The organism is Weissella halotolerans DSM 20190 (assembly GCF_000420365.1).
GTDB classification, from domain to species: Bacteria; Bacillota; Bacilli; order Lactobacillales; family Lactobacillaceae; genus Weissella; species Weissella halotolerans.
Map to the genome: position 1 here is coordinate 115,344 of NZ_ATUU01000001.1, position 391,482 is coordinate 506,825.

Sequence of the window (391,482 nt, forward strand, 5' to 3'; positions counted from 1 at the left end):
TATTTTAGTAGCCGCCCCATGTTGGCGTGCAATGGTTAGTAGACGACGTAACCCCACTGTTAAATAGGGGAGGTGCATCGACTGAGCATACTGGATGAGGGCTGCTTGATTTAGATGTAGACAGGTTATGACTCTTAAAAAGTCAGCTTCTTCAATGGCTTGTTTGAGTTGTCGAATTAAGAACCCTGTTTTTTTAGCCAGCTGGTTTTGATAAAGACGGGTAAGCTTGGGATTAAGGGCTAGCATCTCTTGTGTATCTGCTGGTTGGCCAGTCCAACCAACTAGCAAGTGCCAATGGCTAGGGAAAGGGATGACATTAATAGCCAATAAGGGCCAGGACTGACTGACTAGGTCGAGTAAGCGACCTTCATTTAGCTGCAGAGCCAACCAATTGGCATCAAAGCGCTGATAGAGAATTAAGCCGCCATAGGCAGCCGCAGCTAAGTCCCCCATTGAGCCAGCATGAAAATGATCAAGGGAAAAGGTAGCCAGTACACCTAACTTATAGGTTTGTTCTGACGTTAGGGCGAGTTGAAAATAGGTATTAAAGGCCTTGATTAAGGCACACACAACAGCTGCCGATGAACCAAGACCTAATTTTTTCCCGTTTTGAACCAATTCACTCTGAATAACGATGGATAGGGATACCATTTCAATTTTTTGGGTTGCTAACCATTTTTTTAATAGGACGAGGGTTTGTTTAACCAATTCAAAATCAGCGGGGGCCGGAGTGGATTCTAAGTCAGACCAGGCAAATGACCAATCACCAGTTTGATCACTATGAATCCTAACGTTAGCCTTGGCTGCTTGGTCAATCATTGATTGATCTTCAAGTTCGACAGTGACGTAACGGTTCATTGCCATAACCAGACTTTGTTGTCCAGCCAGTGTGATGGCATATTCACCAGCTAAAAAAAGTTTGCCGGGTGCTTGTGCTTGAATTTTCATATGGTGTCACCTTCTACAATGTTAATTCCTGGTCCTGGGGTAGCAATTTGTGTTTGCACGTTAGGGAGAATCTGATGAAGTGCTTGCATAATGACCGAAGTATCGTGAGGTTGTGAAATCAGTTTTACATTTGGACCGGCATCCATCGTGGCATAGACTGGAATGCCTTTATTGTTTCGTAATGTTTGTGCTAAGCGGATAACAGCCCAGGATTGAGTGGTCAAATAGGTAAAAGGAGGCGTTGCCGTAGGATTTAAGGCGTGCATGGCTAAAGCATTTTCCTCCGCTAAGCATCCAAGGGTAGCAAGGTCTTGGTTAAAGATGGCAGTTAAGGCCGCACTATTAGCTGCATTTGTATCTGCTACCCACTGCTGATAGCCTGGTGCCGAAGTCTGCGCTAATTGCATCCCAGTTCGTGAACTCACCTTCTTTGGCTGGTCGTTAATGAGCACGGTCACAAGCTGAATGGGCCAAGTGACCTCTTCCATAATTGGCTTGGCAAAAGAGGTTAAGTCACTATGACCACGTTCCCATTGGGCAAAGCCACCAAAAATGGAACGACTAGCTGACCCTGAACCGCGTCGGGCTAGCCGCGAAAGGTCCTGCCGTGAGAGGGTAAGACCACTAGCACGACTGGCAGCCCCAGCTAAGGCAGCAAAAGCGGAGGCAGAAGAAGCTAAGCCAGCTGCGGTTGGCACATGATTATGCGATTCAACATGAGCATAGGAGGTTAGCCCACTTAATTGGCGTACAAGGTTTAATAAATGAACAACCTTGGTACTAGCCTTAGTTGACAGTAAGATTCCATCTAGGACAACCCTATCCTGGTCTAAAGTAGAATCAAACCAAACCGTTGTTTGCGTATAAAACTCATTTAAGGTCAAAGAGATGGAACTCGTTGTTGGAATAATTAACTCTGAATCCGCTTTACCCCAATATTTGAGTAAGGCAATATTCGTATGAGCTTTGGCTGTGTAGTGTTTCATTACGTTTGTTGTCCTTAATTCTTAGGATAGTGCTGGAGCCAGATGCCCCGAGCACCGGCGGCTTCCAATGCTGCCGTGATAGCTGAAACCTGTTCGGGCTGATCTGCAAGGGCAAACATAGCCCCGCCAACGCCACCGCCAGTTAGTTTAGCACCGAGCGCACCGGCTTGCCGAGCGGCTTGAATTAATTCATCAAGTTTAGGATGAGAAACACCCAGAGCGCTTAAATGGGTTTGGGCGGCGTTCATCGTCTTTCCAAGTTGCATGACATTATCACTAGCCAGCGCGATTTTAGCATCGGTGGTCAGGTCGCCTAAGGCTGATAAATGTTCTTGCGTGGCAACTGGTTCTGTTTGAAGTTGCTCACGTACAACTGAAACAGCAAGCCCTGTTTGTCCATGAATCCCTGTATCAGCAATGATGAGCGTTCCATGTAAGGCCATTTCTAAGGGAATGGCCAATTGCTGTTTAACAAACCAAACTGGTAAGTCGTGAGCTGCAGTTGCAACATCAATCCCGGATGGAGAACCGTGGGTAATAGCTTCTTCAACATTGGCCCATTTTTGCAGCATGGCATCGGATAGGGGGGCTTTGAAAAAAGCAAAAAAAGCCCTGGTCAATGCAATTGCTGTGGCGGCTGAGGAGCCCATGCCACGTTCTTGCGGAATGTTGGATGTAATTTTTAAAAGAAAGGGCAAATGAGGTTGATCAAAAAACGTCAGTAAACGATTAATCAGCTGCCGCACACCTTCATAAGCCTCGGTTAGATCATCAAGGGGTCCCTGATAATTTGGTGCTAAAATCATCTGTCCTGCATGACGTTCTTCAATGTGAACCTGCATTGCTAAATCAGGTAGGGGAACAGCAATCGCAGGTTGCCCATAAACGACTGAATGTTCACCAAGTAAAATTAGCTTCGCATGACTGCTACCTTCTGCGTGTCTTTGCATTGGTCATAAACCACCAATCTATTTATTAGTCTTTTTCCATTTGTCTATCATACCAAATATTGAAGCTAGCTTCTAGGGCGTGGTCAGACTGATATATGGTATAATCAAAAGAGAAATATTGACAAAGACTGGGTATGTGCATGAAAAATAAAGATATCTATGCGGTGGTTGACTTGGAAACAACCCGCACTTCTACGGAAACGGGCCACATTATTCAGATTGCCATCGCTTTCGTACAAGATCAAAAAATTATTAACCAATTTTCAACTTTAATTAATCCTGGCGAGACGATTCCCCGTCAGATTACCGAGTTAACAGGGATTACAACAAAGATGGTCCAGCATGCACCACGGTTTGAAGATATTGGGCTAACCGTCCATGCTATGTTGACTGGCACTATCTTTGTTGCGCACAATGTTAACTTTGACTTGCCTTTTTTAAATGCTGAGTTCGAGCGGATTGGCTTAACACCGCTAGCAGGCCCGGCGCTTGACACAGTACCGCTTAGCCAGATTTTATGGCCAACAACGCCGGGCTTTAGCCTTGGAGCTATGGCAAAATTTCTTCAAATTGAACATCGGCATCCCCACCAAGCTGATAGTGATGCGTTAACAACGGCCCGGCTCTTAATAAAGATTCTACATAAGGCTAAGCACCTTCCGATGGTGACCCTACAGGCTTTAGTGAATTTACCAATGACTTTACCTCGGGAGACCCACCGTGTCTTTGAGCAGGCCTTAAAAGAGAACCAACAGGCGCCGGGTCAACTGCCACCGTTTTTAGAGGTGATTGATGGACTAGCCATCCGCCGCTTTTCGAAACCAACGCCACTCAAACAAGCATCAGCGTTTGCTTTTCCTAAAAAGGCTGCACAAAAACGAACCTTGTTAACTGACCCGTTGGTATATCGTGAGCAACAAGGGAAATTGATGAATTTAATTGATAGTCATTATCATCAATTACCGACGGAGTTGCAGCCAGGGCAGGGTGGTCTAGTGCTGGAAGCACCAACTGGAATGGGCAAAACCCTTGGTTACCTGTTGCCCTACGCTTATCTAGCTAATGAAACTGGTAAGCAAGTAGTGGTGTCTGTACCTACCGTTAATTTGCAGCAGACGGTAACAGAAACGGTGGGCGACCAGTTAAATGAGCGCTTACCGTTTGAAGTGCGTGCAGCCAGTTTGAAGGGCCGCCAACATTATCTTAACCTTCAAAGTTTCCGCCGCTCCTTGACCATTGATGAGGGATCCAATGCCTTTCAAATGATCAAGGCCCAGTTACTAGTCTGGTTAACGGAAACATTAACAGGTGATTTGGATGAGGTTAATTTAGTTAACCCACAAGCAGATTTCATGGCCAAGCTGACCCAGATAGCAAATAATCCGGCTGGGTCGCCCTTTAAGGGACATGAATTTTTTGATCGGCAAAAACTAGTGGCGCAACAGGCCCAATTTATCGTGGTTAACCATGCTTATCTTGCTACCTATGCAAAAGAACTGGGGCAGTTAGCTGGTAATAAACCTTATTTAGTCATTGATGAGCCTCAGCATCTACCTGATGCCGTTTTGCATCAAGGACAACATCGCCTTGCATTTCCTAAATGGATAGATGCAGTGGGGGATGCTTTAAACCGCTTGACAAGTCATCATGAAGAAACCATTATTCCCATTTTGCAAAGGATAGGTACAGGGGAGCAGCTAAAATCCGAATTTCAGGCAAACTTAACCCAGTTGCAAGGCCAGTTACCTAAGTTAGTGACCGCATTGTATCGGCAATTTTTATTAGGGCAACATCATCCTAATTTGACGGAGCCTTTTGAAAAAGTATTACCTGAGGATCAGTTGGCTATTTTTTGGCGGGACCAAGCAGACCTCTTGCAAGTCCTTTTGGGGGCTGTATATGGTCTCAACCAGACGTTGGATGCTTTTTTGGCTGCCTTTAGTCAGGTAAAGCATGCTTTTTCATTGACTGAGCGCCAGACCTTAGCCGACTTTAGGCGATCTTTAGGTCAGATTACCCGGGCCCAAAGACAGTTGACACAGTTTCAACAAGATTTATTGGACTACCCAGCGGCAACTGTTTTTTGGCTAACAGAGTTTCCGCAAGCAAAGGGGCAGGCTTTGATGCTAAGTGGCGGATTGTTGCATACGTTTGATTATTTTGCTGATCGCGTTTATCCCTATTTCATGCCACCAACGTTGATTGGAGCCACCCTATTTACATCAAACCGATCAAGTTTTCTCTATGACCGATTAAATTTAGACCGGTCGCAGACAGAAGCGCACCAATTTAAAGATGTGTTTGATTATGCACATCAGGCGGAACTCTTTATGGTAACAGATGGTCCAAGCCCTATGGCCGATGATTATGTTAATTATGTGACTAAAGAGATTGAAGCTATTTTAGCTCAAGTTCAAGAAAATACGTTGATTCTCTTTAACTCCTTAGACATGATTGAACAGGCCTTTACCCGCCTGCAAGAAAATCATAGTGGCAGCCGGCATAATATGACTATTTTGGCTCAGGGGGTAACTGGAACGCGAACCCGTATTCTTAAACGAATGCAGCATGAACAGCGAACGGTGGTCTTAGGGGCCAATAGTTTCTGGGAGGGGATTAATTTACCAAAGGAACAAGTCCGACTAGTCATCATTACCCGTTTGCCCTTTGAGCAGCCTAATTCTGTACCTGCAAAGGCAGAAGAGGCTGTGCTCAAAGCCCAGGGACGACAACCCTTTTACCAAAACACCTTGCCTAAGGCGGTCATGCGTTTAAGGCAGGGCGTGGGCCGACTATTGCGATCTCCTGAAGACTACGGGGCAGTGGTTATCTTAGATTCGCGCATCACTACTAAAAAGTACGGTAAGACCTTAAAGAATATGTTACCTAAGGCCTTACCACAACGGGAGTTAGCTAAAAAGGACTTGCCGTCAGCCATAGCTAACTTCTTCAGGGAACATCGTTAAAGACCTTTTAAGTCAACGCATTATCTGCTAAAGTATTAAATAGCTTTGCTCTTAGTTAAAACAGTCAATGGAATAGAGGAGTCATTCATGGAATTACGGCAGACACCTCAGCTTAAGCGGCGCCAAAAAAAATTTCGGACCACGCTTTTCCTGGGTTTGTGCTTATTAGTGCTAGCAGTTGGGGCCCTTGGGTACGCCCGTGCTGTGCACCCACTTAGTCAGGCACAATCAGAATTAGTGAACCGCGCGCGACGGGCTGGCAAAATTGACCAGGTAGACCAGTTCTATCACGTTGCTAGAGAAAAGACGTTTACAGCGGTTACTGGGCGTAATCATCAGCAAAAACCCGTAGCAGTAATAGCTGAAAGCGGCCGTAAGAAACTCGTAACGGTCCGTTTGGATAAGGGGAAGTCAGCAAAAAGCATCCAACAGCAGGTGCAGGCAGACTACCATCCTAAAAAAATAACGACCTTTGGGTTAGGAATTTATAAAGGGATTGTTGTTTGGGAAGTTACCTTTATTGATCAAGCTGACAATTTAACCTTTTTAGCTTATCAATTTTCAAATGGTGAATTAATTCGTTCGATTCAGAATTTATAAACACAAAGTTGCAACTAGTAGTAAGGAGTTAGGAATTTATGGAAACAATTAGGATTGAGGATGCAAAGCAGCACGTTGGAGAACAAGTTCGTTTGGGGGCTTGGCTACGTAATAAGCGTGGTTCAAATAAAATGCAATTTTTGCAATTACGTGATGGAACGGCCTTTTTTCAAGGTGTTGTTTCCAAGGCTGAAGTGGGGGATGCTATTTTTGCTAAGGTGAAAGCCTTACATCAAGAAAGCAGTATGTATTTGATTGGAACTATCCGTCAAGATGACCGATCACCTTTTGGTTATGAAATGGATGTTGCAGATGTTACCGTGGTAGGTGAGTCAGAGGGATATCCTATCACGCCTAAGGAGCACGGAACCGACTTCTTGATGGACCACCGACACCTCTACCTGCGTCACTTGCAGCCTTTTGCGGTCTTACGGATTCGTAATACCTTGATTACAGCGACTTATGAATTCTTTAATCAAGAAGGCTTTATTAAGTTGGACGCGCCTTTCTTAACTAGTTCAGCGCCAGAAGGCACGACTGAGTTATTCCATACCGAGTATTTTGACACTGATGCCTATCTATCCCAAACCGGGCAACTTTATGCTGAAGCTGGGGCAATGGCTTTTGGTCGGGTCTTCACCTTTGGACCTGCCTTTCGAGCAGAAAAGTCAAAAACCCGTCGTCATTTAGCTGAATTTTGGATGATTGAACCTGAAATGGCTTGGATGCATCAAGAGGAATCTTTGGCCTTGCAAGAGCGTTATATTGCTTACTTGATCCAAGCTGTTTTGGACTGTAATGAGTATGAGTTGGACTTACTTGGCCGGGATAAGGAGCTTTTGGCTAAGTATACGCACTTACCTTATCCTCGAATTTCATATGATGATGCCATTACCTTGTTGCAAGAGAATGGTTTTGATTTGGAATGGGGAGTGGATTTTGGTTCACCTGAAGAGACCTTCTTGGCTAACCATTTTGAAAAGCCTGTCTTTATCGTCAACTTCCCTAAGGCTATTAAGGCTTTTTATATGAAACGGCATCCTAATCGTGATGACGTTGTTATTTCAGCCGATCTTCTTGCTCCTGAAGGGTATGGAGAGATTATTGGTGGTTCGGAACGTGAAACGGATTACGCTTATCTAGAGGACCGTATCAAGGAAATGGGCCTTGACCTAGATGAGTACCAATGGTATCTAGACCTTCGAAAGTATGGATCAGTGCCACATGCTGGCTTTGGTTTGGGCCTAGAGCGTATGGTAACGTGGGTCACGGGTGAAGAACATATTCGTGAGGCTATTCCTTTCCCAAGGACAATGAATCGTTTGCGTCCTTAATCGAAATTAGCCAAAAAACACAGACGCCATGATACGGTGTCTGTGTTTTTATTATTTAACTGTAAGTCAAATGAAAGGAGTACGTTGTCATGTCAGAAAATGAACCGCTGCAGGCTTTTTTTAATGCCCCTCAGGTCGTGATTAATACTTTTTTATTAGCCCATTATCGCCAACTAGGAATGAGTAATGATGAATTTTTGCTACTCCTACAGGTTCAAGGCCAAGTTAACGAGTATGCGGGTGATATCAAAATTCCTGCTTTAAAAGAACGCCTTGGTTGGCCAGAAGACGATATCCGCAAGGGACTGACTCAGCTGCATCACAAGGGCTTCATTAATTTTATCTCGCAGCGCGATGGCCAGGGTAAAGTCATCACCAAGTTTGATTTTTCACCGCTTTATTTAAAGGCGATGCAACTGAATCCTAAGGACTTACCAGCTGTGAGTACGCAAGCCCGGCTTGCCACAGAAGGGGCTCCTACTGCTAGTAGCAATCAAAATGAATTGACCCGTGCTGATATTTTTAATGCTATTGAACGAGAGTTTGGACGCCCCTTAAGTAGTATTGAATTACAAACGATTACTAATTGGTTTGATATTGACCATTTTCAGCCGATATTTATGCAGGCTGCCTTGCAAGAGGCCGTCTTAAATGGTGCCTTGAATTTACGGTACATTGAAACAATCTTAGTCGCCTGGCAAAAGAAGAATTATCATTCCTTACAAGATGTTTATCAAGAAAAAAGACAGCGACAAGGTTATAAGCAGTCAGTTAACCAGACAACAGCAGAGGTGCCCTTAGATGTCGATTTGACCCAGATTGACTTGGATAGTCTTAGTGAAGGAGACTAGACAGTTATGAAATCATTATAAGTAGGTAAGTACCAAGTCGCTTACCTAGTGACTTCTCTGTGTTTGAATAAGTAAACAGGGAGAGTAAGGAGATAGTAAAAAACCCTTGGTTAGTTAAAACTAACCAAGGGTTTTTTACTATCTTATGCGTATGTCCAACTAACGAGACTGTTGTGAATCTGAGGATTGTGGGTGTTGGGAAGGAGGCGTAGTTTGAGTACCTTGTCCCCGCTGTGGCGCTTGCTGATTATTATTATTTTGACCACCAGGGTTAGTTGGTTCTTGCTGGTTGTTAGGTTGAGGCTGTGGTTGGGAAGAAGAACTTCGCAACACGCTTGTTGTACTTGAGCTTCGCAAGGCTGCTGAGCTAGAACTAGTAGCACTTGAACTAAATTCAGAGCTTGGGAACGTTTTATGAAGGGGTGGGTTCTTAAAGCTAGCTCCACGCACTTCATATTCTGTCTTACCATACTTTGTAACTTGCTTAACTGTTTCGGGAACGGTCCAGTCTGAACCGTCGGCATCGCTAAGTCCGCCACCTTGCATAATGTAATCCATTAATGCGCCATACGTTTTAAGCGCTAAGTACTGGTCGCTACCCTTAGCTAAGTAATGCCCTGGCGTGTTAGGTTCATCATAACCAGTCCAAACGGAAATGGTTGCAGACTTAGTTAGGCCAGTAAACCAAGTATCAGAAGCCGCACCATCAGGTACATCAGCATCATCAGCATAACCGGTAACTCCGGTCTTACCAGCCTGCGAGTAGGCATTGGTATCAACCATTTTAGCGTAAGAATCAGTAATAACGGATTCCATCATGTTTGTTAGCATGAAGGCAGTGGAGCTCTTCATGGCTTCCTTACCTTCGGGTGAAAACTTCTTAATATCACCACTTTGTTCTTCCACACTGGAGATATAGTAAGGTTTGTAATACGTTCCGCCATTGCCAAAGGCTGAATAAGCGGCTGCTTCTTGCTCTGAAGAGACATCAATTCCAATGGCATTACTAGTAACCAAATCGCTAGCCTTAACCTTGATACCAAGTTTATCAAGGAAGCCAGCTGCATTTTGATTACCAACATCCACAAAGGTTTTAATAGCAGGAATGTTACGTGATTCCGCTAGTGCTTGACGCATTGTCATCTTACCTTCGAACTTGTGATCCCAATCATAGACCTTAACATTGGTGCCAGGGTAGGTATAAGGTGAGTCATCGACAGTCCGGTAGGTTGGCCAATTAAGATGTTCAACGGCTGGTCCGTAATCGACTAGTGGCTTAGCTGTTGAACCAGAGGAACGACTGGTTTGCTTAGCACGGTTTAAGCCAAAGGTTGTGTCTAACTTTCGACCACCAATTTGGGCCATCACCTTACCATTGTTAGGGTTAGTCACGGTCAGGCCAACTTGGAGGTCATCACTAGGCCAAATCACATATTGATCTGAGTTAGCAATATCATATGCCCGCTTTTGGACTTTACTATTAAGGTTAGTGTGAACCCGGAGGCCATCTTTTGCCGGATCATAACCTAAGCGACGTAATTCCTGCAAGGTAGATGTGATATAGGCATCTGTTTCTTTGGCATCCTTTTCAGCTTTTTCAGTTTCAGGATGGGTTTCTTTTAACCCTTGATTAATAGGTACCTTTACATAGCGATCAGCATCTGCTTTACTAATAACCTTATTTTCTTGCATGGCGCGAATAACGTTGTTTCGCCGGGCTAAGGCTCCCTTTGGATTCGTATAGGGATCATAACCAGAAGGCGACTGAGGTAAGCCAGCAATCAAGGCTATTTGAGGAACTGTTAATTGATCGAGTTCTTTGCCAAAGTAGTAGTTAGCTGCTGTCTTCATCCCGTAGACACCATTACCCATGTATACCTTATTCATATACAAAGTTAAAATCTGATCTTTGGAATACTTTTTTTCCACCTGGGTGGCTAAATAGGCTTCTTGGGCTTTACGTTTTAAGGTTTGGTCTGCGGCTGAGGTAGAAAAAACGGTTAACTTTACTAATTGTTGGGTCAGGGTGGAACCACCTTGCAGACCTAGAGACGAACCAGTAATATTCGCCACGGTAGCCCCAAGAATTCGTCTAGGGTCAACGCCGTGGTGCTTGTAAAACCGGCGATCCTCAATTGAGGTAACAGCCTGCCGTAAAATTTTAGGAATCTCTGCCTGCCGGGCAACTTCTCGAGTTTGGTTACCAGTAGTATAAAATGTTTTGCCAGTACTATCTAACAACTGTGTCTGCGAAGTTCCATGCAGAGCACTATCTGAGATACGGGGCGCAGATGAAGCATAATAAGCAAAGAGGCCCCCACCAGCTACTAGGCCTAAAGCCCCAAGCGTGGCAGCAATAATGGCAACATCGCGCCATAGGTGTTTCTTTTTTGGGCCTCGTTGTCGTCCAGACCGGCTAGCAGTCGCACCAGCGGACCGGTTACGTTGGCTACGTGACATGTCATCTTCTGTCATGATTAACAATTCTCCTTCGTATCTTTTAATTTAATCAACTGATCAACCGCATCTAAATAAGGTAGAGCAAGTTGCAAATTAGCCTTTATGCGTATCCCGTATTCCTTAATAGCTGAATAGGGGATTGATTTACGATCATGCTGCTGGGCATTCCAATACTTAAAAATGAGTTTGGCGTCGACTAAATAAGTCTCACGCAAACGGTTAAACCGTATCAAGAACATAGCTAGTCCAGCCTGGTCACTAACAGCCTTAAGGTGGGCTACCTGGTGTTCATGAATGTTTTTTAAAGGAAAGGAACGTTGATTATTCGTTTCTTTTGCATCAAAGTCAAGATAGTAGCCTTGATAAACCCCATTATAATCTGTTGTTGAAGCCTGTCGAAAGTAGGCCTCAGTAATTTTGGCTGCTGCTCGGGCAGGGTAATCAACATGAACGATTTGAATCGGGGTTGGCTTCTTATGAATGACGGCCTGGCCAAGCGCTAAGTAATAGCGATTGGCTGCATTGATGTCATCTTCTAAATGCATCCCACGGTTACTTTGTGAAGGTCGAGCATAGATCTGCTGGTTCCCAGGGCGCGCCACTTTATGAAAGGGCTGACCATTAGGATAATTAACGACCATTAACTGTCACACCTCCAAGATCAATTACTAGTGGTTATCCAGCTAAAGGTTGACAGTTGGATAACCTGTGATACCAGTAGAACTTGCTTTTTACTACATATCCTAATCATTTTAGCATATTGCGTTTGTAAAATGCGTAAAAGTTGTCAGTCAAGGGGCTCAGTAACCCATTGGTAATGTGAATGTAAAATTAAGGTAAATTAAAGGCGACTGGGTAGGCTACTTAGTGTATTTGCCCAGTCAGTTTAAAATCATTTATGAATAAGCATTCATTTATTAATTATAGATAAAGGCTCTGTACTAGTGGTAAACTGACCATCTGTGATAAGCTAATGCTAGGTCTATTTGGTCTGGGTCAAGCAACTAACAAGTTATTACAATTGAAAAAATGCTATTTTATTAGCTAAGGGGTTCTTAGACGTTTAATAGGAACATACATTGGAAATTGCACTAGGAGGAAAGCGTGAAAAGAATTTGGGTGACGGGCTTTCGTCAATTTGAATTAGGCATTTTTGGAGAAAATGATCCAAAATTAAAGGTGATTAGATACGCCCTTGCTAAGCAACTTAGGCGGGCGATTGACGAAGACGCTGATTGGTTAATTACTGGCGGACAAAGTGGGATAGAACAGTGGGCGATTCAAGAGGCCTTAAGTCTTCGAGAAGACAATCCTCAGTTTCAAACTGCCTTGATGACCCCCTTTGCGGATTTTGGTGCTCAATGGAAGCCAGAACGACAAACACAGTTAGCTGACTTGAAAACAAAGGTCGATTTTTCGGCTGCTGTATCGCAGTTACCTTATCAAAATCCTAGTCAACTTAAGAATTATCAGCAGTTTATGCTTGATCATACAGAAGAGGCATATATCTTTTTTGATGAACAAGCCGATCAGTCACCAGTCCGATATGCTTGGCAGGCTGCTAAACGTTACCAGGAAGGCCACTCTTACGAAGTGCATCAAATTGATTTTGATCGTCTTCAAGAATATGCCGAAGAATATGGTGAAAAACTATCGGAAGCAGGTCATTATGATTAAAACTTAAAGCTAGTTTTTGTCTTTACCTGTAAAAACTGGTAAACTAACCTTACGTATAAAAAACAAGGGAGCCCAACTGATGGAAAACGTTTTACTAACTCGTGATGAAATCTTGAATAAAGATTTTAAAAAAACTCGCATCGGAACTGGCTACGACATGACAGACGTCGATGCCTTCCTAGATGAAATTATGGCTGATTATCAAGCCTATGAGACGAATATCCAAGAATTAACAAAGCAAAATGACAAGTTAAAGGCCCAAGTGGCAGAATTAACGAAACAGGTCGCTGCTGCTCAACAAACGAGTGGTACACCCAATCAAGCAGTAAGTCCAGCGCCAGTGGCTAATACAAATATGGATATTTTAAAGCGCTTGTCTAATTTGGAACGACGTGTTTTTGGAACGGCACGCACAAATGAAAATGCTAGTGCTACAACTACTGGCGTGACGGCTAGTCGGGTTGCTGCTAATGCCCAATCAGTAGAACATGCTGGAGAAAATGAAGAATTTTTAGATAATCAGGCTACTCAAGCTGAAAAATAAGTGTATAATGCTATTTATTGATGTATTAGTGGGTGATTGCGTATGGCAACTGCCATATGAGGAAAGTCCATGCTCGCACTGACTGCGAGGTCAGTAGTGTTCATGCTAGCTGAAAAAATAAGGCTAGGCAGTTAAGGTAACTTAACTGACGGCCAACGAAAATCCTAAGGGTAACTATGGATGAGTAGTTGTGAAGGTGCCACAGTGACGAATCATCAAAGAAATGCGATGAATGGAACGCGGTAAACCCCATGAGCGGGCAACCCAAACTTTGGTAGGGGCGCTTGGCCTAGCGAAATGAAGTGATGGCCGGGGAGACAGAAATGTCTGAGATAGATGATTGCCACCGTGCACGGACTGCCACTTTGTGTACGGAACAAAACATGGCTTACAGCTAATACATCAGGCAGCCGACGTCCCTTGTGGCGTCGGCTTTTATTTTGCGATCAATTGGCAGGCAAGAATTTGCCTGTCCTAAGGAGAAGTAAGGACATGAAAACATTTCAATTAATGGCAACCACGGGAGCTGGCTTAGAAGCGCTAGTAGCTAAAGAATTAAAACAAATGGGGTATGCTACACAGACTGAAAATGGACGGGTACTCTTTGAAGGGACCATGGAGGACATTTATCGGACTAATCTCTGGTTACGAACGGCCGATCGCATTAAGATCATCGTAACGCAGTTTCAAGCTAAGACCTTTGATGAGCTATTTACGCAAACCGCAGGTTATCCATGGGAAGATTTGTTGCCTTATGACGCTCAGTTTCCGGTTAATGGACGTTCTAAAAACGCTATTTTGCATTCCGTGCCTACGATTCAGGCTATTACAAAAAAGGCGGTCGTTAATCGCCTAACAGAAGCTTACCATGCCCGTGGCTTTTTACCTGAAACAGGTAATCGGTTTGTTTTGGAAACGGCAATTGACAAGAACCAGGTTATGATTACATTGGATACAACCGGTGATTCGCTTTTCAAGCGGGGGTACCGAACGGAAAAGGGTGGCGCTCCATTAAAGGAGACGATGGCAGCTGCCTTAGTCATGTTAGCCCATTGGTTTACTGACAATCCCTTCGTTGATCCAGTTACTGGTTCAGGAACTATCCCGATTGAAGCAGCAATGATTGGGCGTAATATCGCACCAGGGCTAAACCGTGAATTTGATATTAGTCACTGGGACTGGTTTGATCCACAAATTAGCCAGCGTTTAAAAACACAAGCACGGCAAATGATTGACTTTACGGTTTCTTTGGATATTAGTGGCTATGATATTGATGGTGATATGATTGCAATTGCCAAGCGTAATGCCCAGGCTGCAGGGGTAGCAGAAGATATTACCTTTAAACAATTAGCGGTTAAGGATTGGACTACGGATAAAATTAATGGCGTCATCGTCGCTAATCCACCTTATGGTGAGCGGTTGGGAGATGAAGCAGCTGCTCGTCAGCTTTATCATGAAATGGGACAACTTTATCAACAATTACCTACCTGGTCTAAATATATTTTGACAGCTGATGAAGGATTTGAAGCAGCCTATGGAGCCCGTGCAACCAAAAAGCGTAAATTGTATAATGGAGCTTTAAAAGTTGACTTATATCAATACTGGGGAAAAAAGATTCGTTAAGATGGATAAATGACGAGAATAGGTAAGAAAGGTGGGACTTCAGGATGAATGAATTACTTGAGGGCATGAACGATAAGCAAGCAGAGGCAGTGGAAACGACTGAAGGCCCACTCTTAATTATGGCCGGTGCGGGATCGGGTAAAACACGGGTGCTGACCCACCGGGTTGCACACTTAATCAAAGATTTGGATGTGATGCCTTGGCGGATTTTAGCGATTACCTTTACTAATAAGGCTGCTCGGGAAATGAAAGAGCGAATTGCACAATTAGTGGATGAAGAAGATGCACAAGCAGTTTGGGTATCAACCTTTCATGCATTAGCTGTTCGTATCTTACGGCGGGATATTGATCAATTAGGGTATCGTCGTGATTTTACCATTTTAGATGCCGGTGCCCAGCGTAGTTTAGTTAAACGGATCATGAAGGACATGAATCTTGATACGGAAAAATTTGCACCCCGGGCTGTTTTGTCAACAATATCAAATGCCAAAAACGCCATGCAAGAGCCTGCTAGTTATGAAAAGGATGCACATGGTCCTTATGAGGAAATGGTAGCTAAAATTTACCAGGCTTACCAACACCAATTAGCCCAGGCACAGTCCTTGGACTTTGATGACTTAATCATGAAAGTGATTGAATTATTAGAGCAAGCACCAGCGGTTTTAGACTACTATCAACAAAAGTTCCTCTATATTCACGTTGACGAGTATCAAGATACCAACGATGCCCAGTACCGCTTGGTATCTCTGCTTGCCCAAGGACACCGGAATCTAGCAGTAGTGGGTGATTCAGACCAATCCATTTATGGTTGGCGGGGTGCTAACATGGAAATTATGCTTAACTTCACGCATGATTATCCAGATGCTAAGACGGTTAAATTAGAGCAAAATTACCGGTCGACTCAAACCATTTTGGATGCAGCCAATGCTGTTATTGCCCATAATGAAACACGCATTCCAAAAAAGCTTTGGACAGATAACGGTTCTGGTAGTCAAATCACCTATTATCGCGCCCAAACAGATCGTGATGAAGCGCTCTTTGCCATTTCTCAAATTCAAAAGGCCTTAAAAGCGGGTGAACATACTTACCGTGACTTTGCCATCTTATATCGGACAAATGCACAGTCACGTGGTTTTGAAGAAGCACTGGTTAAAGCGAATATGCCTTATACGATTGTAGGTGGTTCGAAGTTTTATGATCGTAAAGAAATTCGGGATGTTTTAGCCTATTTGTCTTTGGTGACGAATCCTGCTGACAATGAAAGTTTTTTGCGGGTAGTTAATGAACCTAAGCGGGGAATTGGGGCGACCAGTTTAGAACGGCTACGTCAATTTGCTCTGCAAAATGATTGGTCGCTCTTAGAAGCAGCTAAAAATGCAGTTCTAGTCCCCAAATTAACAGGTCGGGCCAGCAAAGAACTAAATGCATTTACCCGGATGATTGATAATTTGCAAAAGCAGATGACCTTTGACCTTTCAATCACGGACTTAACCAAGCAAATTCTTGAACAATCTGGCTATGAGGCAGAGTTAAAAAAACACCCGACTCCCGAAAATCAAGGCCGATTAGAAAACTTAGCTGAGTTTTTGTCAGTAACAGAAAAGTTTGATCAACAGTATGAGCCTGATGAAGAGTCAGTGTCTAAGTATGTTGATTTTATGAGTGAGTTAGCCTTGGTATCTGACTTAGACAATGTTGATGAGGATGCGACGAATCAGGTAACCTTGATGACCTTGCATGCGGCCAAAGGGCTTGAGTTTCCTGTTGTCTTTTTGGTTGGCATGGAAGAATCCCTGTTCCCTTTGGGAAGTGCTAACGAAAATGAAACCTTGATGGAAGAAGAGCGGCGCTTAGCTTATGTTGGTATTACACGAGCCAAGGAAGAACTATACTTAACAAATGCTTATTCGCGAATGCTCTATGGACGGACGCTAACGAATACGCCGTCACGTTTTATTGAGGAAATTCCAGCTAGTCTGGTGACAAGCCCAACTGGACAGGCGTCCGGAAATGACAACTATCCCTTTGCCCGTCGACAGCAAAAAGTACAACAGACAAGCTTTGCTGGCCGCACGGCAAATCAGCAACAGCAACGTGCCTCGGCAACACTGTTTGCTGGTCAAACGAAGCAAACAGTAGTTTGGCATGATGGTGACCAGGTCCGCCATAAAAAGTGGGGCTTGGGCCGGGTTGTTAAGATTTCTGGTAGTGGTGAAGATCAAGAGCTTGATATTGTTTTTAAAGACCAAGGCGTTAAACGGCTTTTGGCTGCCTTTGCGCCAATCGAACAAGTAACACAAGCATAAAGGAGCAGTCTGATGGTGGAAGAACAACTGGCTCATACTAAGGCTGAAGCAAAAAAAACAGTCGAAAAGCTTGAACAAAGTTTAAAGCAATGGGCTCATGAGTATTATGAACAAGATGCCCCTAGCGTCTTAGATGCGACTTATGACGAGGCCTATCAGCACTTACAAGCACTGGCCGAGCAATATCCCGATCTCATTACAGAAGATTCCATTTTAAAGCAGGTTGGTGGGCAAAGCTTAAAGGCTGATCTACCTAAGGTGAGCCATCCAGTACCTATGTTGTCCTTAGGCGATGTTTTTTCTACTGAAGAACTGATGGACTGGGTTAAAACCACGCAAAAGCAAATTGAAACGCCCTTAGCCTATAATGCTGAATTGAAAATTGATGGACTTGCTATTAGTTTAGTCTATGAAAAAGGGGGGCTTGTACAGGCCTCAACCCGCGGTGATGGGACAATCGGTGAAGATGTTACTCAGAATGTACGTGAGATTAGGGCCATTCCTAAGCAATTAAAAGAACCTCTCTCGCTAGAGGTACGCGGAGAGATTTACATGCCCAAGCAGGCGTTTGTAAAGCTTAATCAACAGCGGGAGAAGGACGGGTTGAAGACGTTTGCGAATCCCCGTAATGCAGCGGCTGGTTCGCTAAGGCAATTAGATGCAACGATTACCAAGCAACGTGAGTTAGCAGCCTTCTTATATCAAGTAGTCGATCCGGTGCAAACCTTAGGTGTCAAAACACAAGCTCAATTGTTGGTGCGGCTAAATCAACTTGGTTTGCCAACAAATCATCAAAATAAAGTTGTGCAAACTAAAGAAGAGTTGACGGCATATATAAATACACAGACTGCTAACCGTGAGCAACTAGCTTATGGAATTGATGGCATTGTAATTAAGGTTAATGAATTGGCACTTCACCCAGTTTTGGGTAATACAGTGAAGGTCCCTCGCTGGGCGATTGCTTATAAGTTTCCGCCTGAGGAAGCTGAGACCGTGGTTAGGTCAATTGAGTGGACAGTGGGCCGAACTGGGGTAGTTACACCAACCGCAGTGATGGATCCGGTTACTTTGGCGGGCACGACGGTCAGTCGGGCTTCCTTACACAATCCGGATTATTTGCTGGCTAAGGATATACGTATCGGTGATACAGTCCTTTTGCATAAGGCAGGAGATATTATCCCTGAAATTAGTCAGGTGGTTTTAGCTAAGCGTCCAATGGATACGTCAACTTATGTCATTCCGACGCAGTGTCCCATTTGTGACCAACCCTTGGTTCATTTAGATGGCGAGGTGGCCTTGCGTTGCCTGAACCCACTTTGCCCAGCTCAAATACAAGAAGCCTTGACTCATTTTGCTTCACGCCAGGCCATGAATATTGATGGTTTGGGTCCAAAAATTGTGCAACAATTATTGGCCCAAAAACTTGTTACCAACGTGGCCGATTTATATCGTTTACGCTTAGATGATTTACAGAACTTGGAAAAATTTGGTCAGGTGTCAGCAACCAATCTGTTAAATGCTATCGCGGCCTCTAAGCAAAATTCCTTGGAAAGGTTACTTTTTGGTCTAGGCATTCGGCATGTCGGTGCTAAAGTTGCGCGTCTGATTGCAGAACACTTTCAAACATTACCCGCGATTCAAGCGGCTAATGGCGAAGATATTGCCGCTATTCCTGGGATTGGCCAAGTAATTGGCGATAATGTTGCCCAGTATTTTGCTAGTCAGCGGGTTCAAGAATTGGTTTTCGATTTAGCTCAGCTTGGGGTTAATCAAGACTATCTGGGATCAAAGACTGCTGATCAGGGGCCACTTGCTGACGAAATAGTTGTTATCACCGGAAAGTTTGATCATTTAACTCGTGATGACATTACGGCATGGTTACAAGCACAAGGAGCAACAGTAACAGGTTCTGTATCTAAAAAAACAACGCACGTCATTGCTGGTGATAAAGCTGGGTCTAAATTAACTAAAGCCCAAGCATTGGGCACACCGGTTTGGTCAGAAAGTCAATTACGTGATATTATGGATAAGTAAATTCTGTCAAATGTGATCGCGCTCATTTTGCTGCATGGGCGTTTTAAAGGAGAAATGATGCAGTTTAATAATAAATGGACAAAATGGCTGTTAACGGGACTTGCGGTTCTAATCTTAGGCGGTGGGTTAATCTTTTTTGGTAATTTTTTTGCTCAAAATGCTGGTCATACAGAACAAAGTGCACCTAGTGGGCATACTAAGAGCAAAAAGAAGGGCTTGCAGATTTCCGCTAGCAATGGGGCTAATTATAAAACCGTCATTAATGATGGTCATTACAAGGTAAGTAAAGCCCGTGGGGTAACGGCTTCAAAAAATGGAAATGAATTTAATATGGTAAGTTTTGAAAATGGCCTGCTTAATTTTTCTAAAGACCATTTCAGTACCGACCGTTATATCTTCCAAGAAGGACAGTATTTGAATAGTGACACGGCTTTGGATTGGCTTGGACGCAAATCAAAGGATAATCCTACTGGGTTGAACCCAGCTGATAACGGTAAAACTGATAGTTCACGGGCGCCTATCTACTTACAAACATTAGAAGAACAAGATTTTATGACGCAAAAGGGAAATGATCTTTCCTTAGCCGGTGTGGTCGTGGGCTTGGCGATGAATACCCAAGACAGTTACCAAAAGGAAAAGTACGGTGCTACTTATCGTCAAAACATTAGTAAGCAAGACTATGAACGTGAGGGTCGTAAAATTGCCCAATCTGTGATTGAACGTTATCGTAAATTGCCCGGAATAAAGCAAAATACGCCAATTATTGTGGCCATGTATGCCCAGGCTCCAGATGATTCATTGGCCGGTGGTAATTTTTATAGTTGGGTCCAGTCAACATCAGGTAGTCAATTATCAAAATGGCATGCGATTGATGATCAGACCGTTGTACTACCCATGGAAGAAGGTACCGCCAATGATAAGTCAGTTGCTAATGAGCTAAATACGAGTTTTAAGAACTTTACGAAGAATGTGCAAAACTTTTTCCCTAACTTATCATCGGTAACTGGTCAAGCAGCCTATCATGACAAACAGTTGGCAGGTTTAAATGTGACGGTTACAACTCAGTTTTATTCTGCTACCGAGATACGTAGCTTTGCTAATTATCTTGCGCAGGTAGCCCCTAATTATTTGCCAGGGGGCGTCCCAGTTCAGATTCGCATTAATGCGGCGACAGGTATGCAGGCGTATGTTACAAAGAGTGCCGATAGTACGAAATATAGTGTGACTATCTTAGGCTCCTACTAAACAGAATATCAAATCTATGTACAGGGCTTGTCGTCAAACGTGACGATGAACCCTGTTCTTGCATTTGTGGGCAATAAAGATGATAATGTTAGTCAAGTAAAATCATGAGGAGGCAGTCAAATGGGCATGCATCAGTACTTATCGGGGCTTAATGAATTAGAAATGATTAGTCGCGCACCCGGTTATTTTAAATATCAACCACATTCAGTGGCCGCACATTCCTGGAAGGTTACGCAGGCTGCACAGTTTTTAGGTGACGTCGAAGAACAGGCTGGTAATGATGTTGACTGGCGGATGTTATATGAGAAGGCTTTAAACCATGATATGGCCGAACGGTTTATCGGCGATATTCGGACCCCAGTTAAGTATGCTTCACAAGAGTTACGACAAATGTTAGCTAATGTTGAAACGAGTTTGTCAGATAGTTTTGTTGAAGCTGAAATTCCGGCTGAGCTACAGGCAGCTTATAAGCGGCGCTTGCATGAAGGTAAAGACGACACCTTAGAAGGACGGATTTTGGCGGTAGCAGATAAAATTGACTTGCTCTATGAAGCGTTTGGCGAATTGCAAAAGGGAAATCCAGAGCCAGTCTTTTTAGACATTTATCGCGAAAGTTTAGAAACGATTTTTGCCTTTCGTGATATGCCTAGTGTGGCCTACTTTATTCGCGAAGTTCTTCCTGAGCTTTTAAACGACCAATTCCCGGGGTCTGAAACCCTGCAGCGGATTTACATTAGTATTTTTAACGCTGAGTAACTGATAACCCCCCTAAACGGCTTAATTCAGTTTAACTTAACAAACTAGGCAAGTCGTGTATAATGGGAGAGGTAAGTCAATTTAAGTCGGCTGGAGGCAAACTATGACCAAACGAGATACAAGTCATCCCTTTGAACTGGTTTCACAATATAAACCAACTGGGGATCAACCAGATGCCATTAAACAACTCGTAAAAGGAGTCAAAGATGGTGTAAAAGAACAGGTATTGTTGGGGGCAACAGGTACTGGTAAAACCTACACCATATCGAATGTTATCGCACAGGTTAATAAGCCCGTTTTGGTCTTGTCCCATAATAAGACCCTGGCTGGGCAGCTCTATGGCGAGTTTAAGCAATTCTTTCCTAACAATCCCGTTGAGTATTTTGTGTCCTATTATGATTATTATCAGCCAGAGGCCTACGTTCCTTCATCAGATACTTACATTGAAAAAGACTCATCGGTAAATGATGAAATTGATAAATTACGTAATTCAGCAACTGCTTCCTTACTGGCCCGCAACGATACCATTGTCGTGGCATCCGTCTCATCTATTTTTGGATTAGGTAGTCCCGAACAGTATCAAGACCACGTTATTAATTTACGTCAAGGTGAAGAAATTGAGCGTAATGACCTAATGCGCCGGTTAGTTGATATTCAATTCCAACGTAATGATATTGACTTTCAACGGGGAACGTTCCGGGTGCGGGGAGATGTGGTTGAGATTTTCCCAGCTTCTTCAGACGCCAAGGCCATCCGTGTTGAGTTTTTTGGGGATGAAATTGACCGGATTCGTGAAATTGATGCTTTAACGGGCGAAATTACGGCCGAAGACGATTTTATTTCTATTTTCCCCGCGACCCACTTTATGACGAATGACAAGATTCGAGAGCGGGCGGTTAAAACCATTAAAGCTGAATTGGCTGAGCAGTTGCAAAAGTTCGAAGCAGAAGGCAAATTATTAGAAGCACAGCGGTTAAAGCAGCGTACCGAATATGATATCGAGATGATTGAGGAAATGGGCTTTACCACTGGCATTGAAAATTACTCACGGCATATGGATGGCCGTAAACCAGGCGAGCCGCCATTTACCTTGCTTGACTTCTTTCCTGATGATTTTTTGATTATTGTTGATGAATCGCATGTGACCATGCCACAAATCAGGGGGATGTATAAAGGCGATCGGGCGCGTAAGGAAACCTTGATTGATTTTGGCTTTCGCCTGCCAAGTGCCTTAGACAATCGACCTTTGCGCTTGGAAGAATTTGAAAAACACGTGCACCAAGTGATTTATATGTCGGCGACCCCAGGTGATTATGAAACAGCCCGGGTACCAGCTGAACACGTCGTGCAACAAGTCATTCGGCCAACTGGTCTTTTGGACCCTGATATTGAGGTAAGACCAGTTATGGGACAGATAGATGATTTGCTAGGCGAAATCAATGAACGAGTTGCCAAGGACGAACGTGTTTTTGTAACGACATTAACGAAGAAGATGGCCGAAGATTTAACGGACTACCTTAAGGATGTCGGCATCAAGGTTAAATACTTACATTCAGATATCAAAACCCTTGAACGAACAGAAATTCTGCGGGACCTACGCTTAGGCAAGTTTGACGTCTTAGTAGGGATTAATTTGTTACGAGAAGGAATTGATGTGCCTGAAGTTTCGTTGGTAGCTATATTGGATGCAGACAAAGAAGGTTTCTTGCGAAATACGCGCTCATTGATTCAAACCATTGGCCGGGCAGCGCGTAATGAAAATGGTCATGTGATTATGTATGCTGATCAGGTAACGGCTTCCATGCAAGCAGCCATTGATGAGACGAGGCGACGGCGGCAAATTCAAATTGATTATAACCAAGCTCACGGAATTACGCCCCATACGATTAAAAAAGCAATTCGTGGAAATATTGCTGTCACCCATGACGTTGATACAAGCAATGAAGAAACGAGTTTCACCCAGGTAGCCTTTCAAGATATGGCTAAGGACGATCAAGAGGCGACCATTGCTAATTTGGAAGATCAAATGCGTGCGGCCGCTAAGCAATTAGACTTTGAAGAGGCAGCCCATCTTCGCGATGCTATTATGGAATTGAAAGCACAAATGAATTAAACTGATTAAAAAAACTAGCTCATTGACGCCATTCAGCGTCAATGAGCTAGTTTTTTAATGCCTTTTCATGGGATTTTGAAGTAAAGTATTGATTTTCGTCATATTTTGATCAATTCGCTTTTTAGCTTCGGCGATCCGCTCCAAATGTGGTTGATTGCGAAAGGTAACTTTATTAACTTCGGTTTCTACTTGTTTACTAACTTTTGAAAATGCTTGCACAGCCGCTTGCAAATTAGATAAAGCCGTCTGAAAATTGGTGAAGCTAACTTTTAATGCTTTTACCCGCATACCAAAGGCTTGGACATGGGCTTTACTGCCCTGCCATAAATTAGAAATAATCCCCATTTTAGTTATTCTCCTTATCGAATTGCCGTGCAATAGTATCTGCGCGGGCTTGATAAACGGCTGGGCTAACCTCATGTGATTGGGTTGGTGCCGGTAAATTAAGTCCGTCATTAGCATAGCGGGGAATAAAATGAATATGTGAATGAAAAACAGATTGTCCAGCCGCCGCACCATTATTAACCAAGATGTTCATCCCAATAATATTGGGATCACTATCTTTGATGGCCCGGGCAATCTTAGGGATTTTGGTTAAGACTCGTTGGGCTAGCTTATCGTCATAGTCATAAATATCAGCCACATGTTGCTTAGGTACCATTAGGGTGTGGCCAGGTGTGGCTTGACTTAAGTCAAGAAAGGCCAATACGTCATCATCTTCATAAACTTTGTAGGCAGGTATTTCACCCTGAATAATTTTGTCAAAAATATACTTGTTTTCTGTTGTCATGACTATCCCTCCATCAATATATGCACATATTTACTTCCTAAGGCTTATTATACCGTAAACTTGAACGCCCTGCCTATTCATCTTAGCTTAGCCTGGTGTACAATAGGAGAGATTTAGTTATTTTTTTAGTAAATGAGGACCTAAAATGGCATTAATTGTTAAGAACTTATCAGGTGGCTATGGTCAAGCACCTGTATTACATGATGTGACCTTTACCGTACCCGACCAATCAGTAACAGCCTTAGTTGGTTTAAATGGGTCGGGCAAGTCAACCACCATTAACCATATTATTGGTTTATTACCGCCAAGAACGGGGACCATTACATTGAATGGGGTCGACCTTATTTCGGACCCCTTTGCGTATAAGCGCCAAATTGCCTATATTCCAGAACAACCAGTTTTATACCAGGAACTGACCCTGCGTGAACATATCGATTTGATGATCCGCATTTATCATCTGGAAGCAAAGCGTACCTGGCAAGAAGCCAATCAGTTATTAGAACGCTTCCGCTTGGCCCATAAATTAGATTGGTTTCCAATTTATTTTTCAAAGGGAATGCGGCAAAAGGTGATGATTGTCTTGGCCTTTATGGCCAAAGCACCATTTTACATCATCGATGAACCCTTTTTGGGGTTAGATGTCTTGGCAGTGGATGATCTCTTAGCCTTGATTGATGAACGGCGGGCTGCAGGCGCCAGCATACTCTTAACTACTCATGTATTGGAAAATATCATGCCACATGCCCAATCTTATGTGTACTTAGCCAAAGGACGAGTCGAAAAGCAAGGGCCTGCTAGCGATTTAGTTAACTTAGAAATGAGTAGGGATTAACATCATGAAAGGATCAAAATTATTTAAGCAACGTTGGCAACGGCAGTGGCAGACTTATGCTAAGTACTTGCCCTATGTCTTTAATGATCATGCAATTTTGGCCTTTGTAATTTTATTTGGAGCAGCATTGCTGGCTTATCGGCAGTTTTTACTGACCTTAACGGTAACGCCATTGACCCTTTTGCTCCTATGGTTAGGGATGGGCTTAACTTTAACCATTTTCAATCGGCCAGCAACCTTTATTCTAGAAGCAGATACGATTTTTTTCCTAGGTGATCAAACAAGCCTTGTTGGCTTGTACCATTATGCAACCCTTTACAGTATGATTATTAATGGCTTCATTGAATTGGTCTTGTTACTGGCCTTATTACCTTTAATGATTGTTTTATTGACTACCAAGGTGTGGCTGTTAGTGCTCCTGATTTGCCTAATGGTGACGTGTAAGGTGATGTGTACGGGTTGGCTTGCCTATCGCTGGGCTCATTTTTCCAATGATTATGGTGCGGTTAGCAATAAGTTGGTCAATTGGCGTCAGTTGGCCCAGGCTGAGACTAACCGGCAGGCAAGAATTCTCGCCTTTTTTAATCTCTTTATCGATGTTCCTGGTCAGACCGCCAAACTCAGTCGACGTCGCTGGGCAACACCGTTAATTCGTCATTGGCCAGGCCAGCAGACAGCCCGGTTAACGTATTTGTATGTGCTAACCTTTTTCCGCCAGGACCAGTACTTTATGACCTGGATGCGGCTAACCCTGTTTGGCTTAGCGGTAGTCGTACTTAGTCAGGGCTGGTTAAGGGTATGTCTCTTAGCTTTGTTGGTCTATCTGTTAATGTTACAGTTAATTCCGCTGGTCACCAGTCATCGACAGATAGTCTTTGATCATTTAATGCCACTATCACTTGCTGATCGTAAAGCCGCCTTTGTTTGGGTAATTAGTCCCTTGCTAGTGGTTACGCAAGTACTTTGGTTAGGCTTAGCCCTTGTACTTGCGCCTAAAGGACAGGAATTGCTTCAAATGGGTTTGCCCCTTGTACTAATGACCTTGGTTTTGGTATTCTGGTATTCAGGAAAAGAAATAGAGACGTTATTTAAAAGGAGAGCATACCGTGCGTTTAAGAAATAAAAAGTGGGCTGGTCCTTGGTTGGCCGCACATCCGGATTTAGTGATTGGTCAAACAAGGGCCACTGAACTAAAGGGGCATTGGGCAGACCTTTTCCCCCGGCAACAACCGATTCAGGTTGAAATTGGAACTGGAAAAGGTCAGTTTATCATTGGCATGGCTAAAGCGTATCCTGATCGTAATTTTATCGGCATGGAAATCCAGGAATCAGCAGTTGCCGTTGCTGCCCGTAAGGCAGACGAAGATGGTCAACCGCTACCAAATTTAAAGTTTTTGTATGGTGATGGAGCTGGGGTAGAGACTTACTTTGAAAAAGGGGAAATTGAAAAACTTTACTTGAATTTTTCTGATCCTTGGCCTAAGCATCGGCATGAAAACCGGCGCTTAACTTCGCCAAACTTTTTAAAAGGTTACCAATCCGTCTTACCAAAGGGTGGCCAATTAGCTTTTAAAACAGATAATCGCGGGTTATTTGAATATTCTTTGTATTCTTTTGCCCAGTTTGGCGTAAACTTTATCCCCGATGGCATCTCATTAGACCTACATGCGGATGAAGATAAAATGGTTGATAATGTGGCCACAGAATATGAAGAAAAGTTCTCAGCTAAAGGTTTTCCCATTTATCAATTTATCGGTCAATTTAATTAAGATCAATTAAAAAAGGTCCTTTCTATTAATTAATAGAAAGGACCTTTACTATAATAAAAACAGCTTAGTGCTCAAGTTGTACAGGGGCTTCAGTCAAAACAGTCATATTGACGACACCCTGACTGACTTCAGGGTTAGCCATCGCTTCAACACCACAGTCTACAAGCTCTTGAATTGCCTGGGCTAAGAACCCACTTTCCAAGGTGAAATTAGCATTAGATCGTTTGGCTAAACGGTCAGCGACAAGGCGACCAGATAATTGCCAGTCAAGTTGTGTTTTACTCTCCTTGACTAAGGTTAAGTCACCAAAGCCGGCCCGCTGGAAGTAATGCTGGATGTCAGTTAATGTGCGTAACGTTTGCCTACGAGCCAAACTTTTCCCGGCCCAGTAAAGGATGCTTTGTTCGTCATCTTGTAATAATTCTGGGAGGAGTTCATCGCGCAATACACTGACTGCGTACGGACTCAATTCCACTGCCTGCCTTTGTTCCACCATGCTGTGTCACTCCTTAACTAATGTTCATAGCTATCAGTATATAGCTATTTTCCAGTATTTGCCAATAAATTACGAAAATGTTACAATTTGACAGGCGAAAGGATGGAGACTAATGGACTTACCTGATAATGCACTTAAACGCACAACGCTTGGCTTAATTAATGCGGATTTAATCGTACAAAACATGTATGCGAGTGGTACCAGAGACTGGCGCGCAGATGGATCATTATCCCTAGCTACCATTGCCGCCCTGTCACGGTCTTATAACTTATATACCATTATGGAACGTTTTGTTAGCTGGTATCGACGGGGTACGTTCACAGCCTTAGGGCAACGGCAGCCAGTTGGACCGGTCACACAAACTGCTATTATGCGTTATATGAAAAATCATGACCCTTTTTCTTCAGGTGTTTTTGAAGGTCAGGATCAGGGGAATGCAGCCCTTTTACGCATTACGCCGATGGTCTTGTACCTACATGCTGAATACGGACCTGAATTTGTTAATAATGATCCAGCCATGTTAAGTCTGCATCAGGTGACAGGTTTAACGCACAATCAACCCCTGGCACTGATGACCAACGGCTTTTATGCCATGCTGGTTAATCAATTGCTTGAAGGGCAGCCTTTACAAGCTAGCTTTGAAACCGCCATTAGTCAAGGCTATGATTACTATGCACATCATCGGTTTTTTGCTGGTCATTTAGCAGCCTTTAATCGTCTTAATTTGCCTGACTTCAAACATACGCCTCAAAAGGATATTACAGCGTCTGATCAAGCATTAGACACGCTTGAAGCGACTATCTGGGTTGCCTTTCATAGTCAAACCTATCAGGATGCCCTGAATTTAACTGGTGAGTTATCCGGGACGCCGGCGCGGGTTTTACCGCTGGTGGGAGCGCTTAGTGCCCTTCTTTTTGACGACCCAGTGGTGATTCCCGACGATTGGCTAGGGCAGGGGGGTCTTAACCAAATTAAGCGTATTTTGATGGTCGCTAACCGGGTAGGGGCCTTTAACCCCGTTAATGTATAGTAGAGCTATCAGCCGTGAGCATGATAGTTTTTTTCTTAAACCAGGGTAGGCAGGCCATCCGATCTGTAGGATAATAAACACTTAATAGCTTCAAGACGAGGGAGGATGGCAGTGGCGCATTCACGTAGAAAAGAAAAGTTGTTGGTTGCACGGACGTGTTTAATTGCAAGTCAAATTCTAATGGAAAATGGATCTGAGATGACCCGAATTTCAGATACAGTCAAATATATTGCGGATACATATAAGCCTGACCTAATTGACTCCTATATCACCAGTTCACTAATTATCATTAGTATTAAAGATGATGAAGTGGCTGGTGATTTGCCAGTAGCCTTGATTGAAAATACTAGTGTAAAATCGATTAACCTAAATAAGGTAGAGGCCGTTAATACCTTATCACGGGCTTATTCTAATCACGAGATGAATATTCGTGAATTAAACAAGGCTTTAAAACGAGTGCGCCAAGCAAATATGACATCGGCCTGGCAAGCCGATATTGGTGGCCTGGTCCTAAGTCTGTCGTTAACATACTTTCTAACCCATGATGTTTTGGCAGCCTGTCTAGCAGGGGGGTTAGGCTTCCTGTGCATGTATTGGGTTGATATTTTCCATCAGTGGTTGAAACGACCTTTCCTCGGTGAACTCCTGGTTTCGGCTTTGATTACCAGTGTCGTTCAGGCTATCATGCTGGTAATGCCCTTACCGCTTGATAATGAAATTATCATTGGGGCTTTATTTCCCATGTTACCCGGGGTTCAATTGACAACAGCCTTAAATGATATCTTAGATGGTAACCTTATCAGTGGGCCCCAACGGTTACTAAGTGCACTCTTGCTGACCTTTACGATGGGCTTAGGCAGTATCATGGCACTAACAGTGTGGAGGTAGGGCAATGATGGACATAGTCACCTTTGTAGCAACAATGTTCTTAGTATTTGCGGCAACGATTGGTTTTGCTCTGGTTGTACAGGCGCCAAGACGAGGGCTGGTGATTACTGGTATAATTGGCGCGACCAGCTATCTTCCATATACGCTCTGTTTATCAACGAGTAAAAACCAATACTACGGCATTTTTTTAGCTACCTTATTAGTTTGTTTTATGGGAATGCTCTTTGCACGAATTAAGCATATTCCAGCTAACATTTTAATTATTCCGAGTTTGGTTTTATATTTTCCAGGACAGCAAGCCTATAAGATGATGGTCAACTTGTTTGATATGGATTTACATGCTTTTATTAGTAATACGGCTGCCTTTGCCAAAATTTCACTGGCTATCTATGCCGGTTTTATTATTGTGAATATCACTTTCCCAGGCTTGTGGCGCTACTGGCTGCAGGTAAAAAGCCGGTGGACCAGTCATCAAGAATGATGGTTCTCGCACTGTCACCGACCAATAAGTTTTAGTTAGCCACAAAGGGCTTGAGCTAGCTGCTCACACTTAATACATTAAGAGCTAGCACGTTGAAGAAAGCAAGGAGAGATAATTAATGGATCGCTTAACACTTAAGCAAGAAAGTAAAACTTTTTTAAATCAACACTTACAGTATTCCCTCTTACTGTTTTTAATTTCGGTATTGACGGCGACTTTCGTTTCTAAAGCGACAAATCGGATTCCCATCCCAATCCAAATGGATCCGCAAGTACAGGTAACCATTAGTCTGGCCGGCCTGGCTAGTATCATCAATTGGATTACATTAACGAGTGCAAAGTTTGTCACATTAGATAATTTAAGGGCTAAGAAGGTGTCGGGCTCACCAATTAGTCAGCAAGTAATGGTTTTCCAAGGTCGTTATTTTTGGGGTACCTTAGGTATTACTCTCCTGAGCGCATTTTATGTCTTTTGTTGGTCCTTATTATTAGTTATTCCTGGTATTATCAAGAGCTACTCTTATATGCAAGCTCTCAACTTATATAAGGACTCGGTGGATGCAGGTCAGCCCTTAGGTATTAATGAAGCCATTACCTTGAGCCGCCAATTGATGGATGGTCAAAAGTTAAACCTATTTGTCTTACAATTGAGCTTTGTGTTTTGGTGGCTTTTATCTATACCAACTTTTGGGCTGTCTGACTTATACGTCATACCTTACTATACTTATGCCTTGCAGCTTTTTTACTTGAACCTTTTGGCCCAACGGGATGGAAAGCCCTTGCATCAAGCCTTAAGCAAAGATTATTTGTCAGATCCAAATGATGAGCTTTGATATTACGCGGTTAAAAATAAAAAGAAGGCTCTAGTGAACAACTAGAGCCTTCTTTTTATTTTTTAGCGGCTTTAAGTAATGTCAGGACAACCTCTTTTTGTTCCTGGTACTCGCTATCAGTTAGCACTGCCTTTTGTTTAAGATCTTCTAAAACAGTTAACTGTTTCAAAAGTTCCTCACGACTAGGTTGGCTAAAACGCAACTTTAGCTGTTGATAAACTTTTGGTGCTAAAGCCGTCGTAGCACCTAATACAAGGGAGGTTAGTTGTCCTTGTGGGACATTGCGAAGGGCAAATTTAGCAGTCGATTTTAAAAATGGTTTCATGTCTTGAATGACCTCTTCAATATAATTGTATCCGCGTAGCTAGGCGTATCATTATATTACCACAATTAAGGACTGGTTCAATCTTCCACTAGTGACTATTACCTGGCACAATGCTATCATAGATATATAAACTAGTATGGTTTGAGAGGAGATTGATTATGGCAATGGACAGGCAGACATATTCTGATATTAAGTGGTTAGGTCCTGAATTTAAAGAGGCCCTAGCTTGGCGACAAGAAAGTCCAGCGAAAGCTTTACGTGCCTTTTTGGTTCAAATGCTTTCATCACGTGGCTATGCGGTCTACGACCAGGTTATTGGTGGTGGGCTAAAAGTGAGTGATCATTTTGGTTGGCTTGATGGTATTTCACTAACTCAGACTGATAACGACCACCAACGTTTTGTGCTAGCCATCCGGATTGACTTGCAAACACCAACGGTGCAAATCGCAGTTGAGCAAAGCCGGGCTGATGCAGATGCAATGCCTGAGACCACCTTTGACATTCAGAATCCAGCAGTTGTTGATCAATTAATTGAAGCGGCACCCTTTATTCGTCCATTGGCTAACAACTAGCTTACTTACCCATACAAACGATTTTTTGGGAATTGGTTTGGAAATTGGATGGGATAGAATAAGGATAGAGGGAAGACGATGAAGAAAAGTAAAAAATGGACCTGGGTCCTAATAGATTTACTATTGGCGTTGGTGTTAACTGCTGTAGCCTTAGAAAAGTATCACTGGCTTCCTAAGCAGGTTAAACGGACGCTGGGAAATCCTAATTTAAGTGCTGTCCAATCATTTTTGGATAATAACTTTTACTGGCAGCAGCTTATGTTCTGGTCAGCCTTGAGTTTGGCTATTATATTTGTCCTAGCTTGTTTAATCACACTCTTTAGGTCAACCCTATTAAAGGGCTATACCTGGCATGACCAACGTAATGAATTGACAATTGATAAAAAAGCTATTGAAGGTTTTATTCGGTCAAGCATTCAAAGCGAACAGGTCTTGGTTGACCCGAAAATTAAGGTTGCTTTGAAACGACGAAAAGTCGTTATTAAGGTTCGCGGTAAAGTTGTTGATCCATTAGCTCTTGTGCCAAGTGAGCAAGAATGGGCACAAAAGCTAAGTGACAATTTACAAGCGCTACTAGGTATTGAGCAGCCCAAGAAGATTATCATGAAAATTGATCGTATTGAAGAAAAATCAGTGCAGCCAAATCGCGGCCATGCTCGGGTTGAGTAAAAGGGAGTTTAGGGATGAAGTCATTTGTACAAGCATATAGGTTACCTCTAATCGGCTTTGGGTTAGGTGTTGTCCTAGCTATTTTGTTCTTAGTGTTCGGTTTTTGGCGAACACTACTCGTTATTTTATTGGCACTCGCTGGGGCTGGTCTTGGTTTTTATATCCAGCAGCACCATTTATTAGATCGTTTCATGCATTAGTGTAAAACACAAGGAGGCATCATAATGACTGAAGGAAAGCAAACAACACAAGCACAAGCTACCGTTAAGGGCTCATTGTCATTTGACGACAAGGTTATCCAAAAAATTATTGGTCTTTCACTTGAACAAATCGATGGACTATTAACAGTTGATGGTGGCTTTTTCTCTAACTTAGCTGATAAGGTTATTAATAATGATGATGTAACGACTGGTATTACAGCAGAGGTAGGCACCAAGCAAGTAGCTGCTGATATGGATATCGTCGTTGAATATGGCAAGGATGCCCATAAATTATATGAAGAAATGAAACAGTTAATTGCTAAGCAAATCCACGATATGACTGGTTTGGAATTGGTTGAATTAAACGTGAAGGTGGTCGATATTAAGACCAAGGAGCAGCATGAAGCTGATAGTGTGACCTTACAAGATCGGGCGGCTAATACTGTACAAGCAGCTAGCAAAACCACGTCTAAGGGTATGGCTAAAGCCAAGAATGCAGCTGGTGATGCCGTAGAAGAGGCAAAGGCCCGCGTTGAATAAATAAGTTGCGGCAATTTGACCGTCAACTAATTAAGATAAATAAGGACAGTTGGCTGCCAGGCTTGTGTAACGGCGTCAACTGTTTTTTACTTATTTACATTCATAAGTGGCTACCTTAATAGTGCAATCAGGGAGTTCAGTATGGAAGCAAGTTTAAAAAACCTATATGATCGTCTTTATACATTAGAGGGTCCACAAGGTTGGTGGCCAGCAACTGACCCAATTGAAATTAGTTTAGGGGCCATTTTAGTACAGAATACAGCATGGGCGAATGTGGAGAAGGCTCTGACAAAGTTTTATTTAAAAACCAACTTTGCACCAAACCTGATTTTAGAACTTGAACTCAGCCAGCTTGAGCGCCTCATTCAAGCGAGTGGCTTTTACAAGACAAAGGCGCTGGCCATTCAAGCGCTGTTAACATTTTATCAGCAGGATGACTTTGATGTAAGCAAACTAAAGCAAAGGTTTGGTGATAACTTGCGAAGGTCCTTGCTCGAGTTACCTGGGATTGGTCCTGAGACAGCTGATGTTCTTTTAGTCTATGTTTTCGACCAGGTCGTTTTTATTCCAGATACGTATACACGGCGGTTACTGAGTATATTATTCAACCAACCCATTGAATCGTATCAGAAAACCCAACAAGCCTTTCCTTTGCCAACTGATTTTACTAGCGACCAAGCAAAGGAGTTCCATGGTTTATTAGATACATTCGGGAAACGCTACTTACAACAACGGCGGCGAACATTAACTGACGAAGAAATCCGTCAATTGTTTACTAACTAAACTTTTAGAAGGGTGGTAATGTTATGCGCATAACGGCAAGTTTGCAATCTCAATTCGATCAAGCCCAACATATTGTGTTTTTAACAGGGGCTGGCGTTTCAACTCCTTCCGGTATCCCAGATTATCGTTCAAAAGGCGGTATTTATGATGGGGTAACAGAACGTCCAGAATACCTATTAAGTGTGGATGCTTTAAACAAGGAACCCGAAAAAATGTATCGCTTTATGATGGATAACATGTATTTCCCCCAAGCTAAACCAAATATTATTCATCAAAAAATGGCCCAATTGACTCAGGCTAATCGAGCCACCATCATCACCCAAAATGTAGACCAATTACATGAAAAGGCGGGGGCAAAAAATGTAATCGATTACCATGGTTCCCTATATAATATTTACGGCCTGCATAGTCACCGGCCAGCCAGCTTTGCCCAGTATCAAAAGAGTATGTACAATGACCAGGGGGAATTATTGCGGCCTGGTATTACGCTCTATGGTGAGATGCCCCCTCATACTGAATTAGCTATCCAAGCGGTTCAGCAGGCTGACTTTGTGGTTATTGTTGGCACTAGCTTTGTCGTTTACCCCTTTGCTTCACTTCTGCAATTTGTGCCGGCACAAGTCCCTATCTTATCGATCAATTTAGAGACCATTCCAGCTCCAGCCCGCGTTGAACAAGTCATTGCTGATGCAAGTGATTTCTTCACACAGTTAAAGCTTTAAGCATACTTATAAAATTAGCTCATCCTAATGGGGATGAGCTTTTATTTGTATATAACTTTTTAAAAAAGGTACCATTAAAACCCAAGCGTGATAAGTGAATGGTCTAGTTACTATCAAAGCGGATCGTCAGTTGGCATATGAAACGGGGCTCCATTAAGAAGTTGACTTTTAGCCATCGTGGTTTATGATAATTACTATGCTTAATTTAGAAAGCGCTTTCCAAATGACAAAGCAATTTAAGCAAATAGACCAGCTATGATTGGTGCTGATTTTAATTTAGCTAAGAAAGGTGAAGACTTAATGCAAAAGACAAAGCTATTTCTTGATATGGACAATGTGCTGGTCGATACGTTACCAGTTCTCAATGAGCTAGCAAAAAAGGATGACAAGGTAAAACACCCTGACCAAGTTCCTGGTGTTTTCAAAGATTTACCACCCATACCTGGTGCAATTAACGGTGTTAATTTGCTTAAAGACAGGTATGACTTATATATTTTATCTACGGCGCCCTGGCTAAACGCTAGTGCCTGGCAAGATAAATTGCTTTGGTTGCAAACCTATTTTGGTCAGTCAAAGACAGACCCTTTTTACAAGAAAGTAGTCTTAACTCATGATAAGGGCTTAGTACACTTTGGTGGGGGTATTTTGCTTGATGATCGCCCTTATCACGGTGCTAGCGCCTGGCTTGATTCTAAGGCTAACAGTACTTGGCTTCAATATGGATATGATGAAGAGTTGACCTGGTCGAACCAGCTGGTTCCTTTTTTACTCACATTAGCCGATGCCCTAAATAGCCATCAGGGGGACTTAATGAAGGCTTTGCCAGAAGCAAACCAAGATAATTTCATATTACATGGTGATCGAACAAACTTTACATCAATGGCTTGGGAAAACTAAAGGAGAACTAAACGATGATCGTAAATAGTACGAATATGGTAAAACAAGCATACAGTCAACATTATGCGATTGCTGCATTTAATGTGAATAATTTAGAGTGGGCAAAGGCCATTCTGTTAGCAGCCCAAGAGGCACAGGCACCGGTGATTTTAGAGGTTACAGCAGGAGCTGCTCACTATATGGGGAGCTTTCGTCTAGCTTATGATTTGATTGTTGATTTGCACCAGGCTTTACATATTACAGTTCCTGTCGCCATTCATTTAGATCATGGCGGTTATACTGATGTGCTGAAAACCCTTGGGGTGGGTTATACGTCAGTCATGTTTGATGGTTCTTCCCTTAAACTAACTGAAAATATTAAATTAACTGATCAGATTGTTAAATTAGCTAAGCCCCAAGCGGTCACTGTTGAAGCCGAAGTGGGTACTATTGGTGGTCAAGAAGACGGTACCATTGCTCAGGGCGAACTAGCGTCTTTAAATGAAGCGATTGCCATGGCTAAAACTGGCGTGGATATGTTAGCGCTCGGTATCGGCAATATTCATGGGCCTTATCCTGATAATTGGGAAGGCTTGAACTTAGCACACCTAAGAACACTGGCAACTGGCATTGAAGATGCCATAAAAGAGCCACTACCATTAGTTTTACATGGGGGGTCTGGAATACCAGATGATCAAATTAAGGCTGCTATTCAATTAGGCATCGCCAAGATTAATGTCAACACAGAAGGTCAATTAGCCTTTCATGAAGCCATGCGCGATTATGTTCTATCAGGACAGGATTTAGTTGGTAAGAACTATGATCCCAGACGTTTTTTGCAACCTGGGCTGACTGCCATTAAAGAGATGTGTTTAGACCGTCTTCGAGTTTTTGGCTCAGCTAATCGCGTTTAAATGAACATCCTAAAAGCTGCTATTAGTTATAACTAATAGCAGCTTTTTTAATGAGTGAAGCTTGCATTTTGTAAATTAAAGTTCATACTGTGTCTTGTGAAGTAAGCGCTTGCAAAAACCCTTGTTTGTGAAAGATAACAAATTAAATAGTTATTAACCTTTAAAATGGGGGCCTATCACTAATAATTACCATGACTTTGTGAATTTATCAATGTAACTTTGTGAATTTTTAAAAGGAGCAAAAACATGACCGAATATATTTTAGCGATTGATGCGGGGACCAGTAGCGCCCGAGCAATTATTTACGATCGACATAATAAGGTAATTGCCAGTGCACATCGTGAAATTAAGATGTTTTACCCAGAACCTGGTTGGGTTGAACAAGATGCTAATGAGATTTGGATTGCTGTTCAAGCTGTGATTGCGATCGCTTTAATTCAGTCAGGCATTAATCCCCATGATATTGCCGGTATAGGAATTACAAATCAGCGTGAAACGACCATTATTTGGGATAAGGAAACCGGATTGCCAATTCATCGGGCGATTGTTTGGCAATCTCGGCAAACAGCGTCAATCGCTGAACAACTCGTTCAAGACGGCTATGCCGATATGGTTCAAGCTAAAACGGGCTTAATCATTGATGCTTATTTTTCGGCTACTAAGATTCGTTATATTCTAGACGCAGTTGATGGGGCACAGGGTCGGGCCGAACGTAATGAACTTTTGTTTGGGACAGTCGATACCTGGCTACTGTGGAAATTAACTGGTGGTGCAGTCCACGCCACAGACTATACCAATGCTTCGCGAACGATGTTGTTTAATATTCAAACCTTAAAATGGGATCCAGAATTATTAAAACTGCTCAACATTCCAGCAAACCTATTACCAGAAGTTAAACCATCTTCTTATATTTTTGGAGAAGCAATTCCAGTTCATTTCTTTGGTGCCCAGGTGCCTATTGCTGGTATCGCTGGCGATCAACAAGCAGCATTGTTTGGTCAATTAGCCCTAGAACCTGGTTCTATAAAAAACACGTATGGGACAGGTTCATTTATTGTCATGAATACTGGAAAAACGCCCACTTTTTCTGAGCATGGTTTGTTAACCACCATTGCATATGGCCTAGATGGAAAAATAACGTATGCTTTAGAAGGTTCAGTATTTATTGCAGGTTCAGCAATGCAGTGGCTACGCGACGGTATGGAAATGATTAAAAAAACGGCAGATAGCGAAAACTTGGCTCTAGCGTCTATCAACGAAAATGAGGTTTATGTCGTACCAGCTTTCACGGGGTTAGGTGCTCCTTACTGGAATCCAAATGCTAGAGGGGCTGTCTTTGGCTTGTCACGTGGAACGACCAAGGCTGACTTTGTGAAGGCTACTTTGCAATCGTTAGCTTATCAAAGTCGGGATGTAGTTGATGCAATGACCGAGGATACTGGGATACCAGTGAAGCGGCTGCATGTTGATGGTGGAGCATCACTAAATAATTATCTCATGCAGTTTCAGGCGGATTTATTGCACACACCGGTTTTAAGAGCAGCTAACGTCGAAACAACTGCTTTAGGAGCAGCCTATTTAGCTGGATTAGCCGTCGGCTTTTGGCAGGATTTGGATGAATTAAAGGCCATGCAAACACCGCCCACAACCTTTACCCCTGAAATGGATGATCAGAAGGCTGAAGCGCTTTATGATGCTTGGCAACTTGCTGTCAAGGTAACGGAACAGTTCAAACCGAAAGGATTGTAAAGATGCAAAAGTTTAGTAGCAAGCAACGGACGGATTATATCACTAGGCTAAACAATACATCTTTTGATGTACTCATCATTGGTGGAGGAATTACCGGAGCCGGGGTAGCCTTACAGGCAGCAGCAGGGTTAAAAACAGCCATCATTGATATGCAAGATTTTGCTGAAGGGACAAGCAGTCGCTCAACAAAACTAGTCCACGGTGGTATCCGTTATCTTAAAACCTTTGATGTTGATGTTGTCGCAGATACAGTAAGGGAACGTGCTCGAATCCAGCACATTGCGCCTCATATTCCGCGTCCTACAATGATGCTGATGCCTTTATATCAGGACCAAGATGCAACCTTTACACCCATGAGTGCAGAAGTGGCCATGACCATTTACGACAAACTGGCTGGCGTTTTACCTCATAGTCCTTTTGTTCATCACCTTTTTCCAAAAGAAGAAGCATTGCAGCAGTTACCACAGTTAAACCAACAAAACTTAGTCGGGTTAGCCACTTATTTAGACTACCTGAATAATGATGCTCGCCTAACGATTGAAAACATTAAACAAGCGGTTGATGATGGGGCGACGGCTGTTAGTCAGCTAAAAGCGATTAAGATTCAAAACGTTGAAGAGGGTAACGTTGTCACTGTTAAAGACAGTATCAATCAGCAGACCTTTGACATTAAGGCCAAGGTAGTCGTAAATGCGGCTGGACCTTGGATTGATCAGTTAAAGGACCTAACGGGTACTAAAAAAACAGCTCATAAAATTCGCCCAACTAAAGGTATTCACTTAGTCATTGATAACCATAAATTGTCTGTAGCAAATACCATCTATTTTGATTCAGGTTACCATGATGGCCGAATGATTTTTGTCATTCCACGCGGCAATAAGACTTATTTTGGTACCACTGATACGGACTATCATGGAGACTATCAACATCCACAGGTGGATCAGAGTGATGTAGATTATTTACTTCAGTCCATTAATGCCCATTTTCCAGATGCCAACCTTAGTCTAGCTGATATAGAAGCTAGTTGGGCGGGGATACGGCCCTTAATTGGCAAAGGGGACTACAATGGTGGACAAGCACCGACTAGCTTGACCGATACCGATTTGAAAACGCTGCAAGCAATGCTAAATCAGTATTTTAATGGTACAAAAAAGCGTAGGGTGGTAGAAACACTGTTAGCCACTTTAACTGGAGATCAGCAGGCCGCATCTAAAGTGTCAAGAGGATTTGAGATTGAGGTGAATCAAGGCATGGTAACGATTGCTGGTGGGAAAATCACTGATTATCGTTTAATGGCAGCTGAGGCTATGAAAGCTATCGCCACCTATTTAGCTAATCACTTTAAACAGTCAGTAACTTTAATTGACTCAACCCAATATCCCGTTTCAGGGGGACACTTTGATTCAACTAAGGTTGACACCGTATTGGCTGTGTATGCTAAGCACTTCATTGATTTAGGACTAAGTGTAACGGAGGCCCAAGCACTTGCTAATTTATATGGGTCCAATAGTCCAGTTGTGGCTAGCTATATTGAAAGTGGTCAGGTGGCACCTGGACTTTCACTAGCAGAGACAAGTATGCTCCACTACGCCCTTGATTATGAAATGGTAAATCGTCCAATTGATTATTTGTTACGACGAACGAATTACGTCTTATTTCAAGCCCAAGACACTGACCGAATCGAACAGGCAGTTATTGATGAGATGGCTCGGCAATTAGTCTGGGATCAAGCAACTAAGCAAACCATGCAAGATGAATACTATCGTTTACGGCGTGAAAGTCAGTTAACGGTGCTTAAAGAAAGGAAGTCACTTGATGACTAGATTACCAATTATTATCGCTAATTGGAAAACTAATAAACAGCTATCTGATGTTTATGCATTCTTAGAGGCATTGACTGGCCATTTGCCATCAAGACAAATCGTCCAAGTTGGAATTGCTGCTCAAGATATTTATCTTCACGAAATGGTTAGGTATTTAAATGAGTATCACGAAACCGTTGATATCATCGCTGAAAATGTTCATTGGGCCGATAACGGCTCATATACTGGCGAAACATCACCAGCAGCGCTAGCAGATATCGGTGTTAAAGGATCCATTATCGGCCATTATGAACGGCGCAAAATGTTTAAAGAAACGAATGGCACTGTGGGGTTAAAGGTGGTGGCCAGTTTACGCAACCGATTAATGCCTGTGATTGCCATTGCCGAAGATACAACACGTTACAATCCAAATGATGTTGATATGGCACCACTATCTGAGATTGCAATTTCCTTGGCTGGGGTTACCCGGGAGCAAGCTGGGAACATCGTTATTGCTTATGAACCTGCGTGGGCCATTGGGGCAGCTGAGGCGCCTTCACTTAAAGAAATTGAACATGCTGCTAGGGTAATTCGCAAATCTTTAGCTATCTTGTTCTCTGATGCAATAGCTCAGCAAATTCGCATTCAATACGGTGGTTCCGTAACACCTGATAACGCACGGGCCATTTTAGGACTCAGCAATATTGATGGTTTATTGATTGGTCGTGCGGCATTGTCAGCAGAAACGTTTATTACGATGACCCAAGATGCAGTTGCTCTAACGGGAGCAACTCCATGAAAATAAAACTGTTTGGTGAAATTGCTGGTACTGCCTTATTGATTTATTTAGGGACGGGCTTACTTATCTTTAACTATCCCTATCAAGATATGTTAGGTCCTTCAATTGGTTGGGGGTTGACCCTGGCTGTTTTGGTTTATATCTTTGGCCCGTTATCCGGTGCCCATTTAAACCCAGCAGTTACCTTGGTTATGTACTTAACCAAGCGTATGTCGGCAAAAGAAGGGTGGCTTTATGTCAGCGCACAAATTGTAGGTGGAATCTTAGGCGAATTCGCTATTCTAGGGACAGTCTGGTCGATTAGTCAGCACAGCACTAACAGCTGGCAATCAATTGTGGAACGGACGGCCTTAGGAGCAACCTTATACCCGCATCTTTCACCACTAGCGGCCTTTTTAACTGAAACTGGTCTAACGAGTATTTTGTGTTTAATAATATTGGTTTTAAACCATGCTAAAACGAATGTTTATGCTGTTCAAAGTCCCATTGCAGTTGGCTTTACTATTTTCACCGCAGTGATGGTAGGCGGTAACCTAACTGGGGCATCTTTAAATCCGATTCGCTCCCTTTTTCCGGCCTTAGCTGCTGGTGGGCCAGCTTTGAATTCCTTAGGGGTCTACTTAGTTGCACCGCTAGCAGGGGCTTGTTTAGCTGCTTTAATCCATCATTACATTCTTAATGATTCAACCACACAAGCAACGGGTCATTAACCTATTTAACTAACATCAACGCCAGCTGATTTTGAGCAACCGTAAGCAATGATGTTAGTTTTTTTATTTACTTATTTTTTGTTAGTGTTATACTAGTAACTAAGAAATACGTTTGTGAAAGAGGGGATTTTTTCTATGAAATATGCTATTATAGGTGCCAATGGTCATTTCGGTCAAGCCGCCGTTAATCATCTTCGACAAAGCATGGCCCAAGATGATCAAATTATTGCACTAGCGCGTAATACAGAGAAAGCAAATGACCTGTTTAAAGACTTCAGCCAGGTTGAAGTTCGACCTGGATCTTATGCTGATAAGGCCGCTTTAGTTCAATCTTTGCAGGATGTTGATCGGCTCTTATTTATTTCATCACAGCCAAATGCAGATTTTCCAAGACTAGAGCAGCATGCTAATATAATTGCCGCTGCCAAAACTGCTGGTATTAAGTACCTTGTTTATACCAGCTTCCCTCAGGCTGACCAAGCCGATAATTTTTTAGCTTCAGATCATCAGGCAACGGAAGGGATGATTAAAGATGCTGGTATTCCACACGCCTTTGCGCGAAACAACTGGTATCTAGAAAATGAAACAGCTATGATTCAGGCGGCCCTCGATCAAGGTTCATTTGTATATGCTGCTGGGTCAGGAAAAGTAGGTTGGGCTTTAGAAAGTGACTATGCAGCCGGTGCTGCTAACTTACTTATCAATGCCCCAGCACAAACCATCTTTGAATTTGCGGGTCCTCAGCATGATTATGCCGACCTAGCTAAAGCCATAGCAGATGTAACAGGACAGCCAGTTGATGCTCAGTTGGTGTCGGATGCTGACTATCGCGCTGATTTACTTGCTAAGGGGACCCCAGAAGCTCAAGTTGCGTTTTCAGCTCAGTTGCAGGCCTTGATTCGCAGAGGTGATTTAAGTTTTGAATCTGATGATTTAGCGCATGTACTTGGGCGGCAACCAGTTTCGTTGCTTGATGGCGTCAAGGAGATTATTGCATCCTTACATTAAGCTGAACGCTATTAAACCCCTAGTTGATGTCAAAAGGAGGTCGTTAAAAAGTGAAAATATTAGTTATTGGTGGTTCAGGTCGGGTAGCGGCATCTTTAGTCACTGACCTGGTCGCGGCCGGGCACGATGTCTATGTAGGTAGCCGCCATGTAGATACACTTCCAAGTGGTGAACATATTCATCCGCTTACACTAGATTTAACTAGTTCTAAAGAAGCGCTTAGTCAAGCCATACCGCAGGTTGATATCATGTACTTTGTAGCTGGTTCTAGGGGGCATGATCTACTTCAGGTCGATGCCTTTGGCCCAGTAAAAATGATGCAAATCGCACAAGCACAGTCAATCAAACGTTTTATTATGCTGAGTTCAGTTTATTCTTTGACTCCTAGTCATTGGGACCAAGTACCAGCATCCCTAGGTGATTATCAGATTGCAAAGTTTTTTGCTGATACTTACTTAATGACTAATACAGATTTGACTTATACTATTTTACAGGCAACCGCATTAACGGAAACTGCTGGGACTGGGAAAATCAGTTTGACTGATCAACGCGGAACACAAAACACTATTTCTGATGTTGCCGCTACTTTAGCTGCCTTACTAGAATATCCAAACACTGAAAATAAGGTGATAACCATGTCAAATGGACAAACGCCGATTAACGAAGCTTTACGCCAGGTATAGCTTCAGTGTATAAGTCAAAAGCAGGAGCAGACAGTTATGTCTGCTCCTGCTTTTTTAATGTTTATCAACTTCGATTAGAATCCGCTCTGCTAGGGCCTCAGTAATCAAAAGGTCAGTGAAAAAATGACCTCGCAGGGCACCTAACGTAGCCTCAGTCTTAAAATTATTATTAACAATACCTAACCGCCGTGGAATCCTCATAATGGCTTCTAGACTAAGCCCAAAGGTTTTATCGTCTTCAGCATTTAAAAAGCGTCCTTGAATATCATAGGGACGGCCAAAGAGCATTCCTACTGTATCGGTTAGCCGAACATCAGGAAATAAGGTAGCTTTATTGTCCCGCCAAATCGGCACCCGCTCAAGCGATGCTAAGGTGCCAGGCGTTGTAATCGCAATATCCATCTGACTTGCTGCCATAAGGGTTGGTTTTAGGGCCAATTCTTCAGCGAGCGTTTGGCGGGTATCATCATCCACGATATATAGGGGAGCCGGCAAGGTTAATGCATTGGCCGAAAATTTTGAAGCTGCTTGCCGAACTAAACGCATCGCACCTACGGCCGAATTAGGTTTCAAATCATCACCAACTATTTGACAGAAGGTGACATCCTCTTGTATCGAGGCGGGCAGTGAATTTAGTAGTTCATACAGGGTGCCACCCCAGGTGACCCCGATAGTTGTTTTGCCCTTAATCAAGGTTTTCAATTGTTGGGCCGCATAATGGACCGTATTTTCTTTCGTTTCCAATGGGTCCATTCGATTGCGAATAATTGTGATATGTGGGATAGCGAAACGTTGCTTAAATTTTCTTTCTAAAGCAAGATTACGGGGGGTAGGAGATGCGATTGAAATTGAAACAATCCCTTTACGGCGAGCATCTTCAAGGTATTTATTTACTAAATAACGACTTAAATGGTATTTTTTAGCCAACTGAGCTAAAGATAATTCTGATAGGTAATAATCCTGGGCTAGATTGGCAAGCAGGGCATGCTCATCTATGTTATCTGACATGTAGGGCTTTCCTTTCTAAACAACTAGCGACAATGCAAGGGTACTTAATGACATTAAGTATACGCACTTTTGCCTTAAAATGCCAGTTCATGAGAAAAGCTGACATAGTCTTGATAACTATTTCTTTAAAATAAGTCCTAAGTCGAATTAATGACTTACAATGTTGCAAATACAACAATATAAGCGTATCTTAGAAACATAAAGGGGGGTAAAGTAAATGGAAAATGTTTTGCGAACTATTGGGACGATTAGTCGCGCCTTAGATTCGATTGCCAATGTAGAATTCAATAAACTTGATTTGGCACGTGGGCAATATCTTTACCTCGTTCGCATCTATGAACAGCCTGGTATCATTCAAGGCCATTTGGCAGAGCTGCTGGCTGTTGACCGGACGACGGCCAATCGCGTTATTACTAAACTAACTGCTGCGCAGCTGATTCAAAAAGAGCCCGATCTACATAACAAAAAAATTCAACACTTAAGGGCCACCCCACGGGGGGCCGAATTAGCAATCTTTATTTTAAGAGAAAATCAGTACTCAACCCAGGTAGCTTTAGCTGGTTTTGCTCCTGAAGAAATCACACAATTAGCAGCTTACCTTAAACGTATGCAAGACAATGTAGAAAGTGATTGGCACCAGGTTAAGCAAGGCCACCACCGGATTTATTAGCTGACTACACTTATTGGAGGAATAATGATGACAAAACACTTTACCGTTGATCCAGCAGTTTGGGCTCTCTTTCCAGAGGCAAGATATTATGTTTTAACCATCGCAGGAGTAGATAATCATTTAACTCCTAACGATGAAAAAGAAGACCGCCAGCGTTTAGCAAAGGCTAGCCAAGCGGCACAAGGTTTTTTGACCAATCCCACTTTTAGTCAAAATGACGTCGTAGCCCAATGGCGTCAAGCTTATCAACAATTTAAAACCAAAAAGGGGGCGCGCTCATCCATTGAGGCCTTGCTTAAACGTGCTAGCCAGAACAAAACCTTTAATCCGATTAATCCGGCAGTCGACTTGTATAATGCCATTTCGTTAACCTATGCCGTTCCGTGTGGAGGGGAGGATATCAATCAGTTGGTTGGCGATTTACATTTAGGCCTGGCCAAAGGCGGCGAGGCCTTCAAACCTTTGGGGGCAGATCATGATGAACCAGCGTTACCTGGTGAGGTGTTTTATTATGACCAAGTGGGAGCCGTTTGCCGCTACTTTAACTGGCGTGAGGCACAACGGACAATGTTAACTGAGACTACAGAAGAAATGACATTTATCATTGAGGACTTAAATGAGGAACAAGACCAACGTAGTAAGGTGGCGGCCCAGGCATTAGAGCATTACATTTATATTAAAGGCAACAAGAGGTGCTGAGTCCTTGATTTAATAGGATTTATTCTCTTGCTGCCAGTAAAAAAAATAGGTTCAATTTTGAACCTGTAATAACTGACAGTGAAGGCCTTCTTGTTCAACAAGGAGGTTTTTTTAGTTTCTAAATACCGACAAGTTCGGTTAATTTTTTAACAGGAACTTCCATTATCGATATTAAAGAGCGAGGAGGTGAGAATTGATGAATTATAAAGACGAGGAAACCTTGGGACAAGCAGTTAAAGCTTGGCGAAAATTTCATCATTACCGGATGGGTGATGCAGCTAGGGCAGCAAATATTCCATATGCAAGTTTTCAACGTATTGAGTATGATCAGGGAAATCCGCGTATTAAAAATTTAGCATTAATTGCACGAGCCCTTGGTATGTCGACGGATGAAGTCATTGCACGTTGGTTTAGTGATGACGAACAAAAAGATCAATAACTGAAGATAACATCTCATCTAGCAAATGACCGATGTTATCAACTGTTATTGATCTTCCAAAACTTAATAAATTACCCTCTGTTGCGATTAGTACGGCAATACTTTTTAAAACAGAAAGTACAAGTATCATTTTCAAAAAATGAAGAAAATGAGCTGGTTTTAGTGCGACATTTTTTAGCACCGAACCTAATGTATACATCAGTATAACATATTATGACATATCATGTGAAGTTATGAATGAAATGAGCGCATATTAAAGGTCATAACCTGGTGTTAAAAGACGTTACTAAGAGCCACAGAGGGGGTATAGTAGCGTTTTTTGACTATATCAAGATGGCTTTAAGCAGTTACAAAATGCGACGTCGTAACTTGTATGAGCAAATAAGGGGTTCGCATCGCCTACACGTCGTCAGAAAGATGCCAGGGAACGTCGTAGCGAACGTTTAAAGTAATGTGGTGTAATTTTGATAACCACTGGTGGTGACAACCAAACAAATGCGTTAAAAGGTCAGGGTGGACGTACTGAAAATGGCGTCACACGGCAGTCACAATTTGGTTCATGGTGCTTAGTTCATAATTCGACCTTTTAACTCGAAATGATGTTGTGATTGTAGCTGGGCAGTGCTGGCTTTAAACGTGTGCCAATTCTTGTAATTGGACGACAAAACAGTGATTTTGATCACTCTGATCGCAATTAGTGTTTTGTTGGAATAGCTCGCTCAAGGGCGAACTCTCCTAACTAACGCTATGCGTTGTTGTTGAGTTGTTAAGCACTGGTCCATTGATTAATAACTACATGAAATAAGGTCGTTTTGTTATCCATTGTTTGGATAGAACGGGAGAAAAATGATGTTAGCAATTGATCAATTAAAAACAATAAATCGTGTGCCGCACGATACAACAAATTATATATATGTAGCGTTTGATGGGACTTTTTCAACCATTAAAGCATTTGCTGAAACACAGGCAGATTTATATAAGCAGGTATTGGCAATGCAAGCACAAAAAGCAGAAATTTTTTGGTTAGGTCGATTATCTAAAAAGGCTTGGTCTGAAATTATAGTGGGGTTACGAGCAGGGAATAGATTACAGGATTTAATTGTAATTGGAACAGTTAGAGAGCGGAGGTAAAGGAGATGGATTTTCAGTACATTGCAGTGGATTGGCAGCGTCAAAATATTTTATTAAGTGCTGATTCAATGGCCGGGTTAAATCGTTTGATTTTGTCCGAGAAAGGGCAATTAGTTATCCAACAACAAGCGGTTTGGATTTATCGAATTGAAGAACAAGTTTTGGTTCAAGTTCAGCAAGAAATTAAGCGGACTGGGGTGCCTTTTAATCAATTAGTACAACCGGATCATTAAACCGTTGTGGGGGTAGTTTATGTGGGAACAATTAGATTTATTTACGCAGCAGATATTGGTTTCAAAGGAACAACATATTTATTTGGCGAAACGATTAACAGAACATGGTTTGAGTGATGTGGGACATTTTGTCAGCTTGCTTGATGAAAGTGAGATACTAACTGGACAGGTAGTGGTAGCAGAAAATACACAACTATTTGTCGTTGAAAAACAGGTTGTTAATGGTCATATTGTGCAACAAAATGACTTGTTACGTGTACAAAAAACACAACAAAATTTGGAACAGTATTTAGCTGCAAAATTGAAAGCTGACTACCCTATCATTCGGACACTTTTTGATGAATAACTGGTTAAGAGGAGGAATTAACAATGCAAACAAATATTCATGTGGGACGACTTTTAAAAGAATTTGAGCTACAAACAGTTGGTGAGCACAAAGATATCAAAATGGTACGTTTGGGGTTAGCAGTTAAACGTTATTTAAGTCAAAAATCGCAAACAGATTTTATTTATTATGTGGCCTTTGGCAAAACGGCAGAGATGCTATCTCAATATGCGAATCAGAAGGGTATGCCGATTGAATTGCACTTTAATATACAAAGTAGCCACTATCAAACGACCGACGGTCAGCCTAAATATCAAACGACGAATGTGATTACTGCATTCATGCCTTGGACGACTGGTAATCATGATAAATCTGTCGCAACTGATGATGAAACGGTGATTGCAAATGATGAATCAGACGAAGATGTTTTACAAGGTTTAGCTGGTTTAGTTGCTGATGATTTAGAGATTAGATAGGAGTTTAAAATGCAGCATGTTAAGGTGAAATACAGTGAGAAACCGCATTTAAAAGAAGGGGCTGGTTGGTTTGGTCGTTGGTGGTATCACAGACAGATTAAGCATGATAATCGACGCTATAATCATTATGATCAACAACGAAAAACCGTGACCTTACGATTGCTAGGTTTACTTGGTATTGCCGCTGCTATTTTGATTTATTCAATGGTAATGCCACGACCATCGAGTACCGTTTCAACTAAGTTAAATCAGACAATGGCGTTTGGTAATCAAGGCACTAATGTCCAGTTAACAAAGAAGGTCTTTAATGATGAAACGGGTTTGTTAGAGTTACATTTTAAGTTTACTGGTAACGCTGATGATACGCTGACAACTGGTATTAATATGAAACGATTTAAGTTGTCATTTGCAGGTGATCGTTATATTCAAAATGGACAATCTGAATATTGGATGTAAGCTGATTCCTGAGACAACTCTTAAGAGAGCGTATAATGAATAAATCGCCTCTCAAAAGGAAGGAATTTTTACATGCCAACTCGTTACGACAAAGAATTCAAACAAAACATCATCAACCTATATAAACAAGGCGAATCAGCCGCCCAACTGGCCAGAGAATATGGCATTGGCTATTCAACCGTTCATAAGTGGATCCAGGGCCAAGCCAAAACTCAATCCGGTAAATCGCCAGACGAAATTAAAGCGATGGAAAAGCGGCTGGCTTCCCTGTCTGAGGAGAACGAAATCCTAAAAAAAGCCCTGGGCTTCCTTGCGCAGAAGTAACCAATATTTTTGATTACATTCACCAAGAAAGCCATAACCACCAGGTAACTAAGATGTGCCGAATCCTCGGTGTTTCCAGAGCTCAGTATTATCGTTATCGATCCCCAAAGCCTTCAAAACGCCGGGCCGAAGATGAGGACTTAAAACAACGGATTCTGCGGATCTTTGCGGAATTCAAGCAGCGATACGGCGTTATGAAGATCCACCATGAATTGAATCTGGAACTTCAACCACTGCAGCGTCGGTGCAGCCCAAGACGGATTTCCCGGCTCATGAAGGAACTGGATATCCACTCCGTTACCGTCAATAAATGGAAAGCGGCTTCGGCTTCCAAAACCAAGGTTGAACAGCGTCTCAACTTGCTTAAGCAGGATTTCTCGACCACTGGTTTAAATCAAAAATGGACCGCTGATATGACCTATATTCAAACGAAGCGTAATGGCTGGTGTTACTTATCAACCATCATGGATCTGCACTCAAGACGAATTATCGGCTATTCATTCTCAAAAAAGATGGATACTGATTTAGTCTTAAAGACCCTGGAAAGCGCGGTTAAAAATCGAACCATTACTGGGGACCTGATTATCCACACAGACTTAGGATCACAGTACACCAGCGATGATTACAACCAACGGTTAACAGAACTACATATCCGCCACTCTTACAGCCGTAAGGGGTGTCCATACGATAATGCACCAATGGAATCTTTTCATGCTTCCCTCAAAAAGGAATGTGTTTATCCAGTGCCGGTCTTTGAGAATTATGAAACTGCCGCTGCTGTCCTTTTTGAATATGTGCATGCTTTCTACAATAGGAAGAGAATTCATAGTTCACTGGGCTACCAGACCCCCTTACAAGTTGAAATCGCAACGCTTACGAGCCAAATGGCCGCCTGATTTAATGCTTTCCATGGTTCAAATAAGTTATTAATCACGATTAATGATTTATTGGAGCTGTGGAAGGTAAACGCGGTTCTGAATGTCTCTTAAAACCTGTCTCAAATATTGACTTCAATCCAAAGAATAAGGATGTTCATTATGATGGCGGCCTCAATCTCTTAGATATTTTTAGTGATATAAATGGAACTAGAAACAACTTACATGAATTAAACATTCCTAACTGCATTGGCTGCTGTATATAAGCTTAGAAAGATGTAGCTATGCGAGCCGGTTTGAAGAGTAAGCACGTCACAGAAGAAGCTATTGTTGCATTATTAAACAGCATTTTCCGGTATTTAGCAGCTTCTGAAACCGTGCAAATCATTGGCTTTGGCACTTTTGAAACACGCGAACGTAGTGCTCATATTGGACGTAACACCGTAACAGGTGAATCAATTACAATATCTGCTAGAACTATGCCTTTATTCAGAACGGGTAAGCCTCATGAGGCTCCAATCAAAGCAAAATCCCAAATCGATTAATCTACGTATGTACTGAAAAAAGAGACCTCCTTTACAGAGGTCTCTTTTTTCTTCAGTAACTTTTTTAAGGCATTTTCTATTAGCGTATACGCACTAACATACTGGATATTACTAGTTATTGTGATAGACAGTATACGCAGAAGTATATTTTTGGCCTAGCACTATCAAATGAAGTATTATAGCATTATATACTATCTTGCATACTAGATGATATGCCTACCCGTATACTTCTAAATATACTATCTAAGGTACTATGCGCTCCTATACCACATTCACCTTAAGTACAATAAGTGATCGTTCATAACAATTTGCACAGAAACTATTATATGAAAACTAACGAAATTAGTGTTTTACCAGCTTAGTTAACGTGAACTAAAGTTTACCTTTGTCAAGTACATGATTCACAAAAATAACTCTATTCTTTTTCATTATTGCATATTATTCAATGAGAAAGAAAGGGCACATAACTTGAAAAGTTCGCAGTCTATCAAGAAATCGACCGCCTTGCTATGTGACAAGACTCGCCTATATAACTTAAGAATGGCTATCGAGCTGTCGGAACACAATACCGAGCAGAATTGGGCTTAAAAAATAGAAGACAAAAGAAAATTAAACTTACCAAAAGGGAAAAGGGGATAGTACTAGCACACTTAGAATCAGGGTGGTCACCAGAACAGATCTTTCATACAAAATTACATGAAAAAATAAGTGTTCATAGCCTATATAATCTTATTAACTATCGACAAATACCAGGTGTTAATCCTCGGTTACATCTTGTTCGTAAACAGAAACCCTTTATAAGACAGCTTAACTGCTCGCTCAAATAACCTAAGAAACAAGACCAGCAAACACTAGCATTGATTAGAAGCACAGCAACACGACATTATAAATATGCCAAGAAAGCATATGCCGAGAAAGCTGAAGGTGGGTTCAATTATTCTAAGATTGCCGATTGATGTGCGGCCAGATATCATTAATTCCAGGCAACAATTCGGTCATTTTGAGATTGACGGTGTCGAATCATCTAAAAGTAAATACATAGTCTTAACACGGCTTGCACATAAAACACTCATGTTATTCGCGATTATCATTCCAAACAAGCTAGCACAGACAGTAGCACGTGCAATAGAATCGTTTGCTATACATCTACAGCGACATTGTTCACTCAATCACAAGTAATAATGGAAAAGAATTCGTTAATCAAACAGTTAACTCTGTCATGGTCAATTACCAGGTAAAACACTACATAGCACACCCATATTCAGCCTATGAAAATGGATTAAACGAGAACTTTAATGGCATCCTCAGACGCCATTTCCCTAAGGGTACAGACTTTTCAAAAGTGTCACAAGAGTTATTTAACGATGCCTGTATGAAAATCAATCAAAAACCACTCATGATGTTTAACTTTAAAACAACTGCAGACCAACAGTTCGAAGCAGCACTAAATAGATTACGTGGACACCGTAATCAAGTTAAGATAAGTAATTCAAAAGAAATTCTTAGCAAACCGACAGAAACTGATTACAAGCAGCAAATCTTTACACATTTGTAATAAAAAGCATGTATGCATTAAAGCAAATACTTTTCTTGTATATATGCTTTTTAAATATCAAGTATTTTTTATTACAATATTAAGAAGCACTTGACAACGGACTGCTTTACCTCTTTGTGTTACTCTTTATAATATATATTATGTAAACTAGTCGATTGCAAACATAAAAACATTTGTCAAGTTCATGTGCAACATTCTCTTTGTAAAAGCCTATCCCCTGCAACAAAAATTCCTCTGTAAACATTATACCATAAGGGTTTACAGAGGAATTTGACATTTTAGGGAAACACTAAGATATCACAGGAATATTTAGAAACTACAATTCAACATAATATTAAACAATCAATGCTTAGTCAGACTGAAGTGATTGCAGAACACATAACTGACTACATGGAATATGGATTTCTTGATCAAAATGGCATTGATACATCTAGCATGAGAGAAGAATTAGAGATACAACTTAAAAAAGGTACTTGAAATTACACAAAAAGTAGTTTTAGATCCCTTGATGAAGAAAAAGCAAATTAAGTTAATTACAAGAAAAGCCTCTTTAATAAAGAGGCTTTTCTTGAAGCTATGTTTTAGAGTTTTGGATCTACTCTCTCCTGCTCAGAAACCAATGGTTGGGTCAATTCCTGGTAACGTTCCTTGCCTAACAACCCCTTTGCATTGAGTCCCTTAAATTGGTTCAAATGCTTTTGATGCTCATCTGAGTAATCATAATATTGATGTTCAGGGTCATAGAACGTTTTACCGTCATAGTCACTAACTGCAATGTTTTCAAGCACCTCATTTAAGAGGCGGTCATCATTGCTCCAATAGTAATCATTCATCAAACCTAACGTATTTTCCATGGCTGGTTCAGGAATATAGAATACACCTGCTCCTGCTTTTAACAAAGGAACATTTGCTGCTAATACGGCTGTCCGTTTATTCGTATCGTTAAAGAGTTGGGCCCTAGATAAGTAGGTAAACAACTTAGTTGCTTTAGTTTCAGGGGTTAATTCATCAGTAGCTAATAAATAATTAACGGTTGTTTTAGCTTCCTTTTCATTAACTGGATCAGGGATAAACGTTCCCTTTTTGGTTTGCACACCGCCCCTTCCAGTTCTTAGCTGACCAGGATTAATCGTATCGTCACGGCCTGTAGTTTCATGCAACTGTTTTAACTTATCAAAGTTAAACGTAGCATAATTCTGTAAAACAAAGTCTGCGCCCTTGTGCATATCATGTACAACTAAAATGTCTTTTGCGGTCAGTCCATTAATGGGTTCATTGTTAATGATTTGTTCAGTTTGCAAGAGCGTAATTGGGAGTCCTTCAAATTGAGCACCGTCATGGACGATATTGGGAACGGCCTTTTTAAAGAGAAGTTCTTCTGTCTTTTTATCAAATTGATATTTTTTTAGGGTAAACGCCATAATAATCTCCATGCTTGTTGAGCTAATTTATACAAGTGTACCACGTTGTTAAAATCTTCTAAACAGGCGTCATATAAACACATTCTCCTGCTTTTTATGAAATTTTGAAGATATATATGTATTTTTTTCAAGTCGTTCGGACAGTACTTTTAATTAGTTTTAACATAAAAATCGGTTAAATTAAACCCTTTCATTTAACAAAATATCAGGTTAAACTGAACGTGTCGACAAGGAAAGAACTAAACGAGCTCGTTTTTTACTCTGAAGTTAGGTTTAACCTAACTAAACTTATTAAAAAGGTGGTTTATTTATGGATCAACAAGTCTTAGATACACAAAAGTGGTTGAACAAAACTTATTCAGGTGTTGCAGGTTATCAACCTGTTAAAGAAAATGGTCTAACTGGGTGGCCAACGATTTATGCTCTACGTGAAGGATTACAACACGAAGTCGGTATCAGTCCCGTTGCTTCAGGCTTTGGTAGTGCAACTGAAGCAGGCGTAAGTAAAGTTGTCGGAAAACTAAAAGTTGGTTATTCAGGAAACTTAGTCCGTTTGGTTCAAGGGGCATTTTGGGCAAAAGGGATTTCGCCCAATGCATTTGACGGTAAATTTACTACATCTACTGAAAATGCAATCAAAGAATTGCAAAGCAATGCTGGATTAAATGCTTCAGGTACCATGACTACAGAGTTAATGAAAGCTTTGTTTGACATGAGTGCTTTTACATTAGTATTTGGTGGTAAGCCGAATATCCGTGCAATGCAACAATACTTAAATGGTCATTATCATAAGTATTTCGGAATTTTACCTTGTGACGGTATCTACCAACGAGATACTAACACAGCTCTCATCTATGCTCTTCAGGTAGAAATTGGCCTCGGTTCTGTGGCGAATGGCTATTATGGGCCTGGAACAATTAACGCCACTCCTACTTTAAATGTTGGGGCATCTGGATCAATCGTTAAAATCTTACAATATGGTCTAATGGTAAATGGTTACTATTCAGGTAATATTGACGGTCAGTTTACGTCAGCAATCGGTAGCGATATTATTGCTTTCCGTAAATTTATGAACCTTCCTCCTTACACGTCTACTGCTGACCTCACGGTTATTAAGGGCTTGCTAACCAGTAATGGTAATGTTAATCGTGATGCATCAGCTATGGATACTTCTAAGCAACTCACTGCTAGCGACGTGAATGCGTTAAAGGCTGGTGGTTATAAAGTAATTGGACGCTATTTGACCGGTTCAGTAGGTACAGGAACAGCCAAACGGAATAAGTATTTGACCCGTTCTGAAATTTCAACTATTACGAATGCTGGAATTCGCATCTTCCCTATTTATCAAGACGGTGGTTGGGATATTAGCTACTTTACCGCTGCACAAGGTGCCGCAGATGCACGTGCTGCCTCGTTAGCAGCTAGTCAGCTTGGTTTCCCTCATGGAACGACGATCTATTTCGCAGCAGATTTAGATATTGAAAATGGGAATATTGCTGGAACGGTTTTCCCTTATATCAAGGCGGTTGCAAGTCATTTATCAGGATATAAGGTTGGTATCTATGGAACTCGTAACGTTTGTTCACGAGCTACAGAAGAAACTGGTGTCGTAACTAGTTCATTTGTGGCAGACATGTCAACAGGATTTTCCGGAAACCTCGGTTTTCCAATGCCTAAGAATTGGGCCTTTGACCAATTCGTCGAATTTACATTATCCGGTATACCAGTAGATAATTTAGGCATGTCAGGTCGTGATACTGGAACGCTAGCATTTAACAAGACGATTTCTCAAAAAGAGGCCATTCGCAAAGTCACCGGAAACTTTGATATGGCATTAGACGGCCCTTCAGTATTAATGGTTAATACCCGTTATCTCACTGTTTCGGCACATGCCTCTAGCAGGATCAATACTGTTGGAGGATCTCATGCGATTAATATTACTAATGGAAAGTTCGATTCTGTTAGCATTGGTAAGGCATTAAATGTTCCAACACCATTGGTAGATGTAGCACTTCATTTCCCTGGTGTTGATTTAACCACGGATATTAGTGAAGGGGAAGTGCATATTGGCTCGATTTCTTTAAGCACTGGTAAGGTAACTATTGAAGTTGTTGTAAAGAGTTTAAAAGATGCTGTTATTGATGCAGAGTTCTCTCTAGTTTTTGACGTCTTTATTGACAAAGAACAAATCAAAACTGACTTCAAAAATGCTGTAATTGGGCTCTCTGAAGGTGCAATATTAACAATTGCTGCTTTGATAATTGTTGGATTAACTGGTTTTGCTGGCCCAGCCGGTACCACAACTGGTGTCGAAGTGGCTGGAACTATTGTAAGCTTGGCATAGCCTATTTCTGCAAATAAAGAGACTGTTTCTAGTCAATTAAAGTGATATAAATCCCATTAGTTTGAGGAAAAACTAATGGGATTTTATTATGTTCTCTAAACAAGTTAAACAAGTTCAATCATCATTTCTAAAGCTACTAATACGCCTACCGTAAGACTAGTTTTTAAGAATGTGTTGACTTCAGTCAATGACATGCTCAGCACTATTTTCTGTTGCGCCATTGTTTGTTTAATACTCTTAGCACTTTCATCATTCTTGAATAATTCCTCAGCTTTCGACAAGACATAATCCAGTGCTTTTAATAACATCTTTAGGTAAAACTTATGTAAGATATTGAAAGCCAGTAGTAACATTATAGGTACAAAGAAACTAGTAATCTTTAAATTTCTTTTTGTTACCACCACAGCTACAATCCAAATGAAAGCTAACCATTTAGTGCTTAAAGCGCCTACGGTTATAAATCTATACTTTAGTCGATCTTGTGGATGTCCCTTTAAAAATTGCTCTATTACATACTTAATAATATTTATACCATATTTTTTTTTAAAGTCTTGAATTCCTAGCCAGATTGGAGTTTTCAAATCAGCATATCCAATTTCACTTCTTTTTTCTTTTAACTGAAATAAGACAGGTACAAAACAAATAACCACTATGATTATTGCTAAATTAATTAATAAGTTTAAAAAATCCTTCATTTGATTTCCCCCGCATTTAAATAAATTCTTGCTTTAATTCGATTACAATTTCTTAAACATCATCACTTAAACAAACAAACAAAAAGAATTTTGCCACTTAACACATTTCTCAACCTGGCAAAATTCTTAATTATTTCAATCTTTGATTTTAGGATAAAATCGTTAAAACAGTTTTTATAAGTATACCACGTTGATAAAATCCCACAAATAGGCGTTATATAAACGCATTCTTCTACAGTTTTAAAGCTTAAATCGTAAGTTGTCCACTTACTGTAGCTCACACCACTGTATATTTGCTAAATCAATCTGAGTATTTTTCTCAAACACAATCTTATCCTCCACATAGCCTAAAACCTTACTTGTCTGAATGGCTGGTGCTATGCCTTGAATATCCCGATACTTTTCTTGGTAGAGCACAATTAGACCGTTTTTATATGCCTTGAATAACTTACTAGAGATGTCTTCCATATCCATTTCAGGCATCACCTTAGTACGCATCTTCTTCTGTCGATCAGTTGAATAAGAATGAACATCTTCGGTTTGATCAGATAAAAAATCTCCTTACCATTTAACCATTTCCCGTTCTTTATAATCATGTTCAAAAAAGTATCGAGTTCGTTCGATTGCCTGTACTTCATCTTCAGTTATTCCCATAATTTTCCACCCCAATAGTATCAATTTCAGATTAAGTTTAACCTAATTAAAGCGTTGTTGCAATAAAAAAGCACTCTTGAGAGAGTGCTCTAATTAATTCGATCATGATAGATTAAATGAAGAGAGTAATCGCTTTTGTTACCCAATCAGCATCTCGTGGCGATAATCCTACACGACGTAAGGCGGAATAAATAATATGATATTCAGTACCCGTAAAATGATCAATCGCCTTTAAAAGACCACTTAATCCGGTATATTGACCAATTTTACGGCGCACGCTAGCTGGTAGCTTCTTCCACACTCTTAATACCGCTTTAGCGACCGTAGTACCCCCAACAAATTCTGTCGTTGGCTTTTGGGCAGAGTTATATAAGTCGATCACTTCTTGATTAGTCATTTGTGCATAATCATAGTCATTAAAACCTGCATATTGCGTTAAAAAGGTTTTAGCTGTTTGTAATTGGGTATCAGAGGCCGTTTGTACCACCTTTGCCGGACTTTCTACCTCATCAGCATGTGCAATAACCACACCAGATGCTGGTACAGCAATACTTGAAGCTAATAACGCTAAAATAGAAAACTTGTTGAATGACTTGATGATATGTGTATACTGCATCTTACTTTCTCCTAATCGTCCTAACTATTCCAACGAATATATAGATAATCTGGCTTACAGACCAATAAAAGAGTGTTAAATAAGAGCAAATAGCAATTAAATCTGTTTTTTTAATGAAAAAGTAAATCACTAGTCCCCCTAGACCAATTACTAAAAGAAGCATATTCAGTATATTTAATGTCATTTCAGCAATACTTTTGTTGGCTGTATTTTTTTGCGTGTTATCTGATTTCATATTCATTGAAACTCCTTGTTTGTTCAGCGCTGAACAAGATCCTAGAATACACGGTCACCCATTAAGGTGCAACCTGTAAGGACATTACCCAATCCAACATTTAAACGTTTAACAAATGATTGTTTTTTGTCGGATTTAAATCGCATAAACTTTCTTCCTCAGCCATTTCCCTTCTAGCTGTGTAGCCTCAAACTCAATCATTTCACTTTTTATAAACTTTTCAAACTCTTCTAGCTGCGTGCTCCCATATCTTTGGCTATTTTTTAGTTCCGGTGAGGCTTAGTCTTCTGATTCTGTTTAGGCGTAATTTCTGTACCTGTCTATGACCCACAAGCCTGGAATGCATATTATCTTGCTGCTTAATGAAGGATACTTGGACACTAGTTTTTTTCGCTAGACTTGAATAACACGTTTTTTAAGTAATTATGCTAAGTAGTTTCTTTACTGCAAGATCATCATGCATCACCTCATTGTACCCTTTAAAGTCTTCTTAACCTTGAACCTTGATAGTAGATCTACTCCCCAGCAGATTCGCGCAGTATAAACATATGCATCTTATCTAACTATTTGTTAGTGGGATATCCAGGTGTTACACTATAAGAATAAAGGCTAAACCGAGCCTTTTTGGAGGTACTAATGGAATATTACACATTACGTGATGGATTACAACTACCCAAGATTGGTTTTGGTACTTATCAGTTAGCCGGCGCCCAAGGTGCACGGGCTGTTTCGTCTGCCATCCAACAGGGTTATCGTTTAATTGACACGGCCTATAATTATGAAAACGAAGGTGCCGTTGGTCAAGGTATCAAGGCCGCCAACATTAACCGTGCTGACCTATTAGTCACATCTAAATTGCCTGGGCGTTATTATCAAAATGGTATTGCCGCCCTTCAGGAATCCTTATATCGGAGCCAGTTAGACTATCTAGACTTGTACCTACTCCACTGGCCAAATCCCAAGCAGGATCACTATGTTGAAGCTTGGCAAACCCTGATTGACGCTCAAAAATTTGGCCTAGTACGTTCGATTGGCGTATGTAACTTTTTACCTGAACACCTAGATCGGCTTTACCAAGAAACTGGCGTACTACCAGTTATTAATCAAATTGAACTACACCCCTACTTTAATCAGGCTAACCAGCGAAGCTATGATCAACAGAAGGGAATTTTAACTGAAGATTGGAGCCCGCTCGGACGAGCTAGTACCATGTTACAGGACTCAACCTTACAAATGCTAGCTGAGAAGTATCATAAGGGGGTTGGTCAGCTCATCTTACGCTGGGAGATTCAATTAGGCACCATACCCATCCCAAAGGCAGCCACCGTACAGAATCAAATCGCCAATTTAGCGGTCTTTGATTTTAATATCAGTGATGAAGACATGCAAATCATTTCATCATTAACACAGGCTAATGGTCGGACCTTCGATCAAGACCCTGCTATTTATGAAGAATTCTAATATGTTAATACCTGCCTGATTACTAAGAAGCTATATATTATTAAAATAGGACCGACTTGCTATGATTAAGCGAGACGGTCCTATTTTTTAGTTGCTAGCCCTTTGCATTCTAACGCTACTGTTTCATCGTAATCTTAGTTTAAATCACACCATTGGATACTGTCCAAGCTCACCTGTCTATTCCTTTCAAAAACAATTTTATCATCAACATATCCCAAAACTTTACTAACTTGAAGGGGTGGCACAGTTCCTTGTATGTCTTGGGTCTTTTCTTGATACAGAACCACTAACTTATTCTTATAGGCCTTAAATAATAAACTAGCCACTTGACCTATTTCCATTTCAGGCATCAATGGCGTCGTCAAGCTAGCCTGTCGTTTAGCTGAATACGCCTGCACATCTTCTGTATGATCGGACAAATAGTAACCCTGCCACTTCACCATGCCCCGGTCCTGATAATCCCGTTCAAAAAAATGTTTCGCTCGTTCAATCGCTATGCGCCTGTCCTTATCTTTCGACACCATAGGCATTACCTCCACTGTGTCCGCCAACTAAGCCTGCCCGTTGAATCATCGTACCACCTAAGGCTAATGACGACGATTTAACCAGCGCTGTAGTTCCAAATTTATGGCGAATCTGATCCACTACCTGATCAAGCATCTGTTTCTTCACATCAATTTCTGGGTCGGTAAACAAGTCTAACTGCGTATGTCCATCTGGCTGTAACTTGCCGGCCCCCACACCAATATGACGAATAGTCTGGCCTTCATAATGCACATCAAATAATTCGTACAGGGCCGCTACAATTTTATCTGATTGATTCGTGACATCAAGTTTGATGTTGGCATGAAAACCCGCCGCTTGTTCATGCATGCTCGTCCCTAGATACAGCGATAATAAACCAGCCTCTTTATGCTGCCCCCTAAGTCTGGCCGCAATTTGCTCACCAATTTCTCGAATAACATTCTTAATTTCAGCCGGTCGATTATAATCCCTTGGTAACACCTGACTATTAGAAATACTAGCCGCTTTAGTATGATATCGTTTAGCCACCACGCTCCGATCAACCCCCCAGGCTAATGCAATCAATTCTCCTCCACGAACACCGAACTTTTCAACTAATTTATAGGGATTATACAAGGCCAAATCTTCCATTGATAAAATACCTAAGCGATTAAGCTTTTTAGCTGTTTTTTTACCGATGCTCCATACCTGGCTCAGTTCGTTCAGCGGCCATAACTTATGCGGCACATTTTCATAATGCCATTCCCCAATCAAGGTCCGATTATGTTTAGCTTCTATATCAAGCGCCAGTTTGGCCATTGTCGGGTTATCACCTATTCCCACCGTTAAATAAAGACCAAAACGTTTTTTAGCCGCTAATTGAATAATCCTAGCTAAGTCGGTCATCGTTAGCGACTGCCCATATTTAAACCGTAAGTAGGTCCAGGACGGTGTAAGGTCTAACAATGATTCATCTATTGAATAAAGATGTAAATCCTCTTCAGCGACAAATTCCCTAAAGAGGTCATTCACTTGCTTATTCATTGCAATATAGTAATTCATGCGTGGCTCAACAATCAATAAGCGAGGATCATCAGGAACATCTCGACTCCGCGTAACATTACTAATCCCTAATTCTTTTTTAGCTCGTGGTGAGGCGGCCAATACTAATCCGCCATTCGTATTTTCTTGACGACTCATGACCACCAACATGGTGGTTAATGGGTTCAACCCACGGGCCGCACATTCACAACTGGCATAAAAACTTTTAGAATCAATCATCATCACTTTTCGCCTTTGTTCATTTATACTGGCAATTTGCATTTTGACACCTCATAAAGTCTCACTTAATAATATTAAGTTTAAACTAATATCAAGCTTTATTCAATCCCTAATCAGATTGACTTATAGTATGTCTTGATTAACTAACTCGCCATGCAGGTCTTGCTCGTGATGCTTATCTTATAACAAAAAAGGAAGCAGTCAAATGACTACTTCCTTCAAGTTTCCAGTATGGGACAGCTTACTTATGATAGAGGAGGTCTTTTTCAATTTCAAAGCAGGCTTACATCTCTTAGCAAGCTTCCAAAAGAACCATCTAATCAGCCTTACCAACATCTTTTCAAAAATCACCTACTCAGGTTGTCTGCTACTTGCTGTTTACTAATGAAGCGCTTTCCTACTAACCAAACAACTAAACCTAACCAGGCTAGCCAATTCAGTAGTAAGAGCCCTTCAAAGAGGTGACCAGGCTGGTAGCTGACTGTTAAGGTATTCTCACCTACTTTGGGGGATACCTTTACTGCACCAATATCAGTTAAGCTGTAATCACCCTGGGACAATTCTCGTCCATTTAACGTTAGCTTAGTATGCCCATACTTTACAACACTAACTAAGTGTGGCTGGGTGTCCTTGCTTGACCAACGGATGATTAAGTGATTATTTTTCACCGTCTTAGTGAAGTGATTGTTTAGTACAATCTCTTTGCCACAGTCTGTATAGGATGACCCTAAAGCAGACATATTGTGTTTACTTGGTAGATAATCAGGCGTTGTCTTCCAGACTGCTTTCAGTGCTTGACCTAAATCAGGTCCTGCAAATTGATCACGCAACTGTTGACCCTGCAATCGATGGCTACCTCCATGGGGATTAGCAAACACCTGTTGACTACCCCAATGGGCTGCTGCCTTCTGCGTTACTCCTAAAGTTTTCAGTCCTGCTAACAGACTAATGATAACTAAAATGATCAACATAACATGAGCTGTATTTTCGCCGGTTACAGTCGGCCAAGGATGGGCCGTCAGTGTCAAGCCAACCCCTAACAACAAAAGTATTATAGCCGGTCCCAAAAAACGATATGGAAATTGAATCAGACCTAACGTAGGTACAAGCTCGAAGATTCGGTTCCAAGGTAGTAATTGAGTCGACAAGATAAAGAAGGCCACCCCAAGAACAGTCACAAGTTGATTAATCAAGGATAGACGGCGTCGATAACAAATAAACATCGCTAATTGACTAACCATCAAAACAGCAAAGGCCATTGATAAACGACCATCTGGTGTTAAAAACGCTACGGTTCCACTATTCATAGGATCAGGATTGAAAAAAGGTGTGATTAATTGATTAGAGCTATAAACCTCTAACATGGCGCCCCAAACATTACTGGTCAATAAAATCGTCAGACCGACTGCCAAGGCTAAGCGCTTTAGTAAAGCTCCTCGATCACTAGAACGCCACCAACCAATCACGAAGAAAATTGCCAAAATAATGACCAAGACTAGTGACGATAGGACGTGAGTTTGAATCATCAAGGTCACACTTAACGCCAATTCTAATACGTTAATTTGGTCCTGTCGTTGGCGCACCATCCGCGTGGCTGCTGCAATTCCAAGCGGCATTATGGCATTGCCCCAAGCTAAAAACTGCTGTCCTGTGACCCAGGTACTGATAGCATATGTCGTAATAAAAATAATTGCTAAGCATATACTATAGCCCCGTTTAACCCTGTTCACCCGTAATAAATAATACATAGACCCAGCCGCTACTAGGTTGATTAACCAGTCACTAACTAGTTGATACTTAAACCATGAGCCCGTTATTAATAAAATAAGGCCATTCAAATAGGCAACATAAGGACCATACAGGGCATTAACAATCCGGCCGGACTGGGAAAAGCCATACATAGAGATGAAATACTGAAAATTACCCTCTTTTATTTGCATCATGGCATCATAAAAACGATTCCAATGAAAGGTTACATCTGCACCTAAAATCAAGGCGTGCTGATTCACTTGGGGCAATAGTAAAATTCCCGAAACAAGTGCTAGTAATAGAATGGGTCCCAATTTTTGCTTAACCTTTGTCATAATTATTTAAACATGTACCTGATGACTATCATCATCACTAGCACAGTTATTCCTCCATGCTCTACCTGATTTATAATATTCTTTTTACATATTAAGGACTGAAGCCCAAAAAGGCAAGGTGCTTGACCTTTACTGAAGAAAAAATATACATTTATCTGTATTTAAACCAAAAAAGGTGGAAGTAAGTTTACTTCCGCCTTTTTCATTACACTATCTTAAACTTAATTAAGTAGACCCTACTTAATAATTTGATGAATCAAAACTGGTGGAGTTGCTTGCCTTGCAACCTCAATATTATCGTAAAGCAAGTCTTTAATTGCCGATACATCGGGCTGGTTAGCATAGATGGTCAGCAAACTTTCCCCAGTTTGTACCGGATCGCCTATCTTTTTATGTAAGGCAATCCCAACCGCATAGTCAATTTCATCTGACTTTGCTTGCCGGCCACCACCTAGCAACATTGCAGCGACTCCAATTTCATCGGCAGTTAACTTAGCAACCACCCCGCTCGTTTTTGCTGGCAACTCAATCTGATACGCCGCTTGTGGCAATAAGGTTGGGTCATCAACAACCCGGGCATCACCGCCCTGGGCAGTGATCAGCTCCTTAAACTTGGCTAAGGCAACCCCATTTTCAATAACGGCTTCTAATTTAGCTCGCGCCTCTCCTAGAGATTCTGCTTGGTGCGCCAAAACAACCATTTGACTACCCAAGGTCAAGACAAGGTCAGTGATATCATCAGGTCCTTTCCCCCTTAGAATATCAATGGACTCCTGAATTTCCAAAGCATTTCCAATCATATTACCCAGGGGTTGATTCATATCAGAAATAAGTGCCATGCATTCTAGTCCAACGTTTTGCCCAATTGAAACTAAGGCCTTAGCCAAACTAGCGGCTTCTTCCTCAGTCTTCATAAAGGCTCCGGTACCCGTTTTAACGTCCAGTACTAAAGCATCCGTACCTGAGGCAATTTTTTTACTCATGATAGAGCCTGCAATCAGGGGGATAGAATCAACCGTATCTGTTACATCCCGTAAAGCATAAATTTTTTTGTCAGCTGGGGCCACATTACCAGTAGCACCGATAATCGCCACCTTGATATCAGCCACTTGTTTTTTAAAGGCCTCCTCCGTCAATTCAACTTGAAAACCAGGAATGGCTTCTAACTTGTCTAGGGTACCACCCGTATGACCTAAGCCACGTCCAGAAATCATTGGTACAGGAATGCCTAAGGCCGCTACCATCGGTGCCAGCGGAATACTTGTTTTGTCTCCCACACCCCCCGTAGAATGCTTATCAACCTTAATTCCAGGAATGGATGACAGGTTAAGTTGATCGCCAGAATTAAGCATCTGCATAGCTAATTCTGACTGTTCTTCATCTGTCATGCCATTAAAGAAAATGGCCATTAATAAGGCACTTGCCTGATAATCAGGTATTGTACCATCTGTGTAGCCACTTACAAACGCATGTAGCTCCGCTTTTGTTAAAGCGCTTCCATTTCTCTTATGATTAATCACATCTACCATTCGCATGGTCTATCCTCCAACCCTTTCGGTTAGCGGGTAACCAAACGTTGTGCGGTTTCTACATCGGTAATCAAACAGTTCGCATACTGACCCGCTAAGGCCCCTTTAATTGCTTCGAACTTCCAACTACCACCAGCAACGAGAATAGACCGTTCCTTTTGCTTTAAGTCGGCTAGATCTATGCCCACCGTTCGATTATTGATTTGTGGAACCGCAATCTGTCCATCACGGTCAAAAAAACGTGAACATATATCACCCACCGCCCTATCTTGAATCTGAGCAATATCCATCTGATCAAAATAACCCGTTTGAAACAAAAGAGCATCGTCCCTAATCGTACCGGCTGTAAAAATCGCAATATTCGCTTGCCTACCCAAGTTTCTTAGTTTTTTAATAAATCGGTCTTGCATCACAATATCGTGTGTCGTTTGAGTTTCAAAAATAACAGGCAGGGGAAATGCATATGGACGCGTATGGAAAGCACTTCCAAATTTCATTAAAACATCCTCATCAAAAACTGGTGTCGGGGTATAAGTCACACTCCCCTTTAGTTCAACCACCCCTACGTTTTCAACTGTTTGTGGTTTCAGCGCCTTTGCTACTTCATACATCGTCTTACCCCAACTGACCCCAATTAAATCACCATTCTTAATGGTATCGGCCAGATATTGTGCAGTAAAGGCACCTAGTTGTTGGGTAACACTTTGATAATCACTACTATCAGCATAAACAACATGGGCCTCGGCCAAACCATAGACTTCCTTTAACCTCTCCTCTAGCTTGCTAACGCTGGAGTAAGGGTCGACAATCTTTATTTGTACAATGTCACTATCCTGGGCAAATTGTAGTAATCGTGAAATAGTCGGTCGTGACAAACCCAGCCGTTTAGCTATTTCTACCTGGCCGAGATGTCCCTCATAGTACATCCGGGCAACTTCTAAACTCTTTATAACCTTTTTTTCGTCTGCTAACTCACTCATATTACCTGCCTGTCCCTACTGAAAGATTGAATTAACCACTAGCTGGGCTACAAACAGTCCCGCTAAGAGATAAAGAAAGGCATGCACATCTCTTCTCTCTCCTGCGGCCACTTTGACAAGCGGATAGGCAATAAAGCCAAAAGCCAAGCCTGTTGAAATCGATCCAGTTAATGGTATTAATACCATTATTAAAAAGGAAGGAAACCAGTCTGTAAAGTCTGCAAAGTCAACCTTAGCTAATTCTTCCATCATGATTGCTCCCGTAATAATCATGACTGGGGCAATCGCTACCTGAGGAACATACTGAAGTAAGGACATTAAAAAGAGAGACAAGGTAAAACCAGTGGCAGCAGTTAAGGCAACAATACCGGTTCGACCACCACTTTCAATTCCGGCCGCACTTTCTGCTGCGGCAACCGTGGGACTGGTGCCCAAGCAACCTGAAAAGAGTGTGGATAAAGAGCTCACCTGAAAGGCCCTTTTAAACTTGGTATCATCTTGTAAGAGACCTTCTAAAATCCCCATTGATTCAAAAACTAAAATCATCGTCATCGAAAAGACTGCCAGCAGAAACTTAGGTGTTAACCCTTGTGAAAAGTCCCCTTGAAAGAGCAACTTAGAATACTGTCCAAGTTGACCTAAGTTAGCGGTCACTGTCGTTTGCTGACCAATCTTTAGGAAATGCGCCACGATGCTTGTTCCAACGATACCAATAATGAAGCTTCCCGCTGTCTTGCGTAAGAAGAGCCATAGGGTCAGACAGAGGCTAAATAAGGCTAGCGCAACTTCTGGGTTAAGCACTGAACCTGCTGCTAACAAAGCCCGTTGCCCCCCACTTTGAACTAAGCCGGCCTTTTCTAGGCCCAAAGTGACGAGAAAGAGACCGATCCCAGCTGTGATACCATTTTTAAGGGTTTGGGGAATCGTAGCCATCAAAAAGTCACTCAGTGGGGTAAAGGCAATCATAATGTAAATGATACTGCTCATTATCGATATAGCGATGGCCTCACGCCAATTTAGCCGCATCCCAACCACGAGGGTATAAGTGAAAAAGGCGTTAACACCCATACCAGGAGTGAGCACAATTGGTGCTTGGGCCCAAATGGCCATCAGCAAACAACCTAGTACCGAGGCAAAGATGGTAGCAAAAACACTTAAATTAGCTGGAATACCCGCATCCGTTAAAATCATCGGGTTGATAATCATGATGTAGGAAATTGCGAAAAAGCTCGTCAATCCAGCTAAAACTTCAGTTTTAAGACTGTCCAAAGGGGTAATAGCGTCACGTTTAATTTTCATTCTCTTCATCAGCCCTTACCACACAAAGAGACCGACAATGGCAGCTGACAGAAGTGAAACTAAAATTCCTGATAACAAGAGATAGCCAACATTCCGCGCAATCAACTCATTCTTTTCACGATTGACTAAGCCTTTAAAACAGCCAATAATCATGCCGATGGTTGAGAAATTCGCAAAGGACGTTAAGAAAACGGTCAACACCGCTTTATAATGTGGCGCAAACGTATTAACAATTTCCGTTACCTTGCCCATAACCACAAATTCATTGGTTACAAGCTTGGTTCCCATGTACTGTGCAAACTGAAAGGCCGTGCCATTATCTAGACCTAGAAGCCAGGCAAAAGGGAACATGACGATTCCTAAGATATGCTCTAGACTTAGCCAAGGATTAACCAGTCCTAATAGCTTATCCACTAGCGCTGCTAAGGCTACAAAGGCAATTACGTTGGCCGTAATAATTAAAATCAATTTTCCAGCATTAATAATTGAATCCCCTAAAAAGGAAAAGAAGGGTTCTTTTCCAGTGGTCTGGTCTTCACGGGTCACTTCCTGGGCAAAGGCTTCAGAACCAGAACCAATATCTTCCGCCCGTGCATCTTGATCAGTCAGTTTAACTATAATGTCTTCGGCTGGAGTAACGCTTACCGGATTCAACATGTTCGTAATCAAAATGGCATTCATGATATTGATTGGAATAGCGGTCAAAACGAATTGACCAGGCATCAGACTAGTATAGGAGCCAATAATCGATGCCGTTACACAACTCATAGACATCATCGCCAGCGTCAAATCACGGGCCGGCTTCATCTGCTTTAATTGAAGCGAGGAGATGGCCAGCGCCTCGGTATTCCCTAGAAACATCATTTCAACTGCAAAAAAAGACTCAAACTTAGGCTGACCAGTTACCACTGAGAGGCCCTTACCAATCCACTTAATAATCCAAGGTAATACCCCAATATAGGTCAAGATATCAAAAAGGGGAATAATCATTAAGATTGGTAATAATGCGCTGGTAACAAAGTTCATGGGCTTAGCTGCTACCCAATCAGGTAAGGCAAAGGCAATTCCTTGATACGCCACTTGAACCAATCCGTTAAAGAGATTGGAGGCTCCACCCACTAAAGTACGGCCAACAGAAAAACTAGTCAAAAACCAAGCGATTACTAAGTTAATAACTAACATGATGCTAATCGACCGCCATTTAATGGCCTGTCGGTCTTTCGAACATAAGAACCCAATGGCTAAAAACACAAATACACCAATGATATTTACTACTAAGTACATGTCACATCGCCTTCTTAACTAATAGCCGTTTCTAAAGCTACGGTAATCATGTCGTTAAATGATTTTTCACGTTCAGCGGCTGAGGTTTCTTCACCAGTCATAATATGGTTGCTAACCGTCAAGACCGCTAAAGCTCGCACGTCATACTTAGCTGCAAGGGTATATAGGGCGGCTGCTTCCATTTCAGACCCTAAAACACCATATTGAATTAACTTTTGACGGTCAATTTCATCATTATAGAAGCGATCTTCAGATAAAATATTGCCGACCTTAACCGGAATCTCTTGGTGTTTAGCAGCTCGATAGGCAGCCAAGAGCAAGTCAAAGTTCCCCGTTGGCGCATAATAGATATCGCGGCCAAATGTATTCCGAATGAAGGACGAATCAGTGCTGGCAGCTTGGGCAATCAACACATCCCGTACCTTAACAGCCGGACTCATTCCCCCACATGTTCCAACCCGCAATAAGGTTTTAGCTCCAAAATCATTAATCAATTCATTAACATAAATTGAAATCGACGGAATACCCATGCCACTGGCCTGAACAGAAACTGGGTGTCCCTTGTAAAATCCGGTATAGCCAAAGGCATTGCGGACCGTGTTATATTGGCTAACATCATCTAAAAAGGTTTCCGCAATATATTTAGCTCGCAGAGGGTCACCTGGTAATAAGACTGCTTCAGCCACTGCCCCCCGTTTTGCTCCAATATGTGTACTCATTTTATTTCTCCTTTACCAAGGTGGCCAAAAAACTTTGTCCCGCGCCATTACCAGTTACCCCAAAGTTATCTAAAATTGTGGCTCCTAAGTCTGCATAGGTTGATCGTGTTCCTAATGACTGACCTTCCTCATTACTTGGCGTATAAGCTAATAAGGGAACATATTCACGAGTATGGTCGGTTCCCTTAAATCCAGGATCGTTACCATGATCAGCCGTAATCATGAGTAAATCATCACCCTTCAGCTGCCCTAATAAGTTCCCTAGGTCTCTATCAAAGGCCATCAAGGCTTCACCATAGCCTTTTGGATCACGCCGGTGCCCATACATCGCATCAAAATCAACCAAGTTAGTAAAACTAAGCCCCGTAAAATCACGTTCAGTATTCGCAATGGTCTCTTCCATCCCATTGGTATTGCTAGTTGTATGCACGCCAGAAGTAATTCCCTGGCCGGAAAAGATGTCATTAATCTTACCAACCGCTAAAACATCATAACCAGCTTGCTTTAACCGATCCAAATCCGTTGCACTAGTTGGTGGTAAAGCATAATCGCGCCGATCTGACGTCCGCTTAAAGTCAGTCGCTTGCTTTCCCTCATAAGGACGGGCAATGATGCGTCCAATGCGATATGGCTGATCAATAGTCAACGAACGAACGTATTCACAAATTCGGTATAGCTCTGCCAAGGGAATGACGGCTGTATTGGCGGCAATTTGTAAAACAGAATCTCCCGAGGTATAGACAATCAAAGCCCCGGTTTTTAGCTGTTCTTCACCATAGTCGCGAATTACCTCTGTACCGGAATAAGGCTTATTCACAATCACTGATCGGCCACTAAAGTCCTCAATTTGATCAATCAAGGCTTGCGGAAAACCATTTGGGAAGAAACCCAGGGGCTCCTTAACTGGCACGCCCATCATCTCCCAATGACCGTCCATACTATCCTTACCTACAGATTGTTCCTGCATCTTGCCATAAAAACCACTGGGTTCTGCTTGTGCGACTACTCCAGGAATGGGTTGCATACTACGAATGTTACCTAATCCCAACCGTTGTAAATTAGGTAAATGTAACTTTCCCTGCCAGGCTTGACCAATGTGACCGAGCGTATCAGCTCCTTCGTCATCAAAGGTGGCGGCATCCTGAGCTGCACCAATGCCAACTGAATCAATGACAATTGTAAATACCCGTTTAAATTGCATGTTACTATCCTCCTAAAAGCCTCAACGTGATTCCATTAACTATTCATAATTTTGACGCCCGAACTAGCTCCCAGTCGCGTTGCCCCCGCATCAATTAAGGCTTCGGCATCAGCCTTACTATGAATACCACCAGAAGCCTTAACTCCTAGTCGATTGCCAACGGTCTGGCGCATGAGCTTAATATCAGCTACCGTGGCCCCAGCTGTTGAAAAACCAGTTGAAGTCTTCACAAAATCAGCTCCCGCTTTTTCTGCTAACTCACAGGCCTGAACCTTTTCTGCATCCGTTAACAAAGCCGTTTCAATAATCACCTTCAATAGCTTGTCGGCCGCATGGGCAGCCTTAGCCACTGCAGCGATATCAGCTTCAACAACCTCATCATGGCCCGCCTTGAGTTCACCAATGTTGATTACCATGTCAACTTCTGTGGCGCCATTTTTAAGAGCATCTTCTGTTTCAAAAACCTTAGTGGCCGTGGTAGTCGCCCCCAAGGGGAAGCCAATAACGGTTACGGTATTAATATCGGTTCCCTGTAGTTGGTTAGCAACGTATCTTACCCAATATGGGTTCACCACCACGGATGCAAAATCGTACTTAATCGCTTCTTGAATAATTTGATTAACTTCTGCCTCTTGTGCGTCAGCTGCTAAAATTGTGTGATCGATATACTTTGCTAATGTCATAGTTTTATCTCCTCAATAATCGGTAGTGTATGTGAGCGCTTACATTTATTGTTAACGCTTACATATTACCGCTTATTTGAATTTTTGTAAACTTAGACTTTGAAAGAATGTAAAATCAGCCAGCAAAAAAGGGCTCATATCAGAAATATGAGCCCTTTTCATCATGTTAATTCAAACGTTCCTTAATCGCATCAATAATTCGTTGAGCTGCTCGCCCGTCCCCATAAGGATTTTTGGCTGCGGCCATGTGCGCATATAGTTGCTGATCCAGCAGTAAGTCTTCCATCGCTGCTTGAACGCCTTGGTAGTCCCTACCAACGAGGCGTAATGTACCTGCTTTAACCCCTTCTGGCCGTTCCGTTTTATCTCGCAAAACTAATACTGGTTTATTTAAGGCAGGTGCCTCTTCTTGCACACCACCTGAATCGGTCATAATAAAGTAACTGCGGGCCATTAAATTATGAAAGTCAACTACATTCAAAGGGGCCGTCAAATGTATTCGGCTTTGCTCATCAAACACTTCATGCGCCACCCTTTGCACGGCAGGATTTAAGTGCACCGGATAAACAACGTGTAAATCTGGATGTCGACTGACAACATTGCGGATAGCCCGGAACACATTTTCCATTGGGTTACCCAGATTTTCCCTTCGATGCATCGTTAGTAAAATAATTCGATCATCGGATGGGATAGTTGATAGGACAGGATGCTGATAGGTTTGCTGTACCGTGTAATTCAACGCATCAATTGCTGTATTACCCGTAACATAGATGTCTTTACTAGCCACATGTTCGTAGAGCAAATTCTCCCGGCTTGAACTTGTCGGCGCAAAATATAAGGAAGCCATTCTATCAGTTAACTGTCGATTTAATTCTTCTGGAAATGGGGCCGTTACATCCCAGGTTCTTAATCCGGCCTCAACATGCCCAAGCGGCACATGCTGGTAAAAAGCCGCTAAGCTAGCTGCTAGGGTTGAAGTCGTATCACCATGCACTAGCACCATGTCGGAGGTTTCCGCTACTATTATGCTTTCTAACCTCTCCAACACTCGGGCAGTAATCGCTGTTAACGTTTGATTTGGTTCCATTACATTTAAGTTATAATCTGCTGTGATTCCAAATATGTCCAATACTGGCGTTAGCATCTCTTTGTGTTGCCCAGTCAGAACAGTAATTTCCTTAATCGTAGGATCTGCCTTGAGCCCCCGTACAATTGGGGCCATCTTAATGGCTTCTGGACGTGTACCAAATACCGTCATAATACGTTTCACTGTGTAATTCCTCCAAATACGGCTAAGGTCGTCAACGTTGCATCATAATAATGATCCGCTTGAATTGGTTTATGAAAGATGTACGATTGGCTTTGAAAAAGACCATCATAGCCACTTTGCTTGTTAGCATCAGCAGCATAAAAAATTGGTGCACTAAAAGCACGAGACTGATACTTCGTTAAGGGTTTCCCTTGCAAACTGTAACCCGCTGTGACATAGCCTTGCCTTTGAAAAAAATGCATCATTTTGGCTACTATTTTTTTAGCCCGTGGATCATTACTTGAAGCCAGCATCATGGGTACCCGACAAGCATTACTCCCATAATAGCCATCCCATGCAGTTGCGACACTATGAGCCTTGGCTGGTCGAACCGACAAACCATCCACCCGCGCAAAGTCAGGGACTAAGCCGCTTTTATGCTGCTGACTCAGTGTTTCTAACTTAGACAGCATACTGTCATTGAGCTTATCCCAACGGTTATCATGACTAGTTACAGCTAGCTTTGTAAAGACCAGCGGCATCACATCAGAAGTACGCATCAGGTGATAAGCTGAGTCATCCGGGGTCGCCCAGGTGCTAACCGTTAGCATATTTTCTCCAGGATTATATTCATATTTTAAAATATCATCTGCTAGGTTTTTAGCTAAGTGCTTATAGAAGCCCTGCCGCTGAGGCCACGTATTGGCCGCTGTTATCAAAGCATCTGCAATGGTTAAATCACCATCGGTAGCACTCTGATTTTCCGAATGCCACTGTCCTTGATGATCACGCCTTTGTCGCCAAGACATTAAGGATGTTTCCCGGTGGTTCACTGTCAGTCGGTGGTCCAAATAATAGTTGACTAAACGATCAAAATCTTTTTTTGAAGCCCAACCTTTTGCACCCGCTTGAGCTACAATTTGCATTCCGTAGCCCTGACCTTCTGATAAGGCTGTCGCCTGATTTACGGGACCCGTATTTACAAATTGCTGATGCGCACTTTGGTCCTTAACATATTCATATCGCCAGGCTTGATAAGTCTGAAATTCAATCATGGTTGGATTGCTAAGGCGAAACATGACTAAAATACCGATGTAAACACCGATGATGACAAAAATAAGTACCCACTTGGTTTTACTAACTTCCAAAAGCGATTCCTCCTATTAATTCAATCTATGAAGCGTTTCGTCTTAACCCAATGAGTCTGGTCACGCTTTAATAGTTTATCCGCTAACATCTGCAAAAGTGCATGTAAAGAAACCACAATAAATAACTGGGAATAAGTAAAGTAAGAAAGTAACGATAACCATATTTGTCCCGTTGTCGCTTGACCATATTGGGTTGCCATGGCGATATTTATTTGTAACATATATAAGATAACCATCAAGACCCAGTTCAGTAAAAGAACCTGCATCATATATATATTTGACTGATCTAAAGCAAATGGTAGTTTAAGTGTTGGGTTAAAAAATGCTAGACACCAACAGGTAAAATTGATTAAAAAAATAAAATTCGACAGAATAATCGCTGCATTAAACCAAAAATAAGTGCACGTATAATAAATGACCTCTAACTTAACCCGCCAATTTGTATGATCAAAAAGATGCTTATCATTCAACAACACAACTTGATAGTTTCCCTTTGCCCATCGTAACCGTTGATAATAGTAATCACGCAAATGCTCCGGTTCCTGTTGAAAAGCCTCCGAATTATAAGCTAATGCAATTAACTTGCCAGTTTGCATAATTTTAAATGAAATATCAGTATCTTCTGTTAACGCCCCTAGCCGCCAGCCGCCAATTTGCTGGACAAAGTCACGTTGAACAATAAAATTTGTTCCTGGAATCCGACCAATTCGAAACATTTCCCAGGTTGCAATGTGTTGAATCCGCTGCGTTACAATAATCTCCTGGTTAATGCAGCGCGTTAAAAAATTTTGCTTAGCATTGCGCGTTTTGTTACGCCCGAATGCTGCCACATACCTTTTTGGATCCTCTAAAATCTTTTTTACTAGGAAATATAGTGCGTTTGCCTCAGGCATTGCATCAGCATCATATACTGCAATATATTCACCGCGGGCAATTTTTAAGGCATCATTTAACACACCCGCCTTTCCACCAGTCCCCTGGCGGTTAATGATTTTCACTTGGCGACTAGCATAAAGGGGGTGACTGACGACTTCTTTCATCACTGCCGTCGTATCATCAGTTGAATTATCTGAATAGAGTAATAGTTCTATTTTGTCACTAGGATAATTAAGTCTTAATAAGGCCTTTACCGTCTCTCCGATAACTAGCGCCTCATTATGAGCTGGAACAACAATAGATACTGTCGGATAGCGGCGTAAAGTCGCTATGCGCACTCTTGTTTGGCTATTTTTCAGCCAAAATTTCACTGCTCCCGCCAAAGTAAACATACCTAGTAAGATTGATAGCCATATGCTCAGTAAAGTGACTGCCATTAATATTTCTGTTGTCATCATTACTGCCTTTTCTCCTGATTGTTTAACTGCCGTTTCGTTTGTTCCGTTCGAAAATATATCAACGCCAAACTAATTAGAAAACCGACTATTAAACAAAAAAAGACAGTGGTTACTACCATGGCAAACTCAAAAAATAATTTAATCAACTGAGCCCTCCTTCATATATTCTACAATAATGTCTGTTTCCATCGCCCGCTTAATTTGCCTAAGGACATGTTCAAAAGTCAAATATTGACTCACATTGTGCCGATCAATATGTACATGTCCCCACTTAAATTGTGGTTGGTAGCCACTTGCTTGTAGAACTGCCAATTCCTGCCCAGTAACCGTATTTAACTGCTGATATACAGACTTTGATAATTCGTAAGAAAGGATAATGAACAGACCGTCTCCCAAATAGTAAATTGATTCCTCAGGTAGCCGATCTTTTTTCAATACCATAGCCATACGCTGTAAGAGTAATTGATAATCCTCAATATTAAATTGTTTGAACTGCTGTTGGTCAACCCACTGAATGCCAGTAACCGTAATGACCATATCGATATCTGGTCGTGTTCTTAAAAAAGTACAAGACTTATCATAAATTTTTTCGGCGTTGTGCCGAGTTTGTAATTTCACTACGTTATCATAATGACTTGCATAAGCTTCGATGCTTGCTCGATTAGCATCTAACCAGCCCAAACCACCTAGAATATAGCGAACAACTAAGGTTAACGAGGCAACAACCGGAAAAACAGCTAATAAAAATAATTTCATTTGAGTATTCATTACCACATAACCAAAAAGCAAAATCCCTGTTCCTACACTAGTAAGACCAATAATTAACCAGGAAATAATAATGCCAGGGATGAGTAAGCCCGTAGCTACCCCTAAACTAATCATCATGGCAACTGCCATGGTGACGTTCGCCGGACTTAATCCGGCCATCCACATCAAGGCAATAATGACAAACTCATATAGCCAGACCAACATTAAACCACTCTCAACAACATGCGTTTTAAACATTCCTCGTCCTTCTAACTTTCTACTTTGACTAAAAATCAATCCACAATAAAAAGCCTTGAAATGGTACCAGATCCATCACAAGGCTTTCTACCAAATATCTTACTTTAGCCTGCAAAACCTCAATAAAAAACACAAAATGACGTGCTTACCACATATCATTTACATTTAATAAGTACAGTCATTCATTATGGTTACTCAGCCAACAAAAAACAATTTATTTTTCGTAGAAAAAAATCGCCCGTTAACAGTATAAATACATATACTAAACATTTATTAAACATTGAAATGTATTACATTTTCCCTATATAAAATTGTCACCCCCTTTTATTAACCAACAAATTCATTTACAAAAAACTAGTAACAATATAGTGAGGCTGATGTTAGAAGTATTTATTTTCACAGGCTTTCAATAGTTACTAAATCCACTAATTCCTCCGCCTAATCACTAGCTAATCACTCATTTATTAGCATCTTAGGCTACCCAATTGCTTTTCCATGCTACTTTAATAGTTCATATTTTAAACTAATAAATTCAGTCCTTGGTTTAGTTTTCACTAAGGCCTATCAGATGCCAACTGTATAAAAAAAGAGCCCCTTTATTAGCAGCTACTAACAAAAGGGCTCTTTTTTATATCTTTATGACATGCAGTTACACTTAACTTCACTCACTGCTTGCGACCGTTTCGCTTCGATTTTCGCAGCCAGCATATCTAAATCTGCCATTGTAAAGTCACCTGTGTCAATCAATTCAGCAACAACATATTTCACATTCATAGCACACGTTTTATCCTGGACCTCATCTTTAAGCTCGCAAATACTTTCTTTTTCAGTCATGAGAGCTGAGTAATGAAACTTATTGCCTTCCTTGTGTGCTACCAACATACCCTTGGTTACTAACCGGCGGAGCAGTGTTTTGGTCGTTGAAGGGGACCAGGCAAATTTAGCTGCTAATATGGCATGCAGTTGAGAACTCGTCAGACCATCTCGCATCCAAATCACCTTCATAACCTGCCATTCAGCATTTGAAATTTGCATTACACCTATCCTTTCTGGTACGACTTTAACGACACCCTACTTAATTTTAAGCGTCATAGCGTTAATGGCCACCACAATCGTCGATAATGACATGAGCACCGCTCCCATTAAAGGACTCAATACAATTCCCCATGGTATTAAAACCCCAGCTGCAAGTGGCAAGGCGATAATATTATAGCCCGCTCCCCACCAGAGATTTTCAATCATCTTAGTCCGTGTATGCAAGGCTAAATGAATAAGCGCTAAAATATCACTCGGCTTGGAGTCAACCAAGACCACGTCTGCAGCGCTGATTGCAACTTGGGTACCCGCACCAATGGCCACCCCGATATTAGCAGCTGCTAAAGCTGGTGAATCATTAACGCCATCACCCACCATCATGACGCCTGCCTTTGCTTCATATTGTTTAACAAAGGTCACTTTATCATTAGGCTTCAGTTCAGCATGGACATGGTCAATGCCCAAAATATGAGCTGCCTTTAAAGCTGCTTTCTCATTATCTCCAGTTAACATCACTGGAACTAGCCCCATCGCTTTCAACTGCTTAATAAAGGCTGGCGTCCCAGGTTTAATTGCGTCACCTTCGGCTACTTGACCAATTACCTGCTTTTCTTTGAGAATAAAGCTCACACTATAACCAGCCTGGGCGGCTTCATTATAGCTCTCTTCATCAAAGGCAATCTGGGCCTGTTTCAGAGCAGCCGCACTTAAGACTGCATAATGTTGGCCATCAATAACCCCTTTCACACCCGCACCAGGGATATTATCGAAGTTTACCACCGTTGGTAATTCCTTCCCAGCAGCGGCTTCTAAGATACCCTTGGCCAGAGGATGGGTGCTCCCTTCTTCTAGGGCAGCAGCCAGGACCAAGAGTTCCTGTTGATTATAGGCTGGATCAAAAGACTTGACCGCCTGTACTTTAAACTTACCCGCCGTCAAAGTTCCTGTCTTATCCATCAGTACATACTTAATCTGCTTAATGTCTTCCAAGGCATTTCGATTTTGGATTAACAAGCCATGTTGAGCAGCTAATCCGGTCATTCGCGCCGTCACCAGTGGAATGGCTAAGCCAAGCGCATGCGGGCAAGCAATCACAAGTACCGTTACCGCAATTGGCAAGGCAAAAGTAAAGCCACGTAGCATAGTCCAAACAATTAACGCAATGATGGCAGTTCCACTAGCAGCGTAAAAAAGCCAACCAGCTACTCGGTCTGCTAAGTTTTCCGTATCCGACTTACTACTTTGAGCCTTCGCCACCATTTGCTGAACCTGAGCTAAAAAGCCCTGGCCAGCTGCCTTAGTTACCTTCATAGTAAAGGAACGATTTAAATTCTGTGATCCACCAACCACGTCATCAGTTGGCTTTTTACTTACCCCAACTGATTCACCAGTCAATAAAGATTCATCTAGCGTGGGCTGCCCACTTACAATCACGCCATCAGCAGGTACCCGTTCGTTTTCTTTAACTAGTACTAAATCGCCCACTTGGAGGTCCTGGATGGGTTTATCAACTATGTGACCATCAGCTTCCTTAACATGGGCATCTTTAGGTACCAAGTTAGCCAAGGCAGTCACAGCAGAACCTGCATTCATGACTGTATTCATTTCTATAATATGCCCTAAAAGCATAATATCAATTAATGAGGCTAGCTCCCAAAAGAAGTCCATCACATGAACCTGGGGACTAATAGCGTTCATGACCGAAGCGTAGAGACTATAAAAATAAGCAACACTAATGCCTAGCGAAATCAGCGTCATCATGGCTGGTTGCTTAGCCCCTAATTCAGCCTTAGCTCCCTTAAAGAACGGTTGTCCACCATAAAAGAAGAGCACTGTTCCCAAAAGTAACACGAGCCAATTTTGGCCTGGTAATCCCGTCACCGTGAAGGGCAGATTCATCCCCATCATCGGTGACAAAATGACAATTGGTACAGTCAATATCAGTGATAGCCAAAAGCGCTTGCGCATGTCCCCCATATCCATCATTTGACCACCATGCATCATCATATGGTGATCGCCTCCCATATCCATGTGCATCTCGTGGTGGGCATGCTGGTCATTACCCATGTCCATGTGCATTTGGTGATGGCCATCTTGGTGCTCCGGCATCTGCATGGCATCACAATCGCCCATTTGCTGCTGGTGATTAGTATGTCCTTCATCAGGCATCGTCATGTTTTTCTGTTTATCTTCCCAACCCGCTTGGTGTTGGGAGTTCTTTTCTTGGCTAAGATCCTTCATTTTTAAGCCCCTTTCAGTCACTAACAGGATTTAACATCTATCACTATACCTTCTTACGTTTACATTTGTCAACAAAAAACAAGCATCCCTGCTTAACTTGATGACTTAACTCCTTAAGCTTCATTTTTCAAGAAAGGCAACGAGTTGCTGGTCAACCTGTGCATTTTCATGCAAGGCACTATGTTGACCAGCAGCCCCCTTAATTTCTAATCCCTGGTATTGACTCATCGGTTGCACTAAATAAGCTAGTGATTGCGATGAAGCGTTCGACACAACCCCATCAGAATCACTACCGTCATTTAAATCACCCCAGATATTAAGCACCTTAATCGGGCTGGTCTCATAGACGGGCCGTACCTTTAATAAGTCCCGGTACCTTTTAGTCGTTGGTCTTGGATACCCATTCGGCTTAATTTTCATTTGATGTAGCTGATCATCAATGCCCAACACACCATTATAGTGGCCACCAATGCTAATCTGTTTGACAACTTGCGGACTAGTTGGACTTAAGCCATAATCCATCAAATAATACTCAATTGCCATATTTCCCATTGAATGGCCGACTAAATTAACCGCTTTAATTGATGCTACCGATTGACTGGCAGTTATAACGTTTCTTAGCCAACGCGCACTTTGATGAAAATGTTCATTATCATTATCCTCGAATTCAACTAAAATGACGGGTTTTTGAATTTTATGCCGCCCGTAGCTCATTGCTTTTAAGTGAACCCGTCCCTTAGCATTCACAGTTGCCTCAATTTTACTATGAGCATAACCAGATCTTAAGAGTGCCCGAGCCATATGCATTTCGGCCGCTCGACTACTATTGCCGCCATGTACAAAAATAGTAGCGGAAGCCTGCTGAACTTGTCGCAACCTACTATCACGTTGGTGGGTAAAACCAGCTACGGTACCTGTAATGACCACCATTGTTGTTACAAAAGCCAATCCTTGTCGCTTGTTCATCTTTACTCGTTTCCTGTTCTTGGATTTGATTTTTCTATATCATACTCCCCTTCCCGCCTTAAAAACTGACTATTTTTAATAAACCTAAAAAAGCCAAGCAATCATTCTATTCGATGATCGCTTGGCTTCTATTTTCCCTAAAGGCTTGTCTTCATATTTGGATCGATTAAGTGCGTTAGTCGTTGAAGGTGAGCTCCGATAATACTAATGACCATTCTGTAAGCTCGAAGGGGGCATAGTTAAGGGCAGTTCGCACAGTTTGCCTTCAATGACTTTTACTGGCTGCCCTTGAACCCAAACAGTCATATCTTCATCAGCAGTTAACCAGATGTGATTAGCTGATAAGCGAATGGAAACTAACTTGCCTTGAAACTGCTGGGTCAAGGACAGCGTTTTCCAGTTAGTCGGCAGGTTTGGCCATAGCTCAAGCCGCCCCTGCTTAAACTTCACCCCAGCAAAATCACGCTCAATGAGGGTAAGCGTTTCCCCCATGACACCCAGGTGTACCCCTTCAGCTGTGGTTCCTCCCTGAATGTCATCATAATCAGAACGTAAAGCTGTGATAAAATCCGCTTGAGCAGTTTGATTCTCTCCTAATATGGCTTTAATCAAGGCAAAAACAGGCCGTGATGTCGTTGAGCCGTGGACCGTCCGCTGTTGATAGTAAGTTAGATTTTTTACCAACCAATCTGTAGCAAGGGGATACCCTAATTGTGCTAAAATTCGTTCAACTTCTCTTACACCCAGATTATAAACTAACATTAAGACATCTGCCTGTTTCGCTACTTGATAATCATCTGGAGACTTGCCCTCTGCTTTCAAAAACCGATCAATCCGGTGAATATCTCCATATTTGACTTGGTAAGCGGCTAAGTCTAATGATTTCAAAGCAAAATAACCTGCAAATTGAGCAAAAACGCCATCAGTATTGAATTCTAATCGTAAGCGATGCCGAACATGATCTGCCTTTTGTAAACTTGTCGAAGTAAAGTTAGCCTGCAACGCAAGAGCGTCAAAATTAGGCAGGTCCTTCTCCAGAGTCAATACCCAATCCAAAGCCCAGGCCAACATCACATTCGTATAAGCATTATTTTTAAAGCCGCCTCTACCCTTAGCTTTAGGGTAGGCCTCATGAAACTCATCCGGCCCCATCACACCCATCAAATCATAACGTCCATCGGGGGCCAACTCTACCTTATTGAGCCAATACTTGACAATCTCTAAAATAACCGTAAGGCCGCCGGTAGACAAAATTGTCTGATCCCCTGTTCTTTGAATATAAGCCCAAAAATCATATATAATCGCCAAGTTAATATGGCGTTGCAGCCGTGAATTATCTGGTTCCCAGGCCTGATTAATTGGATTTAAATGTACTAGCTGGGCTTGTTCATCACCATATTGGGCTGACTGCCACGGATACAATGCACCCTGTTCCCCCTCACGCTCAGCGTTAACCATGGCAGCCGCTAGACGCTGAATTCGGTACCTTAATAGAGCTCGGGCCGTCCGAGGACTGTTTGTCGCATAATAGGGGATGACAAAAAGCTCATCCCAAAAAATGTGTCCACGATAACCCTCTCCTGTTAATCCCCGTGAGCCTACCGAGGCATCTAAATGCTCATTTGCTCGCCATTGCGCCGCTTGCTGTAATTGGAATATATTCAAGCGGACCAACATTTGTAGGTCTGGTTCGTCACTGGTAATCGCTATATCGGCAGTTTGCCAAACTTGTTGCCAATAGCGGTGGTTATGCTCAAGCATGGTCACCCAACTAGTTTGTGCCTGCTGGGCAGCCAAGAAAGATGTCAAGGGCGCCCGTGTTTCAAGCGTTGTCGCCAAGCTAACTTCTCGCGTTAGGGTTACTGGCTGCTGGGCTAAGAGTTTCAACTTCCGGTTGGCATGTAGACCATCTGGCCTAGCAGTTATCTTAAAGGGCCAGTCTAATCCCTGGTAAGTACAGTGACTCTTAACTGCCAAACCAATTAAAATTGCCGACTGCCTGGTTTTAACCAGGACCTGACCAGTCTTAACATCTATCTCTGCAAGGTCAAACTCACGGGTTTGAAAATCACGATAACGCGCAACGTTTTGATTTTCAACTGTCGTATCAACCTGCCAATCAATATCTAGCTGCGCAGAAAAAGTTGCCTGGATGTTGATCTGTAACCCCAGATTATGCCAATCCAAGGGGTCAACTAGCTTAGTGCTGGTTAATGTCATTAACCCTTGCGGAAGACGAAAGGTATACTCTTCACGCAATTCTCCCTGAGCAAAATTAAGCTGTCTTTGACATCGTTCAATTGGATACTCACTAAGCCAATGTCCATCAATTTTGATCAATAGCAATTGTGGATTTGGTAAATTAACCAGGTCTTCATTCACTACTATTCGTTCAGCCAATGGTGTCTGTGTCTGATTAAAAACCCCTGCTAAGTAGAGGCCTGGGTAATGATTGTCCGACTGTTTGGCCCAAACGGGAGCACCGCGCCAACCAATAAAGCCGTTTCCTAAACTTAACAGAGCTTCTTGCCCGTAGCCTGCCTTCCCCTTAGCTTGGTCCTGATAGGTTAATTGCCAGTCTTTTTGCTCTTTCATTATCCTTCCCCCTAACTGATGGCATCTTTGAACAGGTTCTTTTTTTCTGCCCGCTTGGCTGCTTGCACATCGCTATCTTTAAAGCCCCATAGATAAACACAAGTGAAGGAGACAACTAAGGTAATAACAGACGCAATCACAAAGGCCCAAATATTGAAGGGGTTCTTAGCTGAAAAGAAGGATGGAAAACCAATCAATGAACCGGTAAAGCCAAACATATCAATTTTCATTAACCCAGCTGCCAGACCACCTAAGGCACCACCAATATTGGCCATCCAAAATACTCGTCCGTACTTTAAGTTCACCCCATACATAGCTGGTTCGGTAACACCAGCAAAGGCTGATAAGGCACCCGCCATGGAAAGACCTTTTAAGTTAGCCTGTTTTGTTTTTGCCCAAACGGCTAAAGCACCAGCTCCCTGCGCAATCATCGTAAAGTTAATCAAACCGTTTAATACAGAATGCCCAGTAGTGGCGATATCGTTGGATATAATTGGGATTACCATCCAATGCAACCCAAAGATGACCAAACATTGATAAAGCCCGCCAATGATTGCGCCAGCGATTGCTTCATTAAAGGTAACCAAGGCATTGATGCCCGCCGCTAAACCAGCGGACAAGAAGGAAATGATAGGCCCCATTAATACTAAGACGACGGTCACGACAATAAAGAGAGTCAAAAGAGGCTGGAAAATACTCCGCAATGCCAGCGGTAGGTGCTTTTTCAACCAGTTCCCAATTGGCCGGGCCAGCCAAGCCGCGAATATGATTGGAAAAATTGAATACGTATACTGTGGAATATGAATCGGTAGGCCAAAGAATTCAGCATTCAGTGGTACCCCCATTAAGGTAGCCATACCTTTCGTCGGTGCTGACCATAGAGCCACAATAGACGGATGGACCAAGACACCAGCAATGGCTGCCACCGTAATAGGATCGGATTTTAATTGTTTAGCCGCACAATATCCCACCAGGATTGGCAAAAAATAAAAGGCAGAATCAGCCATCGCATTAATGATGACAAATGTTGTTGATGCTGGATCAATCCAATGTAGGTTCTGACTAAAGAGGGTTAAGAATCCCTTTAAAATACCAGACGAAGCCAATAGACCAATAACGGGAATCATAGAACCCGTAATAGTACCAATTAGGAGCCGGAATCCATAGCCGAGCCAACCTAGGGCTGTGGTGGGCTTGCTGACCTTAGCGGGTGCGTCAGCTTGTGCTTGCACTTCTCCACCAGCATAACTAGGCCCCAATTGCGCAATCACTGCATCATAAACATCGGTTACCGCTGGTCCAATGACCACTTGATATTGTCCTAATTGCTTATTATAAAGGGCTCCAGCAACCCCTGGTAGTTCACTTAACACTGCCGTGTTAGCCTGACTTGGATCTTTTAAATAAAAACGTAAGCGGGTAATACAGTGAATTAAAGAAGTAATGTTTTCTTTGCCCCCCACGTTGGCAATAATTTGCCTAGCTAGGGATTGATAATCGGTTGTCATAATGGTTATCTCCTATTTTCTTACGATTCTATGTCAGCGATTGGTTCACTGGTTTCAACACGTTGATGATTGACTAAGTTGACCTTAAAGGGTAGGTCACCTGCGTAAGTTGGTAATAAAACGATTGTCACTGGGTCATAACCCGCCGCTTGAATGGCTGACCAATCGACCGCTACTATGGGTTGCCCAACTTGCACATGGGCTCCCTGTTCAACCAAGGCCGTAAAGGGGCGTCCAGCCAGGGCGACCGTATCAAGACCAATATGAATGAGGACCTCTAAGCCATTCACACCTTTTAACCCGACTGCATGGCCGTCCATTACCGTAATCTCACCACTAAGAGGCGCATTTACTGAGCCAGTTAATGCCTGAATGGCAAAACCCTGTCCCAACATTCCCTGTGCAAAGACGGGATCGGCAAGTTCCGTTAAGGGTAAAACCATTCCACTAACTGGGGCCACCAAATACTTAGTTGACTGTTCTTGATTAGGTACACCTTTTTTCTTTAATCCAAACATCCTTAACCTCCTATAAAGCTAATGCCGACGAGCAAATTCCACGCTTAAAAAGCGATCTGCCCGATGTCTTGACTCAGTATACGATAGCGTTTGACTGTCATTTAAATAGGTCTGACTACGTACTACTACCATTGGCGTATGCACCGGCAATTGCATATATTTACGATCTGCATCAGTCGCCTGCTCAACCGTCAAGGTTTTAACAGCATAATCAATCGTTAACCCTAACCCTTGTTCAAAGTAATGGAATAAAGAATTTTTGGCCTCTGCTAGTGGCAATTCTGGTACAGTAGCAGTTAAGACATAGTCATAATCAATAATGTCAGCTTCACCTTCGACAATCCGCAGGCGCACCAGGCGGTGGGCTAATGCCTGAGGATCACTTGGATGAAAAACGACTGGAATATAACTCTGGCTCAATGAGAGAACATGGTTTTGGGAATCTAAGTGTTCAGCTTGGGTTAATTCGGTATAGCTCATAATTTCAGCAACTGGAAAATGAAATTGGCGTCGATTAATTGCGATTGTGCCCTTACCTCGTAGGCGTTGTACATAACCCTCGTTGGCTAAAAGTGCCATTGCCTTGCGTACCGTTTCACGCGCAACGGTATACTGACGCATTAACTGCTGATCACTTGGTAAAAGTTGCCCCGCTTGATAAGCACCCTGATTCAACCGTTCCTTTAATTCCTGATAAATAATGCGATACTTTTCCATGCTTATTCCCCCTTTGAACACCGTTATCTTACCAATATAAGTAAGCGCTTTCAATAGCGAACTAAGGCCCCCTTTATCAAATGACTAGACAGGTTAGCAAAAGGTTGGACGAGACTCGCTTTTTGCAACCAGACAACTTTTTTATCCCTTAAAGCCAATAAAAAAACGACGGTCATTTTGATCGTCGTTTGCACCATATCTCTATTTCAAAAAGTCTGCCTGTCGATAAGCTGGATTAGGGTAAGAATAGAAGCCTTGCCCCGTTTCAACTCCAAGCTTACCTTCATCAATCATGTGCTTAATCTTTTTGGCCGCTGCTTGATGGGCTTCATCTGGATTAGCTCGATTAATCTCATAAACAGTCTTCATACCCACGGTATCCATAATTCCAAAAGGACCTTGGGGTGAAGCCGTTGCAATCATCCAAGTTTTATCAATTGTCTGCGGGTCTGCTACGCCACGTACCCAAAGATCAGTTCCTGCATCCAAAAACGGTACCAGCAAGGAATTCAAAACATAGCCTGGTTGTTCCTTATTTACCATAATTGGAACCATGCCAATTTCTTTAGATAGTTCTACAAACGTAGCTGGTAAGTCTTTAGCTGTCTTTTGGCCAGGCATAATCTCAGCTGTATTTCCCTGCCAAATAGTGTTTGCAAAATGATAAGCCAAGAATTTATCAGGCCGGCCCGTAGCGTCAGCTAATTTAGTTGGCATCATCGTTGATGAATTCGTAGCAATAACCGTCTTAGGATCTGCTAACTGGGCAAATTGCCTGTAGAAGTCCTGCTTAACCTGTGGATTTTCGGGTAGGGCCTCAATGACCAAGTCTGCCCCTTGCAGGGCTTCCTTTAAGTTAGTCGTATAGGTCAAATGAGCCTTGGCTTCCTCCGCCTTGGCATCCGAACTATGAAAGTAGTCTTGGACAGCTGCCTGCCAACGGGCCACCCGTTTTTTGGCCCGGTCAAGCGATGCTTCAGACCGGCCCCAAATGGTCACTTCTTTACCATGATAAGCAGCCATATAGGCAATTTGCGATCCTAAAGTGCCACCACCAATCAGCGTTATGTTTTGATAGGTCATCATCATATCCTCACCTTTCTTTTTAACCGTTAAAAAGCGGCGCTAATTAAGTTACAAGGACTATTTTACGCGCTTTAGAAAGCGTTTACACTAATTTGTGCCAAAGTTATTAATTACTTGCGCTATTCTTTAAGCACCCGCTCACGATTTAATATTAAAAGCGCCACCCTACAGATTGGTAGATGACGCTTTTATCTTATCTTTTTAGGTTTTGCATTATTGCACTGCCGAGGGACCAAACCAAATCTTAATTTCTCTCTCCGCAGCTTCAACACTATCTGAACTATGGACCACGTTCCGTAAAACACCGTCCGGCCAATCACGACCATAATCCCCACGAATCGTACCAAAGTCTGCCTTATCGGGATTCGTGTTACCTGCCATCCGGCGGAAAACTGGAATCACATTCGTGCCACTGGCGACAATGGCAACCACTGGCCCCTCCTGCATGTACTTGACGATATCATCATAATAGGGTTGGCCAAGTTTATCTGCGTAGTGTTGGCGTAATAAGGCATCAGTTGCTTGGGCGACCCGTAACTGATCAATATGATACCCTTTTCGTTCCAAACGGGTAATGACTTGGCCAATATGACCCTGACTAACACCATCTGGTTTAACTAAAATCAACGTCCGTTCTTCTGGCATGGTTTTGGCCTCCATTTTCTCATTAGAGATAAATCAACTAGCAGCCTAACTGCTGGTTTAAAGTATACTCTTTTTCCAAAGTCAGGGATAGTTTAATAATTCACATTGTGAGTCCTAATGAGCTATGTTAGGCTAACACTAGCTAAGTAAAGCAAATAGAACGTTTTACTCTGGAGGAGTTATCTATGTCTAACAACAATCTACCCCTTATCCGCTGTTCATGGGTCAAAGATGATGACCTCGCCTTACAAACTTATCATGATACTGAGTGGGGACGCCCCTGTTTTAACGATCAAACCCTATTTGAATATCTCTCCTTAGAACTTATGCAAGCCGGCCTTAGCTGGACTACCGTGCTGCATAAACGCCAAGCTTTCCGTGATGCCTTTCATCACTTTGATTACCATCAAGTAGCCACTATGCAAGAAGACGTCCCTAGGCTACTTACTAATCCGGCCCTCATCCGCAATCGTCGTAAATTGAATGCAATTATTCAAAATGCACAAGCTATCCTGTCCTTAGAAGCTAGCGGGACCACCTTTGCAGCCTTTGTCTGGCGCTTTGTCCAAGATAAACCACTTCGGCACCAGGTCGATTTAACCCACCCCGCCCCCAAAACCATTCCGCAAGCCAAAGCCTTAAGTCAAGCCCTCAAGGCAGCAGGATTTACCTTTGTTGGTCCCGTGATTAGCTATTCCTTTATGCAGGCTGGCGGTTTAGTCAATGACCATGCTAAGACTTGCTTTGTCAGTCAATCACCAATCATAGCTAAGTAGTCTAAACTAGCCCTTACAGCTAGCAAATTAGTTTCATTCTAAACTAGAATAGGCGTATAATTAGGTTATCCAAAACAAAAGGGAAGAAGGGAGTTTTATAGATGTCTCAACAACCAATTTATACCGACTACTTTTTTGATGAGCCCGCCTTTAATACCCACGATGGCGGGTATATCCCGCTAGCTGTTAGTGTTGCCCCAGAACAAGCTTTGCAGATTCCTTCCTTATTAGAACCTGACCGGCAAACAGCTACCGACGTTTGGTATACCGTAACGGCCCAGGCTGGTGAAAGTCAATTACTACCCGGTCCTAAGACTAAGACCTGGGGATATAATGCTAATCTACTGGGAAAGACCATTGTCTTTAAGCGTGGTAAGCACTATCACATTACCTTAAAAAATGAACTTCCCGAGTTAACAACCTTTCACTGGCATGGGTTAGACGTATCGGGGCCCTATATTGACGGGGGCTGCCACGCACCGGTTTATCCTGGTGAAGCTAAGGAAATTGAGTTTACCGTGGACCAACCAGCCGCCTCACTTTGGCTACACGCGCACCCTTGTCCCAACACAGGTTACGATGTGTGGCAGGGTCTAGCAACGTCAGTCTTAGTCCAGGATGACGTTGAAGCAGCCTTGCCTTTCCCACGTCACTATGGAGTTGATGATTTGCCACTCGTCCTACAAGACCGCCATTTTCATGAGAATAACCAGTGGGACTATGACGCAGACTATGATCCTGACGGCGTTCAGGGACCCACAGCGCTGATTAATGGTACCGTGAATCCAACTTTTGACGTCACTACCCAACGTCTGCGCTTAAGGCTTTTAGATGGTGCTAATCGGCGTGAGTGGCGTCTTCACTTTAGCGACGACTTAGTCTTTGAACAAATAGGTTCTGACGGAGGCATTTTACCTGAACCAGTTAAGATGACCAAACTGATGCTAACCTGTGCTGAACGTGCTGAAATTATCGTCGACTTTGGTCACTACCAACCGGGGGATGTCGTAACCCTTTATTCAGATGATACCCCACTTGTTAAGTTTAAAATCCATGCCTTCACTCCTGACGATACAAAACTGCCGGACCACTTAGTCGATATTGATGATCCTGCCGTTGACCCTGACGCACCGATTCATAAGGTCGTCATGTCCGGGATGGATGAATCAGTAGAATTGAATGGTAAGAAATTTGGTATGCAACGGATCGATGACCGCCAAGAACTCGGCAAGACTGAGTACTGGGATATTACCAATACGAATGACATGGAGGGTGGTATGGTCCATCCCTACCACACACACGGTGGTCAATTTACAGTGGTTTCACGTAATGGTCATGCTCCTTACCCTAATGAACACGGTTATAAAGACACCATTGGCGTTAACCCCGGTGAAACGGTACGTATCAAAATGACCTTTAATCATCCTGGTATCTTCATGTACCACTGTCATATCATCGAACACGAAGACGGCGGGATGATGGCCCAATTGCAGGTGTACACGCCTGAAGATCCACATAAACACTATCAATTAATGGATATGGACACCTTAATGGCCGCCTTAGCCAAAGAGCGTGGTGTATCAGTGGACCAGTTAAACATTCCAAGTATGAATTCTTATAAAATGATGGGCATGGATATGTGTTAATACATGCATAAAAAGTCCCTTGGCTAGTTTTAGCCAAGGGACTTTTATTTTTGGATGCATGAACTTATCGGTCTGAATCTAATTCAAGGACAACCCCTGCCTAAGCTACCAATAAGCCCGAACACCTTTGCAATCCTTAAAATCACGTCAACCGTCAACTAACCTAGACGCGCTAATCATTTAGGTTATAGCGTAACTTCATATGAGCCGAACCCAAAGTTACCATATCACCAAGTAGTTTTGTTTGTTTAGCCATCGCGATATCTGATAATTCTTGGTTAGCCGCTGCCAATTCAGTTTGAACTGCTTGCGCTGACATACCAGCCACAATCTTAGCATCTGTGGCATGTTGCACCTCTAAGTAAGCCGTCATCGCATCTAGCTCGTAACTATTACGCAGGTCAACATAAAGGTCATAGTCTGTATCACCTAATAAGGCCGTGGTACAGCTTAACCAGTACATCTTATTCAGATCAAAGGTACCATTAGCATCTCGATAAGCCTCGGGTGTATCGTTTACATTGGTATAGAAGGGTACGATCGTATTGAAGGTGTTTGCCCCGTAAGCCACCCATTGAATGGCTGCTAATTCAGCTGGCACTTGGTTACGGACTTGCAAAAGATGCACGTTATGGTTTCGGTTTAAGCCGATTGAACGATAACGCTTCTTTTCTTCTTCAGTCCCATTACCATAGGGATCATAAGGTGTATTTTCAAAATGAGAACTCAAGACGAACTTGACATCTTCTACCGTAATTTTACGATCAGCATAACAAATAAAGGGCAAATCTTGATCGGTAGGTTCGTGTTCTGCTGCTGGACTAAAGTACTTTTGGCCATACCAAACGCGGGGATTATTATATACAGTATCCTTGATTGAGGCGGAACCAAAAATGTGTCGCAAATTATATCCCTTAAAATCAGGATTCAAATCATGCTCATCAATCAATTGTTTCAAATCGGCTGAGGCCATCGTATCCGCTGAATCAAAATCAAAGTTATCAATACTCATTCGATTAGCCGCCACCACATAGGCTGCGTCCGGAATCTTAACCGCTGCCCAGTGATGACCACCAATTGTCTCTAACCACCAAACTTCATCCTGATCAGAAAAGGCAATTCCATTAGGTTCATAAGTTCCATATTCGGCTAATAAATCACCTAGCCGGACTACACCTTCTCTAGCAGAATGAATGTAAGGCAAGACTAAGGTTACCAAATCTTCTTCGCCTAGCCCGCCGTCAACAAAGGGATCCAGTGCTTGAATCCGTGGATTGGTCGTTATCGTTTCAGTTGCCGTCATGGCTACGTTATCTCGATTAATCCCAGCAGCTGGCCAAATACCGTCCTTTAAAATGGCATTTGGCATTGATGTATAAGGCATTGGATCCGCTGGTAGCTTCACCTGTACTCCACTAAGAACGGATTGATAATCACGCGGCTGATCAGCTGGTTGAACCACCACAAACCGTTGTGGATCAAGGGCCTCATGACCGTCATCATTTCGCGCAATCATTGTTGATCCGTCAATTGAGGCCTTCTTTCCCACTAAAATTGTTGTACATGACCCATGAACTCGTTTTGTCATCTTATGTGTGCCTCCCTTGCTAATACACATTCACCTAGTTAACTGACATTAGTTAGTATTATACGCCTTTTAAAAGCCCCTGTAGCAGATAAGGTCTAATTTTATTCACGTTCTAAATACCCTTTAAGGGCCTGACCAGTTAGTGAATTAGGTTGATCAAGTGAGCCTGCTGGCTGACCACTGTACATTACCTGGCCTCCGTACTGACCGGCAGCTGGACCCATGTCAATTAACCAGTCAGCCTGGCTGATTACATCTAAATTGTGCTCAATAATAATTAAGGAATTCCCCTCATCCACTAAGCGTTTGAATAGCTGCAATAAATTAGCCGTATCCTTCATATGTAAACCTGCCGTTGGTTCATCAAAGAAGAAAGTATGCCCCTTACCATCTAATTTAAGCGCTAAGTTTAACCGCTGCAATTCACCACCCGATAGGGTCGTTAATGTTTGATTAAGGCTAATATAGCCTAAACCGACTGTTTCAAGATTAGCTAACTTAGTCTGGATACTAGGTACATCAGCAAAGAAACTAGCCGCCTCAGTAACGGATAACTTCAAAACCTGGGCAATATTTTTATCATGATAGTGATAGGCCAAAACATCTTGTCGGTACCGGTCACCATGACAAAGCTCACACGTTTGCACGACCGCATCCATAAAGGCCATGTTGGTAATGGTGACGCCTTTACCTTTACAACGAGGGCAAGCTCCCTTGCCGTTGTAACTAAAGAGCTGGCTGGAGACACCATTGGCTTTGGCAAATAGCTGCCGAATTTTATCCAAGATATTCAGATAGGTCACTGGTGTTGAGCGAATATTAATGCCCACTGGTCGTTGGGTTAAGTCAACATAATCACTTGCCATATTCGCCTTAATCACCTTAGCCAACGAGCTCTTACCTGATCCGGCAACCCCTGAAAGGACGGTCATAACTCCTAAGGGAATGTCAACAGACACATCCGCTAAATTATTGAGCTTTGCATGTTCAAGGGCCAAGGTCTTTTGTGGTGTTCGCGTTTGAGCAAAATGATGCGCTTTATTTAGCCAATGCCCCGTTACCGTATCTGATGCTAATAATTCCTGATAAGTTCCAGTAAATGTGATTTTGCCACCTTTGGCTCCAGAACCCGGTCCCACCTCAACAGCATAGTCAGCTAAAGCCATCATAGCTGGATGATGGTCCACAATTAGGATCGTATTGCCACCTGCCTTAAGTTTCAGTAAGGCCGCTTTAACCAAGCGAATATCATGGGGATGTAGACCTACACTGGGCTCATCTAAGACATAAAGCATATCAGACAACGCACTCGTCAAATATTTGGCAATTTTAATTCGTTGTGCTTCTCCTCCCGATAGCGTCCCAGTACTTCGATTTAAGGTTAAATAACCAAGGCCAATATCTACCAAGGATTGAATCTTAGTCATCATTTCCCGGACAACTTCTCGCGCCAAAGGTTCTTGAATTGTCTGCAAAAAGTTCAAAACATGCTTAAGATCCATGGCTGAAACATCCGCAATATTTTGACCCTGGATTTGAACCCCTAAGGCCGCCGCTTTCAACCGTTGACCATGGCAAAGGGGGCAGGCTTTGCGGGTAACAATCCGTTCAATTTCCTGCTTATGCCGCTTACCTTCCTTACTATAAATGACTGATCGTTTGATACGGGGAACAACACCTTCGTACTTAGCCGTCTTATACCACTCAGCTGGTGGATTTTTCAATTTTTGCATGGGTGCATGCATTAATAGGTCGAATTCTTCGGGTGTATAATCCTTGACTGGTTTATCATTATCAAAAAGACCACTTAATACATAACGTCGCCAGCGCCAAGTATCAGGACCAAAGCCAACGAACTGAATGGCCCCCTCATTAAGGGACTTATTAGGATCAATTAGTTGTGTTTCATCAATATCATCAATGTAGCCGAGACCCTGACAACGTGGACACATGCCCTGGGGCAAATTAAAGGAAAAATTATCTGAATCACCAATCTTTGGCTGGCCAATTCTAGAAAACAATAACCTTAACAGGGAATAAATACCGGTGTAAGTACTAAGGGTTGACCGCTCGTTTCCACTAATAGGCCGCTGTTCAATTGCGATGGCCACAGGCAAGTGCTCAATCTTTTCTACCTGTGGCTCACCATACTTGGGCAAATATTGTTGCGTAAAGCTGGGAAAGGTTTCATTTAACTCCCGCCGTGACATTGCTGCAATCGTATCAAAGGCCAGGGAAGATTTTCCTGAACCCGAAGGCCCCGTAAACACAGTAATCCGTTGTTTAGGGACCTTTAAATTAATATGTTTTAAGTTATGTTGATGGGCATCCGTTACTTGTATAAAGCCCTGATCAAATATCTCCGTCATGCATCCACCACCTTTTGCTAATCACATTATGTCGGTCACTTTATCTTCTGGTGCTCATTATAAGCCAGGAAATTAAAATAACAACCATGTCACCTTAACAACTAACAGAACCTCCTTTTTGCCCTAGCCGTTAGCCAAAGCGGCTGCCAAGTAGTTTACCGTCAGTGACTTATAAACGTTAATTAAATCGAAATAGCGATCTACTGTTACATACTCATCTACCTGATGGGCACTCCCCGCTTCATCGGCCCCCAGTAAAATAATGGGTAAATCGGGATGTAGCTGCGTAAATACACTAGCATCTGAAGCCAAATTCACTCTTTTAAGCTTAGCTTGACCAGTTCCATACCAAGTTTGGCTCGCTGCCAAGGCTGCTAGTACCAAGGGATTATGTGGTTGCGTCGCCACTGGATAAAAATTATGAACAATCTTTAAGGCTAACTGGGCCGCTTGTTCTTGGTTGACCTTAGCCACCATTGCACCCAGATAGTCTTGTATATCCTCATTTGTGACCCGCTGAGTTGGTCGAGTATTCCCCCACAAGCTGGCCCGGTCAGGCACAATATTAACTTGCTGACCCCCTTCAATCATCGTAATACTGTGTTGGACAGCCCCCAATAAGGGATCTAGGGGTAACTGACCAAGGACTTGATTTTCTAATTGACAAAACGCTAACAAACTCGTTATCGCATTAATCCCTTGATTAGGTGTCGAACTGTGTGCAGCACGGCCATAACTTTCAACCTGATAGTTAAGGCTCCCCGAATGGGCATATACAACATCTCCGTTCGTTGGTTCACCAACGACTAAGCCCACTAAATCCTCAAGGGCCTTTTTAGGAAGCTGGTAGGCCCCTTGGGCCCCCAATTCTTCACCAGCTGTGGCAATGAGCACCATTGCGGTCTGATCTGGCAACTGACCAGCTTGAACTAATTCAATCATCGCAATCACCTGAGCGGCTAGGCCGCTTTTCATATCAGCAGCCCCACGTCCTACTATTTTCCCATCGATCAACTTTCCCTGAAAAGGGGGCTGTTCCCAGGCCTTAGGATTAGAAACTGCTACCGTATCCATGTGACCCGTAAAGCCTAAAGCAGGCCCCTCTTTGGAACCTACACGTAGGTATAGATTTGCCCGTTCATCACCAAGTTCTTGAATCTCCGCCGCCAGATGATAACGGGCAAATAGGTCTTTTAGGTACTTAGCCAGCGCTAATTCATGTCCATTCACAGTTGATAAAGCAATTAATTCTTGCACTATTTGTATTTTTTCGGCTCGTTCCATACACAATTTCTCCTTTTAACCTGTTGGGTGCTAAGTCATCCTTTTCTTATGGCCATTATAGGGCATTCCTCATGATTATTTAATATAATCTTCTAGTTTCTTTCATAATACAAATTTTCAGCCATTTTACTTACCTTTTATCTTGACAGTCACCTCTTTTTTGCCTAAACTACACCGAGTGCTTTTAAATTAATGATGTTCCTACTAGAGCTTTATGCAAATTTTCATTAATCCAACAACACCGAATTTTATTTTATTTAGGAGGCACTCATCATGACAACCGAAACGTTTAGAAAAGGTCAATTAGCCGACCTACCCGCAATTATGGAGGTCTATAAGTCCGCTAAAGCCCACCTTAAGGCTCAGGGGATTAATCAATGGCAAAGTAGCTACCCCAGTGATGCGGATTTGCGTGATGATATTGAAAAAGGCTTCAGTTACGTCTTAGATATCGATGGCGATATTGCTGCCGTCGGTTCCATTATCACCCCACACGATCCCGACTACCTACGGATTGAAGACGGTAGCTGGTTAACAGATACGCATGCCGAACATGCGGCCTTTCATCGGACGGCTGTATCAGATAAGTTCCGTGGACAAGGTTTATCAAAGAAGTTAATGCAAGGTCTGATTACCACTGCCAAAGAGCTTGGCTTTAACGATATGCGCATTGACACCCACGAAGATAACAAAGCCATGCAACATGTCATTACCTCCAATGGGTTTGACTACCGAGGTATTATTTGGACTAAAGAAGACAATGATAAGGCACGGCGTTTTGCCTACCAACTCGTTGCTAACCAAGACTAGTGATTACCTATTTAATTGACCCTAATGTTAAAAATCCCAACCTCGCCTGGTGACGATGTTGGGATTTTTTTATTTAATTAAATGCCCCGCCCAAAAACTAGCACCATGCCAAGACTAATCAGGCCTAAGATAATATAAACGTATAGCGCATCATGATTATGAAAGCGTATTTGAACCACCGCTCTAACTAGACAGATCAAAAAAATAATCACGTTTGCCAACACTAACCAACCGGTATAAGAAGCAAACAGTGTCGCCATCAGAGTTATCATTGCTTTTCCCCTTTTTCTTTGATCACTTCTTCATCTTACCATACTTAGAACTTCATTTCAGACTAAGCAGGCTACTTAGATTAGATTAAAATGAGAATATGGCAAAAATCAAAGGAGCTGTCTATGTCAAATCATTATACTTATCACGCCCAAACCAATTTAACGTCAACTGAGCTTGCCGCCTGCCAAGCCATAGTTCTTCGTTGTCACCAATACGATCATTCAGCTAAGGATCCCTACTTTAGCCAACAATTTAACTTTTTCCCTACTATGCCGACCTTCATCTTAGCCTATTTGGCTGATCAACTTATCGGTTTTGCTGTTCTATACGCAGATAGTGACCCAAAAGACTTAGAACCAGTCGAGGTTACCTTATTAGTTGACCCGTCCTTTCGTCATCAGGGCATCGGGCAATCCCTCCGTCGGCAAGCTGAGCATCTTTTAACGAGCATCGGCTATACAAAGATTTATTTTGTCAGCGAACTAAACTTTCTTAAACGCCAGCCTACCTTCCTAACTAAATGGCAGCTAAAACAAACGGGCCAAGTAGAAGTGCAACTAAGCTTAAATTTAAAGCGCTTTGCACACCAATCAATTAAGTCTATTCCTAGTACCGTTCGCCCAATGAAGGGGACAGATATTCCAACTTTAATTCCTGCTTATTGTGCTATTTTTAATTTCACTGACCATACGGTTGCCATGACTTATCTAACGGCTGCTCATCAAGATGTACGTTGTGCAACCTATGTTTTATTAAATCAAGACCAAGTGCCAATCGGCTATGCTGCTTTGGATCTTAGTCAAACCAACTATTATTATCTCTTTAGCTTTTTTATCGCACCGGGGCACCGTAATCAGGGCTTAGGGAGTGCCTTTTTAAACACCCTTTGGTCCCAATTAGTTGGTCACCATGCAGACATAGTGAAACTCGCCGTAGAACATGACAATCAGTTGGCTCGTCACCTCTACCACAAGGTTGGCTTTAAAGAAGAGACCCAAATTGTCTATCTAAGCACACAATCTATGCATTAAAAAAGCAACCGGTCACCAGCCGGTTGCTTTTAAACATCATCAATCTGTCTGCTTATCTGATTCTTTCCGCCCCAAAACAAAAGCCGCATAGGGCGTTAAGGTTAGCTGGCCTTGCACCGTTGGTTTGCTAGACTCCTGGTTAGATAAGAGCAGCTGATAAAGGTCATCTTGTGGTAATGCTATGCTGATATTCTCTGAGCCTAAGTTAACAACTACAAGCACTGTTTCTTGGTTCAAAGCACGTTGGTAAGCGACAACGTTGGCTGGCAAATTATCTAATGGCAGTAACTCACCATCAATAAAAACTGACTGCCAAGGATCACTTTTTCGTAAATCAGCCAGCAAGCGATAAAAGTGTAAGACTGACTGAGAATTCTCTTCTTCACTAGCAACATCAATTCCTTGACGATCTGTCCCCATAGGTAGCCAGGGCGACACATCAGAAAAGCCACCATTAACATCACTCGTCCATTGCATGGGTACCCGTGCATTATCTCGAGACTTAGCATTGACAATTGATAAAGCCGCCGCCGGAGAATAACCTTCTTTTAAGGCCATCCGGTAATTATTAAGCGAGGAAACATCATTAAAGTCATCAATCCGCTCTCTTTTTGCATTACGCATTCCCAATTCCTGTCCTTGATAAATGAAGGGAACTCCGGGTAAGAAATAATACATTACTGCCAAAGCCTTAGCCGCTAGAGGTGTTTGATCAGCCAACCGCCGAATCAGCTTGGACAAGACCCGTGGTTGATCATGATTTTCAAGCACATTAGCTAACCGACCATCTACCGCTGCAGCTGTTGCTTGACTATGAAAGAGTAAGTCTCTTAGCTCAGCTACAGTCCATTGATTTTGTCCGCGATACCATTCGTTTACATCAATCATGTCTAAGTTCATATAACTAAAGTCAAAGATAGTCGAGAAGTAGCCATCAGGACCAATATAAGCCCCTAAATCCTCATCCGGTACGCCATAAGCTTCACCCACGGTCATGGCCTGCGTAGGTGCAAAGGCCTGGTCCTTTAATTCGGTCAAAAAGCTTTCAATCCCAGGTCGATTTTGCCCCTTTTCAATAACAGTTACCAAGCCATCATCGCCATCCGCAGGCAAACTTTTCCAGTCCAAATCTTTCTTCAAGTGCGTAATTGCATCTACCCGCCAGCCAGCTACACCTTTAGCAGACCACCAGCGAATCATGGCATAAATTGCCTGTCGCACAGTCTCATTTTCCCAATTTAAATCTGGCTGGGCCGAAGCAAAGGTGTGGAAGTAATAGGTACCTGGCTCACCAGGCACTTCAGTCCAAGTTGACCCTCCAAATAAAGAACGCCAATTATTTGGGACCTGACCATCATCTGTCTTTTTAAAAATATAATAATCTCGGTAAGGACTTTTTGGATCAGCCAACGCAGCTTGGAACCAGGCATGTTGATCAGAGGTATGGTTCACAACCAAATCCATCATGATTTTAATTCCGCGTTGCTTAGCCGCAGCCACCAAGTCCTCAAAGTCAGTCATCGTGCCAAATTGAGGGTCAATCGCTTGATAGTCAGCAATATCATAACCCATATCCACCATTGGCGATTGATAAATTGGCGACAGCCAGATCATAGTCACGCCTAAAGAGGCAATGTAATCCAAACGCTGAATAATTCCTTGTAAATCGCCAATCCCATCATGATTGCTATCCTGAAATGAACGGGGATAGATTTGATAGACAATCTCGTCGTGCCACCAATTCTTTGCTTTCATCATGCTACTCCTATTCTGCATCTAATTAATGTTTTCTCTCCTGAGCATAGCATAGTCGCTTCTAAGGGAACAAACATGTTACGCCAAGCTTTTTTAAAAAATGGGTCTAAAAACTCATTTACATCGCGCTTTATCGTCGTGCCACCTTCAACGTGCGCCCTGTATCTTAAAAAGTGCGCACATTCAACTCATACTTGCTACTTGCGTTTGAATTCAACTGTTATAATAATCATATTAATTTATGGAGGGTAAGAGTATGGACATTCACTTTCGTAACCAGCTAACCGCCTTACGCAAAGCACATCACCTATCACAAGAACAACTAGCAGAGCAGTTATCAGTTACACGCCAAACAATCTCTAAGTGGGAGTTAGGCACAGCCACTCCCGATTTAGCACGTATTGAACAAATTGCTCACTATTTTGATGTTCCGGCAGAAGAACTTTTGTTTGGCAAAGGGTCAACTCATACGGTTACTGAAAACCTTAAAAATAAAGTTAACCAATTTTTGACCGAGGATCCAGCTGATAAAGACTGGCACGAGCAACACCGATGGCGTCACTGGTACTACCAACCTATTCACAATGGTTGGGAATTTTTAGCCCGGTATTATTGGATTCTATTTGGTCTAATTGGCATGTTCCTTTGGTTCTTACCTTCAATCATTAAGGCCTTTCGTTAACACTAGTTGGCTCGTTCTCTAGCCTTAATTATTCATCTACATCAAGGGTCCCGTACTAACCATACGGGGCCCTTGTTTATTTTAGAGCTTAAAATATATGATCCATCCGGTTTCACCGTTTAAAAACTGCCGAATGATTATCTAAAACCTGCCAGCTAGCAATGACTTGATCACGATCATCAAACTGACGACCGAGTAGATACTCTTTGGCTTTAATAACTAAAGGTGAAGCATTCGTATCAGTAAGCGCTACTAAAGGAATGCATTCAGCACCTAAAGCATCTTGATCCTCAAATTGCTTAACTGCTTCCTTCAGCAGTCCTGATACTTCTTCAATTTTATAAAAAACAGCAATATGCTGGTTCAACACATAGTCCTGGTACTGCCAAGGATATGTAAAACTAGTCGTTCCAATTTGCCTTTTATGCTTGACTAACAAGCCCGTTTCTTCGGCTATTTCGCGATCAACGGCCTTTGTCAATGACTCCCCCATTTCTAGACTACCACCTGGTAAATCATAGCGGTTGATATAAGGACCACCATTCTTTTTAATGACCACCAGCTGGCCCTGCTTTTCAATAATCCCGTAAACACCGAAGGCTCGGTGAACCTTTTTTACCATCTTAGCACCCTCCTGCTGACCCTATCTTGTTAGCACGCCAAACCTAATGAGGTTGTCATAAGTATTAACCGTTTAAAAGCCGCAAAATAAAAATACGCCATATAATGGGCCTTTACCCTTAAAAAGCCTAAGTTAACTAATCTAATTTTAATTTTATTATAATTAATGTCAATAGATTTCGATTCATTGCCTAAACAAAAAGAGCAACGCTTTGAGTACCCCCCAATTTTGTTGCTCGTTTTTAGTTATTGACCCTGCCAATAGGCACGCATTGCCGATACCGTTAATTGACCAGGGGCACTCCCAGTCGTCTGCGGGTTTAATGCAGCAAAGGTTAGGTCTGACCCATAGCGATAACCATTCAATCGACTAACTTGACCAGCTGGCCCCATCGCCATCGTCACCAAGGGACGCCGTAACTCCTCTTTAGCCCGCTGCGTTGCCAGCAACAACTCCTGAGTTTGAGCGTGATTATCAACCAGCACAGCAAGTTTAAGGTAATCAGCTTTGGTTGCCCCTAGGACCCGTAGTTGATCTAACCAGGCTTTTACCCCGCTAGCTGGTCCAAAGCTATGCCAAGAAAGCATTGTCGTTAGGCCAGCCTGATGGGCTAGTGACAAGAGAGCATCCCCGTAACTCACTGGTAAAGTTGCTTCTAAGTCCAACCAAGTTGCCCCGCCGGGATAGCGACAAAGCACCTTCATCAAAGCCAAATATTGCTTTTGGTTATAACTGCCCCGACCACCTTGTGCCTGTGTCCGGTAAGTCAATAAGATTGGCCAACCAGCAAGGTAGGTCATTGCTTCATGACCTATGTATTGCCAGGTCATGGGAAAACTTGGCGCCAAAGGATCCAGGTCTTCCAAAAAATAGTCTAGCCGCCACTCAACAACTGCCGGTTGGGCCGACTCAACCAACGCTATCCACTGAGGAAAAGCATGCCTACTAGTGGGCATAATCGAAACAGCCAGGGCCACTGGATCTGTTAGAACTGGCTTAAAATAGTGCATATTAACAGCCATTCAAACCGCCTCCCCGTTCTTGTAATTGCTGCAGGTAGGTTTGGATGGCGGCCAGGCTTGCTTGTTCGGCTGGTATTTGACTTAGCGTCATTCTTTCTGTTAATGCCCTTTGTAAACGTTGATTAGCCAGGACTTTTTCCAAAACAACTGGTTGATTTTCTGTGCCCAAATACTGGCTTAATGCCTGAGCAATATCCTCAACTGGTAAGCTGTTGGTATTCACAGTAGTGGTCGCCATTGCCTCATAATAAGGTTGCCGTTTTGCCCACAAACGAGCGAGATCAGCTAAAGTCCGCTCTTTGACTAGTGGTCGTGTTTGGTCATTGATTAAATGAGCCAGCGTTTGCGCAAAGGTTCCCGTTAAAAAAACAACTTCAGCTGAATGGGCTGCTAAGAGCTTACGGTTAGCCGCTGTCTCGACTATCCCGCCACCCGTGGCAATCACCCCCTTAAAGGCCGTTAATTTAACCAAGACTTCGTGTTCTAATGTGCGAAAGGCTTGTTCGCCCCGCTCTGCAAAGATAGTAGCAATAGACTGTTCCTGCTGGTCTTCAATCAGTTGATCCGTATCTACGAAAGGCAAGTTCATGCGCCGGGCAAGCGCTTGTCCAATACTGGTTTTGCCTGCGCCCATGAACCCTACCAAGATAATCGTTTTATTTTCCCTCATCGTATTCTCCTTACTGGCTCTTCAATAAGGACTGTAAGTCAGCTAAAAACGTCGGGTAGGAAATACCAATTGCTTCAGCTTGCTTTAGCAATACCTTTCCCCCCGTTAAAAGAGCCGCTACCGCTAGCATCATGCCCAGTCGATGATCGCCATGTGAATCTAAGACCGTATCTGCTGGTGGGGCCATTAACTCCTGTTGTCCTTTAATGACCATGCCATCTGATTTTTCTTCAATGTGCACCCCAAATTTTTTTAATTCCTGAACAACCGTCTTAATACGATCAGTCTCCTTGAACCTCAATTCCTGAGCATCTCGAATTATCGTTTCCCCTTTGGCCTGGGTGGCTGCAAGCGCAATAATCGGCAGTTCATCAATCGCTAATGCTACTTGAGCACCGGCAATCGTAATTCCCTTTAACGACTGGCTTTTAATCGTCAAGCTCGCTCGTGGCTCGCCATTTAGGGTCTCCAACTGACTCAGACCAATTTTGGCCCCCATTTGCTCTAAAATAGTCAAAAGTCCAGTTCGCGTTGGATTAACGCCAACCGCTGGTAATACAAGATGCGAGCCAGGAATAATTAAGGCCGCCACAATGAAAAAGGCAGCACTAGATAAGTCACCTGGTATATGAATACTCTGGCCCTCAAGTAGAGAGCCGGGCTGCAGGGTGATGACCTTCCCGTGCCGTTCAACGTCCGCACCGAAGGCCCGCAAAAGACGTTCAGTGTGGTCCCGAGTGGGCACAGGTTCAATGATGCTTGTTGCTCCTTGGGCCTGTAAACCTGCCAAAAGAATGGCAGATTTAACTTGGGCAGAAGCAACTGGCAGTTGGTAGGTGATGCCCTTTAAGCTTGAATTTGCATGAATGGATGCCGGTAAGTAATTGTCGGCTCGCAAGTCAATAGTTGCTCCCATCTGTTGCAAGGGATCACAGACCCGCATCAAGGGGCGTTGGCTTAAGGAGGCATCCCCATGTATGGTAAGCGGATAAGGTTGACGACTGAGCATCCCCAGTAACAAACGGGTCGCCGTACCAGCATTACCTAGATCGATTGGTTTTACTGTTGGCGCAAAGGTAAAACGTCCCCGTCCATGCACAACCACCGTTTGTTGGTCGGGATTAACATCAATTTCAGTCCCTAGCTGCGTCAGTGCTGAGCGGGTGTGTAAGACATCATCTGCTAAAAGGCAGCGGTCAATGACCGTGTCGCCCACTGCTAAGGCACCAAGCATTAAAGCCCGGTGCGAAAGTGATTTGTCACCTGGTACGTGTAAAGTACCTACTAAACCCTGTTGTCCCTTCCGTTGGGGTAAGGCAATGGCTGTCATCATAGCTTCCTCCTAACTACCTTTAAAAATGCCGCACTTCCGCTCGATAGGCCGCTACCTGCTCTTGCATCCGGTCAATATTATCAGCATCAAATTTGTCTAGGACCGCCTTAGCTAGTTCAATAGCCACCATTGCTTCTGCTATCACGGCAGCGGCTACGACGGCTGTAGTATCAGACCGCTCAATTGCTGCCCGATGATCCTGATGGGTCGTAATATCCACGGACTGCATAGGCCGATAAAGGGTCGGAATCGGCTTGACCACAGCACGGACCACGATTGGTTCCCCGGTGGTCATACCGCCTTCAAAGCCCCCTAAATGGTTACTCCCGCGATAAAAGCCACGTTCAGCTGACCAATAAATTTCATCCATCAGGTCAGCACCATATTTCTCGGCTGTATCAAAGCCACCGCCAAACTGGACCCCCTTAAAGGCGTTAATACCAACAATTGCTCGCGCAATTTTGGCATCCAGTTTTTCATCTGCTGACACATACGACCCTAGTCCGACAGGTAAACCAGTCGCCATTACCTGAACCTGACCACCGACCGTATTACCAGCTTGCTTGGTTTCATCAATCACTTGCCGCATCGCTGCATCAGCTACAGCATCTAAGGCCCGCGTCGGAAAGTGCTCCGTCACCTGGCGCAAAGCGTCTAAATCAGCATATTGAGTTAACTGACTTAAATCACTTTTGGCTGGGCCAATATTTACCACAAAGCCATGCACATCAACGCCAATGGTTGCCAGCAACCGCTTAGCAACGGCGCCCACAGCCACCCGCATCGTGGTTTCCCGAGCTGACGAACGTTCTAAGACATTGCGCAAGTCCCGGTGGCGGTACTTGATGCCACCAACTAAATCTGCATGCCCTGGTCTTGGACGAATAACCTTACGGAGGGTATTCTCAGCTGTTGCTGGCGTATTTGCTGCCATAATGGTATGCCAATTTTGGTGGTCCCGATTATGCACATTCAAGGCAATTGGTGAGCCCAGTGTCTTTTGATGCCGGACCCCAGCTAAAAAGGTTACCTGATCATGTTCAATTTGCTGACGTGCACCTCGTCCATAAGCCTTTTGCCGGCGGGCTAATTCGCTATCAATATCTGCTTGTCGTAAGGTCAGCCCAGCTGGAATCCCTTCAATAATTGCAATCTCTTCTGGTCCATGGCTTTCACCTGCTGTTGTATACCGCATTACTTGTTTTGAACAGCTTACTCCGCTGTTGCTCCTCCCTCCAAGGTCTGAATCGTTTTAATTATATTAGGGAAAGCAGTAAGCTCCTTTGTCAAAATTCGAGGCTGCCCTGGCTTGGACAAGGCAACTAAATTGATTTTACCGCCCCGTTGTTTTTTATCATTGACTAAATGATCAAAAAAAGCGGGTTTTCCCATTAAGGATGATCTAAGCGGTAAACCAACCGCCATTAACCGTTCTGCTAAAGCTTCCGTTAACCCCGGGGCACTGATCCCCACGTGTTCAAAATAGCGGGTAATCGCAACCATACCAACAGCAACCGCTTCACCATGGCGTAGTTTTCCTTTTGCCTCTAGTTCAATCGCATGCCCAATGGTATGACCGAAATTAAGGACTTGACGTCGGCCGGCCTCTTTTTCATCCGCCATTACCACCTCTGCCTTATAGCCAATACTAGCCACCGTCAAAGCTGCTGCCTGTTGGCGCAGGTCAGCTACTGTTTGAATCTTACCAGTTTGATCAAAAAAATCTCCGCCTGCTAGGGCCGATACTTTAACCACTTCTCCATACCCTTCCACCAAATCACGGTCAGTAAGCGTGTCCAAAAAAGTGGGGTCGATTAAAACAAAATCAGGTTGGTAAAAGGCCCCTAAGACATTTTTTGTCTGAGTCAAATTCACTGCTGTCTTTCCGCCCACAGACGCATCGACTTGCGCCGTTAGAGAAGTGGGCACTTGAATGAAACTAATGCCCCGCATATAAAGCGCTGCTACCAGACCAGCTAAATCGCCAATCACACCACCGCCCAAGGCAACTATACCGTCCGCACGCGTAAAGCCATGCTGGGCTAAGGTCTGACTAACTTGTCCTAGTGTCGTCAGTGACTTGGTTCCTTCGCCAGCCGGCAATGTAAGTACTATCACATTAAACCCAGCTGTTAGCAGACTCGATTTAACCATTTGAGCGTACAAGGGACCTACGTTGGTATCCGTAATCACTGCGACCTGGCGAGGTGACCAAACTCCGGCCACATAAGCACCTAGATTGGCCATCCCCACTGCATCAAATACCAAATCATAAGCCTTAGCAGGCAATTGTATCGTAAGTTTAGTCATCTTGTTCTACCACCTGGTGAATAGCTACTGCCTGACGGGTTAACGTTTGGTATGTTGCAGGGGTAATTGCCTGAGCCCCATCTACCAAAGCGTTGGCAGGATGATCATGCAACTCCGTCATTAGTCCTTGAGCACCAGCCGCCACCGCGGCCAAAGCAACTGGGGTAACAAGCCGTCGGTCACCTGTCGCATGGGAACTATCTGCCAAAATAGGTAAATGTGTTAACCGCTTTAAGACCGGAATAGCGCCTACGTCAAAAGTGTTTCGGGTATAGTGATGGTCAAAGGTTCGAATACCCCTTTCCATTAAGATAACTGCCTGGTTACCACCCGCTAAAATGTATTCGGCAGCATTTAGAAAATCATCAATACTGGCGGACATACCCCGTTTAAGCAAAACGGGCTTTGTTTGCCGACCCAGTGCTTTGAGCAAGGCAAAATTCTGCATATTTCGGGTGCCAACTTGAAAGATATCGGTATATGGATCGATTAATGCTAAATCAGCCGAATCCATAATTTCAGTAACAACGTCCATCTCTAATTGGTCGGCAGCCATTCGTAATGCTTTTAACCCAGCCTCACCACTTCCCTGATAGCTATAGGGAGATGTTCTGGGTTTAAAGGCACCTCCGCGCAAGATCGTGGCGCCTGCTGCTTTAGCTGCTTGTCCCATAGCTAAAACATGCTCTGGACTTTCAATCGCGTCCGGACCAGCCATTAAGGTCAGGTCTGGCCCGCCAATTTCACTATGCGGCGTTTTAATGACCGTGTTTTGGGGATGCAATAAACGTGAAGCACGGACGGCTGTCTGTCTTTTATCTAAAATAGTAGCCCCTGCTTGTTGAAGCAAGGCCAATGACTTAGCTGGTAACTCTTTAATACCAGCTAACGCGAGTCGATCCGCTTGCACATAAACGGGGTGTAAGGGGTCTTTTGGATCCAATTGCCGGGCCAATTGCTGGGCCAATTGCTGGGCTTTTGGTGCATCTGGTGCCTGAATAATCATAAACCTGACCCTCCTTTTCTTTTCTAGCGCCAACTAACTAGTTGGTGCTGGTTCACAGCTCAGTATCTCCCATTATGGCAAATTTTAGCTTAAAAAGCACGATTTAGGAAAGTACTCATAAAAAAGCTGGTTCTTTTAAAAAGAACCAGCTTCAGTACTAATTAACCTGAAATTTTGGTTGTTTTCCTTGATAAGCCAACATGACGTTTTCAGCCACAATCATCCCCATCGCGTCGCGGGCTTCTACAGTAGCATTGCCAAGGTGGGGCGTTAACACTACATTAGACATTGTCTTTAACTGGGCATTCACTTGTGGCTCAAATTCGTATACATCTAAAGCCGCCCCCGCAATCTTTTTAGCTTGTAACGCGTCGACCAGGGCCTGCTCATCAATTAAGGGACCACGAGCCATATTAACAATCACGGCCTGCTTTGACATTTGGGCCAGCACGTTTGCATCAACTAGGTGATGATTGTCAGCAGTTAAGGGCGCGTGCAGACTCACAATATCACTGGCTTGGATTAATTTTTCAAAGGGTACAAAGGTGGCATCCAGGGTTCTTTCTCTATCCGCGGACAATTGATGATGCTGCGTATAAAGAATATGCATGCCAAAGGCACGGGCCCGTTCTGCCACTGCCTGGCCGATATGCCCCATACCGACAATGCCGACTGTCTTATTCTTTAAGTCATGACCCAAAAAGAAGGTTGGCTGCCAGCCTGCAAAACCGGTCGTCCGCATTAGTGCATCACCTTCCACAATGCGGTGATAAAGGGCTAAGTACGTGCCCAAGGTCACTTCAGCTACTGAAGTTGTTGACACACCAGGCGTATTGGTGACGATGATGCCAGCTTTTTTAGCCGCCTGCACATCGATATTATTAAATCCGGCCCCAAAGTTGGCAATCAGTTTTAATCGCTGGGCCTGGGCTAACACATCTGCCCCTACCTGCGTAGAAAGGGTCGTGATGGCATAGTCAGTATCCGTTAATTCCTGTTTCAGTTCACTTTGGCTAATTAACCCGGTTCCCTGATAACTTTCCAACTCAATCTGCGGATTCTGGGCTAATAAGTGTGCCTTTAAGTTATCCGTTACCACTGCCGGCATTTTTGCCGTAATAAAAATTTTGGTCATTATCTTTCCTCCTTGGTGGTCCCACTCCATATAACTCGGCCTTTGGAGCACTGATACCTCACTCCTTATTATAACGCTTTCATAATTTACGAACAGCCACCGTTTTTCGTTATCAAGCTGGTATACTTTAGGTAGTGTTCTTCCTTTTTTCAATCACTTTTTAGCGAGGTATTCCTGATGCAAGATTTAACTGCTCTTTTGGCTGATGTTCGTCAGCACCGCCTAGATTGGACCAGCTGGTTAACCCAAGTTAACCAACGAATCCTTGAGCATGCTAATTTAAATGCCGTGGTTAACTGGCAACCTGATACTTATCGATCTACCCTAGAGCCGACCGCTCCCTTTTTTGGCTATCCCGTGCTCACTAAGGCCCTCGGTCAAGCTAAAGCGGGTTGGCCTAGCACCAGTGCGAGTCGATTATTAGCAGATAACATCGCCCAACAAAGTGATTACTTCATCACTAAATTAGAAGCCGCGGGGATGCAGGTTGTCGGCCAAACTAACAGCCCTGAATTTGGGTTTACCAATATTACCAACTCAGCTCTCTATGGTCCAACTCGCAACCCCTGGAATCCAGCCTACTTCTCTGGCGGCTCTAGTGGTGGTGCTGCAGCGGCGGTGGCAGCAGGCATCGTTCCCCTAGCGACCGCTAGTGATGGTGGCGGGTCAATCCGTATCCCAGCCTCTTTTTGTGGGCTCATCGGTCTTAAACCATCACGAGGTACCATGCCAACCGGACCGAGTGATTGGCGTAACTGGCAGGGGGCGGCCATTAACTTTGGTTTAACGGTTTCCATGCGTGACACCAAACTTCTCTTTAAGGCCTTAAAGCAGACCGGCTCGACCCCCGCTCCTTACCAACCACCCTTAACTAGCCAAACGACAGCCAAAACTAACGCACGGCCCTTAAAAATAGGCTTTATTGTCGACTCACCTGTCCAAACCCCGGTTAGTCAAGAAGCAAAAGCAGCCGTCTTGGACCTTGTCAGCGAACTGGAAAAAATGGGCCATCAGGTTAGCCCTGTTAACTGGCCCTGTGCTGGACAGCCCTTAATGGAAAGTTATTATGCCATGAATGCTGTCGAAACAGATGCCATGCTAACTCAAATTGCTAACTATCGGGACCGCCCCATTCAACCAGATGAGGTCGAGCCCTTAACCTGGACCTTGTACCAATATGGTCGGCACTTACCTGGCCGCACCTACGTAGCTGCCCTTAACTTATGGGATCAAGCAGCAGCTCAGATGGCAGAATTTTTTAAAGCCTATGACCTACTTTTAACGCCTAGCACGGCTGATCATGCGCCAAAAGTCACGCAATCCTTTCAAAATCCAGGTCAATTAACACAAATGCAAGCGGCAGCCGACCTAAACACTTCTCAGTTAGCACAATTAACTTGGGATATGTTTGCTGAGGGGCTGGCTCTTACGCCTTTCACCCAACTAGCTAACTTAACTGGCTTGCCTGCTATTAGTCTCCCCACCCATTTAACAAAAACAGGACTGCCACTTGGTTGTCAATTGATGGCCCCCTTAGGAAGGGAAGATCTACTGTTTGTATTAGGCCAAGCCATCGAAGACCGAGAATTATTTGTGTTGCCATCAGCCTACCAATAACAAAAAAACAGCCTAAGGGCTGTTTTTTTGTTTGACTTACTTCAAGTTTTTCACATCACCTTGGTCATTCTTTTCAACCTTCATATCAGACATCGGCACATATCCTAACTTCTTTGTATCTTTTTCTACCTTCTTAGAGGTCATGAACTTAACAAATTTTTTAGTTGCTTGATCGGGCTTCTTAGTTGTATACATGTGTTCGTAGGCCCAAATCTTCCACTTGTTTGTCGCCACATGCTTATCATTGGGGGTAACCCCATCAACGTTCACCGTCTTTAACCCCTGAGCAGCCTGCCCATCAGTATAAGAAAAGGCCAGGTAAGAAATGGCGCCAGGGGTCTGCTTAACAATCTTTTGCACTGCGCCACTATCATCTTGTTCTTGAGCTGTTTTAGCAGTTTTGCCATCCAACACTTCTTGTTCAAATGTGAAACGAGTCCCTGACCCCTGGGCACGGTTAATCAGGACAATCTTTTCATCCTTGCCACCCACCGCCTGCCAGTTAGTGATCTTGCCAGTAAAAATGTCCTTTAGCTCAGTCATACTTAAATCGTTGACGTTGACATCCTTATTGACGACTGGTGTAATGCCAACGACGGCTACCTTGTGGTCTTTCAATGTGCTAGCATCAACCCCCTTTTTTTGACTAGCAAAAATATCTGAATTACCAATGGTCACCTTGCCCTTGCCAACTTGACTTAACCCAGCTCCGGAACCACCACCTTGAACAGTAACCGTTATCTTAGGGTTCTCTTTTTGAAAACGTTCCGCTCCTTTTTGTGCTAATGGTTGTAATGCTGTCGAACCGACCGCCGTTATCTGCTCATCAGCAGCCTCTACGTTCATAAACATCAAGCCACCTACCGCTAAACTTAATACCAGCGCACCACCAACAACTGCACCCTTCTTATTCATGCTCCCACTCCTTTTTAACTAACTAAAATAAACAACATGATGTCAGGGCTCGACATTGGCTGAAAGTCCTTTGTAGAAGAAGAATTGCGGTACCAAGCTACCTGACAACTCTTAGTATAAGGGAGTAATGTCGCGATAGCGTAAAGGTCAGGTAAGCCTTTGTCACGCTTTTGTAGCCCTTATCCTTACGATCCTTACAAAAAACACAAATAGGCTTCACGTTAGATAACGTAAAGCCTATTTTACTATCACAGATTAAGGACTTAGCTTAACGCGGCTTTAATGGCTGCAAGCGTCACGGCTTGCGTATCTGGAAAGCAAAGTTGGGCCTGGTCGAGACCATCCCCAATTCCCAAAGATATCTCGCCAGCAGCATTAATGGCCTGAATACCCGCTACGGAATCCTCCAAGGCTAAGACCGCGCTAACTGGTAAGTCAATCCCCTGGGCAGCTCGTTCAAAAATTTCAGGATCAGGCTTACCATGGGCCAACAAACTAGGGTCAACGATAAAATCGAAATAGTCACGTAACTTAAGTTGTTCCAAAATAAAAGGCGCATTCTTTGAGGCAGAAGCTACTGCCAAACGATAGCCGGCTGCCTGCAAAGACTTAATAAAGTCTGCCATCCCTGGTAAAATGTCGGCGGGCGTCAACGTTTTAATTAAGTCTTGATAGGCCACATTCTTTTGCTCAGCAAGCGCTTCTTTTTCTGTTTGGGTGTAGTCATCCTGGTGATGCCCGGCTGCTAAAATCATCTCCAAAGAATCCATCCGTGATATGCCCTTTAATTGTTGGGCTAATTCCTCAGTCCAAGGCGTCCCCACTTGATCAGCTAGTGCATGCCAGGCTTGACTATGAAAACGTGCAGTATCTGTAACCACCCCATCTAGGTCAAAGGCAAAGCCCTTAATTTGATTAAATTGATTCATTTATGTTTACCTCGTCTACTTGATAATGAACAGTATAGTTTTTTTCTTGGCCCTTCAAGAGTAAAATATCGCCAAATTCCTGGTGATTAATCGCATCAGGTAGGGTTTGTAATTCAATGGCAACGGCAGTCGGTGGCTGACTAGCCTCCCAAGCAGCATCATGCTGTAAGGCAGCAGGATTCACTGTGAACACCACCACACCATTACGATCGGATTGAATAGTTAAGCGCTGTTTAGTCCTAGGATCCTGTAAGGCTACTACTGGTTCATTGCGAATCCTTGGCTTTAGTAACCAGGCATCATCCAGTTGGTGCTGCGGCAGTTCTGCTAGGGCCGTTCCCAAAGACCTGAAATGACTAAAATCGTAAGCTGAACCAGCCGTCTTCATCAGTTTTCCAGTTGGTAACTTAGCCCCGTCCACGATGAGCCGTTGGTCAGCCGCTAACCTTAACTCTGCTGGTTGTATAGTTTGGTCCTGACCTGAAAGATTAAAATAAACATGGGTCATGGGGTTAAACAAGGTCGTAGCAGTGGTTCGACCGGTAAAGGAAATCGTTACCTGACCTTGATCATCCAATTGATAAGTGACTGTGACCGTCAAAACACCCGGAAATTCATTATTAAAATGATGGGTAAACCTAACCTGGTCAAAACCGGTTCCTTCTTCAACCATGGCCGACCAATTAACTAAATCAAAGCCATTCTGGCCGGAATGCAGCACATGGTCGCCCTCATTGGGACTTAGCCTAAATGACTGCCCTGGTTCAAGTTGATAAGTGTTAGCCGACAAACGTCCCCCCACAGGACCAATTGTATTTCCTAAATGGAGGGGATTGTTTAAGTAGGCCGCTAAATCATCATAGTGCACCACAATATCACGCCCAATTTTGCCATTAGGAATAAAAGACTGCCAGGTTGCACCATATGAAAGGACTGCGACCTGACTACCGCGCCGGTTTTGTAACAGGTACCGATAAACTGGCTCACCCGTTGCTAGGCGACCAAAGACTGTTCGTTTCACTGTCATCGCCCTAACCTCCCCGCTACTTAGGCCAAATGGAGATCTTGTCCATCCAAATCGATGGTCAATGGCTCTCCAGAAATGAGGGCAACTTTAGTACCAGTCTGATCAACCGAAACTTCTAAGACCCGGCCACGGAAAACTAGCCGGAAACTGTACTTAGTCCATTCCTTAGGTAGGAAAGGTGCTAAATGAAGGTGGCCATCACGTACCCGCATGCCAGCAAAACCTTGGACAATCGCTAACCAGGACCCCGTCATCGCCGTAATGTGGAGGCCATCTTCGGTATCATTATTATAATTGTCTAAGTCTAAACGGGCCGCCCGTTGATACATCTCAACGGCCTTTTCTTCCCGGTGAAGGTCCGCTGCTAAGATGGCATGGACCGATGGCGATAAGGATGATTCATGGACCGTTAGTGGCTCATAAAAGTCAAAGTTATTTGCCTTTTCTTCTTCGGTAAAGGCATCTGGAAAGTAGAAGATGGCATGTAAGGTATCCGATTGCTTAATATATGGTGACCGTAAGATACGATCCCATGACCAGTGTTGGTTCAAAGGTAAGTTAGCAGGATCTAAGTCAGCAACTGGAGTCAAATCTTTGTCCAAGAAGGTGTCATGTTGCTCAAAGATTTCCGTTGGCTGCCCATTTAGGGTTACCTCAGCCTTTGGCAAGTACATCTTATCGGCAATCTCCTGCCAGTGGGCCAATTCTTCATCAGTAATGCCTAACTTAGCCTTTTGCTCAGCATCAATCGTAGGATACTGGTCAATACTATATTGCAGCACCCAACGGGCCATGTAGTTCGTGTAAAAGTTATTATTGACATTATTCTCATACTCATTCGGTCCGGTCACCCCATGAATCATATACTGACCCTTACGCGCCGAATAGTGGACCCGGTCCGCCCAGAAACGCGCAATATTGTAAAGGACCTGCGCACCATCACCTTCTAGCCAGGACCGATCACCAGTCATCCGGGTGTAGTTGTAAATGGCATATGCAATCGTGGCATTACGATGAATTTCTTCAAAAGTGATTTCCCATTCATTATGCGATTCAATTCCGTCAAAGGTCACCATTGGGTAAAGAGCCCCTTTGAGGCCTTGTTCCTGGGCATTGTGAAAGGCACCAGGTAATTGGTCAAAACGATATTGTAAGAGGGCCTTCGTTACCTCAGGCTCAGCCACCCCTAGGTAAACTGGGATGGCAAAGGCCTCTGTATCCCAGTAAGTGGCCCCACCATACTTTTCACCAGTAAAGCCTTTGGGTCCAATGTTTAACCGAGGGTCATTTCCATAATAGGTGGAAAATAGTTGGAAGAGATTAAAGCGAATTCCCTGTTGGGCTTCTGGATCTCCCTCAATAACGACATCTCCCTTTTGCCAACGCCGGGCCCATTCGTCAATGTGAGCCTGATAAAGACTGTGGTAGTCTTGGCCTGCCAAGGTAGTTGTCAACTCATCACCCGCCTGCACAAGGCTAGCCTGATCCGCATAGTCACGTGAAGTCGTCACAATGACCCGCTTTTCAAAACTAGTTGAACCCGTTTCGGGCACAGTGAGCTCAAACTGGTCGGTCACCGCTTGGTCGCTGCTCGTCTGTTTAATCCGTTGGCCACCAACAAAGCTTTGCCAGGCTGCAACTGTAAACTGAGGTACCCCAAAGGGGTTTTCAATCGTTTGTGAAACCAGATAAGAAGCAAGCTCACCATTTTGACGGTCTAAAACCTGCCAAAAGCTTTCTTCATAATTAGCATCTTCATTTTTAACCGCTGCATCAATACTTGCATCATAGCGAACGTGATGGAGCTTCCCGTCCCTTGAGGTCAAAGTATAGTGAACATCGGCTAATTCCTTTTGGGCTGCTGAAACAAAACGGGTAATGTCAAAGTGAACACCAAAGACGGTAAAGGAACGCTTTAGAACACCCTTTTGCATATCCAGGGATAAGGTAAAGTCCTGGACCTCATTTTTAGCAAGATCTACCTGCTGCCCATCGACGTAGATATCCGCTTTAAGATAGTTGAGCGCATTAATGGCCTTACCAAAATACAAGGGATACCCATTTTTCCACCAACCAACTCGGGTTTTGTCTGGGAACCAAACACCACCAATATAAATTCCCTGGTGGGTATCGCCAGAGTACTGTTCTTCAAACATACCCCGCATCCCCATATATTCATTACCCAAACTCGTCATTGACTCTTGCAAGCGCTTATTTTCTGGATTTAATTCGTGGGTCGTAACCTGCCAGGGATCAACTTCAAAAACTCGTTGCATGATTCTCTCCTCTATTCTACTTTCTTGTGTGTTAAGGCACTGTTAATCTTAGTTACTTTCTATACAAACGTTTTAGTTACTATTACCATGTGTTTCATGAACCAGAGCAACCGACAAGGCCCCTAGCAACATCAAACCACCCGCTACCAAAATCATGGCTGGGAAACTAGAACCAACCAGTGGGAAAATGGCAAAGCTTAAGACTGAAGCCACAATTTGTGGTAAGCAAATTGACCCATTGAACAGGCCTAAGTAGGTGCCCATGTGATCGCCAGACAACGCATTGGTTACCATAATAAAGGGATAGGCCATCATGCCTGCCCAGGCAATCCCAATTAAGCTATAAGAAATAATCAAAAGATACTGTGAATGAACAAAGTACGTGGACATAAAGCCAAGCGCACCTAAGGTTAGGGAAAGAGCATAACCAAACTTGTTTTTATGGGCTGGAATCTTTGATAGGACCAAGGACCAAATCACTGCCGCGATGGCATAAACCGCTGACATCAAACCAAACCAGTTTCCACCATTTTGGTAACCTGCACTGGCAGGATCCGTTGCATTAAAGACATTTTCAGCAACGGCCCCTGTACCATAGGTCCATAGATATTGAAAGGCCATCCAACAGAAGAACTGGACCACCGTGACCGTCCAGAAGACCTTAGGTGCCCGCTTCAACAAGGTCAAGAAGCCTCCCTGACCATCATTGGGCGTATTTAGAGGCTGACCATGATAACGCTCATAAGTAGCGTCATCATATTCCTTCACATTAAAGACGGCAATTAATGAAAAAACGACTAGAATAGCTGCGCCGGCATAAAATGAAATGGTCACTGAAGCTGGTACTTGCCCCTTAGGTGCTGTATTCGCTACCCCTAAGATGGTCAACAGGAAAGGAAAGACCGTGGCTAGGACGGAACCGGTATTAGACAGAAAACTTTGAATTGAATACGCGTACGACTTTTGTTCTTCATTTACCATGTCGCCAACAACCATCTTAAAGGGTTGCATCGCCACATTTGAACTTAAATCCATGAAAAGAATCGTCGTTGCTCCAAACCAAAGAGCCATGGTCGTTGAAAAACCGAAGTTACCGGCATTTGGCAAAAGACACATGACAATCACCGAAACTGCTGCCCCACCTAAAAGATAAGGCATCCGACGGCCAAAACGCTTGGTCCAGGTCCGATCAGATAGGTACCCCACGATAGGCTGCACGAATAGGCCAACCAGCGGTGGCAAAATAAAGAAGAACCCTAACTTAGTTGGGTCGGCGCCCAAGGTTTGGAAAATTCGACCCATCTGGGAACTTTGTAGCGAAAAGGCCATTTGCACCCCTAAGAAACCAAAGCTCAACATCCAGATTGTCTTAAGTGGTAGATTAGGTAAACCACTACCCCTTTGTTTATTAGTCATCATCAAACACCTCATTTTGTTTATTATTTATTCTGTAAACGTTTACAAAACTGATTATAACTAAACAAAAGTCTTAATGATAGCGTTTTCATTATGTTAACGATAACAGGATCATTGTCGGGTCGTTCCCCGGTATTTTAGTTTTGGTGCCACAAACATTTCCTGGCGTTCCTTTGTTTGGCGCAAGGTTAATAATCCGTCAACCAATCCCCGAGCAATGTCAGCCAAAGGTTGCTGTACCGTTGACAATAGTGGCGAACTTAACTGATCAATAAAGATACCATCAAATCCAATAATCCCAAAGTCAGTTGGAATCGCCTTTTGCTGAGCCTGGAGAGCGCGAATCACCCCCAAGGCCATCCGGTCCGTAGCCACTACAAAGCCCGTATTTGGCCTTAATTCACCTATGTCGTCAATCGCCTTAGCAGCAGCATGTGAATGGTTGGCCACGGATAGGATATGCACCGGCCGCTTTGCCCTTTGCATCACTTCTTCATAACCACGTTTACGATCCTTAGCAAAGGGCATGTCACTAGCCAGGCCCACAAAATAAATGTGTTCATACCCTTCATCAAGCAAGGTCTGCGTCGCTAAGGTTGTTCCGGCTTGATTATCAATATCAATAAAGGACAAGGAAGAGGCGGCTGGTGCACGTCCATATAACATGACCGGTACCGTTAAGGCTTCTAAGGCTGGAATATCCTTTTGACGCCAACCGGTAACAATTAACCCGTCAACATGATCAGTTGCTGCTATCTCCCGCGTAATCTCTAGGGTATAGCCTGCCCCCCGCAGAAGGTCTGCCAGTTGTAGCAACAAAATGGCATAATTTGGTTCCACTGTGGCTACATCCTCTAAGACCACAAAGCGCATGATATAGTTTTGTTGGGTTACCAAGGCCTTAGCCTTAACGTTGGGTTGGTACCCTAGTGCATCAATCGCTGCGGTCACCTCCTGTTTAACGGTTTCAGATACCTGTTCCGGATGATTCAACACCCGACTGACCGTCATTTTCGAAACATGGGCCAGTTTAGCCACATCAGCTAACGTCGCCATCTCTTCTCCTCCTTCTGTTTAGCAATACTAAATGCAAGCGTTTTCTTTTTTCACAAGTATGCCATATTCTTGGGCAAATAAAAAGACTGACCACAGGAATAAAGCGGCCGTCAACCTCACTCTAATATAGGATTATTATGCTTTTAAACAGTTCACTTACCGCCGACATTAAAAAAGCGTTCCCCAGCAGTTTAGCTTGGAAACGCTTTTTACTTAATTAGATTGTACTTAAATTTCGCGGAAGCGCATGGTGCCACCATGTGATTCGGTCACATTCGTCGTAATAATAAAGGCATTTGGATCAATTTGCTTAATTAGTTTTAATAAATGACCATAGTTTTGGCTATCAACAATAACCATCAGCAATTCATTATCACCTTGTTGATAACCACCCCGAATATCAAAAATGGTTACGCTTTGGTTTTCAGCCAGCAATTGATTCTTAATTGCCCCAATGTGGTGCTGACTAATAATACTAACTTGCTGCTTCAAATCCAAACCACTCTCGATGCGTCGCATCACAAAGGAGGTGATAACTAAGGAAAAAGCGGCTAAAAAGAAGGCATTTGTCCCGGCTACAACCAAATTGAAGCAGGTAATTATTAAATCAATCGCTAATAAGGAATAGGCTGGATTAATTTTAAAATATTTTTTTATGATAAGCGGTGGGACCGTTGTCCCTCCTGCAGATGATTCCAGCCGAAAAAGCATGGCCACTCCACAGGCAAAGACCGCGCCCCCAATAATGACTGCCAAAAGACTATCATCGACGACTTGAAAGCTAGGCGTAATATCTAGTAAGACTGGTAACATAAAACTCCCAAAGATGATATTTTTCACGACGTGTCGATCCAAAAAGAACCAGGCCAGGCCAATCATTAAGAGGTTGATTACTAAAACCGTTAGCCCTCGGTTGAGACCCAAGGTGGCGTTTAAAAGAATCGCAATCCCAGTGGCCCCACCGGCTGCTACGTCAATTGGGGCATAAAAAAAGTTGATAGCCAGGGCAATCAACTCTAACCCCACCAGCACCAAACCACCATGTTTGATGCTAGCTAAAATTTTGGTTGTGCTTTGTTGCATAATCCGACTCCTCCAAGTTAACTTCTCTCACTAGTTTAGCAGTTTGAACTAGAAGCAGACATAAAAAAGGGAGAAAAATGAAAACTAGTCCGTGAAATCGAAAAAGTCCTCATCTACCTCAAATAAGGTATAACTGGCCCTCACCTGTACACCAACTTGATAATCCAGCATTAATTTCGTTAATTGCACTCCATCAATTAGCACGATGGACATATGATCCGTTTTTGCTACTAATTAAGAAGTTAAAGTGGATATATCCTGATACTTCTTCCACCATTGTGGTTCTTGATACTCAAGTAAATGTGGCTTTCCATCAGCATCCTTTTGAAATACTCGTTTTTCATCACTCACCGTTCCATCCGGACCTTTGACTTTTGGCGGAACTAAGAAGAAAGTCAATGTTGCGTTATTTGCACCCGAGTTTGCTCCATAAACATGAACTTCATAATATCCATTTACTTGTTTTGGCAAATCAGAGGACTTCACCACAAAATTACCATGCGAGGTAATCCCATTCCAATAACCATTTTTCCTAATTGATGGGAATACCGTTGTCCGATTATTGTAATAATCTTCGGGAGAGTATCCGCCATAAGTAAAGCCAGAATCAACGATTGTTTTGTTAAACGTATCATTTGAAAACTGACCTTCAAATGCTGACAGGTCACCTTTAAGAACTGCAGTATACTTGGCATTTGTCGCTGGTTTTTCTTTCGTGAACACCATTTGATGAGAAACATTTCCATCAGACATCGTGATTGTTATATTTTCTGGCGTTTCATACTCTACAGAAACTTTAAATCCCGAATAACCATCAGACTTCTCCATCAATGATGTCGACTTATATAATTCCCCCACCTTTTGCCACTTAGTTTTAAAGTTTCCCGTAACGTTTCCATCTGATGTTGAGTAGGTAATTTCCCATTTATTTTCTCCTACTGACTGGATATCCGCAGTTTCACCTGATGATGAATAAAAAATTCCAACTAGGCTAATTTCATCACTTTTCTTACTTGAAGTTGTTGATTTGCTTTTTTCTACCGCTGAAGAATCCTTGTCATTATTCTTATCATATTCAACCTTAGCACCACCTACGATAAATAAAACTAACGTGATAAGCATAAGACTGATAGTAATTTTCCTTTTCACTACCCTATCTCCCTACACAAAAAAACTCAACAATCCTGTTTGCTGCTTTCTCGGTTGCAGCATCGATATCCTCTTTCACCCAAATATCTACTAATTCCCAATTTGGTCTACCGATATGCCGGCGCATGCTCATAGCTACCATCGGGATAGACGATATAAATATCGACGGTACCAGATCCACCCTGCTGGACCATAGCCTTACTTCGGACATTTACTCCAAACGTTCCATCCTGACGGGCATAACCGTCATAGAGAACTTGGCTAGTATCTGCACCGCGGTTACGGTCAGCCTGTTCAATCAAGTCTGCTGCCGCCTGTCCATTCTGGATAACAGCAGTTTGGCTACTTGAACTAACCGCATTATCTGATTCAGTTGCGCTCAGCTCACTACTAGCCTTAGTTTGCTCAGGCTCACTAGCCGACTGCCCCTTGTCTTCCTGTGTGGCCTTTTTATCCTTTTGCTTCTCAGCCTTGCTTGATGTAGTTTGCTCAGCCTGCTTTTGTTCTTTGGCTGATTCTTGTTGATGGCTGCCCAACTGCCAGCCTAAACTAAGGCCCAGTCCCACTAACACCACCATAACTAACCCATATTTCCACCATGTCTTCTTCACTTTAGCTACTCCCCTTATCAAACCTATTATATTCACATTAATTTTATCATACTATCGCGGATATACAGCGGAAAGGCCTAGACTTTCCTAGCTAATTAAAAGAGCCCCTCCTAAGAGGGGCTCTTTATTTATTAGTAATCAGTTTTGACAGGAAATAGGCGGGCCAAGGAATCACAGAGGTAAGCCTCCATTTCTTCCCGAGTTAACCAGTCAGGAACGGCCATCCAATAAAACACCGTATCCACCATGGCACTTACAAAAAAAGTGTTTTCAAACCATCGGTGTCGTTCCTGGGTTTGGATACCCAAAATCTGACAAACCGCCTGGGTTAATTGTGCTTTTAACTCTTTCAAAAAGGTCTCATCCCGTTCAGCCAAGGTTAATAAGGCTGTCCGGTAGTTTTCCATAAAGGTAAAGGTTTCATGAATAATGTAGGGGTGATCAAACTTTCCTCGTTCATCATCAGCCCCCGCCTGTAATATCGCCACAATATCCGCAATTAATTCTGCTTCAACTTGCTTTACTAAGTCTTCTACATCCCGATAATAGCGATAGAAAGTCGAACGGCCGACATTGGCCGTCTCTGTAATTTCAGTCACCGAAATATCCTTCATGTCTTGCGCTGCTAATAAGGACAACAGGGCCTGTTTTAGGAGGTCCTTCGTCCGCTCAATTCGCCGATCCATCGTTCACCTAAACTTTCTAGGGCTGATTCATAGTCACCCTTACTTACTTTCTATTTTTTCATTATACCTTATTTCGTCAACTAAACCCTTGCCGTAACAAAACAATCATTAACTTGTGACCTTTATAAAAAAAGGTGTAACCACTATTCATGATTACACCATCTTTTATAAAACTTATTCAGTCAATCCACATCTACCTATGCTTTAACATCATATTCGGCAAAGAACTCAGGCAAAGGCTTTAAATCTTGTCCATCATAGTCAGCAAAGAATTCTGCTACCGACTTAACGGGCTTTTGATCCCCATTTGAGTTGTAACTTGGGTCAACAGTCTCGACAAAGTGGCCGTTTTCTTGCTTCAACTGTAACTCTTCAACTGGCAAACCACGGTCAGCGCTGATCTTAGCATCAATTAAGAAAGGTTGACCAGCATTGGTGACTTCAACTGCCTTGGCAAAGGCGGCTGGTAAGTCGCTTGGCTTAGTTACCGTTACTGAGTCGACGCCCATGCCCTTAGCAATCATGGCAAAGTCCTGACCGGCCAGGTTGATACCTGAATGATGGTCAATTGGCAAATCATCTTGCTCACTCTTGATAAAGTTTAACGTTTCATTTGATGTCACTACATTAATGATGCCAAGACCGTACTTCTTTTCAGTTAACAGGTCTTGCATCACCATTGAAAAGGCGCCATCACCAGCAATATTAAAGACTTGATGGTCTGGGAAGCTTAACTTAGCGGCTATTGCACCTGGAATACCGGATCCCATTGAGGCAAAGAGAGCGGAAATCACCCACTTATTCTTAGGGGTTAACTTTAAGAAGCGGAAACTATTAATAATGTTATCACCAACATCAATGGAGTAAATAGCATCGTCCGTTGAAACAGCATTAATTTCTTTATAGATTGGCGCTACCTGCATAGGAACCTTATCCTGGTTTTCCAGCATCTTTAAGTATTCCTTCCAGTTTTGCATATCAGCCGCTGCTGCTTTGAAGTAAGGAGATGCTGGTACCGCTTCACTCCGGTCTAGCGCCTTTTCAACAAAGGAAGTGGCATCAGACCAAATACCAAGGTCCAAGAAATGATGACGGCCAAACTGTGCCTCATCGACATCGACCTGAACAAACTTAAAGTCATGGGTCTTATAAACTAACTTAGCAAATGGGAAATCGGCCCCAATCACAATGAGCAAATCTGCCACCGCCATAATTTCATCGGCAGCCTTAGAGGCAGCACGATTAGAAGTACCTAAATTACCCTCATAGTCATCTGGAATCAGCCCCTTGGCTAAGCCCGTCATCACCAGTGGAATTTGTAGTTTCTTGGATAACTCTACTAATTTTTCACCACCAGCCTTAATTCCACGGCCCACGTGAATGACCGGTCGCTTAGCTGCCTTAACCATGTCTAGGAATTGATCAACTTAGCATCAGCAGCTGCGGCCAAGGCCCCAACCTGCTCATGACGAATTTGAATATAATCAATCTTATCCTTTTGATTATCCAAGGCCGCCATCGTTGAATTAAAGGAACCACCAGGGTAACCATACACATGGTCAATGCCCCAAGCCTCTAAAACTTTCAACATTGCTACACTAGCTGGTACCGTCTTTTGTGTGTCAGTCATTGTTCTCCACCTTTCACATCTCAACAAATTAATTTTATTTGTTGCCTCGCGTCACTTTACTGGCCCGCGGTAACTTACAGAACATATTATAGCGCCATTTGAAAACGCTTACAATCACAAGGGGGTATTTTTTTGAAAGCGCTTCATAACGGGGGTTGTTAGTCTTGAAAGGAAGCTTTCCTCCTCTTTTTTTCACAAATGGTTACCGATTTCACAAAAAATCGCTATAAGGGGCTAAGGGAACTTAGCCCCTTATGATTAAACACTTCTCTGCCTATTCCATATTTGAATGGGCCGCCTTAGCACTTGCATTTGATGTATGGTCACGTCGGCTTAACTTTAAAGCTAAGACATCTAGGGTAATATGAACCGTTTGGTCAAATAGTGTACTCAAGAGCTGCATAGATTTAACTGAATTCTTAGCTTTGGTTGCTCCAGGGACAATAATGACCGCTGAACTAATTTTGGCCAGGGGCGAATCTCCTGTACTGGTTACCCCAATCACTGCCACCCCATTGTTAGCAGCCTTAGTTGCAGGTTCGACAACGCTACCTGTAGTTCCTGAACCAGAAACTGCGACCAAGACATCGCCGGGTGCAATCGAAGGCGTAATGGTTTCGCCAATGACATAGACAGTGTAGCCAATATGCATTAATCGCATGGCAAAGCCTTTGACCATTAAGCCAGACCTTCCGGCGCCTAAAACAAAAATACGCCGGTCTTTTTGAATAAGCTGTTCTGCTTGGTCTAATTGTTCTTCCTTAACCTTACCCATTACGCCGTTAATTTCGTCCATTACTTCTTGAATTAATGTCATTTCTTTGTTACCTCCTGAAATGTCTTAGCTGCTGCTACTGGATTAGGTTGGCCAACAATCTTACCGCCAACTATTGCCACCTCAGCAATGCCATCCGCCGTTAATTTTTTGACCTGTTCTAAAGTTACGCCACCTGCTACTGCAATATGGCGAATCGTTGGAAATTCTTGATGGAAGGCCTTCACCGCATCGGCCGCTTCAAATTGGCGGGCATTGTCATGGGAATGATGTAACCCAAAGGTTGCGTTAGTAAACGGCAATAATTGCTTAATTTGTTCCTTATTCGTATTGAGAAGATCAATAAAAATTTCCTTATCTGCCTCTTGGGCGACGTCATAGACGGCCTGAATTGTCGCCAAGTCGGCTGTCCCCATGACCGTCAATACATCTGCTTGGGCTGCATAGCCTTGCTTAAATTCATAGACACCTTCATCGATCGTCTTAATATCCATCACCAGTGTGGCATGGTTTAATTGCGCCTTGATGTCAGCTAAAGCAAACAGTCCATAATCTTTGATTAGCGAGGTTCCCAATTCAATGCGATCAACTAGCCCATCTAACTGACTAGCCAAAACTGTTGCCCGGGCTAAATCAACTCGATCAATTGCTACTTGTATTTTCATTATTATTTTTCTCCCATTTCTTCCTGTTCATAAAAGGCTGCTAACTCAGTTGGTGTTGGATAACCGTCATTATCCCCTGGTGTTTGGACTTGCAAGGCGCCAACGGCGTTACCACGAATGATGGCCTGATCTAAGGACGCACCTTCCAACAGGGCAGTAATCACCCCTAGTGCAAAACCATCACCCGCACCAACGGTATCAACTACCTGGTTTACAGTAAAACCAGGTACCGTCTTGACTTGGCCATCCTGCCACTTCACGTAAGCCCCTGCTGGACCCAACTTTACAATAACCGCCTCGGTCTTTGGACTCTGCAAATAGAAATCAGCAATCGTCTCCGGATTATCACTGCCAGTCAAAATCAACCCTTCGTTGATTCCCGGCATAACAATGTTTGCAGTCTGGGCAAAAGTATTAATATCAGTAATCATCCGTTCATCATCTTGCCACAAAGCCGGACGTAAATTTGGATCAAAGGTAATAAAAGTTCCCGCCTCCTGCAGCCGTTTTAAAAAGTGACGAAAGGCCTGGTTAGTCGTGGCCGAAAGGGCTGGAAATATACCCGACATATGTGCAATCTTAACCCCACTAAGATCTACCTGATCAATAAAGGCATCATCTAAGTAGGTGGCAGCCGAACCAGCCCGATAATTAAAGGTAGCCGGATCCCCCTGCGTCACAAGCTGTTTGAGTTGAAAACCAGTCCAGTGCTCAGGATCTTCAGCAATATAGTGGGTACTAACGCCATGCTCTAAAATGGTTTTTTTAGCGAACTGACCAAGTGGATCACTACCTAAGCGGCTAATATATTCAGCCGAATGGCCCAACCGCTGTACACCAATTGCGACGTTTAACTCAGCTCCCCCTAATAATTTAAAATAATCTCGCGTGTCAACCAAACTAGCATCCGGGTTAGTGGACATAAAGGTGACAACAGGCTCACCGATTGTTAAAAACTCACTCATGATTTTACTCCTTTAACTTAAAAGTGAATTAGCAAAACTGCTAACATGACATTAATAATGGATACCACCCACATCACTGGTACTCCTTCTTTCAACAGGGTCCGGCCATCAACCTTCATATACTCCATTCCCCAAACGTTCCAAGACTGGGTCAAATCAGTCGAAACGGCCAATAAACTAGGCACATACATTAGGGGAAGCAAAATGGCATCCGGAAAGAGGCCCGTGCTGGCTAAGACGGCCGCCGTCGCTGCGCCAGCCCCCCATACATGTAAGGGACCACGAAATAGAGCCAAGGGCGCTGCCAAACCTAAAATTAAAGCTAAGAGCCAAATATTATGAGGAATAATCGCCGTGAGTAAGCCTTCAAAACGGCTTGCATTAAGTTGAGCCGCACCGGCAAACATAATTAAGGCCATCAAAAACATAATCAAACCTGCAATATCACTAATCGCTTGTTGGATAGTGTCATTCAAAAAGGTGATAAAAGACTTCCAGTGTCTCATTTTACCAGTGACCAGCATGGCCAATAAGGTGGCTAGCAATAGTGACGGAATCGCATCCCACTTAAAAAGCAAATTAACAAGCACGGGCACCAAGGGAATCGCATAGGCCACGACTGGTAAGTGTGCCAACCCACCACCAATTTCTTGATCATCAGCTCCAATAATGGCTAGATTTTTAGCTGCTTGATGGGCATCAAACTGATGACGGTGGAAATACAAATACCCAATGACTGCCAATGTTTGCACTCCCATTGCCGCCATACCAAATATGAGGTAATCACCACTAAAACTAGCCGCTGGAAAGAACACCTTAATTTGATTGAATAAGACTGGATTTAAGTACATTGCACCACCAATCGTCATCAAAAAAGCAGTTAATGCAACCGGCCGTGGAATTCCTAAGGATAGCAAAATGGGTAATAAAATCACACCTATGGCAATGACTGAGCCAACACCGTAGGCGCTAGTAAAGATAAGAAGTGTTACCAAAACAACAAAGATAGCAGCCAACATGACATTTTTTTGACCCGCTTTGGCGGTACGAGCTGAAATAGCTGGTGCAATTCCGGAGTCAACTAACACCCGGCCAAACCAAGAACCAAAGATGATATACACAATCGTTGGTGCGTAGCCCAGCGCCGGTTCGGTAATGACTTTTTGAATAAAGGTGTCAAACGGTAACAACCCAATTAAGGACCATAAAAGGGCCATGATGAAAAAGCCAATCATCAAATTACCGCTCTTAAAGATGTAGACAATAAAGCCTACAAAAGTCAGCAGTAATAGGAGCGCAATAATAGTATTAAGCATGGCTCTGGTCCTTTCCTTCTGCAGTCAAAACTGCCACTTGTTGCGCCATAACCTCTTGATTAGGCATGGGGAATTCCAATGCAACATCCTTGTCATGTCCTAAAATACGATAAATTTGGCGCCAGTCGAAGAGACCCTGATTTAAATCTGTTGTCACGGCTAAACCAGCTGGTGTTTCTGCAACATTTTTTAAATGAATATAGTCGGTCCAAGGAGCCAACAACTTCGCACTTGCAACTGCATCTCCCTTTGTATAGGCCCAATTACCTAAGTCATAAACATAGCCGATTTTAAGGTCTTCCTTCTGGGCAGCCCGCAAAAAGTTAGCAATCGGCTCAGCCTGCCCACTCGTTGCTGTTTGGTCATTTTCAATATTTAAAGCAATATCATCAGGCCAGTTGGCGAAAGCCGCTACCAAGTCCCCTTTAAAGTGGCTAAAGTCACCTAAGTTGAACTTAGCCTTACTAGCCCCAACCAGCTTAAGTTCAGCGATATAGGTTGGTAGTTCTGGGTTGAGCTGACCATCCACAAATAATTCATCCGGTATACTCATCGCCAGCGCTAACTGGTACTTGTTTGTAGCTTCACGAATTTTTGGCAGCTCTGCTTGTCTATCTTGCAGATACTCACGTCGAATTTCGATTCCACTTGCACCCAAGTGTGCAACCAACGGTACTAGTTCGGCCTGCTGCCTACCAGCTTTTATCTGGTCTAAAAAGACCCATGTATTTAAAAATAATTTAGCCATAATATTTCTCCTAGGTATAATGCCTACTTTTCGTCAAAATTAAAGATTAACCCTCCATATAAGATTACCCAGTTCAGTGCCAAAAATTCCAACCTAGCTCATCCCTTAGGTTGTGTTTTAGGAAAATAAAGGAAAGCGCTTAACCTTTCGTGAAAATAATAACACCTCAGCGAGGTGTTTGTACAGTTATTTTTAACTAAAGGTGGCGGGAATGACAATTTTTTTAGCATCTCCCTGATCACTTACCCCATCAGCAGTCAATTTAGCGACTAACAATTCGGCCGCTGTCGCTCCCATGAGAAAAGGATCTTGTTCAATTAATCGAACATGGGGGTCTAAATCACGGGCTAGTTTAGTATCAGAAAAACCAGTCAGCTGTAAATCTTCACTCAGGGCCTGTTTGCGAACGAAAAAGGGCATGATATCCAACATCAACCGTTCCTTGAAAAAGAAAACCAATGTTTTTTTACCCTGCTGGTGCACATCAGCAACCAGTTGCGTTACTAATAGTTCACTACGTACATGGTTGGCATCAACTTCTAATAAGGTTACGTCTGCATAGACCGATTGAACGCCTGCAAAACGTTCCTTACGGGTTGATACCTTGGCTAACGGTTCTGAAATAACAATGACCGATTCAACGCCATGGGCTTGGTAATATAGGGCTACATCACGCGCAGCCACATAATTATCAGTCACGACGGTATCGTAAATCGTTTCATCTAGATCACGGTCTACCAAGACCACTGGTAAATTACGGGTTAAGGCAGTCTGCATCTGTTGGCTACTGGCCGTGAGTGGCTGCATAATTAAACCGTCAAAGTTCTGGCGACCAATCGTAGTTAACTGCCGCTGTTCATAATCTATATCCGCATTAGCATCAAAGAGCACGCCCGTATAGTGGGCTGTCTCTAAGATTGACACAGCCCCTTTAAAAAATTCAGTCGAAAAGTAATCATCCACATCAGCAGCCATCACTGCGATTAAACCACTATGCTGGGTCATTAATTGCACCGCAGAAGCATTTGGAATGTAGTTCAGCTCTTCAATAATCGCCTGAATACGGGCTGCTGTCTTGTCAGACATTTTTTCTAAATGTCCATGTAAAAAACGTGATACCGTCGCAATGCTTACGCCGGCCCGCTCGGCAATATCATTAATATTCACTTTTTTTGATTCTGCCATCTTGCACTACCCCTTTTTCTGCATCCCATATCACCACGAAGTTATTGGACAATCTCATGTTGTGGATCTCTTAAATTAACCAACCAAGCTAACACTAATACGACGATGACTAAGGCATAAATATGATGGTATGCCTGCAAGACCATTTGCGATAAGAGGGTCTGAACCTGACTAGTGAAATGACCAGCGCCATCCACAAATTGGTTTAACATCGCCAAATGAATTTGCGGATAGTGCTTCACCTGCAAGCCAACTGATAGATTGAAAATCAGCCCGTAGCTCCCCGTTAGAATTGTTTGCCCTAAGGTTCGTCCCAAGGTTAACATCGATGAAGCCATTCCAATTCGCTGATTGCCTACGATTTGTTGTGAAACCACTGTATTAGCTGTAATCACTAACCCGACTCCGGCCCCAGAGATACCGGCAACGAGATAAAAGTACCATATTGGTAACTGTTCTACCAGTGCTAGTGGCAAATATGCAACCATTAAAATAATGATGGCAACCATGCTAATGTACTTGGGGGCAAAACGGCGTAACAAGCCGCCCACTAAAAAGGAACTTACTAACCACATAATGGGGCCTGGAGTTACCACTAAGCCTGCTAAGGCAGCCGGTAAGTGATAAATGGCTTGCAACCAGGCTGGAAAGTAGACCTGAAAACCAAATTGAACCCCACTCAATAATAACGCCGTCAGGATTTGAATACTAAAGGTTTGATTTTTAAAAATTGTTAAGTCAATAATCGGATTAGCAACCTGCCGTTCAACCTGTAAAAAGGACCAGGCACTTAGTATGCAGACCAACAAAAGCAAACTTTCTGCAACCCAATTTACCCTTTGTGCGCCCAATGCTTGAAAGGCTAATAACAAACTAATTAAAAAGAGTGCTAATAAACTGGACCCTTTCAGGTCAAAAACAAAAGTTCCAGCTTGATTAGCCGGTTTCGTTTCCCGATAAAAGCTTAGTATGAGTATTAAAACTACCAGCCCTAGTGGAACATTAATAAAAAAGATCCAGTGCCAATTAAATTGATCAACCAAAAAGCCACCTAACATTGGCCCAACCAAGGCTGAGATTCCCCAAGCGGTATTATTAAAGGCCAACATCTTGGCCCGCTGCTGATTAGAAAACATATCCGCAATTAAGGTATTCGTAATGGGCATAATGGCCCCTGCTCCTAAGCCTTGGACTGTCCGAGCCATAATCAAGGTGATCATGTTTGGTGCTAGACCACATAAAAGTGATCCACCAGTAAAGAAAACTAAACCAGCAATAAAAACCGGCTTTCTTCCCAATTGATCGGCTAACTTACCATAAATTGGGGTTGTAATGGCCGTTGCCAGCAGGTAAGCCGTAAAGACCCAGCTTTGCATAGCAATCCCGTTTAAGTCACCGATAATCGTTGGCAGGGCCGTCGTCACCACCGTAATCTCCACTGATGACATAAACGTCGCCATAAAGATGGCCACTAACACCCATTTTCGCTGCTGCTCAGACATCTCTTGTTCCACACTCCTTTAATCAATTTTGTATATAACTGAATGAACGTTCGTTTATAAATACCGAATTAGGGCTAATGCCGCCATGCCCACTAAAACGACGGCTAGCAAACTTTTAGTCATGACGGCAGTGACAACGGCCGGAAACGTTGCCAAAAGATAATCGACATTCACTGTTGGTACTTGCCCCAGATGCTGAATGAATAAATTATCAAACCATAAGGCTGACATACTGACAATAGGCACAAAACTCAGATACTCCAAGACAATTTTTGGTAACCGTATTTTTTTCAGGACCGCAAAAGGCAAGACCCGTGATAACCAGGTCACCAACCCCGTTCCAAAAATAGTTAAAATCACGCGACTAGTTTCTGACATGTTTTAATAGCACTCCTATTCCACAAGCAAGCAAGGTTACGACTAAGACGACAAAATTTTTTGGAATAAAAATCAGGGCGCCATAAACTAAGACCAAGGTCAGACCAATCATCACCAACTGCAGTCCGTAACCTAATTGGCGATCTGAAATAAGTTGGAGATAAACAAGGCCAATAAACATTGCCACCAAGGCAAAATCTAAGCCCAGTGCTTCTGGATGACGAATTGTTGTACCTAACCAGGCACCCAGCCCGGAAGCCCCCGCCCAAATGCCATACGAAATTAGATTTACCGTATTCAACCACTCAAAGGATAATTGGCCCTGAGTGTAATTGACTTTATTCATTGCTAAAGCATAGCTTTCATCGGTCAGCAAGCTAGCGAGCACGATATTTTTCATGGTACTTTCTTTTTTAAAATATTGAGCAACGGACATACTCATCAAAATGAAACGCGAATTGATCAAAAAAACCGCTAATATGATTGATAAGATGGAGCTTCCACCTGCCAACATACTCACTGCCACAAACTGTGCGGACCCAGCATAGGTGATGAGTGACATTAAGACAACCAACCCTAAGGATAAGCCAGCGGCATGTCCTAGGACACCAAAAGCGATGCCAATCCCAATATAACCAAACACGGTTGGTAATGTTTCACGAAGTGCAACTGATTTAGTTAACGCTGTATTCATCGCCTTCCCCCTTATCATTAATAAAAATACCCAAGGTCCGCCATCTACAGGCGTTTTGGGTATTTGGAACCAGCTGGAACTTATTTAGGTAAAATATCAATAATCTTTTGAACCCGTTCACGACCATAACGATTAAAGATATCGGTCATCTTGATGGTCTCCGCTGACTTGTATTGCTTAGTTTCCTCATCATAACTAGAGAACTCTACGTCCGTCGCATTGTACTTTATTCCAATTTTCTTATTACCATCAAATCCAGATAGCTCCTGCGTATAATGTTGACTATTTTCTTCAGGCTTTAAACTAACCAACCGCAACTTACCATGGAAATTGGCCGTATCAAAACTACCTTGCGTGACATTCAATAAGACCATGGCCGCAGCAACCTTAGGATTCATCTGCATCATAGCCACTGGTTTACGAATATTCACTAAATTCTGGAATTCGCGGAACTTATCCGTGTCACCATACTGTTGGTACAGTTCGACTAGGGAAGCCTTAATTAAATTGATATTACTTTTATCATTTAGACTCTTAAAACTTTGCGTATCATGGCCTAAGAAGACATAAATCGTATTGCCACTAATGGTAGCATACATTTTAGGGCCATAACTTGCATCTAGTCCATAAGTTCGCGTACCTTCAGGTGCATCCGTTACAACCTGATTATTTAGTAGGGTCGCATTAACTGTAGTCACAGCGCCGTCTTGCATGCCACCTGGCAACTGTTGAATGGTATGCAAATTATTCAACAATTCATCAGCAGACTTAGAAGAAATATTCGCAACTGCGGGTTGCAGTAAGGCTAGCGCAATCTTTTGTTGATCATTCAATCGTGCCACCGCCTGAGTTGCCATCTGAGTTGATTGTAATTGCTGCGCATCAGTAGCCGCTTGCTGTTGCTGCACATAATTACTGATACTCCGCTGATGTGATACATAGGCCGTGATAAAAATTCCCAAAATTAAAACAGCGCTCCCTAAAGCTAAAGCTAGTTTCTCACTACTTTTCATTTCTTGATCCCTCTTTAACCATTTATCTTAATCTACTTGGTGTAATGACGCTATTTTTTCAAGGCATAGTTTATAGTCGGCCCAAAAAAGCGTCCAAACAGTCCTAATGTCTAGTATATAACACTTGAACTAACAATGGGTTCATTACCATAGTATGCATACGTATAATTCGCTCCCCATTTCAATCTTCACGCTAAAGTGACTTGTACCATTAAACAGAGAACACCTGTTTTTATCTTTATGCCATTCTCTTCCCGCTATGCGTTATACGCTACTGACCTCTAATATGTCAAATCTCATCATATCTTTAACTAAAATGGACAAGCTCATATTAACATATATGGTTAATAAAATTATCATCTAATAAAGCTTATTGGTCGCTATTCAGCTCTGAAAAATGATATAATGCTAAGAAAATAATTAAAGATTGAAAGGGCTAATTATGGATTGGAAACAAGATAGAATAGGTTCCGCTTTAAAAGGGCGTAACCCAATGGTTATAGCAGAATTAAATCATAGCTTTGTTGCCCTAGGTGACACCCAATTTTTACCCGGTTACTGTGTCTTGCTGCCTAAACATCATGTCAGGTCATTAAACGAACTCACACTACCTGAACGTGCCCATTTCTTAACCGAAATGAGTATTGTTGGTGACGCAATATTAAGTGTTTGCCATCCATTACGAATTAATTATGATATTTTAGGTAATACTGATAACTTCTTACATGCACATATTTTTCCACGTTACGTCAATGAACCGGCCCCAAGACGTATAATGCCTGTTTGGCTATATAGCAAGGACCATTGGACAAATAGTCAGTATGCTTATAGCGATGCAAAACATGCACATTTAAAAAAAGAACTATCCTTAAAAATTCAAGAACTTATCTCCTTAGGCAGGGCTACACCGCCTATCAATTAAATTGTAAATGTGAATTTTGCTCACTTCCTGTACCAACCACGTTTTTAATCGTACAAAAAAGATCCTATCCAACTCATAGATGCTCAATTAAACATAAAAAGGTGATTTAGCCATGACTACAAAGAAAAACCTATTTGAAGCCGTTAAAACAACCATTAACACTCATTACCCCATGAATTGGGGTGGTGCCGCAGGCGTCCTCCTAGCAGACGGATCCATTTTAACTAGCATCTCGCCCGAATTTGAAAACGCAACTTCATCTGTCTGCATGGAGCTGGGGAGTTATTTGGAGGCTGCTAAATTAAAAAAGACAGTTGTAGCGTCTCTATGCCTAATTCGAGAAGAGACTAACGCAGAATACAAGGTGCTTACCCCCTGCGGTGTTTGTCAGGAACGATTGCACTTGTGGGGGGACCAGGTAGAATGCGCCATTACTATTGACCCTTATAAAACTTATACAAAAGGTGAAGAAGTCTCCTACGCCACTTTAAAATCACTAACACCCTATCATTGGTTACATGCTTACCGTTCATAAAGTCGCCCACTCTATTTTCTTGGTTCCATAGGCTTCACATACCGGTAACTTTTTTATTAACTAAATTCACTACCAACAGCCATTCCCAAAGCAAAAACAACCAATAAAATTCCCATTAATGTTATTAGTCTCTGTTTTGTCGTAGCAGTTTGATGCTTTGGTTTAATCGTCACTAAACTATAAATAGTCAGCGCTGTTCCAATGATTGTAAATAATGTTATCCAGCTTCCAATACGCATAAAGCACCTCCAGTCACTCTTTCTAGTGTTTAAATCAATTTTTTGCCCTACTTTCTATCTGAATCGTATAAACAATCCCCATCAGTCTAGATAGTTGTTTATTAAGCGATGATTTAGCCCCCAACAACGGTAATAAGCTTAAAAAGGAAATTAATAAACCTACAATGATGACTGATTTATCAATATTGCCGGCTTGACCACTCATCCAATTCACAATAAATGGAAGCATTGAACTCAGTGTAACTACCGCAGCCAATCCGGAAAAGGCAGTGACAATCACTAGCATTTTATCAGACAACTTCAAATTTACGTTGCTTTGCTGATATCGTATTTCTTCACTAATAAATTGAACTACTGAAATGTCCTCTTTTTTCAGCATGATATATATATTTTCATTGGCTTCGTTAGTTTTTTTTATGAATAACTTCTTGTTTTTTTGCATCTTTTTTAGATTTAAAATGATGGCCAAAATACAGATGATTTCCAATGCTAACCGCCTACCTATCGTGGTTATAGTAGTTATCTTCATTTCATGATTAGAGATAAGCTCTGTAAGTGGACTCGCTAACTGCCAGATATCAAAAAGTGTAAGGACGATTACCATATAACCTAATAGAACTAATGGAAGATACAAGTAAGGTGGTGCTGGACTTTTTATTGTATTGTACTCCGCTAAACAACGATATAGCAATTCACTATATCCCAAGTTGTAGCGCTGATATTTAAATTCTTCAATCTTTTTTGAAAAATATTTTATCTTTAATACCAAGTAATAATACTGTCCATACCACCTACATGTTCTCAACAGCGATGATAGACCGCCTTTACCATCCATTCCAACTTTTTCACTGATTATTTTTTCAAGCTCCGCTCCTATTTTTTTATACTCATATTCATAAGAAGCGCTTTTATTCTTCAGAGTTTTTAACGGTTTATCATTTAAATTTCCCATTTTTAAATCCCCCGTTATTCCCGTCGCCGACAGTATTCTTGGACTTTAGACCCACATCACTGATAACTTTTATTGCTGGATCAAATTCAAGATGAGGTAGGGCTCACCAGGTAACACGACAAGCCTGGTAATGTTTCATTCATTTTACTTCACTTCTATATTTTAGAGCTAAATAAATCCCACTAGCAAAGCAAGCAATACCATACTTTAACATAAAGAATTGATTTACTAAATATTCGCGTGGAAAGATTATGTCACACAAGATAATGGCAATCAACATGACATACGCAGCTTTCAAATTAATTAATAGCGTTCGCTCGTCACTCCGACCAATTTTTAGACAAAAATAAAGCAAAAAAATAATACTAAGAATACAAAAAAAAAAAGTAATACCTATGAGTTGATTGTAATTTCCAATTGATTGTTCAGACCACTCCTTTATTGAATAAAAGAAAGATCCTGGTACACTGCTCAAACTTTTAGTTGTCATTTGCTTTCCCTTCCATTTTATATGAAAAAATGTCTGTTATATCAACATGAAAAAAAGACGCAATCCTAAATGCCAGTAACAGAGTTGGAACATAATTTCCCTTCTCCATCACAAATATCGTTTGTTTAGAAACGCCTACTTTCTCTGCTAATTCCTTTTGTGATAAATGTGCCAAAACTCGAAATTCATATACTTTATTGTCAATCACATCGCCAAAATTCTTTTTCATAGCCTACCCCCTTTTCTAAGTATAACAATATTGTACTTAAAGTAAAGTTTACTTATACGAACAGGCACACAATACCTGCTTAGCCAGTCAACCCCCAAAAATTTTATACCCTAAATTTGGCAAAATTAAAAAACCGCTATCCTAACTGAGGATAACGGAATCACTGTCGTCTTTAACCCATTGATTCAAACGAGCCAACTACATTAAAAACTACACTGGTAAAAACAGCTTATTTTTCTTATTTCACATTACTACCGTAACAGCTAAGAGAATCATAGATGCTACCCCTAAGCTTAACAAGACTAGGCTGCTATAGCGGAGCATCTTATACTCTGTCCTAATGCCTGAACTAGTACTCCAATAGGTTAGCATTGAACTAAAGATAAACAACGACATAGGTAGATATAACCGCGCACTGTTTGTCACCCAACTCCATATACCCAAGAGAACATTCAAGCTCAACAATAAGATGATTGCCCTTTTATTCATATCCCTACCTCTTTAAGCAATACATAGTAAATTGAAAATGCAAGTCATAGCTATAACTAATAGCAGGTCTACTATCTTATAAAGCAATTAGATTATTTTTCATTTCTCATCTGTAAATACTTCTTCACATCTACAATCAATGTAAATGCCCCAGCTACTAAACTAAACAGCACAATAAAGCCAATATTATGGAACAAACTTAACTGGGTAACTATATTTACAACTATTAGTGCAATCACTACGGCTGAAACCTCTTTAAGATACCTGAGTCCCCAAAATTTTGGTCGATGTTTTATTTCTGACCATTCACTTTTTAACACGTTACTCGCCCCTCTATTTAATCCTACAAACTATCGTTTCCTGTCTTTTTGTAAAAGCTGTGTTCTCACTTGGCTTATGGTACATACTGGACCTAGAATCAAAAGGTAAAACACAGTCGTACTCATATCAGTAAAACGGTTAAAGAACACTCCAATAAGGCACATAGTTAGCACCATGACAACCTCACAAATTAGTAGCTGCATTATCCAGTACCTGGGCCGTCGCTTTATTTCTTTCATAATCTTTTTAAACATGCAATGCTTTCTCCCATTCACTATTATTGCTTCTTAATCTCAAGATTACTCAAATTAGCCACCAAGCAAAACTACTTACCGTTTAATTTATGGGCTGCAATAAATGTCACTAGCGCAAAGAAAGCACATACGAGTGTGTTTGAAACTTCTAATTTCATGCTATGACCATCAGCCAGTAATTCAAAATTCAATTCACGGTTTAATACAAAAAAACCAATACTTAAAATTAAAAACATTCCCGAACAAACATATAATATAATCTTTTCCCAATTCATAAACTACTCCTAGATTAAACTACCATTTTCCCCATTTAAATTTTTACTGTTTAATTCCTCTAATGAACGTTTTCATAAAACAAACCATATCAACTAAACAAGCTTACTTACTGAAATAACGTGCCAAAAACGGGTAGTTTTTTCAACGGGGCTAGTATATTGGTAGGTAAACTAATCAATAGAATAAAGACGATAATATTTAAAAGTGAACTGGCTATCGTAGACATACTAGTTACCACTGTTAAGTCTTGCCCATTCGTTAATATCCAGGAAATTGAAATATTCGCTATCAGATAGACGATAAAGGCAACAAGTATCCCCCATTTTGACAGCCCGATGTCCCTAAGTCGTCTAACCGTTAATGTTACCCTAGGAAGCAACAAAATTACATTGACAATCAACATGAACACAAGACTGTAGAAAAGCATATTTATATTGGGTTCACTAGCGGCTGATCCAACAACAATTGACCCCACAACTAAAAAAAACAGCAGGGGTAGACAAGTCACCAAGAAACTAACAACCGTCCCCCAGATAAACCCTGATCGGGTCGTCCGTCCTTTGAAGTCAGCAAACCCGACCCAAAAATCACTGGCAGCTTGTCTAAATCTTGTATAACCAACTTCTTCAATTCTCATAAAAGTACTCCTCCATTATTGTGCTATTATCCGATCCTAGGTCATATTTTTATCGTGAAATTTACTAGCATATGCGAAGATTAATTATATTTCACGGTGACGACTATTAATCGCTACCCACTTCATCTAAAAGGCCAAGAACGACTGTTAAGACACTACAAAAAAGGCCAATCGGTAATAAAAAGCGACATCGTCAAAAAGGGGTACCGCAGTCAATAGGTTAGTCATCAGTACAACTCCCATAAAAGGGATCAACGTAAACCAAAAAGCCCCTATCCAGTGCCAAGGGCGTCCTTTTAATTCCCTCCATAATCTGGCGAACATCATCCTTCCCTCCTTTTTAACCAATGCGATCATTTAGCTAGGTCATCTTCTCAGCGCTCTTACCCACCATATAGTCCTATGGCCTACAAAAGTCCATAAGGATTACATACAACTACCCCAAACTTACCGTTATCATATCATAAACATTACATGACCAAAAGTGCCCCGCTTAACCATTTAATTCCTTATAATAAATACAAAAAAGCAGGCCTCCTTTTAAAAGGTCTGCTCTAACGTGTTAATTTAATTCCTATTTTGTTGCCTTAGCCAATATCAGGGCTAATGCAATAAAGAGCATAAAGGCATGCTGTGAGCCAATAGCTGTTCCCATGGTCATACCGGCAGTACCCTTTTGTGACATGGCCACCACGGCTGCCGCAATGGAAGTACCGGTCGCACCTGCAAATTGTTGGGTTGCGTTTAAGACAGCATTTCCATCTGCATTTTGTTGCCGAGCTAACTGATTCAAACCACTAGTCATCGTATTACCGAAGGCAAAACCGGTTCCAGCCATAAAAATCAAATAGGCTAAACAGATCAACCAATCTGGCAGAGCCCTACCGAACACCGCCAATAAAATCAAGGCCACTAAGGTTAATGTAACCCCCGTCAAAATTGGTTTCCGTGCTCCTAAACGATCTAACATCTGACCACCAAAGGGAGCCAAAATAGCACCGAGCACGGCTCCAGGCAAGACCATCAGTCCAGCCATGGTAGCCGTACTGTGGTTAACCAATTGAATGTAGTTCGGTAGGATGAAAGACAAACCTAAAGCAATCAACTGAAAAATAAAGAAACTCATCACGTGACCCGAAAAGGACCGATTTTTAAAGACGGTTAAATCAATAATTGGGGTTTTACTATGTTGACTGGTCCAGATAAAACCAATGATACCGACGATTCCCAGTGCCAGAGCTACTGCGACCATTACTGCATGCTCAGCTAAACTACTCAAATTACTAAAAGCAATAATAAAACCTGTAAACATTAGCACGATGAAGAAAAAGTTTACCCAGTTAAACTTACTCTTTCTGAGTTCTTCCTTTTGATCTATCGTTTTTAAGCCCATTAGCAAGGCCACCAACAAGAAGGGTAATAGAATAATGAAAATATAACGCCAACCTAGACTATTCACCACGACACCACCAAAAGTTGGACCAACTGCTGGTGCTACAGCAATAATCAGGGTTCCAACCCCCATCATCATCCCAATTTTAGGCAATGGCACCTGGTCTAAGATAATATTAAACATCAATGGTAAGGCAATCCCGGTTCCTATGCCTTGGATCATCCGACCCAATAACAAAGCACCAAAGACTGGGGCACTCGCATCAATCACCACACCCGCAATAAATAACAAGACAGCAGTTAAAAACAAATACCGTGTTTTAAAATTACGCTTCAACCAGGATGAAATAGGTACCACAATCGCCACCATTAAGAGGTAGATGGTCGTCATCCACTGCACAGTTGGTGTTGATACACCAAACTCCTGCATCAATGTGGGAAAGGTAATATTCATTGCCGTTTCAACTACGATGCCGCTAAAGGCCATGATACCGGCTGAGATAATGGCTCCAATCAGCCGTTTTGAAATTTTTGCATCTTGCATAGTTTGATTACTCCTCTGTCTGTCGATAAAACGTTAAAATGCGTTCAAAGATTGCTAATTCACTAGGAGAAAAGGCTGCCCGTAAAGCTGACTCCTCTTTGGACATATATGTACTAATTTCAGCAGTTAAGTCTGCTGCCTTATCTGTCAAAACAACGAGCTTCTGCCGCCCATCGCTTACCATCTTTTGGCGGCGGATGAGTCCCTTAGTCTCCATCCGTTTTAATAAAATGGATGCTGTTGACCGCTGAATCGCAAATTCACGTTCAATTTGGGCCTGACTAACGGCCTGCCTTGGTGAATGCTGTATGTAATCAATCACTGCTAAATCATTGCTGGTCAAGTCATACTGGCGAGCAAAGTCGTCAAAACGTTTTACCATATGATTAGCGGCAATCTTCAGTTGACGTCCAAAGTTCATTTCAGTCATTTACTAGGTAGCTCCTTTCTAGCAAATCGTTAGCAAGCTAACAAATGATTATCATACACGCTTTTAAAGTTGAATGCAAATAGGAGAAAGATTCCCTTTAACTCTTACCATCCCCGACTCCATCAACAGACACTTTGTTAGATTGATCATTTAATGCTGCTACCCCTAAGTACAACGTTAGCGCCTATTCTTTCAAAACAACCATTTTATTTTTTATAACACATGAATATCCTAAACATAAAAAAGTCAATTATTCCAAACAGAATAACCGACTAAGATTAACACATTATATTTTTTTATCTACATACTTCGCTAAAAAACTATTGAACTGAATCACAGCTTGATTACATTATTACCCTTGTAAAAAATTCTGTCGAAATAGTTCCAACCTTAAAATAATCATTTATTTATCAACTTTTTGTTCCTCACAAGCATCACTGTAGTCACAAAAAACTGATAATGTAATATCCACAACCTCTGAACCTAATTCTTCGTACAAATGCTTGTCTCCAATTATATAAAATTCTCTTTTAGCTCTTGTTGCTGCTACATTGATGAGATTAGGCTCTGAAACCGCCCATAAGGCCGCACCCTTTTCTTTGTCACTGGCTCCTAAAACTAGGTATACAATGTCCGTCTCTTTTCCTTGAAAAGTATGAACCGTACCAATATTTGATTTATCAAAACCAACTTTTCCTAGTGATTTCTTTAATTGATTGACCACATTTTTAAATGGAGAAATCACAAAAATATTATCAGATTTTCTATGACTTATTTTTTCTTTCAACCATTTACCTTGTTGCATAACAAATTTATCGTTTGATTCACCACCAATATTAACCCATCTCCCTTTACCAGGTTTCAACATATTCCCTGGAAGTACCATCTGCTTTTGATACGAAAGCTCATTCGAAATGCTAAACATTGGGTTTAAACTACGTCGATGAACCCAAAGCGGAATGCCGACCCATTCTTCTTCTGTTTTCTGATAACCAAATTTACTAGCTTGATCTACTAACGTTTGAACCGAAGAGTAGCCATTTATAATATTTTCTGCCGCGTGATATCTATGAGCAATTAATCCTATAACTCCATTGCTCAATGTTACAACTGGCCTTATCTGCGCAGGGTCTCCAACAGCCATAACTCGACGACCTCTAATCATAGCTCCTACTGCTGATTGAGGAGTTGCCTGACCAGCCTCGTCAATATATATATTCCCAATTGTATTTTCTTCCATAAATTTAAACATTCTTGCAAAACTTGCGAATGTCGTGCCAATAACAGGAATGGCAAAGTTTATCCAATCCCAAGCAATGGAAATTAGGTGCTTTTTGGGAGCAATTGCGTAATCTCCCATATGACTCCAAATTAAGTAACTAGCTTTGAGACTTTTCTGATTTTCATAAAGAAATTGTTTTTTTACAGCTAAAGCTGCCATAAATAATTTTGATTGTTCAACTCGATACTCCTTTGTAAACCATGGATTTGTTTGTTGTAGTTCATCGTAATTCATTGTTAAATCTAAGGGCTCAACTCCTGATTGCGTTATGTCTTTTTGCATATTGCTTACCCTTTGGCTTAAATCCCGTAAAGTGTTTTCTTCTCTTCTCTTCCAAGAAACAAACTTCTTTCTAATTGATTCTACATTATCAATAAGTCTCTTGTATTCTAACTGTAGCTCTTTGAGCCTTTTCATCTTTTGTTCGCAAGCATTCTCGATTTTTTGCTGTTGATCAAGTAGCTGATACAACTTTGTATAAGCTTTTAATGATTTGTGTTTGTATGCCTTGGCAGTCGGATGCTGAATCAATTTTAATAACCAATAAGCTGCTGGCCTTTGATGTTTTATTGCATCTATAGTATCTTTTTCAAGGCTTATTTTGTGAGTATTCATGCTACTATGATTCTCTAGTCCGCTTAAGTTAGTTTTATTTTCTTCAATCAACTTTCTCAAATTGGAAAGTGTAATCTTCTGCTCATCAATTTTCTTTCTGCACTTATCTTCTTCGATAATAAGACGCTGATTATAGGTTTGCGTCCTCTCCTCTAACTCCGTTCTGACTTTCAAAAATTCTTTATATAAATCGGATAGTTTTTGAGCTGCTTGCCTTTTACTTTCTACAAGATGATATTGTTTAATAAAGTCATTATATGCGTTCTCATTTTGTTCAAAGTCATTCAAAAAATCCTCTGACATTTTCTTGATTTTGGTCAGTATTTTCTGAACATTATCTTTTTTGCCCCCCTCAGCTGCAAACAATCCCCAGGTCTGATTATCTGAATCTTCATCGCTTAAATGTGTAAAGTAATCATCTTCCAATACGTCTTGCAAGAATTGTTTGTCTACCTGGCCTATATTGGGTAAGTCAGTAACGATATTTTGAACCGCTCCGTTGTTAGAGCTTGCAACAAGGATATTATTATTCGAAATTTCAGTATCCAATTTTGCAATCTTTCCTTTGGCAAAATATGTTTCTGTAAGACTAAGATGCTTCTTCGGTAAATCAGCGATGATGAATGCTTGACGCACGGTGTGCTCAGCAAATATATCCTTTAAAAGGGTTGTCTTACCAGTCCCCGGAGGACCATTGACTCCACGAACATTTGAAGAATCATTGATGGCAATATTAACAGCTATTTGTTGCATGAGTGATAATCCCCACTCTGGATTGGCGGGAAATCGTCCCAATGGATAATTTTTAGGTTCAAGAATTTTATAAATCTCTTGGCTATTAAACGAGTCGCTTGATTTATTACTATCAAGATTTATCTTTTCTGTAGAAGAACCAAACAAATAGTTAGTTAGATTTTCTGAATAACTTCCCTTAGCAAATTCCAAATCTTCAACATAAAATGAATGTAAAAAAGGATCTAAATTTGTAACATCATCAGTAATTTCATAGTAGTTTTCGCCTGAATCCTGAGTTTTTTGGCCGATTAACTTACTCATTCCCTTATCAAAATCATACTGGAATGTTTCTGCTAAACATTTACTTAGCTGTTCCTGTGCCTCTGTTATATTAGCTGGTAGGTTTCCCTTTCGATGCGCATATCCACTCATAGTATAAAACAGAGAGTTTTCAACCAATTTGAACTGATCACCATCTAACTTAAAAGCGACGCAATATGTATACTTTTTAGCGTTATTATCATCGTGATATTTATCATTTATCTCAAATTTTTTAGTCAACTTGTTTATTAAATCTTTAAAATTAAAAATATCAAAATAAAGAACAAATCCTGGATTACTATGTTTACTGGGCTTAACACCATTCATATACATATCACTTAACTTCCCCCTAAAGAAGTCAGTCCAGTTTTCATGAAATCTTGGCAGTTTCTTATATTTGAAATTGCTACCTTCTCGTAAGTTAATATTTCCCTCTGATAATTTTTCTATAGCTATCCATGCATCTAATATATTTTCCTTGGCATCCATAAAATAATTCTCCTAAAGAATTTAAGCATCTTAATATTTGAATCAGCCTTTTAAAGGTGGTTGAAAATAGCATCATGTCATCTAAGATTAAGAGAACACTAATTGAACTGCTAATAGAAACCAAAATCCGCCGGCCCATTCTTTATCATTTTGATGCTATATACGTAAAGATACTTACGTCAACTATTAAAATCTATGTTTTATTATATCTCTTTTTCTTGTAAATTTAATGATACTTTGATTATAACAAAAAGTCCCCTTTAAAAGAGACCGCCAGTTTAATCACTAATTTATTTCAATAATCTTTCTTAAACATTATTTGGTTCAGTCCCTTCATGGAACCAAACATAGTGGTTACCTTACCATCAATGATTCTTCTCAGTATTTGTTTTTACACTATTATTTCTACTCAATCAAAAAGGAGATATAGGCCTTATATATAAGGCCTATATCTCCTTTTATTTAGACTATTGGACTAAATATTGTATAAATTTTTTAACTATCTTTTCAATAAGGTTGCCGCGCCCATGCCACCGCCAATACACAAGGCTGCTAACCCAAACTCAGCTTGTAAGTCCTGCATCTCGTAAAGCAGGGTCACCAGAATGCGCGCGCCAGAAGCACCAACGGGATGTCCCAAGGCAATCGCACCCCCGTTTGGATTAACCCGCGCTGGGTCCAGTGCTAACAAACGATTAGTTGCCACCGCCTGAGCAGCAAATGCTTCATTTAATTCTAAGACATCAATCTGGTCTAAGTCAGGCGTATTTGGCTTTTTCAAGAGGTCTTCTACCGCATAATAAGGACCTAAGCCCATGAACTTAGGATCCAAGCCTACTAAACTGGCTGCCTGCCACTCTGCTAGTGGGGTTAAGCCGTGGGTCTGCACAACCTCCTCACTAACTAACAGTACGGCTGCGGCTGCGTCATTAATCCCAGAAGCATTACCGGCAGTAACCCGCCCTTCAGGTTTAAAGGCTGGCTTTAATCCTGCTAGTTTAGCTAAACTAGTATCTGGTCGGGGACCCTCATCTTGACTAACGAGGGTTTTTTCTCCACGACGGTCGACTACTGGGACAGGAATGATTTCATCAGTAAAACGACCAGCCTTCTGTGCAGCGACTGCCCGTTGGTGACTTTCTAAAGCAAAAGTATCCATATCCACCCTAGAAACAGCATACCTTTCGGCAATGTTCTCAGCTGTAATCCCCATATGAAAGCCACCGTTTGCATCTTCCAGTGCATCCCTAAGTAGCAGATCAGTTAATTGTCCATCCCCCATTCGGTAGCCAAATCGGGCCCGATCTAAAGCAAAAGGGGCCTGCGACATATTTTCCATGCCCCCGGCAACCACGACCTGTGCCTGTCCACTTTGAATCAAGGAAGCGGCCATATTAATACTCGTCAACCCTGACCCACAAACATCATTTATTGTAACCGCTGGTACCTCATCACCTAATCCTGCAAATTGACTAGCCTGGCGAGCAGGATTTTGTCCTTGTCCAGCTTGTAAGACAGATCCCATTAAAACTTGATCCACCTTTAAATCAGCTGGGCCTTGCAAGAGTGCTCCCTTGATCGCATACCCACCCAGGTCACTAGCCTTTACCGTCGACAAGGCACCACCAAATTTACCAATTGCCGTCCGCTTAGCCCCGACAATATATACTCTCGTCATCTTATTACCCCTATTTCTACTGAGTTCTACCTTGTCATTATACACATTCACCGCTTTGAATAAACTTAACTTGGTATGATTTATCCCAGAAAAAAACAGCCTGGTCTCATCTATACCAGACTGCTTTTTAATTGAACCTCGTCTGCACCTTAAACACCAAAAATGCCAAGGGCAAAACCAGCAATTCCAATCACAAAGATACCAAAGATAATCAAAATAGGCGAAATATTCTTACGTAAGAGCCAGAGTACAGCAAACAGCGCGGCTAATGGCATCAAACCTGGAATCAATTGATTAAAAAGATTCCCCAAGGTCGTGATTTGAAAATGATTAAAGACCTTACCATCCATTAATTGACGGCTAACATTTAAGATATCCTGACCAGATAAGGAATGATTGGCAATTTGTTCATTGATTTTTTCAACATCAATCACCTTTTTAGGATCATTGGTGATTTTTGAAATAACCAAGGGAAAATTCATCGTTGTCCAACGGGGAACCAAAACCCCCATCATAAACATTCCCATCGTTGATGCCCCTTGCGTTACCTTTTGCATCAAGCCATCACCTAAGTTACTTGCAATATTCGTTCCTTGCTCGTAACCAAATTTTTGACCATACCAAAGGGTGGCTAAGCGAATAATATTCCAGCCAAAGAAAAAGATAATTGGTCCAATTAGTGACCCTTGGATGGCAAAGGATGCTGCCAAGGCACCGAGGACAGGCCGCAGGGTACCCCAGAAAAGGGGATCTCCAACACCAGCGACTGGTCCCATCATACCGACTTTAACCGAACTAATGGTTGCATCGTCAATTGGTGCCCCCTTAGCTCGTTGTTCTTCCATGGCCATTGTCACCCCAATAATTGGTGAGGCCAAGTAAGGATGTGTATTAAAGAATTCAAGTTGCCGCACCAACCCAGCAGCCATCTCGGCCCGATTATTAGGGTATAAACGGCGTAGGGTTGGCATCATGATATAGGCAACCCCCATGTTTTGCATCCGCTCATAGTTAAAGGAAGCTAGGATAAAGCCCTGCCGTAAGAAGGTCATAATTTGATCTTTCTTGGTTAGCAAATGCGTATCCACAGCGTCAGCTTCTTCCTCGAGTAACGCTTCATCGGTTTGCGCCGAAGGCATCCTGTCATAACGAGTTAATTGCGTCATAATCAATGCTAGGGCCGCACCGATAATTCCCATCGCTGCCAGATTCAAATCCGTCAAAGCCGACAAGGCAAAACCCAAGAATAAGAATGGCCACAATGATGGTGATGCCATCATATTTACGACCATGGCATAACCCACAATCACAATGAAGCCACCAGCTACTTGCAAACCACCCGTAATAACAGTTGGGATTGAATTAATCGCATTGATGATTGCTTGTGCTGGCAAAGCTAAAATGAGCATGGCTGGAATCGCCACCCGCAGCCCTTGGATCAAGAGCCCAGTAAAGTGCAAAATTTCAATTGGGCGACTCCGTCCTTGTTTAGCAAAGGCATCCGCCATGTGTGAAAATGACACCAAAAGGGTCCGCACAAAAATGGTCAAGACTTGACCAGCGATGGCCAAAGGAATTGCAATCGCAATTCCTTCAGCGACTGATAAATGAGCTGGCCCAGTTACTAAAATAGCTGAAGCTACTGATGCCAATGCCGTATCGGGCGCCATAGCTGCTCCAACGTTCATCCAGCCCAAAGTAATAAGTTGTAACTGGCCACCTAGCATCAATCCTTCAACCGGGTGTCCGGTGACAATCCCAATAAGGGTAGCTGCTAGGATTGGTTGGTGAAATTCCCAAGCATCCAAAACTGATTCCATGCCGGCTAGTAAAGCGACAAAGAAAATTAAAATTGTACTCGCCATGTTGGCCTCCTGCTAAAACATAAATAAGTTCTCCTAGGTTTTTCAACCTAGCCATAACACATGTAATATTGTAACCGTTTTCATATCTATTTTCAAGCCTTTTTGCCAGAAATTCACCACAAAAAAACAGCTAACTACCTTTGTCAGTTAACTGTTTATTAGCCCTTGGGCTGATCTATTGTCATTTTTTGCTCTGCTTCTGGGAACCCACGTACTCGATCTTAGGATGAAAGGTAAAGCCCTTCAAAGACCCTTGAATAATAATTTTTAGTTTGGCCCCTCGATAAAGCACCCCTGGCAGCGTAGCCGCCTTGATAAAATCGAGACCACTATGCCCCAGTGTTTTGATATACTTTAGCAGCGAATGCCGTCGGCGTGAAGTGAGTAATCGATTACGATATTCATAATGGTAACGTGGTAACCGCTCAACCAGGGTTTCACCAACAATATCCCCCGGTTCCGGATTAGTTTTACTTTCATGCACAACCAGGGAATCACGGACAAAATAACCCGGTGCTGCGTGATGGGCGCGTTCTGTAAACTCAATATCATCACCCCAGATAAAATATTCCTTTTGGGGCAACCCAATTTGTTCAATTAAGTTGCGCTTAAAGATGGTTGACACAAAGGTTGCATGCTTAATTGGTACCAACCGCTCTTTTCCATACATAACCGCCGTCTTGCCACCATCCGCTGGAGCTGCCACATTCATCTTGGCCCAGGTCCCATCCTTCCAAATGACTTTGCTAGCGCCAAAACCAGCTGCTGGCTTTTCGTCAAACATGACTAGTAGCTTACGTAAAGCACTCGGTGTTGGCATCGAGTCATCATCCATCACCCAGACAAAATCATCACTGGTTTGCTCATAAAATTGACGAATACCCCAATTAAATCCTCCAGCACCGCCCAAATTCTCAGACAAATTCTCAATAATTAAACGCTCATCCTTTAATGAAGCTAAATAATCAGCCGTGCCATCCGTACTCGCCCCATTTACAATAATTAAATGTTGCAGGGCATCCGTATCTTGTGCTAATACCTTTGCAATTGATTTTTTTAATAGTCCCAAACGATTATAGGTTACAATCACTGCTGAAACACTTGGTGTTGTCATTATTCTACCTCTTCCAACTTATTCAAAAGATGCTGCGTAGCTGATAACGTTTTCTCGTCAGCCGCGACCTGCCAAACTTCATAACCGCCTTGCGTCCTTAGCTTGCTAAAACCAAGTTTAACTAACCAGGCCGCTCGTTCACCTTGCTCTTTCATGATAACCGTCCGCGCGGTGGTCAACAGCATTTGCTGATGCCGACTAAAGGCTGCTTGCCGGATAATCACATAATCAAATCGAATGCCACCCACCATGCGGCGACCAGCTAACCGGGCCGCAGATACCGTCAGTGCTTGTCCAACAATGTCGCGGTTAATAAAGATGCGGCTTACTGCCTGAACGGCATCCACTGCTTTAAAAAATTGTTTACCATACCAACTATCTAACAGGTGCTGTTCAAAGGCGCCGACGCTGACGTCGTAGTCCTGAGCAAGATTCGTTACCAGCTGAGTATCCACCCTTGTAAAGGACTTAGCAGTTAAATCCTCCCCATTGACCAGGACACTGGGTTGCGCATGCTGTGCAGGGGGAAGGGGCTCTTGAATAGCTTTTACTATCCGCTGAGTGGCCTGTCCATCATCTAATTTAACAAAACGCGCATAAAAATCACTATACTGTTGTTGATACTTCGCCTGCCAAGCAACAGGGTTAGTTGCCAATTGTTTTAAGGTATCAATATCACGCGTATACGGGCCTGGTAAGGTCGTTAGAGACAGATACTGCCCCCGCATTTGTTGATAATTTTCTTTACTATCAAAGAAGATTATTGGCCGTTTAGTAACTAAAAAGTCAAAGAAAATAGAAGAGTAGTCTGTGACTAACAAATCCGTCCGCGTTAGGATATCATTGGTTCCTAACTGCTCAGGTAAGCGATAGGGTTGAAAACGCTGATCTGCTTTTACAGCCGCTTTAAAGTATGGATGCGGTCTGAAAAAGACCCGGGTCATCGGTATTTTTGCCAACGCAGTCAACGCTTGATAATAGGTATCTAGTTCCTGGGCTTGGCCATCAATCGTCGTGCCATCACCTGACCAGGTCGGTGCATATAAAATAACTCTTTGTGTTGAGCCAACTTTTAACAGTTCCGCTAAGGTTTTAGCTTGCGGTGCCGGTAAAGGTTTAGCCAAGATATCATTACGCGGATAACCGTTTACCACCATTCTTCCAGGGTAAAGTCCACTCAGCCGATAGTCACGGGCAAAAATATCAGCGGTATAGCGGTTAGGCAGGACCAAATCGTCGGTCATCATCAACATTCGTAACACATTCCAAGATGCCATCACCCCGCCTGGCATGGCATACCCCATCTTTTTTAAGGGCGTTCCATGCCAGGTGTTAATAAAGCGCTGTTGAGCCCGCTTCACGAAAATATCTGAAAAAATCATCGCATTTGAAATAACATAGCCAGCCGTCAATAAAGCCCGCATATGATCCGTTGATAAATAAGGAACTAAGTGAATGCGCTGATCCTGATCCAACTGCCAAAAGTGCAAAACAGACGTCACCTTGTTGCGCTCTGCCTCTTTAACCACAATCACGTGTTGCATCTGTGGTGCTTCTTTCAACCAGTAACGCAGCATCATAAAGGGAGAATCATCAAGTTCCTCTCCATCTCGCATATCATAGAGGGCCACATTTTGATTAACAGGCCACTGATCATAATGTTGATCATAGTAGAGCTTGGCCGGCTGATTATTTTCAGCCCGTCTTGCTTGTACCCACTGGTAATCTGCAAGTAAATAACGGCTTCGCTTCACTAACGCTCTTAGTACCCTTTTCATTATTCTGTTTACCCTTCACTATCATTCAAAAAACGACCATTGACTACCAGCAAATATGACTTAATAGTGCTAGCGACCCCTATGCGCAAATCCGTTCTAGCCGCACCTTGGCAGTGCCCTTCAATTTGCGCTTAAATTAAATCAGCAAAGTAAGCTCGGAACTTCAAGTGCAAATGTGAACCAAGAATCAGCACGCAGAATGTGAATAACCAAAAGGCCAGCATAGGATAGGTGTTTTCCCAGAACCAGGTATGACCAAAGAAGGAATCACGTACCCCACTCACTAAGTAATAAAAAGGGTTCGTTTCAAGTGCTCGTACAATCCGTTCGTGGCCAACTCCAAAACGGTCAGAAATTGAAAACAGTGCCCCTGAAATCCAAAAAACAAAGCGCATCACAGTTTGCATAATCTGCTGATAATCTTGGAAAAGAACAGTCACCGTTGCATTCAAAATACCACAGGCATAAAGAAAGACAAAGATTGCAAAGAGATAATAAAAAAATTGCAACCAATAAACCGTTACGGGCAATCCATAAAAGACCGACATAACAACCCCAATAACTAACATATAAACAAATGCGTTAAAGTTCATCAGCGTCCGCATCATGGGCATAATACTCATTGGAAAACTCATCCGGGCAATTTCCCAAATTTTGGAAGAAATACTCCAAGTCGAGTCCATAAAGGAGGTGTTAATAAAAAGCCAAGTCGCTAAGCCAATAATCAGCCAAGGCATATAAGGAACCCCTTCAACGGGACTTTTTGTGCCAAAGCCAAAACCAAACACAATCCAATAGGTTGCTACCTGCATAAAGGGATTTAAAAATAACCATAAGTTCCCCAAGACATGGTTTTGATAACGGGCCTTCTTTTCGTAATTGGCCAATCGCCACATCACTGGGAAATATTTAAATTGTTCTTTTAGTACTTGCCAAATTTCTTTCACAATCATTTACCCCCACATCGCATACTGATAAATAAAGAAAAGCATGCCAATAAAGCTAAGCCCAAACAGTAACCAAGAGCTTATTGGCATCGCATCACCCACCGCTAAGTGTTGGCTAATGGCTTTCTTTTCATCGTCCACTAGTGCTTGGTCTTGTGCAATATTTTTGGCCAATTGTTCCTCAGAAAAAGCAACTTGCTTTTCCTTTTGCTCTTCTTGATAAGCTTTCTTTTCAGTCCGACTAAGCGTATTAAACCACTTATTCCATGCCTGATAATCATCTGCAATCTCTTTTGTTGAACCAAAGGCTTTTAAATCGCCATATTGAATCCACATCGCTTTGTCAGTAAACTCACGCACTTGAGCTAAGGAGTGCGAAACAAAAAAGATGGTCTTACCCTGAGCCTTGAATTCGTGCATTTTACTCAAGGCTTTTTGGGCAAAGGTTTGATCGCCCACGGATAGGGCTTCATCAATAATTAAGATATCTGGATCCTGATGTACTGCAATCGAGAAACCAAGCTTAGCCTTCATTCCAGATGAATAGTCCTTTACAGGCTGATCGATAAATTCACCTAAATCCGAAAAATCAATGATATCATTCATTTGCGCATCAATTTCTTTATTTGACTTACCCATCATTAACGATTTAAGACGAATATTTTCCCGCCCCGTCAACTGAGCCCGTAGACCGGCACCAACTGCTAACAGCGTTGTTTCTCCGTTGATCGTTAATTCACCTGAGGTTGGTAGCAAAAGTCCACTTAAAATGTTAAGCAAGGTCGACTTTCCAGACCCATTAACACCAACAATCCCAACAACGTCGCCTTCGTAGACTTCAAAGCTAATCCCCTTTAAGGCCCAAAATTTTTGTACCCCTTTACCAACTGGATTAATCATCGCGCGAATTTTCTCGGATTTACTTTTACCTAAATCAAATGTTTTTGTGAGGTACTTGGCAGAAACCTTCACTTTTCGCTCTTCGCTCATGTTTATCATTAGCTCCTTCATTTGTAAAAAAATACTAATCCCAGTCTAATTCGTCATCAAACTAAGCGCTATGCAATCATTTTCATGCCCATCACTCATTAACTGCACTATCTTGAACTTTCATGCTGCCGATAGCGCTGCACAAACTTATAAGCCAAGAAAATAGCCATGCCCAACCAGGCAAAAAGATTAACGGCCATTAAACCATTAAACAACTTGCCAGGTTGGTAGGCAAGCTCCAACTGGTTAAAGCCCGGTTGTGCCTGCACTTTTACTGCACCAATGGGGCTTAAACGATAGTCTTTACTCGTGAGTTTTTTCCCATTTAGCCAAAGTTTAGTATGGCGATATTTCACCACGCTGACAGTCGTTAATTTAGCATTTTGACTGTACCAGGTTACTATGAGTTTCCCCTGGTGAACGCGTTTTTTAAAGTGCCTGTTTTCAGCAATTTCCTGCTGATAGTTGAGATAGGCCTGACTGGTAGCGGATCCACTTGTTTGCATTGGTAGATAATCTGGTGTTGGCTTGTAGGTGTATATTAACGCCTGTCCAAAGTCTGGCGAGGTAAACTTATCCCGCAAGGCCTGTCCCGATAACCGCTGAACCATATTAAAACGACTCTTTAACACATGGTCACTCCCCCAATTTTCCGCAGACTTTTGCACGTCTGCTAATAGGGTAAGTGTACTTAATAGCGTCACAATCGCTAGTGCTAAACGCTTACCGTCAATCTGATTAGGCGCTGGTTCATGCGTATCAGCTAACATTGTCAAACTTAGTCCCAATCCCAACAAGAGTAGGATACTAGCCGGTCCTAACAAGCGGTAAGGAAACTGAAGCATACTCAAGCCCGGTATCCATTTAAAAAAGGTATCCCATGGTAATAAACTAGTCGAGGCAATCAACAAGCTGCCACCCACTATCGTTACCGTCTTGTTAAGAAGAGTCCAACGCTGCCAATTAAACAAGCTTAAAGCAACTTGACAGGTAACTAAAAGCGCCATCCACAAGGACATCTGACTACCATCAGCTGTGAAATTAACGATGCCATTGCTTAATGGAATCGTATTTTTGAAGGGTGCCAGCAAATGGTTAGAGCTATAAAGTTCTAACATAGCTCCCCAGACATTACTCGTTAGTAATAGGGTCAATAGGGCCGACCACATCACCTTTTTTACTAAGTCCACCCGTTTACTAGTCTTAAACCAGGCAATTACAAAGAAAATAGCCAAAATCACGACCAAAAACAGCGTCGATAAGACATGGGTTTGCATCATGGCCGTGACTGCTAATGTTAATTCTAAAACTTTAACCGGTTCTTTAGGCTGACGAATCATTCTGGTGGCTGCCGCAATCCCTAATGGCATCAAAGCGGTCCCCCAAGCTAAAAACTGCTGGTTTAAGGTCCAAGTACTAATACAATACGTTGTCACAAAAAAGAGTGCTAACCACACACTATAATTCTTACGCACCCGATTGGTACGTAACAAATAATACATACTCAGCGCTGCCAAAAGGTTAACCAGCCAGTCTGACACTAACTGGTACTTAAACCAGGAACCTGTTATGAGGAGTAACCAGCCATTAAAATACGCCAGATAGGGTCCGTAGAGAGCATTCACCACCCGTCCTGACTGAAAAAAACCATCTAAGGAGATGAAATACTGATAATCCCCACGTTTAATTTGCATCATCGCATCGTAAAAACGATTTAAATGAAAAGATGAATCCCCACCCAGGATGAGTGCATGTTGGTTCAGCTGTGGTAATAACACAATCGCTGAAAAAATGGCAAAAATGACAATGATCGAGCCATTGCGTTTAAGCTTTTCCATGGTTCTATTCTCCTTTAAAAAGCTGATCAAATTGTTTTAAGGTCAGCTGATTATGTTGAGTTGCATCAAAATCCTTTAAACGGGTATAGCGTCCTGCAGCCATCAATTCAAGACCTGCTAACAAGGCTGCCTCATCATTGCCCTCAGTCAACAAGCCGTAACTTCCGTTAGCTAACAGTTCAATATTAGCCAACACATTAGAGGCCATGATATTTTTCTTCAGTACCATCGCTTCCATCAAAGCAATTGACTGACCCTCCGTATGACTTGGCAACAAGAACACATCAGCCTGGGCGATGGCCGGAAAGGTATTTTCTGCATAACCATAAAAGTGTATATAATCTTGTGCCTGATGTTCCAATACGAGTTCATAAAGTAGCGGTGCATAATGGCCGACATCATTACCAAAGATTTTCAACTCAACTTCTGGATACCGTGCATGCAGCTTGATAAAGGCCAAAATTAAATTATCTAGGTTCTTTTCTGGTGAAAGTCGTGAATTCGTGATAAAGGTCCGAGCTGCCCGACTAGGATCGGGTTGATGGAGACTAGCCACCCGTTTATCCAAATCGATGTGGCCAAAGGTAGCTGCCGTAATATCGGCACTATTCGTCATATCAACCGTTGCTCTTAATTCACTAATATCGAGTGGCTTATAGGTCACCTGAGCCTTAGACAAAGCGATAATATGGTCGGCATCAATAATATTAGTTAATACCCCACTCCGATTAATGTATTTTCCAAGCTTGCGGTCATTAATTTTTCGGGTCCCTTCTGAAACTGACAACGTTTTATCAAAGAGTCGCCAAAAATAGAGATAATGTAAGGTCTTAGGATTCTTGAGCTGACCGTCAATCTTTTTATGTGTTTCTAACCACATATCATTATGCAAGACATTATAGGTCTGTTTGGCATCAGTAGCTGCAATCCACTGGCCGTTATTCATCACATAACTATCAAAATCAATTGCGACATCAAAGGACTGATTACCAACTAACCGGCTCGTATTCAGGGCCGCTTGTTTTTTTGAATATAAGGCATGCATCCAAGGGAAACGACCGTATTTTTCAGCTAAGCTTTTACCAAACAATTTTAACCAACCATATGAACTTTCGCCACGCACAACAAAAACGCGCACCTGGTCCGTCAGCTTATTAAAATTATTGTAAAAGGCAATATCATGGCGGTTATCAGCTGTTAGCAAACTTACATCGTAGCGCTCATAATCTAAATGGTTAACCAAATTAATTAAAGCGGCTGAAATACCATTATTTTGCATCCCACCAGTATAAATTAACACCTTCTTCTTACCTAGCTGGGCTTTAACAATGGCTGGATCATCAGACCGGTCTTGGCTTACTAAGGTCATCAATTTTTCAGTTGTATGCCCATGATCGTGACTCACAAAGCGCTGCTTAAAATCATCATAGTTGGCCTGATACTGGCTAAAGTCACCAGCTTTAACGTACGTTGCCAAATCTGTTAAGTTCGAAAAAGAAGGCCCTGGCAAAGACTCTAGGGGGAAATAATAACCCCGTTCTTTTTGATAAGCCTCAGCGTCCGGATTAAAGAAGATGATTGGCTTATCAGTCAACAAGAAGTCAAAGAAAATGGACGAAAAGTCGGTTACCAAAAGGTCCGTTACGGCTAATAAATCATTGGCATTAATGCCATCATTGACCAAAAAATTAGCTACCGCGTCAATTTTTTTAATTCGGTTATAGACAAAAGGATGCACCTTCATCAAAATATTGTACCGATCACCTAGTTGCTGCCTAACCTGTTCATATGTATTCACATAGTCTAACGCCACTTCCATTGGTCGGCGGCGCAAATCATCTGGTTTCCAAGTCGGCGCATATACTAAGGTTGGTTTATCATTAGCAAATTGATAATGGTTCACCAAATATTGCCGCAAGCGAGCCTGACTAGTCTGATTAAAAAAGACATCATTACGTGGATAACCGACTTCAGCAATTTTACCTGGATACAGCCCATTTAGGCGATAATCGGTCAACAATAGATTCGTCGTATGCTGATTAGGCGAAACAATATAGTCTGCCATCATAAAATTACGCATCACATTCCATGAATCAAAATTACCTTCAGGCATAGCATAACCCATAGACTTTAAGGGCGTGCCATGCCAAGTATTAATGTAGACTTGATCTGTTTTCTTGACAAAAAAGCTTTGTAAAGTTGAATCAGTAATCAGATACTTTGCTGACAATAAGGCTTCAACGTAATCGGCTGTATCACGCTCAACCAGGTGAATTTGTGCCGTTTGTGTCAGGTCAATACCATTTAATTCAAAGGCTAACTTCACTTCTTGTAAATAATCTTTTTGATAAGTAATATAATGCTGCGCTTGCGGTGCTGTTTTTAATAAATAAGTAAGCATTTGCACGGGTGAATCAGTAAAATTCTGACCATCCCGCGTTTCATAAAAATAAGTCTGTTCTCGAACGGCTATCTTGTTATAATGGGCCGCATACATTCGCGAAATTAATTTGAAATTTGACGTTTCACGTACAACCCGTCGTAAACCATTATTGAATTTATTTGCTGTTTTATAGAAAAGTTTATTCATGTTTATTCCTGACTTTTTTATCTTTGACCACTACAATCGTTTTCTCATTTTTGGCGGATATTTTTACCCGGCACACCCACAATAACGGCATAATCAGGAAAACTTTTAGTAACCACCGCATTTGCTCCGGTTGTCGCATGATGGCCAATATGAATTGGACCGATTAAAGTTGACCCAGAACCAAAACTAGCCCGATATTCAATCCGTGGACTGTCTTGACTACCTTGACCAAGATTACCAATCGTCACATTATGCCGAAAAACACTATGCCCACCAACATAAGCATGTGAATTGATAATGACACCATAAGGATGAAAAAACTTGCTCCCCTGGCCAATATATGCACTGGCTGGCAGGTGCGAATTCAATTTACCTTCCGTAACTTTAATATTAAGTTTTAGATAGATTTTTCGCCAAATCTTTTTTCGCACAGAATGGGGCTTGGAATAATACAAGTTAATACGCCCTAGTCGGTAAATAAATACCAACCACTTCGACCAGTATTCTGGCTGTAACCTTACATCCTGCCAGACGTAGTCAGAAAACTGGACGCGCCCATCAAGGCCCATGATAACTTGAACAAGTTTATTTTTTAGTTGTTTACGATTCATGTCGTGTTAACCCTCTTCGAATTTAGTATGATCATCGCATGGCAGGTCCACAACTAGAGTTGACCATGCTCGCCCCGCCTCTAATCATTTTACAGCTTCATGTGCTAGGCTCAAACTTTTAGCCCCAAATCTTAAGACAGAAGTAAAAAATAGTTTCTCTTAGTTCACCCCTACTTATAGATGACAAAAAAGGCCCTATGCTAATCCTTGCTTAAGCAAGTCATTATAACATAACGCCTTTATAGACAACATATTTTGAAGTTGCCAATTCATTTTAAATCTAAGCCACCATGCCTGCCCTTAGTCTATTTCTGTTTGGTCAGTAGCTAAACGTTCTTGACACTGTGGACATAACCCTTTAACCATGACCTCGTAATTTTGAATATGATAGCCTGTTGCTTGACTAGCGGCATTCGGTAACTGGCTAAAGTCAAAATTATTAGCATCTGCAATCCGGCCACAGCGTACACAGATGACGTGGTAATGGGGATGCCCAAAGTAATCATAATGCCGCTTGCCATCCTGTTCACTATCGATGGCTAAAACTAACTGACAGGTTTCCAAAATATCTAAGGTATTGTAAATTGTCGCTAGACTATACTGATGGCCTTGTTTTAATAAGTCCTGGTAAATCATGTCTGCTGTCGGATATTGATCAGTCGAAACAAGGTAGTGCAAAATAGTCTTGCGTGGCGCAGTCAATTTATGACCGGCTTCCTGTAATGTGACCAGGGCTGCTTGATAATCATCTACCATTGTTGGTTGCGCCATCCTTTCTACATTAATCTAGCTAAAGCTAGATAGGTGACTATTCGTTAACATTGTTTGGTATATTTGCTTTGCTAAATCGCTGTTTTGTCGTCCCTTAGAATTAAAATGGTTGCTTAACAAGACGACTGCCCGCTGGCCGGTCTGATCAATATAAATACTTGACTCAAAGCCTAACATAATCCCATGTAAATAGTAAGGGGCCGGCTTGGCTTGACTGTAAAGGCCTCCACTATAACTCTCATTGGGATATGGTTTCGTCATCGTTTTGAACTCGCTAGGTGTTAGGAGTTGTCCCGTTAATTCATCACGTACAAGTTGATATGCCGTCCAATCTGAGCTCATTAAATTACCTGTAGCCACTTCCTGTCGGAAATATTTTGAATCAACATCTAATTTGTGGCCATTACGGTAGCCAATTGCATGCCGATCATTTTTAAAATAACTATCTGCTCCTATTAACCGATACTGACCAAAGGTGGCTTCGCGATTACGTGTGTAAGAATGGCCAGTTAATTGGTACAAGACACCAGCCAATAACTGATAATTTACCGCCTTATAATGCCATTGTTCAGGTTTTCCCTGATATTTAGTATGTTGGGCAACGTAGCGGTAAAACTCTTTTTCAGAAAGCATCTGTTTAGGAAAAGGAACATCTTGATAACCACTCATCATTGTCAAAAGGTCTTTAATGGTAACCGTTTGGCTACCTGCTAATTTTGGATAGAAGCGAGCAAGTTTCGTATCAACTGATAAATGATGTTGTTTCAAAGCCCGTATAACCATCACAGCCGTTAAATTCTTAGTAATCGAAGCCAAGGGATAGACAGAATCAGGCTGATTTTTAATCTGTTTGTCCTGATTAGCCCAACCATACCCCTTATGCAGTACGGGCTTATCATGGTCAATCACTAGGGCTGATCCTGAATAACCAGCCTTTTGTAACTGTTGGTCAACTTGCTTTCCCCAGGTTGTCTGCGGTTGAACAAGGCCTAAAGTCTGCCGTCGACCAGCAATCTTTTCCTGTTGACGGCGCACCTTCAGTCGTCGTTGCCGTTCTTGACCGGCCTGCCACTGCTGATAGTAACCCACGACCTGCCAAGTAATAAAAAGCGTTAACAATAAAATGATTAAGAGCAAGCTAGCTTTAAGCCACTTTCTTGGAACCTTCATAGTTTCTTTCCCCAAATGAATTAATTTCCTTTAATCCCCCGATTAAAAGGTCATGTTAGATTATGCTCTTATTGGTCCTCTTTTGGCAATGCTAATTGCCAATGCTGGTTAAAGAACCGTTTGACTGCCCGATAACTTGCATAAACACTCGCAATCCCCGTAGCTGAAAGGAGCATGAACACCACCACAATTTGATACTTAATCGCTCTAATTGGATCAATCCCGACCATAATTAAACCAGACATCATCCCTGGCAAGGAAACAATACCATACGTTCGTACCGAGTCAATAGTAGGCTGCATCCCTGTCCGAATTGCCTCACGGGCAATATCACCTACCGCTAGACTTGGTTTGGCCCCCAATGCTAATCGTTCCAAAACCATTTGCTGTTGATCATGAAATTGCTGGTTCAGACTCCGATAAACCAATCCCGTAGCCGTCATTGCATTGCCAGCCACCATTCCAGTAATTGGAATCAATTGGAAGGGGGCAAAGGCAATCACCTTGGTCAAAACTAAGATGCCAACCGTTAACGTTGTGGCAATCAAAAGGCCCCACCAAGAAATCCAAAAAGCTCCTGGGATTCCTTGACTACGCCGCTGACCATTACGGGCGGCATTATAGATAATAAAGAGTTCCATAATCATCGTTAAAGCGATATTATCCACTTTAAAGATGAATTTGAGCAAATAACCCACGATAATAAGTTGCACAACTGCCCGGATAACTGAAATGATCGTTTCTTTTTCAATGTGCAATTTCTGCTGGTAGCTAATTCCTAAGGAAACCAACACTAAAGCCAATGAGAGGATTAATGACGTATTACTTATATCGACTGTCTGATTCATGATAATACTCCCCGTCCATCTTCAATTTTCAAGGTCCATTTAGCACTTTTAATTTCTTGCGCATCATGCGTTACTGAAAGAACAGCAAAATGCGCTTTTGCTTGCATATGTTCAACCAGGTGCCAAATAGCCGCTTTGGTGTCAGCGTCCAATCCAGTTGATATTTCATCTAAGAGCAACACATCTGGCGCAAAAATTAAATTCCGCGCAACCCCAACTCGCTGACGCTGCCCACCAGATAAATCATGGATATTTCGATCCAAAAAGTCCGCCGGTAACTCAACCTGTTCTAATAGGGCAACCTGTCGCTTTACATCAGGTTCTTGCTTTCGGACCAAAAATGGTAAGTCCAGGTTATCGCGAACTGTCTCCCCAAATAGCTGTGCCGCCTGCGTAGCATAAGAGACCCGTTGTCGATACTCATCAACTGGATATGTCCACTCTTCTTTATCATTTAGTAAAACAAGTCCCGTACTGGCATCAACCAGGCCCGCAATAATTTTTAAAAGGGTGCTCTTCCCGCTTCCCGATTCACCAATCACCGTTAACCAGTCATCATTGGTTACAGCAAAATTCAAATCAGAAAAAAGAACTTGCTCCCCATAATGTTTTCCAAGATCTTTCACTGCTAAACGCATGTGCCTTCCTCCATCATCGTCAAAAAAGCTCAAAGGATGATTTCCTTTGAGCTTATTTTAACGTTTAATTAGAACGATTACAAATACTACTTGACAATTTCACAGAACTCAATCGTTTCGTGATTAGGTCCTAGAATATTAAAGAACTTAATTCCCTTTTCCCAGAAAGGCAAGTGTTGCACTTCTGTATTTACAAAATTCAAATCAGAACCCTGTAAGGCAGCAAACAGTGCATCTGCATCTGGTGTATCAAGTGATAGATGATTGATGGCCCCTGCTTGGGGGTTAACATTTTCTTCTTCCCAGGTCTCAAGCACAAGCCCCTTGAATTCAAAAAACTTAACCGTTACATCACCATTCATAAACTGTCCCTTTAAATCAAAGCCAAGCTTGGTATAAAAGTCAGTCGTTGCCTGCATGTCCTTGGTTGGAATACCAATATGTTGCAAACCAGTCGCGTACTTATTAACAGCATCTTTAACTGAAGTCATGATTATTCTCCTACATCTAAACGCTGGTGCTTCAAGCTTGGGAATATGTGCTTATCAGCCCAGCCAGTAATTGATCCTTGACATAGGAAAGCAAACAAGGTTCCCAACCCAAAGTTTTTCAGCTTTCCAGTCATAATCCAAGCGACAATCGCCATAATTGTAGGTGGCGTATACGATATCCACATTGCAATTCCAGCCTTACCGTGGAAATACCTAAAGCGCAAGATTTGCATCAAATCATCGGCTGGATGTAACACTAAGTTAACCCGCTGATAAATCGAAATACCGGTTGCAATTAAGGCTACTCCCAAGAAGTTAATCATAATATAAGCGATAATCATCGGCCAACTTGTCGCATCTGGCATCACTTTGTTGAAAAAACCTGCAAATAAATCGATAAAGGCCGAAAAAGGAACCATAAAGACTAGATTACCTAAAATTCGCTTAATATCAAACTTATGCATTAATGCTGCGTTGAGCAAGGAAGTTAACATACCAAAGATTAGAAAAGTCCAAAAGAGACTAATATGCAATGCTTCACCTAAGTTAACCTGCGCAGCCGTCCAATATGCTGATCCCAAAAATTGAGGATGAATATGTGAACTAGTTACAATGGTAAACACATTCCCCAAGGCGTTAATCAACAGTGAAAAGACAAAATACATAATCGATTCAGTCATCGAGATCTTTGTATTGTCGCTGTGTTCTTGAGTCATTAATCCTCACCGTTCACCTTAACAACCGCCTTAGAAACCTGACCCAACTTACCTTCAAGGTAATCCTGAACTTGATCTAAGCCCAATTCAGTTGAAATCAATGGTTCAACATCCAACTTACCTGAAGCTAACAAGGCCAAAGAATCCTCAAAGGCATGCGGATTAATAAATGAACCTTGAATAGTCAATTGCTTCTTGAAGACCTCATAAGTGTTCATTGAGAAGGTTTGGTTAGGCTTACCAACTCCAAACATCATGACTTGGGCACCCTTCCGCGTGGCCTCAATTGCCTGTTCTTGTGTTTGTGGCATACCAACCGCTTCGATTACAACATCGTAGTCAGCTGGAATCTGGTCACCCTTAGCAGTGTTATAGATGTTTGTTACACCAAAGTGTTCCTTATTAAAGTCCAACTTTTCTTGCACAATACCAGCCAAATCTACTTGGTGCACACCATATGCTTGTAGTAACTGAACAAATAGTTCACCCATGAAGCCATCTCCGATAACCAATGCCTTCTGGTAAGGGGTAAACTTCAGTAGTTTCATCCCATGAACAGCACAAGAGATTGGCTCAGTCACCGCTGCGGCACGTAAACTAACATCATCAGGCACATGGTAGACCACCTTCTCGGGAGCAGTGAAGTAATCTTCGAATCCTCCATTCCGGGTAACACCTACGGCTGACAAGTTGTCACATAGTTCAGGACGGCCAGTCCGGCAATAGAAACACGTCTCATCATAGATATTAGGGTCAACCGTTACCCGGTCACCTTCTTTGAACTCCGTTACATTCTTACCAACTTTGGCCACTACTCCTGAGTTTTCATGACCCAAAACAATTGGTGGAACAGCATCTGCCGAACCTGGCAATCCCGCATAAAGCGCACGATCAGTTCCACAAACTCCTGCATAAGCTGTCTTAACTAAGACTTCATCAGGCTTTACTTCAGGCATGTCAATATCTTCAACTTCCATGTCCTTCAAACCATTTAATAATAAGGCCTTCATAATATATTCCTCCATTGTACTAGGTGCGCTAAAATTCCTAACGTTTACAAACCCATTGTAACCCTTTTCAAGAAAAAATCAACGGTTTTTGCAAACGTTTTCAGTTTGTATTACCTATCTAACAAATGCAAATTAAAGTACAATACATTATATATGTCTATAATTGGTCGTGGTTACGGTTACAAACACCGCACTCGCTGCTAACTGCATAAGATATTTTAATCACAAACTACTAGACATTTTTTTATATACCTAAATTTGTTATTAATTAAATAAGTAATTCACAAACATTATTATACCTTATCACATTAAAAGGTCAAGCATTTTATGGAACCGGTTTTCATTTAGAAATAATTATATTAACATTCATTTTAAGTAAAATAGTCTGGTATATATACAGCCGTTCTGCAAATTCAATCTTCTCACAATCAAAAACACTTATTCTGTGCGAGCTCAAAAAGCAAAATAAAGTTTATTTTTTCACATTAAATTCCTTTGTTCTAGTTAGCACATTCTCAGTGCCGTCCCTATTAAAAAAAGCAACCATGCTGGTTGCTTTTTTAGTTCCTACTTAGGCGTAGTCTATATCAATTTGTTTAAAAAGCGCTCTACTACCTGATTGAAAATTCGTGGCTGTTCAGCATGCGGTAAGTGACCACTCTGCTCAATAATAGCGACCTTGCCTAGTTGCTGAGGTACCAAATTAGCTGCTACCTCGGCATGTTGGGGTGACCATAAAGGAGACTGAGCCCCCGCAATCAGTAATGTAGGTACCGTTAGCCTACTTAAAACGTCACGCCAGTCCTGAATTAAGTGATCTCGTAGTAAGCCTTGATTGGCCGCTAAATCAAAGGGAAACTGTGCTTGCAGTGTCCGAATCGCTTCAAATGTTGTATCTGGTAAACGATGTGCTGTCATTTTTATTTTCGGAAAAACTTGCAAAACCGTCGCTAGTTCCTGCCAACCATAGCCGCAAAAACCGTAAGGCCAATTAGTTGAATTCAAACCTTGTGGTGATTGGTCAATCGTGATGATACTCTGAATCCTCTGCGAACCATAGAGGGATAAGTAGGCCCAACCTACTGCTGCCCCCATTGAATGTGCAACCAGCTGCACCGAAGTTAGGTCTAGATAACTGAGCACTTGGTCCAAATCATTCGCTAACTGGCTAATGCGCAACCCATAAGTTACGCGGGCAGACTGTCCATGATTTCGCCAATCTAATAAAATCACCCGGTAGCCTTGCTCAGTAAAAAAAGTTTGCTGAGCTAAAAACTCGGCATGGTTCCCTGAAAAACCATGTAAAAAAATTAAGGTCGGATGTCCTTTCAATCCGTTATCTTCATAAAAAAGCTGTGTTCCATCAGTCGTCTGCATTACCGCCATGTTAGTCTCCTTTGTGTATGACCAATTTGACTCACCGCCAAGTTACTTTTATTATAGGCGTTTTCTTCTCTTGAAGACAGCAAAAAGGCTATCTAGCCCCCCTAGATAGCCTTTCACTATTTTTTATTTTTAGTTTTTAGGTTGTTCCATTAGTCGGCGATAGATAAAGACCGTCAACCCATAGTAAAAAATGTATAGGGACAACATCATCACCAAGGCCCCCCCGAGTCCAGCATAAGGCTCGCTCATCAAATCCTTAAACATCTGTAAACCAAAGCCAACATCTAATAGACCAATGCCCATTGGAATACTAAATAAGATACCTAAGTCAGTCATCATAGCACGCAGGCGTTGTCCCCGCGTTGTGCCTAACATTGTTAGAATCGTATAGCGCTGTCGATCGGTACCAACACTGGCTAGGGTCTTAAACATCAGCGTCGACGCCAACATAATCATAAAGGCAATGCCAAGGAAAAGACTCATAAATTCAAGACCCCCAAAGAGACCTTTCAATGTCTTTAACGTTCCATATGTTCCTGGAATCAAATCAACCTGTTGTGCATGCTCCTGTTCTTGCTGATATAGTTGGTTTAAGACATTCCGATTTGCATCCATCTTTGCGGTTCTCACCATCGAAATTGTCTTCACGGTTCCCTTAGGTAACTGATCTGTTAAGATCACATTGGTCGTATAGGCTTCAGGATTCACATAAATACCTAGCGCAGATAAGGTTGCATTTGCATTAGCATCCTCAATTTGACTTGTTGGCTGCCAAGTTAAACGTGTTTGATTTCTCTGATAAACAGCCGTCGGTACTTTAATTCCCAAATCAGTCCGCAACAGATAAGTCTTATCTCCCTGATTCACATAATGGACGGTCGCCTGATAATCGACCGCTTTTAACTGCGTTAGTGCTTTGTTGTCAGCCTTTGTTGCGATAGTTATGCCACTACTTTGTGCTGCTAGCTTGGGCAACGTGATATAGTAACCCTGTCCAACACTAATTGCCCCTAGGGCCATCCCGAAAACAACCGCAATCATCGTTAACATTCGTTTATATTCAGGTAAACGAAAACGCAATTGACCGTTAACAAAGGCTCTTAATCCCCGCTGGCCAAACCGGCTAGTCTGCAAATAAGCCGTCAATAGATTCAAGGTCTGCCCAATGAAAAGATACGTTCCACCGACATTTAATATCAACGCCAAGATGAGTGCAAAAAGACCACCCGTACTTAGCTGCGTCATCATGCCATAACTTCCTGCTAACAAAAGTAAGCCCAAACTGGCCTTCAACCAACGCCCCTTTGCCTTAACGGGAGTAGCCCCTACCTGGCGGTCAGCCGTCAGTAACGTGAGTGTATCTTGGCGCATTAACCGCCAACGATTATAAAGTCCATTCAAAACGAAAACGATGAGAAAAAACAAAACTGTCACGACAAGCGCTTGTGGCGTCACCACCGCCCAATGGGCTAGCTTAACATCGATGAGCTGCATAAAAAAGTTAGCACTTAAACCGGTCAACCCCATTCCAATTAAAATACCAATGATAGTTGCTAAACTGCCCACCAGCAGGGTCTCTTCCATTAACAGTGTGCCTATTTGTCGCTTTGTCGCTCCTAACATCGAAAAAAGCCCGTATTCTTGCTGCCGTAATTTTAAAAGAAAGTTATTAGCAAAATTCAAGTAAACAAAGGTAATGAGTCCCAACAGTACTTCACCTAACATGAAAACTGGGACAATCAATTTCATGGAAGCGTTCCCCTTTAAAAAGGTATCGTTGGTTGCCATAACTGAAAACATATAAAAGATGGCAACTGCTACGGTGGTACCTAATAAGAGAACTAAATAGTCTCGCCACTGTTGACGAATTGTTTTAGCTGCAATTTTAATTAACATGGCCCGACCTCCTAATCAAAATTGCCCAAAGTTTGGAGAATGTCTTGATAAAAGGCATCTCGTTCTTGGCCATCCCGGGTTAACTGTCCAGAAACTTGACCATCACTTAAGAATAAGATCCGCGAAGCAAAACTAGCTGAAAAAGCATCATGCGTTACCATGAGAATCGAGATATGCTCTTGCTGATTAATTTTCGTTAAGTACTGCATCATCTCACGTGCATTTTCTGAATCCAGTGCTCCAGTTGGTTCATCACCAAAAATAAGTGCGGGCTCATGCACTAAGGCCCGGGCAGCGCCAACCCGTTGTTGCTGACCACCTGATAATTCAGCTGGATATTTTGACAGATAGTCACTAATATTAAGTAACTCTGCCACTAACTGGGTTCGCTCTTGCAAGAGCGGAACTGGTTCTTTTTGTAACATTAAGGGTAAGCCAATATTTTCGGCCACGGTTAAGCTATCAATCAAATTATAATTTTGGAAGATAAAGCCCATATCGTTACCCCTAAAATGAGCTAAATCTCGATCTGACATGTTAAGGATATCACGTCCATTGATTTTAACTGTACCCGCCGTGGGCGTCATTAAAGTTGACAAAATATTTAATAACGTTGACTTACCGGATCCGGAAGGGCCCATAATGGCTAAAAATTCACCGGGTTGTACTTGCAAAGACAGGTCTTTTAATACCTCTTGTTGCACGCCTGCCGAACTCGTATAGACTTGCCGAATATGATTGGCTACAAGAACTGGTTCTACCATATTAGTTAATACTCCTTTACTCTGACGATTCATAAATAACCCGTGTTAGTAGGGTGTTTTTTATTACATCATTCATAGTAGCATACGTCATATAGTACAGCAAGTAGTGTAGCACTATTTTTCGTCTAATTTTTTGAAAAAACTGACCATTCCCGCTAAAGTGGCCTGTGTTTCTGGTAACCATTGCCACATGATAAAATCGTGGACTAAGCCAGGATGAATGTTCACTTTCACTTGATTGTCGGGATTCTTAGCTAACCCAGCAGCAACACGTTCTACATCAGGGACCATAAATTCATTAGCACCGCTATCAATCCGAATCACACCTAAACTCGGCCAAGACCGCTGCTGAGTAAAGCTGAAAGTAGCCATCCCTGCCGCCCCCATGGTTACTGCTTGATAGTCCTTAATCCCCGTTCGATCCAAAACTAAGTCTGCTTGGGCGCGTGCTTTAACATCGGCACTAGCAAACGTTAAATCTGGACAGAGCGAGACTAATTCTAACCCCATCAAGGAGTCGGCAACTTGCTTAGGTGTTAAATCCAAGGCCAAGCGTAAAGCAATATTTGCGCCTGCTGAATCACCAAAGACGATTAAAGGCCCTTCCTGCGTCTGTACCATCTGGTAAGCATCCAAAGCCCATTGTCGTAAAGCTTGTGCTGACACAGTCGGAATCAAAGGATAATCAGCAATGACAACCCGAAAACCCGCTTTGACAAAGTAAAGGGCAACTTCACGAAAAGCATTGCTGGCAGCTAGCACAAAGCCGCCTCCATGAAACATCATAATCGTTTTATGCAATCCATTCGCTGGCTGTGCTAACGTCAAAAGCTGCCCACCCCTTAACCTTTGCCGCTTTTGCTGAATATTGGGTTTAAAACGGTTGGGCTGAATGGCTGAAATTAAATCACTTGCCTTTGGCTGGCTAAAAGCCGCTAATAATTGCTGTCGATAATGGATGGCGTTTAATTTTTCATTTAAATCTTGCGCTTGTTTAGACAAGGCCATGTTCTTTCTCCATTTCATAAAAGATACGTTCAATCTACGGTAACATAAAAAGAACCTGTGCTTGCACAAGTTCTTTTTTATAAACGCTTTAAATATTAATTGGTAGCCCTTCAGCTAATTCAGCAGTGTCCATAATGCCTTCACTCAAGGTTGGATGTGGATGAATCGTTAATGAAATATCAGAAACAGTTAAGCCATTCTCAATTGCCAGGGCCAGTTCGGAAATCAAGTCTGATGCCCCTGCACCCGTAACTTGACCCCCAATAACCGCCTGTGTCTCTTGATCAACCACGAGCCTGATAAAGCCAGCTGTTTCTGCCATAGAAATTGCCCGTCCATTAGCTGCAAAGGGGAATTTAAAGGCTTTCGCATTCAGGCCCTTATCCTTAATCGTAGTTGGCGTCTCACCGACGGAAGCAACCTCAACGTTGGTATAAGCCACACTTGGTAAGGCATAGTGATCATCATGCACATCATCGCCATTAATTGCAGCTGCCGCAATTTTAGCTTCAAAACTAGCCTTGTGGGCAAGAGCCGGACCAGCCACAATGTCACCAATCGCATAAATATGAGGCACACTCGTTTGCTGTTGATCATTAACTTCAATCAAACCACGTTCGCCCATTTTAACATTGGTATTATTTAAGCCAATTTCATCCGTGTTTGGTCGCCGACCAACTGAGACCAAAACGTAAGATCCTGCTACAACCTCTTCATGACCCCCGACTTCGTAAGTTACCTTGACCCCATCTTCAGACTGTTCAACCGACTTTGCCTTAGCTTCAGTCACAATAGTTGCTCCATGTTGCTTCAAGTCATCAATGGCCGGTTTAGTCAATTCTTGGTCAAAGCCACTCAGCAAGCGTGGCAGGCCTTCAAGAATCGTTACCTTGGCACCTAAATTCAGGTAGGCACCCGCTAACTCGGTTCCAATGACCCCACCACCAATCACAATTAAATGTTCAGGTACTTCTGGGAGATTTAAAGCACCGGTAGAGTCAAGAACCCGTCCCTTAAAGGCAAAACCAGGAATCTCAACTGGTCGCGAACCAGTTGCCACAATGGCGTGTCGGAAGGAGTATTGTGAAGCCGAATCTTCAGTGGCAACGCTTACCGTTTGATTATCAACAAAGCGGGCTTCGCCACGCACAATTTGTACATGATGTTTCTTTAATAACATCTCAACTCCACTGGTCAGCGTATGCACTACTGTATTTTGCTTCCAATCTTGGGTTTTAGAAAAGTCTAAACTAACCCCTTGGCTGGCTAGCCCAAAGGGACTACCATTGAGCATGGCCTGGCGGTGGTGACCAGCCGTAATCAAAGCCTTAGAGGGGATGCAGCCAACATTCAAGCAGACACCACCAATGTAATCTCGTTCAACGATGGTCACTTTTTGGCCTAACTCGGCTGCTCGGATAGCCGCAACATAACCACCAGGGCCAGACCCGAGAACCAGGGTATCCACATTTTCAGTTAATGTTCCAACAACCATTCCTATACCTCCATCAGCATTGCTGCTGGATCCGTCAGCATCTTCTTTAAATCATTCATAGCCTCTTGTGCTAAGACCCCATCAATTAACCGGTGATCAAAGCTCAAGGATAGCCGCAACATCTGCCCAACCACAATCTCACCTTCAGCATTCACTGTTGGTGCTTGATGGATTCGACCAACACCCAAAATAGCGGCCTGGTTAGTGTTAAGAATTGGGGTGAAGTAACCACCACCAGCTGAACCGATATTTGAGATGGAAATGGTACCACCACTCATTTCAGCAGGGGCTAATTGATTATTACGAGCCCGCTCAGCCAAATCATTAATTTCAACCGCCATGGTCCGCATAGACTTAGCCTCAGCATGCTGGACAGTTGGCACAATCAGGCCATCTGGAACACTGACTGCAATGCCAACATTAACATGCTCATTAAAGACAATTTCCTGAGTTGCTGAATCCAAGTGTGCATTTAACATCGGGTGCTTCTTAGCAACGGCTGTTAAGGCCTTGGCAATGTAAGGAAGATAAGTCAAATGAATATCATCTGCAGCCAAAATTGGCTTGAAGGTCTTTCGATGATCAACTAACTTAGATACTTCAACCTCATCCATCAAGGTTACATGAGGAACCGTTGTCACTTGCTCAACCATATTCTTGGCGATAATTTTACGCATCGTTGACATAGGCTCACGATACTCACCTTGACCATCTGGAAGTGGTTGTGGAGCAGCGGTTGGCTTAGGCGCTTGGTCAGCCACTGGAGCTGGTGTTGGTGCACCTGCACTTGCCTGTCCGGCAAGCTGCTCTACATCTTGCATCGTGATATGACCATGGCGACCGGTCGCAGGGACTTGCGCTAAATCAACCTGGTGTTGGCGAGCATAGTGACGAACCGCTGGCATAGCAAGAACATACCCATTGACAGCCGTTTTAGCCCCGGTCGTCACTGGCGCTGTCGCCGGTGCTGGACTAACATTAGCTGACTCCCCTGGAGCTGCCGCCGCTTCACTGGTTTCGCTGGCAGCTGGGGCTGATGTATCACCAGCCAAACTACCGCTACCATCACCATCAAACTCAATTAACGGCGCACCTACTTCAACCACAGTCCCAGGTTCCACAAAGAGTTTGGTCACCTTACCACTATAAGGTGAAAGAATTTCCTGCAGCAGTTTGTCATTTTGTACTTCAGCGACTGCATCTTCTTCTTTAACCTCATCCCCAACCTTTACTAACCAGTTGGAAATCTCACCCTCAGCCATGCCTTCGCCAATATCTGGCATTTTAAATATCTCAGTCATATGAAACGACCTCCTTTACCGCTGCAATAATATCATCTGGATTAGGCAACCACTCATTTTCAGCCTGAGCAAATGGATAAATTGAGTCTGGTGCTGCAACACGACCAACAGGGGCATCTAGTTCCAAGACAAACCGTTCGGCAATTTCAGACATCACAGCAGCAGCAATACCAGCCTGCCGTTGAGCTTCTTGCACGACAACGACCCGATGCGTTTTCTTTACTGTTTCGCCAATTGCTTCAATATCTAAGGGACTGACCGTCTGTAAGTCCAACACTTCAACATCGATTCCTTGCTTACTTAATTCTTCAGCCGCCGTCAAAGACTTGCTAACCATGCCACCATAAGCAATCACTGAAACGTCTTTTCCTGAGCGCGCAATGGCTGCCTTATCTAAAGGCGTTGTGTAGTACTCATCGGGCACATCGGCACGCATTGACCGGTATAACTGCAGATTCTCAAGGAAGAGAACAGGATCATTACTCTCAATGGAAGCCAGGAGCAAGCCTTTGGCGTTAACCGGATTTGATGGCATTACTACCCGAATACCTGGTGTTTGTGCAATCAAGCCTTCTAAGGAATCAGCATGCATTTCAGGGGTCTTGGTACCACCACCATAAGGTGAACGGACCGTAATTGGAAAGTTACGGGTCCCATGGAAACGGAAACGATTACGGGCCATCTGACCAGCTAAGGAATCCATCACTTCATAAACGAAACCATAGAATTGAAGTTCCATCACGGGGCGCCAACCAGTGGCTGCTAGCCCAATGGCCAGACCACCAATACCACTTTCAGCTAATGGAGTGTTAAAGACCCGGTCCTTACCATACTTTGCTTGTAAGCCATCAGTTGCTCGGAAGACACCACCATTCTCACCAACATCTTCACCAAAAATCACAACCTTAGGATCATGACCTAGGGCCATATCTTGTGCCTCATTAATTGCTTGAATATAAGTTTTCTTAGACATTAGTTACCCTCCTGACGGAACTTTTCAATTTGTTCCTTTTGCGTGTACGTTGGGACTTCAAATGTTGATTCAATCAAATCAGACACAGCTTGCTTGTGAATGTTATCTGCTTCCTTGACCGCTTGATCAATTTTTTCATTATAATCAGATATTACTGCGGCTTCTTTTTCTTCACTCCAGAGGCCCTGCTGCTCTAAGAAAATCCGCATACGAATCAACGGATCTTTCTTGTGCCACTCGTCAATATCCTCTTGTGTCCGGTAACGAAGTGGATCATCACCTGACATTGAATGTGGGCCAAAACGATTGGTTAACGTTTCAATCAAAACAGGTCCTTTACCTTCAACGGCCCACTGACGAGCTTCCTTAGCTGCTAGATACATGGCAATAGCATCCATTCCATCAACGCTAATGGATGGAATTCCGACTGCCCAACCCTTGGCTGCTAAGTGCTGGGCGGCAGTTTGCACTGGGCGCGGTGTCGAAATCGCATAACCATTGTTTTGAATAAAGAAGACTGCTGGTGCCTTATAGGCTGAGGCAAAATTCATACCTTCATAAGTATCACCTTGCGATGAACCACCATCACCGGTATAGGCATAGGCAACTGCATCCTCACCATTCATCTTCAGGCCCAAGGCAACCCCAGCAGCTTCCACGTACTGGGCACCAATAATGATTTGGGGGAACCAACCGCGGACATCACCAAATTCATTTCCTTCATAATGTCCTCGTGACCAGAGAAAGGCCTTATAAATTGGCCAACCGCGCATAATTAACTCTGGAATATCACGGTAACCTGGCATAATCCAGTCTTGCGGCTTAAAGGCGAAATTCGATGCAATCTGCGATGCCTCTTGACCCATGGTTGGGGCAAAGAAGCCTAACCGACCTTGCTTAGACAGCTTAGTGGAACGATCATTGAGTACGCGGCTTTGCACCATTTCCGTCATCAATTGAACAAGCTCTTCTGATGACAGGTCGGCAGCTTCATAACCAGCCTGATCAATAATCTTTCCTTCGTTATTTAAAACTTCTAAAGTTGGAAATTCGGTATCCTGATTAACTAATTGACCGGCGAAATCTAATATTTTTTTGCTATCTGTCATGTCAATCTCCTATCTACTTGTTGTTGGTAAATAACATTGCAACTTCCTCATCCGTGATACTGCCAAAGTATTGACCATCATGGTGCTTTTGTAAGACGGTTAATACTGCCGTAGGGTCAAAAGATAGGCCAATCAAGTCTTCTTTAATCTCACGCCAGTCGCGCACGCCCAGAAAATCACCCTGAAAATCAATATCGGTAATGTGGCCAGCATGAACATTGGCAAATACATCAATGGCTCCACCTGTATATTTAGCATGATTATGGAAATCAAAATCAGGAGATTTTCCCCAATTCCAATCCCAGGTGGCAAATTTGCTTTTAGCCAAGTCCTTAATCGACTGCTTTTGCTCTGGACTTAATTGATACTCAGGATCGTTACCATGATTCGTCAACTCCTTTAATAATTCTGCCTTAAATGTTTCCATGGTTAAGTCTGGAGCATAATCTTTAATCATCCCTACTCGTGCTCGCACTGATTTGGCTGCTTTGGACATAAACTTCTCATCGGCAACGTTCAGTGCATGAACCATCGCATCGACATCAGAATCAAAGAGTAAGGTACCATGATGAATCAAGTAACAGTTCTGATAACGTTGTGCATTACCTGATATCTTCTTACCTTCAATTACTAAATCATTACGACCCGTCGCTTCAGCTGGAATGCCCATATTATGTAAGGCCTTTACAACTGGTTTAACGAAGGTGGAAAAATCGACTGATCCTGAATTCTCCACTGGTAAAATTAAGGTAAAGCACAGATTGCCTAAATCATGATAGACGGCACCACCACCTGTTACCCGGCGAATTACGGGCAATTGATGCGCTTTCACATAATCTAAATTCACCTCTGCCCAGGTATTCTGGTTTTGACCAACAATTATGGTTGGTGAATTTTGCCACAAAGCCACAACCGGTTCATCAGCATGTAAATTTTCCAACAACCAAGCATCCATGGCTATATTAGTTGCCGGATCTGTTCCAAAATAGTTTATATACTTCATATATGAGCTCCATCCCGTTAAAAAGCACTGACTGGAAATATTTATGTAATCGCTTACATCTTTACTTTATCATAGGTTTAACAATTGTCAATTCTTATTTCAAAGAAAATAAAAAACGCTTTGGCTAGACAGCCAAAACGTTTTAAAAGCTTAATTAATTTCTTGTTGCAAATCCTCTGGTGAGTACAAATGCAAGATCTTTGTTGCTACATAATCAACTACAAAGCCAACTGCAACCGGCACAATAAACCATGTAATCAAGGCTGGAATTAATCCAATTACGTGGTTAACAAAGACCGATTCAGAGCCTTTAACCAACATTGACTGAATTGGTGAAACCATTCCAATCCAACCGAAACCAGCCGACGTTGGTGTTCCTTGGACATTGAACAAGGCAACCGGAATCGCTGATAAGGCCGCCGTAACAAACATTGATAGGAAAATTACCGGCTTCTTAAAGACAGAAGGCATCATTCCCTTCATAGCACCTAAGAAAATGGCAACAGACGTTCCAGTCTTATTAACCTTAACTGAATTAATCAGTAAGATAACGGTTGAGGCGACCACACCAACACCAGCAGCTCCAGCACCAATCCCAGCTAAGGTAATAGCTAAAGCGGTACCAACAGTTGAAACCGGCGTCATGATCAAGAAGGCAAAGGCAATCGCAATCAACATTGACATAGGCAATGGTTGCAAATCAGTAAAGAGCCGGACCACGTCGCCAATTGCTGCCGTAATGGTACCAACATAAGGGGCTAAGTAGAAACCTAGCAGTCCAACACCCCCACCAATCAAGAGGGGACTCAAGATGATGGCTACCGCTCCAAAGCCATTCAGATACTTGGCTACTAACCAAATAACCAAAACAGCAATCGCTGAGACAATCATAGCATTGATGACATCCCCAGCTCCTTGCATCATGTAAACCGTACTTTGAGTCTTAGTAGCAATGCCCGTAATAGGATTAACAAATCCCGAATCTGCAACAGCCCACTTAATTGAACCCGATGAGGCACCCACAGCAATAGCCATCACACCAACATCCAAGGCCCGCATCTTAAACTGCATGGCAACCCCAATTCCAACCAAAATTGGCAAGAATGATGAGAACAAAACAAGGATGGCATTTAAGTCAATTGCCCATTGGACACCGCTACCAATCAACGGCATCAAAATATACTTTAAGACCGCAGATGGCAAGACCGCAATCAAGATACCTTGTGCTGATCCACTCAGCACCTTAAAGAAAAAATCTTTTGGATGGAGCTTATAAGAACCATCAAATACAGAATTATTCATAATCTTCCCTACTCTTTTTTTATTCAAAAATACTAGCTACACTTACAAAACAAAAAGGTTCGACTGTCTACTCAAAACCTAACCTTGATGTTCAAAGAATCGTTTTAACCCCAGTTTAGTACTCAACAGCAATGGCTGGTTGTTCACCTTCAATAAAGGCCAATGCGGCATCCATTGATTGCGTAACCATCTCATAAACTGCCTTCGTTGTGTAGAAGGCAGTGTGAGGCGTAACCAAAACATTTTCACGATCAATCAAGTCAGCGATGCGAGCATCTGGGAATTCTTTGTTTGACCAGTCTTCGTTAAACAAACCAACTTCATCTTCGTAAACATCCATCGCAAAGGCAGCTACCTTACCAGAATCCAATCCGGCAATTACAGCATCTGTATCAACCAAGTTTCCACGGGCGACGTTAACAATGACAACGCCATCCTTCATCTTAGCAATCGCATCAGCATTAATCATCCGATCATTTTCCTTCACCCCAGGAACGTACAATGAGATGGCATCAGCTTGAGCATACAAGTCGTCAAGTGAGTCAACATACAACCCTTGCTTAGCGATTTCTTCATTTTGGAACTTATCATAGGCGATAACCTTAGCACCAAAGCCTTGCAAAATCTTAATGGCTACACGACCAATGTGGCCGGTTCCAATCACACCCACTGTTTGCATCCGCATTTCACGACCAATGGTAGGTGCCCAACGTAGGTCATGCTTTGCAACCTTAGCATCCATGGCCTTAGTTTGACGCAACAACCGTGATAGTTGAATCATAGAATGCTCAGCAATCGCATTTGGTGAGTAAACTGGCACATTTGAAATTTGGAAATCAAACTTACGGGCTGTATCAAAATCGATGTTATCCGTTCCAACATTTCGCAATGACATCTTGTTGATACCAAGGTCATGCAAAGCCGTCAATGTTTCTGGTGTGTAATCCAATTGTTGATAAACATCAACTGCATCAGCACCCTTAGCATACTTAGCCGTTTCAGGGGTCAACAATTCGTCAGTAAAGTCTACTTCAACATTTGGATGCTTTTCCATCCATTCCTTTAATGCGGGTTCCTCATCTTTACGAATTCCATAAGCAAAAATCTTCATGGTTAGAATCTCCTATATACATATGATTTAGTCAGCTACTTAGACTTTCAACACGTCCACCTAAGGCTTACACAGGTTATTATACTCATGATTTGTGAAAAATTCAACAATAAATCACTATTAATCGCTTTCATTATCTTCCTAAAAGGGGGCCGGAATCACTTTCTACCTGTTTCTTCAGTCAATAAACTTACTTGATACCTTTTTGCACAAGCCCTGACAAAAGGAAATAAAAAAAGAATAAGCAACCTAAAAGGCTACTTATTCTATGCATACTATCTGCAATCACTTTCTGCGATCACTTTTTTGGTAGGTAATTTGCCCACTGCCGGCTCAAGAAATCATTATTAATTCGATAATGCGGCTTTGGTTGTGGTTTGGTCAAAAATGGATCGACATAATCATCGACAGCTAACCACCCATTCCACCCCATATGGATTGTGTCCTGCATGAAATAAGGGTGGCCCCCATCCTTTGACAAATCAGCAATATGATTGAAACCCTGTTGTTCCAACTGGTAGCGTATCTTAGCCACCGTTTGCGCATACATATCCTCATTCAAGCCTGTATAGGCCGCCCATTTTTGATTAACAGGTGGAATAATGAAGAGGACATTGGTATTTGTTTTCGCAAACTGATTTAAGACTAGTTGAAAATCTGTGTATTCAGGCGATTGGAGATAGGAAAAATGCACCTGTGAGTTGGCTAATTTTCGCTCATGTCCCTTAATACGCTTTATAAAAAAACTATTTTGAATACTAAAGGGATTCGTATTAGTTTCCTGCCGAGCTAACTTTGTCGCCCGTTGTGTTAAGGCTTCTCGGTTATATGGCTGGGGCAAAGCATCTGCCTTAGGCTTAACCCGCTTAGTAAAATTATCATTGGTCAGCCAAGTGCTAAAGAACGCATCCTCATGTTCGAGCATGTTTAACTGTAGTTGAATTTTTTGCTGATCAAACTGGGTCAAATCCTGTCCTTTAGCGACGCGCTTCATCATTGTCTTGACATTACTTTTGGGCATAACTTGCAAGAAACGACGAGCAGCTACTTTATCTGCCTGACTACCTGTTTGATTTTGCAAAAACTTTAGCCCTTGCGCAGTTCCAAAATAATAGGTAAAAGCATCTGGATTAGCTCCTTGTAGGGTAAACCATTGAGGTGAAATCACAAACACCGCTTGCTTACCCTGCATTTGCTTGGTCATCTGCTGCATACCAAAGAATTGAGTCAGTGACGTGGCCCCTTTTTGGCCTAAAAGGAAGGGGCGGTAAGATCGTTGATAACCCTCTGCCAGTACAGATGGATGCATCTCGTCCATTCGATTCCATTCACTTGAACCAAAAAATGGGACAAAACGGTGCTCTTTATCTGATAGTGCAGCTTGCTTAAGGGTGGCGCTCTTAAATACTTGAAGGGTCAGCGCTGTGGAAGCCGTAAGTTCTTTTTGATAGGACACCGTTGGATGGGCATCATTTAAAAAGACAATTCCAATAATCGCCACAAGAGCAATTATAACTGGCCCCAAGATGAGCCAGAATTTTTTAAGCATTTCGTAATTCCTCAACCCCCGCTACAATTTTGTTTCCCGTATTCCAATCATCTCGTCCCATCTCAGAGACTGGAATCTTAATTGAAAATTTGCTTTCAAGGGCCAACACTAATTCAACAACCGCCATTGAATCTAAGACACCTGCGTCAAATAAATCTTCATCCATCATATCAGAAATATCCTCCATGAAGAGATCTTCAATAATTGCGATTACCTCCCTTTTAACATCCATCATTCTATCCTCCTGTATTTAAAAAATTAGTGAAACCATAGCCGGTCTAGGAAACCGGAGAAAATCAAAAAGCTAAACATTGTAATATTAAAGGTCAAAAAGATTGAAAAGCCAATGGTAAACCAATTACTTGGTAAGGGCGCTTGACCTGCCTTCTTTCGGGCTAAGTTGGTCCGCTTCTTTTTACGTAACCACCAATCATTAATCACCAGCCCAAAGCCATGGAAGAACCCATAGACGATGTAATACCAGGTAATGCCGTGCCAAAAACCCATCAGCCCCATATCTACAATATAGGCTACACTGGACGTGACATTGCGGTTCTTAAAGACCTTATGTTTCATCAAAACAAACACAAAGCGCATAAAGACATAATCTCGGAACCAAAAACTCAACGACATATGCCAACGATTCCAAAATTCCTTTAAGTTACGTGATATAAAGGGCTTATTAAAGTTTTCAGGTGTCTTAACCCCCATCAAATAAGAGATGGCAATCGCAAACAAAGAATACCCAGCAAAGTCAAAGAAAAGATCAAAGCCATAAGCATACATCACCCCGAGGGTCGGCAAATTGAAGACGCCCCCAATGGCTAAGGCTTGCCCTTCAAGTGGCTTTAATAGAATGGTACCAAAAAAATAAGCCAAGATAAATTTGTAGAAGAAGCCAAGCATGATATACCAAACGGCCTTTTGCAACATGGCCATGTAAGCTGCTCGACTGGGCAAATTTTGGTAGTCTTCCTCAAAACGTCGATAGCGATCTATCGGTCCTGACGACAGAGTAGGCATAAAGAGCAAAAAACGAACCACCGGCCACAAAGATAACTCTTTGATGGCACCGTCTCGACTCTCCATAATCATTCCCACTGCCTTAAAGGTTAAATAAGAAATACCCAAAAAGCCTAATAAGGAGGCGTGACCGTTATCAATCGCCGGCGTCACTTTCACAAAGACTAAGGGTAGAATAGATAATCCAACTGCCCCATAAAAAATCCACCGGTTATCTGCCTGCTGTCGATAATGATGATAGGCCAAAACCAACAGCGTTTCCCATATGATATAAGCTACTAAGGCGTAAAATTGTGGCCAATGTGGTCCTGTAAACATCAATAGGATAAAGATAAAGGAAACAGCAGTTTCATATAGGGCGAATCGACGACCAAAGTAAAGGCCCACTACAATGGGCAACAAGGCTAACAACAAGTAGCCAAAATACATGGGATCACCATATGGTTGTAAATTAGGTAACGTTGCTAACCACTGCGTCATGACGCATTCACCTCAGCAATCAAGGCCTTAATATCGACCTTCCCATTAGGTGTCATTGGCAAGTCCTCCCGATAAATAAAGCGTGAGGGCATCATATAAGGCATCATATCGTTGGCTAATTGTTCTTTAATCGCCTTGGTTAGGTCCAAAGGCCGTGCGAAAGTGTCCATGGCTCCAGCCTTGGGCACAATATAGGCTAACAATTGTTGCACCTTATGCTGATCATTATAGCGTGGTACCGCCACCGCATTCTCTACTAAGTCAGCCAGCTTCAAAACATGGGCGACCTCCTCTAGCTCAATCCGGTAACCATTAAACTTAATTTGAAAGTCTAAGCGCCCACCATAATGCAGCAGGCCCTGTTGATCAAAGGAACCTAAATCTCCCGTATGGTAAGCAGGTTGCCCAGCTAATTCGAAAAAGGCAGCTGCAGTTTTTTCAGGATTATTCAAATACCCCTTTGAAACGGCTGGTCCGGCCACCACAATTTCCCCTTCTTGCCCAGCTGCGACTGGCTGCCCTGCTTCATCAATAACTTGGGTCACACTATCTGGCTTAGGGTAACCAATAGGTAGGCGCTCGCCCTTGGCCAGCATTTCATCACTAATTGCCACCGCCGATAGTGCTACTGTGGCCTCCGTTGGTCCATAAGCGTTCACAATTCGTGCATTAGGGAAACGATCACGTAACTTACGCGCTGTATTAACCGTCAATTCCTCTCCATCAAAATAAAAATACTCAAGTTGAGGCATTGTTTTTGCATTAAAATCTTCAGACAACATTGCTAAATCAACAAAGGACGGTGTCGATGTCCATACTTGAATTGGTAAATCAGGCAAAACCTTAAATAACTGTTTAAAGTCCTCAACTACTGGCCGTGGTAAGGCATACAGAGTACCTCCAGCCGCCAAGGTCGGTGCCCAATACATTACTGATAAGTCAAAGGAGTATGGTGGTTGAGCTAACATCTTAGGCGCATTGGGTACTGCAAAGGCAGCATCAGTTAACATCCAATTCGTAAAGGAGAGTAAGTTCGTGTGTGAAATCTGAACACCCTTAGGCTTACCCGTCGTTCCGGAGGTGAAAATAATATAATAATTATCATCCCCAGTAACCATATGATCGCAAGCATACGCTAGGTCTGCCTGCCTTGCCTGCTTAATATCAGCCAAACTAATTACTGGTACACCAGTTAGTTCGAGTGGTAAATCATCCACTGCAATCACGGCCGCTGGCTGAGCAATTTCCATAATTGACAATAGGCGTTCATCAGCCGAATTTAAGTCAACGGGAATATAAGCATGTCCAGCCTTCGTTAGGGCGACAAAGCTCACTAGCATCTCATATTCTTGACCACCGTATACCATCACGGGGGTCTTAGCTCCTAGACCAAGTTGATCAATATAGGCCGCTAGCGCATCTGAATCGTGTTTAAGTTGAGCATACGTATGTTCCTCCCCCAAAACATCATATACTACCCGTGAACCTTGATTTGTACCATAATTATCGATGGTTTCAATCATATTCGTAATCTTTTCCATTTTTGGCCCCCTCTGAATTAAAATTCATTATAGATAAAGCCACCCTGACCATGACCAGAGTAACCGTATAAGTACAATAAAATTAACAAAATAATGAAATAAAACACTGTCTGACCCACAAACCGCCAGAAATTAATATGTTTCATATACTAGCCCCCAGAGTCTTTCTAGCTTTTTTTTATTCAATACATGCAAAACTGCCGCTAATAAATCTGTTTTGCCGGTCATTAACCAGCAATTTTGAATGTCTTGGATATTATAGAGCATAGAATATCCGCCGTCAAAATTATTTTTTTAATTTTCTATTTTTTTTGTAATGGAACTGCTATACCCCATTAACTATCAAGTTCCTGCTCTCTTTAATCTAATTTCCCTACTCCCTTTTTTGCAAGGCACAGACGAAACGACTATAATGGAAAGAATTCCGTTGAACCTTAATTTAAGCTGTGTTCACAAGCAGTCAAACGTTGTTATATTAATCAAGAGAAGAGAACCGTTTTTATGTCCAAAAAGCAAGCCTATATTCGAAATTTTGCCATTATTGCCCACATTGATCATGGTAAGTCTACCTTAGCCGACCGCATCATGGAAATGACTAATACCGTCAGCCAACGTGAAAGTAGTGAACAACTCCTAGATGATATGGCCGTTGAAAAGGCACATGGCGTCACAGTTAAGTCGCGCACTGTTCGTAATTACTACGTTGATCCAGCTGGTCAAGAATATGAATACAATCTTATTGATACACCAGGCCATGTGGACTTTAACTATGAAGTGTCTCGAAGTTTATCAGCTACTGATGGTGCCCTCTTACTAGTCGATGCAACAAAAGGAGTTCAAGCACAAACTGTTGCTAATTATCGTTTAGCTAAGGAAGCTGGTATTGTGCTCGTCCCAATTATCAATAAAGTTGATAACGCAATGGCTGATGTTGATCGCACCATGCTCGAGTTGATGGATCTAGATCCATCGTTTACCCCCGATACTACACTAAAGATTTCTGCTAAAACCGGTCTAGGGGTTAAAGAGGTCCTCTTGGCTGTTCGTGACCGTATCCCGGCTCCCAGTGGTGACCCAACTAAACCACTGAAAGCCCTCGTCTTTGACTCTAAATTTGACCCTTACCAAGGAGTGGTCGTGCAGGCCCGTCTTTTTGATGGTCGCCTAGACTACCGGGACCAACTGACTTTTATGGCCCATCAAATTAGCACCCTCAGTAAAGAAATTGGCTTTTTCGCTCCTCAAGCACAAGCAACCAACGTCTTGAGCGCTGGCGATGTTGGCTATATTGTTACGGGTATCAAGGATCCTCAGGCAGTTCAAGTTGGTGATACTATTACCACAAGTGACCATGGCCTTTTGAGCCCCTTACCCGGTTACCAAACAATTGAACCCATGGTTTATGCTGGAATCTATCCGCGCGGTGGTCAATACCGTGACTTAAAGGTCGCCATTGAAAAACTATCCTTAAACGACGCGGCCTTCCAATATGTACCCGAACAATCCGAGGCTTTGGGGACGGGCTTTCGTGGTGGTTTCTTAGGTATTTTCCATCTCCAAATTATTCGTGAGCGACTAAAAAGTGAATTTGGCCTGGATGTCATTACAACCATGCCTAACGCGACCTTTCGCGTCTGGGTTCAGGGTGAAGATCAACCACGTTATATCGAAAATCCTAACCAATTTCCTGACTATCATCTCATTAAAGAAGTTGATGAACCCTATGTCTTAGCTAAGATTACTGCCCCTAATGAACACTTAAATGCCATTATGCGCTTAGCTGAAGGGCGCCGAGGGGAACTAATTGACTTAGCAACCATTGGTGAGCTACTATCGATTACCTACCGGATGCCCATTTCCGAAATTGCCTATGATTTCTTTAATGAACTAAAATCAGTATCACATGGTTTTGCAACACTTTCTACCAGTCGTGACGACTACGGCCCTTCCGACTTAGTTCGCTTAGATATCGCCATTGACTATGCAAATGTGGATGCCTTAACCTTTGTAATGCACCGCTTACACGTCCAAGATTTTGCCCAAGTTCTGGTCACCAAACTAAAAGACTTAGTTCCTCGTAAACTACAGTCCATGCCAATTCAGGCCAGTGTTGAAGGACGTGTCATTGCCCGCGCAGACATTCCACCGCTCCGTAAAGTTGCCGCTGCAGGAAGCAAACCTTCTAAGAAGCAGCAACAATTACGACGTCAAGGTCAAAAGGCCCATATAGACTTACCGCAAGCCGTCTTTGATGCCATCTTAGATATCAATAGTCACTAAACACCTAGTTAATGAAATGAGGTTTTTTATGAACAACTTACGTACCTTACGTGATTTCTTCCAGTTGCCCCTATTAGAGGTTAGTCAGTCAATGAAGTTAGCACCTGAAGTGTTAACCGCCTTTGAAGATGGGTTAAAAGAACCAAGCATCCACCAATGGCAGCAGTTGGCAGAACTTTATGCCCAATATTTTCATGTAGCAGCTCAACCCGCCAACGAACTGCCAGAACCCATTCACTTCCGACTAAGTATTGATTATCTAATGAACATTGGCTTAACCATGAATGACCTGCTTGCAATGCAATGGTACTTTGCTCAAACGCGCCCTGAAATTGGGCGTTTTGGCATTATGCTTTTAAACCCTAATGACCACCTTGACATTGTACGGGTCACCCTTGATTTAGCTACAGTCCTTACTGAGTATGCCGGCTTTTTACTCTTAAACCATGATGGTAGCCTCAATCAATTTATTGACGAAGCGCATGCTAATCAAGTTAGTGATTGGCGCCTTGTGCTCTATCAAGACAATCAACACTTCTTAGATATTAGTGATCTCTTACTTTATCTGCCAGATTTACCCAATGTTAGTCAATTTCAATAATCCAAAAAAGCAGGCCTTCCAAAGAAGGCCTGCTTTTCCTTTTGTTTATTTAACTAACCAGCCGCCATCAATCGGAATAACCTGTCCTTGTATATAATCGGCCTGAGGGCTGGTCAAAAAAACCGATAAATCAGCTACTTCTTGTGGTTGAGCCCAACGACCAACTGGCGTTGCTTTGGCAACCTCTTTTGCCATTTCACCGCTACCAGCAAAATCAGCGGCATTCATTGGGGTATTAATAGCCCCCGGCGCAATCGCATTAACATGCACCGTTCCTGCATAGTCTAAGGCCAACTGCCGCATAAACCCAACTAGAGCGTGCTTAGAGGTCGTATAGGCAGCGCCTCCACCACCAGCCACTAAACCCGCAATAGATGCCATATAGAGTATCTGGCCTGCTTGTCGCGCCACCATGCCTGTTAAGACAGCGCGCGTTAATACAATGGGCGCTTCTAAATTAATTGCCATCACCTGCCAAAAATCAACCGGTGTCTCCTGTAAAAAGGGAGTAAAGGCATCCAGAATGCCAGCCGTACTTAAAAAGATATCTACTTGGTCCAGCCAGGATTGCTGGTCAGCTATCCACTGCGCCAAAGCCAAGGCGTCACTTAAATCTAAAACAAAGCTAGTTAAGGCTGGATGGTGAATCTGAATGGGTTTTCGGTCTAAGGCATAAACCCTAGCACCTAACTTAAGGTAAGTTGCTAGTTGGGCGGCCCCAATTCCTGATGCCGCTCCCGTCAATAAAACCGTTTTCCCATGATAATCTTTATCTGTCATTACGCTCTCTTTACCTTGCTAAATTAACACGTTTGCCAATGAGGCCAATAATGACGGCCCCAATCACTAAGGCAATAAACTCACCTAAGGCTACCCAGCCATATGTTATCCAAAAAGGAGCCCCCGCATAGAGGTTTAGTTCCAACGCCACTGCCCACATCATCGCAGTATCAATAACAGTACTGATGGCTAGCTTTATCCAAATGTTATGAAAATAACGGGCACTGTAGTAGCTCATAGTCGTCATCACTAAGGTACCTAGCGTCCCAAACACCATGTCAACAATGCCCATAGGGGAAAAAATGTTAACGATAAAGACCCCAATACTCAGGGCAAGGATATACCGTTTATTAAAAACAGCAAGATGATTTAATCCTTCTGAAAGGCGTAGTTGCACAGCTCCATAGGCTAGCGCGGGTAAGGTCATTGTCAAGGCCACATATAAGGCTGCCACTAGACCTACTAAGGCAATGCTGCGAGTACGCTCCTGGTTTGAAACATGTTTCGTCGTCATTATTTACAATCTCCTAGTTTTTTTGTGTGGGATGGTTACGAACCACATACATAATAGTTACTACTTTAAGCGTTATGCCCCGGTTAGGTCAAGTTATTTCAAGTTAATTTGGATGACCTTATCAAGTCGAATCTGAAGGGAGGCTACATCAGTCATATCCTTAATACCAAGCACTTCAATGGTTTCATCATCAATTCTAAATTGGACACTAAAGCCAGTTGGTAACGTAACCTGATAAACTGCTGGACTTTGCTGAACCAATTCATGAAGTGTTAACGGATAATTCATCGTTAAATGCCAGCCATCAGCCAAATCTATGGTATACCATTTTTCAGTCATGCGCTTGCTCCTTTGCTTTTTGATTTCAAATACTATTCCCGCCTAGTGTACCACATTTTTGACCAGTAACTAAAAAAGGAAGCAACATAGTGCTTCCTCCTTTATACATATGCAAAAACTGTTACTTTTTATAATTGGCCCCAAGCATCAGCACTGATCGAAGGGAAAATATGAACTAAACGTTCCATTTGGGCTGGGGTATAACCGAATTCAATGGCAGGTAAGAGGCTATTAATCACATCCTCGGCCTGCTCTGATACTTCGGTTGCGCCGACTAATTGATGTTCCTGATTGAAAATTAAGGTCGTCTTACCCGCTGTCTCATAAAAGACTTGACGATACCAGTCAGCGGCCACTTCATTTTCTACAATGACATATTGGTCAGGATTAGCCTTGGCTTGGTCTACCGTTATACCGGCCTGAGCTATCCGTGGTGATGTGTAAACATTAGTAGCAATTACCGGATAATCAATGGGCGCCTGGCTATCACCACTAAAACGATGCATGAGGTACTTTGATTCGAAGACTGCCGTTGGCGTTAACTTAGGTTGGGTCTTGGCAATCACATCCCCACTGGCATAGATATTAGGCACTGATGTTTGCAAATAGTCATTGACCTTCACCCCAGCTGGCGAGGTTTCTACCCCCACCGTTTCTAGCCCAATGCCTTCAGTGTTGGGCACGCGACCAGTTGCATCCAGTACCCAGTCAGCTAACAAGGTGTCAGCGCTGGTCTCAACCTGAATGCCTTCCGCTGTTGTGTCAAGGCGCTTGGCTTCAGTATCGCGCAGAATTGTCACACCTCGCTCAACTAAGTCAGCTAACATTAACTCAACAAAGGGTTGATGGAAGGCGCGCAAAGCCTGTTGATGGTGCATCACCACGGTCACATCACTACCGGCCGCATTAGCCATGGTTGCTGACTCTAAGGCAATGTAACCACCACCAATAATCACCATCCGGCTAGGCATCTCAGCTAACGCCAAAAAATCAGTTGAGTCATGTAATAATTCCCTTCCAGGAATATTTAAGCGGTGTGGGTGCATGCCAGTTGCAATGACAATCTTGTCGGCAGTATAGGCCGTGCCAGCAACTTGGATGGTGTGGGCATCAACTAACTCACCACGACCAAAAATCATCTTGATACCCTGGCTTTCCATTGCTCCTTCCAAGAAGTTAGGAATCCCATCAATCACGCTATGTTTGTGACTTTGGTTCTTAGCCCAGTCAATTTTACCTGAGCCAGCTACCGTCCCCTGTGTTGCTAAAAGTGCTCTTTGCAAGGCTACTGGTGCATCTAAGGAAATCTTAGCATTACATCCCCAGTTAGGACAGGTTCCACCAACACGATCGGCTTCAATCACCCCAACCTTTACTCCCTTAGCAGCTAGTGGAATAGCCCCGTCGAAAGTACCATGACCACTACCTAAATACAAAACATCAAAATCATATTGTGTCATTTTATATCCTTTCATCTGCCAGCATTGACGGACGAAAAATCGCCCGCTCTGCCATTTTAATTAACGTGTCAATTTCATCCTGTTGAACTGATAAACCGTGCTGCAATCGTGATTCTAATAACCACTCCAAGGGGTATAGCCCTTGCGCTAATAATAAATCAACATTTCCTGTCTGTAAACCATCCGCCTGATAGGCTGCTTTGATTACCGCCATCATTGCTGGCCCAAGTAAACTATCACCACGTTCTTCCCTTGCCGGAAAGTACTCAGGATTCGCTGTCATGGCCGCCAAAAAAGTAACATCGGCCGGATGGGCCAGGAAATTATGAGCATAAGCTTGCATCACCTGGTTAAATTGAGCTTGAATAGGTTGATTTGCAGCTGGACTGGGAACGGCGAAAATCAACCGTTCTTGCACCCGCTGATATAATTTTCCTAACAAATCAGCCTTATTCTCATAATAGATATAGGCCGTGGCAACCGAAACTCCGGCCTGTTTTGCCAGCTTACTAATACTCAACTGACTTAGCCCTTGGTTTTGCACAATTGCTAACGTACTTGCTTCCAATGCCGCTACTTTATTTTCATCACGTCTTCTCATGTTTTCACTGCTTATCAGGTAACCAGTGGACACCTAACAGCGATGGTGGCCCTCCCTTCTTTACTTGTTCACATCATAATGGCCAATACAACGATTAATACGCCAATAATCGCGACAAACATGGGATAGAGATTCTCATTTCCCACCGATTTACGCATCAAGGTTGCTAACGCCATCAAAAGTACACCCAATATAAGCAAAAGTACAAACAAGGTTACCACCTCTTTTACTGATAGACTTCTCACTACTCTGCCTTCATTATACCTGCTTACAGCTATAATGCCTAGAACTTAGCCTCGATACCTAATAAAAAAGATAGTCGGTCCAGCCAAGGGCCCCACTATCCTTTTTGTCCACTACCTACTTAAAGTTAATAGCCTTCGCTTGAGTTTTAAATGATTCAACTAAAGCTGAAGTTAACCTAATGGTAAGTACTGCTTTATCTTGCCAATGTGGTTCTAATTTTTTAATCACTGGGGCTGACTGTAACAAATCCGCAATCGCCTCTTCGCCCGTCGTCACTGTCGCCTCCGCTTGACAAGAAGATACACGCACACCACTTTCATCGCCAAACCAAGTGGTTACGGCAACTTGACGGTGTGCCCTAATATTGACCACCCGCTGAGTTTTAGGATCAGTAACGACATAGAACACATTTTCCGCTTGCTCATCTTGTGCATAAGTCACAATAGAATTCATGACTTGCCCGCTTGGGGTCACCGTTGCTAAGGCTATATAAGGTGGTAATTGCCCCAAGGTTTGACTCAACTCACTTGTTGCCTGCTGCACACCACTCGCTTTTTGACGCGTTGTCATTTTCTTTAGTGTCAACGCGGTTAATGGTACCACTAAGACCAAATAACCTGCTATCAAAGCTAACGTCAAGGGCACCCATTGTTTAACTAGGTCAAAGCCACCCACAAATACTGCTAGGGCAATCATCAGTGAAATGGCATAAACCACAAATAATTCTATAAAGCGTTTAAGGTACATAAGCTCCTCCTAACACGGAAAAAACTGCCGGTGTTGTGTAAAAGCCAGCAGTTTTTTATTGAAACACTATTCTACTTAGAACATTATTCAGCTGCGGCTGATGCTGCGGCGATGGCAACTGAAGAAATATAATTAATTGGTTGATCAAAGTTTGGCTGGAAGAAAAAGTCCGTCATGGACAATTGATCGATGGTGTTTTGATTTTCAATCGCCAATGAAATGACATTAGCCGCCGCCGTCACATCATGAGTGGACATAAATTCACCACCCAAAATACGGCGGGTTTCTGGGTCCCAAGTCAATGAACTTTTAACGGATTCAGTCGTCAACAAGAAGTCAGGTCGATAATCTTCATCCAAGGTGATGGATTGTGACTTAATCCCCTTAGCTGCAGCTGAATCTGCATTTAAGCCAGTTGATGCAAAGGCAATGCCATACAATTCAACTGCTGAAGTAGCTTGCGTGCCCTGATAAGCAACTGTTGGTTCTACAATGTTACGTCCTACCAAAATTCCCTGGCGTACGGCATTCGTAGCCAATGGAATATAATCATAACTTTGGGTTGGGTTGTAATAAACAGCACTAGCATCGCCAGCAGCAAATACGTCAGGGGCGCTGGTCTGCATATACTTATCCGTAATAATGGCCCCATTATCTAACATATCTACTTGACCAGTAAACAAATCAGTTGCTGGCCGGAAACCAATTCCTAAAATAGCAATATCTGCGGTATAGGCTCCGCCAGTTGTCTTAACTGTAATGTCCTCACCATTATCAACAAACTCGGTTACCGTTTCTCCCAAGGCTAAATTAACTCCATGCTCTTGATAAGCTTGTTCGATTACAGCCGAATACTCCGCTGAGGCATTTTTAGCTAAGACCCGGTCTAGCGCATCAACTAAGGTTACCTGAGTGCCATTAAGTGACATTTGCTCAGCCAACTCAGCCCCAATATAGCCGGCTCCAATAACGACTGCCCGCTTAACATCATCAGCTACTTCCTTAAGCCGGTTTGCATCGTCCCAATTCTTAGCCATGTAAACCTTATCACCATCAATACCAGGGATTGGTGGAATCACAGCCTTAGAACCAGTGGTGATGACAATTTTATCATACACGTCTGTCCGTTCTTCATCAGTAACTAAATCTTTGATGGTTAATTGCTTAGCTGCTAAGTCAGCCTGTACGACTTCGGTTCCCATATGCATATTAATCCCTTGATCAATTAGGGACTCCGGTGACTCATAGAACATCCGGGCTGGATCTGAAACATGATTCCCTACCCATAAAGCAATCCCACATGATAAAAATGAAACAGTTTGATTACGTTCGAATACATCAATTTGTGCATCTGGCACTTGAGCCTTAATTTGCTTGGCTGAAAAAACACCCGCATGTGTACTTCCGATAACGGCAACCTTCATGATAAACCTCCACTTTTGTGAACATATTTACTTTCTTAATCCAATAAATTCATATTATCACAAAGTTAATCGCCTTTGCAACAACAGTTACCGTTATTATTATTTGTTCTTGTGAATAACAAAACGGGTTTTTAAAAATAAAACACTTCACAAAGGCAGCTTTCTTACTTACCATATATAAGTTACCAGGTATAAGCATAGCCATCATATTGTTTTTTGAGCAAAAGCTGGACTAGTTAGGCTTACAGTTCTTTTTTTGCTACAATAAAAAAAGGTCTACTAGACCAGTAAGGAGAATATGACATGGATAATGCCAGCATTTATGCAGCAATCAAAGCAGATCCGCAAAATCAAGCCTACACTAAACGGCATATCGACCCGCTCTATTCAGTACATGATGAAGCTAAAATTGTCATCGTAGGACAGGCGCCAGGTACCAAGGCCGAAGCTACCAAAAAATTTTGGAATGATCCCAGCGGCGTGCGCTTGCGCGAATGGATGGGCGTTTCAGATGATACGTTTTACCATGATCCTCGTTTAGCCATTCTTCCCTTGGATTTTTACTTCCCAGGTCGCGGAAAAAGTGGTGATTTACCCCCTCGCAAGGGTTTCGCAGCTAAGTGGCACCCCTTGTTATTGGAAAATATGCCCCAAGTAGAGCTCTTTATTTTGGTCGGTAGTTATGCGCAGAAATTCTACCTAAAACGCGATTTCAAAGGTAGTTTAACCGAAACTACTAAGGAATTTGAGACCTTCTTACCCCGTTATTTTCCCTTAGTCCACCCCTCACCTCGTAATCAGTATTGGCTACAACAACACCCCTGGTTCCAAACGGAGGTGGTTCCTGCTTTACAAAAGCGAGTTGCCAGTCTTCTCTAACGCCTTAATATGAACAAAAAAAAGGTACTGCTTATAAGCAGTACCTTTTTTATTCACCATAATCTAAACGATTACCATGAAGCTTTCTTAACACCAGGAATTTGACCCTTATGTGCTAATTGACGGAAGTTCAAACGTGACATACCAAACTCACGCATGTAAGCGTGTGGCCGGCCATCAATTCGATCCCGATTGTGAGCACGAACAGGGGAAGCGTTACGAGGCAACTTAGACAAACCAACATAATCGCCGGCTGCCTTTAACTCAGCACGCTTGTCAGCATACTTAGCAATGGTTGCTTCAATCTTCTTTTCCTTAGCAATCTTTGACTTCTTAGCCATAATTACTTGACCTCCTTGAACACTGTAACCCGACGCAACTTTGGAGAATACTTCTTAAGCTCCAAACGCTCTGGGGTATTACGACGGTTCTTAGAAGTTAAATAGATACGTTCGCCAGTTTCAGCTGACTCTAACAAAATGTTAATGCGCATTAACAGTAACTCCTCGAAATTTATTTGTGAGGTGCCCCCCACCACTTATTGAACGACAGGTCTAGCTGCATAGGCTAAACCCCAAGCTTGCGCCGCTACAATAGCTAGTAAATTACAATACTTAACTATACACATTTACCGGGCACAATTCAAGATAAAAACCATGTTTTTTTAAATTTTTCTTAATGATTAGTCAGTCAGCGCCACCTTAGCCTAACTAACGTGACCACCGCTGCCAGTAGTACCAGCCTATAAACCCTAACCCAGCTGCTAAACTATCGGTGGCCAACACATCGAAAAATCCTTGTAAGGACCAGCCTATTACTTGCATAATATATGCTAAAACGTGAAAAAGGACAAACAGGATACTAAAAACTAAGAGAACATTAGCCAAACTACTATCACCTTGCTTGCGTAATGGCTGACTGTAGTGATAAAGGGCATAAGCTACCAAGATAATACCTATACTGACCACCCCATTGCGAATTGGTGTGCCTCCCATGGTGGCCATAGCTGGATTTGACAAGGGCCAAAGTAACTGTAATCCCAGCCATAGTACAAGGGCCATAATAAGACCTTGTAAGGCCTTAGAGAGCTTTTCTTGTTTAGCATGTCGATAGTTATTCAATATGGTAAACAAACTAAGCAGGATCAACAAGGCAGCTACCCCGTTCAAAAGCATAAAGCTTAACTGGTAGGGGCTACCATTAGCGGTTAAAACCGCTAATGGATAGGTCGCGACATTATAAACTGGCCATACTAAAGTTGCCAGCACGCTTTGCCCAATCACTAGGCCAGCCCCTAAAATTCCCAGTAGCATCATCAATTTTTTCTGCCACTCTGTTTGCATCCCTTCACACTCCCCATTTTAATAGCTGCCTTTCATTCTAACACGTTTAGGCGCCCTTGCCCAAAACCATTTTACTGCTGAACAAAACACTCTTTTTTTGTGAAGTTAGCTATTACCATAGCCAACTTCACTAACCCGTTCTTTTCTTTCATTGAAAAAAGGACGTGGTGCGCACTCACACCACGTCCTTGCCACAAAAAGCTGCTTTATGAATTAACCTTGTGACTATCCACCTCTTCAAACTCACCATCAAAAACTGTTGTCTGATGATGGTGGTTTCTTGTCTGTGAATAGACCTTTTGATAAGGTGCCATCCGTTCTTGGAAAGAGACGGTTGCCGTTCTAACTAACCGCCTTACAGATACCCAAGCAGCTAGCACAATCAATCCAAACAGTAATAATCCAACCATTAGCACTTCCTCCTTATCTATGCTGATAGACTAAGCCATCAACCATAAACAAATGATAAAGTTCGCCTACTTTGCTTGCTCAGCCTGTAAGCGTTCAACGTCACGGGCAATTTCCAATTCTTCGTTGGTTGGAACTAACAAAACAGCTGCGGAAGAGTCAGGGGTTGAAATGATCCGCTCAACTCCTCGTACATCGTTGGCCTGTTGATCAAGCTTGATGCCCATAAAGTTAAATTGATCAATAATGCGTTGGCGAACTTCAATTGCATTTTCACCAATTCCAGCTGTAAAGGCAATGGCATCCACACCAGCCATCTCCGCAATATACTGACCGATGTATTTAATCACGCGGTCTTCAAAAATTTCAATGGCTAATTTGGCATGGTCATTCGTATTTTCAACATCTTCTAGGTCACGCATATCAGAAGACAAAGTTGAAATACCCAACAGCCCTGACTTATTGTTCAAAATCTTTAACATCTCATCATTCGTGAGCCCTTCACGTTCTTGGATATAGTAAATCAATGAAGGATCAACATCACCAGACCGCGTTGCCATGGTCACACCAGCCAATGGCGTGAAGCCCATTGACGTATCGATTGACTTGCCATGTTCAACAGCCGTAATAGAAGCACCAGCCCCCAAATGAAGGGTAATAATCTTCAAATCAGCTAAAGGCTTACCCAAAATCGCTGCAGTTCGCTCTGCAACATAACGATGAGAAGTACCATGTGCACCGTACTTGCGAGCACCATACTTTGTGTAATACTCATAAGGAAGGGAATACATGTAGTTCTTCTTAGGCATTGTTTGATGGAAGGCTGTATCAAAGACCGCAACAGGTAAGGCGTGGGGCAAAAGTTCCATAAAGGCTCTAATACCTTCCGCATTGGCTGGGTTATGTAGTGGTGCATATGCAGCTAAACGCTCTATTTTATTAAGCACCTCATCAGTAACCACAACAGACTTGTTGAACCATTCACCACCAGCTACGACCCGGTGACCCACACCTGTAATCTCAGCTGGGTCTTTAATGACCTCGTGCTTACGGAATTGGTCTAACACCGTTTCAATTGCTGCCCGGTGATTAGGAAAATCAGCATTAAACTGTGTTTTTTCCCCATTGAACTTCATTGTAAAAATTCCATCAGGTAGACCAATTCGTTCTACTTGGCCCTTGGCAATGACGGTTTCAGCAGGCATATCTAAAAGTTGAAACTTCAATGATGATGACCCTGCGTTAATTGCTAAAATTTTAGACATGCTTTATTCCTCTCAACTACTTAATTAATTTTAAACATCTACTTCTAGTTTACCATAGAAAGCAACCGCTTCCACTGATAAATGCGTCCTTATTGGGCTTGGGCAACATTTAACGCATTGATTTTTAGAATCGTATCAACAGCTTCCTTCATCACCCGGACAGAAATATACTCATAACGACCATGCATATTTTCACCACCGGCAAACATATTTGGAGTTGGCAATCCTAGGAAGGTGATTTTAGATCCATCTGTCCCACCACGAACAGCTTCAATGATTGGCTTAATACCAAGTTCTTCCATCGCCTTTTGGGCCAAATCGACTGGCATCATATTATCCTTTAGAACCTCACCCATATTGTAATATTGGTCATTCAAGGACAAATTAATCCGTTTAACATCAAAGTTAGCATTTAAGTCAGCCACTACCTTTGTTAATAATGCCTTTCGCTCTTCAAACTTGGCGCGATCATGGTCACGAATGATGTAAGTCATCTTAGCACTTTCAGGAGTACCATCCAAAGCTAACAAGTGATAAAAGCCTTCCCGACCGGCAGTATGCTCAGGTCGATCATGTTCTGGTAATGCATTGTGAACATCAATGGCAACCTGCAAAGCATTGACCATGGTGTCCTTAGCTGAACCAGGATGAACATTACGGCCTTGAATCGTGATCACTGCTTGGGCTGCTGAGAAGGTCTCCCATTGTAGCTCGCCCAGTTCTCCGCCATCTACGGTATAAGCAAAGTCAGCCCCAAAAGCAGCTACATCAAAATGATCAGCGCCAATGCCAATCTCTTCATCAGGACCGAAAGCAAAATGCAGATCACCATGTTCAACTTCTGGATGTGCCAACAAGTATTCAGCGGCTGAAATAATCTCAACTACCCCAGCCTTATCATCAGCCCCCAGTAAGGTGGTACCATCCGTTGTAATTAAGGTGTCACCAGCATATTTCTTTAAGCTAGGAAAATCTTTAACAGTTAAACTATATTCGTCGTTTAACAAAATATCTGATTCACCATCATAATCAGCCACGACTTGTGGATCGACATGGTCAGCTGGAAAATCAGCAGTATCAACGTGTGAAATAAAGCCAATGGCTGGCACCTTTTTATCAGTGTTAGCTGGTAAATCAGCGAAAACATACCCATCTGCCATGGTACGTACATTCGCTAGACCCAACGCCTTCAACTCATCAGCTAAAGCGGCTAGAAAGGCAACTTCTTTTTCATCAGAAGGTACCGTCGTCGATTCTTCATTCGACCGGGTATTGATTTTTACATATTGTAAAAACCGATCAACCAAATTTGGATAGACTGCCTGGATAGTTTCTAATTGTGTCATGTAAAGACCTCTTTTCTTAAATATAGGTATAAGGATCTGTGTTAACTCGGGACGGTACAACTGCCGTCAACTGCCAACGTTCTTTGCTTTGCCAAGTTCGAATTAAATCAGCCATCTTTTCCTTAACAATGGCTTCCATATGGTGGTCAGGATCAATCACCACAAAATCATCTGCTAAAACATCGTGACCAGTATGGTAGTAAAGGTCTGCCGTCACCAGGACATCAGCTCCAGCTGCTTGAGCTTGCCGATAATAGCGACCACCGTCACCACCAATCACGGCCACCTGTTCAATTGTTCGATTCAGATCAGGCGTAATAACCCGTAGATGGTCAACACCAAATTGTTGGCGTACAAAGGTCGCATATTCAGCTACGGTCGTTTCCTGCGCTAATCGTCCAATTCGTCCTAAACCTGTTTGCCCATCCGGATTAGCTAAGAGTGGTACCACCTCATGGATGCCAAGTAACTGAGCTAACCAATCGTTCATCCCCCCTGCCGCTGCATCTAAATTGGTATGAGCGGCATAAACGACAATTCCATGTCGAATTAAATCAGCATACATGGCCTTTTGGGGATCTCGAAAGTCCAAATTCTTGGCCGGATGAAACATTACCGGATGATGTGCAAAAATAAAATCCACTCGCTGCTCAATCGCTTCTGCTACAACCTCGGGTCGCAGGTCCAAGGTTGTCATAACACGGTGAATTTCTTGACTAGGATCCCCAATTTGCAATCCCGTCGGATCGTGATCTTCAGCCAAGCTTAGGGGGGCATAGGCTTCAATTGCTTCTATCAAGACCTGTGCTTGCATGTCCAAGTACTCCTTCAATTGCTTTTAATTGACTACAATAATGTTGATAAGCCTGCGTCTGCGCTTGACCCCGCTTACTAAGTGTTTGTTTAAGTTGCCGCAACCGATCAGCCTCTTGCAACCACTTGGCCCGCCAAGTTGGCTGATTTTGCCTGATGTTATAGGGACCAAACTGCAGTTCTTCCTGCGTATAAGTCGCTGCTCCTGGTTGGGCAACCATGATTTCGTAACGATGCCCATCGTCAGCTACAACGTCCTCTGCCGTTAAGCGATAATGATGCTCCATCAACCAAAGCCGCACCAAGGGTTGATCCGTATTTGGTTGCAAAATTAAGCGATCATACCTAGGCTGACCAGCCGTTAAAATTTGCGTAATTAAATGCCCACCCATCCCTGCAATAACAACACAATCAATGGCGTCACTGGGCCTTATTGCAGCTAATCCATCAGCTAACCGTGGCTGTAAACGGTCAGCTAAGTGATGGCGGGTAATCTCCTGCTGTGCATTCGCTAATGGCCCCTGGGCGACTTCACCCGCAATAGCAAAATCAATCTGGCCAGTTAAGAGAAGATGTGCCGGTAGATAGGCATGGTCAGACCCAATATCAGCTAAGCGAGACCGTTTCGGAACATGGTCAGCCAGCGCCTGCAGACGAGGCGATAAATGTAAGGCATCCACGACATCACCAAACCTTTCTAAATTCCTTTTGCAGTATAGCTATATGCTATAGTTTAGCACAGTGCATGGGCACTCCTAAAGCCCAGTCCTCAATCATCTTGCTCAGCTAATAGGTCGTCATAGTTATTGAGCATATCGTAATCTTCTGGTCGTAACTTGACATAGCGTGCAATCGCCTGCAAGGCCAGTTCGCGTTCGCCAATTTTACGGAAGAAATAATACGCCTCCTGTAAGAAATCGGGATCACTTAAGTAGGAAGGTAGTGCCGCCTGCCAATACCGATTAGCAAATTCATCTTGTTCTAGGGCAGTATAACTTCGCGCTAAGTTACGATAGAGACCAGGGTCAATATCGGCCTCTTCATCCGTTAGATAATGATTCAATAGGTCTAAATTATCTTGATCTTTATGTTGACTGACCAACCAATCTGAGTAATCCAAAATCAAGGTTGGATCATCTGGATTGTTCTTTAAGCCCTCGGCAAGGAAATGCCCAGCCTGTGCAGCCTTACCTAAGCGCATACTGACAATGGCCGCCCGTTCATATAGTTTTGGATTAAAGGCATCTTGTGCTAATCCAGCCTGATATGTTCGCAAGGCCTGTTCATTTTGACCTTGTTTTTCGTATAAGGCCCCTAAAGGAATATATAAACTTACATAGGCCGGATCAAGGTCTGCCAAAGCCTCAAAGGTCTTAATTGCCTGATCATAGGTTTCTTCGTCAGCTGCATAAGTTAGGCCGAGTTGGAATTGAACGTCCGGCGTCATATCAGCTGGTTTAATTTGTTCTAAATAACCAAGTGCATTTTTTACATTGCCCGTCAAAGCGTAGGCTACGCCAATGCGAGAGGCTACATCCACACCTGAAAATTTACGCTCACCTTGCTTTAATAAGTCACGGTAGTAGGGAATTGCCTCTTGGTATTGACCACTCGCGTAATAATATTCAGCTAGTGCAAAGGCAATCACTGGTTCTTCGGGAGCTAATTGATAGGCCTCCTTTAACTTAGCCTCGGCTACTTCATAAATTCCTTCCGATTGGTACAAGTCAGCCAGCACCAAGAGTGCTTGTAGGTAAGCCTCGGAATCTGTTTTAATGGCTGCTAGATACTCAATGGCTTGATCAGTCTTGCCTTCATCGATTGCAATATCTGCCAAGTTCGTACGCAACTGATCCTCTTTTGGGTACTTGTCTAAGAGTTGCTGATAGGCACGTTTTGCTTGTTTGGCAAAGCCTAGCGCATAAAGCTCCTCAGCTAATGAATAAATTGTATCGTCATCGTCCTGCTGTAAAGCAGCTGCAAACGACTTTTCTGCTGCATCCAGCTGGCCTTTATCTAGGTCATCTAACATACGTTCTGCATACGACACCATAAGTTACCTACTTTCTTTTTCTGCCTATTTTGCTGGTTTCTGCTTAGCTAACTGCTTAGCTTTAGCTTGTGCTAAAAGTGCCTCTTTGGCTGCAACTTTTTCTTGTTTAGAAACAAAACTTTGCTTGGCTGCTCCCCGGGCAAAATCATTCGACTTTAATGTACCTTTAGTTCCCACGGTTGTTTTCCTTACCTTTTCTATACTTATTAACTATTGTAACCTTTCACTGGTAAAAAGGCACGTTTAAGCCAGTTCTTTGTGTCCACCGTCCAGTCTAGACTATGCTAATATTAAAGGGTGGATTTACTTTTACTGAGGAGGATTGCTACTTATGGTAATGGAAGACTATTTTAAAAATTTACGTGCCAAAATTGGTCATCAAGAGATTATCATGCCTGGTGTCGCTGGCATTTTATTTGATCAAACGCGTTCAAAGGTCCTATTAGAAAAACGAGCTGATGGCGAAACAGGCTGGAGCTTAGTTGGCGGCATGCAAAATCTTGGCGAGAGCGCTATGACTTCGCTCCAACGTGAATTTAAAGAAGAAACAAACCTCGATGTGGTCGTTACTAGTTTAATTGGCGTCGATAGTAATTTTCATCATGTCTTTCCAAATGGTGACCAAGCTCAAATTCCCATGACCCTATTTGAAGTTAGTCCCATTGGCGGTCAGCTACAACCAGATTTGGAAGAAACCGCAGCAGTGGAGTTTGTTTCCCTTGCAAGCCATCCTAAAGTGTACAATCCACAGCATCAATTAGCCATTGATCAACTGATTGCTCAGGTGCCTTATGGTTGGTACTTTTAACTCATCAACCGACCCCTTCTATTTGCTAGCCTACTCACAAAAAAGGATCCTCCTAATGCTAGGAGGATCCTTTTTCATCATCTGCCATCAACTAACACTGAGCGTCGTTTAAGCCAACTGATAACTAATCCGGCTGCGCCCGTTGCCCACTTTTTGTACCTTCACTTGCTGTGGAATTTGTTGCTGCATCGCTGTAACATGAGAAATTACGCCCACTAGGCGACCACTAGCTTCTACCTGAGCCAAAGCCTCCATTGCCTGGTCTAAGGTTGTCGCATCCAAAGAACCAAAGCCCTCATCAATAAAGAGTGCTTCAATCTGAGCCCCACCGGCCCGTAACTGTACAACTTCTGCCATGGCCAATGCAATGGAAAGCGCAGCAATAAATGATTCTCCACCCGACAAGGTGCTGGTTGGTCTAATTTGACCAACATCTTGATCCAAGACGTCAATGTCTAAGCCATTACGATTAGCCCGTCCTGAGCTCGTCGTTGATAACTGGAATTGATAACGGTTATTTGAAAATTGGCCAAGATAATGTTCATTTGCATAATCGAGCACTTCGGCCATAAACTGCCGTAAGATATAAGGCTCCAAACGCAAATTTTCTGGATTATCACCATCAACAACCTTAGCCAGGGTAATCAGTTCCTGCGCTTGCTCATCTGTTTGGGCAATCTTTTCTTGCACGGTCAGTAAGTGCTGATACTGCTGTTCCCTTTGTTGCCAAGTCGCTTGGTCTCTAGCCAGTTGAACTTGTTTTTGGTCGATTTCATCTGCTAACTCCATTAACTGCGTCTGCATCGCTGTCAGATCAGGTTTCACTTGACCTCGTAATTCATCTTTAGCCTGATCAATTTCTCTAGTTAAGGTCGTAACCTGGGTTTCAAACTGTTCAATTTGCGATACCACTTCCGTTAAGCGGTTCGTATTGCGCACGGTTGCTACTAATGCTGGCAAATCGGCTGCCGATACCTCATCAGTCTGAGCAAGCTCAGTACTTAGCTCTTGTCGGGCCGCTTTGACCGCGTTCTGATGCTCATCGCAGGTTGCTTGCAAGCGCTCAATTTGATCCTTTTTGGCGGCTACCTTCGCCTGAGCGTTTGTTTTTATATCCTGAACTTGGTTCCATTTTGTCTGGGCAGCCTGCAGATAGGCCTTCAACTGGTCCAGTTCGACTTGATAAGCTTCAACTGTTGCCAGTTGATCCTGTGTCTCTGTTATGGAGTTGGCCTCCTTTTGCAGGGCGGCCAACTGTTCAGCCAGTCCCCGCGCCTTCTCTGCCAAAACTGCCCTTTCCTGAGCTAAAGCCTGTGCCTGTTCTGCCAACGCCGTTGCGTTTTTTTGAGCTACCCCTAATTGCTCTTGACTCACTTTTAAGGACGCTGCCTGTCCTTTTAAAATCTGTTCGCAATCATCTGCCGTTTGCGGCTGTTCAGACCAGTTAAAACCCGCTTTTAGATAGGCAGTCTGCCAAGCATCTTTCTCCTTTGCAAACGTTGCCTCTTGATTAGTTAATTCATCCGTCTGCTTAGACAAGCTAGTTTTAGCGTGGTCCAACTCCGTTTGATAGCGCGTAACAGTTTGACTAGCCACAATGGTGGCCTGCCTGGCATCCTCGACCTCCTGCATGGCAGCCTGTAATTTGCCCGTATCAGTTTCAACCATGTTTGCCTGATCATGCTCGCTCTGATAGGGCTGTCCACAAACAGGACAAGGTTCACCTGGTCTTAGTTCAGCCTGCAACTGGGCCACCATGGCTGTCCGACGGTGGCTTAATGATTGGCCTTCCACTAATTGGGCCGCTTGCAAAGCTTGCTGTGCTTGCTTTAGTAGCTGCTCTTGGTTAGCCACTTGACGTTTAGCCTGGTCCACCTGTTTAGCACTTTTATCAACGGCCGAAGCGGCTTGCTTTAGGGTGCGTAATTGTTGCCCTAACTCTTCTAAGGCCTCCGTCTGTTTAGTCACCGAAGCCGCCTGATCAAGGACTGGCGTAAGTTCGTTTTGCTGCTGGTCAATCAAGGCTGCCTGGTCCGTAAGTTTGGTAACAGTTTCCTGAACGGCTGCCTGCTTTTTGCTAGCTTGGTTAATTTGTAGCTGTAAGTCTGCTAAACGTTGCGCCTGCGGCAAGTACTCCCCCTGCAAAAGATCAATCCGCGCTTGCTTTTTTGGCCAAGTCTGGTGATCATTTTCTAAAACTGCTAGTTCTGCCTGGGCACTAGCTAAGGCATTCTGTTCTTGTTTTAGCTGTTGCTGGGCCTCAACTAACTGCCCATGCACCTGCCCCAGCAATTGTTCGTTCTGTTCCAGCTGACTTACAATGGTCAAATGATTATGCACCCACTGCAGTTTAGTTCGTTCCCGACCCAGGCCTTTCATTTTAGCCTTATCTTGCTCAAGGATGGCCAATTGTTTTTGCTGGTTCTTTATATAATCAAACTTAGCTTCCAGTGCTTGAGCTTGATTAAAAGCTACCTCCTGCCTTTTCCGGTTAGCTTTAACTTCTGCTAACTGAAGCTCTGCAGTCTGGATACTTTCCTTAGCAGCTTGGTTTAAACGGGCTAAGTACTGAACCTTTTCATGGGGACTTGGTGCCACCTTGGCTATGTCAATCCCATCTGGCCATACTTGCTGGGCCAATAATTGATCCCGTTGTGCCGTCAACGTCACCACCGTCTGCTGAGCATGCTTACTTTGACTTTTCAAGTCATTAGTAAATGCCAAATAAAGTTCACTGCCAAACAAGCTTCTTAAAATGGCCAACTTATCATCACTTTTAGCCGCTAAAAACTCACGAAATTGGTTTTGCGGCAACAAAATAATTTTTTGAAATTGATTTGCCGTCAAGTGTAGCAACCTTTCAATCGTGGTTGTTACCTCTTTTTGCTTGCTAGCTAAAGGGACTAAGGGCTTAGTTAAGGTCGCATCAACTTCGGCTAGTTCAGCCTGACTGGTTTGTTTTTTAGTATCATTTGGCCCCTTAGGTCGGGCTTTTAAGACTTCCTGTTCTGGGCTACGCCAAAGATGATAATAGTGGCCTTGGTGCTCAAACCAAAAGTCTACCCGGGTCAAACCATCACTGGGTGCAAACTCACTACGCATGGCTTTGGGTTCCCGTTCTCCCGTGCCCACACCAAAAAGGCAATACACCATCGCATCAAATAAGGTCGTCTTCCCAGCACCAGTTGGCCCAGCAATTAGGAATAATTGTGATTCCTGAAATTTCGTGAAATCAACCGTTTCTCTTTCATAAGGGCCAAAATAGTGCATGCTTAATTTTAATGGTCGCATCTTATCCTTCCTCCTCTGCTTGCAAACGGGTTAAGGTCTTCTCCGTTATCGCTGCTTGCTGCTTTGTAAGGGGCTTCTTCATGACTGCTTGATAAAAGTCGGCAATCATAGTTTGTGGGTTTTGCTCATTTGCCTTTCCTGTCAGCTGAGTAGCTGACAACTGGGTGCCTTCACGTGGTGGGTACTGAACTTCCACAAGGTCACCATAAATAGAAGCCAACGTTTGCCGTATCTGCCGACCTTTTGGATAATCAGTTAACTTGATACTAAATAAGTTGGCGCCACCACGCGCATACCGTTGATAGACAGTGGGCGACGTTACCTGTGCATAGCTACCTTCAACTAAAATCAAATCTTTTTTTGGATGTAAGGGGACAAATTCAGTTCTAAGTCCTTGGGCATCTAGATCAACAATAAAGACCCCTTTTGTCGTCTGGGCTTCCTTCGTATTAAATTTAATGGGGGAACCAGGGTATTGCATTTTTGCATTCGGGCTAGCCTGTTGTAAATGAAGATGGCCAAGGGCAACATAATCAAAGGCCGTAAATTGTCGTGCATCTAACCCCCGTAACCCACCAACGCGTGAATTCGTTTCACTAGTAAAATCATAGTCACCATTACCTTGCCCCGTTACATAATAATGAGTAACCAGCAAATGCTTTTTATTTGGATCAAATTGGGCAACCATATCTGGAACTACACGCTCCATAACTTGGCCAATCGTTTGCATGGAATGATCAGTCTGATCAACCTGGTAATAAACCCGAGCTGCTAAGGGATCAATGAAGGGCAACATGAAAACTTGAACATCTCCTAGGGTGACTGGTTCAAAAGCTTGGGCCAAGGTCGTTGCTAGATATAGATGATTATACTCTCGCCATTCACGACCAGCGCCTAGCCGGGTGGCCCCATCATGGTTACCTGAAACTGCAAAAATTGGTAACTTAGCTGTTAAGTTAAGTTCCCGTAGCATGCTTTCTAAGACATTGACCGCCTGAGTAGAGGCAATACTGCGGTCATAAAGGTCACCGGCAATGATAACCGCATCGACCTGTCGTTCCTCAGCCACCTTCAGCATTTCCTCAAAGGCCGTTTTTTGCTGCTCAAGCAGTGAATAATCACCCAATTCTTTACCGATATGCCAGTCAGCTGTTTGTAAAAACCGCATTACTCCCCCCTCCTAATATCCAAATAAAAAGTAAACATGGACCCATGTTTACTTTGATTTCCTACTTAAACTTAGCTCATGCAGTGATGACCGCCTTAATCTCCTCAAAGCGTTCTTGGATTAACGCCACGGACTGGGCCAATTGTTGCTCTTCTCCTGGCAATAAATCTAAGTGGGCTTCAGCTAGAATGCCTTGCCGTCCAACTACCGCTGGATAAGAACTATAAACCATTTGTCCTGGTCGCCGATGTGAGACAACCAATTGTGCATGTTCATTGGTTAAAATTGCGGTGGCTAAACGGACCGTGGCCGCAGATATACCATAACTTGTAAAGCCCTTACCTTGCGCTACTTGCATGCCACCAGCAATAACTGCCTGTTCAAGCTTTGTCTGATCAAGCTCTCGTTCTTCCAGCAACCCCTGAATGGGTTGTCCCAGCGCCTTGACCGTTGACCAAGCAACAACCTGTGAATTACCATGTTCGCCAAGCACATAGCCTTGAATGGAACGTGGATCAACTTGAAGCGCCTGTCCCAATAGACGTTGTAGCCGGGCCGTATCCAGTAATGTCCCTGTTCCGATGACCTGATTTGCCGGCAGACCGGTCAAAGATTGGAAAAGCGTGGCAATCACGTCCAAAGGATTCGACACGACAATTAAAGTGCCTTTAAAGCCACTTTGCTTAATCTGATCTGCCACCTGGGCTACCATCTGACTTGTAAACTGTAATTCTGCAAGTCGGTCACCGCTGGTCTGTGATAATTTTATATTACCCAAAGTTGAAATTAAGACATCGGCATCTGCCAAGGCCGACCAGTCGTTCACCCTGATGCTTGCATGATGGGTCAAATTAGCCATGGCATCTTCAAAGTCAAGTTGATTAGCCACCACCTTCTCTTCAGTATGGTCTAAAAAAACATACTCATCTGCCGTACCAGCAACCATCATGGCATGAGCCACGGCACAACCAACATTTCCCATACCGATAATCCCTACTTTTTTTGTCATCTCGTTATCCTCTCTACCAGTCTAAAACTAAGAACACCTTTCACCCTTATTTTATTATACCTTACTTACACTAAAGATATCGCTCGTCCGGTTTGAATACCAAGCTGCCCAGCCCATTGCCAACACTACTACCATAAAGGCAATGTTTTGACCTAGACCAGCTGGTGATTTAGCAAAAGCATGTCCATACCAGATAGGTCCAAGCGCAGCCATTAAGTAACCACCTGCTTGGGCCATGCCGGAGACTGCTGCAGTTTGCGCAGCCGTCTGTGTCTTTTTAACAAACATTGTCATTGTAAAAATAAAGAAAAAGCTTGTCACATAGCCCATAATCAACAGGATGGCCGCCCAATATTGGGGTGTCCCATCTAATTGGAAACAAAGCATCCCTGCCACCAAGAGCCCCAATCCTGTTGAAATCAAAATTAGCAGGTTTAACCATTTAGCTGATAATCTAATCACTAAATTTGGTAAAAACAAGGAGGTTGGCATACCAATCAAGGAATAAAGGGCCATTAACCAGCCAATCGTCACCGGAGGAACCAAGTGCACAGTCATTAAGGCCGGCATCCAGGCAACAGAAACATAATTAATCACGGACTGTCCACCAAATGTCATTAATAAGGCCCATGCACGTGGGTTCGTCCACAATCGTCTCACTGCTTGCGTTACTTCCTTATCCTTATATCCGGATCGCACTGGAAGGGAGACCGTATGCGCCCGTCGACGGGCTAGTAACCAACAGACCAGCGTGAAAATTGGAATAACTACTAAAACCACCATCATCACTTGCCAACTAAAATGGTCTACAACTGGTGCGGTTAAGATATTAAAAAAGGCAACCCCTAGCATAATCATCACCGTATACAATGACGTGTAGGCTCCTACTTGTAAAGGAAAATAGGCTGTAATCAAAGCAGGCATTAATACATTCAGATAGGCAACGCCCATCCCAATTAGGACGGTTCCAACCAGCATCGTGGTCATAAAAGGTAAACAGCGTAAAAGCGAACCTATCACAATCACCGAAACGGCATAGGTTAATGCACGCTTCAATCCTAATACCGCCATGGTTTTAGCCGCCCAATTTGAAATCAATAAAAACATAACTAAGGGAATCGTCGTTAAAATTGCTAAATGCGCTAGAGAAACATGCAGTGTAGCTGCAACTTGGTGCAACATTAAGGGAATCGTGGAGATGGGCGACCGCATCATTAAGCCCATCAAGATAACGGTTAAGGTTAACCAAACACTTTGCTGGCTGCTTTGTTTATTTATCAAAATTGTAAGACTCCTTTTCCATTTTTTGCACTTTAATAAAAGGTTGAATAAGTGTGGCAACCAGGCCACCAATGATTACCTGAGCACTATTAAGCGGCACTTCGACACTAGCAGTTTTAAGCGCACCCAACCAACTAAGCGCTGGGCTGGCTAACCAGAGTAATAATCCCCCTACAAGCCAGTAGCCGATAACCATAATCACTCCTCCTAAAAAGCTATAAACTAAGCGCGAAGTCGGTGTTGGCTTAGCATGGCCGAGGCACCAGCCCTCACTTCCATGAATCAGGGCAGAAAAGATTAACCACTGGGGATAGCCACTAAGCATGTCTAGCAAACCACCTGTTATGGCTCCCACTATGGCACCGGCCTTAGGGCCCCTAAGCCAAGCTGCCAAAAAAATCCCTACTTCAACGAGCGAAATAAATCCCGTCGGCGTAGGCAACTTGATGACATAACTCAACACTAAATTTAATGCCACCAGCATGGCTAATATGGTAAGTGATTTAATCCTTTGCGTTTGTTTCTTCATGTTGACCTCCTAGTCGGCGGGCCGATTGCCAGACCATCCCTAATGTTTGCTGCTGATCCAGGGGCAGACCAGATTGAATGGCCGCATGAACAAATTGTTTGGCATCTGTCACTGCAGTAAAGACCGACTGCTTTAGGGCCAATTGACTAGCGATAGCAGCTGAGAAGGTGCAACCAGCACCATTATTAAAGGGCGTGTTGACTTGGGGCTGGTACATAACGTTAACTTCATCAGTCGTCACTAATACGTCAACCGCTTGCCGACCTGCTAAGCGCTGACCCCCTTTTACGACAACTGCCTTAGGCCCGCTGACTTGAATTTTCTTAGCTGCTGCTATTAAACCTGCCTCATCAGTGATTTGATCCCACGTCAATTGGCTAGCTTCAACTAAATTAGGAGTTACCACAGTTGCTAAGGGAAATAAGGCTTCACTAAGTGTACGCCCCAGTGGACTTAATGTTGGTGCCCCTGCTTCCTTAAAAACCATCACCGGGTCGATAACGATCGGCAAGCCCAGTGGTAGAATGACTGTTTTTAAAAAATGAGCCACCATGGTCACTTGTTCAGGCGACACTAGCAGCCCTGTCTTCACCGCGGCCAACCCATCCAAGGTGGCCATTGTCGCTAACTGCTCCTTCAAGAGATTCGTAGCTAAGGGATGAATATGAAAATCCGCTGAGTCAGCAGTGACGATACTCGTCAGGGCAGACAGGCCTTGAAAACCATACTCGGTAAAAGTGGCCAAGTCTGCCTGAATGCCACCACCTGATAAGCTATCTGACCCACCGATTGTTATAATTCGTTTTTTCATCCTCATCACCTTCCCCTAGCTCATGTTTTCTAGTGTAGCATATAACGATTCTGCCACCATTTTACTTAATTGAAAAAGCTGGTGACCATATACACAAAAAAGGACCAACTCAAATTGAGTTAGCCCCTTTTGGATAAAGCTAATGGTTTACTTCACAGCTTCTTTAAGTGACTTTCCAGGTTTGAAAGCAGGAATCTTTGATGCAGGAATCTCAATTTCTTCCTTAGTCTGTGGGTTACGACCCTTACGAGCAGCCCGTGAACGTACTTCAAAGTTACCAAAACCAATCAATTGAACCTTTTCACCCTTTGCCAAAGTATCTTGGATTGAGGCGAACACAGCATCCACCGCTGCTGTGGCGTCTTTCTTAGTCAAACCAGTTGCAGTTGCAACATCGTTTACCAATTCTTGTTTGTTAGCCATGTGTCTTATCCTCCTAAGGTTACTAAAAAATATTAGTTCTTTAAAATGAAATATAGCCTAAGCCACTTCAATTCGATAACTAGAATAGCATAAATCACCCGGGTAAACAACGTTTTTTAGATTAAAAACGTTGCTATCATGCGGTTTTTGGGGTTTTTGACGGATAAAACCCCATTACTACCTTGAAATCATCCTAGTCCATCCAAACTATACTCACTATTTACGTGCACGTTTAATGACATGGATTGGCGTCCCTTCAAAATCAAAGGCCTTTCGGATTTGATTTTCTAGGAAGCGTTCGTATGAAAAGTGCATTAATTCTGGATCATTGACGAAGACGACAAAGGTTGGTGGCTGGATGGCTACCTGAGTAGCATAGTAAACCCGCAGCCGCTTACCGTTCTTAGTTGGCGTGGGATTCATCGCCAAAGCATCCATAATGACCTCATTTAATACGGCTGATGGAATCCTACGCTTATGATTTTCATCAACCCGCTTAATCAAATCAGGTAACTTATTTAATCGTTGCTTCGTTTTTGCTGATACGAACACAATAGGTGCATATGAAAGGTACTGGAACTCTTCACGAATATGGGCCTCAAACTCATTCATTGTATGAGTATCTTTTTCAATCGTATCCCACTTATTCACGACAATAATGACTCCGCGACCAGCTTCATGAGCATAACCGGCCACGTGTTTATCTTGCTCACGAATCCCCTCTTCAGCAGTGAGTACCATTAATACCACATTAGAATCATCAATAGCCCGCATAGCTCGCATAACCGAATACTTTTCGGTTGATTCATAAACCTTACCCCGTTTACGAATACCGGCTGTATCAACCATTACGAACTCATCACCTTCAGGACTTACAAACTTTGTATCTATTGCATCTCGAGTGGTTCCAGAAACATCTGATACAATAACCCGTTCCTCACCTAGTAAGGCGTTTACAATGGATGATTTACCCACGTTAGGCCGACCAATAATTGAAAAACGAATGGCATCCTGATCCTCTGGGTCACTCTCGGCTGGAAAATCCGCCACTACCTGATCTAAAAGATCCCCTACCCCAGTCCGGTGTGTTCCAGAAATGGGATGTGGTTCTCCAAAACCAAGGGCATAAAATTCATAAATATCTGCCCGTAAGGCTTGATTATCAACCTTATTGACTGCTAGGATTACTGGCTTTTTGGACCGATATAAAATCTTAGCAATATGTTCATCAGCTTCAGTGACCCCTTCTTTAGCCGACACCACAAAAATAATGACATCCGCCTCATCAATGGCAATTTCTGCTTGTTGTGTAATCTGAGTCATGAAAGGTTCATCACGCATATCAATCCCGCCAGTATCAATCAGGCGAAATTCATGGGTTAACCAATCTGCGCGGGTATAAATACGGTCGCGCGTCACCCCTGGGGTATCTTCAACAATTGAAATTCGATCCCCAGCAATTTGGTTAAATAACGTGGATTTGCCGACATTAGGGCGTCCCACAATTGCTACTACTGGTAGTGCCATCACAGCCTCCTTTAGGTTTATTTCTTACCTTGTGGCATGTCGTCATTAGGACTAGTGAATTTAAGTTCACTTATCCTTCCTACTAGCCGGTATGCTTTCCTTATTTTACCACGGTTTGCATACCACAAGTATGATTAAAAAATTAAGCGTGTACCAGGCATTAACCTGGTACACGCTTAATAATTAACTATTTTAAATAGCGTAATTAGTCAAACTTCTTAAAGATATCACCAAAGGCGTCACCTAAAGTAGCTGAACCCTCATCCTCTGAAGTTGAGTAGTTCTTTGGTGCACGGTCTTGACGTGGACGACGTTGACGGCGTGGACGCTCGTCATTGTTGCCTTCTTCACTACGTGCAGGTGCTTCTTCCAAAGCCTTAATTGACAATGATAGACGCTGACGTTCTGGGTTAACATCCAAAACCTTAACTTGTACCTTGTCACCGGCCTTCAAAACGTCGGCTGGGTTATCAACATGCTTGTGTGAAATTTGTGAAACGTGGACCAAACCTTCAACGCCTGGGAATACTTCCACAAAGGCACCAAAGTCTACGACACGCTTAACAGTTCCCTCAAGAACAGCACCTTCAGGAGCATTTTCTTCAATGTTCTCCCATGGTCCTGGTTGAGTAGCCTTGATTGACAATGAAATACGCTCACGTTCTGGATCCAAGCCCAAAATCTTCACCTTAACGTCTTCACCAACAGACAATACATCTGAAGGTTGTGAAACACGCTCATGTGAGATTTCAGAAACGTGAACCAATCCATCAACACCACCAAGGTCAACAAAGGCACCGAAGTTAGTCATCCGCGCAACCTTACCTTCAACGACATCGCCAACTGACAATTCGTTAAAGATGCGCTCCAAAGCTTCTTTACGCTCTTCATTAAGCACTTCACGACGTGACAAGATCAAACGACTCTCAGCTGGATCAATTTCAATAATCTTAGCCCGAATAGTTTGTCCCTTGTACTGGTTCAAATCTTGGACAAAACGGTTTTCAATCATTGATGCAGGGACGAATCCACGTACGCCATCTACATCAACAACCAAGCCACCCTTAACAACTTGTGTTACGGGAACTTCAACAATGTCATCTACGCTATACTTGCTTGCGACTTCCTCCCAAGCACGACGAGCTTCAAGGCGACGCTTTGACAATAGGTATGAGCCACCTTCTTTGTCAGAACCGATAGTTGATACAACCACCAAGTCCAAAACATCTCCAACCTTGACAAGATCATTAACGTCAGCATCACGGTCTGAAGTTAACTCACGCAAAGGAATGACACCTTCAACACCAGCGCCTTCAATACCGACAATAATTTGACGGTTATCATCAATAGCCAAGACTTCACCCTTAACCACATCGCCAACCTTTACTTCGGCTACGCTATTAAGAGCTTCCAATAGCTCGTTGTTCTCTTCGTTCATTACAATATATCCTCCTGGTCACACGACTCTAAAAATCATTATACAAGTAAAGCCTAATAATTACTAGGGTTGGGACCAACTTTCTTTATCTTTTACTTAACTTTTCTGCAATTAAGGCCTTAGCTTTGGCTACAACCTGGTCAATAGTTAAGCCTGTCGTATCTAACTTGACCGCGTCTTGAGCCTGTTTTAACGGTGATAATGCACGATGGGAGTCCAAGTAATCGCGCTCTTTAATGGCCGTCTCCAGTTCTGCAAGGGTTTCAGTTTGATTAATACCCTTAGCTTGGTTTTCTTTATAGCGACGTTCAGCCCGTTCTTTGACGGATGCCACTAAGAAAATCTTCACCTGGGCCTGAGGCAAAACTGTTGTTCCAATATCACGCCCATCCATCACCACGTTCGTACTTTGTGCTAATTCACGCTGCTTGGCCGTCATGACCTGGCGTACCGTTTGATAGGCTGCCACTACTGAAACATGTTCAACTACTGCTTGTGATCGGATAGCTGCCGTCACATTTTGACCATCCAAAAAAACTTCTTGCTGGTCTTCCCCAGGAGCAAACGTGACCACCAACTTAGGTACAAGTTGACTTACCGCTTGCTCATCTTGTGGATCGATTTGGGCCTTTAAAACCGCTAAAGTGGCTGCACGATACATAGCACCAGTATCCACGTAAACATAACCTAAATCCTGAGCGATAATCTTAGCGATTGTTGACTTACCGGCTGATGCTGGCCCGTCAATTGCAATTTGAATTGGTTTCATTTTTTTGTCCTCATCTGTCCTTTTTTTGCCTCAACTGGGCTTAAGTCCATAAAAAAAGCAGTCCCCACTTGGCAACTGCTCACTTTAGCGCTACTTTACCCGTAACTTTTGACCAGCATAAATGTTAGTCAAATTCACACCGGGATTCAATGTTTGTAATTCCTGTTGAGAAATACCGGCATTTGCTGCTACCCGGTAAGCACCTTGCCCGGCTTCAACGGTGGCATATTGCTTATCTTCTTGACTCGAACTACTTGAGCTACTCTCTTGGTCAGTTTCTGAACTAGCCTTGGCCGCTTCTTTTTCACTTTCACGTTTAGCCTCAGCTTCACTGGCCGCCTTCTTTGAACTAGCTTTCGCAGCCCGTTTTGAAGCAGCTCGGGCCGAACTTTCCTTTGCTCGATCGGTCACCTTCGTGTCTGAACTTTCACTAGAAGACGTCGTCCAAGCCGTTTCAGTATTTTCTGGGCGATTTAACGTTTGTAAATAATTATAGACGGGCACAAATGATAAAACGACCACTAACAAAACTAAGATGCCAACTGTCATGCTGACCCGTTTTGACTTACGTCGATGTTCTGACCGCGAGTACTGGCTAGGTTGTTCATCTTTAAAAGATGCCTCCCAAGGCTCATTTTGTTTTTCTTTATCGGTCATATTGGCCTCCCCAAATCTCTTAAATACTAGCTATTACAATACACTGTTTTTTTGTTTCAAACTAGCCCTTTTTTTAATTCCTTAAGCTAATTTAAAAAGTTTTTTTAGCTGATCTGACCAAGGTGTTAACGTCGACTTATGCCGCCCAGTTTGTTTAGCTACCAGTCCAAGCGCCTCAAGTTTCAAGTTTGCTGCACCTGAAGATTCATTTACATCTACACCTTCAGCACTACTTTGATTAAAGTAATGCATCAGTTGTGCCCGTAAATGTTCATTGGCTTGAACATATTGTACCAGCTGATATAAATCAGTTTGGCGTTGGCTACGCCGTTGCCCAAAAAAGGCTTTAACCTGAGGAATTGAATAACCAGCCAGGTCCAAGTAGTAGGTTAGCAAACGTTGTTGGACATCTGCAATACCCGTCCGTTCTCCCTGCTTAGTTGCAAACCGTTCAATCGTTTGCGAACTAGGAATACCCTGATCAATTAAATGCAACTGAAGACGTTCATCACCAGGCACATAAAGCGACACAGCCAGCGCTGGTTGGCCATCCCGGCCGGCGCGGCCAATCTCTTGTAGATAACTTGGTATGTCACTGCTCAAGTGGTAATGAATCACATAGCGAATATCAGCTTTGTCAATTCCCATCCCAAAAGCGGAAGTGGCCGCAATGACATCAATATCACCAGCCATATACTGCTGTTGAATCCGATAACGGGCTACCTGATCTAAGCCACCATGATAGGCAACTACCTGGCGACCAGTCTCAGTTTGCAACCAATTCGCCATCGTCGTTGCCAATTTGCGACTCGAAAAATAAATAATTCCGGGTCCCCTAAGTGTCTGCACCAAGGTCAACAAACGTTGGTCTTTAGCTTTATGGTCAGGTAATTGTTCAGTGTGTAAGTGAATATTTGGCCGATCAACGGACTGAACATAGGTATACCAATCATCGGTGGCCCCAAAAGCTGTTTTGAGCTCTTGGATCATGGTAGGGGTTGCCGTTGCTGTTAGCATTAAGAGCTGTGGTCGACCTAACGCCTGATGTAAAGTCGGTAAAGATAAGTAATCTGGTCGAAAATCCGGGCCCCAACTAACCATCGTATGTGCTTCATCAATCACCAAAAGGTTAAGACGAATGCGTTTAAAAGCTTCTATGACCGCCTTTTGGCCTAACATTTCTGGGGAAATAAAAACAAATTTGTAATGACCCAGCTGCTGCAAGACAGCCTGTTTTGCAGCTCCAGTCAAAGTAGAATTTAACGCTACCACAGCAGATTCGCCCATGTAATTAAGTCGGGCCACCTGATCTTGCATCAAAGATAAAAGCGGGGTCACAATAACTACCGTTCCAGGCCGTAAATACCCCATCATTTGATAAATCAAGGATTTACCAGCACCGGTTGGTAACATGGCTAATGTTTGGCGCCCAGCTAAAAGGGCTGACAGTACTTCCTTTTGACCAGGTTTAAAGCTACTAAATTGAAAATGGTCTGCCAAGACCTGATATAACCGTTGGTCATCCGGCATCATGATCACCTCCCAACTTAGTTTCATGAATTTCATACAGACGAAATAGGAAAAACTCATGGGGATCATCAGTCTGCCGCACCCTAGCAAAGGTCCATTCATCAATGGATCCCACTAACCTTTGCTGAAAGTACGCCCTGATGCGCTCAGTTAAAAACAAGGCGTAGGGAAAATCTGCCAAAGGCAGCCAAATAGCAGCCGTCAGTAAATGCTCACGAATGGTCCCCACTTTTAACCCTCGCTTTTGACTTATCGCACTTAGTGACCATCCAGCTTCCACCGCTGATAAGGTTTGGCGAGCACTTGAACTCAACCCCCTCGGCTGGGCAAAGTGTTGGGCAAAATCTGTTAAAGGCCCCTGTTGTTTGGTCGTTGCTAACCAGACTAATAAGCTAACATACATATCTGTTTGCCAAGCCCAATAATCAAGCTCATCGTAATGGGATGGCAGCTGGACTTGATCATCGTTTAACCCTGCTATCTGGTGACCAGGCCAGGTAGCAATCCACTGATCTGCCTCTTTAGGCGCCAATGTTTTTAAAAAAGCTGCCAATTGATCTGCCCACTCTTGAATTAACTGTGGTGACTTTGCCTGCATAAACCAATGCTTCACTGCAAACATATCAGCAGGTTGAATTTGTAAAGGATAATAGTGGCGGTTATGGTAAGCCCATTCTGACAGCACCTGATTAGCTAGTAAAAACACATCTCGAAAATGACCTACCTGGTATTTCTGCCAGGCACTAAAAAAGCGGGGCTGGTAATGAACTTGTTCAAACTCGCTCCTTTTAGCCTGGCCCATTGTAGTTAATCGGTATTGACCTGGGCTTACCATGCTCAAAGCGCCGGCTTGTTGCCAGGTTGCGACCGCTTGATCAAACTGTTCTTTTTTTAACTGAGGCAAAAAACCCGCTATGGATAGCAATCCGTAGCGGAGTCCCCAATATTCAGTTGATACTGTGGCCTGTTTACGCAAAAGGCCATATAAGACGCGGCTCCGACGGGCTTGCGTCGCTGAAAATAGCGTTAACACATGTGCATCAGCCATCGTCGCCTCCTTTAATCAACTAATTAACCTGTCGTCTTAAACGTAAAATAATATTTTTAAATGGGAAAAGCATGCATCCTACCAGGATGGTTAAGATTAACCCTTCCAAAAGGTTAAAGGGTACCACCATCCATAAAAGATAGTGCTCGAGCCCAATTGTTTTAGCAATATCGAAATTAGCTAAAAGGGCATACAAGGGAATCGCATAAATCCAGTTTAATAGTACCATACTGGCCGTCATAGCTAAAGTTCCAATGGTGCCTCCCTTTACCAGCGCGCTCACTGACCACTCTGCTTTTCGATTCAAGGCCCAAATTAGGGCCGTCAGTAACAGCCCCATCGCCACAATATTCATTGGTAAGCCAATATAACCAGCTGGTCCGCCACCATCAAGCAAGAGTTTAAGAAGTGACCGTAAACATAAAATGCCATAGCCTGCCCTTAAGTCCATTAAAACAGCCCCAAGAAAAATTGGCAGAAAGGAAAGATCTAATTTTAAAAAACTAGCGGTTGGAATCAATACGACTTGCCCAACCAACATTAAAACAAAGGACATCGTCGCCAATAACGCAATGACACTTAAACGTTGGCTATGTTTCATCAGTTACCTCCAATACACAAAAAAGCCTTTTCTAGATCCAGGGCGACCTAAAAAAGACAGTCATGTCTATTACTAAGTTCTTCTGCATACCAGACTATACTGTCGGTCATGGATTTACACCATGTCAACCAGTTACCGTTTAGATAACTGGGTCGCGGACTCACTTTCGCTTACCGCCGGTCGGGAATCTCACCCTGCCCTGAAGAGTTTTGATTAACTTTGATTAAATTATCAAAATTATCCTGTCCGCGGGTCAAGCGTTTTAAAGCCGGCCAGCCGATTTACGGAAAGTCTTCCCTTGTTTCAAGGCTTGAACTTCCTCACGTCGCAAAGGTCGATATTCACCTGGTGCTAATGAGGTAAGGTCTAGGATGCCATATCGCTCACGGGTTAACTTCAATACCGGATGGCCAACTGCCTTCAACATTTCTTTGACTTGATGATAACGACCTTCATGGATGGTTAAACGGACAATTGCTGTTTGCTTTTGCTTATCAGCACCAATAATTTCAGCCTTAGCAGGCGCCGCATGGAAGGTTTCATGGCGGTGATTGACAATGGTGTGCACTGTGACCCCCTGCCGTAGGGTCTTTAATTCGTCATTACTAGGGATGCCCTTCACCTTTGCGACGTAGACCTTCTCCATTTGGAAACGTGGATGCATCAACTGGTTAGCTAACTCACCATCATTAGTCATTAATAGGGCACCGGTTGTGTCGTAATCCAGGCGACCCACTGGGTAAATACGCTCTTTTACATCGGCTACAATGTCCATCACCGTTAACCGATCTTTATCATCATTAACCGTTGTCACCACCTCACGTGGTTTATTTAACAAGTAATAGACTAACCGTTCGCGTCCTTCCAGGGGTGCACCATCAACTTCAATATGATCATGCGGTTCAACTTTCGTCCCTAATGTCCTGACCACCTGACCATTAACTGTCACGCGACCTTGGGTAATTAAATCTTCTGAAGCCCGCCGTGAAGCGACCCCCGCCTGTGCCATTACTTTTTGTAAACGTTCAGCCATGTGATTCTCCTTTATCTATATCCATTATCTCTTGGTCGAGCTTGAATTGAGAGCTATTAACTTGCGGCATCAAGGGGACTGTCTCCTCTTTTTGCGCTTGGAGTGCATTTAAAGCATCAGCCGTGACCAACGGTGGTAAATCAGTCAAGGTGGTCAAGCCAAAGTAATTCAGAAAATAATCCGTTGTGACGTAGAGATAAGGGCGACCGGGTTCGTCTGCTCGTCCCTTGGTTTCAATTAAATTATGCAAAACTAATCGTTGAATGGTCGCCGCTGAATGGACACCCCTTATTTCATCTACTGCAATCCTGGTCACCGGCTGCTTATACGCAATAATGGCTAGCACCTCAAGGGAGGCTTGCGACAGGGCTGTCGTCAAGGGAGCCGTAAAGTAGCGATGGATGACCGAAGCAATGTTAGCCTTAGTTACCAGGCGATAACGCTCATCCGTTTGCATCAAGGCCAGACTAGAACTTGGATCATGATCATACTTTTGGGCTAAGTCTTCTAGTAAACCTTGCACGGCTGGCTTATCAAAATCAGTGGCCGCGGCAATTTCAGCCACCGAAATACCTTCATCACCAGCAACAAATAATAAACCTTCGACCTGTTCCAAACTATCCATTCTCGTTTTTATCCTCACTAAAATCAATTGTTTCATAGGGTCGTGGCCCACTTTGCACGTTAATTGTCCCAAAGGCATCCGCTTGTTCAATCAGCAAACATTGATGCCGCACGAGTTCTAACATACCCAAAAAAGTTGTTACCATTTTCTCCCGATTATCTTGGGGATCAAAAAAATCAGCAAACGTCATCCTGCCACGTTCCCTAACCTTTTGCATAATGTCCCCCATTTGTACTTGTAAGGACCATTGCTCGGCTACCATTGTTCGCGCCGCAGGCTCCGTCAATTGTCGACGCCGAATCATCTTAGCAAAGGCTGTTTGTAAATCACTGAGGGCTACTCCTGCAGGTAAAGGTGCCTTTTCTATATCAGCTGGCGGACTCATTGGCAAGCGAGAAAATTGTAACTGACGCTCCTCCTCACGTTCTCGCAACTCAGCGGCCGCCTGTTGATACTTTTGATACTCTAACAATTGGTTAACCAAATCAACCCGTGGGTCTGGCTCATCAACATAGTCAGCCAAGTCTTCATCAAGGTCTACGTTATCATTTTTTGGAATAAGATAAGTCGCTTTAATTGACATTAAGGTTGCAGCCATCACTAAAAATTCACCCGCAATGTCCAAGTTACGTTCTTGCTCTGCTTGTAAAAAAGCTAAATACTGCTGGGTGATTAAGACAATCGGAATATCAAAAATATCCACCTCACTAGTCTTTATCAGGTGTAGTAGTAAGTCTAGGGGGCCGTCAAAGTCTGCTAAATGATAGGTTACTGTACTAGCCATGGTCTTGTTGTCGCCACCTTGTGATCATCTTTTGTGTCGTCATTGTTCCCATTATCACCTGGTTTGGGTATTGCTGTTGCAAGGCGTCCAATACCACCTGGCGGACCGCTCGCCGACGATTTCTAGGGACTTCAGCGCCAACCACAATTAAACGCACGACGATGGTATGATAAGCTTCTTCAATCCCCACTAAAGCAGTCATATGATGGGTCGCCTCATCCTGCCAAAGTAATAAGTCACGCTTTGAATCTGCCTGATACCAGGCGTATTCTTGTTGAGCTGCCGCAAACTTATGAAAGGCTGGTAAATAAGACAGTAGCCCAATCGCAATTTTAGGCTGATCTTTTTTTACATTAACTAACATACTCTCTCCTCTCATTAAGCTCGCGGATGCGTGCGCTTATAAACTTCAGTCAGCCGCTTATCTGATATATGGGTGTAAATTTGGGTTGTTGAAATATCCGCATGCCCCAATAATTCTTGAACAATCCGTAAATCTGCTCCGTTTTCTAAGATATGGGTTGCAAAGGAATGGCGTAGGGTATGGGGGGAGACGGTCTTATCAATTCCAGCTTTTTTAACCCAACTCTTAATCAACTTCCAGATGCCTTGCCGGGTTAATCGATGCCCATGTTGATTCAAAAAAACGACATGGGCATCCTGCTCTTTGCCTAATAAAGGACGTCCCTCTGCTAGATAGCGTTGTAACCAGTCAGCAGCAATATCACCAATCGGTATCAAACGCTCTTTATCCCCTTTACCAAGAATCTTTAACAGTCCTAAATCTAAATGCAAATCATCCAAGCTGAGATTAACGAGCTCAGAGACCCGTAGCCCCGTTGCATAAAGCACCTCCAAAATAGTCCGATTGCGAATGCCAACCGGGGTTGTGGTATCCGGGACCGCCAACAGGGCGTCTACCTCATCCACTGTCAAAACGGCTGGTAAATGCTGACCAGCTTTGGGGGTGTCTACTTGATCCATCGGGTTACGCTGAATCCAGCCTTGTTCAAGGGCAAATACAAAAAACTGACGCAAGGTAGAAACCATATGCACAACGGTACTCTTCGCTTTTTTTGTATCAGTAAGATAACGTAAAAAGGCCATGATGTCGTAACGATCAACCTTTTCCAGCGCTAAAGGGGACTTTTGATCAAGCTGATAACTAAAAAATTCACGCAAATCTTGCTCATAAGATAACCGTGTATTCAAAGATAAACCACGTTCAACGGCTAGGTAATGAACAAAATCAGCAACTTTGTCAGTTACTGGTTGAGGTAGCCCTAGTCTAGTCATGCTTGGTCGTCATCTCCACTAATCACCAAATGGATGCCATCACCATCTTGGCGAATTAAACGCTGCTTATATAAATGCCCAACGGCCCGTTTAAACTGACTTTTTGACATACCAAAATAACGTTTGATGGCTGCTGCATCTGACTTATCCGTATAAGGCAGGCAGTGATCACCCTTTTTTTCAAGCAAAGTTAAAATCATCTGGGCATCATCGTCAATCGCTTCGTAGGCCCGAGGACGTAGTGAGAGGTTTACATTTCCATCATCACGAACCCCAATCACTCGTGCCTCCAATACTTCGCCCAGTCGAGGTTCTCGTAGGCGTTCACTTGGATGGATAAAACCAAAGTGATAATCCTGTGTTATCACTAAAGTGCCAGCCATCTTTAAACGATAGACAGTTGCTTTTACATTTTTATTGCGCAGACTAGGTTTGGCAGGAATACGGACAGCTTGCAACAATTCCGGTGTGATTAATTCACCCCACAACCGTTCTTTCTGATCAACTCGTAAGGTAATCATGAGCCGATCTCCACGTTGGGGCCACAACTCTTTAATCGTTGGTAACTCATCCAAAGAAACCACCACGTCCTTATTAGGCAGACCAATATCAACAAACACCCCTAAATCCCGCCGAATATCTGTCACCTTTCCCCAAGCATAATGACCTAGGCGTACATCTGGAATGTGTTTGGTTAATTGTAAGCGATGGGCGTCATTTTCATAAGCAAAACCAGTTACTAAGCCACCAATATGTAATGGTTTTTCCAGTTCTTTCTTATCAATTTCATATGTTAGGCCGTCCACTTGTCCGAAATAATGATCATCATTTTCATCGGTTACCTTAGCCGTGAGTATGTCACCAACCCGTTTTGTCATCTCATTGACCCCCTGTCAATTTCACCTATTACCAAGTGGCAATAAATCTTTCATATCATCTAAGTGTACCAGATATCCCCTTTAAATGCAGGTTCGTAGGCTAATTTTATCGAATAAAAAAACAGCCTCGTCGGCTGTTAAACGCTTCACTTTAATTGTTTACTGGTACTCGTTTCAACAATGGACGCAACATAATAGGGGCAATAATCGTTGAAACGATAATAACCACGACAAAACTTGCAAATTCGTCAGCGGTTAGAATATTGGCCTGTAGACCAATCTGAACCACTACCAGCGCCATTTCACCACGCGATACCATTCCAGCACCAATTGCCCGACTAGCTGCTGGTTGAATGCCCGTCAAACGTGCACCAAAACTAGCACCGTAATATTTCGTCAAGACAGCGAGAATTGTAAGCACAATCAACATGGGTAACTCAGCCCCAAAATGATCTAAATTAACTGCTAGTCCAATGGAACCAAAGAAAATAGGGAACAGAGTCCAATCTCCAATGAGTTGACTATAGTGCAAAAGTTGCCCAGAACGAGACCACTTTCGTGTTAACAAACCAAGCGCAAACAGAACTAAGGGCAAAAGAGCACTGACACCAATGCCTGAACCTCCTAGTAGCAAGGCATAGGTGCTAACCAAGAGTAATGCTAAGACATCATCAATCACTGCCGCCCCTAAAACAACTGAACCCACCAGGGTCTTTAATTTACCCTGCTCGCTTAAGACAGCAATTGTAATCGAAATCGATGTTGCAGCGAAGACAATTCCCCAAAATATTGCCACCTGCAAGCGGTCTCCAAAACAAAGGGCCGCTATTGGAAAGACAATTAACGGAACCAAAACACCCATTACAGCCACTGACGTTGCGGACTTAAAATTATTTTTCAACTCCTGGGCATCCGTTTCTAACCCGGCGTTAAACATCAGCAAAAGGACTCCAATTTCACCGATTTCATGAATGGTAGCACTATTGGGCACCCAGCCTAATAATGCGGGACCTACAATGACCCCAGCGACGAGCTGGCCGACGACCATTGATAAGCCAATTTTTGTTCCCAACCAGCCAAGTAACAATGCACTAACTAAAACTACTCCTATCATCACTATCTCCATCGTTTACCCCCTAAAAAAAAACACTTCAAAACCAACTAGTCCCCCAACTAGTTCGTCTTGAAGCATTAGCCCAACCGACAATATATTAATATGTAGACCTAACTACTTACCTTCAAATAAATGATCAAATGGTGATTGACCAGTATTAGCCACCTGCGTTAAGAAAATCTTAATTGCTGTTTGTGTTGTCAAACCTTGTGACTTGAAGATTTCATCAGCCCGATCTTTCACTGTGTCTTCAACTCGCAATTGAATTAACTTTTCTGCCATCTTGCTCTCCCCTTTTTATAACTTTCTATGATTTCAGTAGTATACCATAGTTTTGCCTTGGTACCTACTGGTACTTTCCTTAGCACTTACCCAGATTTTCATAAAAACTAGATAGAGAAATTATAATATCATTTATGGTTACTGTCAAAAACAATCGTCACTGGCCCATCATTCACTAGTTCAACTGTCATATCAGCACCAAACGCCCCCTGTTCGACTACTAAACCACTTTCACTTGCTAAGCGCTGATTAAAGCAATCATACATCTGCTTAGCAAAGGTTGGTTCACCAGCCTGAGTAAAACTAGGCCGATTCCCTCTACGTGTATCAGCAAAGAGGGTGAATTGTGAAATTGATAGGATAGCTCCTTTCACATCCTGAATGCTTAAGTTCATTTTACCCATTGAATCATCAAAAATCCTTAAATGACTAATCTTACGTACAAGATAGTCAATATCAGCATCCGTATCGGCATCCCTAATCGCTACTAGCAAGAGGTATCCCTGTCCAATGCGCCCTAAAATAGTACCATCTACACTAACCTGTGCCCTTTTAACCCGTTGTAAGACAATTTTCATTACTTAAATGCTCGCTTTACTTCATAAACATCCTGAATATTACGAATACTATCTATAATATGCTGTAATTGCTCCAGATTATGAACACCAACGGTCAATGTTATTTTGACACTATTACCATGATCTAACCGGCCATTAACTGAATTCAAGGATTTGGTGGTATTATTTACTGTCCTAATCACGTCATTTAATAACTTTCCACGATTATTTGCTAATACCAGCAAATCGGCTTCATACTCAGCCTGCTTAAGTTCTGCTGCTTGCCCCCAATTAACATCAATTAAAGGCTGTCCTTCACGCTCAATTGCTTTTAGGTTAGGACAGTTGACCCGATGTACGGAAACACCACGTCCCTTGGTCACATAGCCAGTGATAGCATCACCAGGTACCGGAGTACAACAGTGACCCAGTCGAATCAAAAGGTTGTCAGCCCCTTCAACTACGACGCTCCCCTTAGCATTACGCTTAGTTGGTAACTTCTTGCCCCCCTTTTCTAGGGTCGCATGCTCTTCTAAAATAGCGCGTTGTTGTTCAGCCTGACGGGCTTCTTCTTCAGCTTGACGCTTGGCCTCAGTCATTTTATTGACCACCCCATGGACATTCAAATCACCAAACCCAATGGAGGCATACATATCATCAACTGATTGAACATGACTTTTTTCAACCGCATGTTGTTCATTATCAACCGTCATGATTTCATCCGGATCGTAACCAGCGGCTTGAACAGCTATCATCACCATGTGGCGACCAGCTTGAATATTTTCACTTTTGTCCTGTTGACGGAAATAACGCCGAATTTTATTCCGGGCACGACGAGTTGCAACTAACTGTAACCAATCTCGGTTGGGCTTAGCATTGGGCGACGTGATAATTTCAACGATATCCCCCGTTTTAATCTCATAATCTAAGGGGACCATCCGGTCATTTACTTTAGCCCCGGTGGTATGATTTCCCACAGTCGTATGAATGCCATAGGCCATATCTAAAGGCCCAGATCCCTGCGGTAATTCGATTACATCACCTTTGGGGGTAAATGCAAAGGTCCGATCAGAAAAGAGATCGCCTTTTACCGATTCCATAAAGTCATCGGCATCCTTAGCTTCATCCTTTAACTCTAAAATGCCTTGAATAACGGTTAACTTTTGCTGGTCATCGCTCTTTACATCCGCTCCGTCTACTCGGCCTTCCTTGTAAGCCCAATGGGCCGCTACACCAAACTCAGCTACCTCATGCATCTGGTGAGTTCTAATTTGAACCTCCATTGGCCGCCCACCTGGTCCAACCACTGTCGTATGCAAGGACTGATACCCATTGGCCTTAGGCAAGGCAATATAATCCTTAAATCGACCCGGCATTGGCGTCCAGCGGGCATGAATCATCCCCAAAACTGCATAGGTGTCTGGAACCGTATCGACAATCACACGCACAGCTGATAAATCATAAATATCTTCAAAGGCCTTATGCTTATCCACCATCTTGCGATAAATAGAATAAATATGTTTAGGCCGGCCATAAACATTCACATGGGATAATCCTAGGTCACTAATCGCCGCTTTAATTTCTTCAACTGCAGTTTGCACGATGGCTAAGCGTTCTTTACGCCGTAACTTCATCTTTTTGGCAATATCATGGTAGCTATCTGAATCTAAATACCGTAAGGATAAATCCTCCAGTTCCCACTTAATCGTCATGATTCCCAGTCGATCAGCTAAAGGCGCATAGATTTCCTGGGTCTCAGCTGCAATTCGCCGCTGCTTTTCAGGACGCAAGGCTTCTAGGGTCCGCATGTTATGTAGCCGATCAGCTAATTTTACAATAATAACCCGAATATCCTTTGACATCGCCAACAATAACTTACGATGATTTTCCGCTAGTTGCTCGCGTGAGGACTTGTACTTAATTTTGGATAATTTAGAAACACCATCTACAATAATGGCCACATTATGACCAAACCTTGCCTCTAAATCCGGCAAAGTGGCATCTGTATCTTCAATAACATCATGTAGGTAGCCTGCAATGACCGTATCGGGGTCCATTTTTAAATCCGCCAAAATACCAGCCACTTGGATGGGATGCATAATATAAGGCTCACCAGATTGGCGCCGTTGATCCTGGTGCAACGCCTTGGCAAAATCATAAGCCCGGTCAATCTCAGCTACATGTTGCGGACTCATATAAGATGCCACTGACTGATGCACATCAGCTGCTGTTAAAACCTTTGCTTCTACCATAACTTATCTTCCTTCACTTCGCGAACTTGCTTGCATATTCCTGCCAACAAATGGCAGCTATAATTAGTTTACATTGTACCGCATGTGCTGACTGACTTATAGGGGCGGCACAAATCTTTTTATTTAACCCCACGTTTAGTGACTTGGCTGCTCTTTTAATACAACATTATCAGCACCTAACAATTCTACTAAGGCCTGATGAGTAGCTTGCCCTTCATTTAGCCACTCTGTCTGCGGTAATAAGACACTTCGGTCTTGATCAGCATAAACAACGACAACTGGTATGGTACCAGGATGCTGTGCAATAAGCTCAGCCAAGACTTTTTCTTGGCCCGCCTGAACAACCTGGTCGGATAACCGTAAATACCAACGTTTAGCCGCCTGGTCTTGCTTAGGTGGTAGGCTAATCCTATTAGCGACCAGTTGGATTCCCTCACCATGCCGCGCTTGCTCGACCTTACCCGTGACCATCAAAATCTGATGTGGCGCTAATATGGATGCACTCTGTTGGTAAAGGCGTGAAAAAACAGTGACTGATAAGCGACCCGTCAAATCACTCACGTCTATAAACGCCATTTGGTCACCCTTCTTGGTGCGAATCACCTTCACTTGATCCACAAAAACCAGTAACGTAACCGATGCCATATCGACCATCAAATTAGCAATCGACTGGTGGGGCAAAGATTGGAAAGCCTCTAAGGGATGTCCACTTAGGTACACTCCCAGGTAGTCCTCCTCAAACGCCAATTGTTCACTTTGACTGTATGGTGCAACCTGACGTGGTTTGGGAACGACCGCTTCAAACAAGGACATCGACTCACCTGCCAACCCAACCGCATCAATATACCCCTGCAAGGAGGCCAAAAGTTGCTTGCGGTTAGCATCAAATTCATCCAAGGCTCCGGTTACCACTAGTGGTTCCAATAATTCTACCTTACGAAACTTATTTGGCAATCGACCAATGAATGCCATCAAATTGGGATACGGTCCTTTTGCTAACCGATCCGCAAGCAAGGCCTGCCGGAAGTCCTTCCGTAAACCTTTAATCGATGCCAAGCCCATTTGTAATTGACCCTTTTGATTAACCGTATAGCCTTGAAAGCTTTGATTGATGTTGGGTCCCACAAGCTGAACATGCGCTTGCCGTGCTTCAGCCAAGTACGTCCGTACCTTAACATGATCCATGATGGCATCATTTAAAACCGCCTTATAAAAGGCTAGCGGATAATGGGCTTTTAAATAAGCTAATTGAAAGGCTAATTTAGAATATGCCACTGAATGCGATCGATTAAAACCATATTGGGCAAAAGTTTCAATATAACCATAGACTTGTTCAGCTAATGCTTTCGAATGGCCCTTTGCTTTAGCACCCGCTAAAAAGTCGGTTTTAACCGTGGCTAATTTAGCCGCATCTTTTTTTGACATGGCGCGCCGTAATAGGTCGGCTGCCCCTAGACTAAAGCCAGCAAAACGTTCTGCAACTCGCATCACTTGTTCTTGATAGACAATAATGCCATAGGTCGGAGCCAAAATGTCTGCCACACTCGAATCTAAGACCACAGCCTCTTCTTTGCCATGCTTACGCGCAATAAAATGGCCGATATTTTGACTTGGACCTGGTCGAAATAAAGCATTGGCTGCCACAATATCTTCAAAACAATCTGGTTTTAGCTGGCGTAACATGTTTTTCATGCCAGCTGATTCAAATTGGAAAATACCATTTGTTTGGCCAGCTTGAAACAAGGCTAAGGTAGCTGGATCGTTTAAGTCAATCTCAGCCAAGTTAAAGTGTGGATCTGTTTTAGCTACTTGGCGCAAAGCCGTATCCAAAATGTTTAAATTTGAGAGGGCTAAAAAATCCATTTTTAACAAGCCTAAGCGTTCAACTGGTCCCTTTGTTAACTGCGTAACCAAGCGACCATCTTCACCTTCTTGAACGGGGATAACATCTACGATAGGGTCAGCTGAAAGCACCACTCCCGCTGCATGAAGGGAACTATTACGTGGTAAACCTTCTAGCTTCTTAGCCGTTTCAAAAAGCAACTTCCCGTCAACAGGTAGGTCTAAGAGTGCATTCCGAAAGGCTTGTGACTGTTCGTAGGCTGCCGCTAAGGTAATATTTAGTTGGCGTGGAATTGTTTTGGCCAATTGGTCTATCTGATTGGGATTTAAGCCAAAAGTACGGGCCACATCGCGAATAACTGCCCGCGTACTCATTGTTGAAAAGGTAATAATTTGGGCTACACGCTTATGCCCGTATTTCTGATGTAAATAGTCCAAGACCTCTTCCCGTCGGTCATCGGGGATATCAATATCAATATCAGGCATTTGGGCCCGCTCCGGGTTTAAAAAGCGCTCAAATAGCAAGTCGTAGGTTAGCGGATCAACATCCGTAATGGCTAAGGCATAGGCGACTAAGGAGCCAGCTGCCGAACCACGTCCAGGACCAGTCCGAATTGCTGCCTCATGGGCAAAGCGAATCACATCCCAAACAATTAAAAAATAATCATTAAACCCTAATTCATTGATAATTCCCAACTCTTTTTGCAAACGCTCTTGATAGCTAGCCTGAGCGGCTCTTTGTTGACCAAGGCGCTTATTTAACCCTGCCTGGGCTAAATCATATAAATAACTAGCCGCGGTTTTACCCGTAGGTAAGCCAATTGATGGTAAGGTGTTTGTTGTTTTTTCGAGGGTAAAACGGCTATGTTCCGCAATCCAATCAGTTGTTAAAACTGCATCTTGCAAATCATAATCGGCAAACTGTTTTTTCCAGTCATCTGGCGCTGGTAAAAAGGCAGTGGGTGTTTGTCGACGTGCTAAAGCGACATTGGCAAAGGTCTCCCCCTGCCCAATTTTTTTCACCACTTGCGCTGCAAACTGATCCTCTGGATTAGCATACTCTACCGGATCCATGGCTACCAAACGCATTTGATACTGGGCGGCCAATTGCTTTATCCGCGGCAAAGTCGGCCCAAGCATCATTGTAGACACCCCTAAAAACAAATGGTCCTTTGGAATGTAGGTTAACAAATTAGTTAACAGGTCTTCACTTTGCTGTTGATCGTCCATCTGTAAGAGAACCGTCAGTTCACTTACACTTGGCACCACTACAAAAAGACCAGGTAACAAGTCGGCTACCTGCTCCAAAGTCAATTGCCCCCTTGGCTGACTTGCTAAACGACTACTCAAAGCCAACAGATGCTGGTAACCGAGTTGATTTTCCACCAACAATACCAGTGGGTAGGCTTGGTTTAAAACCACCCCTCTAAGCTGGGCAGTTAAGCCCAAAATTGGTTGAATATCGGCTGCCTGAGCAGCTTGGTAAAAGTTATCGAGACCATAGAGGATATTTTCATCCGTTAAGGCCACCGCCGAATAGCCCTTTGCCTTAGCATCTTGTACTAAAACACTTGGCAACATGGGACTTTTTAATAATGAAAAAGCTGACTTTGTTTGCAAAGGGACCATCAGGAACTCCTTTCTAAGGGGTAATGAACAAAAAACTAGCCTCGTGAGGCTAGTTTTTAATCGTCACTCTAAATTATGCTTGCTCACTGTGCTTTTGTTCAGGCCAAGCTGACTTTGAAAGGGCCGGAATAGCGATTGCCCCTATCGTGCCAACGATTGCAGCAAAAAGTGATGTTTTCGTTGCATCATAAGGAAGTCCTAACAGTGCACTTCCTAGATAACCCATCACCTCACCTAGAATGAACATCCACACAAAGACATTAATATATTTCATGCTAGCTCCTTCATTTCTTATGGTTAAACTACCCTTAGTTTAACGCTGACCATCTAAAAAGTCACTGCCTTTTTAACGGCGTTGATAATCCATAATTTGATAAGCGTAATCATTGTGCCGGTCTTTTGAACCATGCGCTAATTCACGGCCTAGCCATTGGGTCTTATCAACTGGCGCCATATGCGTATCCCCATTAAAATCAGTGTCCAAGTAGGTCACATAGAGATGGTCGGCTAAAGGCAGATAGGTTTCATAGATGGCCTTCCCCCCAATCACCGCTAAATCACATCCTAATGCTTGGGCTCGCTTAAGGGCTTCTTCAGGTTGCATAATTCGCTCAAAGCCCGCCGGTAAAGTCAACTGTTCATCATGTGTCAACACTAAATTTAGCCGGTCTGGTAAAGGCCGACCATGTAAACTAGCCATCGTATGGCGCCCCATCACGACAACTTGATGCAGGGTGGCTTTCTTAAAGAAACGCATATCAGTGCTTTGGTGCCAAGGAATGGCTTGTTCTAGAGCAATGGTTCCATTATTAGTTTGTGCCCAAATTAACTTTACTTCTGTCATCTTTTTATCCTTCTACACGTTCTGATAAAGCTTCCCAACGTGCCATTTTAGTCTCTAAATCCTGGTTGGCCTGATCCAAATCAGTTTGTAAGTTGGCTAGGGCTACAAAGTCTGCACTCTGCTCAACCATAGCCTGTTCAATGGTCTGAACCTTTTCCTCTAGCTCAGCAATATCATCTTCAATTGTTTCCCACTCTTTCTTTTCGGCCCAGGTTAATTTTTTCTTGGTCGGTTTTGTCTCTTCAGACGTTGCCTTTCCTGGGGCTGGCTGAGTGAGCTGCTGCTTGTCAGCGGTAGTTACTTGGGTTGACGGCGCACCAAAAGCAGCTAAATAGTCTGAGAATTTACCAATATACCGACTAATTTTACCACTACCCTGTAAAATGACTAAATGATCAGCCACCTGATCCAAAAAGTAGCGATCATGGGATACGGTGATGACGGTCCCCGCAAAGGTTTCCAAGTAATCCTCTAGCACCTCTAAGGTACCAATATCCAGATCATTGGTTGGCTCATCTAGTAACAACACATTTGGCTCTTGCATGAGTAACTTTAATAAATAAAGACGACGCTTTTCACCACCCGATAATTTACTAATTAAGGTGCCATGCATAAAGCTAGGAAACAAAAACTGTTCTAGAAGATCAGATACAGATACCTGATTACCTTCACGATCAGTCACTGTTGTTGCCACATCCGCTAAGTATTCAAATACACGTTTATCCTCTGGAATTGGTTCCGTCATTTGTGTATAGAAGGCTAAACGAACAGTCTCACCAATCTCAACCACACCGGCATCGACTGCCTGTTGGCCGGCTAAAATTCGCAAAAGGGTTGACTTACCACTACCATTTGGCCCGGTAATGCCAATCCGTTGATTTGCTTGAATCAACTCACTAAAATGATCCAAAATAACCTGTTTGCCAAAACTTAGACTAACATCATTCAGCTTAATGACCTTTTTTCCTAACCGTTGCTGGCCCATCGTGACGGTCACATCACTATCTAATTGCAAGGTTCCACGTTCTTTAGCCAATTGCGCAAAGCGATTTTCACGCGCCTTTTGCTTGGTTGACCGCGCCTTAGCACCTGCTTGCATCCAAGCCTTTTCTTGCTTAAACAACTGCTCATGTTTATGATCAGCTACTTTGGCGGCTGCTACGCGTTGTGCTTTGGCAGCCACAAATTGGGCATAATTACCCGTATACTGGTAAAGTTGACCAAATGATAGTTCAAAAATACGATTAGCCACATGATCTAAGAAGTAACGATCATGGGTTACCGTCATCACGGCACCCTGATAATTGGCCAAATACTTTTCTAGCCAGGCAATCGAATCAAAATCTAAGTGGTTAGTTGGTTCATCTAACAAAAGTAAATCCGGTGCTTGAATTAATACTTGAGCCAAGCCCACCCGCTTGCGTTGACCTCCTGACAGTGATTTCACCGGTAAATCAAGGTCTGGTAAGTGTAACTGCGTTAAAATCGCTTTTACCTCTGATTCAGCTAACCAAGCATCCTCACTATCCATTTGGTTTTGCAAGTCCGTATACCGTCTCACTACTTGTTGATCATTTGGCGCCGCCGCATAATCCTTAATAGCGGCTTCATAATCGCGAATCAATTGAAAAATAGGCTGGGCCCCTGCAAAAATTGCATCCATTACCTGCTTATCATCATCCAATTGTGGCTGTTGTTCTAGATAACCAATTCGGTAATCATTGGGCGTTTCAATCGTCCCTTGATCCGCTGGGTTAACGCCTGCTAGTGCATTTAGTAAGGTGGTTTTACCGGAGCCGTTGACACCAATAACGCCAATGCGATCACCAGTCTCAATCAGAAAGGATAACTTATCTAATAAAGTCTTTTCGCCGTAAACACTTTGCAAATCTAGGGCCCGTAATTGTTTTGTCATTAATCCTTCTCTTCTTTAATCAGTTTTTGTGCAGCTACTCCCAAAGAAGCAGCTTGATTGGCTACCTTGCCGGCTACAACTGCCCGTTCAAGTTTACTTAAGACCGTCCCAACAAGTGGCCCTGGCTTTAGTCCAAACTCTCGCATTAAATCACTACCCGTCAAGGCCAGATCGTGGCTTTGCTTAATTGATAGTTGATCATAGCGTGCTTGTAAAGTAGCAACATCAACGACCAGTTCGCTTAGCTTTGCAACCGCTAAAGCCGTGTCGATGGCCTTGCCCGTGATATACAAATCCCAATTACTTACAGGGCCCATCCGCAACTTATTTAATAAGGTAATACTTTTTTGAGCCGTTACAATTAAGTGCCGACTATGTTTCCATCCCTTTAAGAAAACAACCGTATCTTCGGCCGTTAACCCTAATTCAAAGGCCAACAAAGTCCAAGCTTGTTGGTCATTTTGTGGACGAGCCTGTTTGACTAAATCAGCATAACCGAGTAAATCAATATCGGCAACGGTTAAACCTGGCATATAATGATTCAGCTCACCTGCTAATAGTTCAATAAAGCCAAAGTAAGCACCAGGGGCCTCCATCATCTTGGTAAATTCCACGTTTACTCGTTCAATCGCAATCTTATCTAGCAAGGGGGCATTTTCTTTAATGGCAGCTAACGTTGCCGGCTCAATTTTAAAACCAAGTTGGGCAGCGAAGCGCACCGCTCTAATCATACGTAACGCATCTTCAAAAAAGCGGTCTTTAGGTGACCCCACCGCCCGAATAAGACCAGCTTTCAAATCGGTCAAGCCACCAAACAAATCAACGATTTGCCCATCACCATCCATGGCCAAGGCATTAACAGTAAAGTCACGACGCTTTAAATCTTCCTCTAGTGATCGCACAAAGTTAACCTGGTCAGGCCGACGAAAGTCACTATAGCCAGTTTCAGTCCGAAACGTGGTTGTTTCATAGCCCTGTCCATGGTCTAAAATCATCACAGTGCCATGTTCAATCCCTGTATCAACTGTCTTTTTAAAGAGGGCCTTGACCTCAGAAGGATAGGCTGATGTTGCAATATCCACATCATGAATCGGCCTTCCTAGTAAGGTGTCTCGAACAGCCCCACCAACAAAATAAGCCTCGTACCCATGTTCAACTAAGGTCTTTACAATTGGCCGCGCATGCTTAAATTCAGCGGGCATCTCTTCAATTTTCATTTTCACGCCCCCTCTAGCCGCCTGACACAAACTTGATACCATTCATGACAGGTTTTACTTTAACTAACAACTTATAATACTACTAGTTGGTTTTAGTATAACAAAAAAGTAGCCACAATAAAGTAGCTACTTTTAAAATGATACTGGTTTTCTGCTATTGAACAGTCACTGACTTAGCCAGGTTACGTGGATGATCAACATCTAATCCTCGACCAAGTGACGTATAATAAGCCAGCAATTGCGTTGGTACAACCGTCAACAAGGGCGCCAGTAACGGATCGACATCTGGCAAAACGTACCCGTCACCATCAGTTGCCAATGATTTGGTAGCAATCGTAAAGGTGTCAGCCCCGCGTGCCTGCGTTTCTGCAATATTCCCACGTACCAAACCAGCTGTCTTAGGCTGCGTCAATAGAGTGATAACTGGGGTCCCATCTTCAATTAAGGCCAAAGTACCGTGCTTTAACTCCCCCGCAGCAAAGCCCTCTGCCTGAACATAAGAAATTTCTTTCAGCTTTAAGGCTGCCTCTAGCGCAACATCTGCATCAACACCACGCCCAATATAAAAGGCACTTTGACTATTAACCAAAAGCTCTTCAGCAACGCGCTTAAAGGTTAATTTATCATCGACAATGGCTTGAATTTCAATCGCAATCCGCGATAACTCTTTTTCTAGGTCCAAGTCTAGCCGACTAGAAAGAGCATAAGCCAAGATTGCCTCTAGGGTAACCTGTGCTACATAAGCCTTAGTAGAGGCAACAGCAATTTCAGGACCCGCCATCAATGGCAAGGCATAGGTTGCCTCCCGCCACAAGGTTGAATTTGAGACATTAGTCAACGTTAACGACTTAAAGCCAGCACGGTTAATATTTTGCAATACTTCCCGAGAATCGGCTGTTTCACCAGACTGTGAAAGGAAAATAAAGAAAGGTTTTTGTGAAAGCAATGGTTGGTCATAGGCAAATTCAGACGCCACGTGCACTTCAGTAGGCAAGCCCGCCCATTGTTCCAACATTCGAGCGCCAACTAAGCCTGCATGATATGACGTCCCTGCGGCTACAATATAGAGACGGTCAGCCGCTTGAATATCAGCCAAGAGTTGGTCACCCAATAAAATCTTACCCGCATCGTCAAAATACTTATCTAATAAATGGCGAATAACAACTGGCTGTTCATCAATTTCCTTGAGCATGTAATAGTCATATGTGCCTTTATCAGCTTCGGATGCATCAATATCAATATGGAAGGGTTCCCGATGTTCAAGTTTGCCCTGGGCATCGTACAATTTGACTGTGTCAGGCGTAATTTTGGCAACTTCATCATCCAATAATTCGATAAAATCATGGGTTTGATCTAACATCGCAATGGCATCTGATGTTACAACATTAAAGTCCTCACCCAAGCCAATTAACAAGGGGGACTTACGCTTGGCAACATAGAGCGTATCTGGATCCTCAGCATCCATCAACAAGAAGCCAAAGGCAGAATTATCAGCCAAGAGACTGGTCATCTTTCGTAACGCATCAAAGGTCGTTAACCCTTCTGCAACAAACTTTGCAATCAATTGAACTGCCACTTCAGTATCAGTATCTGACACAAAGGGGACATCTTCTAAGTATTGATGTTTCAAGGCTAAATAATTTTCAATAACTCCGTTATGCACTAAATAAAAACGTCCATCGGCACTCACTTGTGGATGTGCATTTTCAACTGAAGGAACACCATGCGTTGCCCAACGGGTATGCGCGATTCCAGATGTTCCTTCAACATCAGATTTAGCGACTAAATTCTCCAATTCAGCCACGCGCCCCTTTTCTTTAACTAGTTGATTTAACTGATCCTTGGTATCAGGCACATAAATACCTGCTGAATCATAACCCCGATACTCGAGTTTTTCCAAACCCTTTAATAATATCGGTGCTGATTGGTAGTTGAGTCCTGTATAGCCAACAATTCCACAATACATAATTGCCTCCTTGGCAGAACATCTGACATGTTCACGTAAAATTCGTATGCATCTATTATGCCTGTTTAAAATGGTATAGTCAAGAAAATATATATTTAAACCTGATGGAAGGCTTTAAAACGCTGCTAAATACGCTTGTTTAAAAAAACGTAAACAAAAAAACTAGACCAAAAATATAATTGGTCTAGTTTAATTATCCTAAAAAATTAGTAACCAGGGACAGTCGTTGACGTCACCTGATTAGACTCCGTGACCGTTCCCGGAACAACGGCCCCAAATTGTCCATCAGTTTGAATATCACTACTTTCACTTGGCAATGGCACACCAGCCTGCAATATTTGCGCTGCTGACACTTCACCACCGTATAAGTTACCCGTGTCCTTTTTGGTCAAATCTAATTGACTACGAATTTTATTCGTAATGCGCTGCTGTTCGCTAGCCGTCACTACCTCAGTCGAACCAGACGTCAGATTATAGCTAGTACCTTGGATGTGGTCCGTCTTTATCGTTCCTAAAGCCCCACCGTAGTTTTTGGCAATGGTCCATAAATCACCGTATTGTAAATCTGTTTGAGCAGATTTAGACATCACATCCAAGAATTTATCGGACAACAAAGTTGCCGGATTAGACTTAACCTTATTTAAAATAGCCTCTAAAACAAGTCGTTGCCGGGCTTGGCGACCATAATCTCCTTGGGGATCATCATAGCGCATCCGTGAAAAAGCAAGCGCCGCCTTTCCATTCATCTTAGAATAAGCATGCGTTACCCCATCTTCACCGGTATACGTATACCGGTAAGAACCCTCAACAAAACTATAAAGGTTACCTGGATCAGCATGCGCCGTATCCGGATTATAAGCAAAAGTCAATGGCGACTTGACTTTAACCCCGCCTACCCGATCAACTACCTTTTCCAAACCACCCATATTTACTAAGGCATAATAATCAATTGGTATGTTTAACCAATCCTGAATCGTTTGAATAGTAGTTGCCGCTGAGCCATCTTCATAGGCTGAATTTAGTTTAGCTGGGAATTTATTTTCAAAGCCAACAGGTGCAACAAGCGTATCCCGTGGGATCGACACTAAGGTTGTCTGCTTTTTTTGTGGATTAATTGTGGCCAACATAATGGAGTCTGTGCGCCCCTTATAATTCCGCCCTAATTCACCAGTATCGGTACCCAAAAGCAAAATAGAAACCGGCTTCCCATCTTTTAATACCTGTGCCACATCGCGGGCCTTGGTCATTTTTGCCGGTTTATAAGTCCGATCAACGGCCTCTTTGGTTGTATGGTAGGCATAGGCGAAGAAGCCAGCAGCTATTAGCCCAATGAAAACTAACCCAGCTATTAGCCAGCGCACCACCCGCCGTTTCCGTGGTTGTCGAGGATGCTTTACTTTAGGCGCAGTATGCGTATGGTTGCGTTGAGCTGCCAAACGTTCACTACGCGTATGTGGTTCATAGTCATCGTTCATAGTTGAAACCTCTTTTACTTTAAAGTCACATTAAGTAACCATTATATCATATCAACTATGATCAACCTTAAATAATAAAAGGGGGGACTGGTTAACCAGTCCCCCCTTTTATTCACTACTATTATTTAAATTGTCAGTAATTCTTTTTCTTTATCAGCAGCAATCGCATCAACCTTTTTAACAGCTGCATCGGTTGCCTTTTGGACATCATTTTCTAGACCACGAGCCTCATCCTCGGATAAGTCATTTTCCTTAAGCGCACGCTTAATACTATCCATGGCTTCGCGACGTACATTACGTACCGCAACTTTAGCTTGTTCTGCATCGGACTTAACTTCCTTGGCCAAATCTTTTCGACTTTCTTCAGTTAAAGCTGGGATAACTAGCCGAATTACTGAACCATCATTAGCTGGCGTCAACCCCAATTCAGAAGCAAAAATTGCCTGTTCAATATTTTTCAATGCTGACCGATCAAAAGGCGTGATTAACAATACCCGTGCTTCTGGTACCGATACTGAAGCCAATTGGTTGAGCGGCGTTGGTGCACCATAATAGTCAACCATCACTCCCCGTAAAATAGAAGGATTCGCAACTCCGGCCCGAATTTCACTTAGTTCACGAGCAAGTGCTTCACCCGCTTTTTGCATATGATCCTTTGCTCGCGTAATTATCTCATGTGCCATTTATTCTGCCTCCACTGTTGTACCAACATCTTCACCTAAGACTACCCGGCGAATGTTACCTGATGTGTTCATGTTAAAAATGACAAGATTGATATCATTATCCATCGCTAAGGTCGATGCAGTTGAATCCATCACCTTCAAATCACGATCAATAATGTCCCTATGTGTCAAGGTCTTAAACATCGTTGCATCAGCATTCTTACGAGGATCGTCAGAATAGACACCATCAACGCCATTTTTAGCCATTAAGATGGCATCAGCATTAATTTCAGCAGCCCGCAATGCAGCAGTCGTATCCGTTGAGAAATATGGAGAACCAGTACCGGCCCCAAAAATTACGATGCGTCCCTTCTCTAGATGCCGAACTGCTTTCCGCCGGACATAGGGTTCAGCGACTTGCCGCATTTCAATAGCCGTTTGGACGCGGGTAGGCACCCCATTTGATTCCAAAGCATCTTGTAGGGCCAAGGCATTCATTGTCGTACCTAACATTCCTACATAGTCAGCCTGGGCACGTTCCATACCCATTTTTGCGCCAGCCTCGCCGCGCCAAAGGTTACCACCACCGACGACGATGGCAATCTCGATTCCTAGCGCATAAACATCCTTGATTTGAGCGGCAATTGCATTCACCGTTGTTGGATCAATCCCAAAACCATTTGAACCAGCCAAAGCTTCTCCAGATAGTTTCAGGAGCACTCGTTTATACTTCACATTTGCCATTTATTTGCCTCTAATCAAGGGAATTAACCCATTTGTGCAGCAACTTCCGCTGCGAAGTCATTGTCAGCCTTTTCGATACCTTCACCAACCTCATAACGTACGAAACGGACAACCTTCGCACCCTTACTGTTAACATAAGCAGCGACGGTTTCTTTACCATCACCCTTAACAAAAGGTTGATCATTCAATGAAATTTCAGCTAAGAACTTGTGCAAACGTCCTTCAACCATCTTTTCCTTGATATTATCGGGCTTTCCAGCCAAATCTTCTGACTTCATTTGAACACTCTTTTCCTGGTCCAAAACATCAGCTGGCACATCTTCTCGTGAAACATACTGAGGGTTAATCGCTGCAATATGCATTGCAACATCCTTAGCAACGTCCTCATCTTGGCCATCCAACAAAGCTAAGGCTGAAATACGACCACCCATGTGTGAGTATGCACCAAAGACTTGATCGGCTGTCTTGTCCATCAATGCAAAGCGACGTAATGTAATTTTCTCACCCGTTACCTGAGTAGTGTGAATAATCAAGTCGTTGAGTGTTTCACCATCAACAGGCAAAGCTAAGGCAGCCTCTACGTCGGCTGGCTTATTTTCAACAATCACTTGTGCAACCTTGTGCAATAGATCATTAAATTCCTTGTTACCGGCCACAAAGTCAGTTTGTGAATTCAATTCAATAATTGCCGCTGTATCACCGTCAACAACGACATAGGTCATACCCTCAGCTGCAACAGCATCAGCCTTTTTAGCAGCCTTAGCCATTCCCTTTTCTCGCAAGACCTCGATAGCCTTATCCATATCACCATCGGTGGCTACTAAGGCCTTCTTAGCATCCATCATTCCAACACCGGTTTTCTCACGTAACTCTTTTACTTGTGCAGCTTTAATTGCCATGATTATGGTCTCCTTATTTTACAAAAATTCATCTCATTTAGTATACATGAAACAGAGCTTATTTTCCAGCTCTTGCCCACTTGGCTAAAAAAAAACAACTGATACCAACATCAGTTGTTTTTAGTCAAACCTACTTGTTGTCGCCTTCAACAATTTCTGTCAAATCTTCAATTGATTCAACTTTTCCTTGTGCATCTTCATTGATGATCACTTCTTCAGCGACATCATCCTCACCTTGCTTACCTTCAATAATGGCATCAGCCATTTTTGACGTAATCAAACGTACGGCACGAATTGCATCATCATTAGATGGAATAATCACATCAATTTGATCAGGATCAGCATTTGTATCAACCATGGCAACGATTGGAATGTTCAACTTACGACCTTCTTCAACCGCCAATTGTTCCTTATGAGGATCCACGATGTACAAAACATCAGGGATACGAGGCATATCAGCGATTCCACCTAAGAACTTTTCCAACTTCTCACGTTCCTTGTTAAGCAAAGAAACTTCCTTCTTTGGCAAAACATCATAAGTGCCATCTTCTGACATAGCCCGTAATTCCTTCAAACGTGCAATTCGCTTTTGAATGGTCTCCCAGTTAGTCAAAGTTCCACCCAACCAACGATGGTTGATAAAGTACATACCCGCACGGGTAGCCTCTTCTTCAATCGTATCTTGAGCTTGCTTCTTAGTACCAACAAAGAGCACAATCGCATCATCAGCGGCTGCGTCACGCATGTAGTTATAAGCCTTGTCGACCAACTTGACCGTCTTTTGCAAATCGATGATGTAAATACCATTACGCTCCGTAAAAATGTATTCCTTCATCTTAGGGTTCCAACGACGAGTTTGGTGACCAAAGTGAACACCAGCCTCTAACAACTGCTTCATTGAGATAACTGCCATGAGTATCTTCCTCCAAATGTTTTTCCACCTAAATTCGCGCTTAACCAAACGACCCTCCCGGGCACCAGTTTCGTTATTGAATTTAGTGCGTATTTTTAGCCCACACGGACTGCTTTAAATTCTACACTAATTAAATAGCCCCTGTCAATTCTAGCGTGACGTAAAATCTTGTACGCCTTGCATCCTTAAATAGTCTTCTTTTTGTGAACGCGTTAACTTCTTAAAGGCCGCCTCTGCTTTTAGGGCCGTCGACTTATCAGTAAAGGCCTGCGCATAGAGTAGTTTTAACGGGCGTCGCCTTTTTGGCCGGGTATATTTGGCCCCTTTACCAGCCTGGTGGGTAGCAAAACGACGTCCAACATCATCCGTAAAACCAGCGTAAAAAGTATTATCTGCCGTCAATAACACATACATATAATACGGTTTTGTCATTTTACTGCCGTCCTTGATAAATATCTAAAATGGCCTGTTGGTACTGGCCATCTTTTTCATGGATGGTCAAAGGGGGTAAGATTCTTGCCCCAGTTGAATCCCCATCCTTGATGGCGTCAATTAAGACCATGTTGGCCTCACTCGCCGGTTTAGGATAGATGAACTGTAATCGTTTAGGATAAAGATGCGCCCGTTGCAAAGCTGCTAAAATTTCAAAAAGACGGTCAGGTCGATGAACCATGTAAAAGTGTCCCTTATTTTTCAAGAGTTTATTAGCAGTTTGGGTAACTAAAGCTAAGTCAGCCTTTAATTCATGACGGGCGATAGCATAATAAGGATTTTCTTTTAAAACTGTCTGTTGTGAATCGATCCGAAAATAAGGCGGATTCGCCACAACCATTTCAGCCTTACCAGGCTGTACGTTTGAAAAAATATTTCGCATATCGTCATTAATGATTGTAATTTTATCGTCCAACTTATTCAGCTTGACGGACCGCGTCGCCATATCTGCTAACCGAGCTTGTATTTCCACCCCGACAATCTGGCCAACTACCTTATGGGCAATGAAAAGCGCGATGGCACCATTACCGGTTCCTAAATCAACCGTTAGTCCCCGCCCCCCTTTACGTGGCTCAATAAAATGGGCCAGCAAAACGGCATCAATTGAAAACGAGAAGACCTCGTTACTTTGGATAATTTTTATTTGATCCCCATACATCGTATTAATCCGTTCACCGGTTTGTAAGGTCACTTGCATCGTCTAATCGTCTCCATCTTTTGGTTTAGTATTGGCAATTTTGAGGCAACATGGGATAATAGATTGTTATCTTTAGGAGGTATTATCGTGTTTTATACTGTTGCCCGTTACGTTGTTAACTTTATTTTTTGGCTCTTTAACGGTCGCTATCATGTCACCGGTCGCCAATTCTTACCCAGTCAAACAAATTATATTTTGGTAGGCCCTCACCGTGCGCTTTGGGACATGATTTACTTTGCTTTAGCCGCCTGGCCTAAAAAGTTTACCTTCATGGCCAAAAAAGAACTATTCAAAAATCCTATTTTACGCTGGATTTTAGTAAATGCCAATGCCTTTTCAGTGGACCGAGAGAATCCAGGTCCATCCGCTATCAAAACGCCTGTTCACCGTTTAAAGGATAGTCATTTAAGTCTAATTATGTTTCCTACTGGTAGTCGTCATTCACAAGAAATGAAAGGCGGTGCCATTATGATCAGTAAATTAGCCCGGGTTCCGCTCGTGCCGGTTATCTATCAAGGACCTGTCACATTAAAAGATTTTTTCAACCCTTTCAAGCGGGGTCAGGTACATATCGCTTTTGGTGAGCCCATTCAATTAGGTAAAAAGCAACGCGTTGATCACGCTACCATGGATATGTTGGACGATCAATTACAAACCGCCTTTACCAAGCTTGACCAGCATGTTAACCCTAACTGGGTTTACGTAGATCCACATCCTGAAAAGGCAAAATAAAAAAGTTCCGACCGCGGTCGGAACTTTTTTTACTTTTTATCTGCTTGAGCAGCCTGAGCTTTCATCTGTGCCATCATTTGATTCAACTTCTTTTGTGATGGCTTTTGTCCCATGGAGGTCATCATTGACCGCATCATCTCTTCACTAATTGGTGGGTTCTTCTTCATATATGACATCATTGACCGACGGGCCAAGAAGAAGCCAGCTACGGCGCCTAAAATAGCAGCCACTAATACTAGGGTGATCCACAATCCTGTACTCATTACGTTATTTTCTCCATTACCATATTTTGTTTTAAAAATGCTATCCTTAGCCGGTGACTAAGAACTTTTAATTATCACGTAAGCCTTTTTCCCGTTGGATTTTACGCACCTTATCCGGAGTTACTTCATTGCCCTCTTTATCAAAGACTTGCATCATCTCTACCTGTGACTGGAAGGCTTTTTTAAAATTAGCCAAGAATTCCTGACGTAATTCAGCCCTTTCCTTTGTTTCGGCTTCAGTCAAACCAGCATCTGACTTCGCTTTAGCCGCTAATTCATTAATCCGTTGACGGACAGCTTGCATATGTGCATTTTCATCCGTCAGTCCCTGGTTAGACCTAGCATCAGCTTGATCGTCATGACTAGCCTGCTCCGTTTTTTCTTTATCTGCCGCACCTTGATAATCATCTACCATTTCTTAGACCTCCTTACCCTTTATGTATTATAACTGCCTGCTGGCATTTAGTTCAAATAATGCTCCTCATTAGCCAATCGACATTCCCTAAGGTAATTGCCTCTCACTATTAAGTCAACACAACACCCTTTTTAGTATAGCATTTTCAGCACCATTTGATTAGTCCTTTAACAAAGCACTGCTGATTTTTTTAGTTCAATTTTATTTTTTCCCAGCTTTACCACTATAAGGGGTTCTAGGGCCACCACTTGCTTAAAGATTAACGTCTGGTCATGATTTCAGTACAAGGATTGGCTTTTGAAACAGGTTTCCTTAAAATAAAGATGAAAGTTAGTTAAATTGGAGAAGAATAATGACCAATAAAAGTACAAAGCAACTCGAAATTTTACGATTTATCTACCGCACGGAACAAAAAAATGGCTATCCGCCAACAGTTCGTGAGATTGGACAAGCCGTCAATCTCTCATCTACCTCCACCGTTCACGGTCATCTAAGCCGGCTACAAAAAAAAGGGTATCTGCACAAGGATCCAGCCAAGCCACGCTCCCTGAGCGTAACCACTAGTGGCCAAGAGGCCTTAGGTCTTAACCAGGCTCCACTTTTGATGCTTAATCCACAAGATGATCTAGCACTTAACCCAAGTGCCGAACCTACCTTTTTACCAGTACCTGAACAACTAATCCCTAAAAACGATCACCTATTCATGTTTCAACAACCTAACGCTAACATGCAGGACAGTGGTATCCTAGCTGGGGATTACCTCATTGTATACCAGCAAGATACCGCTACCAACGGTGACCTCGTTATTGTGCGGCCGCCTGAACAACCAACCCAAGCCCTCCGCTTTTTTCATGAAGCTGATCATATCCGCTTGCAGGCTGAACACGCAGGACAGGCCCCCTTCATTGTTGGTGATATTTCAATCCTAGGCCGGGTCATCGGTCTCTACCGTAATCAACTCTAATTAAAAAGGATCAAACCGCATGCGGTTTGATCCTTTTTAACGAAGTATTAGTCAATATTAACCAATCTTCTTCATTACCCATGAAACGACAATCACAACAATAATTGCACCAATAATTGATGGAATCAAAGCCATGCCTGCCAAATGAGGTCCCCAGTTACCTAAGATAGCCTCACCAACCCATGAACCAGCCAAGCCGGCCAAGATGTTAGCAATCCATCCCATTGATGTCTTGGTGATAGCACCACCAATTGCACCGATAACTGCACCGATAATCAACATCCAAATAGTACCCATAATTCAAGTTACCTCCTATGAATAATTGCATCAAACAATCAGGTTAGTCCTTAACCAACCTCTACTAATAGTATATACAGCTTATTAGCAAATGACAAGTCAAAGTGAAAAAGCCCAATTTAATAGGTCATCAAGGTATAAATATCATAACCTTTCAATCGGTCCCGTCCCTTTAGGGCTGTCAATTCGATAAAGAAGGCAAGGCCAACAACTTCACCCCCCAGCGCTTCCACCAGTTTAATCGTCGCTTCAATTGTACCGCCAGTTGCCAACAGGTCATCGGTAATGACAACTTTATCCCCCGGCTTAATGGCGTCAACATGCATTTCTAGTTGAGCACTTCCATATTCTAACTGATAGGTTTCCGCCAAGGTTTTACGAGGCAATTTACCAGCTTTACGCGCTGGAACTAGGCCTAGACCAAGATTCTCTGCGACTGGGGCTCCCACCAAAAAGCCACGCGACTCAGGCGCCACCACAACCGTCACACCACGTTCTTTAGCAAAGTGTGCGATTTGTTCTGTTGCTTGATGATAGGCTGGACCATTAGCTAAAAGTGGCGTAATGTCACGAAAAATAATGCCCTCTTCCGGAAAGTCTGGTATTGATTCAATATAATCATGCAAATCTAATATCTGCTTTAATTCTCCTGCTTGCTTAGCTTATTCAAGAGTGCTTCTAATTCACCCGTTGAACTATAAATTAATTTAGCTTCTAACTCACGCTGCACCATAAATTGCTTAAACGCTTTGGTCGCTTCCAGGTCGACTGGTGCCGGCGTTGGGTTTGAATTCAAGAAACCATTTTCAATTGTAACAAAATTCACCTCTAAAAACACCTTAAATATGAGCTTTAACATTGAAACATCCATCCCCAAATGAGCAGCCACCATTTTAAACTGCCCCTTCAAATCAACATTTTTAAAGGACTGTACAAAACGATAAACCTTAGCATAATCATTTTTACTTGGGATTTTTTGTAAATAGACGGATGTTGGCGTATAGAAAATAGGTGCTAAGCGCTTTGCCGGCACAACCTGTAACAACGTTTGCAGCTGCCCGATGCTTTCTGGTAGGTCAACCAGCGCTAAAGTCCCTAACTGCGTATAATTATAAGCATCGTCAATCCAAATGGCCTGGCCCTCGGATCCTACTCGATCTTTTAGCTGATTATACAGTCGTTGATTAAAAAAGACATAGCTTGCCGGCTGAGCCAAGCTTTGCTGGGTTAATTTAGATGTCCGCCAATCTAATAGCGTCAATCCCTGTGCTTGACTATCAACCAGGAGTAACTGATAGGTCGTTTGCCCCCGGTAAGTATTAGCACTCATTTTACCAACTACACGTAAATCCGTTAACTGCCCCCGCAAATCATCGTACAAGTCACCTTGTCCAAAGCCAACTACTGGTAAGGTCCCCGTCTGCGTCTGTCCAGTAAAACGTATGTGTTTACCTTCGGTCATCGTTTTGGGATTTAAAACTGCTGACAGTGCCACTTCAAACAGGGGTTCTGGATTGCCTTCGCCAAATGGCGCTAAAGCACGCAAATAACTATAATTTTGTGCATTAAAATCGATTGCCGATAACTGATCAGCAATTTGTAAGGTTGGCTTTTGTGTCAAATCAAGGGCCTGATCTTGAGCTGCGGTTTGCAATGCCTGCCGCAGGCCCTCTAGGTTTTCCTCTGGTAGCGTCATACCAGCCGCACCAGCATGGCCACCCACAGCCGTAAATAACTCTTGATGCTGACGCAGAGCGGCAATCAAATCAAACCCAGCTACTGAGCGTCCTGATCCTTTGGCTTTTCCTTGATCAATATTTAAAACCAAGGTGGGTTTACGATAAGTCTCAACAATATGACTAGCAACAATCCCCAAGACCCCTTCATGCCAACCATGACCAGCTAAGACTAAGACCTGACTTTCTTGCTGGTTGGCTTGTTCCTTGGCAGCTTGCAAAATATCTGCTACTAACGTTTTACGTTCTGTATTCAACGTTTCTACTTGTTCAGCTAAGCTTTGCGCTTCATCTTCATCTTCAGTTAATAAGAGCTGAACCCCCAACATAGGATTTGCTAAGCGCCCAATTGCATTTAATCTAGGTGCCAGGCCAAAGCCAATACTCGTTTCATCTACCTCAGACTGAGAGGTTCCAGCCTGACTTAGTAAGGCTGCGACGCCTGGTCTAGGGGCTGCCCGCATAGCTTCTAACCCAAGCGCAACCAAATCCCGATTCTCATCTACTAAAGGCATCACGTCAGCAACCGCACCTAAGGCAGCTAAATCCAGCACCTCGTCTGCGGGTGCTTCAAGTAAAGCAGAGGCTAATTTAAAGGCAACTCCAGCTCCCGATAAGCCGGTAAAGGGGTATGGACCAGCAGGATTTTGTGGATGCAAAATCGCATAGGCCTCAGGTAATTGGGCAGGTAATGCATGATGATCCGTAATGATTGTATCAATGTGCTGTTCTTTTAACCAAGCGACCTCATCAACCCCAGTAATGCCGTTGTCAACGGTAATCAGTAGTTGCATTCCTTCTGCTGCCAAACGCTGGTAGGCTGCTAAATTAGGTCCGTAGCCTTCCTTTTGCCGATCAGGCACAAAATACTCAACATCCGCTCCCAGCAATTCTAAGGCCCAGGTCATAATTGCAGTACTGGTCATGCCATCCACATCATAATCACCATAGACCACAATGTGCTCATTTTGATCCAAGGCGGTCATAATACGATCGACGGCTGTTTGCATCCCAGTCATCTGGTTTGGATCATGTAGGGCCGCTATACTTGGCTGCAAATAATGCTGTGCAGCCGCCGGCGTTTGATAGCCACGCCTAACAAGGAATTGTGCAACTGCAGTTGGCAGCCCTAAGGCTTCAACTAATTGGGTCACCTGTTTAGAATCGACTGGTGCTTCCTTGGTCCACGTATTGTGTGCCTCAATCATCACCTACCTCCTCTTGCTGTGAGCCGTGCTCATCCGTCCCCATAAAGCGCAGGGGACGTGTATTACTTTGCTTACCAATTGGGATATCAAAGACGTCAAAGTCATTGACGACCCGCGTGTTTTTAAAAATGTGGCGTACTTGATAGGCCAATTCATTTGCTGAACGGCCAGCATACCGAGCTGAGATATGGGTTAAGAACAAACGACCTACATTTGCTGCTGCCGCCACTTCAGCCGCTTGTAAACTAGTAGCATGATAATGATGCCGTGCTTGCTTTCCTTCCCCCTTACCATAGGTTGCCTCATGTACCAGGACGGTAGCATCTTCGGCCAAGGTGACGGCATTGGCCGTCTTACGCGTATCACCTAGGATGGTGATGATACGGCCTGGTTTAGCAGGACCAATGAAATCCTGTCCATTAATCGTTTGTCCGTCGCCCAAAGTAACCGTCTCACCCCGCTTTAATTGCCCATATACCGGTCCAGCTGGAATACCAAGCGCTTTTAAACGCTCAACCTGTAATTCTCCAGCACTGTCCCGTTCGCAAACCCGGTAGCCAAAAGACAAAATCTTATGATCAAGTGGCAGGGCCTGGACTGTAAAGTGTTGATCTTCATACACCATTCCCCCGGCTGGTGGAATCTCGACAAAGTCGAGCGGATAAGTTAGATGCGTCTGAGCAACTTGTAAACTTGTTTCGACAAAGCGACGAATTCCCCGTGGACCATAAATTGTCAGGCGCTCCTCGCCCCCCTGAAATGAACGAGATGATAATAAACCAGGAATTCCATATATATGATCACCATGGAGGTGGGTGACAAAAATTTTGTCAATTTTTCGAGGACGAATTGTTGACATCAACATTTGAATTTGGGCCCCTTCACCAGCATCGAACAACCATACTGAATTGATTTCATCAAGTAAACGTAGGGCAATCCCCGTTACATTACGATAGCGTGCTGGCGAACCTGCCCCGGTCCCTAAAAACTCTAACTGCATGATCAACCACCTTTTTTAAATACAATCTTTAACTATTTACTCCCTAAAAAAGCCGCACTCACTGCGGCTTAAACATCTTCCCTATTTTACCATTTTTTCCTACCTTATCCAGTTAAAAGGTTAGGGTTACCTGAAATGGTTGTTTACCCATTTGCTGACCATTTGACTGATAGGTCCTTGCCAAATCTACTTTTAACGGTTGCAACTGTTGTAAAGACCAGTCAGGAACTAATAAGAGTACATAGGTTTGCTTGGTCTTACCACTTGCTAAGGTCATGGTATGCAAATCTGGATCATTATACAAACCTTTAATTGGCGACATAACCTGACCATTCGGTAACGTAGCAGCGGCAATCCCGTCGGTTTTAATCTTTCTGTCACTGGTATTTTTGATATCGTATACCAGCAATAAGGTATTAAAGTCCTTTGGTAAACTGGCATGTTTGAACATTCCTTTTGCTTGTTCTAAGGCTGCTGTTGTTCGTGCAACATTATGATAATACTGAACACGCTTCAGTTGATAACGTACCTGTCCAGTTTTTACCGTCTGCCCCACCTTGGCTTGACCAATAAGTTCGATACGCTGCCCAGCTGCCTGGTAAGTAAAATCACCTTGGTGCACTAACTTGCCGTCCTCCCGAAAGTGGGTATCCTTTTGTTCATCAATAGGGACCTGGTAAGGACGTTGCAACTTTGCCATCTTTGGTTGGGTATTTGACATTGAAAAAGAATCATCCAACGCACCTTGCTGTCCGGTCTGTTGGCGAATCAAAACTAAGCCGCTAAGGAGCACACCAAAAAAAAGGGCCGTCAATACAAGATAGCGTGTTGGTTCTTTCATTTGTCAATTCCTCCATTTATCGCAATAATAAACCAGCATCAACGACACGATAGCCAAAAACAGGTTGACGGATTCCCTGCCTGGTTACCAAATAAAAGATAGTTTGATCCGAATAAGCGACCAGCATTTCAATAGTTAAGGGAGCTGTAGCTGTATAATTGCAAGACAAGGCCAATTCATAGGCACCTATCGTTTCTAAGTTCGTCAAGGGTTGAATAGTATTTTGGTCGATTTGCATACATAAACACCGGGTCTTAGGCATGCCAACCGTTGCCCTCTTAAAATCCTCAATTTTCATAACAGTACGCTCTCTTTCTTATACTTAATGTACGCATACAACCTTAAATTAAGGAAAAGATAAAAAAACTGGTCCCGACTACTGTCGAGACCAGCCCCTTTTGCATTTAATTTATCAGTACACTAAATACCTAATTAAAGAGTCCCCGCTTAGGTTCAGCTTTACCAGTTATGCTTTCTTGGTAGGCTTGCAAAGCCTTCTTTTGCACCTTATTAAGCTTCTTAGGAACGTCCACATACACAGTCACAATTTGGTCGCCTTGACTACCACCATTCACGCTTGGAGCGCCCTTACCACGAAGGCGGAAGTTAGTTTCACTTTGCGTACCAGCAGGGATCTTCAATTGAACCTCTCCATGCACAGTCTTAACCGTAATCTCACCACCCAAGACAGCAGTTGCATAATCAATTGGAACCCGTGAATAAATGGTGCTACCATCACGTTCGAAGCCATCCTTAGATGGCGATACATAAAACGCTACATAAAGGTCACCAAAAGGACCACCATTAACACCCGGCTCACCTTGGCCGGCTAGGCGCATTTGTTGACCAGTTTCTACACCACCAGGCACTGTCACCTTAAGTTCCTTACGTTCTTGTTGTCCCTGCTCATTTTGGCGCGAATAAGTGATTGTCGTCTCTTTACCGAAGACCGCTTCTTCAAAAGTTAAATTCATCCGATACTGTAAATCACGCCCCTGTCTTGGGCGGTTGGGATCGCTAAACCCCCCACCAAACATTTGTGAAAAAAGATCGCCTAAATCAGAAAAATCACCACTGAACTGGTTGCCTTGACCGAAACCACCAAAACCGCCTTGGCCACCACCAAAACCAGCATCTGCACCTGCCTTACCATACTGATCATACATGGCCCGCTTTTTCTCATCTGACAGGGTATCATAGGCCTCTTGCACTTGCTTGTACTTTTCCTCAGCACCAGGCTCATGATTAATGTCTGGATGATACTTCTTAGACATTTTACGATAAGCTTTTTTAATTTCATCCTGACTAGCCGTCTTTGAAACGCCTAGCACATCATAATATTCATTATTGTCCATGAGGCTTATCCCCCCCCTTTTTTCTTTGATATGTATCATAAGGCAGAGTACAGTGACTCTGCCTTATGCACGAACGCTAACTCAATTACTTGTTAGCTTATTACTTATCATCAGAAACATCCTTGAAGTCGCCATCAACGGTTCCGTCATCAGCCTTGCCTTGTTCCGCAGATCCTGCATCGGCAGCTTGTTGCTGGTAAAGCTTAACCGCTAATTCTTGGGCAACCTTTTCTAAGGCTTCCTTCTTAGTCTTCATATCTTCTAAGTTATCAGCCTCTTTAGCAGCCTTCAGATCGGCAACAGCATCTTCAACCGCCTTCTTTTCATCGGCTGCCACCTTATCACCAACTTCTTCTAATGTCTTTTCAGACGAGAAGATTAACTGGTCAACTTCGTTACGTAAGTCAACTTCTTCCTTACGCTTCTTATCAGCTTCTTCGTTGGCCTTAGCGTCGTTCATCATACGCTCAATCTCTTCATCAGAAAGTGAACCAGAACTTTGGATGGTAATCTTCTGTTCTTTGTTAGTACCCAAATCCTTGGCCGAAACAGAAACAATTCCGTTACGATCAATGTCAAAGGTAACTTCAATTTGTGGTACACCACGAGGAGCAGCAGGAATATCAGTCAACTGGAATTGACCTAATGTCTTGTTATCGGCTGCCATTGGTCGCTCACCTTGAAGAACATGGATATCAACAGCCGGCTGGTTGTCGGCCGCCGTTGAGAAGGTTTGTGACTTAGAAGTAGGAATGGTCGTGTTACGATCAATCAGCTTTGTAAAGACACCACCCATTGTTTCAATACCTAATGAAAGTGGCGTTACATCTAGCAAAACAACGTCCTTAACATCACCAGTCAAAACTCCAGCTTGAACAGCAGCCCCTAGCGCAACCGCTTCATCAGGATTAATGGAATGATCAGGTTCCTTACCAGTCAACTTCTTTACTGATTCTTGGACGGCAGGGATACGCGTTGAACCACCATTCAAAATCACCCGATCGATATCATCCATAGTTAAGCCAGCATCCTTTAAGGCATTCTTAACTGGCTCTTCAGCACGCTTAACCAAATCATCTGTCATTTGGTTAAACTGGCTACGCGTTAAGGTCTTTTGAATGTGCAATGGACCTGCATCAGTTGCTGTAATAAATGGCAAATCAATTTGTGCTTCACTAGCTGAAGATAGTGTTTTCTTAGCCGTCTCAGCAGCATCCTTTAACCGTTGCAAGGCTAACTTATCATTGCGTAAGTCAATTCCATGTTCCTTTTTAAAATCATCAGCTAACCAGTCGATAATCTTTTGGTCAAAATCATCTCCACCAAGATGCGTGTCACCATTTGTTGACAAAACTTCAAAGACACCATCCCCTAATTCAAGGATTGACACATCAAAGGTTCCACCACCAAGGTCATACACCAAGATTTTTTCATCCTTATCATCATTATCTAAACCATAAGCCAATGAAGCAGCCGTTGGCTCGTTGATGATCCGTTCAACCTCTAGGCCAGCAATCTTACCGGCATCCTTAGTAGCTTGCCGCTGTGCATCGTTAAAGTAAGCAGGGACAGTAATAACCGCCTTATCCACTGACTCACCAAGGTAGTCTTCAGCATAGCCCTTTAAGTATTGCAAAATCATTGCAGAAATCTCTTGTGGCGTATACTTCTTACCATCAATGTCCACCTTATAGTTTGCATCACCCATGTGAGACTTGATTGATGATACTGTATTTGGATTGGTAATCGCTTGCCGCTTAGCTGTATCACCAACTTGAGTTTCACCATTTTTAAAAGATACCACTGAAGGGGTTGTACGACCACCATTAGGGTTTGTAATAACCTTAGGGGTATCACCTTCCATAACCGCAACAGCAGAGTTTGTCGTTCCTAAATCAATACCAATTACCTTAGACATTTCTTATACCTCTCATATAGTTATATTTTGAATTTTGCTACGCATTCACTGCTTACTTTAATTATAAACAGCTACCATCGCTGGACGAATTACACGATCAGCCAAACGATAACCCTTTTGCAAAACCTCCGCAATCGTATCCGCCGGATGATCATCGTCAGCCGGCACGGACTGAATAGCTTGGTGCAAATTAGGATCGAACGCTTCGCCAACTTGACCAATTGCCTCGATCTCGTTATCAGCTAGGGCCTGTTTAAGGGTATTAAACACCATTTCAACCCCTGTCTTCAATTGACGAGAGGCATCATCATCAGCAGTTACTTGTAAAGCACGCTCTAAATTGTCTAGCGCTGGTAAAACTGCTCCAGCTAACTTTTGATTAGCAAACTTAACTGCCTGAGCCTGTTCCTTAGCTAAACGTGTCTTCATGTTCTGCATCTCAGCCTGAACTCGTAAATACTTATCCTCAGCGTCATCGAGTTGTTGCTTCAAGTCAGCTACCTGGTCGTCAGGTGTCTGATCAGATATAACTTCCTCATCAACTTCATCCATGACTACATCATTTTCTTGATTCAGGTCTGCAGCATTAACATCACTATCTCGTTCTGCCTTTGATACTGTTTCGTCCCTAGGTTCGCTATTTTCTGCCATGTCGACACCTCTTTTCTTAATAATATCCGACCACTTTATCAGCCAATACACTGGTAAAGGCGTTCACTGTTTTAATTGTTTTTTGGTAGGGCATGCTTGTCGGGCCAAGCAAGGCAACCACCCCACTACCATGGTGTGGAACATGATAGGCTTCTGACAAAAGTGTGTAGCCCTTCAAAAGGGGATTACGATTTTCTTCGCCAATCTGAACAACAATCCCATCATTAGCCGATCCAACAGCCCCACGCATTAAGTGCGGCGAATCAATCATTTGAAAAACTTGCTTAATATCTTGTAAATCCGCAGCCTCGGAAAAATCTAACAAGTTTAAACGGCCACCCGTATAAACATGTTCGTTTACCGAACGTGCTAAGACATCTCCAAATAATTGAAGGAAGGCAACTGGCGTACGAATCACCCGCTCCATCTTCCATGGCAAGTCATCATTGATTGAGACTAATACATCATTAATCGGCTGGTTAACCAGTGTCTGATTAATAAATTGCACCATGCTATCAAGGCTATGTAAGTCCATACCGTCTGGTAGGCGGAAACTCTGACTCGTTACATCTCCATCACTGGTTACAATAATGGCCATTACTTGCTGCCCACCTAGTGCCACAAGCCTAAATCCAGCTAAGCGAGTTTCCAAAGGGGCCGGTTTCAGCCCAATTGCCACATAGCCAGTCACCTTAGCTAACTCATTCACTGCCTGTTGAACCAAGTCATCAACTCGTTGAAAGTTTTGGCTAAAGGCGTGTTGAAGAGCCGCATTCACATCGAATCCTTCATCAGTCACATTCATTAACTCATCAACGTAATATCGGTAACCAACTTGGGAAGGGATGCGACCTGAAGAGGTGTGTTCCTTTTCCAACAGCCCTAAACGTTCAAGCAAAGCCATCTCGTTGCGAACCGTTGCGGAACTAACCTTTAATTGCAGGTCTTGAAGCAAGGTTTTAGACCCTACAGCCCGACCAAACTTTGCATAATCCTGAACGATAGCAGCCAAAATTGCTTGCTGTCTATTTGTTAGCATGTCAACCACCTCTACTAGTTAGCACTCTATGCACTTCCTTGCTAACAGTTATTATGTTACACATTCTCCCAGTGCTTGTCAACCCTTTTAGCACTTTTTATTAAAGAGTGCTAAAAAGGCTGATTAGTATTAACTAATCAGCCTTTTCTTACTTTTGAATACCTGCTTTATCCAACCAGACGGTCTTTCCATTTAAATCAAACGCAACCCAGGTATTACCAAGGGGCGTTGTCCACTCCTGTGTAATGATCACTTTCCGATGATTATATTGATTAGCCATTGCAACTAGCTTTCCTTGATAAGTCCAAGGAAGACTCACAAAAAGGCCGTCTCGCCGGTTGGCTTGTTCAATTGTCGCAGAGTAGTTAACTGTCTTGGGCTTGGTCGTATCAACCACTCCTGCTCGACTATCAAACCAATAAACTTGTCCGTTGAAATTACCAAGATACCAGGTTACACCGTTATACACCGTTGCCTTAGTCACATGAACCGCCTGGTTTGCAGGCGCCTTGTCCTTAACCAAGCCCTTATTTTGGGCACCTTGGATACCATAAGGAGCATTTGCAAACAGGCTATCCTGTGTCCGCGGTTGCAAGAAGACGTACTTATCTGTTACTTGAGTTGGAAAGTCTATTTTACTACCAGCTTGGTTCATCCAAACCTGCTGGTCACCTAATTTAAAGTAAATCCAAGTTGTTCCTAGTAGATCTTTCCATTCTTTGGTGACTTGAACTTGCTTTCCTTGGTAACTCGTTGCTAAGCCAACGTACTTACCATGATAACGCCAAGGTAGGCCAGAAAATAGACCATCTCGGCGATTCGTTTGATTAATCGTCACCGCATAGTTGACGGCCTTGGGCTTGGTCGTATCAACCACCGCTGCTCGACTATCAAACCAATAAGTCTGTCCACTAAAATTACCAAGATACCAGGTTACACCGTTATGCACCGTCTCCTTAGTCACATGAACTGCCTGGCTTGCAGATACCTTATCCTTAATCAAGCCCTTATTTTGGGCACCTTGGATGCCATAAGGGGCACTCGCATATAAGCTATCCTGTGAACGCGGATGCAAGAAGAAAACATACTTATCTATCGTTTGAGTTGGAAAGACAGGCTGAACTGCCTTTATATCCATCCACATATGCTGACCATTTAAATCAAAGCCAACCCACCAAACACCATAACTCGTTAACACTTCCGACTTAACCTGTACTATCTGATTAGCGTAGGTGCTAGCCCTAGTCTTATATTGACCACCCTGTACTCGCCATGGCTGATTAATATAAACACCATTCGTTGTATTTAAAATCTTCGCCTTGTAATTTACACTTTTTGTTTGAACAATCTTGGCATATTGTGTTGGTGGAGTGGAAACCGCGCCGACATAATCAATTGATGCATCAAAGAGCCCTGAAACGCCAGGGAACGTCATGCGACTATTAAACTGCCACATCCCATACTGTGCATTCCATAATGAATTTTTACTAGGCGTATAGGGATACTGGGCCATCCAAATATTTTTGTTTCCATAGTCATTCGTCCGCAACCCCGTCCCCGATACATAGGAAGAATACGTATATAAAAGGTTATGCCGATAACCCTTACTTTGGACTGTTGATCTGAAGGCTTTCGCATGCTCAGTGACATCCCCTTTTTTTGTATAGGTATCCTCTAAGTCATCCGCCATCGGCGTGGTCGTGGCTAACCCCAAATCACGAGCATAGCTAACAAAATATGCAGCTTCCTGGTGAGCTTCCTGGTTATTTGTATACCAACTATAATGATAAGCACCAATCTTTAATCCCGCTGCCCGTGCGTTAGCAATTTGCTGTCTGGCGTAAGGATTACGATAGGTCGTAAACTCCGTTAACTTAACCATGATGGTTTGAACACCATGTTGTTTCATAATCTTAAAATCCTGGACAGAAGGAACCCCATTGTTTGAGGAAATATCCACCACATCAGTTCGCGGAATGCTCGGATCATCAACCCTTAGTGTCGGTACCCCGCTAGCCAAGACAAGGCCCATGCTAAATACCAAGCCCATCCCCATCGTCATTACTCCAATTAATATCTCTTTTAACTTCATATACATCCTGTCTCCCACTGTTAAGCAAAATTCAACTCATTCATTATAACCTATGCATTCCCTTTGTGCCGAGACAACTCGCTTTTTTGTTAAAAGTGGGTGGCCTGTCGCCCATTTTTTACAAACTTACGCCCGAGAAAGGCCGATCCTTTTTTAAACCAATTGGTTTTTTCCGTCGTGACGAGTGGGTATTCCTTAAAGGATAGTCCTCGCGTATACAGCCAAGGATCTAACAAACGCTCCCCTAAAAAGCCAAATACACGTGCATCCTGTCCTGAATAATCCTCATATGGAATCTGCCGTTTAACACCCATCAAAACACCAAACAAAAAGTCCGTGTAATCTTGAAAATACGTTTGCGGCATAATACTCATATTGAATAAATGAGCATGACTTGAGGTGGCCATCTTTTCAAAGGATGGCGCAAACTCGGGATAATCAGTCTTAATAACCTCTCGCATAACCATAAAAGGTGCTTTAAGGTGGGCGTTTTGATAATGACTTTCTTGACTTTCAATATAATAATGCCGTTCCTTAGGCAGGAGAATATCGGCTTGCGATAATCCATGTCTAATATCTTGTTCCGTTAATAAATCTTGGTAGTGGTGACTAGCCCGTTGCCCTAAAAAGCGCCGATAATGTGCTAGCCCCACTACATCCTCTGTCTTCAATTGATACTTTGCCCAGTAGAGCGCAGTTAACTCATTAAAGTGCGGATTCAACGTTGAAATATTCTTTCCTTGATCATCTGCAAAAAAACCAGCTGGCACTGCTTCATGCTGTGCCGCCCCGACTAAGATTGGCTGATAAATCGGATTAGCTGGCATTGGATAGGGCTTATGGCTGGCGACAAGTATTTTCATTGTAACCTCCTGATAGGCAAAAACCTCCGACCAAGTCAGAGGTTAGTTTACTATTTCTCTTCTTTTTCTAAATAAATTGGACGGTGCTTGCTTTCTAAATAAATTCCGGCAATGTAACGACCCACAATACCTAAACTCAATAGTTGAATACCACCGATAAAGAGCATAATCACCACCATTGAAGGCCAACCGGCGACTGAAGCATCTGCAAAGAACAAGGTCCGAATTACAATAAAAATCGCCCCTAAAATTGATAGAACAAATGAAATCAGTCCCATCACTGACACTAGTGTTAAGGGTGCCTGTGAGAAATCAATAATACCATCAATGGAATACTTCAATAAATCCCAAAAAGACCAAGAGGTTTTACCAGCGACGCGATCTTTATTTTCAAATTCCAGATATTTTTGGCGGAAACCAACCCAACTAAATAAACCCTTTGAAAATCGGTTGTATTCGGGCATGCTCAACAAAGCATCAACCATCTTTCGATTCATAACCCGATAATCACGAGCTCCCTCTACAATTTGGGTAGAAGAAATACGGTTAATCAACTTATAAAAGAGGCGACTGAAGAAAGTACGAACGGGAGGCTCGCCATTTCGTGATGTACGACGCGTACCAATCGAATCCCATTCGTCAGCGGCAACACCTCGATACATCTGCGGTAAAAGCTCTGGTGGATCTTGTAAATCGACGTCCATTACAGCTACATAATCGCCCTGAGCCTTACTCAAACCCGCATATAAGGCAGCCTCCTTACCAAAATTTCGTGAAAAGGAAACATAGTGAACTCGATCAGGAAAGCGTTCATTCATCTGTCTTAAAACAGGCAAGGTATGATCATGCGATCCATCATCAATAAACCAATACTCAAATTCAACATCTGTCAGCTGTTGCTGGTGAACACCTTCAACTGCCTCCATGAACAAAGGGATACTCTCCTCTTCGTTATAGACAGGAACAACAATTGATAATTTATTTACCATTCTTTTTCTCACCTCATAATGATAATGACTTTAACTTATGACTGACCATGAAAGTTTTGCTTCGCGTAGGTGGTGACATCCATATGCAAACGAGAAGACTCAACAATAATTTTCTTGATATCACTAGGCGCCCACTGATCGGCCGGTAGACCAGCCTGAACCAACTGTGCCTGTGTTTTTTTAATATCAGCCATTGTCACTTCTTGACCCGTTGCGGTTTGGTTAGGATCTGCCTGTACAGCTTGCTTAGCTGGTACACTTTGGGCATATTCATGACTATCAGACTTTTTGTGTGCGCCTTTTCCCCGCTTAGTATCAAGTTGCTCGCTCACTTGAGTATCATTGCTTACTCGCTCATTTTGCTTGACATACCAAAGGCTACCAATCGCAAGGCCCACGCATAGTACCAGCACTGTGACCAACCACCATTTATGTTTTTTCACTTTCTTACCCCATCTATCAGTTCATTTTGCTTACATTGCCCCATCACGTTTAAAAATAGCCATCACTGTTTTAAAAATAATCTTAAAATCAAACCACAAATTGGCATTTTTAGCATAGGTTAATTCCAATTCAGCCCGTTGTGGATACTGAATTGTACTTCGGCCGGTTGCCTGCCAAAGGCCCATTGCCCCAGGCTTCACCGATAGAAACTCATCAACCTCATCTCCGTATTCGACCAACTCACTCTCAACAATTGGGCGTGGCCCAATGATGCTCATATCACCCCGCAAAATATTAATAAATTGGGGTAACTCATCAATTGACGTTTGGCGTAAAAAGGCACCAAAGGTTGTGATACGAGGATCTTCATTCGTCGGTAACTTATAACCGTTTTCTACGAACTTATGGTAAAGCTGTGGGTTACTATAAAGCTTATTTTCTGCATCAACCACCATCGAGCGAAACTTGTAAATATAAAAAGGCTTATGGTGGTAGCCAATCCGTAACTGACGATAAAAGATTGGCCCGCGATTGGGTCCAATTAAGTACATACAACTAACTAGCAAAAACAAAGGAGCCAACATAATTAAGGCAAAAACAGCAGTGGCAATATCTAAAAAGCGCTTGGCAAATAGATAACTCTTACTTTGTTTATTCACCAGGCAGCCTCCTTTCACTACTTCGTATTGCAAGGGATTTTACAAGTACTTTGCGTCCGCCTTAGGATCTTGACTCGTTAAAATCTTTGGCCCGTCGTTGGTGATTGCAATCGTATGTTCATATTGACAAGACCAAGAGCCATCAGCCGTTGAGACCGTCCAGCCATCTTCCGTCGAAGTATTGACTTCATAAGAACCCATATTAATCATCGGTTCAATGGTAATGGTCATGCCTGGCTTAAGTCGTAAGCCATGCCCTGCTACACCATAATGAGGTACCGCTGGCTCTTCATGCATCGTAGGTTGGATGCCATGTCCAATATAATCCCGAACATTTCCATAGCCTTCTTCATCAATGTAGGCCTGGATAGCAGCCCCAATATCACCAATCCGTTTACCAACTTGAGCCTGATCAATCCCCAAATACAAGGCGTGTTTAGTTACTTCCATTAACTTTTTAACTTCAGGTGATACCTCGCCGACAGCATAAGACCAGGCTGAATCAGAATAAAAACCATCCAATTCCACCACCGTATCAACCTTAACTAAGTCACCATTCTTTAAGTAAAGGTCCTTACGAGGAAAACCATGTGCCACCTCATCATTGACCGAAACCGTCGTTGCATATTTAAAGCCTTCAAAACCGATTTGTGCTGCCCGGGCGCCGTGACTTTCAATATAAGATCGGCCCAACTCTTCAATTTCCCAGGTCGAAATACCAGGTTTAATGATCTTTTTCATCTCATGATGCATCCCAGCAATAATGGCGCCGGACTTTTTCATTGCTTCGATTTCCCGTGGTGACTTTAACGTTATCATAACTTTGCTACTTCCTTACCATATTTAATGCCATACCAATTTATTATAAACCATTTAGCCGTGATTAACAGCCCTTCCCCCTTTTCAAAACGTCATTTAATTATGTATGTCCACTCAGTATTGCTCTCTTACTGAGTGCTGACTTGCTAATCTATTTTTGAATCATGCTGCGTGGCTAACTGCTTTTCATTTAAATCTTTTTTAATTTGCGTCGTTGAAATTTCTGGCGTCCTAGGCAAGTACACGACGTTGGCTTCAGTTTCTTGCCCCAAGTAATCAAACTGTCCTTTCCAGTCATCGCCCATGACAAACTCATTGACATGATATAACTCAATATCACGTACCTTTTGAGCCCAATCTTCTTCTGGAATTACCAAATCAACATATCGAATGGCTTCTAACAGCTGCTTACGTTTTTCATAACTGAAATAGGTCTTCTTATGTTTTGCATTCCAATTAAACTCATCAGTTGATAAGGCGACAATTAAGTAATCGCCACGTTCCTTTGCCCGACGTAACAAATTAATATGCCCGTAGTGCAACATGTCAAACGTTCCGTATGTAATTATTCGTTTCATTAACTTAATCCTCATTTATTATCTGCATATTTAGTGGTCCCCGGTTATTATACTACATTTTAGATTTTCTACCTTTAACCTTAAACAAAGTTCTACTCACTTTCTGGTCGGAATGATAGCGCTGATTAAGGCTTTTCACCTGATAACCTCAACTTGCATTATTTGCACAATCCGGTAAGATTAGAATATCTTAATATTTCTTGGAGGATGCCTATGACTATCAAAAATTTTTCTCAACTCTTAGCCCGTTACGCCCAAGTCATTACCCAAACCGGTCTCAATGTTCGTAAAGGGCAGTCATTACTGATTTATGCAGATTTAGACCAAGCCCCCTTAGTCCACCAAATTACAGATGCCGCCTATGCATTAGGTGCTAATCAAGTCGATGTCGAATGGTCTGATTTACATACTAAGCGTGAATTCTTGAAACACGCAGATGAAACCACTTTAACCACAATTCCGACTTGGATGGCCGTTCGGGCACAACATATTGCCGATAGTGCTACTACCCGGGTCTCCATTATGTCAACTGACCCCGATGGGTTGAGTGATATTGATGGGGAACGTATCTCAGCCTATCAGACTGCCATGCAGCATGCTCTCTCACCAGTCCGCAAAGCCACGATGAATAATGACTTAGATTGGATTGTCATTGCTGGTGCTAGCCAAGCATGGGCAGAAAAGGTTTTCCCTGAACTAAAGGGTGAAGCGGCCCTTGATCGCTTATGGCGCGAAATTTTCAAGGTAAACCGAATCAGCTTAGATGGCGATCCTAAACAGTTATGGCAGGCGCATATCGCTAAGCTTCAAGAAAAAGCTGATTGGCTCAATCAGCAGCAGTTTAAGGCCCTTCATTTCCAATCGCCACGGACTGACTTGACCGTTGGTCTGGCTGAAGATCACCACTGGGAGGCTGCCGATTCTGTCGATAAAAGTGGGCATACCTTTGTCGCGAATATGCCAACTGAAGAGGTCTTTACCTCACCTGACCGCCGCTTCATTGATGGTTATGTTACTTCAACTAAGCCTCTTTCATATGCAGGAGTGCTCATCACCAATATCAAGTTAACCTTTGAAAAAGGACGCGTAACGAAAGCCAACGCTGATAGTGGGCAAGCAGTCCTTGAAAAACTCCTGGCTACAGACGAAGGTGCTAAGTCCTTAGGTGAAGTATCATTAGTTCCTGACCCTTCTCCAATTTCCCAATCTGGCATCACCTTTTACAATACCCTGTTTGATGAAAACGCCTCAGACCATCTCGCCTTAGGAGCAGCCTACCCCTTTAACATTAACAATGGAAGTCAGCTTGATCTAGCCAGCCGCCTGGCTAAAGGACAAAATGACTCCCTAGTGCATGTTGATTTTATGATTGGCTCTGCTGATATGGATGTTGACGGTTTAACTGCTGATGGCAAGCGGATACCGGTCTTTCGCAATGGTGACTGGGCTTAATGATAGGTTGTCTCACATATAAATAATAAAAAGGTTCTTACTACAAGTAGTAAGAACCTTTTTATTACGGTTATATTAACCAGCCAAACCAACAATAACGTCACCAACTTGAGCGAAGCCGACACGTGACCAACCGGCATTCATTAACCAGTTACGATGGCCAGGTGCACCAATCATATTGGTTTCATTGTACCAAGCTTGGACAACCGTACTTCCTGCTCCAAAGCCCATTGCAATAACCTCATTTCCTGTATGGAAATGGTCAGCCGGAATTTGGTGCCCATTATTATAAATTTGTTGTGCTCGATTACGAGCCTGAGCAGCTAGATTAGCATCCCACTGCACGGGGGCCAAGCCCTTGCTAGACCGCAACTGATTCATCGCATTTGCAGTTGCATCCCCTTGATTAGGTGCAGGTTGCACATTTAATTGTGGTTGCTGCTGGTGAGTAGCTGCTTGCTCTGATGACTGCTTAGCAGCCTGTGCATTGGCCGCAGCGGTTGCAGCAGCCCGTTCTTTAGCAGCTTGATCAGCGGCTGCTTGTGCGTTGGCCGATGCCGTTGCGGCAGCCTGTTCTTTAGCAGCTTGATCAGCGGCTGCCTGTGCGTTGGCCGATGCCGTTGCAGCAGCCTGTTCTTTAGCGGCTTGATCAGCGGCTGCCTGTGCGTTGGCCGATGCCGTTGCGGCAGCTTGTTCTTTAGCGGCTTGATCAGCGGCTGCCTGTGCGTTGGCCGATGCCGTTGCGGCAGCCTGTTCTTTAGCGGCTTGATCGGCGGCTGCTTGTGCATTGGCCGATGCCGTTGCGGCAGCCTGTTCTTTGGTGGTTTGGTCGGCTACGCTTGAAGAATCATTCGTCTCTTCAACCTGGCTTGATGCAGTCTGACTTGACTGTGTATCCCCTGCTGTCTCGTCAGCACGAACTAGCTTTTGTGCCAATGCTTGGGCCTCTTGACCAGTTAGCATAAGCGTTTGCCCGGCTAACACATGGTCAACATCTTGCAGATGAAAAGTAGTCGCAATTTCTTGGACTGACATACCTGTAGCTTGTGAAATCGCCCAGACCGTATCACCCTTGGCCAAGACATAATTTTTTAAGTCCTGCCCCTTAATTGCCTCTTTTACCTCTGTTACTGAATTGGCATGCCAATTCTCTGTCACACTATCCGCCGCAGCTTGCGTGCCCATGCTTTGCAAGAATACACCACCAGCCAATAGGGTTAACGACCCTGTTAGCCAGCGCTTACCGGCCTTATACATTTTTTTATGTTCAATCATGAAGTTACTATCTCCTATTATGTTTAAACTTTAACTCTTTAAAGAATACACTAACTTCTTAAACATTTTGTTACAAACTTACAACAATTTTAGGATCTATCGACGCCAGTCTCAAACAGCTCCTATCCCAGCTGTGATTACACAGATGGGTGAATAAAGTCTGCTGGTAATGGGGCCTTGACTGTTAGGTCTGTTTGGCTGAAGGGTAATATTAAGGAAACAGTATTCGAATGTAACTGCAAGCGCCGATCTATGGCTTTTGGGTTATAATCCCGATCACCTAACAAAGGGTGTCCTAAAGCTGCTAAATGGACACGAATCTGGTGGGTACGTCCCGTTTCCAACTGAATTTGGAGTAAAGAGGTCGACCCCCTAGTTTCCAATAATTGCCAATGTGTTACCGCATCCTGCGCTGCTAATCCTCCAATCTGACGTAAACGATCGTTTGAAGGGTGACGGCCAATAGGCATTTTAATCGTACCAGCCGCCTGTTCCATTCTGCCTTTAACCCAGGCCAGATAAGTTCGCTGAATCCGTTTAGTCTTCAATTGAGCATTCAGCATCGGCACTACAAAAGGAACTTTTGCAATAATGATTGCTCCAGATGTTCCCTCATCCAAACGATGCACCATGTAAGCCGCCTTACCAGTTATCTTTTGTAAATAGCCTTGGACAAAATTAAGTAGCGTCCCAACCTCACCCGGCGAATTTGGATGCGTCTTAATTCCCCCTGGTTTATTTGCAATCATAAAATCAGGATTCTCATAGAGGATGTCAAGGTGATCCCTATGGTCAATTTCATAACCAGACTGACTATGTCTAAAATCGGTCGCCAAAAACGTGAAGCTTACCTTATCTCTGGGCTGGATTAACGTCGACACTGGCTGATAGTTTCCATTTAATAAGACCCGTTTATTTTGACGCAATTGGCCGCGAATTCGACGCGGTAAAGACCATTGTTGCATTAGTTGACTCAAGGTCATAACCATTTGGTCAGCTGGTAGCTCAATTTGTTTCGTCCATTTTTGCATACATTACTCCATAAAAAAAGACCTACCGAAGTAGGTCCTTCTCATTAGCTAAATTATGACAACTTAGTTACGTTCTCAGCTTGCAAACCGCGATCGCCGCTCACAACTTCAAATTCAACCTTTTGTCCTTCGTTTAATGACTTGAAGCCATCACCTTGGATAGCTGAGAAATGTACGAATACATCGTCACCGTTTTCACGAGCAATGAATCCAAATCCCTTATCATCGTTAAACCACTTAACTGTTCCTTGTTCCATAATAATGCAACCTCCTGGCAAATGCCAAACTTAATGTTACCCAAAAAAACCATGCCAGATATTTCAATGTTGCTTGAAACTCGAACAAAAATCTTTTTAACTACAAGACATAGTATAACACGTCGCACAAAATATGCCAACTATATTTTTACTTTATTTTAGCTAAGGTTGTTTTCATCATTTGTGCCGTTAACACCGCCGTTTCATATTGGGCCTGGGCCTTTAATTGAGCAGCAGAAACCTGAGGATGTACTTGTTGATAGTGCATCATCTTAGCTTCAACAGCTTGCTTGATTTCAGCTTGTTGTTGAGCCTGCATAGCTGGACTCATTTTAGCTTGTGTCTGGGCCAATTGCTTAGCCTGCTGAGGACTCATCACAACCCAGGTATCAGAAGGCACCGTCACCTCTACCTTTTCCTTGACTAACTCATTACCTTGACCACCAATGCCAAAGAGTAATCGATAAACGTCATTTTTCCATGCCCAACGGGTCGTCGTTGTCTTAACACTAGCATGATTAACTTTGGCTTGACGGTAATCCGCCTCTTTTCGAATCGCCTGCGTAATATGCTTTTGATCAGGTTTAAAATGCACCTTTGGTTCAGCCGCTTGTGCCCGATCTCGATAAATCAAGACATAATTGTCAGATTGCGTACCAATCTCTTGGGCCAGCAAAACGCCAGCTGGCGATTGCTTTGTTCCAGCTGTATAAATACGTTGGGTCTCGGTGTGACTTACCTGTTGCATCCCTAGGTGATGGGTAAAGCTAAGGGTCATGGCGGCAACTGTAAGGCTTAATAAAAGAAAGGACAGACTGCCCGCTATCATGCGCCGCTTTTTTTCTTTGATTAGCATCCAGGTTACAAAGGTTAAAATCGCAAATACAACTAGTAAAAGAATAATCATTAGACTTGCTCCTCTCCATCAACCTGCTTTGTGGCTTGCGCAATGACCTTGCCATCACGTAAGAAAAAGGCCACGCCAATTCCAACAAGGGCAAAAATCAGTCCAATTAGGAAGGAAGCCTGAAAACCATCCATGGAGGCGTTTAATAAATGATCCGCATACCGTAATGGATTGGCTGTTTTTAAACTAGCAGCTGGTTCATTGTGGTTAATAATATTTTGTGTAACCGAAGTTAAGAGAGCTACGACCACTGCTGATGCTATTTGTCGAGCAGTGTTATTTGAGGCTGTAGCATGGCCTGCCTCCTCTGGTGGTAGAGCCGACATCGCGGAAGCTGTTAATGGCATCATGACCATTGCTATTCCAAACATACGTACAGTATATAGAGCAGTAATATAGTGATCAGGAGTCGTTGACGTCAAAAATAAGAAAGGTACTGTACCAAGGGCTAGAATACTAAATCCCAAGAGGGTCATCCGTTTAGCACCTACCTTATCATAAACGGCACCAGCCACCGGTGACATCGCTCCCATAACTAACGCACCTGGTAGAAGCATCAAGCCTGAATGAAAGGCCGAAATACCATGCACATTTTGTAAATAGGTTGGTAACATCATTTCGACGCCCATCATGGCCATCATGGCCATCATAACGGCAATCGTGGTCACGGTAAATTGCTTGTTCAAAAAGACCCGAACATCCATAAAGGGGTCTTTCATTCGTAACTGTCGCCAAATAAAGAGCAAGATAATAATGGCCCCAATACTAATTGGTGTTAAGACTGTCCGTACATCTCCCCATCCATCGGTGGCAACATTGGTAAATCCTAAGAGGAAGAGACCAAAACCAAAAATGGACAGTGTGAGTGATAAGACATCCAACTTAACTGGACGATTAGGTACGACGTCCCTTAAGAAAACAAACCCTAACAAAAAGGCGACTGCTAACACAATAAGGGGTAGATAAAAAATATTTCGCCAAGAACTTGAAATCACTAAGCCCCACACATAATGATCTTGGTCCAAAATCCAGCCGGAAAGAGTTGGCCCAATCGCTGGTGCCAACCCCACAACAAGTCCTGACAATCCCATGGCGGCCCCGCGCTCTTCAGCCGGGAAAATATTGACTAAAATAACCTGCATGAGGGGCATCGTAATCCCGACTGCTAGGGCTGTTAATACCCGCCCAAGTAAAAACATGAACCACATTGAATGCTGAGCTGGGGTCAGTGCAGTCACTAGCATCCCACTTAACATAATGCCGTAGGCGCTTAATAGTAACCACTTAGTTGGAAATTTCGTTGTTAGATAAGCTGAAACAGGAATCATAATACCATTGGCAAGTAAGAACCAAGTTGTTGCTTGTTGAGCCGTTGCCAAGTTAATCCCAAAATCATGCATTAGGGTGGGAATTGCCGTTCCCAACGACGTTTGCATTAAGGTACCTGCAAAGGTTGCTACCAAAATAATGATTAATAAAGCCGCCCGACTATAGCCCTGACCATGTATATCTACAGGCCGATCGTGCTGTCTTGCTTCCGCCATAAAATGCCTCCTTATGCTTATTACGTTTTATAGACAAGTTCCTATTTTAATAGTTCAGCAACAAAAAGACAAGCATTTTTGTCAAATTACCTTACAGGTAAAGCCGATTTTATGACAAGTTTTAGTTTCTCCTACAAAAAAAGAGCATTCTAATTAGAACACTCTTTTTATGGTTTAACTATTATTGGTTTACCACCAGTTATGGGCGGCACGGAAACTCAATGCATTTTCAACTGAACCATAACGTGATGTCGCATAATTCAACATACCTTGAGTCTGTTGGGCAACAGAACCTGAACCCCAACCTTCCTTGGTCTGACCAAGTCCACGATAACCAGCTGGATTAACCGCATTAGGATTACCACCTGATTCAGGCATTACAATCGATGCCCACATAGCTTCAGTCCCACCGGCAGCGATAAACTGATCATGCACAGACCCTGATGCGCTTGCACTAGCTTGGGCTGGCGCAGGTTGTGCTGTTGCCACAGTTTGTGTAGCAGCTGGTGCCTGACTATCAGCACTTGCCGTTTGTGTTGTCGTAGCTTCTGCCTGGCTAGCAGCCTGTTCTTGGGCTGTTTGCTTCTTAGCTGCATTAGCTTCAGCAACTGCCTTAGCAGCAGCTTCATCCGCAGCATCCACACTAGCAGCATCACTAGCTGAAACACTGGTCTGACCTTGATCAGGTACTTCTAGCTTTTGATCAGTAAAGATCATGTTCTCATCAGTGATTTTATTGGTTGATACTAAATCTTCAACGCTTAAGTTGAACTTACTTGCAACTTCTGAAAGTGTATCGCCTTGTTTTACCGTATAGGTAGTGGCGGCATTGACAACTGTTTGGCCAGCAGCTAGCGCAGTGGCCAACCCGGCAACTGTTAACGCAACTTCTTTTGGTTTACTCATGTAAATTTAACTCCTCAACTAACTTTTATTTTATGATTAAAGCCTAACTCTTTTGCAAGGGTCGGTTTATTAAAGGCTTGCGACAAACAACCCGTCGCAACTACAAGAACTAGTTTACCAAGTTGAGAAGGCTCAATGTGACGATTAGATTACAATAAATCGGCGTTTATTTTTTAAGGTCCTTCATATGTCACAAGATTGTCATATTTAAACTTAAATTGCTTCCTATCAGCCTTATAGCAAGGATCTCCTATTTTATGTAACCAGTAAACTAATTCGCCTTTTGTAATTTTTTTAGTCGTATTTGAGGTTTAATCCATTTACACTTTGGGACTATCAACTTTTTGTTACATGTGTGACATCTTGAAAAGTAACGTTTTTAGAATTTTCTTAACCAAACTTGATCAATAATATGTCCCACGGTCTTATGCAAAATTAAATCAGCCCGTTCCCGGGTAGGTAAAATATAATGATTCAAGTTAGGTAAGTTGATTTCTTCAAAGACTTCTTTAGCCCGATTTAAGGCCTCTTCTAAGGGCATTTTGGTCCACTGATAAAAATAATTTTCAGGGTCATTGGCCTGAGCTGTTTTCTTTAAGAGGGCCACAAAACGGTCTAGGTACCAATGCTCAATTAAATCAGTTTCCGCATCTAAATAGATAGAAAAGTCAAAATAATCTGCTAGATAAACTGGCGACGAAGGTGATGCCTGTAAAGTGTTGATACCTTCTATAATGAATATTTTAGGCCGTTTAAAGGTTTCTGTTTCTCCCGCTAACACATCTGAAATATCATGGGAATAAACAGGCGCTGAGACCTGGGCGGCCCCATCCTTAATCGCATCAAGAAACCTGAGCAAGGCTGGCATGTCATAAGACTCAGGAAATCCTTTGCGCTGACTCAATCCAGCTGCTGCTAAGTCTGCATTCGAGCGTAAAAAGCCATCCGTGGTGGTTAAATTGACATTTTCTTTACCATACACTTGTTGTAATAAATATTGCAAAAGTTGAGCAGTGGTCGTCTTGCCCACTGCTACTGAACCCGCGATACCAATTACAAAAGGACTAGCAACACTCGCCTCATCTAAGAAAAACTGACGTTCATCCCGGTCCCTTAAATACTGCCGATAACGTAGCATAATATATTTAACTAGTGGAACGTAAATTTCACGTACGTCTCCCATCGAAATTTGATCATTAAAGGCCTTAATTTGAGCTAAAAAGGCCGCATCCAAGTCTACCTTATCGATAGCCGGATTAGGCGTACCCAGTGTTTTCCACTGGGCCCTTGGAAATACGGCATAATTCATCGTTACCCTTTTCATCGATCTACTAACCCTTTACATAAAGTTCTTGATCAACTTGATCAAATAATGGTGACAACTTACCCTCTGCTAATATCGTTAACTGATGCATGGCCCGTGAAGCGATGGTATATACTAACTGTCGCTCATCTTCATCCTGATAGGTTCTATTAGAGGCATCCCACATAATAACCGCATCAAATTCCAAGCCCTTGGCTAGGTAAGCCGGTACAATAATGGTTCCCGGTACTAGGCGCTGATTCTCTGTACGGATAACTGTAACGTCTGTATCATTTTTTAAGGCTGCATAGACTGTTTCCGCTTCCGCCAACGTTTTAGTAATAATCGCGGTAGTTTCGTGGGCTGCTTGATTCGCTGCTAGTTGTTCTTTGGCCGCTGCTACCATGCTAGCTTGGCTATCAACAACCTCCACTTTAGGCAGCGCCCCTTGTCGATTAAAGGCATGGATCGTGGCCCCATCCCTCAAAAGAGCCTTAGCAAAGTCAGTAATCTGCTGAGTTGAGCGGTAAGTTTCTGTCAATTCAATGTATTCGGACTTGGCTGGATCAAATAATTTTCCGAGCTCTTTTTGCAGGGCTGGTGCGTTTTCTTTTGTAAAAATAGCCTGATTCAAATCACCAAGCATGGTAAACCGGGCCTTTGGGAAGTTCATCTTCAAAAAAGCCAACTGGAAAGGCGTATAATCTTGAATTTCGTCAATAAATACAAATCGGATATCCCGTTGGCCATGACTCCCCTTAATCAAATCAAAGAGCATCATGAATGGCGTCATATCAGCCAAAGTTAATTGCCCGTTTTGCATGCCTTTAACCGTCGCCCGTACACTTGCACGCCAATTATCTTCGGTTATACCAAAGTCAGCTAACTTTACGTATTTTGGCATAACATTAAGCATATGAACAAACTGGCGATTAAAGTTGACAAAGCGATTCCGCTTGACTCCCCGTACAATGGGTGCTAATGCCTGTTTAATAATTTTACGAGCTAAGTATTTGGTTTCAGCTTCTTCTGATTTAAATTCTTTGGGCTGATCACCTAAGAGGGCATCGTACTCCTCCTTAGAGAGGTCCTGAATGCTTTCTTCAACCCAGTCCGCTTTTAATTGCGATCCAGCATAACTCTGTAGGAGTTTGAGTAACTTTTCTCGTGTGGCTTGCACCCGATTGCCTAGCTTATAATTTTCATTAAAGCTATAGAAAATGGAGCGGATCCGATCCGCCGAGATAATTTCTTGACCAGCAAAGGAAATCGAACGTAGTTGAATATCTGCTTGATTCAAACTATCCGTATAGGCCTGCATCGCCTGAAAATAGGCCATGGATCCTTTAAAATTAATAATCTTTTTCTCAGCTGCATTAGGTTGACCTTCAAATCGGGCCTGCAATGTTTCTAATTTAAAACGGGGCAATCGACGAGAAGCATATTGATAGTAGGTCATTTGAACCATGTTTTGTTCACCCAACTCTGGCAAAACCTGGTCAATATAATCGTTAAACAACTGATTAGGTGAAAACATGACCACTTGACCTGAAGTAAGCTGTCCTCGATAACGATAGAGCAAATAAGCAACCCGCTGCAAAACAGCCGAGGTCTTCCCTGAACCGGCTGCGCCTTGAACAAATAATAAGTCCGCTGAAGTATTACGAATAATCTTATTTTGTTCACGCTGAATGGTAGTAACGATAGATTTCATTTTAGTTGATGATTCGCCAGCAACCGCATCCAATAACATCTGATCGCCAACCGTCTCATCTGTATCAAAGATGGTCACGATTTTACCATCTTCTAACTGAAACTGCCGTTTAAGTGATACATTTGCATCCTGTGGACCAGCCGGAGTCTGATAGGTGACCGCGCCGACATTATCGTCATAATAAATGGAAGAAATCGGTGCACGCCAGTCATAGACTAAGTAATTATCTGGTCGGTCGGCAAAAGAAGCTAACCCAATATAAATCGATTCAACTTCATCTGATCCAGCATCTTGAACATCAATCCGCGCAAAATAAGGTCGTTTTGCTAAACGGTCCAGTGTCTTCCCCTGCTCTTGAGTAGAGTGCATTTCACTTTCACGTTGTGCTAGCATCTGCTGTTGTTCCCGCACTGACATGGCTGTTTCGAAAAGGCCACTATAGGTGTTTGTTTTAAACCGTACATCCTGCCAGCCAGAATCAACATCCGCATGCCGTTGTTTAGCTGCTTGTTGTTCATTTGCATTCCGCGTCTGCGCTTCTTTTATCTTAGCTAATACGAAGTCCAAGCGTTGCTGTTCTGTATCATAAGGTTCAGCCATTAGGGTCCTCCCAATAAAAAATTCGTTAGTTAATACTACTACATTTTACCTACAATTACTATGCAGCTCTTTTAAAAGCAACCCAAACTAAATAAGTGATTAACTGCTTCAGTCTAGGTGGCTGCCCACCTACTGTCACAATTAATCACTTATGTTAACTCTTAATTGGTAAAATATGGCTAGTTTAATTGTCGTCTGTACCGGAATCATCAGTAACCGGTGTTTCACCATCAGCTTCAAGCGCTTCATCTGAGCCATCATGCTGACCTAAGTAAGCATTCCGCACCCGTTGGTAAATTTCATCGTAAATTGCTCGATTTTCTGGATCATCTAACCAGCGAATCACATTGATCTTACCTTGACCAATCTTCTCATCATTATAGGCAAACCAAGATCCAGCTTTTTGAATAATATCCTTGTCGACGGCTAAATCAATCATTTCACCAGTCTTTGAAATACCCTTACCAAACATAATCTCTAATTCAACTTCCCTAAAAGGAGCTGCGACCTTATTTTTGGCCACTTTAATCTTTGTTAAGTTCCCGACAGACTTGATTTCCTCATCGGCTAGTTTATCAGCCTTCGTTGCTTCAATGCTGCCTCGCCGCCGAACATCCAAGCGGACAGAAGAATAGAATTTAAGTGCACGACCACCAGGTGTTGTTTCAGGGCTACCAAACATAACCCCAATTTTTTCACGCAATTGGTTAATAAAAATGGCTGTCGTCCCAGTTTTCAAGATAGAACCCGACATTTTTCGTAAGGCTTGTGACATCATCCGTGCCTGTAACCCAACCGAAGAATCACCAATTTCACCATCAATCTCTGCCTTAGGGGTCAAGGCTGCGACTGAATCAATGACGACCATGTCTAAAGCACCAGATGCAATCAATTCGTCCGCAATCGCCAATCCTTGTTCACCAGTATCAGGTTGCGAAAGCAATAATTCATCAACATTAACGCCAAGCGCTTTGGCATAGGTAACATCAATCGCATTTTCGGCATCAATATAGGCGACCACGCCGCCATTTTTTTGCGCTTCTGCGACCGCATGTAAGGCAAGGGTCGTTTTACCAGATGATTCGGGACCATAAATTTCAATAATCCGGCCCTTAGGATAGCCACCAATTCCCAACGCAATGTCAAGTTTCAAAGAACCCGTTGAGGTCGCTTCTACCTTGGTAAACTTATTATCACCTAAACGCATGATAGAACCCTTACCAAATGACTTTTCAATTTTCTTCAAGGCATCATCTAAAGCCTTTTGCCGTTCTTTAGGATCATCAATGCGTCCTTCAATACGCTTATTTGGGTTAATATTCTTTCCACTTGCCATTTGTATTGCCTCCGCTTAATTAACTTTAACTTAAGTTATACTAGTATACACCTAACTTCTAAGAAAAAGCAAGTTACCAGCTCTTCATTTCTCCTCAGCAAGAGCTGCTTTTATGAAGTCAAACCCTGCTTCAACCGCGGCTGATCGAACAGCCTGCCGATCACCAGTCAAAAGAAGGGCCTTCGTATCAAGGTGACCATTCGGTTTAGCTAGTCCAATAAAGACTGTGCCTGCGGGCTTCCCTTCCAATGAGGCTGGTCCTGCTACCCCAGTAAAACTAATTGCCCAATCGGTATCTAAAGCCTTCTTAGCGCCTTTGGCCATTGCTGCTGCAACTGGGGCAGAAACAACGCCATACCTTTCGATGAGGGCTGGTTCCACCTGGACTAGCTGCTCCTTAGCAGCCGCTGAATAGGTAACAAAGGCACCTGGTAGAACACTAGAAATCCCACTAACCTCAGCTAACCGACTAACAAACAGACCCGCGGTTAACGATTCGGCACTCGTAATCCGCTGCTGGCGGTTAATCAATTTCTGCCCGACTTCTTCATTCAATGCTAACACAAAATTACCTCCCCCTTTAATAGACGACGGACCGATCTTTTTTATCACTTACATAAAAAAGCAGGTCACAGTTATCAGTGATCTGCTTTTCCCATTCCTTATTTAAATTCGCCGGCAAAGACCTGGCGATTCTGATAAAAGTAATCTAGACCAGAGTAGACCGTTGCAATCAAAGCTACCCAAGCCATGATATAAGCAAACGGAATCCCTAATAGGGCAAAACCAAGATCATGTAAGAGAAAGAAGATGATCGCAATCATCTGTGACATCGTCTTAATTTTTCCTGGCATTGCAGCCGCCATCACTTGCCCGTTATTCTCTACGATTAGCGTGCGTAAGCCAGTAATGGCTAATTCACGAATGACGATAATTGCCACCATCCAGGCAGGCAACCAGTTAAACTGAACAAAAAAGATAAAGGCCGTCATAACCAATAACTTATCTGCCAAAGGATCAGCAAATTTACCAAAATTTGTTACCAGGTGCTGTTGTCGAGCAATCTTTCCATCTAAGAGATCAGTTAGCGAAGCTACAATAAAGATTAAGGCAGCCACTAAGTCCGTTACTGGAATAACCGTTGGGCCAACCAGCAACATTCCCCAGTTTAATGGGAGCGCCAGTACTAACATAAATAGTGGAATTAAAATAATCCGAAATACAGTCAATTTATTGGGTAAATTCATTTTGGTCTCTCCTACTAGCGCTTAAACTGCAAATTAGCATTCCAAACAATGGTACCATTATTATCAAGTTTTACATCCTCTTGACCTAACTTAACTTTAAGCACATTTGCATTACCAATTTGCATGGTAACACCCTTTGATGTAGCCGGAATCTTAATCACTTGGTTCGCTCCAGCCTTTAATGTTCCATTGTATAGAACACCACCATTAACGTCTGTGATTTGTGTCCAAACATCAGCCGTAGCATTCAAGGTCATGTCAGTATCTTTATTTTGTGGTAACTCAATTCCAGAATACTTAACTGTATTTCCCGTCACTTGACTAGGACCAAGCTTAATGGTGTCCTTATCAGCAGCTTTCTTTTCTTCGGAAGCTTTTTTAGCAGCTTCATCTTCTGATGACTTAGCAGCCGATGAACTGGCCTTTTGTTCACTAACAGCAGAACTTGTGACCGATACTGACGAACTATCATTCTGGGATCGGGTTGCTCCAGCAAAGCTGGCCACTAAGGCCCAAATAATGCCAATAATTAAAATAATAGCAGCCCCAATCAACACCTTGGGCATTAATGACTTAGTCCGATCAGCAGTGCTAGGAACTTCTTTTCGCATCCCCGCCCGAGTGACGTTATCAGCATCAACATGGGCCTTTTCTAAATCAGGCGCTACATCCTTTGTTTCAATTGCATGGTCCTTAATGAAACTGTCAGCATCCAGTCCCACAGCATTTGCATATTGCCGAACAAAAGCTCGCTCATAAAACGGTCCGGGTAACTGATCAAACTGTCCGTTTTCAATCGCTTGTAAATAGCGTTTTTGAATCTTAGTTACCTGTTGAATATCGTCAAGAGACAGTCCCTTTTCAAGACGGGCCTCCTGTAGCTCTTGACCTATAGTCTGATTGCGTTCTTCATTCATTTGACTCACCTAACTTTATTAAGATTTTTTGCCAGTGACATACATTATTATTCTAACATGTTCATTATGATTTTGGATAGGCAATTACATGAGCAATCCCTTGATTTTTCAGCGCCCTTAGACAGGTTACTAGGTCATCAGCCGTTAACTGCCTTAATAGTGCGATTTCATCTAAGGTCGTTAAACCATCAAAGCTTGCTCCTTCAAAATCCGTCACAATACTTTCGGGATCGTTTAATCGGGCAATCGTTCGCGCTAGTGCATCGCGTTTCACTAATTCAAAATCAGTTGCCAATGTTTTAACATGCCCTACTAGGTCCGTTAAAACGGGTTTTAACCCTTCAAAAAGCACCCTTGGTTCTGGCGTTTCAGTTGCAATCGTTAAAAACGCATATCCCCGCTCCCACTCAACTTCGGCAAAAAAGTCATCATTAATTAGGCCTGAATTATACCAGTCCATATAAAGCGGATTATATTCACCCAGAGCCAAATCAAGCGCTAAACTCAACACCAGCATCATTTTAAACGCTTTTTTACCAGTAAATATTCCGTTTTTTGGTACAATTTGACAACCAACCGCCAGGCGTGTCTTGGCCACCGGTAATACCATCGTTTGCTCCGCCGTTTCACTGGGGCTTAAGGCAGACACTTTAACTTCCACTGGACTTGTTTCTTTTGGCCTTTGACCTGCTAAACTCGCCTCGATGGTGGCTTTGACTTGATCTGAATTAAAAGCACCAGCAATATAAAGGTCACAATTATCCGGTTGATAAAAGGCCTGAAAAGCTGTCAATAGGTCTGCTGGTCCAATCTTTTGGATTGAACCAGGGCTACCAACAATTTCAGTTGCCAGTGTTGACTGCGGAAATACCAGCTGCGTTAACGTTCGAAATAACTGTGCATCTGGATTATCCGCATACATAGCGGCTTCCTGCTCAATAATGGCTGCCTCTCGTTCAACTGCTTGGGGGTCAAAATAAGGTGTCTGGGTAAAGGTAACTAGTTCCTTTAGGGCGGGCAAATTATTGGCCAGACTGGTGAAGTAATAACAGGTTCGTGAACGAGTAGTAAAGGCATTGGCATTAGCCCCTAACTCACTAAGGCGATTAAAAGCATCATAACCAGGCTGACCAAACAAACGGTGTTCTAAAAAATGAGCAACCCCGGCTGGCTGCTGATAGTGGTGACCGGCAAAATCAAAGATTTGATCTTGACTGCCAAAATTCACATTCAAAGCCACTGCCATTTGGTGAAATTCTTTTAGTGGTAATAAATGTACTCGTAAGCCGTTCGCCAAGGTGACGGTCTCAGACCGTGGCTGATTCATTCTCTTTTCCTCCCAACACTTCATATTGTACTTGGGCCACAACCTGCTTAGCAATGGCCTGGACATCCAGCGCAGTAACTGCCTGCATTTGTTTTACCCAGCTGTCAGCAGTGATGGTTTCCCCCCTTAAACCTTGAATCAAGAAGAGTTGACTAATTTGATCAGGATTATCCAGACTAGTCAAATAACTCGCAGTCAATAAACCCTTAGCTTGAGCCAACTCTGCTCTTGATACTAAGGACTCTTGTAAGGTCGTCAATTCTTTCATTACCGCTTTTTCTACTTGCTTGATTGCCTGCGTTTCTACCCCCGCTGTCACGATTAAGATGCGTCTTGGCCAATCAAGTTCAGTTTGAATATCATAAGCTAAACCAGCCTGTTCTCGAACACGCGTAAATAAACGTGAAACAGCTAGCCCACCAAAAATGGCATTAAAGACCCAGGCTGCAAATCGGTCCTCTTCCGTGAGGACGACTTGAAAAATAGCTACAAACTGGCTTTGCTTGGTGGCCTTGTCCTCTTGATAACGTGCTACCTTGCGCAGGGGTTGACGATAAGTTGCAGTCAGGTTAGTCTGCCGTGGGCCAAAGGGAAGCGTGCTGATTAAGGAGAGCAGCTCACGATCGTCGATCGCCCCCACAACAGTGATATCAATTCGATCATGTAGTAAAGCATGTTGCCAAGCCAGCCAAACGTCCAGCGGGTTGCTATTTTCTAAAGCCGACTGATCACCACAACTTGGCATCGCCTGAGCATCATCATCAAAATATGCCTCTAAGGCCTGTCTTTGCGCCCATAAAGCTGGATTATCTTGAACACTAGCTAATTGATCCAATAGATTATCACGTTGTCGATTAAACACGGTCATATCAAACCCTCGGTCAGCACTCCCGAGTGGCTGGAAAAGCATTGTCCGTAAAAAATCAAGTGCTTGTGCAACGAGTGATGCAGTTTCCACTTGTGCATAACGACCATCAACAACTGTCAATCTCACTCTGATGGTCTGTAAACGCCCATAACGTTGGATATCAACTTCGTAGGTTGCCCCAAACAGTTTACTTAGTGCTCGTGCCAAATCCGTCTGGGATGGATAAGGATCCGACGTATTTTCAACCATGCTGGCTGCTAACGACCGTTGGGCCAACTGATTAGCGCTAGTCTCACTCGTTAAGGCCACTTCTAGGGTTACTGTTGCAAACTGTTGCGTCGGCACAAGATGTAAGTAGACATTATCAGTAAGTTTAACTTCTTTTGACAAGATAACTCCTCACTTTATTCCATAATAAAATTGGTTCTTTTCACTAATAAACATCCAGCCGGTAGTTTTGTTGACTAGGTACAATTTGAATTTGGTATGATTATGCATTCCACTAATAGCGGCTTTCTCAGTACCTTGCTACCATCTGCTAACCATTTCTGCCTTGGAACTAGACTAATAGTTATCATTCTAACATAGTTCCCCCTAATTGACGGTAGCACCCACTGGGTCTTAGTTCTCAAGGTATCCCCAACTAAGTTTCACCCCTAATTCAAAATTGACCACATTTGACCACAAAAAACCTTTGCTTTTCTTTGGTTATGTTTTCCCCAATAAGGCACAAAAAAACCGTTGCTATGAAGCGGTCTCCCACTCATACCAACGGTTTGATAGCTTCTTTACTTAGACTGCTTCCCAGTGTGAACATACTTACGCTGGAAATCAGCAATATTTGCGTACTCCGGTTGTAGTTGTCGTGAAAGACGGATAAAGATAGGGGTCAATGCACGATAAACCTCATAGTTTTCAGGTTGCGGTGCATAGTCATTTGATTCACCAATCATGTCCCCAATAACTTCTAAGTTATCCACGAGTCCCAAAGCTTTTTGGGCCATCACGGTAGCTGCTAAAGCACCAGATTCAAAAGCCTTAGGTACCGTGACGGTCTGCTCAAAGATATCTGCCATCATTTGACGCCACAATGGTGAACGTGCAAAGCCACCAGTTGCCTGGATGGACTTTAAACTACCCGCCACTTCTTCAAGGGCTAAGGCCACCATGTAAATGTTAAAGATAATCCCCTCCATGACTGAACGGACCATGTGAGCACGGGTATGAATATGTGTTAGGCCAAAGAAGGAACCACGCGCATTAGCATCCCAGATTGGTGCTCGCTCGCCGCCTAAGTAGGGATGGAAAAGTAAGCCATCTGCCCCAGCAGGAACGCGACCTGCAATTTCAGTCATCAAATCATAAGAGTCCATTCCTAACAAGTCCGCTGTTGATTTTTCAGCATCAAACATGTTGTCACGCGCCCAGCGCAAAACATCACCACCATTATTGACTGGTCCCCCAATCACCCAGTGGTCCTTATCTAAGGCATAGGTAAAAGTCCGTCCCTTTGGATCAATCTTAGGTCGATCCGTAACCACACGGATAGCGCCAGAAGTTCCGATTGTTACCGCTGCTACGCCTGGCTGAATTGCATTAACCCCTAGATTTGACAAAGGTCCATCACCAGCTCCATAGACAAAGGCAGTTTCAGGATCCAACCCCAAAGCATTTGCACGCGCCTCATCAAGTCCTCGCTCAATGGTATAAGGACTCACTGGTTCAGGCATTTGTTCTTTGCGTACACCCGTCACTTCAAGAGCCTGTGCATCCCAATCAAGGTCAAAAATATTGAGCATGCCAGTTCCAGAAGCAATCGAAATATCCATTCGATTAACGCCAAATAACTTGTGGAAAATATATTCTTTAATACCTAAGTAATGTGCTGCTTGCTTATAAATTGCAGGCTGTTCATTTTTTAACCACAATAACTTTGATAAGGGGGCCATTGGATGAATAGGCGTTCCCGTCTTACTATAAATTTCTTGACCGACACCCGTAGACCGTAACTTTTCAGTATATTTCACTGCTCGGTTATCAGCCCAGGTAATTACTCGGGTTAGTGGCTGCCAATTTTCATCAAAGGCAATTAATGAATGCATGGCTGAGCTAAATGAAACACCTAAGATCTGGCCATCGACTGCCTTGGCTGCTACTTCTTGCACAGCCTCAGTGAAAGCACGCATAATCTCATCTAAATCTTCTTCAGCCATATCAGGCGTATCACGATAGAGTGGGTAACCATGATTTGCACTGGCAATCACCTTCCCCTTTGTATCAAATAACACGGCCTTGGTCGACGTTGTACCTAAATCAACCCCAATTAGATAGTCCATTAGTTTCTCCTAGCGGTCTTCTAGTCACCTCAAAGCAGCTAAAAGCCAAGTATATTTTTTTATTACAAGTCCATTCTATGTGAAAATAATCATTTTGGCAATTACAACCGATTGATTTCACCTAGCTAGCTCAGTAAACCACTTAATCCATTTCTGGATGGTAAACACTCCGACGATCTAACGCCCATTGTCGACTTGAAAAGTGTCCTGGTTCAGTTTGAGCTAAGGCTTGGTCAAAGGCCTGCATACTAGCATCCAATTGATCAAGTTGATGCAGAATTTCTGCCTCCTTGATTTGTGGCTGAACCGGTGACCCATACTCTAGTAAACCATGATGGGCTAGCACTGTATGTCTCAACAACAGTAGGTCTTCTGCATAAATATCCATTTTCAATTCTTGCGCTGCCAACACAATTTGTTCATCAATTAAGGTAATATGGCCTATTAAATTACCGGCACGCGTATAGTGGGTCGCAACGGGACCCGATAATTCTAGCACCTTCCCTAAATCATGTAACAGACTGGCCGCATAAAGTAACCGGCGGTCAACTTGATCATACTGGTCTGCCACGGCCTGAGCCATGTGAACAATGGACAATGAATGATAGGCCAAACCGCCTGCAAAAGCATGATGATTGGCCTTGGCAGCTGGAAAGGTAAAGAAAGCTTGATGATATTTCTTTAACAGGTAACGGACAATCCGTTGCCAATTAGCCTGTGTAATTTGTAAAACTAATCGTTCAACTTCTGTCTCCATCGCTGCCTGGGCTTTTGGCGCCCGTTGTAAGAAATCAGCTGGGTTGCTGGGCTCGCCTGCTTGGGTAAGACGAATAGAGAGAACCTTTAGTTGTTCTTGATCTCGGTAACTCTGCTTAACACCTTCAACGAAGACAACTTCTCCCACTTGTAGGTCCTTTAAGTCATTATCGGTCACTTCCCATTTCATACCCCGAATATCACCCGACCGATCTGTAAAGGTCATGACTAAATAGGGTTTTCCCTGTTGGGTAGTACGTAGCTCTAAACTAGATAACAAGGCAAACACAGCTACCTTTTCATCCAGTTTAAAATCGGCAAGTTGTTTTTGCATGCTTTCCCTCCTTAATTCGTCAATTGTATGCCTGTCAAGCCATCGGGTGTGGTTTTAGTAAAGTAAATAATTTGATGTCCTTTTTCTGCAAACGATTGTAAAACAGTCATTAAGCTTGCCCGCCGTGGATCGTCAAAGTCAACAAAGGCATCATCAATAAGTAAGGGAAGAACGCCCCTACTTGGCGTTTGCTCAATTAAGGCCAAACGTAAAGCCAGATAGACTTGTTCGGCTGTCGCACGCGAAAGTTCAATCAAACTCAACCGTTGCCCCTGAGCGTCAAGTACCCGAAAAGTCTTTTCTTGCCAGTCCACGGATACTAACTGGCCCTGGGTCAGCGTCCTTACCAAATCATTGGTCCGCGCTATCAACTGTGGCCAGCGATCCGCATTTGCTTGGTCCAACGTCATCCGAATCCATTTAGCAGCCAAACGAGCGGTAAAGTAATCTTGTAGCCCGTTCATTAACCGGGTTTGTTCCATCACGATTTGCTGTCGTAATGCCTGAAATTGATTATCAGATAAATAGGCATCCTTTTTAAGGCGGGCACTGGCCAACCGGGTTTGTAACTGGGCCATCTCATCGGCTGATAAGGCATCATGGCTTGTGGCTGATTCACGTTGCGTTGCTTTTAGAGCAGTAATTTGGCTTTTTAAGAGGTCAACTCGTGTTTTGGCCGTTTGTGTCGCTTGATCTATTTGTAACCGTTGCTTAAAGCCGTCTTCATTGGTTACCTGAACAGCTTGATAGTGACTTAGCAACTTGGCCTGGATGGTCACGGCTTGCTCACGTAAACGCAACTGCTCCTGTAGTTGCTGCTCATACTTGCTTAGCGCTTCAGCTGGCGTTAGGCCCTTTACATCAAAGCCCAAATGCTTAAGTTTTTGTTCCCAGTTAACTGCTTGCCTTGACCCTGGTTTGCCTGCGGCTGTTGCTGTTTTTTGCTGAGAACTTAACCAAGTCATGACAATAAGGGCGCCAGCCAACAGCAATCCTAGGCCTGCCCGCTGCAAAGCTAAACTAGCCAGCAAAATCAGCGCCGCAACGCCATAGCCAAACCAGGTTGATACCTGCTTGCTAGGGGCCACGTGTTCAGTTGCCTTTGCCCAATCCGTTATTCCCTGCTTGATAGCTGAACTATTGACCAAATCCACTTGAGCTTGTTTCAAATAAGTCAGCTGCGCCTGGTCTTGTTGAATAGCGTTGACCAGGTCCTGGGACATAATTGTTGGCTGCTCGTCTAACCACGTGCTTAAAGATCTTAACTCAGCTTCTAAGGGCGCCAGTTGCTTAGCCGTTTGCACAGCTTGTTGCTCTTGGTTTGCTTCTTTTAAGGCTACTTGATCAGCTTGAATCGCCTGTTCTAAGGACGTAAGCGCAGGACGTTGGACCATAGCAGCCTGCAAGCGTTGTTTATCTTCTCTCAACTGTTGAAGGGCTTGATTCAACGGGCGCTTGGCCTGCTGGGTCATCCCTAAAGCTGCCTGTGCCTCCTTATCCCAGTCATCAGCTAGCTTTAGCCAGGCCTGGGCTTTTGGCAGGCCAATGGTCCGCATGGTAGCCAAAAACTTAGCCGGTGTCAATTGAAATACCGCTAATAAATTATCTTGGTCAAAATCATAAATCGTTTGATAGAGCTCAGCTGTCAAGGGAGCAAAGCAAGCTAAAAGCTTTTGCTCTGGATCCGCAAAGCCTTGTCCCGTTTCTGTATTAATTAAGGTTACTTTTGATTTAGTCCGACCATGGCGACTCAATTCATAACTTTCTTGCCCTTGAGTAAACCACAAGGTGCCACCATAGCGGCCTGTTTTTTGACTTTCATAGGTATTAACATACCGCCCTTTGGCCCTTGGAAAACCAAAGAGCATGCCTAAAATAAACCGATGAAGGGTTGTCTTACCACTACCATTTAACCCAGCAACTACTTGCAAACCGCTCGTAAAGTCAAAGGTCTTGTTTTGCCATTGGCCAAAATCATCGATTTGTACCCGCTTAATTTGCATCGAGCCCCTCCTTTTCCGTCAGCCCAATCTGCTCTTCAACCTGCCCCTTTAACGTCGCTAGATAGGCTGGTGAAAGGATGGTGTCTAATAGATCTGCATCTTGGATCAGGCTTAAGCCTAAATCCTGCAAGGTGTCCGTAGTAAAGACCTTGGCGGCTGTCTGCTCCCAATAGTCAGCTGGTACTACCGGCAAGCTAACCTTTTTAGCATCAGACATCAGGTCTAAGCGAATGACCCAAGTTGTGGTATCAGCTGGCCAGTTTGCATTGGCATCTAACTGATGAAGCACTATTTTTTGTGCCAGTGTCGACGTTGTTGTTTCAACATGGACCGTCAGTAAGGTCAAGTCGTAGTCACTTGATGCAGCTGCGCGCAGTTTGTTAAATAAAACCTGTTCACTATCCGCTTGAATCGTTAGCACCTGAAAGGCCACTGGCGCAATGCTAGTAAAATATGGTTTTAATGTTGCACCATCAGTCGACACCAAATAGTAACCTTTATCTGTGACTTCATTACTTTTAGTTGCTTGCATATCACCAACATAGCCAATAAAAGGTGCCTGATGCAGCGTCGTTCGTTGATGAATGTGGCCCAAAGCCCAATAATCATAATGTTTCATTAGCAATTGGCGCAGCTCAAAGGGCGCATAAACACCAGTTGGCCCCTGTTCACCATGATAGAGGCCAACAGCCCAATCAACCTGCTCAGGTCGTTGTGGAAAGGTTCCGGCCGGCCCCTGTTCTAAGTGGGCCTGATCATAAGAAAAACCAGTGATAGCCACTCTTTCATTTTGACGTGTCGTTAATAGCTTAGTCGTGACGTCTGCAGGGAAAACGGTCACGTTGGCCGGTAGATTCGTATCCACCTGTGATAACCAGGCAAAGTCATGGTTACCACGGGTTATATAAACTGGAATGTCAGCATCAGCTAAACGCTGCATTTGATCAATAAAAACAAGGAGCTCATGAATGTCTGGCCTTGCTTGATCAAAAACGTCACCCACAAAAGCAACCCAGTCAACATCCTCCGCCAGCGCATCATCAACCAGCCGGGTAAGCGCCGTTGCTTGGGCTGCCAATACCGTTGCTAAGAAGCGCTTTGGTAAACTTGCCAAGTCAGAAAAAGGTGCCCCTAAATGTAAATCGGCTGCGTGAATAAATTTCATGCTTTCTCTCCTTCTTGTCTATTTTTGCTTTCCCCTATCAGGCTCCATATAGTGCCTGGCATTCGTTAAGATAGACCTAACCTTTAGTTTAACATGTTTTCTATCAAAAAAGCCCCCACCATTTTGGTGGGGGCTTTACTAGCAAAGACTACTTTTGAGCATACAATTCACTGATAGGTTGCGTAATAGTATTGTTAATTTGAGTTAACAACTGATTCAATGCTTGCTCTGACTCCATAAGTCGCTTAAGCTCATCAAACTTTTCCATGTCACTAGCAATGGTTTGCCATTCTTTCATCTGCGCTTCTTCAGGTTCTTGACCAGATTGAATTGCTTGATTAAGTGCATATTGTGCTTTTTGGAAATTTGTAAACAAGGTATTGGCTTCTTCGTTAGCCCGGACCTGTTTCAATGCTTCAGCCAAATTTTTAAACTGAGGTGTTTCCCGCAAATCAGTAGCGACTGCATTTACATTATCAAAAATATTTACCATTCTGAAGCCATCCTTATTCTATATACTTATGCTGGGTGTACCCTATTATTATGCCACACTTTTAACTAAACAGCCATCAACCAAGTAAGCCTTGCAGCGCCGACCAAGCTTTTTGTGCCCCTCGCTTAGCATCTTCCACTACTTGATTAGCACCCCGTTTTAGCTGGTCACCAATTTGATTGACTGACCGATCTACTCCTTTTGAAGACGAGTCTTGGGCTGTCTGAGCGCCTAATTTTTCACGGATGCTCTGGACCTTAAAAGCGGTTTGAGGCGTATTTGGAATCACTTGCTCTAAGGTGGCCTTCATTAAAGGCGCACCGGTTTCCCGTAAGGAAATGGGAATCGTATTTTCCGCACTTGTCTGATCATTACCGACCCAGGTTGTCACCACAACATCTGGCGTATAGGCAATCGCCCAAGAATCAGTAGCATTCGTCGCTGTAGTTGCTTGCCCACTCACCTCGGTGGTTCCCGTTTTACCGGCTACCTGGTAGCCAGCCGGATTAGCTGCTACCCCAGTTCCATGGGTATAAACACCTAACATCATTGCAGTCATTTCATCGGCCACCTTTTTTGACCAGAGGCGCTGCTGTTTATTTTTATGCTCTACCACCGTTTTACCAGAAGCATCAACAATTTTCGTAATAAAATGATCATCACTCATTAAGCCGTCATTAGCAAAACTGGTATAAGCCCGCGTCATTTGTAAGGGTGAAACCCCCTTCTTCATGCCACCAATCGCCAAAGAAAGGTTCTTATCACTCTTAGCCACTGGCAAGTCAGCATTCTGAGCTGCCTGATAGCCAACTGATACCCCCATCTGATTTAACAGCCAAACTGCTGGGATATTGTAAGAATTTTCTACGGCAACATACATAGGAACTGGTTCCGTTACGACCCCTAAGGCATTTTGTGGCCGATAGTGATTCGTCCCAAAACTGGTTGGTTCATTTTTCAACTCCGAATCATAACTAAAGCCTCGACTCAATGCTGGCGCGTAATCAACAATGGGCTTAATCGTAGATCCTGGCGAACGTCGCATTTGCGTGGCTCGATTAAAACCACGAAAAACATGTTCACCACGACCACCAACTACTGCCCGCACACCACCGGTTTTAGCATCCATAACGACTGAGGCTGCCTGGGCAGTTCCAGCCAAGGGATCAAGATTAGGGTTGGCATAGTCTGCTTGCAGATGTTCTTGATCCGCCTGATCTAGGCTTGTATAAATTTTATAACCATCATTCGGTAAACTAGCCTCCTTCAAGTCGTACCGGTTCAAGGCTTCATTAATTACTGCATCAAAATAATAAGGATAGTGATAACTTGAATTATCGATGGCATGTTCACTAGCGGTCAGTGATTGGCTAGCCAACCGATTAGCCGTATTTTGTTCAAGGGTATCATTGTTGACCATATTCTGGAGGACTGTATCCCGACGATTCTTTGCCGCTTTAGGATGACTAATGGGATCATATCCATTAGGCGATTGTAACATCCCGGCTAGCATAGCAGCCTGCTCGGTACTTAACTGACTTGCGTTGACCCCATAGTACTTTTGTGCAGCATCTTCAATTCCCCACACGCCACGCCCAAAATAAGCGTTATTTAGATACATGGTAATAATATCCTGCTTGCTGTATTCCTTTTCCACTTGAATCGCTAAGAAAATTTCTCGTATCTTACGAGTCACAGTCTGATCTTGGGTTAAAAATGCGTTTTTAACCAGTTGTTGGGTAATGGTCGATCCACCCGCCGATCCTGAACGACCAAGAATACGGTTGGTCACCGTAATGAGGCCACCACGCAAGGTACCCGTAAGCGAAAACCCATGCTCACGATAAAAATTACGATCCTCGGTGGCAATGACTGCCTGGACAGCTGCCGGAGCAATGGCCTGATACCGGACATAGGTCCCCTTTTGACCGGCTAAAGCCCCTGCTTTATCACCATGGCGGTCATATATTTCTGTTGATTGTTGCAAGCGTGCTTTTAATTCGCCGACATCCGTCGTCTTCGCTTCAAAAGTTCCAAGAACACTAATGACTAAAAAAATCGTCATTCCCACCACAATCAGCCACCGCGTCAATTGATACCGTCGCCAACGAGGGACTAACCAGGCAATGAACATTTGCCAGCGTATGTTTAATTTTTCTTTCATGATTTCTCCACCAGTTGTATTCGACTAGCGCCAAGCATTCAACTGGGCTGCTAAGGTTGTGGCGGCAGTCTCGTTTAAGCTGGTAACATAAATCGTATCATGCCCAGCTAATGTCCCTACTAGCCCTGGCAAATTTGCCTCATCCAAAAGGGCGGCCACCCGATTTCCATTACCACTTGTCGTTTTAATAACAATCATAAAAGCCACTACCTGGACTGACTTTACTAGTTGCTGGACTGCAACCTGAACTTGATCTTGATTTTGTTTTACTTTGCCCTGTTCTAAAACCTGATAACGTACTTGCCCACTAGAATCTGCCTGACGAACAATCCGAAGTTCCTTAATATCACGCGATACTGTGGCCTGGGTAACATCAATCTGGGCCGCATGCAAGGCCCGCATTAAACCTTCTTGCGAATCAATCACCTGCTGCCTAATCAGGTCTAAAATGAGCGCTTGCCGCTCTGCCTTTTTAATTGACATGATTTCCTCCTAAGATAACAAAAACCGCCGGACTGATAAACAAGACCGCCGGTTTTATTAAATCATGTTGAAATTGTCACCAACCCTTAGTCTACATTTCCTTAGGTGCCTTAACCCCTAGCATATGTAAGGACTCAGTCAATACTTGTGAGACTGCTGACACAAGAGCTAGACGAGCATTCAACTCTGCATCATCCTCAAGCACCTTAGAATGCGCATAATACTTATTAAAAGCACGTGCTAGATTTAATGCATACTTGGCAATCACTGATGGTTCACGTTCAAGCCAGGCCCGCTTAACTATTCGTGGGAAATCGCCCAATGCCTTCTCAACTTCCCAAGCATTGGGATCCGTCAATGTTAATGTTGTCAAATCTAACTCTGGCATACCGGCCTTACGAAGGATGGATTGCGCTCTTGCATTAGCATACTGTACATAAGGACCAGTATCACCTTCAAACCGCACCACATCCGCTAGATTAAAGTCAAAGTTACCAATCCGTTCATTCATTAAGTCATGAAAGACAACCGCACCTGTCCCTACCTCATGAGCTACCAAGTCCTTATCTGCTAAGTCAGGATTTTTCTCTTCAATTTGTTGTCGTGCTAGGTCAATAGAATCATTTAAGACATCTTTGAGCAAAATAATCCGACCTGAACGGGTAGACAATTTCTTACCACCAACGGTAATCAGGCCAAAAGAAATATGCTCAATATCATCGGACCAGGCGTACCCCATCTTTTTCAAAATTGCTTTCAATTGTAAGAAGTGTTCACGTTGTTCCCCACCAACTACATAGAGCGACTTAACAAAGTTGTAATTACGCTTACGGAAAATAGCCGCTGCTAAATCACGGGTCATATAAAGGGTTGCCCCATCAGACCGTTGAATCATGGCTACGTTGAGCCCCTCATCTTCCAGATCAACAACCTGAGCCCCTTGAGAAGGTACCAAAAGGTGCTTTTCCTTTAAGAGGTCAATCACTTCTTCCATCTTATCGTTATAGAAGGCTTCCCCATTAAATGAGTCAAACTCAATATCGAGCATGTCATAAATTTCCATGAATTCCTTCAAAGATTCTTCACGGAACCAGGTCCAAAGTTGGGTTGCCTCTGGGTCGCCATCTTCAAGCTTTTTAAACCAAGCTCGCCCTTCGTCGTTTAGACTAGGATCAGTTTCGGCTTCCTTGTGGAAACGAACATAGTACTTTACTAGGGTGTTGATGGGGTCCGCTTTAACTTCAGCCTCTGATCCCCAACGTTTATAAGCCGACATCAACTTACCAAATTGAGTTCCCCAATCACCAAGATGATTAATTTTAATTGGTTGATACCCATTGGCACGTGAAATTTCAGCCAAGGCATTACCAATCACGGTTGACCGCAAATGCCCCATCGACATTGGCTTAGCAATGTTAGGTGATGACATGTCAATCGTAACGTGTCCAGCCTGTCCGTCCGTATTATGACCATATGCTTCATTTTCTAACACGGTATGCAAAATTTCAGCTCCCGTGGCAGTTTGGTCAAGGAAAAAATTAACATAAGGGCCCGCTGCTTCCACTTTAGCAAATCCTTGTTGGTTCACCGCAGCTGCTAGCTCCGTAGCAATTAGGTTTGGTGCCTGATGCCGACTTTTAGCTAAAAAGAAAGTTGGTAGGGCAAAATCGCCCAACCGTGAATCCTTTGGAACCTCTACTTTAGCTTCAATGTCTTCAAGGCTAAGCTCGGGTAAAACCGGTGTTAGTGCCTGTGCAACTTGTGTCTTATAGTCCATCTTGCCTTACTTCCCTTTCTCTTTCTGATCCTCGCTGCTTTCCTCCTTAGCGGTATCCGTTGAGGATGCTCCCTCATCAGCATTTTCATCTTCACTAGGTCGTGGTGCTGGGTGGTCAGTCTTCTTTAAAATTTTAGTTGTTTCCATAGGAACGATGGCACGTTGGTTAAACTCATTCACAGTCGCCGCATCCTTTGGATCATAATCAACAATCATGATCATCATAGAATGTTCATAAATTTTTTCGACAATGCCGGCAAAATCATGCTCAAAATTAGCAAACTGCTTAGCCGCCACGTAGTCACCAATATCAAATTCAGATGTATTTACAGTTGGTTCCTTAGCCATTGCTGTTCCCCCTTGTTTCGTTTCATAGTCAATCGAGTCATTATAGCAAATTTCACCTTAAATTGCTACTTGTCCCCTTCTAAGGAGTGGACAACCCGTTTAGCAATAGCCCAATCGTTCTCATAAGGTACATCAACCCCATTCGTCTTTTGGTACTCATCCATCCCCTTACCAGCTAAAACGACCACATCCGCTGGTCCAGAATGTTTTATTGCTTCCGTAATGGCTTGCGTGCGATTCATTTGCCGATGTACCACCACTTTTGGGTTCGTAATCGCTGCTTGAATTTCATCAGCAATTGCATTGGGATCTTCAAACTGTGGATCATCACTAGTCAAATAGACCACATCGCTCTGTTCATTAACCGCTTTTCCAATCCCAGGGCGTCTAGAGACCCCCTTGTTTCCCGGTGCGCCAACCACAATCGTCAATTTTTGTACATGTTCATTGGCTTTAACAAAATGTAACAAGGCTGCAATAGAAGCATAATTATGCGCATAATCAACATAAATCGTTCCATGACGCTTAGTCGTGATTTCTTGCATGCGACCAGGGACCTTTACCGTGGTCAAAGCTTTTTGCATCGCCTTAGCATCGGTTCCTACTAACCGGGTCGCAATCATTGCAGCAACTGCATTACCCTGGTTAAAATCGCCAGGCATATCTAAGGTATACTCGCCAGTCAACCCTAATTGTTCTGCTTGTTGGCCATGTTCATCCAGACGAAATGTACTTCCTTGAAGATCTTCTTTGATCGTCTCATAAGTTACCTCAGCCGACCGTTCTAAATCGTCTGTTTTGCGGGCATACAGCCAGATGCCATCAGCAGGTACGTCCTCACGGGCCCGCTCAATTAATGGTGCAAAATGGTCACTATCCGCATTTAAAACAATCTGTTCAGCATGGTCAAATAACATCATTTTGCAGGCCAAGTAGTCGGCAAAATCAGGATGTTCATTTGGTCCAATATGATCAGGACTGATATTTAGAAACACACCCACATTAAAGTGTAACCCATAGACCCGTTCCTTCTTGTAGGCCTGTGATGAAACTTCCATGACCATGTGGGTCATCCCATTGTTTACTGCTTCATGCATCCATCTAAAAAGGTCTAGTGATTCAGGTGTTGTTAAATGTGCTCGGTAATGGTTGGCAGGATTGGGCCCTGTAATGACTTGTACGGTCGATGATAAGGCTGCCTTACCCTGGGTTGCCTCATTCATCATTTCATAAGCCATGTAAGCAGTTGAGGTCTTCCCCTTTGTTCCCGTGATGCCAATTAAAGCCAGTTGGTTTTGTGGGTAGTCATAAAAAGCCATGCTTAGGATGCTCATAGCGGCTGCGACATCATCAACGCGAAAAGTTGGTACAGTCGTTTCATGATGAAAGTCCATCGGTGCAACAATTGCACAGGCTCCCTTTTGCAAAGCTTCTTCTAGATAGGCTGCTTTAAAGTTTCCCTTAATAAAAAGCAAGGTCTTTGGGCGCACAGACTGTGAATTATAGGCTAGATGTTCTACCTCACCCTTAAAGTCAGCTCCCGTTTTTAAAAGGCCATTGTCAGCCAACAAGTACGTAATTTGTTCTGCTGTTAGCGTCATTAGTTGCTCCTCTTTAATTAATAGCTTGCTTTCCTTGTTCCGTTAAAATCTGTAATAATTTTTGGACGGCTCGCCCACGAGGCGCATACACCAATCGCTGTCTAGCCGTCATCTCCCCAATTGTTTGCCCGTTTTCTGCCAATAAAATGTTGTATAGACCCTGATTTCCCCGTGCCAAGTCGCTAATCGCAACTCCACCACGCCCTTGTGTTTGAATAACCTGACCATTCGGTTTAATCAGGTAAAAGTCAGATTGGATATAAGCACGCCGGGATTTTTCTTTTGTTAAAAGTGAGAGCACATAGTCATTAATAGCTTCGTCTGTTTTAAGTTGATGGGCTTGAAATTCACGCATTGTCGTCACACCAAAATGGTCCGGTAAACTATCAATAAAGAGGGCCGAATCGTCTGCTAATACTGTCCGGGTGGGCAAAAGGCGATGAATCGTTTCCGCTTTTACCTGGGCATTGGTACGCATATCATTCTGTGTTTCAGCAGGAAAGTGAATTGCCGGATGCACCTGACGATAATTCACCGCTTCTTGACCTAACAGAGCAAAATATGTGCGTATTTCGTCTGTCTTATGGGTATTATTAGAGGCCACAATTATTTCATTCATTTAATGTAAATCCTCCTGCATGAATTGCTCGCAATGTATAAAAAGAACCTGTCACAACAATGAGTCTCTTCGTATCTTTACGTATCCGGCGGGCTAAGTTAATTGCCGCCTCTGGATCGTCAGCAATCTCAACATTTACATTACTTTGCATCACAATTTTGGCTGCCAGTTCATCAGCACTCATGCCTTGGGGGGTGTCCGGTTTAACAGCAATGACTTGGTCCGTATCTGGTAAGATTTGCTCTAAAATATCCCGCCAATTCTTGTCTTTCATTAACCCGAGTACATAAACTGGTTTAGCTTCTAAGTGCCAAGCATGTAAGGAGGTGACTAAATTCTCAATTTCACTTGGGTTATGCGCCCCATCATAAAGGATGTTGTTCTTAGCATCATATTCCATTCGTCCCCGAACCTTCATATTGGCTAGCGCTTGTGCTAAATCAGCGACTGGAATTCGCGTCCCCCGTTTGCGCAAAACACGCACAATCTCTAAAACAATGGCTAAGTTTTTTACCTGGTAAGAACCAGTCAAAGGTAACTGTAATTGTTTATAGTGATCGACATTTAAGACCAAACCAGTCGGTGTCGACCGAATAATGGTAATACTAGGCTTTTCGCCATCATACCAACTGGCTCCCACTGCCACTGTTCGTTCTTGCAAGAGTTTTGTTACTTCCCTTGCCTGACCAGGATAATTAATCACGACAGCACCTGGCTTAATTGCACCGGCCTTGTCCTGAGTGATTTCTGAAATCCGGTCAGTATCGTTGGCTTCATAATCTAAGTCAATTTTTGTAAAGGCAACAATGAGGGGCGCTTCTATTGCATTAGTAGCATCGCACAAACCTGCTAAGCCAGCCTCCACAATGGCAAATTGCACCTCATGATGGTAAAAATAATCTAACGCAATCAAGGTCCACCATTCAAACTTAGTAAGCGTATTAACCTGTCCCCCATGCTTCTCTAGGGCTCTCAAGATTCGACGATAACTGCTAATAAAATCAGTTTCACGAATTGCTACACCATTCAATTGAATCATGTCACGATCATCTAAAATCGCAGGCGAAGAAAAGTGCCCAATTCGATACCCTGCACCGTGCAAAGCCGCCGCCGTCATTGCCCCAGTTGATCCCTTACCATCAGTACCAACAACATGAATTATTTTCAAATGCCGATCCGGTTGACCAATCCAATTTAGCACCTCCCGAAGAATATGCCACCGTTCACGGTCACCGTGATAGGTCTGCTGATTTTTTTCAATTTGCTTATTAATCTGTCGGTACACATCTGCAATTCCCATGCGTTTCTCTCCCACTCCCCTTTACTTTAAGCTTACTTGAGTCGTGTGATACCAGTAAGTCATCATTATTTTTTAATTCCTAAATCCACCGGTGGTAAGACAAACTGATTCTTGTTCATTGAAGCCACATCAGCCACCATAGTAATGCGAGCTTGATGGTCAATAAAGGTCATTGGTGCATCTCCCCCATATTCACCATCAACATTAATCATAATTTTCCGTTGATTATCACGTTTAGGTTTTATCGTAATTTTAGAGGATTTTACGTATAGAAGATTATCATCCTCAATATGTTTACCTGTTAAGACCTCAGTAACCAAGCCAATTAATTCATTTAACTTAGCCGTTTTAACAACTAGTAAGGTAAACTTGCCATCATCCAATTTAGCATCCGGCACTAGTTGTTCGAATCCACCTACCGAGTTGGTTAAGGCTAAGAAAAACATCGATGCTTGACCATCAAATGTCCCATCATCATAGTCAATCTGAACATCCATTGGTCTAACTTGTGGGAGCATCTCAGCCCCTTTCACCAAATAGGCCAGATAGCCATACATTGATTTAAGTCGTGAAGGCACTGAATACGTCAACTCAGACAAGGAGCCACCAGCTGCAATGTTGACAAAATAGGTGTCACCGGCCTGACCAATATCCATCTTGGCCCCTTGGCCCTTTAAGATAACCTTAGCGGCTTCAAGCGGACTTTCACGTGGAATATGCAAAGCACGCGCATAATCATTTGTCGTGCCGGCTGGAATAATGGCTAATAAGGGGGGCGTCGCTAAACCAGCAATTCCATTAACAACCTCGTTAATAGTCCCATCACCACCAGCGGCTACAATTAAATCAAAGCCTGCTAAAGCAGCACGGGTTGCTTCATTTTGAGCTGAATTTGGTGCTGCTGTCGTAGCAAAAGCACTGGTTTCATAACCCGCTTGCTCATAAACATCTAAAATTTCCACCAAGTCGCGTCGAATGGCCTCACGTCCTGAGGTCGGGTTATAGATAATCCGTGCTCGCTTTGTCATTTTCCTGCTCCTGTCTTTTTTTTTGCTATGTATGCCAGCCAAGACTGGCTGGCGAACCCCTTCATTACCCCTTGTTATTCAGGCTTACGCGCTTGTAAAGCCGTCATCAACAACTGGTTAACCACGCTAGGGTTGGCGTTTCCATGAGTAACCTTCATAATTTGACCAATCAAGTACCCAACAGCCCGATCTTTACCACCATGAAAATCAATGACTGATTGTTCATTAGCATCCAGTACTTGGTCAATAATTGGTTGCAGGTCCTTAGGGTCAGATAATTGCTTAAGTCCCTTTTCTTCAACAAAGGCGATTGGGTCTTTACCTTCTGTGATAGCTGTAAAGACTCGTTTAGCCATCTTTGTTGAAATCGTCCCATCCTCAATCAAATTAATCATGGCAGCCAAATGGGCTGGTGTTAACTGGGTATCTTCTAAGTCTACTTGCTTTTCATTAAGATAAGCATTAACATCCCCCATCAGGTAATTAGCCGCCCGTTTTGGATTAGCACCTGCCGCAACCGTTGCATCAAAAAAGTCTGACATTGCTAAGGTTTGTGTTAAGACCTTAGCATCATAGGGCTCTAATCCTAGAGTACCAACGTAATGAGCCCGCCGTTCAGGGGCTGACTTAGGCAAACGTTGTGCAACCTCATCTACCCATTCATCACTCACCTTAATTGGTGCCAAATCTGGTTCGGGGAAGTAACGATAATCATCTGCCGTTTCCTTTTCCCGCATCAAAATGGTCCCCCCAGTTGCTTCGTCATAACGACGTGTCTGCTGGCGAACAGTACCCCCGGCTAAATAGATTTTGGCTTGTCGTTCTTCTTCAAAAGCCAAACCTTTACGCACATAGTTAAAGGAATTCAAATTCTTCAATTCTACCTTAGTGCCATACTGATCCGAACCTACTGGACGAATGGAGATATTAGCATCCACACGCATTGATCCTTCCTGCATTTTCACATCAGAGATACCGGTAAATTGAATTGCTTCACGCAGGGCTTCTAAATAGGCGTAGGCCTCTTCTGGACTATGTAAATCTGGTGCCCCAACAATTTCAATCAGTGGTGTTCCTTGGCGATTCAAATCAACATAAGAATAACCATCAGTCCCGTGCGTGTTCTTACCAGCATCCTCTTCCACATGCAATTCAGTAATGCCAACCCGCTTTTTCTCACCATCAACTTCAATCTCTAACCATCCCTCGCGGCCAATTGGTGTTTCTTGCTGGGTAATTTGATAGGCCTTGGGATTGTCAGGATAAAAGTAATTTTTACGGTCCCAATGTAAATCACGCGTCACGGATGCATGCAGAGCAGTAGCGGCCATCATCCCATATTCCAAAGCCCCTTGATTAGCCTGTGGCAAGACGCCTGGATAGCCCCAGTCAATCACATTGGTCTTTTGGTTAGGCTGGGCCCCATATTCAGCTGGCGCAGGTGACATCGCCTTAGACTGCGTTTTTAATTCAATATGCACTTCTAACCCAATTGTTGTTTCAAAATTTGGCACAGTCATTAGTGTTCACCTCCAGGAATTTGCTCATATAACTTAGTCGCCTGTTCAAAGGCGTAACCAACTTGGTAAAGGGTTGCTTCGGCAAAGGCGGCACCAATTAATTGCATTCCAACTGGCAGTCCATTAACAAAGCCGGCATTGATGGACATGGCTGGTAAGCCAGCCATGTTAACTGGAATCGTCAACGCATCATTCATATAAGTAACTTCAGGATCATCTGTGTTTTGTCCAAAATCATAGGCCACGTTGGGTGCAGTTGGCGCCACAATGATATCATAATCAGCAAAAACACGTTGGAAATCCTCAATCATGAGCGTACGCACCTGAGCTGCCTTTTTAAAGAAGGCATCATAGGAGCCGGCAGATAAGGAATACGTTCCTAACATAATGCGCCGTTTAACCTCAGGGCCGAAACCTTGTGAACGTGATTGCACATAGACCTCCTCTAAGGTCTTGGCATCACTCGCCCGGTAACCGTAGCGAATACCATCGAACCGTTGCAAGTTAGAGGATGCCTCAGAAGACGCTAAAATGTAATAAGCCGCTACCCCATATTTGGTATGTGGCAAACTAACGGTATCAACACTAGCTCCAAGCTTAACGAGTTGATTAATAGCGGCCTTTACAGTCGCCTGAACATTTTTGTCCACCCCAGCACCAAAGTACTCACTAGGAACCGCTACTTTTAAGCCTGACAAATCAGTTGTTAACTGGGCTGCATAATCAGGAACTGGCCGATCTGAACTGGTTTGATCCTGATCATCATGACCGGCCGCTGCAGCTAAGACGTAAGCATTATCCTTAACTGTCCGCGTTAAAATTCCCACCTGATCAAAAGATGACCCAAAGGCAATCGCACCAAAACGGGAAATTCGACCATACGTTGGTTTCATACCAACAATGCCATTAAAGGCCGCTGGTTGACGAACTGACCCTCCGGTATCGGTACCCAAGGCAAATGGCACTTGACCTGTAGCAACGGCCACGGCTGAACCACCTGATGACCCACCTGGTACCTTTGTTTGATCCCAAGCATTCTTTGTTTCTTGGAAATAAGACGTTTCCGTCGTAGACCCCATGGCAAATTCATCCATGTTTAGCTTTCCCACACCAATGGCCCCATGCTTTTTTAAGTTAGCAACCACCGTTGCATCATAAATGGGCACAAAATTAGCTAACATTCGTGAAGCTGCTGTCGTCAATACACCTTTGGTCACTAAGTTATCTTTAATCCCATATGGAATCCCTGATAAAATTTCATCTGGATCTACACCCCGTTCATCGAGAGCGCGTGCTTGAGCCAACGCGGATTCATCCATCACCGTAATGAAAGCCTGATACTTTGAATCAATTTTAGCAATATTATCTAGCGTAGCAGTGACTAATTCTTCAACGGTTAATTCCTTAGCCACCAACTGGGCATGTAATGTTTCTAAATCTGTTTTGAAGAAATTCATTATTTATCAGCTCCTTCATCAATAATTGCTGGGACCTTAATCAGATCTCCTTCACGTTCAGGGGCATTCGCCAATAAAGCCGTGGCTTGCTGTGCATCAACAGCAACATCAGCGCGTAACACATTTTGTACGTCACTTGGGCTATACGTTGGTTTGACTCCAGTCGTATCAACTTCGGCCAAGGTATTCACTAAGTCGAAAATTTTTGCTAATTGTTCCGTCATTGAAGCTGCCTCTTCTGGTTGCAGCGTTAATTTAGCTAAGGAAGCCACTGCTTCTACTTCCGTTTTGCTTAACGGTTCTTGTGCCATGTCTTCTTCTCCCATCTTTCCTGTAGTCGTCATAAACTCTATTTTACCGCATCTTGCTCAGTCGTGCGGGCTAAAAAGCGGAGGCCTTTCGGGTAAAAGTTTTTTATCTGCCGATCAACCCGTTTACCAAAACCAGTTCCAAATCCATTAATGGTTAGCAAAAGCCAGCCCTTACCAGGATCTTTTGCTTGGGCAGGCAGCATAAGTACATCGCCATGCACATAATCACGCCATTGCTGGTCGGTTAAAGCATACTGATGACGAAAAGCTGCTACTGGTAGTGCGAGCGCTAAAGCCAAGCTAGGTTCAAAACGTTTCTTTTTAAAGGTTCCCAAATGTAATCCTGGTCGCAATACGTGTAACTGTTTTAAGGAGGGCGTCCCTTCTGGTAAACGGTATAACTGATCACCAAAGGCATAAAGTACACCGTCTAAGGGTTCGCGCAAGAGCTCCTTTGCTAGCGCGTTCCAACTTTGCCTTTGCTCAACAGTCAAATTAGTCCGTTCAACATTGCCTTGTGACTGATCAATCTCAGCCGTAGCAGAACGATGTAACTTAGCCATAAAGTGTCCCTCTCCAGCTAGATGATGTGGGAAAAGCCTTAAGGTGTCGGCCAACGCTGGGTTACCGTCTGCCCATTCTGGGCGACCGGCATCAACCCCTTCAGGTCGTGCTACTGGGACAATTGATAAATCAGGATACGTCTTCAATGCCCAGGCAATAACCTGTTCATCCTCTTCTGGGGCAAAGGTACAAGTGGAATAGATAAGGTCGCCACCTGGCTTTAACATCTTTAGTGCATCCGTTAAAATCTCTTTTTGGCGGCGTGCATTTTCAGCTGGATAATCAGGATGCCAATATTGAATCGCTGCTGGATCCTTTCGGAACATCCCCTCGCCTGAGCAAGGTGCATCTAAAACAATAGTATCGAAGTAACCAGGAAAATGCTGGCTCAAGGTTTGTGCATCATGATTGGTTACCAGTGCATTACGAATACCAAAGCGTTCAACATTTTCTGAAAGTATTTTTGCTCGCTTATAGTTAATTTCATTGGCCACTAGTAGGCCTTGCCCCTGCATAAAGGAAGCTAGATGGGTAGTTTTGCCACCTGGTGCAGCTGCTAGGTCTAGGACCCGGCTACCCGGTTTAGGGGCCGCCAACTCGGCCACCAACTGGGCTGAAGGTTCCTGTGAATAAACCTGTCCAGTGGTATGAGCCGGTGAATGGCCATCTATCTGACCGTAGTAGCCAAAACGACTCCATGGAACAGGCACCGCTGTGTCTGTATCGGCAACTGATTGTTCCTTTAAAGGATTGATGCGGTAAGCTTTGCTCGGCTCAGCCTGCAAGGCCGCTAAAAATGATTGGGCTTCTGGTCCCAATAAAGTTTGATATTTCTCAATAAATGCCGTTGGTAAGGCAGTCATAGTCGTCTCCTTTTAGGTATAATCGTTTACTATTTTACCATGCTTAGACCTAACTGCCTATGTATCTTAACGTTAATGGCAGCCCCTTCCTATTTATCAAGGCTGTTGGCCTGAACATGGTATACTAAGATTAGCTATTATTTAGGTCATTACCCACAGCCAGGGTATTAACTATGAAGGGAAACATTATGGAAATCCGCACATTAACCTCCTTTATTGAAATCGTCCATACCGGCACCATATCGCAAGCTGCTAAAAACTTACAACTTAGCCAGCCAGCCTTAACCAAACAACTACAGCAATTAGAAGGCGAGTTGCATACACAACTAATTGATCGTAGTCATAGTCCCTTAACGTTGACGCCGGCTGGCAATTATTTAGCCAAGCAAGCAGAAAAAATTCTATCCTTAACTCACCATACCGTAACCAACCTTACGACTAATAAAACCATGGCTGGCACCATCACTATTGGTGTGCCTTCAACTCAGAACCTGGTCCTGCTTTTAACAGCCATTCAAAACACGCAGACTCATTACCCAGATATTCACTTTACTTTGGTTAACGGCAGTGCTGATGATTTACGTTATCAGCTGAATGAAGGCGCCCTTGATTTCTTATTTGCGCTTAATCCACCGCGTAATGTTCGTTACGATCAGATCAGCCTGCCAGGCAGCGATGAATGGGGCGTTATTCTACATGTATCTCACCCCTTAGCTAATCAATTGGCACTGAGCCCTACTGATGTCAAGGACGCGCCCCTGGCAATTCCTGCTCAATCTGACCTTCAAGACCAACTCAGTCTTTGGTTGAACCAACCCCTCGAATTTTGTAATACCCCCATTACCTACCATAACCAGCAAGACCTGATTCCCTATCCGCAGATTAACCATCGTGCTATTCTGTTCGCAGTTAAACCACTGTCATTACCAGCTGATTTAGTTTGGCGACCATTAATGCCCGCTGTCACCACACCCACTGCGTTGGTTTGGCGCAAACATGACTTGCCACAACCTATTCAGCAAGCCTTCTTAGCCACCTTAACTGACCTCATTAACCAAAACTAAAAAGGTAGGATCACAAGGATCCTACCTTTTTATATTAAGTTAAATTCACGTTCTAAATAACGAGCCAATCCATCCTCTTCATTACTAAAAGTCGTAATATCGTCCGCAATCGCTTTTAAGCGTGGGTTTCCATTCTTCATTACTACTCCGTGGGCTGCCCCAGCAATCATAGCATAGTCATTTAATTCATCTCCAAAGGCATAAACTGCCTCCGAGGAAATACCAAAACTATCTTGCAACCGCTTTAAGCCAGTATACTTATCAACATCCGTTAGGGCTAAACTCATAAGACAAGAATTATCTCCCCACGCTTGCACTTGAACATTCACATTAGGATGTGCTTTCCTTAGATAAACCGCAACCTTAGACTGATTCTGTTTAGCTACATAAAGTACTAGTCCGTTCACCACTGGTACAGTTTGGTCTTGAAGCGTAGACAAACTAGGCAGGGTGTCATCTTGAATCGGGAAAAAGAGTGGTTCATCAGGTTCTAATAAACGAAAATCGCCCTGCGCCCCTTGATTGTTTACCCGCCAAGTACCAGTCTGATTTTCAAGAAGTAACGCTTCAATTCCTAAACTAGCTTGATGGTCCAGCAAATCTTTGACTACCGGGTCAGCTAAGGGAAATGAATAGCTATCCGTCCAATCATAGTTGGGATGAAAGCCGAGACCACCATCAAAATTAATCATCGGACTGGTTAACGCTAATTCTTGATAAATAGGCAAGGCTAGGCGCGTTGAACGGCCCGTTATAATGGCTACAAGGTGTCCGTCTCCCTGTAACCGTTGTAAGACCTGTCTCGTATGTGCACTTACCCGGCCTTGATCATTTAATGTGGTCCGGTCTAAATCAATAGCAATTAATGCGCGTTTCATCCTTTTCCCCTAACAAAACTTTTTAAAACAGTATAACGGTCACTAAGCTAGTCGACAAGTCCCCTAATCTTCTTCCTTTCCATGACCTAACTGATTAACTTTGACTTCACCGTCACGGACCAGGATGGACAGTGCTTGATTAGCATCTCCTTGGGTAATCTGATGGGCCTTAGTTTTCCCATCCACATGGACTTCATAATCTGCATCGTTTTCTGCCCCATCATGGTGCCCATTATAATCTGTCCCTTGGTTTAAACTGACATGCCCATCAGCTGAAGCCTGCAAATTATAACCGGGTGCTTGTACCTGATCTAAATCAACCCTACCGTCACGCAAATCAATAGCACTAGCCGTTTGCAAAGCCAAGTGCTTACCATAAACAGAACTATCACGGCCCTTAACCGTTAATGCTTTGAGGGTGACATTATCTAAGCGTAGGCGACCATCGGCTGTCTGCCCTTCTAAATGATCACCCGCAAAATTATCAAAGGCGACACCTCCGTCCTGGCTCAAAACGGTCGTGGCCTGGGCCGTTAAATCATTCACCCGAATACCACCATCTGTCGTTTTTAATGTTAAGTTAGCTAAGCGATAATTTTTAGGTACCGTAATCACCACATTATCGTCATCATCCCCGACTCCTTGCCGGTCAAAAGCAAAAAGAAAATGGTCATTTACATTACCCTTAGGTGCCTTAACCGTTAACGTCGCTCCTTTTTGACTGGCACTCGCCTGCCGTCCATCAATTGATACCTTGTCAACGGCCCACTCGGCACCAGTTTGAATTTTAATTGTTTCTTGTTGAGCATCTACTACCAGATGCTTAATTTGATCACCTTGCTCAAAGACCTGGTGCTGTTGGCGAATTTTTATCAGTTTGGGACCTTGCCGCTGCCAAGTCACATTCAAATTAGCCTGTCCATAGCTGAAGCCCATTATGAGGGCTCCCGTCACAAACAATCCACTTCCAATCAATAATGGCTTTTTTAATTGCATACTATTACTCCTCTCCTAGGTCTGCTGCTGAACGAAGGCTTTGTTGAGTACGATGCGTAATAAAGCGTCGTCCAATCCATTTAATTCCTTGCATAAAGACCTCAAATAGCCACTTCGTTAAGTTCCAAATAATAGGTCCACCAATCAGAGTTAGACCAGTTAATGCAAAGCCAGTTCCAATGAAGAAAAGGCCAGTTGGAATTGATTGTCCCAACAATAAAAGACCATTAATTAAGGCAAACACTCCACCAGCTAAGGTCATAATAATCGCGGCATAGATACCAAAAATCATCATGAAAAATAGCATTAAAGCGACTAAAATGACAATAATCAAACCAATAGCCACTGGAATCAAAACAGGGCTAGCAAATAAGCATAAGACAATCAATAATAAGATGTTACCCCGGGTTCGGGTTCGTGACTGTGGCTCAGTAGCCGCCCGTTTGGCTTCGTCATCAAGATTCATCATATACTCAAGCCGCAGGGTGCGAGCAAATTGTTTTGGTGTTCCATATTTTTGAACCACTTCATCTAACGAATAGCCTGCATCCATAAATTGCTCATCATAAAAGCGCAACATATCGTCCTGATCGGCTGTTGGAATGCCATTCAAATGATTTCTTACTTGTGCTAAATAGTCATCAAACATCACTTTTCCTCCCCCATTAACAATGTATCAACTGCGAGCCGAAAGTCCTGCCATTGGGTTTGCAATTCATGCAAATGAGTCAAACCAGTGTCCGTAATATGATAGTAACGTCGAATCCGTCCTTCATAAGGCTCATCATAATTCGTTAAAAAGGCATGCTTTTTTAACCGACGCAAAACAGGATACATTGTTGATTCACTTACCTTCAGTTTTTCTTGAACGGCTTTCGTAATGACATATCCATAGGTGTCTTCTTTAGCTAAAATTGCTAAAACGGTACCATCTAGGATGGCCGTGGGAACCTGAATATCCATGGGCCTACCCCCTCCACTATATGTTATTTTCTCTATAGTATGATATTACACCAGCTATACTAATAATTCAAGCCTTACCAGGTGCAGCCCATAAAAAAGGATTCTGCTTAAGCAGAATCCTTTTTTAACTTTTATTTAGCTAACACTTGCTCAATTGCCGCTAATTCCTCTGGCGTAAAGGCTAGATGTTCCGTTGCCTTAACATTCATTTCCAAATGTTTAATTGACGTTGCCCCAAAGACAATTGAACCCACCCGTCGGTCACGTAGCAGCCAGGCCATAGCCATTTGAGCTAAGGTCTGTTGCCGATTTTCAGCAATGGCATTCAATTCATTTAACTTACGTACTGTGGCTGCTGGGTCCTTTGCAACAAAGGCATTGACACGATGCAAAAATGAGGTATCTGTCAGCCCATTTAAGTAACGATCGGTTAACAAGCCTTCTGCCAATGGCCCGTAGGCAATTAAACCTGCATGATGCTGATCGAGGATATCCAACATCTGATCCTCTTCAGCCTGCCGATTCAACATGTTATATGAAATTTGATTTCCAATAAAGGGCGTATGTAACTCTTCAAAAATAGCTGCAATCTCAGCTACTTCTTTGGCACTGTAATTAGATACCCCAACATACAAGGCCTTTCCTTGTCGAACCAAGAGATCCAAGGTTTCAGCAGTCTCACGCAGATTGGTATTTGGGTCCCAACGATGAGCATAGAAGATATCTACATAGTCTAAATGCATCCGTTGCAAAGACAAATCTAAGGCATTGACCAACGTCTTCTTACCAGAAAACTCACCTAGTGGTCCAGGCCACATGTGGTAACCAGCCTTGGTAGTAATCACCAGTTCATTTCGGTAAGGCTTTAAATCACTTTGGTAAACTGCTCCAAAGGTATCCTCTGCCGTGCCATTTGATGGACCATAATTTGAAGCATTATCAAAGGAGAAAATCCCCAAGTCAAATGCCTTTAAAATGACTTTCTTTGAATCAGCTAAGGGACGCTGATCGCCCATGTTCCGCCAAAAACCCAAAGACATATCTGGCAAGATAAGTCCCGAATCAGACACCCGTCGATAGGGCATAATATCGTAGCGATCTCCTGCTGCTGCATAAACCATTAGTTAGTCCTCCTTTTACTATGCCACAAGGTCTCACTTAACAACTTTATAGTCATCGGCCTGGGCAATTTGATACTTATTTAATGTACGTTCTTCGTGTATCGCCTCGATGGCGTGCGCCAACATAGGGGCAACCGAGAGCACGGTCAATTTATCAGATTGGTTAGCATTAATGAGTGGAATCGTATCCGTCACAATAATTTCGTTAATATCATCATCAGCGGCTAAGCGTGCGCCTGCTAATTCAGAGAAGACCGGATGGGTAGCCACCACACGCACACTTTTGGCCCCGTTAGCCCGTAAAGCACGAGCAGTTACTTCCATACGCTGGCCAGAATCAATAATGTCATCAATAATAATGGCATTTTTACCAGTAACATCGCCAACAATTGCCTCTGGTGATGCAGGAGTTTCCTTGGCGACCAAATCATTAACCACGCCCCAAGGAGCATCTAATAAATCGGCAAAATTACGTGCCCGACCAGCACCCGTATGATCCGGTGACACTACGACCAGGTCCTCAACTAACTGATTTTGCTTAAAATATTCACTCAATAAAGGCGCCCCTAACAAATGATCAACCGGGACATTAAAGAAGCCTTGTAATTGAGGAGCATGGAAATCAATTGAGATTACCCGGTCAGCACCGTTCATCTCCAATAAAGAAGCAATCAACTTTGCTGTAATAGGCTCACGTGCCTTTGCCTTACGGTCCGATCGACCATATCCAAAGTAAGGAATCACCACATTGATGGTCTTAGCTGATGCGCGCCTAAGTGCATCAATTACAATCATGATTTGCATAAAGCTGTCATTAGCCTCTACTGCAATCGGTGAGACTACAAAGACATCAGCCCCCCGCACACTCTCTAACACACGTTCATAAATCTCGCCATCTGCAAAGGCCTGTATATCAATCAGTCCCAGCTTTGTGTGTAGTTCTTTGGCAACCGCCTCAGCCAATGCATGATTGGTCGATAAACCGAAAATTTTCAACTGAGATTTCAAAAACTCATCCTCCTGAGCCTAATTCTAATTGGCTCTGTATCCCTACCAACAGTGCTCATTCTTTTTATCTGATTTAAGTTTAGCAAAAAATACGCTTAGTGACCATGCCTATTTAGTTCTTCTCCAGGTAAAACGAACATGCTGGCCGATTTATCCCTACAAGGTTTATGTAGTTTTTTATTAAAATAATGTCTTATAAGTAAAAGTATGGTAAAATCAGTTAACTATTTTTAAGGAGACAGTATAACCATGACGAATTTGACAGCGAGCATCGCCGGTTTTCACTTCCAAGACCTACTTTTAAATGCGGCGGGGGTTCATTGTGAAACCACAGAAGAATTGGAAGCCCTCCGCAAAGCAACTGGTACAGGGGCGCTAATTACCAAAAGTGCCACCCCTAAACCACGTCCAGGTAATTCAGGGCTGCGTTACCAAGATCTACCGCTAGGCTCCATTAATTCGATGGGCCTACCCAACCAGGGGCTTTCCTATTATTTGGACTATGCTAATCACTATCACGATCAGCAAAAACCACTCTTTTTATCGATTGCCGGTTTAACTCAAGCTGATAACCTAGCAATGCTAGCTGATATTCAAGCCAGTGAATTTACTGGTTTAGTAGAACTGAATTTATCTTGCCCCAATGTACCTGGCAAACCACAAACGGGCTACGATTTTGAAGCCACCCGTCAGATATTAACAAAGGCCTTTACCTTCTTTACTAAACCCCTAGGGGTCAAACTGCCACCCTACTTTGATCTTGCCCATTTTGATCAGATTGCCGCGATCCTTAATGCCTTCCCCCTGGCTTATGTCAATAGTATCAATTCTGTTGGTAATGGCCTGATGATTGATTCGAAAACTGATACGGTCATGATTGCACCTAAAGGCGGTTTTGGTGGCCTAGGCGGTGCCATGGTTAAAGCGACCGCCTTAGCTAACGTCCACGGTCTGCGGCAGCGCCTTAACCCAACGATTAAGGTCATCGGTACCGGTGGTGTCCAATCCGGACGCGATGTTTATGATCTAATCTTAGCTGGGGCTGACTTAGTCGCTGTCGGAACTAGCCTCCATCAAGAAGGTCCGGCCGTTTTTCAACGTTTACGAAGTGAATTAATCGCTGAAATGGACCGTAAAAACTATACTGAAGTTGACCAATTTCGAAATCGCTTGCAAACATTAAACTAAGCTTATATACTAAGCGTAGCGAACTAACCTTGCTGGGGTGCCTAATGGCTGAGATTTACCCATGAACCTGATCCGGATAATACCGGCGTAGGAAGCTAGGTTTGTTTATTTAGTAATGTTCATAAATAAACAAGACCTTGTCATCATCACCAGCAATGTGCTGTTTTTGACAGGGTCTTTTTTTGTAGTCAGTTCAGTCAAGGCGTTCGCAAATAATTAGGAGGTTGTCGCTATGCAAAAAGCACAACAACATTCAGGGTGGTCTTTAAAAAATGTCATTTTTTTGGCCATCATCGCTATTTTCTTTGGAGTGATTTATCAACTTTGGGGCTACGCTTATTATGTCCTGGCTGCTACCCCACTCAAGCCGTTTGCCAATGACTTGACCTTAGGTGTTTGGTTGATGGCTGGTCCCTTAGCTGGTCTATTAATTCGACGTCCCTTCGCCACTACGATTGGTGAAGTCCTAGCAGCCACTGTAGAAATGTTCCTCTTTTCAAGTTGGGGGGCTAGCACCATTTTATCTGGGTTCATTCAAGGAATCGGTAGTGAACTCGGCTTTGCCTTAACAGGCTATCGGAACTGGGACAAAAAAGGCCTCGCCCTATCAGTCTTAACGGCTACCATTGTGACCTTTATTTGGGATCTTTTTAATAGCGGTTATATCGATTACGCCCTGCCCATGTTACTGACTCTCTTTATCGTGCGCTTGTTATCAATTGCTTTCTTTGCCGGAGTTCTAGTTTACTGGATTAAGCAACTGCTTGATCGTACAGGGCTGTTAAACTAAGTGAGGTGTGGCATGGAAACCCGTCTACTAGCCCATGATTATACCTTCAGTTATCAAACTGGTGGCCAGCCTGAACTAAAACACGTTTTCTTTAACCCGGATCCTGGTAGTTTTAACCTACTCGTTGGCCCTTCTGGTTCAGGAAAATCGACCCTTCTTAAATCATTAGCGGGACTATTGCCGCCCTTTGGTGGCGAGGTGTTATCAGGCCAGGTCCTTTTAAATGGAGAAGCCATTACCACCATCGCACCTTTTGAACGCGCTAAGCGGGTGGCCTTCTTATTTCAAAATCCTAGCCGTCAATTTGCTATGCGCACGCCAATTGGACAATTAACCTTTGCCTTAGAGAATATCCAGCTTCCAGCAAATGAAATTACCAAGCGTATTGAGCACGCCTTTACTCAACTTGATATTCATCAACTGGCCCAGCGTGACTTACTTACCTTATCAGGTGGCGAGAAACAAAAGGTAGCCTTAGCGGCCACCCTCGCCTTAGGTAGTTCCTACATTCTCTTGGATGAACCCTTTGCTAGTGTTGATCAGTCATCGCGCAGCCATCTCTTGACCATGCTTAAAGAACTCCAGACTAAGGCTGGTAAAACCATTATCTTAACTGACCACGATTTAAGCGGTTACCGCGATCTAGTTGACCAACTCTACCAAATTGATTCAAAAGGCCAGCTCATAAGCCTTAATCCAAAAAAGCTAGTAAACGAGGCCCCTACCGCTGGGGCTTTTTTGAACCATTATCAGGCAACCGGGCCCTTAGATTGGCAGCAGTTGTCAATCACGCTTGGTCAGCGCCAACTGATGAAAGCCAATGATTTTACCTTAGCGCAAAATCAGCTTGGCTTGCTTAGTGGTGACAATGGCGTTGGCAAATCCACTTTCTTTAATGCCCTGACCCACCAACGTCCTTACCAGGGCTTGGTTAACTGGCAGAAAAAAGACAGTCGGCGTATCGCCTTTAAACGATGGGCCTTAACTGTAGGCCTTGTGTTTCAAGATGCCAGTGATCAATTTGTCACCCTAACCTTAGCTGAAGAGATTGCCTTTTCTAAAGCTCATACGCGCTTACCAGACTATTGGACTAATCAACGCATCCAAGCGGCGCTAACCAGTTTGAACTTGCAGCCCTTCCAAAACCACTCCCTTTACCAACTTTCTGGTGGTCAACAAAAAAAGGCACAAGTCTTAACCATGCTGATTATGGGCCAACCAGTTCTGCTCTTTGATGAGCCACTGGCCGGCTTAGACTATGACTCAATTCAGGCATTAATGCGCTTAATAAAAGCTACCATTCAGGATAACCACTTGTCTGGACTCATGATTTCTCACCAACGGGCTGGGCTAGCTAACTTTGTCGACTACGAACTCAACCTTAAGCATGCTAACCTAACGCTTAACAAGGGGGCTACCAATGAAACTTAATCCTACTGTTATCTTGGTTATCATGCTTGGCATTGGTGTCCCTATGTCGTTTGCCCAATCAATTTGGTTGAATTTAGGGGTCATCGTCCTCGCAACAGCCTATCTTATCAGTCAGCCCATTCGCTGGCGAACCGTTTTTTGGGTACTATTACTGGCCCTTCCGATGGCCATTGGAACTGCGTGGTCCTTTTTAGCTTTTGGCCGTGGTGACACATGGCACAGTGCTGCCCTCTACTTTACCCGTATTTATGCGTATATGTTCTTGGGCATGACACTGACATTAACAGTTAAAATTACCACCCTTATTTTTAGTCTCATTAACCATGCCGGTCTACCGACAACCTTCGCTTATGGTATCTTAGCTGCCTTCAATCTACTGCCACGGGTAAAACGTCAGGTACAACTCATCCGTTATTCGGCCAACCTGCGGGGAATTAGCTATCATTTATGGCAACCACAGTTGTATTTCAAGGCCATTCTTAGTGCCCTGCAATGGTCAACTGACCTGGCACAAGCGATGACAGTTCAGGGCTTTTCGGAAGGCTATCCGCGGACACAAACATATCAAGACCCCTTACCCGTCTGGCAATGGTGGTTGGCAACAAGCCTGATTTTACTTTATCTTGCAATCGCTATCTTTGGTGGATTACCCTAAGTTAGCCTAGACCTATAAAAAGGAGACTGACCAACTGGTCAGTCTCCTTTTGTCTTGCCAATTTAGCATCGTATATGTCAATCATGTGGTGCAGTTCCTAAAATTAACGGGGCCAGCTTTTGCACATCTTTCGTAACCACAATGGGTTGTCCAATTTGGGCCAGCCCGACCAAGCTAATGCGCCGATTAACTACCCCTGCCGTCGCAATCACCCGCTTAACAAAGACCGGGTCACCAATCTCACTAGCAAATACTGGTAACTTAACCCTAGTTAACACATCTGCTACTTGCTCCGTTGTTTCTGCTTGAGTATAACCATGTTGACTAAAACGATCCAGTAACGCCACCATTCCAATCGATAAGGTCTCACCATAACGTAGGTTAGATCCGACTAAACTAGTAAGGGCCGCGGCAAAGTCTTGCCCAAAGGTCAAAACTTGACTCTGGGCAACAGTTTGTTCAGCAATCACCGACCTTTGATAAGCCCAAGCTGCCTGTATTAAAGCTAATGCCTGCTGTCGAATAGCCGCCACTGTCTGTACTTGTTGTACTAACGAAAAAAATTGGCCACCTGCCAACGCAGCTAATGCCACCAAACTCGCATATCCAGCGGCAACCTCTTCATCACTAAGTGAATCTAATAAAGCCACATCAATTAACACTGCCGCTGGTACATAATCCATTTTCAAACGGTTCACTGCCTGACCAACAGTTAACACTGCTTGCTGTCGAAAAGCTAATTCACTTTGGGCTGTCAACGTTGTTGGTATTTGAATCATGGGCATTCCACCACGATAAAGACCACTGGCTAGCCCAACACTATCTAATACTTGACCACCACCTAGTGCAATCACCCCGTCTGCTGGTCCTAGGCCTGCTTGTTCAAAAGCCAGTGTTAACTGTTCAGTTACCGCTAATCCTTTTAGGTCCTCTTGGCTGGGTAGAACTAAGGTGCCAACCCAAAAACCCTGCGCACGCAATTGCGTAACGAGACCATTCAGGTAATGATTACCTACTATGTCATCGGTGACAACCATCACCTGACGTGGCGACCAGCATTGTGCAATTACTTGCCCAAAGGTTGGCCACGTATCCTGCCCAATTTGATAGGCTACCTCTTGCTTATTTATTTCAATTGTTTTCATTATCCTAGTCCCTCAAAAGCACCTGAACAAGGGCTAGTCCCCCTGCTCATGCTCCCTTTGTATTGCCATTTTAAAGACTGGCTTAGTAGGTAAATGGCCCTGCCAAAGGGCATAACTAAGCCGTCCTTGTTCAATTAACATGCTAAGGCCATTTTCGACATGCCGGTTAGCTGCCAGACCTGCCTTCATGAAGGGGGTCACTGCGTACTGGTATTTTAAATCAATCATGTGTGCCTGCTCTGGTGTTTTCTTTAACTGGTCACTCGATAAAATAGACTGTTGCTTTCCAATGCCAACCGTGGTTGCATCTACCACTAAATCGACCTGTGGTAAAACCGTTTCAACTTGGTTTAACGAGAGTAACGGACCCAACTTATGGGCCGCCACAAAGTCAGCGTGGGCCGTAAAACGCCTACTCAAACGACTAGCTACCGTTAATTCTACTTGGGCTGGCTTGGTGACTATAATAGCACGTGCTGCTCCCCCCATGCCGACGAGCAAAACTCTTTTGGGACTCTGTGATTGCACAGATTGCCAAAAGCCTAACCCATCAGTCGAATACCCTTGCCATTCACCATTAGCGGTGCGCACCAATGTATTAACGGATTGACTTAATTGGGCTGGTTGATCTAAATACAGCCCGTTGGCAACTAGTTCGTTAAAGACCCAGTTCTTATAGGGGGTCGTAACGTTTAGGCCAGCCAACAATTTGTGCTGCTCAAGTTGAACCCACGTTTTTTGAATATCAGCTGGAACCACATCATAAAGTTGATAATACGCAGGCACCTGGTCAGCCGCAAAAGCAGCATTATGCATGGCTGGTGATAATGAATGCTGGATTTGCCAACCTAATAAACCGTATTGTTTCTTCACCATTAAGCCAGCCTCCTTATTTCCTGCTATTATACGGGATAACAGCTATAAAAACGACCACAAACTAAAAAAACATGCCTAAAACTCCAGTCTCCTGGTACGTATTAGGCATGTTTTGCTTATATATCACGTAGTCGTTAGACCTAAATGTTTTTTCAACTTTAAAACTGGAATCCCTACCAAAGGAACGATAATGGCACCCACAATGAGTTCAAAAACTCCATTAAATCCCGCAATGGTCGTAATTAACCAGGTAGCTAAATGCGTGTGTGGAATTCCAGTAAAGGACGTATTCATGACCGTAAAACTAACCCAAGTAAGACTCAACACTAAACTCGTGTTAATCAGCGCTGCTAAAGCGCCTAATAATGACAAGCACCAAGCTTGATCTTTAAACGGCCGTTGTTGAACATAACGTTGATACAACCAACCAATGATGACCCCTACTAAAATTCGTGGCAGCAAAGCCGTGATTGGATTGCGAAACATCAAAGCCCCAATACTAGGTACGGACGACCAGGCATGCCAAAGGGAGTAAGCTCCCCACACCAATCCAAGCAAGCCACCCGTTGCAGGTCCTAGAACCATCGCACCAATGGCCACTGTATAGGTGATAATGGTTACAGCTGCTCCTAGCACGAAGGCGCCCAATGGTAAAGTGCCTAACCAAGGAACTAAGGACTGCAAGATAATCAGTGCCATAAAGAGTGCAGTCAAAACTAATTTACGGCTTCTATTTGTTTTTTGCATGTGTACAGTCTCCTCTTAGGTTGACCAGCCCTGTTAACTAGCCTTTTGACTGGGCTTGCCGGTGGTTTTCAATATACGCTTTTAAACGGGCCATTCCCGCATGCAAATCTTCATCTGAAGCCGCATAAGATATACGCACATAAGCCTCAGTCGTATCGGCAAAGGCGCCGCCGGGTACTACTGCTACCTTTCCCTTGCGTGCTAAATCATAGGCAAACTGCTCTGCATCCTGGCCAAAATCAGCCGGAATTTTAGCAAAGACATAAAAGGCCCCTTCAGGCTTAGTGACTTCAAACCCAAGCGCCTTTAATTTTGGTACCAGCCAGTCACGTCGCTTTTGATAACTAAGGCGCATCTTATCCGCAACATCAGCAGCCTTCGTAAGGGCCGTCACGGCCCCTTCCTGGATCACCTTTGGTAAAGCAAAGGTTAGGGTACTATGCACCTTTTGGGCTTCTTGGATAAAGGGCTCTTGGGCAAGAATGAATCCCATTCGGTACCCGGTCATTGCATGTGACTTAGATAGTCCCGTTATTAAAATTGTCTGCTCAGGTAAGTACTTGACTAGCGACGTATGCGCTTGATCATAGGTCAATTGCGCATAAATTTCATCAGATATCACCCATAATTGATGTTTAGCAAACACATCAGCTAAGGCTGCTAATTCTTTTGGTGTATAGGTAACCCCGGTTGGGTTAGCAGGATAATTCAAGAGAACAGCTTTTACCGGAACCGTTGCCTCGGCTAGTGCTTGTTCAACAGCCGCTGGCGTGAGCTTGAAGGCAGCCGCTTTCGTATCTACTGGGACAATCGTACCATGAGCCAGCTTAATGGCCGAATAGTAAGGTGGGTAGGCCGGCGTTGGAATCATCAACCCATCTTCTTCAGCTAATAGGGTCATTAAAACCACATTAATCGCCTCTGAAACACCGGCCGTCACAATCACATTATTACCACTAGCAAAGTTGAGGCCATAATGCTGATTATAGTAGGCCTTAGCAGCTTCACGTAGGGCCGGCTCTCCTTGCGAATTAGCATAATGAGACTCATTATCACGGATGGCCTGAATCATTGTCTCTTTGATTGGCTCAGCCGTATTAAACCCAGGTTCACCAAAGGTCAAATAAACCAAGTCTGGAATCGATCGTATATCACTTTGAAAACCTACTAAGCGATCTAGTGGCATCTTCGTTACCACTGGATTAAGTGCTTGTACAAACTCTTGTTTATCCATTTTTATTTCTCCCATCCCTTATTACCTTGGACCCTTAGTGTACCAAATTTTATTTTAAAATTACATGTTCACTGACTCACAAAAGTCGTGCCCAATTAAACTTTCATAACTGACGCCCTTAGTTAACATACGCTGTTAATCGGTTTAAAACCAGTGCTAATTCAGATTCAGCAGCTGCATAAGACAGGCGAACGTACCCAGCTCCTCCGGCACCAAACAATGACCCAGGTACTAAGCCAACCTTTGCCTTGTGGGCTAAATCAGTGACAAAACCAACATCATCTTCTCTCCAAGCAGTTGGTATCTTAGCGAAAACATAAAATGTACCAGCCGGTCGAATAACTTGAAATCCAATTTTAGCCAAACCAGTCAGCAGCCATTCACCTCGCCGCTGATAAAGCTGGCGGGTCAAGGCAAGGTCAGTCTGCCCATGCGTTAAAGCTTCCTCAGCCGCAGCCATCATCGGTCCTGGCGGACAGGCCACGATGAGTTGATGCATGGCTTGGACCTGTTGAACTAATAACTGTGGTCCAACGAGATAGCCCACCCGATAACCAGTCATTGCAAAGGCTTTAGATAGACCACTTACCACGATGGTTTGATTTGGAAGCCATTTGGCCATTGAAGTATGTGGGTAGTCATAACTTAATTCAGCATAAATCTCATCTGAAATGACCAAGAGACTAGTCCTGGCCAAGATTGCAACTAGTTCTTGAATCTCTGCTTCTTGGTAGGTAACCCCGGTTGGATTCGCTGGATAATTCATGATCATTCCTTTAGCATCTGGATGCTGGGCTAAGACTTTTTTCAATTTAGCGGGGGTTAAGTTAAAATCAGGAGCTGTGTTAAGCTCGATAATCTCAAGGCCAGCTTGTTGTGCTAAGGTCGCATAGACTGGATAAGCTGGTGTTGGAATAATGAGTTTATCGCCTGGCCTAAATAAGTCGTTAAAGCTTGCAAATAAAGCTTCTGCTGCCCCAATGGTCACTACAACTTCTGTCTGTGGATCATAGGCTGGACTTGCAAACCGTTCTTGCATGTACTGGCTGATTGCTCGGCGTAAATTTAAGCTTCCTGAAGAAGGTGCATAATGCGAGTCATTTTGTGCAATAGCCTTCTGAGCAGCTACCTTGATATGCTCCGCCACTGATAAATCAGGTTCCCCAAGGGTTAAGCGAATCAGCCCTGGAATTTGCGCTAAGTCTTCATCAAGTTTGCGCAACGGCGATACCACCGGCTGGTCTAAGACTGGCTTCATTTGGTTTACTAACTCAGCTTTTGCATCCAACATCCTAGTCTCCTTATTCTAACTTAGCGCTCGGCCTTCAGTCTAAACAGTTGAGACCCTGTAACCGTATCTTATCTCAACTTATTTTCTTTAAAATAACGTTTAGCCACATTCCTTAACTCAGGTTCTAACCCTGCCGTCCAAGCAGCTGGTTCTACATCTAAGCGATTATGACGTTGGCCACCGTGGTTAGCATAATTAAAGGATTCCGTATTTGCTAGCTGCCATAAATCCTGTTCATCATAGTCAACCAGTTCCTGTGAAAAATGAACCACCCCAAATTCATCCATATATTGATGCCGTTCAAGCGCCTGCCAAAGAGACACTAAACGGTCTCTGGCATCCAAGATTATTTCATTATGGTAATCTGCTGTCACAATTTTGACGTTACTTGGTTCCTGTAACCCTCGATTATGAAAGTGTGCATCTGGATAACGAACCCGATGCCGAGTCACCATCTGTAAAAACTGAATTAAGCTTTGCCGGGTCAAGGGCTGACGCCCCAAATAGTCAACGACCGGCTTACCCAAATAATAACGCAACTGATTATCTTGTATGTCAGTCAACAGACGATCGACCGGCTTTATCTGCCAGCCAGTCACAAATTGGCGATACTTTACTTGCATCATTTCTGCAATATGGCGGCTAAAAAAGAACCATTCCCGTAATTGCTCTGCATCGGTCACATGCAAATAATATAAGTTAGGCGTCAAATAACGTTCCGACCAAGCACCTAAGCGCGTCATCATCAAAAAATTCCCACTACCAACTTGAAAACCTAAAATACGATACAGCGTCGCAATTCGTTCACGGGCCTTGCTTTGCATCGGCACAAACCCAATTAAAAACATCCGATTAAATAGTCGTGATCCAACCCGATGTGCTTCAAACCACTGTCGTTGCAAGGCCTGCTCACAACTATAGGGACGCGACGCTAAGACTTGGCGCGTTAGCCGCACATAGACCCACAAGGCCTTATCTGGCCAACCATCTAAATGCAGTTGTTCTACCTGCTTGGCTAATGTCCCCGTTAAGCCAGCTTTCAACTGTTGATACCGTTTTGTACTTACACTCATGCAAGCCTCCCCTAGCAAGATTATTGTCGTCTAGTTGACTCGCGCACAGTTAAATTCACATCAAACTGGGCAACCTGGCGCTTAGCTTGACTATCGGCTACCCGCGCCAAAGCCAGCTCCAAAGCTGCTTTGGCAATTTGATCACCTGGTTGATGAACAGTCGTAAGGCCTGGTTGATAAAAGGCTGCATAGTCCCCATCATCAAACCCTACCACTGAAATATCAGTGGGTACATGTAGCCCAATTTTCGCTAAACCAGCTATCAGTCCAATCGCTAAATCATCATTCAAGGCGAATACTCCGGTAGCTTTAGTGATAGAAACTGCCATTGCAGCCGCTTGGCCTGACTGTTTAGACAGCGAATGTGTTTTCACCTCACTGACCGTTCCGCCCCCTGCTAGCATGGTTTCGGTAAAGCCTTGGGCCCGTTGAAATAGATTGTCAGTATAGCGCTGGTTACCAAGTAACACCACATGATGATGACCCAGTGATAGCAAATGTTTAGCCGCTAATTGACCGCCATCAAAATCTTTCGCATGGACACTATCAGCTTCAAATAATTTAGCATGATTCTCCAAGACGACCATCGCTACTCCACGTCGTTTTAACTCTTCGGCAATTTCTTTTGGTGCCGTCAATTGACTACCAACAATAATAGCACTGGCCCCCGAATTCATCAGTTGATAAACCGCCTGATCTGCTTGTTCACCTTCACCAGACATAACTGACATCGTGACATTCTCTGGTAAATGGTCTTGGATTTGTTGGACAAGGTTGCCAAAATAAGGTAATGCCAAGGAACGAACGACGATGCCTAAAATAATACTATTTTGTTTTTTTAACCGGCGTGCACTTAGATTAGGCACATACCCAATTTGATCGCGCGCTTGTACTACTTTTTGACGGGTTTCTTCAGAAAAACGTTCACCCTTATTATTTAAAATTTGTGACACTGTAGCAATGGACACGCCTGCTAGTTGTGCGACATCTTTAATCGACGCCTTTTTCATCATGGTTCTCCTTTTACACCTGGTAACCTTATTTGGTTCACCCTATTACCTTAATTTTACCAATAATCCACCATTTTTACAGGCTTAATTCATAAAGTAGCGCTACCTTTATACATTTTCCCGAACGCTTTCCTCAGCTGGCGCCTTTAGGGATCCTTTTATTCGGTAAAAACTGTGTTATAATTCATAATTGTTGATTAATGTACAGGGTAGACTGATAAGCGTCAAGTGTTGTAGAAACGGAATGTGAGCTACAAACGAAGGAATTTCCCGCGATTTATCAGTCACATTCACTGTAAAAGGTGAAACCCTCCATCATCCTTAGGAGGTTTTTCGAATATGTTTTCATCAAGTTCAATGTTTCGCCGTTTGACCAGTCGGCAACTTGCCGTTTTAGGCTTACTCTTTGCTTTAGAACTGGTTATTGGCCGGCTTACTTTCGGGCCAGCTAATTTAAAATTTGGTGTTACCTTTATTATTGTTGGCCTAATGGCTAAGTACTATGGGCCCTATTGGACCATGCTCGTCGCGTTTGTCCATGACTTTGTCAGCACTCTATGGAGTGGCTATGGTTACTTTTGGGGCTTTGCTTTATCAGCGCTCGTAGCTGCTGCTATTTATGGTTTTTCTTTTTACGGTCAAAAAGCTGTTAGTTGGCCTCGTACCCTGCTGACCGTAGCCCTAGTATTATTCTTAGTTAACACCATTATGAATACCTTATGGCTGATTATCATGGGGCATATAACAGACCCACACGCCATTGTAAGTCTGATTGGTATGCGCAGCATCAAAGAGGTGATTTTCTTACCAATTCAAACCGTTTTACTTCATCTGGTCTTAAATAACCAGGGACTTAATCATTTATTTAAGCGCATTTTCCCTGAATAAATCAAACTAAAAAAGGCTACCTGAACCAAGTCATCTTGGTCTGTGGTAGCCTTTTTTAGGATTAAAATTGGTCAGTTCATGTGAACAGCTTACCCATTAGTAAGAAAGATGTACCCGATAACGTTGCTGCCGGCACCATTTTGCAAAGCACCAAGCAAAGCGGTCGCGTTCTTCAGGTGTCCGAAACTTTAGACACAAATAATTCTTCAAACTGGTGATGTTCATATGATAAATCTTACAATCAACTGGTTGACCTACAAAAATGGTCATCCTAGCAGAAATATGGTCTGGGTGCATAAAACGTTCAAATTGTTGTCGCTGCTGTTGACAATAAATTAATTGGCTAACAGCTTTGAGTGAAAGTTCAGGTTGGTTTTCTTGGCCCATATTAAACTCCTTTTTTAGCCGCCAAAACGTGTCCAAATGCCGTCCCCTATTTTAACCAGCCCTAGTTTAGCATGATTAATTTAAGCCAAACAAGTTCTCATGAAAATAAAGTGAATTTTCATTGTTCGCTCATCATGCTATAATGTGGTTAATTAAATTAATTATGCACATAAAGGATTTACATATGAACGATTCTGTTTCAAAAACGCAATACTTACAAACCATTCTTGAACTCAGTGCTGGTGATGACCAGGTTAAAATTTCAAACAACCAAATTGCTGAACACCTGCATGTCACGCCTTCATCCGTTTCAAACATGCTAGCCAAATTACAAGATGCAGGTGAAGTCGATGTAGTTCCCTATTACGGTGTGACCTTGACGGCCGCTGGTCGATTAACTGCCATTCGGTTAATTCGCTCACATCGTTTGTTTGAAACGTTTATGGCCAACAAGCTTCACCTACCACTTTCTGTGGCCCATGAAAATGCTGACCGTCTTGACCATGATGCTGATCCACAGCTAATGCAAGCCTTAGATGCGTTTTTAGACTATCCCAAGTACAGCCCCCATGGTCTATTGATTCCAGATGCAAATAATCAATACCACCCGGCAGCCTTAGCTCGTCTTAGTGATGCCAAAGACGGTGAAGAGGTGCGGATCTACGGTTTTACCGAAGACCTTGAGCTATTGCAATATGCGGAAACAATTGACTTACCCCTGAATTCTGTTTGGACGGTTGTGAAACGTTTACCCTTTGATGGACCCCTAATTTTAGAACGACAAGGAACAGAACTCCAAATCACACAACATGCTGCCCATTACATCTATATTAATGCTTAAGAAAAGCCTCGGCTATGTCATGACATAGCCGAGGCTTTTTTGCTGTTGCATTTAACATTATTTAATCCAGCGATTATCTTTAGTAAACGATTTTTGAATGGCAGTAGGTGTATCGTCCCAACTTTGTTGGCCTTCTAAGGTGCCTTGCATAATCACGCGACCACGCTCAGCAGTGTAATCGCATGTAATGAGGGTAATCAACTTTTTACCAGCCACTGGGTCCGCCCACTGTACATCCGTGGGTTTAATCGTTCGATAAGTCGTTGCCCGATAAGTATAGACCTGGTCCATATCAGTTAGATAGATTTTTTGTCCTACTTTGCCCTGATAATAAAGGGGCGAAAATAGTAAAGACTTCCCAGAGGCACCCTGAATAAAATGACTGGCCAGGGCATAATTTCCTTGGCCCATTTTTTCATTTTCATATAAGGTGCCGGCTCCCAAGGATAAATTAATGTCATCGGTACCCTGTGAAATTGGTACCGATAGGCCAATGTCTGGTACCGAGACCATACCAATAAAATTTATCTTTCCCGCTTGTAAACGGGCCTTAATAACTTGTTCAGCCGTTAATGGCTTTACCTTTTGCCAATCATAATTAGCCTTTTTAGGCGCTTTCTTGGCACGGTTAACGCTGGCCTGATTTACGGTTGGTTGAAACTGACTTAGTACAAAGTGGGCTAGCTGCACGTGAAAAATCATCATCAATGAAATTACAATGAGCAAACCATAGAGAACCCTGCGCAAGTAGCGATGTTGCTTTGGTTTATGCTTGGTCATTTTCTCATCCTCAACTTAATTAGTCCTGAATAATAAAAAGACGGCAGCACCATGCTCCGTCTTTTTACCTTATCCCTATTTTTTGTCGTCAAATGTATTGATAAAGTAAAGTAAGGTTTGCAATTCATTCGTTAAGTCCACATTTTGCACACGCACGTTTTTGGGGGTATCCAAACGTAATGGTGTGAAATTCAGAATACCTTGCACACCTGCACTGGCCAACCGGTTAGCAATCTCTTGGGCTACTGCGGTAGGGACCGTCAAGATGGCTACCTCAATGCGTTGATCACGGATTTGTTGCTCTAAATCATCCATACTATAGATTGGCACACCTGATTGAATCGTATTGACAATATCTGGACTGATATCAAATGCTGCAGAAATGCGTGCATTCGAACTTTGATGGAAATTAAAATTCAAAAGGGCATGTCCTAAATTACCAACACCGACCAAGGCCACGGAGGCTAAATTATCTTGGTTTAAGATATTACCAAAGAAGTCCATGAGCTCCTTCACATCATAACCATAACCACGTTTCCCTAAGGCGCCAAAATATGAAAAATCGCGCCGAATCGTAGCAGCATCAAACTTTACTGCCTTGGCTAATTCATTAGATGAGATTCTTGTCACTCCTGAATCCAATAAGATCTTTAAATAACGATAGTAAATGGGCAAGCGACGTGCCGTTGCCTTAGGAATATCCTTTTCTTCTGTACCTACTTTTATCTCTTCATCTGCCATATTATCCGTCCTCATCTCTGCTCCTTAGCCTAAAAGCCAAGGTATAAGTAAGTTCACTATACCATAATTACTATCGTATGTGAACTGGATAACATGATTTTTCACAAAGTTTCAGCCAAGTCGGTAGCGGCTGCTAGCTCCGTTGACGTTGCTTCAATGGTCTACCCTTATTCTTAGAATGCTTATGCTTAGCCTTTTTTACTTGTGCTAAACGTTGGTGCCGACTTATTTCCGGCTCCTGCTTTCGTTTCTTAGTTGTCACAGCTCGTGAAGTTTGCTCTTTTTCCGGTGCATCTTCGTCCACCCTAAGCTGAGAGCTATTGACTGGTTTAGCGTTAGGCTTAGCCGGTGCGGTTTTCTTTTTAGCCTTAGTTACTTGCTGGTGTTCACCTTTATTAAATCTGGGCAGCCCCTTCAACACCTCAACCTGGGTATCAACTAATTGGCGGACACGCCGCAAATCATGATCATTACCAAATGACATCACCGTTCCGGCCTTTGCCATTCGTCCGGTTCGACCAGCCCGGTGGGTATAGGTATCAGAGTGACTAGGTAAATCAAAATTAATCACTAGTGGTAACGCCTCAATATCAAGTCCTCGCGCACCAACATCAGTCGTTAACAAGAATTTCGCCTTACCAGAACGAAAGTCCCGTAAGGCCCTTTCCCGGGTCGAACTAGAATCACCACGCACTAAGGTTGCCATTGCAACATGCTCATGGGCCAAAAAACTAGCTGTAATCTTCAACTGCTTGGTTGTATTAAAAAAGACCATTGCTTGTAAGTTCTTTTGACTCGCCAATTGCCGCAAGCGTTTATTCCGCTGATCATTGGCTGTTAACCAAAAAACATGCTTAATCTGAACTGGGATTTGCGTATCACGCGCATCAATCCGTTCAAATTCACGGTCAAATAAGCCCGCAGCAACCGTTAAATCAACTGGTGTTGCCCCAAACAATGCTACCTGAATCCCCGCATCCTTGCAGGTATCCCAAATTTGGTCGACCTGTTGGGCTGTTTCATCTTTTAACAACTCATCAGCTTCATCTAAAATTAGGGTGCGTAACCGATTTAGTTTTAATTTACCCTTAGTAGCTAACTCCGCAACCCGACCTGGGGTACCAATCAAAATTTCGGGGTGCTTTTTTAAACGATCAAGTTGATGTTTAACATTTGCCCCGCCCGTCAAGGCCAAGACTTTCAAATCTAATAGTTGGGCCCATTCCCGTACAACCCGCGTCGTTTGCATTGCTAACTCTTGTGAAGGCGCTAAAATAAGCACTTGTTCACCATCACCAACAGTCAAAGTTGGCAAGAGTGGCCAAGTAAACGCAAGGGTTTTACCCGTACCAGTTGGAGCTAAAGCATCCAAGGACTGCCCAGCTTGTAAAGGTTTAGCCACTGCCACCTGAATTGGGGTTAACTGGCTAAAGCCCTTTGCAGCTATTTTCTCTTTAAATCGTTCATCCATCCGTTAATTATCCTTTTACTAGCGCCAATCAGCTGGAAAGACAATCCCAGCTGATTGGCGGAGGGCCGTTAACACAAGGTTAACTTGTTGACTTAATAATAACATTTGCTCATAATCCGTTTGATACAACTTAGGATCCCGCATGATTTTAGCAAAGGTCTCAGCTTCCCCTAACATAGGGTTAACTTCTCTTGGCTGGGTCAAGGTTTCAACATTACCACTACCATCGTAGTAGGTGACCTCCCCCAGTTCACCAATGTTATCTACCATTAAAGTATCCCGACGTCCTAAAATTTCAGACGGGGCATAACTGTTACTCATCTTACCAAATTGTGCAGTCACATCAAAATCTGCATAGCGCAAGACAGCTGTTCCACGTCCATCGGCCCCATTTTTTAAGCGGGTGGCAAAGTAAACTTGTTCTTTTGGAAGACCAAACAACTTTAAGGCGGCATAGATAGGGTAAACACCCAAATCCGTCAAAGCCCCCGCACTAAACTCACGGGTCAAGATATTGGGTTCTTTACCAGCCAAGTAAGCATCGAAACGCGACGAATACTTTTCGTAGACGAAGTTTGCCCCGGCAATTACAGGCATCTGAGCCACCTTCTCCTCAATGGCCTTAAAGTTAGGTGTATAAATATGACGGGCACCTTCAAAGAGATGCACCTTAGGGTGTGCTTGGAGTAATTGATAAATGTCCTCATACTCAGCACTATTAGAAAAAATGGACTTTTCAACGATAACATTAATATCGTGTTCAATAACCGCCTTTGCCTGCTCATAGTGCAAACTATTGGGCGAGGCAATATAAACAACATCTAACCCACTCGTCAAAAAGGCATCTAAATCAGTGTAGACAGCTTGTTGACCCGCAAAGTTATTGGCAAAGGTCGCCCCTGAATCTTGATGGCGTGAGTAAACCGCCTGCAAACTATAATGCCCCGTTAAGAGAGCTGCGTCAGCAAACATCTTCGTAATCCAATTGGTTCCAATTGTCCCTAATCTTAGTGTCATCCTACCATCTCCTTTAGAATTCCCTTTGTCTATCCATTGTACCATTCAACTTGCTATCGTGGCAGCCCGGGCGCTAATATTAAAAAACATCTCCATGTATGGAGATGTTTTTAACCTTTATGCTTTTTCAAAAACCGTGACCGTCTCAACATGCGTTGTTTGTGGGAACTGATCAATTGGTTGCACATTACCCTTGATATGGTAACCTGCTTCCATCAATTGGACTGCATCCCGGGCCAACGTAGCTGGATTACAGCTAATATAAACAATTCGTTCAGGCGTCATTTGCGTTGCAGCCGTAATGAACTCATTGGTCAACCCTTTGCGTGGTGGATCAACAAAGATAACATCCGGCTGAAGGCCTTCCGCCTGCCAAGCCACCATCTGGTCTTCCGCATTATTTAGGGTAAAGCTTACGTTTTTAATCCCATTCAAATCAGCGTTTCGCTTCGCATCTGAAATTGCACCTGGCACAATTTCTACGCCCAACACCTCTTTAACCTGATCAGCAATTGATAACGCAATCGTACCAATACCTGAATAGGCGTCAATCACTACATCGTCAGGCTGTAAGTCGGCTTTTTGGGCTGCTAATTGGTAAACAACTTCCGTCATTTGCGGATTAACCTGGTAAAAGGAATTAGGTCCAATGGCAAAAGTCTTACCCAATAGCTGGTCCTTAATCGTTCCTTGACCAAATAAGACCTTATTTTGCGTTCCCATGATAACGTTGGTCTTCTCTTGGTTAACATTTTGCACAATGGAAACCACTTCTGGCAAGGCCTCATGGATATCATTAATAATCATTGGCGCCAATGGCAACTTCTTTGCCCGCGTAACCAAGACAATCATCATTTCATGGCTATAATAGCCCCGCCGCACCATAATCGTGCGGACAATTCCCTTGTGTGCCGTTTCATCGTAAGGTTCAATGTGATATTTCCGTAAAATATCACGGACCGTTACTATCGCTGCATCAATGGCCGGATCTTGAATATAAAAATCTTCCATTGGTACTAGGCGATGGGAGCCGCGCCGATAAAAACCAGTCGTCAACTCCCCATTAATCAAACGTGTCGGAATCTGGGCCTTATTACGATACCCTACTGGTTGATCCATTCCAATAGTTGGGGCTACTTCTGCCTTAATATGCTGCTTTTGCAAGACATCAGCAACCTGCTTTTGCTTGTGCTTTAATTGTGCTTCATAAGTTAAATGCGCTAAGGGGGCAACTCCACTAATCACAGTGTTGCCCTTAATCGCTGGATTACGGTCAGGCGATTCAACTAAGCGTTTAACCACCCGTCCAAATGCATAGTTACTGGTAACCTTGGTAATCCCTACCCGAACTGTTTCACCAGGGACCGCATTTGTAACAAAAACTGGAAAGTCTTCATACTTAACAACCCCGTTACCATCATACGTTAAATCAATCACTGGCCCTTCAAACTCTTGGTTCTTCACCACAGGGGCTTTTTTCTTTGACATGTTACTTCTCCTTTTGGCTTTTGCGACAACCACTTAAAAGATTAGTATACCACATCTTAGCCTAGTACAGAAAAAGGCAGCCTAATCTAAGGCTGCCGCATAGTATTTAAAGTTTTTTGATAGCCGCAATCCGTTTGTCCATCGGTGGATGGCTATCAAATAAATGCTGTAGGCCACTTGCTTTAGGCAAAGGGTCCCCAATATACAAGGAAGCACTCGTGTCGCTCACATTTTGTGCTGCCATCGGTGGTGCTTGCGAAATTTTCGTCAAGGCGGCAATTAATGCTTGCGGGTTTCGCGTAAGTTCCACCGCGCCAGCATCTGCCAAATACTCACGATTTCGAGAAATCGCCATTTGCATCATCATCGCAATAATAGGGGCTAGTAGAAGTACCAGCACTGACATAATTAAGCCCATGATATTCCCAGCATCATTGCGATCATCTGATTGGCGATTGCCACCAAAATACCAAAAGTTAGTTCCAAAATTTGCCAGCATGGCAATCGCTGAAGTTAAGGCTACCGCGAGCGTTTGAATCCGAATATCGTAATTTCGCACGTGGGTCATCTCATGAGCCATCACTGCTTCTAACTCATCCCGATTTAACGTTCTGATAATGCCAGCCGTTGCTGCCACAGCCGCTTGTTCAGGTTTATTACCTGTTGCAAAAGCATTGGGACTATCATCATCAATGATAAAGACTCGGGGCATAGGGACCCGGGCCACCATCGCCATGTCTTCCACCACATGCCATAAGGCCGGGGCTTGTTCAGCCCGTTTAATTTCATGAGCATGGTTCATCGCCATTACAACATCTGTTGACTGACTAAACATATAGACCGCATAAACTAGGCCCAAGACCACACTCATAATTACGCCCGCCTGGACACTATTTAACAAATAAAATCCAAGGGCCGCGCCAACTATAGCGATAAACAGGAAAAAGACCAGGAAGAGCAAAACTGTTTTACGCTTATTTTTAGCAATTTGCTCAAATAACATTTACCTACCTCACTTACCCTCAGCATCAAATGAAACGGTTGGGACCGCCTTTTCCTCAGTGGGTGTCTCTAAGAACTGAGCAGGTTCAAAATGATGTAGCTTGGCTACTAAACTAGTTGGGAAGGTCTGTAAACGCGTGTTATAACTGGCTACCGACGTGTTATATAACTGACGGGCATAACCAATCTTATTTTCAGTATTCGTCAATTCTTCCATTAGTTTATTATATTGTTGCGACGCTTTTAAATCAGGATAAGATTCTGCCACAGCAAAGACGGACTTCAAACTATCTGTCAATTGATTTGAAAGGGCCATTTTTTGTTCATGATCCCCATCCGGGACCTGCGTTAGCTGGTTTCTTAAGGCCACTACTTTTTCTAAAGTTCCTTGTTCAAAACGAGCATAACCCTTAACGGTCTCAATCAAGTTTTGTACTAAATCATTACGTCGCTTAAGCTGGACATCAATTTGACTCCAAGCTTCTTGAGTATACATCCGTGCTTTAACCAAGCCGTTGTACAAATTAATCCATAAGATAATGATCAGCGCAATAATGGCAACGAGTAGCCACATCATCATTTTTCTACCTCCTAAAAAAGGTTCAGCTTCATTAGATTGTAAAAGAAAAGCTAATCATCACTCGGCAAGTGCTAAACGATGATTGGCCCTTCTTTCACCTAACTTAGGCATCAATATGTTCTTGAATAGTTGCTTTAATCGCCGCCAGTTCAGCCTGGGCGGCTTCAGGTGTATTACCCTTGGTACCAACATAAAACTTAATTTTAGGTTCGGTTCCAGAAGGGCGCACTGCGACCCAGCTACCGTCTGCCAACCAATATTTAAGTACATTGGCCTTGGGTAGGCTTAACTTATGTTGCACCCCAGTGGCTACAGTTGTTTCCTTTTGATTAGCAAAGTCCTCAACTTTGACAACGTCAACGCCGCCAAAGGCGACTGGTGTCTCGTCACGGAACTTGGCCATCAAATTAGCAATCTTTTCAGCACCATCAACCCCTGTAAACGTAAGTGCCTTGGTATCTTCCACAAAATAGCCGTACTGTTCAAATAAGGCTTGTAACCCATCATAAACAGTCTTACCCTGGGCCTTATAATAGGCAGCTACTTCTGCAAAAAGAACGGTTGCTTGAATGGAATCTTTATCACGGGTAAAGGATTTAACCAAGTAACCATAAGACTCTTCAAAGCCAAAGAGGAAGGTATGATCACCCTTATCTTCAAACCGTTGAATCTTTTCTGCAATATACTTAAAACCAGTTAAGACATTAAACATTTCAACGTCATAATGTTCAGCAATGGCTGTCGCAAATTCAGAAGATACAATAGACTTTACAACTGCCCCATTAGCTGGCAAGTTATCTGCGTCCGCCAAAGCCGTTAACAGATAATTCAACATCACAGCAGCAATTTGATTACCAGTTAACAACTGGTAGTCACCACTTGGTTGCCGGACAGCAACCCCCATGCGGTCTGCATCGGGATCGACGGCAATAACAACATCCGCATCCGTTTGTTTTGCTAAGTCAATTCCCATTGAAAGTGCTTGGGCTGATTCTGGATTAGGCAGCTCAACAGTTGGAAAGTCACCATCAGGTTCAACCTGTTCTGGAACCATCTGCACATGTTGGAAACCAGCCTGTTTTAGCGCTGGACCGGCTAATTGGGCCCCAGTTCCATGCAAAGGTGAATAAACTAAGGTCATGTCGGCACCAACCTGTTCAGTCAAGGTGGGATTAATCGTGACCGTCTTAATGGCATCCAAATAAGCCTTATCAATATCTTGTCCGATAATAGTTAATAAGTCTTGTTCCTTCAAATCAGCTACCGACATAACCGGAACTACAAAGGCGTCAGTTTGACGACTTGAATTTGTAATAATATCGGATTCAGCAGGTGGCATCTGTCCCCCATCTTCTCCGTAAATCTTATAACCATTATAAGCCTTTGGATTATGAGAAGCCGTGATCATAATTCCCGCGAAGGCATGCAAGTAACGCACAGTAAAGGACAGTTCAGGCGTTGGCCGTAATGACTCAAAGACGTAGGTCTTAATACCATGGGCCCCTAAAACTCGGGCCGCCTCAAAAGCAAATTCCTGTGAGTGATGCCGTGAATCATATGAAATCACAACCCCTCTTGCCTTAACCTTAGCTCCCCGCTTATCCATCAAACGAGCTAGCCCTTCCGTTGCTTGGCGCACAGTATAAATGTTCATTCGATTAATACCGGCCCCCATGATGCCACGCATACCAGCTGTTCCAAAAGAAAGTGGTTGGTAAAAAGCATCTTCAGCTGCTTGATCATCCTGGGCCAGCGTTTCCATCTCAGCCTGTAAATCAGCAGGCAAATCCGGACGTGCCTGCCATACTGCATAATTTTCTTGCCAGGTCATAACATTCTCCTTTTTAGCGTATCGCTCATCCATATCCTTTAGTATACCACACTATCCGCTGGTAGCCCTTCCAAGCCCTAGTTATCAGCTTGTTCACTAAAGTGGTAATCACTTGGTAATTGGAACTCTTGCCGCACTAGTTGTAGGGCTGCATTGAAGACCTGATCCATGTCGTAATACCGATATTGCCCTAAGCGACCCCCAAAAACAACCTGGTCCTTTAAGGCTGCTGCGAATTTAGCATATTGCCGATAAAGCTGCGTGTTTTCCTGATCATTAATTGGATAGTAAGCCTCGCGATCAGTCGTCCAGGCCTGTGGATACTCACGAGTCACGACAGAAACTGCCGGATCAGATAGGCCATCAAAATGTTTCCATTCCATCACCCGCGTATAGGGCGTTTCCCGATCCGTATAATTAATCACTGCATTCCCCTGATAGTTATCTACCGCATGAACTTCCTTTTCAAAGCGTAAGGAACGGTAAGCTAGCTGACCAGCTTGATAATCAAAGAACTGGTCAATCATCCCTGTATAAATGATACGTGGGAATTCAGCTAAATAGGTTTCCTTGTCCGCCATGAAATCTGTGTTTACCTGGACATCAATCAAGGGGTGCTCTAGGAGTTGGTCAAAAATTTGGGTATAGCCACCAACGGGTACCCCCTGATAACGGTGATTGAAATAATTATTATCAAAAATAAAGCGAACCGGTAGTCGCTTGATGATAAAGGCAGGTAGCTCCGTTGCATCGCGCCCCCATTGCTTTTCCGTATAACCCTTAATGAGCTTTTGGTATATATCCGTTCCAATTAAGGAAATGGCTTGTTCTTCTAAATTACGTGGTTGATAGTTTTCATCATCACCTAAAAAAGCAGCCCGTTGTTCCTTGATTTTAGCCTGCGCTTCAGCAGGCGTCTTGGTTCCCCACATCTCATAGAACGTATTCATATTGAAAGGAAGATTATAAAGTTCCCCCTTATAATTAGCAATCACTTGATTCTGAAAATTATTAAAATCGGCAAACTGTTGAATGTAGTGCCAGATTTCTTGGTTATCTGTATGGAAAATATGGGCCCCATAATCGTGCACTGTAATCCCATGCTCCACATGCGTATACAAATTACCCGCTACATGCGGACGCTTTTCAATAACTAAGATTCGTTTCCCTAATTTGGCAGCTTCATGGGCAAAGACTGCCCCATAAGGACCAGCCCCAACAACTAAATAATCATAGTTCTTTGTATTTAATTTCACTGTTTTCCCCTTCCATCACCAAGACAGCCCTAGGCGAGCATGGCCTTGGTATGTTTGTCCCAGCTATGGTTTTATAAATTTCTACATGTTACTAGTATACCAGACTAAGAGCAAACTTATCTCGCCCAGGTCTCACTACTACCCTTACCCGTCACTCTAGCTTGTTAGTGCTAACGTTATCTTTCATGAACTTTTTCCTCAGCAGCCGTCCACCTCATCAGATATTCTCTTTCTCCAGTTAACTGATCAACCCCTTCCTTTACCTTCACAAAACCTGCATGTTGGTAAAAGAGTAGCGCTTTTTTATTTTTAAGATAAACATCCAAGTATATAGTTGGTTGATCCTGTTTAACCTTCTGCAGTAAGGCCGTGCCGATGCCTTGCTGTCGATAACCGGATTTAACAAACAGCCCTGCTATGTAATCACCCGTCAGTCCTAAAAAGCCCACGAGCTTGTTCGTCTTCAAAATAACCGTATAGGCGAGCTTGAGGCAGACTTTTACGAACCAGCTCAGTCTGTTCTTCCCAATAGTGCGGATTTATAAAGGCATGACGCTCTAAATTACCAGCCAACCAAATAGCCATAACGTCTGCCATTAAGGTCTCATTAGTTGAATCAATTAATTTAATCATATAACCTCCTTAAAAAATTAAACAAATTATTGCCTTACTCTGTTTTCAAAATTGACCAGTAAGCATTAACAACCACAAAAAAGACCTACCACTTGGTAAACCACCAAGCAATAGGCCTTTCATTTACTCGTACTCGCTTGAAAAGTTAATCGAGTTCAACTCCCTTTGTTTCTCTACCAAGCACCAAAATGGTCAAAACGGCGACCATAATAGCTAGACTAAAGACGGCAAAGATGGCCTCAAAAGACAGGTGTTTACTTAGAAAAACGCCAATCGCTAAGGGCCCCAGGATACCGCCTAAGCGTCCAAACCCTTCTGCCAAGCCGTTGGCAGTACCGCGAATCGCGGTGGGATAAAGCTCTGGCGTGTAAGCGTACAAGACACCCCAAGCGCCAAGATTAAAAAATGATAACAACATGCCAGAAAGTAAGACCATCGGCACAGTCGTGGCAAAGCCAAAGGCAAACGCACTAACAGCCGTACCCAACAAGAAGGTCGCCAAGACCGATTTACGTCCCCACTTTTCAACTAGCCAGGCCGCCGTAAAATAACCTGGTAACTGGGCCACGGTCATCACAACGACATACCCAAAACTATGTACCATGCTAAAGCCCTTGCCAACTAAGACATTTGGCAGCCAAAGAAAAATACCATAGTAAGAAAACATAATCATGAACCACACCAGCCATAGCATAATCGTTGAACGGCGATATGGCTTCTCAAAAAGCTTCCTAATTCGCTGCCAAGGACTTAATGTAGGCCTTGCACTATTTTTGGTGACGGCCTTTTGATCAGTTGGTAAATGGCGTCGCAAAATGAAAACATAAAAAGCACTTAGAGAGGCAATTACTAAGGTTATGCGCCAGCCATAAGCGGGAATCACAAAGTAAGCCAATAAACTGGCTAGCAACCAACCAACAGCCCAAAAACTCTCCAATAAGACAATCACCCGACCCCGAATGTGCTGTGGAACATGTTCAGCTACTAAGGTTGACGCTACCGGTAATTCCCCTCCTAGACCCAATCCTACAAAAAAGCGCAACACCATAAAGACAAGATAACCACTTGCAAGGGCTGACAATCCCGTGGCCACTGAAAAGGTTAACAAGGTGACCATCAACATTAACTTACGACCCTTAGTATCAGCTAAAAGCCCAAAGATAATCGCTCCAACAGCCAATCCAATTGAATTAACCGAGCCCAACCAACCAACTTGCACTTGTGACAGTCCCCAGTCCTTTTGGATTGCTACCAAAATAAATGATAGCAAGCCAACATCCATTGCATCAAATAACCAAGCACAGCCCGTCACTGACAGTAACTTCCCAATCCCTTTTTCCATTCTAAACTCCATCCCATCCTTTTAATTCAGGGGTGTCAAGACACCCCTGACGAATGGCACCAGCATAGCAAAAGAAGCCCTATGTTGTCAACTAACCCTGATACAAGATGTCCAAGTCGGCTAACTGCTTTTGCGCGGCTTTAAACTGTGTTTCATGATCAAAACCAACTGTATGTAAATGTAAGCCATTGGTCAGGGTCGACAACAATTGCCCCTGCCGTTGGTGATAGTTCGCTAAAAAGGCATCCACATCAGCCCGCGTATAAAGTGCTAACTCACCCTTTAAAAGACCATATAGGGGATGGTCAACTTGCACATCTTGAACTGATACGCCTGCATCAATTAAGGATAATAGCTCTGTTTCAACTTCGTCTGCTTGATGGTGGACGACAATCACTCGCCTATGTCTACGCATAGTCTGATAACGATAGCCTTGTGCTGTTGATTCAATCTGCTCACCACTGGCCCGTAACAGTGCCACATCCCCTACAATTGTTTGCCGGGAAACATGTAAGGTTTTAGCAAGTTGGTTGGCACTAATGGTCTGACTTGCTGCTTGAATTTGTCGCTTAACTGCTAATTGTCGCTCTCGTCCTAACATTGATTACGCCCCCAATTTTCTTGACAATGTCGTCTATCCTTGTCCATTAGACCTTCCTATTATATGAGTCAGTGGCTACTAGAACAAGGTAAGTCACAACTGGTTGTCCTGAGCATTTAGTATTTATGGTGACTGACCCTTAATTACTGACTTAAAATTAGTAAAAACACTCGACAAGTAACCATCTTTGCGCGACAATCAATACAGAGGCACCTATTATTTCTGCCTGATTACATTATCATTGACGTATCATCCACCTAAAGGAGGATTCACAACCATGGAACTAACTTTTTCAGATGCCGTTATCCAAAAATTAAATCACTATTTAAAGGCCGATACTAAAATCGTCCTTGACTTCGATGATGGCGTAGGTCCTTTTTCTGATGCAGCAACCTGTACATTAGATGCATCCTTTAATCTCGACTTTGTGCGTCCAGACCAATTAACAGATGAATTTAATGACACCATTAAGAGCAACCTAGGTACAGTTTATGTCAAAAAATATTCCAAAGACCAAATGAACCCTAAAATGGTCATGGAATTAAATCCTAAAAACTTAACCTATGTTCTCAAAGGGGACAGTGGTATTTTGGATGAAAATGTCCAGGTTATTAATCTTCAAAACCAATAAGTCCTTAAAAAACTTGCACAAGTTAAAAAGCAGTCCAGCGATTACGGCGGTTACCGTAAATCATTGTTGGACTGCTTTTTTAATTAAAATTTTCTAAAGCGAGCGTGGCGTTGTTTTAACAAGGTTGAAGGAGCAAGGGTCTGTAATTGTCCAATTTCTCGGTTTAAGCGAGCTCGTAATAACTGAAAAACTCGTTTTGACCTTGAATCAGGGATAATATAATCAATCACACCGGCAGCTAACAAGTCCTTTGCCGTTAAGCCCATCACTTCAGCCGCTTCATCAGCCCGTTTACTATCTTTCCACAAAATCGAGGCAAAGCCTTCAGGTGACAAAATCGAATATGTCGAGTTGTCTACCATCCACACCTGGTCAGCAGTTGCTAGTGCTAAAGCACCACCAGAACCGCCCTCTCCAAAAATAATTGCAATTATCGGTACGGGTAGTTTCATACTCGTTAAAATATCTTGTGCAATGGCAGCTCCTTGACCATTTTCCTCAGCTGCTTTACCTGGATAAGCCCCGGGAGTATTAATGAAGGTAATAATCGGGCGATTAAACTTAGCCGCGGCTTGCATCAGACGTAAGGCCTTACGGTAACCACTTGGTTCTGGCGAACCATTATGCGTAGTCAACTTTTCATCCAAGTTTTTCCCTTTGTTGGTCGCAATAACCGTAACCGGTTGTTCACCGAGCATGGCTAGACCGCCAATAATACTAGGATCATCGGCACTCAACCGATCACCATGTAACTCAAAAAAGTCCGTAAAAATACCGTTAATGAGTTCCCGACTATCAAAACGATCTTCACGTGACCGTTTAACTACTTCAGCCGGTGTTAGTTCCTTTTTAAATAAACGCATTACGACTTACCTCCATGCATGGCAACTAAGCGACTAATGGTGGCCGGTAAGTCTTCTCGCGCCACCACTTGGTCCACAAAGCCACTTTTTAGCAGGGTCTCAGCCCGTTGGAAATCTGCTGGTAACTTTTCTTGCACCGTTTGCTCAATTACCCTGCGCCCTGCAAATCCTACCAATGCATGAGGTTCAGCTAAAATAACATCACCCTGCATAGCAAAGGACGCCGTCACACCACCGGTGGTCGGATCCGTTAAGACCACCAGATAAAAGAGGCCAGCTGCCTGAAATTCAGCTACTGCCGCCGAAATTTTTGCCATTTGCATTAAGGAGTTAATGCCCTCTTGCATCCGAGCACCTCCAGACGCAGTAAATAATACTAGAGGTAAACGTTCCTTAAGTGCACGTTCAAAAAGACGGGTAATTTTTTCACCAACCGCCGCCCCTAGTGAACCCATAATAAAATGAGTGTCCATAATGCCTAGGGCAATCCGGCGACCTTGCATGGTTGCAATGCCAGTTAAGACGGCTTCATTCATCTGCGTTTGGTGCTTGGCGCGAGCCAATTTTTGTGCATATCCTGGGAAATCCGTCTTGGTGGCCTTAATATTTTTATCCATTTCAACAAAATGGGTTGTTAACAAGGCCAATCGTTCATGGGCGGTTAGGCGAAACCCATAGCCACAATTTGGACAGACCTTAGCGGGGCCAAGTTGTTTCTCATAGAAACGCTCGCCACAATAAGGACAATCAATAAAGAGACCATTTGGCATCTGATTATACAAGGTTGGATCACGGTCCAATTTTTTGTTTTTATCAACAGCAAAATTAAATAACCCCATTAATCCACCTCCTTATCCTGACCATTTACTTTGGCCTGCCATTTGGGCAGGTATACTTTTTCAACATATTGCGTATCAAAGTTACCTGCAATCACTTGGACATCATCTAACAATTCCCGCTGAAAGGCTGCATTTGTTTCAACACCATCAATTTCCAACTCATCTAAGAGGCGTCGCATTTTAGCTAGGGCTGCTGACCGCGTCCGGGCATGAACTAAAACCTTGGCAATCATGGCATCATAGTAAGGTTGAATTTTATCTCCTGCATAAACACCAGAATCAATCCTGACCCCTGGACCACCTGTTGGCATAAAGACAAAGTTGATGGTTCCCGTACTAGGCATAAAGTTTTTAGCCGGTTGTTCAGCATTTACCCGCACTTCCATGGCATGACCAATCAAAGGAACCTCCGCCTGCGTTAGTGCTAGTGGTTTACCCGCAGCCACCGTTATTTGCATGCGAATTAAGTTTAGTCCTGTCACCATTTCAGTAACGGGATGCTCAACTTGAATACGCGTATTCATTTCCATAAAGTAGAAATGCCCCTGTTGGTCTTCTAGGAACTCAATGGTGCCAGTATTCTCATAGTCAATCGCATCAATCGCCTTTAAAGCAATGGCCCCTAATTCCGCGCGCATATCAGTAGTCACACCAACTGCAGGTGATTCTTCAATCAGTTTTTGGTTGTGCCGTTGTAAGGAACAATTACGCTCTGGGAAGTATATTGCATGTCCTTCTTGATCTCGCATCACCTGCATCTCGATATGACGGACCTGCGTCATGACTTTTTCTACATACATGCGATGATCCCCAAAGGCTGCCTGGGCCTCATGTTGGGCGTCAGCAAATTTATCGGCTAGTTCCTCATCCCGATAAACAAAGCGCATTCCCTTACCACCACCACCAGCCGCAGCTTTCAGTAGTACCGGATACCCAACGTCATTAGCTACCGTCCGTACTTCTTCTACGTTCTCCACAAAGCCCGCCGAACCTGGAATAACTGGTACCCCAGCCTTACGCATTGCTTCACGTGCATTTGCTTTATTACCCATTAAGGATAAAATCTCTGGACGTGGGCCAATCCACTTGATTCCTACAGCTTCCACCATTTCCGCAAACATTGCGTTTTCAGATAAGAAACCATAGCCTGGATGAATGGCCTGAGCTCCCGTCAACAAAGCTGCACTTAAGATGTTATTCATATTTAAGTAACTGTCTTGCGACCGTGGACCACCAACTGCCACTGCCTCATCTGCCAATTTAACATGTAAACTATCAGCATCGGCAGTTGAATAAATTGCCACTGACTGGATCCCCATTTCACGTAGGGTCCGGATAATCCGTACCGCGATTTCACCACGGTTAGCAACTAATACTTTTTTAAACATCGTCTACTCTCCAATCATGAAGGTCAGACTTGCTGTTGTCACTCGCTTTCCGTTTACGTAGGCTGTCCCTTTCCCTTCACCAATCGATCCGCGCATGCGTTCTATAGTCACTTCCAGGCGTAATTGATCACCTGGTGCAACGCGTTTCCTAAAACGGGCTTTAGGGATACTTCCTAGATACGCCGTCTTTCCCTTAAATGCTGGCATTGATAAAAGAGCAATTGCGCCAGTTTGGGCTAAGGCCTCAACCATCAATACGCCAGGAAAAGTTGGATTACCAGGAAAGTGCCCTTGGAAAACAGCTTCGTTCATCGTGACATTTTTAATTGCGACAATTTTCTCTCCAGGAACCAATTCTTCTACCGTATCCACCAATAACATCGGATATCGATGGGGCAAGATGTTTTGAATCTCTTCTGTACTTAGAACTGTCATCTTTCCTCCTCATTAAACATCAGGCTTAATTTTCATGATGGCATGACCATAATCAACCATGTCTTCTTCGCTTACGGCAATTTCAACCACCGTACCACTAACCTCCGTTGTGACTGGCGTCATTAATTTCATGGCTTCAATGATGGCCACTTGATCGCCAGCCTCAACATGACTGCCTAGTGGGGCAAAGGGGGCCTTTTCAGGCTCCGGCTTAAGATAAACCGTGCCTACTAAGGGAGCAGAAATTGTCACACCATCAGTTTCTTGAGTGGTTTGCGCCAGAGTAGGCACATCTGAGGTGGCCTCCTGATTTACTCTAACCTCTGGTTCTGATTCTGCCTGTGCCAAGGGCGCTGTTCCAGCAGTAACCACAGGTGCTGGTTCATTTTTACTCAAAACTAAATGAAAATCACCAGCAGCTAAATTAAATTCCCGCAGTGTGCTTTCTTCTACAGTCTGCATTAACTCCTTTAATTCAGTTACACTCAATTCCATAACTAGGCTCCATCCCATTTCTTAAAAATAATCGCCGCATTATGTCCACCAAAACCATAATTTGCTGACATCACGTAGGTTGACGCCTGGTCTTGATTATGTTCATCAACCAAGGTTACTCCAGCCGTGGCAGGATCTTGTTCAAAGACACCTACATTCCGTGGCATCCGATCTTCTAGCAAGGAACCAATGGCTGCAATGGCTTCAATGGCACCAGCGCCACCCAACAAATGTCCTGTCATCCCCTTTGTTGAGGAAACGTAAACTCCATTTGGACCAAAAACCTTTTCAATGGCCTTAGCCTCAGCCGCATCGTTGGCCCCAGTTGCTGTACCATGCGCATTTAGATAGTCAATTTGGTCCGCATTCAGTCCTGCATCCTGCAAAGCTAATTCCATTGAGCCAGCGGGACCTGATCCATCTGGAGTTGGACTTGTCAAATGATAGGCATCTGAATTAGCACCATAACCAACCATTTCGGCTAAAATCGTAGCGCCACGTTTCGTTGCATGCTCGAGTGACTCTAATACCAGTACCCCTGCTCCTTCACCCATGACAAAGCCACGGCGATTAAGGTCAAAAGGCATCGACGCATGGCTGGGATCTTCGGCCGTTGATAAGGCGGTCAATGCTGCGAACCCAGAAATCCCCATCTCGTTAATCGATGCTTCTGAACCACCGGTAATCATCACATCAGCTTTACCAGCCTGAATCCGCCAAAAGGCCTCACCAATCGCATTCGTTGCTGAGGCACAGGCCGTTGATAGAACATAGTTAACGCCCTTGGCCCCATAACGCATGGAGACATTACCAGACAGCATATTAGGAATGGCATCAGGCACAAATAATGGACTAACCCGCTTAGGTCCCTTATCATGCATCTTAATCACTTGCTCTTGAATGGTGGTCAAGCCACCAATTCCAGTCCCTAAAGCCACGCCCATCCGGTTAGGATCTGTATTTTCTGCAGTGATGCCCGCCTGTTCTAAGGCTTCCCCAGCAGCATGAACCCCATATTGGGCAAATAAATCCATTTTGCGGGCTTCCCGCTTACCAACACGTTCAGCTGGGTCGAAGTCTTTAACTTCACCCGCCACTGTAATACCCGTATCACTAGCATCAAATTTTGTGATGGGTGCAATCCCAATTCGACCATCCATCAAGTTTTTCAAATATTCTTTTACAGTATTACCGACTGGGGTCAATGCTCCCAGTCCCGTCACAACAACTCTTGTCATCTTATTATCACCTCATTTTTGATACACAGTTTTAAATAATTAATTGAATAAGTGCAAAGGAATGTGTATCAGCCTTGCTAAATGTATAAGCCACCATCAACAGTTATTGTTTGACCAGTAATATAGTCATTTTCAGCCAGGAATAGTGCTGTTTGAGCAATCTCACTAGCCTGACCAAAGCGTGCTAGTGGAATCGTTGCTAATGCCTGTTCTTTGACCTTTGCTGATAATTGAGCCGTCATATCCGAATCAATCATGCCAGGTGCAATCGCATTAACTCGGATTCCTCGCAAGGCACCTTCCTTAGCTAGGCTTTTAGTTAATCCAATAATGCCCGCCTTGGACGCAGCATAGTTGGCCTGCCCCATGTTACCCATTTGCCCTACCACCGAGGCCATATTAATGATGGCTCCCGACCGTTGACGCAACATTTTTTTAAAAATAGGCTGGGTAACATTGAAGGTTCCATTTAAATTCGTGTCGACCACTTGCGCAAACTCAATTGGTTTCATTCCCATGGCTAATTTGTCATGAATAATGCCTGCATTATTAACTAAAATGTCAATTTTTTGGCCACTTTCATACAGCTGCTTAATTGCTGGTGCAATCACCTTGTCATCTGCAATATCACCCACTAATACTGTTGTATCCGTAGGAAAAGTTGCTAAAAGCGCTGGCTTTGGTGCATGGCGACCATGTACAATCAGGCGTGCACCAGCCGCACTAAAGGCCTGGGCAATCGCTAACCCAATCCCGCGGGTTGAACCTGTTACTAAGACTGTTTTACCTGCTAGTTCCATGCCGCTTCCTCCTGGTTTTTTGCTAACGTTTCACGCACCGCTTGCAAGGATGCATAATCGGTCACCGCTAAACGTTGTATTGACTTATCAGCAATCTGTCGCGCAAATTTGGTTAACGACTTATTGGGTCCAAACTCAATCAACGTATCCACATCATCTGCTAACATTGCTGTTAAAGCCTGTGTAAAGTGTGTTGGCCGCGTAATCTGTTCCCCTAACGTTGTTTGAATGTCAACAAAAGGCTTACCAGTCGTATTCGAATAGACTGGGAACAGGGATTGTTTAAAACGTTCATCAGCCAGCCGTTGCTTTAGCAGTCGCCCTGCTGAAGCCATAAAGGGCGTATGAAAAGCACCTGACACTGCCAGTGGTATCACCTTAAAGCCCGCTTCACTAAAGATTTCCCTTACAGCTGCAATACCACTAGCATCACCTGCTAATACCAATTGCTTAGGCGTATTGAAATTTGCGGGATAAACGTGCATGCCTTGCGCTTGCACTTCTTCAACGGTCGCCAAGACCTGATCTTGATGCTCGGTCAGTACAGCTATCATCTCGGTTTTTATTTCTTCACTGGCTGTTTGCATATAGGCGCCCCGGTCTAATAACAGCTTAAAGGCCTGGTCAAAGTCCATGGCTTGAGCCAACGTTAAGGCGCTATATTCACCTAAGCTTAAGCCCAAAGCACCTTTGATTGGCGACAAAACTGGTTTTAGCGCGTTGGCAATTCCCATTGACATTGCAAAAATTGCTGGTTGCGCATAGCGGGTTTGATTCAGCCGTGTTGCATCATTAAAGACTAATTTTTGATAGTCCATACCAGCTAGATCACTCGCTCGGTCAATCACAGCTCGATAAGCTGGTTCCTGATCATACAAGTCCTGACCCATTCCAGCATATTGCGCCCCTTGACCACTCATTAAAATTCCTAGTTGCATCATAACCTCACTTAATATTTCTCTAGCAGATCAGACGCCTCTTGCCACGTTTCCTCTAAAATCTGGGCAACCGGTTTTAATTCCGTAATCATTCCCGAAACCTGGCCGGCCATGAAAGCACCCGTTTCCTTATTGCCATCAACAACTGCCCGCCGCAAAGATCCATTTTCTAATTCTTCCACTGCGTCTGCATCTGGCTTTGGTTTCGTAATTTCAAAGCGTTCTTGTTTAATATAATTCTTTGACATTTTTGTCTTTAATACCCGGGCCCGACTACCTAACAGCTCACCGGTCACCACTGTATCTATATCTTTAGCCTTGATGACTGCCCGTTTAAAGTTCTCATGGACTTCTGACTCTTCTGAAGCTAAGAAACGGGTACCCATTTGAATACCACTTGCCCCTAGCATCACAGCTGCAGCTGCACCGCGCCCATCCGCAATACCACCAGCTGCAATCACTGGGATATCAACGGCACCTACTACTTGCGGCACAATTGTCATGGTTGACAGGGACCCAATATGGCCACCTGACTCCATGCCTTCAGCAACCACTGCATCCACGCCCTTCTTCTCCATCATGCGTGCTAAACCAACCGATGGCACCACTGGGATGACGGAAATACCATGTGCGTGTAATTCATCAATGAAGGGGGATGGATCACCGGCCCCAGTTGCCACCACCTGGACCCCTTCTTCAATCACAACATCAAAGACTTCACGAATATGTCGTGACATCAACATGACATTGACCCCAAAAGGCCGATCTGTAATTGCACGTGCCCGTCGAATCTCCTTACGAACTTGATCTGCATGCCAATAACCCGTACCAATAATGCCTAGGCCACCAGCTTCAGAGACAGAACCCGCCAATTTACCGGTTCCAGCCCAAGCCATCCCGCCTTGTACGATTGGATATCGCATGCCAAGTTTTTCGAAGATGGGATTCGTTAACTTAACAGTCATGTCACTCCTCCTCGTCAGCCTAGCCTTACTTGGCTGCTTTTTCTTGTTCAGCAATCTTATCTACTAGATCTTGTACAGTTGCAATATCTTCTGCAACGGCCAATTGAATATCAAAATCATCTTCTACACGGTTCAAAACTTCAAATAGGTCTAATGAATCTGCATCAATATCATCTGAAAGGTTAGTGCTGAGCTTAACCTCATCATCTTCCAAATCAAATTGGTCTACCAAAATATCTTTTACCTTGTTAAAAATTTCATCGTTAGTCATCTTCTTAATCTCCTTTTATTTCAATAATCAAATAGTTTACGTCATATACTAAAAAGTAAAAATAATTGCCTTGTTTAAATTCTCACCACCAGGGCCCCAGCTGTTAAGCCGCCACCAAAGCCGGCTAACACAATCGTTTGACCAGGATGGAGTACATCTTGTTTTGCTAATTCGCTATATAAGATACCAATACTTGCCGCACTAGTATTCCCATAGTCACCAACGTTAATTGGAAACTTCTCTAGTGGTTGCTTCAGGTGTTTGGCGATACTTTGTATGATTCGTGCATTTGCCTGGTGCAAAAGAAACACATCAACATCCTGTAAGGTTAATCCTGATCGTTTCAGTGCTGACTGAATCGCATCAGGTACTTGGCGGGTAGCAAAATTATAAACCTGGCGACCGTTCATGCTAAAGGATAGTTCAGTCGCCGTCGGCTCTGTAAAAGCACTCTGACTACCTAACTGACCAGCCGTTAAAGCCTTCCCTTCACTACCAAAGGTCGCTAATTGCTCCCCCATTAAGCCAACTGGGTCTTGTGTCGCTTGAACTAAGAAACCTGCCGCACCGTCACCAAATAACACCGCCGTCGTTCGATCAGTCCAATCGACCAAACGGCTCAATGTTTCCGTACCGATCACTAATCCACGACGATAACGGTTGCTAAGTAAGCTTGCTGCCATGCTCAAGGAAAATACTAGACCAGAACAGGCTGCTGATAAATCAAACGCAAAGGCCTTATTGGCGCCTATCCTTCCTTGAACCGCAGCTGCAACTGATGGCATTAATGTATCTGGTGACATCGTTCCTACGATAATAAAATCAAGGTCATCGGCAGACCACTGAGCTTTTGTTAACAGACCCTCAGCTACTCGTACCGCCAAATCGGTTGTTCCTTCATCCATAACCACGTGACGTTGCCGAATACCAGTCCGCGATGTGATCCACTCATCTGATGTTGTCATCATGTGACTTAATTCATCATTAGTCACAATACGACTAGGTACGTAGTGGTCTGAGGCTACAATTGAAAAATTTTCCATAGTTCATTTAATGGACTGGTTTAGGTTTTGTACATAGTCTTGTAAGTGCATGATTGCTGCCTCAACTACTTGTGCATCATGGTCAGACAAGGAATCAATCAGCCAATGCGTCATATTTCGATGAAAGGCAGCGTGAGCGCGATACACAACCCGTCCGCGATGCGTCAGCGCTAGTTTAACGACCCGTCGATCAGCTTCAGAACGTCGCCGTTGAACATAGCCCTTCTGAACTAACTTATCAATCGCTGATGACATGGCACTTGGTGTTAAATGTACGGTGCGAGCAACTTCTGAAGCTCTAGCCTTTTCATACATCGAAATCGCTGCAATGATATGCATCTCCTTTAAGGAAATGTCTTTAAAATCAGAGCCGTGGAGGGAAGCCTCCTCAATCCAGCTAACATTATTAAAAACATCTCGCAGGGCATCATTTACACTTTCAAAGGCTATGCGCTCTCCATCCACCATTCCTATCTCCATCCATTAGTTTGTCTGTTGCTCATCGTCTGATACGACAAACATTAATTGCGCACTGGTTGTCAGTTGATCATCCACATAGGTGGCCACATCAACCGTCCCCATGTTGGCCCGTAATGTACCAAAGGTAACCTTAATTTTCATAACATCCCCTGGCTTTACCATTCGCTTAAACTTGGCATGATCAATCCCCGTCATGTAAGCCGTTTTGTGGGCAAACTTAGGCGACGAAAGGATCAAGATTGATGCTGCCTGGGCCATGGTTTCAATAATCAGTACACCGGGCATAACCGGATTACCTGGAAAATGTCCTTGAAAATACTCCTCATTAATGGTCACATTCTTGGTAGCCACTAGTGATTCATCAGGAACTAAGTCCTCAACATAATCAACAAACAAGATTGGATAACGATTTGGGATTAAGTTCATAATCTCCACAGTATCTAACTGAGCCATCTGCTGTCCTCCTTTCATATATTTCGAATGTCGAACGATTCGATAACCAAATGTTAGACAACTTTTGACAATTTGTCAAACAAATTGCACAATCATTCTCAAATTGATGACCCAACCTTTGGGTAGGATCCCTAATAAACTGGCCATTATACATAGAAAATAATCATCTAAAAAAGGGACTTAGGACTAGCATGTTGCTAGTCCTAAGTCCCTTTAATTATGCCTGTGAGCTAGATTCATCTAATAACCCAACCCGCTTAAAAATATCATCCACATGCTTCAAATGCCACTGATAGTCAAAAGCATCTGCAATTTCGGTTTCGGTCAATGTATTGGTAATCGTAGGATCAGCCTCGACTAAGTCCCGGAACTGCAAGTGTTCATCCCAGGCACGGGCAGTTAATGTTTGTACAGTATCATAAGCCTGCTCGCGTGATAGGCCATGATTAACCAATTGCAACAGTAAGCGTTGTGAATAAATCAACCCATAGGTCCGACCCATATTAGTCTTCATCGTTGCTGGAAAGACTTGCAAATGTTCTAAAATACCAGTCAAGCGATGAAGCATATAGTCTAATAGTCCGGTCGCACCAGGCAAAATAATTCGTTCAGCACTCGAATGTGAAATGTCACGCTCATGCCATAACGCTACATCTTCCATCGCAGTTACGGCATACCCACGTAACACTCGTGATAAGCCCACAATATTTTCTGACCCGATTGGATTGCGCTTATGTGGCATTGCTGAGGAACCCTTTTGACCACCAGCAAAGCCCTCCTCAACCTCATGGATTTCTGAGCGCTGCAGGCCCCGAATCTCAGTGGCTAATTCCTCTAAGGTCGTCCCAATAATCGCAATGGCACTCACATAATCTGCATGTAAATCACGCTGTAAAACCTGGGATCCGATTGGTTGCGGTGTTAGGCCTAATTCTTCCATGGCAACTGCTTCCACTTGCGGTGGAATATTAGCAAAGGTTCCAACAGCCCCAGATAATTTACCGGTTGCCATTTCTTTACTAACCCGGTCAAAGCGTTCAATATCACGCTTAGCTGCTTGATAAAAACGAGCCATTACCAGACCAAAGGTAGTCGGTTCTGCATGGACACCATGTGTACGTCCCATCATGACTGTATCTTTATACTGCCGCGCCAGCTTAGCCAAGGCATCACGATAAGCAATTAAATCCGCTTTAATAATGGCATTGGCTTGGCCGAGTCTTAATGCCTGGGCTGTATCAACCACGTCTGTTGATGTTAACCCATAATGAATCCACTTACGTTCGGCCCCCAGCGATTCTGACACGTTCCGAGTAAACGCGACGACATCATGCCGCGTGACTTTTTCCAAGTCTGCAATTCGTTGACTATCAAAACGTGCATGCTCTCGAATCGCCTTTAAATCTTCAGCTGGTACAAGCCCTTCTGCCTCCCAACCAGCGGTAACGGCAATTTCAACCGCTAACCAGGTTTGATACTGATTATCCAAGGACCATACTTGCTTCATCTCCGGGCGCGTATAACGATCAATCATTTCTTGTCCCCTTATCCATAAAATGCGAACATTGTTTTTTTATAATACTCTTTATTCTAGAACATTTCCCTTTAAAAGGCTAGTCTTAGTCCCAACACGCCCTTTAAAAACGAACAAAAACCACCTTTCTTAAGGAAAGATGGTTTTTATAGTCATTATTTTTCATCAGCTTTGGTAGCCTTTTGATGGGCCTTGACCGCCTCTGCCTTTTTCTTAGCAGCTGCTTGGGTATAAGTTGCCAGAGCATTCTTTAACTCTGGATCCTTAATTTGAACGTTGGCCTTACCTAGTTCTTCTCCCACAATCGCGTTAACAACATCTTGATTATTCATATCCTTTTCTAGTAAGGATTCCTTCAAGGTGCTCTTTAACTTATCAAAGCTTGGCTTCTTTTCTTGTGAATCTTGCTTAATGATGTAATAACCATTACTATTTTCAGACTTAACCGGCTCTTTGGTATATTCACCCGGCTTTAGGGCAAAGGCTGCCTTTTTAACACTATCTTCTACAGTTGTAGACGTTGAATCAAAGGCTTCTAACTGTCCCTTCTTGTCCTTACTTGTGCCGTCTTTTGACTCACTCTTAACTAAGTCCGTAAACTTATCGCCATCATCTAACTTCTTAATGACGTCCTTAGCTTTGTCTTCATCATCAACCAAAATGACTGATACTTGAGTTTTGGGTTGATAATCTTGGTAAGCTTGTTTTAGCTGCTTATTGGAAATTTTCACATTTGCACGGACTGCCTGGCGTTCTAATAATTGAAGCTTAATTGAATTCCGGAACATTTCAGGTGTCATACCGCTTTGTGTTAATTGCTGTTCAAAAGCATCCCCAAGTTGCTTCTTGGTTGCTTGATATTGTTGGTCAATCTCTTGCTTTGAGACGTCACCACCATAGTTTTTATCAAGCACCTTCATAACGACCATATTGGCCAAGGTTTGCTGGCCCACCTGGGTTTTCTTTAATTCATTATAGTAGGTCGTTTCCTTGACGTTGCCATCATCGGTGGTTGCAATAGCCCGAGGACCTGCTCCCCAAACGGCCAAGCCAACCCCAATTCCAAGTACTGCAAAAATTGCAATTGCTTTCTTCCACATTATGTCATCAGCCTCTTTCTTATCTTTAATTTTAGTCCTTACACATACCTTTTAGTTTAGCATATTCAAGCCAAAAACTCATTACTCGCCTGATCAATCATCAAGGATTAATTGAGCCCCAATCGCAAAGCGGCCGTTATCAAAGGAACCGTGAATATGCATATGTTCAATAAATTCATCATCGACATACTTGAGCGTGCCCCGATGATGTAACCACTGCCATTGCTTTAGGCCCAGTAAATGTGCTTGATCCTGCTGAGTTTCTTGACCAACCATGTAGCGAATTGCCATGCGCATCCACGCATAGCCACTCACTTTCTCCAGGAGAGCTACCTGCACAAAGGGCATTGGTCTTAGTTGAACATCTAGATCCGTTCCCACCAACTGACCAGGACTTAACTGACTTTGATAAAGTCCCGGTTGTCGAAAATCTCCCTCTGGCAAATTAAGACTGACTTCTGTTATCTTCTTCGGTTGACTGACAGTAACCTGCTCATTTGACTGCTCGCTTATTGCCACTGGATACAAGGCTTGTCCATCACAGAAGTAATTAATTAAAGAAGTTGCCCCATCTGCTGCCATAGTAGATGGCAAATATTTTTCATGTGGAATCACTTGCACGTTCAAACCGACAGCCCTTAGACTTTGGATAAGCTTAATTCGATTACCAGGCACAAAAACCTGACTAGGTTGCTCAATTTCTACCACATTCATCACATCTGAAATTTCGATTGGTTCAAAATAGCGCTTATCCCCTAATTGTGGGACAAATAAGAGGTCATGGGGATTATTATTCACCAACACCGTTTGCCAGCCTAATGCCTTTAATTCGTCTGCCACTGTTGCTTCAACATAAGAAGCCGCTGCTCCATCGCCCAATCGAAATGCTCCACTACCAATAATCAACGCCGTGTGATCGCCTAAGCGTTCACTCTCATTTTCATCTTCAAAAGTTGAATAAAATTGAGCAACAGCTTCTGGAAACTCACCTGCCGAAGGTTCAAATGCTTTATAAGTAGGCAATACATTATTATCCCAACGGTAACGGCGAACACTATCGTAAACTGTATTCCATAGGCGCGCGACTAAGCCGTCAGACAGCCCATAATATTTTGCTGCCTTAAGCGTTTCAATATCCCAAGGATGCTCACGAACTGACTGTTCCAACGTCATAATTTGTTCTATTTTATAAAAATAAAAGGGATCAATCTTAGTTAATTCAGCCAATTCATCAACTGTATAGCCCCGCCGAATCGCTTCCATAAGCACAAAAATACGATTGTCACGGGGATGAATTAATTGTTCAATCAATTCACTGTCAGTGAGTGCATTCATGACGGTCGGCGAAAAACTAACATTATTAAAATGAGCTGCTCGAATCGCTTTTTCAAGGGCTTCTTCAACACTACGCCCCACTCCAATGGTCGCACCAACTGATTTTTGGACTGTATCCAACCGATTAGCCGTTAGAATGTCCGCCTTTTCAAGTTCACGAAAGGCAAAAACCGGAAAGCGAATCGCAATATGATCCATTGTCGGTTCCAAAAGTGCTGTATGATTTGCATAAATTCCCGGTAAGGTCACTTTATCCAATCTTTCCCCTAACATCACCCCGGTCATAACTGGTACTAGAGGATAGCCTGTTGCGGCTGTGATCAAGGCTGCTTTTCGGTCGTAATAGGGTACAATCCGCGTAATGACATAACTTTCATCCTCGGGTCGAACAGCAAACCGAACCTCTAACAAGCCCTCAACCTTAAACCCTCGTGCTACCTTAAAGGCCGCCGTCCGCAAGGTTTCCGTTATCGGATCCGATAGCGTTTGAATGGGTGTAATGGCGATTGAATCTGCTGAATGGACACCAACTGGATCTAAATCTTCCACCCCGCCAATCATTAATGTCGTATCGCGACAATCACGCATCACCACTAAGGCAATTTCACGATATCCACGAATACTTTTATCGACATTGACTTGGTGCGTTAAGGATTGGCGCAGAGCATCCTGGGCAATTTGATCTAAATCGTCAGCATCATCAGCCTGCAAACGCACAGCTGGACCCGGCGTAGCAATCGGCCGTAAAACAACTGGAAAGTCCAGTTCCCTAGCCGCATCAAAAACCTCACCGGCATTGGTTGCTAGCCGAGTTTGCACTGCTGGTAAGTTTAGCTGTTCTAATCGTTCCTGCAAGTACTTTGTATTTTGGGCCGCCTGCATAGCTGGATAAGAGGTTCCAAATAGTTTAGGGGCCTGATCCCCTAGGCTTTGAACCACATTTGCTGTTAAATTAATAGCAGTCATACTGCCCACGGTCGGTACAATAGCAGTAATATTGTAACTTTCTAACGTTGCCAGTACATTGTCCAAGGTTAAATCAGCTGTAATGACGTCGATATCTGGACGACTAGCCGTAAAACTATAGGGATTATTGTCAATCAAGAAAACATCATAATGACGGTCTAGCAAAGCCGAAGCCATTTGATAGGCCGCTACATCACCTTCTGTTTCACGACCAAACCCATTTGGCCCACTCCCAATAATGAGCACACGCTCTTTCATGACAGATCTCCTTTCCGTCGATCTTCGACTAATTCCATAAAGTCTTCAAACGGCTGACTAGCTTCAATGGGACCCGGTGATGCATCAGGGAAAAATTGCACGCTAAAAGCTGGATAATCACGGTGACGAATACCCTGAATCGCCCCATCGGTTAAATCAACATAGGTCACAATCATATTTTTATCTTTTAAACTTGTTGCATCAATCTGGTAGCCCTGCGCTTGCGTAGCATAAAGGATTTGATTAGTAATTTGCTCACGAATCGGGTGATTCATACCATGGTGCTCAGTTTGCATTGGTACTAATTGAATACCGTTTGCTAAGGCAAATAATTCATGTCCTAAGCCAATACCAAATAATGGCACCTGCGTTTGAAAGTGTTTAATGAGTTCCAAAATATCGGCTGGTACATCATTCGGATTCCCTGGGCCCGAAGATAAAATAATTCCATCTGGATCTAAATTAGCTAACTCATCAATGGAGGTACTAAATGGCAGTACGGTTACATTCGCATCATAGTCATTAAGTTTTCGCAAGATACCGTTTTTTAACCCAAAATCAAGCACCACCACATTAGCACCACGGCCGGGATTCACATAGGCGCGGGGGGTTGAAGTCTGTTGAATTTGTTGATTTGAAAGAACGAGGGCCTGTAATTGGTCAAAGGCATGCTCATCAGGAACATCAACAATGGACGCTTTTTGAGTGCCTGTTTCCCGCAAGTGCCGCGTCAGTGCTCGTGTATCTATTTGTGCAATTCCCGGTACATTGTATCGTTTTAGAAATTCATGTAAGCTCATTGACTTTAAACGATTAGTTGAAACCTCAGCCAACGAACGGACAACAACCCCTTTCACCATCGGACCAATTGCTTCATCTGCCCGGTGATTAATGCCAGCTACCCCAATTGTTGGCATAGTAAAGACCACAATTTGGTTATGATAAATGGGATTCGTCATAATCTCTTGATAACCAGTCATTGCAGTATGAAAAAAGATTTCACCAAAGGTTGTTGCTGGGGCGCCAAAGGCCTCACCTGGATAGATGGACCCATCTTGTAATATTAAATATCGCCGTGTCATACCCTACCTCGTCCTGCCGATTACTAAGTGCTCGGTATGTTATTTTACTTACTGAATTACTGGATTTCTACTGAATCAAAACCATCAACTTCTTTAACATTGACTTGAATACGTTCAGAAGAAGACGTCGGAATATTTTTCCCAACAAAATCTGCTCGAATGGGCAATTCACGGTGTCCCCGATCGACTAAGACCGCTAAATTCACCACTGCTGGCCGGCCATTATCCATCAAGGCATCCATAGCGGCACGAATCGTCCGTCCGGTATAAAGCACATCATCGACTAAGATAACCCGCTTGCCGTCAATATTGATATCCAATTTTTGTTTCGTGACAGCTGCTAAAGGCTCCCCTTGGTCATCACGATAAGCTGAAATATCTAGCTCACCTACAGGAATATCAACATTTTCTAACTGCTGTAGTCGGTTAGCAATGTGCTGGCCAATATAAACACCACGGGTTTTAATGCCAACAATAACTAAATTCGCAATCCCTTTATTTTTTTCAATGATTTCATACGTAATCCGGGTCAAAGCACGCTGCATTGCCATTGCGTCAACAATCTCTTTTGCCATCTCAATTTCTCCTCTGTTCAATAACATTAAAAAATGGCGTCATCTGTTACCAGATAACGCCATCACCCTTTTTCCCTCGCGTTATCCCCTGGTCAACTCACGGATTGACGACTTAAGAAGACCCTCTTAGTTTATCATGTTTTCACCAGACTCGTTAGTCTTCTCCGCATACGGAGTCAACTGAGCCAACATCGTTTTAAACCCCGCAGGCAAAGGGGCAGAAAAACGCAAATCCTCACCGGTTGTCGGCTGGGTCAAGCCCAGTGTAGCTGCATGTAAGTACTGCCCCTGGCCCGGTAGAGTCTTTTTTGGTCCATATAAGGGATCACCAGCTACGGGATGCTTAATATAGGCCATATGAGCTCTAATTTGGTGGGTCCGCCCAGTCTCTAAGGTTACCCTGAGTAATGTATAACCGACAAAACGTTTTACAACTTCAAAGTGAGTTACAGCTGGCCGACCTTCAGCAACGACCGCCTGCTTTTTACGATCCATGGGTGATCGGCCAAGTGGAGCATCAATTGTTCCACGTTCCTCACTAAATTCACCGTGAACCAGGGCATAATATTGTCGTAAATTTTTCTTCGCCTTGAGTTGGGCACTCAGTACCTCATGTGCATGATCATTCTTGGCGACCATCAACAGACCAGATGTATCTTTATCGATACGATGCACAATACCTGGTCGAATAATACCATTAATTGACGACAATTTTGTATGATACAATAAGGCATTTACTAGTGTCCCATCAGGGTGCCCAGCTGCCGGATGAACTACCATGCCCTGCGGTTTGTTAACTACAATCACATCATCATCTTCATATACAATCTCGATTGGTAAATTTTGTGGTCTAGCTGCCAAAGGTTCTGCTTTTGGTTCTACCAATGTTATGCGGTCGGCTGCCTTAACACTATACTTTGGCTTTTTTTTCTGCCCATTAACCAGTACATGACCATCTGTAATCCACTTGGTCAATTGGGCCCGACTAAATTCTGGAAAGGCCGTTCGTAAAACTTTATCCAAGCGCCCCTGCTCTGTTGTAATGACAACCTCTTTACTATCCATCATGCCTCCTGCTCAACTGTCATTGTCTCCCGCTCAACGGCCTTAATAAAGGCATCTGCCAACTTGGGTGACAGCCAATAATTGTAATTTTCACCGTCAACCGTAAACAAGACCTGATGTCGGTTGACCTGTAAGTGACGTATATCAGCTAAGTCCAAACGCTCAGTATGCAGTCCAAAAAGTTGATACAAGCGCAACTGCTCCTTAGTGAGACTGGCCTTGCGCCGAACAAATAGCCACACGACGAGTATGATAAACACAAGGTAACTAACAATCGTATAAGGAGTCACCTTAGTTGCTTCTAGCCACATAATAGTGCCAAACATGGGCAACATCAGCAGCCAGGTCCAAGTAACCCGACCAATTAACCCAGCGGGTTGATAATATCCATTCATAACCTATCCTCATTTTATTTGCTTATTCAGGTTAGTATACCACGTCTTCTATTTAAGGACCCTTAAAGCCATTTTTGGCTGTATACGGCCTCCTGCTCTATAATAGGACATAAGATTAATTGATATTCTACTCAGTTCAAAGGAGATCACATGCTTACTACCATTCATAGCGACGCAGCCAGTAAGGGTAATCCTGGGCCCAGCACGGCTGGTGTCACGATTGTTCGGGCTGGTCACCAATACCAGTACCAACACGCCCTGGGTAATCTTAGTAATCATGAAGCTGAATTTGCAGCTGCTCAATTTGCCTTTGAGCAAGCTGATCGTCTCTGTCAGCCAGATGACACCATCATGTTTTATAGTGACGCCAATCTTGTCATTGCAAGCTTAGAAAAGCGCTATGCTAAACATTTCCCTAAGCAATTAACTTCATTATTAGCCCATATCGACCGCTATCAGCTAGTGATTGTTCACTGGATTCCAGAAAAAGAAAACAAAGGTGCCCACCACCTAGCTCAGCAAGCGCTTCATCGCTTATTAGCTTCTTCTTGAAGGTGTAGCCTGTTTTAAGCCAATCCCCGTCCAAGCAGCTAATAAAGAAAAAAGAGGTGATAGCCAGGCAAAGAAAACAAAGGGCATAAAGTGCCAAACTGAAACACCTAATGTTTGGGCCGCAAAACTACCGGCTACTCCCCAAGGAACAAGATAATTAAATACTGTTCCTGAATCTTCCAAAGTCCGACTTAAGGCTAACCGACTGAGTTTGAGCCGATCAAAATCAGCCTTCCAAAGTTGACCTGGAATAATCGTGGCTAAATATTGTTCCCCAATCATAAAATTAGCAACTATTCCAGAAATAATGGCCCCGGTTACGACCCCAGCTTGGCTGTGTAGCCGTTTAGCCAGCGGTAGCATCACTGCCTGCAGAATGCCTTGTTCCGTCAGGAGCCCACCCAAAGCTAACGCTAACATGATTGTAATAACAGTTGGCATCATCGCCAGCATACCACCTCGATCTAACAAAGCCGCCACAACGGGTTGTGAACTATAACTCTGGTAACCATTTAATAATAACTCATTTAACGCTGGTAACCCCTTTTGCGTCAAAAAGGCTGCTGCGGACACTACGACATTCACTAATAAAGTCGGAATTGCTGGAATCCGACGCCAAGCCATCAGGACTAATAAGCCTAACGGTAGCACTGCCCACCAACTTGGTTTAAATAAAGCCATCAATTGTCTTAACTCAGCTGGATGGGCAATGCCCTGATGTCCTAAACCAAGCCAGGTAAAAAGCACTAAGCTGACCGCTAAAGCCGGTATGGTCGTCCACATCATATTTTTAATGTGAGCGAATAAATCAGTCTGTGCAATCGAAGCCGCTAAGTTGGTAGAGTCTGACAAAGGAGAACTTTTATCACCAAAGATTGCCCCGGAAATGATCGCCCCGGCTAAAATATCAGGTGCGATACCTAACGTCGTTCCAATGCCCATCAAAACCGTCCCAATCGTCGCAATCGTCGTAAAAGCAGACCCAATCATTGAGCCTACGAGCGCCATTACTAAGAGGGCACTAGGCAAAAACCACTGTTCATTAGCCAATTTAAAGCCCAGCACTAACATTGTCGGAATTACACCTGTCGCTAACCATAAAGCGATTAGCATTCCGATTAGTAAGAACAAAAACAAAGGGGCTAATCCTGTCTGCAGGCCTGCTAACAGATTTGCTTGTAGTTGGCTAAAAGAATGTCCCAGCAAGCGGCCAACAGCCATGACCAAACTAATACCGGCAATCAGTGGAATATAAGGTGGTAAATGATAACCAATAATACTGATGGTAAAAATGAGGACTAGGGCTGACATGATTAACATGGCTTGCCAAAAGGCGGGCCTTTTTGTCAGCTGGGGATTATCTTTTAAATGGGATTGATTATTGTTAGCCATTTTTGACTACCTACTTTCTCTTAATCTGTTATCGCTATGCTACTGCTATGTTCTTTTATGGCAGCCAGCATCAATAACGAGCCACCCCACCTGCTTTCACTTTGTCACTTTTTAAAAACATTGTGCTCATCCTTTCTCCTTAACCTACAAAAAAAGTCCCAGTTATACATATGTATAACTGGGACGAATTAGTTGCTATCCGCGGTACCACCCATTGTTTAGCACTCAAAAGAGAGTCCTACCCTTAGTGTTTTTCTGCTAATTTTAATATCAATAATTCATCACACAGGCCTGCCCCGTTTTCAGCAACCACGGTTTCTCTGACGTTGAGCCTGTATCACTACTAACTGTCATGATAGGTGGTCACTCACTAATTGTCAACTATTTCCAGCCCTTACTTTGAATTAGGTCGCCATTCCGCCCGTAAAACTCCATACTTGACTGAATCATAATATTGTCCTTGCCAATAACGGACTTGGCGAATACGACCTTCACATAGTAACCCACTCTTTTTAGCTAGCATCAGCATAGCTGGATTACCCGACCAGGTTGTCAATCCAATGTGCGGTAGTTCGGGATAATAGGTAAAAAGCCCGGTTATCCAAGCAGTCAGGGCTTGTGTGCCTATTCCTCGCCTCCAATTACTTTGCTTAGCAATAACCAGCCCAACTTCCAGCCAATGACCTAAATGACCATCTGTAAAATAAGCGGTTACCATACCGACAATCTGCTTATCAACCTTAATCACCTGGCCACGGTCAGGTTTCCCTAAATACGTCTGCCTATATCTTTCATAAAAGGCAGGCCAGGTTAAAATAGGATCATCAAAATAAGGGCCATTAAACTGCATCCAAACTCTATCCGCTTTGCCTCCATAAAGGATATCGAATAAGGGCTGTAAATCCGCTTCTTGAACAGGGCGAATGCTAATCTTAGCTGGTGCATTAGCCGGATTACTTTCTGTCATCTATCAATCTCCTATCAAAAGACCGCATTTATCCATTTTTAATGGATCAGCGTGCTTGCCAGGGAAACAGCCGCTTCGTCTAGCTACTTATCAACCGGTTTTGCTTCATCAGGATGATAAAGATGCAGCACTAAATGACCATGAATAAATTCCCCCAAGTAAATATCTGCAATGGCAATATTTTTATACTGCTTACTAACTTGTTCTTCAAGCCAAGCGACATCATGATCTAAAAGATCCAAGAGTTCATAATTAATTTGCCCATCTTGGATCAGCGGATACTTCACATCTTCTTCTCCGTATTTAGTCAAAGTTAGCTGTCCATTTTGTTCAACAATCGCTAACTTTAATGCTTGAATTTCATCGATTCCAGCTGAACGTAACTTAAACATTAATTCATTAGCACTCAAACCGGCCCGCAAAATATTATCCATTTGCAGTTCACCCCTACGGACGATGACAATCGGTTTTCCATCCACAATCGCCTTAACCAAATAGTTATGATTCTTTACAAATTTCAACAAAAGCACTAAAAAGGTCCAAATAATCAAGACCATGACAAATTGTAAAACACTAACTGAGGCATTATATAAGACGCCACCGATAATACCACCAAGAACATAATTTTGAATCTGGTCCATAGCCGAAATGGGTGCTAAATTTCCCTTGCCCAATATATTAATTTGAATTACTAAGGCCATAATTCCAACTGCTAGCTTAAGAAAGACAATACTATAACTATCCATTCATCCCACCTACCCTTATTTAACCTTAATGTCTGATTTTGCCAGCACTAAATACGTCGTTTTCATAGTATATGTATGATTATCACCCGCAAAGTCCAGTTGGTAATAGTGACTACCATTGCGAACAATCATGGTTGGTTGCATTTGCGTCGTATTAACCGAAACCTGGCTAACTGGTACTCCTTTTTCCTTAGCAAAGCTCCTTAAAACCTGTGCGACCTGACCGCGTTGTGATTGTTGCCGTTTAAGCCCATCAAATTGTTGAATTTGTAAACCAACCAAAAAAAGAACCACTAAGACCAACATAATACCGATATCCCGGTATTTACTATCGTGATGATGGCGGTAGTAGAGGGTCATAATGACACCCACGGCGACTATAAAGCCAATTGTCAATAATAAACCCACCATCTGTGTTACGTTATAACTATCACCCAAAGATTTAATCGTATAAAAGGTCATCTTCCTACTCCTGTCCCACCTATTTTAGTCAAACACCTTTATTATAGCCTATTTCTTTGCGCTAACTACTAAAAAAAGTGACCCTGGTTATCCTCAGGTCACTTAGCGTTAGCTTATGGTTCAACTGTTATAAAGCGAACATCATCATCCATCATGTCCTTATCACCCGCCGGTTCTTCAATGGAGCCAAAGACAAATTGGCCACGTAAACGCCAGCTATCAGGAATATCATAGGCAGCTTGCAAGTCACTATCAATCACTGGATTATAATGTTGTAAATTACCACCTAAATGCGCCGCCGTCGCCGTCATCCATACTGAATAGGCTGCAATGCCTAAGGCTTCTTCTGACCAATCATAAAAGTTATCAGCATAAAAGGCAAATTGTTCCTCAAATTGTTTAACTACGGCCATATCGGTATACAGAAGCACTGTTCCATAACCGTTTTTAAAACCCTCAAGTTTAAGTCGCGTGGTCGCATTAAACTGTTCATCATTATTCACGACCTGGCGCATCCGGTCAATAATCATGTCCCACAGACGATCATGGGCAGCGCCTAAAACGAAAACTGCTCGCGTCGTTTGATTATTAAACGGAGTTGGGCTTTGTTTAATCGCAGTTTTAAATGCCTTAATCAAGTCAGCATCTGATACCTTGACCTGCTTTCCTAAGTGATAAATTGAACGTCGTTGCGCTTGTAACGCCAAAAAAGCCTCTGTATCCATCTTACTTTCTCCTTATCAAACTTGATATATCTTCTTAATTGAACATATTTTATTATATATCTTTACAAAAAGTAAGTAAATACCTAGAGTTAAAGTTGATACACATCGGCATAACGCTCAGTTTGCAGTTTCAACCAATAACTTGGCTGTAAACTTTCGCCTGTGGCTGTCTGTAAAATCTCAGCTGGCGTCTTAGAAGCTCCATATTGCCAAACATGCTCTCGCCGCCAAGCAATTAAAGGCGCTAAGTTGCCCGCCTGCAAAAGGTCCTTGACCGGCAACTCCTTCTCCATGGCCTGTAAAAACTGAGCTGCATAAAGATGCCCGAGGGCATAAGAAGGGAAGTAGCCAAAATCACCACTGGCCCAGTGAATGTCCTGTAAAATACCTGTCAACGCTGAGTCTGGCCGCACGCCAAGGTAGGCTTCATATTTATCATTCCATAGTTTCTCTAGGTCCGCGACTGGTAGATCATCATTAAAGAGTGCCTTCTCAATTTCATAGCGAATAATAATATGTAAGGGATACGTCAATGGATCTGCCTCAGTCCGAATCAATGTCGGAGCCGTTTTCATCCAGCCACGGTAAAATTGTTCTAACTCAATATCCCCCAAGGCTGCAGGCCAAGCCGCCTGCAACCGTGGAAATTCACTGGTCCAAAAGTCCTTTGACCGGCCGATCATTACCTCATTGAATAAGGATTGTGATTCATGAATACTCATCGCAATGCCCTTATTAAAGGGGGTGTAATCCCACTTGGAATCGATATTTTGTGCAAAAAGGCCATGTCCAGCCTCATGGTACACGCCCAAAATGGCCATTTGATAATCATTTGGTGACCAACGCGTGGTAATCCGGGCATCGTTACGGTTCAAATCTTGCATAAAGGGATGAATGGTATCATCCAATCGTCCCTTCTGTGCATCATACCCCAAGCGCTGAATGGCTTCCCAAACATAGGCTCGCTGCTTGTCTACTGCTACCGTGCGCTGTAAAAAACTAGCGTCTGGTTCCACCCCATCGTCCTTTAACTGTTGCCGTATGTCTGCGATGCCCGTCTTCAACTGATCAAAAATACGGTCAAGTTTATCAACCGTTAAACCTGGTTCAAATTGATTGAGTAACACATCGTAAGGCGTTGCCTCATCTTTTCGCCAATAACGAATAAATTGTCGTTTAGCTTGAATAAGCTTTGCCAATACAGGTGCATAAAGTTGATAATCATCAGCCTGCCGGGCAGCCGTCCAAGCATCTTGTCCTTGAGAAGCTAACCGTTGAAAGGCTTCATATTCTGCCTTTGGAATACTAGCGTCACGGACGTAATCACTTTGAAAACGTTTAAACAATGCCTGGTCATCTGTCGATAATTCTGCTAAATGCGTTGGCTGACCAAAATACTTATTTAGCTCTTGTGCCGCTTCCCCTGTTGCAACCGCTAAATACCGGCTAGCTAAATAGCTTTGTAACTCGGCCCGGAAGTCTCCACTTGCTTGCGGCATCCCAGTTAATTGATCCCATCCCGCCAGTGCCATGGCTTCTTCTAATAAAGCCTGTTCTTTTAGATTGGCCCGTAAAGTCTGTCCCGTTAACGCTGTCATCGTCCTACCTCAATCTTTCTCATTTTATTCTCATAGTATTCCTATTTTAGCATAACCATTCTGCAAAAAAACAGGCACCTTGATCAAGATGCCTGCCGTCACTAATCTGTTACATGCAATTTCTTTTCAAAATATCCCATCAAACGGCTAATCCCAAAGGTTAAGATAAAGTAGATGGCTGCCGTAATCACAAGAGGAACAAATGGCTTAAAGGAAGCCCCCTGCACCACCGTTGTCTGAAAGGTTAGTTCACCAACGCCAATCACCGACACCACAGACCCTTCCTTGATTACCGTCACAAACTCATTACCTAAGGCTGGTAAGATATTTTTAATGGCTTGCGGTAAGATGATATAACGCATAGTTTCAAATTTAGAAAAGCCAAGTGAACGAGCGGCCTCAGTCTGTCCAACGTCAACAGACTGAATACCAGCACGAATAATTTCAGCCACATAGGCCGCTGAATTCAAGAAGAGCGCAATGGCCCCCGCCGCAAAACTAGATAAGTTTAATCCTAACAGTTGTGTACCAAAATAGACCATAAAAACTTGAATTAGCAAGGGAACGCCACGTACGGCCTCAATATAACTAATCGCTAACCATTTAGCTGGCCGAAAGGAAGCAAGTTTCATTAAAGCCAAAAGAGTTCCTAAGATAATGCCACCAAAAACACCAATTATCGCCAGCCCCACTGTATAGACCGTTCCCTTCCAAAACAAGGGACCATACTTTTTAATAAAGGATTCCTTGGCTAAGGACTGCCGAATAGCTGTTTTCCGCCACTTTGCCAAAGGCTTTCCCATGACGTTTTCCTCTAGAATCGTATTTACCTTATCCAGTAATATTGGTGCATTCTTTGGCACCACAATTGAAGCTGGAGAGGCCGATGCGGCCGGTAACGTCACCGGAGCAATTTGATAGGCATCATTTTGTGCAATGTAGGTATCGGCAATCGTTTTTGAAACAACCAGTCCGTCTACCTTGCCTTGATTTAACTGTGTCAGCAAGTCCGGCATCTTTTTTAATGAGACAACCTTTTTGGGATCCACCGCCTTGGCTGCATCCTCTTGGACCGTGGTTAACTGTGCCCCTAAAGTCACCTTTGGTAGGTCCTGAACACCGTTAATTGGGTTAGCCTGCCCCTTTTTCGTCAAAATAACCGATGGATCGGTATAATACACCTTTGAAAAATTAACCTCACGCGCCCGTTCCGGTGTTTCTGACATCCCTGCCAACACCAAATCCAACTTACCGGTTTTTACACCGCCTAGTAGGGCATCAAAACTCATATCCTGGACAACTAATTTCACACCAAGTTGATCAGCAATTTCTTTTGCAATTCGAATGTCAAAGCCGACAATTTTATCTTGTCCGTTAACCGTAGTATGAAACTCATAAGGGGCATAGTCCGCAGAGGTTCCTACCACTAGTTTGCCGTCTTTTTTAATTTTTGTGAGCACTGGATCTGTTTGTGCTGCCTGGCTAATGGACATCTGGCCACACAATCCGATCCACAGGCTCAAAGCCATCACCATTGCTACAAACAATTTATGATAATATTTCATCTTAATCGGATCTCCTTACATCATGGTTGCCAAAAATTGTTGGGCCTTAAGACTACGTGGTCGCTCAAAAAAGTCAGCCGACTGTTGATAGATATCAATTTGTCCGTCTGCCATAAACCAAACCTTATTCGCTACCTCACGGGCAAATCCTAATTCATGGGTCACGACTAACATGGTCATTCCTTCATCGGCTAAACTTTGCATAGTCTTTAGAACCTCTTTAACCATTTGCGGGTCCAACGCTGATGTTGGTTCATCAAAAAGCATAATCTTAGGTTCCATCGCTAGGGCCCTTGCAATCGCTACCCGCTGCTTTTGACCGCCGGACAAAGAGGCTGGGTACACGCCTGCAAAGTCGCTTAAGCCAACCTTGGCTAATAACTGATTAGCTGTCTTTTCTGCCTGCCCTTTGGCTTGCCCCTTTAACTTCACCAGAGCCAAGGTAATATTATCGATTACTGTCATATTTGGAAAGAGATTAAAACTTTGAAAGACCATCCCAATATCTTGGCGTACCTGATCCAATTCTTTATCCTTTAACGCTTCTAGGTACTGCCCTTCAAAAATAACATGCCCACTTGTTGGTCGTTCCAACATGTTAAGTTCTCTTAATAAGGTTGATTTTCCCGCACCGGAAGCACCCAAAATCGCAATAACATCACCGGCAGTGACCTTAGCTGAAATTGACTCTAAAATTACCCGGTCCTGATATTCCTTATGCAGTTTTTCAAGGGTTAATATGGTCATTTGTTTCACCTCATTTTTAAGTAAGTGTGACTAGCATAGCAGTTTTTGCATATTCGTGCAATCTTTTTTACCCAAAAGGGCAATATCGTCCTTTTAATTGAATTTTTATACAATAAAATGAATATTATACATTAAAAAACCAATCGGTCAGCAAAGACCGATTGGCTTTTCTCATTTCCCCTATCTCCGGCTTAAAATAAGCCTGAAATATGACCTTGATTATCAATATCAATTTGTTTTGCTGCTGGAACCTTAGGCAGTCCAGGCATGGTCATAATTGATCCTGTTAAGGCAACCATAAAACCAGCGCCCAACTTCGGTACAAATTCACGCACATGGATGGTGAAATCGGTTGGAGCGCCTAGCGCCTTAGGTTGGTCCGATAGCGAGTACTGGGTCTTAGCCACAATAACCGGTAATTGATCCCAACCATACTGCTTAAAGGTCTTTAGCTGGCGCTTGGCCTTCGTTGATAATTCAATTCCTTGGCCACCATATATGTCACGTACAATTTTCGTTAACTTAGTCGTCAAATCATCATCGGGTTGATAAAGCGGCACAAACCTACCTGGTCGTTTCGTCGCTGCAACCACCTCAGCAGCCAAAGCTTTAGCTCCTGCACCCCCGGCCGCCCAAACATCTGCTGGCACTGCGGGTACCCCTTTAGCACTGGCGTAGGCTTTGATGGCCTCAATTTCTTCTGCAGTGTCACTGGTGAAATGATTAATAGCCACCACTAGGGGTACCCCATACCGTTGCATACTCTTAATATGTTGACCTAAATTGGCTAGCCCGCGTTCTAGCGCTGGCAAATCAGGTTGATCTAACTGCTTTTCAGCCACCCCACCATGTAGTTTTAACGCACGGACCGTTGCCACGATAACAATGGTATCAGGAGTTTTACCCAGAATTGGTGCTTTGACATCCAAAAACTTTTCACCACCTAAGTCAGCCCCAAACCCAGCTTCCGTCACAACATAATCAGCCAAGCGTAAGGCCGCTTCAGTTGCTTGAACTGAATTTGTCCCCTGGGCAATATTGGCAAAAGGGCCGCCATGAATCAGGGTTGGCGTATGATTGATTGTTTGCACTAGATTAGGCTTAATCGCATCCTTCAAAAGGGTTGCAATAGCGCCACCAACCCCCAGTTCAGCCACAGTCACCGGTTCTTTATCATAGGTATAGCCAACAACAATGCGCTTAATCCTGGCTTTCATATCTTCCAAATCACGGGCCAATGTTAAAATGGCCATTAATTCTGAAGCTGCCGTAATATCAAACTGTCCTTCATGGGGAACGCCGCTAGTTGGGCCCCCGAGTCCAAGCACCATGTGCCGTAGCGTGCGATCATTAACATCCATCACTCTAGGCCAGAGCAGTCGCCGTGGATCTAAATGCAAGGGATTCCCCTGATAAATACTATTATCAATCAAGGCCGCTAAACTATTCTGGGCACTGGTGATTGCGTGAAAGTCTCCGGTAAAATGCAGATTAATATCGGCCATCGGCAAAACCTGTGCATAACCACCACCGGTAGCCCCACCTTTCATGCCTAAAACTGGGCCCATCGATGGTTCCCGTAAGGCTAACATGGTCTTTTTACCAGTTGCTTGAATGGCATCTGCTAATCCAACCGCCACCGTGGATTTACCCTCACCGGCAGTAGTCGGGTTAATTGACGTTACTAAAATTAACTTACCACGTTCTGTCTGACTACGTTCTTTAGCCAAGCTTACCTTAGCTTTATCTCGTCCATACGGCTCCCATTCACTCTCTTGCAAACCAGCTGCTTGGGCAATACGTTCAATCGGCCATACTTCGGCTGCTTGCGCTATCTCAATATCTATCTTCATCTTACTGTCCTCTATCCTTTAAAACGTTCCTTCACCCTACTCAGCTAAGCCTTGCTGACCAATATCACGTCGATAAGCTAAATCTGTAGGTTGATCAGCTAACAGCCGATATATTTTAGCCTGGGCTTCCGCTAATTTAGTTGCTGCAGTTATAACCGTTACGACCCGTCCCCCTTGACTGACTAGCTGGCCGGCATTGGTCGTGACCCCGCCGTAGTTAACCCGCAACTTAGCTGAAAAACCCGGTACCATGTAAGCGCGCGTAGTCGCTGTGGGATAGTCGGGATTGACCAGCACTACCCCTATGTAGGTCTGTTCTGTTTGCCAGCGTGGTGTTACTGGTCGGCCAGCCAGCAAATCTTGGATAAGGATATACAGGTCACTTCTTAGTTGAGGTAACACGACCTGGGCTTCGGGATCGCCAAAGCGGACATTATATTCGATAACCTTAGGGCCCTCAGTTGTCAACATCACCCCCGTATACAGTATTCCTTGATACGGGCAGCCCGTTGCCGCCATCGCGTCTAGCAAGGGCGTAACTAATTGATTAATGGCCTCTTCAACCAGCTCCGGGCTAGCAAAAGGGACTGGACTATAAGCCCCCATTCCACCAGTATTGGGCCCTTGACCACCTTCAAAACGGCGTTTATGGTCCTGGGCTACTGGAGTATGAATAACCTGCCGTTTACCAACCAAAGAAAAGATTGAAAACTCGCGGCCCTCCAAATACTCCTCTATCACCAAACGAGCAGTTGGATTCGCCTGATAAATTGCTTGAATAACACGCTCACTGCTGACTGCATCCTCAAGAATGCGCACCCCTTTACCAGCAGCCAAGCCATCCTGCTTAATGACGATGGGCCAGCCCAACGCTTTCACTGCTGCCTGGGCTTTTGTGACTGTGTCTACCGTCAATGCACGGGCGGTTGGAATCTGATGGTCTAAAACAAGCCGCTTCATAAACGTTTTTGACCCTTCTAACTGCGCTGCCGCCTTATTAGGTCCAAAAATAGTTAAGCCCTGGGCTTGAAAAGTATCAACAATGCCATCTACCAGTGGCCCTTCAGCTCCAACCACTGTTAAATCGATTACATGGTGTATAGCAAAAGTCGCTAGGGCAGTCTGGTCGCTGGTCGCAATATCCACTAATTTAATTTTAGCATCCTTCATCCCTGGATTACCAGGTGCCACATAGATTTGCTTAACTTGATCACTCTGAGCAAAGGTTTGCGCCAAGGCATGTTCCCGGGCTCCACTACCAATAATCAACACTGTTGCCATTTAACTACCCTCGCTTAATGCTTAAAATGCCGGTGACCAGAAAAGACCAACACAATGCCAAGTTCATTCGCCTTATCGATTGATTCCTGATCGCGAATTGACCCACCTGGCTCAATAATTGCCGTAATCCCATGTTCAGCTGCATATTGAACTGAATCAGCCATTGGGAAAAAGGCGTCCGATCCTAGAACAGCTTCTTGGTAGCCTGCTTTATGTTGAGCATGATCAATTGCTAACTTGACTGAATCAATCCGGTTTGGCTGACCGGCTCCAATCCCCAAGGTTTGACCAGCCCTGGCAACAACAATCGCGTTTGATTTAACGTATTTAACCACTGTTTGGGCAAATAATAAAGCGGCGATTTGTTCAGCAGTGGGTTGCTTTTCCGACACGACCTGCAAGTCCTCGACCCTGTCCTCGTGTAAATCACGCTCTTGCATGACTGCTCCACCCAAGACTGAGGTAATTTCTACTGTTTGCGGAATATCATGCCTAAAGGGGAGGGTCAAAAGGCGTAGATTCTTTTTCTTAGCTAATTCAGCATAGGCTTCATCCGTAAAGGATGGTGCAATAATGATTTCTAAGAAAAGTTGGTGCATTTTTTTAGCCGTTGCTAAATCAACTGGTCGATTCAAGGCTACAATCCCGCCAAAAATCGAAATATCGTCCGCCAGATAAGCCCGATCCCAGGCTTCCTCAATTGTTTGGCCTTGACCTACCCCAGCTGGATTCATATGTTTAACTGTGACAACTGTCGGCACTGTAAATTCTGCGATAATCCGTAGGGCGGCGTCGCCATCGCGAATATTGTTATAGGACAGTTGTTTACCATGTAGTCGTTTGGCAGCCAGAATCGAATAGTCTTCTGCTAATCCAGTTTGATATGCAGCGGCAGCCTGCTGTGGATTTTCGCCATATCGCAAGGTTTCGACTAAATCATAGGTAGGTGTCATTTTTTCTGTAAAGCGTGTACCTGATAAATAATCAGCAATTAAGGCATCATAGGCAGCTGTATATCGAAAAACCTTTGCTGCTAGTCGTTGTCGTAAAGTCTGATCAACCTTGTCATTTTGTAAGGCCTGAATAACAAAATGATAGTCCTTAGGGTCAACAATGGGCAGGACAAAGGCTGCATTTTTAGCTGCGGCACGTAGAAGGGAAGGCCCACCAATATCAATCTGTTCAATCGCTTCTTCAGTTGTAACTCCTGATTGTTGAATGGTTGCTTTGAATGGATAAAGGTTAACCACCACCAAGTCAATCGGGCTAATCCCTTGTTCAGCTAGCTGGGCCATGTGAGCAGGAAGGTCGCGTCTAGCTAACAGGCCAGCATGAATTTTGGGATGAAGCGTTTTTACCCGTCCGTCTAACAATTCAGGAAAGCCAGTCAGCTCTTCTACTTGTGTAACTGGCAGACCGGCCTTGCGTAAGACCTGGAAGGTTCCCCCAGTTGAAATCAACTCATAACCTAAAGCAACCAGTTGTCCCGCAAATGGAACTAGGCCTTGTTTGTCAGAAACGCTCAATAATGCTCGTGCCATTAATTAAATACCCCTTCTTTCAATAAGTGCTTTAATGTTTGTGGGTATACCACATGCTCAACCTCGTGAATGCTAACAGCTAATGCTGCTAGACTCATCCCATCTTCAATTTTCACCGGCACTTGGGCAATGATTTGTCCTGAATCCACTCCCGCCGTAACATAGTGGATTGTTACCCCGGTTACTTTAACGCCATAATGAAAGGCATCCTCAATCCCATGCCGTCCAGGAAAACTTGGCAATAAGGCTGGATGAATATTAATAATCCTATTTGGATAAGTGGCCACAAAATGGGCACTTAAAATACGCATATATCCGGCTAGCAAAATCCCATCTATGCGGTCGCTAGCTAACCGGTCTAATATAATGCTTTCTGCTTGCGTCCGACTAGCAAAAGCATGGTAGTCAACTAAGGTCACTGGAATGCCAGCGGCCTTCGCTTTTTCAATTACAGCGGCTTCCTTTTGATCGACTATTACCCGGACAATTTTTGCGGGTAACGCTTCATTTAAAATAGCTGCTTGTAAGGCTGCAAAATTACTTCCCCGACCAGAAGCCATCACTGCCAAACGGGCGCACTCTAATTCGGCCATGGTGCCCTCCCTTTAAACACAACTGACGGTTCTTGTTGCTGACGTGCTGTTATTGCACCCAGTTCATAAAACGGATATGCTGCTTTGGCTAAATCTTGTTTAACCGCTGCTAGGTTTTGGGGATGCACCACCAAAATCATTCCCAGCCCATTGTTAAAGGTCCGCAACATATCCGTTTGGCTAAGCTGGCCTCGCGCTTGCAATCGTTGAAAGATTGGCGGGATTGGCCATGTATCCCAGTTCAACTCAGCCTTTAACTGGCTCCCATAAGCCCGAGGTAAATTTTCCAACAAACCACCACCGGTGATATTGGCGATACTTGCCAGCAAGTGTTTGTCCAATAACGGCCCTACCTGTGGACCATACAAGATAGTTGGCCTTAGTAAGGTGACCTGTTCACTAGTCGTTAAGCCCTGAAAATCGGTCCGGGTCTTTAGGCCTAAAATTTGACGTACCAGGGAATAACCATTGGCATGCAAGCCAGATGACGGTAAGCCAATTAAGATATCCCCTGCCTGCGCATTAGCGGGGGTTAACATCGCTCCGCGTTCAACTATTCCGACCCCAAAGGCCGCTAAATCATAGTGGTGGTTAGCGTATAACCCTGGCAATTCAGCTGATTCTCCACCAATTAATGCTGCACCCACCTGTTTAGCCGCTTTAGCAATCCCAGCTACAATGGTGGCAACCGTCTGGGGGCGCATTTTGTCAAGACCTAAGTAATCTAATAAAAATAACGGTGTCGCCCCCTGAGCCAAGAGATCATTGGTCACCATAGCTACTAAATCCTGACCGATTGTAGCATGTTGATCAGAAGCAATGGCTAGGAGCAATTTGGTACCAACCCCATCTGCACTACTTACCAAGACTGGCTCCTGATAGCCTTTTGGGAGGGCAAAGGCTGCCCCAAAGCCACCCAAGCCAGCTACTACCTCACTCGAATAGGTTGCTTCTACAGCAGTTTGCATGGCCTCGACTGCTTGGTTACCAGCCTCTATGTTAACGCCGGCCTGTGCATATGCATCCTCTCTCATCACAACTCCTTTCGTCCTATCTTTACTTAAGATTGCCCTACTCACCAGGTTCCGGATCAAAGATAACTTGACCTGTCGCTGCCTCTTCAGCTAGCTCAGGCGCATAGTCATAAATCGGGGCCGGATAGTGACCATCAAAATAGGCGGTTGTCAGTCCAGTCCCTGGCCCTTGATAAGGCAAATTAATCGCTGCTACTAGTCCCGCTACTGACAAAAAGGCCAGTGAATCTGCCCCAATCATTGTTTTTATTTCGGCTACATTGTAATTAGCAGCAATCAACTCCGCCTTTTTTTGCATATCCACCCCGTAAAAGGATGGGTACTTAAAAGCTGGGGCGGCAATCCGCACATGTACTTCTTTCGCCCCTGCCTCCCGTAACATCCGAATGATGTATTTAGAGGTCGTGCCACGCACGATTGAATCATCTACCAAAACAACTCGTTTTCCTTTGAGTACAGCTGGTACCGTACTCAATTTCATCCTAACAGCCCTTTCCCGACGGGCCTGCGTCGGCTCAATGAAACTACGGGCAACATATTGATCCTTTACTAGCCCCATCTCATTAGGTAGCCCGCTCGCTTTTGCATAACCCATGCTAGCTGATAGGGAAGAGTTGGGAACGGCAACGACTAGGTCAGCTGATGCGGGTGCTTCTTTGGCTAAACGCGCACCCATTCGTTCCCGGGCTAAGTGTACATTTACGCCGTAAATATCTGAATCCGGCCGGGCAAAATAGATGTATTCCATCACATCAATGTCCAGGCGTCTTGCCTGCGTATAATAGTCGCTTGACATCCCCGCATCCGTAATCGTAATCACCTCACCCGGCTGGACATCCCGAATGAACTTAGCGCCCACGGAGGCTAAGGCAGCTGTTTCAGAGGCCAATACATAAGCTCCACTCGCCATCTGTCCTAGTACAAAGGGGCGAAAACCATGTGGATCCAGCATGGCATAAAGTCCCGTTGGGGTCATAAGCAAAAAGGCAAATCCACCGCGCAGCTGTCTTAACGCATCTTTGAGCTTTTCTAAAAAAGGCTCCTTTACTGACCGGCGAATAAGATGCAGTAAAATCTCGGTATCAGAAGATGACTGAAAAATGGCGCCTTCTGCTTCCAACTTGCGACGCAGCGTTTGGGCATTCGTGATGTTACCGTTATGTGCTAAAGCGAGTTGCATATCGGAAAAATTCACCATCAAGGGTTGCACATTTTCAACCCCACCACCGCCTGCTGTAGCGTAACGAACATGTCCAAGGGCCGCATGGCCTCTTAAAGAGGCTAGCCGTTGCTGATCAGCAAATACCTCACTTAACAACCCTAGGCCTCTTTCTTGCCATAAAGCACCCGCTTGATTAGCTACAATTCCTGCCCCTTCTTGTCCCCGATGTTGTAGGGCATGGAGGCCATAAAATGTTAAGTTGGCTGCTTCATCAGTACCCCAAATCCCAAAAATACCGCACTCTTCATTTAAAGAATGGTTTTGTTGACTTAGGTCAGTTGCCATGCAAGTGCCTCCTTATACTGCTGCTGGGCTTTTGCCCGCTCTAATTTAATCGTTTGGTCAAGGCTCCTAAAATTTAACACTTGGTCGGTCGTCACTTCACCAATCCGCCTTGCTTTTGCACCTGCTAAACCTTCAAATTCGGCTTGCTGAATAGGGTGAACTGTTAACACAAAGAGGCCTGGACTTTCTGCAAAGTACCAACTTGCTGGATAATCAAGTTCCGTTGTTAACCCAAATGGGGTATCAAATACCGTTTCTGCTAGCGCCAAAGCCAGCCCACCATCAGCCACATCGTGAGCACTCGCCACCAAGCCTCGTTCAATGGCCTTCCGCACAAGCAACTGCTGTTGTTCAACCAACTCTTCATCCAAGGGTCGCAAGCCACCGCTTGGTTGATCCACCAATAATTTTTGAAGAGCTGACCCATTAAAATCATCCTGAGGAGTTCCTACTAGATAAACTAAGTCATGAGCGGCCTTAGCTGATATAGTCACTGCCTTACTAATATCAGTTAATAAGCCCACCATCCCAATCATTGGTGTCGGATAAATAGCTATGCCATCTGTTTCATTGTATAAGGACACGTTACCTGAAATAATCGGCGTATTTAATTACCTAGCCATCTGATTAATCCCCGCCACTGATTGGGCTAATTCATAATAAATGGTGGGATCATCAGGATTTCCAAAATTCAAACAATCAGTAATGCCAATCGGTTTTGCTCCCGTGACAACAATATTAGCAGCGGCTTCGGCAACTGCCCGTTTTCCCCCCTCTTTTGGATCTAGATAGGTATAGCGACCATTAATGTCCGTTGTCATCGCCAACCCTTTCTTGGTGCCAGCCACCCGTACTAGGGCAGCATCGCTACCTGGCTTTATTACCGTGTCAGTTCGTACCATGCTATCAAAATGGCGATAGAGACTGGCCTTTGATGCTAGTGAACTCTGCCCTAATAAAGCTAAAAAGGTTGCACTAGCATCCGTTAGGTCAGGCTGCATCTGCTGTTTGTTAACAACTTGCAAGCGCCGGGGTTGTCGCTGTTGCAAGACTGGTTCAGGTGGCGTTGTTAAAAAGTCAACTGCTACATCGGCAACAATCTCCTTTTTAAACCGCAAACGATAGCGCTGGTCAGCCCTTACTTGCCCAATTACCACGGCTGCCAAACCAGCTTTAGCATAATAATCGGCAATTTTTGCTGCTTGACCTTTTTTTACTACTAATAGCATTCGTTCCTGTGATTCAGATAACATTAATTCATAGGGGGTCATATTGGTTTCACGTTGGGGCACTTCATCCAAATCCAACTCAATTCCATTTCCTGCTTTGCTGGCCATTTCAGCCGATGATGAAACTAATCCTGCCGCGCCCATGTCTTGAACACCAATAATACTATCGCCCAGTTCGCGCATAACCTTAATCGTTGTATCCATCACTAATTTTTCTAAAAAGGGGTCACCAACTTGGACTGCCGAACGGTCTTGACCACGGGCTGAGTCAAATTCAGCAGAAGCAAAGGTTGCCCCATGAATCCCATCGCGTCCCGTCTTGGCACCAACATACAAGACCTCATTACCAATTCCTTCGGCCTTCCCAACGTGCATCTGGGTTTGGTCTAATAGGCCAACGGCCATAACATTAACTAAGGGGTTGCCCTGGTAGGCCTTATCAAAAACAAGTTCGCCACCGACCGTGGGAATACCAATGGCATTTCCATAACCCGCAATACCTGCAATCACACCGTCCACCAAGCGGCGGGTTGAAGGCTGCGTTACTTCTCCAAAGCGTAAACTATCCAAAATCGCAATGGGTTGGGCACCCATTGAAAAAATATCCCTTAAAATGCCACCAACTCCGGTAGCAGCCCCTTCATAGGGTTCGACTGCTGAGGGATGGTTATGTGATTCGGCCTTAAACACTACTGCCTGACCATCACCGATATCTAAAATACCAGCTCCTTCACCTGGCCCCTGCAAAACGCGTTCGTTTTGCGACCAAAAGGTTCTTAACACCGGCTTCGACTTTTTATAAGAACAATGTTCCGACCACATCGCAGCAAACAAACCCGTTTCAGTATAGTTTGGTAAGCGACCTATTTGGGCGACTATGTACTCATATTCATCTTCTGTTAAGCCCCACTGTTTATAAAGCCCTTGTTTTTTAATTTCAACTGGACTTGGTTCTAGAACCGCATCCACTAGGTTAGCTGCACCATGGTCCATCTTTAAACACCCACCTTCCCGTCAATCGCGGCCTTTATACTTTCAAAAAAAGGCCGACCAGCAGTACTACCCAATATGGTTTCAACTGCCCTTTCTGGATGGGGCATCATCCCCAATACATTACCTGCTTCATTCGTAATTCCAGCAATCTGGTGGGTCGACCCATTAACGTTAGTCTGGTAACGAAAGACAATTTGGTTTGCTTGCTCCAGCTGGGTAACTAGCGTGTCATCTGCATAGTAACGCCCCTCAGCGTGAGCAATTGGGTAGTGTATCTGTGCTTGTTGATACGCCGTCGTAAAGGGGGTCGCTTTATTTTCGATTTGAATAGCCACCTCATCACATATGAACCCTGGTTGTTCATTTAGCATAAGTTGGCCAGGTAATAGACCTGCTTCGGTTAAAATCTGAAAACCATTGCAAATGCCAACGACGATGCCACCCCTGGCTGCCAATGCCTTAACGGCCGCCATCACGGGTGAAAAACGGGCAATTGCACCAGCCCGTAAATAATCACCAAAGGAAAAACCCCCTGGTAAAAAGACTGCATCATACGCAACTAGTTCCTTAGCTTGGTCTGACACCAAACTTGTTGACACACCAAATTGCTTTAAAGCTTTTTCTAAATCAAGGTCACAGTTTGATCCTGGAAACTGAATCACCGCTGCACGCATGCTAACCCTCCTCTGGCACTGCCTGTAGGTCAAAATGATAGGTTTCTGTATTCTGGTTAATCAAAAGAGCCGCCGTTAAGCTTTTTACATCATCAACAGCCTGCTCTTCGTCAGCCGCCTCAAGGCGCACTTCAAAATATTTTCCCTGTACGACCTCTCTGACGTTTTGATACGCTAAGCGATGCAGAGCTGCCTTAATTACCTCCCCTTGGGGATCAAGTACAGAGGGTTTATAACTAACATAAATATGAGCTAAATACTGCATTACCTTTCCTCCTAGCCTAGTTTAGCTGCCAACCGATCTAATACGATCGCATAACCCAATCGCAAATCCCCCTTTTTTTGGCGGAATATATCTTTATCTAAAGATTGGTGATTCCTTTTATCTTGTAGCCGCATATTATCAGGTGATAATTCATCAGCTAACACCAAGTCATTCTGCTTGGTGAAACCAAATTCTACTTTTAAATCAAGCAGCTGAATATCTAAGTCAGCAAATAGGTCAGTCAGTAACTGATTGATGCGCAAGGCCTGCTGACGAATCGCTTCAATTTGTCCTTGCGTCAAGATTGATAATGCAACTAGTTGTGAGTCGTTAATCATTGGGTCATCTAGTTCATCTGCTTTTAAATAAAATTCTTGCACAGGCGGTGTTAAGGGTTGCATTGGTGCTTGAGCAAAACGGGTAGTAAAATGGCCGGCCGTTACATTACGAATCACTACCTCTACTGGAATCATCGTCAACTTTTTTACCAGGCTTGCCCTAGCACTAACTGTTTTTACATAATGACTGGGGATTCCTCGCTCCTTTAAATAGCGAAATAAGTAGCCACTAATTTGGTTGGTATAATGCCCCTTATCCTCAATACGCACCTTACGCTTACCATTCAAAGCGGTTGCTTCATCCTTATGCTCAAGCCATACGATTTCTGGTGAAGTTGTTGCATACACAGCCTTCGCCTTTCCTTCTGCAAGCAATCCTTCTTTTTTAAGAGATATCATGATGTTCTTGCCCCCATTGTCTAAGTTGTGCACTAGCTATTGATCCCATGACCGTGATATGTCCCATTTTACGATGAGCCTTAATTTCTGCCTTTCCATAGTCATGAAAATGCCAAGCTGGCTGATCCGCTAAGGCGGTGCGCGCAGCTGTCATTTGCTTTCCTAAAAGATTGAGCATAAATACTTGGTCGGTAACTAGGAAAATGGGTGGAATTGGTAAAGCTAGAATGCTACGTATATGCCCCTCAAATTGCGACACATTGGTGGCCTCAATACTAAAATGGCCAGAATTATGTGGACGCGGGGCTAATTCATTAATATAGAGTTCACCAGCAAGCACAAAGAATTCGATGCCTAAGACGCCACGTAGGTCAATGGCCTTAGCTAAGTGTTTGGCAATTTAAGCCGCCTTTTTATTCAGTCTTGCTTGTCCATTAGCCTTGACAAAAGTGCTTTGTAAAATATGATCATGATGTTGGTTTTCAGCCAAAGGCCATGTTCTGATTTGGCCTTGCCCGTCCTGGGTTACCATCATACTCACTTCTTTTTCAAATGACAGTTTCTTCTCCAAGATTAAGGGGATCTGTGGTTCTTGCCAATGCGCAATCAATTCGGCTAAGGCCGCCTCATCAGGAATATCCCATTGCCCGTGACCATCATAGCCACCTGCTCGCGTTTTTAGGATGGCCGGTAACCCAACTGTTTGTACTGCTAAGTCAAGTTGTTCAATACGATCGACTGCTGCAAATTTAGTCACAGGTAGGCCTAGATTAGCAACAAACTTCTTTTCTAGTAACCGATCCGCCGTAACTTTTAGCAGTCTAGTGCCTTGCGGGAGTAACTTCTTATCCGTGACGGCCTCAAGAGCTGCCTGATCGACATTTTCAAATTCATACGTCAAAACCGCTGACCGTTGAGCTAGCACAGCTAAAGCTGCTTGGTCATCATAACTAGCAATAATTTGGTCATCTGCCACTTGCCCGGCCGGTGAGTTTGGCTGTGGATCTAAAACCAGCACCTGATAACCCATCGTTTTCGCCGCCATTGCCATCATCCGTCCTAATTGGCCACCACCAATAATGCCAATTGTGGCAGGCGGCAAAATTGGTTTAGCCATTTAAGACCTCCTGACTAGCCACCACCGCTTCAGCTGCCATTTGACGAGCTCTTTGTAGCCTTTTTTGCAAAGCCTTATCCTGAATTGCTAACTGTTGAGCAGCTAAGTAAGCTGCGTTTTTAGCCCCCGCCTGACCAATAGCGACTGTTGCTACCGGTACGCCGGCGGGCATCTGTACAATACTAAGCAGAGAATCCAATCCATGGAGCGCCTTTGATTCAATCGGCACGCCAATCACTGGTACCACGGTATTAGCGGCTAACATTCCCGGCAGATGAGCTGCCCCGCCTGCTCCTGCAATGATGACGGCGATGTTATTTTGTTCAGCTGCTTTAGCATAGGCTGCTAAACGATCTGGAGTTCGATGGGCTGAAATAATTGCCGTTTCATAATCAATCCCTAAATCCGATAACACCTCAGTCGTCACCCTCATGGTAGGCCAATCTGACTGCGATCCCATTACTACTGCCACACGTGCCATCCTAACTATCTACCCTCCTTATATTTCGGCTTATGTGATATATTTAAACACTTTGCTCTTATATTGTACATGTTTTAATTAAAAATAATGTTATTTTTGTTTTATAGTTCGTATTTTAAAGGTTTTAAGCCAAATAAAAAGCCGCTAAATAGCGGCTGCTTATTTAATTTAATTTAATTAGCTAAGTGTGAATGTTTACGTCCATAAAGCAAGTAAACGATGATTCCAACAATGAACCAAACTAATGCACCTAGTTTTGCATCATCACTCAGGCTCCAAAAGACCCAAATTGATAGAAGACCGGCAATCGCCGGCGTGAAAGGATAACCAGGCATCTTAAAACCAGCGTCAGCTAGGTCAATCCCTTCTCGCTTGCGTAAAGGATAAATGGCAAAGGAAACAAAAATAAAGGCGATCAACGTGCCAGCTGAAATTAGCTGCGCCAAAAAGGTGAATGGGAAGATACCACCGATAATCACTCCCCCAATCGTCAATACCAAAAGGCCATGATTAGGCAGTCCCTTATGGTTCAAACGACCTAACCATTCTGGTAACATGCCGTCACGTCCAAATGCGTATAGAAGGCGGGAACCGGCCATCATCATTCCAATTAAGGCCGTAAACATCCCCACAACGGCCACTGCCTGAACAATTAAGGCTACCGTACCAAAACCGGCATGGCGGAGGGCCCAACCAACCGGCTCAGCATTACCAGCATAGTTTGTGTATTTAAACATGCCTACCAAAACTAGGGAGACGGCTGAAAAAAGCACAACGGCAATCAAAAGTGAGCCCAAAATACCACGCGGCATCGTTTTAGCTGGATTCTTGGCTTCCGCTGAATTAGCCGCAATTGAATCAAATCCAATATAGGCCAAGAAAATCATCGAGACCCCTGCTTGAATACCACCCCAACCACCAAAAGCGGACCCATCAGGATTGGTATGCGGTGCTGGGATAAAGGGTACATAATTCTCTAGGTGTAAGGCCGTTGCCCCCACTACCACAAAGGTCAAGATAGCAAGCACTTTGGCGACCACCAAGATTACTTCTACCCGTGATGTATTATTCACTGATTTTGACAGGAGATAGGCTACCAAGAGTATCGCCACAATCGTAAAGAGATCAACAACGCCGCCCTTAGGACCAGAAATTACCGAAGGCCAACCAAAAAAGTTATGCGTATCCAAAGCCCCTGACAAGGCTGCCGGGATACGGATCCCAAATTGGGAAAGCTCACCCCTAAAGTTAGCTGACAATCCCGACCCGACAAAGGCAACTGCAATGAAGTACTCCGCCAAGAGCGCCCAGCCGGCAATCCAGCCATATACCTCTCCAAAAATAACACTAATCCATGAATAGGCCGAACCAGCAAAAGGCATGGTGGCCGCCATCTCAGCATAGGCAAATGCCACAAAGCCGGCAACAATGGCCGCAATTATAAAACTCAAGACCACCGAGGGCCCCGTGTGTTGTGCAGCAACCACCCCTGGCAGGGTAAAAATGGCCGTTGACACAATGGTTCCAACTCCTAGTGCTAAAAAGTCTTTCACGCCCAACACCCGTTTCAAATCACGATCTGAGGCTTCATAACGCGATGGGTTTTCTTTACGGACCATACTTGACCATACTTTCCCTTTAAACATAGCTCACTCCTTACCTTATTAGACTACTTCTTTAACGTTGCCGCTTTTGAATCAACATATAGACTGGAATTCCAATCAGCACCAGACAAATAGAACCCAACGATGACCAAGGGTTCGTTATCATTGTACTGATAATGATAAAAAGCGCCCCTAAGATAGCTACCAATGGAATAATTGGGTACAAGGGTACAACAAATTCGGCCGGTTGCTGCTGAAATCCAGCACGCTTTTCACGATAGCGGAGAATAAAAAGCCCGATAAAGGTTGCCGTATAAAAAATCCAAATCACAAAAATACATAAATTAGAAAGCCAATCAGCTGAAATCGTAAATAGCAAAACACCAGCTAGTAGGGCCAAAACCAAAATAGATACCACGGGTTCTTTAAACCGGTTCACCTTCATCAAAATGCGGGGCAAAAAGCGGTGTTCGGCCATGGCATACATCATCCGAGGCATGGCCAGCATCTTACCGTTTAATGTCCCAGCAATGGAAATTAAAATTGCTAACGAAAGTGCACGACCGCCAAAATCACCAAAGGCCTTAATCACCACCGCATAAGTAGCATTATCACCAAGCTTTACAATTTCATTAGCTGGCATCGCCTTCATCATTCCAAAGGCAATGCCGGCATAGGCCAGTAAGACAATCAGGATGCCACCGACAATCGCCCGCGGCATGTTTTTACCTGGATTTTTAATTTCACCACCCATATTAGTCAAGGTTGCCCAACCATCATAGGCAAATAAGGTGGCTAAAACGGCCGTCCCAAAGTTTCCCCCATGTTGGCTAACAGCATTGACGGTTTGACCGAGTGCATCAACACGACCATAAAAGAGACCATAAATAAGAATTGCCACGATAGGCAAAAGCTTAATAAACGTCGTCACCATTGAAAAGGCCGAAGGAACTCGGTTATCAAGCATATTCATTAGACTAATCAACGTAATGGCAGCTAAAGCCACCCATTTTGTAGCCCCTAGTGGCAACCCAAAAAAGTTAACAAATAAAACCCCAAAATAGGCCGCCAAAGAACCAACGATTGCCGGAGCATAAAAGAATACTTGGGCCCAGCCAGCTAAAAAACCAAAAAACTTACCATAAATTCGCTCGATATAAATATAAATACCCCCGGTATAGGGAATCCGAGAACCAATCTCAGAAATTGTCAGTCCCCCAGCCAAGGTGATGAGTCCCCCAACTACCCAAGCTAAGACGGCCGCGGTTGAACCGCCGGCTGTTTCAAGCACTTGCGCCTGTTTAAAGAAGATGCCAGAGCCAATCACAGTCCCGATTACTACGGAAATGCCAGCCCAAACGCCCATTGACCGATTTAACCCTTCCTTTGCTTCTGCCATCGTACAACCTCCATTTTTATCATTCTAATTCTTCCGCCTTCACGTATGTACTTAACTGACGGTCTCATTCTTATTCAAGACTAATGCGCCTAGGCATCAATGATAGCAAATTTTACCATTTATGCTCGGCTAGAAACAAGCTTTATTTAAGGTAATTTTTATCACTATTAACTTTTTTATTAGTCATCTGAACTTTTCCTTTATTAAAGTAGCCCCCATTGGGACGGTCAACATTGTAACAAGCTGTGTTTAACCTAAACAACCCCTAGGAGTAATTAATATCAAATACTATCATAAAGCTAACCTGTTGACTATTATTAAATTTAGATTATAATACACTGATAAAATAACTTTAATGTAGAAAGAAGGAGCCTGCCTATGCCCGTTTCAAAACCGTCCTTGCTAAACCATCGCAACCATTTTTTAAAATCAGTCGCCCCCAATGAAATTCGTGCTTTCGATGATACTTTTAGTCAAATTCCTGACATTATTAAACTAACACTAGGGGAACCAGACTTTAACGTACCCGCCCCCATTAAGGAAGCTGTTAATCATTGTGTGGCCGCTGATGATTCACACTACGCGCCTGCTACTGGTTCAAGCGACCTGCGGACGGCCGCTGAGCACTTTCTAGCTGATCGCTATCACCTAAATTACCGTGCAAAAGACGAAATCACCATTACCATTGGCGTTACGGAGGGAATTTATGCTAGCTTAACCGCCTTAACTAATCCTGGAGACAGAGTCCTCATTCCTAGTCCTACTTTCCCCCTTTATGCTTCAGTTGCAGCCTTAAACGGAGCAGAGCCAATCTTTATTGACACGAGTCAAACTGACTTTCTATTAACACCAGCTGCTTTAAAAAAGGCCTTAGCAAGATATGGTAGTAACCTCACAACGTTGATCTTAAATTATCCCGGCAATCCAACTGGCGCAATATACCAACCTGCTCAATTACAAGCGTTAGCTGATATCCTCAAAGATACTGATATCACAGTGATTGCTGATGAAATTTATTCTGAATTAACCTACGACCAAAGTCACACCTCCATTGCAAGCTACCTACCTGAGCAAACGCTGATTCTAAATGGCGTCTCCAAATCACATGCCATGACTGGCTATCGAATTGGCTTTATAGCTGGCCCAGCTGACCTTTTACAACCCGTTAACCTGGTCCATGCCTTATCGGTCACTGCTGCTTCTAATCCTGCCATGGCTGGAGCTGCCTTTGCCTTAGCCAGTGAAGAGGGGCAGCAGGCCACTCTTTTGATGCGCAAGGCCTATCAAAATCGACGTGACTACCTCCTGCCTAAGTTGCGTCAATTAGGCTTTACTGTGGCTAACCCAGCCGGAGCCTTTTATCTCTTTGCAAAAATACCTGTTCGCTTTGGCGATGACGACGCTGCTTTTGCTCAATTACTCGCACAAGAAGGAAAAGTAACTGTCATCCCTGGGCACACCTTTGGCCCTGGTGGTAAAGGATATATTCGTCTAAGCTATGCTACTAGCATGCATCAATTACAAACTGCTGTAGCCCGGTTAACTGACTTCTTAAACCAACATTAGCAGCAATTCAGATTCATAGGAGGAAAAAGATGACTAGAAAAATTGGAATTATCGGTTTAGGCCACGTTGGTAGTGCCGTAGCCCATGGTTTAATTACGCAAGGCGCCGCTGACGACTATGTCTTTATTGACCCTAATGAAAAAAAGGTACAGGCTGAAGCCTTAGACTTTGCAGATGCCAACGCTAACCTAGCCTACCAGGTCAACATTACAGTCAATGACTGGACTGCATTGGACGATGCTGACCTCATCATTGTCGCCTTAGGTAAAATTGCCTTACAAGGTAATAATCCCAGCCATGATCGTTTTATCGAACTTCCCTTTACCGCCAAGCAGGTGCCAACCGTAGCTGAAAAGCTAAGGGCCACTGCCTTTCAGGGCGTTCTCATTGTCATTACGAACCCCGTTGATGTCATTACTACTCTCTTTCAACGATATACAGGGTATCCTAAACATAAAGTGATTGGTACTGGGACCTTATTGGATACGGCCCGAATGCAACGGGCAGTCGGTCAAGCACTCAAACTCGATCCACGTTCAGTAAGTGGCTATAATCTCGGGGAACATGGCAATTCCCAATTCACCGCCTGGTCAACCGTCCGTGTCCTTAATCAACCGATTGTTGACCTCATTGAGCGCTATCACTTAGATTTAGACCAACTTGATGCAGAAGCTAAAGCTGGTGGTTTTACCGTTTTTGACGGTAAAAAATTTACAAGTTTTGGGATTGCTGCAGCCGCTATTCGGCTCGCCCAGGCGGTCCTATCCGATAGTCACAGTGAGTTAGTCTTCTCTAATTACCTGGCGGCTTATAATTTATACCTTTCGTATCCCGCCATTTTAGGTCGTCAAGGGGTGATAGCCTCAGTTCCCCTGACTCTGTTGCCAAATGAAGAAGCTAAACTAACCGCTTCTTATCACTACGTTAACGATAAGTTTCATGCTCTAATTGATTAACCAACCCCAGCTCTAATAGCCAGATTAGCCGCACAAAAAAAGCTTCCCAGTCGTTAATTGCGACTAGGAAGCTTTTTTATTCAAACACTCGTTTTCTAGACCTTATTTAAGACCGTAACGCTTGTTGAACTTGTCAACAGCACCGTCAACTGTAGTAAACTTCTGCTTACCAGTGTAGAAAGGATGTGAATCTGACGTAATTTCAACACGAATCATTGGGTAAGTCTCGCCCTCATACTCAATAGTTTCGTCTGAAGTGCGCGTTGAACCAGTTAGGAACTTCTTACCAGTTGATGAATCAACGAACACAACCTGATGGAAATCTGGATGGATATTAGCTTTCATGTTACTTCTCCTTATCGCCCTAACACCTTAAGTGCTAGAGTCAGTTTAATTAATTTAACTAGTCTAGGATAGCACATTAGGCGCGGTTTGTGTAGCCCTAAATGACAAGTCATTTTACTTGACATTATTCCTCATCTGTATTGAGTACCGCCATAAAGGCAGCTTGAGGGACATCCACCGTTCCAACAGACTTCATCCGTTTCTTACCGCGTTTTTGTTTCTCTAACAACTTAGCGCGTCGATCAGGATCACCAGTATGAATACGCGAAGTCACGTCCTTACGATAGGCTTTAATTGTCGACCGTGCAATAATTTTTGATCCAATGGCCGCTTGAATTGGAATTTCAAAATTACGACGGGGGATAATTTCCTTAAGTTTCGTCGTAATATCGCGGCCCCGTTCCTGTGCAAATTCACGATGAACAATAAAACTTAAGGCATCCACGCGCTCACCATTCAAAAGGATATCAATCTTAACAAGATCGGATTTACGATACCCTGCTAACTCATAATCCAAGGAAGCATAGCCCCGGGTAGAGGATTTTAATTTATCAAAGAAATCAAAAATAATTTCTGACAGTGGCATTTCATACTTTACATTAACCCGTTGTTCATCCAGGTATTCCATCGTATCAAAGATTCCCCGTTTGCGTTGTGCCAATTCCATTACTGGGCCCACATAATCATTTGGTACCATAATTTGTGCCGCTACATATGGTTCTTCAATCCACTTAATCTCACCCGCATCTGGCATTTCTGAAGGATTAGATACTTCAATCATACGATCATTTTCTACAAAAGCGTGATAGGTTACCGATGGCGCCGTCGTAATTAAATCTAAGTCAAATTCACGCTCCAGACGTTCTTGAATGACGTCCATATGTAAAAGACCTAAAAAGCCTGTTCGAAAACCAAAGCCCAACGCCTGTGATGTCTCAGGTTCAAACTCCAAGGAGGCATCATTTAACTGCAATTTTTCTAAAGCATCCCGCAAGTCATTATACTTGGCATTATCGGTTGGGTATAATCCTGAATACACCATTGGCGTCATTGGTTGATAACCAGGTAATGGTTCAGCCGCCGGTTGATTGACGTGCGTAATTGTATCCCCCGGACGGGCATCACGAATATTCTTAATCGAAGCGGCTAAATAACCGATATCACCGGCCATGAGTTGTTCGCGTTTGATTGGGTGTGGTGAGTTAACCCCCACCTCTGTTACTTCATACTCCGCCCCGGAGTTCATAAATTTAATTTTATCGCCGGGTTTAACAACCCCCTCACGCACGCGGATTGTCACAATGACACCCTTATAAGAATCATAGGCTGAATCAAAAATCAACGCTTGCAAGGGAGCCGTTAAATCGCCTGTGGGTGCCGGAATTTTATCTACAATTTGCTTCAAAAGATCATCAATCCCGATACCTTCTTTAGCTGAGGCCAAGACAGCATCCGAAGCATCTAACCCAATCACGTCTTCAATTTCCTGACGGACCTTCTCAGGTTCAGCCGCCGGTAAATCAATTTTGTTGATTAAGGGAATAATTTCTAAGTCATTATCCAAGGCCAAGTAAACATTCGCCAAGGTTTGTGCTTCCACACCTTGTGCCGCATCCACTACTAAAATCGCACCATCAGCGGCCGCCAAGGAACGCGAAACCTCATACGAAAAATCAACATGACCTGGTGTATCGACTAAGTGGAAAATATAAGTCTCACCATCATCAGCTAGATAATGCACCTCAACTGCATTCATCTTGATCGTAATTCCCCGTTCTCGTTCCAAATCCATCGTATCCAACAGTTGATTTTTCATCTCACGATCAGAAACAGTATGCGTCGCCTGTAATATACGGTCTGAAATAGTCGACTTTCCATGATCAATGTGGGCTACAATACTAAAATTTCGGATGTGCTTTTGGCGCGCTTGCATTTCTTCTAAATTCATCTGCTCTTGGCGCTCCTTCTCTCTAATATTTATCTTATCTTCTCCATTATACAGGCAGCCCAGCCTTTTGTAATGGAAAACCACTAAAAAAGGATGGGCCTCGTAGGCCCATCCTTTTTACGAATACACTTTACTTATCAGAAATTGAAGCAATCCCTGGCAATTCCTTACCTTCTAGATACTCCAAAGAAGCACCACCACCGGTTGAGATGTGTGATAATTCATCAGCAATTCCCAATTGTTGAACCGCAGCCGTAGAATCTCCACCCCCAACAATGGTTGTTGCATCATTATCCTTGGTAATCTTAGCTAATTCTTCACCAATTGCTAGGGTTCCCTTAGCAAAATTAGGCATCTCAAAGACACCCATTGGTCCATTCCAAACGACCGTCTTAGCTGTTGATAATACAGAATCAAAGAGTTCAATGGAAGCAGGCCCAATATCCAAGCCCATGTAACCATCTTTGATACCATCCGTAGCCACATAAGTCTCAGCATCATTAGCAAACTTATCGGCTGCAATCGCATCGACAGGCAAAACTAGCTTATCACCAGCTTCTTCAATCAATTTCTTAGCCAATGGAATCTTATCTTCTTCAACTAGTGAATTACCAATTGCCTTACCCTGAGCTGCATCGAAGGTATAGGCCATTCCACCACCGATAATGACCTTATCAGCCTTTTGCAAAAGATTTTCAACGATTTCAATCTTATCTGAAACCTTTGCTCCACCAATGATGGCAACAAATGGTCGCTTTGGATTATTAACCGCTTCACCCAAGAACTTGATTTCCTTTTCCATCAAGAAACCAGCTGCCGTTTGGGCAATATTAGACGCAATACCAACATTAGATGCATGCTGACGATGTGCGGTACCAAAGGCATCATTAATAAAGACATCACCTAATGAAGCCCAGTACTTACCAAGAGCAGGGTCATTCTTTGATTCATGCTTAACTTCATTGCCTTGATCATCAATGTCAGCAAAACGTGTGTTTTCAAATACTAGGACCTGTCCATCTTGCAAACCGTTAATTGCTTCTTCAAGCTCTTTACCTTCATAAGCGGGGACAAACGTAACTGGCTTGCCCAAAAGATCTGCTAATCGTTGCGCAACGGGCTTCATGGATAACTTTTTCTTATCATCCAATGACTTTACCCGACCCAAATGTGAAAAGATCACTGCCTTACCGTCATGATCTAGCACATACTTAATTGTAGGCAGGGCAGCCTTAATTCGGTTGTCATTAGCAACTACTTCTTTACCATCTTCTTCTTTAAGCGGAACATTGAAGTCGACCCGCATTAATACTTTCTTGCCCTTTAAGTCCAAGTCTTTAACTGTTAACTTAGCCATTTAAAAGTCCTTCTTTCTTGATAGCTTTTTTAAATCTCATTTACTAAGCAAAAACAGGCGATCCAGTATACACTAAACCACCTGTTTTCTTAATAACCTAGCTGGTCATTAAATTGATGCCAAGTGCAACAAAGTACGGATCATGTTTGAAGTGAAACCGTATTCGTTATCATACCAAGCAGCAGTCTTAACCAATTGGTAATCACCTGAAGTCAATACTTCAGTTTGTGAAGGATCAAAGACAGCACCGTGTGTGTCGCCAATGATATCTGAAGAAACAATTTCTTCATCTGTGTAACCAAATGAATCATTTTGATACTTCTTAACCGCTGCGTTAACTTCGTCAGCAGTAACCTTCTTGCTCAAAATAGTTGTCAATTCTGTAATTGAACCATCAACAACTTGTACACGTTGTGCATGACCGTCCAACTTACCATTCAATGCAGGCAATACCAAACCAATGGCCTTGGCAGCACCAGATGAATGAGGAATCGTGTTAACAGAAGCGGCACGGTTGTTACGAGCCTTCTTACCACGAGGGCCATCCAAGATAGCTTGCGTAGCAGTGAAGGCGTGAATTGTCGTCATTGTACCAACTTCAATTCCAAATTCTTCGTTCAATGCATTAGCCAATGGAGCCAATGATTGTGTTGTACATGAACCAGCAGAAACAATCCGATCTTCTGGCTTCAAGATGTCTTGGTTGACACCGTAAACAACAGTAGGAACATCACCAGCTGGAGCTGATACTAAGACCTTCTTAGCACCGGCATCCAAGTGAGCTTGTGCCTTTTCCTTTGAAGTATAGAATCCAGTAGACTCCAAGACGATTTCAACACCATCATTTTCAACCCACTTCAAATCAGCAGCGTTACGCTCTGCGTAAACATGGTACTTCTTACCGTTAACGATAATACCGTCTTCATCAGCAGAAACATCTGCATCCAAAGTACCGTGTGTTGAGTCATGCTTCAACAAGTAAGCTAACATAGCAGGACTTGTCAAATCGTTAATGGCAACAACCTCGATGTCGTCAGCTGTGTCTTGCAATTCAAAGATACGGCGGAAAGCCAAACGACCGATACGTCCGAATCCATTGATACCAACTTTAACTGTCATTATTAATGATTCCTCCCAGAAATACATTTTTGCGTAAAGTTATTTACAGGTATTATTATACGACTTTGTTTAACTTTTCGCAAACTATAACATCAGGCGCTTAAGGCAACTATTTCTCTTGGCTAGCCCCTCAATAGAATTCTAATATAAAGGAATAGGGCTCCTACTTATGTGGTAATCCTGCCCATGATGTTGTATGACGACGAACTCCTTTTAACCGGTGATTTATTAGTTGATAAAGATAAAAGACCAGCCTTGCTGTTCCTGTTACGATAATTTTTAAAGTTAAGATTGTGATGACAAACATGCCCAAGAAAACAAATCCAGCATATAAACTTTGCATCTCTTTTCCTCCTCAGCAATTCAGTTAAACCTAATGCTTGTTGAATATAAAAGCCCAGAGAGATGATAACTTCCTTTCCAGGCGACTAAGACTAGTATATATTAGGTTTAACTTTAATGCAAGCGGAAATATTTAGTTTAACTTATAGCATTCCTCGCCGTTGATAATAGCGAAGGGTCTCATCCGAGAATGTTAAGGGGTAACCAAAGCGTTCCGTTAACATCCATCCTGCTAAGGGTTCATCAGGATAGTCAGCCGCCACGGCTTGGATTTCTTCTAAAGACGTCATATAGGTTAGCACATTCTCGCGGGCATTAATTTCATTATTGTGGGCGCGGGCACTTTCATAGTCTAAGATGTTCCCCAAATCAAAGAGAGCATGAAAGTATTCTTCAACTAAGGTTTCTGCCTTTTCAAAAGTTGATAAGGTCTTATCAATAAAAATATACACCTTGTCCCCTTTAATAGAGGTTACACCTGCTAAACCGGAATTTTCCTTAAGGGGCATAGTGTCTAAAATAATCGGTTCCAATCCCCTTGCCTGCAAATCATCTTCAACAGCCATTAATAGGTCATCGTAACGATTAGTCTGCATGGCGATCCTCATAATCAGCAATTAAACCTTCTACGTAAGCTTTTGCTCGGTCAATCACGCGGTGCCGCTCATCATCGGGAAGCCCAGAAATATCTAAGCCCCAGTGGGCAGCCATTAAGACTGGTTCGTCACTGGCTACCTCAGGTTTGACCGTTTGGGGATCTTCAACTAATTCTGACTTAGATACTGCAAAATAGTCCGCCATTGCTTCAATTTTATCAATTCGTGGGTAGGTTTTGCCATTTGACCAATCAGAAATTGTTGCTGTTGAAACACCTAGGATTCCTGCTAACTTAGCAGCCGTTAAGCCATGTTGCTTCAAGAGGCGCTTAATATTCCGCCCCATGATTGCCTTTCCCTCTGAACTCGCCATTTTCTTCACCTTTTCTTTTCTATTTTTTGTTATAACTTTATAATAAAGGTAAACTTAATATTTGGCAAGGTTTAACCTAATTCAATTTAGTCTTGCATTTGTTCGAGGGCTTAGTTATAATTATCTAGTTGATTAAATCAGCTTGGACCCGTAGTGTAATGGATATCACGTTAGATTCCGGTTCTGGAGATGAGGGTTCGATTCCCCCCGGGTCCATAAGAAAAGCCAACTTTGCGGTTGGCTTTTTTTGTGTCTTAATTTTAATGGAAACCTCTTAATGGTAAGTTTGCACAAAGGCCATAATGGTTTTTGCAAGCCGTTGATGGCCACTTGGCGTCGGATGCAGACCGTCTAACAACCAACTTTTGGCATTCAAATGATTAATATTCATTGTCTGATAGAGGTTAAGGACGGGCAAATGATAATAGTGCGCCCATGCTTCAATCGCTTGTACATAGTCGACGAGCAACAAGCCCTGCTGATTGGCTTCTTCTTCAACTCCAACTGTTTTCCCCATCAATCGATTACGCCAAGTTGGCGTTAGGACATAAAGCAATATAGTTGGATTGGCCTGATAAATAGTGGCTAGGCTTTGGTTCATTGCTCCTAACATCGTATTTGACTGTTGATCGCTTAATTGCCCAATCGGTAAGCTTTGTCCATAATCGTTCGTCCCGCCAAATAAGATTGCTTTTTGTGCCTTCGCCCAGTCAATAATCTTTACCCGTTGGACAAACGAAATAGCATCATTGCGGCTACCTGTTTGCCAGGTTGCTCCAGCAACGCCTTCATTCAACACTTGATCAGCAAAAAGTGCATTTGCAAACTTAGGCCAGCCACCATTTCCAGGCCCATTTGGTTCATAACCAGAGGTTAATGAATCACCTAGGGCAATTATCGTTGCTGCTTTCATGTTCCTATCCTCCCTTGCTAAACCTTGTCAACTAATATACCCGTAAATAAAAAAGGTCTGCGTCTCAATTATACAATGAGCCGCAGACCTTTTTATTTTAATAAGTAACCATTAGAAAGCTTCAACTACTTCCATAATTCCATAAACCATGAAGTAAGCACCCAACAAGGCAACCCCAAAGGTCAAAGCCAAGGCAGGACTAAACATCATGATGATGGCCAAAACAATGCCGATAATCGCAAAGATAATGGTAAACCAGTAATAACCTTTGCTTTCCTTAACGAAACGTGCTGCCCACAACTCAAACAATGAATCCATGAACAAACCAATCGTCAACAAAATCCAAATGTAAACAATGCCAAAGTCTGGCATTACTAATACCAAAATTCCAACCAAAATATCCAAAATGGCTGAGAACGTCAACCAGCCGGTTTTATCCATACCTAACTTACGTAACTTGTTACGCCCCATAAAGCGGATTACACCATTAACCAACATGAAAATACCAACCAAGATAACCATTACTTGAACAGTAATACCAACCCTAGTCATCACAAAGTAGGCCAAGATTAGGGAGAGAATTCCCATAATCAGCTTGAAAGGATCAAATTCCTTTTTCATCATAATTCCTCCATAAAAATAAAAAGTCCACTACAACAAATAATCATTTACAAGTTAAGTGTAACACACCCACAAACTTTGTATGCATTATTTCATAGGACTAGCTTGCCCCGTTTGATAATTTATGGTGATACCTGGCTGAACATTTGGGATAAAGACATTAAATTCTAAAGAGTCATCGCGTGATTTTGCTTCTAAATGATTTCCGGCTGGTAACAACGCTGATCCGTCATAGACGGGGGTTACCCGATAACGGACTAGTTTATTCTGATCTTGTGCACGACGAACTAGGGTTTCATAGTAATTTTGCCCTGTATTCTGATCATCCCCATTGGATGCTTGGTTAGCCCAAGCTGTCTGAGTGGTAATATTTTGCCGGTTAGCTTCGGATGCGTCAAAACTAGTTATTCGACCTGCTAGAGCATAACCGATGGAATGGCCACGGTTATATAAAACTTGGTAGGGTCCACTAAGGTTCACTTGGTGCCAGCCCAGGGGCTCAATTTTGCGATCCATTCCAGTTTCTTGTCGATTACGATATTGTCGGCTTGTTCGATTTAAGAGGGCATTGGCAACGCCTGGCCGTCCCAAGTCATCTAAAGGTGCTAAGTGGACATAGGGCGCTGTGCTAACATTTGCCTGCAAGTCAGTCTGATTATGATTAATTAACCAAGCACCAGCCCCATTAAAGGTAATCCTTTGACTATGCAGTTGTGCTCTAACTGCTGGCGTCAAAACACTAGCCGCTAACTGTTCATCGGGGTGCCTTGCCGCTTTAACGGTTAGCTTTTTGTAGGTTTGCTCTTGCCTAGGTAAATATGCCTGTAATTCATCAGGCAAGTGTTGGATTGGTATCCAACCGGCAGTCGTAGCAACCGTGATGATTAGGACTAAGACTAGCCCTAACGTTGTCTTAGGACGCCTTTTAGGACGCCGCTTATATCCTTTTTTCCCCATCCGTACTTCCTCACTCTAGTTAAGTTTAAATTAAAAAAGACTACAGGTATTAAGTTTACCAGTAATCCTTCTTTTTTCCCACATTAACCTTTTTTGCTTACTTTGCTCACTAGCTTGTCTTTTTGGCCTGCCAACGAATTTTCATTCGTTCAAATGCGCTCTTACGCCGTCTAAGTTGCTTGGCTTTTAAATACTTGCGCATAATCGTACTTGCATGCCGTCCATGGCCACCAATGAATTCAAATTGTTGTCCTTCAGTTGTTTTAACCACGAAGCCACGATAATAAAAGCCCCATATAATCTCAAAACTAATGTAGTCAACGTTACGCCAAGGAATTAAGATGTAACCACCACTTGTCGATCGAAACTCCAGCGCCTTATCTCCATAAAACAAGCGCCCTGGACGAATATTAACTGGTGACATAACTGCATTAGCTGGTGCGCTATATTCATATTGTTGTTGCTTCACTTCTGACACGTCTTTTCATCCCCTTTTTTATTTGACTAACAAAAAAGAGCCTGCGCTTGAAAAACAACAATCCGTTTCTCCTCACGCGGGTCTCTTTATCTGTTTAAACACTTAAAGGCATGTTAAGCCATAATGCCTAGTGCATAGGCTGCAATTCCAACAGCAAACAAACCAAAGATAATTGTAATTGGTGAAACATTCTTGCGCAAGAGCCACAATACAATGAACATCATCAATAGCGGTGCCAAACCGGGGATCAGTTGATTCAATGTATCTTGCAAGGTTGTTACCTTCCATAGACCGATATTTTGACCGGACTGAATGTTACCAATCACCTTAGCGAGTTGATCACCACTTAAGTCACCACTATTAATCATCTTAGCTAGGGCATTAGTATCGACGTAAGCCCCTTCTTGCATCTTCACCTTAGAAATAACCATTGGGAAATTCATCGTTGTCCAACGTGGAACCAGTACGCCCATGATGAACATACCAAGAATAGATGCACCCGTCGTAATCTTTTGCATCATACCACCGGCCATATTTTCCGTGATGTTTGTTCCTTCACGGTAACCAAGCTCTTGTGTATACCAAAGAAAGGCCATACGGGCAATATTCCAAGCAAAGAAGAAGATAATAGGACCAAGAATTTGGCCACTTTGTGCCATTCCAGCACAGAAAGCGCCTAAGACCGGCCGAACAGTTCCCCACCAAATTGGATCACCAACTCCAGCTAACGGTCCCATCATTCCAACTTTAACACCGTTAATTGTTTCATCATCAATGGCAGTCTGTCCATTGGCCCGTTGCTCTTCTAGGGCCATTTCAACTCCCAATACTGGTGAGGCAACATAAGGATGGGTATTGAAGAACTCTAGGTGACGCTTTAACGCCGCTGCCCGCTCATCCTTGCTCTGGTAGAGCCGCTTAATTGTTGGAACCATGGCATAGGCCCAACCAACGTTTTGCATCCGTTCGTAATTCCAAGCTGCTTGGAGGAAGGTTGACCGCCACCAAGTTGATATCCGATCACCCTTTGTTAGATGGGTGCCATCAGCTTGTACATTTTTCTCTTGTACTTCACTCATTTTTCTTTCCTCCAAGTCCTAGTAATTATTCAAGATGGCATCAAGCTCATCACCGCTACCGGCTGAACCCCCACCGTTGCCACCGTTACCACTATCATTAAATTCTGGCGCTAATTGTAGATATACCAAGGCCAATACTGTACCAATGATACCCATAGCAATCAAATTCAATTCGGTTAGGGCTGCCAAGGCAAAGCCCAAGAAGAAGAATGGCCACAACTTTGGCGTTGCCATCATATTAATAACCATGGCATATCCAACAACCACAATGAAGCCACCAGCTACGGCCAAGCCCTTTGTAATCACATCAGGAATGGCATCCAAAGCTGCATTAACAGGACCAGCACCAAGAACAATGACAAAGGCAGTTGGAATCGCAATCCGAAGTCCTTGCAACATCAAAGCCCCAATATTGACAAAATCAATACCACGTAAGTTACCCTTTTCGGCCTGCTTATCAGCAATATGCGCTAGTCCCACCGTAATGGTACGGACACCTATTGTTAAGACCTGCCCAGCTACGGCCAAAGGAATCGCAATCGCCATTCCTTCTTGGATGTTAACTTGTGCCGGTCCAGTTACTAAGTAGGCTGATACAACGGATGCTAAGGCTGCGTCAGGTGCCACGGCGGCCCCGATGTTCATCCAGCCTAGGGCTAACATCTGTAACATACCACCCAAAATAATTCCTTCGGTCACGTGGCCATTTGCTAAACCAATCAAGGTTGCGGCCACTAAAGGTTGATGGAATTGGAACTCATCTAAAATTCCATCCATTCCAGCCAAAAAGGCTACTAAAATCACGAAAAACGCTGAAATCATGCGCTTATCCTCCTAAAAATTCCTAAAAAATAATTTCACTATATAGCTGCCTAAAGGCGTTAGTCCTTTAATAAGTCAAAAATATCCTTGCTACTATCACTTGGGACTTTGCGAACATCAAAGCTAATTCCATGGTCGCGCAGATTCTTTAGGACCTTTACGTCTGCATCATCAACAGCAATGGCATTAGTAACCATGCGCTTGCCTTCAGAATGTGACATCGAACCAATATTAACCTTTTCTAGCTGGACGCCACCCTCAACTGCCTTTTCAACATCCTGTGGTGTTTCAAACAACAAAAGAGCCTTCGTGTCCTTAAAGCGAGGGTCATCCCAAATATCAATTAATTTTTGAATCGGAATAACATTCACCTTTACGCCCACTGGAGCCGCCTGGATCAACAAGGTCTTACGTAGATCATCCTTGGATACACCATCAGAGACCACAATGATTCGGTCTGGTTGAACTGACTTTGTCCATGCTGTTGCAACCTGACCATGGAGGAGCCGGGAGTCAATCCGTGCTAAGCCAATTTTCAAGGTTGGCTTTCCAGAGTGCTTAACTGCCTTTACATCTCCACTAATAGGCTGACTAGCCGCCGAGGTTGTTTTTGTCTCATCAACATCAGATTTAGCCTCTGCTGCTGGCATTTCGGGTAGCGTTTTAACCCCATCCTTTGCAACTGGGACCAAATAATGGGCAATATCAGCTGCTTTATCCATCGTAAAGCGCGCCCCAAAAGCCTCAACTAACATTGGCAAGTTTAGTCCGGTAATAATAGCCATCCGATCAGCATGCTCTGCTTGGATTCGACTGGCCGCATTAAAGGGTGAACCCCCCCATAAATCAACCAGGAATAAAACTTGACTTTCTGGTTCAAAACTTGCTAATGCTTCATTAAAATGTTGCATTAAATCCTCAGGCCCCTCATTAGGCATAAAGGTAACAACTTGAACCTGTTCTTGCTTTCCAAAGATCATCTCACCTGATTGGCGGATGCCCTCTGCAAACTTACCATGACTGGCAATGATAAAGTTTACCATAGTGCTCTTCTCCTCACTCTTCTTGATCATTATCGCACAGCTTTTATTTTAGCTTAAAGTTTTCCATTTGTAAACGTTTACATATGTCTTTTCATTTTTTTACCTAAAAAAAGAGTTTGTCCCTATGACAAACCCTTTTAACTACTTTAACTTGTATAGCCGGAACGTTTTAAGACCAAGCCGTGTTCAGGCGTCCGTTCGTTCTCAACAATTTCAGCCACCGCAAAAATATGCTCTAATTCTGCTTGGCTAAATTGCCCTGATTCCACAGCTAAGTCACGAAGTGGCCGCCCAGTTTTTAGGGCTTGCTTGGCCAACTTTGCGGCTGCTTGATATCCAATACTGTTAGCCATGGCAGTCGCAAATGATGCTGATAAATCAATGTCTCGGTGAAGCTGATCACGATTGGGACTAATCCCTTGTATCGCATTCTTGCGCAAGGTTGCCATGGCCGCCGTCAAATGATCAAGCGAAGCAAATAGACGATATAACATTACCGGTTCAAAGGCATTAAGTTCTAATTGTCCGGCTTCAACTGTTGCTGTAACGGTTGCATCGTTACCAATGACCTCATAAGCCACTTGATTTACGACCTCTGGAATGACCGGATTAACCTTACCTGGCATGATTGAACTTCCTGCCTGTTTAGCTGGTAGGTTAATTTCATTTAAGCCCGACCGAGGACCCGAACTTAATAGACGAAGATCGTTTGCGATCTTGGATAAATTAACGGCCAGTGATTTCAAGGCTGCTGACAGGGCCAAGAAGCTATCCAGATTTTGTGTAGCATCAAAAAGATCAGAAGCCTGCGTTAATTGTAAACCCGTTAGCTGACTTAATTCCGGAATAATGTGACTTTGATAGTAATATGACACATTAATTCCTGAACCAATAGCTGACCCCCCTAAATTTAAAACATGTAGCGCGGCTACGGCCTCTTCAATCCGTTCCATATCACGTCGTAGGGGCTTTAGATAGGCATGAAAGGAATTACCTAAGGTCATCGGTACGGCATCCTGCAGTTGTGTGCGTCCCATTTTATAAATGGTCGCAAATTCATCTGCTTTCTGACCTAAAGCAGTAATCAAACTCTGTAGTTCGCCTAGCAGCGGTTGACTATTTTGAATCAGGGCCAATTTACCTGCAGAAGGAAACACGTCATTCGTACTTTGACTATGATTAACATGGTCATTAGGGTGAATAACATGATAATCTCCGCGATTACGGCCCTGTAGCTCCAAAGCTAGGTTGGCCACCACTTCGTTAACATTCATATTCATGCTCGTTCCAGCACCCCCCTGGATTGGGTCAAGCGGAAACATATCATAATTGAGCGGTTGATCTAGCAAGGTCTCGATAGCTTCAATAATAGGGTCTGCCACTTGCGCGGATAAATCACCAGCAGCCTTATTCGTTTTAGCCGCCGCCAATTTAATCGCTAATATGGCTTTGATTAAAGCTGGATGTGCATGTTCACCCGTAATTGAAAAGTTATCCAAAGCCCGCATTGTGTGAATCCCATAGTAAGCATCGTCTGGGACGTCCAATGAACCCAATGAATCTGTTTCAGTCCGCATTATGATTATCTCCCATTCTTATTGATGACATAATTTTAATTATTCTATCTTTTTATTATCTCAGATGCCAGATATTTGTTAGCAAAGTTAACACTGAGGTTTTTTTTAGTTGAAATAACAATGGTATAATGGAGCATAATTCTTACAGTTTAGGGGCTTTTTTTATGACCATACACTCATCTTATTGGTGGAAACAAACGGGCTGGCGCTACAGCTTATTGTTTCTACTTGTCACCTGTTTTATTTTCCTGCCATATGCACTGACTGGGACCTCTTTAGTTTGGCAGGCTGATGGTATAACCCAGCATATTCCTGCCCTAGCTCAATGGCAGCATGATTTAAAGCAACTCATTATTGACCATCAATGGCCCAGTCAATGGGATTGGCACCTTGGGCTTGGTGGTGACTACTATCAAACATTCGCTTACTATACCATAGGTGATATTTTCACCTATGGTGTTGCTTTAGTTAAACCCACGCAACTCGTTACCTACTACAACGTCATGATTGTCGTAAGGCTATTCTTAGCTGGTAGCGCCTTCTTAGTTGCTGCCAAGCATTTTTTACCCAATCGCCATTATTGGATTAATGCCTTAGCCGCGATCACCTATGTTTTTTCAGGCTACACTGCCTTTGCGGCTTTCGAACACCCTTTCTTCATTAATCCCCTGATTATTTTCCCCCTGCTCTTAGTAAGCCTCGATCAGGTTTTACGTCGTGGGCGATGGCTCCCCTTTACCCTAATGGTAGCGTGGACGCTTTGGAATAACTATTACTTTGCCTTTATGCTCGCCATAGGTGCCTTTATTTTTTGGGTACTCCGTTCTAGTTATAACCATTACTGGCACCGAGTTAGTTACCAGTTGCGTTTAATTTTAAGTACCATGCTTGGCTTTTGCCTAGCCGCCCCCTTATTTATTCCAGGTTTTTTCGGTGTTCTTAGCTCTGCCCGCACTGGTTCTCCGCTGGCTAATGGCTTAACCGTCTATCCCCTTTACTACTACCTTAAACTACCAAGTAACCTGTTAACCAACTACAGCGTTCCTGACTTTTGGTTAACAGGCGGCCTTACAGCCATCACACTATTAGGCCTTGTGTTTACCTTGCATCACTTTAAACAATACCGTTTATTTAATACCATTTGGTTGCTTGCTGGCTTTGGACTGTGTCTGCCTTTTTTCAGTGCCTTATTAAATGGTGGTAGTTCGCCCTCTAACCGTTGGGTCTTCATGCTTTCATTACCCTTGGCGCTAACCATAATCGTCGTTTATGACCACCGCGAGCAGGTCATTAGGCAAGATTATGTCATCACAGCAGGCTTAGGTGTAGTGGCCACCCTCTCTATTTTCTATGGCAGTCACTTTAATTTACGACTGCCTTTTGGTCTTATAATTGCTAGTTTTTTTGCTACCTTATTAGGTATGTATTTAACGAAACAGCGGCCAATCTGGCAGTGTTACTGTCTCATCGGATTAACGGTACTCAACGTTATCTTGATTACCGGCCAGAACCATACGACGAGCACTGACCCTGCAAAAAGTGACTATTTAAGTAATCAAGAAGTCAAGACACTCATCTCAAACCAACAAAATTATCGTTCGTTACTAGATGTAGTTAACATACCGGCCACAACCTCTCCACTAAACCGAGTTCAAATTGATGAACAACTGAGTAACGCACAAGGCATTGCGCCCGGCAATAATCTGCCAATCTTAGCACCTAGTCATAATATTGGCAGTTACTGGTCAATTCAAAACGGTCAGCTTGGTCAATTATCCGACAGTCTAGCCCTGAATGGTGCTAACAAAAATGATGTCTTAGGTAATTTAGATAATCGTAATACACTCAGTAATATCCTAGGCGTCCAGCAACGCTTTGAAAATGATGCGAGTTTAGCACCAGCCTCTTATCATGCTGATGCGAATTTAGTAAAGGTTAATGGACAAATACCAACTTTTTCCAAGGATGCATTCCCATTAGCTTATCTACCCAAACACCAAGTTAGTTTTCAACAGTATCAGCAAGCCAACCCAACTGAACGTGAAGCAATGTTAGCAGACAGTGTCGTCGTAAAAGATACAAATGCATCAAGTGATCACAGCGATTTCGCAAATCAGGTCAAAACGGCAGGAATTCGCACTGACCAAACAAAAGCACCGGTTAAAAACTTACACTTTACTTATCATAGCCATCCAGCCCTTATGGATGATGGGATTTTTCTTAGTCCTGATGCCAATTTAAAACACACTGAACTGCATTTGGAAATTCGTAATATTCAATTTAAGCCGGCTAACTTTATTCAACGCCGCCAAGCCGCCTTAGCTGATTACGACTATCGTCACCAAGAAGATAGCCGTAATCCTAAAAGTCCCATCGATCGACGATACAATCCTACTGCTTATCAGTGGAATTGGACAAAAAAGCATCTGACTAGTGCAGGAAATGAGCTAGGTGGCTATACCCTAACAGCAAAGTACCACAACAAAACAGCAGAGTTTAGTCAAACCAGTCAAAAAAATCTTTCCTTTTATCAGCCCCATCAGGCAATTACCCTTAACTTAGGGCCTGCTAGTGGCGTGAATAAGGAAACTTTTATTCCACTGTCTTTTAGTCAAGTGGGTACTTACTCCTTCGATGTTAGCGTACGCGCAATGCCAACCGGTCAATCCTTTAACCAGGTAGCCAAAAGTGCACAAAGCCATGCGGTCCCACTAACATGGCAAAACAATCATTTATCCGGTAAAGTTAAGACCGCTACTAGTCGTATTATTGCCACCACGATTCCTTACAGCAAGGGCTGGCAAGATAAACAACTAGAACTAGTCAACGTTAACAACGGCTTTTTAGGTATTCGTACACATGCCGGCATGAATACAATTAACCTGCACTATCATACACCCGGCTTAAAGCTTGGTATCATACTGGGATTAATTGGTCTTGATGTTCTCTTCATTCTTGCTTATCTTAGTTTAAGACGTCATCAAAAACGGTAATATAAAAAGCAGCATCTTTAAGATGCTGCTTTTTATATGGACTCAACCTAGGAAAATTTATGTGACGCATCCGCTAACAAACATTCACGCTCAATCACATTCTTATTGGCCAAGCTATCTAACCAAGCTGTTGGCAAATCATCGTAAACAAAGGCAATTGCTGAAGCTACTAATGCAGCAATGGTATCTGTATCACCACCGATATTGATTGCTGATTGAACGGCTTGCTGGAAGGAAGTTGCCTGTAAAAGAAGCCAAAATACAGCCTTTAACGTATCAACTACGTAGCCACTGTTTGGAACTTCATCTATTGATAATTCTCTAAGTTGATGTATAACGTCATCTGCTGTCTGTCCGTCTGGTATCACCAACCAAGTTAACCCATTCATACGTAACTTGTTTACTAGTGCTGGTGTACGATTATACCGACGAATGGCCATTTCTAAAGCCCGTTCTACATTTTTTAATCGTGGCAACAAACGTAAAAAGGCTACCCAAATATTAGCAACCAATTTCGATTGCCCATGTCCATGGGTTAAGGCAGTTAATTCATTAACAACTTGTTCCACTGTTTGGTCAGCCGTTATGGTATAAAAAGCCACCGGCCAGACGCGCATTAAAGCACCATTTCCATTGGCTGTCTCCGCATCTTCTCTGAGTAAGGCCCCACCTTGTTGATAAGCTTCTAGAGCCTTAATGGTCTGTTCTCCCATTCCAAACGCTTCCCCTTCTGGGGTAAACTTGCCTTGTTGATAATACTGTTCATAATTATCCATGACCACTTGAAGGTTATAGGGCTCAAATAACGCATTAATGGTAGCTAAACTCATACTTGTATCATCACTCCACTTACCGTTAAGTGGTGACTGTTGCGTGCTTTGTCCAGTGAAAGTATAGGTTCCTCGAGTTTTATATTGATAAGGGCCACCTAAAGCATCGCCCATTGCAAAAGCATAGACCACCCGGCGTAAATTTTGTGCAACCATATTTCCTCCCTAATCCTTTTTAAACCATTCTGCTACCGTCAGCCACTGGTTTGAATCATCCTGGTCATAAACTGAATAATCACTAATGTTATATAAGGTCTTTCGATCCCCATCTAGGACTGACCAATAGGTTTCATCTGCTCGCCGAATAACGTCCCAGTTCACATAGACCTGCTCTTCTCCACTTGCATCGCGCACCTTTACTCCAGGTTCGTGGGTTACCATCTTTTCACCAATCACTTGCTTATCCTTGGTTAATTCATTTAATAATTGCTGATAGGACTCATTATGGATTGAATTACTTGTCATTACGACCTCCCTCTATCTATTAGTAGTGTAACAAAGAATTGGAGCTTAAGTTAAGTGTGTTAAATCCTATCTTCTACCATAAGTAAGAATCAAATTTTGGGTAAAAAAAAAGGCCTTCCGGCCCACAACACTTTATATCGGGACGACAGGATTCGAACCTGCGACCCCCTGGTCCCAAACCAGGTGCTCTACCAAACTGAGCTACGTCCCGAACGCACAATACCTGAGACCCTTGAAACAAAGCATCTCAATGCCGTCGGTGGGAATCGAACCCACACTCCCGATAAAGGGAACTGGATTTTGAGTCCAGCGCGTCTACCAGTTCCGCCACAACGGCAACATCTATTTAAAACACTGACATTCAACTGTTACCCTAAGGCAACAATGCCGTCGGTGGGAATCGAACCCACACTCCCGATAAAGGGAACTGGATTTTGAGTCCAGCGCGTCTACCAGTTCCGCCACAACGGCAAATCCCAAATATTACGTCGAAGGGCGGATGATGGGACTCGAACCCACGCATGCCGGAACCACAAACCGGTGTGTTAACCAACTTCACCACATCCGCCATGGCAGGGATAGAGGGAGTCGAACCCCCACCGACGGTTTTGGAGACCGTTGTTCTACCATTAAACTATATCCCTATGATATGACGTAATATTGACGGTCACAACGGGACTCGAACCCGTGATCTCCTGCGTGACAGGCAGGCGTCCTAACCAGCTAGACCATGCGACCAAATGGACGTTACAGGGATCGAACCTGTGACCCCCTGCTTGTAAGGCAGGTGCTCTCCCAGCTGAGCTAAACGTCCAAGATGCGTTGCGACGCCCTATCCTCGCAGGGAGCGATCCCCCAACTACTTTCGGCGCGATTGAGCTTAACTTCTGTGTTCGGTATGGGAACAGGTGTGACCTCAATGCCATCATCACAACACGTGAGACTTACGTCTCTCAAAACTGAATCTTATTGCTTGCTTTTGCCTTCATTTATCCTTGTGCCTTTACACCGTTTGTTCAACTTGGTTAAGTCCTCGAACCATTAGTACTAGTCCGCT

The 391,482-nt window shown here is 43.3% G+C and carries 375 protein-coding genes, 8 tRNA genes, 1 rRNA gene, 1 other RNA gene, 3 pseudogenes and 4 riboswitches (1 of these 392 cut by a window edge); of the genes and pseudogenes, 76 read left to right on the plus strand and 312 right to left on the minus strand.

Features of this window, described 5'->3' with window-relative positions; genetic code table 11:
- The 3 genes in view from G414_RS06980 to mvk are tightly spaced (at most 14 nt apart) and all read right to left on the minus strand, a layout consistent with a single transcriptional unit that may run on beyond the window.
- Window positions 1-948, minus strand: the 5' portion of a protein-coding gene (locus G414_RS06980) for a phosphomevalonate kinase (protein ID WP_022790919.1). It extends 153 nt beyond the left edge of the window; the window shows 948 of its 1,101 coding nt (coding positions 1-948); the start codon lies at window positions 946-948; its stop codon lies beyond the left edge, outside the window.
- Complete coding sequence (gene mvaD / locus G414_RS0100590; protein WP_022790920.1) at window positions 945-1,934, minus strand: diphosphomevalonate decarboxylase; 990 nt, start codon at window positions 1,932-1,934, stop codon at window positions 945-947. The genes G414_RS06980 and mvaD overlap by 4 nt, the downstream gene beginning before the upstream one ends.
- A 14-nt stretch (window positions 1,935-1,948) precedes the next feature.
- The gene (mvk, locus tag G414_RS0100595; RefSeq protein WP_022790921.1) at window positions 1,949-2,884 is read right to left on the minus strand and encodes a mevalonate kinase; all 936 of its coding nucleotides are present in this window, start codon (window positions 2,882-2,884) and stop codon (window positions 1,949-1,951) included.
- 140 nt (window positions 2,885-3,024) lie between these two features.
- Here mvk and G414_RS0100600 point away from each other — a divergent pair, with 140 nt between their 5' ends.
- The 4 genes from G414_RS0100600 (at window position 3,025) to G414_RS06985 (ending at window position 8,635) form a co-directional block, all read left to right on the plus strand.
- Window positions 3,025-5,850 carry a helicase C-terminal domain-containing protein gene (locus tag G414_RS0100600; protein ID WP_022790922.1) on the plus strand — a complete coding sequence of 942 codons (2,826 nt, stop codon included), beginning with the start codon at window positions 3,025-3,027 and terminating at the stop codon, window positions 5,848-5,850.
- An 87-nt stretch (window positions 5,851-5,937) separates the two neighbouring features.
- Window positions 5,938-6,450: a cell wall elongation regulator TseB-like domain-containing protein gene (locus G414_RS0100605; RefSeq protein ID WP_022790923.1), complete on the plus strand. Its 513-nt coding sequence runs from the start codon at window positions 5,938-5,940 to the stop codon at window positions 6,448-6,450.
- Window positions 6,451-6,488: 38 nt separating this feature from the next.
- The gene (gene asnS, locus G414_RS0100610; RefSeq protein ID WP_022790924.1) at window positions 6,489-7,784 is read left to right on the plus strand and encodes an asparagine--tRNA ligase; all 1,296 of its coding nucleotides are present in this window, start codon (window positions 6,489-6,491) and stop codon (window positions 7,782-7,784) included.
- A gap of 89 nt (window positions 7,785-7,873) precedes the next feature.
- Window positions 7,874-8,635 (plus strand): DnaD domain-containing protein, encoded by a 762-nt coding sequence (locus G414_RS06985; RefSeq protein ID WP_022790925.1) that lies wholly within the window; start codon window positions 7,874-7,876, stop codon window positions 8,633-8,635.
- A gap of 159 nt (window positions 8,636-8,794) precedes the next feature.
- Here G414_RS06985 and G414_RS06990 read toward each other — a convergent pair whose 3' ends face one another.
- Together G414_RS06990 and recU are read right to left on the minus strand one after the other, a co-directional pair.
- Complete coding sequence (locus tag G414_RS06990; RefSeq protein ID WP_022790926.1) at window positions 8,795-11,110, minus strand: transglycosylase domain-containing protein; 2,316 nt, start codon at window positions 11,108-11,110, stop codon at window positions 8,795-8,797.
- Between the two features lie 2 nt (window positions 11,111-11,112).
- A complete protein-coding gene (gene recU / locus G414_RS0100625) occupies window positions 11,113-11,736 on the minus strand; it encodes a Holliday junction resolvase RecU (RefSeq protein WP_022790927.1) in 624 nt (207 codons plus the stop codon).
- A gap of 463 nt (window positions 11,737-12,199) precedes the next feature.
- Here recU and G414_RS0100630 point away from each other — a divergent pair, with 463 nt between their 5' ends.
- The 9 genes from G414_RS0100630 to uvrB all read left to right on the plus strand — a co-directional run bounded on the left by G414_RS0100630 (window position 12,200) and on the right by uvrB (window position 23,393).
- On the plus strand, window positions 12,200-12,772 hold the full coding sequence (locus G414_RS0100630) for an SLOG family protein (protein WP_022790928.1): 573 nt from the start codon (window positions 12,200-12,202) through the stop codon (window positions 12,770-12,772).
- Window positions 12,773-12,851: 79 nt separating this feature from the next.
- Window positions 12,852-13,316: a cell division regulator GpsB gene (gpsB, locus tag G414_RS06995; protein WP_022790929.1), complete on the plus strand. Its 465-nt coding sequence runs from the start codon at window positions 12,852-12,854 to the stop codon at window positions 13,314-13,316.
- 24 nt (window positions 13,317-13,340) lie between these two features.
- An RNA gene (rnpB, locus tag G414_RS07555) (RNase P RNA component class B) lies at window positions 13,341-13,712 on the plus strand.
- 96 nt (window positions 13,713-13,808) lie between these two features.
- Window positions 13,809-14,939, plus strand: a complete 1,131-nt coding sequence (locus G414_RS0100640; protein WP_022790930.1) for a THUMP domain-containing class I SAM-dependent RNA methyltransferase — start codon at window positions 13,809-13,811, stop codon at window positions 14,937-14,939.
- Window positions 14,940-14,983: 44 nt separating this feature from the next.
- Entirely contained in the window at window positions 14,984-17,245 is a 2,262-nt protein-coding gene (gene pcrA, locus G414_RS0100645; RefSeq protein WP_022790931.1) for a DNA helicase PcrA, read from the plus strand.
- A gap of 12 nt (window positions 17,246-17,257) precedes the next feature.
- Window positions 17,258-19,279 (plus strand): NAD-dependent DNA ligase LigA, encoded by a 2,022-nt coding sequence (gene ligA, locus G414_RS0100650; RefSeq protein ID WP_022790932.1) that lies wholly within the window; start codon window positions 17,258-17,260, stop codon window positions 19,277-19,279.
- A gap of 57 nt (window positions 19,280-19,336) precedes the next feature.
- Complete coding sequence (locus G414_RS0100655; RefSeq protein WP_027694463.1) at window positions 19,337-20,524, plus strand: CamS family sex pheromone protein; 1,188 nt, start codon at window positions 19,337-19,339, stop codon at window positions 20,522-20,524.
- Window positions 20,525-20,644: 120 nt separating this feature from the next.
- The gene (locus tag G414_RS0100660; protein WP_022790934.1) at window positions 20,645-21,280 is read left to right on the plus strand and encodes a YfbR-like 5'-deoxynucleotidase; all 636 of its coding nucleotides are present in this window, start codon (window positions 20,645-20,647) and stop codon (window positions 21,278-21,280) included.
- Window positions 21,281-21,383: 103 nt separating this feature from the next.
- Window positions 21,384-23,393 carry an excinuclease ABC subunit UvrB gene (uvrB, locus tag G414_RS0100665; protein ID WP_022790935.1) on the plus strand — a complete coding sequence of 670 codons (2,010 nt, stop codon included), beginning with the start codon at window positions 21,384-21,386 and terminating at the stop codon, window positions 23,391-23,393.
- A 54-nt stretch (window positions 23,394-23,447) separates the two neighbouring features.
- On the opposite strand, the gene G414_RS07000 is transcribed toward uvrB, so the two are convergent.
- Both G414_RS07000 and G414_RS0100675 read right to left on the minus strand, forming a co-directional pair.
- Window positions 23,448-23,738 (minus strand): hypothetical protein, encoded by a 291-nt coding sequence (locus G414_RS07000; RefSeq protein WP_022790936.1) that lies wholly within the window; start codon window positions 23,736-23,738, stop codon window positions 23,448-23,450.
- Window position 23,739: 1 nt separating this feature from the next.
- Entirely contained in the window at window positions 23,740-24,183 is a 444-nt protein-coding gene (locus G414_RS0100675; RefSeq protein ID WP_022790937.1) for an HIT family protein, read from the minus strand.
- Between the two features lie 145 nt (window positions 24,184-24,328).
- On the opposite strand from G414_RS0100675, the gene G414_RS07005 reads away from it, so the two are divergent.
- The 3 genes from G414_RS07005 to trmB are packed head-to-tail and all read left to right on the plus strand — an operon-like array spanning window position 24,329 to window position 26,784.
- On the plus strand, window positions 24,329-25,015 hold the full coding sequence (locus tag G414_RS07005) for an ABC transporter ATP-binding protein (RefSeq protein ID WP_022790938.1): 687 nt from the start codon (window positions 24,329-24,331) through the stop codon (window positions 25,013-25,015).
- A 4-nt stretch (window positions 25,016-25,019) separates the two neighbouring features.
- The gene (locus G414_RS0100685) at window positions 25,020-26,138 is read left to right on the plus strand and encodes an ABC transporter permease (protein WP_022790939.1); all 1,119 of its coding nucleotides are present in this window, start codon (window positions 25,020-25,022) and stop codon (window positions 26,136-26,138) included.
- Window positions 26,122-26,784, plus strand: coding sequence for a tRNA (guanosine(46)-N7)-methyltransferase TrmB (trmB, locus tag G414_RS0100690; protein WP_022790940.1), 663 nt, complete (start codon window positions 26,122-26,124; stop codon window positions 26,782-26,784). Before G414_RS0100685 ends, trmB begins: the two co-directional genes overlap by 17 nt.
- A gap of 64 nt (window positions 26,785-26,848) precedes the next feature.
- Here trmB and G414_RS0100695 read toward each other — a convergent pair whose 3' ends face one another.
- Window positions 26,849-27,280 (minus strand): DUF2507 domain-containing protein, encoded by a 432-nt coding sequence (locus G414_RS0100695; protein WP_022790941.1) that lies wholly within the window; start codon window positions 27,278-27,280, stop codon window positions 26,849-26,851.
- A 112-nt stretch (window positions 27,281-27,392) separates the two neighbouring features.
- Here G414_RS0100695 and G414_RS0100700 point away from each other — a divergent pair, with 112 nt between their 5' ends.
- The 4 genes from G414_RS0100700 to G414_RS07010 all read left to right on the plus strand — a co-directional run bounded on the left by G414_RS0100700 (window position 27,393) and on the right by G414_RS07010 (window position 30,511).
- Window positions 27,393-28,310, plus strand: coding sequence for an ADP-ribosylglycohydrolase family protein (locus tag G414_RS0100700; RefSeq protein ID WP_022790942.1), 918 nt, complete (start codon window positions 27,393-27,395; stop codon window positions 28,308-28,310).
- A gap of 105 nt (window positions 28,311-28,415) precedes the next feature.
- On the plus strand, window positions 28,416-29,198 hold the full coding sequence (locus G414_RS0100705) for a threonine/serine exporter family protein (protein ID WP_022790943.1): 783 nt from the start codon (window positions 28,416-28,418) through the stop codon (window positions 29,196-29,198).
- Window positions 29,199-29,202: 4 nt separating this feature from the next.
- Complete coding sequence (locus G414_RS0100710) at window positions 29,203-29,679, plus strand: threonine/serine exporter family protein (RefSeq protein ID WP_022790944.1); 477 nt, start codon at window positions 29,203-29,205, stop codon at window positions 29,677-29,679.
- Between the two features lie 118 nt (window positions 29,680-29,797).
- A complete protein-coding gene (locus tag G414_RS07010; RefSeq protein ID WP_022790945.1) occupies window positions 29,798-30,511 on the plus strand; it encodes a DUF975 family protein in 714 nt (237 codons plus the stop codon).
- A gap of 55 nt (window positions 30,512-30,566) precedes the next feature.
- Here the strand turns inward: G414_RS07010 and G414_RS0100720 are convergent, their stop codons facing one another.
- Window positions 30,567-30,836 carry a hypothetical protein gene (locus tag G414_RS0100720; protein ID WP_022790946.1) on the minus strand — a complete coding sequence of 90 codons (270 nt, stop codon included), beginning with the start codon at window positions 30,834-30,836 and terminating at the stop codon, window positions 30,567-30,569.
- A gap of 158 nt (window positions 30,837-30,994) precedes the next feature.
- Here G414_RS0100720 and G414_RS0100725 point away from each other — a divergent pair, with 158 nt between their 5' ends.
- From G414_RS0100725 to G414_RS0100790, 14 genes are all read left to right on the plus strand, one after another.
- Complete coding sequence (locus G414_RS0100725; RefSeq protein WP_022790947.1) at window positions 30,995-31,408, plus strand: hypothetical protein; 414 nt, start codon at window positions 30,995-30,997, stop codon at window positions 31,406-31,408.
- A gap of 78 nt (window positions 31,409-31,486) precedes the next feature.
- Window positions 31,487-32,077, plus strand: coding sequence for an alkaline shock response membrane anchor protein AmaP (gene amaP / locus G414_RS0100730; protein ID WP_022790948.1), 591 nt, complete (start codon window positions 31,487-31,489; stop codon window positions 32,075-32,077).
- Between the two features lie 14 nt (window positions 32,078-32,091).
- The gene (locus G414_RS0100735) at window positions 32,092-32,277 is read left to right on the plus strand and encodes a DUF2273 domain-containing protein (RefSeq protein ID WP_022790949.1); all 186 of its coding nucleotides are present in this window, start codon (window positions 32,092-32,094) and stop codon (window positions 32,275-32,277) included.
- A 24-nt stretch (window positions 32,278-32,301) separates the two neighbouring features.
- Window positions 32,302-32,817: an Asp23/Gls24 family envelope stress response protein gene (locus G414_RS0100740; protein WP_022790950.1), complete on the plus strand. Its 516-nt coding sequence runs from the start codon at window positions 32,302-32,304 to the stop codon at window positions 32,815-32,817.
- Window positions 32,818-32,958: 141 nt separating this feature from the next.
- Window positions 32,959-33,600 (plus strand): endonuclease III domain-containing protein, encoded by a 642-nt coding sequence (locus G414_RS0100745; protein ID WP_022790951.1) that lies wholly within the window; start codon window positions 32,959-32,961, stop codon window positions 33,598-33,600.
- Between the two features lie 23 nt (window positions 33,601-33,623).
- Window positions 33,624-34,322 (plus strand): NAD-dependent protein deacylase, encoded by a 699-nt coding sequence (locus G414_RS0100750; protein ID WP_022790952.1) that lies wholly within the window; start codon window positions 33,624-33,626, stop codon window positions 34,320-34,322.
- Window positions 34,323-34,622: 300 nt separating this feature from the next.
- Window positions 34,623-35,219, plus strand: a complete 597-nt coding sequence (locus G414_RS0100755) for a 5' nucleotidase, NT5C type (protein ID WP_027694465.1) — start codon at window positions 34,623-34,625, stop codon at window positions 35,217-35,219.
- Between the two features lie 14 nt (window positions 35,220-35,233).
- On the plus strand, window positions 35,234-36,112 hold the full coding sequence (locus G414_RS0100760) for a ketose-bisphosphate aldolase (RefSeq protein WP_022790954.1): 879 nt from the start codon (window positions 35,234-35,236) through the stop codon (window positions 36,110-36,112).
- Window positions 36,113-36,358: 246 nt separating this feature from the next.
- The gene (glpK, locus tag G414_RS0100765) at window positions 36,359-37,861 is read left to right on the plus strand and encodes a glycerol kinase GlpK (RefSeq protein WP_022790955.1); all 1,503 of its coding nucleotides are present in this window, start codon (window positions 36,359-36,361) and stop codon (window positions 37,859-37,861) included.
- Between the two features lie 2 nt (window positions 37,862-37,863).
- A complete protein-coding gene (locus G414_RS0100770) occupies window positions 37,864-39,684 on the plus strand; it encodes an FAD-dependent oxidoreductase (RefSeq protein WP_022790956.1) in 1,821 nt (606 codons plus the stop codon).
- Window positions 39,677-40,462 (plus strand): triose-phosphate isomerase, encoded by a 786-nt coding sequence (gene tpiA / locus G414_RS0100775; protein ID WP_022790957.1) that lies wholly within the window; start codon window positions 39,677-39,679, stop codon window positions 40,460-40,462. Before G414_RS0100770 ends, tpiA begins: the two co-directional genes overlap by 8 nt.
- Entirely contained in the window at window positions 40,459-41,172 is a 714-nt protein-coding gene (locus tag G414_RS0100780) for an MIP/aquaporin family protein (protein WP_022790958.1), read from the plus strand. Before tpiA ends, G414_RS0100780 begins: the two co-directional genes overlap by 4 nt.
- Window positions 41,173-41,307: 135 nt before the next feature.
- On the plus strand, window positions 41,308-42,180 hold the full coding sequence (locus G414_RS0100785; RefSeq protein WP_022790959.1) for an NAD(P)H-binding protein: 873 nt from the start codon (window positions 41,308-41,310) through the stop codon (window positions 42,178-42,180).
- 50 nt (window positions 42,181-42,230) lie between these two features.
- On the plus strand, window positions 42,231-42,863 hold the full coding sequence (locus G414_RS0100790) for an NAD(P)H-binding protein (RefSeq protein WP_022790960.1): 633 nt from the start codon (window positions 42,231-42,233) through the stop codon (window positions 42,861-42,863).
- Between the two features lie 54 nt (window positions 42,864-42,917).
- On the opposite strand, the gene G414_RS0100795 is transcribed toward G414_RS0100790, so the two are convergent.
- Window positions 42,918-43,871: a sugar-binding transcriptional regulator gene (locus G414_RS0100795; RefSeq protein ID WP_022790961.1), complete on the minus strand. Its 954-nt coding sequence runs from the start codon at window positions 43,869-43,871 to the stop codon at window positions 42,918-42,920.
- Window positions 43,872-44,088: 217 nt separating this feature from the next.
- On the opposite strand from G414_RS0100795, the gene G414_RS0100800 reads away from it, so the two are divergent.
- The 12 genes from G414_RS0100800 to G414_RS07755 all read left to right on the plus strand — a co-directional run bounded on the left by G414_RS0100800 (window position 44,089) and on the right by G414_RS07755 (window position 51,599).
- Window positions 44,089-44,541: a MarR family winged helix-turn-helix transcriptional regulator gene (locus G414_RS0100800; protein WP_022790962.1), complete on the plus strand. Its 453-nt coding sequence runs from the start codon at window positions 44,089-44,091 to the stop codon at window positions 44,539-44,541.
- Between the two features lie 27 nt (window positions 44,542-44,568).
- The gene (locus tag G414_RS0100805) at window positions 44,569-45,240 is read left to right on the plus strand and encodes a B3/B4 domain-containing protein (protein WP_022790963.1); all 672 of its coding nucleotides are present in this window, start codon (window positions 44,569-44,571) and stop codon (window positions 45,238-45,240) included.
- A 196-nt stretch (window positions 45,241-45,436) separates the two neighbouring features.
- Window positions 45,437-45,679 (plus strand): helix-turn-helix domain-containing protein, encoded by a 243-nt coding sequence (locus G414_RS0100810; protein ID WP_022790964.1) that lies wholly within the window; start codon window positions 45,437-45,439, stop codon window positions 45,677-45,679.
- A gap of 849 nt (window positions 45,680-46,528) precedes the next feature.
- Window positions 46,529-46,810 carry a hypothetical protein gene (locus tag G414_RS0100815; RefSeq protein WP_022790965.1) on the plus strand — a complete coding sequence of 94 codons (282 nt, stop codon included), beginning with the start codon at window positions 46,529-46,531 and terminating at the stop codon, window positions 46,808-46,810.
- 5 nt (window positions 46,811-46,815) lie between these two features.
- Window positions 46,816-47,043: a hypothetical protein gene (locus G414_RS0100820; protein ID WP_022790966.1), complete on the plus strand. Its 228-nt coding sequence runs from the start codon at window positions 46,816-46,818 to the stop codon at window positions 47,041-47,043.
- A gap of 19 nt (window positions 47,044-47,062) precedes the next feature.
- Entirely contained in the window at window positions 47,063-47,389 is a 327-nt protein-coding gene (locus G414_RS0100825) for a hypothetical protein (RefSeq protein ID WP_022790967.1), read from the plus strand.
- 23 nt (window positions 47,390-47,412) lie between these two features.
- Window positions 47,413-47,844 carry a single-stranded DNA-binding protein gene (locus tag G414_RS07450; RefSeq protein ID WP_022790968.1) on the plus strand — a complete coding sequence of 144 codons (432 nt, stop codon included), beginning with the start codon at window positions 47,413-47,415 and terminating at the stop codon, window positions 47,842-47,844.
- 9 nt (window positions 47,845-47,853) lie between these two features.
- The gene (locus G414_RS0100835; protein ID WP_022790969.1) at window positions 47,854-48,300 is read left to right on the plus strand and encodes a hypothetical protein; all 447 of its coding nucleotides are present in this window, start codon (window positions 47,854-47,856) and stop codon (window positions 48,298-48,300) included.
- 72 nt (window positions 48,301-48,372) lie between these two features.
- Entirely contained in the window at window positions 48,373-48,624 is a 252-nt protein-coding gene (locus tag G414_RS0100840) for an IS3 family transposase (protein WP_002816285.1), read from the plus strand.
- Between the two features lie 17 nt (window positions 48,625-48,641).
- Window positions 48,642-49,520: an IS3 family transposase gene (locus tag G414_RS0100845; RefSeq protein WP_269082718.1), complete on the plus strand. Its 879-nt coding sequence runs from the start codon at window positions 48,642-48,644 to the stop codon at window positions 49,518-49,520.
- 263 nt (window positions 49,521-49,783) lie between these two features.
- On the plus strand, window positions 49,784-50,044 hold the full coding sequence (locus G414_RS0100850) for an HU family DNA-binding protein (RefSeq protein WP_022790971.1): 261 nt from the start codon (window positions 49,784-49,786) through the stop codon (window positions 50,042-50,044).
- A gap of 1,135 nt (window positions 50,045-51,179) precedes the next feature.
- Entirely contained in the window at window positions 51,180-51,599 is a 420-nt protein-coding gene (locus G414_RS07755) for an IS30 family transposase (RefSeq protein WP_081634542.1), read from the plus strand.
- A 581-nt stretch (window positions 51,600-52,180) separates the two neighbouring features.
- Here G414_RS07755 and G414_RS0100860 read toward each other — a convergent pair.
- Entirely contained in the window at window positions 52,181-53,020 is an 840-nt protein-coding gene (locus G414_RS0100860) for a Fic family protein (protein ID WP_022790974.1), read from the minus strand.
- Between the two features lie 310 nt (window positions 53,021-53,330).
- Here G414_RS0100860 and G414_RS07030 point away from each other — a divergent pair, with 310 nt between their 5' ends.
- On the plus strand, window positions 53,331-55,364 hold the full coding sequence (locus tag G414_RS07030; protein ID WP_022790975.1) for a glycoside hydrolase domain-containing protein: 2,034 nt from the start codon (window positions 53,331-53,333) through the stop codon (window positions 55,362-55,364).
- A 104-nt stretch (window positions 55,365-55,468) separates the two neighbouring features.
- Here G414_RS07030 and G414_RS0100870 read toward each other — a convergent pair whose 3' ends face one another.
- The 3 genes from G414_RS0100870 to G414_RS07460 all read right to left on the minus strand — a co-directional run bounded on the left by G414_RS0100870 (window position 55,469) and on the right by G414_RS07460 (window position 57,329).
- Window positions 55,469-56,059: a hypothetical protein gene (locus G414_RS0100870; RefSeq protein WP_022790976.1), complete on the minus strand. Its 591-nt coding sequence runs from the start codon at window positions 56,057-56,059 to the stop codon at window positions 55,469-55,471.
- A 267-nt stretch (window positions 56,060-56,326) separates the two neighbouring features.
- Complete coding sequence (locus G414_RS0100875; protein WP_022790977.1) at window positions 56,327-56,533, minus strand: hypothetical protein; 207 nt, start codon at window positions 56,531-56,533, stop codon at window positions 56,327-56,329.
- A gap of 292 nt (window positions 56,534-56,825) precedes the next feature.
- The gene (locus G414_RS07460) at window positions 56,826-57,329 is read right to left on the minus strand and encodes a hypothetical protein (RefSeq protein WP_022790979.1); all 504 of its coding nucleotides are present in this window, start codon (window positions 57,327-57,329) and stop codon (window positions 56,826-56,828) included.
- A gap of 871 nt (window positions 57,330-58,200) precedes the next feature.
- Here G414_RS07460 and G414_RS0100895 point away from each other — a divergent pair.
- Window positions 58,201-59,025 (plus strand): aldo/keto reductase, encoded by an 825-nt coding sequence (locus G414_RS0100895; protein ID WP_022790981.1) that lies wholly within the window; start codon window positions 58,201-58,203, stop codon window positions 59,023-59,025.
- Between the two features lie 134 nt (window positions 59,026-59,159).
- Here G414_RS0100895 and G414_RS07465 read toward each other — a convergent pair whose 3' ends face one another.
- From G414_RS07465 to ndk, 23 genes are all read right to left on the minus strand, one after another.
- On the minus strand, window positions 59,160-59,549 hold the full coding sequence (locus G414_RS07465) for a hypothetical protein (protein WP_022790982.1): 390 nt from the start codon (window positions 59,547-59,549) through the stop codon (window positions 59,160-59,162).
- Complete coding sequence (locus tag G414_RS0100905; RefSeq protein WP_022790983.1) at window positions 59,533-60,852, minus strand: Y-family DNA polymerase; 1,320 nt, start codon at window positions 60,850-60,852, stop codon at window positions 59,533-59,535. Before G414_RS0100905 ends, G414_RS07465 begins: the two co-directional genes overlap by 17 nt.
- A 305-nt stretch (window positions 60,853-61,157) precedes the next feature.
- Entirely contained in the window at window positions 61,158-62,894 is a 1,737-nt protein-coding gene (locus G414_RS0100910; protein ID WP_022790984.1) for a hypothetical protein, read from the minus strand.
- A gap of 236 nt (window positions 62,895-63,130) precedes the next feature.
- A complete protein-coding gene (locus G414_RS0100915) occupies window positions 63,131-64,429 on the minus strand; it encodes a pyrimidine-nucleoside phosphorylase (protein WP_022790985.1) in 1,299 nt (432 codons plus the stop codon).
- Between the two features lie 23 nt (window positions 64,430-64,452).
- Window positions 64,453-65,403, minus strand: coding sequence for a sugar-binding transcriptional regulator (locus G414_RS0100920; RefSeq protein WP_022790986.1), 951 nt, complete (start codon window positions 65,401-65,403; stop codon window positions 64,453-64,455).
- Window positions 65,404-65,418: 15 nt separating this feature from the next.
- Window positions 65,419-66,711, minus strand: a complete 1,293-nt coding sequence (locus G414_RS0100925; RefSeq protein ID WP_040761363.1) for an NCS2 family permease — start codon at window positions 66,709-66,711, stop codon at window positions 65,419-65,421.
- A 6-nt stretch (window positions 66,712-66,717) separates the two neighbouring features.
- Entirely contained in the window at window positions 66,718-67,986 is a 1,269-nt protein-coding gene (locus G414_RS0100930) for a NupC/NupG family nucleoside CNT transporter (RefSeq protein ID WP_022790988.1), read from the minus strand.
- 14 nt (window positions 67,987-68,000) lie between these two features.
- Window positions 68,001-68,705, minus strand: coding sequence for a purine-nucleoside phosphorylase (deoD, locus tag G414_RS0100935; protein ID WP_022790989.1), 705 nt, complete (start codon window positions 68,703-68,705; stop codon window positions 68,001-68,003).
- Between the two features lies 1 nt (window position 68,706).
- Window positions 68,707-69,906, minus strand: coding sequence for a phosphopentomutase (locus G414_RS0100940; protein WP_022790990.1), 1,200 nt, complete (start codon window positions 69,904-69,906; stop codon window positions 68,707-68,709).
- Between the two features lie 35 nt (window positions 69,907-69,941).
- On the minus strand, window positions 69,942-70,589 hold the full coding sequence (gene deoC, locus G414_RS0100945; RefSeq protein ID WP_022790991.1) for a deoxyribose-phosphate aldolase: 648 nt from the start codon (window positions 70,587-70,589) through the stop codon (window positions 69,942-69,944).
- 166 nt (window positions 70,590-70,755) lie between these two features.
- On the minus strand, window positions 70,756-71,847 hold the full coding sequence (wecB, locus tag G414_RS0100950) for a non-hydrolyzing UDP-N-acetylglucosamine 2-epimerase (protein WP_040761425.1): 1,092 nt from the start codon (window positions 71,845-71,847) through the stop codon (window positions 70,756-70,758).
- A gap of 8 nt (window positions 71,848-71,855) precedes the next feature.
- Window positions 71,856-72,986, minus strand: a complete 1,131-nt coding sequence (locus G414_RS0100955) for a glycosyl hydrolase family 8 (RefSeq protein WP_022790993.1) — start codon at window positions 72,984-72,986, stop codon at window positions 71,856-71,858.
- A gap of 20 nt (window positions 72,987-73,006) precedes the next feature.
- Window positions 73,007-74,317, minus strand: a complete 1,311-nt coding sequence (locus tag G414_RS0100960; protein WP_027694469.1) for a glycosyltransferase family 2 protein — start codon at window positions 74,315-74,317, stop codon at window positions 73,007-73,009.
- A gap of 141 nt (window positions 74,318-74,458) precedes the next feature.
- On the minus strand, window positions 74,459-75,325 hold the full coding sequence (locus G414_RS0100970; protein WP_022790996.1) for a hypothetical protein: 867 nt from the start codon (window positions 75,323-75,325) through the stop codon (window positions 74,459-74,461).
- 636 nt (window positions 75,326-75,961) lie between these two features.
- Window positions 75,962-76,360: a CopY/TcrY family copper transport repressor gene (locus G414_RS0100975; protein WP_022790997.1), complete on the minus strand. Its 399-nt coding sequence runs from the start codon at window positions 76,358-76,360 to the stop codon at window positions 75,962-75,964.
- A 36-nt stretch (window positions 76,361-76,396) separates the two neighbouring features.
- Window positions 76,397-78,601 carry a copper-translocating P-type ATPase gene (locus G414_RS0100980; RefSeq protein ID WP_022790998.1) on the minus strand — a complete coding sequence of 735 codons (2,205 nt, stop codon included), beginning with the start codon at window positions 78,599-78,601 and terminating at the stop codon, window positions 76,397-76,399.
- Between the two features lie 120 nt (window positions 78,602-78,721).
- A complete protein-coding gene (locus tag G414_RS0100985; RefSeq protein ID WP_022790999.1) occupies window positions 78,722-79,567 on the minus strand; it encodes an alpha/beta hydrolase in 846 nt (281 codons plus the stop codon).
- Window positions 79,568-79,771: 204 nt separating this feature from the next.
- Complete coding sequence (locus G414_RS07045) at window positions 79,772-82,162, minus strand: glycosyl hydrolase family 65 domain-containing protein (protein WP_022791000.1); 2,391 nt, start codon at window positions 82,160-82,162, stop codon at window positions 79,772-79,774.
- Window positions 82,163-82,173: 11 nt separating this feature from the next.
- On the minus strand, window positions 82,174-83,670 hold the full coding sequence (locus tag G414_RS0100995) for a PTS transporter subunit EIIC (RefSeq protein ID WP_022791001.1): 1,497 nt from the start codon (window positions 83,668-83,670) through the stop codon (window positions 82,174-82,176).
- A 20-nt stretch (window positions 83,671-83,690) separates the two neighbouring features.
- Window positions 83,691-84,188 (minus strand): PTS sugar transporter subunit IIA, encoded by a 498-nt coding sequence (locus G414_RS07050; protein WP_022791002.1) that lies wholly within the window; start codon window positions 84,186-84,188, stop codon window positions 83,691-83,693.
- A gap of 18 nt (window positions 84,189-84,206) precedes the next feature.
- On the minus strand, window positions 84,207-84,905 hold the full coding sequence (gene treR / locus G414_RS0101005) for a trehalose operon repressor (RefSeq protein ID WP_022791003.1): 699 nt from the start codon (window positions 84,903-84,905) through the stop codon (window positions 84,207-84,209).
- A gap of 201 nt (window positions 84,906-85,106) precedes the next feature.
- Window positions 85,107-85,991, minus strand: coding sequence for a 3-hydroxyacyl-CoA dehydrogenase (locus G414_RS0101015; RefSeq protein WP_022791005.1), 885 nt, complete (start codon window positions 85,989-85,991; stop codon window positions 85,107-85,109).
- A 213-nt stretch (window positions 85,992-86,204) separates the two neighbouring features.
- Window positions 86,205-86,636 carry a nucleoside-diphosphate kinase gene (ndk, locus tag G414_RS0101020; protein ID WP_022791006.1) on the minus strand — a complete coding sequence of 144 codons (432 nt, stop codon included), beginning with the start codon at window positions 86,634-86,636 and terminating at the stop codon, window positions 86,205-86,207.
- A gap of 185 nt (window positions 86,637-86,821) precedes the next feature.
- Here ndk and G414_RS0101025 point away from each other — a divergent pair, with 185 nt between their 5' ends.
- Window positions 86,822-87,412, plus strand: a complete 591-nt coding sequence (locus tag G414_RS0101025; RefSeq protein ID WP_022791007.1) for a DNA-3-methyladenine glycosylase I — start codon at window positions 86,822-86,824, stop codon at window positions 87,410-87,412.
- Between the two features lie 101 nt (window positions 87,413-87,513).
- Window positions 87,514-89,058, plus strand: a complete 1,545-nt coding sequence (locus G414_RS0101030; protein WP_022791008.1) for a multicopper oxidase family protein — start codon at window positions 87,514-87,516, stop codon at window positions 89,056-89,058.
- A gap of 172 nt (window positions 89,059-89,230) precedes the next feature.
- Here the strand turns inward: G414_RS0101030 and G414_RS0101035 are convergent, their stop codons facing one another.
- From G414_RS0101035 to G414_RS0101045, 3 genes are all read right to left on the minus strand, one after another.
- Entirely contained in the window at window positions 89,231-90,646 is a 1,416-nt protein-coding gene (locus G414_RS0101035; protein ID WP_022791009.1) for a C69 family dipeptidase, read from the minus strand.
- A 101-nt stretch (window positions 90,647-90,747) separates the two neighbouring features.
- Window positions 90,748-93,015: an ATP-binding cassette domain-containing protein gene (locus tag G414_RS0101040; protein WP_022791010.1), complete on the minus strand. Its 2,268-nt coding sequence runs from the start codon at window positions 93,013-93,015 to the stop codon at window positions 90,748-90,750.
- A 123-nt stretch (window positions 93,016-93,138) separates the two neighbouring features.
- Window positions 93,139-94,299 (minus strand): ArgE/DapE family deacylase, encoded by a 1,161-nt coding sequence (locus G414_RS0101045; RefSeq protein WP_027694473.1) that lies wholly within the window; start codon window positions 94,297-94,299, stop codon window positions 93,139-93,141.
- Between the two features lie 273 nt (window positions 94,300-94,572).
- Between G414_RS0101045 and G414_RS0101050 the strand changes: the two genes are divergently transcribed.
- Window positions 94,573-95,109, plus strand: coding sequence for a GNAT family N-acetyltransferase (locus G414_RS0101050; RefSeq protein WP_022791012.1), 537 nt, complete (start codon window positions 94,573-94,575; stop codon window positions 95,107-95,109).
- A gap of 77 nt (window positions 95,110-95,186) precedes the next feature.
- Here G414_RS0101050 and G414_RS0101055 read toward each other — a convergent pair whose 3' ends face one another.
- Complete coding sequence (locus G414_RS0101055; RefSeq protein WP_022791013.1) at window positions 95,187-95,381, minus strand: hypothetical protein; 195 nt, start codon at window positions 95,379-95,381, stop codon at window positions 95,187-95,189.
- Window positions 95,382-95,504: 123 nt separating this feature from the next.
- On the opposite strand from G414_RS0101055, the gene G414_RS0101060 reads away from it, so the two are divergent.
- Entirely contained in the window at window positions 95,505-96,413 is a 909-nt protein-coding gene (locus G414_RS0101060; RefSeq protein WP_022791014.1) for a GNAT family N-acetyltransferase, read from the plus strand.
- A 39-nt stretch (window positions 96,414-96,452) separates the two neighbouring features.
- On the opposite strand, the gene G414_RS0101065 is transcribed toward G414_RS0101060, so the two are convergent.
- Window positions 96,453-98,168, minus strand: coding sequence for a glycoside hydrolase family 13 protein (locus G414_RS0101065; RefSeq protein ID WP_022791015.1), 1,716 nt, complete (start codon window positions 98,166-98,168; stop codon window positions 96,453-96,455).
- A gap of 256 nt (window positions 98,169-98,424) precedes the next feature.
- Between G414_RS0101065 and G414_RS0101070 the strand changes: the two genes are divergently transcribed.
- Window positions 98,425-98,850: a helix-turn-helix transcriptional regulator gene (locus tag G414_RS0101070; RefSeq protein ID WP_022791016.1), complete on the plus strand. Its 426-nt coding sequence runs from the start codon at window positions 98,425-98,427 to the stop codon at window positions 98,848-98,850.
- A 112-nt stretch (window positions 98,851-98,962) separates the two neighbouring features.
- Here the strand turns inward: G414_RS0101070 and G414_RS0101075 are convergent, their stop codons facing one another.
- The 8 genes from G414_RS0101075 to G414_RS0101110 all read right to left on the minus strand — a co-directional run bounded on the left by G414_RS0101075 (window position 98,963) and on the right by G414_RS0101110 (window position 106,948).
- Window positions 98,963-99,472, minus strand: coding sequence for an NUDIX hydrolase (locus G414_RS0101075; RefSeq protein WP_022791017.1), 510 nt, complete (start codon window positions 99,470-99,472; stop codon window positions 98,963-98,965).
- A gap of 245 nt (window positions 99,473-99,717) precedes the next feature.
- A complete protein-coding gene (locus G414_RS07055; protein WP_022791018.1) occupies window positions 99,718-100,494 on the minus strand; it encodes a type I 3-dehydroquinate dehydratase in 777 nt (258 codons plus the stop codon).
- Window positions 100,484-101,164 carry a shikimate kinase gene (locus G414_RS07060; protein ID WP_022791019.1) on the minus strand — a complete coding sequence of 227 codons (681 nt, stop codon included), beginning with the start codon at window positions 101,162-101,164 and terminating at the stop codon, window positions 100,484-100,486. The genes G414_RS07055 and G414_RS07060 overlap by 11 nt, the downstream gene beginning before the upstream one ends.
- A gap of 10 nt (window positions 101,165-101,174) precedes the next feature.
- Entirely contained in the window at window positions 101,175-102,494 is a 1,320-nt protein-coding gene (gene aroA / locus G414_RS0101090) for a 3-phosphoshikimate 1-carboxyvinyltransferase (protein ID WP_155971911.1), read from the minus strand.
- A 22-nt stretch (window positions 102,495-102,516) separates the two neighbouring features.
- Window positions 102,517-103,692 (minus strand): chorismate synthase, encoded by a 1,176-nt coding sequence (aroC, locus tag G414_RS0101095; RefSeq protein ID WP_022791021.1) that lies wholly within the window; start codon window positions 103,690-103,692, stop codon window positions 102,517-102,519.
- A 17-nt stretch (window positions 103,693-103,709) separates the two neighbouring features.
- Window positions 103,710-104,807, minus strand: coding sequence for a 3-dehydroquinate synthase (gene aroB, locus G414_RS0101100; RefSeq protein WP_022791022.1), 1,098 nt, complete (start codon window positions 104,805-104,807; stop codon window positions 103,710-103,712).
- Window positions 104,800-105,813, minus strand: coding sequence for a 3-deoxy-7-phosphoheptulonate synthase (gene aroF / locus G414_RS0101105; RefSeq protein WP_022791023.1), 1,014 nt, complete (start codon window positions 105,811-105,813; stop codon window positions 104,800-104,802). Before aroF ends, aroB begins: the two co-directional genes overlap by 8 nt.
- A 157-nt stretch (window positions 105,814-105,970) precedes the next feature.
- A complete protein-coding gene (locus G414_RS0101110) occupies window positions 105,971-106,948 on the minus strand; it encodes an NAD(P)-dependent oxidoreductase (protein WP_022791024.1) in 978 nt (325 codons plus the stop codon).
- Window positions 106,949-107,125: 177 nt separating this feature from the next.
- Between G414_RS0101110 and G414_RS0101115 the strand changes: the two genes are divergently transcribed.
- On the plus strand, window positions 107,126-108,565 hold the full coding sequence (locus G414_RS0101115; RefSeq protein WP_022791025.1) for an amidase family protein: 1,440 nt from the start codon (window positions 107,126-107,128) through the stop codon (window positions 108,563-108,565).
- Window positions 108,566-108,601: 36 nt separating this feature from the next.
- Here the strand turns inward: G414_RS0101115 and G414_RS0101120 are convergent, their stop codons facing one another.
- The 21 genes and pseudogenes from G414_RS0101120 to G414_RS0101220 form a co-directional block, all read right to left on the minus strand.
- Window positions 108,602-109,480, minus strand: a complete 879-nt coding sequence (locus tag G414_RS0101120; RefSeq protein ID WP_022791026.1) for a phosphate ABC transporter substrate-binding protein — start codon at window positions 109,478-109,480, stop codon at window positions 108,602-108,604.
- A gap of 263 nt (window positions 109,481-109,743) precedes the next feature.
- Entirely contained in the window at window positions 109,744-110,409 is a 666-nt protein-coding gene (gene pgmB, locus G414_RS0101125) for a beta-phosphoglucomutase (RefSeq protein WP_022791027.1), read from the minus strand.
- Window positions 110,396-111,436 carry an aldose epimerase family protein gene (locus G414_RS0101130; protein WP_022791028.1) on the minus strand — a complete coding sequence of 347 codons (1,041 nt, stop codon included), beginning with the start codon at window positions 111,434-111,436 and terminating at the stop codon, window positions 110,396-110,398. The genes pgmB and G414_RS0101130 overlap by 14 nt, the downstream gene beginning before the upstream one ends.
- Before the next feature lie 20 nt (window positions 111,437-111,456).
- Window positions 111,457-113,712: a glycoside hydrolase family 65 protein gene (locus G414_RS0101135; RefSeq protein WP_022791029.1), complete on the minus strand. Its 2,256-nt coding sequence runs from the start codon at window positions 113,710-113,712 to the stop codon at window positions 111,457-111,459.
- 72 nt (window positions 113,713-113,784) lie between these two features.
- Window positions 113,785-115,128, minus strand: coding sequence for an SLC45 family MFS transporter (locus G414_RS0101140; protein ID WP_027694476.1), 1,344 nt, complete (start codon window positions 115,126-115,128; stop codon window positions 113,785-113,787).
- Between the two features lie 111 nt (window positions 115,129-115,239).
- Complete coding sequence (locus G414_RS0101145; protein WP_022791031.1) at window positions 115,240-116,184, minus strand: LacI family DNA-binding transcriptional regulator; 945 nt, start codon at window positions 116,182-116,184, stop codon at window positions 115,240-115,242.
- 228 nt (window positions 116,185-116,412) lie between these two features.
- Window positions 116,413-117,267 carry a YitT family protein gene (locus tag G414_RS0101150; RefSeq protein WP_022791032.1) on the minus strand — a complete coding sequence of 285 codons (855 nt, stop codon included), beginning with the start codon at window positions 117,265-117,267 and terminating at the stop codon, window positions 116,413-116,415.
- A gap of 234 nt (window positions 117,268-117,501) precedes the next feature.
- Window positions 117,502-118,416 carry a hypothetical protein gene (locus G414_RS07065; RefSeq protein WP_155971905.1) on the minus strand — a complete coding sequence of 305 codons (915 nt, stop codon included), beginning with the start codon at window positions 118,414-118,416 and terminating at the stop codon, window positions 117,502-117,504.
- Window positions 118,417-118,523: 107 nt separating this feature from the next.
- A complete protein-coding gene (locus tag G414_RS0101160; protein WP_022791034.1) occupies window positions 118,524-119,027 on the minus strand; it encodes a hypothetical protein in 504 nt (167 codons plus the stop codon).
- Between the two features lie 131 nt (window positions 119,028-119,158).
- Complete coding sequence (locus tag G414_RS07470) at window positions 119,159-119,713, minus strand: TetR/AcrR family transcriptional regulator (RefSeq protein WP_022791035.1); 555 nt, start codon at window positions 119,711-119,713, stop codon at window positions 119,159-119,161.
- Window positions 119,714-119,910: 197 nt separating this feature from the next.
- Window positions 119,911-121,343, minus strand: a pseudogene (locus G414_RS07075) (thiamine pyrophosphate-dependent enzyme).
- Between the two features lie 274 nt (window positions 121,344-121,617).
- A complete protein-coding gene (hxlB, locus tag G414_RS0101175) occupies window positions 121,618-122,160 on the minus strand; it encodes a 6-phospho-3-hexuloisomerase (protein WP_022791036.1) in 543 nt (180 codons plus the stop codon).
- Entirely contained in the window at window positions 122,157-122,783 is a 627-nt protein-coding gene (locus G414_RS0101180) for an orotidine 5'-phosphate decarboxylase / HUMPS family protein (protein WP_022791037.1), read from the minus strand. Before G414_RS0101180 ends, hxlB begins: the two co-directional genes overlap by 4 nt.
- A gap of 2 nt (window positions 122,784-122,785) precedes the next feature.
- On the minus strand, window positions 122,786-123,748 hold the full coding sequence (locus G414_RS0101185) for a sugar kinase (protein WP_022791038.1): 963 nt from the start codon (window positions 123,746-123,748) through the stop codon (window positions 122,786-122,788).
- A 17-nt stretch (window positions 123,749-123,765) separates the two neighbouring features.
- Complete coding sequence (locus G414_RS0101190; protein ID WP_022791039.1) at window positions 123,766-125,064, minus strand: hypothetical protein; 1,299 nt, start codon at window positions 125,062-125,064, stop codon at window positions 123,766-123,768.
- On the minus strand, window positions 125,057-125,812 hold the full coding sequence (locus tag G414_RS0101195; RefSeq protein ID WP_022791040.1) for a sugar phosphate isomerase/epimerase family protein: 756 nt from the start codon (window positions 125,810-125,812) through the stop codon (window positions 125,057-125,059). The genes G414_RS0101190 and G414_RS0101195 overlap by 8 nt, the downstream gene beginning before the upstream one ends.
- 192 nt (window positions 125,813-126,004) lie before the next feature.
- A complete protein-coding gene (locus G414_RS0101200) occupies window positions 126,005-126,997 on the minus strand; it encodes a LacI family DNA-binding transcriptional regulator (RefSeq protein WP_022791041.1) in 993 nt (330 codons plus the stop codon).
- A 41-nt stretch (window positions 126,998-127,038) separates the two neighbouring features.
- A complete protein-coding gene (locus G414_RS0101205) occupies window positions 127,039-128,499 on the minus strand; it encodes an MFS transporter (protein ID WP_022791042.1) in 1,461 nt (486 codons plus the stop codon).
- A gap of 54 nt (window positions 128,500-128,553) precedes the next feature.
- On the minus strand, window positions 128,554-128,877 hold the full coding sequence (locus tag G414_RS0101210; RefSeq protein WP_022791043.1) for an AzlD domain-containing protein: 324 nt from the start codon (window positions 128,875-128,877) through the stop codon (window positions 128,554-128,556).
- Entirely contained in the window at window positions 128,864-129,571 is a 708-nt protein-coding gene (locus G414_RS0101215) for an AzlC family ABC transporter permease (RefSeq protein WP_022791044.1), read from the minus strand. The genes G414_RS0101210 and G414_RS0101215 overlap by 14 nt, the downstream gene beginning before the upstream one ends.
- Before the next feature lie 80 nt (window positions 129,572-129,651).
- On the minus strand, window positions 129,652-130,584 hold the full coding sequence (locus G414_RS0101220; RefSeq protein ID WP_022791045.1) for a hypothetical protein: 933 nt from the start codon (window positions 130,582-130,584) through the stop codon (window positions 129,652-129,654).
- Window positions 130,585-131,026: 442 nt separating this feature from the next.
- Between G414_RS0101220 and G414_RS0101225 the strand changes: the two genes are divergently transcribed.
- The gene (locus tag G414_RS0101225) at window positions 131,027-131,506 is read left to right on the plus strand and encodes an HIT family protein (protein WP_022791046.1); all 480 of its coding nucleotides are present in this window, start codon (window positions 131,027-131,029) and stop codon (window positions 131,504-131,506) included.
- A gap of 112 nt (window positions 131,507-131,618) precedes the next feature.
- Entirely contained in the window at window positions 131,619-132,041 is a 423-nt protein-coding gene (locus tag G414_RS0101230) for a cytidine deaminase (protein WP_022791047.1), read from the plus strand.
- A 56-nt stretch (window positions 132,042-132,097) separates the two neighbouring features.
- Here G414_RS0101230 and G414_RS0101235 read toward each other — a convergent pair whose 3' ends face one another.
- From G414_RS0101235 to dltX, 42 genes are all read right to left on the minus strand, one after another.
- A complete protein-coding gene (locus G414_RS0101235; protein ID WP_022791048.1) occupies window positions 132,098-132,280 on the minus strand; it encodes a hypothetical protein in 183 nt (60 codons plus the stop codon).
- Between the two features lie 34 nt (window positions 132,281-132,314).
- A complete protein-coding gene (locus tag G414_RS0101240; RefSeq protein WP_022791049.1) occupies window positions 132,315-133,232 on the minus strand; it encodes a hypothetical protein in 918 nt (305 codons plus the stop codon).
- Window positions 133,233-133,711: 479 nt separating this feature from the next.
- The gene (locus G414_RS0101250; RefSeq protein ID WP_022791051.1) at window positions 133,712-133,951 is read right to left on the minus strand and encodes a helix-turn-helix transcriptional regulator; all 240 of its coding nucleotides are present in this window, start codon (window positions 133,949-133,951) and stop codon (window positions 133,712-133,714) included.
- Window positions 133,952-134,532: 581 nt separating this feature from the next.
- The gene (locus tag G414_RS0101255) at window positions 134,533-134,760 is read right to left on the minus strand and encodes a hypothetical protein (protein ID WP_022791053.1); all 228 of its coding nucleotides are present in this window, start codon (window positions 134,758-134,760) and stop codon (window positions 134,533-134,535) included.
- A 326-nt stretch (window positions 134,761-135,086) separates the two neighbouring features.
- The gene (locus G414_RS0101265; RefSeq protein WP_022791055.1) at window positions 135,087-135,290 is read right to left on the minus strand and encodes a hypothetical protein; all 204 of its coding nucleotides are present in this window, start codon (window positions 135,288-135,290) and stop codon (window positions 135,087-135,089) included.
- Window positions 135,291-135,397: 107 nt separating this feature from the next.
- On the minus strand, window positions 135,398-135,928 hold the full coding sequence (locus G414_RS0101270) for a DUF805 domain-containing protein (RefSeq protein WP_022791056.1): 531 nt from the start codon (window positions 135,926-135,928) through the stop codon (window positions 135,398-135,400).
- A gap of 147 nt (window positions 135,929-136,075) precedes the next feature.
- Window positions 136,076-136,255, minus strand: a complete 180-nt coding sequence (locus G414_RS0101275) for a hypothetical protein (protein ID WP_022791057.1) — start codon at window positions 136,253-136,255, stop codon at window positions 136,076-136,078.
- Window positions 136,256-136,502: 247 nt separating this feature from the next.
- Window positions 136,503-137,864 carry a DHA2 family efflux MFS transporter permease subunit gene (locus G414_RS0101280; protein ID WP_022791058.1) on the minus strand — a complete coding sequence of 454 codons (1,362 nt, stop codon included), beginning with the start codon at window positions 137,862-137,864 and terminating at the stop codon, window positions 136,503-136,505.
- A gap of 7 nt (window positions 137,865-137,871) precedes the next feature.
- Window positions 137,872-138,294: a MarR family winged helix-turn-helix transcriptional regulator gene (locus tag G414_RS0101285; RefSeq protein ID WP_022791059.1), complete on the minus strand. Its 423-nt coding sequence runs from the start codon at window positions 138,292-138,294 to the stop codon at window positions 137,872-137,874.
- A gap of 403 nt (window positions 138,295-138,697) precedes the next feature.
- Window positions 138,698-141,736, minus strand: coding sequence for an AAA domain-containing protein (locus tag G414_RS0101290; protein ID WP_022791060.1), 3,039 nt, complete (start codon window positions 141,734-141,736; stop codon window positions 138,698-138,700).
- A 499-nt stretch (window positions 141,737-142,235) separates the two neighbouring features.
- Window positions 142,236-143,414, minus strand: coding sequence for an acetyl-CoA C-acetyltransferase (locus G414_RS0101295; RefSeq protein WP_022791061.1), 1,179 nt, complete (start codon window positions 143,412-143,414; stop codon window positions 142,236-142,238).
- A gap of 149 nt (window positions 143,415-143,563) precedes the next feature.
- Window positions 143,564-145,279, minus strand: coding sequence for a mannose/fructose/sorbose family PTS transporter subunit IIC (locus G414_RS07745; RefSeq protein WP_022791062.1), 1,716 nt, complete (start codon window positions 145,277-145,279; stop codon window positions 143,564-143,566).
- 181 nt (window positions 145,280-145,460) lie between these two features.
- Complete coding sequence (locus tag G414_RS0101305) at window positions 145,461-146,393, minus strand: glycosyltransferase family 2 protein (RefSeq protein WP_022791063.1); 933 nt, start codon at window positions 146,391-146,393, stop codon at window positions 145,461-145,463.
- Window positions 146,393-148,171 (minus strand): CDP-glycerol glycerophosphotransferase family protein, encoded by a 1,779-nt coding sequence (locus G414_RS0101310; RefSeq protein ID WP_081634545.1) that lies wholly within the window; start codon window positions 148,169-148,171, stop codon window positions 146,393-146,395. The genes G414_RS0101305 and G414_RS0101310 overlap by 1 nt, the downstream gene beginning before the upstream one ends.
- 131 nt (window positions 148,172-148,302) lie before the next feature.
- Window positions 148,303-149,124 (minus strand): ABC transporter permease, encoded by an 822-nt coding sequence (locus tag G414_RS0101315; protein ID WP_022791065.1) that lies wholly within the window; start codon window positions 149,122-149,124, stop codon window positions 148,303-148,305.
- A complete protein-coding gene (locus G414_RS07080; RefSeq protein WP_040761365.1) occupies window positions 149,125-150,108 on the minus strand; it encodes an ABC transporter ATP-binding protein in 984 nt (327 codons plus the stop codon).
- Between the two features lie 107 nt (window positions 150,109-150,215).
- Window positions 150,216-151,946, minus strand: coding sequence for a glycosyltransferase family protein (locus G414_RS0101325; RefSeq protein WP_022791067.1), 1,731 nt, complete (start codon window positions 151,944-151,946; stop codon window positions 150,216-150,218).
- Window positions 151,947-151,950: 4 nt separating this feature from the next.
- A complete protein-coding gene (locus G414_RS0101330) occupies window positions 151,951-154,536 on the minus strand; it encodes a glycosyltransferase (protein ID WP_022791068.1) in 2,586 nt (861 codons plus the stop codon).
- Between the two features lie 44 nt (window positions 154,537-154,580).
- A complete protein-coding gene (locus tag G414_RS07085; RefSeq protein ID WP_022791069.1) occupies window positions 154,581-155,147 on the minus strand; it encodes an LbetaH domain-containing protein in 567 nt (188 codons plus the stop codon).
- A gap of 300 nt (window positions 155,148-155,447) precedes the next feature.
- Window positions 155,448-155,918: a Fur family transcriptional regulator gene (locus tag G414_RS0101340; protein WP_236695784.1), complete on the minus strand. Its 471-nt coding sequence runs from the start codon at window positions 155,916-155,918 to the stop codon at window positions 155,448-155,450.
- Between the two features lie 15 nt (window positions 155,919-155,933).
- Window positions 155,934-157,088 carry a serine hydrolase domain-containing protein gene (locus tag G414_RS0101345; RefSeq protein WP_022791071.1) on the minus strand — a complete coding sequence of 385 codons (1,155 nt, stop codon included), beginning with the start codon at window positions 157,086-157,088 and terminating at the stop codon, window positions 155,934-155,936.
- A 68-nt stretch (window positions 157,089-157,156) separates the two neighbouring features.
- Window positions 157,157-157,936, minus strand: coding sequence for an ABC transporter permease (locus G414_RS0101350; RefSeq protein ID WP_022791072.1), 780 nt, complete (start codon window positions 157,934-157,936; stop codon window positions 157,157-157,159).
- A complete protein-coding gene (locus G414_RS0101355; RefSeq protein WP_022791073.1) occupies window positions 157,933-158,574 on the minus strand; it encodes an ABC transporter ATP-binding protein in 642 nt (213 codons plus the stop codon). The genes G414_RS0101350 and G414_RS0101355 overlap by 4 nt, the downstream gene beginning before the upstream one ends.
- Before the next feature lie 86 nt (window positions 158,575-158,660).
- Complete coding sequence (locus tag G414_RS0101360; protein WP_022791074.1) at window positions 158,661-159,065, minus strand: VOC family protein; 405 nt, start codon at window positions 159,063-159,065, stop codon at window positions 158,661-158,663.
- 2 nt (window positions 159,066-159,067) lie between these two features.
- Window positions 159,068-159,781, minus strand: a complete 714-nt coding sequence (locus G414_RS0101365; RefSeq protein WP_022791075.1) for a DUF6198 family protein — start codon at window positions 159,779-159,781, stop codon at window positions 159,068-159,070.
- Window positions 159,781-160,791 carry a zinc-dependent alcohol dehydrogenase family protein gene (locus G414_RS0101370; protein ID WP_022791076.1) on the minus strand — a complete coding sequence of 337 codons (1,011 nt, stop codon included), beginning with the start codon at window positions 160,789-160,791 and terminating at the stop codon, window positions 159,781-159,783. The genes G414_RS0101365 and G414_RS0101370 overlap by 1 nt, the downstream gene beginning before the upstream one ends.
- A 582-nt stretch (window positions 160,792-161,373) precedes the next feature.
- Window positions 161,374-162,177, minus strand: a complete 804-nt coding sequence (locus tag G414_RS0101375; protein ID WP_022791077.1) for an alpha/beta fold hydrolase — start codon at window positions 162,175-162,177, stop codon at window positions 161,374-161,376.
- Between the two features lie 129 nt (window positions 162,178-162,306).
- The gene (locus G414_RS0101380) at window positions 162,307-164,073 is read right to left on the minus strand and encodes an FtsX-like permease family protein (RefSeq protein WP_022791078.1); all 1,767 of its coding nucleotides are present in this window, start codon (window positions 164,071-164,073) and stop codon (window positions 162,307-162,309) included.
- Between the two features lie 11 nt (window positions 164,074-164,084).
- Window positions 164,085-164,837: an ABC transporter ATP-binding protein gene (locus G414_RS0101385; RefSeq protein ID WP_022791079.1), complete on the minus strand. Its 753-nt coding sequence runs from the start codon at window positions 164,835-164,837 to the stop codon at window positions 164,085-164,087.
- 114 nt (window positions 164,838-164,951) lie between these two features.
- Window positions 164,952-165,845 carry an alpha/beta hydrolase gene (locus G414_RS0101390; RefSeq protein WP_022791080.1) on the minus strand — a complete coding sequence of 298 codons (894 nt, stop codon included), beginning with the start codon at window positions 165,843-165,845 and terminating at the stop codon, window positions 164,952-164,954.
- Window positions 165,846-165,933: 88 nt separating this feature from the next.
- A complete protein-coding gene (lpdA, locus tag G414_RS0101395) occupies window positions 165,934-167,340 on the minus strand; it encodes a dihydrolipoyl dehydrogenase (protein WP_022791081.1) in 1,407 nt (468 codons plus the stop codon).
- 2 nt (window positions 167,341-167,342) lie between these two features.
- Complete coding sequence (locus G414_RS0101400) at window positions 167,343-168,641, minus strand: dihydrolipoamide acetyltransferase family protein (protein ID WP_022791082.1); 1,299 nt, start codon at window positions 168,639-168,641, stop codon at window positions 167,343-167,345.
- Window positions 168,634-169,614: an alpha-ketoacid dehydrogenase subunit beta gene (locus tag G414_RS0101405; RefSeq protein ID WP_022791083.1), complete on the minus strand. Its 981-nt coding sequence runs from the start codon at window positions 169,612-169,614 to the stop codon at window positions 168,634-168,636. Before G414_RS0101405 ends, G414_RS0101400 begins: the two co-directional genes overlap by 8 nt.
- Complete coding sequence (locus G414_RS0101410; RefSeq protein WP_022791084.1) at window positions 169,614-170,723, minus strand: thiamine pyrophosphate-dependent dehydrogenase E1 component subunit alpha; 1,110 nt, start codon at window positions 170,721-170,723, stop codon at window positions 169,614-169,616. Before G414_RS0101410 ends, G414_RS0101405 begins: the two co-directional genes overlap by 1 nt.
- A 13-nt stretch (window positions 170,724-170,736) precedes the next feature.
- Window positions 170,737-171,726, minus strand: coding sequence for a lipoate--protein ligase (locus G414_RS0101415; RefSeq protein ID WP_022791085.1), 990 nt, complete (start codon window positions 171,724-171,726; stop codon window positions 170,737-170,739).
- Window positions 171,727-171,876: 150 nt separating this feature from the next.
- Window positions 171,877-173,028, minus strand: coding sequence for a PTS sugar transporter subunit IIC (locus tag G414_RS0101420; protein WP_022791086.1), 1,152 nt, complete (start codon window positions 173,026-173,028; stop codon window positions 171,877-171,879).
- A gap of 115 nt (window positions 173,029-173,143) precedes the next feature.
- Window positions 173,144-174,139: a D-2-hydroxyacid dehydrogenase gene (locus tag G414_RS0101425; RefSeq protein ID WP_022791087.1), complete on the minus strand. Its 996-nt coding sequence runs from the start codon at window positions 174,137-174,139 to the stop codon at window positions 173,144-173,146.
- 298 nt (window positions 174,140-174,437) lie between these two features.
- Window positions 174,438-175,688, minus strand: a complete 1,251-nt coding sequence (gene dltD / locus G414_RS0101430) for a D-alanyl-lipoteichoic acid biosynthesis protein DltD (RefSeq protein ID WP_022791088.1) — start codon at window positions 175,686-175,688, stop codon at window positions 174,438-174,440.
- Window positions 175,681-175,920 carry a D-alanine--poly(phosphoribitol) ligase subunit DltC gene (dltC, locus tag G414_RS0101435; RefSeq protein ID WP_022791089.1) on the minus strand — a complete coding sequence of 80 codons (240 nt, stop codon included), beginning with the start codon at window positions 175,918-175,920 and terminating at the stop codon, window positions 175,681-175,683. Before dltC ends, dltD begins: the two co-directional genes overlap by 8 nt.
- 26 nt (window positions 175,921-175,946) lie before the next feature.
- The gene (dltB, locus tag G414_RS0101440; protein ID WP_022791090.1) at window positions 175,947-177,191 is read right to left on the minus strand and encodes a D-alanyl-lipoteichoic acid biosynthesis protein DltB; all 1,245 of its coding nucleotides are present in this window, start codon (window positions 177,189-177,191) and stop codon (window positions 175,947-175,949) included.
- Window positions 177,188-178,732: a D-alanine--poly(phosphoribitol) ligase subunit DltA gene (gene dltA, locus G414_RS0101445; RefSeq protein WP_022791091.1), complete on the minus strand. Its 1,545-nt coding sequence runs from the start codon at window positions 178,730-178,732 to the stop codon at window positions 177,188-177,190. Before dltA ends, dltB begins: the two co-directional genes overlap by 4 nt.
- A 17-nt stretch (window positions 178,733-178,749) precedes the next feature.
- Window positions 178,750-178,878, minus strand: a complete 129-nt coding sequence (gene dltX / locus G414_RS0101450; protein WP_022791092.1) for a teichoic acid D-Ala incorporation-associated protein DltX — start codon at window positions 178,876-178,878, stop codon at window positions 178,750-178,752.
- 355 nt (window positions 178,879-179,233) lie between these two features.
- Between dltX and lepA (G414_RS0101455) the strand changes: the two genes are divergently transcribed.
- Both lepA (G414_RS0101455) and G414_RS0101460 read left to right on the plus strand, forming a co-directional pair.
- Entirely contained in the window at window positions 179,234-181,012 is a 1,779-nt protein-coding gene (gene lepA, locus G414_RS0101455) for a translation elongation factor 4 (RefSeq protein WP_022791093.1), read from the plus strand.
- Between the two features lie 28 nt (window positions 181,013-181,040).
- Complete coding sequence (locus G414_RS0101460) at window positions 181,041-181,613, plus strand: hypothetical protein (protein WP_022791094.1); 573 nt, start codon at window positions 181,041-181,043, stop codon at window positions 181,611-181,613.
- 45 nt (window positions 181,614-181,658) lie between these two features.
- Here G414_RS0101460 and G414_RS0101465 read toward each other — a convergent pair whose 3' ends face one another.
- The 8 genes from G414_RS0101465 to G414_RS0101500 all read right to left on the minus strand — a co-directional run bounded on the left by G414_RS0101465 (window position 181,659) and on the right by G414_RS0101500 (window position 187,724).
- Window positions 181,659-182,393, minus strand: a complete 735-nt coding sequence (locus G414_RS0101465) for a 3-oxoacyl-ACP reductase (protein ID WP_022791095.1) — start codon at window positions 182,391-182,393, stop codon at window positions 181,659-181,661.
- Window positions 182,394-182,403: 10 nt separating this feature from the next.
- Complete coding sequence (locus G414_RS0101470) at window positions 182,404-182,907, minus strand: QueT transporter family protein (RefSeq protein ID WP_022791096.1); 504 nt, start codon at window positions 182,905-182,907, stop codon at window positions 182,404-182,406.
- A 7-nt stretch (window positions 182,908-182,914) separates the two neighbouring features.
- Window positions 182,915-182,959, minus strand: a riboswitch (PreQ1 riboswitch).
- 41 nt (window positions 182,960-183,000) lie between these two features.
- Window positions 183,001-183,246: a hypothetical protein gene (locus G414_RS0101475; protein ID WP_022791097.1), complete on the minus strand. Its 246-nt coding sequence runs from the start codon at window positions 183,244-183,246 to the stop codon at window positions 183,001-183,003.
- A 128-nt stretch (window positions 183,247-183,374) separates the two neighbouring features.
- Entirely contained in the window at window positions 183,375-184,706 is a 1,332-nt protein-coding gene (locus G414_RS0101480) for a dihydrolipoyl dehydrogenase family protein (protein WP_022791098.1), read from the minus strand.
- A gap of 1 nt (window position 184,707) precedes the next feature.
- Window positions 184,708-185,307: a TetR/AcrR family transcriptional regulator gene (locus G414_RS0101485; protein ID WP_022791099.1), complete on the minus strand. Its 600-nt coding sequence runs from the start codon at window positions 185,305-185,307 to the stop codon at window positions 184,708-184,710.
- A gap of 68 nt (window positions 185,308-185,375) precedes the next feature.
- Entirely contained in the window at window positions 185,376-185,552 is a 177-nt protein-coding gene (locus G414_RS07640; RefSeq protein WP_162138064.1) for a hypothetical protein, read from the minus strand.
- 115 nt (window positions 185,553-185,667) lie between these two features.
- Complete coding sequence (locus G414_RS0101495; RefSeq protein ID WP_022791101.1) at window positions 185,668-186,300, minus strand: pyridoxamine 5'-phosphate oxidase family protein; 633 nt, start codon at window positions 186,298-186,300, stop codon at window positions 185,668-185,670.
- Between the two features lie 83 nt (window positions 186,301-186,383).
- Entirely contained in the window at window positions 186,384-187,724 is a 1,341-nt protein-coding gene (locus tag G414_RS0101500; RefSeq protein WP_022791102.1) for an FAD-dependent oxidoreductase, read from the minus strand.
- Window positions 187,725-188,027: 303 nt separating this feature from the next.
- Here G414_RS0101500 and G414_RS0101505 point away from each other — a divergent pair, with 303 nt between their 5' ends.
- Complete coding sequence (locus G414_RS0101505; protein WP_022791103.1) at window positions 188,028-188,603, plus strand: uracil-DNA glycosylase family protein; 576 nt, start codon at window positions 188,028-188,030, stop codon at window positions 188,601-188,603.
- Window positions 188,604-188,674: 71 nt separating this feature from the next.
- On the opposite strand, the gene rpsN is transcribed toward G414_RS0101505, so the two are convergent.
- The 10 genes from rpsN to G414_RS07665 form a co-directional block, all read right to left on the minus strand.
- On the minus strand, window positions 188,675-188,944 hold the full coding sequence (rpsN, locus tag G414_RS0101510; RefSeq protein ID WP_022791104.1) for a 30S ribosomal protein S14: 270 nt from the start codon (window positions 188,942-188,944) through the stop codon (window positions 188,675-188,677).
- A gap of 2 nt (window positions 188,945-188,946) precedes the next feature.
- Window positions 188,947-189,096: a 50S ribosomal protein L33 gene (rpmG, locus tag G414_RS0101515; RefSeq protein WP_022791105.1), complete on the minus strand. Its 150-nt coding sequence runs from the start codon at window positions 189,094-189,096 to the stop codon at window positions 188,947-188,949.
- Window positions 189,097-189,313: 217 nt separating this feature from the next.
- Entirely contained in the window at window positions 189,314-189,946 is a 633-nt protein-coding gene (locus G414_RS0101520) for a hypothetical protein (RefSeq protein WP_022791106.1), read from the minus strand.
- A gap of 206 nt (window positions 189,947-190,152) precedes the next feature.
- The gene (locus tag G414_RS0101525) at window positions 190,153-190,356 is read right to left on the minus strand and encodes a hypothetical protein (protein ID WP_022791107.1); all 204 of its coding nucleotides are present in this window, start codon (window positions 190,354-190,356) and stop codon (window positions 190,153-190,155) included.
- A 66-nt stretch (window positions 190,357-190,422) separates the two neighbouring features.
- The gene (locus tag G414_RS0101530; protein WP_022791108.1) at window positions 190,423-191,619 is read right to left on the minus strand and encodes an acetate/propionate family kinase; all 1,197 of its coding nucleotides are present in this window, start codon (window positions 191,617-191,619) and stop codon (window positions 190,423-190,425) included.
- An 89-nt stretch (window positions 191,620-191,708) separates the two neighbouring features.
- Window positions 191,709-192,965, minus strand: a complete 1,257-nt coding sequence (gene pepT / locus G414_RS0101535; RefSeq protein ID WP_022791109.1) for a peptidase T — start codon at window positions 192,963-192,965, stop codon at window positions 191,709-191,711.
- A gap of 16 nt (window positions 192,966-192,981) precedes the next feature.
- On the minus strand, window positions 192,982-193,779 hold the full coding sequence (locus tag G414_RS0101540) for a Nif3-like dinuclear metal center hexameric protein (RefSeq protein ID WP_022791110.1): 798 nt from the start codon (window positions 193,777-193,779) through the stop codon (window positions 192,982-192,984).
- On the minus strand, window positions 193,748-194,458 hold the full coding sequence (locus G414_RS0101545) for a tRNA (adenine(22)-N(1))-methyltransferase (protein WP_022791111.1): 711 nt from the start codon (window positions 194,456-194,458) through the stop codon (window positions 193,748-193,750). The genes G414_RS0101540 and G414_RS0101545 overlap by 32 nt, the downstream gene beginning before the upstream one ends.
- An 89-nt stretch (window positions 194,459-194,547) precedes the next feature.
- Window positions 194,548-195,831, minus strand: a complete 1,284-nt coding sequence (locus G414_RS0101550) for a tetratricopeptide repeat protein (protein WP_022791112.1) — start codon at window positions 195,829-195,831, stop codon at window positions 194,548-194,550.
- Window positions 195,832-195,855: 24 nt separating this feature from the next.
- Window positions 195,856-196,008, minus strand: coding sequence for a hypothetical protein (locus G414_RS07665; protein WP_022791113.1), 153 nt, complete (start codon window positions 196,006-196,008; stop codon window positions 195,856-195,858).
- Window positions 196,009-196,162: 154 nt separating this feature from the next.
- Between G414_RS07665 and G414_RS0101560 the strand changes: the two genes are divergently transcribed.
- The gene (locus G414_RS0101560; RefSeq protein WP_022791114.1) at window positions 196,163-196,639 is read left to right on the plus strand and encodes an NUDIX domain-containing protein; all 477 of its coding nucleotides are present in this window, start codon (window positions 196,163-196,165) and stop codon (window positions 196,637-196,639) included.
- Window positions 196,640-196,747: 108 nt separating this feature from the next.
- Here the strand turns inward: G414_RS0101560 and G414_RS0101565 are convergent, their stop codons facing one another.
- The 37 genes from G414_RS0101565 to G414_RS0101745 all read right to left on the minus strand — a co-directional run bounded on the left by G414_RS0101565 (window position 196,748) and on the right by G414_RS0101745 (window position 236,837).
- Window positions 196,748-199,930: an AAA family ATPase gene (locus G414_RS0101565; RefSeq protein WP_022791115.1), complete on the minus strand. Its 3,183-nt coding sequence runs from the start codon at window positions 199,928-199,930 to the stop codon at window positions 196,748-196,750.
- Between the two features lies 1 nt (window position 199,931).
- Window positions 199,932-201,098: an exonuclease SbcCD subunit D gene (locus tag G414_RS0101570; protein WP_022791116.1), complete on the minus strand. Its 1,167-nt coding sequence runs from the start codon at window positions 201,096-201,098 to the stop codon at window positions 199,932-199,934.
- Window positions 201,099-201,174: 76 nt separating this feature from the next.
- Window positions 201,175-202,107: an L-lactate dehydrogenase gene (locus G414_RS0101575; RefSeq protein ID WP_022791117.1), complete on the minus strand. Its 933-nt coding sequence runs from the start codon at window positions 202,105-202,107 to the stop codon at window positions 201,175-201,177.
- Window positions 202,108-202,161: 54 nt separating this feature from the next.
- A complete protein-coding gene (locus tag G414_RS07090) occupies window positions 202,162-203,388 on the minus strand; it encodes an MFS transporter (RefSeq protein ID WP_022791118.1) in 1,227 nt (408 codons plus the stop codon).
- The gene (locus G414_RS0101585) at window positions 203,378-203,917 is read right to left on the minus strand and encodes an ECF transporter S component (protein ID WP_022791119.1); all 540 of its coding nucleotides are present in this window, start codon (window positions 203,915-203,917) and stop codon (window positions 203,378-203,380) included. Before G414_RS0101585 ends, G414_RS07090 begins: the two co-directional genes overlap by 11 nt.
- A complete protein-coding gene (locus G414_RS0101590) occupies window positions 203,892-204,728 on the minus strand; it encodes a bifunctional hydroxymethylpyrimidine kinase/phosphomethylpyrimidine kinase (protein WP_022791120.1) in 837 nt (278 codons plus the stop codon). The genes G414_RS0101585 and G414_RS0101590 overlap by 26 nt, the downstream gene beginning before the upstream one ends.
- Before the next feature lie 147 nt (window positions 204,729-204,875).
- On the minus strand, window positions 204,876-205,151 hold the full coding sequence (locus G414_RS0101595; RefSeq protein ID WP_022791121.1) for an HU family DNA-binding protein: 276 nt from the start codon (window positions 205,149-205,151) through the stop codon (window positions 204,876-204,878).
- Between the two features lie 216 nt (window positions 205,152-205,367).
- Window positions 205,368-206,678 carry a ribosome biogenesis GTPase Der gene (gene der / locus G414_RS0101600; RefSeq protein WP_022791122.1) on the minus strand — a complete coding sequence of 437 codons (1,311 nt, stop codon included), beginning with the start codon at window positions 206,676-206,678 and terminating at the stop codon, window positions 205,368-205,370.
- 205 nt (window positions 206,679-206,883) lie between these two features.
- Entirely contained in the window at window positions 206,884-208,116 is a 1,233-nt protein-coding gene (gene rpsA / locus G414_RS0101605) for a 30S ribosomal protein S1 (protein ID WP_022791123.1), read from the minus strand.
- 85 nt (window positions 208,117-208,201) lie between these two features.
- Window positions 208,202-208,885: a (d)CMP kinase gene (gene cmk / locus G414_RS0101610; RefSeq protein ID WP_022791124.1), complete on the minus strand. Its 684-nt coding sequence runs from the start codon at window positions 208,883-208,885 to the stop codon at window positions 208,202-208,204.
- 90 nt (window positions 208,886-208,975) lie between these two features.
- Window positions 208,976-209,542 carry an SAG1386/EF1546 family surface-associated protein gene (locus G414_RS0101615; protein WP_022791125.1) on the minus strand — a complete coding sequence of 189 codons (567 nt, stop codon included), beginning with the start codon at window positions 209,540-209,542 and terminating at the stop codon, window positions 208,976-208,978.
- Between the two features lie 81 nt (window positions 209,543-209,623).
- Entirely contained in the window at window positions 209,624-211,075 is a 1,452-nt protein-coding gene (locus G414_RS0101620; RefSeq protein WP_022791126.1) for a RecQ family ATP-dependent DNA helicase, read from the minus strand.
- A complete protein-coding gene (locus G414_RS0101625) occupies window positions 211,062-212,120 on the minus strand; it encodes a helix-turn-helix domain-containing protein (RefSeq protein ID WP_022791127.1) in 1,059 nt (352 codons plus the stop codon). Before G414_RS0101625 ends, G414_RS0101620 begins: the two co-directional genes overlap by 14 nt.
- A gap of 19 nt (window positions 212,121-212,139) precedes the next feature.
- Window positions 212,140-212,721: an ECF transporter S component gene (locus tag G414_RS0101630; protein WP_027694488.1), complete on the minus strand. Its 582-nt coding sequence runs from the start codon at window positions 212,719-212,721 to the stop codon at window positions 212,140-212,142.
- Between the two features lie 73 nt (window positions 212,722-212,794).
- Window positions 212,795-212,932, minus strand: a riboswitch (FMN riboswitch).
- A gap of 51 nt (window positions 212,933-212,983) precedes the next feature.
- Window positions 212,984-213,754, minus strand: coding sequence for a pseudouridine synthase (locus tag G414_RS0101635; protein ID WP_022791128.1), 771 nt, complete (start codon window positions 213,752-213,754; stop codon window positions 212,984-212,986).
- Window positions 213,747-214,379 carry an SMC-Scp complex subunit ScpB gene (gene scpB, locus G414_RS0101640; RefSeq protein WP_022791129.1) on the minus strand — a complete coding sequence of 211 codons (633 nt, stop codon included), beginning with the start codon at window positions 214,377-214,379 and terminating at the stop codon, window positions 213,747-213,749. The genes G414_RS0101635 and scpB overlap by 8 nt, the downstream gene beginning before the upstream one ends.
- Window positions 214,372-215,163 (minus strand): segregation and condensation protein A, encoded by a 792-nt coding sequence (locus tag G414_RS0101645; RefSeq protein ID WP_022791130.1) that lies wholly within the window; start codon window positions 215,161-215,163, stop codon window positions 214,372-214,374. Before G414_RS0101645 ends, scpB begins: the two co-directional genes overlap by 8 nt.
- Window positions 215,156-215,527, minus strand: coding sequence for a hypothetical protein (locus G414_RS0101650; RefSeq protein ID WP_022791131.1), 372 nt, complete (start codon window positions 215,525-215,527; stop codon window positions 215,156-215,158). Before G414_RS0101650 ends, G414_RS0101645 begins: the two co-directional genes overlap by 8 nt.
- A gap of 14 nt (window positions 215,528-215,541) precedes the next feature.
- A complete protein-coding gene (gene xerD / locus G414_RS0101655) occupies window positions 215,542-216,459 on the minus strand; it encodes a site-specific tyrosine recombinase XerD (RefSeq protein WP_022791132.1) in 918 nt (305 codons plus the stop codon).
- Entirely contained in the window at window positions 216,456-217,337 is an 882-nt protein-coding gene (locus G414_RS0101660) for a CvfB family protein (protein ID WP_022791133.1), read from the minus strand. The genes xerD and G414_RS0101660 overlap by 4 nt, the downstream gene beginning before the upstream one ends.
- 151 nt (window positions 217,338-217,488) lie before the next feature.
- Window positions 217,489-218,463: a cation:proton antiporter gene (locus G414_RS0101665; RefSeq protein WP_022791134.1), complete on the minus strand. Its 975-nt coding sequence runs from the start codon at window positions 218,461-218,463 to the stop codon at window positions 217,489-217,491.
- A gap of 102 nt (window positions 218,464-218,565) precedes the next feature.
- On the minus strand, window positions 218,566-218,733 hold the full coding sequence (locus tag G414_RS0101670) for a type II toxin-antitoxin system RelB/DinJ family antitoxin (protein WP_022791135.1): 168 nt from the start codon (window positions 218,731-218,733) through the stop codon (window positions 218,566-218,568).
- 128 nt (window positions 218,734-218,861) lie between these two features.
- Window positions 218,862-219,311: a D-aminoacyl-tRNA deacylase gene (gene dtd, locus G414_RS0101675; protein ID WP_022791136.1), complete on the minus strand. Its 450-nt coding sequence runs from the start codon at window positions 219,309-219,311 to the stop codon at window positions 218,862-218,864.
- Window positions 219,311-221,542, minus strand: coding sequence for a RelA/SpoT family protein (locus tag G414_RS0101680; RefSeq protein ID WP_022791137.1), 2,232 nt, complete (start codon window positions 221,540-221,542; stop codon window positions 219,311-219,313). The genes dtd and G414_RS0101680 overlap by 1 nt, the downstream gene beginning before the upstream one ends.
- Window positions 221,543-221,677: 135 nt before the next feature.
- Window positions 221,678-225,013, minus strand: coding sequence for a DNA polymerase III subunit alpha (locus tag G414_RS0101685; RefSeq protein ID WP_022791138.1), 3,336 nt, complete (start codon window positions 225,011-225,013; stop codon window positions 221,678-221,680).
- 73 nt (window positions 225,014-225,086) lie between these two features.
- A complete protein-coding gene (locus G414_RS0101690) occupies window positions 225,087-225,287 on the minus strand; it encodes a YjzD family protein (RefSeq protein ID WP_022791139.1) in 201 nt (66 codons plus the stop codon).
- 72 nt (window positions 225,288-225,359) lie between these two features.
- On the minus strand, window positions 225,360-225,857 hold the full coding sequence (locus tag G414_RS0101695) for a dihydrofolate reductase (protein ID WP_022791140.1): 498 nt from the start codon (window positions 225,855-225,857) through the stop codon (window positions 225,360-225,362).
- Between the two features lie 4 nt (window positions 225,858-225,861).
- Entirely contained in the window at window positions 225,862-227,772 is a 1,911-nt protein-coding gene (locus tag G414_RS0101700) for an ABC-F family ATP-binding cassette domain-containing protein (RefSeq protein ID WP_022791141.1), read from the minus strand.
- Window positions 227,772-228,989 carry a CCA tRNA nucleotidyltransferase gene (locus G414_RS0101705; protein ID WP_022791142.1) on the minus strand — a complete coding sequence of 406 codons (1,218 nt, stop codon included), beginning with the start codon at window positions 228,987-228,989 and terminating at the stop codon, window positions 227,772-227,774. Before G414_RS0101705 ends, G414_RS0101700 begins: the two co-directional genes overlap by 1 nt.
- Before the next feature lie 154 nt (window positions 228,990-229,143).
- Window positions 229,144-230,955, minus strand: a complete 1,812-nt coding sequence (gene glmS / locus G414_RS0101710; RefSeq protein WP_022791143.1) for a glutamine--fructose-6-phosphate transaminase (isomerizing) — start codon at window positions 230,953-230,955, stop codon at window positions 229,144-229,146.
- A 206-nt stretch (window positions 230,956-231,161) separates the two neighbouring features.
- Window positions 231,162-232,430, minus strand: coding sequence for an LCP family protein (locus G414_RS07095; RefSeq protein WP_022791144.1), 1,269 nt, complete (start codon window positions 232,428-232,430; stop codon window positions 231,162-231,164).
- Window positions 232,431-232,555: 125 nt separating this feature from the next.
- Window positions 232,556-233,113 (minus strand): ribosome recycling factor, encoded by a 558-nt coding sequence (gene frr, locus G414_RS0101720; RefSeq protein WP_022791145.1) that lies wholly within the window; start codon window positions 233,111-233,113, stop codon window positions 232,556-232,558.
- Complete coding sequence (pyrH, locus tag G414_RS0101725) at window positions 233,114-233,836, minus strand: UMP kinase (RefSeq protein WP_022791146.1); 723 nt, start codon at window positions 233,834-233,836, stop codon at window positions 233,114-233,116.
- Between the two features lie 23 nt (window positions 233,837-233,859).
- Window positions 233,860-234,735, minus strand: a complete 876-nt coding sequence (tsf, locus tag G414_RS0101730; RefSeq protein WP_022791147.1) for a translation elongation factor Ts — start codon at window positions 234,733-234,735, stop codon at window positions 233,860-233,862.
- A gap of 130 nt (window positions 234,736-234,865) precedes the next feature.
- On the minus strand, window positions 234,866-235,648 hold the full coding sequence (rpsB, locus tag G414_RS0101735; RefSeq protein ID WP_022791148.1) for a 30S ribosomal protein S2: 783 nt from the start codon (window positions 235,646-235,648) through the stop codon (window positions 234,866-234,868).
- Between the two features lie 150 nt (window positions 235,649-235,798).
- Entirely contained in the window at window positions 235,799-236,080 is a 282-nt protein-coding gene (locus G414_RS0101740; RefSeq protein ID WP_022791149.1) for a GIY-YIG nuclease family protein, read from the minus strand.
- A 1-nt stretch (window position 236,081) separates the two neighbouring features.
- Entirely contained in the window at window positions 236,082-236,837 is a 756-nt protein-coding gene (locus G414_RS0101745; RefSeq protein ID WP_022791150.1) for a tRNA1(Val) (adenine(37)-N6)-methyltransferase, read from the minus strand.
- An 87-nt stretch (window positions 236,838-236,924) separates the two neighbouring features.
- On the opposite strand from G414_RS0101745, the gene G414_RS0101750 reads away from it, so the two are divergent.
- On the plus strand, window positions 236,925-237,569 hold the full coding sequence (locus G414_RS0101750) for a lysophospholipid acyltransferase family protein (RefSeq protein WP_022791151.1): 645 nt from the start codon (window positions 236,925-236,927) through the stop codon (window positions 237,567-237,569).
- 29 nt (window positions 237,570-237,598) lie between these two features.
- Here G414_RS0101750 and G414_RS0101755 read toward each other — a convergent pair whose 3' ends face one another.
- Both G414_RS0101755 and G414_RS0101760 read right to left on the minus strand, forming a co-directional pair.
- Window positions 237,599-237,832 carry a YneF family protein gene (locus G414_RS0101755; RefSeq protein ID WP_022791152.1) on the minus strand — a complete coding sequence of 78 codons (234 nt, stop codon included), beginning with the start codon at window positions 237,830-237,832 and terminating at the stop codon, window positions 237,599-237,601.
- A gap of 67 nt (window positions 237,833-237,899) precedes the next feature.
- Window positions 237,900-238,136, minus strand: a complete 237-nt coding sequence (locus tag G414_RS0101760; RefSeq protein WP_027694491.1) for a DUF896 domain-containing protein — start codon at window positions 238,134-238,136, stop codon at window positions 237,900-237,902.
- 463 nt (window positions 238,137-238,599) lie between these two features.
- Between G414_RS0101760 and lexA the strand changes: the two genes are divergently transcribed.
- The gene (gene lexA, locus G414_RS0101765; RefSeq protein ID WP_022791154.1) at window positions 238,600-239,211 is read left to right on the plus strand and encodes a transcriptional repressor LexA; all 612 of its coding nucleotides are present in this window, start codon (window positions 238,600-238,602) and stop codon (window positions 239,209-239,211) included.
- Window positions 239,212-239,268: 57 nt separating this feature from the next.
- On the opposite strand, the gene G414_RS0101770 is transcribed toward lexA, so the two are convergent.
- The 17 genes from G414_RS0101770 to tagD all read right to left on the minus strand — a co-directional run bounded on the left by G414_RS0101770 (window position 239,269) and on the right by tagD (window position 255,700).
- Entirely contained in the window at window positions 239,269-239,508 is a 240-nt protein-coding gene (locus G414_RS0101770; RefSeq protein ID WP_022791155.1) for a GlsB/YeaQ/YmgE family stress response membrane protein, read from the minus strand.
- Between the two features lie 119 nt (window positions 239,509-239,627).
- Window positions 239,628-240,143: an adenine phosphoribosyltransferase gene (locus G414_RS0101775; RefSeq protein ID WP_027694493.1), complete on the minus strand. Its 516-nt coding sequence runs from the start codon at window positions 240,141-240,143 to the stop codon at window positions 239,628-239,630.
- Between the two features lie 5 nt (window positions 240,144-240,148).
- On the minus strand, window positions 240,149-242,452 hold the full coding sequence (gene recJ, locus G414_RS0101780; RefSeq protein ID WP_022791157.1) for a single-stranded-DNA-specific exonuclease RecJ: 2,304 nt from the start codon (window positions 242,450-242,452) through the stop codon (window positions 240,149-240,151).
- The gene (gene rnz / locus G414_RS0101785; protein ID WP_027694494.1) at window positions 242,445-243,452 is read right to left on the minus strand and encodes a ribonuclease Z; all 1,008 of its coding nucleotides are present in this window, start codon (window positions 243,450-243,452) and stop codon (window positions 242,445-242,447) included. The genes recJ and rnz overlap by 8 nt, the downstream gene beginning before the upstream one ends.
- A 112-nt stretch (window positions 243,453-243,564) precedes the next feature.
- Window positions 243,565-244,293: a hypothetical protein gene (locus tag G414_RS0101790; protein ID WP_022791159.1), complete on the minus strand. Its 729-nt coding sequence runs from the start codon at window positions 244,291-244,293 to the stop codon at window positions 243,565-243,567.
- 16 nt (window positions 244,294-244,309) lie between these two features.
- Window positions 244,310-244,591: a hypothetical protein gene (locus G414_RS0101795; RefSeq protein ID WP_022791160.1), complete on the minus strand. Its 282-nt coding sequence runs from the start codon at window positions 244,589-244,591 to the stop codon at window positions 244,310-244,312.
- 130 nt (window positions 244,592-244,721) lie between these two features.
- On the minus strand, window positions 244,722-245,648 hold the full coding sequence (locus G414_RS0101800; protein WP_022791161.1) for a DnaJ C-terminal domain-containing protein: 927 nt from the start codon (window positions 245,646-245,648) through the stop codon (window positions 244,722-244,724).
- Between the two features lie 100 nt (window positions 245,649-245,748).
- Complete coding sequence (dnaK, locus tag G414_RS0101805) at window positions 245,749-247,566, minus strand: molecular chaperone DnaK (protein WP_022791162.1); 1,818 nt, start codon at window positions 247,564-247,566, stop codon at window positions 245,749-245,751.
- A gap of 57 nt (window positions 247,567-247,623) precedes the next feature.
- Window positions 247,624-248,217 (minus strand): nucleotide exchange factor GrpE, encoded by a 594-nt coding sequence (gene grpE, locus G414_RS0101810; RefSeq protein WP_022791163.1) that lies wholly within the window; start codon window positions 248,215-248,217, stop codon window positions 247,624-247,626.
- A 16-nt stretch (window positions 248,218-248,233) separates the two neighbouring features.
- Window positions 248,234-249,256, minus strand: a complete 1,023-nt coding sequence (gene hrcA, locus G414_RS0101815; protein WP_022791164.1) for a heat-inducible transcriptional repressor HrcA — start codon at window positions 249,254-249,256, stop codon at window positions 248,234-248,236.
- Between the two features lie 148 nt (window positions 249,257-249,404).
- Complete coding sequence (locus G414_RS07475; RefSeq protein WP_022791165.1) at window positions 249,405-251,348, minus strand: GH25 family lysozyme; 1,944 nt, start codon at window positions 251,346-251,348, stop codon at window positions 249,405-249,407.
- Between the two features lie 89 nt (window positions 251,349-251,437).
- Window positions 251,438-252,211, minus strand: a complete 774-nt coding sequence (locus G414_RS0101825; RefSeq protein WP_022791166.1) for a DUF4422 domain-containing protein — start codon at window positions 252,209-252,211, stop codon at window positions 251,438-251,440.
- Window positions 252,212-252,261: 50 nt separating this feature from the next.
- On the minus strand, window positions 252,262-253,200 hold the full coding sequence (locus tag G414_RS0101830; protein ID WP_022791167.1) for a glycosyltransferase family 2 protein: 939 nt from the start codon (window positions 253,198-253,200) through the stop codon (window positions 252,262-252,264).
- A 35-nt stretch (window positions 253,201-253,235) separates the two neighbouring features.
- The gene (locus G414_RS0101835; protein ID WP_022791168.1) at window positions 253,236-253,643 is read right to left on the minus strand and encodes a hypothetical protein; all 408 of its coding nucleotides are present in this window, start codon (window positions 253,641-253,643) and stop codon (window positions 253,236-253,238) included.
- A 30-nt stretch (window positions 253,644-253,673) separates the two neighbouring features.
- A complete protein-coding gene (locus G414_RS0101840; RefSeq protein ID WP_022791169.1) occupies window positions 253,674-254,303 on the minus strand; it encodes a sugar transferase in 630 nt (209 codons plus the stop codon).
- Between the two features lie 39 nt (window positions 254,304-254,342).
- The gene (gene map / locus G414_RS0101845; RefSeq protein ID WP_022791170.1) at window positions 254,343-255,122 is read right to left on the minus strand and encodes a type I methionyl aminopeptidase; all 780 of its coding nucleotides are present in this window, start codon (window positions 255,120-255,122) and stop codon (window positions 254,343-254,345) included.
- A gap of 146 nt (window positions 255,123-255,268) precedes the next feature.
- Window positions 255,269-255,700 carry a glycerol-3-phosphate cytidylyltransferase gene (tagD, locus tag G414_RS0101850; RefSeq protein WP_022791171.1) on the minus strand — a complete coding sequence of 144 codons (432 nt, stop codon included), beginning with the start codon at window positions 255,698-255,700 and terminating at the stop codon, window positions 255,269-255,271.
- Window positions 255,701-255,913: 213 nt separating this feature from the next.
- Here tagD and G414_RS0101855 point away from each other — a divergent pair, with 213 nt between their 5' ends.
- A complete protein-coding gene (locus G414_RS0101855) occupies window positions 255,914-257,152 on the plus strand; it encodes an aminopeptidase (protein ID WP_022791172.1) in 1,239 nt (412 codons plus the stop codon).
- Between the two features lie 75 nt (window positions 257,153-257,227).
- Here the strand turns inward: G414_RS0101855 and G414_RS07480 are convergent, their stop codons facing one another.
- From G414_RS07480 to G414_RS0102010, 31 genes are all read right to left on the minus strand, one after another.
- A complete protein-coding gene (locus G414_RS07480) occupies window positions 257,228-258,427 on the minus strand; it encodes a CAP domain-containing protein (protein ID WP_022791173.1) in 1,200 nt (399 codons plus the stop codon).
- Window positions 258,428-258,564: 137 nt separating this feature from the next.
- Complete coding sequence (locus G414_RS0101865; protein ID WP_022791174.1) at window positions 258,565-259,458, minus strand: RluA family pseudouridine synthase; 894 nt, start codon at window positions 259,456-259,458, stop codon at window positions 258,565-258,567.
- A gap of 53 nt (window positions 259,459-259,511) precedes the next feature.
- A complete protein-coding gene (locus tag G414_RS0101870) occupies window positions 259,512-259,715 on the minus strand; it encodes a cold-shock protein (protein ID WP_027694495.1) in 204 nt (67 codons plus the stop codon).
- A 148-nt stretch (window positions 259,716-259,863) separates the two neighbouring features.
- Complete coding sequence (locus tag G414_RS0101875; protein WP_022791175.1) at window positions 259,864-260,622, minus strand: DUF4811 domain-containing protein; 759 nt, start codon at window positions 260,620-260,622, stop codon at window positions 259,864-259,866.
- Window positions 260,622-262,166, minus strand: coding sequence for an MDR family MFS transporter (locus tag G414_RS0101880; protein ID WP_022791176.1), 1,545 nt, complete (start codon window positions 262,164-262,166; stop codon window positions 260,622-260,624). Before G414_RS0101880 ends, G414_RS0101875 begins: the two co-directional genes overlap by 1 nt.
- A 189-nt stretch (window positions 262,167-262,355) precedes the next feature.
- Window positions 262,356-263,072 (minus strand): aggregation-promoting factor C-terminal-like domain-containing protein, encoded by a 717-nt coding sequence (locus G414_RS0101885; protein ID WP_022791177.1) that lies wholly within the window; start codon window positions 263,070-263,072, stop codon window positions 262,356-262,358.
- Window positions 263,073-263,451: 379 nt separating this feature from the next.
- The gene (gene coaA / locus G414_RS0101890) at window positions 263,452-264,381 is read right to left on the minus strand and encodes a type I pantothenate kinase (protein WP_022791178.1); all 930 of its coding nucleotides are present in this window, start codon (window positions 264,379-264,381) and stop codon (window positions 263,452-263,454) included.
- 22 nt (window positions 264,382-264,403) lie between these two features.
- Complete coding sequence (helD, locus tag G414_RS0101895; protein ID WP_022791179.1) at window positions 264,404-266,689, minus strand: RNA polymerase recycling motor HelD; 2,286 nt, start codon at window positions 266,687-266,689, stop codon at window positions 264,404-264,406.
- A gap of 184 nt (window positions 266,690-266,873) precedes the next feature.
- The gene (gene recA / locus G414_RS0101900) at window positions 266,874-268,025 is read right to left on the minus strand and encodes a recombinase RecA (RefSeq protein ID WP_022791180.1); all 1,152 of its coding nucleotides are present in this window, start codon (window positions 268,023-268,025) and stop codon (window positions 266,874-266,876) included.
- Between the two features lie 84 nt (window positions 268,026-268,109).
- Window positions 268,110-268,589: a nicotinamide-nucleotide amidohydrolase family protein gene (locus tag G414_RS0101905; RefSeq protein ID WP_022791181.1), complete on the minus strand. Its 480-nt coding sequence runs from the start codon at window positions 268,587-268,589 to the stop codon at window positions 268,110-268,112.
- Between the two features lie 98 nt (window positions 268,590-268,687).
- The gene (gene pgsA, locus G414_RS0101910; protein WP_022791182.1) at window positions 268,688-269,272 is read right to left on the minus strand and encodes a CDP-diacylglycerol--glycerol-3-phosphate 3-phosphatidyltransferase; all 585 of its coding nucleotides are present in this window, start codon (window positions 269,270-269,272) and stop codon (window positions 268,688-268,690) included.
- Between the two features lie 14 nt (window positions 269,273-269,286).
- On the minus strand, window positions 269,287-270,189 hold the full coding sequence (locus G414_RS0101915; RefSeq protein ID WP_022791183.1) for a helix-turn-helix domain-containing protein: 903 nt from the start codon (window positions 270,187-270,189) through the stop codon (window positions 269,287-269,289).
- 64 nt (window positions 270,190-270,253) lie between these two features.
- Window positions 270,254-271,516 (minus strand): EF-P 5-aminopentanol modification-associated protein YfmH, encoded by a 1,263-nt coding sequence (yfmH, locus tag G414_RS0101920; protein WP_022791184.1) that lies wholly within the window; start codon window positions 271,514-271,516, stop codon window positions 270,254-270,256.
- Window positions 271,497-272,774 carry an EF-P 5-aminopentanol modification-associated protein YfmF gene (gene yfmF, locus G414_RS0101925; protein ID WP_022791185.1) on the minus strand — a complete coding sequence of 426 codons (1,278 nt, stop codon included), beginning with the start codon at window positions 272,772-272,774 and terminating at the stop codon, window positions 271,497-271,499. Before yfmF ends, yfmH begins: the two co-directional genes overlap by 20 nt.
- A 398-nt stretch (window positions 272,775-273,172) precedes the next feature.
- Window positions 273,173-274,720, minus strand: coding sequence for a gluconokinase (gene gntK / locus G414_RS0101930; RefSeq protein ID WP_022791186.1), 1,548 nt, complete (start codon window positions 274,718-274,720; stop codon window positions 273,173-273,175).
- Between the two features lie 142 nt (window positions 274,721-274,862).
- Window positions 274,863-275,810, minus strand: a complete 948-nt coding sequence (locus G414_RS0101935; protein WP_022791187.1) for a 3'-5' exoribonuclease YhaM family protein — start codon at window positions 275,808-275,810, stop codon at window positions 274,863-274,865.
- An 11-nt stretch (window positions 275,811-275,821) separates the two neighbouring features.
- Window positions 275,822-277,813, minus strand: coding sequence for an ATP-binding protein (locus tag G414_RS0101940; protein WP_022791188.1), 1,992 nt, complete (start codon window positions 277,811-277,813; stop codon window positions 275,822-275,824).
- Window positions 277,803-278,978: a metallophosphoesterase family protein gene (locus G414_RS0101945; RefSeq protein ID WP_022791189.1), complete on the minus strand. Its 1,176-nt coding sequence runs from the start codon at window positions 278,976-278,978 to the stop codon at window positions 277,803-277,805. Before G414_RS0101945 ends, G414_RS0101940 begins: the two co-directional genes overlap by 11 nt.
- Window positions 278,979-279,126: 148 nt before the next feature.
- On the minus strand, window positions 279,127-279,471 hold the full coding sequence (locus G414_RS0101950) for a YlbF family regulator (protein ID WP_022791190.1): 345 nt from the start codon (window positions 279,469-279,471) through the stop codon (window positions 279,127-279,129).
- A gap of 76 nt (window positions 279,472-279,547) precedes the next feature.
- On the minus strand, window positions 279,548-281,635 hold the full coding sequence (locus G414_RS0101955) for a PBP1A family penicillin-binding protein (protein ID WP_027694498.1): 2,088 nt from the start codon (window positions 281,633-281,635) through the stop codon (window positions 279,548-279,550).
- Between the two features lie 24 nt (window positions 281,636-281,659).
- On the minus strand, window positions 281,660-282,118 hold the full coding sequence (locus G414_RS0101960; protein WP_022791191.1) for an arginine repressor: 459 nt from the start codon (window positions 282,116-282,118) through the stop codon (window positions 281,660-281,662).
- Window positions 282,119-282,209: 91 nt separating this feature from the next.
- On the minus strand, window positions 282,210-283,895 hold the full coding sequence (gene argS, locus G414_RS0101965; protein ID WP_022791192.1) for an arginine--tRNA ligase: 1,686 nt from the start codon (window positions 283,893-283,895) through the stop codon (window positions 282,210-282,212).
- 6 nt (window positions 283,896-283,901) lie between these two features.
- Window positions 283,902-284,243 (minus strand): hypothetical protein, encoded by a 342-nt coding sequence (locus G414_RS0101970; protein WP_022791193.1) that lies wholly within the window; start codon window positions 284,241-284,243, stop codon window positions 283,902-283,904.
- A 65-nt stretch (window positions 284,244-284,308) separates the two neighbouring features.
- Complete coding sequence (locus G414_RS0101975; protein WP_022791194.1) at window positions 284,309-285,844, minus strand: UDP-N-acetylmuramoyl-L-alanyl-D-glutamate--2,6-diaminopimelate ligase; 1,536 nt, start codon at window positions 285,842-285,844, stop codon at window positions 284,309-284,311.
- 13 nt (window positions 285,845-285,857) lie between these two features.
- Entirely contained in the window at window positions 285,858-286,463 is a 606-nt protein-coding gene (locus tag G414_RS0101980) for a non-canonical purine NTP pyrophosphatase (protein ID WP_022791195.1), read from the minus strand.
- Window positions 286,456-287,763, minus strand: coding sequence for a bifunctional folylpolyglutamate synthase/dihydrofolate synthase (locus tag G414_RS0101985; RefSeq protein WP_022791196.1), 1,308 nt, complete (start codon window positions 287,761-287,763; stop codon window positions 286,456-286,458). Before G414_RS0101985 ends, G414_RS0101980 begins: the two co-directional genes overlap by 8 nt.
- Window positions 287,764-287,828: 65 nt before the next feature.
- A complete protein-coding gene (locus tag G414_RS07110) occupies window positions 287,829-288,791 on the minus strand; it encodes a diacylglycerol kinase (protein WP_022791197.1) in 963 nt (320 codons plus the stop codon).
- Between the two features lie 74 nt (window positions 288,792-288,865).
- Window positions 288,866-290,311 (minus strand): Asp-tRNA(Asn)/Glu-tRNA(Gln) amidotransferase subunit GatB, encoded by a 1,446-nt coding sequence (gene gatB, locus G414_RS0101995; RefSeq protein WP_022791198.1) that lies wholly within the window; start codon window positions 290,309-290,311, stop codon window positions 288,866-288,868.
- Complete coding sequence (gene gatA / locus G414_RS0102000) at window positions 290,311-291,768, minus strand: Asp-tRNA(Asn)/Glu-tRNA(Gln) amidotransferase subunit GatA (RefSeq protein WP_022791199.1); 1,458 nt, start codon at window positions 291,766-291,768, stop codon at window positions 290,311-290,313. The genes gatB and gatA overlap by 1 nt, the downstream gene beginning before the upstream one ends.
- Window positions 291,768-292,079 carry an Asp-tRNA(Asn)/Glu-tRNA(Gln) amidotransferase subunit GatC gene (gatC, locus tag G414_RS0102005; RefSeq protein ID WP_022791200.1) on the minus strand — a complete coding sequence of 104 codons (312 nt, stop codon included), beginning with the start codon at window positions 292,077-292,079 and terminating at the stop codon, window positions 291,768-291,770. The genes gatA and gatC overlap by 1 nt, the downstream gene beginning before the upstream one ends.
- Before the next feature lie 38 nt (window positions 292,080-292,117).
- Complete coding sequence (locus G414_RS0102010) at window positions 292,118-293,506, minus strand: RsmB/NOP family class I SAM-dependent RNA methyltransferase (RefSeq protein ID WP_022791201.1); 1,389 nt, start codon at window positions 293,504-293,506, stop codon at window positions 292,118-292,120.
- Window positions 293,507-293,694: 188 nt separating this feature from the next.
- On the opposite strand from G414_RS0102010, the gene G414_RS0102015 reads away from it, so the two are divergent.
- On the plus strand, window positions 293,695-294,570 hold the full coding sequence (locus G414_RS0102015; RefSeq protein WP_022791202.1) for a LysR family transcriptional regulator: 876 nt from the start codon (window positions 293,695-293,697) through the stop codon (window positions 294,568-294,570).
- A 29-nt stretch (window positions 294,571-294,599) separates the two neighbouring features.
- On the opposite strand, the gene G414_RS0102020 is transcribed toward G414_RS0102015, so the two are convergent.
- The 6 genes from G414_RS0102020 to G414_RS0102045 form a co-directional block, all read right to left on the minus strand.
- Window positions 294,600-295,448 (minus strand): Cof-type HAD-IIB family hydrolase, encoded by an 849-nt coding sequence (locus G414_RS0102020; RefSeq protein ID WP_022791203.1) that lies wholly within the window; start codon window positions 295,446-295,448, stop codon window positions 294,600-294,602.
- Between the two features lie 63 nt (window positions 295,449-295,511).
- Window positions 295,512-296,444, minus strand: coding sequence for a DUF4097 family beta strand repeat-containing protein (locus G414_RS0102025; protein ID WP_022791204.1), 933 nt, complete (start codon window positions 296,442-296,444; stop codon window positions 295,512-295,514).
- 4 nt (window positions 296,445-296,448) lie between these two features.
- The gene (locus G414_RS0102030; RefSeq protein WP_022791205.1) at window positions 296,449-297,093 is read right to left on the minus strand and encodes a DUF1700 domain-containing protein; all 645 of its coding nucleotides are present in this window, start codon (window positions 297,091-297,093) and stop codon (window positions 296,449-296,451) included.
- On the minus strand, window positions 297,093-297,407 hold the full coding sequence (locus tag G414_RS0102035; protein ID WP_022791206.1) for a PadR family transcriptional regulator: 315 nt from the start codon (window positions 297,405-297,407) through the stop codon (window positions 297,093-297,095). The genes G414_RS0102030 and G414_RS0102035 overlap by 1 nt, the downstream gene beginning before the upstream one ends.
- A gap of 131 nt (window positions 297,408-297,538) precedes the next feature.
- Window positions 297,539-298,528, minus strand: a complete 990-nt coding sequence (locus G414_RS0102040; protein ID WP_022791207.1) for an aldo/keto reductase — start codon at window positions 298,526-298,528, stop codon at window positions 297,539-297,541.
- A gap of 33 nt (window positions 298,529-298,561) precedes the next feature.
- A complete protein-coding gene (locus G414_RS0102045) occupies window positions 298,562-299,536 on the minus strand; it encodes a ribose-phosphate diphosphokinase (RefSeq protein ID WP_022791208.1) in 975 nt (324 codons plus the stop codon).
- Between the two features lie 249 nt (window positions 299,537-299,785).
- Between G414_RS0102045 and G414_RS0102050 the strand changes: the two genes are divergently transcribed.
- From G414_RS0102050 to G414_RS0102065, 4 genes are all read left to right on the plus strand, one after another.
- Window positions 299,786-300,724: a dihydroorotate oxidase gene (locus G414_RS0102050; RefSeq protein ID WP_022791209.1), complete on the plus strand. Its 939-nt coding sequence runs from the start codon at window positions 299,786-299,788 to the stop codon at window positions 300,722-300,724.
- A gap of 23 nt (window positions 300,725-300,747) precedes the next feature.
- Window positions 300,748-300,835, plus strand: a riboswitch (TPP riboswitch).
- Between the two features lie 121 nt (window positions 300,836-300,956).
- Entirely contained in the window at window positions 300,957-301,514 is a 558-nt protein-coding gene (locus G414_RS0102055) for an ECF transporter S component (protein ID WP_022791210.1), read from the plus strand.
- A 12-nt stretch (window positions 301,515-301,526) separates the two neighbouring features.
- Window positions 301,527-302,945 carry an ATP-binding cassette domain-containing protein gene (locus G414_RS0102060; protein ID WP_022791211.1) on the plus strand — a complete coding sequence of 473 codons (1,419 nt, stop codon included), beginning with the start codon at window positions 301,527-301,529 and terminating at the stop codon, window positions 302,943-302,945.
- Window positions 302,935-303,600, plus strand: coding sequence for an energy-coupling factor transporter transmembrane component T family protein (locus tag G414_RS0102065; RefSeq protein WP_022791212.1), 666 nt, complete (start codon window positions 302,935-302,937; stop codon window positions 303,598-303,600). Before G414_RS0102060 ends, G414_RS0102065 begins: the two co-directional genes overlap by 11 nt.
- A 77-nt stretch (window positions 303,601-303,677) precedes the next feature.
- On the opposite strand, the gene G414_RS0102075 is transcribed toward G414_RS0102065, so the two are convergent.
- The 7 genes from G414_RS0102075 to G414_RS0102105 all read right to left on the minus strand — a co-directional run bounded on the left by G414_RS0102075 (window position 303,678) and on the right by G414_RS0102105 (window position 310,976).
- Window positions 303,678-304,745: an iron-containing alcohol dehydrogenase gene (locus tag G414_RS0102075; protein ID WP_022791213.1), complete on the minus strand. Its 1,068-nt coding sequence runs from the start codon at window positions 304,743-304,745 to the stop codon at window positions 303,678-303,680.
- A 33-nt stretch (window positions 304,746-304,778) separates the two neighbouring features.
- Window positions 304,779-305,621 carry a shikimate dehydrogenase family protein gene (locus G414_RS0102080; protein WP_022791214.1) on the minus strand — a complete coding sequence of 281 codons (843 nt, stop codon included), beginning with the start codon at window positions 305,619-305,621 and terminating at the stop codon, window positions 304,779-304,781.
- Window positions 305,622-305,744: 123 nt separating this feature from the next.
- A complete protein-coding gene (locus G414_RS0102085) occupies window positions 305,745-306,368 on the minus strand; it encodes an ECF transporter S component (RefSeq protein ID WP_022791215.1) in 624 nt (207 codons plus the stop codon).
- A gap of 37 nt (window positions 306,369-306,405) precedes the next feature.
- Window positions 306,406-307,602, minus strand: a complete 1,197-nt coding sequence (locus tag G414_RS0102090) for an aminotransferase class I/II-fold pyridoxal phosphate-dependent enzyme (protein WP_022791216.1) — start codon at window positions 307,600-307,602, stop codon at window positions 306,406-306,408.
- Between the two features lie 118 nt (window positions 307,603-307,720).
- Window positions 307,721-308,893, minus strand: a complete 1,173-nt coding sequence (locus G414_RS0102095; protein ID WP_022791217.1) for an aminotransferase class I/II-fold pyridoxal phosphate-dependent enzyme — start codon at window positions 308,891-308,893, stop codon at window positions 307,721-307,723.
- Between the two features lie 68 nt (window positions 308,894-308,961).
- Entirely contained in the window at window positions 308,962-309,966 is a 1,005-nt protein-coding gene (locus G414_RS0102100; protein WP_022791218.1) for a DUF3114 domain-containing protein, read from the minus strand.
- Between the two features lie 20 nt (window positions 309,967-309,986).
- Window positions 309,987-310,976, minus strand: coding sequence for a LacI family DNA-binding transcriptional regulator (locus tag G414_RS0102105; protein WP_022791219.1), 990 nt, complete (start codon window positions 310,974-310,976; stop codon window positions 309,987-309,989).
- Between the two features lie 203 nt (window positions 310,977-311,179).
- Window positions 311,180-311,274: riboswitch (THF riboswitch) on the plus strand.
- A 41-nt stretch (window positions 311,275-311,315) separates the two neighbouring features.
- Here G414_RS0102105 and G414_RS0102110 point away from each other — a divergent pair.
- Complete coding sequence (locus G414_RS0102110) at window positions 311,316-311,864, plus strand: folate family ECF transporter S component (RefSeq protein WP_022791220.1); 549 nt, start codon at window positions 311,316-311,318, stop codon at window positions 311,862-311,864.
- 96 nt (window positions 311,865-311,960) lie between these two features.
- Here the strand turns inward: G414_RS0102110 and G414_RS07115 are convergent, their stop codons facing one another.
- Window positions 311,961-312,251 carry a hypothetical protein gene (locus G414_RS07115; protein WP_022791221.1) on the minus strand — a complete coding sequence of 97 codons (291 nt, stop codon included), beginning with the start codon at window positions 312,249-312,251 and terminating at the stop codon, window positions 311,961-311,963.
- Window positions 312,252-312,435: 184 nt separating this feature from the next.
- Here G414_RS07115 and G414_RS0102120 point away from each other — a divergent pair, with 184 nt between their 5' ends.
- Complete coding sequence (locus G414_RS0102120) at window positions 312,436-313,092, plus strand: metal-dependent transcriptional regulator (protein ID WP_022791222.1); 657 nt, start codon at window positions 312,436-312,438, stop codon at window positions 313,090-313,092.
- A gap of 57 nt (window positions 313,093-313,149) precedes the next feature.
- Here the strand turns inward: G414_RS0102120 and G414_RS0102125 are convergent, their stop codons facing one another.
- The 13 genes from G414_RS0102125 to G414_RS0102180 form a co-directional block, all read right to left on the minus strand.
- Entirely contained in the window at window positions 313,150-313,872 is a 723-nt protein-coding gene (locus G414_RS0102125) for a class A sortase (RefSeq protein WP_022791223.1), read from the minus strand.
- A gap of 75 nt (window positions 313,873-313,947) precedes the next feature.
- Window positions 313,948-314,628 (minus strand): redox-sensing transcriptional repressor Rex, encoded by a 681-nt coding sequence (locus tag G414_RS0102130; RefSeq protein ID WP_236695782.1) that lies wholly within the window; start codon window positions 314,626-314,628, stop codon window positions 313,948-313,950.
- 118 nt (window positions 314,629-314,746) lie between these two features.
- The gene (locus G414_RS0102135) at window positions 314,747-316,084 is read right to left on the minus strand and encodes a DEAD/DEAH box helicase (RefSeq protein WP_022791225.1); all 1,338 of its coding nucleotides are present in this window, start codon (window positions 316,082-316,084) and stop codon (window positions 314,747-314,749) included.
- A gap of 18 nt (window positions 316,085-316,102) precedes the next feature.
- The gene (locus tag G414_RS0102140) at window positions 316,103-317,101 is read right to left on the minus strand and encodes a Gfo/Idh/MocA family protein (protein WP_022791226.1); all 999 of its coding nucleotides are present in this window, start codon (window positions 317,099-317,101) and stop codon (window positions 316,103-316,105) included.
- Between the two features lie 117 nt (window positions 317,102-317,218).
- Complete coding sequence (gene rlmD, locus G414_RS0102145) at window positions 317,219-318,589, minus strand: 23S rRNA (uracil(1939)-C(5))-methyltransferase RlmD (RefSeq protein WP_022791227.1); 1,371 nt, start codon at window positions 318,587-318,589, stop codon at window positions 317,219-317,221.
- Window positions 318,590-318,695: 106 nt separating this feature from the next.
- Complete coding sequence (htpX, locus tag G414_RS0102150) at window positions 318,696-319,592, minus strand: zinc metalloprotease HtpX (protein ID WP_022791228.1); 897 nt, start codon at window positions 319,590-319,592, stop codon at window positions 318,696-318,698.
- A 9-nt stretch (window positions 319,593-319,601) separates the two neighbouring features.
- The gene (locus G414_RS0102155) at window positions 319,602-320,171 is read right to left on the minus strand and encodes a LemA family protein (protein WP_022791229.1); all 570 of its coding nucleotides are present in this window, start codon (window positions 320,169-320,171) and stop codon (window positions 319,602-319,604) included.
- A gap of 103 nt (window positions 320,172-320,274) precedes the next feature.
- Complete coding sequence (locus tag G414_RS0102160) at window positions 320,275-322,002, minus strand: phospho-sugar mutase (RefSeq protein ID WP_022791230.1); 1,728 nt, start codon at window positions 322,000-322,002, stop codon at window positions 320,275-320,277.
- Between the two features lie 77 nt (window positions 322,003-322,079).
- Complete coding sequence (gene glf / locus G414_RS0102165) at window positions 322,080-323,258, minus strand: UDP-galactopyranose mutase (protein WP_022791231.1); 1,179 nt, start codon at window positions 323,256-323,258, stop codon at window positions 322,080-322,082.
- 176 nt (window positions 323,259-323,434) lie between these two features.
- A complete protein-coding gene (locus G414_RS07485) occupies window positions 323,435-323,707 on the minus strand; it encodes a GNAT family N-acetyltransferase (RefSeq protein WP_051125779.1) in 273 nt (90 codons plus the stop codon).
- Window positions 323,682-323,891, minus strand: coding sequence for a GNAT family protein (locus G414_RS07645; RefSeq protein WP_051125780.1), 210 nt, complete (start codon window positions 323,889-323,891; stop codon window positions 323,682-323,684). Before G414_RS07645 ends, G414_RS07485 begins: the two co-directional genes overlap by 26 nt.
- Before the next feature lie 145 nt (window positions 323,892-324,036).
- Window positions 324,037-325,233 (minus strand): MFS transporter, encoded by a 1,197-nt coding sequence (locus G414_RS0102175; protein ID WP_022791232.1) that lies wholly within the window; start codon window positions 325,231-325,233, stop codon window positions 324,037-324,039.
- A 91-nt stretch (window positions 325,234-325,324) separates the two neighbouring features.
- Window positions 325,325-325,834: a transcription repressor NadR gene (locus G414_RS0102180; RefSeq protein ID WP_022791233.1), complete on the minus strand. Its 510-nt coding sequence runs from the start codon at window positions 325,832-325,834 to the stop codon at window positions 325,325-325,327.
- Window positions 325,835-326,111: 277 nt separating this feature from the next.
- Between G414_RS0102180 and G414_RS0102185 the strand changes: the two genes are divergently transcribed.
- The gene (locus tag G414_RS0102185; protein WP_022791234.1) at window positions 326,112-326,465 is read left to right on the plus strand and encodes an iron-sulfur cluster biosynthesis family protein; all 354 of its coding nucleotides are present in this window, start codon (window positions 326,112-326,114) and stop codon (window positions 326,463-326,465) included.
- 83 nt (window positions 326,466-326,548) lie between these two features.
- Here G414_RS0102185 and accA read toward each other — a convergent pair whose 3' ends face one another.
- The 20 genes from accA to G414_RS0102285 all read right to left on the minus strand — a co-directional run bounded on the left by accA (window position 326,549) and on the right by G414_RS0102285 (window position 344,983).
- Complete coding sequence (accA, locus tag G414_RS07725) at window positions 326,549-327,328, minus strand: carboxyltransferase subunit alpha (protein ID WP_022791235.1); 780 nt, start codon at window positions 327,326-327,328, stop codon at window positions 326,549-326,551.
- Complete coding sequence (locus G414_RS07730; protein ID WP_022791236.1) at window positions 327,328-328,167, minus strand: acetyl-CoA carboxylase carboxyltransferase subunit beta; 840 nt, start codon at window positions 328,165-328,167, stop codon at window positions 327,328-327,330. The genes accA and G414_RS07730 overlap by 1 nt, the downstream gene beginning before the upstream one ends.
- Window positions 328,167-329,555: an acetyl-CoA carboxylase biotin carboxylase subunit gene (gene accC, locus G414_RS0102200; protein ID WP_022791237.1), complete on the minus strand. Its 1,389-nt coding sequence runs from the start codon at window positions 329,553-329,555 to the stop codon at window positions 328,167-328,169. Before accC ends, G414_RS07730 begins: the two co-directional genes overlap by 1 nt.
- A gap of 3 nt (window positions 329,556-329,558) precedes the next feature.
- Window positions 329,559-329,990: a 3-hydroxyacyl-ACP dehydratase FabZ gene (fabZ, locus tag G414_RS0102205; protein WP_022791238.1), complete on the minus strand. Its 432-nt coding sequence runs from the start codon at window positions 329,988-329,990 to the stop codon at window positions 329,559-329,561.
- Window positions 329,991-330,002: 12 nt separating this feature from the next.
- Window positions 330,003-330,485 (minus strand): acetyl-CoA carboxylase biotin carboxyl carrier protein, encoded by a 483-nt coding sequence (accB, locus tag G414_RS0102210; RefSeq protein WP_022791239.1) that lies wholly within the window; start codon window positions 330,483-330,485, stop codon window positions 330,003-330,005.
- Window positions 330,486-330,487: 2 nt separating this feature from the next.
- Window positions 330,488-331,723 (minus strand): beta-ketoacyl-ACP synthase II, encoded by a 1,236-nt coding sequence (gene fabF / locus G414_RS0102215; protein ID WP_022791240.1) that lies wholly within the window; start codon window positions 331,721-331,723, stop codon window positions 330,488-330,490.
- 77 nt (window positions 331,724-331,800) lie between these two features.
- A complete protein-coding gene (fabG, locus tag G414_RS0102220; RefSeq protein WP_022791241.1) occupies window positions 331,801-332,523 on the minus strand; it encodes a 3-oxoacyl-ACP reductase FabG in 723 nt (240 codons plus the stop codon).
- The gene (locus G414_RS0102225) at window positions 332,514-333,461 is read right to left on the minus strand and encodes an ACP S-malonyltransferase (protein WP_022791242.1); all 948 of its coding nucleotides are present in this window, start codon (window positions 333,459-333,461) and stop codon (window positions 332,514-332,516) included. Before G414_RS0102225 ends, fabG begins: the two co-directional genes overlap by 10 nt.
- Before the next feature lie 11 nt (window positions 333,462-333,472).
- Window positions 333,473-334,426, minus strand: coding sequence for a nitronate monooxygenase (locus tag G414_RS0102230; protein ID WP_022791243.1), 954 nt, complete (start codon window positions 334,424-334,426; stop codon window positions 333,473-333,475).
- A gap of 25 nt (window positions 334,427-334,451) precedes the next feature.
- A complete protein-coding gene (locus tag G414_RS0102235) occupies window positions 334,452-334,697 on the minus strand; it encodes an acyl carrier protein (protein ID WP_022791244.1) in 246 nt (81 codons plus the stop codon).
- A 74-nt stretch (window positions 334,698-334,771) separates the two neighbouring features.
- A complete protein-coding gene (locus G414_RS0102240; protein ID WP_022791245.1) occupies window positions 334,772-335,740 on the minus strand; it encodes a beta-ketoacyl-ACP synthase III in 969 nt (322 codons plus the stop codon).
- Between the two features lie 3 nt (window positions 335,741-335,743).
- A complete protein-coding gene (locus G414_RS0102245; RefSeq protein ID WP_022791246.1) occupies window positions 335,744-336,208 on the minus strand; it encodes a MarR family winged helix-turn-helix transcriptional regulator in 465 nt (154 codons plus the stop codon).
- Between the two features lie 15 nt (window positions 336,209-336,223).
- Complete coding sequence (gene fabZ / locus G414_RS0102250) at window positions 336,224-336,673, minus strand: 3-hydroxyacyl-ACP dehydratase FabZ (RefSeq protein WP_022791247.1); 450 nt, start codon at window positions 336,671-336,673, stop codon at window positions 336,224-336,226.
- Between the two features lie 217 nt (window positions 336,674-336,890).
- The gene (gene purB / locus G414_RS0102255; RefSeq protein ID WP_022791248.1) at window positions 336,891-338,207 is read right to left on the minus strand and encodes an adenylosuccinate lyase; all 1,317 of its coding nucleotides are present in this window, start codon (window positions 338,205-338,207) and stop codon (window positions 336,891-336,893) included.
- Window positions 338,208-338,362: 155 nt separating this feature from the next.
- Window positions 338,363-339,307, minus strand: coding sequence for a peptidylprolyl isomerase (locus tag G414_RS0102260; protein WP_022791249.1), 945 nt, complete (start codon window positions 339,305-339,307; stop codon window positions 338,363-338,365).
- Between the two features lie 93 nt (window positions 339,308-339,400).
- Window positions 339,401-341,866 carry a carbamoyl phosphate synthase preATP-grasp domain-containing protein gene (locus G414_RS0102265; protein WP_022791250.1) on the minus strand — a complete coding sequence of 822 codons (2,466 nt, stop codon included), beginning with the start codon at window positions 341,864-341,866 and terminating at the stop codon, window positions 339,401-339,403.
- Window positions 341,863-342,948, minus strand: coding sequence for a carbamoyl phosphate synthase small subunit (locus tag G414_RS0102270; protein ID WP_022791251.1), 1,086 nt, complete (start codon window positions 342,946-342,948; stop codon window positions 341,863-341,865). Before G414_RS0102270 ends, G414_RS0102265 begins: the two co-directional genes overlap by 4 nt.
- Before the next feature lie 56 nt (window positions 342,949-343,004).
- Window positions 343,005-343,523, minus strand: a complete 519-nt coding sequence (gene pyrR / locus G414_RS0102275) for a bifunctional pyr operon transcriptional regulator/uracil phosphoribosyltransferase PyrR (RefSeq protein WP_022791252.1) — start codon at window positions 343,521-343,523, stop codon at window positions 343,005-343,007.
- 126 nt (window positions 343,524-343,649) lie between these two features.
- Entirely contained in the window at window positions 343,650-344,588 is a 939-nt protein-coding gene (locus G414_RS0102280) for an RluA family pseudouridine synthase (protein ID WP_027694500.1), read from the minus strand.
- Entirely contained in the window at window positions 344,588-344,983 is a 396-nt protein-coding gene (locus G414_RS0102285; protein ID WP_022791254.1) for an EbsA family protein, read from the minus strand. Before G414_RS0102285 ends, G414_RS0102280 begins: the two co-directional genes overlap by 1 nt.
- 150 nt (window positions 344,984-345,133) lie before the next feature.
- Here G414_RS0102285 and G414_RS0102290 point away from each other — a divergent pair, with 150 nt between their 5' ends.
- On the plus strand, window positions 345,134-345,535 hold the full coding sequence (locus G414_RS0102290; RefSeq protein WP_022791255.1) for an RNase H family protein: 402 nt from the start codon (window positions 345,134-345,136) through the stop codon (window positions 345,533-345,535).
- On the opposite strand, the gene G414_RS0102295 is transcribed toward G414_RS0102290, so the two are convergent.
- The 22 genes and pseudogenes from G414_RS0102295 to G414_RS0102400 all read right to left on the minus strand — a co-directional run bounded on the left by G414_RS0102295 (window position 345,521) and on the right by G414_RS0102400 (window position 370,045).
- Window positions 345,521-346,927: a Na+/H+ antiporter NhaC family protein gene (locus tag G414_RS0102295; RefSeq protein WP_022791256.1), complete on the minus strand. Its 1,407-nt coding sequence runs from the start codon at window positions 346,925-346,927 to the stop codon at window positions 345,521-345,523. The genes G414_RS0102290 and G414_RS0102295 overlap by 15 nt on opposite strands.
- 394 nt (window positions 346,928-347,321) lie before the next feature.
- The gene (locus G414_RS0102300) at window positions 347,322-347,894 is read right to left on the minus strand and encodes a GNAT family N-acetyltransferase (protein WP_022791257.1); all 573 of its coding nucleotides are present in this window, start codon (window positions 347,892-347,894) and stop codon (window positions 347,322-347,324) included.
- An 83-nt stretch (window positions 347,895-347,977) separates the two neighbouring features.
- A complete protein-coding gene (locus G414_RS0102305) occupies window positions 347,978-348,640 on the minus strand; it encodes a DUF421 domain-containing protein (protein WP_022791258.1) in 663 nt (220 codons plus the stop codon).
- 15 nt (window positions 348,641-348,655) lie between these two features.
- Window positions 348,656-349,102: a DUF3290 family protein gene (locus G414_RS0102310; protein ID WP_022791259.1), complete on the minus strand. Its 447-nt coding sequence runs from the start codon at window positions 349,100-349,102 to the stop codon at window positions 348,656-348,658.
- Between the two features lie 113 nt (window positions 349,103-349,215).
- Window positions 349,216-349,827, minus strand: a complete 612-nt coding sequence (locus G414_RS0102315; protein WP_022791260.1) for a nitroreductase family protein — start codon at window positions 349,825-349,827, stop codon at window positions 349,216-349,218.
- 89 nt (window positions 349,828-349,916) lie between these two features.
- Window positions 349,917-351,425 (minus strand): carboxypeptidase M32, encoded by a 1,509-nt coding sequence (locus G414_RS0102320; RefSeq protein ID WP_022791261.1) that lies wholly within the window; start codon window positions 351,423-351,425, stop codon window positions 349,917-349,919.
- A 101-nt stretch (window positions 351,426-351,526) separates the two neighbouring features.
- Window positions 351,527-352,990 carry an ABC transporter substrate-binding protein/permease gene (locus G414_RS0102325; RefSeq protein WP_022791262.1) on the minus strand — a complete coding sequence of 488 codons (1,464 nt, stop codon included), beginning with the start codon at window positions 352,988-352,990 and terminating at the stop codon, window positions 351,527-351,529.
- Between the two features lie 15 nt (window positions 352,991-353,005).
- Complete coding sequence (locus G414_RS0102330) at window positions 353,006-353,737, minus strand: amino acid ABC transporter ATP-binding protein (protein ID WP_022791263.1); 732 nt, start codon at window positions 353,735-353,737, stop codon at window positions 353,006-353,008.
- A 191-nt stretch (window positions 353,738-353,928) separates the two neighbouring features.
- A complete protein-coding gene (locus G414_RS0102335) occupies window positions 353,929-355,590 on the minus strand; it encodes a formate--tetrahydrofolate ligase (protein WP_022791264.1) in 1,662 nt (553 codons plus the stop codon).
- A 36-nt stretch (window positions 355,591-355,626) separates the two neighbouring features.
- A complete protein-coding gene (gene purD / locus G414_RS0102340) occupies window positions 355,627-356,871 on the minus strand; it encodes a phosphoribosylamine--glycine ligase (protein ID WP_022791265.1) in 1,245 nt (414 codons plus the stop codon).
- 14 nt (window positions 356,872-356,885) lie between these two features.
- Window positions 356,886-358,412 carry a bifunctional phosphoribosylaminoimidazolecarboxamide formyltransferase/IMP cyclohydrolase gene (gene purH, locus G414_RS0102345; RefSeq protein WP_022791266.1) on the minus strand — a complete coding sequence of 509 codons (1,527 nt, stop codon included), beginning with the start codon at window positions 358,410-358,412 and terminating at the stop codon, window positions 356,886-356,888.
- The gene (purN, locus tag G414_RS0102350) at window positions 358,412-359,005 is read right to left on the minus strand and encodes a phosphoribosylglycinamide formyltransferase (protein ID WP_022791267.1); all 594 of its coding nucleotides are present in this window, start codon (window positions 359,003-359,005) and stop codon (window positions 358,412-358,414) included. The genes purH and purN overlap by 1 nt, the downstream gene beginning before the upstream one ends.
- Window positions 358,993-360,042, minus strand: a complete 1,050-nt coding sequence (gene purM, locus G414_RS0102355; RefSeq protein WP_155971908.1) for a phosphoribosylformylglycinamidine cyclo-ligase — start codon at window positions 360,040-360,042, stop codon at window positions 358,993-358,995. The genes purN and purM overlap by 13 nt, the downstream gene beginning before the upstream one ends.
- A gap of 34 nt (window positions 360,043-360,076) precedes the next feature.
- Window positions 360,077-361,546 (minus strand): amidophosphoribosyltransferase, encoded by a 1,470-nt coding sequence (gene purF / locus G414_RS07125; RefSeq protein ID WP_022791269.1) that lies wholly within the window; start codon window positions 361,544-361,546, stop codon window positions 360,077-360,079.
- A pseudogene (gene purL / locus G414_RS07130) lies at window positions 361,531-363,768 on the minus strand (phosphoribosylformylglycinamidine synthase subunit PurL). The gene purF and the pseudogene purL overlap by 16 nt, the downstream one beginning before the upstream one ends.
- 2 nt (window positions 363,769-363,770) lie before the next feature.
- The gene (gene purQ / locus G414_RS0102370; RefSeq protein ID WP_022791270.1) at window positions 363,771-364,442 is read right to left on the minus strand and encodes a phosphoribosylformylglycinamidine synthase subunit PurQ; all 672 of its coding nucleotides are present in this window, start codon (window positions 364,440-364,442) and stop codon (window positions 363,771-363,773) included.
- A 1-nt stretch (window position 364,443) separates the two neighbouring features.
- Window positions 364,444-364,707 (minus strand): phosphoribosylformylglycinamidine synthase subunit PurS, encoded by a 264-nt coding sequence (gene purS / locus G414_RS0102375; protein WP_022791271.1) that lies wholly within the window; start codon window positions 364,705-364,707, stop codon window positions 364,444-364,446.
- 11 nt (window positions 364,708-364,718) lie between these two features.
- Entirely contained in the window at window positions 364,719-365,444 is a 726-nt protein-coding gene (locus tag G414_RS0102380; RefSeq protein ID WP_022791272.1) for a phosphoribosylaminoimidazolesuccinocarboxamide synthase, read from the minus strand.
- Window positions 365,431-366,561 (minus strand): annotated as a pseudogene (gene purK, locus G414_RS07135) (5-(carboxyamino)imidazole ribonucleotide synthase). The gene G414_RS0102380 and the pseudogene purK overlap by 14 nt, the downstream one beginning before the upstream one ends.
- Entirely contained in the window at window positions 366,554-367,042 is a 489-nt protein-coding gene (gene purE / locus G414_RS0102390; protein ID WP_022791273.1) for a 5-(carboxyamino)imidazole ribonucleotide mutase, read from the minus strand. The pseudogene purK and the gene purE overlap by 8 nt, the downstream one beginning before the upstream one ends.
- A gap of 173 nt (window positions 367,043-367,215) precedes the next feature.
- On the minus strand, window positions 367,216-368,688 hold the full coding sequence (locus G414_RS0102395; protein ID WP_022791274.1) for an APC family permease: 1,473 nt from the start codon (window positions 368,686-368,688) through the stop codon (window positions 367,216-367,218).
- A 31-nt stretch (window positions 368,689-368,719) separates the two neighbouring features.
- Entirely contained in the window at window positions 368,720-370,045 is a 1,326-nt protein-coding gene (locus tag G414_RS0102400) for an APC family permease (protein ID WP_022791275.1), read from the minus strand.
- A 378-nt stretch (window positions 370,046-370,423) separates the two neighbouring features.
- On the opposite strand from G414_RS0102400, the gene G414_RS0102405 reads away from it, so the two are divergent.
- Together G414_RS0102405 and G414_RS0102410 are read left to right on the plus strand one after the other, a co-directional pair.
- Entirely contained in the window at window positions 370,424-371,611 is a 1,188-nt protein-coding gene (locus G414_RS0102405; protein ID WP_022791276.1) for an aminotransferase class I/II-fold pyridoxal phosphate-dependent enzyme, read from the plus strand.
- Window positions 371,612-371,640: 29 nt separating this feature from the next.
- Window positions 371,641-372,567: a lactate/malate family dehydrogenase gene (locus G414_RS0102410; RefSeq protein WP_022791277.1), complete on the plus strand. Its 927-nt coding sequence runs from the start codon at window positions 371,641-371,643 to the stop codon at window positions 372,565-372,567.
- A gap of 102 nt (window positions 372,568-372,669) precedes the next feature.
- Here the strand turns inward: G414_RS0102410 and G414_RS0102415 are convergent, their stop codons facing one another.
- From G414_RS0102415 to G414_RS0102445, 7 genes are all read right to left on the minus strand, one after another.
- On the minus strand, window positions 372,670-372,912 hold the full coding sequence (locus G414_RS0102415) for a type B 50S ribosomal protein L31 (protein WP_022791278.1): 243 nt from the start codon (window positions 372,910-372,912) through the stop codon (window positions 372,670-372,672).
- Window positions 372,913-373,036: 124 nt separating this feature from the next.
- A complete protein-coding gene (gene lepA, locus G414_RS0102420; RefSeq protein WP_027694504.1) occupies window positions 373,037-374,860 on the minus strand; it encodes a translation elongation factor 4 in 1,824 nt (607 codons plus the stop codon).
- A gap of 130 nt (window positions 374,861-374,990) precedes the next feature.
- Entirely contained in the window at window positions 374,991-376,217 is a 1,227-nt protein-coding gene (locus G414_RS0102425; RefSeq protein WP_022791280.1) for a phosphoglycerate kinase, read from the minus strand.
- Window positions 376,218-376,325: 108 nt separating this feature from the next.
- Complete coding sequence (gene gap / locus G414_RS0102430) at window positions 376,326-377,336, minus strand: type I glyceraldehyde-3-phosphate dehydrogenase (RefSeq protein WP_022791281.1); 1,011 nt, start codon at window positions 377,334-377,336, stop codon at window positions 376,326-376,328.
- A 163-nt stretch (window positions 377,337-377,499) separates the two neighbouring features.
- Window positions 377,500-377,679, minus strand: a complete 180-nt coding sequence (locus tag G414_RS0102435) for a hypothetical protein (RefSeq protein WP_022791282.1) — start codon at window positions 377,677-377,679, stop codon at window positions 377,500-377,502.
- 142 nt (window positions 377,680-377,821) lie between these two features.
- The gene (locus G414_RS0102440; protein ID WP_022791283.1) at window positions 377,822-378,274 is read right to left on the minus strand and encodes a hypothetical protein; all 453 of its coding nucleotides are present in this window, start codon (window positions 378,272-378,274) and stop codon (window positions 377,822-377,824) included.
- Window positions 378,264-378,647 (minus strand): helix-turn-helix domain-containing protein, encoded by a 384-nt coding sequence (locus tag G414_RS0102445; protein ID WP_022791284.1) that lies wholly within the window; start codon window positions 378,645-378,647, stop codon window positions 378,264-378,266. Before G414_RS0102445 ends, G414_RS0102440 begins: the two co-directional genes overlap by 11 nt.
- Before the next feature lie 144 nt (window positions 378,648-378,791).
- Between G414_RS0102445 and G414_RS0102450 the strand changes: the two genes are divergently transcribed.
- Window positions 378,792-378,863: transfer RNA gene (locus tag G414_RS0102450), tRNA-Arg, on the plus strand.
- Window positions 378,864-378,921: 58 nt separating this feature from the next.
- Here G414_RS0102450 and G414_RS0102455 read toward each other — a convergent pair.
- The 8 genes from G414_RS0102455 to G414_RS0102490 form a co-directional block, all read right to left on the minus strand.
- Window positions 378,922-379,560: an SGNH/GDSL hydrolase family protein gene (locus G414_RS0102455; protein WP_022791285.1), complete on the minus strand. Its 639-nt coding sequence runs from the start codon at window positions 379,558-379,560 to the stop codon at window positions 378,922-378,924.
- Between the two features lie 111 nt (window positions 379,561-379,671).
- A complete protein-coding gene (locus tag G414_RS0102460; protein ID WP_051125781.1) occupies window positions 379,672-380,181 on the minus strand; it encodes an HdeD family acid-resistance protein in 510 nt (169 codons plus the stop codon).
- A gap of 87 nt (window positions 380,182-380,268) precedes the next feature.
- Window positions 380,269-381,138: a DNA/RNA non-specific endonuclease gene (locus tag G414_RS07140; protein WP_022791287.1), complete on the minus strand. Its 870-nt coding sequence runs from the start codon at window positions 381,136-381,138 to the stop codon at window positions 380,269-380,271.
- Window positions 381,139-381,247: 109 nt separating this feature from the next.
- Window positions 381,248-381,616 carry a DUF956 family protein gene (locus G414_RS0102470; RefSeq protein ID WP_022791288.1) on the minus strand — a complete coding sequence of 123 codons (369 nt, stop codon included), beginning with the start codon at window positions 381,614-381,616 and terminating at the stop codon, window positions 381,248-381,250.
- Window positions 381,617-381,729: 113 nt separating this feature from the next.
- Window positions 381,730-382,695, minus strand: coding sequence for a PTS system mannose/fructose/sorbose family transporter subunit IID (locus G414_RS0102475; protein WP_022791289.1), 966 nt, complete (start codon window positions 382,693-382,695; stop codon window positions 381,730-381,732).
- Between the two features lie 18 nt (window positions 382,696-382,713).
- Window positions 382,714-383,517: a PTS mannose/fructose/sorbose transporter subunit IIC gene (locus tag G414_RS0102480; protein ID WP_022791290.1), complete on the minus strand. Its 804-nt coding sequence runs from the start codon at window positions 383,515-383,517 to the stop codon at window positions 382,714-382,716.
- A gap of 59 nt (window positions 383,518-383,576) precedes the next feature.
- The gene (locus G414_RS0102485) at window positions 383,577-384,560 is read right to left on the minus strand and encodes a mannose/fructose/sorbose PTS transporter subunit IIB (RefSeq protein WP_022791291.1); all 984 of its coding nucleotides are present in this window, start codon (window positions 384,558-384,560) and stop codon (window positions 383,577-383,579) included.
- A gap of 146 nt (window positions 384,561-384,706) precedes the next feature.
- Window positions 384,707-386,137 (minus strand): aspartate ammonia-lyase, encoded by a 1,431-nt coding sequence (locus G414_RS0102490; protein WP_022791292.1) that lies wholly within the window; start codon window positions 386,135-386,137, stop codon window positions 384,707-384,709.
- Window positions 386,138-386,301: 164 nt separating this feature from the next.
- On the opposite strand from G414_RS0102490, the gene G414_RS07145 reads away from it, so the two are divergent.
- Complete coding sequence (locus G414_RS07145) at window positions 386,302-389,130, plus strand: YfhO family protein (RefSeq protein WP_022791293.1); 2,829 nt, start codon at window positions 386,302-386,304, stop codon at window positions 389,128-389,130.
- A 47-nt stretch (window positions 389,131-389,177) separates the two neighbouring features.
- Here G414_RS07145 and G414_RS0102500 read toward each other — a convergent pair whose 3' ends face one another.
- From G414_RS0102500 to rrf, 10 genes are all read right to left on the minus strand, one after another.
- Window positions 389,178-390,116 carry an ADP-ribosylglycohydrolase family protein gene (locus tag G414_RS0102500; protein WP_022791294.1) on the minus strand — a complete coding sequence of 313 codons (939 nt, stop codon included), beginning with the start codon at window positions 390,114-390,116 and terminating at the stop codon, window positions 389,178-389,180.
- A gap of 9 nt (window positions 390,117-390,125) precedes the next feature.
- Complete coding sequence (locus tag G414_RS0102505; RefSeq protein WP_022791295.1) at window positions 390,126-390,425, minus strand: hypothetical protein; 300 nt, start codon at window positions 390,423-390,425, stop codon at window positions 390,126-390,128.
- Between the two features lie 137 nt (window positions 390,426-390,562).
- Window positions 390,563-390,636: transfer RNA gene (locus G414_RS0102510), tRNA-Pro, on the minus strand.
- 40 nt (window positions 390,637-390,676) lie between these two features.
- A tRNA-Leu gene (locus G414_RS0102515) sits at window positions 390,677-390,762 on the minus strand.
- 48 nt (window positions 390,763-390,810) lie between these two features.
- A tRNA-Leu gene (locus G414_RS0102520) sits at window positions 390,811-390,896 on the minus strand.
- A 23-nt stretch (window positions 390,897-390,919) separates the two neighbouring features.
- A tRNA-His gene (locus tag G414_RS0102525) sits at window positions 390,920-390,993 on the minus strand.
- A gap of 2 nt (window positions 390,994-390,995) precedes the next feature.
- Window positions 390,996-391,069, minus strand: a tRNA-Trp gene (locus G414_RS0102530).
- A 20-nt stretch (window positions 391,070-391,089) separates the two neighbouring features.
- Window positions 391,090-391,163 (minus strand) — tRNA-Asp (locus G414_RS0102535).
- A gap of 3 nt (window positions 391,164-391,166) precedes the next feature.
- Window positions 391,167-391,239: transfer RNA gene (locus G414_RS0102540), tRNA-Val, on the minus strand.
- Between the two features lie 5 nt (window positions 391,240-391,244).
- Window positions 391,245-391,361 (minus strand): 5S ribosomal RNA (rrf, locus tag G414_RS0102545).
- Window positions 391,362-391,482: the final 121 nt, after the last annotated feature.

Excerpts from the sequence above, each read along its gene's own strand:
- G414_RS0101680 (WP_022791137.1), bottom strand. The coding sequence starts at position 221,542 with ATGGTAGAAGCAAAGGTTTTAACAGCAGCTGATGTGCATCAGTCAGTG.
- G414_RS0100800 (WP_022790962.1), top strand. The coding sequence starts at position 44,089 with ATGGAAAATGTTTTGCGAACTATTGGGACGATTAGTCGCGCCTTAGAT.
- map (WP_022791170.1), bottom strand. The coding sequence starts at position 255,122 with ATGATAACGTTAAAGTCACCACGGGAAATCGAAGCAATGAAAAAGTCC.
- G414_RS0101195 (WP_022791040.1), bottom strand. The coding sequence starts at position 125,812 with ATGGCTAAATTATTTTTAAATACATGGGTCTTTTTAGACCAGATAAAA.
- G414_RS0101315 (WP_022791065.1), bottom strand. The coding sequence starts at position 149,124 with ATGATTGTGAAAGAAATTTGGCAAGTACTAAAAGAACAATTTAAATAT.
- G414_RS0100655 (WP_027694463.1), top strand. The coding sequence starts at position 19,337 with ATGCAGTTTAATAATAAATGGACAAAATGGCTGTTAACGGGACTTGCG.
- G414_RS0102105 (WP_022791219.1), bottom strand. The coding sequence starts at position 310,976 with ATGAAAAAGGCGTCGATTAAAGATGTCGCACAACTAGCAGGCGTGTCC.
- G414_RS07080 (WP_040761365.1), bottom strand. The coding sequence starts at position 150,108 with ATGAGCGAAGAGCGAAAAGTGAAGGTTTCTGCCAAGTACCTCACAAAA.
- G414_RS0102260 (WP_022791249.1), bottom strand. The coding sequence starts at position 339,307 with ATGTGGAAGAAAGCAATTGCAATTTTTGCAGTACTTGGAATTGGGGTT.
- G414_RS0101110 (WP_022791024.1), bottom strand. The coding sequence starts at position 106,948 with ATGACCAAAATTTTTATTACGGCAAAAATGCCGGCAGTGGTAACGGAT.
- ndk (WP_022791006.1), bottom strand. The coding sequence starts at position 86,636 with ATGCCAGAAGAACGGACGTTGATTTTAGTTAAACCAGATGGTGTTAGT.
- G414_RS0101500 (WP_022791102.1), bottom strand. The coding sequence starts at position 187,724 with ATGAAGGTTGCCGTTATCGGAAGTACACATGCGGGTGTTTTTTCAGCC.
- G414_RS0101940 (WP_022791188.1), bottom strand. The coding sequence starts at position 277,813 with ATGCAAATTAAGCGGGTACAAATCGATGATTTTGGCCAATGGCAAAAC.
- aroF (WP_022791023.1), bottom strand. The coding sequence starts at position 105,813 with ATGATTATTCAGGCACCAGATGCACCAAAAGCCCAGCAATTGGCCCAG.
- G414_RS0101050 (WP_022791012.1), top strand. The coding sequence starts at position 94,573 with ATGACAACCGAAACGTTTAGAAAAGGTCAATTAGCCGACCTACCCGCA.
- G414_RS0101520 (WP_022791106.1), bottom strand. The coding sequence starts at position 189,946 with ATGCAAACAGAGTGGCAGAAAAAATTGATGATGCTACTGGGAATTTTA.
- G414_RS0100810 (WP_022790964.1), top strand. The coding sequence starts at position 45,437 with ATGAATTATAAAGACGAGGAAACCTTGGGACAAGCAGTTAAAGCTTGG.
- der (WP_022791122.1), bottom strand. The coding sequence starts at position 206,678 with ATGGCACTACCAGTAGTAGCAATTGTGGGACGCCCTAATGTCGGCAAA.
- G414_RS0100895 (WP_022790981.1), top strand. The coding sequence starts at position 58,201 with ATGGAATATTACACATTACGTGATGGATTACAACTACCCAAGATTGGT.
- G414_RS0101870 (WP_027694495.1), bottom strand. The coding sequence starts at position 259,715 with ATGGAACAAGGAACAGTTAAGTGGTTTAACGATGATAAGGGATTTGGA.
- G414_RS0101875 (WP_022791175.1), bottom strand. The coding sequence starts at position 260,622 with ATGATTATTCTTTTACTAGTTGTATTTGCGATTTTAACCTTTGTAACC.
- G414_RS0102235 (WP_022791244.1), bottom strand. The coding sequence starts at position 334,697 with ATGACTAACGATGAAATTTTTAACAAGGTAAAAGATATTTTGGTAGAC.
- purB (WP_022791248.1), bottom strand. The coding sequence starts at position 338,207 with ATGATTGATCGTTATACGCGCCCGGAGATGAAGCAAGTATGGTCCTTG.
- G414_RS0101065 (WP_022791015.1), bottom strand. The coding sequence starts at position 98,168 with ATGAAAGCAAAGAATTGGTGGCACGACGAGATTGTCTATCAAATCTAT.
- G414_RS0101015 (WP_022791005.1), bottom strand. The coding sequence starts at position 85,991 with ATGATGACCTATCAAAACATAACGCTGATTGGTGGTGGCACTTTAGGA.
- fabG (WP_022791241.1), bottom strand. The coding sequence starts at position 332,523 with ATGGAACTAGCAGGTAAAACAGTCTTAGTAACAGGTTCAACCCGCGGG.
- G414_RS0101355 (WP_022791073.1), bottom strand. The coding sequence starts at position 158,574 with ATGCGTTTAGCAGTGAAAGATCTTGGAAAACATTATGGGGAGCAAGTT.
- G414_RS0100805 (WP_022790963.1), top strand. The coding sequence starts at position 44,569 with ATGACAAAACACTTTACCGTTGATCCAGCAGTTTGGGCTCTCTTTCCA.
- G414_RS0101685 (WP_022791138.1), bottom strand. The coding sequence starts at position 225,013 with ATGGTCCCTTTGCAAACAAAGTCAGCTTTTTCATTATTAAAAAGTCCC.
- asnS (WP_022790924.1), top strand. The coding sequence starts at position 6,489 with ATGGAAACAATTAGGATTGAGGATGCAAAGCAGCACGTTGGAGAACAA.
- G414_RS0101375 (WP_022791077.1), bottom strand. The coding sequence starts at position 162,177 with ATGGCGGTAATGCAGACGACTGATGGAACACAGCTTTTTTATGAAGAT.
- recJ (WP_022791157.1), bottom strand. The coding sequence starts at position 242,452 with ATGATTGAGGCACACAATACGTGGACCAAGGAAGCACCAGTCGATTCT.
- G414_RS0101975 (WP_022791194.1), bottom strand. The coding sequence starts at position 285,844 with ATGACGCTAACAGCAGAACAAATTACGTACTTGTTGGCTGACAATGGC.
- G414_RS0101325 (WP_022791067.1), bottom strand. The coding sequence starts at position 151,946 with ATGGAAAAGCTTAAACGCAATGGCTCGATCATTGTCATTTTTGCCATT.
- scpB (WP_022791129.1), bottom strand. The coding sequence starts at position 214,379 with ATGGATAGTTTGGAACAGGTCGAAGGTTTATTATTTGTTGCTGGTGAT.
- wecB (WP_040761425.1), bottom strand. The coding sequence starts at position 71,847 with ATGACGGTATTTGGTACACGTCCAGAAGCCATTAAGATGGCCCCAATT.
- glpK (WP_022790955.1), top strand. The coding sequence starts at position 36,359 with ATGACCGAATATATTTTAGCGATTGATGCGGGGACCAGTAGCGCCCGA.
- rpsN (WP_022791104.1), bottom strand. The coding sequence starts at position 188,944 with ATGGCTAAGAAGTCAAAGATTGCTAAGGAAAAGAAGATTGAAGCAACC.
- G414_RS0101225 (WP_022791046.1), top strand. The coding sequence starts at position 131,027 with ATGGATTGGAAACAAGATAGAATAGGTTCCGCTTTAAAAGGGCGTAAC.
- G414_RS0101480 (WP_022791098.1), bottom strand. The coding sequence starts at position 184,706 with ATGACACAATATGATTTTGATGTTTTGTATTTAGGTAGTGGTCATGGT.
- G414_RS0101590 (WP_022791120.1), bottom strand. The coding sequence starts at position 204,728 with ATGAAAAAACGAATTATAACAATCGGTGGGTCAGATAGCTTATCAGGT.
- dnaK (WP_022791162.1), bottom strand. The coding sequence starts at position 247,566 with ATGTCTAAGGTAATTGGTATTGATTTAGGAACGACAAACTCTGCTGTT.
- aroB (WP_022791022.1), bottom strand. The coding sequence starts at position 104,807 with ATGACTAAACTTACGATACAATTGCCTGCTAAGGCTTATGATTTGGTA.
- G414_RS0101745 (WP_022791150.1), bottom strand. The coding sequence starts at position 236,837 with ATGCAAGTGACCTTACAAACCGGTGAACGGATTAATACGATGTATGGG.
- G414_RS0101120 (WP_022791026.1), bottom strand. The coding sequence starts at position 109,480 with ATGAATAAGAAGGGTGCAGTTGTTGGTGGTGCGCTGGTATTAAGTTTA.
- G414_RS0101635 (WP_022791128.1), bottom strand. The coding sequence starts at position 213,754 with ATGGCTGAACGTTTACAAAAAGTAATGGCACAGGCGGGGGTCGCTTCA.
- G414_RS0102090 (WP_022791216.1), bottom strand. The coding sequence starts at position 307,602 with ATGGATAAACAAGAGTTTGTACAAGCACTTAATCCAGTGGTAACGAAG.
- G414_RS0100820 (WP_022790966.1), top strand. The coding sequence starts at position 46,816 with ATGGATTTTCAGTACATTGCAGTGGATTGGCAGCGTCAAAATATTTTA.
- G414_RS0101295 (WP_022791061.1), bottom strand. The coding sequence starts at position 143,414 with ATGACGAGAGTATATATTGTCGGGGCTAAGCGGACGGCAATTGGTAAA.
- G414_RS07055 (WP_022791018.1), bottom strand. The coding sequence starts at position 100,494 with ATGGCTGTTAATATGCACTATTTTAAGCCAGTTCTAACAGATCCAGTG.
- G414_RS0101530 (WP_022791108.1), bottom strand. The coding sequence starts at position 191,619 with ATGTCTAAAATTTTAGCAATTAACGCAGGGTCATCATCATTGAAGTTT.
- G414_RS0101180 (WP_022791037.1), bottom strand. The coding sequence starts at position 122,783 with ATGAAAATACAAGTAGCAATTGATCGAGTTGATTTAGCCCGGGCAACA.
- G414_RS0101075 (WP_022791017.1), bottom strand. The coding sequence starts at position 99,472 with ATGGTAAAAAAGGTTCACCGAGCCTTCGGTGTTTACGGGATTATTGAA.
- G414_RS0101825 (WP_022791166.1), bottom strand. The coding sequence starts at position 252,211 with ATGAAAATACTTGTCGCCAGCCATAAGCCCTATCCAATGCCAGCTAAT.
- G414_RS0101885 (WP_022791177.1), bottom strand. The coding sequence starts at position 263,072 with ATGAGTAAACCAAAAGAAGTTGCGTTAACAGTTGCCGGGTTGGCCACT.
- G414_RS0101240 (WP_022791049.1), bottom strand. The coding sequence starts at position 133,232 with ATGGGAAATTTAAATGATAAACCGTTAAAAACTCTGAAGAATAAAAGC.
- G414_RS0101630 (WP_027694488.1), bottom strand. The coding sequence starts at position 212,721 with ATGAAACATAGCCAACGTTTAAGTGTCATTGCGTTATTGGCGACGATG.
- G414_RS0101030 (WP_022791008.1), top strand. The coding sequence starts at position 87,514 with ATGTCTCAACAACCAATTTATACCGACTACTTTTTTGATGAGCCCGCC.
- G414_RS0101645 (WP_022791130.1), bottom strand. The coding sequence starts at position 215,163 with ATGGCTAGTACAGTAACCTATCATTTAGCAGACTTTGACGGCCCCCTA.
- G414_RS0101390 (WP_022791080.1), bottom strand. The coding sequence starts at position 165,845 with ATGGCCTTGTCTAAACAAGCGCAAGATTTAAATGAAAAATTAAACGCC.
- G414_RS07085 (WP_022791069.1), bottom strand. The coding sequence starts at position 155,147 with ATGAATCGTAAACAACTAAAAAATAAACTTGTTCAAGTTATCATGGGC.
- G414_RS0100795 (WP_022790961.1), bottom strand. The coding sequence starts at position 43,871 with ATGTCAGATAACATAGATGAGCATGCCCTGCTTGCCAATCTAGCCCAG.
- G414_RS0102060 (WP_022791211.1), top strand. The coding sequence starts at position 301,527 with ATGGAAACCCGTCTACTAGCCCATGATTATACCTTCAGTTATCAAACT.
- G414_RS0100605 (WP_022790923.1), top strand. The coding sequence starts at position 5,938 with ATGGAATTACGGCAGACACCTCAGCTTAAGCGGCGCCAAAAAAAATTT.
- G414_RS07470 (WP_022791035.1), bottom strand. The coding sequence starts at position 119,713 with ATGGATCGGCGAATTGAGCGGACGAAGGACCTCCTAAAACAGGCCCTG.
- G414_RS0101865 (WP_022791174.1), bottom strand. The coding sequence starts at position 259,458 with ATGCAAAAATGGACGAAACAAATTGAGCTACCAGCTGACCAAATGGTT.
- G414_RS0102245 (WP_022791246.1), bottom strand. The coding sequence starts at position 336,208 with ATGGTGGATGGAGAGCGCATAGCCTTTGAAAGTGTAAATGATGCCCTG.
- G414_RS0102155 (WP_022791229.1), bottom strand. The coding sequence starts at position 320,171 with ATGATGATGTGGCTACTCGTTGCCATTATTGCGCTGATCATTATCTTA.
- G414_RS0102400 (WP_022791275.1), bottom strand. The coding sequence starts at position 370,045 with ATGGCAGAAGCAAAGGAAGGGTTAAATCGGTCAATGGGCGTTTGGGCT.
- G414_RS0100875 (WP_022790977.1), bottom strand. The coding sequence starts at position 56,533 with ATGGATATGGAAGACATCTCTAGTAAGTTATTCAAGGCATATAAAAAC.
- G414_RS0101660 (WP_022791133.1), bottom strand. The coding sequence starts at position 217,337 with ATGACAAAACGGGTTGGTGACATACTCACGGCTAAGGTAACCGATGAA.
- G414_RS0100840 (WP_002816285.1), top strand. The coding sequence starts at position 48,373 with ATGCCAACTCGTTACGACAAAGAATTCAAACAAAACATCATCAACCTA.
- G414_RS0101695 (WP_022791140.1), bottom strand. The coding sequence starts at position 225,857 with ATGACAGAAGTAAAGTTAATTTGGGCACAAACTAATAATGGAACCATT.
- G414_RS0101495 (WP_022791101.1), bottom strand. The coding sequence starts at position 186,300 with ATGTACCTTAAACGCTTTATAGAATTATTTGTGGTTTATGCCATTTCA.
- G414_RS0102020 (WP_022791203.1), bottom strand. The coding sequence starts at position 295,448 with ATGAAACGCGCATTAATTGCTATTGATTTAGACCGGACCACATTAAAT.
- G414_RS0101135 (WP_022791029.1), bottom strand. The coding sequence starts at position 113,712 with ATGCAACGAGTTTTTGAAGTTGATCCCTGGCAGGTTACGACCCACGAA.
- G414_RS0100825 (WP_022790967.1), top strand. The coding sequence starts at position 47,063 with ATGTGGGAACAATTAGATTTATTTACGCAGCAGATATTGGTTTCAAAG.
- accB (WP_022791239.1), bottom strand. The coding sequence starts at position 330,485 with ATGGAATTGAGTGTAACTGAATTAAAGGAGTTAATGCAGACTGTAGAA.
- G414_RS0101380 (WP_022791078.1), bottom strand. The coding sequence starts at position 164,073 with ATGTTAATTAAAATTGCAGCTAAAACAATTCGTCAACAGTGGCGAGAC.
- G414_RS0101760 (WP_027694491.1), bottom strand. The coding sequence starts at position 238,136 with ATGCAAGCTGTCCGTCAACGGATTAATGAATTAGCGGCTAAAGCGAAG.
- G414_RS0100905 (WP_022790983.1), bottom strand. The coding sequence starts at position 60,852 with ATGCAAATTGCCAGTATAAATGAACAAAGGCGAAAAGTGATGATGATT.
- G414_RS0101620 (WP_022791126.1), bottom strand. The coding sequence starts at position 211,075 with ATGATGCCGGATGACCAACGGTTATATCAGGTCTTGGCAGACCATTTT.
- purE (WP_022791273.1), bottom strand. The coding sequence starts at position 367,042 with ATGGCACGTGTGGCAGTAGTAATGGGATCGCAGTCAGATTGGCCTACC.
- purQ (WP_022791270.1), bottom strand. The coding sequence starts at position 364,442 with ATGCGTGCAGCGGTGATTCAGTTTCCAGGATCAAACTGTGACCTTGAT.
- G414_RS0102010 (WP_022791201.1), bottom strand. The coding sequence starts at position 293,506 with ATGACTGCCTTACCAACGGCATTTATTGAGAAATATCAAACTTTATTG.
- G414_RS0100835 (WP_022790969.1), top strand. The coding sequence starts at position 47,854 with ATGCAGCATGTTAAGGTGAAATACAGTGAGAAACCGCATTTAAAAGAA.
- G414_RS0100975 (WP_022790997.1), bottom strand. The coding sequence starts at position 76,360 with ATGCAAATTTCAAATGCTGAATGGCAGGTTATGAAGGTGATTTGGATG.
- G414_RS0101690 (WP_022791139.1), bottom strand. The coding sequence starts at position 225,287 with ATGAAATATATTAATGTCTTTGTGTGGATGTTCATTCTAGGTGAGGTG.
- G414_RS0101425 (WP_022791087.1), bottom strand. The coding sequence starts at position 174,139 with ATGAAGATTTTTGCTTATGGAATTCGTAAAGATGAGGAACCCGCATTA.
- G414_RS0101365 (WP_022791075.1), bottom strand. The coding sequence starts at position 159,781 with ATGACTCAAGAACACAGCGACAATACAAAGATCTCGATGACTGAATCG.
- G414_RS0102015 (WP_022791202.1), top strand. The coding sequence starts at position 293,695 with ATGGAAATCCGCACATTAACCTCCTTTATTGAAATCGTCCATACCGGC.
- G414_RS0102410 (WP_022791277.1), top strand. The coding sequence starts at position 371,641 with ATGACTAGAAAAATTGGAATTATCGGTTTAGGCCACGTTGGTAGTGCC.
- G414_RS0101415 (WP_022791085.1), bottom strand. The coding sequence starts at position 171,726 with ATGAAGTATATAAACTATTTTGGAACAGATCCGGCAACTAATATAGCC.
- G414_RS0101705 (WP_022791142.1), bottom strand. The coding sequence starts at position 228,989 with ATGAAAATTGAAGAGATGCCCGCTGAATTTAAGCATGCGCGGCCAATT.
- G414_RS0101055 (WP_022791013.1), bottom strand. The coding sequence starts at position 95,381 with ATGATAACTCTGATGGCGACACTGTTTGCTTCTTATACCGGTTGGTTA.
- G414_RS07730 (WP_022791236.1), bottom strand. The coding sequence starts at position 328,167 with ATGGGGTTATTTAATTTTGCTGTTGATAAAAACAAAAAATTGGACCGT.
- G414_RS0101190 (WP_022791039.1), bottom strand. The coding sequence starts at position 125,064 with ATGCTTAATACTATTATTGCGCTCCTATTACTGCTGACTTTTGTAGGC.
- G414_RS0102025 (WP_022791204.1), bottom strand. The coding sequence starts at position 296,444 with ATGCAATTAAAAAAGCCATTATTGATTGGAAGTGGATTGTTTGTGACG.
- G414_RS0101770 (WP_022791155.1), bottom strand. The coding sequence starts at position 239,508 with ATGGGTACTATTTGGATGTTGATTATCGGTGCAGTTATCGGTGCAATT.
- G414_RS0101420 (WP_022791086.1), bottom strand. The coding sequence starts at position 173,028 with ATGAATAATTCTGTATTTGATGGTTCTTATAAGCTCCATCCAAAAGAT.
- G414_RS0101755 (WP_022791152.1), bottom strand. The coding sequence starts at position 237,832 with ATGAGTACAGGATTGTGGATCACCCTAGTATTAGTGGCTGCTATTTTA.
- dltC (WP_022791089.1), bottom strand. The coding sequence starts at position 175,920 with ATGGATGTTAAAAGGGAGGTAATCGCAATTATTGAAGATCTCTTCATG.
- G414_RS0101145 (WP_022791031.1), bottom strand. The coding sequence starts at position 116,184 with ATGGCGACGTTAGCTGATGTGGCTAAACTGGCCCATGTTTCGAAAATG.
- G414_RS0102130 (WP_236695782.1), bottom strand. The coding sequence starts at position 314,628 with ATGAGGACGGATAATATGGCAGATGAAGAGATAAAAGTAGGTACAGAA.
- G414_RS0101525 (WP_022791107.1), bottom strand. The coding sequence starts at position 190,356 with ATGGTTGGATTATTACTGTTTGGATTGATTGTGCTAGCTGCTTGGGTA.
- G414_RS0102085 (WP_022791215.1), bottom strand. The coding sequence starts at position 306,368 with ATGCAAAAAACAAATAGAAGCCGTAAATTAGTTTTGACTGCACTCTTT.
- G414_RS0100755 (WP_027694465.1), top strand. The coding sequence starts at position 34,623 with ATGCAAAAGACAAAGCTATTTCTTGATATGGACAATGTGCTGGTCGAT.
- G414_RS0100930 (WP_022790988.1), bottom strand. The coding sequence starts at position 67,986 with ATGTACTTAGTAGTAAATATCATTGGTGTATTTGTGTTTTTAGCCATT.
- G414_RS07110 (WP_022791197.1), bottom strand. The coding sequence starts at position 288,791 with ATGACAAAGCGAGCACGGATTATCTATAACCCGACCTCAGGACGTGAG.
- G414_RS0102110 (WP_022791220.1), top strand. The coding sequence starts at position 311,316 with ATGTTTTCATCAAGTTCAATGTTTCGCCGTTTGACCAGTCGGCAACTT.
- G414_RS0101230 (WP_022791047.1), top strand. The coding sequence starts at position 131,619 with ATGACTACAAAGAAAAACCTATTTGAAGCCGTTAAAACAACCATTAAC.
- G414_RS0101955 (WP_027694498.1), bottom strand. The coding sequence starts at position 281,635 with ATGAAAGAAAAATTAAACATACGCTGGCAAATGTTCATTGCCTGGTTA.
- G414_RS0102095 (WP_022791217.1), bottom strand. The coding sequence starts at position 308,893 with ATGTTGGATGCAAAAGCTGAGTTAGTAAACCAAATGAAGCCAGTCTTA.
- G414_RS0100960 (WP_027694469.1), bottom strand. The coding sequence starts at position 74,317 with ATGACAACAGAAATATTAATGGCAGTCACTTTACTGAGCATATGGCTA.
- G414_RS0101970 (WP_022791193.1), bottom strand. The coding sequence starts at position 284,243 with ATGGCTAAGGAACCAACTGTAAATACATCTGAATTTGATATTGGTGAC.
- G414_RS0101625 (WP_022791127.1), bottom strand. The coding sequence starts at position 212,120 with ATGGCTGATGCACATGTGTTAACGCTATTTTCAGCGACGCAAGCCCGT.
- G414_RS0100660 (WP_022790934.1), top strand. The coding sequence starts at position 20,645 with ATGGGCATGCATCAGTACTTATCGGGGCTTAATGAATTAGAAATGATT.
- G414_RS07050 (WP_022791002.1), bottom strand. The coding sequence starts at position 84,188 with ATGTTTGGATTAAAGAAAAAAGGTGTACCTAATCAAGAACAGTCAACT.
- G414_RS0102270 (WP_022791251.1), bottom strand. The coding sequence starts at position 342,948 with ATGACACGGCGATATTTAATATTACAAGATGGGTCCATCTATCCAGGT.
- G414_RS07475 (WP_022791165.1), bottom strand. The coding sequence starts at position 251,348 with ATGAAGTTAAAAGAGATATTAATTGGAGTAATGACGATGGGGATGGGC.
- G414_RS0100675 (WP_022790937.1), bottom strand. The coding sequence starts at position 24,183 with ATGACAACAGAAAACAAGTATATTTTTGACAAAATTATTCAGGGTGAA.
- G414_RS0101385 (WP_022791079.1), bottom strand. The coding sequence starts at position 164,837 with ATGGTAGAACCAGTTCTTGTAGCCAATCATATTCGGCAAGTCTATACG.
- G414_RS0101855 (WP_022791172.1), top strand. The coding sequence starts at position 255,914 with ATGACTATCAAAAATTTTTCTCAACTCTTAGCCCGTTACGCCCAAGTC.
- dltA (WP_022791091.1), bottom strand. The coding sequence starts at position 178,732 with ATGGAAAAGATTACGAATATGATTGAAACCATCGATAATTATGGTACA.
- G414_RS0101140 (WP_027694476.1), bottom strand. The coding sequence starts at position 115,128 with ATGACTAATAAACAAAGGGGTAGTGGTTTACCTAATCTACCACTTAAG.
- G414_RS07450 (WP_022790968.1), top strand. The coding sequence starts at position 47,413 with ATGCAAACAAATATTCATGTGGGACGACTTTTAAAAGAATTTGAGCTA.
- G414_RS0102405 (WP_022791276.1), top strand. The coding sequence starts at position 370,424 with ATGCCCGTTTCAAAACCGTCCTTGCTAAACCATCGCAACCATTTTTTA.
- rlmD (WP_022791227.1), bottom strand. The coding sequence starts at position 318,589 with ATGTCAAAGAAAAAAGCCCCTGTGGTGAAGAACCAAGAGTTTGAAGGG.
- G414_RS0102265 (WP_022791250.1), bottom strand. The coding sequence starts at position 341,866 with ATGAAAGAGCGTGTGCTCATTATTGGGAGTGGGCCAAATGGGTTTGGT.
- G414_RS07005 (WP_022790938.1), top strand. The coding sequence starts at position 24,329 with ATGGCATTAATTGTTAAGAACTTATCAGGTGGCTATGGTCAAGCACCT.
- G414_RS0101700 (WP_022791141.1), bottom strand. The coding sequence starts at position 227,772 with ATGACAAAACAATTACGGGCCCTAGATTTGCAAAGTGTTTACGGCGAA.
- G414_RS07745 (WP_022791062.1), bottom strand. The coding sequence starts at position 145,279 with ATGGCGAGTACAATTTTAATTTTCTTTGTCGCTTTACTAGCCGGCATG.
- G414_RS0102415 (WP_022791278.1), bottom strand. The coding sequence starts at position 372,912 with ATGAAAGCTAATATCCATCCAGATTTCCATCAGGTTGTGTTCGTTGAT.
- G414_RS0102395 (WP_022791274.1), bottom strand. The coding sequence starts at position 368,688 with ATGTTTAAAGGGAAAGTATGGTCAAGTATGGTCCGTAAAGAAAACCCA.
- G414_RS0102295 (WP_022791256.1), bottom strand. The coding sequence starts at position 346,927 with ATGGCTAACAATAATCAATCCCATTTAAAAGATAATCCCCAGCTGACA.
- gpsB (WP_022790929.1), top strand. The coding sequence starts at position 12,852 with ATGGAAAACGTTTTACTAACTCGTGATGAAATCTTGAATAAAGATTTT.
- G414_RS0100910 (WP_022790984.1), bottom strand. The coding sequence starts at position 62,894 with ATGACAAAGGTTAAGCAAAAATTGGGACCCATTCTATTACTAGCACTT.
- lepA (WP_022791093.1), top strand. The coding sequence starts at position 179,234 with ATGTCCAAAAAGCAAGCCTATATTCGAAATTTTGCCATTATTGCCCAC.
- G414_RS0101035 (WP_022791009.1), bottom strand. The coding sequence starts at position 90,646 with ATGACAAAACGAGTTCATGGGTCATGTACAACAATTTTAGTGGGAAAG.
- lexA (WP_022791154.1), top strand. The coding sequence starts at position 238,600 with ATGACCAATAAAAGTACAAAGCAACTCGAAATTTTACGATTTATCTAC.
- G414_RS0101560 (WP_022791114.1), top strand. The coding sequence starts at position 196,163 with ATGGTAATGGAAGACTATTTTAAAAATTTACGTGCCAAAATTGGTCAT.
- G414_RS0101800 (WP_022791161.1), bottom strand. The coding sequence starts at position 245,648 with ATGGACAATAATGAATATTATGATGTGCTAGGCGTTTCAAAGACGGCT.
- G414_RS0102135 (WP_022791225.1), bottom strand. The coding sequence starts at position 316,084 with ATGGATGAACGATTTAAAGAGAAAATAGCTGCAAAGGGCTTTAGCCAG.
- G414_RS0101345 (WP_022791071.1), bottom strand. The coding sequence starts at position 157,088 with ATGAAGGTTCCAAGAAAGTGGCTTAAAGCTAGCTTGCTCTTAATCATT.
- G414_RS07095 (WP_022791144.1), bottom strand. The coding sequence starts at position 232,430 with ATGAACGATGACTATGAACCACATACGCGTAGTGAACGTTTGGCAGCT.
- G414_RS0102490 (WP_022791292.1), bottom strand. The coding sequence starts at position 386,137 with ATGCGGACTGAAACAGATTCATTGGGTTCATTGGACGTCCCAGACGAT.
- G414_RS0100870 (WP_022790976.1), bottom strand. The coding sequence starts at position 56,059 with ATGAAGGATTTTTTAAACTTATTAATTAATTTAGCAATAATCATAGTG.
- G414_RS0102440 (WP_022791283.1), bottom strand. The coding sequence starts at position 378,274 with ATGCAGACTAATCGTTACGATGACCTATTAATGGCTGTTGAAGATGAT.
- G414_RS0102320 (WP_022791261.1), bottom strand. The coding sequence starts at position 351,425 with ATGACAGCGTTAACGGGACAGACTTTACGGGCCAATCTAAAAGAACAG.
- G414_RS0101040 (WP_022791010.1), bottom strand. The coding sequence starts at position 93,015 with ATGACGGAGATATTTGATCAGGGCTTTATACAAGTAACGGATGCCCAT.
- G414_RS0101280 (WP_022791058.1), bottom strand. The coding sequence starts at position 137,864 with ATGCAAGATGCAAAAATTTCAAAACGGCTGATTGGAGCCATTATCTCA.
- G414_RS0101570 (WP_022791116.1), bottom strand. The coding sequence starts at position 201,098 with ATGCGGTTTTTACAAACAGCTGACTGGCATATCGGTAAAGAATTGGGT.
- pyrH (WP_022791146.1), bottom strand. The coding sequence starts at position 233,836 with ATGGCAAATGTGAAGTATAAACGAGTGCTCCTGAAACTATCTGGAGAA.
- gatB (WP_022791198.1), bottom strand. The coding sequence starts at position 290,311 with ATGACTGTGCCAAATTTTGAAACAACAATTGGGTTAGAAGTGCATATT.
- G414_RS07145 (WP_022791293.1), top strand. The coding sequence starts at position 386,302 with ATGACCATACACTCATCTTATTGGTGGAAACAAACGGGCTGGCGCTAC.
- gatA (WP_022791199.1), bottom strand. The coding sequence starts at position 291,768 with ATGAATTTCTTCAAAACAGATTTAGAAACATTACATGCCCAGTTGGTG.
- G414_RS0102080 (WP_022791214.1), bottom strand. The coding sequence starts at position 305,621 with ATGGTGAAGAAACAATACGGTTTATTAGGTTGGCAAATCCAGCATTCA.
- rpmG (WP_022791105.1), bottom strand. The coding sequence starts at position 189,096 with ATGCGCATTAACATTTTGTTAGAGTCAGCTGAAACTGGCGAACGTATC.
- G414_RS0101585 (WP_022791119.1), bottom strand. The coding sequence starts at position 203,917 with ATGAAGAAACAAACGCAAAGGATTAAATCACTTACCATATTAGCCATG.
- G414_RS0101540 (WP_022791110.1), bottom strand. The coding sequence starts at position 193,779 with ATGCAAGCACAGGTCTTGATAGAAGCAATTGAAGCCTATGCCCCCCTA.
- purD (WP_022791265.1), bottom strand. The coding sequence starts at position 356,871 with ATGGCAACAGTGTTGATTATTGGTAGTGGAGCCCGGGAACATGCCTTG.
- helD (WP_022791179.1), bottom strand. The coding sequence starts at position 266,689 with ATGGCTGAACCTTATGATACAGAACAGCAACGCTTGGACTTCGTATTA.
- G414_RS0100815 (WP_022790965.1), top strand. The coding sequence starts at position 46,529 with ATGTTAGCAATTGATCAATTAAAAACAATAAATCGTGTGCCGCACGAT.
- G414_RS0102180 (WP_022791233.1), bottom strand. The coding sequence starts at position 325,834 with ATGTTAGGACGAGAGCGACAATTAGCAGTTAAGCGACAAATTCAAGCA.
- rpsA (WP_022791123.1), bottom strand. The coding sequence starts at position 208,116 with ATGAACGAAGAGAACAACGAGCTATTGGAAGCTCTTAATAGCGTAGCC.
- G414_RS0100740 (WP_022790950.1), top strand. The coding sequence starts at position 32,302 with ATGACTGAAGGAAAGCAAACAACACAAGCACAAGCTACCGTTAAGGGC.
- G414_RS0100705 (WP_022790943.1), top strand. The coding sequence starts at position 28,416 with ATGGCAGTGGCGCATTCACGTAGAAAAGAAAAGTTGTTGGTTGCACGG.
- G414_RS0100695 (WP_022790941.1), bottom strand. The coding sequence starts at position 27,280 with ATGGTGGAACAAAGGCAGGCAGTGGAATTGAGTCCGTACGCAGTCAGT.
- G414_RS0102290 (WP_022791255.1), top strand. The coding sequence starts at position 345,134 with ATGCTTACTACCATTCATAGCGACGCAGCCAGTAAGGGTAATCCTGGG.
- treR (WP_022791003.1), bottom strand. The coding sequence starts at position 84,905 with ATGGAAAAGTATCGCATTATTTATCAGGAATTAAAGGAACGGTTGAAT.
- G414_RS0102285 (WP_022791254.1), bottom strand. The coding sequence starts at position 344,983 with ATGAATGGATATTATCAACCCGCTGGGTTAATTGGTCGGGTTACTTGG.
- G414_RS0101360 (WP_022791074.1), bottom strand. The coding sequence starts at position 159,065 with ATGACTTCAGTTAAAGATGCTGTTAATAAGTACGCGACTGGTTTGCAA.
- rpsB (WP_022791148.1), bottom strand. The coding sequence starts at position 235,648 with ATGGCAGTTATCTCAATGAAGCAGTTGTTAGAGGCTGGTGTTCACTTT.
- G414_RS0101340 (WP_236695784.1), bottom strand. The coding sequence starts at position 155,918 with ATGGCGCAACCAACAATGGTAGATGATTATCAAGCAGCCCTGGTCACA.
- G414_RS0102310 (WP_022791259.1), bottom strand. The coding sequence starts at position 349,102 with ATGACCTTTTATACGATTAAATCTTTGGGTGATAGTTATAACGTAACA.
- G414_RS0101830 (WP_022791167.1), bottom strand. The coding sequence starts at position 253,200 with ATGGTAAATAAATTATCAATTGTTGTTCCTGTCTATAACGAAGAGGAG.
- G414_RS0102445 (WP_022791284.1), bottom strand. The coding sequence starts at position 378,647 with ATGGCGAGTTCAGAGGGAAAGGCAATCATGGGGCGGAATATTAAGCGC.
- G414_RS0101270 (WP_022791056.1), bottom strand. The coding sequence starts at position 135,928 with ATGAGAATTGAAGAAGTTGGTTATACAAGATTTAGACAAGCTGCCAGT.
- G414_RS07060 (WP_022791019.1), bottom strand. The coding sequence starts at position 101,164 with ATGAGGGAAAATAAAACGATTATCTTGGTAGGGTTCATGGGCGCAGGC.
- G414_RS0102315 (WP_022791260.1), bottom strand. The coding sequence starts at position 349,827 with ATGGATACAGAGGCTTTTTTGGCGTTACAAGCGCAACGACGTTCAATT.
- G414_RS0102065 (WP_022791212.1), top strand. The coding sequence starts at position 302,935 with ATGAAACTTAATCCTACTGTTATCTTGGTTATCATGCTTGGCATTGGT.
- deoC (WP_022790991.1), bottom strand. The coding sequence starts at position 70,589 with ATGACATTAGCAAAGTATATCGATCACACAATTTTAGCAGCTGACGCA.
- G414_RS0101210 (WP_022791043.1), bottom strand. The coding sequence starts at position 128,877 with ATGTCAGAAACTAGTCGCGTGATTTTAACTATTTTTGGAACGGGGTTG.
- purF (WP_022791269.1), bottom strand. The coding sequence starts at position 361,546 with ATGGCAACTGACCTAAGTCAACAAAACCATTCTTTAAATGAAGAGTGC.
- ligA (WP_022790932.1), top strand. The coding sequence starts at position 17,258 with ATGGTGGAAGAACAACTGGCTCATACTAAGGCTGAAGCAAAAAAAACA.
- accC (WP_022791237.1), bottom strand. The coding sequence starts at position 329,555 with ATGTTTAAAAAAGTATTAGTTGCTAACCGTGGTGAAATCGCGGTACGG.
- mvk (WP_022790921.1), bottom strand. The coding sequence starts at position 2,884 with ATGCAAAGACACGCAGAAGGTAGCAGTCATGCGAAGCTAATTTTACTT.
- lpdA (WP_022791081.1), bottom strand. The coding sequence starts at position 167,340 with ATGGTTGTTGGAACATTAACTGAAAATGTGGATACCCTGGTTCTCGGG.
- dltD (WP_022791088.1), bottom strand. The coding sequence starts at position 175,688 with ATGCTTAAAAAATTCTGGCTCATCTTGGGGCCAGTTATAATTGCTCTT.
- G414_RS0100710 (WP_022790944.1), top strand. The coding sequence starts at position 29,203 with ATGATGGACATAGTCACCTTTGTAGCAACAATGTTCTTAGTATTTGCG.
- G414_RS0102455 (WP_022791285.1), bottom strand. The coding sequence starts at position 379,560 with ATGAAAGCAGCAACGATAATTGCCCTAGGTGATTCATTAACCTCTGGT.
- yfmH (WP_022791184.1), bottom strand. The coding sequence starts at position 271,516 with ATGAATCAGCCACGGTCTGAGACCGTCACCTTGGCGAACGGCTTACGA.
- mvaD (WP_022790920.1), bottom strand. The coding sequence starts at position 1,934 with ATGAAACACTACACAGCCAAAGCTCATACGAATATTGCCTTACTCAAA.
- gntK (WP_022791186.1), bottom strand. The coding sequence starts at position 274,720 with ATGGACTATCTAATTGGGGTTGATTTAGGTACAACGTCGACCAAGGCC.
- pgsA (WP_022791182.1), bottom strand. The coding sequence starts at position 269,272 with ATGAATTTACCCAATAAATTGACTGTATTTCGGATTATTTTAATTCCA.
- G414_RS0101275 (WP_022791057.1), bottom strand. The coding sequence starts at position 136,255 with ATGATGTTCGCCAGATTATGGAGGGAATTAAAAGGACGCCCTTGGCAC.
- G414_RS0102185 (WP_022791234.1), top strand. The coding sequence starts at position 326,112 with ATGGAACTAACTTTTTCAGATGCCGTTATCCAAAAATTAAATCACTAT.
- G414_RS0100735 (WP_022790949.1), top strand. The coding sequence starts at position 32,092 with ATGAAGTCATTTGTACAAGCATATAGGTTACCTCTAATCGGCTTTGGG.
- G414_RS07460 (WP_022790979.1), bottom strand. The coding sequence starts at position 57,329 with ATGCAGTATACACATATCATCAAGTCATTCAACAAGTTTTCTATTTTA.
- G414_RS0100725 (WP_022790947.1), top strand. The coding sequence starts at position 30,995 with ATGGCAATGGACAGGCAGACATATTCTGATATTAAGTGGTTAGGTCCT.
- frr (WP_022791145.1), bottom strand. The coding sequence starts at position 233,113 with ATGGCACATGAGATAATTACGCGAGCAAAGGATCATATGCAAAAAGCG.
- G414_RS0101215 (WP_022791044.1), bottom strand. The coding sequence starts at position 129,571 with ATGAATACAGCGTTAACTAAATCAGTTGCACTTCGTGAAACATTACCA.
- G414_RS0102125 (WP_022791223.1), bottom strand. The coding sequence starts at position 313,872 with ATGACCAAGCATAAACCAAAGCAACATCGCTACTTGCGCAGGGTTCTC.
- purH (WP_022791266.1), bottom strand. The coding sequence starts at position 358,412 with ATGGCACGAGCATTATTGAGCGTTTCTGACAAACAAGGCCTAGTTCCA.
- G414_RS0100995 (WP_022791001.1), bottom strand. The coding sequence starts at position 83,670 with ATGACAACCGATTATCAATCCCTAGCTAGGCAAATTATTGCCAACGTG.
- G414_RS0102240 (WP_022791245.1), bottom strand. The coding sequence starts at position 335,740 with ATGGAAAATTTTTCAATTGTAGCCTCAGACCACTACGTACCTAGTCGT.
- G414_RS0100640 (WP_022790930.1), top strand. The coding sequence starts at position 13,809 with ATGAAAACATTTCAATTAATGGCAACCACGGGAGCTGGCTTAGAAGCG.
- G414_RS0101115 (WP_022791025.1), top strand. The coding sequence starts at position 107,126 with ATGCAAGATTTAACTGCTCTTTTGGCTGATGTTCGTCAGCACCGCCTA.
- amaP (WP_022790948.1), top strand. The coding sequence starts at position 31,487 with ATGAAGAAAAGTAAAAAATGGACCTGGGTCCTAATAGATTTACTATTG.
- cmk (WP_022791124.1), bottom strand. The coding sequence starts at position 208,885 with ATGAAACCAATTCAAATTGCAATTGACGGGCCAGCATCAGCCGGTAAG.
- G414_RS0101250 (WP_022791051.1), bottom strand. The coding sequence starts at position 133,951 with ATGAAAAAGAATTTTGGCGATGTGATTGACAATAAAGTATATGAATTT.
- hxlB (WP_022791036.1), bottom strand. The coding sequence starts at position 122,160 with ATGACATTAATTCAAGAAGTAATGGACGAAATTAACGGCGTAATGGGT.
- G414_RS0102475 (WP_022791289.1), bottom strand. The coding sequence starts at position 382,695 with ATGAGTGAAGTACAAGAGAAAAATGTACAAGCTGATGGCACCCATCTA.
- G414_RS0101150 (WP_022791032.1), bottom strand. The coding sequence starts at position 117,267 with ATGCAACAAAGCACAACCAAAATTTTAGCTAGCATCAAACATGGTGGT.
- aroC (WP_022791021.1), bottom strand. The coding sequence starts at position 103,692 with ATGCGGTATACAACAGCAGGTGAAAGCCATGGACCAGAAGAGATTGCA.
- G414_RS0100685 (WP_022790939.1), top strand. The coding sequence starts at position 25,020 with ATGAAAGGATCAAAATTATTTAAGCAACGTTGGCAACGGCAGTGGCAG.
- G414_RS0101985 (WP_022791196.1), bottom strand. The coding sequence starts at position 287,763 with ATGGGAATTGCAGATGTGTACCGACAGATTAATAAGCAAATTGAAAAA.
- G414_RS0101265 (WP_022791055.1), bottom strand. The coding sequence starts at position 135,290 with ATGAATTGGGAAAAGATTATATTATATGTTTGTTCGGGAATGTTTTTA.
- G414_RS0102035 (WP_022791206.1), bottom strand. The coding sequence starts at position 297,407 with ATGGATATTCAGGTTCCCACGGCCATCCTAGATGGTACCGTTTTAGCA.
- G414_RS07030 (WP_022790975.1), top strand. The coding sequence starts at position 53,331 with ATGGATCAACAAGTCTTAGATACACAAAAGTGGTTGAACAAAACTTAT.
- G414_RS0101550 (WP_022791112.1), bottom strand. The coding sequence starts at position 195,831 with ATGGTGTCGTATGCAGAACGTATGTTAGATGACCTAGATAAAGGCCAG.
- G414_RS0101025 (WP_022791007.1), top strand. The coding sequence starts at position 86,822 with ATGTCTAACAACAATCTACCCCTTATCCGCTGTTCATGGGTCAAAGAT.
- aroA (WP_155971911.1), bottom strand. The coding sequence starts at position 102,494 with ATGACAGCCATTGCCTTACCCCAACGGAAGGGACAACAGGGTTTAGTA.
- G414_RS07045 (WP_022791000.1), bottom strand. The coding sequence starts at position 82,162 with ATGAAAGAGCAAAAAGACTGGCAATTAACCTATCAGGACCAAGCTAAG.
- G414_RS0102300 (WP_022791257.1), bottom strand. The coding sequence starts at position 347,894 with ATGACAGAAAGTAATCCGGCTAATGCACCAGCTAAGATTAGCATTCGC.
- G414_RS0101285 (WP_022791059.1), bottom strand. The coding sequence starts at position 138,294 with ATGACTGAAATGAACTTTGGACGTCAACTGAAGATTGCCGCTAATCAT.
- G414_RS0101330 (WP_022791068.1), bottom strand. The coding sequence starts at position 154,536 with ATGAATAAACTTTTCTATAAAACAGCAAATAAATTCAATAATGGTTTA.
- G414_RS0102280 (WP_027694500.1), bottom strand. The coding sequence starts at position 344,588 with ATGGATAGTAAAGAGGTTGTCATTACAACAGAGCAGGGGCGCTTGGAT.
- G414_RS0100780 (WP_022790958.1), top strand. The coding sequence starts at position 40,459 with ATGAAAATAAAACTGTTTGGTGAAATTGCTGGTACTGCCTTATTGATT.
- G414_RS06990 (WP_022790926.1), bottom strand. The coding sequence starts at position 11,110 with ATGACAGAAGATGACATGTCACGTAGCCAACGTAACCGGTCCGCTGGT.
- G414_RS07645 (WP_051125780.1), bottom strand. The coding sequence starts at position 323,891 with ATGATTAAATTAATTGATTCAACTAATGAGACCTTAATGGCAGACGTT.
- G414_RS0101980 (WP_022791195.1), bottom strand. The coding sequence starts at position 286,463 with ATGAATGAAATAATTGTGGCCTCTAATAATACCCATAAGACAGACGAA.
- tagD (WP_022791171.1), bottom strand. The coding sequence starts at position 255,700 with ATGAAACGAATAATTACATACGGAACGTTTGACATGTTGCACTACGGG.
- G414_RS0101475 (WP_022791097.1), bottom strand. The coding sequence starts at position 183,246 with ATGACTGAAAAATGGTATACCATAGATTTGGCTGATGGCTGGCATTTA.
- G414_RS0102160 (WP_022791230.1), bottom strand. The coding sequence starts at position 322,002 with ATGACCTGGCAAGAAAATTATGCAGTATGGCAGGCACGTCCGGATTTG.
- G414_RS0101960 (WP_022791191.1), bottom strand. The coding sequence starts at position 282,118 with ATGTCAATTAAAAAGGCAGAGCGGCAAGCGCTCATTTTAGACCTGATT.
- G414_RS0101290 (WP_022791060.1), bottom strand. The coding sequence starts at position 141,736 with ATGGATGCCAAGGAAAATATATTAGATGCATGGATAGCTATAGAAAAA.
- G414_RS0101950 (WP_022791190.1), bottom strand. The coding sequence starts at position 279,471 with ATGGTAAATATTTTTGATAATGTAAATGCAGTCGCTACTGATTTGCGG.
- G414_RS0100785 (WP_022790959.1), top strand. The coding sequence starts at position 41,308 with ATGAAATATGCTATTATAGGTGCCAATGGTCATTTCGGTCAAGCCGCC.
- G414_RS0101405 (WP_022791083.1), bottom strand. The coding sequence starts at position 169,614 with ATGTCTAAGAAAACTTATATTCAAGCAATTAATGAGGCACAAGATATG.
- pepT (WP_022791109.1), bottom strand. The coding sequence starts at position 192,965 with ATGACACAATTAGAAACTATCCAGGCAGTCTATCCAAATTTGGTTGAT.
- G414_RS0101185 (WP_022791038.1), bottom strand. The coding sequence starts at position 123,748 with ATGAGTGAGTTTTTAACAATCGGTGAGCCTGTTGTCACCTTTATGTCC.
- G414_RS0102500 (WP_022791294.1), bottom strand. The coding sequence starts at position 390,116 with ATGGTTGCACAAAATTTACGCCGGGTGGTCTATGCTTTTGCAATGGGC.
- G414_RS07115 (WP_022791221.1), bottom strand. The coding sequence starts at position 312,251 with ATGGGCCAAGAAAACCAACCTGAACTTTCACTCAAAGCTGTTAGCCAA.
- G414_RS0100760 (WP_022790954.1), top strand. The coding sequence starts at position 35,234 with ATGATCGTAAATAGTACGAATATGGTAAAACAAGCATACAGTCAACAT.
- G414_RS0102075 (WP_022791213.1), bottom strand. The coding sequence starts at position 304,745 with ATGAAAACAATTGAAATAAATAAGCAAGAGGTAGCCTATCAAATTGGG.
- G414_RS0100745 (WP_022790951.1), top strand. The coding sequence starts at position 32,959 with ATGGAAGCAAGTTTAAAAAACCTATATGATCGTCTTTATACATTAGAG.
- G414_RS0101305 (WP_022791063.1), bottom strand. The coding sequence starts at position 146,393 with ATGACAACACCAAGTGTTTCAGCAGTGATTGTAACCTATAATCGTTTG.
- G414_RS0100970 (WP_022790996.1), bottom strand. The coding sequence starts at position 75,325 with ATGTTTAAAACGCATGTTGTTGAGAGTGGTTTAATGTTGGTCTGGCTA.
- G414_RS0102325 (WP_022791262.1), bottom strand. The coding sequence starts at position 352,990 with ATGAAATATTATCATAAATTGTTTGTAGCAATGGTGATGGCTTTGAGC.
- G414_RS0101400 (WP_022791082.1), bottom strand. The coding sequence starts at position 168,641 with ATGACTGAGATATTTAAAATGCCAGATATTGGCGAAGGCATGGCTGAG.
- G414_RS0102140 (WP_022791226.1), bottom strand. The coding sequence starts at position 317,101 with ATGACACTAAGATTAGGGACAATTGGAACCAATTGGATTACGAAGATG.
- G414_RS0101795 (WP_022791160.1), bottom strand. The coding sequence starts at position 244,591 with ATGAAAATTGAGGATTTTAAGAGGGCAACGGTTGGCATGCCTAAGACC.
- G414_RS0101370 (WP_022791076.1), bottom strand. The coding sequence starts at position 160,791 with ATGAAGGCCTTATTATTAAATGGTTTGAAGGACATGGAAGTTGAAGAT.
- G414_RS0100980 (WP_022790998.1), bottom strand. The coding sequence starts at position 78,601 with ATGAAGGATCTTAGCCAAGAAAAGAACTCCCAACACCAAGCGGGTTGG.
- G414_RS0102120 (WP_022791222.1), top strand. The coding sequence starts at position 312,436 with ATGAACGATTCTGTTTCAAAAACGCAATACTTACAAACCATTCTTGAA.
- G414_RS0102050 (WP_022791209.1), top strand. The coding sequence starts at position 299,786 with ATGACGAATTTGACAGCGAGCATCGCCGGTTTTCACTTCCAAGACCTA.
- G414_RS0102480 (WP_022791290.1), bottom strand. The coding sequence starts at position 383,517 with ATGATTTCAGCGTTTTTCGTGATTTTAGTAGCCTTTTTGGCTGGAATG.
- G414_RS0101465 (WP_022791095.1), bottom strand. The coding sequence starts at position 182,393 with ATGACAGATAAAGATTATCATGGGAAAACGGTTTTATTGACGGGAGCG.
- G414_RS0102225 (WP_022791242.1), bottom strand. The coding sequence starts at position 333,461 with ATGCAACTAGGAATTTTAATGAGTGGTCAAGGGGCGCAATATGCTGGA.
- dtd (WP_022791136.1), bottom strand. The coding sequence starts at position 219,311 with ATGAAAATTGTCTTACAACGGGTTAAAAGGGCACAGGTTAGTGTAGAT.
- dltX (WP_022791092.1), bottom strand. The coding sequence starts at position 178,878 with ATGAAACATATTAATTTCTGGCGGTTTGTGGGTCAGACAGTGTTTTAT.
- G414_RS0100940 (WP_022790990.1), bottom strand. The coding sequence starts at position 69,906 with ATGCAATTTAAACGGGTATTTACAATTGTCATTGATTCAGTTGGCATT.
- recA (WP_022791180.1), bottom strand. The coding sequence starts at position 268,025 with ATGGCAAGTGGAAAGAATATTAACCCAAATAAGCGTATTGAAGGACGC.
- G414_RS0101595 (WP_022791121.1), bottom strand. The coding sequence starts at position 205,151 with ATGGCTAACAAACAAGAATTGGTAAACGATGTTGCAACTGCAACTGGT.
- G414_RS0102230 (WP_022791243.1), bottom strand. The coding sequence starts at position 334,426 with ATGACTGTTAAGTTAACGAATCCCATCTTCGAAAAACTTGGCATGCGA.
- G414_RS0101790 (WP_022791159.1), bottom strand. The coding sequence starts at position 244,293 with ATGAAAGAACCAACACGCTATCTTGTATTGACGGCCCTTTTTTTTGGT.
- G414_RS0101060 (WP_022791014.1), top strand. The coding sequence starts at position 95,505 with ATGTCAAATCATTATACTTATCACGCCCAAACCAATTTAACGTCAACT.
- fabF (WP_022791240.1), bottom strand. The coding sequence starts at position 331,723 with ATGACAAGAGTTGTTGTGACGGGACTGGGAGCATTGACCCCAGTCGGT.
- G414_RS0100925 (WP_040761363.1), bottom strand. The coding sequence starts at position 66,711 with ATGAAGAGAATGAAAATTAAACGTGACGCTATTACCCCTTTGGACAGT.
- purN (WP_022791267.1), bottom strand. The coding sequence starts at position 359,005 with ATGGCCGAATTAGAGTGCGCCCGTTTGGCAGTGATGGCTTCTGGTCGG.
- G414_RS0102100 (WP_022791218.1), bottom strand. The coding sequence starts at position 309,966 with ATGAGTGTAAGTACAAAACGGTATCAACAGTTGAAAGCTGGCTTAACG.
- G414_RS0100850 (WP_022790971.1), top strand. The coding sequence starts at position 49,784 with ATGCGAGCCGGTTTGAAGAGTAAGCACGTCACAGAAGAAGCTATTGTT.
- G414_RS0102460 (WP_051125781.1), bottom strand. The coding sequence starts at position 380,181 with ATGAAAAAGGAATTTGATCCTTTCAAGCTGATTATGGGAATTCTCTCC.
- G414_RS0101045 (WP_027694473.1), bottom strand. The coding sequence starts at position 94,299 with ATGGAACGAGCCGAAAAAATACAAATAGTGCAAGAATTAATTGCTTTA.
- G414_RS0101615 (WP_022791125.1), bottom strand. The coding sequence starts at position 209,542 with ATGACCGATAAAGAAAAACAAAATGAGCCTTGGGAGGCATCTTTTAAA.
- G414_RS0101220 (WP_022791045.1), bottom strand. The coding sequence starts at position 130,584 with ATGAAAAGTAGTGAGAAACTAGCTTTAGCTTTAGGGAGCGCTGTTTTA.
- hrcA (WP_022791164.1), bottom strand. The coding sequence starts at position 249,256 with ATGCTAACAAATAGACAGCAAGCAATTTTGGCTGCTATCGTTCAGGAT.
- accA (WP_022791235.1), bottom strand. The coding sequence starts at position 327,328 with ATGCGTTTATTTAAAAAGGAACTAACACCGGCTGAAGTAGTTAAACGG.
- G414_RS0100915 (WP_022790985.1), bottom strand. The coding sequence starts at position 64,429 with ATGCGAATGGTAGATGTGATTAATCATAAGAGAAATGGAAGCGCTTTA.
- dltB (WP_022791090.1), bottom strand. The coding sequence starts at position 177,191 with ATGACGCAGTGGTTAGCAACGTTACCTAATTTACAACCATATGGTGAT.
- deoD (WP_022790989.1), bottom strand. The coding sequence starts at position 68,705 with ATGAGTACACATATTGGAGCAAAACGGGGGGCAGTGGCTGAAGCAGTC.
- G414_RS0101070 (WP_022791016.1), top strand. The coding sequence starts at position 98,425 with ATGGACATTCACTTTCGTAACCAGCTAACCGCCTTACGCAAAGCACAT.
- G414_RS0101665 (WP_022791134.1), bottom strand. The coding sequence starts at position 218,463 with ATGGAGATAGTGATGATAGGAGTAGTTTTAGTTAGTGCATTGTTACTT.
- coaA (WP_022791178.1), bottom strand. The coding sequence starts at position 264,381 with ATGAATTATGCCGTATTTCCAAGGGCCCAGTGGAAAACACTGGGTACG.
- G414_RS0100600 (WP_022790922.1), top strand. The coding sequence starts at position 3,025 with ATGAAAAATAAAGATATCTATGCGGTGGTTGACTTGGAAACAACCCGC.
- G414_RS0102055 (WP_022791210.1), top strand. The coding sequence starts at position 300,957 with ATGCAAAAAGCACAACAACATTCAGGGTGGTCTTTAAAAAATGTCATT.
- G414_RS0102505 (WP_022791295.1), bottom strand. The coding sequence starts at position 390,425 with ATGACAAGTAATTCAATCCATAATGAGTCCTATCAGCAATTATTAAAT.
- G414_RS0101670 (WP_022791135.1), bottom strand. The coding sequence starts at position 218,733 with ATGGCAGAAAAGTTAATTCAATTGCGAGTTGAAGACACAGTGAAAGAT.
- G414_RS0100770 (WP_022790956.1), top strand. The coding sequence starts at position 37,864 with ATGCAAAAGTTTAGTAGCAAGCAACGGACGGATTATATCACTAGGCTA.
- G414_RS0101205 (WP_022791042.1), bottom strand. The coding sequence starts at position 128,499 with ATGTCTGAGCAGCAGCGAAAATGGGTGTTAGTGGCCATCTTTATGGCG.
- G414_RS0101915 (WP_022791183.1), bottom strand. The coding sequence starts at position 270,189 with ATGAATGAAGAACGCAATCAGACTATAGGTCAAGAGCTACAGGAGGCC.
- G414_RS0101310 (WP_081634545.1), bottom strand. The coding sequence starts at position 148,171 with ATGAAAAGGGTACTAAGAGCGTTAGTGAAGCGAAGCCGTTATTTACTT.
- G414_RS0102330 (WP_022791263.1), bottom strand. The coding sequence starts at position 353,737 with ATGACCATATTAACCCTTGAAAAACTGCATAAGGAATATCAGGACCGG.
- G414_RS0102435 (WP_022791282.1), bottom strand. The coding sequence starts at position 377,679 with ATGCAAAGTTTATATGCTGGATTTGTTTTCTTGGGCATGTTTGTCATC.
- lepA (WP_027694504.1), bottom strand. The coding sequence starts at position 374,860 with ATGAATTTAGAAGAAATGCAAGCGCGCCAAAAGCACATCCGAAATTTT.
- G414_RS0100720 (WP_022790946.1), bottom strand. The coding sequence starts at position 30,836 with ATGAAACCATTTTTAAAATCGACTGCTAAATTTGCCCTTCGCAATGTC.
- G414_RS0100985 (WP_022790999.1), bottom strand. The coding sequence starts at position 79,567 with ATGAACAAGCGACAAGGATTGGCTTTTGTAACAACAATGGTGGTCATT.
- G414_RS0100700 (WP_022790942.1), top strand. The coding sequence starts at position 27,393 with ATGGACTTACCTGATAATGCACTTAAACGCACAACGCTTGGCTTAATT.
- G414_RS0101650 (WP_022791131.1), bottom strand. The coding sequence starts at position 215,527 with ATGTTAGTTAATGTAAAAAAAGATCAGCCTAAAATTGCGATTGGGCTA.
- G414_RS0101485 (WP_022791099.1), bottom strand. The coding sequence starts at position 185,307 with ATGAGAAGACGTGATGAAAATAAAGTAGCGGCATTGGAAGCAAGTACG.
- fabZ (WP_022791247.1), bottom strand. The coding sequence starts at position 336,673 with ATGGCTCAGTTAGATACTGTGGAGATTATGAACTTAATCCCAAATCGT.
- G414_RS0102305 (WP_022791258.1), bottom strand. The coding sequence starts at position 348,640 with ATGGATAGTTATAGTATTGTCTTTCTTAAGCTAGCAGTTGGAATTATG.
- G414_RS0102425 (WP_022791280.1), bottom strand. The coding sequence starts at position 376,217 with ATGGCTAAGTTAACAGTTAAAGACTTGGACTTAAAGGGCAAGAAAGTA.
- G414_RS0101460 (WP_022791094.1), top strand. The coding sequence starts at position 181,041 with ATGAACAACTTACGTACCTTACGTGATTTCTTCCAGTTGCCCCTATTA.
- tsf (WP_022791147.1), bottom strand. The coding sequence starts at position 234,735 with ATGGCAATTAAAGCTGCACAAGTAAAAGAGTTACGTGAGAAAACCGGT.
- G414_RS0102485 (WP_022791291.1), bottom strand. The coding sequence starts at position 384,560 with ATGGTAAACTTTATCATTGCCAGTCATGGTAAGTTTGCAGAGGGCATC.
- fabZ (WP_022791238.1), bottom strand. The coding sequence starts at position 329,990 with ATGACAGTTCTAAGTACAGAAGAGATTCAAAACATCTTGCCCCATCGA.
- G414_RS0101470 (WP_022791096.1), bottom strand. The coding sequence starts at position 182,907 with ATGACGACGAAACATGTTTCAAACCAGGAGCGTACTCGCAGCATTGCC.
- G414_RS0101410 (WP_022791084.1), bottom strand. The coding sequence starts at position 170,723 with ATGACAGATAGCAAAAAAATATTAGATTTCGCCGGTCAATTAGTTAAT.
- G414_RS0101130 (WP_022791028.1), bottom strand. The coding sequence starts at position 111,436 with ATGACAGTGAAACGAACAGTCTTTGGTCGCCTAGCAACGGGTGAGCCA.
- G414_RS0101505 (WP_022791103.1), top strand. The coding sequence starts at position 188,028 with ATGGATAATGCCAGCATTTATGCAGCAATCAAAGCAGATCCGCAAAAT.
- recU (WP_022790927.1), bottom strand. The coding sequence starts at position 11,736 with ATGGTCGTTAATTATCCTAATGGTCAGCCCTTTCATAAAGTGGCGCGC.
- pgmB (WP_022791027.1), bottom strand. The coding sequence starts at position 110,409 with ATGAATCAATTTAATCAAATTAAGGGCTTTGCCTTTGACCTAGATGGG.
- tpiA (WP_022790957.1), top strand. The coding sequence starts at position 39,677 with ATGACTAGATTACCAATTATTATCGCTAATTGGAAAACTAATAAACAG.
- htpX (WP_022791228.1), bottom strand. The coding sequence starts at position 319,592 with ATGTTATTTGAGCAAATTGCTAAAAATAAGCGTAAAACAGTTTTGCTC.
- G414_RS0100750 (WP_022790952.1), top strand. The coding sequence starts at position 33,624 with ATGCGCATAACGGCAAGTTTGCAATCTCAATTCGATCAAGCCCAACAT.
- pyrR (WP_022791252.1), bottom strand. The coding sequence starts at position 343,523 with ATGGCAAAAGAGATTGTTGACGCAATGGCAATGCAGCGTGCTTTGACC.
- G414_RS0101200 (WP_022791041.1), bottom strand. The coding sequence starts at position 126,997 with ATGGCAGAATCAAAAAAAGTGAATATTAATGATATTGCCGAGCGGGCC.
- G414_RS0101350 (WP_022791072.1), bottom strand. The coding sequence starts at position 157,936 with ATGAATCAGACAGTCGATATAAGTAATACGTCATTAATCCTCTCATTG.
- gatC (WP_022791200.1), bottom strand. The coding sequence starts at position 292,079 with ATGGCACAAGAACCGTTAAGCAAAACGGAAGTAGAAGCAGTGGCTTCC.
- G414_RS07465 (WP_022790982.1), bottom strand. The coding sequence starts at position 59,549 with ATGGTGTCGAAAGATAAGGACAGGCGCATAGCGATTGAACGAGCGAAA.
- G414_RS07480 (WP_022791173.1), bottom strand. The coding sequence starts at position 258,427 with ATGATTGAACATAAAAAAATGTATAAGGCCGGTAAGCGCTGGCTAACA.
- G414_RS0102030 (WP_022791205.1), bottom strand. The coding sequence starts at position 297,093 with ATGTTTGATGACTATTTAGCACAAGTAAGAAATCATTTGAATGGCATT.
- G414_RS0102380 (WP_022791272.1), bottom strand. The coding sequence starts at position 365,444 with ATGATATCTCTTAAAAAAGAAGGATTGCTTGCAGAAGGAAAGGCGAAG.
- gap (WP_022791281.1), bottom strand. The coding sequence starts at position 377,336 with ATGACAGTTAAAGTTGGTATCAATGGATTCGGACGTATCGGTCGTTTG.
- glmS (WP_022791143.1), bottom strand. The coding sequence starts at position 230,955 with ATGTATTGTGGAATTGTTGGCTATACAGGACTCAACTACCAATCAGCA.
- G414_RS0101575 (WP_022791117.1), bottom strand. The coding sequence starts at position 202,107 with ATGACAAAAAAAGTAGGGATTATCGGTATGGGAAATGTTGGTTGTGCC.
- G414_RS0101235 (WP_022791048.1), bottom strand. The coding sequence starts at position 132,280 with ATGCGTATTGGAAGCTGGATAACATTATTTACAATCATTGGAACAGCG.
- xerD (WP_022791132.1), bottom strand. The coding sequence starts at position 216,459 with ATGACTAGACTAGGGCTACCTCAACCAGTAACTGACAAAGTTGCTGAT.
- G414_RS0100920 (WP_022790986.1), bottom strand. The coding sequence starts at position 65,403 with ATGAGTGAGTTAGCAGACGAAAAAAAGGTTATAAAGAGTTTAGAAGTT.
- G414_RS0102175 (WP_022791232.1), bottom strand. The coding sequence starts at position 325,233 with ATGGAAAAAGGGATTGGGAAGTTACTGTCAGTGACGGGCTGTGCTTGG.
- purS (WP_022791271.1), bottom strand. The coding sequence starts at position 364,707 with ATGCAGTATTTAGCTCATATTTATGTTAGTTATAAACCCTCTGTACTT.
- uvrB (WP_022790935.1), top strand. The coding sequence starts at position 21,384 with ATGACCAAACGAGATACAAGTCATCCCTTTGAACTGGTTTCACAATAT.
- G414_RS0101935 (WP_022791187.1), bottom strand. The coding sequence starts at position 275,810 with ATGCAAAAACAACTTGCCGATTTTAAACTGGATGAAAAGGTAGCTGTG.
- G414_RS0101740 (WP_022791149.1), bottom strand. The coding sequence starts at position 236,080 with ATGACAAAACCGTATTATATGTATGTGTTATTGACGGCAGATAATACT.
- G414_RS0100860 (WP_022790974.1), bottom strand. The coding sequence starts at position 53,020 with ATGGCGTTTACCCTAAAAAAATATCAATTTGATAAAAAGACAGAAGAA.
- grpE (WP_022791163.1), bottom strand. The coding sequence starts at position 248,217 with ATGGCAGAAAATAGCGAACCTAGGGACGAAACAGTATCAAAGGCAGAA.
- G414_RS0101945 (WP_022791189.1), bottom strand. The coding sequence starts at position 278,978 with ATGAAATTTATTCACGCAGCCGATTTACATTTAGGGGCACCTTTTTCT.
- G414_RS0101880 (WP_022791176.1), bottom strand. The coding sequence starts at position 262,166 with ATGGCGGAAGCAAGACAGCACGATCGGCCTGTAGATATACATGGTCAG.
- G414_RS07140 (WP_022791287.1), bottom strand. The coding sequence starts at position 381,138 with ATGGGGAAAAAAGGATATAAGCGGCGTCCTAAAAGGCGTCCTAAGACA.
- G414_RS0102335 (WP_022791264.1), bottom strand. The coding sequence starts at position 355,590 with ATGAAGATAGATATTGAGATAGCGCAAGCAGCCGAAGTATGGCCGATT.
- rnz (WP_027694494.1), bottom strand. The coding sequence starts at position 243,452 with ATGCAGTTAGAGTTTTTAGGGACCGGGGCAGGTTCGCCAGCACGCTAT.
- argS (WP_022791192.1), bottom strand. The coding sequence starts at position 283,895 with ATGGACTATAAGACACAAGTTGCACAGGCACTAACACCGGTTTTACCC.
- G414_RS0101565 (WP_022791115.1), bottom strand. The coding sequence starts at position 199,930 with ATGCGACCATTAAAATTAAGCATGCACTATTTTGGCCCTTATGAAAGA.
- G414_RS06985 (WP_022790925.1), top strand. The coding sequence starts at position 7,874 with ATGTCAGAAAATGAACCGCTGCAGGCTTTTTTTAATGCCCCTCAGGTC.
- G414_RS07010 (WP_022790945.1), top strand. The coding sequence starts at position 29,798 with ATGGATCGCTTAACACTTAAGCAAGAAAGTAAAACTTTTTTAAATCAA.
- G414_RS07000 (WP_022790936.1), bottom strand. The coding sequence starts at position 23,738 with ATGGGGATTATTTCTAATTTATGGCAGGGCAGTAAAGCCCATGTCCAA.
- pcrA (WP_022790931.1), top strand. The coding sequence starts at position 14,984 with ATGAATGAATTACTTGAGGGCATGAACGATAAGCAAGCAGAGGCAGTG.
- G414_RS0102040 (WP_022791207.1), bottom strand. The coding sequence starts at position 298,528 with ATGGTTTATGCAGCAGCAGGAGATCGCTACGATATTATGCCCTATCGA.